We start from the raw sequence: 455257 nt of genomic DNA, 5'->3' as shown, positions 1-455257 counted from the left end.
CGGTCAAACACGCGCCACGTCCTTCTTACTCGCTGTCGTTGTCGTCATCGCCTGCCTGACTGCCCTCACCGGATTGCACATAACCACCGCCCGGCCCCACACGCACGTTGCGCGCTGGCACCACGGTGGAAATGGCGTGCTTGTAGACCATCTGGCTGACGGTATTGCGCAGCAGCACCACGAACTGGTCAAACGATTCGATCGTGCCCTGCAGTTTGATGCCATTGACCAGGTACACCGACACCGGCACGCGCTCGCGGCGCAGTGCATTCAGAAACGGGTCCTGCAAAGACTGTCCTTTGGACATCGTCCACTCCTCGTTATTGTTTTTATGGTCCGGACCGAAAGCGCCCCCTGCCTGTCCGGAACGGTGATGGTACACCGGCCGGCGCCTTCTCACCTTCCCAGAAACAGTGAGACCGCGTTCCGCAAACCGGGCATATCGCTCGCCGGGTCATACCAGCGCGCATCCAGCTCACCACGCAACCAGGTCAGCTGACGCTTGGCCAGCTGGCGCGTGGCGAAAATGGCCTTGTCGCGGAATTCCATCGCACCGCCCTGCCCCTCCAGGAACTGCCAGGCCTGCCGGTAACCCACCGCCCGTATTGCAGGAAGATCCAGGGGCGCGGCTACCCGCGCCATCTGCGGCAAGGCCCGCAAGCGCCGCACCTCGTCCAGAAAGCCCTGCTCCAGCATCAGGTCGAAGCGCCTTTCGATGCGCTGGTGCAACACCGCGCGGTCGGCCGGAGCGAGTACCAGCTTGAGCACACGCGCCGGCAGACGGGCGATACCTGACAGCGCCTGCCAATGACTGATCGGCTTGGCGGTGAGGCGGAACACCTCCAGCGCCCGCTGAATGCGCTGCGGGTCGGTCGCATGGATGCGCTTGGCGGCTACCGGATCGACCTTCGCCAATTGCGTATGCAGGGCCGGCCAGCCGACCACCGCCGCCTCGGCGGTGATCTGCGCGCGGATCGCCGGATCGGCCTGCGGCATCGGCGACAGGCCCTGCAGCAACGCACGGAAATACAGCCCGGTGCCGCCAGCCAGGATCGGCAAGCGGCCGCGGGCCGCGATATCGCGCACCGCCGCCGCTGCGTCGCTGGCAAACTCCGCCGCCGAATAGGTTTCCCATGGATCGCGCAGATCCAGCAGGTGATGCGCAATGCCCGCGCGCTCCTCCAGGTCCGGCTTGGCCGCACCGATTTCCAGCCCGCGATACACCAGCGCCGAGTCGACGCTGACGATCTCCCCGTCGTAGGCCTTGGCCAGCGCGATCGCCGCGGCGGTCTTGCCCGACGCGGTCGGCCCCATCAGCGCGATCGCCAGCGGTCGTTGATCGCTGCCCATCAATCCTCGTCCGGCCAGCGCGGCAGTGACGGCGTGTCGGCGCGTGGCGCCGGTATAGCATCGACCGCCGCCAGCACCTTGAGCGCATCCACCGTGGCGGCCACGTCGTGCACCCGTACGATCTTCGCACCACGCTGCACGGCCAGAAGATGTGCCGCGACCGAACCGGCGACACGCTCGCACGCCACCGTGCGCCCAGTCACCTCACCGATGCACCGCTTGCGCGAAAACCCGGCCAGCAGTGGCACACCCAGCGCCAACAGACGCTCCTGCGCGGCCAGCAGAGTGAAATTCTGCGCGGTGTCCTTGTTGAAACCGTAACCGGGATCGATCACCAACCGCTTGCGCGCGATCCCGGCCATCTCCGCGGCGAACACCCGCTCGGCGAGAAACCGCTGCACGTCGCCGGCGATCTCGTCATAGCCGTGCGTCGCGCCCGCATCGTAAGGGCCGCCAACCGCATGCATCAGCACCACGGCAGCACCCGAGTTCGCCAGCACCTCAAGCGCGCCCGGCTGCCGCAGCGCCTGCACGTCATTGACCATGCCGGCACCGGCCGCCAACGCAGCCCGCATCACGTCCGGTTTGAACGTGTCCACGCTGATCGGCACAGCCACGCGTGTCGCCAGTGCCTCGATCACCGGTGCGACGCGGTCGATCTCCTCCTGCACCGACACCTGGGCCGCACCGGGGCGCGTGGACTCGCCACCAACGTCGAGCAGGTCCGCCCCCTGCTCCACCAGCGCAAGGCCGTGGGCGATTGCCGCGGCCGCATCAAAATGCTGGCCACCGTCTGAAAACGAGTCCGGCGTGACGTTGACGATTCCCATCACCCGGGGCCGGTCCAAGCGCAACAGACGGCCGTTGCAATCCAGCTGGGGAGCCAGGTCAAACATCAGCGTTTGCTCCGCGCGCGCAGCTTGCTGCGAATAAAGCTCAGTACCACCCCCAGTACAACGCCGACAAAAATACCGGTCAGGTAGTTGCCGGTCTTCACTCCGAACGCGACACCGGCCACGGTGGCGATGATCATTTCCGGAAGATGCGTGGGAGGTGGGGGGGGCGTCGAAGGCGTGTTCATGCGGAAGTACCGGAAGACTGGATGGCGCCTATTCTCGCCCAGCGCCGCGATCGCCGCATACGGAAACGGGCCGGAAAACCGGCCCGTTTCGTTGCAGATCGCACTATCAATCAGTGCTGGCTGGCGGGATCGCTGGTGATCGGCGCAACCGGGCTCTGCGCGTCGCCGCCCTTGTCATCACCGGTCGGTCCGTTGCCGCCGCCCTTTTCCACCCATCCGGCGGGCGGCGAAGGCTTGCGGCCCTCCATGATCGCCTTGACCTGCTCGGCATCGATGGTTTCCCAGTCCAGCAGCGCGACGGTCATCGCCTCGACGATGTCGCGCTTTTCCTCCAGGATGCTGCGCGCTACCGCGTACTGCTGGTCCAGGATGCGACGGATCTCCGCGTCCACCTTCTGCTGGGTGGCCTCGGAAATGGTCTTGCTGTGCATGCCGTAGCCAGCTTCCTCGTCGGCGTAGACCATGGTGCCCATCACATCGGACATGCCGTACTTGGTGACCATGCCGCGCGCCAGTTTGGTGGCACGTTCGAAGTCATTGGACGCGCCGGTGGACATCTCGCCCACAAACAACTCCTCGGCGATACGGCCACCGAACAGGATCGCCAGCTCTTCGAGCATGCGGTCCTTGTACTTGCTGATGTGGTCGTGCTCGGGCAACTGCCAGGTCACGCCCAGTGCCCAGCCGCGCGGCATGATGGTGACCTTGTGCACCGGGTCGGCCTTGGGCAGCGACATGGCAACCACGGCGTGGCCGGACTCGTGATAGGCGGTGTTGCGACGCTCATCCTCGCGCATGACCATGCTGCGCCGCTCCGGACCCATGTAGATCTTGTCCTTGGCGTCCTCGAAGTCCTTCATGTCGACTTCCTGCTTGTTGCGACGAGCCGCAAACAGGGCGCCTTCATTGATCAGATTGGCCAGATCGGCACCGGAGAAACCCGGGGTACCGCGCGCCAGCACTTCCGGACGCACATCATCGGCGGCCGGCACCTTGCGCAGGTGCACCCTCAGGATCTGCTCGCGGCCCTTGATGTCCGGCAGGCCGACCATGACCTGGCGATCGAAACGGCCCGGACGCAGCAGCGCCTTGTCCAGCACGTCCGGACGGTTGGTCGCGGCGATCACGATCACGCCTTCACCGCCCTCGAAGCCGTCCATTTCGACCAGCATCTGGTTCAGGGTCTGCTCGCGCTCGTCGTGGCCACCGCCCATACCCGAACCGCGGTGACGGCCCACGGCATCGATTTCGTCGATGAAGATGATGCACGGCGCGTGCTTCTTGGCCTGCTCGAACATGTCGCGCACGCGGCTGGCGCCGACGCCGACGAACATCTCGACAAAGTCGGAACCGGAGATGGCGAAAAACGGCACCTTGGCCTCGCCGGCGATCGCACGGGCCAGCAGCGTCTTGCCGGTACCCGGCGGGCCGACCATCAGCACACCGCGCGGAATCTTGCCGCCGAGCTTGGTGAAACGGGACGGATCGCGCAGGAACTCGACCAGTTCACCGACTTCCTCCTTGGCTTCGTCACAACCGGCGACATCGGCGAAGGTGACCTTGATCTGGTCCTCGCCCTGCAGCTTGGCGCGCGACTTGCCGAAAGACATCGCACCCTTGGCACCGCCACCACCGCCCTGCATCTGGCGCATCATGAAAATCCAGAAGCCGATCAGCAGCAGCACCGGCAGGAACTGCAGCACCAGCCCCCAGAAACCCGGACCGGTGGCCGGCTCCTGGCGCACCACTTCGACATTCTTGGAATACAGCTGATCCAGCAGCTTGGGATCGGCCGGGGCGAACAGCTGGCCTTCCGAGCCATCGGCACGCTTGAAGCGCAGATGGTTGGTGGTCAGCGTCGTCTTGTCGGTGTACTCGACCGCCTTGATGCGGCCCGAGTCCACTTCCTGCAGGAACTGGGTGTAATTGCGCGCGTCACCGGCGGTCACTGCACCACCGCGTGGCGCAAAGCTCTGGAACACCACCATCAGCACGACGGCGACAACCACCCATAGCAGGAGGTTCTTGGTCAGGTCGTTCATCCTCATCGGCTCCGGTGTCCCTCTAATTTCTGACGCAATGCGTATGGTTGAGCTTACTTGATCTGCGCCCGCTTGCCCTGCCCGAGGGCATAGACTTCCGGCGAACGCGCGCGGGAGGCCTCGGGCTTGCGGATCACGACCTTGTCGAAACGACGGCGCATTTCACGCACGTAGTCATCAAAGCCGACGCCCTGGAACAACTTGATCAGGAACGCCCCACCGGGCTTGAGGTGGTTGTCGGAAAAATCCAACGCCAACTCCGCCAGATACATCATCCGCGGCTGGTCGACCGCATCCATGCCACTCTTATTGGGGGCCATATCCGACAGCACAAGGTCTACCGGCTGATTCCCGAGCATGGCTTCAAACTGCGATAGGACGGCCTGCTCCCTGAAGTCACCGTGAAGGAACTCCACCCCCGCCAGCGGCGGCATCTCCAGGATATCCAGTGCCAGCACCCGGCCACTGTCGCCCATCTGTTTGCGTACCTGCTGCGACCAGCCGCCGGGCGCGGCGCCCAGATCGACCACGACCATATTCGGTTTCAGCAGCCGGTCGCGCTTGAGCAGCTCCTCCAGCTTGTAGGCGGCGCGCGAACGCATGCCCTCCGCCTGCGCCTTCTTAACGAAAGGATCGGAAAAGTGTTCTTTCAACCAGCGTTGACTGCTTTTGCTGCGGGAAGCCATTGGAAATGGGGCCAGATGGGGTGGTCATGATACCCTGAACCCCCTTGATTACCTGTATTCCTGCATGTCTATCGTCCTGACCCCGGCCCAGACCCGATTTTTGCGCGGTGCCGCGCACGATCTGAAAGCACTGCTGCAGATCGGTGGAAAGGGGGTCACGCCAGCCTTCCTGGCAGAACTGGACGAAGTACTTGAGCGTCATGAACTGATCAAAGTGAAGGTCGGCGCGGAAGACCGCGAGGCCCGTGATGCCATGATTTCCGAGCTGGTCCAGGCCAGCGGCAGCGCGCTGGTGCAGCGCATCGGCCATGTCGCCGTGCTGTACCGTCCAAGCAAGGAACAGCGCCAGATCGTGCTGCCCCGCGGCTGATCGCCGAGGAGCCCTTCGATGCAACTGAGCCGGGAACTGCCTGATTACACCTACAGTTTGCGCGCAGCCGATGGCCGCCAAGCCAAGGTGAATGATCGCGTACTGACGCACAGCTTCATTCTTGCGCCGAACCAGCTGATCGAAGACTGGCCGGTCAGATCGCTTGCGGAGTTGACCGCCGGTCACCTGAACGCGGCCCTGGAGCTGAACCCGGCCCTGGTCATTCTCGGCACCGGCGAACAGCAGGTGTTCCCGCCGGCCGCGGTGCTGGCCGCCTGCTTGACGCGCGGCATCGGTATCGAGGTGATGAACAACGCCTCGGCCGCCCGCACCTTCAATGTTCTGGCCGCAGAGGACCGCAAGGTGGTTGCCGCCTTCATTCTCGAAAACGGCAGCTGATTTCCTCGGGGACACAAAGTAAAAGGCCCGGCGCATCGCACTGGGCCTTTTTTGTGCCGCCAACCGCCACCTATTTTTTCGGCAGATACAGCAGCGGATCCACCGGCTTGCCGTTGTAACGGATCTCGAAGTGCAGCATGTCGCGCGAGGTGCCGGTACGGCCCATCTCGGCGATCTGATCGCCGGCCTTCACGCTCTGCCCTTCATTCACCAGTCGCTTGCGGTTGTGCCCATACGCCGAGAGCCACTGCTCGTTGTGCTTGATGATGATCAGCTCGCCGTAGCCCACCAGGCCGGCGCCTGAATAGACGACCACCCCCGGACCTGCCGCACGCACCGCCTGCCCGCTGCTGCCGGCGATATCGATCCCCTGCTTGGTGGCCTCGCCGGCAACAAAACGGCCTACCAGCGCGCCATCTGCCGGCCATCGCCAGCCGATACCGCTATTGACCGGGGCCGCAACGGGCGTAGTCGGCGCCGGAGTGGGTCGCACGGTGGTCGCGGTACCACCCACCGGACGGCTGGCAGCAGCCCCACCCGGATACAGGCGCAACGACTGCCCCGGATAGATCGTGTACGGCTCCGACAAGCCGTTCCATGCCGCCAAGTCACGCGGCGTGATGTTATGGATGCGCGCCAATGCGAACAGGGTGTCGCCACGCCGGACAACCGCCGTCTGACCCGGCTTGGGGACCGACTTCTGGGGTGTCGCATGGCCGGTGGAAGCACCGGCACCTGAAGGCCTGACCACCGTTGCCGTACCGCAGCCTGCCAATGCAACCACCAGCGCCAGCGCAGCGACGCGACCGAAACCCTTGCCCATCATTTTTGCACTCATGCGAATTTCGCTCTCCAGACCAGCCAGCCCACCAGGCCGGCAACCAGCACGGTTGCGAGCCAGCCCAGCGGCTCAATCCAGCGCCGCAACGCCTGGGCCGCACGCGCCCCGCCAAAACGGATCACCGCAGCCAGAATATAAACACGCTTGCCGCGACCGATCAGCATGCTCAATACATACTGCGGCAGCGGCACGCCGACGATACCCGAGGCCCATGTGAAAACTTTCATCGGGATCGGCATGAAGCCACCCAGCACGAGGAAAGTGAACACCGCCCATGGCGATTCGGCCATTTTTTCCTGGATCGTGGCGATGCCCGATTCAATCGACGGCAGCATGCCCATCATCTCGAACAGCGGCTTCATCAGCTCGAACGCGTAATGGCCGAGCGCATAACCGACCATCGCACCGGCCATCGAGCCGATCAGGCTCAGCGTGGCAAAACGCCAGCCTTTGCGCGGCTGCGCCACGCACATCGGCATCAACATCACTTCCGGCATCACCGGAAAAATGATGGCTTCTATGAAGCTCAGCACGGTCAGGTAGGTGGGAGCACGCTCGTGGCTGGCCCAGACCAGCGCCCGGTCGTAAAGAGGCCCGAAAATCTTCATGGTTCGCTTGATCCTTAGCTTCAGTCCAGCATGCCCGACAGCAGCGGCACGAAGCTGACCAGCGCCAGCTCCTCCTGCTGGATGCTGCCATCGGCCAATCGTGTCAATTGCAGAAGTGCCTGCCCGCCCGGTCCTCCGACCGGCGCCACCAGCCGGCCGCCGACGGCAAGCTGTTCGATCAGCACGTCCACCAGAGCCGGAGCCGCCGCGGTCACCACGATGGCGTCATAGGGAGCATGCTCCGGCCAACCGATGCGGCCATCGTCGTGTTTGCTGCGCACATTCATGCCCAGCTGGCGGAAACGCTTGCGCGCCTGCCGCAGCAGATCGCCGATACGCTCCACCGTGTAGACCTCCAGCCCCAGCGCGGCGAGGATCGCGGCCTGGTAGCCGGAACCGGTCCCCACTTCCAGCACGGTCTTCGGCTCGACCGCCAGCACCGCCTCGGTCATCCGCGCCACCACCCATGGCTGGGAAATGGTCTGCCCGTGTCCGATCGGCAGGGCCGTGTCTTCGTACGCCCGTGACGCCAGCGCCTCATCGATGAACAGATGGCGTGGCACCACCCGCACCGCATTGAGCGTTGGCTCGCTGGCAATCCCAGCCTCCCGCAGGCGATCCACCAGGCGGTCGCGCACGCGCTGCGAAGTCATGCCAATGCCCACCGCTTCTGGCTGCAACCGCAGGCGCGGCGTCATTCTTTCGATCCCAGTGTGGCCGACAGCCCCCCGACCCAGCTTGCAACCTTCTCCAACGCGGAGTAGCGGGTCAGGTCTACCTGGATCGGGGTTATCGAGATATGCCCGGTGCGTACCGCGTGGAAATCCGTGCCGGGGCCGGCATCCTGCTCGCTGCCGGCCGGACCTATCCAATACACCGTATTGCCGCGTGGATCGGTCGCCGGGACGCAGGGCTCCGCGCGGTGGCGGTTACCCAGACGGGTGACCTCGAAACCGCGGATATCCTCCCAGGCCAGATCCGGAACATTCACATTGAGGATGGTGTCCGCCGGCAACGGATCGGCAATCAGGCGGGCCACGATCTCCACCGCCGCGCGTGCCGCGGTACGGAAATTCTTTGCCTCGTGTTTGTGCGTTACCAGCGACACCGCCACCGAAGGCAGACCCAGACAACGTCCCTCCATCGCCGCTGAGACCGTGCCCGAATAGATCACGTCATCACCAAGGTTGGCTGCATTGTTGATGCCCGACACCACGATATCCGGCTCATACTCAAGCATTCCGGTCAGCGCCAGATGCACGCAGTCTGTGGGCGTGCCCGCCACCGCGCAGGTGTAGTGGTCGATCCGTCGCAACCGTACCGGCTGATCCAACGTCAGCGAGTTGCTGGCGCCGGAGCGATCACGATCAGGCGCAACCACCGTCACCTCGTGGCCAGCGTTGCGCAGTTCCTCGGCAAGCATCTTGATGCCGGGGGCGTCCACACCATCGTCATTTGATACTAGTACGCGCATTAAAGACCTGAGTCACCGAATCAACTGCGGTGTCCACACTACCTCACCGCTCCGACTGCCGCGCCGCTGCCGTGCATCCTCAGATGCGCAGCGGCCTGTTTTCCCAATGATACCGGAATGCACGCGCCCGCCTTCCCACCCGGACGCTTGCCTGCGACCCAGAGCACGTTACGCTGTGCAGATGTCGTACCCCGAAGATGAAGATGACAGCGCGCTGTTCCTCTCGGCCATAGGCGAGGTGAAACGGCTGCCACAGGTGGAGGCGCCGGCAACCGGCAAGCCACGCCCGAAGCCGCGCGCGCGCATGGCCGAACAGGATGAGGCGCTGGCACTGGGCGAGTTCGCCAGACTGCTGCGATCAGCCGCGCCACTGGAAGCCGGCGACGTGGCCAGCTATCGCCGCGAGAATCTGCCGGCGCGGATGTTCCAGCGCCTCAAGCGCGGCCAGTATTCCGTGCAGGACGAACTGGACCTGCATGGTGCAACCACAACCCAGGCCGAGGTTCTGCTGCGGGAGTTCCTGCTGGAAGCGCACGCCCACGAGTTTGGCTGCGTACGCATCATCCATGGCAAGGGCCTGCAATCCGACGGCGGCACGCCGGCACTGAAAAATCTGGTCGATCGCATGCTGCGGCTGCGCAACGACGTGCTGGCGTTTCACTCCGCGCCGGCCACCCAAGGCGGTACCGGCGCGGTACTGGTGCTGTTGGCCAACCGCTGAGCGCGCCAGACCTCAGCTATCGCTGTAAGCCTGGCTGGCATCGTTGACGGCACCAAGCTCGTGCAGCACCGCCGTGGCATAGCAGCCCGGTGGCAGTGCAAATGACATCTCCAGCACACCGTCCTGCAGCCATTGATGCTGCAGCAAGGCCGGACGCAACCGCAGCGGTCGCCGCTCCTGCTTCAGACCCGCCGCCTCCAGACCCGCCCGCAACGCCAGGGCCTGCTCATCGGCCAGGGCCGCGGACTCCAGCGTCAGCGCCTGGCCGGTGGAACGCAACTCGCCCAAGCCCCACAACGGGCCACTGGGATGGATATCAAAACGTGCCAGCCGCTCGGCCAGCACCTCGCTCATCGGTTCCGGGCCGAACACCGAGCGACTGCCATCGAGCACCCACACCTCACCATCCAGCGGCCGATCCCAACTGTCCTGCTCCACACGCGCGGCCAGCACGCGATTGAACAGGGCCGAACGGGCCGCGGACAGCAGCATCGAGCGCTGGTCCTGACGCACCCGGCGTCCGCCAAACATCGCCAGCGCCGCCGGCACATTGCCGCCATCCCGGCCAAAACGCTGCTCCCCGAACCAGTTCGGCAGGCCGCGCTCGGCAATCATCTGCAACCGCGCATCGATCGCCGCCACATTACCGCGCACCTCGCGCAACACCAGCTTGAAGCGGTTGCCCGCCAACGCGCCGCGCTGCAGCTTGCGGTTGTGCCAGGTCGCGGAGAGCACATGGATCTCATCGGATTCCAGCATGGCGACATCCGGCGACACCCGCTTGGGCAGGTGCACGCTGAAACGCTGCGTGGTGACCGCATGACGATCTTTCTGCCCGGCGTAGCTGACGCCCATCTCCGGCACGCCCGCCCACTGCGCCAGGCGCTTGGCCACGGCCACGGTATTGGCACCGCGCTTGCGGATCTCCAGCAGCAGGTGCTCCCCTTCGCCGGTTGGTTCGAATGCCGGCAATTCATCCACCTGGAAATCTTCCGGCACGGTGCGGATGTCCGCCGTCAGCAACGGCGCACCGAACGCCAGCGGCAGCGCGCTCACAGCGCCACCAGTAGCACGGCCGCTTGCGCGGCAATGCCTTCCCCACGTCCGGTGAATCCCAGCTTCTCGCTGGTGGTGGCCTTGATGCTGACCCTCTCCAACTCGATTCCCAGCAGCTGCGCAACCTTCTCGCGCATCGCCAGCGCATGGGGGCCGACCTTGGGCCGCTCACAGATCACGGTGATATCCGTATTCCCGACCTGCCAGCCGCGTTCACGCAGCAGCCCATTGCAATGGCTGACGAACCGGCTGCTGTCCGCCCCCTTCCAGCGGTCATCCGATGGCGGGAAATGCACACCGATATCGCCCAGCGCCACCGCACCGAGCATCGCATCACACAGCGCATGCAGGATCACATCGCCATCGCTGTGCGCCAGCACGCCACAGTGGTGCGGCACGCGCACCCCGCCGAGCATGATGTGGTCGCCCTCGCCGAATGCATGGACGTCATAGCCCTGGCCGATACGGATCGGCGGGAAAGAAACAGAACTGTTCATGGGGATTCGCTACTTCTATGCAGAGCCAGCGCTCGCAGCGCCGGCGGACAGTCAGCCATCGCGCCGCGACAGCTCGAATTCGAAACGGGCCAGATCCGCCGGCGTGGTGACCTTGAAATTGCTCTCGGCCCCTTCCACCAGCAATGGCCGGGCCCCCTGCCGCTCCATGGCCATGGCCTCGTCGGTCACCTCGACGCCGGCGGCAGTGGCGTCCATCAGCGCACGGGTCAGCTGGTGACGACGGAACAGCTGCGGAGTCAGCGCGCGCCACAGACGCTCACGCGGCTCGGTACGATCAATGCCGCCATCATCGCCGGAACGCTTGAGCGTATCGCGCACCGGTGCCGCCAGAATCGCACCGACCGGATCGGCACGCCCTACCTCCAGCAGGCGCCCGAGATCGGCCGCCGCCAGATTCGGACGCGCCGCATCGTGGACCAGCACGAAATCGTCGGCACGGACACTGTCCGGCAGCGCCTGCAGCCCCGCCAGTACCGACAATGCGCGCGTTTCACCGCCGGTACAGGTCAGCACCGCCTTGTCGGCAAATGAAGTCCATCCCGGCCAGTCCGCGTCGTTCTCGGCGATCGCCACCATGACCCCGGCAACACCGGAATGGGACAGCAGCGATTCCAGCGTGTGCGCCAGCAGGGGCTGACCGCCGGCCTGCAGATACTGCTTGGGAACGGGCCCACCAAATCGGGTACCGCGACCTGCGGCCGGCACCACCGCCCATACCTGAGTGACACTCATGGCAGATCCTCCGCTGGCTGCGCCGGATTGCCCTGTCCACCGCCCACCGCCGCGCGCGCGATGACCGGAGCGTTCTCCACCACGCGATAGAACTTCTCACCCGGCTTGATCATGCCCAGCTCGCTGCGCGCGCGCTCCTCGATGGCAGCCTCGCCTTCCTTCAGATCCTTGACCTCGGCCGCCAACGCATCATTGCGTTGCTGCAGACCTTCGTTGTCACGCTTCTGGTTGGCGACCTGGGCTTCGAGCATCAGCACTTCACCCGAATTGCCCGGGCCGAACCAGAAACGGTACTGCAGCAATGCCAGCAGTACCGCGAGCACCAGCAGCAGCCAGCGCCAGTTGCGCATGGCTTAGCGCTTGAGCGAGACGAACGCGTTACGACCGGCGTAACGCGCGTTGCTGCCGAGGGCTTCCTCGATACGCAGCAACTGGTTGTACTTGGCCACGCGGTCGCTTCGGCACAGCGAGCCGGTCTTGATCTGGGTGGCGGTGGTGGCCACGGCGATATCGGCGATGGTGGTGTCTTCGGTTTCGCCCGAGCGGTGCGAGACGATCGCCGCGTAGCCGGCCTTGTCGGCCATGGCGATGGCTTCCAGGGTTTCGCTCAGCGTGCCGATCTGGTTGACCTTGATCAGGATCGCGTTGGCGGTGCCCGAGTCGATACCTTCCTGGAAGATCTTCGGATTGGTCACGAACAGGTCGTCACCGACCAGCTGCACCTTCTTGCCGATGCGCTCGGTCAGCAGTTTCCAGCCGGCCCAGTCGTTCTCGGCCAGGCCGTCTTCGATGGTGATGATCGGGTACTGTGCGGCCCAGTCGGCCAGGAACTCGACAAACTGCTCGGAGGTCAGACGCTTGTTCTCGCCGACCAGGTTGTACTTGCCGTTCTCGAAGAATTCGCTGGAAGCCACGTCCAGACCCAGCAGCACATCCTCACCGGCCGTATAACCGGCCTTGCCGATGGCTTCGAGGATGGTGTCCAGCGCTTCGACATTGCTGCGGAAATCCGGGGCGAAACCACCCTCGTCGCCGACCGCGGTGCTCAGGCCGTGGCTCTTGAGCACCGACTTGAGCGAATGGAAGATCTCGGTGCCGGCACGCAGCGATTCGGCGAACGAATCAAAGCCGACCGGCAGCACCATGAACTCCTGGAAATCGACGTTGTTGTCGGCGTGGGCACCGCCGTTGATGATGTTCATCATCGGCACCGGCAGCGACGGGGTCGCACCCGTCTTGCCCGCCAGATACTGCCACAGCGCCTGCTTCTTCGACGCGGCAGCCGCGTGCGCGGCGGCCATCGAAACTCCGAGCAGCGCGTTGGCGCCCAAGCGGCCCTTGTTCTCGGTGCCGTCCAGATCGATCAGGCGACGGTCCAGGCCTTCCTGGTCGGCCGCATCGAAATCCTTCAGCGCCGTGGCGATGGCGCCGTTGACGTTGGCCACCGCATCGCGCACGCCCTTGCCCAGGTAACGGGTCTTGTCACCATCGCGCAGCTCCACCGCCTCCTTGGTGCCCGTGGAGGCGCCCGACGGCACCATGGCACGGCCAAACGAACCGTCCTGCAGGGTGACTTCGGCTTCCAGCGTGGGGTTGCCACGGCTGTCGAGGATTTCACGGGCGTGGATCTTGGCGATATTGGTCATGATCGGGGGCGGGAGCTCGTCTGAAATGGATCGGGTATCGGAAGAAGAAACGCAAAAGCGACGGCAAGTTTAAACGAAGCAGACACCGGCGCGGGGCGTTGCTTTCCATTGAAAGCGGCGCCCCCTACCAGGCTGAACGGGAGCCCGGCTGCCGGTGATGTTCTGACAGAGCCGCCGGACCGATTCCGCCACAATGCAGATGGGCCGCGAAATCGCGGCCCATCTCAAGGTACTGCAAACGAAATGTGCGGTCGCGAAGGTGGCCACGCCGCAGCCCGTTGCCAGAGCGGATCAACCCGGCCCGCAAATACTTATGCCCGCGCCTCTTTGAGCAGCTTGCCGCCCGCCTTCTTCTCACGCGCTGCACGGATAAAGCCCACAAACAGCGGGTGACCGTCACGCGGAGTGGACAGGAATTCCGGATGCGCCTGACAGGCAAGGAACCACGGGTGCTTGTCGCGCGGCAGTTCCACCACTTCCACCAGCGTGTCATCCATCGACTTGCCCGAGATCACCAGCCCGGCATCTTCCAGCTGGGTGCGATAGCGGTTGTTGAACTCGTAGCGATGGCGATGGCGCTCGGCCACCACGTCCTTGCCATACAGCTCGTGTGCCAGCGTGCCCGGCTTCAACCGCTGCTCCTGCAGGCCCAGACGCATGGTGCCGCCCAGATCGGATTTCTCGTCACGCTTTTCAACCTCACCACTGGCCGTACGCCACTCGGTGATCAGACCGATCACCGGATTCGGCGACTGGCGGTCGTTTTCGGTGCTGTTGGCACCTTCCAACCCGGCCACATGCCGCGCGAAATCGACTACCGCCGCCTGCATGCCATAGCAGATACCGAAGTACGGCACCTGGTGCTCGCGGGCGTACTGGGAGGTGAGCACCTTGCCCTCGAATCCGCGATCACCAAAGCCGCCCGGCACCAGGATGCCGTCGACATTGTCCAGCGCGGACAGGCCGGCGCTTTCCAGTTCCTGCGCCTCCAGCCACTTGAGGTTGACCCGGGTGCGCTGGCGCAGACCACCATGCTTGAGTGCTTCGGCCACCGACTTGTAGGCGTCCTGGTGGTCGATGTACTTGCCGACCACCGCGATGGTCACCTCGTCCAACGGGTGCAGCGCCGCATCCAGCACCGCCTCCCACTCGGCCATATCCACCGGACCGGCCTTGTCACCCAGCTTGAGCTGATTGACGACGATTTCGTCCAGGCCCTGCGCGTGCAGCCCCATCGGTACGCGGTACAGCACCTCCACGTCCGGCACGCTGATCACCGCGCGCTCGGACACGTTGGTGAACAGCGAAATCTTGCGGCGCTCGGAATCGGGAATCACCTGCTCGGAGCGGCACAGCAGCACATCCGGCTGGATACCGATCGAACGCAGTTCCTTGACCGAGTGCTGGGTCGGCTTGGTCTTCAACTCGCCGGCCGCGGCGATGAACGGCACCAGGGTCAGGTGCATGAACAGCGCCTTCTCCGGCCCACGCTCGGTCCGCACCTGGCGGATCGCCTCCAGGAATGGCAGCGATTCGATATCACCCACGGTACCGCCGATCTCCACCAGCGCCACGTCGAAACCCGCGGTGGCCTCGTCGATGCAACGGCGGATCTCGTCGGTGATGTGCGGGATCACCTGCACGGTGGCGCCGAGGTAATCCCCGCGACGCTCCTTGCGGATCACGTTCTCGTAGATGCGACCGGTGGTCACCGAGTTCTTGCGGCTCAGCCGGGTGCGCAGAAAACGCTCGTAATGCCCCAGATCCAGATCGGTCTCGGCACCGTCGTCGGTGACATAGACCTCACCATGTTGGAAGGGACTCATCGTGCCTGGATCGACGTTGATGTACGGATCCAGCTTCATCATCGTGACCTTCAGGCCACGCGCCTCGAGAATGGAGGCCAGCGACGCGGCCGCAATGCCCTTGCCAAGCGAGGACACTACACCGCCAGTAACAAAAATAAGGGGGGTCATGGCTCAAGCGCCTCCCGGAAAGCCCTAGTTTAAAGGTTGTCGCCTCAACACCCAAGCACGGGATGTGGCGAGATCAAAAAAAAGACGCCCCAACCTGCGCCGGGGCGTCCACGACTCGTTGAAAGCAGGCGTCAGCGACGGCGACGGCCTTCCTCTTCTTCCTCTTCCTCCCGCGGTGCCGGCTGACTGGCCTGCGTTTTTTCCTGCGCGGCAGCTGCCGCACGGCGCTTGGCTTTCTGCTCGGCCTCGGTCTGCGCCTTGTCCGCCGATGCATTCTGGGCGGTTTCAGCCGTCTTGCCCTTGTCGGCGCTCTGCGCCATCACCAGGGGGGCAGCGACCACAGCCGCGGCAACTGCGGCCAGCACCAGCAATTTCGATGTTTTCATCCCGTTCCTCCTCAATTCGCGCGCCAGACAGGACAGCGCCTGGATTGGACCGTGTACAGGATACCCGGCCCCGCCTCGCCGCGCCCTGAATGCCCCGCGTGCAAAAATCGCCGCCAGACCGCACACTCCAGCGTCGTTTTGCGCCCTACCGAGATACATGAACGCCCGTTACAACGCCGCCGACATCGAAGTCCTTTCCGGCCTGGACCCGGTCAAACGCCGCCCCGGCATGTACACCGACACCGCGCGCCCGAACCATCTGGCGCAGGAAGTCATCGACAACTCGGTCGACGAGGCGCTGGCCGGCCACGCCAAAACGGTGGAAGTCATCCTGTTCAAGGACGGCAGCTGCGAGGTCAGCGATGACGGCCGCGGCATGCCGGTGGACATCCATCCGGAAGAGAAGATCCCCGGCGTCGAGCTGATCCTGACCCGGCTGCATGCCGGCGGCAAATTCAGCAACCGCAACTACACCTTCTCCGGCGGCCTGCACGGCGTCGGCGTGTCGGTGGCGAACGCGCTCTCCACCCTGGTGGAGATCCATATCCGCCGCGAAGGCAGCGAACACCGCATCACCTTCCGCGATGGTGACCGCGCCAGCCCGCTGGAAGTGGTCGGCAGCGTTGGTAAGAAGAACACCGGCACCCGCCTGCGCTTCTGGCCGGACCCGAAGTATTTCGACACCCCCAAATTCAACCTGCGCGCGCTGCGCCACCTGCTGCGCGCCAAGGCCGTCCTGTGCCCGGGGCTGACCGTCAAGCTGACCGACGAAGCCACCGGTGAAGTCGACACCTGGTATTACGAGGACGGCCTGCGTGACTACCTGAAAGCCGAACTGGGCGAGCGCGAGATGCTGCCGGCCGAACTGTTCACCGGCAACCTGAAGAAGGAAACCGAGGTGGTGGACTGGGCCGTGGCCTGGCTGCCGGAGGGCGAACTGGTCCAGGAAAGCTACGTCAACCTGATCCCCACTGCCCAGCACGGCACCCACGCCAACGGCCTGCGCACCGGCCTGACGGAGGCGCTGCGCGAGTTCTGCGACTTCCGCAACCTGCTGCCGCGCGGCGTCAAGCTGGCCCCGGAAGACGTGTGGGACCGGGTGTCGTTCGTGCTGTCACTGAAGATGACCGACCCGCAGTTTTCCGGCCAGACCAAGGAGCGCCTGTCCTCGCGCCAGGCCGCCGGTTTCGTCGAGGGTGCGGTGCATGACGCCTTCAGCCTGCTGCTGAACCAGAATGTGGAGCTGGGCGAGAAGATCGCGCAGATCGCCATCGAACGCGCCAGCGCGCGGCTGAAGACCGAAAAACTGGTCACCCGCAAGAAGGTCACCCAGGGCCCGGCCCTGCCCGGCAAGCTGGCCGACTGCATCAGCCAGGACCTGTCGCGCACCGAGCTGTTCCTGGTGGAAGGCGACTCGGCCGGCGGCAGCGCCAAGCAGGCCCGCGACAAGGATTTCCAGGCCATCCTGCCATTGCGCGGCAAGATCCTGAACACCTGGGAAGTGGCCTCGGGCAGCGTGCTGGCCTCCGAGGAAGTGCACAACCTGGCCGTGGCGATCGGCTGCGACCCGGGCAAGGAGGACCTGTCGGGCCTGCGCTACGGCAAGGTGGTGATCCTGGCCGACGCCGACTCCGACGGCTTGCACATTGCCACGCTGCTGACCGCCCTGTTCCTGAAACACTTCCCGGCTCTGGTCGATGCCGGCCACGTGTTTGTGGCGATGCCGCCGCTGTTCCGCGTGGACGTGGGCAAGCAGGTGTTCTATGCACTGGACGAGGAAGAAAAGCGCTCGCTGCTGGACAAGATCCAGCGCGAGAAGCTCAAGGGCCAGGTCAACGTCACCCGCTTCAAGGGCCTGGGCGAGATGAACCCGCAGCAGCTGCGCGAGTCGACCATCTACCCCGATACCCGCCGCCTGGTGCAGCTGACGGTGGACGACAGTGAGCAGACCCGCTCTTTGATGGACATGCTGCTGGCCAAGAAACGCGCCTCGGATCGGAAGCAATGGCTGGAGAACAAGGGTGATCTGGCTTCACTGGAAGCCTGATTCCCGCAGCCTGATCCGTACCACCCGAAGCCCGCCCTCACCGGCGGGCTTTCTGCTCCCTCCCCATCCGATCCTCCAGCCATGCAAACAACCCGGAGCCGTCTCCGGCACATAACCCCCCCCTGCCTCGCCGATCTGCCGCCCAACAAAAAAGCCCGCCATCACTGGCGGGCTTTTTGTTTGCTTTTTGCCACCTGACAACCGGCTGCCGTCAGTTCCAGCCCACCAGCTCGAACAGTTTCAGGATCAGGTAGGCGCAGCCACCGGCTGCCGGGATGGTCAGGATCCAGGCCCACAGGATGCGCTCGATCACGCCCAAGCGCAGCGACTTGGGGTTCTTGGCAAAGCCGACGCCCATGATCGCGGTGGAGATGCTGTGGGTCGTCGAGACCGGCATGCCGAAGTGCGCCGCCAGGGTCAGGACCGTGGCCGAGCTGGTCTCCGCGGCAAAGCCGTGGATCGGGTGCAGCTTGACCATCTTGTGACCCAGGGTCTTGATGATCTTCCAGCCTCCCGAGGCGGTACCGGCTGCCATCACCACCGCACAGGTCAGCACGATCCACATCGCGATGCCGTCCCCAGCCTGCGCATTGGGATGCATGAAGGCCAGCCAGGAAGGCAGGTCATCCAGCGCACCGGTCGCCTCGGCGCCGATCAGGGTCATGGCGATGATACCCATGGTCTTCTGCGCGTCATTGTGGCCGTGGGCAAAGCCCATGTAGGCCGCCGACACGATCTGCGCCTTGCCGAAGAACGCATTGACCCAGCGCGGACGCGCCAGCCGGCGCAACAGGCCACCCGCGCGCGCCATGGCGGCGATGATCGCCCACAGCAGGCACATCACCACGATACCCAGCAGGAAGCCGGCGATCGGCGAGGTGATCATCGGCACGAACACCTTCCACAACAGGCCCTTGTTCTGCGCCCAGTTGCCGACATTCTGCGACCAGATCAGCGCGTCCCAGTTGTTGTGGGCCGCCGCCAGACCGGCGCCGCACAGGCCACCGATCAACGCATGCGAGGAGGAGGACGGCAGGCCCTTCCACCAGGTGATCAGATTCCAGACGATGCCGCCCAGCAGCGCGCACAGGATCACCTGTGGCGTCACCGCGACCACGTCGGTATTGAGCAGGCCGTTGGCGATGGTCAGCGCCACCGCGGTGCCGGTCAGCGCGCCGATCAGGTTCATGAAGGCCGCCAGCATCACCGCCCAGCCGGGCGAGAGCACCTTGGTTGCCACCACGGTGGCAATGGAGTTGGCGGTGTCGTGGAAGCCGTTGATGAACTCGAAGACGAGCGCAGCCAGGATCACCACCAGTACTAGGGTGAGCATCGAGCGGCCCCGTCAGCTGTTCTTGAGCACGATCTGGTACGCCACCACACCGGCCTCGCGGCAACGGTCGATGGCTTTTTCCAGAATCTCGAAGAATTCCTTGAGCAGGAACATCTGCAGGTTGTCCAGACGTCCGGAGTAGATGTCGCGGTACAGCTCCAGCATCAGCCGGTCGGCCTCGTTCTCCAGCGCACGCAGCTTTTCGTTCAACGCGGTCATCCGGTCCAGGTTCATGTGGCGCAGGTCGTTGACCATTTCCACCACCACGCCGGCGGCCTGCTCCAACATCGCCGCGCGCGGCGCGAAGTCGATGTGCTCCAGATGCGCCACGGCCAGCGAATAGCGATCGGCGAACTTCTCGATCTGCTTGGGAATCTTGTACAGCGCCGAACCCAGTGCTTCGATGTCCTCGCGCTCGATGGGCGTCATGAAGCTGTCCACCAGCGCCTGGCTGATCTTGTCCGAGGCGGCCCGTTCGCGCAGACGTGCGAGCTTGAAGGCGTCCAGAGCAGGCTCGCGATCCGCTTCGCGCATCATTGAATGCAGCGCCTTCGCGCTGTCGGAAGCGGCCTGTGCGGCCTCGTCAAGATAGGTATAGAACTGCTTGCCGGAACCGAAAATGGTCTGCAACGAAAACATGGGGAGCCTATTCGCCGTCGCGGGAGGGACGGCACCAGCGCGAATTATGACTGCTAGAAGGCATCTCGGGTATTCCTTGCGGTTGTCCGCAGCGCCCGCGAGGCCGCGGTTAGCGCCCGCCAGCCGCGTTTTGCTAAGATGCGCGGGCGCCTTCAGGGCGCACCTTATGGACGACGACCCTCATCCCCCGCCGCGAATCCCGGTACACCACACCTGTGGTGACATGGACGCCGCCTGCCTGACACACCCTCCCCTGCAACCAACCCGGGGAGATTCCCGTGCTTGAGTTTTTCATCGTAATCGCCCTGATCCTGCTGAACGGCTTCTTTGCCATGTCCGAAATGTCGGTCATGACCTCGCGCAAAAGCCGCCTCAAGCAGATGGCCGGCTCCAGCAAACGCGCCGCACGCGCACTGGAACTGTCTGAAAAACCTGAAAATTTCCTGTCGACCGTACAGATCGGGATCACCCTGATCGGCATCCTGACCGGTGTCTATGGCGGCGACGCCATCGGCGGCGCCATCGCCGCGCAGCTGCAATCGCTGTTCCCGGCACTGTCGGCCAACTTCGCCCTGTTCGGCTCGACCCAGCCCTATGCCGACTTCCTCGGCAAGACCCTGGCGGTGGCCCTGATCACCTATCTGACTCTGATTTTCGGCGAACTGGTCCCCAAGCGCGTCGCCCTGACCCGCTCGGAGGACATTGCCGGGGTCGTGGCGGTGCCGATGAGCTGGCTGGCACGCATCGCCGCGCCGGGCGTATGGCTGCTTTCACGCTCCACCCATCTGGTGCTGCGCCTGCTGGGCCTGGGCCAGACCGAATCGGCCTCGGTGACGGAAGAGGAGATCCGCATGCTGGTGGCCGAAAGCCACGAGCAGGGGGTGATCGACGCCGACGAGCGCAATATGATGAACCGGGTGATGCGCCTGGGCGACCGCACCGCCGACAGCCTGATGACCCCCCGCAACCGCATCGCCTGGCTGGACACCACCGCGCCGGCCGAAAAGAACCTGCATACCATGCGTGAGCACGCGTTCTCGCGCTACCCGGTGTACCGCGACAACGACCAGGACATCGTCGGCATTCTGGAGGTGAAGACCCTGGTCACCCGGCTGGAGGGCTCGGAGCACTCGCTGTTCCAGAATCTGCGCGAGACCTTGTATGTGTCCGAGTCCACCCATGCGATGAAACTGCTGGAAATCTTCCGCGAAGAGCAGCAGTCGATGGCCCTGGTGGTGGATGAATACGGTGAGATCCAAGGGCTGGTGACCATCAGCGACCTGATGGGCGCCGTGGTCGGCCGCCTGCAGGCGCCGGAAAATACCGATGAGGACGCCCTGGTGGTCACCCGTGAAGACGGCTCGCAGCTGGTGGACGGCTCGCTGCCGATCGATGACCTGCGCGAACTGATGGAAGGCGCCGCGCTGCCTGACGCGGAGGAAGGCGACTACTACACGCTGGCCGGCATGTGCATGCACTATTTCGGCCGCATCCCCCACGCCGGCGAGTACTTCGACTGGGCGGGCTGGCGCATCGAAATCGTCGACCTGGACGGCGCGCGCATCGACAAGCTGCTGCTGCGCAAGCTGGCCGAGGAAGATGCCGATGAACTCACCGGCTGACCCCGCCGCGGACGGCACCGGCAGCGACGGCTACCGCAACGAGGGCATCCGCACCCTGCTGGCCCTGTTCGAGCATGGCGATCCGGCCGAACATCTGCCGCTGCGGCATATCCTGCAGAACCTGCAGCAAAGCGCCTTCGGCGTTTTCCTGTTCATCGCGATCCTGCCGTCGTTCATTCCGATCCCGGGCGTCGGTGGTGCGGTCAGCGGCCCGCTGGTGGTGCTGATCGGCGTGCAACTGCTGGGCGGACTGTCGCGACCCTGGGTGCCCGGCTTCATTGCCCGCCGAGGCCCCAAGCGCGCGACCATGCACAGGTTCCTGGGCAAGATCGGCCGCCCGTTGCGGCGGCTGGACCGGATGCTCAGACCGCGTATGGCGCCATTGCTCCGTCCATTGCCGGCACGGATGTTCACTGGCCTGCTGCTGATCCTGGTCGGCCTGCTGCTGTCGCTGCCGATTCCGTTCACCAACTACCTGTTCGGCTTCCAGCTGCTGCTGTTTGCACTGGCCCTGATCGAGCGCGATGGCGCGCTGATGCTGTTCAACTGGGTGGCAGCCGTTGCCGCCGGCATGTTTTTCGGACTCGGCTCCGGGCAACTGGTCAGCCATACCGGCCAGCTGCTGCAGCGCTGGACCGGCGGCTGACGGAAATTGCGCAGCGCGGAGGGGCGGCAAACCAGGCCGCCCTGGTCAACGCGCTTGTCGCGCCTGCCAGGCCTGCATGGCCAGCTCGAAGGAGCGCAAGCGGGCCTGATGGTCAAAGATGTTGGCGGTGATCAGCAGCTCATCCGGGCGATGCCGCCCGGCAAAGTCCGCCAGGCCTTCGGCAACCTGTGCAGGATCGCCCAGCACCGTGCAAGCCAGAGCGCGCTCGACGCCGGCCTTCTCCTGCGGCGCCCAGAAGGATTCGATATCGGCCACCGGCGGCGGGATCTGTCCGGGCTGGCCGCGACGCAGATTCACGAAACTCTGCTGCTGGGTGGTGAACAGGCGCCGCGACTCGGCCTCGGAGTCACTGGCCACCACGTTCAGCGCCAGGATGGCGTAGGGAGCAGCCAGCCGCGCGCAAGCCCGGAAATCGCGCCGATACAGCGCCAGCGCCTCATCCATCGCATCGGGCGCGAAGTGCGAGGCGAACGCGAACGGCAACCCCATCGCCGCCGCCAGGCGTGCACTGAACAGGCTGGATCCCAGCAACCAAACCGGCACTTCGACCCCCGCTCCCGGCACCGCCTGCACGGACTGGCCGCGCTGCGCCGGCTCGAAATAATGGAGCAGCTCGGCAACATCCTGCGGAAACTGGTCGGCGCTGTCGAAATAGCGGCGCAGCGCGCGCGCCGTGGCGTGATCGGTGCCGGGCGCACGCCCCAGCCCCAGATCGATGCGCCCCGGGTACAGCGAGGCCAGCGTGCCGAACTGCTCGGCCACCTGCAGCGGCGAGTGGTTGGGCAGCATGATCCCGCCGGCGCCCACACGGATGGTGGAGGTCCCGCCGGCCACATGCCCGATCAACACCGAAGTCGCCGCGCTGGCGATACCCGGCATGTTGTGGTGTTCGGCCAGCCAGTAGCGCCGGTAGCCCCAACGCTCGGCGTGCCGGGCCAGATCCAGCATGTTGCCGAAGGCCTGCTGCGGCATGGCGCCTTCACATACCGGTGCCAGATCGAGAATCGACAGAGGAATCATCGGGAGTTTCCATTGGGGACCACCTCCAGTTGGGGCCGACGACACTGCATTGCCAGCTGCCCCGACACCTCACCGCCACAACACTGCTTTCCGGGCACGACATCCGGACACCCTCAGGCGGCCTGTTCAGCCTCACGGTCGACCAGCGGCTGCAACTGCGGATCCAGTGCCACGCGCTCGTCGAATACGAAGCAGTGACCGTCGTAGCCCTCCCCGCCCACTTCCTCGAAGTAGCCCAGAATGCCGCCTTCCAGCTGCAGTACATTGTCCATGCCGTCGTTGCGCATCCACAGCGCGGCCTTCTCGCAGCGGATACCGCCGGTGCAGAAACTGACCACGGTGGCATCGGCCAGGCCTTCGCGGTGCGGCTCGAGTGCGGCCGGCAGATCGGTGAACTTGTCGATCGGCAGGGTCAGGGCACCGGCAAAGGTGCCGTGCGCGAACTCCTGGGCATTGCGGGTATCGAGCATCACCACGCGCTTGCCGGCATCGTCATGGCCCTGCCGCAACCAGCGCTGCACCGTGGCCGGGGCCACGCTGGGCGCACGCGGATAGTCCAGCGGCTGGCCGTCGTCGCGGCGGAAGCTGATGATTTCGGATTTGACCTTGGCCTTGAGCCGGGCGAACGGCTGCATCTGGCTGTAGCTGTACTTGATACGCATAGCGGCAAAGCGCGCATCGGTTTTCAGCTGCGCGTAGAACGCATCGATACCGTCACGGCTGCCGGCCAGGAACAGGTTGATGCCCTCCTCGGCAACCAGAATGGTGCCGCGCAGCTCCTGGGTCTGGGCGCACTCGAGCAGCGTTGCCGCCAGCGTGTCGGCATCGGGAAGCGGGACGAAATGGTAGGCGGCGATATTGACGATCATGGACATATTCTAGAACGGTCGGTTGCCAGAGCCCGGGAAAAGGCCCATCGGCGGAACAGTGGGAAAAATGGAGACGGTGGAAAGCCGGCTCAGCCGCGCAACAGCATGAAGGGCAGCAGCACCAGCGCCGCAGCGGCGACCATGCCCAGCAACACCCCCACCACATACAGCGGACGCTGCCGCAACAGCGAGCCGAAGGTCTCGGCACTGCCATCACGCAAAGCCGCCTCGCGTTCGGCACGGACCCGCTGGCCGCGCTCGGCCTGATAGGTCGCCATCAACGCCTTGGCGCGCGGATGGTCGTCGTTGTCACGCAACCAGATCCCGCCGTGCGAGATGCCCCAGGGACTGGGTTCGGTGCGATACCAGGCGATCGCGTTGCGGTCGAGCAGCTCGCCGACCTCGCGACTTTCGTCTTCACCGACATTACGTAGATTGAGCAGCAGTTTAGCCATGGCACCATGATACCCGGCGACGATGCGCTACCCTTGCACGCCCTGTCTGCCGGAGGTCGCCGTGCGCCGTCTATTCATCCCGACTCTGCTGTCCCTGCTCGCGGCCGGGTGCACCCCGCCAGGACCTCCGCCCGGAGGCACCATCGCCACCTTCGAGCGCATCGACACCCAGCCGGGTACCGGCGCTGAAGCCGTTGCCGGCACCAAAGTCACCGTGCACTACACCGGCTGGCTGTATGACGAGCGCGCCGCTGACAAGCACGGTGAAAAATTCGACAGCTCGCTCGACCGTGGCGAGCCCTTCACCTTCAACCTCGGTGAAAAGCAGGTCATCCGTGGCTGGGATGAAGGCTTTGTCGGCATGAAGGTCGGCGGCAAGCGCACCTTGATGATTCCGGCCGAATACGGCTACGGCAATCGCCGCACCGGACCGATCCCGGCCGGCTCCTCCCTGGTTTTCGATGTTGAACTGCTTGATGTCCAGCCCCGCTAAACACACCGTCGCCGTCATCGGCGGCGGCCCTGCCGGCCTGTTCGCCGCCGAACGCTTGTGCGCGGCCGGGCTGGAGGTGCACCTGTACGAGGCCAAAGGTTCGCCGGGACGCAAATTCCTGATCGCCGGCAAAGGCGGGCTCAACCTGACCCATTCCGAACCGCGGCCACAGTTCGACGGCCGCTATCGCGAACGTCAGGATGTCGTCGCCCGCTGGCTCGACGGCTTTGATGCCGAAGCGCTGCGCCACTGGGCGCAAGGCCTGGGCGTGGACACCTATGTCGGCAGTTCCGGACGCGTGTTCCCGGTTGATCGCAAAGCCGCGCCCCTGCTGCGCGGCTGGGTACGCCGTCTGAAAGAGCAAGGCGTGCGCTTCCACGTGCAGCACCGCTGGTCCGGCTGGAATGAAGACGGGAAGCTGCGCTTCGAAACCGGCAATGGCACGGTCGATGTGCACAGCGATGCCACCGTGCTCGCCCTCGGCGGTGGCAGCTGGCCGCAGCTCGGCTCCGATGGTCGCTGGACGGAAATTCTGTCGGGTCGTGGCGTGGATATCACACCGCTGCAGCCGGCCAACTGTGGCTTCGACGTGGCCTGGTCCGAACATTTCCGGCAGCGCCACGCCGGCAGCCCGCTCAAACCGGTGATCGCACACTGGATAGATCTGCAAGGCCATGCGCAGCACCTGCAGGGCGAATGTGTCGCCAGCGAATACGGCCTTGAGGGCAGCCTGATCTATGCACTGGCGGCGGACCTGCGCGAAACCCTCCATCGCAACGGCAGCGCACAGCTGCAGTTGGATCTGGTACCAAGCCGCGAGCTGGACCGCCTGCGCGCCGACCTGGGACGGCCGCGCAAAGGCCGCAGCTTCGGCGAACACCTGCGCCGCGCCGCCGGTCTGGACGCGCCCAAAGCCGCACTGCTGTTCGAGGTACTGGGCAAAGACGCCGGCAGTGATCTGGATGCCGTTGCGCACACCCTCAAACGGTTGCCGCTGACGCTGCAACGGCCGCGCGCGATGGCCGAAGCCATCAGTACCGCCGGCGGTGTGCGCATCGAGGCGATGAACGAAGGCCTGATGCTGGATGCCGTGCCAGGTGTGTTCTGCGCCGGCGAAATGCTGGATTGGGAAGCGCCGACCGGTGGCTACCTGCTTACCGCCTGCTACGCCAGCGCCCAGCGCGCCGCCGAAGGGGTGATCCAGTGGCTGGCGCGCTGATTACACCGCGGCGCGACAACCGCGACCTGTAAAAAAACACCGCCCTTGTCGAGCAAGGGCGGTGTTTTCATTTGCGATGCCGGTGCGACCGTCTCCACACCGGCGCAGATCACTGCAGCTTGCTGCCGCGCAGCCCCGAAATGCGTGCCGGCGGTGCGAACGAATCGCTGCGCGCATCCGCCCAGTACTCGCGGAACACGACGTGCTCGGGCACCCGGTCAAGCAGCTCGCCCGGTCCCAGATAACGATACAGCGAAGCCAGCGAACGGATCTCCACCGGCGAAACACGCCGCAGGATATGTTCCGGTCCCAGTTCGGAAGGATCGTTCAGGCCGGCAGCGCCCAACAGGTCACGCAACGCGCGCATCGTATTGGCGTGGTAGTTGCGCACACGCTGGCCCTTGTCTTCCGGCTCCAGGTGACGCCAGCGACTCGGGTCCTGGGTAGCGATCCCGGTCGGGCACTTGTCGTTGTGGCAGCTCAGCGCCTGGATGCAGCCCAACGCAAACATGAAGCCACGGCCGGCATTGCACCAGTCCGCGCCCAGCGCGATGGTGCGTGCGATATCAAATGCACTGGTCACCTTGCCCGCCGCACCCAGGCGGATGCGCTCGCGCAGATTCAGACCGATCAGCGTGTTGTGTACCAGGATCAGCGCTTCATTCATCGGCACGCCAACGTGATCGATGAATTCCGCAGGCGAGGCGCCGGTACCGCCTTCAGCACCATCAACGACGATGTAGTCGGGCAGCAAACCGGTTTCGTGCATCGCCTTGGCGATACCGAACCATTCCCAGGGATGGCCGATCGCCAGCTTGAAGCCGACCGGTTTGCCACCGGACAACTCACGCAGACGCGCAACGAACTGCAGCAGCTCCACCGGCGTGGAGAACGCCGAGTGCTTGGACGGCGAGACGCAATCCACGCCCATCGGCACGCCGCGGGTGAGGGAAATCTCCGCACTGACCTTGGCCGCTGGCAGCACGCCACCGTGGCCTGGCTTGGCGCCCTGCGAGAGCTTGATTTCGATCATCTTGACCTGATCGTCGCGCGCGTTCTCGACAAAGCGCTCTTCGCTGAAGCGCCCGTTCTCGTCGCGGCAGCCGAAGTAGCCCGAACCGATTTCCCAGACCAGGTCACCGCCATTCTCACGGTGATAGGGCGAGATGGAGCCTTCACCGGTGTCATGGCAGAAGCCGCCCAGCTTGGCGCCCTTGTTCAACGCGCGGATGGCATTGGCCGAGAGCGAGCCAAAGCTCATGGCCGAGATGTTGAACACGCTGGCCGAATAGGGCTTTGCGCACTCGGCACCGATGGTCACGCGGAAATCGTGATGCGGGATGGTGGTCGGCGCCATGGAATGGTTGATCCATTCGTAGTCCACCGCATAGGCGCTGCGCAGGGTGCCAAATGGCACCACGTCCATTTCGTTGCGCGAACGCGCATAGATCAACTGGCGCTGCTGCCGCGAGAACGGAACATCATCAAGATCGCTCTGCACGAAGTACTGGCGAATTTCCGGGCCGATGGACTCGAAGCCATAACGGAAATGCGCCAGCACCGGATAGTTGCGTCGCAACACGCTTCGACGTTGCAACACGTCCCAGGTACCCAGCAGCGCGGCCACACCGAACAAGCCCACGCCCCAGTACCACGCTGGCCAATGCGAAGCCAATGCCAAAGAAACTGGCAGCAGAATCAATGCCAGCACATAGACAAGATAACGATGCATTACCGTCCTCGGATCAGAGATGGCGCGGATTCTACAGCCGGTCGTCGACAACGTCCCGCGGCCAGGCGGATTTGATGTCGTAGACGATCATGTCCTGTACACCCAGCGCACGGATTTTTTCCGCGCTGTACTCACGAAACTGACGGTGCGCCACCGCCAGCACGATCGCATCGTAGTTTCCCGGCTGCGGGGATTCGATCAGCACCACCTCTGCAGCACGTTGTGCGCTGGCCGCATCGGCCCATGGATCGTGCGCATGCACCAGTGCGCCCGCGGCAGACAGCATCTGCACCAGGTCCAGCGCACGGCTGTTGCGCAGATCCGGGCAGTCCTCCTTGAAGGTGACACCGAGCACCAGCACCCTGGCGCCCTGCAGTGATTTTTCTTTCTGCTCCAGCAACGTGCGCACCCGAGTGACCACATGCGCGACGACACGGTTGTTCACCTGTCGCGCGGTATGGATCAGATCCGGGTGGTAACCCACGCTCTCGGACTTGTGCAGCAGGTAGTACGGATCCACGCCGATGCAGTGCCCCCCGACCATCCCCGGTCGGAACGGCAGGAAGTTCCACTTGGTTCCCGCCGCCTCGAGCACATCAAGCGTATCGATGCCCAACCGGTCGAAGATCAGGGCCAGCTCGTTGACCAGGGCGATGTTCACATCGCGCTGGATGTTCTCGATCACCTTGGCCGCTTCTGCGACCTTCATCGAAGGTGCCGGCCAGGTCCCCGCACGGATGATGCGGCGATACAGCGCATCGACCACCTGCGCCGCGTGCGGCGTGGAGCCTGACGTGATCTTCCGGATATCCGGCAAACGCCGTTGCCGGTCGCCCGGATTGATCCGCTCGGGGCTGTAGCCGCAAAAAAAATCCACGTTGAAGCGCAGTCCCGAGCCCTGCTCAAGCAACGGCACGCACACCTCTTCGGTGGTACCGGGATAGACCGTGGATTCGTAGATCACCAGATCGCCCGGCTTCAGATGAGCGGCGATGAGCTCGCTGGCCGAGCGTAACGGCGCCAGATCCGGCTGCTCAAAGGCGTCGATAGGCGTGGGCACCGTGACGATGAAGACGTTGCGGTCGCGCAGCCCTGCGGTATCGCCGGTAAAGCGCACATGCAGCGCCGCTGCCAGTTCCGCATCGTCGGTCTCAAGCGTGTGGTCGTGCCCGGCCTGAAGCTCCTGGACGCGCTGCAGGTCGATGTCGTAGCCCAGCGTGTCGAGCGTCTTCCCGAACTCAACGGCCAGAGGAAGACCCACATAACCCAGCCCGATGATGGCGACCCGGGGGGCCGCCGCTGCGGTTATACCGTCGCTCATGCCATTCTCGATTGTCAGGTAGTGGTGCCCGGAGCCGGAATCGAACCGGCATGGCCTCGCGGCCGGCGGATTTTAAGTCCGATGCGTCTACCAATTTCGCCATCCGGGCACCGCGATAGCGTGCCTGATCACGCGGCAATTGTGAATTGCATGGCGTGCCGGCCTGCCCGTTTCCGGACCACAGAGCGCACGCCGGCTGCGGTCAGATCGCTCTGGAGTACCGGGCCGGCTGCTGCGGAGCTTTCAAATAGCGGTCAAAGCACATGGCGATCAGCCGCAGCAACGGCCTTCCCGGCCGGGTCGCGGAAACCACACCGTCCTCGATATGGGCCAATCCGTCATCGACCAGTTGCCGCAGTGATTCGATCTCCGCGGCAAATTCGCGGTCGAAATCGATGCCGTGGGATGCGGCGACACGGCGCCCGTCCACCCGGCCATGACACATCAGCTGCTGGATCAGCTCCGCCCGCAGCAGATCGTCCTGATCGAGCTCCAGGCCACGCCATACAGGCAGCGCCCCGGCATCGATACGCGCCTCCCAGTCTTTCAATTCCCGGGGATTCTGGCTGTAGCCGGTATCGATGCGACTGATCGCGCTGACGCCCAATCCAATCAGATCGGTGTCGGCATGGGTGGTATAACCCATGAAGTTGCGATGCAGCGAACCTTCGCGCTGCGCCCGTGAAAGATCTTCTTCGGGCAATGCGAAGTGATCCATTCCGATGTACTGGTAACCCGCCGCCGACAGCCGCTCCACTGCAAGTCCCAGCAAGGCCAGCTTCTGCTCGGGCCCCGGCAGGTCGCCATCGGCGATCTGCCGTTGAGCCTTGAACATGTGCGGCAGATGCGCGTAGCCGTAGATCGCCAGCCGGTCCGGCCTTGCCTGCAGCACGGTGTCCAGCGTGCGGCCGAAGCCCTCCAGAGTCTGTCGCGGCAAGCCGTAGATCAGATCCACATTCACCGAGCGCATGCCCGATGCGCGACAGGCATCGATGATCGCCAATGTCTCGGCCACACCCTGTTCGCGATTGATCGCCTGCTGCACCGCCGGATCGAAGTCCTGCACGCCAAGACTGGCGCGGTTGAAACCCAACCGGACCAGACGCCCGATGTCGTCGACACTGACCGAGCGCGGGTCCAGCTCGATGGAGAAATCCCGCGCGGCGCGGGTACTGAAGTCAAAGCGCTGTCCCAATCCGTCGATCAGCCGCTCCAGCTGCGCAGGCTCCAGGAAATTGGGCGTGCCGCCGCCCAGGTGCAGCTGGATGACATCGCGCCCAGGCGCGAACAATGGCGCGACGCGATCGGCTTCCAGCAGCACCCGCTCGACATACGCCTCCCCCTTGCTCCGGTCACGGCTGATGACCCGGTTGCAGCCGCAGTAGAAGCAGGGGCTGGTGCAGTAAGGAACATGCACATACAGCGACAACTGCCGCCCGGACGCATTGCTACGCGCAATCGCCGCGCGGAACTGCGCCTCGCCGTAACCGTCATGGAAATGTGGCGCGGTGGGATACGAGGTATAGCGCGGCCCCGGGCGGTCATGGCGGCGCAGCAGCTCCGGATCAAACGTCCAGCCCAGCGGGTTCAGCGGTACAGGTTGCATGTCCATGGAGCCAGCGTGCCCCAGTCCCGCCATCGCTGCCTTGAGCTGGATCAATCGTGCCCGCCCGCGTCAAAAAGGCGCGCCCATCCATTCAGCCAGTGGTGCGGTCAACCGCCGTCCGGATGTGTCATGTACGCCTGAATTCAAAGAACCGGGAAGGCCGGTGCGCTGTAGCGGCGCCAAATAGCAGTGGCAACCCGTTGCGCCGCGGCATCTGCCAGCTGCTTCATCTGCGGGTTGCCAAGCTCCGCGGTGGTCTGCCCGAACAGCTCCAGCCAACGCTGGAACATCGACCACTGCAGCCCCGGTATCGCCAGATGCTTGGGCATCGGCGCCCCGCTGAAGCGGGATGTGCCGCGCAACATCGTCGACCAGAAATCGATCAGCAACAGCAGGTGCGACTCCCAGTCATGTACCCGCGCCTCGAAAATCGGGCCAAGCAGCTCGTCTTCGCGCACGCGTGCATAGAAGCGCCGCACCAGCGCTTCCACCTCCTGTTCGGTGCACACATTCACTTCAGGCCTCACCGCCGTTCTCCTTTCCCTACAACCGCCCTCCGATGGTATCCACTTGATCAGGATCAAGGACCACACGACGGGCGCCACCTAGCCTTGCACATTGGCGCCCCGCGTGCATTCAGGCATTGCCATGCGTGCAACCCGGCGTCGTGCTCTCTCAATACGGCCCACTTGGACTCCGCGATGACCGCTCCCGACAAGCCCGCACCGACCGAACCACGACCGCTGCTCCAACTGCTCGGCGCCGTACTGTGGCCCAGCTTCTTCACCGCCGCAGCAATGTCGGCGGTACTGTTCGCACGCGTGGATCCGGTTGAACTGCAGCGGATCAGCTTTCCCGCGCTCTCCATCAGTCGCGAACTGGGCTATTCGCTGGGCTTCTTCGCGTTCTGGCTGGGCACGCTGTGCGCCTGCAGCGTCACCGCCTTGCTACTGCGCCCCTCCCGCGAAGACCCGGAGATCTTTGAATGACAGGCGCCGGTCCGGCCTTGCCTTTGACCAGCCGCAGCGGCACCCGGGCCGCCGCGATGGCGATCATGCTCGGCGCCTTCTACGCGATACCTTGGCTGACCTGGAACGGCAAGCCGGGATTTCTGCTTGATATCGGCACTCGCCAGTTCCATGCCTTCGGCCTGTCCATGCAACCAGAGCAATCCGTCCTGCTGCTTTGGATCGCCTTGGCACTGATCGCCGCACTTTTCCTGGTGACAAACCTGTATGGCCGCATCTGGTGTGGCTATGCCTGCCCGCAAAGCGTGCTGACCCGCCTGTTCCGCAACTTGACCCGACGGACAACACTGCCCGCCCCCTATACCTCATTGGGAGTGGCGATCCGCCACGCCAGCTGGGCAGGCATCGCACTGTGGACCGGCGTCACCTTCGTCGGCTACTTCACGCCGATCGCGAATCTGGCTCGCAACCTGGCGGGCTTCTCCCTCAACGGCTGGGAGATTTTCTGGATCAGCTTCTATGCGCTGGCCACCTGGGCCAATGTGCTGTACCTGCATGAGCAGGTATGCACGTATCTATGCCCCTACAACCGCGTGCAACACCTGATCACCGACAGCCGCACGCCATCCATCCAATACGACGCCGCACGCGGCGAGCCCCGCGGTACGCGCAGTGGCCACAGTGAAAGCGTCCTGAATCGCCCCAGAGGCCTGTTGGATCCCGAGACTGCGCGTGACTACGCCTTTCGCGCCGCCCATCCGGAAATCGCCGGTGCCCTGCCCAAGTTCGCTCCGGCGCACCTGGGGGATTGCATCGACTGCGGTGCGTGCGTCGGCGTCTGTCCGATCGGTCTGGATATCCGGACCGGACACTCCAGCAACTGCATTGAATGCGCTGCCTGCGTCGATGCCTGCGACAGCAGCATGGCCCGGCACCGATTCCCCGCAGGCCTGATACGCCGGACCTATATCGCAGCGGGCCAGACAGATGAAAAAAAATCATTGCGCATCAAGCCGCTGGTTTTTGCCGGCGCAATGCTGATCTGCCTCGCGGCGGCAGTCCTCACCGCCAGCACCTTGACTTGAGGCAGGCTTCACGCCAGGAACTACAAACCCGCTTCAAAAATCATGCAAAACAAAAGGCCCGCTTGCGCGGGCCAAAATTTTGCATTTTTTCAATTGGAGGCCTGGGTCGGAATCGAACCGGCGTACGCGGATTTGCAATCCGCTGCATAACCACTCTGCTACCAGGCCAAAATCTGAAACGCCGGGGATCCATTCCCGATATGAAAAAACCCCTTTTACGGGGCCTTTTCCGAATTTGGAGCGGGAAACGAGACTCGAACTCGCGACCTCAACCTTGGCAAGGTTGCGCTCTACCAACTGAGCTATTCCCGCATTTGATGCAGCGCATTCTACAGTCTTCCGAAGCAATGCGCCAGCACTTTTAACAAATTTCTTCACATCTCGAGGGACGTGTTTTCAACGTGCCTCATGAAAAACCCATGTCGTTGCCGGCGTGGATTTCCCGTATGAAACCACCTTTACAGCAGCGGCTTCACCATGAACTGGAGCGGGAAACGAGACTCGAACTCGCGACCTCAACCTTGGCAAGGTTGCGCTCTACCAACTGAGCTATTCCCGCTTGGCGGGATCCAATTCACACCCAAACTGGAGCGGGAAACGAGACTCGAACTCGCGACCTCAACCTTGGCAAGGTTGCGCTCTACCAACTGAGCTATTCCCGCTTGGGAGGCGAAATTCTACAGGCATTCACCCACCTGTCAACAGCCCCTTCAACTTTTTTTGATCTTCTGGCGCGCGGCTTTTTCCTCTTCGCGCAGGCTCGGCCACGCCGCCATCAGATATTGCGCACCGGAGATCAAGGTCAGCAGTGCGGCGATCGCCAGCATCCAGTCGCCCATATGGAAAACCGGCACTCCCATCCAGATGTCAGCGGCTGGAGTATTGGGTGAAACCGAATACAACAGACACAGCAGCGCGACCATCTGCGCGGTGGTTTTGACCTTGCCGATCATCGCCACACGCACCTTGGCGCGCTGGCCGATCTCAGCCATCCATTCGCGCAGCGCCGACACTGCGATCTCACGCCCGACGATCACCGCCGCCCAGAACGCCATCCATGGGGTGGGATGTCCCTGCACAATCAGGAACAGCGCCACTGCCACCATCAGCTTGTCTGCAACCGGATCCAGAAAGGCACCAAAGGCCGAATGCATCTGGTAGCGGCGCGCCACCCAGCCATCAAGCCAGTCGGTGATCGCCGCCAGACCGAAAATCGCTGCGGAGGCGAAGTTGGTCCAGGCATAGGGCAGGTAGAAAACCAGCACCAGCACCGGGATCATCAGGATCCGCAGCAACGTCAGCCAGGTGGGGACAGTCAAATTCATTAAAACGCTACTCCGCTGCCGCATCCGGAATCGACAGTCCATGAAGGTTAGCGTAGATCCGCGCCGCGAGGGCCGCGTTGATGCCGTCCACGCGCGCGATCTCCGCCTCGCCGGCAGCCTTGAGCCCGGCCAGGCCACCAAAATGTTTCAGCAAGCTGGCTCTGCGGCGAGGACCAATGCCCGGAATATCTTCCAGTTTGCTGGTCATACGCGCCTTCTGCCTGCGACCGCGGTGTCCGGTGATCGCAAACCGGTGCGCTTCGTCACGAACCTGCTGGATGAATTGGAGCGCGGGTGAAGCCGCCCCGGGACGGAGCTCACGCCCGTCGGGCAACACCAGCGTCTCGTCGCCCGCGCGGCGTTCAACGCCCTTGGCGACACCCACCAGCATCACCCCTTCAACTCCGAGATCAGCCAAGGCAGCAGCGGCTTGCGCAAGCTGTCCGGCGCCACCGTCGATCAACAGGATATCCGGCAGCGCCCCTCCCTCCTCGACCGCGCGACGGAATCTACGCTCGATGGCCTGATGCATGGCTGCGTAGTCGTCGCCCGGCTCGATCCCGCTGATATTGAAACGCCGGTACTGCGCCCGGACCGGCCCTGCCGCATCGAACACCACGCAGGAGGCGACGGTCGCCTCGCCCATGGTGTGACTGATGTCGAAACATTCCACGCGCTTGACCGGCTCGGCCAGGCCAAGCAGGTCACGCAATGCGTCGCTGCGCGCCTGCTGCGCGCCACGACTGTCGAGCTCGCTCACCAGTGTGATCTGCGCGTTGCGACTGGCCAGTTCAACGTAACCGGCGCGCTCACCGCGCACATTCCACTTCAACGCGACCTTGTGCTCGGCAGCCTCGCTCAGGGCAAGCTCGATCACGTCCACATCCGGGATCTCGCGATCCAGGAGAATCTCCGCTGGCGGCGCATGCTCACCGTAGTACTGCGAAACAAATGCCGCCAGCACTTCTTCAGCACTGTCTTCGCCATTGGTCCGCGGAAAAAATGCACGTGTCCCCAGATTGCGGCCATCGCGGAAGGACAGCAGCATCACGCATGCACTGGCCCCCTGCATGGCACAAGCCAGCACATCCAGATCCGCGGCCCGTCCATCGACGTACTGGCGATTCTGCATACTGCGCAGGGAGGTGATCAGATCGCGCAGACGCGCGGCACGCTCGAACTCCAGGGCATCACTGGCTTCCTGCATCTGCTGGCCAAGTTCCTGCGCGAGCAGGTCGCTCTTTCCTTCCAGGAAAAGCGCGGCCCGGTGAACGGATTCGGCATATTCCTGCGGCGCCACCAGCTCCACACACGGCGCACTGCAGCGTCCGATCTGATACTGCAGGCACGGACGCGAACGGTTGCGGAAGACGCTGTCCTCGCAGCTGCGCAAGCGGAACAGCTTGTGCATCAGATTCAAGGTTTCACGCACCGCGCCTACGCCCGGATAGGGGCCGAAGTACCTGCCCGGAACCGCGCGCGGCCCGCGGTGTAGCGCGATACGCGGCCAGGCTTCCCGCGTGAGCAGCACCTGGGGATAGGTCTTGTCATCGCGCAGGGACACGTTGTAGCGCGGCGCCAGCGACTTGATCAGCTGGTTCTCGAGCAGCAACGCCTCCGCCTCGGTACGCGTGACGGTGACATCCATCCGCGCCACCTGTGACAGCATCATCATGATCCGCCGGCTTTTGGGCGAACCGTTGAAATAGCTGCCCACCCGCTTGCGCAACGCACCGGCCTTGCCGACATACAGCAAGGTATCGTCGGCCGCATACATGCGGTAAACCCCGGGCGCCGTACTCAATCCCGCCGCGAAGGCCTTGCCGTCAAATTCACTGGAGCTCTTGCCACTCATCCGTCTATCGGCACGTCACTCAATTCGCCGCTGACCGGGTCAAATCGCAAAATCGCGTGCGCATCGGTTTCAGCAATCCAGACCACGCCGGCGGCGACCGCCAGCGCGCACGGGCCATGCAATCGTCGGGGAAGGTTGACCGTGGAAAGAACACCCCCGCCCAACCGCAGAGTCCGCAGGGTGCCGTTGCCGGCATCGGCAATCCACAGCAGCGGGGAATCAGCCCCCATCGCCAAGCCCTGGGGATACTGCAGCTGTGCCTGCGCGCGAACGCCATCCTCGCTGCCAAACTCCCAGACGCCTTTGCCGATCAAGGTTTGCACCAGATCGCCACGCAACTGTACCGAGCGGATCGCCGAGCCCAACGCGTCACAGACGTACATGACCTGCTGCACGGCTACCAGTCCGCATGGCTGCGCGAATGCGGCCAGATGGCCGCTGCCATCACGGACTTCCGCAGAACCGGCACCGGCCCGCCAGCGAAGCGCACGACTGCCGAGGTCATAACTCCAGATGTGGTTGTCACCGGCCATGGCGATATGCAACTGGTTGTCTGCAACGGCCACATCCATCGGATGGTTCAGTGGACTGTCCCAGGGCTGGGCGAGGATGCCTTCCACCGGATCGCCGGCACGCCCGGTGCCACACAGGGTTTCTACCTGCCCGGAAAGCAGGTGGATACGGCGCAGCGCATGATTGCCGGTGTCGGCGACGTAGAGCACGTCACGCACCAGCGCCATGCCATGCGGACGGTTGAACGCGGCCTCGGCAGCTGCGCCATTGATCATGTCAGCGGTACCAACGCCGAACTGGCGCAGCACACGTCCGCTGTGGGCACACTCGAGGATGCGGTGATGGCCGGTGTCTGCCACGTACAGCCGATCCTCCGTTGCCAGCAGCCCCGCCGGAAAGCGCAGCGGCAGCATCGGCTCGGCATTGATCTCGCGCCCGTCGCTGGTATCCCCGTCCAACGGACGCATCAACCCATCGCACAGACCATTCAGCATGCGCTCCAGATCAGCCCCACCGCCGACGATGCGCTCGCGCTCCTGCCCCTGCGCATCAATCAGCACCAGCGTGGGCCAGCTTTCGATACCGAACCTGCGCCAGGTCTCCCACTGCGCATCCAGGATGACCGGCGCACTGACACCATGGCGCCGCAACAGCTTCAAAGCCGGCTGCGGTTCGCGCTCGAAATCAAAGCGCGGCACCTGCACCACCAGCAGCTGGATACGCCCGGGGTTGCGTGCCTGCCACTGCGCGATCTCGGCCAGCCGTTGCGCACACCACACCGAGGCACCATTGACGAAGGCCAGTACCAGCGGCCTTCCACGATAGTCCTGCAAGGTCGACGGCGCGGCATTGAGCCAGATGCCGGACTTGGGAAGCTCCATAGCAAGCTGAACGTTCATGGGCCGATTATGCCGGAGTCGGCTGCCGCTGACAGGCGGCGCACTGTCGCCTGCGCCGCCGCGTCCACCAGCGCCCAGCTGTGCTCGAAATCCCGCCCATCGCCGTAATAGGGGTCTGGCACGGCTTCCCCGGACATTCCGGCCCACGGCAGCCACAGCACCGCTTTGTGCGCCGCACCGGCGGGCACCAGCGCCCGCGCATCTTCCAGGTTGCTCTGATCGGCGCACAGGATCAGGTCAAAGCGATCGAAATCCTCGCGCAGCAGCTGTCGGGCCTTCAATCCGCCGATATCCACGCCATGTCCGCGGGCGCAGGCAACCGCACGCGGATCGGGTGCGCGGCCGATGTGCCAATCGGAGGTTCCGGCCGAATCCAGCTCGACCCTCCCGGCCAACGGGGATTGGGCGATCCGCCGCCGCAGGGCGCCCTCGCCCATCGGTGAACGGCAGATATTTCCCAGGCAAACCACCAGCAGCCTCACCCGCCTGCCCTCATCATCGCCTCGGCCCTCTCCAGATCTTCGGGGGTATCGATACCCGGCGGAAACGGTGCCGGCGACAACGAGACCGAAATACGGAACCCGGCTTCAAGTGCACGCAGTTGCTCCAGTGATTCGACCTGCTCCAGCACGCCCGGCGGCATCGCCGCGAACTGGCGCAGGAAACCCGCGCGATAGCCGTAGATACCGATATGGCGGAGCCATTGCCCGGCAGGCAGAACGTCCTTTGACTGCGCAAAGGCATCGCGATGCCACGGGATCGGCGCCCGGCTGAAATACAGGGCGTCACCGTCGGCGGTGCGGACCAGCTTCACCACATTGGGATCGAACAAGGTGGGAGCATCTTCCACCGGCGCAGCCAGGGTGGACATGGGGGCGCCACTTTGCGCCACTGCCTCGGCAACTGCACGGATGCCGGCGGCGGGCGCGAACGGCTCATCCCCCTGCAGATTCACCACGATCACATCGTCGTCCCAGCCGGCATGGCGCGCGCATTCGGCCAGGCGGTCCGTTCCGGAAGCATGCGCGGTATCCGTCATCGCCACACGGATCCCTTCCAGCCCGTCGAGCGCGGTGGCGATACGCGCATCATCCGTGGCGACCCACACCTCGCGCGCACCGGCATCCAGCGCACGTTTGGCGACATGCAACACCATCGGCTCGCCGGCCAGCAGCGCCAGCGGCTTGCCGGGCAGGCGCGTGGAGGCAAAACGCGCCGGTATGGCGACAACGAAATCGGGAATCGAGCCCATATTCACTCCTTGACCGGCAACAGCTGCCTGTATTCCGCCCTGTCCATCCGCTCCCGGATCTGGGAAGTGGAAGGCGTCAAATGATCCAGTCTTTCAACCACGCGCCAGTTTGACCAGCCGGTCTAGCAAGGCCACCCAGAAGGCGGCAGGCAGCTCGGCCTGCAACGGCACTACAAAATGCCAGTCATTGGCGAACGCCTGGCACTTCACCGCGTCCTTCTCGGTCATCAGTACCGGCAACTCGCTGCCGAATGAAAGGTCTTCGGGCCGATAGCGGTGATGGTCGGCGAACGCATGCGGCACCACGCCGATGCCCCGGGCGCGCAGCATCTGGAAGAAGCGCTGTGGATGCGCGATTCCCGCCACGGCATGCACGCGCTGTCCAGCAAAACTGTGCAAGCTGCGCACACGCCCGCCCTTGAGTGGCCGCGCCGAATCGATTCGAAGACGCATGGCCCATTCGCCAAAGCCCGATGCCGGCGCACCACCTGCCGAATCGCTGGCCTGCCCCAGATTGACCACGCGGAAATCGCAGGCAGCGGCGCGTGCCACAGGCTCACGCAACGGACCGGCCGGCAACAGGCGGCCGTTGCCGTAACGACGCTGCGCATCAACCACTTCGATCTCGATATCGCGCGCCAGACGATAATGCTGCAATCCGTCATCGCAGACGACCACGTCGCACCCGGCGCCCAGCAGGGCCCTGGCGGCGGCGACGCGATCCTTGTCCACGCGTACCGGCACCCCGGTTTTCCATGCGATGAGCAGGGGTTCATCGCCCGCCAGGCCCGGCTGCATCTCCGGGGTGACCCATCGCGCCGTATCGGCCTCATCACGGCCATAGCCGCGACTGGCGACACCCGGTTTCCAGCCGGCTTCGCGCAGGCGCGTGACCAGTTCGATGGTCAATGGCGTCTTGCCCGTACCGCCGGCGGTGATGTTCCCCACCACGATCACCGGTACCGGCACCTGCCGGCTGCGCAGAACCCCCCGGCGATACAACCAGCGACGCAGGCCGGAAACGGCGCCATACAGCGGCGCCAGCACTTTCGCGACCGCCGGCACCTGGCCACCGTCGTACCAGTACGCCGGTGTCTGTGGACCTTGCCGTGCCATCAGCCCTGGCTCTCCCGGAACTGCATACGGTGCAGGTGCTCATACAGGCCGCCGTGCGCCATCAGTTCGGCGTGGGTACCCCGCTCCACAATGCGCCCCTGGTCCATCACCAGCACCTGGTCGGCGTGTTCGATGGTCGAAAGGCGATGCGCGATGACCAGCGTGGTGCGATCAGGCATCAGTTTCTGCAGCGCATCCTGCACCAGACGCTCGGACTCGTTGTCCAGCGCGGCGGTGGCTTCATCCAGGATCAGGATCGGCGCGTCCTTGAGCATCGCACGGGCGATGGCCAGACGCTGGCGCTGGCCGCCGGAAAGCTTGCCGCCCTTGGCCCCAACCTGCTCATCCACACCCATCGGCATCTGTTCGACGAACTCCCGCGCATTGGCACCGGCAATGGCCCGTTCCAGCTGTTCATCACTACTGGAGGCCAGCTCGCCATACGCCACATTCTCGGCGACGCTGCCGTTGAACAGCGTCACATGCTGTCCGACCAGTGCGATCTGACGACGCAGGTCGGCCAACCTGTAGTCCTGCAGCGGATGCCCGTCGAGCAGGATCTGCCCACTTTCGATCTCGTAGAAACGTGGAATCAACTTGATCAGCGTCGACTTGCCGCTGCCGGAACGGCCGACAATGGCCGTCACCGTGCCGGGCCTGGCGATGAAGCTGATGTCTTCCAGGGCGGGCTTGGCCTGGCCTTCGTAACGGGCGCTGACATGCCGGAATTCCAGCTCTCCCCGTGCACGCGTCAAAGGCACGCTCCCGGTGTCCGTCTCGTCGGCCGCATCCAGCACCGTGAAAAGACGCTGTGCGGAAGCAATGCCACGCTGGGTCATATTCTGCACATTGGTCAACTGCTTGAGCGCTGGAATGATGGTCAGCATCGCCATCATCAAGGCGACAAAATCTCCCACGGTCAGCCGCCCTGCCGCGGCTTCGTGACCGGCGATAAACAGCAGCGCGGCCAGACCGATGGCACCGATCAGCTGCACCATTCCCGAAGAAATACTGCGCGTCGCCTCCACCTTCATCGCCAGTCGCAGATTGGTGTTGGCAAGACCGGAATAACGCGCCATCTCACGGGGCTGGGCACCGTAGATCTTCACTTCCTGCTGACTGGACAAGGTCTGGTCGGCCGCTTGCAACAGTTCGGCGCTGCTTTCCTGGATCCGGTGGCTGATACGGCGGTAGCGCTTGGCCACCTTGTTCATCACCCATGCCAGCGGCGGGGCCAGCACGAAGATGGCCAGCGTCACCTGCCAGCTGTAATAGAACATCATCGCCAGCGAACCCAGTGCCTGCAGCGACTGCTGCAATACCACCTTCATCGCGTCAATGGCGGCCTGCGCGACCTGGTCACTGTCCGAGCCCAATCGCACCAGCATCGATGGAACCGGCTCGGCATCAAAGCGCTGGCCGGGAAGCCGCAGATACTTGCCCAGCACCCGCACCCGCAGGTCCCGCGCAATGCTGCGCGCGGCCTTGCCCATGCCGATGTCGGTCAGGTAACCGGCCACACCCCGCAGCAGAAACAGGCCGATGATCGCCAACGGCATCCATGGATTGATGTCCTCCGGATTCACCAGGTTGTCGGTGATCGGGCTCATCAACGCCAGAAAGCCCATGCCGGCGGCCGCTTCGATCAGCATGCCCGCCAAGGCCATGAGCAGCAGCACCCGGTAGGGCCTGGCAAAGCCGAGCAGGCGCTTGTAGGTCTGCCATGGGCTGGCCAGTACGCTCATTGCCTGGCTTCCGGTGCAGTGGCGATGGCGATGCGGCGGAAGCCCAACTGGCCCAGTGCGTCCTGCGCGGTGACCACAGCTTGATAAGGTGTGCGGGCGTCGGCGCGCAGCAGCACCGTCTGCTCGCGATCAGCACCGGCCAGTTGACCGATGGTCTGCTTCAACGACTCGATGTCGGTGCGCAGCACTTCCTGGTCATTGATGAAATAACGGCCATCGGCATTGACCAGCACGCTCAGTGAGCGGGGCGGCTCGGGGTTGTTCTGGTCGCTGGCAGTGGGCAACTGCAGCTGCAAGGTGGAGCGCGCATCGAACGTGGTGGTGACCACGAAGAAGATGATCAGCACCAGAATCACATCGATCAGCGGAACCAGATCGATCTGCGGCTCATCCTGCAAGCGGTTGTCACGGATACGCACGGCTCAGGCCTTTTCCATCGCAGCCGGACGCTGGACACCGGTGGCCTTGTTGGCCGCCAGCACCGCCGGACGGCCATCGAGCGAATCCAGCAGGGCACCGGCTTCCTGCTCCATTTCGATCACATAGCCGTCGATGACCCCGCGGAAATAGCGATGGAACATCAACGCCGGAATCGCCACCATCATGCCCGTGGCCGTGCACACCAGCGCCTTGCCGATACCGCCAGCCAGCTGATTCACATCGCCCACACCATGGTCCAGTATCCCCAGGAACATCTGGATCATGCCGACCACGGTACCCAGCAAGCCCAGCAACGGGCCCGCCGAAGCGATGGTGCCCAGCGCATTGAGGAAACGGCCCATGCGGTGAACCAGATGGCGACCGGTGTCTTCGATGCGCTCGCGGATCTGGTCGCGCGGCCGGTTGCGCGCTTCCAATGCCGCCGCCAGCAACGCCCCCAGGGGAGAATTGGCACGCAGGGATTCGATATGCGAGGCATCGAGCTTGCCCCGTGCGGCCCAGTTGCGGACTTCCTGCCCCAACCCCGGCGGCAGCACTTCGTTACGCCGCAGTGTCCAGAAACGCTCCAGGACAATCGCCAAAGCCAGTACGCCCAACAACAGCAGCGGCACCATCGGCCAGCCGCCCGCCTTGACCAGTTCCCACACGTTTCAACCCTCTGGCACTGCGGCCATCTGTTCGATCGGCGATAGGATAGCAGCCGCCCGGGCCCGCTCCGCTGCATCCCATACATGCGAGCGCCAGATCCGGCGTTCACGCACCTGCAGATTCTGACCACCCAGCCAGACGCTGACCGCGCCACTGGTTGCGGTATTCAGCACTTCGGCCCCGGCGTGCTGCCAGCGCCGGACAACGTCCGCGCGCGGATGGCCAAAGCGGTTGCCATGCCCGGTAGAGACCACCACCAGCCGGGGCCGGATGGCGGCGACAAAATCCGGGCGCGAGGATCCGCCACTGCCATGGTGCGGGGCCACCACGACATCGGCCTTCAGCAGCGCCCGGCTGCGCTTCACCAGCCCCTGCTCGATCACCTCGCCGATATCCCCGGTCAGCAGTGCCGTGCCATGGGGTGATGCCACACGCAGCACACAGCTGGACTCGTTCCCCAGATAAGGAAACCCCGGTGTGGGATGCAGGAACTGGAATTCCACGCCATCCCACCGCCAGCGCTGCCCGGCCACGCAGGGAGTGGCCGCCGCCAGGCTCAGGCCCGGCGGCGCCTGCCAGCGTGCCGCCGGCACTCCGGCGCGAACCGCGTCGGCACCGCCGGCATGATCGGCATCGCCATGGCTGATCACGATGGCATCCAGCTGTCCGATCCCCTGCGCGCGCAGCGCGGGCACCACAACCCGCTCCCCGGCATCGAAACCATCCCGGACAGCCGGCCCGGCGTCGTACAGCAGCTGATGCGTGGCGGTCCGCACCAGCACCGACAGCCCCTGCCCAACGTCCAGCACCTGCAGCTGGACCTCGCCGGCAGCCGGCAATCCGCGGGAAGGCCAAAGCAGCGGCAGCCACAGCACACACGCCGCCCACTTCCCCGGCACACCCCTCGGAAGCAGCATCCACAGCGCTCCCGCCACCGCCAGCAGCAGCGCCCCCCATCCGGTCTCCGGCAGCCACCAGAGCGCGAACCGGCTTTTGGCAAGCCAGCCGAACAATGGCCAACTCAGATCAAAGCATGCACCGGAAGCCCGCCACAGCCATCCGCCGACGCCGGGCAGCACGGCTTCCACTGCGGTTCCCAGTAGCGCCAACGGCACCACCACCAGCGTCCACCAGGGAATCGCCAGCAGATTGGCCATCGGCCCGATCACCGATGCCTGCCCGAACAGCGTCACCGTCAACGGCAGCAGGCCGACCGTCGCCACCCATTGCGCCGACAAGAATCCACGGAACCAGTGCGTTCGCTCCGGCAGACACCAGATCAGCCATGCCACGCCGGCAAAACTCAGCCAGAACCCGGCCGCCAGGATCGACAGCGGATCCCACAGGGAAACGGCAAGGGCCGCCAGCGCAAGACAGCTGCCCAGGCCGGCCGGGCGGCGCCATACACGTGCTGCGACCACCACGGCGATCATCAGCACGGTGCGTACGGTCGGCAGCGAGAAACCGGCGATCGCCGCATAGCCGAACGCGCCACCCAACGCCGCCAGGGCCGCGGCCTGCGGCCGGGGGATATGGCGCGCCAGCCCCGGCATGCACCACCAGAGCAGGCATGTCAACCACGCCATGCATCCCGCCACCATGCCCACGTGGAAACCGGAGATCGCGATCAGATGGGTCAACCCGGTCGCACGCAACACCTGCCAGTCCGCATCATCCAGCCCCCGCGTATCCCCCAGTGCCAATGCCCGCACATAGCGCGAAGAACGCGAACTGACGGCGACGTCGATCCGCTGCGCCATACGCTCGCGCCATGCATCCAGGCCACGGGGCATGCCCAGGGCCTGCCCACCCGCTTCCCCGACTATCCCGGTCGCAGCGATCCGCTGCGCCAGTGCATGCCGCTCGGCATCGAAACCGCCCGGATTCTGTAGCCCGCGCGGCGCCCGGAGTTTCGCGGAAAAGCGCCAGCGGGAGCCGGCATGCAGCTCACGACGCGGGCCGACCGCCGTGGCGTCGAAATCGTCATACCAAGCCAGCTGCAGCAAGCGACCACGCAGCGGCACCGGCTGCCCCGGGTCGCCATCCACCCGCAATAGAAAGCGGGTGCGCCGCGCCTCGACATCGGGCAGCCCCTCGACGGTCCCCACCAGCTGCGCCACCTGTCCTTCCCGCGCGGCGGGCAATTGTCCTGTCAACGCCCACCCGGCGTGCAACGCGGCCCAGCCGGCACCCGCAAGCAAGGCCCCGATCCATCGCAACCTTCCTCCCAGCAGCCAGCTTGCCAGCCCGCTGGCCAGCAGCAGCACCCGCAAGGAAAACGGCGGCAATGCCGGCGCCCACAGTGCCGCGCAGATGCCGGTGACGAACAGCACCGCCACCGACTTGCCAAACGGCGCGGGTGCATCGCCACTTGCCAGGACAGAACGCACCCGGGATTTCAGCGATACCGGTTCGGACTTCATCAGCAGCACCCCCGCTATGACCAGACGGATGCTGAGGCCCACAACGCCAGCCCGATATCAGGCAAACGGAGTCGTGACCGTAGGGAAAACGCGAAGCCGCAGGCAAAAGAAAAGCGGGCCGAAGCCCGCTTTTCCTGGATCAGCAATCGCGCTGCGGCTTATTCGGCCGAGGCGGTTTCGCCTTCACCCTCTTCCACGGCCTTCATCGACAGGCGGATACGGCCCTGCTTGTCGACTTCCAGCACCTTGACCTTGACCACATCGCCTTCCTTCAGCACGTCGCCAACCTTCTCGACGCGGTCGCTGGAGATCTGCGACACGTGGACCAGACCGTCCTTGCCCGGCAGGATGGTGACGAACGCACCGAAGTCCATGATCTTGGCGACCTTGCCTTCGTAGATGCGGCCCGGCTCGACGTCCGAGGTGATCTGCTCGATGCGGGCCTTGGCGGCCTGGGCAGCGGCGTTGTTCACCGAAGCGATGGTGATGGTGCCATCGTCCTGGATGTCGATCTGGGTGCCGGTTTCCTTGGTGATGGCCTGGATGGTGGAACCACCCTTGCCGATCACTTCGCGGATCTTGTCCGGGTGGATCTTGATGGTCAGCAGACGCGGCGCGTAGTCCGACAGCTCGGCACGCGGGGTGGTCAGGCCATGGGCCATTTCGCCCAGGATGTGCAGACGGCCAGCCTTGGCCTGCTGCAGGGCCTGCTTCATGATCTCTTCGGTGATGCCTTCGATCTTGATATCCATCTGCAGGGCGGAGATGCCCTCGGCGGTACCGGCAACCTTGAAGTCCATGTCGCCCAGGTGATCTTCATCACCCAGGATGTCGGACAGCACGACGAAACGCTCGCCTTCCTTGACCAGACCCATGGCGATACCGGCCACCGGCGACTTGACCGGCACGCCGGCGTCCATCAGGGCCAGCGAGGAACCGCAGACCGATGCCATCGACGAGGAGCCGTTGGATTCGGTGATTTCCGACACCACGCGGATGGTGTACGGGAAAGCTTCCAGCGACGGCATCACAGCCAGCACACCGCGCTTGGCCAGACGGCCGTGGCCGATTTCACGACGCTTCGGCGCACCGAAACGACCGCACTCACCGACCGAGTAGGGCGGGAAGTTGTAGTGGAACAGGAAGTTTTCCTTGTACTCACCGGCAACGGCGTCAATGATCTGGCCGTCGCGTGCGGTGCCCAGCGTGATGGTCACGATGGCCTGGGTTTCGCCGCGGGTGAACAGGGCCGAGCCGTGGGTGCGCGGCAGCACGCTGGTCTTCACGGCGATCGGGCGGACGGTATCCAGCGCACGGCCATCGATGCGGACCTTGGTGTCCAGCACCGAGTTGCGCATGGTGCTGTATTCCAGCTCGCCGAATTCCTTCGACAGCTCGGCCAGGCTCCAGCCTTCCGCGGCGACGCGGCCAGCCAGGGCTTCGGTCACATCCTTCTTGATGGCGGCGATGGCGTCGCGGCGCTGCAGCTTGTCACGCACCTGGAACGCTTCCGCCAGCTTGGTGCCGACAGCTTCCTGCAGCGCGCTGATCAGCGCGGTGTTCTTGGCCGGAGCGACCCAGTCGCACGGCTTGGTGCCGGCTTCAACGGTCAGCTCGTTGATGGCGTTGATGACCTTCTGCATCTCGCGATGACCGAAGGTCACGGCGCCCAGCATCACGTCTTCAGACAGCAGTGCGGCTTCGGATTCCACCATCAGCACGGCGTTGGCGGTACCGGCGACGACCAGCTCCAGCTGCGACTCCTTCAGCTCCGAAACGGTCGGATTGAGGATGTATTCGCCATCCTTGTAACCCACCTTGGCGGCACCGATCGGGCCCTTGAACGGCGTACCGGCCAGCGACAGGGCGGCCGAGGCGCCGATCAGCGCAGCGATATCACCGTCGACTTCCGGGTTCAGCGACATCACCGTGGCGATGATCTGCACTTCGTTCCGGTAGTCTTCCGGGAACAGCGGACGGATCGGGCGATCGATCAGACGCGAGATCAGCGTCTCCTTCTCGGTCGCACGGCCTTCACGCTTGAAGAACCCCCCGGGGATACGGCCGCCGGCGTAGAACTTTTCCTGGTAATCGACGGTCAGCGGGAAGAAGTCCTGGCCTTCACGTGCGCTTTTGGCGGCCACGGCAGTGACCAGCAGCACGGTGTCGTCCATCTTGACGATGACGGCGCCGCCGGCCTGACGGGCGATTTCGCCGGTTTCAAGCGTGACGGTGTGCTTGCCGTACTGGAAGGTTTTGGTGATTTTTGCCACGGGGGTGTCCTTGGATGATGCATTCTTCAGATGGACCATTGCCGACCCTTGCCAGCCATGGTTTGCCGGGCGGTTCCGGCCTATCTACTGCGGTTGAAACTCTAAAAGCAAAACCGCGGCGCATCGCTGCGCCGCGGCCGGAAATCTCTTAGCGGCGCAGACCGAGCTTTTCGATCAGAGCCTTGTAACGTTCGACATCCTTCTTCTTCAGGTAGTCGAGCAGGCTGCGGCGGCGATTGACCATCTGCAGCAGGCCGCGACGGCTGTGGTGATCCTTCTTGTGGGTCTTGAAGTGACCGGTCAGCAGCTCGATGCGGGCGGTCAGCAGGGCGACCTGGACTTCCGGCGAACCGGTGTCGGCAGCGCCGCGCTTGTTTTCTTCAATAACCTTCTGGGTGTCGATCGACATTGTTTTTTCTCATTGATGCGTGGCCGGCAGGAACGTCCAATGACGCACCGCCCAGCTCGCCGTTTCAGGAATGCCGCCTGCCGACGGCAGACGGTGCCCCACAAGGGGACCGCGAAATTGTAACGATCCCGGCCCCCCGTCACAAGGCGCAGAGCCGGAGTGCAGGGATGCGCTCAGAGGTTGAACAGGCGCTGAGGCGACAGAAGCCCACCGTCTGTCACCTGCCCCAGGCCGACGGCGCCCGCATTTTGCTCGAATACCGCAACCAGTCCTTCGGGCCAGCCGGCATTGCGCTGACGCTGCCCCATCCGGAAGCGCCGCGCCTGTTCAGCCTCGATCTCGACGCGCGGAAAATGGCTCAACCCGGCCTCGATGGGCAGCAGCCAGTCCATCAGCGCAGCCTCATCTCCCCGCTCGGCTACCACCCGCAACTCATCCAGCCCGATCATGCGGGGCGCCAGAAACGGCTCCACCCACAACCGGCGCAACCCGGTGATATGTGCACCGCATCCGAGCAGCTCGCCCAGATCACGCGCCAGCGCCCGGATGTAGGTGCCCGAGCCGCAGGTCACCCGCAGCGACAGTCGCGCGCCGTCGTGCGACAGCACCTCGATGGCCTGCACATGCACCTCGCGCTCTGGCGCTTCGATGACTTCACCACGTCTGGCCTTGGCGTAGAGCGGCTCACCGCCCTGCTTGAGCGCCGAATAGATGGGTGCACGCTGGCTGATATGCCCGGTAAGCGACGCCAGCGCCGCCGCCAGCGTCGCTTCCGCGATGACCGGCACCGGGCGACGCAGCAGCTCCGCACCATCGGAATCGTCCGTATCTGTAGTCACGCCCAGCACGATATCGGCGTCATAGGCCTTGGCCGAGCCCAACAACAATCCGGCGATTTTGGTCGCCTCACCAAAGCACAGGGGCAACAGTCCGGTCGCCAGAGGATCCAGACTGCCGGTATGGCCGCCTTTCTCCGCCCGGAACAGCCGCCGCGCCACCTGCAATGCCGTATTGGAGCTCATACCGGCGGGCTTATCGAGCAGGACGATGCCATCCAGCCGACGGAATTGGATTCGAGGACGCATGTAACACCCACTCTTGTATCTGCGCGGCAGGCCTGGCCCACCGCGACACAGGGAATATCAAACCGCAAGGCGGTCAACGCACGCCCGCGGGAAGCCCAATACCAGAACAGCCCTCGCGGGCTGTCTCGGCATCACTCTTCGTCGGACTTGTTCTGCGCCGCCAACGTATCGGGAAGATCACGCAGAAGATTGTCGATTCGCTCGCCGCGATCCACCGAATCGTCGTAGTGGAAATGCAGCTCCGGCACATGCCGCAGCTTCATCGCCCGGGCCAGGCCGGTACGCAACTCGCCAGCCAGCTCCCGCAGCCCCTTGACCGCCTCCAGCGAGCGCTCCGGCATCAAGGCCGTCACGAACACCTTGGCATGGGCCATATCACGCGTGACCTCCACGTCCGAAACGCTGACCGAGGGCAGGCCGTGCTCACGCACGGCGGCATGCACCAGAGTGCCCAGATCACGGCGGATCTGAGCGGAAACACGGTCGGTACGATGGAAAGTCTTCGGCACGTTGCTTGGCTCTTCTGATTCGATACGGGGGAAACCGGCCGCCCGCCAGATGGCGGAACGGCCGTTGTCGCAGTTACAGCGTGCGCGGCACTTCGATACGCTCGAAGCACTCGATCTGGTCGCCCGGCTTGACGTCGTTGTAGGCCTTCACGCCGATACCGCACTCGGTACCGTTGCGCACCTCTTCCACGTTTTCCTTGAAGCGGCGCAGCGATTCCAATTCACCTTCGAACACCACCACGCTGTCACGCAGCACGCGGATCGGCTTGTTCCGCTTGACCACGCCCTCGACCACCATACAACCGGCGATAGCGCCCAGCTTCGAGCTGCGGAAGACATCGCGGACCTCGGCGATACCGATGATCTCTTCGCGGATCTCCACACCCAGCAGACCCGAGGCCACCTGCTTCACCTGGTCAATCACGTCATAGATGATCGAGAAGTAACGCAGATCCACACCGTGCGATTCGATGATGCGACGGGCCGAAGCGTCGGCGCGCACATTGAAGCCAATCACGGTGGCCTTGGAGGCAGCGGCCGAGTTGGCGTCCGACTCGGTAATGCCACCCACGCCGGAGTGGATCACGTTGATACGGATGTCATCGTTGGACAACGCAACCAGCGCCTGGCTCAGCGCCTGCACCGAGCCCTGGACGTCGGCCTTGATCAGCAGGTTCAGCACCTGCTGGCCTTCGCCCTTGCCCAGCTGCGCCATGATGTCTTCCATGCGGCTGCCCGCCGTGGCGACCAGGCGCGACTCGCGGCGCTTGGTTTCACGCGTCTGCGCGACTTCCTTGGCCAGACGCTCGTCTTCCACGACCACGAAGTCATCGCCGGCTTCGGGCACGCCGGACAGACCCAGCACCTGCACCGGGATCGACGGGCCGGCTTCAGCCGCCTGACTGCCGGTCTCATCGAACAGGGCACGTACACGGCCGTACTGGATACCGCAGACCAGGTAGTCGCCCTTCTTCAGCGTACCCTGCTGCACCAGCACCGTCGCAACCGGGCCACGCCCCTTGTCCAGCGACGATTCGATGACCACGCCGCTGGCGCGGCCTTCGGCCACGGCCTTCAGTTCGAGCAATTCGGCCTGCAGCGAGATCGCATCCAACAGGTCATCGATACCGAGGCCGGTCTTGGCGGAAATTTCCACCATCTGGATGTCACCACCGAAATCTTCGGCCACGACCTGCTCGGCGAGCAACTCGTTCTTGACCCGCATCGGATCGGCCGAGGACTTGTCGATCTTGTTGATCGCCACCACGATCGGGGCATTGGCCGCGCGAGCGTGCTTGATCGCTTCCTTGGTCTGCGGCATGACGCCGTCATCGGCCGCCACCACCACCACCACCACGTCGGTCAGCTGCGCACCACGGGCACGCATCGACGAGAACGCGGCATGGCCGGGGGTGTCGAGGAAGCTGATCACGCCCTTGGGCGTGGTCACATGATAGGCACCGATATGCTGGGTGATGCCACCGGCTTCACCGGTCGCCACCTTGGTGCGGCGGATGTAGTCCAGCAGCGAGGTCTTGCCATGGTCGACGTGACCCATGATGGTGACCACCGGCGGACGCGGCACTGCCTCACCCTGGTTGGTGTCGGCGATCGCCAGCAACGCGTCTTCGGCGTCGTTGTTGCTTGCACGCACCACCGTATGGCCGAGTTCCTCGGTCACCAGCGCGGCGGTATCGTGATCGATGCTCTGGGTGATGGTCGCCATGACGCCCATCTTGAACAGCGCCTTGACCACTTCGCCGCCCTTCAGGGCCAGCTTCTGGGCCAGATCGGCCACGGTGATGGTGTCGCCGATCGCCACTTCACGCACCACCGGCGCGGTGGGGCGCTCGAAGCCATGGCTGCCAGCACCGCTGCGGGACTGCTCGTTGCCACGACGACCCTGCGGTGCACGGCTGCCCGGACGACCACGGGAATTGTTGTTGCTGTTGCCGCGACGGGCACGATCGGCCGCCGACAGGTGCAGCTGGCCACCGAAACGGTTGCCACCGTCCCCATCGGAACCTCGCGACTTGTTGCCGGGCTTGGCTGCCGCACCACCGCGGTCATCACGCGCAGGCGCTGCTGGCGTTGCCGCAGCGGCGCGCGACGCTGCCGGGGCTTTGCGCGGTTTGGCCAGCTCTTCAATGATCGGCTGCCGGACTGCAGGCGCCGGCGGGGCCTCTGCCGCCTTGATCGCATCCTCGGCAGCCTTGCGCGCCGCCTCTTCGCGCTGCCGCTCAGCTTCCTCGGCAGCCTTTTGGCGCGCGGCGATTTCCTCGTCGCGCAGGCGATCCTTCTCGGCCAGCATCCGCTGTTCGTCGAGATTGCGCTGACGCGACTCTTCGAGCTTGCGCAGGATGTCCGCGCGCTCTTCGTCCGGCGTCATCGCCGTCTTGCCGCCCTCCGGCTTGACGTAGGTACGCTTCTGGCGCACTTCGACATTGACCGTGGTTTTGCTGCGGCCCGCATTGACAGTCACTTCCTGCACCTTGCGGCGATTCAGGGTGATCTTCTTCGGTGCGGCTTCAGCTTCTTCGGCGGGCTGCTCTTCCTTGCCGTGCGAACGGCGCAAGAAGCCAAGCAGCTTCACTTTCTCGGCACTGGTCACGATCTGGTCGGGACCGCTGAACTTCATACCGGCCTGAGCCAGCTGCTCCAGCAGTTTCTCGACCGGCGTATTGACCAGTTCGGCGAGCTTGCGGATGGTGGTTTGCTGCGACATTCGGATCCTATGATCTTGTTGGCGCCCCCTCGACACAAGCGAAGGCAGCGCGGAGTCTACGCCCTGAGCGGATCAGGGCACTGTTCATCGCTGGCTCATTCGCCACGCTCCAGGCGGGCGATCTCCTCGGCGCGGGCTGCCAGGACCAGCGCCGCGGCGCGCTCCAGATCCATACCCTCAATGCCGAATTCCAGAATCTCGTCGGCAGCCAGGTCCGACAGATCCTCACTTGTACGCACGCCGTTACCGGCCAACGCGTAGGCAGTGGCCTCATCCATGCCGTCCAATGCCAGCAGGTCCGCCGCCGGCACGCCGCTTTCAGCGCTCTCTTCAATCGCCAGCGCATCGTTCAGCAATGCATCACGGGCGCGGGCTCGCAGCTCTTCGACGATGTCCTCGTCAAAGCCTTCCACTGCCAGCAGCTCACCCACCGGCACATAGGCGATTTCTTCAACCGTATTGAAGCCTTCGCTGACCAGAATACCGGCGATTTCCTCGTCCACTTCCAGCTTGTCCATGAACAACTGGCGGGCCACAGCCTGTTCAGCCTCGGACTTGGCTGTCACCTGGTCCTGCGTCATCACATTCAGCTGCCAACCGGTCAAACGGCTGGCCAAACGAACGTTCTGCCCGCCCTTGCCGATAGCCTGGGCCAGACGGTCCTCAGCGACCGCCAGGTCCATCGAGTGACGGTCTTCGTCGACGATGATGGACTGCACTTCCGCCGGCGCCATCGCGTTGATGACGAAATTGGCAGGACTTTCGTTCCACAGCACGATATCAACACGCTCGCCATTGAGCTCGTTGGAGACCGCCTGCACACGCGAACCCCGCATGCCGATGCAGGCACCGATCGGATCGGTGCGGCTGTCATGGGCGAGCACCGCGATCTTGGCGCGATCGCCCGGATCACGTGCACATGCCTTGATCTCAACCAGACCCTGACCGACTTCCGGCACTTCCAGCTTGAACAGCTCGATCATGAACTCCGGCGCGGCGCGACTGATGAACAGCTGCGGACCACGGGGCTCTGAGCGCACTTCGGCCAGGTAACCGCGCACGCGGTCTCCGGCACGCAGCACATCGCGCGGAATACCCTTGTCCTTGGGAATAAAGGCCTCGGCGTTGCCACCCAGGTCCACATAGATGTTGCCGCGCTCGGCGCGCTTGACCACACCGGTCACCAGCTCACCCACGCGATCCTTCCACGCGTCGACCACCTGCTGGCGCTCGGCTTCACGCACGCGCTGCACGATCACCTGCTTGGCGGCCTGCGCGGCAATGCGTCCGAAATCGGGGTTTTCAATCTGCTCTTCGATGTAATCGCCGATTTCCACATCATCGGCTTCTTCCACGGCGTCCATCATGCGGATCTGGCGATCCGGCGACTCCATCACCACATCATCGGCGACCACTTCCCAACGACGGAAGGTTTCGTAGGTGCCATCCTTGTGATCGATGGAAACACGGGTCAGCACATCCTGATCCACGTAACGCTTCTTCGCAGCCGACGCGAGCGCCGCTTCGATCGCATCGAAAATCACTTCACGCGGCACGCCTTTTTCATTGGCGACTGCGTCAACTACCAGCAAAAGTTCCTTGCTCATCGACTCACTCCGCGCGCGGCTTGTCCGCCGCCGTTTCGTTGTTGGATTTATTTTTGGCCTTGCCACCCTGCTTGGGCGCCGGACCTGTCGGTTTGGTGGGAGCCAGGCCCAATGCAGCCCAGTCCGGAATGATGCGCGCCTTGTCGATATTGTCGAACGAAGCCACAAATGGCTTGCCATCAACGACGAACGCCACCGTGCCCTGCGCGTGGTCGACCGAAACGATCTCCCCTTGCAGGCGACGGCGATTTTCCTGCGGCAGCTTCAACCCGACCTTGGCGGATTCGCCAACAGCGCGTTCAAACTGTTCCAGGGTGAACAGCGGACGGTCAACGCCGGGCGAAGACACTTCCAGCGTGTAATTGCCACTGATCGGATCTTCCACATCCAGCTGCGCGGACACCTCTCGGCTCACCCGCTCACAGTCGTCAATGTTCACCATGCGCTCAGGCTGCTCGGCCAACGGCACGTCGATATACAGACGCAACGTGGCCCCACCCGGCGCCGGCAAATACTCGGCACCAAGCAACTCGAGCCCCAATGCCTGCACGGCGGGGCCCAGCAGATTCGCGATTTCAGTAGCCTTGTCGCTCACAGCCAGCCTTGATTCGTAAATGAGAGCGCGACTGCCACCCTGCCGGGATTTCCGCGCTCTGGAAACAACAAAGGGCCCAACTGGGCCCTTTGTCCGATATGAACCCGTTGACCGGGTCCCGGTTGCAGAAACGGAAGCAATCGTTCCTGCGAGCCCAACCTATGCCCCTACCCACACAATGTGCAGCAAAGACCGAAGCTGGTAGCGGGGGCAGGATTTGAACCTGCGACCTTCGGGTTATGAGCCCGACGAGCTGCCAGACTGCTCCACCCCGCATCAGAAGCGGAATGATGAAGGATCGCCCCAGTGAATGCAAGCGCCTCTCATCAACCAAGCCACAAACAACCGGCTTGGCGTTGGTAGCGGGGGCAGGATTTGAACCTGCGACCTTCGGGTTATGAGCCCGACGAGCTGCCAGACTGCTCCACCCCGCACCGGAAGTGATTGAATTGCCCTCACCTAAGAGGAACCTGCCGCAACGTCGTTCTGGCTGAACCGCTGCATCGACAACTCAGGCTGTGAATAATACACGAATCCCGCAGATTTGCACCTATTTTCAGGACAAATGTGCAAAAGAATTGCGCATCCACTCCATGATCGGCCCCAGGCCGAGCGGCAGGAACAGCAACAGGATCGAATTGACACCCAGCACGATGCCCAGGATGCGGTCATTGTTGCGCGGCAGCGGCTCACCGACAGGCTCATCGAAATACATCACCTTGATGACCCGCAGGTAGTAGAAGCAGCCGATGACAGCGCAGATCACACCGACCATGGCCAGCCACAGCAGGCCGCCATTGAGCGCCGCACTGAGCACCGCCAGCTTGGTCCAGAAGCCGAGGAACGGCGGAATGCCAGCCAGCGACGCCATGATGCACAGCACCAGACCGGCCATCCATGGACTGCGGGCATTCAACCCCTTGAAGTCCTCGATATTCTCGGCTTCAAAGCCGGCCCGCGACAGCGCGATGATCGCGCCAAAAGCGGCGGTGGACATGATGGCGTAGGCGATCGCATAGAACATGGCCGCCGAATAGCCCTGCTCGCCACCGCCGGCAATACCCATCAGCAGGAAGCCGATATGCGAGACAGTCGAGTAGGCCAGCATGCGCTTCAGGTTGGCCTGGGCGATGGCCATCAGATTACCGACGATCAACGACAGAGCGGCCAGTCCAGCCAATACATACTGCAATTCAGTTGACAGCGGACCGACGCCGGCTTCGAGCAGGCGGTACGCCATACCGAATGCGGCCAGTTTCGGTGCCGAGCTGATGAACAGCGCGATCGGTGCCGGCGCACCCTGATAGACGTCAGGCAGCCACATGTGGAACGGCGCAGCACCCAGCTTGAAGGCGACGCCAGCGACCATGAACACCGCGCCGGTCAGCAGCAGCAGACGCTCATCGGAATGCGCGATGGAGCCGTGGATCACATCCAGGTGCAGCGAGCCGGTCGCGCCGTAGATCAACGACATGCCGTACAGCAGCAGGCCCGATGCCAGCGAACCGAGCACGATGTACTTCATGCCTGCTTCGGCGGCGAGCTTGTTGTCGCGATTGCTGGCCACGAGCGCGTAGGAGCACAGCGCCAGCAACTCCAGACCGAGATAGACCATCAGCAGACTGCCGGCCGAGACCAGGATCATCATGCCGGCGGTGGCGAACAGCACCAGCACCGGGATCTCGCCCTGGTACAGATCCCGCTCGCGCAGGTAGCTCCAGCCATAGACCAGGCTCAGACCGCTGACCAGCACGATAACGGTCTTCATGACATCGGCGGCATTGTCACGGATGAACATCCCGTGGAACACCTCGCCCTGCCCGCCCACACCGGACAGCAGCAGCACGAAGGCGACAGCCAGAACGGCCACCGACAGGAAGTGGGTCCAGACCTTGTGCTTGCTGCTGATAAACAGGTCGATCATCAGCAGGGCGAAAGCGCCGCCAATCACCGCCAGTTCGGGCAGCAACGGCAGGAGGTCAGCGGTGGTCAACGGCAGGGACGTCGGCGTGGTCATCATCAAATCCTGGAATCAATACTCTCGACGGGCCGCTTACAGCAGCTTGCTCGAAGCGATCTGCATCGCCAGCTTGGCGATGGACGGCTCCATCAGGTCGGTCAGCGGCATCGGGTAGAAACCCAGCACCAGCGTACCGACGGCAAATACACCCAACACCAGCCATTCGCGACCATTGATGTCCTTCAGCTCGGCCACATGGGCATTGCCCACTTCGCCGAAGAACACGCGCTTGTAGAGCCACAGCGAATAGGCCGCGCTGATGATCAGCGTGGTCGCGGCGCCAAACGCAGCCAGCGGATTCCACTGGAACGCCGCCAGCACGATCATGAACTCACCGACGAAACCGCTGGTACCCGGCAGGCCCGAGTTGGCCATGAAGAACAGCAGCGAGAACGCGGCAAACCACGGCATCACGTTGACCACGCCGCCGTAATCGGCGATGCGGCGACTGTGCATGCGGTCATACAGCACGCCCACGCAGGAGAACATGGCGCCGGACACGAACCCGTGCGAGACCATCTGCACCATCGCGCCCTGCAAGCCAAGTCGCGCGGCATCGGCATTGCCGGCTTCCCGCACCAGCCAGAGCGCGGTGAACGTACCCAGTGTGACAAAGCCCATGTGCGCGACCGACGAATAGGCGATCAGCTTCTTCATGTCGTCCTGCACCATGGCCACCAGACCGACGTAGATGACCGCCACCAGCGACAGCGCGATCACCAGCCATGCCCACTCGTGGCTGGCATCGGGAACGATCGGCAGATTGAAGCGCAGGAAGCCATAGCCGCCGATCTTCAGCGCGATCGCGGCCAGGATCACCGAACCGGCGGTCGGCGCCTCCACGTGCGCATCCGGCAGCCAGGTGTGGACCGGGAACATCGGCACCTTGACCGCGAAGGCGATCAGGAAGGCGAAGAAGATCCAGGTCTGTTCCTTGCCCGAAAGCTGCAGCTGATACAGGTCGGCCAACTGGAAGCTGCCCCCCTTCAGATACAGGTAGATCAGCGCAACCAGCATCAGCACCGAGCCGAGGAAGGTGTACAGGAAGAACTTCATCGCCGCGTAGATGCGACGCGGACCGCCCCAGACGCCAATGATCAGGAACATCGGAATCAGCATGGCTTCGAAGAACACGTAGAACAGCATCGCGTCGGTCGCAGCGAAGATACCGACGGTGACACCTTCCAGGATAAGGAAGGACGCCACGTACTGGTTGACACGCTTGTCGACCACGCCCCAGGCGCCGATCAGCGCCAGCACACCGACCAGCGTGGTCAGCAGCACCAGCGCGATCGCGATGCCGTCAACGGCGAGGTTGTAACCGATACCGAATGCCGGAATCCACGGATGCTGTTCGACAAACTGCATCACGTCGGCCGCGGTCCGGTCGTAGCCGCTGAGCAGACCGAGACTGAACAGGAAGGTGAGCAATGCCACCGCCAAGGAGGCCCACCGGGCTGCCTGGGCGTTGCGCACGGCGAGGATCAACGCACCGCCGATGATCGGCAGCCAGATGAGGATACTAAGTAGAGGCCAGTTCGACACGTCTTCTATTCCGTACAGGTCAACGCCAGAAATGCATCAGGACGCCCAACAGGGCAATCAGGCCGATGATCATCGCGAAGGCGTAGTGGTAGAGGAAACCGGATTGGGTGCGGCGCAGCAGGTTGGCAGCCAGCTCGACCACGCGGGCCGAACCGTTGACCACCACCCCGTCAACGACCGTGCTATCCACGGCACGGGCGGCCTTGCCGAGCTGCACACCACCGCCGGCAAAGCCGTCGATCCAGAGCTTGTCGAAGCCGTACTTGTTTTCCAGCACCGAAACCGCCGGCGCCAGAGTCTTGCGGGCCTTGCCTGCCAGTTCCGGCTTCCAGATGTAGAACACCCAGGCCAGCACGAAACCTGCAACCGTCAGCCAGAACGCCGGCATCTGCATGCCGTGTACCGCATAGGCCACCGAACCGTGCCAGAACTCCTTGCCAACTTCGGCGATGGTGTCACGTGCCGGGTCATAGAAATCGACGATGCCGGTGAAGAACGACATGGTCTGGCCGGGGATGCCGGCAGCGGCGGCGTGGCCATCCCAACCGGTACCGAACAGCATCGGGCCAATGGTGAAGAAGCCGATGAGGATGGACGGGATTGCCAGCAGGACCAGCGGCACGGTCACCACCAGCGGCGACTCATGCGGCTCGTGCGCACCATGGCCGTGGTGGTCATCGTGGCCATGGCCGTGATCAGCGTGGTGGTCGTCATGTGCATCACGGAAGCGTTCCTTGCCGAAGAAGGTCAGGAACAGCAGACGGAAGCTGTAGAAACTGGTGACGATCACGCCGCCCAGTACCGCCCAGTAACCATACAGGGCCACCCAGCCGGCATCGGCAGCGTGCGCGTGCATCGCAGCAGCTTCGATGATGGTGTCCTTCGAGTAGAAACCGGCGAAGAACGGGGTACCCACCAGCGCCAGCGTACCGATCCACATGGTGATGTGGGTGATCGGCATGTACTTGCGCAGGCCGCCCATCTTCATCATGTTCTGCTCATGGTGCATCCCCATGATCACCGAGCCGGCACCCAGGAACAGCAGGGCCTTGAAGAACGCGTGGGTCATCAGGTGGAACACCGCGCCAGAATAGGCCGACACGCCCAGTGCGACGGTCATGTAGCCCAGCTGGGAAAGGGTCGAATAGGCCACCACCCGCTTGATGTCGGTCTGCACGATACCGATCAGGCCGGTGAAGAAGGCCGTGGTGGCGCCGATGAACAGAATGAAGTCCAGCGCGGTCTGCGACAGCTCGAACAGCGGCGACATGCGGGTGACCATGAAAATACCCGCGGTCACCATGGTCGCGGCGTGGATCAGCGCCGAAATCGGCGTCGGGCCTTCCATCGAGTCCGGCAGCCACACGTGCAGCGGCACCTGCGCGGACTTGCCCATCGCGCCGATGAACAGACAGATGCAGATCACCGTGGCCACCGACCAGATCAGCGGCTCGCTGAGAATCTGGATCTGCTGTCCGAACAGGTTGATCGAACCCGACCAGACCTGCATCAGCGCATTGGGATCACCCAGCACGCCGGCATTGGCAAACACCGTCGCGTAGTCGAGCGAGCCAAACACCCACAGGATCGCCGCGATACCCAGCAGGAAACCGAAGTCACCCACGCGATTGACCAGGAACGCCTTCATGTTGGCGAAGATCGCAGTCGGCCGTTTGAAGTAGAAGCCGATCAACAGGTACGACACCAGACCCACCGCTTCCCAGCCGAAGAACAGCTGCAGGAAGTTGTTGCTCATCACCAGGGTGAGCATGGAGAAGGTGAACAGCGAAATGTAGCTGAAGAAACGCTGGTAGCCGTCATCCTCCGCCATGTAGCCGATCGAGTAGATATGCACCAGCAGCGACACGAACGTCACCACCACCATCATCATCGCGGTCAACTTGTCGATCATGAAACCGACGTGCGCCGAATACTGGCCGACTTCGAAGAACGTGTAGACGTTCTGGTTGAACGGTTGTGCCCCACCCCACAGCAACTGCGAGAACACGTAAGCCGACAGCGCGCAGCTGACGGCCACGCCAAGAATGGTGATGTATTGGGCGCCCTTGCGCCCCACCTGGCGACCGAACAGGCCGGCGATGATGCTGCCTAGCAGCGGTGCGAGCACCACCGCAATCAACAGACTCTTGGAGAGAGTGATTTCCATCTTCGGATCAGCCCTTCAGCGAATCAACTTCGCCCACGTTGATGGTGTGGCGAGTACGGAACAAGGTCACCAGGATCGCGAGGCCGATTGCAGCTTCGGCTGCGGCCACGGTCAGGATGAAGAACACGAACAGCTGGCCTGCGGTGTCGCCCAGCTCGCGCGAGAACGCGATGAAGTTGATGTTCACCGACAGCAGCATCAACTCGATCGACATCAGCAAAACGATGATGTTCTTGCGGTTCAGAAAAATGCCGGCAACGCTGATGCAGAACATAACCGCACCCAGCGCGAGCATATGGCCCAGGGAAATCATGGCTTGGCCTCCTCGCCACCGGAATTTTTGACGTCAACCTGCACGACCGGCTTTTCGGCCGTCATCTTCACCATGCGCAGACGATCTTTCGCCTTGACCATGGTCTGCTCGGTCGGATCCTGCTTCTTCAGACCCGGGCGGCGACGCAGGGTCAGCATCACCGCGGCAACCACGGCCACAGTCAGGATCACGGCCGCGAACTCGAACGGCAGCAGGTATTCGGTGAACAGGCTGCGCGCCAGCCAGGTGATATTGGAGGTGTCGGCCGCGATCGCCGCCGCGTTGTCCACCGGGAAGGGCGCCGCAGAACGGGCCTTTACACCGATCAGGATCAACATCTGCACCAGCATCACCACCGCCACGACCAGCCCGACCGGCAGGTAACGCACCCAGCCTTCACGCAAGTCGGAGGTATCGATGTCGAGCATCATCACCACGAACAAGAACAGCACCATCACCGCGCCGACATACACCAGCACCAGCGTGACGCCCAGGAACTCGGCTCCGACCAGCAGCCACACGCAGGCTACCGAGAAGAACGTCAGGATCAGGCACAACACCGCGTACACCGGGTTGCGCACACTGATCACCGAAGCGGCGGATATGCCGGCGACGATCGAGAAAAACCAGAACGAAATATTTACCCAATCCATCTCAAGACCTCAGCGGAAGGCAGCGTCGGCGGCGCGGCGCTCGGCGATTTCGGCTTCAAGCCGATCGCCAATGGCCAGCAGCTGCGGCTTGGTGATGATGTTCTCGCCACGATTCTCGAAGTGGTACTCGAGGATGTGGGTCTCAACGATCGAATCCACCGGGCAGCTTTCCTCACAGAAGCCGCAGAAGATGCACTTGAACAGATCGATCTCGTACCGCGTGGTCCGGCGGGTGCCGTCTTCGCGCTTGGCCGAATCGATGGTGATCGCCAATGCCGGGCACACCGCTTCGCAGAGCTTGCAGGCGATGCAGCGCTCTTCCCCGTTCGGGTAGCGACGCAGTGCATGCAGACCACGGAAACGCGGCGACTGCGGAAACTTCTCCATCGGGTACAGCACGGTGTACTTGGGCTTGAACGTGTATTTCAACGTCAGCCACATACCCCCGATCAGCTCGAGCAGCAGCAGGCTCTTGAAATAGTGGGTGATCTTATTCATGAATCAAACGCCCTTCTGGATCACGCCGTAGAACACCATCAGTGCCGTCACCGCGATCCAGAAAATGGTCAGCGGGATGAACACTCTCCAGCCCAGACGCATGATCTGGTCATAACGGAAACGGGGGAAGCTTGCACGGAACCAGATGTAGGCACTGGCGAAGAACAACACCTTCAGCAGCAGCCACGGCCAGCCACCGTTCCAGATCCAGTTGATCCACGGCGAGATATCCGCCGTGACCCAGCCCTGGATCGGGCTCAACCAACCACCGAGAAAGAAGATCGCGATCAGGAAGCTGATCAGGATCATGTTGGCGTATTCGGCCAGGAAGAACAGCGCGAACGCACCACCGGAGTATTCGACCATGTGGCCGGCAACGATTTCCGATTCGCCTTCCACCACGTCGAACGGCGCGCGGTTGGTTTCGGCCACACCGGACACCCAATACACCACGAACAGCGGGAACAGCGGCAGCAGGAACCAGTCAAACAGGCCCGAATTGCCCTTCTGCGCCAACACAATCTCGCTCAGGTTCAAGCTGCCCGCGGCGATCATCACGCCAACCAGCGCGAAACCCATCGCGATCTCATAGCTGACCACCTGCGCGGCAGAACGCATCGCGCCGAGGAAGGCGTACTTGGAGTTGGAGGCCCAGCCGGCGAGGATCACGCCATACACGCCCAGCGAGGTCATGGCCAGCAGATACAGCAGACCCACGTTGGAGTTGGACAGCACCAGCTTGGCGTCAAATGGCACCACCGCCCACGCGGCGAAAGAAGGTGCCAGCACGATGAGCGGCGCGATCACGTACATCGCCTTGTGGGCGCTGGTCGGGGCGATGATCTCCTTGAACAGCAGCTTAGTGACGTCGGCAAAAGCCTGCAGCAGCCCCCCCAGGCCGACATACATCGGCCCGTGGCGGACGTGCATCCAGCCGATCAGCTTGCGTTCCCACAACACGTAGAACGCCACCGAGATGATGATCGGCATCGCGATCACCAGGATCTTCAGCACCGTCCACAGCACGATGCCGATATCGCCCAGGGCGAGGAACCACTGGTGCAGCGGGTCGACCGCGTTCAACAGCAACTCGTTCATGCAGCCACCACCGTTACCCGTGCAGCGCCCAGCGGCGCGGTTGCGCCGTGGCCCGATTCAATCCACACCGTACCGGCGGCGACGCGTGCGTCGACGACGACCGGCAATGTCGCCTTGCCCGCTTCCGTACCGACCTTGGCCATCTGGCCTTCGGTCAGCTGAAGACGCGCGGCGTCTTCAGCATTGAGCACAATGCGCGGCGCGTTGTTCAGCGGATGCGACTGCAGCGCTTCAGCGCGACGGACCACCGCATCGGTGCGGTAGATCGCCGGCGTCGAAGCCACTTCCAGGCCCTCGCCCGCCAGTGGCGGCTGCGCCGAAGCGGCAACCTTCACCGCCACAGACTGCAGGCTGGCACGCAGACCCGCCAGATCGGTGAAACCGAACCCGGCCAGTTGCATGTCACCCCCCAGCGCACGCAGCACGCGCCAGCCCTCGCGGGCCTCGCCCTGCAACTTGCCGCCAGCGCGGGCAATCTGGTCGCGACCATCGAGATTGGTCAGCGTGCCCTCGATTTCCGGCAGCGCGCCGATCGGCAGGATCACGTCGGCCACATCGCGGGTCGAGGCACAGGCGAACTGGCTGAAAGCCACGACCTTGGCACCGGCCAGCGCCTTGCGGGCAGCGGCGGCATCGGCAAAATCCAGGCCCGGCTCAATGCCATACAGCGCATAGGCCTTGCGCGGCTGCGCCAGCATCGCGTTGACATCCTTGCCGGCCGGCAGCACGCCAGCACGGGTGAGGCCAAGCGCGTTGGCGCCCTGCGGAATGCGACACAGCTTGGCGCCGGTAGCCGAGGCAAACGCGCCGGCAGCAGCACGGATGGCGGCAGCCTGCGGGTGGTTTTCGGCAATCGCGCCAACGATGATGACGGAGTTGCTGCCGCCCTTCACCGCGTCGACCAGCTGCGCGCTGGCCAGCGCTTCGGCAAAGCGCGACGGTGCAACGATCTGCTTGCCAGCCAGCTTGAACGCGAAGTCGAAATCGACCGGGTTGAGCACATGGATCTGCGCCCCGTTGCTGGTCTGCGCCTTGCGCAGACGGGCGTGCAGCAACGGCAGCTCGTGGCGGATATTGCTACCCAGCACGACGATGCGGTCGGCCTTCTCGATCTCGGCCAGCGACATGCCGAACGCTTGTGCGACAGGAGCGTCGGAGAAATCGCGGTTGTTGATGCGGTGGTCGATATTGGTCGAACCCAGTCCGGCCGCCAGACGCGCCAGCAATGCGCCCTCCTCATTCGAGGTCGACGGATGCACCAGCACGCCCAGATCGTCGCCACGGTTGGCTTCAAAGATTTCGCGGGCCGCGGCCAGACCTTCGGCCCAGCTCACTTCCTTCCATTCGCCATTGACCTTCTGCAGCGGCTTGACCGCGCGATCGGCGGCGTACAGGCCCTGATGCGAATAGCGGTCGCGGTCGGACAGCCAGCATTCGTTGACCAGCTCGTTGTCGCGCGGCACCGCGCGCAGCACTTCGCCACGGCGCACGTGCAGGAACAGGTTCGAGCCCATCGCGTCGTGGTAACCCAGCGACTCGCGTGCAGTCAGCTCCCACGGGCGCGCCTTGAACTGGAACACCTTGTTGGTCAGCGCGCCGACCGGACACACGTCGATGACGTTGCCGGACAGCTCGGTGGTCAGCGGCTTGCCGTCGTAGGTGCCGATCTGCAGGTTCTCGCCGCGGTACATGCCACCCAGCTCGTAGGTGCCCGCCACTTCGGCGGTGAAGCGCACGCAGCGGGTGCACTGGATGCAGCGGGTCATCTCGGTGGCGACCAGCGGCCCCATGTCCTCGTCCACCACAACGCGCTTGCGCTCGTTGAAGCGGCTGACCGAGCGGCCGTAGCCCAGCGACACGTCCTGCAGCTCGCACTCGCCGCCCTGATCGCAGATCGGGCAGTCCAGCGGATGGTTGATGAGCAGGAACTCCATCACCGAACGCTGGTACTTGAGCGCCTTCTCGTTGCGGGTCTGGATCTTCATGCCATCCATGACCGGGGTGGCACAGGCCGGCGACGGCTTGGGCGACTTTTCCACATCGACCAGGCACATGCGACAGTTGGCCGCGATCGGCAGCTTCTCGTGATAGCAGAAGCGCGGAATCGGAATGCCGGCCTTGTCGGCGGCCTGGATGATCATCGACCCCTTGGGCACGACCAGCGACTGGCCATCGATCTCGATGGTCACGTGCCCTTCGGGCACAACCACAGTCGTCTCATTGGGATTTACCGGTTGCGCGCTCATGCGACAGCAGCCTCCACCTTCTTGCCGTCAACCATCGAATGACCGTTGACGATGTAGTACTCGAATTCGTCCCAGAACTGACGCAGGAAACCCTGGATCGGCCATGCGGCGGCTTCACCGAATGCGCAGATGGTGTGGCCTTCAATCTGGCCGGCCACCGTCTTGAGCTGGTGCAGGTCTTCCATCGTGGCCTGACCGGCGACGATGCGCTCCAGCACGCGGTGCATCCAGCCGGTACCTTCGCGGCACGGGGTGCACTGGCCACAGGATTCCTTGTGGAAGAACTGGCTGATACGGCAGGCGAATTTCACGCAGCACACGCTGTCGTCGATCACCACGATCGCCCCCGAGCCCAGACCTGAGCCCAGCGCACGGATGGTGTCGTAGTCCATCGGCAGGCCCTTGAGCTCGGCTGCGGTCAGCACCGGCATCGACACACCGCCCGGGATGGCGCCTTTCAGCTTGCGGCCCGGACGCAGGCCACCGGCCATTTCCAGCAGCTCGTCGAAGGTGGTGCCCAGCGGTACTTCGAAGTTGCCGCCGCGCTGCACGCAGCCAGAGACCGAGAAGCACTTCGGGCCGCCATTGGCGGTCTTGCTCAGGCCCTTGAACCACTCCGGGCCGTTGCGGATGATCGCCGGCACCGAGCCGTAGGTCTCGGTGTTGTTGATCGTCGACGGCTTGCCATACAGGCCGAAGTTGGCCGGGAACGGCGGCTTGTAGCGCGGCTGGCCCTTCTTGCCTTCCAGCGACTCCATCAGCGCGGTTTCTTCGCCGCAGATATACGCACCGGCGCCCAGGGCGCCATAGATGTCGATATCGACACCGCTGCCCATCACGTTCTTGCCCAACCAGCCATGCTGGTAGGCATCGGCCAAGGCCTGTTCGAAATGTTCGAACGGCTCGTGGTGGAACTCGCCGCGCAGGTAGTTGTAGCCCACGGTGGAACCGGTGGCGTAGCAGGCGATCGCCATGCCCTCGACCACCGAGTGCGGGTTGTAGCGCAGGATGTCGCGGTCCTTGCAGGTGCCCGGCTCGGATTCATCCGAGTTGCAGAGAATGTACTTCTGCATGTCGCCCTTGGGCATGAAGGACCACTTCAGGCCGGTCGGGAAGCCGGCGCCGCCACGGCCACGCAGGCCGGACTGCTTGACCATCTCGATGACGTCGGCCGGCGGGATCTTCTCTTCGAGGATCTTGCGCAGCGCGGCGTAGCCACCGGTCTTCAGATAGCTTTCGTACGACCACGGGGTGTCGTAATGCAACGTGGTGTAGACCACGTTGTGCGGAAGCGGTGCCGGTCCTACCGGCCCCTTGGATTCGTGGTGTGCCATGTCCTACTCCAGCCCGTCCAGCAGCGCATCGACCTGGTCCAGCGTCAGGCGCTCATGGTAGTGACCGTTGATGACCATCATCGGCGCGCCCGCGCAGCCGGCCAGGCACTCTTCCTCTTTCTTGAGGTAGACACGGCCGTCAGCCGTCGAATCGCCGTGCTTGATGCCCAGCTTCTTCTCGCAATGGCGCACGATATCCTCGGCACCGTTGAGCCAGCAGCTGATGTTGGTGCAGATCGCAACGTTGTTGCGGCCGACCTTCTCGGTCTCGAACATCGAGTAGAAAGTCGCCACTTCGTACGCCCACACGAACGGCAGATCCAGATACTTGGCCACGGCGGCGATCAGCTCATCGCTCAGCCAGCCCTGGTTCTGCTCCTGGGCCGCATGCAGGCCCTGCAGCACCGCCGAGCGCTTGCGATCGGGCGGAAACTTTGCCAGCCAGTGATCGATGTGAGCACGGGTCTTGTCGCTCAGCACCACCATCGGGTCGACGTCACGCGCCGCCTCGAAATTACCTGTCGCCTTCATCGGCCGACCTCAACGAATAGCAAATTCTGGAAAAGCGAGGCCCGCGGCAGCAGAGCCACGCGGGCATCGAGCGTTGTGCAGTTCACCGGCATTACCGGTCGACCTCACCGAACACGAGATCGTAGGTACCGATCATCGCCACCACGTCACCCAGCATGTGACCACGCACGACCGAGTCGAGCGAGGACAGATGGGCGAAGCCAGGCGCGCGCAGATGCACGCGGAACGGCTTGTTGGCACCATCGGAGAGCAGATAGCAACCGAATTCGCCCTTCGGCGCCTCGACGGCCGCGTACGTCTCACCGGCTGGCACGCAATAGCCTTCGCTGAACAGCTTGAAGTGATGGATCAGCGCTTCCATGTCGTCCTTCATTTCCGCGCGCGAGGGCGGCGCGACCTTGAAGTTCTGGACCATCACCGGACCGGGATTGGCTTTGAGCCACTGCACGCACTGTTTGATGATGCGGTTGGATTCGCGCATCTCGGCAACACGGACCAGGTAGCGGTCATAGCAATCGCCATTGGTGCCGAGCGGGATATCGAAATCCACCGCATCGTACTTGGCGTAGGGCTTCTTCTTGCGCAGATCCCAGGCCACACCCGAACCACGCAGCATCACGCCGGTCATGCCCCATGCCATCGCATGTTCGGGCGTGATCACGCCGATACCGACGGTACGCTGCTTCCAGATGCGGTTGTCGGTCAGCAGGGTTTCGTATTCGTCGACACGCTTGGGAAATTCATTGGTGAAATTCTCCAGGAAGTCGAGCATCGAACCCTCGCGCGAAGCATTCAGACGCTTCAGCGCATTGCCCTTGTGCCAGCGCGATTCCTTGTACTTGGGCATCGCATCGGGAAGGTCGCGATAGACACCACCCGGGCGGTAATAGGCTGCATGCATGCGAGCACCGGAAACGGCCTCGTAGCAGTCCATCAACTCTTCACGCTCACGGAAGGTGTACAACATCACCGCCATCGCACCCAGGTCCAGCGCACCGGTACCGATGTTCATCAGGTGGTTCAGGATGCGGGTGATTTCGTCGAACATGGTGCGGATGTACTGCGCCCGCTCCGGCGCTTCGATCCCGACCAGATTCTCGATGGCACGCACATAGGCATGCTCGTTGCACATCATCGAGCAGTAATCCAGGCGATCCATGTAGCCGATCGACTGGTTGAACGGCTTGGATTCAGCCAGCTTTTCGGTACCACGATGCAACAGGCCGATATGCGGATCGGCGCGCATGATGGTCTCGCCATCCATCTCCAGGATCAGACGCAACACACCGTGCGCAGACGGATGCTGCGGACCGAAGTTCATCGTGTAGTTGCGGATCTCCTGCTGGGCTTCAACAGGATTGCTGGCGAAGGCCTGCGAGGCCTGTTTGAACTCACTCACTTGCTAGCCTCCGTCTGCGCGCGCTCGCCTTCCGCGGTCTGGAAGCGGGCGTCGTCGCGGATAACGCGTGGCACGCCGACGCGCGGTTCAACCGACGTCACCGGCTCATAGATCACGCGCTTCTTCTCTTCGTCGTAACGCACTTCGACGTTGCCGATCAGCGGGAAATCCTTGCGGAACGGATGGCCCACGAAACCATAGTCGGTCAGGATCCGGCGCAGGTCCGGATGCCCTTCAAAAATCACGCCGAACAGATCGAACGCCTCGCGTTCGAACCAGTTCACACCCGGCCAGACGCTGGTCAGCGAAGCGACCACCGGCAACTCTTCGTTCGGCGCAAAACAACGGATACGCAGCAGCTGGTTGTGCTGGTAGGAACGCAGCTGGGCAACCACGGCAAAACGCTGCTTCGGCATGGCGTCAGGCGTCGCCCCAGCGGTCGACTCATGGCTGGGGAACTCGCCCCAGGCAAAGCGGCCCGTGCTCTTTCCTTCCACACCACGACTGAAGCCGTGCGAGGACACGTCCGAGGTATCCCACTCGTCACTGCCGTAGCCGAGATAGTCGACGCCGCAAAGATCGGTGAGGTGCTCGAAGCCGAACTCGTCACGCAGCGCCAAGGCGGTTGCGTGCCAGTCGGCCGCAGCCACCTCCAACGTAACTTCGCCGCGCGGTTCGATCACGAAGACCTGCGCACCGGCAAAACGGGCGCGAAGTCGATCGATCAATGAATGTGCTTGCTGGGCCATGGGGGCTGGCGTGCTCTTGATTTGAAAGGGAAATCAGCGAGAGATGGTCTGGGTGCGCCAGATCTTCTTCTGCAACTGCAAAATGCCGTACACCAGCGCCTCGGCGGTCGGCGGACAGCCCGGGACGTACACGTCCACCGGCACCACGCGATCACAGCCACGGACCACCGAATACGAATAGTGGTAGTAGCCGCCACCGTTGGCGCAGCTGCCCATCGAGATGACCCACTTCGGATCCGGCATCTGGTCATAGACCTTGCGCAGCGCCGGCGCCATCTTGTTGACCAGCGTGCCTGCCACGATCATCACATCCGATTGACGCGGCGATGGGCGGAACACGATGCCGTAACGGTCCAGATCCAGACGCGCCGCACCGGCGTGCATCATCTCCACCGCACAGCAGGCCAGACCGAAGGTCATCGGCCACATCGAGCCGGTACGCGCCCAGTTCAACAGCGCATCGACACTGGTGGTCACATAGCCCTTCTCGAGCAGCGGATTGTCGCCTTCAGGCCGCAGGATGTCGTCGACCCGCCCTTCCGGGATCGGGTTGTTCATCAGGCCGTCGAGAGTTTGGATCACTCCCATTCCAGCGCTCCCTTCTTCCACACGTAGATAAAGCCGAGGAACAGCATGCCTACGAACAGCCCCATGGTGACGAGCGAACGGGCGCCCAGCTCCATGAAGACCTGGGTCCAAGGCACGATGAAGATGATTTCCAGATCAAAGACGATGAACTGGATGGCGATGAGGTAATAGCGCACGTCGAACTTCATGCGCGCGTTCTCAAACGCCTCGAAGCCGCACTCGTACGGCGAAAGCTTCTGACTGTCCGGGCTACGCGGAGCGAGGAACCGGCCGATCAGCATCAGCGCGATACCGATACCGGTGGCGACGATCAGAAACAGCAGAGACGGCAAATATTCGGCCAGCACAGCGATTCTCTCTTGCCTCTGCCTTGGCACCTGCGGGCGCCGCGGCATGGGTGATTGTCGGGAATGTGATGACGGGGCGCCAACGCGCCCCGCGAACCCGCAAATACTAATGGTGCCCAAGAGGGGACTCGAACCCCTACGACTCTCGTCGCTACCACCTCAAGGTAGTGCGTCTACCAATTCCGCCACCTGGGCTTACGTCAGCGCAACTGTTTTGCAGTGCGCCGCGTATTGTAACCGTCTTCAGTCTTTCTGTGCGCCCTCGACGGGCTTTTCTTCACTCTGGACCGGAATATTTTCCGTGGGAGCGGCCGCCTGCGGCACATCACCCACTGCCGGCACCTGCGGCACCGACTGCAACTCACCCACGGGCACCGAAGGAGCCGCTGCCGGCGTTACCGCCTGGGACATGACCCCGAGCCCCTCACCCGCCGGACGCGCGCCGTGGCTTGCATACCAGGCCATGAACAGGCTGATACCGAAAAACACCACCGCCAGCCACTTGGTGCTCTTGGACAGGAAATTCGAAGCGCCACGCGCGCCGAACACCGTACCTGACGCACCCGCACCAAATCCCGAGCCAGCCGCAGCACCCGAGCCACGCTGCATCAGGATCAGCGCGATCATCGCGACCGCCACCAGCACATAGACCACATTGAGGATCAACATCAGCATTTGAAATCCGTCCCGGACAATTCCACCCGATTAGCGACCGGCCGCTGCTCTCGCGATGGCCAGAAAATCAGCCGCCACCAGCGAAGCGCCACCTACCAGCCCGCCATCGACGTCAGGCTGTGAAAACAGCTCTGCAGCATTGCCGGGCTTGACGCTGCCACCATAAAGGAGCGGCAACGAATCAGCGATTCTAGCATCGGCCTTGGCCACTACGCCACGAATGAACGCATGCACGGCCTGCGCCTGCTCCGGCGTCGCGGTCTTTCCGGTACCGATCGCCCAGACCGGCTCATAGGCCACCACCGCTTTGACAAATGCATCGACTCCAGCCAGATCCAGGACCGGCGCCAGCTGCGAGGCGATCACCTGCTCGGTCTGACCGGCCTCGCGCTGCTCCAGCGTCTCACCGACACACAAGACCGGGATCAGTCCGGCATGGATGGCCGCCAGGAACTTCCGTGCCACCAGCTCATTGCTTTCGTTGTGGTACTGGCGGCGCTCCGAGTGCCCTACCAGCCCATGCGTTGCCCCGACATCCACCAGCATGGCGGCGGAGACCTCGCCGGTATAGGCGCCCTTTTCGTTGCTGCTGACATCCTGCGACCCGAATGCCAGTTCCGTGCGCTCGAAGTCCTCGATCAGATCGCCCAGATACGGCAGTGGCGGCAAGATCACCAGCGACACCCCCTCAAGCGGCAGGCCAGCGGCCACCTGCCCCACCAGTTCGGTGGCGAATTGACGGCTGCCATGCAGCTTCCAGTTACCGGCAACGATCTTCTGGCGCATTCAGGAATGACTCCCCGTAAAAAGGTGGGCGAAGGATAGCCGAATTGCGGCCATCGACAGGACAACACCGGACAATCCGGGACAACATGCACAAACGCCGCCGGACACGCAGGCCGCGACGGCGTTGTGGCGGAGCCGCACCGGACAGACCGGCCGGCCAACGCGTTACTTCAGCTTGATCTCGCGCAGGCGTTCTTCCAGGAAGCCATGGGCCGTAATCGCTTCGGGGTAACGGCTCGGATTCTCCGCGCTAACGCACGAAGGCAGCACATCGATCAGGAAATCCGGATTCGGATGCAGGAAGAAAGGCACCGAGTAGCGCGGCTGGCGGGCCAGCTCGCCCGGAGGATTGACCACGCGATGGATGGTGGACGGGTACACGTGGTTGGTCAGGCGCTGCAGCATGTCGCCGATATTGACCACGATGGTGTCAGCATCGGAGGTGAACGGCACCCACTCGCCTTCGTGCGACTGCACTTCCAGGCCGGCGGCACTGGCGCCGACCAGCAGGGTGATGAAGTTGATGTCGCCATGGGCGCCGGCACGCACATTGGGGATGTCGTCGGTGGTGATCGGCGGGTAGTGGATCGGCCGCAGGATCGAGTTGCCGTTGTTGGTCTTGTCGGCGAAATAGTCCTCCGGCAGACCGATGTGCAGCGCCAGCGCCGACAGCACGCGCGAGCCCAGCTGGTCCAGCTTCTGGTAAAGACCGTACCCGTACTCCTTGAAGCCAGGCACTTCACTCGGCCACAGGTTCGGCGGCATCACTTCGCGGTACTTGGAATCGTCCGGAATCTCACGGCCGATATGCCAGAACTCCTTCAGGTCGAAATGCTTGGAACCCTTGGCGGTCTCCACCCCGAACGGCGTGTAACCGCGAGCACCACCACCACCGGCCACGTGATACTGCTTTTTCACAGCCTCCGGCAGCGCGAAGAACGCCTTGAAGGCCTCATAGGCGGCATCGATCTCGGCCTGCGGGATACCGTGATTGCGGATACCGGCAAACCCCCACTGGCGATACGCCGCGCCCAGCTCAGCCACGAAGGCGTCACGGTCGGTATCGAAACGGGTGATGTCGAGGGTGGGAATACGGGAACTCATTCAACTACTCCAGAGAAGGAAACGGGGCGCCGGCTATTGGAACCGGGACCCCGACAGCAACACCATGATCCAGCTCAAACCTGTGCGGCAGCCGAACGGACGGCGTCGGCCAGTGCTTCGAGCGTGTCGGCCATCAACCCGGCCTGGTCGGCCTCGACGGTGACCCGCACCACCGGCTCGGTGCCCGACGGCCGCAGGAACGCCCTGCCCCGTCCGGCAACCGCCGCCTGCGCCGTGGCCAGCGCCGCCTGCACCGGCGCGCTCCTGACCACTTCGCGCGCCCCCGACTCCAAGCGCACATTGATGGTCTTTTGCGGCACCATCACCAGCCCCGCGCCCGCTTGGCGCAGGGTCTGGCCGGCACTTCCCAGCACTTCCAGCACCTGCAACGCACTGATGATGGCGTCACCGGTCGTGGCCCGGTCCAAGCACAGGATATGTCCCGACGCCTCGCCCCCCAGCACGCCCTTGCCCTCGACCAGCGCCTGATGCACATAGCGATCACCGACATTGGCCCGCACGAACGGGATGTTCAGCCGTTCCAGCGCCTGCTGCAGCCCGTAATTGGTCATCAAGGTACCGACCACCGGCCCACGCAAACGACCGCTGGCCTGCCAGGCCTTGGCCAGGATATAGAGCAGGCCATCACCGTCCACGGCGGCGCCCGTATCGTCCACCATCAGCACACGGTCGCCGTCACCGTCGAAGGCGATGCCCAGATCGGCCTCCACCTCGACAACCTTGCGCGCCAGGTTGTCGATATGGGTGGACCCCACCCCGTCATTGATGTTGATGCCATTCGGCTCGGCACCGATGGCGATCACCTCGGCCCCCAGTTCGCGGAACAGCAGTGGAGCGATGTGATAGGTCGCACCATGGGCGCAGTCCAGCACGATCTTGAGCCCATGCAGGTAGAAATCGCGCCCCACGCTAGCCTTGCAGAACTCGATGTAACGGCCGACTGCATCGCGGGCACGCATCGCCTTGCCAAGCAGCTCGGACTCGACCGTACTGAACGGCTGGTCCATCGCCATTTCCAGCGCCAGCTCGGTGGCGTCATCGAGCTTCTCGCCCTTACCGGAGAAGAACTTGATGCCGTTGTCATGATGCGGATTGTGTGAGGCACTGATGACGATGCCGGCACTGGCACCCAGCGTGTGGGCCAGAAACGCCACGGCCGGGGTCGGCATCGGCCCCAGCATCTGGACATTGACGCCAGCCGCAACCAGGCCCGCCTCTAACGCCGACTCGAACATATAGCCCGAAATGCGGGTGTCCTTGCCGATCACTACCGTGGGCTGCCCCTCGTTGCGGTCAACGAGCACCCGCCCCAGCGCATTGCCCACACGCAGCACGAAATCAGCGGAAATGACGCCTTTTCCGACCCGGCCACGGATGCCGTCGGTACCGAAATACTTGCGTGTACTCATCAGGCCGCTTCGTCCCGGTTCTCAGGCTGTCGCATCATCATCGCCAGCAGCTCGGCCAGGCGGTCGCGCATTTCGCGACGGTCGCAGATCTGGTCGATGGCGCCATGCTCGAGCAGGAATTCCGAGCGCTGGAAACCTTCCGGCAGCTTCTCGCGGACGGTCTGCTCGATCACGCGCGGGCCGGCAAAGCCGATCAGCGCGTGCGGCTCGGCGATGTTGATATCGCCGAGCATCGCGAACGAGGCCGACACGCCCCCAGTGGTGGGATGGGTCAGCACCGAGATATACGGCAACCCCGCGTCACGGAGCTTGCCCAGCGCGGCCGAGGTCTTGGCCATCTGCATCAGCGAGAACAGGCCTTCCTGCATGCGCGCGCCGCCACTGGCGGAGAAACACACATACGGGCAACCCAGCTCAAGTGCGGTTTCCGCCGCCAGCGAGAAGCGCTCGCCGACCACCGACCCCATCGAACCGCCCATGAAGGCGAAATCGAAGGACGAGGCCACCAGCGGGCGACCCTTCAGCAGGCCGCGCATCGCCACCAGCGCGTCGTACTCGCCGGTGTTCTTCTGGCTGGCCTTGATGCGTTCGGCGTACTTCTTCTGGTCCTTGAACTTGAGCACGTCGGTCGGCCCGAGGCGGGCGGCGATCTCGGTGGTGCTGTCGGCATCAAACAACGAGGCCAGGCGCGCGCGGGCGCGGATAGCCATGTGATGGCCACACTTGGGGCAGACCTCGAGATTCTCTTCCAGTTCCGGGCGGTACAGGGCCGCGCCGCAGCTGCTGCATTTTTCCCACAGGCCCTCGGGGACGCTGCGTTTCTTGGAAGGCGTGTTGTCGGTACGGATGCCGGACGGCATCAACTTGCTGAGCCAACTCATGCGGGGTGACGGTTCCGTTCAGGGCGACCTTGCGGCCGCGACAGGGCCCACAGTCTAGCTCACCCCTGCGACGGTGGCGCCCCCTGCCTGCACACATCCGGGCCTATGCCCGGACGACGCAAACCCTACCCCCGCGTACGTTTCACTCCTTCCACGGTGCGCGGTCAACCGGCATGCCCGGACTCAGCCAGCGCCATCCAGCGCCGCGCGCAACGGCCGCAGGAACTCGCCCGCCAATGCTGCGGCTCCGGCTGGATCGGCCGCGGCAGACATGCGCGCCACCAGCGCACTGCCAACCACCACGCCATCGGCATCCACCGCCATCGCCGCCGCACTGGCGGCGTCCTTGATACCGAAACCGGCCACCACTGGCACTTTCGCACCGGCCCGCAACAGCCGCAGGCGCTCGCCCGCGGCCGCACTGTCCAGTCGTTCGGAGGCACCGGTGACGCCGGCGAAACTCACGTAGTACAGGTACCCCTGCGCCGCTTCGCACAAGGCATCGAGACGGAGCGGGCTGCTGGTCGGCGACGCCAGCAGGATCAGCGCCAAGCCGGCGGAAGTGAAGGCTGCGCGGATATCCTCGGCCTCTTCCGGGGGTAGATCCACCAGCAGCACGCCATCCACACCGGCGGCGACCGCCTCCTGTGCATAACGGACAGCGCCACGGATCTCGACCGGGTTGAGATAGCCCATCAGCACCACCGGCGTGACCACATCGGTCTGGCGGAAGCGCGCCACCGTATCCAGCACATATTGCCGCCCAGCCCCGCGTGCCAGCGCCTGTTCGGAGCTGCGCTGGATGGTGGGGCCATCGGCCATCGGATCGGAGAACGGCACGCCCAGCTCGATCACATCGGCGCCGGCCTGGACCAGCGCATGCATCACCGGCACGGTCGCCTCCAGCGAAGGATCGCCGGCGGTGATGAAAGGAATCAGCGCCTTGCGACCGGAGGCACGCAGGCGGGCGAAGCAGTCGTCAATTCGGGTTACGGACATCTCAGGCACATCCTTCAATCAGTTCAACCGCGTCGGGCTGGTCCCAGCAAAGCGGGGTCAGCGAACCATAGAGTGTTTCCAGGCGCAGGGCCACGCGGGCGGCGTTGCCGGTCAAGGTGGCGCAATCCCCTTCCGGTAATACACACGCCGCGGACGCCGTCGCCGCCGGTGGTGGCGCGGAAAGCGTGCACGCCGTCAACGCCACGGCCAGGCCGATCAGCAACGGAGCTCGCATCGCGGCGGCTCTCACAGCACCAGCCCCTCACGCGCGGCGATAGTGTGCACATCCTTGTCGCCACGGCCGGACAGATTGCACAGCACCAGCGCGTCCTTCGGCAGTTCGCGCGCCAGCTTGATGGCCTGCGCCACGGCATGGCTGGACTCCAGTGCCGGCAGGATGCCTTCGGTACGGGTCAGGCGATGGAAGGCGGCCAGCGCTTCCTCGTCGGTGATGCCCACGTACTGGGCGCGACCGGTGTCGGCCAGGAACGCATGCTCCGGACCGACGCCCGGGTAATCCAGGCCGGCGGAAATCGAATGGGTTTCGGTAATCTGGCCATCGTCATCGCACAGCACATAGGTGCGATTGCCGTGCAGCACACCCGGCCGACCGGCCGAGATCGAGGCGGCGTGGCGACCCGTAGCGATGCCATCCCCCCCCGCCTCGGCACCGTAGATCTTCACTTCAGGATCGTTGAGGAAGGCGTGGAACAGGCCGATGGCGTTGGAGCCGCCACCAACGCAGGCAGTGATCGCGTCGGGCAGGCGGCCGTAATCCTCCAGCATCTGCGCGCGCGCCTCGCGCCCGACAATCGCATTGAAGTCGCGCACCATGCGCGGATAGGGGTCCGGACCGGCCACGGTGCCGATGATGTAGAAGGTGTCGCGCACATTGGTAACCCAGTCGCGCATCGCCTCGTTGAGCGCATCCTTGAGCGTGGCCGAACCGCTGCTCACCGGCACCACCGTCGCCCCGAGCAGCTTCATCCGGTAGACGTTGATCTTCTGCCGCTCGATATCGGTGGCCCCCATGTAGACCACGCACTCGATGCCCAGCCGCGCGGCCACCGTCGCCGAGGCCACACCGTGCTGGCCGGCGCCGGTCTCGGCGATGATGCGGGTCTTGCCCATGCGCGCGGCCAACAGCGCCTGACCGATGGTGTTGTTGATCTTGTGCGCGCCGGTGTGGTTCAGGTCCTCGCGCTTGAGCAGGATCTGCGCACCGCCCACATCGCGACTCAGACGCTCGGCGTGATAGATCGGACTCGGCCGGCCAACATAGTGTTTCAGGTCCTTGTCGTAGGCGGCGATAAAGGCCGGATCAACCCGCGCCTGGTCGTAAGCGGCGGCCAGCTCCTGCAGCGGGCCAACCAGCGTTTCGGCGACAAAGCTGCCGCCATAGCGGCCGAAGTGGCCCCGGGCGTCCGGGAAGGCGTGGAAATCGTCGATCGGTGAGGCGGTCATGGCAATCACGGCAACAAGGAACAGGACTGCAATCTAGCCCAGCCAAGCTGACATGAATATCGATAAATCCTGATCCATGTGTTAGAAAAACTCACATGGAAAAACAGCAGGACAGACGTTTCTCACGACGAAACCGCCCGAAGGGTGGCACAGGGCCGGCTTTTGCTCCTGCAAAACCGGCATTCCCGCCATCCGTGGCGGTCAGACGTGCGCCATGAAAGACGATCGCGCCCTGCCCTCACTCAATGCCTTGCGTGCTTTCGAGGCCGCCGCACGGCTGCGCAGCGTCAGCCTGGCCGCAGCGGAACTGCACGTCACCCACGGCGCGGTCAGCCGCCAGTTGCGGGCACTGGAAGAGGAGCTGGGGCTGGCCCTGTTCGAACGCGATGGCCGTGGCATCCGCCCCAGTGCCGCAGGTCATCGCCTGCTCGAGGCCAGCTCGGCGGCCTTTGCGCAGATCAGTGACTGCGTGGCGGCGCTGCGCCGGCCACAACGCGACGCGGCGTTCGTGCTTGGCTGCCCCGGCAGCATCCTCGCCCGCTGGGTGATTCCGCGCCTGCCCGATCTGCAGCACGACCTGCCGCAGCTGACCTTGCACCTGGCCGCGCAGGAAGGCGATTTCACCCCGCGCCTGGAAGGCCTGGATGCCGCCCTGATGCTCGGCCAGGCGCCGTGGCCGCCGGGCTGGCAGGTCCACACCCTGGCGCCGGAGCGGATCGGGCCGGTGTTCAGCCCGGCCATGCCCGGCGCGCAGCTACTGGCACAGCAGCCGCCCGGCGCCCTGCACGAGCACGCGCTGCTGCACACCCGCTCACGCCCGCAGGCCTGGCCAACCTGGGCCACGCGCAATGCTATCGATCACCAGCGCCTGCACTACGGCACCGGTTTCGAGCATCTCTATTACCTGCTGGAAGCGGCCGTCGCCGGGCTCGGTGTGGCCATCGCGCCACGGCCGCTGGTGGCCGAAGAGCTGGCCCGTGGCCGGCTGGTCGCGCCGTGGGGCTTTGTCGATACCGACGGCAGCTGGGGGTTGTGCACCACCCATGGCGACGACCCGCGCGTGGAACTGCTGGCACAGTGGCTGCAGCGCCAGTTACAGGGCTGAACCCGCCTCGGTGGTGTCGTCGGCGGCCATGTCGGCACGGCGCACCTCTTCGACGAACTGGCGCATCTTGTAGCCGTCCTTCAGGCCCGGCGCCGACTCGATGCCGCTGGACACATCCACGCCCCACGGCTGGGTGGCAAGGATCGCGTCGTGCACGTTCTCCGGGCGGAGACCGCCGGCCAGCAGGAACGGGCGATGCACGCCCGGCGGAATCTGCGACCAGTCGAACGAGACCCCGGTGCCACCACTACCGCCGACAGCGTGGCTGTCGAACAGGAAGCCGGCCGTATGCGGGTACAGCTGCTGCAGCCCGCGCGCGGTGATCTCGGTGCCACCGCCCATCGCGATCGCCTTCAAGTACGGCATATTGAAGCTGCGGCAGAAACCGTCGTCCTCATCACCATGGAACTGCAACACGGTAGGCCGCACCGCACGCAGCACCTCGCGCACTTCCTCGCGATTGTTGTTCTGGAACAGCGCCACCACGTCCACCATCGGCGCGATCGCCTGACGCATCGCGCGCGCCTCGGCCGGCGCCACCCGGCGCACGCTGCCTTTGGCGAAGATGAAGCCGATCGCATCCACCCCCAGCTCGCTGGCCAGGCGGATGTCACCGGCGCGGGTCATGCCGCAGAACTTGATGCGGGTACGGAACAGCGTGCGACTCACAGCGTCACCTCGGCCGGCAATTGCCAGTGCTCAGGATACAGCGGACCGACGAACACCAGCCCCTGCGGCGGCGCGGTGGGCCCGGCCTGATTGCGATCACGGGCCGCCAGCACGTCGGTGATCCAGCTTTCCGGCTTCTCGCCCGCCCCCACCATCAGCAGCGAGCCGACGATATTGCGCACCATATGGTGCAGGAACGCATTGGCCTGCACTTCGACCTCCACCACCTCGCCATGACGGCGGACCGATATCGCCTGCAGCTCACGGCGTGCGTGCAACGCCTGGCACTGCGCGCTGCGGAACGAGCTGAAATCGTTCTCGCCCAGCAGCGCCTGCGCGGCCCGGTGCATCGCATCGGCATCCAGCGGCCGCCGCTCCCAGCTCAGGGTCTGCCGGTACAGCGCGGGCCGGACCTGCCGGTTCATCAGCCGGTAGCGGTAGCGACGTGCACGGGCCGAGAAGCGGGCGTTGAACTCCTCCTCGACCGGCACGCACCAGCGCACGCAGACCGAGGGCGGCAGCCGTGTGGTCGTTCCCAACATCCAGCCGCGCGGCGTGCGCGCAACCTCGCTGTCGAAATGCACCACCTGGCATTCGCCATGCACGCCGGCATCGGTACGGCCGGCACAGACCACATGGATCGGCGCGTTCGCCACCGAGGACAGCGCATCCTGCAACGTCGCCTGCACGCTGGCACAGCCGCTCTCACCGAGCTGCTGCCAGCCTTTGAACTCGCTGCCGTCATACTCCACGCCCAGCGCGTAACGCATCGTCAAACCTCTTGGAATTTCGCAGCCGCGGACATCGCGGCGCGGTCAGTCGCTGTCGCGCTCGGACCACACCGCCAGCTCATTGCCCCCGGGCTCGATGAACTGGAAGCGGCGGCCGCCGGGAAACACGAATACCGGCTTCACCACCTCGCCGCCATGCGCCAGCACCGCGGCCTGCACCGGCGCCAACTGCGCCGCATACAGCACCACCAGCGGCGCGCCGGCGCTGGTGGTCACCGGCGTGCCGCGGAAGAAACCACCCTGCAGCTGGCCGTCATCGAACGCGGTGTAGTCCGGGCCGTAGTCCTCGAACTGCCAGCCGAACACCTGCTCGAAGAAGCGGCGACTCGCGACCGGGTCGGATGAGGCAAACTCCACGTAATCGATACCACGCTCGCGCTTCATCGCAACCTCCGTCACCGCATCCGGCCGAGCAGTTCCAGCGCTTCGCCCCGCGCCTGCGGATCGCCGCCCTGCATCACTTCGCCCAGCAGTGTGCGCGCGGTTTCCGCGTCACCCAGGTCCAGATAGGCGATGGCCAGTTCCAGCCGCTCGCGACCGGCCGGCGCCGGGCTCAGGGGCGCCACCGGCGCGGTGTCAGCCACATCCCAGGCCGATTCCGGCACTTCGGCCGCTTGCACTATCGCCGACGGCTCGGACGCTTCCACCACCGGGGGCGAGACTTCCCCCAGCGGCGCGGGCGCCGGCTCAACAGTCGGCGGCAGCGGCTCGGCATAGATCGCCGGAGCGCCCCTCAGCCATGCCGGCATCGGCTCTTCATAGGCGTCCGGCTGCACCGCGACGTGGTCTTCTGCCACTGGCTGGACCATAACCGCTTCAGCCTCGGAATCCCGCCCCCGGGCGGCATCTGCGCTCTGATCGTCCACCTGATCGGCGGCCATGCCCATCACCGGCATCGCCGCCACCAGCCCGTCGGCACCAAAGTCGCGGCGCGGGGCAGGCGGCAGCGGCTTGCGACGGCGCGACAGCCACCAGCCCAGCGCGCCAACCACCACCAGTATGAGACCCAACCACAACCAGCCCAATGAAGCCCCGTCCTCACGTCTGGCGGCCTCGGCCAGTCGCATCTGGGCGGCCGCCAGGTCCGAATCCTTCATCGCGATGAGCGCTTGCTGCTGCTGTTGCAGTTTCTCCAGCTCACCGACGCGATCACGCAGTTCCTGCAATTCGGCATCACGCGTGGCCAGATCTTCCTTGGCCTGCCGCAGTTGTTCATTTGCCAGCATGTCACCCTCGCCCCCGGCGTCGAGGCCGGTTGTCATTCCTGCGGTCTGTTGTACACCGGCGGCCGCCGCGGCGATCTCCAGCCGCGCGCCGGTGGCCGCGGCCGCCGGAGAAGCGGAACGCGCCGGCTGTGCGGCGGCATCGGCGACCGCCGGTTGCGGAACCGGCGCGCGAGCCTGCCGCCACTGCGCGGTCTGCTCACGCACCATGGCCCGTGCCTCGGCCGCATCCACCCGTGCCAACTCTTCCTGCGATGGCGTACGCAACACCGCGCCCTGCTTGAGCAGGTGGATGTTGCCGCGGATGAAGGCCTCCGGATTGGCGCGCATCAGCGCCACCATCGTCTGGTTCAGCGAAGCACCGCTTTCGCGCGAGAGTTCCCTGGCGACCTGCGACAGGCTCTGGCCACGCTGCACCGGCGCCAGCTGGCCCGGCACCTGCGCCGCCACCGGACGCGCGGGCGCCGGAGCTGGCGTCGCCGGCGCCGCGGCGGGAGCCGCCGGTGCGTTGGGCAGCGGCGCTTCGCGCAGCGGTTCGGGCTCGCGCACGATCAGGTTGGAAGGTGCCGCCGCCGGGGCTTCAATCACCGGCTCGGCCACCGCGGTGGCGGTTTCCGGCGCGGCCACCAGTGCCGAATATTCGCGCACCAGCCGCCCCTGGCCCCAATCGACTTCGATCAGAAAGCCCAGCGCCGGCACCTGTACCGGCGCGGCGCTGGTAACGCGGATGACCGCACGTCCCTCACGGTCCTGCGCGAACTGGAACTGCAACTCGCTGACCAGTCCTTGCGGGCGGGCCAGGCCCACACGTTCGAAGGTGACCGGCGAAGCCAGACCAACCGTGGCGTTTTCCAGCTCCCCCGGATCGCTGGAAATGATCGGGATCTCCGCCAGAAAGGGCTGGCCCGGCTTGGACAGCACGCGGATGTCGCCCAGCCCCAAGGCCATCGCGGCGCTGCTGAACAGCGCCAGGATTACAACAAGCACGCCTTGTATCGAGCGCATGGCGCCCCTGCCCCTATTTTTCATGGAGCCAATATAACGGCTTGCCCCGATTTCGAATACCGCAGGAAACACGTGCCGATTCGCGAGCCGGCCCGCCGGGCCGGCCCCGTTGTTTCCGATCACCCGCCGGCGGCCACCAGCTCGGCGATCTGCACGGCGTTGAGCGCGGCCCCCTTGCGGATGTTGTCCGCCACCACCCACATGTTCAGCCCCCGCGGGTGCGAGATGTCCTCGCGGATGCGGCCGACATAGACCGGATCGGTACCCGAGGCATGGGTGACCGGGGTCGGATAGCCGCCGGCCTTGCGCTCGTCCACCACCTTCACCCCCGGTGCGGCGGCCAGCAGTTCGCGTGCCTGCTCGGTGCTGATCTTCTTCTTCGTCTCGATGTTCACCGCCTCGGAGTGACCGTAGAACACCGGCACCCGCACCGCGGTGGGGTTCACCAGGATGCTGTCGTCGCCGAGGATCTTGCGGGTTTCCCAGACCAGCTTCATTTCCTCCTTGGTGAAGCCGTTGTCGAGGAACTCGTCGATATGCGGGATCAGGTTGAAGGCGATCTGCACCGGGAACTTGCTCGGCTCGATCTCCTGGAAACCGAGCAGCTGCGCGGTCTGCTTGCCCAGTTCTTCCATGCCGGTCTGGCCGGCACCGGACACGGACTGGTAGGTGGCGATGTTGACGCGCTCGATGCCGTATTCGCGATGGATCGGCGCCAGCACCGGCATCAGCTGCATGGTCGAGCAGTTCGGGTTGGCGATGATGCCGCGCGGACGGTTCTTCGCCGCTTCCGGGTTGACCTCGGACACCACCAGCGGCACGTCATCGTCGTAACGGAAGGTGGAAGAGTTGTCGATCACCACGGCGCCAGCAGCGGCGAACTTGGGCGCGAATTCCCGGGAAATACCGCCACCGGCCGAGAACAGGGCGATCTGGACGCCGGCCGGGTCGAACGTGGCCAGGTCCTGGATGGTGATCTTGTCGCCTTCAAAGTCGACCTGCTGGCCGGCCGAACGCTCGGAAGCAAGCAGGGTCAGCGTGCTGATCGGGAAGTTGCGCTCGGCCAGAATCGACAACATGGTCTGGCCGACCGCGCCGGTGGCGCCAACAACGGCTACATGGAAACGACGGGCTTCATTGCTCATGGGGTGCACTCGAAAAAAGGGAGAGGGGGGACACACGTCGAGCCAGGTTCGGGGAACCTCCGGCAAACCGCCGCGGAGGCTCCCTACCGTTTTTTGATGATGGTTTTGCTGCTGGCAACAGCCAGCCGCGCCGCACCGGAGGCCAGCAGGTCGGCATTGATCGCATTGGCCGGATGGCCGGCATCCGGCCCGAGCCCCAGGCCGGCGAGCAGATTGTCCACCGCCAGCTGCACCATCGCCCGGCGCGTAGCCAGCGAGGCGCTGCCGATATGCGGGGTCAGCACGATATTGCGCAGGCCAAGCAGTTCGGGGGGCACCTGCGGCTCGTTCTCGTAGACATCCAGCCCCGCTGCGGCCAGCCGGCCGTTGGCCAATGCGTCGGCCAGCGCCCGCTCATCGACAATGCCGCCGCGGGCGATGTTGACCAGCGTGGCGGTCGGTTTCATCTTCGCCAGCGCAGCGGCATCGATGATGTGGTGGTTCTGCGCGGTATACGGCAGCACCAGCAGGAGATGATCGGCACGGGCCAGCAATTCATCGAAGCCGACATAGCGCGCACCGACGGCCTGTTCCTGCTCGGCCGGCAGTTGTGAGCGGTTGTGGTACAGCACCGGCATGCCGAAGCCGTGGTGGCCGCGGCGGGCAATCGCCTGGCCGATCCGCCCCATGCCCAGGATGCCCAGCGTGCTGCCATGCAGATCGGCGCCGAGCATCGTGGTGAACGACCACTGCCCCCACTGGCCTTCACGCAGCCAGCGGTCGGATTCGACGATGCGCCGCGCCGCTGCCATCAGCAAGGAAAATCCCAGATCGGCGGTGGTTTCGGTCAACACATCCGGCGTGTTGGTGGCGAGGATGCCGGCCGCACTCAACGCGGGGATATCGAGGTTGTTGTAGCCGACGCCGACATTGGCGATGACCTTCAGGCGCGCCGCGCCGGCAACTTCCGCCGCACCGATACGGTCGTTGAGCGTGACCAGCGAACCGTCCATGCCCGCCAGCTGCGCGGCCAATGCGGCACTGTCGTGTGCGGTGACTTCCGGTGTGGCCACCACATCGCAATACGCCCCCAGCTGCGCGACGGTATCGTCGAACAGGGGCTGCGATACCCAGACGCGTGGCCGCTGCTCAGCCATCGACACTGCCGGGAATACGCGGTGTCATCTCGCCCACATCAGCGCATTGCGCGCGGTGGCGCAGGGCCTGGTCCATCAGCACCAGCGCCAGCATCGCCTCGGCGATCGGGGTGGCGCGAATGCCGACGCACGGATCGTGGCGACCGGTGGTGATGACCTCCACCGCGTTGCCGCCCGTGTCCACGGTGGCACCGGGCAGGCGCAGGCTGGAGGTCGGCTTGAGCACCATCGACGCGACGATCTGCTGGCCGGTGGCGATGCCGCCGAGGATTCCACCGGCATGGTTGGACTGGAAGCCGTCCGGGGTGATCAGGTCCCGGTGTTCGGTACCCTTCTGCGCGGCACTGGCGAAACCGTCGCCGATCTCCACGCCCTTGACCGCATTGATACTCATCAGTGCCGCGGCGATATCGCCGTCGAGCTTGCCGTAGATCGGCTCGCCCCAACCGGGCGGCACAGCGTCGGCGACCACGGTCACGCGCGCACCGACCGAATCGCCGGACTTGCGCAGCGCATCCATGTACGCCTCCAGCGCCGGCACCTGGGCGGCATCGGGCCAGAAAAACGGATTGTCCTCGACCGCGCTCCAGTCGTGCCCCGCCGGGACGATCTCGCCCAGCTGCGACAGATAGCCGCGCACGCTCACCCCATAGCGCTGCTTGAGCCACTTCTTGGCGATGACGCCGGCGGCCACGCGCATGGTGGTTTCGCGCGCCGAGGAGCGGCCACCACCGCGCGGGTCACGGATGCCGTACTTCTGCCAGTAGCTGTAATCGGCATGGCCAGGACGGAACTGCGCGGCGATGGTGCTGTAATCCTTGCTGCGCTGGTCGGTGTTGCGGATCAGCAGACCGATCGGGGTACCGGTCGTCCTGCCCTCGTACACACCGGACAGGATCTCCACCTGGTCGGCTTCGCGCCGCGCCGAGGTGTGGCGGCTCTTGCCGGTGGCCCGGCGCTGCAGATCGTGGGCGAACTCTTCGGCGCTGATCTCCAGTCCCGGCGGACACCCGTCGATCACGCAGCCGATGGCCGGCCCGTGTGACTCGCCGAAGGTGGTGACCGTAAGCAGCTTTCCGAACGAGTTACTGGACATGCACGACCTTTGCAGACGCCTGCGTGCCGGCGTGGATACCACCGGCGTTGTTCTGTGAAACCGGCGCCCTCAGCGGACGCTGGCCAGTTCAGCGATACGCGCGTGGTGGGCGCGCAGTTCGGCCGCTTCGACGGCGAAAATACCCATCTGCCCGACCTTGAATTCGATCCAGGCGAAATAGACTTCCGGCAGCAGCTTGATCAGGTGCTGCTCGGAATCACCCACTTCGCAGATCAGCAGACCGTCTTCGGTGAGATGCTCCGGCGCGTCGCGCAGGATCTTCAGCACCAGGTCCAGCCCGTCGTCGCCGGCGCGCAGCGCCAGATCCGGCTCGTGCGAATACTCCTGCGGCAGCGCATCGGTCTCGTCGTTGGTGACGTACGGCGGATTGGTGACGATCAGATCGTAGACGCGCCCTTCCAGCCCGTCGAACAGGTCGGACTTGATGATCTCGACGTTGTGCGCGAGCAGGCGCTGCTTGTTCTCATGGGCCAGCGACAGCGCGGCATCATTGATGTCGCTGCCATCCACCTGCCAGTTCGGGTAGTAGTGACCCATGGCGATGGCGATGCAGCCCGAACCGGTGCACAGGTCCAGTGCGCGGGTGACCTCACGGCCGGCCAGCCACGGCTCGAAACCGCCCAGGATCAGCTCGGCGATCGGCGAACGCGGCACCAGCGCGCGCGCATCGCTATTGAAGCTCAGCCCGGCAAACCAGGCCTCGCCGGTCAGATAGGCCGCCGGCAGGCGCTCATCGATACGGCGCTGGAACAGCGCCAGCACCTGCTCGCGCTCTTCCTGCAGCAGGCGCGCCGCGCCATAGGCCGGGCCGAGGTCCGGCGGCAGGTGCAGGCTGTGCAGGACCAGCTGGGTCGCCTCGTCCAACGCGTTGTCATAGCTGTGACCGAAGGTCAGGCCGGCGGCATTGAAACGACTGGCGCCGTAGCGGATCAGATCGACGATCGTGTGGAGTTCAGCGGCCGCTTGGGCAGTCATGGCGATACAGGAGTGCAGAATGGCCTGCGATTATAGGCGCGTGCCCGGTATATTGAGCGCCCAGTTGCAGCCGAAACTTCGGCAACACCCGCCATCGGGCGCCGAATCCGACGGCAAACAGCGCCCTCGCGTGCTGGTGGGCCACTGCAATCCCCTACACTCCCGGGTCCTGCCCATGGCCGAGCGCCTGCTGCGACGCCTGGCACCTGTACGGAAAAACCGCCCATGTTCAATCGCAATGTCGGCATCATCCTGGCCATCGCCCTGGCCGCCGGCCTCGGTCTGGTCCTGGCGCAGAAGGTGTTCGGCCCCGGCAAGACACCGGTCGGGGGCGACAGCTCGATCATCTTCTACGGCACGCCGCGCACCTTGCCGGAGTTTGATCTGGCCCAGTCCGACGGCACCCGCCTGATTCCCGGCGAGCTGCGCGGACACTGGACCCTGGTCTTCCTCGGCTTCACCTCCTGCCCGGATGTGTGCCCGACCACGTTGACCGAGCTGGCCGCCGCGCAGAAGCAATGGGAATCCCTGCCCGACAGCCTGCGTCCGCGCGTGGTGCTGGTTTCGGTGGACCCGGAACGCGACACCCCGGCGCGGCTGGGCGAGTACGCCCACGCCTTCCACAAGGACACGATTGCCGCCACGGCCGACATCCCCTCGCTGGAGCGCTTTGCCACCTCGCTGGGCATGGTGTTCCAGAAGTCCCCCGGCAAGCATTTCGATGAAAACCCCGATGACTACAGCATGGATCACTCGGCCAGCATCGCCGTGCTCGATCCGCAGGGCCGCCTGGCCGGGCTGATGCGTCCACCGTTCAACCCGCAGGCCATCGCCACGGACCTGCTCAAGCTCACCGAGAAAACCGCCCCATGAGTCTGGTAACAACGCTCAGCTACGTCCTGCCGCATCGCCTGCTCTCCTCGATGGCCCGTTCGCTGGCCTACTCGCAGAACCCGCGCCTCTCACGCTGGCTGATCGATACGGTGACGGAGAAGTTCAACGTCAACATGGCCGAAGCGGCGAACCCGGACCCGCGCAGCTACCCCAGCTTCAACGCCTTCTTCACCCGCGCCCTGAAGCCCGGCGCGCGCGTGGCCGCGGCCGACCCGCGCACCCTGACAATGCCCGCCGACGGCCGCATCAGCCAGCTGGGCCCGATCGAGGACGGTCGCATCTTCCAGGCCAAGGGCCAGTCGTTCACCGCCGCCGAGCTGCTGGGCGACGCCGCCGACGCGGCGCCGTTCCACAATGGCCTGTTCGCCACGGTGTACCTGTCTCCGCGCGACTACCACCGCGTGCACATGCCGTGGACTGGCACCCTGCGCGAGACCGTGCACGTGCCCGGCCGTCTGTTCAGCGTTGGCACCGACGCGGTGGCGAACGTGCCGCGCCTGTTCGCCCGCAACGAGCGGCTGGTGTGCCACTTCGACACCGACTTCGGCCCGATGGTGCAGGTGATGGTCGGCGCACTGCTGGTTTCGGGCGTGGAGACGGTGTGGAGCGGGGAGGAAATCCCCGCCTATGGCGATCGCATCACCCGTAAGGACTGGCGTGGCAAGGGCATCACGCTGGAACGCTTCGACGAGATGGCGCGCTTCAATTACGGCTCCACGGTGATCATGCTGCTGCCGCCGGGCGTGGCCGAGTTCGATCCCTCGCTGAAAGCCGAAAGCCCGGTGCAGCTTGGACAGGCGCTGGCGCGACTGAAGTAACCCCCGCTCCGGCGCGGTGGCATCGTGGCGCGTGGCGACGCGCCCACCGCTGCGGCTCCCTGACATTCCTGCGGCGCGGCGCGTTTCAATTACGGCTCCACCGTGGTTGTGCTGCTGCCGCCGGGCGTGGCCGAGTTCGATCCCTCGCTGAAGGCTGAAGGCCGAAAGCCCGGTGCCGCTTGGACAGGCGCTGGCGCGGCTGAAGTAACCCCCGCTCCGGCGCGGTGGCATCGTGGCGCGTGGCGACGCGCCCACCGCTGCGGCGCCCTGATATTCCTGCGGCGCGGCGCGTTTCAATTACGGCTCCACCGTGGTTGTGCTGCTGCCGCCGGGCGTGGCCGATTTCGATCCCTCGCTGAAAGCCGAAAGCCCGGTGCAGCTTGGACAGGCGCTGGCGCGACTGAAGTAACCCGCACCTGTGGGGACAATTGAAAAAGGGCGCCACCGGGCGCCCTTTTTCCTGTCCCGCCCGTAGGCCGCTCAGCGGCCGCAGCCTTCCAGCTTCAGACTCTGGCCCGGCTTGATCGCGTAGGCCGGTGCGCGCAGGCCGTTGGCACGCGCCAGGGCAGGCACTTCGCACTGGAAGCGGCTGGCGATACGGCCTAGCGTGTCGCCCTTGGCGACCTTGTAGGTTCGCGCGGCTCGCCGCGCCGGAGCCGCCGGACGTGGTGCCGGCACGGCCGCAGGGCCCGCCCCCTGTGCGGCCTGCATGGACTGCACATCCCCTACCGCGACACTGCCGGTGAATGTCGCCGCCGACGGGCGCTTGATCGCGGCATTCAGATCGGCGGTGATCAGGGTACGGGCCAGATCCGCGCGTGGGCCGCTGACGCAGTAGCGGTTGTACAGCCCGGCGATACGTGTGGTCGCGTTGATCGTGGTGCCGGCCGGAATCCAGCCGTCGGCCTCGTAGCGCGGGTTGAGGTTGCGCAACACGCGCATGTAGCCGTCACGGGTACCGGCGCTGCCCAGGCAGATGGTCAGCTCGTAGATGGTGGTCGACTTGGCCAGGCGCAGCGTCGCCGGCTGCGCGTTGACCTTGGGAAACTCCACGCCATATTGCTGCGGGTGCAGGAATATCCACGCCGCGGCGATCACCATCGGCACATAGTCCTTGGTTTCGCCCGGGAACTGGGAATAGGCCGAATCGGTCCAGAAGCTCTGCCCGCCGGCTTCACGGTAGATACGGGCCGCGCGCCCCTCGCCCCCGTTGTAAGCGGCCAGGGCATACTCGATGTTCTTGTTGAGCACCCGCATGCGCTCATTCATGTAGGCGGCGCTGGCTTCGGCCGCGCTGCGGGCATCAAACCGGGTATCGAAACCGGTGCCGTCCGGGCCCAGGCCGAAACGGCGGCCGGTGGCGGGCATGAACTGCATCAGCCCGGCCGCGCCGGCGCGCGAGGAGGCATGCACACGGCCGTTGGACTCCTTGGCCATGATGCCGAACAGCAACGCTTCCGGCAGCGCGCTTTTCTCCCACTCCGGCCACATCACCGCACGCAGGTTCATGTAGTTCTCATAGCTGGTCAGCAACGCCGGACGCATGTCGGTGAGCCAGCGCCGGATGCCGGCCTGCACCGCCGGGTTGTACTCGACCATGTCATCGAATGCGTGGCGGTGGTCGTTCAACAGGGCCGCCGCGCGCGCCGCCTCCGGCACATCGGCGACCAGTGGCGCGACATGGTCCGGATCGGCTTCCAGCGGACCGATGGCCTCATCACCGTCGCTCTCCCCGGCGCTGTCCGCGCGTTGCTTGAGCAGGCGCTTGTAGGTGGCAAGCAGACCACCGACCTGGCAGCCCTTCTGCGCGATGCAGTCGGCGATCACGTCTTCCATGTCCTCCAGCGCCGCATCGCCCTCGCTACTGCCCTTGGGATCGGCGTTGTCCATCAGCACCAGCGCATCGGTATAGCGCTTTTCCGCGGCGGTCATGCGCTCGTGGAGAGCGCTCACCTTGGCCTGGTCACGGGCCGACAGCGCGTGGGCCGAAGGAGCGGCGATCAACAGGCTGGTCGCCAGCAGCAGCGGCCAGGTGCGGAGGGAAGACAGGGAAACGGACATCAGCAGCACTGCACGCGAAGGGTCAGGCAGGGTAGCCGCCCCGCTTGCCCGGGGGCAACATGGCTGCGGCGCCGATATAGTCGGCCGGTAGAATCCCCTTCGTTCATCTATGAGTGCCTCCATGGACCCGATCCTGCTCGGCAAAGGCGTCACCGACGACATCGCCGTCACCCTGCTCCCGCGTTTTGGCAACCGCCACGGCCTGGTGGCCGGCGCCACCGGCACCGGCAAGACGGTGACGTTGATGACGCTGGCCGAGGGCTTCTCGCGGATCGGCGTGCCTGTGTTCCTGGCCGACGTGAAGGGCGATGTGGCCGGTCTGGCGGTCGCCGGCGAGATCAGTGACAAGCTGGCCCAGCGCGCGGCCGACATCGGTGTGGAAGGCTACGCGCCGGCCGCCAGTCCCACCGTGTTCTGGGACCTGTACGGCAAACTCGGCCATCCGGTACGCACCACCGTCAGCGAGATGGGCCCGACCCTGCTGGCGCGCATCCTGGAGCTCAACGACACCCAGGCCGGTGTGCTCGATATCGTGTTCAAGCTGGCCGACGACCGCGGCCTGCTGCTACTGGACCTGGATGATCTGCGCGCGCTGTTGAACCTGGTCGCCGAGGAGCGCAAGGACATCTCCACCGGGTACGGACTGGTCAGCGCGCAGTCGGTGGCGGCGATCCAACGTGCATTGCTGCGCCTGTCGCAGGACGGCGGCGAAGCCTTCTTCGGCGAGCCGGCACTGGAGCTGGCCGAGATCATGCGCGTCAACCACGACGGCCGCGGCGTGATCGGCATCCTCGCCGCCGCCCAGCTGATCCTCAAGCCGCGCCTGTATTCGACCTTCCTGCTGTGGTTGCTGTCGGAGCTGTTCGAAACACTGCCGGAAGTGGGCGACCTGGAAAAGCCCAAACTGGTGTTCATCTTCGACGAGGCCCACCTGCTGTTCGACGATGCCCCGCCGGCGCTGGCGCAGCGCATTGAGCAGGTGGTGCGGCTGATCCGCTCCAAGGGCGTGGGCGTGTACTTCTGCTCGCAGTTTCCCGATGACGTACCCGCCAACATCCTGGGCCAGCTCGGCAATCGCGTGCAGCATGCACTGCGCGCGTTCACGCCGCGCGACCAGAAGGCGGTCAAGACCGCCGCCGAGACCTTCGTGCCCAACCCCAAACTGGATGTCACCGCCACGCTCTCGCAGCTGGGCACCGGCGAAGCCCTGGTCTCCACGCTGCAGGACAAGGGCATTCCCTCGCCGGTACAGAAAACCCTGATCGCGCCGCCGCGCTGCCGCATGGGCGCGATCACCGAGGCGGAGCGTGCGCAGGTACGCGCAGGCAGCCCGGTCGGCACCCGCTACGACACCGCCATCAATCGCGAATCGGCCGCCGAACGGCTGGCCCAGCGTGCGCAGAAGGTGGTGGAACAGGCCGACGCCCCCAAGGCCCGCACCCGCGAGCAGGACGACGAACAGGACAGCGGCTTTGGCCAGGCGATCAAGGATGCGATCTTCGGCACCAGGCGCCGCCAGGGCATGCTCGAAACCATGGCCAAGCAGACCACCCGCACCGTCGGCACCAAGCTGGGCAACCAGATCGTGCGCGGCATCCTCGGTGGCATCTTCGGCGGAAAGCGCTGACTCCATGAGCCGCTGGCGCCCTCCCGCTGAAAAAAGTACCGCACTGATCACCGCGCCGGGCCATGCGCGGCTGAAGGCCGAGCTCGATGAGCTGTGGCGGCAGCGCCGGCCGGAAGTGGTCAAGGCACTGGCCGCCGCCGCCGCAGAAGGTGACCGTTCGGAGAACGCCGAATACACCTACCGCAAGAAGCAGCTGGGCGAGATCGACCGCCGCGTGCGTTACCTCAGCAAACGGCTGGAAGCACTGCGCGTGGTCGATACCCGGCCCAGTGATCCGGACGCGGTGTTCTTCGGTGCGACAGTCGAACTGGAGAACGTGGACTCGGGCGAAACGGTGATCTATCGCATCGTCGGTCCGGATGAAACCGACGCGCCCGCCGGCTGGATCAGCATCGATTCGCCGCTGGCGCGCGCGCTGCTGAAGAAGCGCGTCGATGACGAATTCACCGTGGAGCTGCCCGCCGGACCACACACCTTCGCCGTGCTGTCCATCCACTATGCGCCGGACTGACCGCGCCGAAAATTCGCGCAATCCGCACATACGCCAGCGCATGCAGAAACCACGCGTGCACCATGGAATCAAGGGGATGTGAGCCTCCTGCCGCGTCCGGTCATCGTGTATTTGACCCGCGCCCCTGCCGCATGTTTTTTCTTCGCGGTTAGCCATCGCGAAAGGACGCCAGATGCAGGTGCTTGACCCGGAAAAAACCACAGCCAGCGGTGACCTCAGCAGCAACCCGCGCCGCCCGGCGCGCACCGGCATCGTGATCGATGCCTCCTGCGATGTGGCGCCGGCTTTTCTCGCCAGCGCGGATGTGGCGGTGATTCCGATTCCGATCCGGATCGGCAGCACCACCTACATCGACCAGCATGACGCCAGCGCCACCGCCCGTTACATGCGCGAGAACGCCAACGGCGAAGGCGCCACCGGACAGTCCCTGCCGCTGGATGCGGCACAGATGAGCCGTTTCTTCCTGGAACACTTCGCGCTGGACTACGACTCGGTCTATTGCCTGACCATCACCGCCAGCCGCAGCCCGATCCACGAGGCTGCCAGCCACGGCAGCCTGCTGGCCACCAGCGCCATCCGCCAGGCCCGCCAGGAAAAAGGTATCGCCCGTCCGTTCCAGTTCCGGGTCATCGACACACGCAACATGTTTGCCGGCTCCGGCATTCCCGCCATGGTGCTGCAGGACCTGCTGCGCGCGCAGGTGCCGGCCAAGGACATCCGCGGCGAACTGCAGCGCATCATCGACGCCACCCACACGTATTACGTGCCCGACAACCTGGGCTACGCACGCGCCCGCTCGCGGGTGCGCGGCGATCGCAGCATCAGCCTGGCCAGCGTGCTGCTGGGCGGCGCGCTGGATATCAAACCCATCGTGCTGGGCCGCCAGGGCGATACCCGCCCGGTCGCCAAGTGCCGTGGACGCGCTGACGCATGGGCCCGCCTGTTCGCGGTTGCCGCCCGCCAGGTGCAACGCGGCCTGTACGCGCCGCACGTGATCATCTCCTACGCCGGCCCCCTGCAGGATCTGCACGGTTCGCCCGCGCTGGAACAGCTGCGCGCCGCCTGCGCGCAGGAGAAGGTCAGTCTGCATCTGCTGCCGATGAGCATCACCGGGATGATGAACATCGGTCCGGGCGGACTGACCTTGGCGTTCGCTGGCGAGAGCCGCGACATCGCGTTCTGACAAGCGCGCGGAGCGGTTGCGCGCGCGCCGCTACACGATCACGCTCAGCTGGCAGAACCAGTGCGTCAACCCGATCTGCGCAGCGACGTTGCGACCTCAGCGCAGTGCCGGAGGATAGGAGCGTCCGTCGCGCAGCGTGCGGAAGTAGTCGGCCTGCGCATAGAAATCCGGATCCTGCCGGGGGTGCCAGCCGGGAATGCCGGCCAAGGGCAAGGGCCGCAGTTCGGCGGGCGTGGCAAGAACAGCGCCATCGGCAATGGCCGCGGCGACACGCGCAACGCAGGCAAGATCCTCTCCCGCCCGCACCACCACGCACTTGCCAACCAGCAACCGTCCCGGCACCAGCATCTGCTCCATCAGCGCATGGCCGATGACCGCGGCAACCGCGATATCGCCATTGCGCCACTGCGCGGCATGGGTATGGAACAGCCGGGGCCACTCGTGCGTGTCCCAGGCATCGAGTAGACGGCTGTCGCGTACCCGCACGATGACCCCGGTCTCGTCGAACTGGGTCAGCGCCTGCTGCGCACGATTGCGCTCGCCCGGCCCCATCTGCGCGATGTGCCGGCACTGTTGCAGGTTGAGGGCATGCTTGATGGCCGGATGACGCACCCAGACCATCGCATTGAACAGGTCATGCCAGTTCTGCGGGCGCGTGGCGATGTATCCCTGCGCGATACGGGTCTCGTAATGCAGGCCGTCGACCAACAATGCACCGTCCTGCTCCACGAACCGCTTGCCCGACGGTGGCATGCGCGCGTTGAGCGCGGCGATGGTGGGCCACGCCGGGGCCGTCATCCAGTCGCGACAGGCACCAAAGTCGGCGAATAGCGGATGCGTGAAACACGCTGCCGCCACCTCCCCGCGGGGCGGGGCGATGAAGCGGCGCCGGCCGTTGCCAGCGCCTGGAGCCATGACCGATCCGGTCACAGCACCCTGAGGTCGAACGCCGGCTTGGCGTGCTCGATGACCGCGTCACCGAACAGGTCATGCTCGTCGCTGTCGGTGATCTGGACATTGACGAACTGGCCTACGTGCAGCTTGGCTTCATCGGCGTTCTGGATATGCACCAGGCCATCGATTTCCGGGGCATCGGCCTTGGAGCGGGCCACCGCGATACCGTCTTCGATACCGTCGATCAGGCACTGCTGCACGCTGCCGATCTTGGCTTCGAGTTTGGCGGCGGAAATGGCGGCCTGCTTCTCCATGAAACGGGCCAGACGTTCCTGCTTCACGTCCTCCGGCACCGGGTCCGGGAGGTCGTTGGCGGTGGCGCCTTCCACCGGCGAGTAGGCAAACGCGCCGACGCGGTCGAGCTGGGCGGTATCGAGGAAATCCAGCAATTGCTCGAACTCGGCATCGGTCTCGCCCGGGAAGCCGACGATGAAGGTCGAGCGCACGGTGATGTCCGGGCAGATCTGCCGCCAGCGCAGCACCCGCTCCAGGGTCTTGTCGACCGCGCCCGGACGCTTCATCAGCTTGAGGATGCGCGGGCTGGCGTGCTGGAACGGGATGTCCAGGTACGGCAGGATCTTGCCTTCGGCCATCAGCGGCACCACGTCGTCCACGTGCGGGTACGGGTAGACGTAGTGCAGGCGGGTCCAGGCATCCAGCTCGCTCAAACCTTCGCACAGCGCCTTCATCCGCGTGGCGTATTCCCTGCCGCGCCAGGTGCCCGGCGCGTATTTGCGGTCCACGCCGTAGGCCGAGGTGTCCTGCGACACCACCAGCAGCTCGCGTACGCCCCCCTTGACCAGACGCTCGGCCTCGCGCAGCACCTCGTCAACCGGACGCGACACCAGATCGCCGCGCATCGAGGGAATGATGCAGAAGCTGCAACGGTGGTTGCAGCCTTCGGAAATCTTGAGATAGGCGTAATGCCGCGGGGTCAGCTTGATGCCGTAGTCCGGGACCAGATCCACGAACGGGTTGTGCTTGGGCGGCAGCGCGGCATGCACCGCCTCCATCACCGTGGTGTAGTCCTGCGGACCGGAGACCGACAGCACGTCCGGGTAATGCTCGCGGATCATGTCGCCCTTCTTGCCCAGGCAGCCGGTGACGATGACCTTGCCGTTCTCGTTCATCGCCTCGCCAATGGCATCGAGCGATTCGGCCACGGCCGAGTCGATGAAGCCGCAGGTATTGACCACCACCACGTCGGCCGCGTCATAGGACGGGACGATGTCGTAGCCCTCCACCCGCAGCTGGGTGAGGATGCGCTCGGAATCGACGAGGGCTTTCGGGCAGCCAAGGCTGACGAAGCCGACTTTGGGGTTCAGCTGGGACATGTTCACAGAATTCTGGGGGCCGGAGCCGAAGGGCCGCAGGGCCGGAAAGGCGGCGATTATACCGGTCGTCAGCCGGCACATCCGGCACCATGCTGAACAAGGGCATGCGTTAATTGGCAGCCCCGCAAAGGAGTCCACCCATGTCCCAGTGGATCGATCTTCCCGGCGCCGCCGGCCCGGTCCGTGCCTGGCAAGCCCTGCCCGCCACCACGCCGCGCGGCGGCCTGGTGGTGATCCAGGAGATCTTCGGCGCCAACGCCCATATCCGCGTTGTCGCCGGGCAGTACGCCGCCGACGGCTATGCGGTGCTGGCCCCGGCCTTCTTCGACCTGCTCGAACCCGGCCTGGAGCTGGACTACGACACCGCCGGCACCGCACGCGGCAAGGCACTGGTGGAAGCGCTGGGGGTGGACCGCGCCGTGACCGTGGTCCACGCCGCCGCTGCGGCATTGGCGCCCTATGGCAAGGTCGGCACGGTCGGCTATTGCTGGGGGGGCACCATCGCGCTGCTGGCCGCGCAACGGCTGGGCCTGCCCTCGGCCAGCTACTACGGGGCGCGCAATGTGCCGTTTCTCGACACGCCCTTCAAAGCCCCGGCCATCTTCCACTTTGGCGACCAGGACCCCTCGATCCCTGCCACCGCCGTTGCAGCGCACCGTGAAAAGCAACCGGCAATGCCGGTATATGTGTACCCGGCCGGCCACGCCTTCAACCGCGAGGCCGACCCGCATTACCACGCCCCCAGCGCCACACTGGCGCGCGAACGTACCTTGGCCTTCTTCAGCGAGAACCTGCGATGACCGAAGCTGTGACGTCCGATTTCGAACTCGATTCCCGCCTGGCGACCGACAGCGTGTTGATCGCTGACGGCCCCCTGTCCCAGATCCGGCTGATGAACGACGACCGTTTTCCGTGGATCGTGCTGGTCCCGCGCGTGGCCAACGCCAGCGAGTGGATCGATCTGGATGGCGGTCAGCAGCGCCTGCTGCTGGCCGAGATCAACCAGATCTCGCAGCACCTGAGGCAGAAGCCCAACGTCACCAAGATCAATATCGGCGCGTTGGGCAATATCGTGCGCCAGCTGCATATCCACCTGATCGGGCGCAACGAGAACGACGCCGCCTGGCCGGGGCCGGTGTGGGGCAGCGGCAAGGCGCAGCGCTTTGATGCCGATGTGCTGACCCAGCGTGTCGAAATCTGGCGGCAGCGGCTACGATAGGCCACCTTCACCGACGGACACACCAGCCGATGCGCTCCAACCTGATCGCCGCCCTGATCCTGATCATCGTCGGCCTGTTTTTCCTGGCCAAGAACCTGGGCTGGATCAACGGCAATATCGGCTCGATGCTGGCCACCTGGTGGCCGGCGATCCTGGTGGCGGTGGGCATCGGCATGCTGTTCGGCCGCGGCAAGTAAGCCGCCGCAACGACCGGAAAGCAGAAGGGCGCGGAATTCCGCGCCCTTTTTCGTATCGCCCCACGGCCACCATCAGGTGCGCGGCAGGGTCACCCCGGTCTGGCCCTGGTACTTGCCGCCGCGATCCTTGTACGAGGTTTCGCAGATGTCGTCCCGGTCCGCCTGGAAGAACAGCATCTGCGCCACGCCTTCATTGGCATAGATGCGCGCCGGCAGTGGCGTGGTATTGGAGAACTCCAGCGTCACATGCCCCTCCCACTCCGGTTCCAGCGGGGTCACGTTGACGATGATCCCGCAGCGCGCGTAGGTGCTCTTGCCCAGGCACACCACCAGCGTGTCACGAGGAATGCGGAAATACTCCACGGTGCGGGCCAGCGCGAAGCTGTTCGGCGGGATGATGCACTCGTCGGCCTCGATATCGACAAAGCTCTTCGGATCGAAATGCTTCGGATCGACGATGGTGGAGTTGATGTTGGTGAACACCTTGAACTCGCGCGAGCAACGCACGTCATAGCCGTAGCTGGAGGTGCCGTAGCTGACGATCCGTTGGCCATCCACCTGCTTCACCTGGCCGGCCTCGTACGGCGCGATCATGCCGTGCTGCTCGGACATGCGGCGGATCCAGCGGTCGCTCTTGATGCTCATTCAGTGTGATCCTGGTTTCGTTGCGCCGCAACATGCCTGCGGCTGGGGTGGTCGATTCTAGCCCAGGCCCGGCACCAGACCACAGCCGCGAATCCTCATCACCTATATATAGGAAGGGGCCGGATGCCGGCCCCTTGCGCAGAGCGCCCTCAGAGCAACGAGGCGCTGATCGGAATGCTGGCGCGCGGACGCTTGTCCAGTTCCTCCACCATCCGTCGTGCCGCAGCCAGGTAGGCCTGCGCCGCCGCTGATTCCGGTGCCGCCGCGACAATTGGCGTGCCGGCATCCCCCTGCTCGCGGATGCCGATATCCAGCGGCAGCGAGCCCAGCAACGGCACACCGTACTGCTCGGCGATGCGCTGGCCGCCGCCTTCGCCGAACAGATGCTCGACATGGCCACAGTTCGAACAGGTGTGCACGGCCATGTTCTCGACGACGCCCAGCACCGGCACTTCGACTTTTTCGAACATTTTCAGCGCCTTGCGCGCATCCAGCGTGGCGATGTCCTGCGGCGTGGTCACGATCACCGCACCGGCAACGGGAATCTTCTGCGACAGCGTCAGCTGGATGTCACCGGTGCCCGGCGGCAGGTCGATCAGCAGGACGTCCAGGTCGTCCCACAGCGTGTCGTTGAACAGCTGGGTCAGCGCCGTGGTCGCCATCGGTCCACGCCAGATCATCGGCGAGTCTTCCTCGATCAGGAAGCCGATCGACATCGCCTCCACACCGAACGCCCGCAACGGCTCGATGGTCTTGTTGTCCGGACTTTCCGGACGACCGCTCAAGCCAAGCATCGCCGGCACGCTTGGACCATAGATGTCCGCATCCAGCACCCCGACCCGCGCACCCAACGCCTTCAGCGCCAACGCCAGGTTCACCGACGTGGTGGATTTGCCCACCCCGCCCTTGCCCGAGCCCACCGCAATGACATTGCGGATGCGGGGATGGGGGGAGAGGCCCTTCTGGACGCGATGGGAGGCCAACGAGGCAAATGGAGAGGCTGATTTCATACCACAGGTTTCCTATGAAACATTTTCAAAATTAGTGCATTTCCATGAATTATTCGTTAATGTCAGGTTACGTTCATGAAGGCGACCAAGGCGACTTCATTGCCAACTTGGCCACTAAGCATGTACCGCCGATTCTAGACTCCAAGGGAGAGATACACGTGCAGAGCAGCAAGACCAATTCATTCAAGCGCAATGTGCTGAGCAGCGCTCTACTGACAGCGATCATTTTGCCGGGCGCCGCTTTTGCCCAAGACCAAGCCGCTGCCAGTGGCGAGAAGGCAACCAACCTTGATCGTGTCTCGGTCGTCGGTTCGCGCATCAAGCGCGTGGACGTAGAAGGTCCGGCTCCGGTCACGGTCATCACCCGTGCAGATATCGACCGCGAGGGTTTCCAGACCGTCGGCGACATGCTGCAGACGCTGACCCAGAACACCACCAGTTCGTTCACCGGCGACCTGGCCGTCACCGGCTTCACGCCGAACGCCCAGGTAGTGAACCTGCGCAACCTGGGCCCGGGCTACACCCTGACCCTCATCAACGGCCGCCGCCCGGCGCAGTACCCGCAGCCTTACAACCGCGACAACAACGTGGTCAACATCAAGGCAATCCCGAGCGCGATCGTCGAGCGCGTGGAAGTGCTGACGGGCGGCGCCTCGGCGATCTACGGCTCTGACGCGGTTGCCGGTGTGGTCAACATCGTCACCCGCAAGAACTATGACGGCAACGAAATCCGCCTGAGCGCCGGCACCACCGAGGAAGGTGGCGGCGACAGCTTCAAGCTCGAATACACCGGTGGCACCACCGGCGACCGCTGGACGGCGATGTATGCGTTCCAGTACAACGCCAACGAACCTGTGTTCGCCAGCCAGCGCGATGTCCTGGCTGACACCCGCAACAATCCGTATGGCATCGCGGTCAACCCGGGCCTGAGCCTGGTGGCACTGAGCGCCGCCGGCCTCAACGGCCACATCCGGAACCACAACGTGGTGTATGACGCCGCAGCCTGTGATGCGCTGGGCTTCACCACGGTGACTACGCCCGCGCGCGGCACCTACTGCGGTAGCTACGACAGCAGCGCCAGCCGCTCGATCTCGAACAAGAACAACTCTTACAGCGGCTATTTCTCGGGCACGTTCGATTTCACCGACAACATCCAGGGCTTCGGCAACGTCAGTTACTACACCACCGACGCCAAGGCGTCCGGCGGTACCGAATTCTGGGGCACGTCGGGCGACCGTTTCACCAAGAGCCCGACCGGTGCGGCCACCAGTGCCTACTACGATGCCACGCTCAAGGACCTGATTCAGCTGCAGCGCGTATTCATGCCGTCCGAACTCGGCGGCAACGAAGCTGCTTCGACGCTGTACGACGAGCAGACCTACGACATCACCTTGGGCGTGACCGGCACCATCGCCGACCGCTTCGACTGGGAAGCCAGCGTCAACTACGGCAAGTACGAGTACGAAGCCGATCGCCCGCGCCTGCTGGCCAAGGCTGTCCACGATTACTTCCTGGGCCCGCAGCTGGGCTACAACGGCAATTACCCTGTCTACAATCTGAATCTGGACCGCTGGAACGCGCCGATCACCCCAGAGATCTACCGCTCGTTCGCCACGCGGGTCAAGAACAAAGCCGAATCCACCTCCGGTACGGCCAACTTCAACGTCAGCGGCGACCTGTTCGAGTTGCCGGCGGGTCCGCTGGGCTTTGCCGCAGTGCTTGAAGCCACCCGCCAGACGACCGACCTGGTCAGCGACTACCGCACCGATCAGACCCGTCCGATCGACGAGAACACGATCTACAACCTGACCAGCTCTGGCGAAACCCACGGCTCGCGTGACCGCTATGCCGTCGGCGCCGAATTCCGCGTGCCGATCTTCAGCAACCTGTCGATGAACCTCGCCGGCCGCTGGGACAAATACGACGACATCACCGCGGTAGACGACGCCAAGACCTACAACATCGGCCTGGAATTCCGTCCGTTCGACAACCTGCTGCTCCGCGGCTCGTATGCCACCAGCTTCCGCGCTCCGGACATGCAGCTGGTCTATGCCCAGGGTGCCGCGTCCTTCTCGACCATCCTGGACGAATACAGCTGCCGTTCGGGCACCGGTCTGGGCCAGGCAGCGGGCACGCCGGGGCGTACCCGCGCTCAGTGCAATACCACCAATGACATCACGCTCTACCAGGCACAGTCGTTGATTGCCGGCAATCCGCTGCTGAAGGAAGAGGAAGGGAAGTCCTGGGGTGCCGGCTTCGTGTGGGACATCGTCGACAACATGTCGCTCACGGTGGACTACTACAAGATCCGCCTGCAGGATGCTTCCACGCAGCTCAGCTCTACCTACCTGCTGCAGAACGAAGCGAACTGCCGCCTGGGCACGCGTCCTGATGGCTCGGCGTTTGAGTACAGCATGGATTCGGCGTACTGCCAGAACCTCACCTCGCTGGTCACGCGCACCAGCGCACCGGGCACGACGCTGGATGGCCGCATCCAGAAGATCAACACCGCCTATATCAATGCAGCGCTGCAGGAAACCAGCGGCATTGACGCCTCGTTCAAGTACTCCTACGACACCGACCGTCTGGGCACCTTCAAGCTGGACCTGGGCTACTCGCTGGTGTTGACCAACAAGTACCAGGAGAACGACGACGATACGCTGACCGACTACCGTGACCTGCCGCTGTTCGACTACAGCCAGCGCAGCCGTGCCCGCGGCACCCTGGGCTGGAGCCGCGACGACTGGGCGGTGACCCTGTTCGGTACCCGTATCGGTTCCAATTGGAACAATGCGTGGGACAAGCGCCTGGCACCGTGGATGGTCTACAACCTGCAGGTCGGCAAGAAGTTCACCCCGAACGTACGCGCCGAGTTCACGGTCATCAACCTGACCAACAACCAGTTCCGCGAAGATCCGACCTATACCGCCTACCCGTACTTCCAGCAGTACATCGGCGCGGATCCGCTGGGCCGCCGTTACAACCTGACCGTGTCCTACCGTTTCTGATAGGGCCACTTTCGTGACACACGGAGCCCGGCTAAATGCCGGGCTCCGTTTTCCTACACCCGTCATCCAAGGAGTATGGATTTGAAGTACCTCACCCCTCTGATGCTGGCGATCGCACTGGCCGGCGCCGGTAGCGCACACGCGCAGCAGTACTCGGTCAAGGATTTCATGGGGCATGCCGCCTATGGCAATGCACGCATATCCCCGAACGGTGAATACCTCGCGGTCACCGTCGATCATGGTGATCAGGATGTCCTCACCGTGTTGCGGACCTCGGACCTGAAGGTACTGAAGGTCAACCAGCTGCCGGACAAGAAGAGCGTCGGCTCCTTCCAGTGGATCTCGCCTGACAGGCTGATGTTCAACGCGGTAAAGAAGATGGGCGGCTTCGCCCAGCCGTTCAATACCGGCGAATGGTTTGCGGTGAACGCCGATGGCACGCAGCCTGTGCCTGTCATCTTCTACGGCACCCGTGACGCCACCCAGCGCGGCAAGACGGTGGGGGCCGAGAGCTACTCCCTGCTTGACTCGCTCAAGGGCGACGACCGCAATGTGATAATGCAGGCCCGATATCCGCGCTCAACGGAAGGCGCGGGCACGGAGGTGTACCGGGTGGATACCGTCAGCGGCCGCCGCACCTCGCTTGGCCGCGCGCCGAAGTCCAATTGTTCCATCGCCCTGGACGCCGCCAAGGAACCGCGCTTTGCGGTGTGTTCCTCCAGCCGTGACGAATCCGGCGAATACGACGAGCGCACTGAGCTGTATCGCCGCGACGGCCAGAACTGGACCCTGGTGAACGCCTCCAAGACCGATGGCAAGCATCTCTGGGTGGACCGCACCACGGACGATGGAATCGTGTACGCCAGCCAAGACGACGGCAAGGCGCCAGCGGCCATGGGCACCCTGGACACCACTACCGGCGAATTCCGCCAGCTGTTTGCCGATCCGGTGGCCGAGGTTTCCCGAGTGATATGGTCTACCGACCGCAATACACCCCTGGCCGTGGTGACCGAGGCCGGCGCCCCGAAAGTGACGATGCTCAATGAATCGCACCCGGATGCGGAGTTGTATGCATCGCTGGCAGCCGCTTTCGATGGGCAGATGGTGGATTTTTCCAGCTATACCGAAGATGGCCGGAAAATTCTGGTGTCGGTCTACAGCGACGCCAATCCAGGCGAGCTTTACCTGTACGACCGCGACAGCGGCAAAGCCCGCTTTCTGATGACGCGCCAAGCGCATCTGGATCCGAAGAAGCTGGCAACCACGCGCCCCTTTTCTTTCACTGCGCGTGATGGCCGCGCCATCTATGGCTATCTGACCATCCCCAACGGCAGCGACGGCAAGAATCTGCCACTGATCGTCAATCCGCATGGCGGACCGATCGGCCCCCGCGACAACTGGGGCTACAACCCCGAAGCCCAATTGTTCGCCAGCCGCGGTTACGCCACGCTGCAAGTCAATTTCCGCGGATCTGGTGGATACGGCAAGGCGTTCGAGAACGCGGGCCATCAGCAATGGGGCCAAGGTATCCAGAATGACATCCTCGATGCCACACATTGGGCGATCGACAACGGCCATGCGGATCGCAACCGGATCTGTATATACGGCGGCAGTTTCGGCGGCTATTCATCACTAATGGCACCGATCCGCGAGCCCGGGTTGTTCAAATGCACCTTCGGTTACGTCGGCGTGTACGACATCGACATGATGTTCAAGCGTGGCGACATTCCCGATAGCGCGAATGGCCAGCGCTTCCTGCGCCGCACCCACGGTACTGATGCGAGCATCTGGGCGCAGAACTCACCGGCGCGCCGCGCCGCCGAGGTGAAGATTCCTGTTTACCTCGCTGCTGGCGCACGTGATGTGCGGACACCGCCGGAACAGACTGAACTGATGGCCAAAGCCCTGACCGAAGCGGGCAACAAACCGGAGGGGATCATCATCCAGCCAGGTGAAATGCATGGTTTCTACGGCGAAGAAGCCCGGGTGAAGGTCTACACGGAAATGCTGAACTTCTTCAATCGCCACATCGGCGAAGGCAAGGTCAGCGTGGGAGGCCCCGCCCCGGCGATCGACGGCACCTGAACGCCGTCACATCCGCGCGCCAGATACGTCCTGGCAGAGGGCAACGAAGGGGCGTTCACGCCCCTTCGTTCCGCCGGAGAGAGTGACTTTCGGCAATTTCGCCCAACGTTTCGACCACCCAATATCCCCCGACGACATGGACAGCACCAAGGAAACCACAGATGCGTAGAAGCGCCGCCACCCTCACCGTTCTACTGTTGGCAATGGCCAGCACCGACCTGGCCTGGGCCGGAAAGAACACTGCCCCCCTGACTGAGGACCCAACCCAGGATGCGCTGATGATCAGCGCCGGCTTCCTCAATGGCCATCCGGATCTGCGCTTCAGGCTGCTGGCGCTGGAAAAGCGCCAAGCCGGAAAGCTCGATGACGCCTTCAAGTTTTTTCAGCGGGCTGCGTATTACGCAGACAAGCCCTCGCAGGGCATGGTGGCTGAGATGCTGTGGAATGGTACGGGTACCCCACAGGACAAGTCAGCCGCTTACGCTTGGATGGATATGGCCGCAGAGCGCGGTTACGAGGGATTTCTCGAGCTCCGCGAACGTTACTGGGCGGCTCTCGACGAAGCACAGCGGGAGCGCGCGATCAGTCTGGGGCAGGATATCTACGCGCGTTATGGAGACGAGGCGGCACTCCCACGAATCGCCAACGAGATCCGCAAGGAGCGAAAAGCCGTGACAGGCAGCCGTACGGGCTTCGCCGGCAACTTGAAGATCTACGTGCCCGGTCCTGCCGGCAGCATGGAGGAGATCGACGCAACAAAGTTCTACGACGACCGCTATTGGGATCCGAAGCAGTACCAGGCCTGGCATGACGCGATCTGGATGAAGCCGCGAGTGGCGCGGGTGGATATCGGCGGTGTGGAGCAGGTGCCGGCCGCGCCTGACAAGCACTCGCGCATTCCCCAGGTGGCGCCACAGGTGGATGCTCCAGAACCGGTCACGGAGGACGCAATGCCAAAGCTGAACGAGGGCGCAGGAAAGCGCTGAACACGTTCCGGAACCATCCCCAACGGCCGCATCAGCGGCCGTTGTCTTTCAGTATCTCCCGCGCCGCATTGTGCCCCGGCGCTCCAGTGACGCCGCCGCCGGGATGGGTGCCGGAGCCGCACAGATACAGGCCCGGGATCGCACCGCGATAGTTGGCCTGGCCGATCATCGGCCTGGCACTGAACAGCTGGTTGAGGCTCAACGCGCCATGGAAGATATCGCCTCCGATCAGGCCGAAGGTTCGCTCCAGATCCAGCGGACTCAGGATCTGCCGGCCCAATACGGAATCGGCAAAACCCGGGGCGTACTTGTCGACCGTGGCGACCATCAGGTCGGCCACTTCCTCGCGGTGATCGTCCCAGCTGCGCCCCTCGGGCAGTTGCGGCGCGACGTGCTGGCAGAACAGGCTGGCCACGTGCTGTCCCGGCGGCGCCAGCGAGTCGTCCAGGGTACTGGGGATCAGCATTTCCACCACCGGCTCGCGCGACCAGCCGTACTGGCGTGCGTCCAGATACGCGCGATCCATGTAGTCCAGGCCCGGGGCAAGGATGATGCCGGCGGTGAGATGGTCGCCCGGCCCGGGCAGCGCGCGGAAGTCTGGCAGCCGCGACAACGCCACGTTCATGCGGAATGTGCCCGATCCACAACGCCAGTTGTGCATGCGCTCCCGCATGGCGACGGGCACATCGGCCGGATCACACAGTTGCTCGTACAGCAGCTTCGGATTGACGTTGGCGACGACAGCGTTGGCGTGCAGTTCTTCGCCGCTGCCGGTGACCACGCCGACCACCCTGCCCTGTTCGACCAGCACCTTCGCAACGCCCATTCCGGTACGGATCTCCACCCCCGCCGCCAAGGCCGCGCGCGCCATCGCCTGGGTGATCGCGCCCATGCCGCCGACGGCATGCCCCCAGGCCCCTTTAACGCCATTGCTCTGGCCGAACACGTGGTGCAACAGCACGTAGGCGGTGCCAGGCGTATACGGACTGGCGTAATTGCCGACAATGCCGTCGAAACCAAACAGTGCCTTGATCGGGGCGCTCTCGAACCAGCGGTCCAGATACTCGGCCGCCGATAGGGTGAACAGGTCCAGCAGTTCCTGCTTCAGCGCCGCATCCAGCGAGTGCAGTTGCCGTCCGAGCCTGCCAGCCTTCCACAGTTCTGGCAGCGCCTGCAGCCAGCCGCCGTCGCTCACATTGGGCGGCGCCTGCAGCGCAAATGCGCGCAGCACATCGGCAAAAATCTCCAGACGCCGCTCGTAGGCCGGCAGCCGCTCGGCATCCCGCGCCGAGAATTTGGCCACTTCGGCCTGCGTGCGCCCGCCACCGGCCAGCAGGTACCGGCCCTGCGGCAAGGGCAGGAAATTGTTGATCCGCCGCGGCACCACCCGCAGGCCATGCCGCTCCAGCGCCAGCTCGGCGATCACCTTGGGCTGCAGCAGCGACACGGTATAAGCGGCCACCGAATTGCGGAAACCCGGGTGGAACTCCTCGGTCACCGCCGCACCGCCAACCACGTCGCGCCGCTCCAGCACCAGCACGCGTCTGCCGGCCTTGCCCAGGTAGGCGGCGCAGACCAGGCCGTTGTGGCCGCCGCCGATCACAATCGCGTCCCACGGACGATTCGCTGTCTTGGTCATGGCCGCTGTATAGCACTACCGGCGGCCCGGGCGAACGCATTCGCGGCCCATGACCTTCTACACCCTTTCCTCATCGGTTTCAGGCGTATCTTCCTGCGTTGGCCCCGGCTCCCGCGGCCCCATCTGTGCTCCGAAACCGGCCTGGAGGCCTATCCCGTGATCGCTCGCAAACCGCAGATCCTACTGCTGACCCTGGCCGTGTCGGCCGTGCTGGTCGGCTGCAAGAAAGAAGAAACCCCGGTTGCTCCGGCCGCCGCGCCGGCCGCTGCCGCCACCGAACTGAAGCTGGACGAATCCAAGCTGCCGGCCTACAACGCCTTCAGCGCCGCGGATCTGGATCCCAGCAAGGACGCCTGCACCGATTTCGGCGGCTACGTGAATGACAAGTGGCTCAATGCCAACGAGATTCCGGCCGACCGCACCAGCTGGGGCGCCTTCACCATCCTGGACGAGCGCTCGGTGGCCGTGCAGCACCAGTTGGCCGAGCAGGCCGCGGCGATGAAGAACGCCACCGGCATCGAAAAGATCGTCGGTGACTTCTGGGCCTCGGGCATGGACGAAGCCAAGATCAATGCGCTGGGCATCACCCCGCTGAAGGCCGACCTGGCCGCGATCGATGCGTTGACCGATACCGCCGCCATCGCCAACTACCTGCGCAGCAGCGCGGCCAAGGGCGAGAACATGCTGTTCGGCTTCGGCCCGGAGGCGGACTTCAAGAATTCGACCATGAACATGGCCTACGCCAGCCAGGGCGGCCTGGGCCTGCCGGATACCACCTACTACACCGAGGCCGGCAAGGCCGACAAGCTCAAGGCCTACCAGGACCACGTGGCCAAGGTGCTGGAGCTGGCCGGCGTGCCGGCGGCCGACGCCGCCAAGCAGGCCGAGGACGTGATCAAGTTCGAGACCCGGCTGGCCAAGGCGTCCAAGTCCAGCGTCGAGCTGTCGCGTGACGTGTCGCTGTATTACAACCCGGTCACCGTGGCCGACGCCGACAAGCTGACCCCGAACTTCAGCTGGAGCGCGTTCTTCCAGGCCCAGGGCATCGCCGCGCCGGCGACGTTCTCGCTGGCCATGCCGGCCTTCCACCAGGAAGTGAGCAAGATGCTCGGCGATACCGATCCGGCCGTGTGGCGCGCCTACCTGCGCTTCCACACCGTGGACAGCGCATCGCCCTACCTGAGCAACGATTTCGTGCAGCAGAACTACGCGTTCTACGGCAAGGAACTCAACGGCCAGAAGGAAATCAAGCCGCGCTGGAAGCAGGTGCTGGGTACGCTGGAAAACAACGCCGGTGAAGCCTTCGGCCAGATGTACGTCAAGGTCGCCTTCTCGCCCGAAGCCAAGGCCAAGATGGAAGTGCTGGTGAAGAACCTGGCCGACGCGCTGAAGGACCGCATCCAGAATCTGGCGTGGATGAGCGACGAGACCAAGGCCAAGGCCATCGCCAAGTGGGAAACCTTCACCCCGAAGATCGGCTACCCGGACAAGTGGCGTGACTGGTCGGGCCTGAACACCACCCACGACGATTACCTGGGCAACGTGCGCGCGGCCAACGCCTTCAACTACAAGTGGGCGCTGGGCAAGATCGGCCAGCCGGTGGACAAGACCGAGTGGGGCATGACCCCGCAGATGGTCAACGCCTACTACAACCCGCTGCAGAACGAGATCGTGTTCCCGGCCGCCATCCTGCAGCCGCCGTTCTTCGATCCGAACGCCGACGATGCACTGAACTACGGCGGCATCGGTGCGGTGATCGGCCACGAGATGACCCACGGCTACGACGACCAGGGCAGCCGCTTCGGGCCGACCGGCAACTTCGAGAACTGGTGGACCCCGGCCGACGCCAAGGGTTTCTCCAGCCGCACCGGCAAGCTGGTCAACCAGTTCAACGAGTACAAGGTGGGCGAGCAGAACGTCAACGGCAAGCTGACCCTGGGCGAGAACATCGCCGATCTCGGCGGTCTGGCCACGGCCTACGACGCCCTGCAGAAGGCCACGGCCGGCAAGGAGGATCCGAAGGTGGAAGGGCTGACCCGCGATCAGCGCTTCTTCGCCAACTGGGCCACCGTGTGGCGTACCAAGTACACCCCGGAGAACGCCAAGGTCCGCCTGGCTACCGATCCGCACGCCCCGGCGCAGTTCCGCGCGATGGGCGCGCCATCGAACCTGCCGACCTTCGCCGCCGCGTTCCAGTGCAAGGCCGGTTCGCCGATGGTCCGCACCGGCGACAAGCAGGTGGTGATCTGGTAATCGCGGCCACGCCGTGAGGTGACACCCGAAGGCCCGGCATTGCCGGGCCTTCTTTTATCTCCGATCGCCACGCCGCCGCTTCAGGACGCGGGTCGCACAACGCGGCGATGGCGCTCCCTCGGCCTTGCCACGGCTTGCTAAACTCCGCCCACTTTGTCCTTCCGCGGATATGCATCACATGCCCAACGTTCGCCCGCTTTCGCTTGCCCTGGCCTTGAGCCTGGTCACCGTGCTGTCCAGCTCCGATGCCGAGGCCGCCCGCAAGAAAGCTCCCGCCCGGGCCCCGGCGGCCAGTGCCGCCTGTACCGATTTCTACGAAGTGGCCAACGCCGACTGGCTCAAGGCCAATCCGGTGCCGCAGACCGGCGCGGTCACCGCGCTGGGCCAACTGGCCGGCAACACCCGTCTCCAGCAGCGCCAGCTGCTTGATCGCGCGATGAATGCCCCGCAGGGCAACGTGCAGAAGCTGCTGGGCGACTTCTGGGCCAGCGGCCTGGATGAGGCGGCGGTGGAAGCCGACGGCTCCAAGCCGATCGCGCCGCTGCTGACCCGCATCAACGCCATCAAGAAGGCCAAGGATGTGCCGGCCTCGATCGCCGCGCTGCACCAGGTCGGTATTCCGGTGGCCTTCAACTTCGCCCCGGACGTGGACCTGAAGGCGCTGGACCGCCACATCGGCTACTTCATGCAGGGCGGCATGGGTCTGCCGGACCCGGCGTTCTACACCCGCACCGATGCCGACACCGTCGCGCTGATGGGCCGCTACCGTGCCTATGTGAAGCAGATCCTGGCGCTGACCGGCACCCCGGCCAACCAGCTCGACGCCGAGTCGGCGCAGGTCATCGCGCTGGAAACCGAGCTGGCGCGCAGCGCGCAGCCGGTAGCCGACATCAACAACCCGTTCAACAACTACGCGCCGGTCCCGACCAAGGACCTGGGCCGCTACCGCAACCTGCAGCTGGACGCATTCCTCAAGGCGCAAGGCGTCAACGACGACCTGGTGTCGATGGCCGATCCGGCCCTGTTCCAGCAGCTCAACGGCATGGTCGCGCGGCTGCCGGCCGCGCAGTGGAAGGCCTACCTGCGCTGGCGCGTGGGCGATGCGATGGCCCCCTACCTGTCCAAGGGCTTCCGCGACGCTTCGTTCGAGTTCCGTGGCAGGGTGCTGCGTGGGCAGACCATCGCCCCGGCACGCGCCGATGCGGTGCTGGACGCCATCAACGTCGCCGCCGGCCCGATGCTCGGCCACGAGTACGCCGCCACCTACCTCAGCCGCGATGCCCGCCGCCAGGCCGGGGTGATGGTCGACCAGATCCGCGAGGCGCAGCTGGCCGCCGTCAAGCGCAGCACCTGGCTCAGCGCTGAAGCCAAGGCCGAAGCCGAAGCCAAGCTGGCCGCACTGAAGATCGAGATCGGCACCCCGCTGCGCGATCTGGACTACACCGTGCAGCCGATGGGCCGCGGCAGCTTCGGCGGCAACATGCTGATCGCCTCGACCTGGCGCCACGGCCAGGAAATGAAGCGTATCGGTAAGGGCAACGCCGACCGTCGCTGGGACGTGCTGCCGCAGCAGCCGGCGATCAACTACGACCTGGCGCAGAACCGCCTGATCGTCACCGCCGCCGTGCTGCAGGGGCCGATCTTCGTCGACAAGGCCAGCACCGCGGAGAAGTTCGGCGCCTACGGTGCGCTGGTGGCCCACGAGATCAGCCGTGCCGTCGATGCCAAGGGCGCGCTGATCGATGCCCGGGGCGAGCTGCGCAGCTGGTGGACGCCGGCCGACAAGACCGCCTGGACACTGATCGGCAACCGCGTCGCCGCCCAGTACAGCGCCTATCCGTTCCCGGGCGTGAAGGATGCCAAGGTCAACGGCCAGCTGACCCGTGACGAGAACATGGCCGACATCTCGGGGGTGGAGATCGCCTGGGAAGCCTTCAGCGCCGCGCAGCCCGATGCCAAGCCGGCCGACAGGCAGGCCTTCTTCAAGGCGTGGGCGGGCCTGTGGCCGGCGCAGCTCTCGCCCAACGAGGCGGTGCAGCGTCTGGCCAGCGATGTGCATGCGCCGGGCCGCTGGCGCAGCAACGCGCCGCTGTCGAACCTGCCGGCCTTCGGCGCCAGCTTCAGCTGCAAGCCGGGCCAGCCGATGCAGCGCACCGACGCCGAGCAGATCAGGATCTGGCGTTGACCGCCGGCTGATACGGGACATGGAAAAGGCGCGGAATCCGCGCCTTTTTCTTTGCCCTCGATCGGACCTACTTCACCCGCCGCAGGTGGTTCGGCCGCCCGCTGCCGCCGCCCCCGCGCGGCTTGAACGGCGGCTGCCCGCGCCAGTAGCGGATCAGCAGCCAGCCGAACAGCATGCCGCCCAGATGCGCGAAGTGGGCCACGCCCGGCTGCCAGCCGGTGAAGCCCAGCATCAGCTCCATGGCGCCGAACACGATCACGAAGGTCCGCGCCTTCATCGGAATCGGCGGGAACAGCAGCATCACCCGCTGGTTCGGGAACAGCATGCCGAATGCCAGCAGCAGCCCGAACACCCCGCCCGAGGCGCCCAGCACCGGAGCGCCCTCGCCCATCAGCGCGGCCACCAGCAGCTGGCAGACACCGGCACCGGCCACCGTCACCAGGTAATAGGTCAGGAAGCGCTTTTCGCCCCAGGTCTGCTCCAGCGGCGCACCGAACATGAAAAGCGCGAGCATGTTGAAGAACAGATGGCCGAAGCTGCCGTGCAGGAAGCCGTAGGTCAGCAGCTGCCACGGCTGGAAGTTCTGCCCCGGCGAGAACGCATCAAAGCCGTGCTCGCTGAGCGGCCACAGCATGAACGGAGCGAAGGTGTCGTTCCCCAGCAGGAACGGCTGCTGCAGGAGGAACAGCACCACATTGGCGATCAGCAGCGCCCGGGTAATGGTAGGCAGTCGGGAAAACATGTCGGCATCCATTGGAATTGCCGACATGATAGCCGCAGCGTCTAGCCCGGCCCCCAGACCGCCGCATCCAGATCGCGCGCGGGCCGCGGCCGTCTGACCCGCCCGTTCTCGACCACCACGCCTTCGGCACGCAGGCGCTGGCTCTGTTCGTGCCAGCCGGCCGAGCCTTCGGCCATCGCGATGCGGCCGTCCGAGCGCAGCACCCGGTGCCAGGGCAGCGCCGGATCGTCGTTCATGCCCAGCAGACGGGCAACCAGCCGCGCCCGCCCCGGCAAGCCGGCCCTGGCCGCGACCTCGCCATAGCCCAGCACCTGCCCATGCGGAATCTGCCGGATCACCTGGTAGATCCGTGCGTGACCCACTGCCGGAGCCGGCCCTGCACTCATTGTTTCTTCGCCACGCCGCTGCCCACCAGCAGCACCCCGCCCAACACCAGCAAGGTGCCGGCGCTCTGCCACGGGCCCATCGGTTCGTCGAGCAGCCATACACTCAGCACAATGGTGGAAACCGGACCCAGCATACTCACCTGCGCGGCCAGCGATGACCCGATGCGCTTGACCCCGACCATGATCGCCAGCACCGGCAGCACCGTGCACACGGTGCCGTTGAGCAGCGACAGCCCATACACCGGCGGCGCATACGTCCACAGCGCCGCCACCGGCTGGAACAGCAGGTACTGGCCGATGCACAGCACGCAGGCCACCGTACTGGCATAGGCCGTCAGCCGTACCGCGCCGATCCGCGCCACCGCCTGGCCGCTGCCGAACAGATAGACGGCGTAACTCAGCGCACTGGCGAACACCAGCGCCGAACCGAGCAAGGTGCGCGCCCCATCAAGCCGGATGTCATGGCCGAAGGCCAGCAACACGCCCAGATAGCTCACCGCCAGCGCCGCCACCTGCCGCCGCGTCGGCCGCTGTTTGAGCACCACCAGCGCGATCAGCACCACCAGCGTCGGACTCAAGTACAGGATCAGTCGCTCCAACGTCGCGGTGATGTACTTCAGGCCCAGGAAATCCAGATAGCTGGACAGGTAGTAACCGGTAAAACCCAGCACCGCCACCCGCCACAGATCACCGCGCGCCAACGGCGACGCCCGGCGCGCGGCCCAGATCCCCATCGCCAGGAAGAACGGAAACGCCACCAGCATGCGCAGCGCCAGCAATGCGGTGGCATCCACGCCATGCCGGTAGGCCAGCTTGACGATCACCGCCTTGCCCGAGGCCATGATGGCGCCGGCGCCGGCCATCAGCAGGCCGCTGACCAGCACGCGACGGGAACTGCTTGGCAGCGGCGAGGAAGCAGATGGCAAGCCCGCAACCGGCGATCCGGTCACGGGCGGGGAAGAAGGAGTCACGGGACGACAGCATCGCAGGGGGAGATGGGCGGCCCATTATCCGGCCTCGTCCAGCGGCATGAAACCGGCCAGCGCTCCGCGGTCAGCGCATCAGCACCACTTCCTCGGCCGAGGTCGGGTGGATGGCCACCGTGTCGTTCATCTGCGCCCGGGTGATGCCGGCCTTCAGCGCCACCGCAAAGCCCTGCAGGATCTCGTCGGCGCTCTCACCCAGCAGGTGGATGCCGACAACTTTCTCCTCTTCGCCCGCGCAGACCATCTTGAACACGGTGCGCAGCTCGCCCTCGCCCAGCGCCTGCAGCATCGGCCGGAACCGGCTGTGGTAGGTGCTCACCCTGTCAAAGCGCTTGCGCGCCTCCTCCTCGCTCAGACCCACGCTGCCCAACGGCGGATGCGAGAACACCACGCTGGGCACGTTGTCGTAGTCCAGCCGCGCCTGCGGCTGGCCACCGAACAGGCGGTCCATCAAGCGGCGCGCGGCGGCCACCGCCACGGGCGTCAAGGTCACGTGCCCGGCCACATCGCCGACCGCGTGGATGCTCGGCACCGCACTGGTCTGGAATGCGTCCACCACCACCTGGCCCTTCTCGCCCAGCACCACACCGGCCTGCTCCAGCCCCAGATCCCGGGTGTTGGGCGCCCGCCCGGTAGCGAAGATCACCTGCTCGAACACCGCCTGCTCCGGGCCGTTGTCCAGGGTGGCGCGGATCTGACCACCGTACTGCTCCAGCCGCTGGATCTGGCAGCCGAAGTGCAGCTCCACCCCCTGCAGGCGCAGGTTCTCAATCAGCTGATCGGCCAGCTCGGCGTCGAAGCGTTCCAGCAGACGCTGCCCGCGCACCAGCATCACCACCTCGGCGCCCAGCGCGCGCAATACGCCGGCCAGCTCCACCGCGATATAGCCGCCACCGACGATTCCAACTCGGGACGGACACCGGCGCAGTGCGAAGAAATCATCGGATACCCCCCCCAGCTCCGCGCCGGGGAAACGCGGGCGCACCGGCTGGGCGCCGGTGGCGATGACGATGTGCTGCGTACGCAGCCGGGTGCCATCGGCACATTCGACCGTGTGCGCATCGATCACCCGTCCGCGCTGGTGCACGCGGGTGACACCGGTTTCGTCCAGGCGGCGCTGGTAGCTGGCGTGGATATTGGCGATGTACTGCTGGCGCTGCCGCACCAGTTCGGGCCAGTCCACCCGCGGTCTCTGCGGCACGTCGAAGCCCAGCCGCGACGCCAGCGCAATGCGCTCAGCCAGCTCCGCCGCCAGCCACATGGCTTTTTTCGGCACGCAGCCGACATTGACGCAGGTGCCGCCCAGCTCGCCCGGCTCGAGCATCGCCACGCGTGCGCCATGGGACGCGGCGCGGAACGCGGCGGCCAATCCGCCCGAGCCACCCCCGATCACCACCACATCGAAATCGCGTGCGCTCATTGCACGCCCCCGCCGTGAGGGAAGATCAGGGCGATTACGGGCACGCGGCCAGTCGTCAGGTCAGTCATCGGTTGTCAGCTCCCACTCCACACACCGCTCCGGAGCATGCCATGAGCGGCCGCGAGCCAGGCGTGAGCATGCCGCGACGCGCGTGTCTGGCACCATCAACGCGACCTGCATTCGGCACGCATCCCGATGGCGCGAACTCGACCAACACCGACGTCGCGGCAAGTCCGCTGGCGCCGCCGTTGTCATCAGCGCATCCGCTTGAACCAACGGGCCAGCCGACCTACTGCGCCACGTCGCGGGGCCGGCGCAGCGGCGGCACCTGCAGATAGGTGAACGCACGCCACAGCCATTCCGCCGGCCCGAAGCGGAAGTACCGCAGCCACCAGTGGCTGACGATGACCTGCACACCGAACAGCAGCACAGCAAACAGCAGCTGCCAGGCACGACCCGTCTGCTCGAACCAGCCCAGCCCGTAGCCGTAGAACACCAGCGTGCACACCAGCGATTGCAGCAGGTAGTTGCTCAGTGCCATGCGCCCGGCCGGTGCCAGCCAGTGCAACGCCCCGCTCAGCCGCACGCCCCAGCCCAGGTAGCCCAGGCACATCAGCAACCCGGCGATCGCGGTCAGCGCCGAGGCGATTCCGACGCGCAGGTCGAACCGGCCCGGAGCGATATAGTCCAGGGTGTAGACGCTCAGCAGCATCACCGCCAGCCCGGCCGGCAGCGCCAGCCAGCGCAGGCCTGCCCACAGGCGGGCATGCTGGTCCGGGCGGATGATCGCGCCGCTGCGCGCGAACCAGCTGCCGATCAGGAACATGCCCAGCACCTGGGGCCCGACCAGCATCAACACGCTCATCGCCACCCCGATATCGCGCAGACGCTGCCGCAGCGCGTCCAGATAGCCGCCGTGCGCATAGGCCTGGCGCTGGCGCTCGATGCTGGCCAGTGCCTCGCCGGTCATTGCCGTCCTCGCGTCATCGGGCACGAACTGCATCACCAGCCCGATCAGCAGCAGCAACGCCACGGCGGCCAGATAGCTGGCAACCCCCAACAACGGCAGCCAGCGCGCCGGCACCTGCCGGAACGCCAGCAGCAGGAAGGACAGCAACGCATAGGCGATCAGAATGTCGCCAGACCACAGCAGCACCGCATGCAGCACGCCGATCACCAGCAGCCCCAGGCTGCGGCGCAGGTAGAACCGGGCGAAGTCGCGTCCTGCCGTCTCGGCGCGTTGCGCCATCACCGCAAAGCCCACACCGAACAGCAGCGAGAACAGGGTGAAGAATTTGCCCTGCACGAAGAGGTAGACGAAGCCATCGGCCCAGCGGTCGATCCCCTGCCAGTGCTGGTCGATACCGGTGAAGGACAGATCCATCGGCCCGCTGAAGGCCTCGATGTTCATCAGCAGGATGCCAAACAGCGCCAGGCCACGCAGCACATCCAGCGTGCCGATACGTTCGTTCGGTGCAACAGGGTGGTAGGTGAGATCGGACAAGCTCAGGACTCCTTCTGGCATACGTGGGCGGCATCGTGCGACCCGGGCAACAGCTGGGGACGTCAAACCGGTATCAACCGCGGAGAACGCCCAGGCGCCGTCCCGGCGCCGGTGACCGCGGGCGGGAAAGTTGCGGCGGCAGCCTCCCCGTCACACAGGAAAACGGCCCGCGTTGGCGGGCCGTTCCTTATCTCATGACACTGGCAGCTGCACTCAGTGCTGGTGACCACCGTCGCCATGCACGTGGCCGTGCTGCACTTCTTCCTCGGCCGCTTCGCGCACTTCCACGATCTCCACGTCGAAGTGCAGGTCCTTGCCGGCCATCGGGTGGTTCAGGTCGACGTCGACCACGGTCAGGCCGACCTTCTGCACGGTGACCGCACGCGGACCGAAGTTGGTCTGCAGTATCACCTGCGCACCCGGCACCAGACGGGTATTGCCGAAGTGCTTCTTGGGCACGCGCTGGGTCAGGCCCTCGCGGCGCTCGCCGTAGGCATCGGCCGACTTCACATCTACGCCGAAGCTCTCGCCGGCTTCCTTGTCCATCATCGCCGCTTCAAGGCCCGGAATGATGTTGCCGTGGCCGATCAGGATCGCCAGCGGATCACGGTCCTTGGAGCTCTCGATCGGCTCTTGGCCGACTTCCGAGACGGTGTAGTGGAAACGGACAACGCGGTCTTTTTCGATCTTCATGCCTAACTCTGTCTGCTGGCTGCCCGAGGCAGGTGTTGGAACGGCCTTGCCGGCCGCCGGGGGCGCCGCCATGATGACGGCCTTCTGAGGTGGCGCATTATCAAGGCTCCATGCACATCACGCCAGTTTTCCGCTTTCACACGTGGCGCCTGCCGGCGCTGTTGCTTGCGATCACCGCCCTGGCGGCCTGCGGCCACAGCCCGCCCAGGCCGGACGCGGCGCCGGCAGCATCCCGCTATTCCCCGGTGCGCCCGGCCGATCCGGCGGCAACCTCGGCGGTACTGATGCGGGCGCTGGGGCTGGTCGGCACGCCCTACCGCTACGGCGGCAACACGCCTGAATCGGGCTTCGACTGCAGCGGCCTGGTCACCTATGTCTATCGCGACATGCTGGCACTGAACCTGCCGCGCACGTCCAGGGAACTGGCCGCCATCCAGGGACCGAAGATCGATCCGCGACAACTGGCCAATGGCGATCTGGTGTTCTTCGGCGACCGCGGCAACGTCTGGCATGTGGGTATCTATGTCGGTGAAGGCCGGTTCGTGCATGCCCCCAGCACCGGCGGCACGGTACGGCTGGACTCCCTGGAGGGCCCCTACTGGCGGGACCACTACAGCGGCGCAAAGCGGGTTCTACACTGAATATGAACAAATTCAACACAGAAAAAACGAAAATTTAACGGAATTTGTACCAAAAGCATCCTCAGGCAGGGCATGATCGCCCATCGATTTTTTCTGTGACTGCCGCGTGACGAATAAAAACACGTCCTACTCGAGCCAGCCCAAGTACTCGAATCCACTGCTCCGCCGGCTGTTTTGCGCCGCGGCACTGGCCCTGACCTCGCTTCCCGCCCTCGCCCAGAGCGCTGCCGAAGCAGAACCCGCCGCCGCCAAGCCGGCCGCGAAGAACGAAACCCCGCGCAGCAAGGCCGATGCTGCGGCTACGGCGACACTGGCGGCCCTGCTGCCCCACCTGGCCGCCAACGACACCATTCCGCTGATGGACCGCTCGGCGATGTTCGCCGGCGACCTGAGCCGCCTGCTTTCCACTTATGACGCCTCCAAGAGTGTCGCCACCGCCACCGATGCCGCGTTGGCCCGCGACGAGGACGGCAAGGTCCAGTCGATCCTGCGCCGCGCGATGACCCTGCTGGGCACGCCCTACCGCTGGGGTGGCACCTCGCCGGACGCCGGCTTCGATTGCAGTGGACTGGTCGGCTATGTCTTCCGCACCGCGCTGGGCATCGAGCTGCCGCGCGTGTCACGTGAAATGGCCAGCCAAGCCAGTTCGGAAATGATCAAGGACCGTGCCGCCCTGGTTGCCGGCGACTTGGTGTTCTTCGGCCGCAAGGGCCGGATCGACCACGTCGGCATCTATGTCGGTGAAGGCCGTTTTCTGCACGCCCCCAGCACCGGCAAGGACGTGCGGACCGATTCGCTGCTCACCGGTTACTGGAGCGGCAAGTTCATGCAGGCACGCCGCGTCGAACTGTAAGCCGTTCCAGCCGCATCTTCTGAAGGCCGCAGTTCACCCTGCGGCTTTTTTTTTTGCAAAAAAAGTGAATGCGCGGCCGGTAGAAATAAATGCGCGACATGCAATTCACCGCGCCTATTCAGGCCTGCAATGTGATTGCGCCCGTTTTCAGGTGGGGTATAAGGTGGGCCTGAGAAGCAAGGTGACCACGCATGGCTGCAACACCTGTCTCTACCCCAAAACGCTGCGTGATCTGGTTCGGACATCCGGGGATGCGTGAACGGATGGCACTGGCTGCCGATGGCTGGCAGATCCGCGAGGTACTGCCCCAGCAACCTGCGAACATCGGCATGCGCGGCGGCGACACGCTTGTCGGCCTGATCGATTTCCGCAAGACAACGGCGTCAGAGCTGGAACGCATCGAGAAGATCACCAGCGAACACCGGCACATGCCGCTGTTGGCCATCACTTCCGGCGGCATTCCCGGCAGCGAACCTTGCACCGCCCGGTTGCTGGCCGCCTGCCAACGGCACTTCCCGCATCCACCGGACCTGAAGGAGCTGGTCCAGCACCTGCAGATCCTGGGTAACAGCCCCGTCTCCCAGAGTGCTGAAAACGTGCTGGACAGCCTGCTGGGCGAAAGCACCTCGATGCTGGCCATGCGCGCGACCTTGCGCAAATTCGCGCCCGTCAACCTGCCGGTGCTGATCACCGGCGAAACCGGTACCGGCAAAGAGGTGGCCGCGCATGCGCTGCACCGTCTGTCCGAACGCAGCGATAGACCCTTCAATGCGATCAATTGCGGCGCCATTCCCGCCACGCTGGTGCAATCGGAACTGTTCGGCCACGAGCGTGGCGCGTTCACCGGTGCCACCTCGCGCCGTCAGGGGCTGTTTGAAACCGCACACACCGGTACCGTGTTCCTCGATGAAGTGGGCGACCTGCCGCTGGACGCCCAGACCAGTCTGTTGCGGGTGCTGCAGGAGGGCACCATCGAGCGGGTCGGCAGCAACCAGCCCATCAACGTCGACGTCCGTATCCTGGCGGCCACCCACGTGGATCTGGAGCAGGCGGTGGCGCGCGGCCAATTCCGCAGCGATCTGTACTACCGCCTCAATGTCCTGCGCCTGGTCATCCCTCCCTTGCGAAAGCGCGAAGGCGATATCGAATTGCTCGCCGGACACTTCCTGAAAGCCTTCCGCGCGCGGCATCCGATCCGTGCGCGCGGCTACACCGCTGCCGCCCGCCATGCGATGGCCCATTTCAGCTGGCCAGGCAACGTACGCGAACTGCTCAACCGCGTGCAGCGTGCCGCGATCACCGCCGAGGGCGAGCTGATCAGCTGTGCCGACCTGGAACTCACCGCCACGGGTGCCGAAGCGGAGGGAGCGCAACTGGATCTGGCCCGCGCCGCGGCCGAACGGGACACGCTGCTGTCCTGCCTCGAGCAGAGCCGCTACAACGTCAGTGCCTGCGCGAGACTGATGAAGGTCTCGCGGGTCACCATCTACCGTCTGTGCCGCAAACACCAGCTGCCGCTGGAAACGATGCGCTGATGCCGGCGGTTACAACATGTAAGGGACTTTGAAGGCCAGGCTGAAGTCCGGTGCATCCGGGGTCAGGCCGATCCCCAGGATGCTGACGAACGTCGCATGCGGGGTGAGCGCGTAGGTGACCCCCAGATTCAAGGTTCCGGCGTTGGCGTCACTGCCGATGACTTTCACCCATTGACCGCCCTTGAACCGCGTCGAGGCACGCGCGCTCATGCGATCACTGAAGGAAATGCTCAGACTGGTACGTTCGTTGAAGGCGAATGCGACACCGGCGCCGAAATAGTAGGAGCCGCCCAGCTTCACGTCGCCCGGGTTGACCGTATCGGGGTTTCCGTCGATGTCGTCAAAGCCGCGCTCGAAGGAGTGGATGTAGCCGATGTTGCCAAACAGGATCGCCGGATCAGCCGTCTTCACCGCCGAGAGACCCACGTTGGCCTGCCACACACCGTTGCCGGTAGGCTGCTGCGCAGGTACCGCGAAGCGGATGAAGTCATCATCGTCGCGCTCCAGCACCTTCCAGTCCAGGCCATAGGGTTCACGGCCGGTGGGGGCGGTGACGCCCACACTCAATACGGTTTCCGGACGCCGCCGGCCTTCCGGGAACAGCTTGTAATTGGCACTGACGGTCACGTCGCCGATGCCATCGCCATGGGTTTCTTCCTGCGCGATCGCTCCAGCCGAGCCGCCCGCCCCCCCCTTCTGGTAGATGGTTTTACGCGCGATGTAGGGCACATCCAGATTCAGCGTGAGCTTGGGATTGACCCCCCAGCGCGCGGCGAAATTGTAGGTCAGCGAATCGGACTCGACATTCTCGATCGCGATATTGCCCAGGAAAATCGCATCCAGCGCGAGGAAGCCGTTCAAGGTCAGCTGTTTGCGGTCATAGCGTGCGTAGGTGAGGCTGTTTTCCAGCGTCAGCTTCTGGTTGAACAACGCCGACTGCTGCTGTTTGACGTCATTGACACTGCGCCGGGCCGCGTCTTTGGCGGCCTGCGCTTCGGCCGCCGAACTGGCATACCCCTCGGTCGGTGCAGAAGCGCCGGCGACCGGCGCAGCGTCGGTTGCTGGCGCCGCGGGTGCCGTCATGCCGCCCGCCTTGCCGCTGATCCGCGCCTGCATCGCCTGCACCTGCATATCCAGCTCACGCAGCCTGCGCACCTCCTGGGCATAACTGGCCTTCAGTGCTTCAAGCTGACCCATCAGGGCTTTCAGATCGGCCTCGTTGCTGGCCTTGGGCGCGTCCTGCGCGCCAGCCTCCGTCGAGCTTAGTGCAAGCCCCCCCACCAGCGCCGCCATCGCCAGTCGTTTCATCGGTGAACTCCCTTGCCTGGAAAGGTTTTCGGTTGCCAGCGTCGATCACGCTGGAAGTGGAATCACGGGCCAAATGCACCGGCGCCGTTCAAACCGCGGGCCAGCGTGATGGCCTGCGCGACGTTCTGGGTGAGCGGCACGTTGTCGGCCAACGCGCTTCTGACCAGATCGATCTGCAGCCGGTTGCCCGCCAGTTGCCCATCCCCCATCAACTGGATGGTCTGGCCGACACTGCCGCTGCGTACCCACTGCTCCACCGCACCCAGCCCGTCGACCTGCAGCAGCAACTTGGCCGCATTGCCATCGAACTGCACCTGCGCGGTCGCATTGCCGTTCTGCGCGATCGCACTGGTATTGATCACGCCCGAGCCATCCGGCGCGGTGGTGCCGTTGCGGACATTGAGGTGGGTGACATTGCTGGCGCGGTTGCCGTCGCCGGCCACCTGTATGCTCTGGGTCAAACCGGCGACATTCTGCAGTCCGCTCGCATCGATACTGCGACCACTGGTATCCGGCAACGGTGCGTTGGCATCGGTGATGCTCACCGTGGGGGTGAAGCTGACTTTCGGAGTGTTGCCCTTGGTGAAATCCATACCCAGCCTCATCGCCCCTTGCAGCGTCTGGCCGGTCTGCGTCTGCCAGGTGGATATCATCGTCACGCCGAACCAGGCCACCGCATTGCCTCCAACCGTGTAACGGCCGCGCATCAGACCCAGCTCCGCATCCGGAACCTCCTGCAGGCCTTTGCCGGCAACGCTTTTGGATTCAGCCGCATGGGCGGATGTCGCAAGCATCAGCGCCAGGCCCACACAGCATGGATTGCAAATTTTCATGAACCTACTCCTTCAAAACAGGTCGGCATGGGTGAAGCCGAAATCCACCAGTTCGGCATCGGTGATCGGCTTTCCCTGTCGCGCGTAAAGCGCGCGCGCGCTCGCCTTCTCACTGGGGAGCAACAGCACCGTGTTGCGGTCAAAGTCACTACCAACCACCACGAACACCGTCCGCGAAGGCCATGCCTCCAGGAAGTCGGCCACCGGCACCACCCGGTTGCCGAGGATCGGATCGCCGATTTCCACCATGTCGCCCAGCACCTGCTTGAGCACCACGAAGTGGCGGAAACCCCGCACATCCATCAGCACCAGACTGGGCACGCGCAAGGTACGCAGCCGCTCCTCGCTGACCCGGTAACCGCGCCCCCGCATTCCCAGGGACTCCACGTAACGCTTCACGTCCAGCATCGAAAAACCGCGCTGCTGCACCAGTTCCGGATCGGAGACTCCCATCATTCCTTCGATCACCGTCGCCTCATCGGCGTCCAGGTGATAGGCGTACTTGAGAATGGTCGCCAATGCGGCTGCACCGCAGCTGTAATCGGTGTGTTGCCGTACCAGATAACGGAAGCGGCGCTCCTTCATGCTCTCGATGGATTGGGTATACAGCGCGCCATTGGGCAGGACGCCACTGAACCCCACCTCGCCGGCATGTACCGGCGTGACATGCAGCAGCAGGGCAAACAGCAGAACGACTGTCGTGCGGATCATGCCGGTACCGTCTCCATGGCAGGAAGGAGCCCCTGCCCCAAGGGGGAGGAGGGACAGGGGCTCCCGGGGTAGCCCGGCCATTGGCGGATGGCCGGGTTTGTTGCTCTCACCATCTACTACCGGCGAACCGGACAGGGTTACTCGCCGCCGGGATTGCCACCACCGCCACCACCACCGCCGGTCGACGGTTGCGCCACGGCCAGAGCGAGGCTGTTGGCCTGCAGGTTGCCGGTACCCGCCGACACGTTCACGCCGATGTTGCCCGACGCACTGGAGAACGCACTGCCGGACAGGGCTGCCGTATTGGTGGCATTGACCGCGACCGTGTACGAGTTGTTCACGGTGCCGCTCAGGTTGGCGTACAGGTACGCCGCGCCCAGCTCGAGAAAGCCCAGCTCGCCTTCTTCTTCCGTATCGAAGGCGATGCCGCCCACGCCAGGACGGTTCGGGTTTGCAGTGGCGTTCTGGATGGCGTTGTCGAGGTCGATATGACCGGTATCGTTGCCATCCGGATGCGGCAATGCGCCATCCCACGTATCCAGATAGTAGTTGTCTTTCTGATACGCCGAGCCGGTGCCGCTATAGGAACCGCCACCGACCGCGACCGTCAGACCCGCGACCGGGCCGGACAGGCTGACCTGGGTGGTATTGGTGCGTTCTTCCTCATAACCGGCGTTGCTGACGCTGTTGCCCATCGACACCTGGTTGGAGCTGATGGTGGACTGCGCGTAACGGCTGGTCGCCACCGACGCGGCGAGCGCGTTCTTCTGCTCGTTGTTGTTGCCGGAGGTGACGTTCACGCCGATGTTGCCGCTGGCGCCACTGAACGCGTTGCCACCAACGCCGGCATTGTTGATCACACCGTAGTTCATGGTCTCGTTGTTGGCACCATTCTGGTGGACAAAGACCTCCGCATCGGCCATGCCGAATGCGAACGAGGCGTCGGCCGCCGACAGCGAGGCCGCGTTGTCCTGGGTGTTGTTGTCGCCGGCGGCAACGTTGAAGCCCAGGTTGCCCGAGGCATCCATCGCGACATCGTCGGCGATGGTGGCATCGTTGGTCAGCAGGGTGTTCTCACCCGAGTTGTTGGTCACCGACTGGCGGTTGTCGATCAACGCGATGGCGGCCGAGTCGATATAGATATCGCCCCAGATTTCCGGATCGCCCCAGAATTCGATGTCGGAGCTCAGACTGATGTCCTTGTCCAGACTCACCTCGACGTTGTGGCTGTTCCGATCGCCACGAGGATAGTCGTTGTTGTTGCGGTCGCTCTGCGCGAAAGCCGCAGCACTGCTGGTCAGTGCTGCAACTGCCATGGCGAGTACCGTCCATTTCATATTCGCTTTCATGGTGCCCTCTTCTTCTGGTTCTGCAACGGGTGGGTGGAGCCTTGCTTCACGGAGTCGGCTGCACGGAAATACTCAATTGGTTTTCCGTGGCATTGCTCGATCCCGCGATCTGATTGAGTTGCAGCACACCCTCGAACCCACGCAGTGCGGAGGCTTCCACTCCGACCTTGCGGGTTCCCGGGGACGCCAGTCCGCCGGCGGTACCCTGCCCCCCTGCCGACGCGAACGAGCCTGCCGAAGCCATCGCTTCATTGGTCGTTTCGCGTATGCCCTGGTCGGCCAAGACAGCAACCACGGAGTTGAGTTCCGTATTGCCGCTGCCACTGGCCTGATTGATCGAGGCAATCCCGTTCGCGCCAACCAGCGCCTGGCCACCCAGGGTGGCGCTGGCGTGCAGTGGCATGTCGAACTGGTTGCCCCGTTGTTTCTGGATGGCGCTGACGCTCGCCAAGGCGGTCTTGCCTATCGCCATGCTGTGCAGATTGGCCTGCAGATTGAGATCGCCTGCGGCCATGTTGACCGCGACCGCGCCGCTGCTGCCGGACAGCACATTGCCGTCGATGCGGCTGTTGGCCAGGTACGTCAGCATTCCGGCATAGTCATCCTGGGACTGCGCCTGCGCCTGGGCGGCCAACCCCAGCGATGCACCCGCCAACAGCAGAAATCCGAGTCGGTTCATGGTCATCGCTCTCACTTGCCGCCCGGACCACTGCCGGCCGGCTGACCCAGCGGGAACTGCGCAAATGCACTGCGCACCTGGTCACCGATGCCGCGCGTGGCACCGCTGACAGCCCCCATCGGCCCACCGATGGCCTGGCCAAGCTGATTGCCGGAAAGCACGCCGCCGTCACCGGTCGCCCGTCCGAGCGTGCCGGTCACCGCCGTCGAGGTCACCCGTTCCACCGTGGTCTGGTGCGGCGCTGCCTGGGTCAGGCCCGAGCCCATCGCCGCATATTCATCATCGGAAAGCTCATCCATCCCGATGGAGACACCCAGGGCGGTTCCCACTTCACGCTTCGGCGAGGGTTCGGCGATCAGCGCCATCCCCGGCGGCGCGGGGCGATAGGCCATCCGTGCGGAGACATCCCGCAGCAGTACCATTTCGCCGGGCTGTGCCTTGACCCCCTGGCGGGCGCCCGAGGCCATGACGGTTACCGGCATGGCGACCAGCAAGGCGAAAGCGGCGATGCACTGATAGCGATGTACGTTGCTGTCCATTTCCTCGTCCACATCTCATCTGCGGACAGGACTACGCAGCAACCGTGCCAACTTTATTTTGACAATAAAAACAGCAACTTGCGGAGAATCTGGCAAACGGGAAACTCACCTTCCTGTAACACCGTTTTCAGCTTCAGGCGCCGGTTCGACGATCATTCAGGCGCGCGATGACGGCAGGACGCGGGCTTGAGGGGTGTATCAGGAGTGATACACCGTTGTGCTACACCCTGTTACATCCCAATCCGCCTGCGCAGGCAGCCAGAGAGAGGCCGGGCGTAGAACCGCCCACTACATGTGGCACCTGGGCGGCCTCCCGCGCACGGATCGTATGTCCGCGTCATGTCCGAGCACCTCCACCCGCCATCGCGCCAGCCGGCTACCGGCCAGCGACACGAAAACACGCCATGCAACATCGGTTGCTGATCTGATAGCCGCGGCAACATAACGGCGCTATGGGCTTGTTGCCGGGACGGCGGAGCTCGGGCAGCAATGCCTGCAGCGTCACACCGGGGACGTTATTGCGCACATCGGGCGGCAGCGCGCCCCCGCAATGACACAGGCGCATCCCTTCTCCTCGCCGTTTCAAGGTGAGCCGGCTGCTGGTGCCACTGCCCGGCACCGCGCCTGCCACTTGCCCCGGGAACCCATCCGGGTCGTTGGCGGCAATGGCCCGAAGCCCAGCCGGAGGTGCTACGCCGCCCGGCTCCGGCGCTGGAGGATCAGCCGCCGGGGGAACGCAGGCTGCGCCGCGGCAGGATGGCACGGTGCCGTTCACCGCGGCGCATCGTCAGGGGCAGCAACAGGGCCGCGAGACCCGGCCACACTCAGCCGTGCGGCTTGCCACCGGCATCGGATGCCACCGGATTGAGCGTGGCGTCATAGACCTTCTGGTCCAGCAACCCGGTTTCCTTGGCCACGATCACCGGCACCACCATCTGTCCGGTGACGTTGGTCATGGTGCGCATCATGTCCAGGATGCGGTCGATCGCGTACAGGTAGCCGATCGCCTCCAGCGGCAGGTTGGCCGCACTCAGCACCACCGTGGCCATCACCACCGCCGTACCAGGTACGCCGGCGGTGCCGAAGCTGCCCAGCACCGAGGCGATCATCACCACCACGTACTGCTCCGGGGTCAGCGGCACGCCCGTGTACTGGGCGATGAACACCGCGCACAGCGCCGGGTAGATCGCGCCGCAACCGTCCATCTTGATGCTGGCGCCCAGCGGCACCGCGAAGGACGCGTAGTCCTTGTTGACGCCGAGGTTGTCGGTGATCGAACGCATCGCCACCGGCATCGCCGCAAAGCTTGAGGAAGCCACGAATGCCACCTGCATGCCCGGCGCCGCGCCCTTGAAGAACTTCAGCGGGTTGAGCCCGTGGGCCAGCAGCAGGCTGCTGTAGACGATCAGGATGTGCAGCGCGCAGGCCACGTACAGCGCCAGCACGAAATTGCCCAGAGGCAGCAGCTTCTCGAAGCCGTAGCTGCCCACCAGCCCGGCGATCAGGCCGAAGGTGCCCAGCGGCGTCATTTCCAGCACGAAGCGGGTGACCTGGATCATGATGTCGCTCATCTGTCCGACCAGCTTGCGCGCCTCGGTCACCTTCTCGCCGAGTTTCACCATCGCAAAGCCGAGCAGGCCGGCGAAGAAGATCACCGGCAGGATCGAGCCACGCCCGGCGGCCAGCACCGTCTCGCCGGCCGCATTGACCCGCGTACCGATGCCGGCCAGCGCGTAGAACACGTTCGAAGGCACGACATCCATCAGCACCTTGGCCACCGACGGCACATCGCGCGGGGTGTAGGCGCTGTCCACGGCCAGCTTCAGCCCGCCGGTACCCGGCTGCATGATCGTGCCCACCGCCAGCCCGACGCACACCGCCAGCGCGGCGGTGACGATGAACCACAGGAAGGTACGCCCGCCCAGCGCGGCGACCGACTTCTGCCCGTGCAGCGAACCGATGGCGTTGATCACCGCGAAGAACACCAGCGGTACGGCGATCATCTTGATCAGGGTGACGTACAGCTCGCCCAGCGGTCCGAACCAGGTTTCCGCTGCCGGCCCCATCAGCCAGCCCGCCAGCGCGCCGAGTGCGAAGCCTGCCACCACGCGTTGCCAGAACGGAATCCGCAACCAGGCAGAGACCAGCTTCATATCGTAGATCCGGGTGCTGTTTCAGGGAGTGGCACCATAACGCAGGCGGCCGCCAGGAACGATGCCCTGACGGAAAAGCTGCGTGTCATCGGCGCGACTTTTCACAGCCGTCATAATGGGCGCTTGTTCATGTGAGTCCCGATCATCGCCATGTCACGTGTCACGCCTCTGTTTTGCGCCGTCTCGACCCTGCTGCTGGGCGCCTGCACCAGCCTGTCGCCTTCCACTCCGGCCAGCCCGGCCGCGGTGTCGGTGGACGTCCCCGCCATTGCCCATCCGACCGGCGAGACCCCGCAGTGGTGGTACCGCAGCGGCGCCGCCCGGGCCGCCGCCAACGGCGCGATGGCTGGCAAGGCCAAGAATGTGATCCTGTTCCTGGGCGATGGCATGAGCCTGACCACCGTCGCCGCCGCGCGCATCCTGGAAGGCCAGCGCAACGGCAAGCCGGGCGAGGAGAACCTGCTGTCCTGGGAACAGTTCCCGGCCACGGCGTTCAGCAAGACCTACAACACCGATTCGCAGACCCCCGATTCGGCCGGCACCATGACCGCCATCACCACCGGCGTGAAGAGCCACATGGGCGCGATCGGCGTCAGCGCCGGCAGCCGCAACGACTGTGCCGACAGCCTGGACAAGGAACTGCTGACCTGGTTGCAGCTGGCCGACAGTGCCGGCATGGCCACCGGTATTGTCTCCACCGCCCGCCTGACGCACGCCACCCCGGCGGCCACCTACGCCCATTCGCCCGACCGCAACTGGGAGAACGACACCCACCTGCCCGAAACCGCCAAGGCGGCCGGCTGCACGGATATCGCCCAGCAGCTGATCGCCACCGCCCGCTACGGACGCGGTCCGCTGGTGGCATTGGGCGGCGGCCGTGGCCAGTTCACCACCGTCAACGAACAGGATCCGGAGTACGCCGACAAGGTCGGCCTGCGCCTGGACGGCCGCAACCTGGTGGCCGAATGGCAGGCTGCGCACCCGCAGGGCGCCTATGTCTGGAACGCCGACCAGCTCGAGGCTGCGGCCCGTGCGCCGGCGCTGCTGGGCCTGTTCGAACCGGACCACATGCAGTACGAGGACGACCGCGCCAAAGACCGCGGCGGCGAGCCGTCACTGGCCGAACTGACCCGCGCCGCCATCGCCAATCTGTCCAAGCACCAGGAAGGCTTCGTGCTTATGGTGGAAGGCGCGCGCATCGACCACGCCAACCACAGCGGCAATGCCGCCCGCGCACTGGGCGACACCATCGCCCTGTCCGATGCGGTCAAGGCCGCGGTGGCCGCCACTTCGGCCGAGGACACCCTGATCATCGTCACCGCCGACCACTCGCACACGCTGAACTTCGTCGGCTACCCGGCGCGCGGCAACGCGATCCTGGGCAAGGTCAAGGACAAGGGTGGCGAGGACGGTACCGGCGGGCTGGACCTGGCCCGTGACGGCCTGGGGCTGCCCTACACCACGCTCACCTACGCCAACGGCCCGGGCTATACCGGCGCCAGCAACCAGCAGCCGGCCGGGCCGAAGAAGTTCCCGCACTCGCCCAGCAGCTTCGAGGCCGCCAATGGCCGCCCGGACCTGACCCACGTCGATACCGAGCACGTGGACTACATGCAGGAAGCACTGGTGCCGTCCAAGAGCGAATCGCACGGCGGCGAGGATGTCGGCATCTGGGCGCGCGGGCCAGGCAGCAAGGCGGTGCGCGGCACGCTGGAGCAGAACACCCTCTACCACCTGATCGTGCAGGCCACCCCGCGTCTGCGTGAACGCCTGTGCGCGGCCGGTACCTGCGATGCGCAGGGGGTGCCGGTGCAGCTGCCGCAGCCGAAGAAGTTCGAGCGCCAGGCCTCCGCCAAGTGACTCCCGCGCGGCGGTGTTTTCCCCACCGCCGCGCCCTCACCGCCAGCGCGCTGCTGGCGGTGCTGTTTTGCCCCATCGGGCTGGCCGCCAACGGCAGCTGCCACCCGCTCGACCAGCACGGCCAGCCCCCGCTGCAAGGCTGGCGACAGATCGCACCCGGACAACGGGAAATATCGCCTGCGGCACTGGCCCGGCTGGATTACGACGACAACGGCTTGGCCGTCCTGATGGCCGGCCGGCAGCACCACTACGTGCGCCGCGACGCCCGTTTTCTGCCGGTCATCACCGGCGACAACGGCCCCGACTACGTCGAGGAAGACCTTGCCCGCGCGGTGGTCGGCGGCAAGCTGGGCTACTACAACGTGCGATTGCAACCGGCGTTGGCTGCACGTTTCGACCGGGGGTTTCCGTTCAACAGCGGTGTTGCCGAAGTCTGCAACGGCTGCCGCGACAATGAGCCGGATGCCAACGGCCACCGCGCCCGGGTTGATGGGCAGCGTTTACGTATCGACCGGCAGCGCAAACGCCTGACGAGCCTGCGCTAGTCCGCGCGCACGGCGCCGTCATACGAATTGCGATCGCCGCACCTCGCGCCGATACTCGGCACCGTCATGAATCCGCTCTCCTCCTCCCTGCTAGATGCCGCCGCCGATGTTCCGGTGCTGGTCGGTTTCAGCGGCGGGCTGGACTCCACCGTATTGCTGCACCTGCTCGCCCACGCCCCCGGCCGTGCGCCCGGCAGCCTGCGCGCGGTGCATGTGCACCATGGGCTGCAGGCCACTGCCGACGACTGGGACGCGCACTGCCGGCGGATCTGCGCGCAATGGAACATCCCGCTGCAGGTCGTCCACCTCGAGGTTCCCCGTGACGGGGGTGAAGGACTGGAAGCGGCCGCACGCAAGGCACGCCATGCCGCGTTCGAACGGCTGATGGCGCCGGGCGAATGGCTGGCGCTGGGACATCACCAGGACGACCAGGCCGAAACCTTCCTGCTGCGCGCGCTGCGCGGCTCCAGCGTGGACGGACTGGCGGCAATGCGTGAACGCCGCCATTTCGGCCGCGGACAACTGTGGCGGCCGTTGCTGCATGCACCGCGCAGCGCGCTGGAACGCCATGCCCGGCAGCATGGCCTGCGCTGGATCGAAGACCCGAGCAACGCCAGCGACCGCTTCGACCGCAATTTCCTGCGGCTGCAGGTGCTGCCGCTGCTGGCACAACGCTGGCCCCACGCCGCCGCAGCACTGGCCCGCAGCGCCGCCCTCGCCGCCGAGGCCGAAGGCCTGCTGGCCGCACAGGACCGGCACGAACTGCAGACCTGCCAGAGGGAAGACGGCAGCCTGTCGCTGGCCCGGCTGCGGGACCTGTCGGCAGCGCAACGTGCGCGGGTGTTGCGGGCCTGGGTGCTCCATCAGCAGCTGCCGCCGCTGCCCGGCAACGGGGTGCGGGCGATCGAACAGCAGCTGCTGTCGGCGCGGGCGGACGCACAGGCCAGCTTCGCCTGGCAGAACGTGCAGATCATCCGCTGGCGTGAGCAGCTGCATTTCCGTCGCCCCGCCACGCCATGGCCGGCCGGCTGGCAGCGGCAGTGGGATGGGGCCACGCCGTTGTCCCTGCCTGATGGTGGAACCTTGCACCTGCATGGCACGCCGGGTTTCGCCACACCGCTGACGGTACGGACGCGCCAGGGCGGCGAACGCATCCGGCTGCCCGGCCGCACACATTCCCATGCACTCAAACAGTTGCTGCAGGAGTCGACTCTGCCTCCGTGGCAACGCCCGCACCTGCCGCTGCTGTGCACCGGCGATGAAGTGCTCGCCGCCGGTGACCGCCTGATCTCCGACACCCTGCAGCACTGGCTGGAGGTGAACCAGGCCACCTTGCGCTGGCAACCGGCCGGCGGATCGAATTGACCCCACCGGCCGTGCCGCTCACACTTTGGCCATGCCCAAGAAGTCCCCCAACGAAATCTCCCCGGTCGCCCACTTCGAGCAGTCGCTGGAAGAACTGGAGCAGCTGGTCGAAAAAATGGAAGCCGGCGACCTGAGCCTGGAACAGTCGCTCGGTGCCTACGAGCGCGGCGTCGGCCTCTACCGCCAGTGCCAGCAGGCGCTGGAACAGGCCGAGCTGCGCGTGCGCCTGTTGAGCGATCCGGCCCAGCCGGAAAAGTCCGAACCTTTCGATACCGCCGGCAATGACGACTGAGGCCCTGTTCACCCGCTGGCTGGCCCGTACCGAACAGCAACTCAACACCGCGCTCCCCGATCCGCCCCCCCCCCCGTACGGGCTGCATCGCGCCATGCGCTATGCGGCACTGGGCGGCGGCAAGCGCATGCGGCCGCTGCTGGTCTACGCCGCCGGCCAGCTGTTCGATGCCGACGAAGCCCTGCTGGATGCGCCGGCCGCGGCGGTGGAGCTGATCCACGCCTATTCACTGGTGCATGACGATCTGCCCGCGATGGACGATGACGAGCTGCGCCGCGGCCGCCCGACCACCCATATCGCCTTCGACGAGGCCACCGCCATCCTGGCCGGCGACGCCTTGCAGACCCGCGCCTTCGAACTGCTGGCCCGAGCCCCCTTGGCCCCCGCGCTGGCGGTGGATTGCCTGCGCACCCTGGCCACCGCCTCCGGTGCGGCCGGCATGTGTGGCGGCCAGGCGCTGGATATCGACGCCACCGGCCAGCTGCAATCGGTGGCCGAGCTGGAGCGCATGCATGCGCTGAAAACCGGCGCGCTGATCCGCGCGGCCGTGCGCATGGGCGCGTTGTGCGGCGGTGCCGGCCAAACCGACCTGGCCACGCTCGACACGTTTGCCAACGCCCTGGGACTGGCGTTCCAGGTGCGCGATGACATCCTCGATGTGGAAGCCAGTTCCGAGCAGCTGGGCAAGACCGCCGGCAAGGACCAGGCCCAAGACAAGTCCACCTTCCCGGCGCTGCTGGGCATGGACGGCGCCAAGGCCCGCCTGCAGACGCTTTCTTTGCAGATGGACGAATGCCTGCAGGGCTACGGCGAAGGCGCCAGCGCGCTGGCCGCATTGGCACGGCTGACGGTGCAGCGCACCCACTGAACCCACAGATCGCCCCACAAAAAAGGCCCGGAATTTCCGGGCCTTTTCGTTTCACCTTGCGCCGGTTACTTGATCAGGCGGATGGCGAACGGGTAGCGGTAGGCTTCGCCCCGGTTGGCGGCCAGACCGGCCAGGATGCTCAGCACGATGCAGGCGACCCACGCGGCGAAGTTGATCAGCATGCCGATCAGGATGACCGTCAGGATCGTGCCGATGATGTACACGCCGGTCAGCGTGATCTGGAAGTTGAGCGCTTCCTTGGACTGGTCGGTGAGGAACGCCTTCTCCGGCTTGTCCTTGTTCACCAGCCACACGATCAGCGGCACGATGAACCACAGCACGATGCCCGACAGATGCACCAGCATGGCAAGCGTGTTGTCATCGCCCTGCGCAGGGCTCGACGGCGGCGGCGGCGGAGTGGTGATGTTGTCGAAGTCGCTCATTGCGTTCCCCTTATTCCTTTGTTGGATTGTTGTGTCCGGCGGCAGACCGGAGTCGGTCCACGCCGCTCACCGACAGGATACGTCAATCGTTACCGGCAACCGTCATTTTCCCCACCAGGATCGAGCCGGTGGAGACATGCGAGCGCGGGTCGACGTCGCTGCCCACCGCCTCAATGCTGGCGAACATCTGCTTGAGGTTGCCGGCGATGGTGATGCCGTCCACCGGATAGGCGATCTGGCCGTTCTCCACCCAGAAACCGCCCGCGCCGCGCGAGTAGTCGCCGGTCACGCCGTTGACGCCCTGCCCCATCAGCTCGGTCACCAGCAGGCCGGTGCCCATCCCCGCCAGCAGGGACGCCCGGTCACCGGCGTTGGCGGCGACCTTGAGATTGTGCACGCCGCCAGCGTTGGCGGTGGTGGTCAGCCCCAGCTTGCGCGCCGAGTAGCTGCTCAGGATGTAGCGCTGCAATACGCCGCCGCTGACCAGCGCCGAATCGCGGGTGGCCACGCCTTCGCCGTCGAAGGCACACGAGCGCAGGCCGCGACGCAGCAGCGGCTGCTCGTCGATGGCGAACCAGTCGGGGAACAGCGAGGTGCCGGCGCTGTCGAGCAGGAAGCTGGCACGGCGATACAGCGCGCCACCGGAAACCGCACTGAGCAGGTGGCCGATCAGCGAGCGCGCCATTTCCGCACTGAACAGTACCGGCACCTCGCCGGTCGGCAGCGAACGCGGCTGCAGCCGGGCGACGGTGCGCTCGGCGGCCCGCCGGCCCACAGCCGCGGGATCTTCCAGGTCTTCCCGGGCGATGGCGCTGGTGTACCAGCCGTCACGCTGCATGCCATCGCCCTGCCCGGCAATCAGCGCGCAGCCGATGGAATGGTGGCTGCTGCGCTCGCGCCCGATGAAACCGTGCGAGTTGGCGTACACCGACAGGCTCTGCGCGGTCGCCGCCGAAGCGCCGTCGGAATTGCTGATCCGGCCATCGGCCTGGCGCCCGGCCGCCTCGCAGGCCAGCGCCAGATCCACCGCTTCCTCGGCGCTGAGTGCCCACGGGTGCCAGCCGTCCAGGTCCGGGAACGCGGTCGCCATCAGCCCGGCATCGGCCAGGCCGGCGGCCGGGTCGTCCTCGGTATGGCGGGCGATCGCGCAGGCCTGCGCCACGGTGGCCTCCAGACTGGAGTCCTGCAGGTCGGCGGTGCTGGCGCTGCCCTTGCGCTGGCCGAAGTACACCGTCACCGCGATGCCGCGGTCATGGGTGGACTCGACGGTCTCCACCTCGCCCAGGCGCACATTCACATCCAGCCCGCGTTCCTCGCTGCAGCTGACCTCGGCCTGGCTGGCGCCCATGGCGCGGGCCTTTTCCAGCAGGCGCTGGGAGATAGCGGCCAGCTGTTCCAGGCGGGGCAGGCTGTCGTCGATGCCGGCGGCATCGGTGGTAATGGCGTTCAATGCTTTATCCTGTCGATAGTTATGGCCCTGCGCGAGGCGGGGCGAATGTAAGGATGTGGAAGACGATGCGCGGACGCGACGAAGAAACCGGTGAATTCCTGGGCGAAAGCCGCAGCCAGAACCGCCGTGAGGCCCTGGAGATACTTGCCCTGGGCGAAACCCTGGTGGACCTGACGCCGGCACAGCTGGCGCGGCTGCCGATCCCCGAAGACCTGCTGCCGCATATCGAATACAGCAAGCGCATCACCGCCCATGGCGCGCGCAAGCGCCAGCTGGCGTTCCTGGCCAAGCACATGCGCCGCGAGGATGAGGCCACGCTGCAGGCCATCCGTGACGCGCTCAGCGCCAACAGCGAGACCTCGCGCCGGGAAGTGGCGATGATGCATCGCATCGAGCGCTGGCGTGAGCGCCTGCTGGCCGAGGGCGACAGCGCGCTGGGCCAGCTGCTGGACGAATACCCGCAGGCCGACCGCCAGCAGCTGCGCACGCTGCTGCGCAATGCGCAGGCGGAAAAAGCCAAGAACAAGCCGCCGCGCGCGTTCCGCGAGATCTTCCAGGTGTTGCGCGGGCTGATGCTGCCGGCAGTGATTGGCGGCGCGACTGCGGCCGACAGCGACGATGACGGCGAGCTCGAGGACGACGCGCAGGACTGAGCCCGCCGCAGGCTGCCGGCATCCACCGGCAGCCGCTGCGCTCAGCGTCGCAGGCTTCATCGGCGTCCCGCTCAGGCCTGGGTACCGCCCACGGTGATGCCCTCGATCAGCAGTGACGGCTGGCCCACACCCACCGGCACGCTCTGGCCGTCCTTGCCGCAGATGCCGACGCCTTCATCCAGTGCCAGGTCGTTGCCGATCATGCGTACCTTCTGCATGGTTTCCGGGCCGTTGCCGATCAACGTAGCGCCCTTGACCGGCGCGGTGATCCTGCCATCTTCGATCAGGTAGGCCTCGGTCGCCGAGAACACGTACTTGCCGCTGGTGATGTCGACCTGGCCGCCGCCGAAGTTGACCGCGTACAGGCCCTTTTTCACCGAGCGGATCATTTCCTGCGGGTCGTGGGTGCCGGCGCGCATATAGGTGTTGGTCATGCGCGGCATGGTCATGTGCGCGAAGGATTCGCGGCGGCCATTGCCAGTCGGCGCCACGCCCATCAGCCGCGCATTGAGCGTGTCCTGCATGTAGCCGACCAGGATGCCGTCCTCGATCAGCGTGGTGCACCGGGTGGGCGTGCCTTCGTCGTCGATGTTCAACGAACCACGACGCCCGTCCAGGGTGCCATCATCGACGATGGTCACCCCCGGTGAAGCCACCCGCTCGCCAATACGGCCGGCATAGACGCTGGTGCCCTTGCGGTTGAAGTCGCCCTCCAGGCCGTGGCCGACCGCCTCGTGCAACAGCACGCCCGGCCAGCCAGGGCCCAGCACCACGGGCATCACCCCGGCCGGGGCCGGAATCGCCTCCAAGTTCACCAGTGCCTGGCGCAGAGCCTCGCGGGCGAAGCTTTCCGGGCGCTCACCGGCAAACAGTTCTTCATAGCTGTATCGGCCACCACCGCCGGCATAACCGGATTCGCGGCGGCCCCCCTGCTCGACGATGACCTGCACATTCAGACGCACCAGCGGCCGCACATCGGCCGCCAGCACGCCGTCGCTGCGCGCGATCAGCACCGTGTCCACGCCGCCGGACAGGCTCACCATCACCTGCTGCACGCGCGGATCGGCCGCACGCAGGTACTGGTCCAGTCGCTTGAGCACCTCGACCTTGGCTTCGTTGCCGATGCTGTCCACCGGGTCCAGCGCCGGATACAACACACGACCGCCGCCGCTTACCAGCGGGCGCACGTTCTGCGCGCCGCCCTCGCGGGAGATCGCCCGGGCCGACTGCGCCGCAGCCAGCAAGGCGGCCGGCTGGATATCGTCGGAATAAGCGAAACCGGTCTTCTCGCCGGAAATGGCCCGCACACCCACGCCCTGCTCGATGGAGTGGGCGCCGTCCTTGACGATGCCGTCTTCCACGCTCCAGCTTTCACGCCGCGAGTGCTGGAAATACAGGTCGCCAAAATCGATGCCCGGCCCCAGCAGGGTGCCGAAGGTGCGCTCGAGGCGGTTGGCGTCCAGCCCGGCCGGCAGCAGCAGGCGGGACTCGGCAAGCGTCAGTACGTTATCAGTCATGTCATTCCAGATGGGGGCTTGGGCGCGGTTCGCAAGCCGATGCGGGGATCACGGGGAGCCGCGGTTGTCGGGGCTGACCAGCGGCGGCGGTACGCGCGGCGCCTCGCGCTCGACCACATCCACGGTGGGATCTTTCCATGGCCCGGTGACTTTGTAGGTCTTGGCACCGATGGTCCCCAGCGGCTTGCCGAGCACCGCGTTGGCCGCAGCACCGACCGCCGCGCCAATCGGCCCGGCCGCCACCGCGCCGACCACGGTCAGCAGGTTGCCCGAACGCGGATTCACATCGATGGTCTGGTCGAACTGCTGGCTGCGCAGATCGGTCTGGCCCCGGATGGTGATGTCCGCCGCCGGTCCTTCCATGACGATCTGGTCGGTACGCGCCACACCGTCGCCAAACCGCACCTGGCCCTCGACGCGGTTGAACGCCAGACCCTTGGAATAGAAATCGCGGAAATCGAACATCAACCGGCGGGGCAGCTGCGCCACGCTGAGCAGGCCCAGCACCCGCCCGGCGCCCGGTTCAACTTCCAGCAGCTGGCCGTTGCGGGCGTCCAGACTCAGCGAGCCCTCCAGCGCGGCCAGCTGGAACGCCCGTGGCGCGCCCGGCCAGCGGGCATCGAACCGCACCTGGCCCTGGCCGGCGCGCAGCTGCCCGCCGTAGCCCAGGTTGTCCATCAGCCCGCCGAGATTGTCGCTGTCCACCTGCACCGCCACGTGCGTGTGCGCCTGGGCGCCGACGCCGCGCCACTGGCCTTCCACATCGATCGCCTGTTTGGGTGCGCGGAACTGCAATTGCTCGACCTTCAGGCCATCGGCCAACGGCCGGGTCCGCAGCACCGTCCGGCCCAATGCGGTCCTGCCGACGCGCAGGTCTTCGATATCCAATGCCAGCGGCGGGATATTGGCCGGATCGAGCGGATCGGCGGCCGCGCCAGCCTCGCCCATGCCCGCGGCTTCCTGCCAGTGCACCCGCGCCAACTGCCCGCGCACGGTGCCGCCCCGGCCATCGGGCACCGTCAGCGTGCCGGCCAGTGCCGGCCCGTCCAGCTGCACGCCGATGACGCCCGGCTCGGGCCGCAACCGCAGCCGGGTCTGGTCAAAATGGCCACCGATCAACAGCAGCCGCTCGGCCAGCACATCCACCTGGTTCAGCGCCAGCCCGGCGCTGTCCGCGTCGCCGCCGCTGCTGCCGCGCGCAAGGGCGATCCACTCCAGCGCGTCCAACGCCGGTGTGCGCCCGCTGACCACCAGGCCCTCGGCCGGCGGCTCACGGTCCACCCGATCACTGCCCATCGTGACCTGCACGCCGGTCTTGCCATTGTGGGTGCGCGCGGCCAATGCCAGACGCTGGCCGAAAGCGACTTCAGTGATGCCGCTGCCCAACGGCAGCGCCGCCGACACCGTGGTGCCCAGCGCTTCGGCCGCCGGTTTGTCCAGCGGTGCCGGGAACTGCAGGCGCGTGCCCTGCAGCGCCGAACGCAACGTCAGCCGGGTCGGCGGCACGGAACGGTTGCCGGGCGCACCCTTCGGCAAGGTGACTCCGATCGTCCACTGCGAGGTGCCCTGGATATAGGGCCGGAGCCAATCCAGCTCGGGCGCCCGGTCAAGCAGATCGCTGGCGCTCAGCGCCGCCGTCAGCTCGGCCTCGAACGCATGGACCGGATCGCGCACCGGCGCGCCGGCGCGCAGCGTCAGCAGGCCATCACGCTCCCGGTGGCGCACCGCCAGCGCCGGCGCATCAAAGCCATTGCCGCCGTAACTGGCCGTGCCGCGCACATTGTCGAACTTCAGATCCCACCGCTTGTCGGCCAGACTGGCTCCGCGCAGTTCCACCTCGCCGGCAAGCCGGCCCGCGCCGCCGCGCAGTGGCTGCAGCAGATCGAAGGTCACACTGGCCGGTCCGGACACTGCCAGGTTGTCCAGGGTTTCGCCGTAGCTGGCCTGCAGCGGACTCTTGCGCAGCATCGCCAGCAGGTGGCTGCTGTCATCGACGGTACGTGCGGCCACATGCAGGCGCGACTCGCGGAAATCGGCAATCCCGGCCTGGAAACTATCGATCTTCACCCCGGCCAGCTCGCCCTTGCCCTGCAACGCGAAACCGTTGGCGATAAAGGCGATGTCGCCATCCACGTCATTGATGAGCGGCCAATCGCCAGCAAAGCGGATCGCCCCCTCATCGATCCGGCCACGCGCCTCGAAGCGACCGTTGTGGCCATTGAACGGCCAGTCGTCCATGTCGCCTACCGCCAATGCGATGCCGTCGCGCAGGTGACCGTCGACCAGCGCCGCGTCCAACCACGCCACCGCCGTCTCACTCATACGCGAGCGCACCCAGAAGCGCTTGGCCACGGTCATCGGCACATCGTCCAGCTTGGCCGCCAAGTTGATCCATGGACGTGTGCCGTCACCCTGGAACCACAGTCCGCCCCGCAGATCGGCCGCATAATCGGTGCCCTGCACACGCAACGCCGGCGTGCCCACCTGCCAGCCGGCGCCTTCGCGCCAGCCCACCAGTTGCCCGCGCAGCTTCAGCTCGTGCGTGGTGGCAAAGCCGGTAGGCCAGTCGAACTTGACCGTGTGGTCCGGCCGCAGCGTCAACGCCACCGCCTGGCCATCGCCCTCGAAATGCCCGCGCAGACCACTGAGCCCCGGACTGTCAGCGATGGCGGCGAATGCCGCCTCTTCCAGCTCGCCGCGCCCGCGCAACGCGCCACCGCGGTGGCCGGCGATGCTCACATCCGAAAACCGCAACACCGGGCGGGCGCGATGCAGCCACTGACGCAGGGGCGGAGAGAGCTGTTCACCCAGTGCGGCCACGCGCAGCAGCGGCGTCACATCGATCTGCTTGCCCTGCAGGGCGAAATCGTTGCCGCCGGCCAACAGCAGACCATCGAGTGATTGCATGCGCCCTTCCGAGGCGATGCGCAATTGCGGCGCGTCCAGCCGCCAGCCGCCCTCGATCTGCCTCCAGCGCGCGCGTGCCTGCACCCGGTGCAGAAATGTGGAAGGCGCCTTCGTGCCTTCGCTGAACGGCGCTCCGGCCAGTAGCAGCCCGTTGAGGTCGGCATCAACCGTCACCGACACGACCTTGTTGTCACGGACCTGCAGCCAGCCCCGCGCCGCGCCTGTCCCCTGCTGGACACTCACCCCGGCAAAGCGCAGCAGCGACGACCAGGCCGATAGATCGGCCGGCGCGGCCGCCAGCCACGCCTGTCCATCGCCCTGCTGCCGGTCGAAATCCAGCACCGCGGTCACCGGCGGCGCCGCGGTGTCGATCCAGCCCTTGGCACCGGCACGCAGCCGCTGGCCGTCCACCCGCAGGCGCAGATCGATGCGCGGAATCTCGGTCGCCACGCCCAGCGATGGCGCATCCACGCGCAGGCGGCCGCCGATCACCTGCAACTCGCCCAGCCGCCGCAGGGTTTCCAGCGGGTCGCCCCCGTTGCGTGCACTGGGCAGCCCCTGCACGGACCAGCGGCCGTCTTCGGCGCGCTGCAGGGTCAAGGCAAGGCCGCGCAACCGCAGCTCGGTCAGCGGCGCACCCGGCAGCAGCCCCGAATACAGCGCCACCAGCACTTCGGCCTGGCCCACCCGCACCCCTTCGCCCTGGCCGATCCGCAGGCCGTCAAGCCGCAGCAGCGGGCCGCGACGGGTCCAGCGGGTGTCCAGATGCTCGAAGGCCACCGGTTGCCCGGCGCGCGCGCTCAACCATGCGGCGACCTTGTCCGGGTGGGACTGCACCAGCGGCAGCAACTGGCTGAAGGTGCCCACCAGCAACGCCACGCACACCAGCGCCAGCGCCAGCGCGTACAGCACATGGCGTCGCAACCGACGCAGACGGTGGCGCAACAGCGTGGTCATCAGGCCACGCCGTCCTCCTCGACGGGGATCAGGACTATGTCAGAGCAACACGACATCGAACTGTTCCTGCAGGTACTGGTCATCGGCTTGGAAGCGGATGCTCTTGCCAAGGAACTCCTCCAGCTCGGCCACCGCCGCGGACTCCTCATCGGTGATGCGCGCCACCACTTTGCTGGAGGCGATCACCAGCAGTCGCGCGGCCTCGAACAGGCGCACGGCACGGGTGATCTCGCGGAAGATCTCGTAGGTCACCGTTTCGGTGGTCTTGATGCTGCCGCGACCGTTGCACTGCGGACAGGACTCCGACAGCTGGCGCTCCAGGCTTTCCACCGTACGCTTGCGGGTCATTTCCACCAGACCCAGCGGCGAGAAGTCGTAGACGGTGGTCTTGGCATGGTCACGGGCCAGCGCCTTTTCCAGCGTGCGCAGCACCTGGCGGCGGTGCTCGGCGTCATCCATGTCGATGAAATCGATGATGATGATGCCGCCCAGGTTGCGCAGCCGCAGCTGTCGCGCCACTGCCTGCGCCGCCTCCAGATTGGTGCGGAACACGGTTTCTTCCAGGTTGCGCTGGCCGACGAAGGAACCGGTGTTCACATCGATCGTGGTCATCGCCTCGGTCTGGTCGATCACCAGATAGCCGCCGGATTTGAGCGGCACCTGCTTGTCCAGCGCGCGGCCGATCTCGTCCTCGACCCCGAACATGTCGAAGATCGGGCGATCGCCGGCGTACAGCTCCAGCTTCTCGCCGAGCACCGGCATGTACTTGGCCACGAACGCCTGCAACTGGGCGAAGGTTTCCTTGGAATCGACCTTGACCTTGTCCACATCCTTGCGAATCAGGTCGCGTACCGAGCGCAGTGGCAGGCTCAGGTCTTCATAGATGGTGCTGCAGGACGGCACTTCGCGACCGCGCCGCTCGACCACCGCCCAAACCCGCGAAAGATAGGAAATATCTTCAGCCAGCGCCTCGGCCGGCTGGCCTTCGGCATTGGTACGCACGATATAGCCGTAGCCGCCGTGCTGGGCGGAGATCTCGGTGACCAGTGATTTCAGGCGTGCGCGCTCGGCGTCATCCTCGATGCGGGCGGACACGCCCACCATCTTGGACTGCGGCAGCAGCACCAGGTAGCGCGAGGGAATGCTGATCTGGGTCGTCAGGCGCGCGCCTTTGGTGCCGATCGGGTCCTTGACCACCTGCACCACGATATCCTGGCCGTCACGCAGCAATTCCACGATCGGCACCGAGGACGGCAGCGGCAGAGTGGGGGTGGTTTCCTCGGTATCGGCGGTGACCGGCGCCGGTCGCACCACGTCATTGGCGTGCAGGAAGGCCGCGCGCTCCAGGCCAATCTCGACGAAGGCGGCCTGCATGCCGGGCATCACCCGCTGCACCTTGCCCTTGTAGATGTTGCCGACCACACCACGGCGCCAGCCGCGCTCGATGTGCAGCTCCTGCAGCATGCCGTTCTCGATCACCGCCACGCGGGTTTCGCGCGGGGTGACATTGACCAGAATCTCTTCGGACACGTCCTTCATTCCCCCTTGTCCATGGAATCGTCCGCCCCTGCGCCGAATTCGCGCAGCAGCTCCCCTGTCTGTTGCAATGGCAAGCCCATCACGCCGGAATAGCTGCCGGCCAGATGGCTGATGAAGCGCTCGGCGCCGCCCTGGATCGCGTAACCGCCGGCCTTACCCATCGGCTCGCCACTGGCCACGTAGCCGGCGATCTGCGCCGCGCTCATGGCCGCGAACGTCACCTCTGAACTCACCAGCTGGACCCGCTCGCGCCCGTGGGCGACCAGCGCCACCGCGGTCATCACCCGGTGCGTGCGCCCGGCCAGGGACGCCAGCATCGCTGCCGCATCCGCCGCATCCACCGGCTTGCCGTAGACCCGGTCGCCCAGTACCACCTCGGTGTCCGAGCCCAGCACGACCGCATCCGTATCCTGCGCAACCAGCGCCAGACCGGCGCGCGCCTTGTCCAGCGCCACCCGCCGCACGTAGGCTTCGGGGGTCTCGTCCGCGCCGCGGACTTCCGGCACCTCCAGATCCAGCGCCCGGAAAGGCACGTCAAGCCGCGACAGGAGTTCGTTTCTGCGGGGGGAGCGGGAGGCAAGATAGAGCATCGAAGAAGGATAACCTGCGCGGCCTGACTGAATGATCGGCGAAGCAAGGAAAGCCATCCAAACCCCGACACGGCTCACTACCCGTTCATCGCCCTGCGTTCACCTTTCCGGTCCAATCCAAGGAGGATCACCATGCGCCACACCGCCCTCGCGCCACTGCTGCTGTCCCTGTCACTTGCCCTGGGAGCTTCGATGTCCGCCCATGCCCAAACCGTGCCCACCGTGGTGGCCAGCGATGCCACCTTGCTGAACATCTCCGCCCAGGCCGAAGCGCGCCGGGTGCCGGACGTGGCCACGCTGTCGGCCGGCGTGGTCACCCAGGCCGCCGACGGCAACACCGCCATGCGCGAGAACGCGCTGCAGATGGACAAGGTGATGGCTGCGATCAAGGCGGCCGGCATCGCCGAGCGCGATATCCAGACCAGCGGCATCAACCTCAGCCCGCAGTACCGCTACACCGAGAACGAAGCACCGAAGATCACCGGTTACCAGGCCAACAACACGGTCAGCCTGAAGGTGCGTGACATCACCAAACTGGGCAAGGTGCTCGACAGCCTGGCCGCCCAGGGGGCAAACCAGATCAACGGCCCCAGCTTCGAAATCGACCAGCCCGAGCCGGTCTATGACGAAGCCCGCCTGGCCGCCCTGAAAAAGGCACAGGCCCGCGCCGAGACCTATGCCAAGTCGCTGGGCCTGCGCGTGCGCCGCATCGTCAGCATCTCCGAGGGCAGCCAGGGCGGCTTCCGGCCCATGCCGATGATGGCCATGGCCGCTGGCCGCAGCGCCAAGGCCGAGATGGATACAGCCGTGTCGCCGGGTGAAACCACGGTCTCGGTGAATCTGGATGTGGTGTTCGAACTGGGACGCTGATCGGCACCCGGCGCATCACCAACAACGGCGCCTACGGGCGCCGTTGTTGTGTGCGAGGCCGGCAAGCGCCATGCGTATATGTGCCACGGGCACCCGTCCGCATGCGAGGACGAAGCTGTCCGGCGCTTAACCGCGAACAGCGGCCCCTCTTGCCGGTTTGCGCATTTGCGGGCGCACTGCAGCTGCAGACAGGGAGCCTGCAGCTCCGTCCTGCATCACCGCGCGTTGTTATCCGTCACACGCCCACGCATGGAGGTGGAACATGGTCCGCACGCAGCACCGCGTCACGTCAGTCCATTTCGAACCGTCACGCATACTCGCCTACAGCACCGCCATCGCATTGCATGGATTGGCCCTGGGGTTGCTGCTGATTCCCCTGTCACAGGCGCCCATCCGTACCATTGCGGTGCCGGAACCGCGCTGGCAGATATCCGAAGCCAAACCGGTACAACCACCGCCCCCGCCGCTGCCCCCGGAAAAGCTGGTCAAGGTCACCTCGTCACCCGCGCCTCCACGTCAACCGGCGTTACCCACACCCGTGGAAACCTCGCCGATGCCGGTATTCGCCACCGAGGCGGTGATCGCACCACTGGCAGATATCGCACCGCCCATCGCCGACGTTCCGGCGACGGAGGTGACCGGCACCGGAATGCCACTGGAAGGCGTGCAGCTGCGCTACCGGAACGCGCCTGCGCCCGCCTATCCACGCGATGCCCTGATGGCCAATGCACAGGGCACGGTGGTGCTACGGGTGCTGGTCGGCGAGGACGGTGTACCGCTGGAGGTAAGCATCGAACGCAGCAGCGGCCATCGCAGTCTCGACAACGCCGCCCGCAGCCAGGTGCTGCGCCGCTGGAAGTTTCAACCGGCCACCGATGGCGGTCAGCCGGTGAAGGCCTACGGACTGATCCCGGTGGATTTCAAGCTGGGTTGAAAACACGGCAGCGCCTGCACCCGGAAAAGCCCAAAGAAAAAGCCGCGATCGCTCGCGGCTTTTTCTTTGAATCCTGGCGCCCGAAGTTGGACTCGAACCAACGACCCCCTGATTAACAGTCAAGTGCTCTAACCGGCTGAGCTATTCGGGCGGGGACGCGCATTCTATAGGGTAATCACGCGCGATGGTAGGGGTGATTTGCGATCATCGCCGCTGCGCGGTACAGCTGCTCGGCCACCACCAGTCGAACGAGCATATGCGGCAAAGTCAGCGGACCGATGGACCAGGTTTCATCGGCCGTTGCCGAGACCTCGGCGGCATGTCCTTCCGGGCCACCGATAAGAAATGCGAGATCCCGGCCCTGCGAGCGCCAATGCTCCAGCCGCTGCGCCAACTGCTCGGAGCTGAGCTGGCGTCCGGGCACATCCAGCGCCACGACGTAGGGATTCTTGGGCAGCGCGGCCAGCACCCGCTTGCCTTCTTCCTCGATCGCCCGCTTCGGATCACGTCCCTTGCCGCGCAGGCCCGGCTCGATCTCCACCAGCTCCAGTGGCAGCCAATGCGAAAGCCGCTTCTGGTATTCGGCAAATCCCTGCGCCACCCAGCCGGGCGCGCGCTCACCTGTGGCGATCAATCTGGCTTTCATGGGGCGCTGCCCTCCCGGATCACATTGCACTGTCTGAAACAAGGACGGCGCCCTGCGGCGCCGTCGCACAGTCCTCCGCTGCCGGCTCAGCCCGCCGCGGATTCGTCATCCTGATCCTGCCCGCCAACCGGCGGCTGATCGCCCACGGTCCACAGGCGTTCCAGCGCATAGAACTCGCGCACGCGCGGCAGCATGACGTGGACAATCACATCGCCCAGATCGACCAGCACCCACTCCGCCTCGCGCTCGCCTTCCACGCCCAGCGGCATCACACCCAGGTTCTTGGCAAAACGCACGACCTCATCGCCGATGGATTTGACGTGACGGGTGGAGGTGCCGGAAACAACGACCAGGTAATCGGCGACGCTGGAACGGCCGCGGACGTCGATCTCGACCGCATCCCGGGCTTTCATTTCCTCCAGCGCCGAATGCACGCAGGCCAGCAGGGCCGGAACGGAAGGCGGAGGGCTGGGCAACTGGGTTTTGATGACTTGGGCTTCGGTGGTCAAAGCGGCATAACTCGATGAATAAGGCGGTGATTATAGAGAACCCGGCCGCTGCCGGCATTCACGAATCGGACTGGCATCCGTACAGGCGGTTTTCGACGATGAAATCGGCCACCCGTGCCGGCACCAGTTCCCGCCACGCGCCGCCGCCGGCGATCAGGCGGCGCACCGCAGTGGCCGACTCGGCCTGCAGCGGCTGGCGCAGCCGCAGCACCCGCCCACCGGCCGCCGTCCGCAACTGCGCGACCGAATCGGCCCACGCGCCTTGCAGCCGATCGGCCAGTAGCGGCGGCAGATCGCCCTCAAGGGGGCTGCCCGGGCGATCGGCCACCACTAGGTGTGCCAGCTCCAGCAGCCGTTCCCATTCGTGCCAATCGGGCAGGCCCAGCAGACTGTCGGCCCCGATCAGCAGCGCGACCGGCCGCGAGGCGCCGATCTGCGCGCGCAGCTGGCGCAGGGTATCCACCGTCCATGACGGTACACCCGGCTGCTCTTTGGCCCGCACCAGCTCACGCAGGTCCACGCTCAACCCGGCCTCATCGGCGAGCGCCAGTTCCAGCATCGCCGCACGCTGCGTCGCGTCGGCGCCGGGTGGCGCCCTGTGCGGCGGATCAGCTGCCGGCATCAGCCATATAGTCGTTGCGAGTTCATCACGCGCGCAGCGGGCGATGGCCAGATGACCGTTGTGGACGGGGTCGAAAGTCCCGCCATAGAGGACCCACAGCCGGGAAGGCTCCACCGTTGCCGGCATCTCAGCGGGATCCGCGGACCAGCAGCCGCACCGCTTTTGCCTCGGCCAGCGCCAGCAGCAGACGCTCCAGTCCCAGCCACGGATCGCCCTCGGCCCGGCCTTTGGCCATGCGATCGATCTGCGAGGCCTCGGCAACGAAGCGCTCCCAGCGCCGCGGATCGGGGTGCCGCCCCAGCGCGCGCTTGAACGGCGCCTGCCGCGACTCCCAGATCCCCTTGCTCTTCATCTCCGCGGCCAGGTTGCCGCCGGCGGCATTGATCCGCGCCAGTCCAGCCGTCAACAGCAGCTCACGGATCAGGATCGGCATCAGCGCCGCGACCACTTCGCCCTCGGCCCGCAGCCCGGCGAGCATGCGCAGCACCGCCTGCGGCTGGCCGGAAAACGCCGCCTCGCTGAGCCGGAAAACGTCGTAGCGGGCCGCATCAGCCACCAGCGACTCCATCTTCGCCACGTCCAGCGCCTGCCCGTCAGCAAGCAATGCCAGCTTGTCGATCTCCTGCGCGGCCGCCAGCAGATTGCCTTCCACCCGCTCACTCAGGCGCTGCACGGCAGCAGCATCGGCACGCAATCCCTTGGAGCGCAGACGCCGCTCGATCCAGTCACCCAGCTCGTGCGGCTTGATCGCCCAGGCCACCGACAGCACACCGGCCTTGCTGACCGCCTCGGCCCACTTGCCCTGATGCGCCTTGCTCCATTCGCCCGCGGTGATCAGCAGCACCACATCGGCCGGCGGCTGCGCGCAGAAATCGCTGATGACCTCGGCGCCCTCCTTGCCCGGCTTGCCGGTAGGCAGGCGCAGCTCGACCAGGCGGCGGGCGCTGAACAGACTCGGCGCATTGAAACTGGACGCCAGTTGGCCCCAGTCGAAATCGCGCCCATCGGCATCGAACACCTCGCGCTCGCCAATGCCGTCGGCGCGCGCCCGTGCGCGTACCGCATCGGCCGCTTCCAGCACGCGCAGCAATTCGGGTCCGGCAATCAGGTAGACAGGCGCCAGCGGCTGCGAGGCCGCCTGGCTGGCCAACTGTTCAGGGCGCAGTTCCATCTAGTGGCACCCGGCCGATGCGTTGCCTCTGCCAAGCACGGCCTCAGCCTGCCCCGTTGGCGTCATCGGCGCCGCTGGTTTCCGGTTTGGCGCGCGCTTTTTCGAGATCGGCACGGACCACGCTGTCGATACGGCGCAGGATCGAGGCGGACATTTCCCGGCGCAGTTCATCGGCCAGGATTTCACGCTCGGTGGTGGTGCCGGTGGCGTCTTCCGGCGGCGAGACGTAGTCACGCGACAGTTCGATCGCCTGCTCGGGCACGATCACCGAGCCATCCGGACGCGAGAAGCTGAAGATCACCGCATAGCGCAGGCTGAACTCCTGCGCACGGCCCTGCGCATCGATGGCGATCGGAAGATCGCCCCAGCGCTCGGAGCGGACCTGCAGACGGGCAACGCCACTGCTGTCGGCCGAGGGCGTGGCCTGATCCTCTTCGACAACCGTCGCGCCCGACGCCCGCAAGCCACGGTTGAGCAGCTTCACCAGCTCGCTGTAGCGCACCGAGGACTCCACTTTCACCGCCGGCGTATCGGCGGGCAAGGTGAGCGTGTTGCGCAGATGGAAACCGCAGCCGGAGAGACTTGCGGCAAGAATCAGGGCGATCAGATATCGGGTCATGGGCACAGTCTGGCGGAGCCGGCCGGGAGCGGCAACAGGCAGGGAGCCTGCCTGATGCCGCGTGAACAGCACTTGAGATCTGCTCCGGTCAACCGGCAACGATGTTGACGATCTTGCCCGGTACGATGATGACCTTGCGGATCGTCATCCCTTCCAGGAACTTGGCCGCGTTCGGTTCGGCCAGGGCAGCGGCTTCAATCTGGTCGCGCGCCGCGTCGGCCGCCACCTCGATGGTGCCGCGCAGCTTGCCATTGACCTGCACCGCCAGCGTCAGCGCATCCTTGACCAGCGCGGCCGGATCGACCTGCGGGAACGGCTGGTCTTCCAGCAGCGTTTCGGCATGGCCCAGCAGCTGCCACATCGCATGGCAGGCATGCGGGGTGATCGGATTGAGCATCAGCACCGTCGCCTGCAGCGCTTCCTGGCGTACCGCGCGGCCCTGTGCGCTGTCGTCGTTGAACTTGGACAGCGAGTTGAGCAGCTCCATCACCGCGGCGATGGCGGTGTTGAAGGCGTGGCGGCGACCGTAGTCGTCACCGACCTTGCCGATGGTCTCGTGGGTCTTGCGGCGCACCGCCTTCTGCTCGGCGGTGAGTGCGGCCACGTCCAGCGCCGGTGCGGCGCCGTCGGCCACGTGCTTGTGCACCTGCGCCCACAGCCGGCGCAGGAAACGCGCCATGCCATCGACACCGGCCTCGTTCCATTCCAGCGACTGCTCCGGCGGTGCGGCGAACATCGAGAACAGACGCACCGTATCGGCACCGTACTTGCCCACCATCGCCTGCGGATCGACGCCGTTGTTCTTGGACTTGGACATCTTCTCCGAGCCGCCGACCACCACCGGCTGGCCGTCGGCGATCAGCGTGGCGCCGGTGATGCGGCCGCGCTCGTCCCGCTCGACGTGGACGTCGGCCGGGTTGATCCAGTCCTTGGAACCGTCCGGATTCGGCCGGTAATAGGTATCGGCGATCACCATGCCCTGGCACAGCAGGTTCTGCGCCGGCTCGTTGCTGTCCACCATGCGTGCGTCGCGCAGCAGTTTGTGGAAGAAACGGAAGTACATCAGGTGCAGGATCGCGTGCTCGATGCCGCCGATGTACTGGTCCACGGGCAGCCAGTAGTTGCCGCGCTTGTCCACCGCGTCCCGGGCACCGGGCGAGGTGTAACGGGCGTAGTACCAGCTGGACTCCATGAAGGTGTCGAAGGTGTCAGTCTCGCGCTCGGCCGCGCCGCCGCACTCCGGACAGCTGGTCTTACGCCACTCCGGATCGGCCTTGATCGGCGAACCGGTGCCCAGCAGGGTCACGTCCTCCGGCAGCACCACCGGCAGCTGGTCTTCCGGCACCGGCACCGCGCCGCACTTGTCGCAGTAGATCACCGGGATCGGGCAGCCCCAGTAGCGCTGGCGGCTCACGCCCCAGTCGCGCAGGCGATAGTTCACCCGGCGCTGGCCCTGGCCCTTGCGCTCAAAACGCTCGGCCAGCGCTTCGAACGCGCCCTGGAAGTCCAGGCCGTCGAACTCGGCCGAATTGACCAGCTCGGTCTCGCGGCTCTTGTCGCCGTACCAGTCCTGCCAGCGGTCCGCATCGTAGGTGCGCTCGTCGTCGTTCCTGGGCGACTTCAGCGCGATGACCTGCTTCTTGGGCAGGTTGTACTTGCTTGCGAATTCGAAATCGCGCTGGTCGTGGCCCGGCACCGCCATCACCGCGCCGGTGCCGTAGCCCATCAGCACGAAGTTGGCGACCCACACCGGCACCTGCTCGCCGCTGACCGGATGGATGGCCTTCAGGCCGGTGTCCATGCCGCGTTTTTCCTGGGTTTCCAGCTCGGCCTCGGAGACACCGCCCTGTTTCAGCTCGGCCAGCAGGGCGGCCAGCTGCGGGTTGCTCTTGGCCGCATGCATGGCCAGCGGATGCTCGCCGGCAATGGAGACGAAGCTCACGCCCATCACCGTGTCCGGACGGGTGGTGAACACGCGCAGCGGGTCCAGCGCGCTGCCGTCGACATCGCGCACGTCGAACTGGATTTCCAGGCCTTCGGAACGGCCGATCCAGTTGCGCTGCATGGTCTTGACCGACTCCGGCCAGCCCGGCAGTTCATCCAGGCCGTCCAGCAGTTCCTGGGCGTAATCGGTGATGCGCAGGAACCACTGCGGGATCTCGCGCTTTTCCACCAGCGCGCCGGAACGCCAGCCACGGCCGTCGATGACCTGCTCGTTGGCCAGCACGGTGTTGTCCACCGGATCCCAGTTCACCACCGAGTTGCGGCGGTAGGCCAGGCCCTTGCGCATCAGGCGGGTGAACATGCGCTGCTCGTGGACGTAGTACTCCGGCGTGCAGGTGGCGAACTCGCGCGACCAGTCGATCGCATAGCCCAGCGATTTGAGCTGGCTGCGCATGTGGTCGATGTTCTTGTAGGTCCACTTGGCCGGCGCGGTCTTGTTCTTGATCGCCGCGTTCTCGGCCGGCAGGCCGAACGCGTCCCAGCCCATCGGCTGCAGCACGTTGTGGCCGGTCATGCGCTTGTAGCGGCTGATGACATCGCCAATGGTGTAGTTGCGCACGTGGCCCATGTGCAGCGCACCGGAGGGATACGGCAGCATCGACAGGCAGTAGTACTTGGGCTTGTCCGAGGTTTCGTTCACCTCGAATGCTTTCTCGGCCTCCCAGAATTTCTGGGCGGCGGCTTCAACCTGCTGGGGATCGTAGATATTGGGTTCGACGCTGGACATGGCAACGCTGGGCAACGGCAAAGCGTGACAGGGTACCGCAGTGCATCATGGCACTCCAAACCGCCCCCCGGCCAAATCCCCCTGCTAACCGCAGATCATTGATATGGCGACGGTTTCAGCCCTCCCCCCAACCGCTGCGCGCCACCGCAACCGGTCCATCCGCGTCGTTTCCCGCTCAGCCGCGCGCCGGAGCCAGTCGCGCCGCCGCCAGCAGCCAGACCAGCCAGCCAAGGAAAGCCAGCCGCTGGGCCATGGCCACCGGCATGACGCTCTGGAACACGAACGCGCTGCACAGGCTCCACACCACACAGCCCAGCGTCAGCACCGCCAGTGGCCGCCAGGCACTGTCCCTGCCCGCCCCCAGCCGCAGTGCAACGGCACCGGCACTGAACGCCACCAGCCACAGCAGCCAGGCACTGGCGTGGTACTGGCTGGCCCGGCTCTCGATGTCGTCCACGTCCAGCGGCAGCAATCCCATCGCCGTGAAGGCCACCGTCGCCAGCAACAGCATCTGGCCGCCGACCCGCAGGATCCGCGGTGTCGAGGCTGGCATCCTCAGGATCAGCGCCAGCGCCACCACTGCGGCCAGCAGGCCCGGAACCACGAACCCGAGCACACTGAACGCGGCGCCTCCCGGCACCCCGCGTGCCCCCAGCAACGACACTGGATGGCGCAGCTGGTCATACCCGTCCAGCTGCGCGCCGAATCCGATGACGCTGGCCACGCCGATGACCACAGCCAGCGGGCCGGCCCAGATTTGCATTCGTTTCCACACTGACGCCACCACGTACCTTGCCACGCTGGCCGGAACAGGGCGCCCGGCTACGGCCGACATTGTGCAGGCTGCGCCCGGGCTTGGCACCGGCTCCATCCGGCGCTGCGGTCAGCCGGGCCATTTCCCGGCGGCCGGGGCCGCATCCTGAAACATACTTGTTGAAACTGCGCTGGCGGGCCGGACCGGTACGACGGGGTCACCCGGGCGCCCCGGGGCAGCATCCGTCGCCGCCGAGGTTGAGATAGCGCCCGGTCGTCGCCATAAAGGAAGCTCCCGCCAGCGATGAATCGAGCCATGAGCGAACTTCCCCACGTTTTCGACGCCACCACCGCCACCTTCGAAGCCGACGTCCTGCAGAAATCGATGCAGACCCCGGTGCTGGTGGATTTCTGGGCGACGTGGTGCGGTCCGTGCAAGACCCTGGGCCCGCTGCTGGAAAAGCTGGCCGGGGAATACAACGGGGCCTTCGAGCTGGCCAAGGTCGATGTGGACAAGGAGCAGCAGGTCGCCGCTGCCTTCCAGATCCGCTCGGTACCGACCGTGTTCCTGATCAGGGACGGCCAGATCGTCGATGGCTTCCCGGGCGCGATGCCCGAAGGCCAGCTGCGCGAATTCCTGACCCAGCATGGCGTCACCCCACTGGACGCCACGGACGCCGCCGAAGAGGCCGCTGCGCTGCCGCTGGACCCGCAGGCCCAGATTGCCGCCCTGCGCGAGTCCATCGCCGCCGAACCGGACAAGGACGAGCTGAAGCTGGAGCTGGCTCTGGCCCTGCTCAAGACCGGTGCCACCCCCGAAGCCGGGCAACTGCTCGACGCGCTGCCGGCCAATCTGGCCACCGATGACCGCGCCGTGCGTGCCCGCGCCCGCCTGGATTTCGGCCTCGCGCTGCAGGGTGCACCGGCCGCCGACATGCTGGCGGCTCGCGTGCAGGCCGACGGCAATGACCTGGAAGCCCGCCACCTGCTGGGCATCCACCACCTGCTCGGCGGCGAGGATGAAGCGGCGCTGGAACAGTTCATCGAGATGCTGCGCATCGACCGCGCCTTCCACGAGAACCTGCCCAAGAAGGCGCTGATCGACGCCTTCCGCGTCATCGAGGATGAGGACCTGGTCGGCCGTTACCGCCGGCGGATGGCCTCGCTGCTGTTCTGATGGCAGCCCGTCGCTGAAACACCCGGCCGGGGCCACGGCCCGCCCCGGCCTTATCCATACGGGCGCGAATGTTAGACTGTCACTCCCCCGCGCCGCTTGTCCGTCCGATGAAAGCCAGCCTGTTCCGCCACGGCATCAACCTGTGGCCGCCGTTCCTGTTTTCCGGCATCCACGTCACCGCCATCGATGACGATTACCGCCGCGTGCGGGTCGAGCTGCGGCAACGGCTGTGGAACATGAATTACGTGCGCACCCATTTCGGCGGCAGCCTGTTCGCGATGACCGACCCGTTCTGGATGCTGTGCCTGCTGCAGAAACTTGGGCGGAACTATGTCGTCTGGGACAAGGCCGGCGAGGTGGAGTTCATCAGGCCCGGCCGTGGCGTTGTGGCCACCGAATTCCATCTCGACGATGGACTGGTGGAGGAGATCAAAGTGGCCACCGCCGAGGGCGGCAAGCACCTGCGCTGGTTCGAGAACGAGATCCGGGATGAGCGCGGCGAGCTCGTCGCACGCGTCCGCAAGCAGGTCTACGTGCGGCTGAAGCCCCGCGCGCGCTGAGTTCAAGCCGGCGCGGTACCGGCCGGCGTTTTCATCCGGTCCGCGAGCGTCAGGGCGCCGGCTCCCACAATGCCGCTGGCAGTGGCAGACGCACCCGGTTTTCCCCGCCACGCGGGGCATAAAGCACCGTTTCCAGCCCCCGTCCATCAGCCGCCAGCAGCACCGGCCGCTGCGCACTGGCGTAGCCGGAGGGCATGGCCTGCAGGCGTGTCGCCAGAGAACCCTGCAGCGGTTGTCCACGCAGCCATAGCAGCGCATTGAGCAGGCGCAGCTCGGCACCGACATCCTGCAACTGGCGCGGGTACTGCTCATAGGCCGGAGCCGCCACACTGCCCAGGATGCAGCCGATTGCATTGGTCGCGCACTCCAGACGCCAGACGGACGCCTGCGCCTGACTGGCCTGGTAGAGCAAGTCCTGTGCGATTCGCGTCTGCGCCGCCGGCAGGCAGCTCTGACCGAGGTTGACCGCCTGCAGGGCGCGCGTCCGCGGCGCATTGAAGACCCACGAGCCGCCCGGGTACCGTCCGATCCGCCTGGCCTCCAGCGCCAGCAATGAATCGGCCATTTCAAATTCCCCGCGCAAGGCATTGCAACCGCTCATCTCCGCGGCCGACAGCGGGGCGAATGCCGCTGCGCATTGCGCCGGCAAGGCCACATCCAGCGGCATTTCTTCCAGCATCGCGGCCAGCAACCGGGCATGGGCCTGCAACAGGCGCGCGCCGATCATGGTCGAGACCAGCGTGTCGCTGCGGGTGACCAGCATCCGCGCGGTGCCGGCGTCGCGGCAGACCCCGGCCAGCGCGCCGGCGCGGTCGCCCTGCACATGCGCCAGCGCATGGGCCGCCAGCGGCAACCCTAGACTCTGCAGGGGTGGCAGCGGCACGTAGGGCCCCAGGGGCAGCTCGCTGCGCAGATGACCATGCGTCGACAACGCGGCAATCCGCTCCAGCAGGCCGGCACGCGCGGCCAGGGCATCAGCCACCGCCTGCGGTGCGGCATGCACCTTGTCCAGACACGCCCCACCCTCGTTGATCCGGCACAGCGCATCGTCGTGCACCCAGGCCACCGGCTCACCGCCCAGTTGCGGCGCCGGCGCGGGCGGCATCCCCCCGCCATTTTCCAGCCAGTGGGCCTCGAACCGCTGCTGCCATCGTCCATAGTCGCTGGCCAGTGCATCCACCAGTGCACGGCGCGCGGCTGCATCCAGCGATTCGTGATGCAACGTCATCAACGCCACATACGCATTGCTGCCGGGTCGCTGCGGCCCGGTCTCCAGCGCCGCCAATGCCTCCTGCTGCAAGGTCGTTGACGGCCAGAACCGCGACACCAGCAACAGCCCGCCGACCACCAGCACCAGCCCCAAAAGTCCCCCGCCCAGCCATTTCAACGTCGTGCGCATCATCCCTGTCCCTGCTGTGTATCCATGACAGAACAATCACCGAGCCTGGCCGGCCCGTGCCCACCGGTACAATAGCCGCATGTCGCCCGAAGCCGCCTCCCCCGTCGCCCCTCGCCCCTCCCTGCAACGCCTGTTTCTGACCGGCCTGCTCACGCTGCTGCCAATCTGGCTGACCTGGGTGGTCGTCAAGTTCGTCTTTGTCATGTTGTCGGGCATCAGTAGCCCACTGGTGATCCCGCTGTCCGAACGCATCGCCGCCTCCTTCCCGGACTATCTGGGCTGGGTGAAGGCCGAATGGGTGCAGGACACCATCGCCCTGCTGGCCACGCTGCTGGTGATCCTGCTGGTGGGCATCCTCAGCCGCCGCGTGGTCGGGCAGCAGCTGCTGCGCTGGTTCGGCGCGGTCATCCAGCGTATTCCGCTGGCCAGCATCATCTATGACAGCGCCAGGAAGCTGCTGGACATCCTGCAGACCAAGCCCGGCAGCACCCAGCGCGTGGTGCTGATCGACTTCCCGCACCGCGACATGAAATCGGTCGGACTGGTCACCCGCGTCATCCGCGAAACCGGCACCGGCCGCGAACTGGCGGCGGTATATGTGCCGACCACCCCCAACCCGACCTCGGGCTATCTGGAAATCGTGCCGGTGGAACTGCTGACCCCGACCGACTGGAGCGTGGACCAGGCGATGAGCTTCATCATCTCCGGTGGCGCGGTGGCGCCTGAAACCGTGCCGTTCACCCGCGCCGGCGACCGCTGAACCGGCGAGGCCGGCAACGCGCGGAAGCAACCCGGCTTCCGCGCGGCAAACGCAAGAACAACCACAGCTGTACCGCAACCGTGCGAGCGTTGTTCCGTCTGGTCGTGGCCGGCGGAATGGGGCAAGCTCGCCTGCTTGAGTGTTCTTGGAACTGCTGATGCCCTCCAGCCCATCGCGCCTGCTCGCGCTTGCCATCGCCGCCCTCGTGTCCATCTCCGCGGCGGCCCCTGCCGACGCGGCCAAGAAGAAGAGCCAGCGCACGCCTACCGCGCAAAGCCGCAGCGCAAAGCCCAAGGCCAAGCCACGCAGCGCACCGCGCGCGCCCGCACGCCGGCCGGCACCGCTGCCGGTCAAGCAGGACAAGGCCGCTCAACTCAATCGCATCTACGACGAATACTGGGATGCCTCGATGCGGCTCAACCCGCTGCAGGCCACCTTCCAGGGCGACCCGCGCTTCAACGACCAGCTGCCGAATTTCCTGTCCGCCGCCTGGCGCCAGCAATCGCACGATTTCATGGTGCAGTGGCGGGGCAAGGTCGAAGCGATCAATCCCGACGGCCTGCAGGGCCAGGACCTGCTCAGTTACCAGATCTTCCTGCGCGATGCGCAGAATTCACTGAAGGCCGAGCAGTACCCGAGCTGGATGCTGCCGATCAATCCGTACAACAACGTCTCCAGCCTGGTCGCCGTGCTCGGCTCCGGTGCCGGCGCCCAGCCGTTCCGCACCGTGAAAGACTACGAGAACTGGTCCAAGCGCTCGCTCGCGGTGCCGGCGCTGTTCGACCAAGCCATCGCCAACATGCGGGAAGGCATGGCCGCCGGCGTCGTGCAGCCGCGCGCATTGATGGAAAAGGTGTTGCCGCAGCTTGATGCGGTGATCAGGCCCAGCGCCGAAGAAAGTATTTTCTGGGGACCGATCCGCAACCTGCCAGATGACTTCTCCGCCGAGGACAAGGCGCGCCTGACTGCCGAATACAAACGCATGATCGAGTACCGGCTGATGCCGGCCTACCGCTCGCTGCGCGGCTTCATCGCCACCGAGTACCTTCCCGCTGCGCGCACTACCGACGGCATGGGCGCCTTGCCCGATGGCCAGGCCTGGTATGCCTACAACGTGGCCAGCACCACCACCCCGGTGCGCTCGCCGGCGGAAATCCACGCGCTGGGCGAACAGGAGGTCAAGGATCTGCAGCAGCGCATCACCGCGCTGATGAAGGCCTCGAAGATCCGCGGCTCGATGCAGAAGACCTTCAAGGCGATGCGTAGCGATCGCCAGTTCGTCTTCAATGACGCCAACGCCCTGCTGGCACGCTATGCCGAGGTCGGACAACAGGTCGATGCCGCCGTGCCGGCGCTGTTCAACCATCGCCCCAAGGCCGCACTGGAAATCAGACCGGTCGAGCCCGGACGGGCCCTGACCAGCAGCGCCGCCAGCTACCAGCCCGGCAGCGCCGATGGCCAACAGCCCGGCGTGCTGTACGTCAACACGGCCGACCTGCCGTCGCGCAAGCGCTGGGCTGTGACCATGCAATACCTGCACGAAGGCATTCCCGGCCATCATTTCCAGCTCGGCGCGCAGCAGGAGCTGACCGCGCTGCCGCGCTTCCGCCGCCTGGGCGGAGATGTGGCGTTTGTCGAAGGCTGGAGCCTGTATGCCGAATCGCTGGGACAGGAGCTGGGCCTGTACAGCGATCCCTATGAGCATCTGGGCTACCTGCAGACCACCTTGCTGCGTACGGTACGCCTGGTGGCCGATACGGGCCTCAACACCCAAGGCTGGAGCCGCGCGCAGACCATCGACTATATGGTCAAGAACGCCGACATTTCCGCCAGCGATGCCGCCGCCGAAGTCGAACGTTTCATGGCACTGCCGGGACAGTCGTTGGCCCCGCGCGTGGGCGAGGTCAAGATCCGCCTGCTGCGCGACAAGGCCAAAGCCGAGCTGGGCGAACGCTTCGATCCGCGCGAGTTCCACCATGAGATCCTGAAAGACGGCTCGATGCCGCTGGAGATCCTGGACAGCAAGATCGAGCGCTGGATCGCCAGCAAGAAAATCTGACAACCCTGCAAGGAGCTGCCATGTCCCGGTGGATATACCGACTCGCCCCGCTGTGCCTGTCCGCGTTTTCCACCCTGGCAGTCGCCGCGCCCCCGCGCCTGCCCGCCGATCCTGGCATCGATGGCTTGATGCAGCGCTATGACGGCCAGGTGCCGGGCGCCTCGGTGCTGGTACTGAAGGACGGTCAGCCTGTCTTCCGCCGCAGCTACGGGCTGGCGGTGCTCGAAGACGGCACGCCGGCCACCGCCGCCAGCAACTACCGGCTGGCCTCGGTGAGCAAGCAGTTCACCGCCGCGGCGATCCTGCTGCTGGCTGAGGACGGCAAGCTGTCCATCGACGATCCGCTGAAGAAATGGCTGCCCGGCCTGCCGGCGGTGGCCGACACGATGACCCTGCGCCAGCTGCTCAGCCATACCAGCGGTCTGCTCGACTACGAAGACCTGATGAAACCGGCAGATACACGCCAGGTGCACGACATCGACGTGCTGCACCTGCTGGAAAAGGAGAACCGCAGCTACTTCACACCTGGCAGCGACTACCGCTACAGCAACAGCGGCTACGCATTGCTGGCGCTGGTGGTGGGCAAGGCCTCGGGCAGCGATTTCGCCAGTTTCCTGCGCCAGCGCATCTTCCTGCCGCTGGGCATGCGCAACACCTGGGCCCACCAGGACGGCGTGGACGACATCCCCAACCGCGCCTACGGCTACAGCCAGATCGACGGCCGCTGGCAGCGCACCGACCAGAGCACCACCAGCGCGGTGCTCGGCGATGGCGGCATTTATTCCTCCCTCGACGATCTGGCCAAGTGGGATGCGGCGTTGTACGACGAGCGCCTGCTGAAGGCGAGCTCGCTGCAACTGGCCTTCAGCCCGGCCACGAAGACCAGCGAGCCGGACGTGCCGCACTACGGCTTCGGCTGGCGCATCAATGGCGATGCGTTGTGGCACAGCGGCGAAAGCATCGGTTTCCGCAACGTGATCGTGCGTTACCCGGCGCAGAAGTTGACCGTGATCGTGCTGAGCAACCGCAACGAACCCGAACCCTATCCGCTGGCGCTGGCCATCGCCCGCCGCTGGCAGGAGACCACGCAATGAAGCGGCTGTCCGGCATCCACCATGTGGCGATCATCGCTTCGGACTACGCCCGCTCGCGCGATTTCTACACCCGCATCCTCGGTCTGGAGGTGCTCGCCGAGCATTTCCGCGAGCCGCGCCAGTCGTGGAAGCTGGACCTGCGCCTGCCCGATGGCAGCCAGCTGGAGCTGTTCTCCTTCCCCGCGCCGCCCAAGCGCCCGAGCCGCCCGGAAGCCTGCGGCCTGCGCCATCTGGCGTTCCGTGTGACGGCGCTGGACGATGTCGTCGCCCATCTGCAGGCCGAAGGCATCGACTGCGAGCCGGTCCGCGTGGACGAGTACACCGGGCACCGTTTCACCTTCTTCGCCGATCCGGACAACCTGCCGCTGGAACTGTACGAAACCGCCTGAACCGGGCTGCCGCCGGCCCCCGGCACGGCGCAGCAGTCACCGACATCGGCACGCGACCGCCCGGGCGCTGAACGTGTTGCGGCGCGGATTCCGTACGGCGCCGAATGCGGTTACATTCGCTCCCACGCCGGCAGCGCCGGACGTTCAGACGAACCCTGGGAGGGGATACATGCGCACCACGTTCAAAACCCTGTTGCTGGCCCTGCCGCTGATGGCTGCCGCCTTCTCCGCCGGCGCGTCCAACAGCGCCGCCGGGCGCTGGAAAACCATCGATGACGAAACCGGCAAGGTGAAGTCCATCGTCGAGATCACCCAGGCCAGCAATGGCGCGCTCACCGGCAAGGTGCTGCAGGTGCTGCAATCGGCGCAGGGCCCGCACCCGGTCTGCGACAAGTGCGAGGGCGCCAACAAGGGCAAGCCGATCGAAGGCATGACCATCCTCTGGAACCTGCGCCCGGACGGCACCAACAAGTGGGCACGCGGCACCATCCTGGACCCGGCCAAGGGCAAGACCTACAGCTCCAAGGTCGAGCTGGTCGAGAACGGCCGCAAGCTTGAAGTCTCCGGCTGCATCGCCTTCATCTGCCGCACCCAGACCTGGCTGCGCGAGTAAGCCCCCACCCCGGCACCTGTGAACAACCCGGCTGCGGCCGGGTTGTTCGTTTGTGTCATGCGATAATCCCGCGTTCCCCTGCTGCAAACGATGGCCATGACCCGTACCGCGCTCGTCACCAATGCCCTGCCCTATGCCAACGGCCCGCTCCACCTCGGCCACCTGGTGGGTTACATCCAGGCCGATATCTGGGTGCGCGCGCGGCGGCTGCTGGGCGAGAAGGTCTGGTATGTCTGCGCCGACGACACCCATGGCACGCCGATCATGCTGGCCGCCGAGAAGGCCGGGGTGAGCCCGGAAACCTTCATCGCCAACATCCAGGCCAGCCATGAGCGCGACTTCGCTGCCTTCGGCGTGGATTTCGACCACTACGACTCGACCAACTCGGCCGCCAACCGCGAGCTGACCGAGGCGCTGTACGCCAAGCTCGACGCCGCCGGCCACATCAGCCGCCGCTCGGTCGCCCAGTTCTACGATCCGGCCAAGGGCATGTTCCTGCCGGACCGCTACATCAAGGGCACCTGCCCGAAGTGCAAGTCGGCCGACCAGTACGGTGACAACTGCGAGGTCTGCGGCGCCACCTACGGCCCGACCGACCTGATCGAGCCCAAGTCGGTGGTGTCCGGTGCCACGCCGGAGATCCGCGATTCGGAGCACTACTTCTTCGAGGTCGGCCGCTTCCAGGACTTCCTGCGGCAGTGGCTGGCCGGTGACGTGGCCCTGCCCGGAGTGAAGGCCAAGCTGGCCGAGTGGCTGGATGCCGAAGGCGGCCTGCGCGCGTGGGACATCTCGCGCGATGCGCCCTATTTCGGTTTCGAGATCCCGGGCGCCCCGGGCAAGTACTTCTATGTGTGGCTGGACGCGCCAATCGGCTACCTGTCCAGCTTCAAGAACCTGTGCGCCAAAACCGGCGACGACTTCGATGCCGTGCTGGCCGCCGACAGCACCACCGAGCTGCACCACTTCCTCGGCAAGGACATCGTCAACTTCCACGGCCTGTTCTGGCCGGCGGTACTGCACGGCACCGGCCTGCGCGCGCCGACCAGGCTGCACGTCAACGGCTACCTGACCGTGGACGGCGCCAAGATGAGCAAGTCGCGCGGCACCTTCGTGATGGCCCGCACCTATCTGGACGTGGGCCTGGCCCCGGAAGCGCTGCGCTACTACTTCGCCGCCAAGTCCTCCGGCGGTGTCGACGATCTGGACCTGAATCTGAGCGACTTCACCGCCCGCGTGAACGCCGATCTGGTCGGCAAGTTCGTCAATCTGGCCAGCCGCTGCGCCGGCTTCATCGCCAAGCGCTTTGACGGCAAGCTGGCCGAGGCGCTGCCCGACCCGGCCCAGTACGACCGTTTTGTCGCCGCCCTGGCACCGGTGCGCGAGGCCTATGAGCGCAACGACCCGGCCGCCGCGATCCGCCTGACCATGGCCCTGGCCGATGAAGCCAACAAGTACATCGACGACACCAAGCCGTGGGTGATCGCCAAGCAGGACGGCGCCGATGCCGAACTGCAGGCGGTCTGCACCCAGGGCCTGAACCTGTTCCGCGTGCTGGTGGCCGCGCTCAAGCCGGTGCTGCCGGCCACCGCGCAGCAGGCCGAGGGCTTCCTCAACGCACCGATGCGCGGCTGGGGCGATATCGCCACCCCGCTCACCGCCCACACCATCGCCGCCTACGTGCCGCTGTTCACCCGTATCGACCCGAAGATGATTGACGCAATGACCGACGCCTCCAAGGACACCCTCAGCGCCCAGCCCGCCACCGAGGCCAAGCCGGCCAAGGCCGAGAAGCCCACCAAGGCGGAAGTGAAGACCGAGGCCAAGGCCGAGGGTGAAGCCTCGGCGTATATCGGCATCGATGATTTCGCCAAGCTCGACCTGCGCATCGGCAAGGTGATCGAATGCGGCTTCGTCGACGGCTCGGACAAGCTGCTGCGCTTCCTGCTCGATGCCGGCGACCTCGGCCAGCGGCAGATCTTCTCCGGCATCCGCGGCAGCTACGCCGAGCCGGAAGCGCTGGTCGGCCGCAATGTGGTGTTCATCGCCAACCTGGCCCCGCGCAAGATGCGCTTCGGCCTGAGCGAGGGCATGATCCTGTCGGCCGGTTTCGACGGCGGCGCGCTGGCGCTGCTGGACGCCGATACCGGCGCGCAGCCGGGCATGCCGGTACGTTGAGGGCAGCGGGCGCGCTTACCCGGCGCGCCCCTCCCGACCGGAGCGGACCATGCAACTGGCCCTGTTCGATTTCGACCAAACCCTCACCGTCTGTGACACCTACAGCCGGTTCCTGCGCCGTGTGGCCACGCCCGAACAGCGCGCGCAGGCCTGGTGGCGGATAGGCCCATGGCTGCTGGCCTACCGGTTGAAGCTGATCTCGGCCGCGCGTATCCGCCGCCGCGTCACCGCGCAGGTGTTCAGCGGCCGCCACGCCGGCGAGATCACCCGGATGGCCCAGGACTATGCGCGCGATCACCTGCACGAGATGGTGCGCCCGGAGATGCTCGAGCAGATCCAGTGGCACAAGGCGCAGGGCCACACGGTCGCGGTGGTGTCGGCCTCCATCGATCTGTATCTGCAGCCCTGGTGTGACGCGCTGGGCCTGCAGATGATCTGCAACCGGCTGGAAGTGCAGGACAACCGCCTCACCGGGCGTTATGCCGGCCACGATTGTGGTCCGCGCAAGGCCGCCCTGATCCGCACACGTTTTGACCTGGGCAAATACCAGCGCATCCATGCCTACGGTGACAGCCGCGAAGACCGGCCGATGCTCGCGCTGGCCCATGAGCGCTGGTACCGCGGCAAGCCGGTTTCCTGATCCATCCTTTCCGCGCAGCCCGATGCCCCGCATGCACGACACCGATATCACCCTGATCGAACGTCTCGACCGCCTGCTGCCACAGACCCAGTGCGGCCAGTGCGGCTATGACGGCTGCCGTCCGTATGCCGAGGCGATGGCGCGCGGCCAAGCCGGCGTGGATCACTGCCCCCCGGGGGGCGATGCCGGCGCGCGGGCCCTGGCGCACCTTCTCGGCGTGCCGGCGATGCCGTTTGACCGCAGCCGCGGCGAACACAAACCGGCCCAGGTCGCCGTCATCGTCGAGGCCGATTGCATCGGCTGCACCAAGTGCATCCAGGCCTGCCCGGTGGACGCCATCGTCGGCGGCGCCAAGTACATGCACACGGTGCTGGCGGACCTGTGCACCGGCTGCGAGCTGTGCATCCCGCCGTGCCCGGTGGACTGCATCGAGCTGAAGCCCGCCCGCTGAGCAGGCAGCAAAAACGCCGGCTTCCGCCGGCGTTTTCGTTTGCACGCAGGAAATACGCCCGCAGGTTTACGGCACCACGGCGGTGATCACGATCTCGATCTTCCAGTCCGGCCGGGCCAGCTTGGCCTGCACGGTGGCACGGGCCGGGGCGGCATCCTTGGGCACCCACGCATCCCACGCCTGGTTCATGCCGGCGAAGTCGGCCATATCGGCCAGGAAGATTTCCGCGCGCAGGATGTGGGACTTGTCGGTCACCGCCGTGCGCAGCAGCTCGTCGATGGCGGCCAGCACCTGCTGGGTCTGGCCGACGATGTCGGCGCTGGTGTCTTCCGGCACCTGCCCGGCCAGGTAGGCCACGTTGTTGTGGATGGTCATTTCCGACATGCGCGGGCCGGTATCGAAGCGCTGGATCATGGGGGGGATTCCTTGCTGTGAGTGTGCGCGCCATTGTGACCCGAACCGGAAGTTTCAGCTGGTTCTTTGCGCCCGGCCCGCCACAGCGCGAGGGCGCCCCCCAGCAGCCAGCCCACCACCAGCGCGATGACCAGCTTCTGCCCCAGCCCGCGCGGGCTGGCCCGCCACAGCACGTGCAACCACAGTAGGGCAAAGGTCAGCCACGCCCATTCCCAAGCCCGTCGATGCAGCCATTGCCAGCGCCGATCGCGACCGAAGCACCAGGCCTGCAGGAGCATCGCCACGGTCACGCACAGGAACGCCGTCTGCGCCGACAGCGCATGCACGAACGGCGCAAGCGCGGGCGCATTGCCGGGCAACCAGCTGTCACCGATCGCCACGCCGGCCAGGCCCAGTCCGGCGACGCCGAACAGCACCGCCGGCAGGCCGCGACGTGCCGCACCGTCCATCTGCCGGTACAACATCCAGCCCAGCAGCGTGATCGCCAACGCCAGCAGGCAATAGGCGCTGCGCAACCATAGGCCGTAGGGACCGTGCAGGTACAGACTCAAGGTGGCATGCAGCCAGTCAAGATCGGTACGGACGAACTGCAGCCACACCCCGACGCCGGCAAACACCGCCAGGCCGATCACTACCGTCGCCATCGCCGCACGCTGCACGGGTGCGGGCCGGTCCTGTTCACTGTCCATCGCTCCGCGGGAATATGCCGCCGGTTGGGAAAGACCCGGCAGTCTATTACCCCGGGCCGAGGCATGACGACACGTCGATGGACAGGTTTGCCACCGTCCTAACACCCACCCGATAGTCTGGTGCGCCCGCACCGGCCCCGGTGCATCAGCCCGACCAGACCTGCATGAGTAAATCAGCTGCACCCCCGGGACCCGCGCTCGAAGGCTGGCGCCGAGCTGCCGCCATCGCCGCCACCCTGGTCATCATGGCCCTGGCCCTGCATGCGCTGGCCGGCGAGTTCGGTGGACACGGCTATCACCAGATCCGCAGCGCCCTACGCGGGCTGACGTGGCCGCAGCTGGCGCTGACCACGTTGCTGGGCCTGGCCAGCTATGGCTGCCTGATCGGCTTTGACGCCATCGGCCTGCGCCACGCCCGACACCGGTTGCCCGCCTCACGCATCGGCATCACCGCCTTCCTGGCCCATACCACCGGGCAGACGCTGGGGTTTGCCGCGCTCACCGGCGGCGCGGTGCGCCTGCGCAGCTACGGCGCCGCGGGCCTGAGCCTGGCCGAGATCGGGCAAGTGGTGCTGATGAGCACGCTGGGCTTCGGATTCGGTGCGTGGCTGTTGTTGGGAGTGGCTCTGTGGCTGGAACCGGGGGCAGCGATGCGGGTGCTGCCACTGACCACCGCCACCGTGTCCGGCCTGGGCATCGCCATGCTGCTGGCCTTTGCCGCCCTGCTGGTGCTGGTCGGACGCAGCGGCAGCCGGATTGGCTGGCGGCAGCACCCGTTGTGGATTCCCGACCGCCGCACGGTGCTGGAGATCACCGCGCTGAGCGTGGTCGAACTGTGCCTGGCCTCGGCGGCGTTCTACGTGTTGTTGCCGCCACCGCAGGAACCGGGTTTCATCGGGTTTGTCGGGGTGTACCTGGTGGCTGCAGTGGCCGGGCTGATATCCACCGTTCCGGCGGGACTGGGCGTGTTCGAGTGGAGCCTGGTCAAACTGCTGCCGCAGGTGCCGCCGGCGGCCATCCTTGCGGCGGCCGTGGCCTACCGCCTCACCTATTACCTGCTGCCGCTGCTGCTGTCGGCCCTGCTGGCGGGGCTGGCCAGCGCGCGCCGGCCCCTGCGCAGCGGCGCTGGCAGCGCCTGGGCGGTAGTGCGGCCATGGCTGCCCAATCTGCTCGCGCTGGCGGTGTTCGCGGTGGGCAGCTTGCTGGTGATCGACGGGACCTTGCCGCTGCCACGCCACCGGCAGCTGTCCGCCTCGCTGCCGGTGATCGAAACCTCGCACCTGCTGGGCAGCCTGGGCGGCGTGGCGTTGCTGCTCATCGGTCAGGGCCTGCAGCGCCGCAGCCATTCGGCATGGCTGCTGGCGTTCGCGTTGTGCACCGTACTGCCGCTGCCGGTGTGGCTGCGCGGCGGGCATCTGCTGGTGGCACTGCTGCTGCCGCTGGCCACGCTCGCGCTGTGGACCGCGCGCCGCGAGTTCTACCGGCAAGGCGCCCTGCTGGATGAAGCCTGGTCATGGCCGTGGCTGCGCAATGTGGCGCTGGTGCTGGCGGCCACCCTCTGGCTGCTGTTCTTCGTCTACAGCCATGTGGAATACCGGAACGAGCTGTGGTGGCAGTTCGCCACCTCCGGCAACGCGCCGCGGGCGCTGCGGGCGCTGCTGCTGGTGTGCCTGGCGGTGATCGTGTTCGGGCTGGCGCGACTGCTGCACAGCACCCGCGCCCCGCTCCCGCTGCCCGACCCCGATGCGCTGGAGCAACTGCGCGACGTCCTGGCCCAGGCCCAGGACACCCAGGCCTGCCTGGTGATGACCGGCGACAAGGCGGTCCTGCGCAGCGAGGCCGGCGATGGCTTTGTGATGATGCAGCGCTACGGCGGCTCGCTGGTGGCGATGGGCGATCCGGTGGGACCACCGGAAGTCGCCCGGAAACTGGTCTGGCGATTCCGCGAAACCGCCGACCGCCTGGGTCTGCGTCCGGTGTTCTACCAGACCGGCGAACGCTACTGGCAGACCTACCTCGATCTGGGGCTGACGCTGGTCAAACTGGGCGAGGAAGCCATGGTCCCGCTGCAGGACTTCAGCCTGGCCGGCAGCGAACGGGCCGAGCTGCGCCAGGCCTGGAACAAGGGCAAGCGGGCCGGTCTGTGCTTCCGGCTGGTGCCCGCGCCGGAGGTGGCGGGCTTGCTGCCGGTACTGGCCGATATTTCAGAGCGCTGGCTCGAGGAAAAAGCCGGCGAGGAGAAAGGCTTCTCGCTGGGCAGTTTCGACCCGGCGTACCTGCTGCGCTTCCCGCTGGCGGTGGTGGAAGCCGACGGCCGGGCGGTGGCCTTCGCCAACCTCTGGCAGGCTCCCGCCGGACGGGAACTGTCGGTGGACCTGATGCGGCACCATCCCGACGCGCCCAAAGGCACGATGGACTTCCTGTTCATCGAGCTGTTCCTGTGGGGGGCGGCCAACGGCTACCGCCGCTTCTCGCTGGGCATGGCGCCGCTGACCGGGCTGGCCGAGCATCGCCTCGCCGGCCGCTGGAACCGCTTTGCCAACCTGGTCGCCCGCCATGGCGAGCGCTTCTATGGCTTTGGTGGCCTGCGCCGGTTCAAGGCCAAGTTCGCACCGGAGTGGCGTCCCCGCTATCTGGCCGCGCCCGGCGGCATGCACCTGCCGGCCGCCTTGCTGGATGTGACCCGGCTTATTTCGCTGGATCCGCAGCGCCAGAAGTGAGTGCCGCCAGACGCTGCAGGATCACCTTGGCCAGTCCTTCGTAATCCCCTTCGAAATGGTGATCCCCGGGCAATTTCACCACGCTGATGCTGTTGGCCGGCAGCTTCGGGCACAGCGCCCCGGCGTCCTCCTGCCCGTAGAGGCACAGCGTACGAGCGGCCGGCAAGGTGCGCATTTCCGGCGCGATGGGCAGACCGGCGTCATCATCGCCGCCCAGCCAGTTGCTGACATGGAACTCGTAGGAGGCGGTGCTGCCCGGCGACATCAACACGGTCATCTCCAGCATCGCCTGCGAGGCCGGAGGCAGGTGGTTGATCGCCGCCGGCAACACGTCGGCCCCTTGCGAAAAGCCGATCAGCAGCAGCCGCGGCCGCTTCCACTGCCGCGCGTAGTGCTGCGCGATCCGGTCCAGATCCGTGGCGAAACCGGCCGGCGTGCGCCGGCTCCAGAAGTAGCGCAGCGAATCCAGTCCCACCACCGGGATTCCCGCCGCCGCCAGCGCACCGGCCACGTCCTTGTCCAACCCGGCCCAGCCACCATCCCCGGAGACGAACACCGCGAACGTATCGTCCTGCCCGTGGGCGGGAACCTCGACCAGCGGCAGCCCGCTCAGATCGGACGGCAGCGGCGGCAGGCTGACGCCACGCTGTGCGCCCAGCACCCGGGCCGCGGCCACCTCGCCGGGAATCGCGCTGCCGCTGCGGGTCCGCGCGAAATCGCGGTACAGCGGTATCGCCGTGCGAAAGCCGGTCAGCGCCGCCGGGCAGGCACCGTTGCGGTGGGCGGCGTTCAACCACGGAAACCGCAACGCCTGCGGCACAAGTTCCGCGCGATGGATCGCATCACCGCAGATCATCGTGGCGTTATGCAGTCGCGGGCAGAAGTCCTCGGTCAGCAGACCGGCAAAGATCGCGGAGTCGGCTTGGGTGGCGATGGCATAGGCCAGTGCCGCACCGTCGCCATCACCGCCCAGAATCGGCAGACGGTAGGTCGGCACATGGAAGAACGCCTGCACGTAGCGGGAAAAATTCTCCACATCGCCGGCGGAGAAACCACAGTCGCTGCCCTCGCTGGCAACCCGCCGGTACAGGCGTCCGGTATCGACCTCCACCACCATCGCCCCGTCCTGGCGCAGCGCCTGCCGCCGCACCTCACGCTGCGCACGATCGCCATCGTCTGAGAACCACAGCACCACGCGCTGCACCGGGCCGGCGGGCAACCACACCGGCACCTGCTCGAAACGGCCGTGGCTGACGTGCTGCTGCGCCATCGCCGGCACCACCAGCAGGCACAGCAGCATCCCCCAGACAAACCGCCGCGCGTGCGTCATGAGCCACTCCCATCACCGGAATGCGCAGCGTACCCCTGCGCCGCGGAACCGGCTGTCGAGGCGGCGGCTCAGTCCAGCGCGTCGGGGTGGCGCAGCTTCCAGGCCGCCAACGCCTGCCGGTACTGGTTCAGCTCATCGGCATACAGGTCCAGCACGCACAGCGGACAACCGCTGTCACAACACTCGTTCGGACCGGGCGCCTGCGGAGGCTGCGGACGCGGGTCCGGATCGGGAAGGGGCTGCACGTTCATTACATCGACCACGGGGACCGCACCGGCAATTCGTCAACGCGCATTCTAGCCAGTGGCCGCGCTCAGGCCGTGACCCGGCGCAGGTTGGCGCGCGCGGCGGCGTCGTAGCGGGCATGGAAGAAGTCGCTGAAGAAGATGCGCGGCTGCGCCAGCACCCCTTTCAGAAAACGGCGGCGGTTGAGCCGGAACAGGAAGCCGGGCACCTTGCCGCGGTATTCCTCGGCGATGCCGCGGTCGTAGGCGTCGAACACCGCCTCCGGGGCACCGAGGATGGCCATGTCACTGTCCAGGAACAGCGCGGCATCGTGATCGAGATCGGCGCTGCGCACGCTGCCATGGCGCGCGGTCAGTTCGATCAGAGCCATCACCCGCGCCACATCGACATCCTGATCGGCCAGCCAGCGGCCGATCGCCAGCTGCGCCAGTTGCGCCGAGCGCAGCTCGTTGTCGCCACGCCCGGCCTCGTAGATCGCGTCGTGGTACAGCACCGCCAGCAGCACCTCCAGCGGCTGCTGCCAGCCGGGCCCGGCGGCGACGTCGCGGTAGTGGTGCAGCAGCGCCTGCACATGGCCGAAGTTGTGATACGCCCGCGGCGGCTGCGCGTAGGCGACTTTGACCTCGGCCAGCAGCGGTGGCGGCAGTGACAGCAGCGGTTCTTCCATGCGCGCATCTTCGCAGGCCCGCGCCCGGCTGCAAGCGCTGCCGGCCACCGCAGGCTCACCCCAGCGGCCAGCGGCCTTCCAGCTGATAGCGGGTCTGCCCCAGGAAACTGCGGATCAACACGAATTCGCGCACGAACCAGCGCTGCGGCTGCACCGGCTGGATCGGCATCCGCCGTTTGTCGTACAGCAGGGTGATGTGCGGGGTGAAACGCGGGTCCGGCTTCCCGCCCACGCCCTGCAGGCAGCGCGCCAGTTCCTGATGCAGCCCGTGCAGCAGTTCGGCGCCGTAGTCGCTGCGCAGTACGAACGGATTCTGCCGGTTGCCGGCAAAGCTGCCGACCTGGTCGAAGCACACTTCGAACTCGGGCATCCGCACCCGCGAAGCGGCCTGCTGCACCTTGGCCAGCAGGCTCGGCGGCAGGCCCGCATAGTCGCCCAGATGATGCAGGGTGATATGCAGGCGCTCGCGCGCCAGCGGGTGCCCGGTCAGACCATGTTCCTCGCGCAACCCCTCGGCCAGCTCGGCAATCCGCGCGGCCGTGGCCGGGTCCGGCAACACCGCGAAGAACAGGCGCTCGGTGGGAATGTCGCTGCCAAGACCCAGCGACAGCTGGGCCTCGGTAGAAGGAAGATACTTCGTCATGATCTGGCGTAGAAAGCCTGCCGGCCCGGGCCGAGCCCTCGCGGCGGGTCAATACTGTCTGGGGCCGCGGATACTAGCAGACCCCACCGCCCCCGACCCGCCCCTGATCAATTTTTGACCAGCCTTCGGCAATGCAGCTGGCACAAGGCCTGCCGGAGGTTATCCACACCTTTGCCAAGGGCTGGTCCACACCGGTTGTGGATTGTGTGAAAACCCGCCGGCCCGCCTCTCACAGGCCTACACTGGTCGCGCAACAGCAGCCCCGGGTGATCGCCATGATCGGTTGGAATGCCTTGATCCTGCTTGCCGGCTCGAGCCTGTCGCCGGCCCCTGCCACCGCGCCCCCCGAACTCCCCACGCCCACCCAGCTGATGGCCATCCCGGCGGAGCTGCGCGCGCAGCTGCAGACCCGGGTGATCGACACCACGCACTCTCCGGAGCTGCGGCTGCAACGGCTGGTCGAACTGGTGTTCCAGCCGGAGGGACTGGCCCTTCAATACGACACCGGGGCGACGCTGAGCGTGGCCGAGGTCTGGCAGCAGCGGCGCGCCAACTGCCTGTCCTTCACCCTGCTGTTCGTGGCGCTGGCGCGGGAGATAGGGCTGGATGCGCGGATGCAGGAGGTCGGCCAGGTGGTGTCGTGGTATCAGGACCAGGGACTGATCTTCACCGCTGGCCATGTGAATGTCGGCCTGCGCGTGGGCGGACGCCACGCCACCCTGGATCTGGACCAGAACGTGCTGTACGACCGGCGCGGTCCGCGCCCGATCTCTGACCGGCGTGCGATCGCGCACTTCTACAACAACCGGGGAGTCGAGCATCTGGCTGCGGGCGACTATCCCGCCGCGCGCGCCTACTTCGATGCGGCGTTGCAGATGGACCCGCGCTTTGTCGCCACCTGGAACAACCTCGGCGTACTGGAATCGCGGGTGGGCGACAACGCCGCCGCGGCCCGTGACCTGGAATCGGCGCTGGCGATCAACGGCGAACATGCACCGGCGTTGTCCAATGCGGTGGCGCTGTACACGCGCACCGGCGACATTCCCCATGCCGCACGCCTGCAGAAAAAGCTGGACCGCGCCCGCGCACGCGATCCGTTCTACCAGTTCATGCAGGCCACCCAGGCCGAGCGCAGCGGCGACTATGCGCAGGCGATCCACTACTACCGCAACGCCCTGAAGCTGTACGACAACGCGCACCAGTTCCATTTTGGGCTGGCGCGCGCGTATTTCCTCAGTGGCGACAACCGGCTGGCCGAACGCGAGATGGAACGGGCGCGGCAGCTGGGCGACAACGACCGGCAGCGCGCGCTCTACCAGGCCAAGCTGGACAGCCTGCGACGGCTGCAGGCCCGGCGCCCCTCACATTGAGACGGCAGCTCAGGCCTTGCGCAGGAAGCAGGTCTTCAGCACCAGTCCCTTGATCTTTTCCGAGTTGCCTTCGATGTGCTCGGCGTCATCCTCGACCAGACGGATATTGCGGATGACCGTGCCCTGCTTGAGCGGAATCGAGGAGCCCTTGACCTTCAGGTCCTTGATCACGGTGACGGTGTCACCGGCCACCAGCACATTGCCGTTGCTGTCGCGCACCACCAGCGCGCTGGCAGCCGCTTCGCCCGGCACCCATTCGTGGCCGCAATCGGCGCAGATCCACAGCGCGCCGTCTTGATAGATATTTTCCAGCGAACACTGCGGGCAGGATGAGGTGGACATGGCGACTCCCGGACAACATGAAAGACCGTTCATTGTAGCCGCTCACGCCGTGCTGCCGGCCGCGTAGTAAAGTGCGCGGCCGTTTTGTCCGCCAGCCTTCACGCTTCATGAAACTCGGTATCGATTTCGGCACCAGCAATTCCGCCGCCGCCGCGCTGATCGACGGCAAGGTCGTGCCGGTCAGCTTTGGCCAGGCCCAGCAGTTCCGCACCACGGTGTATTTCCCCGAGGTGATGCGCGACCCCAACAATTTCGAGCTGACGCCCCAGCTGGAGCAGCAGCTCGATGAGCTGATCGAATCCGGCCGGCGCGATGCCCGCGCGGCCGGCCGCGAGCGCGGTTTCGAGCAGCTGCGCAGTGATGCGATCCGCGTCGTGCGCCGGCAGTGGATGGAAGAACGCATCCGCGAGCCGCGCAGCTCCACCGCGCTGCTGCAGAACGCGCTCTATGGCGACGATGCGCTGGAAGCCTACTTCGAGGAGAACGAAGGCAATCTGGTGCAGAGCCCCAAATCCATGCTCGGCTACAACCTGCATCCGCGCGCCCGGCAGACCATCACCGGCATCGCCACCCACATCCTCGAACACATCCGCCTGACCGCCTCCCGGCAGCTCGGCCAGAATGTGCGCAGCGCCCTGCTCGGCCGCCCGGTGCAGTTCCGCAGCTCGATCGGCGAGGCGGGCAACGACCAGGCGCTGGAGATCCTGCGCAGCGCTGCGTTGGCGGCCGGCTTTGATGAGGTCGATTTCCTCGAAGAACCCGCCGCCGCGGCCATGCACTACCACGCAGTCAGTGCGCAGCGGCATGAGGCGGTGATCGTGGACGTCGGTGGCGGCACCACCGATATCGCCCACGCCAGTGTCGGCGGCGATGCCGCCCCGCGGATCCATCGCGCCTGGGGTATCGCCCGCGGCGGTACCGATATCGATCTGGCGCTGAGCCTGGCCGGCTACATGCCGCTATTCGGCCGCGGCATCACCCGGGTACCCACCCATCATTACGTCGAAGCGGCGATGGTGCAGGACATGACCCGCCAGCGCGATTTCCGCCAGCACAACTACGACGCGGTGGAGGCGCCCTACGGCCCTCGCCTGCAGGCATTGCAGGACACCGGCAACACCGCGCGCCTGTACCGTGAGGTGGAGCGCTGCAAGATCGCGCTCAGTGGCGCGGCACACCATGCCAGCGCCCTGGATTTCATCGAACCGGGGCTGAGCGTGGAAACCGATGCGCCGCAACTGGCCAGCGCCGCGCGCGGCTATCTGGGTGAACTGGACGCCCTGCTGCAGCAGGTCCGCACCGACATCGGCCACGACCCGACGGCGGTGTTCCTGACCGGCGGCATGTCACGCGCCGGCTACATCCAGCACGCCGCTGCGGCGGCGTTCCCGGGTGCGACCGTGGTCCACGGCGACCCCTCGTTCGGTGTCGTGCAGGGGCTGGCGCTGGCGGCAACCCTGCGCTAGGCGAACAGCGCGGTACCCGCGTCCCGTGCTGGCGGCCCGGTCCGGGGTCATCGACAATCAGCCCTCATCGCATCACGTATTCCCGTGGCGTTGCAGCCACGGCAGCGCGTCACGCAACACAAGGATTTCCCGGATGAAGCACTACCTCCCGCCCTCGCTGCAGCAGTGGCTCGAACCGATCAACACCGGGCTCATGATCGCCTTGATCCTGCTTGTCGCCTGGCTGTTTCGTCTGTTCACCCGGCACCTGCTGGCCCGCCTCGGCCGCCATTACACCTTGCCGGCGCCGATCGAGCTGGCGATCCGGCGACTGTCCAACTTCGTCATCTGGACCGCCACCGCGCTGGCCCTGCTCAACCAGGTCGGCGTCGCCCCGTCGGTGCTGTGGACCGCCTTCACCGGTTTTGCCGCGGTCGGCGCGGTGGCGTTCTTTGCCGCATGGAGTGTGCTGTCCAACATCTTCTGCACGTTCCTGATCTTCACCACCCGGCCGTTCCGGCTGGGCGACCAGATCGAACTGCTGGAGAACGGCGAAAAACCCGGCCTGAAGGGGGTGGTCACCGACATCAACCTGATCTATACCACCCTGTCCGAGATCGGCGGCCCGGTCGAGGGCACGCTGATGCAGATCCCCAACAGCCTGTTCTTCCAGCGGGGTCTGCGCCGCTGGCGGGGCACCGACGCCTTGCCAGCGCCGATCCAGGGGGATGGTTGATGAAAAAGGCCGGCAATTGCCGGCCTTTCTGTCTGCACCGGTCGTCCACCACCGGCGCGGTTCACGCGCGTGCCTCCCGTCCGTGCGAAAATTGCCGCCACTGACCGTCCCCACCGGTCGCCGCTCCAGTCAACGATGTCCTCCCCCGTTTCCTCTTGCCCTGCCCCGCAGGCAGGCGACGCTTTTGCCGTTGCCCAGCTCCACGTCCCGCGCAGCGACCGCCAGCGCTGGCTCAGCGTCATCGCCCTGGCACTGGCCGCATTCGTGTTCAACACCAGCGAATTCGTCCCGGTCGGGCTGCTGAGCGATATTGGCGGCAGCTTCGGCAAACCGATCGAGCAGGTCGGGCTGATGCTGACGATCTACGCCTGGGTGGTCGCACTGACCTCGCTGCCGTGCATGCTGCTGACCCGCAACTTCGACCGGCGCCGGCTGCTGCTGGGTGTGTTCGCGCTGTTCATCGCCAGCCACGTGCTCTCCGGCGTGGCCTGGAGTTATCCGGTCCTGATGGCCAGCCGTATCGGCATCGCCCTGGCGCATGCGGTGTTCTGGTCGATCACCGCCTCGCTGGCGGTACGTGTGGCGCCGGAAGGCAAGCGTCCGCAGGCGCTGGGGCTGCTGGCCACCGGCACCTCGGTGGCGATGGTGCTGGGTATTCCGCTGGGCCGCATCGTCGGCGAATGGCTGGGCTGGCGCATCACCTTCCTGGCCATCGGTGGCGTCGCGCTGCTGGTGATGCTGGTGCTGGCCCGCCTGCTGCCGGCCCTGCCCAGCCAGAACAGTGGCTCGGCCAGCAGCCTGCCGCTGCTGCTGCGACGCCCGGCGCTGGTTTCGCTGTACGTGCTGGTGATGGTGGTGATCTCGGCGCAGTTCACCGGCTACAGCTATATCGAGCCGTTCGTACAGGCCATCGGCGGCTTCGATGCGCATGTCACCACGCTGGTGCTGCTGCTGTTTGGCGGCATGGGCTTTGTCGGCAGCGTGCTGTTCGCCCGCTTCGGCACGCGCTGGCCACGCGGCTTCCTGCTGGCCGCGATCGGCACCCTGGCCGCCTGCCTGTTGCTGCTGCGCACCGGCCTGGGCAACGCCTGGCTGCTGTACCTGCTGGTGTCGATCTGGGGTGTGGCGATGATCAGCTTCGCGCTGTCGATGCAGTCCAAGGTGCTGAACCTGGCTTCGGATGCGACCGACGTGGCGATGGCGCTGTTTTCGGGCATCTTCAACATCGGCATCGGTGCCGGCGCGTTGATCGGCAGCCAGGTCAGCCTGCATCTGGGCATGCAGCACATCGGTCTGGTCGGCGGGCTGATCGCCAGCGCCGGCTGGCTGTGGTGCCTGTTCGCGCTGCTGCGCTGGCGGGGCAGCTTCCAGCTGCGCTCCGGGCAGCACTGAGGCCTGCACCGGCAGCGGCTACCGCAGCTGGCTGTCCTTGCTGCCGCGGCGGTTGTAGCCACTGAACGCTTCGTCCTCGTCCCGCGCCTGCTGGCAGGCGATACACAACCGCACGCCGGGCACGGCCTTGCGGCGCGCCTCGGGAATCGGCGCGTCACATTCCTCGCAATGCTCCAGCCCGGGGCCGCTGGGCAGGCGGCTGCGGGCGCGCTTGATCGCGTCTTCGACCGTCGCGTCGATCTGATCCTGAACGGCGGTATCGCCCGCCCAACCGGTGGCCATGGTTGCCAACTCCGAAGTGGAAATGACGTGACCGCAGCCTAGCGCAGTTGCTTGAACGACGGGACAACGCCGCCGCGGCGACTCACCACATCAAATCGTCGGGTACCTGGAACTGCGCGTAATAGGCGTCATCCTCGGCATTGCCGGTGGACACCGGGGTATCCGCGCTCTGGCCGTGGTCGAGCACGATCAGTTCGGCCGCGCGTTCACGCACCTTCTCCGCCGCCACCCGCGGCAGCAACGCAAAACCGTCGGCGTGACGGACGATCACCAGCGCACCCGCGGACAGCTGCTTGCGCTGCGCATCATCGACCAGCAGCGTGCGGATCAGCGTGCCGTCGTTGAAACGGTATTCCTGCTCGCCGGCGCGCGGCAGCTTGCGGTCGGTGATGATCTGCCGGGCCTGCGCGCGCAGCTCCTCGGCACGGCGCTGGGCATTGCGCTCGGCCGCCAGCAGGCGATCGGCCTCGGCCTTTTCGGCGCGGGCGCGTTCGGCCTCACGCTGGCTTTCGGTGGGGGCCGCCGGGCCTTTGCCATGCCGCGCCTTGACCTGCTCGCGCGCGACCTGCGACACCTGGGATTTCTTGACCAGCCCGGCCTTGAGCAGCTGTTCCTGCAGCGGATTCGCCTTTGCCATCTTCGTGATTCGCGGTTCTGTTGCTGTGGCCTGCCATGATACCGGCCTGCCCCATGTACTGCCGATGCCCCCATGCTCCCCCTGAAGTACCTGAACGGCTATCCCGAGCACCTGCAACAGCGCGCCCGCGAGCTGCTGGACGCCGGCAAGCTCGCCGAGGCCGTGCGCAAGCGCTATGCGCAACCCCATGCCGTGCGCAACGACCGCCAGCTCTATGACTACGTGCAGGCGCTCAAAGACCGCCACCTGCGCCAGTCGCAGCCGCTGGGCAAGGTGCTCTACGACGGCAAGCTGCAGGTGATCAAGCACGCGCTGGGCACCCACACCACCATTTCCCGCAACCATGGCGGCAAGCTCAAGGCCAGCCGCGAAATCCGCATCGCCAGCGTGTTCCGCGACGCCCCGGCCGAGTTCCTGCGGATGATCGTGGTGCATGAGCTGGCGCACATGAAGGAAGCCGACCACAACAAGGCCTTCTACCAGCTGTGCCTGCACATGGAGCCGGATTACCACCAGTTCGAGTTCGATCTGCGCCTGTATCTGACCGCGCTGGAACACGAGAGCGCCTGAGCCGGCCATCGCGGCGAGGGGCCTGCGGCGCTACACTCGCCGGCCGTCGTTGATCTTCCCGCCGCCATGACCACCCCGATCCGTCTCGACAAGCGCGTCTGCGCGCTGCTGCAGTGCTCGCGCGCGCAGGCCCAGCAGTACATCGAAGGCGGCTGGGTCAGCGTCGATGGTGTGGTGGTGGAAACCCCGCAGACGATGGTGACCGGGGAAACCGTCACCGTGGCCAGCGAAGCCAGTGCCGAGGCCGCCGAACCGGCGACCTTGCTGCTCAACAAACCGGCCGGCGCCAGCAGCGCCGACCTGCCGGCGCTACTGACCGAGGCCAACCACTTCGAGGGCGATTACTCGGGCATCCGCCCGCTGCGCCGTCATTTCCTGCGTCTGGAGGCACTGATGCCGCTGGATGACGCCGCCAGCGGCCTGGTCGTGTTCACCCAAGACTGGCGCATCCGCCGCCATCTGCTCGAAACCGGGCACACCCTGGAACAGGAATACGTGGTGGAGGTCAGTGGCGAGCCGACGCCGTGGGCGATGCCCAAGCTGACCCAGGGGCTGATCTACCAGAACCGCAGCCTGCCCGGCTGCAAGGTCAGCTGGCAGAGCGAGCAGCGCCTGCGGCTTGCGATCAAGGACGTGCGACCGGGCCAGCTGGCGTGGATGTGCGCCCAGGTCGGGCTGAAGGCCGAACAGATCCGCCGCCTGCGCATCGGCCAGATCGGCCTGAGCAAGATGCCCGAAGGCCAGTGGCGCTACCTCCCGGCGACCCGACGCTTCTGAGGCGGCGTCGCCGGCAGCAGCGGCGGGCCCAGCAACCGCATCGCAGCCGCCGCGCCGGCACCACCAGAAAGGCAGTCGCAACGCCGGCGTCCGGCTACCGATCCCCCCGATGAGAGGGCGCGCGGCCCGGTACCGGGCGCACCCGCGGCATCGCCGCATCAGCGGCGCGTGCGCGCCTGTTCGGCCGCGGCCACGAACACCACGTCGGTGGAGGAGTTCAACGCGGTTTCGGCCGAGTCCTGCACCACGCCGACGATGAAGCCCACCGCCACCACCTGCATGGCCACGTCGTTGGAAATGCCGAACAGCCCGCAGGCCAGCGGAATCAGCAGCAGCGAGCCGCCCGGCACCCCGGACGCGCCGCAGGCACCGACCGCCGCCAGCACGCTCAGCAGCAGCGCGGTGGGAAGATCCACGGCGATGCCCAGTGTATGCACCGCGGCCAGTGTCAGCACCGAGATGGTGATCGCCGCGCCGGCCATGTTGATCGTCGCCCCCAGCGGGATCGCCACCGAGTAGGTTTCCTCGTGCAGCCCCAGCTTGCGGCACAGCTCCATGTTCACGGGGATGTTAGCCGCCGAGGAACGGGTGAAGAACGCGGTCAGGCCGCTCTCGCGCAGGCAGCGCAGCACCAGCGGATACGGATTGCGGCGGGTCACCACCGCCACGATCAGCGGGTTGCCGATGAAGGCCATGAACAGCATCGCGCCGACCAGCACGGCCAGCAGATGCAGGTAGTCGGTCAGCGCGCCCAGCCCGGACTCGGCCAGCAGCGAGGCGACGATGCCGAACACGCCCAGTGGCGCCAGCTTGATCACCATCCGCACCAGCCAGGTGATGGCGTCGGCCAGCTCGCCCAGCAGCGTGCGGGTGGCGGCGCTGGCCTGGCGCAAGGCCAGCCCCAGGCCCACCGCCCAGGCCAGCAGGCCGATGTAGTTGGCATTGAGCAGCGCATGCACCGGGTTGTCGACCACCTGCATCAGCAGCGTCTTGAGCACCTCGCCGATGCCACCGGGCGCGCTCAGCCCGGCGTCGGCCGCGGCCGCGAGCTGCAACGTGCTGGGGAACAGGAAGCTGGCTGCCACCCCCACCAGCGCCGCGATCAGGGTGCCGATCACATACAGCAGCAGGATCATGCGGATATGGGTCTTCTGGCCCTGGCGGTGGTTGGCGATGGACGCGGCCACCAGCACCAGCACCAGGATCGGCGCCACCGCCTTCAACGCGGAGATGAACACCGTCCCCAGCAGCCCGACCGCCTTCGCTCCGGCCGGCCAGAGCATCGACAACACGATGCCGGCCACCAGACCGATGACGATCTGCACCACCAGACTGGGCGCGCGGAAGGAGGAGGAACGGTCGGTCATCGCAGGACTCGGCACAGGGTAAACGCCGATTCTCCCCCAGCGATGGCCGCCACTGCATCCCCTTAACGTCATGGATGGAGGATCGGCGACGGCAACCCCGTAAACCCCGCTAGGATGGTGTCCATGCACACACCGCCTCCCCGCCCGCTGCGCCGGCGCCTGCTGCGCCTGGCCGGCCATGTGCTCGGCATCCTGGTGCTGCTGGTCATCAGCGGGCTGCTGCTGGGCGACCGGCTCACCCCCAAGGCGGTCGGCGCGCCGTCGAGCGCACTGCCGGTCCAGCCGGCGCAGACCCTGCTGGACCGCCAGCTGCAACCGCTGCTCGCCGCCCATCCCGGGCAGAGCGGCACGGTATTCCTGAGCGATGGCCTGGAAGCCTTTGCCGCCCGCTCCATCATCACCCGTCAGGCCGGGCGCAGCCTGGACCTGCAGTACTACATGTGGCACGACGACATGGTCGGCCACCTGCTGGCGCGCGATGTCTATGACGCCGCCGAGCGCGGGGTGCGGGTACGGCTGCTGCTCGATGACATGAACGCGGTCGGGCTCGACCCGCTGATGATGGCGCTCGATGCCCATCCCAATATCGAGATCCGCCTGTACAACCCGTTCCGCAACCGGGACGGCCTGTGGCGGCTGGTGGAAATGGTGCAGCGGGTCTTCAGCATCAACCACCGCATGCACAACAAGGCGTGGATCGCCGACGGCCGTGTGGCCATCGTCGGCGGCCGCAACATCGGCGCGGAGTATTTCAACGCCAAGCCCGATGTGAACTTCCGCGATCTGGACCTGCTGCTGGCAGGTCCGGTAGCCGCTCAGGCCAGCACGATCTTCGACAGTTTCTGGAACAGCGACATGGTGGTGCCGATCGCCGCCCTGCACCGCACATCCGAGCGTGACCTGGCCCGGTTCATCAACCAGTCCGGGCAGGAAGCGCGCCAGCGCCAGAGCGGGCCCTATCTGCAGCGGGTCCGCGCCCGCCTGAGCGATTCCTACCTGGGCGCACAACTGGGGCTGCACTGGACCGATGGCGTGCAGATCCACTCCGATCCACCGCAGAAGCTGCGCGGCGCCGACCGCAGCGACTGGCTGGTCACCCGGCTGACCGGCGAACTGGCCAGCGCGCGGCACAAGGCGCTGCTGATTTCCCCGTATTTCGTCCCCGGCGAGGCCGGCACCGCCGGCCTGACCGCGCAGGTCGCCCACGGCGTACAGGTCGGCATCGTCACCAATTCGCTGGCCGCCAACGATGTCGCCGCCGTGCACAGCGGCTACATGCGCTACCGCAAACCGCTGCTGGCCGGCGGCGTGCGCCTGTACGAACTCAAGGCCCAGGACCGCCACAAGGCGTCCACCTTCGGCAGCTCCGGCGCCAGCCTGCACACCAAGGCGTTCGTGGTCGATGACCGGCGCGGCTTTGTCGGCTCGTTCAACCTGGACCCGCGCTCGGCCTACCTCAACACCGAGATGGGCGCGGTGTTCGACGATCCGGTGCTGGCCGCGCGCCTGCGCAGCGAATACCTGCGTCTGGCCAGCCCGGCCTTGAGCTACTGGGTCTATCTGGATCGCCAGCACGACCTGCGCTGGCTGGAATGGGCGTCCTCGCCGCCGGAGGTGCTGGGCACCGAACCAGACGCCTCGCTGCTGCAGCGGGCCACCGCCCGCCTGATCAGCTGGCTGCCGCTGGAATCGCAGCTCTAGGCCGCGCTGTCGGCGCCGTCGGCGGCATCGGCACTGACCCGCTTCCACAGCCAGCCGGCCACATGCGCCGGCAGCTGCAGCGCCAGTTGCGCCTCGGCCTCGTCGGCCGGCAGTGCCCCGGCATTGCACAGCATCGACAGCGAGGCGGCCAGCTCCCCCAGCTGCAGCGAGCGCCCCAACCCACTGCCGGCACCGTCGCTGTCCTGCAGCGCCTGCACGATGGCCGGCGCCAGCTCCCAGTGCCGGGCGATGCGCGCGGCGGTTTCGGCCGCACAGCGCTCGATCAGCTGCAGCAGCACAACCGCCGAGGGTTGCAGCAACGGCCGCCGCGCGTAGGCATCGGCGGTGGCCTGCACCACCATCGCCACACTCAGCCCGCGCAGCAACGCGGCCAGCTGCGCGGCGAAGCCGTCCTCGCGCTCCATGCTGCGGGCATGGTCGGCCGCGGCCAGCGACATGCGCAGGGTGTGATCCCACAACAGCCGCGAGAAGCGGCCGCCGTCACGGTCGGAGGAATTCATCACCGGCTGGATCAACGCCGCCGAGATGATCTGGCGGATGCCGTCGTTGCCCACCAGCGTCACCGCCCGCTCGATGCTCTGCACCTCGCGGCGCTGGAAGCGGTACAGCGGGCTGTTGGCGATCCGCAGCAGATTGACCGCCAGCACCGGATCACTGCCGATGATGCGGCTGATCGAACGCGCCGAAGCGGTGCTGTCATTGACGCTCTGGATCAGCTGGGGCAGCAGTTGTGGACGGCGCGGCGTATAGCGCGGCGACAGGTCCGCACGGCCCAGCGTGGTGCTGACCTCGGTGAGCAGGGCCTGATGTTCCGGCCCCGGCGTTTCCTCGGGCAGCGCGGGCAGGCCGAGTGCCAGCACATGGAACTGCTGGCGCAATGCGCTCAGTGCAATGGGTTGCACCTGCGGCAATGACGCCTGCGGGCCGGTGTCGGAAGGTGGCCGCGACGACCAGCGCGCAGGCAGCTTCCGGCCTCCGGCCAGACGCGCGATCAGAACTACTGCCAATGCAGCCGCGATGGCCGCCAGAATCACCATGTTCAACGTATGCGCCATCCGTGCAGAACCCCACCCTCCATATCGGCCGTGGCGGCAGCGAGTTGAGCAGAGCGCCGAACAATGCCCGGCGCCCAGGCAACCGGCCCGGACAGGGCCGGCGTGACGCGGTGTTGCTTACTCTTCGACCTTTTCCAGGACGATGCCCATCGGCCCTTCCAGCGAACCGTCTTCCTTGATGGTGAAGTTCAATTGGGCATTGCCCTGCGGCAGCTGAACTTTCAGCGACTGGCCGTCGCGTTCATAGCTCATCTTCTGTGACACGCCCATGGCTTCAACCGTCACCTCGCCATTGGACTGGAAGGCATAACGGGTGATCCCCATCTGATCGCCATAGGTACCGTTCAAACCCTGGCTACATGCAGACAACAGGCACAGCAGTGCCACGCCAAAAAGCTTTTTCATTGTTTTCCCCTGTGATGTGTAGATACCGCGCTTCCATACGCCGCTTCCGGCGCCGGCGATTCTGGCACATCAACGCTCGCTGGCGCCCGTCGTTACCGGTGTTTGCGTGGCGGTGGTGGGAACAACGCGGCGCACCAGCACCAGCGCGAATGTCAGCCCCGCACCGATGGTCAGCACCGCACCGGTGGCGAACGCGCTGGCCAGGCCGACCTGCGAGGCAATCAACCCGGCCACCACCATGCCCAGCCCGATGCCGACATCCAGCGCGGAGAAATAGGTGGCCACCGCGGTACCGCGCTGCGCATGCCCGCCCAGATTGACCATCATCGTCTGGTAGGCCGGATAGACCACGCCAAAGCCGAAGCCGACCAGCACGCCGGCGGCGTAATACAGCCCCGGCCCCGGCGCCATGGCCATCATCCCCAGCCCGGCCACAATCGCGGCGGTGCCGCCATGGGTGGCCCGCACCACGTTGCCGCCGTCGATCAGTCGCCCGGAGAACGCACGCGAAACCATCATTCCCACCGCCATCAGGGTGAAGAAGATCCCGGTGTTGGCCGCACCCAGCTGCTTGCCATAGATCGCCGCGAACGCCAGCAGCATGCCGTAGCCCAGCCCGATCACCGCCAGATTCAACGCCAGTGGCAGACCCCGCACCAGCAGGAACCGGTCCAGCGACAGCACCGTTGCCGCGCCCCGGCGCTGCTTGCGTGACGAACGCACGCGGGTGGCCACCAGCAATCCGCCAATACCGGCGCCGATGGACACCTTGAAGATCAGCTCGAACGGATAGTGGTCCATCAGCCACAGCCCCACCATCGGCCCCAGCGCCATCGCCAGACTGCTCATCAGACCGAAAAAGCCGATGCCCTCCCCGCGGCGCACCGAAGGAATGATGTCGATCGCCTGGGTCGCCGCCGCCGTGCTGAGCACCGCGAAGGTCACGCCGATGCCCAGCCGCACGATCACGAAGGCCAGGACGGTATGCGCCAGCAGATAGCCGGACGTGAGCAGCACATACCCGGCCAGCGCCGCCAGGTAGGCATGTTTGGCATTGAAACGGTCGACGATGAAGCCGGAAAACGGCCGCACCAGCAGCGCGGCGATCACATAGCTGGAAAGAATGCCGCCCACCGTCGCTTCACCGATCTGCAGCTGCTCCACCAGGTGGAACGGCAACGTCGGCATCAACACGTAGAACGACAGGCCCATCAGGAAGTTGGCCAGGCACGCCAGCAGGAAACCCGGCGTCCACAGGACAGGTTTGAGCTCGGTCATATTGCAGCCAGTCTAGCCAGCGGCGCATGACCTGCCGCCGAACGCCCTGCGCGGGCTGCCCGAAACGATGACGGCGCACCGCCGCTGCGCTTAAGCTGGCCGCCACCGCGCTGCTGGAGCCGCCCATGACCCGCCTGCTGATCGTGCTGTCGATGCTGCTGATGTCCACCGCCTGCACCCTTGCGCGCACGAGTACGGCGGCCGCCGGCCGCGGTCATTTCGAAGCGCGCGAGCTGTCGTTCGAAGGCCGCCTGTTCCGCTACCAGGTCTTCGTTCCGGCCCGCCAGGATCCGTCCGGTACACCGGTCGTGCTGTTCCTGCATGGCTCGGGCGAGCGCGGCGACGATGGCCGCCGCCAGTTGCTGGCAGGGCTCGGCCCGTGGCTGGAAAAGAACGCCGACAGCTTCCCGGCGCTGGTGGTACTGCCGCAGGTGCCCAAGGACGAGGAGTGGCTGGGCCGCAACGCGCGCATGGCGCTGGCCGCGCTGGATGCGGCCAGTACCGAGTTCCACGCCGATCCGCAGCGCACCTATCTCACCGGCATGTCGATGGGCGGCTACGGCACCTGGGAACTGGCCTTGATGCAGCCCCAGCGCTTCGCCGCGCTGGTGCCGGTGTGTGCGGCGATCACCGCCCCGCGCATCGGACGCACCACACTGCGGGTGGATCAGGTGGCCGATGAGACCGATCCCTACACCGCCGTGGCCACACGGCTGCGCGGGGTACCGGTGTGGATGTTCCACGGCGCCGATGACACCGTGGTGCCACCGACCGATGCGCGCCTGATCGCGCAGGCCGCACAGCGGGTCGGCGCCGACCTGCGCTACACCGAACTGCCCGGTGTCGGCCACAACGCCTGGGATCCGACCTACCGCGATCCGGCGATGTGGGCGTGGCTGTTCCAGCAGCGGCGTCCCTGAGCGGCGCGCGCGCCGTGCCGGCTCACCGGCGCGATGCGCGGCTCAGCCGACGCCGCGGATCGCCAGGGTCAGCGCCAGCACGCTCAGGATCACCGCGATCGTGCCGTCAAGCACGCGCCAGGTGGAGGGCTTGGTGAACAGCGGCGCCAGCAGGCGCGCGCCCAGTCCCTGCATGGTCAGCCAGGCCGCGCTGGCGGTCACCACACCGGCGGCGAAGGCCATGCGGTTGTTGCCGAAATTGTCGGCGATCGAGCCGATGACCATCATGTCCAACCAGAAGTGCGGATTGATGATCGAAAAACCCGCCGCCGCCATCAGCGCGGTGCGCAGCGACTGCTCGGCGTCATCGTCCAGCTGCATGCCGCCGCCCCCGCTGAGCGCGCGGCGTGCCGATTGCAGCGCATACCAAGCCAGGAACGCCACGCCGCCCCACAGCAGGACCGTGGTCAGCCACGGCAGCTGGGCGGTGAGCGTGCGCAGCCCGGCGACGCTGGCGAAGATGAAACTGGCGTCGATGGCGAAGCAGGTGGCGATGATCGGGACCACGTGCTGACGCATGATGCCCTGGCGCAGGATGAAGGCGCTCTGCGCGCCGACGATGGCAAACAGACCGATACCGATACCGGCGCCACTGAGCCAGGCGCTGCCGGCAGCCTGGGTGGAGATAACCGAAAACATGGGGAAACTGCCTTGTTGCGAGGGGGAGCGCCGCAGCGGGGGGAATCACCGCCACGACTGAACGACGCAATTGTCGCAATGCAGCATCAAAAAGTGGAGCTAAACTTCGTTAACCATCTTTAGCGGAACTTAATCGATGCGCATCGATCACGCCCAGCTGCGGGCCTTGGCCGCGGTGATCCGCGAAGGCAGTTTCGAGCGCGCCGCACTGTCGCTCAATGTCACCGCCTCGGCGGTATCGCAGCGGATCAAGGCGCTGGAGGACCGGGTCGGCAAGCTGCTGGTCAAGCGCTCCAGCCCGACCGTGGCCACCGCCGAAGGACAGATCCTGGTGCAGCTGGCCGAGCAGACCGCCCTGCTCGAACGCGATGCCTTCGAGCGCATCGGCATCTCCGACAACGAACTGCCGCGCGCCAGCATCGCCGTGGCGGTCAACCACGACAGCATGGAAACCTGGTTTCCCGAGGCGGTGCAGACCTTCTCGCAGCACACCTCCACCACGCTGGATCTGCACACCGAAGACCAGGACCACACCGTGGCCCTGCTCCGCCAGGGCGCGGTGCTCGGCGCGGTGACCACCCTGTCCGAACCGGTGCAGGGCTGCCAGATCCACGCGCTGGGCAGCATCCGCTATGCCGCCACCTGCACCCCGGAATTCCACGCCCGCCATTTCGCCAAGGGCGTGAACGCCCAGTCGCTGGCGCAGGCGCCGGTGCTGGTATTCAACCGCAAGGACGACATGCAGGCCCGCTACGCGCGGCGTCTGGCCGGCGTCGACCACCCGCTCGATGCGCCCACCTGGTGGATTCCCTCCACCCGCGCCTTCGTCCATGCCAACCTCGGCGGACTGGGCTGGACCATGAATCCGCTGCCGCTGGTGCGCCGCCATCTGGAAAGCGGCCGGCTGGTCTACGTCAAAGCCCGCGCGTGGGAGGACGTGCCGCTGTACTGGCAGCACTGGAAGGGCGAGGTGAACTCGATGGCGCTGCTGACCCGCGCCATCCTGCAGGCTTCGGCGATGCTGGTGCGCAAGCGCAGGTAACGCCTTGCGCGCCCTCACCGGCACGCCTGCAATCCAGCAGAAAGCCCACCCGGTTCACCCGGATGGGCCGGCTCCGCCTCGCGGGCCCCGCACTCAGCGATGGGCCAGCGCGTAGTCCAGTGCCCCGCGCACTGCCGCCACCTGTGCCAGATCGCATTGCTGCGGCGTGGCCTTGGGGCTGTCCGGGTAGACCTCGGTGGTGGTGGTGTAGCGGGCATCGGTGATGCTGGCGCACAGTCCCAGCGCCTTGAGCGGATACTCGATGACGCCCGGCGCCACCACCGGCGAGCCGATGATCTGTCCCTGCGCATCGGCCGGGGCGATATGCGTCACCTTGGCCACTTCGGCATTGACCGCCTGCTGGAATGCCGGCTGCGGGTTGAGCGAATCAGCGCACAGATAGAAACCATCGGGAATCTCGCCCGGTTCGAACGGCTTGCCGTCGCGCGCGGCCAGCGCCGGACGGAATTCGGATTCGTCACTGTCGGTGGTCTCATGCAGATCGATATGCACCAGGAAGCGGCCCTGCAGCGGCGCCACCAGCGCCATCAGTGCGGCCGATTCCTGCGCTGGGCTATCGGGCACGAACGAACGGTTCGGGTCCAGCGCCATCGCGTTCCAGCGCTGGATGCGCTCATAACCCCACGGGCTCACGCACGGCGCGATGAGCAGATTGCAGCGACCGGCGTAGTCGGCCGCATGCTGGTCCACGAACTGCAGTGCGCCCTGCACGCCGCTGGTCTCATAGCCGTGCACACCCCCGGTCACCAGCATCACCGGCAACGCCTCGTCCCAGTTGCGGCTGCGGATCGCAAACAGCGGATAGCGACCGGACGGATAGTCCAGCTCCCCGTACTGCGACACATCAAAGCGCTTGCGCAGCGCGTCGATCTTGCTCACCACTTCCGCGGCGAAGCTGCGCTGCACGGTCTGCCGCGCCAGCCACTGCGCCCTTTCCGGCGCGCCCCACGGCTGGCCGGGCGTGCCCACGGGATAGAAAGCGGCAGCGGTATTCATACACACACTCGTCAAAGGTCGAAGACAGTGCCGAACTCTACACCCAAGCCACGCGCCGGTTCATGCCGGGCATGGGCGTTTGCATGAACCGCAACGCAACCGCGATCGCGCCGTTTCATTTTCCGTTTCGGCCTGCACAGGCAGGCTGCAACACGCTGTTTCCAATACGCCAAGGAGCCTCTTATGCGCATTGTTTCCTTCCCGCTGGCAGCGACGCTGCTCGCTGCGGGCATGCTGGTCGCCAGTGGCGCGCACGCACAGACCTATGGCCCGCGCGATGAAGGCCGCCGCTTCGACGATGGCAGCCGTGTGGTCTGCCACGACGTGGAAGTGGCCAACAACGCCCGCGACCAGAACCGCGTCGCCGGCACCGCCACCGGCGCGGTGATCGGTGGCCTGCTCGGCAACCAGGTCGGCAAGGGCAATGGCCGCAAGCTCGCCACCGTCGGCGGCGCAGTGGCCGGCGGTCTGGTCGGCCGCAACGTGCAGGGCCGCAACCAGGAGCGCAACGGCCAGCGCGTGGTGCAAACCCGCTGCGAACGGATCTATCGCTGACCTCCCGTTACCGGAAACAACAAAGGCCCCTCGCGGGGCCTTTGCAATGCGACATCACACCGCTCAGTTCCTGGTGGCCAGCAACGCGCTGATGTCGACATCCTTCTGCAGCCACAGGCCGTTCATCCATTGCTGGAACTGCGCACGGAAGGTGCGGTCGTCCTGGTAGTTGCCGCCGATCAGCTCGGCCGGAATCGGATGCTGGCGGATCAGCACCTTGATCTCCGGAACCCGGTTGCTCATCAGATCCATCATCGACGGGATGCCCTTGGGATAGACGATGGTGACATCCAGCAACGCGTTCAGCCCCTTGCCCATCGCATCGAGCACGAAGGCCACCCCGCCGGACTTGGGCTTGAGCAGGTGCTGGAACGGCGAGGACTGCGTGGCATGCTTTTCAGCAGTGAAACGCGTGCCCTCGACGAAGTTCATCACCGCCACCGGAATGCTCTGGAACTTCTCGCAGGCCTTGCGGGTGACTTCCATATCGCGACGGCCCAGCTCCGGGTTCCTGACGATCTGCTTGCGCGTGTAGCGGCCCATGAACGGGAAATCCAGCGCCCACCAGGCCAGGCCCAGCACCGGCACCCAGAACAGCGAACGCTTCAGGAAAAAGCGCAGCAGCGGAATGCGACGGTTGAACACCTTCTGCAGCACCACGATGTCCACCCAGCTCTGGTGGTTGGCCAGCACCAGGTAGTGCCCGTCACGCTGCAGGTCGGCCTGGCCTTCCACGCTGAAACGGGTGCGGGTGAACAGCGCCAGCATCGCGCTGTTGACCGCCACCCAGCTCTCGGCCAGACCGGTCAGCAACGGATTGCAGGCCAGACGCACCCGCTCGAACGGCAATACCGCCTTGACCAGCGCCACCACGAACAGCGGCAGGCAATGGGCCAGCGTATTGAGGGTGATCAGCAACAGGATGGGAGCAACGCGCAGCCACTTCATAAGAGCACCGGGGCAACCCCGAAAATCAGGAAAGTGCCACAGGGTAGCAAAACCACCACCGTTACCCTGTCCGACCAAAGGGGTAGATGCGGGCGGGCGCTTGAGGCCCGGCAACGGTGCCCGGCCCGCGGCAGCAGACGCACCGCCGCCCTATCACATCGGCTTTTGCGGATTCCGGGCGAAATAACATCAAGTTCAGCGACGGTTGTGCAGGATGTCCGCGCTTCCCCGCCCTCCTTCGCGCACCCCACTACCGGGGGCGTACCGGCGCTCATTCCGCGCCACCTCCACGGGAAGTCACGATCGTGGCAACAACGCCGTCAGCGGCAGCGTTGCCGTTCCGCCGGGCGGCAATGCGCCTGCCAACGGCGAATCGACAGAAGGAAATCCGATGCCCCGCAAGGCTACAACCCCCCGCAGCAGCACGTCCTCGAAGTTGAAGCAGGCCAGTGCCAGCAAGAGCATGAGCTTCGATATCACCAGCGAAAGCATCGCCTCGGACCTGGCCGCATTCCGCAAGCAAGGTGGCAAGGTCGAGGTGCTGGGCAACACGCCGATGCGCGTGAACGTCACCGCCTTCCGCTCCAAGGGCAACACCGAGCGCAAGAAGGCCGCCGCCCCCGAGGCGGCCAAGGCGTAACGTCGCCAGCACAGGGCGCGGCATCCTCGCGCCCCGTCTCCGGAAGGCCCCGCATTGCGGGGCCTTCTTCGTTGGTGGACGGCAACCCGCGCAACAGACGACCGGCCTCAAGCACACGCCGCTGCGGCCGATATCCCTGCTTCGTCGTCGATGTGACCGCCGTTTCCACCAGGAGCCCTGTGATGCCGTTTTCCCTCTCCCGCCTGCGCCTGCTCGCGGCTGTGCCACTGATGCTGGTCCTTGCCGCCTGTGGTGGCCCGATGGATACCGCCCTGGTGACCGGCAACGGCGCCGATCCGTACTTCGCCTCGCTCAACCCGGTCTTTGCCAAGATGAGCGAACACGAACAGCAGGGCTTCAACTGGGCCGTGTCGGATCTGGATCTGGACCGCCTGCACAGCCGCTACCCCGGCAACAGTCCGCGTCAGATCATCCGCGGTGAAGTGGCGCAGGTGCTGGAAACCTATCCGGCGCGGATCGCCGCGCTGGAGCCGCAGGCCCTGCAGGCCGCACAGATGCGTGCGCAACTGGCGCAGGTCACCGCCGTGCAGACCGCCTTCCGGATCGAGAAGGACTTCTTCGGTCTGGCACCGAAGATCAGCGCCACCATCGAGAACAACAGCCCGCTGCCTATCAGCGCGTTGGAGTGGAACGCCGCGCTGTATCTGGACGACGCCGAAACGCCGGTAGTGACCACCACCCTGACCGACAACTACCGCGACCGGGGGGGCCTGGTCCCGGGCGGCCGGCACAAGCGCGAGTTCGCCATCGGCTTTGTGCGCGGCGACGAGACCTGGACCACGCTGGAAATCCGCAATGCAAAACGCACCCGGGTGGTGCTCGAACCGCTGGCCACCAGCGTGCAGGACTTCGGCGACCGCCACTACCTGCCCGAAGACCCCAGCGCGGAAATCGAACGCCTGCGCAGCGTGATCGCCGCCGCCACCTCCTATCAGGACATCTGAGCACCGGCACGCGCCGGATCGCCCGCTGAAAAAAAGAAGCCCCGCCATGCGGGGCTTTTTCAATTCCGGTGCAGGTCGAGGCAACCGCCCGCCGGGTTTTATCGGGGCGTTGCCGGAAAAGCCGCCGGTTCCTGCGTGAGTCCATTTTCAGGGGCGCTCAACCGGCTATGCTGGCGTGCGCTTGTTGCGCCGCCGAACGGCTGCTGCCGGACGGCGCCCCCGACCTCCAGGAGAAAATGATGAGCAAGGGTATGGACCAGAAGAAGGACCAGAAGAAGAAACCGGCCAAGACGATGAAAGAAAAGAAGGCCGAGAAGCGGGAAAAGAAAGCCAAGTAAGGCAAGCGGTGTCGCCGTGACGTTGTCCGTCGCGGCGACGGGCGCGCAAACGACACCCGCCCCCCACACCCCGGCGGCACGAACCGCCCCCTGGCAACACCGTCTGCTTGACTTCCCCGTTGAACAGGACAGGCGCCGCCCCGGCGCTACCGCGACTGCGCCGACGGCCACACCGCATTCGTGCCAGCCATGCACCATCCCGGCGCGGACCGGCACCCTGCTCGCCCGGCCAATGAACCCGGCACTGTCCCGCCGGTATCACGGCGTCAGGTACCCGCTCACCTCCTCGGCCTGCCGCTGGCTGTCGATGGCCAGCAGATCCTTGAGGATCGCCGTGTGCCCGGCCCCGGCGATCACCAGCACCCGATGGCCCGGCGCGGCCGCCTTCTGCACGTTGGCATACATGCGGAAGTTGCGGTGCCACCAGCTGGCCGAGGCATCGGCACCGGCAAAGCCGCCACCGGCATCCACCGCATTGGTGCGGATATACAGATCCTTGTTCTCGCGATCACGCGCGGCATCGTTGCTCAGCTGCAGCAATTGCGGCAGTGACAACGTGGACTGCTCGCGCCCGCTGCGCGCGGACAAGGCCTTGAACGTCGCCTCCATTGCCGCCTGCATCGCCGGATCGTGTGCCTTGATGTAATTGAACATCGGCTCCGCCTCCCAGCCCACCTGGCCCTCGTCAAAGCAGGTCACCCGGTCCAGTCCGGCCGCTTTGGCCACGCGGAATCCGATCTGGTAGGTCTCGTTGGATGTCAGCACGAAGGTGCCTTTCCGGTAACCGTCAAACTCCGCATCCAGCCGGGGCTGCGCCGACGGCTCGCACTCCACCAGCACATCGGTGGGCGCGAAGGCCGCCAGCCGCGTGGCCAGCCCGTCCAGATAGGCCTGGTTGGCCGGGGTCATCACGTCGATGACGCCGGACTTGACCATATCCAGCCCGGGATTGGCGAAGTGGAACACCCCTAGCATCAGCACCTTGGCCGGCGCCGGCGTGCCCCCGGTCGCACCCGCCACCGCAGGCAATGCCACCACACACATTAGCAGCGCAGCGCGCTGCCATCGGTTGAAACTCATCTCTTATCCCCCAGGTTGTATGTACAGCCATCGAGTCGGGCACCACTGCCAGATCAACGGGACCTTACCGCCAAACCGGCAGGGCACCAGCACCAACCCGAGTGGATCCGCTGGATCTCACCCAACGGCAACGATCTGCCAGATGCCGGACCGCGCGCTTGACGGCATCGCAACGAGGATCGGCGTAACGTAGCGCTCCCCTCTCCCGCCCGCGCCAGCGGCACACCTATCTGTCCAGGAGCAACATCATGCGTATCGGAATCACCATGGGCCTGGTCCTGCTCATCAGTCCGCCAACATGGGCCGCATCCAGCGGCGGGCTGCCTCTCTTCAACGCCACCTGTCCTCTTGGACTGGAGGTCCATGGTGATGAAGGCGGGCCGGTGTACGTGAATGGCAAGGAAGCCGTACTGAAGAAATTCAACGATAACTACTACGAAGCCAGGGATGCGGCGACCGGCACGACCCTCTCGCTGTCCAAGAACCCGGACGGCACGCTGTCGGCCTCGTATACGGGACGCGGCGGCGCGAACGGCGTGTGCCAGATGCACACGACGGCCGACGTGAGCGGTGCGTCTCAGGCTGCACAGCCCACTGTGGCCGCCTCACCGGCCGCGCGTGGCCCCGTTGTGACCCCAGGCAACATGTCGGCGTTTTGTCGTGGCGAGGTATCCGGGATGTTTGCTACCCGGCCTGCTTATGTGAAGACCGATCCGGTCGCCCGCGCCAAGGACGGCAGCACCTCGATCGACGGCACGGTCGACAAGGGCAGCGAAGGCATCAAGCAATTCAGATGCCGGTTCGATGCCACGGGGCGCTTCATCGACGTCATGGCGCTGACGAGCGACGGCTATTGACTGAGGCCCCTGGCCAGACCCTGGCGGCGATGCACAAGCTCGCCGCCGGCGCCAGGAAAGGTATGACTGACCACGCCTGAGGCGACAAAGGCCCCGCACTGCGGGGCCTTGTCCATCTGGCATCCGCGGCCGACCGGGCTCAGCCCTTGGCCGCCGGCGCCAGGAGCACCGGCTCCAGTAGCCGGAACGTGCCGGCATCGGCGTCCATCTCCACCTTGCCGCCAACCGGCACAATGAACTGCTCGCGGATGTGGCCGATCATCGCGCCGGTATAGGCCGGAATGCCCAGCGGCAGGATGTAGTCATCCAGGATCTGGTCCAGCGTCAGCGAGCCGTAACCATCGCCCGGCTTGCAGTCGTTGCAGTCACCGAAGATGAAGCCGGCGATCTTGTCCAGCGCGCCCATCAGCTTCAAGGTGCTGAACATCCGGTCGATGCGGTACGGCGCCTCGGCCACGTCCTCCAGGAACAGGATCTTGCCGGTGAAGTCCGGCAGGTACGGCGAGCCGGCCAGCGCGGTCAACACGGTGAGGTTGCCGCCGATCAGCTCGCCCTGTGCGCGCCCGCCACGCAGGGTGACGGTGCGGTTCTTGCGCGGCACCAGCTCGTCATCACTGCCGGTCGTGTTCTGGTACTGCATCAGCTCGCGGTTGAAGAACAGCCGCTCGAACTGGTCGACATTGAAACGCGGCCAGCTGCCGGCGCCGATCGGGCCGTGGAAGGTCACCAGCCCGGTTTTGGCCTGGATCGCGCAATGCAGCGCGGTGATATCCGAATAGCCCAGCAGCACCTTCGGGTTGGCGCGGATACGCGCGTAATCGAGCATCGGCAGCAGCCGCGCCGCACCGGAACCACCGCGCACGCAGACGATGGCCTTGACCTGCTTGTCGCCGAACATGGCGTTCAAGTCCCCGGCCCGCTCGGCATCGGTGCCGGCCAGATGGCCGTGGCGGGCGCCGTAGTGGGCACCGGTTTTCACCTTCAGGCCCAGCGCTTCCATCGCCTCGGCCGCCAGTTGCAGGCCCAGCCGCTCGCTGGTGGCGCCGGACGGGCTGACCAGCCCCACCGTGTCGCCCTTGTTCAAGGCCGGCGGCAACAACCGGCGCGGCGCAGCCGTCGCCGCCATTGCGCCTTGCAGGCCGGTCAGTGGGAGTGCCGCCGCCAGTGCCGCCCCGCCGATAAAACGCCTTCTGTCCATGCCCACACCCGCCAAGAAAAACGTTCCGCAGCCTAGCAATCCCGCGCAACGCCCGCCAACCTGCAACGCAGCACGGGGGCCCGGTGTTTTTCCGGCACGGCATCGCGATATGTGCCTGCACCGCGCCGCGCGCGCGACGCGGCCGCTGAAAACAGAACGCCCCGCAGTGCGGGGCGCTTAATTACCGGGGAGCCGCCATCAACGGATTACGCCGGCCGCTGCCGGTATTTTTCCGCCGCCGCGCCGAGCTCCGCAATCTTGAGTACCCGCGCCTGCTCCGCCTTGCGCAGCGCTTCGCGCGCCTCTTTGACCACCTCGTTTGCCAGACTGTGGCTGGTGTGCAGACGCTTTGCGTCCATCGCGGTATCGAGCCGTTTCTGGGCCAGTTTTATCGCTTTGTCGACGCGATAGAGAGGACCGTTCAGACCCACGGTAAGAGGGGGATCGTAGCTTTTCGTCATGACGTGCATCTCTGATCGGATCGGCATCACTGCCAGGCGCAAAGGACTGCACCTGGACGTGGCCGTTGGGAGAAATCGGGGGAGGCCGTTTCGTTGAGGCGCCCCGGCCTCAGCGCTGGTCCAGCGCGTGGTGGATCAACACCACGCATTGCGAGGCAAACAGCATCGTCGGCCCCAGCGTGATCTTCTTCGCGCCCATCCGTTCCAGACTGGGGATGACCTTCTTCGGCATCGGGATATGGTCGGTCAGCACGAAGCACGGCTTGTCGGCGAACACCTGCTCACTTATCGGCGTGCCCTTCGGGTCCATCAGGAACAGCTGGTGGTCTTCGGCCAGTTCCTGCATCAGCCGCTCAAAGCTCAGCGTGCGCACCGTGACCCCGGATTCCACCGGCCGGCTCTGTTCCTTGCCCATGCCGTGCGACACGTCCAGCGCCTTGGCCACCTTGCCCAGCAGCGCGGCCTCGTGGAAGCCGTTGAACTCGTGCATGGCATTGACCTCGAAGCGCACCGTGCGCGAGAAGTCCTGGGTGCTTTCCAGCACCAGATAGACCACCACATCGGCGCGGTGCGACTGGGCCACGAAGATGGCGTTCATCAGCGTGTGCGCCAGGATTTCGGTATGGGCGTCCTGCCCCACCGAGGCCAGCAGCTTCTGCCGGTCGGTGGGCGCGGCGCGCGCGCGCATTACAAAAGTTCGCATGGGGCTCGTGAGGGGTCCGGGGGAAACGCGACAGCGCTGTGCCGCCAGTGCATTGTCGCGTGAAACCCCACCTGGGGTCATGTTCCATGGCCGCATTGCCGATTGGGCGGAAGGTGGGGGCCGCTTCAGCCACGCGACCGGGCTGCCGTTGAGTTGTCCGCGATGCCGAGAGGGGAAGAACACACCAGCCTGCTGGCTAACGCAGTGAACCTCGTCCCGTTATTGCTGCGGGCCCCTTCTATGGAAGCCCCAGCCAACGCTGCGCTGCTTTGCCAGCGTCTTTCAGTGTTCCCTGGTATGCCAGACACCAGAGCGCCGCCATTCCAATCAACAGCACAAACAGCCACACGGTCAACCCAGCTGTATCGCCCAAGCCCACCCTTTCGGATCTAAAAGCCAGAAAGAGCGCGGTACTGGCCAACACAAAGTACGAGAGCATCAACAGCCAGCTTAGGACGCGCCTGAAAGCCGGACTGGCAAATCGGCGGCGGCGCCAGCGCAGCTCGCCAGTGTCATCGTCCATCTCCAGCAGATCCCACACATGGGCAACTTCCGCCAACGCGCGGCCAGGCTGCGGACTACGCATCAATTGGCGGATCAATGCGGCCGGTAGATAAGCGCCAAACAAGTGTCGTACCGCCACCGACAGCCACAGGTCGTTTTCGCCTTGGTACTTCTGGAACAGCTCTAGGAAATCTCGCCGATCCGAACTGCGTGAACGATGGAACCCGAATATTCCTTTGACTAGGGCGGTGCCAGCGAAGATGACCACTACCGGAATCAAATATTTTCCACCGTCCATCTCCATCAACTTCTCGATCATGGCCTTCCTCCCCCAAACAGCTCCCTAAAAACACATATCCGCAGCCGCATCCAGGCTCCGGCGCGCCCCATGCCCTCATCTTAGACAGGTGATCAGCGGACCGGCAGCCGCAACGCGGGAGCAAAGTGTCCCGCAGCGCAGCGACCAGCTCCTTACCAATTGCGATAGGCCAAAAAACCTCCCCAATAGGCTCAGAGCTGCTCCGTTAACGCTTTTTGCTACTCCCGATAAGCTCCGAACTACTCCGTTAAGGCTTTTTGCTACTCCGGAAAGACTTTTAGCTGAACGATTAAGGCTTTTTACTATTCCGGATAAGCTCCGAGCTATTCCATTAAGGCTTTTTGCTATTCCGGAGAGGCTTTTAGCTGAACGATTAAGGCTTTTTACTATTCCAGATAAGCGCCGAACTACTCCGTTATGGCTTTTTGCTATTCCGGATAGGCGCTGAGCTATTCGACTGGTCTTCGGGGCTGCTCCCGCCGCGCCCCGGCCCGACACGCTGGCCGCAAGCCGCGCCGGCATAGCGCACGGGCATAGCGAACTCCCGATACGAAACAGGCCGCCCAAGGGCGGCCTGTGAAAACGCAGGTAGAACAACTACGGCTTAAGCAGACTCAGGCTCCGGCTCGGCACGGCGGCGGCTTTTCTTCCAGCGGAACCCCAACTCGTTGCGCAGCGCGTCCAAGCCCTTGTCCCGGCCAGACACCTTGAGCTGGTTGTAGCCCTCCAAGGCCACGGTCATCACATCGCTGCCCAATGCCATTTCGGTATCCGAGGCGCGACCGCCGAGTCGATTGAGACTATCCATGATCGGTCGCAGCTGATCGACCGCCAACAGATCGGCTTTGGCACCGGGCAGCTCGGCCGCCAGGCTGGGCGGAATGATGTCCGGGTTCTGTTCCAACGCCTCCAATGCCCGGCGAGCAAACACTTCTGAGCCCGGTCCCATCTTCAACAGACGCTGACGTTGCAGTGGCTGCATGGCGGTCAGCTGGCTCAGCTCCGTTTCCAAGCTGAGCAACGCTGCGTTGATCCGATCTATCTGTTCTTGCGACAACACCAAAGACGCCTTGCTCTGTGCCATGTCGAACTTCCCTTTCATAGAAAGCCACCTGCTTGGCGGCAGGCCTATTGCGGGCAACCCAGTGGCCGCTGACTATCGGGCTTTACCTCGACCGGCTGTCGTAGATCACCAACGCAATTGTCGGGAATATCTGACAGTGCGGTAGGGTTTCCCCACGTCCACCCGGCGGCGACGTACAGGGCGATGGCGACTTGATGCGCCCCCCTCCCGTCATAGGTCGTAGTTGGGCGAGAGGCGCACATCCCAGCGCCCGGCGGCGGCTTGCATCTTGCCCAGCAGGGCATCCAAGGCGCCGCTGGGCATCACGGCCTGCTCTTGCTCGCTGGCCGGGCGCAGCTGCAATACCTCGTGGTAAGCGTGATCCAAATCCGAAGGCCCCTCGCCCACGGCCGCCCAATGCGCTGCACACAACGAGGGAATGCCCACTTGTTCGGCAACAAACTGCCTGCCCCACTCCAAGCAGCTAATCACCATCGCCTCGGCACCGGCCTGATAGCCACGCAACACCAAGGCGCCATGCGTCTTGAAGTTGCCAGCATCGCGGTACAAATACTCCAGCACGCTCAGTTCCACAGACTCCTGTCTACTCATCACTGCCTCCTTGCCGTTGAAGCGATCTTAAAAGATTGCAGTCGCAGCGGCTGCGATTTTCGCCCCACGCCCCCATGACGTGGCACAGACCATCGCTTCGCACCGGTGCATTTCGTATCCTGGCTATCAGCAACAGGGGGAAATGCAATGGGAAATGCCGTCTTTACCGCGTCAGAAAGTTCCGCATACGACGATCAGATAGAAACCCACTACCACTTCCCGCAGACCTATCTGCAGCAAGCCGAGAAGGCCGTCGGCCACTGCGAGTCGCGCCACACCTTGACGCCTACAAGTGGGAGGAGCCATGGCGTTCTGGTGGGTTAATCACAAGCAGACGCGCGAACACGAGGTAACAGGCGGCTACATCTGGTCGCCTTATCGAAAAACGAACGGCGCGTTCAATCAAACCTACGAAAACATGGCACACACCCAAGTAGGAGACATTGTCTTCTCCTACGCCAATGGCCAGATCGGTGCCGTAGGGCGCGTTACGGTAGCCGCCAGCGCTTCTCCAAAGCCAGCAGAGTTCGGGTCGGTCGGCGACTACTGGGCGAGCGAGGGTTGGCTGGTCGAAGTCGATTTCATTCCAGCTACCAGATCGATTCGACCACGAGATCACATTGAAGCCATTGGGCCAATGTTGCCCCCGCGACACTCTCCGATCCAAAAGAATGGAGACGGCAATCAAGGCTGCTACCTCGCAAGCATTTCAGACGCTCTCGGCCATCTACTACTGGCCCTTACTGAGTCAGCCCCGGCAGAAACCTCGGTCACCAAGTTTGTGCGCGAGTCCGAGCCCGATGCTGACGTGCTCGCAGACCTTCATCGCATCGAGGATGACAAAACCATTCCGGTTACCCAGCGAATGCAGCTGGCCAAGGCTCGCGTCGGTCAAGGCTTGTTCCGAAAACGCGTGATTCTGCTCGACCCAGTCTGCCGGGTGACGGGCGTGACCGACAAGCGCGTGCTGGTTGCGAGCCATATCAAAGCCTGGAGGGACTCATCCAACGCTGAACGCATTAGTGGCTACAACGGCATCCTGCTATCGCCTCACATCGATGCATTGTTCGACGACCACCTAATCACATTCGATGATAGCGGGAAGATGCATACCCACCTTTCTCTGCCGGGAGACGTGCTTGAACGATGGTTTATCGACCCATCCAAGGCGGTCGAGAAGTTCCGTCCGGAACAAGCAAAGTTCCTAGCGCATCACAGATCGGTGTTTGCACGAAAGATCGCCTGACAAGGAACCCTAGGCTGGGTTAGCTCCATCAACCCAGCGCTTTAGCGCCGTAGGCTGGGTTAGCTCCATCAACCCAGCGCTTTTTATTTGTTCGTGATACCCAGCAAATTACCCGCAGCTGGCGCCGTACACTTCGACCTGATCTCTTACCTCTGGCAAGGATGCTGGTATGCGTACCTATGTGCGGGCGCGGGTGACGGGCGGAACCTACTTCTTTACCGTCAATCTGGCCGAGCGCTACGGCAACACGCTGCTGATTGACCACATCGAGGCCCTCAAGGCTGCCTTCCGGCAAACCCGGCAAGATCATCCCTTCACTTTGCTCGGCTTCGTCGTCCTGCCCGAGCATCTGCATTGCCTCTGGCAACTGCCAGCCGGCGATGAGGATTTCCCGATGCGCTGGCGCCTGATCAAATCCCGGTTTTCCCGGAGCATGCCTATCAGGGAACGTCGTTCCAACAGCCGGATGCACAAGAACGAGCGCGGTATCTGGCAGCGTCGCTATTGGGAGCATCTGGTGCGTGACGAAGCGGATCTCCGGCGCTGCTTGGACTACATCCATTACAACCCGGTCAAGCACGGCCATGCCGCGTGCGCCGCAGATTGGCCGTATTCCAGCTTTCGGCATTGGGTGGATCGAGGGGTCTATCCGTGGGATTGGGCGATGCCGTCGGACATTCGGCCCGATCAATATGAATGAGGTGCTGGGTTGGTGAGGCCAACCCAGCCTACGGGCCTGCGAGCAATTTTCATGGCTGATGGTCAGGGCTAATCAGCTGGCTAGATGCATCACACTTCACCACACTGATGCAGTGTGATGCATAGTCATGTACAGTGCGAACGTCGAACGGAAGGGGTTTCAACGTGGCCAGAAAGCCAGAAAACGAGGCTAAGCAGGGTTCCACCCGAACAACAGCAAGCCTTCCGCAAGAAACATATGAGCGCCTTCAAGAGATAGCGCGGAAGAAGAAGGTCTCTATTTCGTGGGTAATTAGAGAAGCTGCAGAGCACTACGTCACCGCCCACGAAATGCCATCTCGTAAGGATCGCTAGTGAATTTTATGTCTGACCAGTCACCGCAGAAATTGCGCGGCGGCTACTACACGCCGTTTGACCTTGCCCACTTTCTTTGCCAATGGGTGATGGAAGCTTCTCCTACAAAGATCCTCGAGCCTAGCTGCGGCGACGGCGTATTCTTAAAGGCACTTCATAGTCTTGGCATTGGCGAAGGCACCTCGGTCACTGGCATTGAATTAAACGAAGTCGAATCTGAAAAATCACAGGCCTTTACTCGCGACCAAGCAGTAAGAGCAGATATTCACACCGAGGACTTTCTGAGTTGGGCGCTCCGCCGGGGCCTAAACGAACACGGAGATTTCGATGCGGTGGTTGGCAACCCACCGTTCATCCGCTACCAGTACCTTCCAGCGCCGTTCCAAGAGAACGCGGAGAAGATCTTCAAAGAGCTGGGGCTTCGGTTTACCAAGCACACGAACGCTTGGGTCCCGTTCCTCTTAGCAGGAATCCGACTGCTTCGCCCTGGCGGACGGCTCGCAATGGTGATCCCGTCCGAAGTGATCCATGTACTGCATGCGCAAGGATTGCGGAGCTACCTTGGCACAGAGTGCTCACGCATAGTGATTGTTGATCCAGAAGCCCTATGGTTTGAAGGGACGCTTCAAGGTGCGGTCTTGTTGATGGCACAGAAGCGTCTGGGCGACGATCCGGTAGAAGGACTCGGCATTCTGTCAGTCACCGACCGTGAGTTCTTGTCGAAGAGCCCGTCACAGATCTTCCATAAGCCGCTAGCAATGAACGGCGAGACAGTGGAGGGTAAGTGGACGCGCGCTCTTCTTAGCCAGGAGGTGCGCACCATACTAAAGGAACTTGAACTTCATCCTGACGTCCACCGCTTTCGCGACATTGCAAAAGTGGATGTGGGCATAGTCACAGGTGCAAACAAGTTCTTTCTCGTCGACGATGAAACCGTTAAGCGAAACGGCCTAAAGCGGTGGGCACAGCCCATGTTTGGGCGAAGCGAACATTGTCGCGGTATCATTTACGACGAGCATCAGCATGCGGCGAACGCTCGTTTAGGAAATCCGACGAACTTCCTACATTTCCCCGACGCAGAACCTCTTCGTCATCAAAAACCGCGCGCCTACATCGAGTCAGGTGTTGCCCAGAATTTGCACACCCGATACAAGTGTAGAATCCGTTCCCCTTGGTTTTCGGTCCCCTCGGTTTACGCTACCGAGGTCGGCATGCTTAAGAGATCCCACGACACACCTCGCTTGATTTTGAACGAACTTGGTGCCTACACCACCGACACGGCGTATCGAATTCGCCCTATAGGCGCGCTCGCGCCTCGTCAACTTGTCGGGTCATTCCTAAATGGGCTGACCGCGCTCACTGCCGAACTTGAAGGTCGCTACTACGGCGGTGGCGTTTTGGAGCTCGTGCCATCAGAGATTGAACGCCTATTGATCCCAACCTCGCCAGTAATCGACTTCAATCTCATAGATCTAGACCAACTGGTTCGCGAAAAGGGCACCGAGGCTGCGCTTCGCGCGAATGGCCCAGCCGTCTTCGCGAAACTAGGCCTTTCTTTGGCGCACCACGAGGCCTTGATTGAGAGCTGGAGCCTACTTCGCAATAGACGACAAAGAATTCCAAGCGATGCGACCGACGTCATTCGTGATGATCAGCCAATCTGTAACACGAATGACTCCTCATCAGAAAACGATTCGTAGAGACGGAGCTCTAAACCTGTCAGTTTTGATGCCTTAATCGTCGGTGCAAACTGCCGACCCCATCGCAGAATCGTTGTGTAATTTCCCTGACCGGCTTCTCCAGACGGTTTGTGGCTAATCTCAAAATTCTGAATACCCTGGTCTACACCACGAATTATTACTCGAATGGGAACGAAGGTGTGCTCCTTCTCGGCATGACCGGACTCTGCCTCCCAATGGAACTCTTGGAAAAGTGCTCTAAAGTAAGTTGTCTGGTCGATCCGTTGACCTGGTGGATTTTCGAAACGCGCCTGAGTCAGGCGCACACCGCCAACGGAGTTGCTACCTTCTTTAGTATCTAGCGCATCAGAAGCGGGAAGTATTTTTTTCCAAACAAGATCGCCTAGCGCATCTATGCGTCTCTGACCAACGCGGGGTTCGTTTGAAAGCGGTGCTGATGCCGGCTCATCCACACGTACTGCATACGGAAGCAGAGGTGGCATTGCAGGAGTGATGGCCTGAAAAGGATTTGGCGGCAAATTCGGACTCAAACCCGGAGCGCGATCGCGCAGCAGCCTGCGCCGCTCAGCGCGCTGCGCAGCCTCACTAGGCACGATACCGCGCTCGTATAAAGTTCTCACAAGCTCAGCACTTAACAATAGAGCCGTGGCGCCGTTCGGCTCTACTAATTGCGCGAATGAAGCGGATACCTCCCCATACAACGCTCGCTCGGAAGGAAGCTCATATGTTTGATGTATCGCAGCCTCATGATTGGTGAAGAAGCCGCCCTCGGTCATATTGTTGGAACCGACGATAATCGAAGCACTTCGTTCCGACTCAAACCAGAATATTTTTGGATGAAACGTTGCGCGAGGGCTGGCGTTGTGAAAAACAATAACCTCACATGCCCAACTCAAAAGCTCATCCAAAACTTCCTTACTAGTCCCACCCAGGTCTACGCCGACAACAACTCGCAGCTGGCATCCATTTTCGCGCTGAGCCAGCAGTGCGTCGCGAAGCCTAAGTATCGTGCGCAAAGAAACGAAGGCGGAAACTAAGGTGATCTTCACACAGCTCGGATTACGCAACAGATAATCCTGAATTACTCTACCCAACTGTAATGCCGGCTGCACAATTGCGCTTACGTGCATCCCTTTCCCCCTCTAAAATTCTGCTAACCCATTTTTACATATTCCGCCGGTATTCCCCACCGACGTCATACAGCGCGTGACTGATCTGGCCGAGGCTATGGGTTTTAACCGCTTCGATCAACGCTTCGAAGACATTCTTACGGTCGCGGGCGGTTTTCTGCAGGTAGGCCAGGCCGTGGCCGTCGTGGATTTCAGCGGCTGAGTCGCCCTGCCCCACTTCGTGGGCGTGCGAGGTTTCGCCCTTGGGGGCCAGCGCGTTGCGGTTGCGCTGCCAGGTGTGGACGTTGGCGATCTGCTGGCCCTTTTCGGCTTCGGTGGAGCGGATCAGTTCGATCTCGGTGGCCACTTCGCCGGCGTGTTCCTTGGGCAGGAACATGTTGACGCCGACCAGCGGCAGGCTGCCGTCGTGCTTTTTGTGTTCGTAGTAGAGCGACTCTTCCTGGATCTTGCCGCGCTGGTACATGGTGTCCATGGCGCCGAGCACGCCGCCGCGCTCGCTGATGGCTTCGAACTCCTTGTAGACGGCTTCCTCGACGATATCGGTGAGCTGATCGACGATGAAGCTGCCCTGCCACGGGTTCTCGCAGAAGTTCAGCCCCAGCTCCTTGTTGATGATCATCTGGATGGCCACCGCGCGGCGCACGCTCTCTTCAGTCGGCGTGGTGATGGCCTCGTCGTAGGCGTTGGTGTGCAGGCTGTTGCAGTTGTCGAACAGGGCGTACAGCGCCTGCAAGGTGGTGCGGATGTCGTTGAACTGGATTTCCTGCGCGTGCAGGGAACGGCCCGAGGTCTGGATGTGGTACTTCATCATCTGGCTGCGTTCGTTGGCGCCGTAGCGCTCACGCATGGCGCGTGCCCAGATGCGGCGGGCGACGCGGCCGATGACGGTGTATTCCGGGTCCATGCCGTTGGAGAAGAAGAACGACAGGTTGGGCGCGAAGTCGTCGATGTGCATGCCACGCGCCAAGTAGTACTCGACGATGGTGAAGCCGTTGGACAGGGTGAAAGCCAGCTGGCTGATCGGGTTCGCGCCGGCTTCGGCGATGTGATAACCGGAGATGGACACCGAGTAGAAGTTGCGCACCTTGTTATCGACAAAGTACTGCTGGATGTCGCCCATCATGCGCAGCGCGAACTCGGTGGAGAAGATGCAGGTGTTCTGCGCCTGGTCTTCCTTGAGGATGTCGGCCTGCACGGTGCCGCGCACGGTGGACAGGGTGTGCGCCTTGATGCGGGCGTAGGTGTCGGCATCGACCAGCTGGTCGCCGGTGACACCGAGCAGTGCCAGACCGAGGCCATTGTTGGTGGGCGGCAGTTCGCCGTGGTACTGCGGGCGGGTGCGGCCTTCGAAGATTTTCGCGATCTTCGTCTCGGCTTCGGCCCAGCGCGCGGGGTCTTCCTTCAGGTATTTCTCGACCTGCTGGTCGATGGCGGTGTTCATGAACATCGCCAGGATCATCGGCGCCGGGCCGTTGATGGTCATCGACACCGAGGTGGTGGGCGCGCACAGGTCGAAGCCGGAGTACAGCTTCTTCATGTCATCCAGCGTGGGGACGTTGACGCCGGAGTTGCCGATCTTGCCGTAGATATCCGGGCGCGGCGCCGGGTCTTCGCCATACAGGGTGACGCTGTCGAAGGCGGTGGACAGGCGCGCGGCCGGCTGGCCGACGCTCAGGTAATGGAAGCGGCGGTTGGTGCGCTCGGGCGTACCTTCACCGGCAAACATGCGGATGGGGTCTTCGCCGGCTCGGCGGTACGGGTAGACGCCGCCGGTATACGGATAGGAGCCGGGCAGGCTTTCCTTCTGCAGGAACACCAGCAGCTCGCCCCAGCCGCGGTAGGTGGGCGCGGCGATCTTGGGGATGCGCTGGTGGGACAGCGATTCGCGGTAGTTCTCCACGCGGATGGCCTTGCCGCGCACCTGGTATTCGGTGACGTCATCGGTGATGGATTTCAGCCGCGCCGGCCACTCGCGCAGCAGCCGCAGCGCTTCGGAGTCCAGTGACTGCACCGCATCGTTGTAGCGCTGGCGAAGAGTTAGCAGCGAGCGGTCGACGCTTACTGTAGGAGCGGCGTGAGCCGCGACCTGATCGTGCGGGGTGCTGCCGGTCGCGACTGATGTCGCTCCTACAAGGGCGTCGGCGGCGTACAGATCCAGCGCGGCCGGCAGTGCGGTATCGCCCAGTTCCTTCAGCGCCTGCCAGCAGCTCTGCGCGCGCTCGGCGATTTCGGCCTGCGAGTCGATGCGGGCATTGATGCTGCGGCCCTGCTCGGCAATCTCGGCCAGGTAGCGCACGCGGCTGCCGGGAATCAGCACGGTGGCGCGCGGTTCCTTGAGCGTGGTGTCGATGCGGGGAATAAAACCGGGGTGGGGGGGGGGGGTTTTGTGTTACGGGGGGGGGGGCGCCGGGGTGGGTTTGGTGGACGGCCGCCCCCCGGGGGCCCGGCACCCCGCCCGGGCGCGGGCGGTCCTTCGCGGGGGGTGCCGGGCCGCTTAAAAACCCCGGGCCCCGTGCGGGTTTTTCCACAACCGGCACCCGCACCCCGGTTTTTCTTCTCGTTCAACAGCCGGCACAGGTTGGCGAACATCCAGCTGATGCCCGGATCGTTGAACTGGCTGGCGATGGTCGGATAGACCGGCACGTCCTCGTCTTTCATGGTGAAGGCGACGCGGTTGCGCTTCCACTGCTTGCGCACATCACGCAACGCATCCTCGGCGCCGCGCTTGTCGTACTTGTTGAGCACCACCAGCTCGGCGTAGTCGAGCATGTCGATCTTTTCCAGCTGGCTGGGCGCGCCGAAATCGCTGGTCATCACGTACATCGGGAAGTCGACCAGATCGACGATTTCCGAATCGCTCTGGCCGATGCCGGCGGTTTCGACGATGACCAGATCGAAATGCAGCGACTTCAGAAAACCGATGCAGTCGCGCAGCACGGTGTTGATGGCCGCGTGCTGGCGGCGGGTGGCCATCGAGCGCATGTACACGCGCGGTGAGCGCAGCGAGTTCATGCGGATGCGATCGCCCAGCAGCGCGCCACCGGTGCGGCGGCGGGTGGGATCGACCGAGATCACCGCGATGCGCATGGCCGGGAAGTTGGCCAGGAAGCGGTTGAGCAGTTCATCGGTGACCGAGGACTTGCCGGCGCCGCCGGTGCCGGTGATGCCGATGACCGGCGTCTTGCCGGAGGCGAGCTGCCACTGCTTGCGCAGGTGCGCCAGCTCGGCCTCGCTGTAGTTGCCGTCTTCCAGCTGCGAGAGCACGCGGCCGATGCCGATCTCGTCGCCCTGGGCCGGGGCCTCATCCACCGCCTCGCGGGCGTGGGCATCGCGTGCGGTGCCGGCACGGGCGACCACATCCTCGATCATCTCCACCAGCCCCATCTTCATGCCGTCGTTGGGGTGGTAGATGCGCTCCACGCCATAGGCCTGCAGCTCGCGGATCTCCTCCGGGGTGATGGTGCCGCCACCGCCGCCGAACACCTTGATATGGCCGGCGCCGCGCTCGCGCAGCATGTCCACCATGTACTTGAAGTACTCCACGTGCCCGCCCTGGTAGGACGACAGCGCGATGGCGTCGGCATCTTCCTGCAGTGCGGCCCGTACCACGTCCTCGACACTGCGGTTGTGGCCCAGGTGGATGACCTCCGCGCCCTGCGCCTGGATAAGCCGGCGCATGATGTTGATGGCCGCATCGTGGCCATCGAACAGGCTGGCGGCGGTGACAAAGCGCAGGGGGGTGCGGCCCGGATCGAGCATGGGGGGCTGGGCCTGCGGAACGTGGGGGGCGGGAGTACTCATGGGCCGTACGACATCCTGTTTCTGTTGAAACCGATGATAGAACCGGGGGCGTGAGAGGTCAGGTTGCAGCGCAGCGTGACCTTTGCGGTTTTTGCAGGCGCCGGCCGCGCTTGCGCCTGCCCCCGGGGTTCCCCCGATTTGCGGCCCTGGGAGTGCGTGATAACTATCTGCCCCGAAGAACATCTGCCTTCGGGGGAGCAGGCATCGCATGTCACGTTCTACGGCAACACTGCAACTGGCTTCACTGGACGACTACCACCAGCAACTGGTGCGCATGCTGTTGCAGATTCTGGAGCCCCGCCTGCACCACCGTTGGCAAACCCTGGCCGGCGGCGACGCCGACGCCTATCTGGTCGATACCGGGTGCAGCGCCGGCCAGCAGCAGCTGGGGCAGCTGCTGGCCGGGCAACGCGGTGGTTGCGTGATCACCCTGGGTGAGGACACCGCCACGGGCGTGTTCTGGCAGCTGCCCAAGCCGCTGCGACTGAATGGGTTGCTGACCGCGCTCAATGCGTTCTCCAGCCAGGCCCCGGTGACGCCCGCCATCGTGGCGCCCGCCGTCGCGGCCGGCAGCTGCCGGTACCGGCTGATCGAATGGCCGGCGCTGGAGCGCGGCATGGACCATCCCGATGAACTGCGCCTGCTGTCGGTGCTGTCACGCCGTGCGCTGTCGTGCGCGGAGATCGCGAACATGCTGGACCTGTCGGCCAGCCGCGTGACTGCGATCGTGCAGCGGCTGGACGCGGACGGGCTGCTGTCGCGCGAGGCGGCCACACCGGTGATCGCACCGGTTCCTGCGGCACCGCCGCCGCGTGACCGCAGTCTGATCTCGCTGCTGCGCCGCCGCTTCGGTCTGTAAGCCATGCACCCTCACAAATTCCTGTTCGTCGGCGCGCCCGGCGCCGGCAAGACCACGGCCATCGCCGCGGTCAGCGACATCGCCCCGCTGTGCACCGATGTGCCCTCCTCCGAGGAGGATCGGCAGACCACGGTGGCGCTGGATTTCGGCGAGACCTGGCTGGGCGAGGACCTGCGCCTGGGCCTGTACGGCGTGCCGGGGCAGCAGCGGTTCGAGTTCCTGTGGCCGGTGCTGGCGCTGGGCACGCTGGGCGTGCTGTTGCTGCTGAACGCGCGCGATGCGCCCGACAGCGAGCGGGTGCAGTGGTTGCTGCAGCGCTGCGGCGAACATCTTTCCCACGCCGAACTGGTGGTGGGCATCACCCATGGCGATCTGCCCGGTGCCCATCCGCCCGCACGTTTCATCCCCCCGCTGGCCGCCTGCGGGATCGACGCCCCGGTGCTGGCCGTGGATACCCGGGTGCCCACGCAGGTGCAGTCGCTGCTGCGCGTGCTGGTGGCCCGCATCGAATCCCAGGCCCTGCTGTCATGACACTGCTTCCTCCTGCCTCCTCCCGCCCTGCGTTCTCCGCTCCCGCCCTGCCCACCGCCGCCTGCCAGCAGCTGCTGCAGGACTTCCTCGATGGTCCGTGCGATGTGCGCGCGGCCCTGGTGGCCACGGCCGATGGCCGCCTGATCGCCGTGGCCAGCCGCATCGAGTTCGAGCCCTCGCGCATTGCCGCCATCGGCGGTTCGATGCTGGCGCTGTCTGAAGCCTGCGCCCGCGAACTGGGCCATGGCACCTGCCGCAACAGCCTGATCGACTGCGAGCTGGGGATGACCGTGATCCTGCGCGTGGGCGCACCGCAGGGCGGCTGGGCGCTGACCACCATCGGCACGCGCGGCAGCAGCCTGGGTCTGCTGTTCAACCATTCCAAACAGCTGGCCGAACAGCTGGCGGTCGTCGCCGCGCAATCGCACTCCCCCACCCCACGCGTTTCCCTCCCTCTTGCCTAAGGAAGTCACCCGATGAGCCTCTCCCAGACCTGCCAGACCATCCTCGAAAAAGTGGACGACGGTTTGGCCTGTGCCCTGATCGACCTGGAGTCCGGCCTGCTGCTGGGTATCCACAACCGCGCCACCCACCTCACCGAGGCCTATCTGGACGCGGTGGCCGCCGCCTCGGTGGAGATGTTCCGCGGCCGCAACGTGCGGGTGGTGGAAGACATGATTTCCCAGCATCGCGGCGACGAATCGATGCGGATGATCCAGGAGATCCAGATGTCCACCGAACGCACCTATCACTTCATGAGCGTGCTGCCGGAAAAGAAGCACATGCTGGCGATGCTGATCACCGGGCGCCGTACCAATCTGGGCATGGGCTGGGCCACGCTGCGCGCCGGCCTGCCGGAGCTGTCGCGTTACTGCCCCTGAGGTGACAGGCCGCCCCGGCCAGCGCGGCCGGGGCGGCCTCCCGGACGGCCCGTAGACATCGCTTCGGAGGGAATGCTTTAGAATGGCGCCCGCGACCAAGTCACTCACCCCGACGACGTCGCATTTTTGTTTTATGGACCGCCATTTGGCTGCACGATCACGGACGTTGCCGCAGTAGCGCAATCGGAGCTTCCATGCTTTTCGAAACCCTCGAGACCTCTGGCCACGAACAGGTCGTGTTCTGCCACAACCGCGACGCCGGCCTGAAGGCCATCATCGCGATCCACAACACCACGCTCGGCCCGGCACTGGGTGGCGTGCGCATGCGCCCCTATGCCAGCTCCGACGATGCGCTGCGTGATGTGCTGCGGCTCAGCCGCACGATGACCTACAAGAACGCGCTGGCCGGCTTGAATGTGGGCGGCGGCAAGGCGGTGATCATCGGCGACCCCAAGGTCGACAAGAGCGAGGTGCTGTTGCGCGCGTTCGGCCGCCAGGTCGAGGCGCTGGGCGGGCGTTACATCACCGCCGAAGACGTGGGCACCGACGTCAACGACATGGAGAACATCTACCTGGAAACCGGTTTCGTGACCGGTGTGCACCAGGCCCATGGCGGTTCCGGCGATCCGGCGCCGTTCACCGCCTACGGCGCGCTGCAGGCGCTGATGGCCTCCCTCAACCGCAAGTTCGGCCATGAGGAAGTGGGCAAGGTCAGCATCGCGGTGCAGGGCCTGGGCCATATCGGCATGGAGCTGGTGAAGCTGCTGCGCGAGCGCGGCGCCAAGCTCTACGTGACCGACCTGGACCCGGTGCTGGTGCAGCGCGCGGTGACCGAATACGGCTGCGAGGCGGTCAAGCCCGATGCGATCTACGACGTGGCCGCCGACGTGTTCGCGCCGTGCGCGATGGAAGGTGGCATCGGCCTGGAGACGCTGGACCGGCTCAAGGCCAAGGTGATCTGCGGCACCGCCAATAACCAGCTGGCCAGCCATGCGGTGGGCGATGAACTGTTCAAGCGTGGCGTGCTGTGGGCGCCGGACTACGCGGTCAATGCCGGCGGCGTGATGAATGTGGCGCTGGAAATCGACGGTTACAACCGCGAGCGGGCGATGCGGCAGATCCGCACCATCTATCACAACCTGGGCAAGATCTTCGACCAGTCCGAGCGCGAGGGCATCTCGCCACAGCGCGCGGCCGACCGGATCGCCGAAGCCCGGATCGAGGCCATCGGCAAGCTGAAGATGCCGATGGGCCGTGCCACGCCACGCATGAACCGCCTGCGCGGCGAGTAGAGCGTGGGCTGATACGGAAAAAGGCGGGCGAGCGATCGCCCGCCTTTTTTGTTGCCCGCTACAGCAACCTCAGAACGCCTGCTGCAGGCGCAGCGACAGCTGCCGGTTGTCGCCGCGCGGGCCGAAGCGCTGGTCATAGCCCCACGACAGCCGGGCGTTGCGCGTCAGCCAGGTGTCCACCGACACCCCGAACAGGCCGCCCGAGCGCGCCGGCTGCAGGCCGTCCAGCGGCGCCCAGGCATCGACCCCGGTAAAGCCGGTGCGCAGGCTCAGGCCCTCGCTCGACACCGCCTGCTGCCATTCGACGTAGCCATTGAGTGCCAAGCCACGCCACTGGTGCTGGCCGCGCAGCCCGGCCAGGGCCTGCGTGCGCTGGCTGCTCCAGTCATTGGCGCGCAGGCCGAACCCGTAGCCACCCTGCTCGTGGAAGGCATCGCTGTCGATGCGGGTGTATTCGGCCCCCAGATAGGGGGTCAGCGTGGCCGCGCCGTGGCCGAAGCGGTAGCCGGCCTCGACGCCGCCGGACAGGAAGCGGCCGCCATAGCGGGCCTGCACGCCGGCGCGTTCGCCACCGAGCAGCAGGCCGCGGTCCAGTTCGCGCTGGTACTGGCCGAAGCCGGCCTGGCCCAGCACATAGGCGCTGTCGTGGTGCCAACCGGCATAGAGCTGGCTCTGGGTCTGGCGGTCACGGCTGCGGTCCTGCGCGATGCCGGCGGTGGTGTTGGCGCGGGTTTCACCGAAGGCGAAGCCCAGCACCGCGTTGCTGCCCAGTGACGCCTCGCGCCCCAGCATCCAGCCACCGACGCTGTAGTCGCTGCCCAGATAGCCGCCCTGCCCGCCGCTGCCGAGCGAACGCATCCACGCCCCGCCGGTTGCCGCAGCGCCGGCCTGCTCGTCGAACTGCGCCGACAGCGCGCGACGGTTCATGTCGATGCTGTCGAAGGTCATCGCCGTGGCGGTGGCATGGGCTTCGCCGGAGAGGCTGCGCAGCGTGGCTGCGGCGGCCTGCTCGCTGGGACTGCGCTGGATCGCGCCGGCGCCACGGATGACCCCGTCGGCGATCGGCCCGGTCCCGCGGCCCTGCTGGGCATCGATCTGCTGGAAGGCCGATTCCACGCGCACGGCCGCGCCCAGCGCCTGCGGGGTGATGCTGCGCATCGACAAGGCTGCGGCCGTGACATCCAGCCGGCTGATATCCAGCCATGCCTGGTTCGCGCTGTAGCCCGGCACGGCGGTCAGCAGCACGCCCGGTGCGGAGGTCAGTGCATCGAAGGTGCCGCTCAGTCCGCCATCGGCGGTCAACACGTACTCGCGCGCCTGATGCACATAACCACTACGCACCCCGAGCACGTGCAGGCCGCCACCCTGCAGCGTGGCCTGGCCCTTGACCAGCAGCTGGCCATAGCCGACGGTCAGGTCCAGCCGGCCGCCGGCCTGCTGGGTGTAATCGCCTTCGATGCGGATACCGCCCTGCGCCGCACCGGCGCTGTCGATTTCCACGATGCCGGCGTTGCTCAGGTTCTTCCCCAGCCATGCGGTGCCGGCCAGGCGACCGCCGTTCTCGACGATGACGTCGGAGGCGCGCAGATCGCCGGCCACCGCCAGCGTGCCCTGCTGAATGCGGGTGGTGCCGGTGTAATCCAGAGGCAGACCCGCGTGCCCCAGCACCAGGGTGCCGCTGCCGCGTTTGACCAGGCCACCGCTGCCGGTGATGGGGTTGCTCCAGGTCGAGCTGCCGGCCAGGTTGACGGTGACATCGCCCCAGTCGAACTTGCCCGGGCCATTGACCGCCTTGCCCACGTTCAACAGGCCATAGCCGAACACCGCGTCCGGCCCGGCCTCGCCCAGGTCGGTGGCGGTGCCCAGCAGGGTCTGCCGCACCAGATCGTTGTTGAAATACGGGAAGGCCTGCCACACCAGCGCCGCCGCTCCGGACACCAGCGGCGCCGCATACGAGGTGCCGCTGCCGTAGAAGTACTGCAGATTGCCGGCGGTGCTTTGGTGGCCGATGAACAGCGCGGTGCCCGGCGCCACCAGACAGTAGCTCTTCGCCACGCCGCAGGCGTTGGAGTAGTAAGCCAGCTTGTCCGGATTGGCCGTATCCACCGCCGCCACCGCCAGCCAGCCGCGCTCCAGGTCGGCCGCCGGCAGCGTGCCATTGGTGCCGGCCTTGCTCGGCAGCGCTGCCATGTCGGAGGGATTGGGCCGCGATTCGTTGCCGGTGGCGAACACCACCAGACCGTCGTTGCTGGTGATGAAGGGCCGGTACTCGGCGGCGATCGGCGCGGTGGCGGAAGTGCGGGTCCAGTACAGCCCGCCCCAGGAGTTGTTCATGATGCGCGCGCCGGCGCGGATCAGGTCGTCGTGGATCGGCGCCAGCCCCAGTGCGCCGGTGACCTCGTTGCCCTGGCCGGAGCCGTCATCGACCGGCGCCTTGTCGGCGATGATCCGCGCCGACACGATCTGCGCGCCCGGTGCGATACCCCCGGGCCACTGTCCGGCCGCCGCACCGGCGGCCAGCTGCGCCACCGTGGTGCCATGCCCGACCACGTCGTCGATATTGGCGTTGTTCTTGGCCGGGTCCAGATAGAAATAGTTGGCGACCACACGCCCGGCCAGCGTCGGGTGGTTGCGCATCACCCCCGAATCGATCACGCCGATCCGGTAGCCGGCACCGGTCAGCCCCATCGCCTGCGCGGCCTTGGCATTTGTCAGGGCCAGATGCGCATCCATCGCCGGTTGCGGCGTGGGCGGTGGCGGCGCAGGAGGTGTGGGCGGTGGCGGAGTTGTCGGTGGCGGGGTTGTCGGCGGTGGCGCGCTAGGCGGCGGCGATACCGGCGGCGTGGGCTTGGTTCCACCGCCCCCTCCGCAGGCGCCCAGCACCAACGCCAGCGCGCTGGCCAACACATTGCGTCCCCACACCTTGCTGTTCATTCCCAGCCCCACTCCCCAGTTGGTTGCTATTGCCAATTCAGGTCTTGCCGGCCGCCGGCCGCGCGATGGCGAACATCTATACTGCAACGACAATCCGCTGTCTCCCGGGATGTGCCGTTGGTCCAATGGGCGGACATCCGGAGACATTCGATAATTGCCGCAAGGTATAACCGAGATTGCCCATGTCCGACATCGTCATCGCCGCCGCCAAGCGCACCGCTATTGGCTCCTTCCTTGGCCAGTTCAACGGCGTCCCCACCCCGACCCTCGGCGCGACCGCCATCAGCGCCGCGATGGCGCAGTCCGGCATCCCCGCCGCCGATGTCTGCGAAGTGATCATGGGCTGCGTGCTGCCGGCCAACCTGGGCCAGGCACCCGCCCGCCAGGCTTCGCTGGCCGCCGGTCTGCCGACCAGCGCCGGCGCCACCACCCTCAACAAGGTGTGCGGCTCGGGCATGAAGGCGATCATGCTCGGCCATGACCTGATCAAGGCCGGCTCGGCCAGCATCGTGGTCGCCGGCGGCATGGAATCGATGTCCAACGCCCCGCACATGCTGCCGAACTCGCGCACCGGCAACCGCTACGGCAACTTCCAGGCCGTGGATCACATGGCCTGGGACGGTCTGACCAATCCCTACGACGGCCAGTCGATGGGCGTGTTCGCCGAAGCGGCGGTGGCCAAGTTCGGCTTCAGCCGCGAAGAGCAGGACGCCTACGCGATCGAATCGGTCAAGCGCGCCCAGACCGCACAGGCCAGCGGTGCGTTCAACGACGAGATCGTCGCGGTGAAGGTCGCCACCCGCAAGGGTGAAGTTGAATTCGATCAGGACGAACAGCCGGGCAAGTCGGACGTCGCCAAGATCCCGACTCTGCGTCCAGCATTCAAGAAGGACGGCAGCGTCACCGCCGCCAGTTCCTCGAGCATTTCCGACGGTGCCGCCGCCGTGGTGCTGCTGTCGGCCGACGACGCCGCCAGGCGGGGTGTGCAGCCGCTGGCCCGCATCGCCGCACATGCCACCTTCTCGCAGGAACCGGAGTGGTTCACCACCGCCCCGATCGGCGCGATCGGCAAAGTGCTGGAAAAAGCCGGCTGGGATATCGCCGAGGTGGACCTGTTCGAGATCAACGAGGCATTCGCCGTCGTGGCCATGGCGCCGATCCGCGAACTGGGCATTCCGCATGCCAAGGTCAACGTCAATGGCGGGGCCTGTGCGCTGGGCCATCCGATCGGCGCATCCGGTGCCCGACTGGTGGTTACGCTGGTAAACGCCTTGCGCACACGCGGCCTCAAGCGTGGCGTCGCATCGCTTTGCATTGGCGGTGGCGAAGCAACCGCTATCGCCATCGAATTGATCTGATTGGAAAATTTCAGACTTTCGCAAATATGAATGCGGAGTCGCTTGACAGCCCAAATGGGATTGTCATCATGTTCCCGGCGCGCAATGGCGCGTTGCCTAATTTCACGACGAGGATTCACAAATGAGCATCAACAAGCTGCTGATCGCTATGACCCTGGGCCTGGCTCTGGCTGCCTGCTCGAAGCAGGAACAGGCTGCTGACGCTGCTGCCGACGCAAACCAGGCTGCTGCTGAAGCCCAGGTCGCTGCTGACCAGGCTGCTGCTGCTGGCGACGCCACCGCTGACGCTGCCCAGGCTGCTGCTGACACCGCCGCCACCGCTGCCGACACCGCCGGTGCCGCCGCTGCCGACGCCGCTGGCGCCGCCACCGACGCTGCTGCCGACGCTGCTGCCGACACCGCCAAGGCTGCTGAAGACGTGGCTGCCCAGGCCAAGGACGCTGCTGAAGAAGCCAAGAAGTAATAACTTCTTCTTCAAAGCGAGTCTGAAAAAAGCCGCTGGTTCGCCAGCGGCTTTTTTTTGCCTGGCGTTCCGGTGCGGATGCATTGACACAATCTGAATCCGCGCTCGCCTAGGCTGACTGCGTCATCCCCGACACAGGAGAGCGCAATGAAGATTCTTGTTCCGCTGCTGGCAGGCAGTCTGGTGCTGGCACTGGCAGCCTGCAACGATCCCAACGCAGAGCAGGCCAAGCGCGAGGCCGCCGCGGCGGCGGATCACGCGGCCGATGCCGCACGCAACGCCGGCGAATCGGCTGCGCAAGCAGCAGACAACGCCGCCGACCGCGCCGCCGCCGCTACCCGCGAAGCGGCCGCCGAGTCGAAACAGGCCCTGGATAAAGCCGCCGATGCGACCGCAAGGGCGGCCGATGACGCCAGCATGGCCGCCAAGGAAGCCGCCGCAGATGCTACGGCCGCCACGGCCGAGGCCGCCAAGAAGGCGGCCGATCACGCCGAGGAAGTGGCCAAGGACGCGCGCGAGAAGGCCAACGAGGCCAAGCATTGATAGACTGGCCACGCGCCCATTCCTTCCGGAATGGCGCGTGGCCACCTTGCTGCACGCACCTTCGTTCCACCTGCCGGATACCACGGTATCCGGGCCTGGACCGGTTCGCCGCCTAGTGGATGCCCTGTCGATCCACTTATTTCCCGGTCAAGGTAGCAATGCAGCACAGTAAAGGCAGCAAAGTTGCGCTGGCATTTTCCGCACTGGTTTTCATCGGCATCGGCATTGGCGTTTTTGTCGGCGCACGGCATTTCATCGCCGATGCGGCGCTGGTGGCGCATACCCATGAAGTTATCGGCCGGATCGACGAGATCCAGGCACGCGTGCTGGATGCCGAGTCGGCCGAGCGCGGCTATCTGCTGACCGGCAGCGAAGCGTATCTGCTCGATTACCAGATCAGCGTCGAACGGGTCCCGGTGCTGCTGTCGAACCTGATCAAGGCGGTGGCCGACAATCCCCCCCAGGCCCAAAGCGCCCGCACGCTTGAAGCGTTGGTGCAACGGCGGCTGTCGCAGATCCAGCGCGTGGTGGACATCTACGACCAGCAGGGCCTGGAACCGGCGCGGGCGGCGATCACCCAGAACGCGTTCCGCACCACCAGCGCGATCCGTGAGCAGGCACTGACCATGGTGAACGTGGAGCAGGCGATGCTGGTGCAGCGCGCGGCCAGCTCCCGCCGCAGTGCCGACCTGCTGCTGGGCCTGGCCCTGGCCGGCATTCCGTTCGGCCTGATCGTGGTGGTGTCGGTCTACGCCATCCTGCTTTCGGAATTGAACCGGCGCAGCCGCGCGGAGCAGCGCGCCGCCAGCGCCAGCCTGCAATTGAGTGCCAACCTGGAACAGATGGAACGCGCCAGCACCGACCTGCAGACGCTGGGCCGCTACACGGGCCTGCTGCAGAGCTGCGCCAATCCGGAGGAGGCACTGGAAATCACCGCGCGCACGCTGGAAGCGCTGCTGCCTGACACTGCCGGTTCGGTCTACCTGCTGCGCGCCTCCAATGATCGTGCCGAGAGCATCGTCAGCTGGGGTACCCCGCAGGTGGAGACCGCCGCGTTCCTGGCGCCGGGCGACTGCTGGGCGATCCGCCGCGGCCAGCCCCATCTGGCTGACGATCTGCGCCGCGACGCCAACTGCCCGCACATCGCCCGGCCGGCGGCAAGCGAGTGCGTTGCCACGGCCTGCATTCCGATGTCGGCGCAGGGCGCCCAGATCGGCTTCCTGTTCCTGTGTGGGCCAGGCCCCGGGCCGCTGCCGCGCCTGGCCATCGCCGAATCGGCCATGGAACAGCTGTCGCTGGCATTGAGCAACCTGCGCCTGCGCGAATCGCTGCGGCTGCAGTCCATCCGCGATCCGCTGACCGGGCTGTACAACCGGCGCTATCTGGAAGAATCCCTGACCCGCGAACTGGCCCGTTGCGGACGCCGCGCGCTGCCACTATCGGTGCTGATGCTGGACGTGGACCACTTCAAGAATTTCAACGACACCCAGGGCCACAGCGGCGGTGATGCCCTGCTGGCGGCATTGGGGCAGCTGTTCTCCTCGCGCCTGCGCGGCGAGGACATCGCCTGCCGCTACGGCGGCGAGGAATTCACCCTGATCCTGCCCGAAGCCGATGGCGTGGCCGCCGAGCGGCATGCCGAAGAACTGCGACTGGCGGTGTCCCAGCTGTCGGTCCCCTTCAATGGCAAAACCCTGCCGCCGATCACCATCTCGCTGGGGGTGGCCACCTACCCGTACGACGGCGTGGCCGGCCTCACCTTGCTGCGCAAGGCCGACGCAGCGCTGTACCGGGCCAAGCGCACCGGCCGCAACCAGGTGGTGCGCTTTGATGGAAATCTGGATGGCGCGGGCTGATCAGTCTGCAGGCAAGGCCCGGGCCAGTATCCCGGCAATGGGCAGGTGCGCGGGCAAGGCCCCGTAGCACGGCATCGACACGCCGGCGCCCCAGCGGGCTTCAATGAATGCCGCCGCGACCGGGCTGCCCGCGCGCAGCAACGCGGCCGCTTGCAACAGCGTAGCCAGCATGGCCGACAGCTGCCGCGCGACGCCCTCGCCGGGCAGCGCTTCGACCAGCATCGAACGGACACGCTGCACCGCGCTGTCATAGCCGGCATGGCGCCCCTGCCCCTGCGCCAGTTCGTGCAGCAGCGCCGACCGCGTCGCCGGCTCCCGGCCCAACGCACGCAGGACATCCAGGCATTGCAGGTTGCCGCTGCCCTCCCAGATCGAGTTGAGCGGCGCCTGGCGGTACAGCCGCGGCAGCATCGACTCCTCGACATAGCCCGCGCCGCCCAGGCACTCCTGTGCCTCGTTGATGAAAGCCGGCGCGCGCTTGCAGATCCAGAACTTGCCCAGCGCCGTGGCGATGCGCGCCAACGCCGCCTCGGCGGGATCGTGCCCGGCGGCATCCACCGCCCCTGCCACCCGCAGCGCGAAGGTGGTGGCCGCCTCCGATTCCAGCGCCAGATCGGCCAGCACATTGGCCATCAACGGATGCTCGACCAGCCGTTTGCCGAAGCTGCGCCGGTGCCGGGCGTGATGCAGCGCCTGCGCGAGCGCCATGCGCATCTGCGCCGCCGAGCCGAGCATGCAATCCAGCCGTGTCAGCATCACCATCTCGATGATGGTGGCCACGCCGCGTCCCTCACCGCCCACCCGCTGTGCCCACGCGCCGCAGAACTCGACCTCGCTGGAAGCATTGGCCCAGTCGCCAAGCTTGTCCTTCAGCCGCATCAGGCGGAAATCGTTACGCCGCCCGCAGGGCAGGCGGCGTGGCATCAGGAAGCAGCTCAGGCCGCCCGGCGCCTGCGCCAGCACCAGCCAGCCATCGGACATCGGCGCGGAGAAGAACCACTTGTGGCCGACCAGCCGGTACTCGCCGTCGGTCGCCAAGGCAGTGGCACTGGTGGTGTTGCTGCGCACGTCCGAGCCGCCCTGCTTCTCGGTCATGCCCATGCCGAGGGTGATACCGGCCTTCTCACTGACCGGCACATCACGCGGATCGTAGAACGGCGCGGCCGCCTTGGCGGCCCAGTCGGCCAGCGCCGGCACCTGCCGCAGTACCGGCACCGCGGCGTGGGTCATCGTCAGCGGACAACTGGTGCCGGCTTCGGCCTGGTGATGCAGATAGCTCAACGCCGCACGCGCCACGTGCGCGCCGGGCTGCGGCCAATGCCAGGACAGCCCTGCCACGCCCTGGGTCTTGGCCACGTCCATCAGCCGGTGATAGGCCGGATGGAACTCGACATGGTCGATCCGATGTCCCTGCGCATCATGCGTACGCAACCGCGGCCGCTGGCCATTGGCATCGAACCCCAGCCGGTACAGCTCACCGCCGGCCAGCGCCCCATAGCCGTCCAGTACCCCGGCAAACGGCGCGGCGCCCTCGCGGGCCACCGCTTCGCGCAACGCCGCATCATCGCGCCAGAGATTGCGCCCGTCGAACGGGGGCGGCTGGTTCTGGACCACGTGGGTCTCAAACGGTGGCGTAGCCATGGCGATGCCCGGGTGACAGTGTCGGCCCGATTCTGCCGCAACGCCGGGGCCGCCGGGTTACGCGGCCGGTTTTCCCGCCGACAGCGCCAGCGCCTGGATGAAGTCCGGCGCCAGCGGCAGCTTGCCGAACAGGCCTTGCTGGGTTCCGCTCAATACCCGCAGCATGTGGCCGCGACCGCCCGGTAGCCGCCCCATCGGCTGGAACAGCACGTCACGGGTGCGGGCCACCCAATCGCGGTCGGACTGGAAGATCGGCGTCAGCCAGCGGCTCCAGAACTGGTACAGCCAGGCGTGCGCCTTGCGCTGGGCCTGGTAGCGGGCCAGCGCGGCATCCACGCCGTGCTCCGCACGCAGCGCATCGCGCAGCGCCACCGCATCGAGCAGGGCCATGTTCACCCCCTGCCCCAGCTGCGGACTCATCGAATGCGCCGCATCACCGGCCAGCACCAGCCGGCCGCGGTACCAGCGCTCCATTACCGCATCGCGATAGCTGGCCCGTGCCAGCTGGGACTGCATCGTGACATGCTGCAAGCGCTCGCGCGCCTCCGGCCACAGCGTGCCGATCTCTTCCAGCCACGGTTCCAGCCCGGCCTGTTCCCAGGCCGGGAACTGCTCGCGCGGCAGGCTCCAGAAGAAACTCAGCCGTGGCTCGGCATCGCCCGGACGGGTGCCCACCGGCAGCAACCCGATCATCTTGCGCGCGGCCACATAGCGCTGGCGCAGCTCATCGCCATGCGGCCAGCCGCCGCGCGGCAACAGGCACCACAGCGCGCCCCACGGATAGACGCGATCCAGCCGGGTGCCCTGCACCTGCGCGCGCAGTGCCGAGGCCGCACCGTCGGTGGCGATCACCAGATCGAATGGGCCATGCCAGCGGCCGTGGTGGTCCTGCACCCGCCGCAGCGAGTCGTCGATCGCGGTGATGCGGCTGTCGACATGCAACGCCTCGCGCCCGGCCCACGCGGCATCCAGCAGCGAGAACAACGCGCCGCGCTGCATGCCGATGCCACACAGGCGTGCATCCAGCCCGGCGTAGCGCATGTCCATCACCGCGCGTCCGCACGGCGTCTCGCCATACAGGCGGCGCACCACCGCGCCATGTTCCAGCACCTGCGGCAGCAGCTGCATCTGCCACAGCGCCTGCAATCCGCTGGGCTGCAGCAGGAAGCCTGCGCCTACCGGTCCGGGCGCGGCCGCCTGCTCGAACACCTGCACCCGGTGCCCATCGCGGGTGAGCAACACCGCCAGCGCCTGCCCGGCCGTGCCATAACCGACGATGGCGATATCCAACGCTTTACGCATTTCCGTCCTTGTCATCGCCAGCGTGGGCGACTAAAAAAAAACCCCGCCGCAGCGGGGTTTTCCAGCGCAACCGGGTGAATCACTCGGCCGGCGTGATATTCGAAGCCTGGGCACCCTTCGGGCCCTGGGTCACGTCATAGCTGACGCGCTGGCCTTCCTGCAGGCTGCGGAAGCCCTTGGAATTGATCGCGGAGAAATGCGCGAAGACGTCGGCGCTGCCGTCCTCCGGTGAGATGAAGCCAAATCCCTTGGCGTCGTTGAACCACTTGACGGTACCGTTCGGCATGGTGATGCGAGACCTTGTTCGATGAATGGATTGATGCACGCTGAATGAAGCGCACAAACGGAGTATGCAAACCTTAAGGCGGGATGACAATCACCCCCGGGCCAATTCACCCACCAAAGTCGGCAAACCCGCCGAGGCGGCTTCAACGTTGGCCAGCACTTCGGCCATGGTGATTTCCTCGGCCTCGCCGCAACCTGCCGCCCAGTTAGCGACAATGGCCAGGCAGGCGTATTCCAGCCCCAGCTCGCGGGCCAGGCCGGCCTCGGGCATACCGGTCATGCCGACCAGATCGCAGCCATCACGGCGCATCCGCGCGATTTCGGCGTTGGTTTCCAGGCGCGGTCCCTGGGTGGCGCCGTAGCAGCCGCCGTCCTGCATCACCACACCCGTGGCCTTGGCCGCCGCCAGCACCCGGGCACGGAACGAAGGCGTGTACGGATGGCCGAAATCCACGTGCAGCACGTCGCTGCCGTCCTCTTCGCACAGCGTGGAAATACGGCCCCAGGTGTAGTCGATCAGCTGGTCCGGGCAGGCCAGCACGCGCGGCCCGAAGTTATCGGTGATCCCACCGACGGTGTTCAACGCCAACACTCGCGTGGCCCCGAGCCGCTTGAGCGCGGCCAGGTTGGCGCGGTAGTTGATCTTGTGCGGCGGGATCGAATGGCCCTCGCCGTGACGGGCCAGAAATGCCACGCGCTGGCCGTTCAACAGGCCGACCCGGACCGGGCCGGACGGCGCGCCGTAGGCGGTCTGCACCTCGTGGGTCTGCACCTCATCCAGTGCGGCCAGCGTGTAGACACCGGTGCCACCGATCACCGCCAGGGCGATATGTTCCATGCTTGTTTCCTGATGCATTTCAATCATGACGTCTGGCGCGGCGATGGCGGCCAGACGTCATCTCCGGCAGCGCCACTGCGCCCCTTCCTCGCACGGCGGGCACCGGGTGCCCGCACAGCGCGGTCTTATTCCTTCATCGCGTAGATGGCCGGCAGCGGACGCAGCGCTTCGCTGACGTCCATGCCGAAACCGAACACGAAACGGTCCGGCAGTTCGATCCCGGCATAATCGGCCTTGACGTCCGACAGGCAGCGGTCGTGCTTCTTCACCGTCAGCACGGCGATGCGCACGTCGGTGGCGCCCTGCTCGATGCACCACTGGCGCACGCCTTGCAGGGTGAAGCCTTCATCGAGGATGTCATCGACCAGCAGCACGCGACGGCCGAACAGGGCGCTGACCGGGCGGTGCTTCCACACCAGCTCGCCGCCATTCTCGCCGTGGTAGCGCGAGGCCTGCATGTAATCGAACTGGGCGTCCTGGCCGCGTGCGCCCAGCTCCAGCGCGAGCTGGCCGGCGAACGGCAGCGCGCCATTCATGATCGACAGGAACACCGGGACTTCGCCCTTGTAGTCGCGGGCGATGGCATCGGCAATGGCGGCGATGGCGGCGTCGATGGTGGGACGGTCGACCAGCAGATCGGCCTGGGCCACGGCTTGTTCAAGAGTGAGTTTGGACATCAGGCGGTTCTTCCAAGGGTTTCAAGCAAACGGTTACGGATATCGCCATGGCGGGCATCGGCCAGCAGGCCGCCCCATGCCAGTGCGCCATGGGCGATCAGGCCCAGCAGCGCGGCGGTATTGAGGCTGCGGCCGCTCACGGCCTGCAGTGATTCTTCGACCAGTTCCGGGTGGCAGACCAGCACCACATCGCAACCGGCATCCAGATGGGCATCGACCCGGCCCTTGACGCCCCCGGCCGCGAACGAGGCCGCCATGCCGATGTCGTCGGAGAACACCACGCCGCGGAAGCCCATCTGCTCGCGCAGGATCTGGTTGATCCAGCGCGGCGAATAGCCGGCCGGCTCGGGGGCGACCTGCGGGTAGATGACATGGGCCATCATCACCGCATCGGCCCCGGCGGCGATGCCGGCGCGGAACGGCAGCAGGTCGTGGGCTTCGATTTCGTGCAGCGGACGCGGATCGATCGCGGTGTCGACATGGGTGTCTTCGCGCACCGTGCCGTGACCGGGAAAATGCTTGAGCGTGGCGGCCATGCCGGCGGCATGCATGCCGCGCACATAGGCCGCGGTCAGTGCCGCGACCACCTGCGGATCTTCGGCAAAGGCGCGGTTGCCAATGGCCAGATTGCCGTGGCCCACGTCCACCACCGGGGCGAAGCTCAGGTCGATGCCGCTGGCGCGGATCTCGCTGGCCATCAGCCAGGCATGCTGCTCGGCCAGCGCCAGCGCGGCCGCCGGATCGGTGGCATGCAGCTTGCCCAGCCCGTCCAGTGGCGGAAGATCGCTATAGCCTTCGCGGAAGCGCTGCACCCGGCCGCCCTCCTGGTCTACCGCCAGCAGCAGCGGACGCGTGGTCGCGGCGCGGATGGCCGAGGTCAGCTCGACCACCTGCGCACGCGAGGCGAAATTGCGCTTGAACAGCACCACGCCGGCGACCGCATCATGCTGCAGCCAGCCGCGCTCCTGCGCGGTCAGTTCAGTGCCGGCGACGCCGATCAAAAGCATGCGGGGGCTCCAGTTCGCCGCAAACCGCGGCGTAGCGGCGCATTGTCGCAGATGGCGCCCGCCACGTCAGACTCCGCGCTCAGATACTGCAGCCGTCCGGCCCGCAACCCGATTCATCCTGGCCCGGCGCAACGGCGGGGGCCCGCTCGGCGGCGACCTTGGCCAGCACCTCGGCGAACGCCTCCGGTGGCTGGGCGCCCTGCACCGCATAGCGGCCATTGATGACGAAGGTCGGCACCGACCGGATACCCAGCGCCTGCGCCTGACCCAGCCCGGCACGCACTTCGGCCAGCCCCTCGTCCGAATCGAGCAATTGCTGGACCCGCACGGCGCTGATGCCGCCCGCCGCCGCAGCGCCGGCGAGCACCTGTGGATCGGCCAGATTGCGGCCCTGCGCGAAGTGGGCATGGAACAACGCCTCGCCCACTTGCTCCTGCACGCCTTCGCGGCCCGCCAGCCACAGCAGACGATGGGCCGGCAACGTGGTCACCCGCACCTGGCCCTGCTCGAAATCCATCGGCAACCCTTCGGCACGCGCGGCCGCCTGGGTCTGCGCCAGCATCTGCGCGGTGCGTTCGGCCCCGCCGAACTTGGCCGCATAGGCCTCGCGCAGCGGTACGGGGGTGGCATCGGCATCGGGATCGAGCAGGAACGGGTGCCAGTGCACCTCCACCGGCGGTGCGTTTTCGCCCATCAGCTCAAGCCCGCGCTGGAAGCGATGCTTGCCGATCCAGCACCAGGGGCAGACCACGTCGGACCAGATATCGATACGCATGACGGTTTCCTTTGATCGGCGGTATCAGCCGCGCTCTTCAGCGCTCCATTGCGCATACGGACGCGAGGCCAACGCCAGGTTGTAGTAGCGCAGCTCGTCGGTGACTTCGGCGCCGGCCCAATCGGGCTTGTCGAACACCTGGTCGGCGCTCTCCAGCTCGACCTCGGCCACCACCAGCCCGGCGTTTTCGCCGAGAAACTCATCCACTTCCCACAACAGGCCGTCGTGACGGACCAGATGCCGGCGCTTGTCGATCAGGCCCCCGACGCACAGCGCCAGCAGCTCGCGCGCCTCACCCACCGGCACCGGGTATTCGAACTCCTGACGGGTGTGGCCCAGCTCGCGCGACTTGATGTTCAGGTAGGCCGCCTCGCCCTGGATGCGCACGCGCACCGAAGCCTTCTGCGCACCACTGTCCATCGCCCCGACGTCGTTGAGGTAGCCCTGCGCCATCGGGATCACCGCATGCGCCGCAGCGCGCCAGCCATCGCCGCGGACGCGGAACTTGCGCTCAATCTCGATGCCCACGGCTTACTTCCTCTCGAACACGGCAATGCTTTCCACATGGGCGGTGTGCGGGAACATGTCCATCGCCCCGGCACTGACCAGGGTGAAGCCCTGTTCGTTGACCAGATAGCCGGCATCACGTGCCAGCGAGCCGGGATGGCAGCTGACATACACGATGCGCTTGAACTGCTTCAGTGGCAGCTGCTGCAGCACATCGATGGCGCCCGAACGCGGCGGGTCCAGCAGCAGCTTGTCAAACCCCTGCTTCATCCATGGCGTGTGGCGCTGGTCCTGGGTCAGGTCGGCGGCGTAGAACTGCGCGTTGTCCAGACCGTTGCGCTGCGCGTTTTCCTTGGCGCGTGCGACCAGCCCGGCCTCGCCTTCCACGCCCACCACTTCACGCACCGTGCGCGCCAGCGGCAGGGTGAAGTTGCCCAGCCCGCAGAACAGGTCGAGCACGCGTTCATCCGGCTGCGCATCCAGCAGCGTGAGCGCGTGGGCGATCATCTGCTGGTTCAATTTGGCGTTGACCTGGATGAAATCCAGCGGACGGAACGCCAATTCCACATTCCACTGCGGCAGCGCGAAGGACAGCGCCACACCGTCGGCCGGCCACAGCGGCTGCACTGTCTCCAGACCGCCGGATTGCAGGTAGATCGCAAAGCCGTGCTCCTGACCGAACGCGATCCACGCCTGCGTGTCAGCGTCGGACAGCGGCTGCAGGTGGCGAATGGTCAGGGCGATGGCGGCATCGCCACCGATGAACTCGATCTGCGGGATATCGCGCTTGCCGTCCAGCGTCTCGATGAAGGTCGACAGCGCCGACACCTTGGTGCCGATTTCCGGAATCACCGTCAGGCATTGCTCCAGATCGGCGACAAACCGTGGATCCAGTTCACGGAAACCCACCAGGGTCTTGTCCTTTTTCTCCACCCGCCGCACCGAGAAGCGGCCCTTGCGGCGATAGCCCCAGCTGTCGCCGGCCAGCGGCGGCAGCACGGTACCGGGCTTCACATGGCCGATGCGCTCCAGGTTGTCCATCAGCACACGCTGCTTGGCAACGATCTGCTGCAACTCGTCCAGGTGCTGCAGCACGCAGCCGGCACAAACACCGAAATGCGGACAACGCGGCTCAACGCGATGCGGCGATGCCGTCAGCACCTCCACGGTGCGGGCCTCATCGAAGTGCCGGCTTTTGCCGGTCTGCTCGGCCATCACCGTTTCCTGCGGCAACGCGCCGCTGATGAAGGTCACCTTGCCACCCTCGCCTTCACGGCGGGCCACGCCACGGCCATCGTGGCTCAGGTCGAGGATGTCGGTCTGGAACGGCGTTTTGTCTATGCGGGGGGTTCTGGATCGGGCCACGTGGCAAACGGCTGCGCGCAAAAGGGGGCGTATTGTCGCAGATGCGGCACAAACGGACTCCCGTCGCTTGCGGCTGGCTCACGCCTCGCTAAGATGCAACCTGCAGCTGACATGGAGGCAGCCATATGAATACGCATGATCAGGGGACAACCATTCCCCGCTTGCTGCTGGTCGAGGACGACATGACCAGCCAGGGATTTTTCCAGGCCGCACTGGAGTCGTTGCCGGCCCACGTGGATATCGCCGATTCGTTCGCCAGCGCCCTGCAGCGCAGCGCGGCTGTGCGCCACGACCTGTGGCTGATCGATGTGAATCTGCCCGACGGCGACGGTCCGGCCCTGCTCAGGCGCTTGCGTGAAATCCATCCGGGAGTGCCGGCCGTGGCGCACACCGCGGACGCCTCCGCGACGGCCGGCCAGCGGCTGCGCCAGGCAGGATTCTGCGAAACACTGATCAAACCCATGAGCCGCGAAACGCTGCTCAAAACCGTGCGCCGCACGCTCGCCCGGGGCGGCGACGATGCCAGTTTCGTCAGTGAGGAATCGGCTTCGGACTGGGACGAAACCGCGGCACTGAGCGCGCTCAACGGTCAGCGCGAACACCTGAACGCGCTGCGCGACCTGTTCCTCAGCGAGCTTCCCACGACCCGGGATGCCGTGGTCTCGGCCTGCCAGCAGCACGATGAGGCGATGCTGCGCTCCCAGCTGCATCGCCTGCAGGCCAGCTGCGGATTTGTCGGTGCATCGCGACTGGGCCGGGCGGTACGCCAGTTGCAGCAGGCCCCTGATTCGCAGGTGGCGCGGCAGCAGTTCGCCACCGCGGTGGACGCGTTGCTGCACTGAGTCAGGTCAATCGCGGCGGGCGTTCAGATCACCGAGCATCTCCCACGATTTCAGGCCACGCCCGCCCAGATGATGCAGCAGCACCGCACGCATCTGCGGGCGCAGGCTCGACAGATCATCTGGCGCCGGGATGCGGTCTTCGGCCAAGGCCAGCAATGCCGCGCCGGTAGCCAGATGGCGCCGCTCGCCGGTACTGCGCTCGCTGAGCAATCGCTGCGGCCCGCCTTGCGGGTCCAGCCGGTAACGGGCAGCCGGCTCGACCGGCTGCCCCTCGGCCGTGTACTGCCAGTCAAAGCCGACACCCAGCGCTTCCAGCAGATCCCGCTCAAAGCGCCGCAATGACCACGCCAGTGGCTCGCTGCCTCCCAAGCGGGAGCGCACCATTGCATAGGCCTCATAGAGCTCGGGCAGCGGGTCCTGGCGAGGTGCCAGGCGCAGGACCAGTTCGCTGATATAGAACCCGGCCAACATCGCCGGCCCCAGCAGCCGCGGCGCGGCGTCCTGGCTTTCCGCACGGCGCAACTGCGCCAGCTCGCCCTTCATGACCGCATCGAAACGGATGTATTGCAGGGGCTGCAATGCGGCGCGCAATACCTGCTTGCGCGGACCGTGTACGCCGCGCGCGAGCAGGCCCAGCCGGCCGTGCTCGCGGGTCAGCACCTCGACCAGCAGGCTGGTCTCGCGCCACGGCCGCGCATGCAGCACATGGGCGGGTTCGTCATCGATCCGCATGGACGATCACCGGCGGGCGATCACGCTTGTGCCTCAGTTGTCGCCGTAACCGAATGCCTTGAGCGCGGCCTCGTCATCGGACCAGCCTTCGCGCACGCGCACCCAGGTTTCCAGGAACACCTTGGCATCAAACAGACGCTCCATCTGTTGCCGGGCCTTGGCACCGATGTCCTTCAGGCGCGCGCCGCCCTTGCCGATCACGATGGCCTTCTGCCCCTCGCGCTCGACCCAGATCACCGCACCGATACGCAGCAGATTGCCATCTTCGGCGAAGCGCTCGATTTCCACGGTGGTGGCGTAGGGCAACTCCTCACCGAGCTGACGCATCAGCTGTTCGCGCACCAGCTCACCGGCAAGGAAGCGCTGGCTGCGATCGGTGATTTCATCCTCGCCGAACATTGGCGGCGCTTCCGGGACCAGCTTCAGCAGATCCTTCACCAGCTGCTCGAGCCCATTGCGCTTGAGCGCGGACACCGGGTGCACGGCGGCAAAATCACGGCCTTCGGTGATCTGCTGCAGGAACGGCAGCAGCGCGCCCTTGTCCTTCATCCGGTCGACCTTGTTGACCACCAGCACCACCGGGATACCGGCGTCGCGCAGCACGTTGAAGGCCAGCGTGTCCTCTTCGTCCCAGCGCCCGGCCTCGATCACCAGCAAGCCGGCATCGACACCTTCCAGCGAGCTGCGCGCCGCCCGGTTCATCACCCGGTTCATCGCCCGCTTCTGCTGGCGATGCAGGCCCGGGGTGTCAACCAGCACCAGCTGCCCTTCCGGGAACGTGGCAATGCCCAGCAACCGATGGCGCGTGGTCTGCGGACGGTTGGAGACGATGCTGATCTTGGCCCCGACCAGGGCATTGGTCAGGGTGGATTTGCCCACATTGGGGCGACCGATGACGGCAACACTGCCGCAACGATGGGAGGATGAGTCGTTCACTTCGAATCCAATTGCTCGATCGCGGCCGCGGCCGCCTGTTGTTCGGCCAGCCGCCTGGAAGTGCCTTCGCCTTCAGTCGCCACGGCAGGGTCAGCCACGCTGCAACGCACATGGAAGTGCTTGGCATGGTCGTCGCCGGTCTCCGATACCAGCTCGTATACCGGCAGTGTCTTCTGCCGGGCCTGCAACCACTCCTGCAGGCGGGTCTTGGGATCTTTTTCCGGCTTGTTCACCGGCACGGCGGCCAGCGCGGCCTCGAACCAGGGCAGCACCCGGGTACGGCAGGCCTCGAATCCAGCATCCAGGTAGATAGCGGCCACCACGGCCTCCACGGTGTCTGCCAGGATCGAGTCGCGCCGGTGCCCGCCGGACTTCATTTCACCCGGCCCCAGGGTCAGGCGCTCGCCCAGTTGCAGCGCACGGGCGACAACTGCCAGCGCGCCTTCGCAGACCAGGGTGGCGCGGGCACGGGTCAACGCACCTTCGTCGGCCTTGGGCCAGCGCAGGAACAGCGCTTCGGCGATCAGCATATTGACGATGCTGTCGCCAAGGAACTCCAGACGCTCGTTATGCGGAGCGCCGGCACTGCGATGGGTCAGGGCCTGCTTGAGCAAGCCCTGATCCTTGAACGGGTGACCGATCAGATCACCCCGCTGGAATGGTTTATTCGGCACCGCGTTTTGTCAGATCCTGAGAATTGTCAAAGCGCCCGACGATATCCAGATTGCCGATCAACGCCTTACGCACCTCGTAGTTGACGCTCATGCGCCAGCCGCCTTCGATACGGTCAAACTTGATGTTGTCTCGCTTCACCGTATCGGAATAATTCATATCCATGCGCTTGAAGAACAACTCCTGCGCTTTGCCAGGATCCATGTCCGCGCTGCCGGACTCATTCGCCAGCGACTTCATTGCGACCTTCACCGCGTAAAATTCCTGATACATCGGGAACAGCTTCATGCCGATGTAAAGCGCAAAGCCAACAACGGCCAGCACCATCAGGAACGAAGTCAGCGTCATACCGCGCTGCTTGCGATTCATAGCCTTGTGATTCATAGCGATCTCCCCAGAAACGCGTTGTGAACTCATTGGATTCCCGTCCCGATCCGCGACGGTTCGAAGCTGCCCTTGCAGAACCAGCCCTCACAATTGAGCCAGATCAGGAAGGCCTTGCCGCGCAGATTCTGCTCCGGCAGGAAATGGGTCTGGGTCCAGAAACGGCTGTCTTCGCTGTTGTCGCGATTGTCGCCCATCACGAAGTACTGGCCGTCCGGCACCACCCAGTCCCCCTGTCCCATCGGACTGGCGCGCCCCAGCCATTCCAGAACAGTGTGCGTGCGCCCGGGCAGATTTTCTGTGAGCAAGGCCGCACCGGTCATTTCCGTACCGCGCCCTTTGCCGATGTACTCGCCGAGTGCCTGGTAAGTCACCGGCTCGCCGTTGATCGACAGCGTGTCACCGTGGAAGCCGATGCGATCTCCCGGCAAACCCACCACGCGCTTGATCCAGTTCTGGTCCGGCGCGTGCGGCGGCTTGAACACCACCACATCGCCGCGTTTGGGCTCGCCCACCGGAATGATCTTGGTGTTGGTGATCGGCAACCGGAAACCATAGGAGAACTTGTTGACCAGGATGAAATCGCCGATCAGCAGGTTGGGCATCATCGAGCTGGACGGGATCTTGTACGGCTCGGCAACGAAGCTGCGCAGTACCAGCACCACGGCCAGCACCGGGAAGAAGGCCCGCGAGTAATCGACCAGCGCGGGTTCTTCGCCCTCCAGCAACGAGGCATTGGCGGCCCGGCGCTTGGCCAGAAACCACTTGTCCAGCAACAGCACCAAGCCCGAACCCAGCGTCAATACCACCAGGGCGATTTCAAACCATTTCATCCGTCATCCTTAGCGTTGCAAAGACGCAGCCCGGGGCAAGGCCCGATTACTTGTTGTCCATCTGCAGCACGGCCAGGAAGGCCTCCTGCGGAATTTCCACGCGGCCGACCTGCTTCATGCGCTTCTTGCCTTCCTTCTGCTTCTCCAGCAGCTTCTTCTTGCGCGAAACGTCGCCACCATAGCACTTGGCCAGCACGTTCTTGCGTATCGCCTTGACCGTGGTACGGGCGATGATCTGCGCGCCAACTGCGGCCTGGATGGCCACGTCGAACATCTGCCGCGGGATCAGGTCTTTCATTTTTTCGCACAGTTCACGACCACGGCGGTCCGCATGGCTGCGGTGCACGATCAACGACAACGCGTCGACCTTGTCGCCATTGATCAGCACGTCCAGGCGCACGAACGGACCGGCGTCGAAGCGCACGAAGTGGTAGTCCAGCGAGGCATAGCCACGGCTGACCGACTTGAGCTTGTCGAAGAAGTCCAGCACCACTTCGGCCATCGGCAGCTCATAGCTGATCTGCACCTGGCTGCCCATGTAGTTGATACCGATCTGGCTGCCGCGCTTCTCTTCGCACAGCTTGATGATGCTGCCGATGTGTTCCTCGGGGGTGAGGATGTTAGCGCGGATGATCGGCTCGCGGATCTCTTCCACCTGGTTGATCGGCGGCAGCTTGGCCGGGTTGTCCATCATCACGATGCTGCCATCGCTCTTGAGCACCTCGTAGATCACCGTCGGCGCGGTGCTGATCAGATCGAGGTTGTACTCGCGCTCCAGGCGCTCCTGCACGATTTCCATGTGCAGCATGCCGAGGAAACCGCAGCGGAAGCCGAAGCCCATCGCCTCGGAGCTTTCCGGTTCGAAGCGCAACGCGGCGTCGTTCAGGCGCAGCTTGTCTAGCGCCTCGCGCAGATCCGGGTAATCGTCCGCATCCACCGGGAACAGGCCGGCAAACACACGCGGCTGCATTTCCTGGAAACCGGGCAGCGGCTCCGGGGCGGGGTCGGCCAGCAGGGTCAACGTGTCGCCGACCGGCGCGCCATGGACGTCCTTGATGCTGGCATTGATCCAACCCACCTCGCCAGCGCGCAGGGCCGGCATTTCCTTGCGTTTGGGAGTGAACACGCCGACCTTGTCGACCAGGTGCCAACGCCCGGTCGACATGACCTGGATCTTGTCACCGGCCTTGATCTGGCCCTGCATCACCCGCACCAGCGAGACCACGCCCAGGTAGTTGTCGAACCACGAGTCGATGATCAGCGCCTGCAACTTGTCGCTGCCGCGGTCGGCCGGTGGCGGAATGCGGTGCACGATGGCTTCCAGCACGTCTTCCATGTTCAGGCCGGTCTTGGCGCTGACCGCCACCGCGTCGGAGGCGTCGATGCCGATCACCGCCTCGATCTCGGCCTTGGCACGATCGATGTCGGCCGTCGGCAGATCGATCTTGTTCAGCACCGGCACCACCTCCAGGCCCTGCTCGATGGCCGTATAGCAGTTGGCCACCGATTGCGCCTCCACGCCCTGCGCCGCATCCACCACCAGCAGCGCGCCCTCGCAGGCGGCCAACGAGCGGCTGACTTCATAGGAGAAGTCCACGTGCCCGGGGGTATCGATGAAGTTCAGGAAGTAGGTCTGGCCGTTGCGCGCCGTGTAGGGCACCGACACCGACTGCGACTTGATCGTGATGCCACGTTCGCGCTCGATCGGATTGTTGTCGAGCACCTGCGCTTCCATCTCGCGCGCGGTCAGACCGCCGCACAGCTGGATGATGCGATCGGACAAGGTGGACTTGCCGTGATCGACGTGGGCGATGATGGAGAAGTTGCGGATCATCCGCATTGAATCGTGTGACATAGGTGGCGGCGGCGCGCGGCGTCGTCAGGATAACGCGGCATTATCGCATGCCGGAGCCGGCCCTCGCACAGGGTTTGGCCGGCAGCTGAACGACAGGAGCCGCCCGAGGGCGGCTCCTGTCCGGTACTGCAGGTATTCGGAAGGGATCAATCCCCAGCCCGGACCGCCACAAACGCGCTGTTTGCGCCCGCCCGCACCAGCAACATGACCACATCCCCCTTCTTGTAGCCGGCGAGCTCGCGGTTCAGCGCGGCCACACTGCCTACCGCGGTGCGCCCCACCTGCAGCACCACCATGCCCGGCACCAGACGCGCCTCACGCGCGGCCTGGCTGTTCACCGCGGTGATCCGCACGCCCTCGCCCGCCTCCAGCCCCAGCTGGCGGCGCTCGGCGGCGGTCAGGTCCGCCACTTCCAGCCCCAGCAGGGCGTTGGCACCGGCCTGCGGCTTGCCCTCGTCGGCGCTGCCCGGGGTTGTGGCGGCACGCTGTGCATCCTCGGCCAGCTCGGTCAGGGTCACGGTGATCTCCCGTGGCTTGCCATCACGCAGGATGCCCATGCGCACCTTGCTGCCCGGCGGCATCGCGCCAATCAGCGGCGGCAGCTCGGAGGAGGTGTTGATCTCGGTGCCATTGACCGAACGGATCACATCACCCACCTCGATGCCGGCCTTGGCCGCTGCGCTGTCGGGCACCATCTGGTTGACCAGCGCCCCCCGGCTGTCAGGCAGCTTGAAGCCCTGCGCGATATCGCTGGTCACTTCTTCCACTATCACGCCCAGCTGGCCACGACTGACCTTGCCGGTCTTCTTGATCTGCTCCACCGCATTCATCGCCAGATCGATGGGAATCGCGAAACTGATGCCCATATAGCCGCCCGAGGCGGAGAAAATCTGCGAATTGATACCGACCACTTCGCCACGCGTATTCAGCAACGGGCCGCCGGAGTTGCCCTGGTTGATCGCCACGTCGGTCTGGATGAATGGCACATAGCGCTGTTCCTGGCCACCGGTATTGCGCCCCAGGGCACTGACGATGCCGGCGGTCACCGAATGGTCCAGGCCGAACGGCGAGCCGATTGCCAGCACCCACTGGCCCGGCTTGAGCGTATTGGAATCGCCCACGCGCACCGTCGGCAGGTTCTTGCCTTCGATCTTCAGCAGCGCCACATCGTACTGGGCGTCGCTGCCGACCACCTTGGCGGTGAATTCGCGGCGATCACTGAGCTTGACCTTGACCGACTCGGCGCCATCGATGACGTGGTGGTTGGTCAGCACATAGCCGTCGTTGGAAATGATGAACCCCGAGCCCATGCTGCGCCCGCGCGGCCCGTTGTCCGGACCCTGCGGCCCCGGCATCTGGAAATCCGGGCCGAAGAAGCGGCGGAAGAACTCCGGCATCTGCTCCATGTCTGGACCTGAGCCAGCCATCCGCGGGTTGCGTCGCGCGCCGATCACGGTTTCCACGTTGACCACACCCGGTCCGACCTGGTCGACCAACTGGGTGAAATCAGGCAGGCCACTGACAATCTGCGGCGCGGGGGCTGAGTTGCGGGCTGCCGCCACCTGTTCTGTGGGCACGACCGGAGCCGGACTCTGCGCACAGGCCACCAGCGGCAACGTCATCGCCAACAGGCCGAACACCTTGGTAGGAATATGAGGGGTCATAAAAATGCGAGTCTCCGATTCAGTCAAAGCGGCAAGAAACATCTGATGACAGCGCGCCTGCGACGGCACGCCGGCAAGACCTCTGAGCGGCCAGCGGCAGCGATGGTCGCGGCCGCAAACCCGCCCTCATTGGCGCGGCAACAATCGGCGCAATTCGGCCGTATCGGCCCCTTGTTCGGGCAGCCGCGGCTCGAACGGGTAGAACGTTCCACTCCGTTCCTGCTGCGCGGGGAAGCTGGCATTGAGCGCTCCCTGCCCCAGCGATGGCGCCACCGAAGAACGCGGCCAAGGCCGTGCTTGCAAGGTGTTGGCGCTGCTGCCGAACGGATCCTGACGCAGCACCGGTGAGATCGGTGTCACTGCCGGCAGCGACGGTGCCGCGGCGATCGCCCGCTGCGGCGGCTCGGCCATGCGCACCGCACTGGCACGTGCCGATTGCCGGCTGCGCGTGGCGCTGCCGCGACGCGTTGCCTCCTGACGGCGGGCGGCGGCAACGGCGACAGCCGAAGCCGAGGCCACCGAGGCAGCGGCATCGGTCGCCCCCGGCGCAGGACCGGTCGCCGCCGGTACCGCCGGCGAGGTGATCTGTGCCGTGGTAGCGATCACCGGGTCGGGCATCGCCGTTTCCGGCAGCTGCTCGCGGGCCATGAACAGGGCCACCGCGGCAACCGATGCCGCCAACGCTGCCCCACCGCCCCAGCGCGCCCAACCACGGCGCGACGCCTGCCGCGGCGCCATGCTGACCGGGCCGTACTGGCCGATGTCGGCCGTGATCGCCTGGCGGACCTTCAGGCCAAAATCGCCCGGAGCCGGCGCACAGGCCTGGCCGCGCATCGCGTCGCCCAGCAGCTGCCAGCGCTCCTGGCAGCCGGAAAGTTCACCGTCATGCTCGATCCGCCGCAGCATGAAGCGCGCCTCATCGGGCGCCAATTCGCCGTCCACCAGCGCCGACAGCTGCTGCCGGTAGTGGGCGTGGAATTTGTCGACAGGGGGGTCCATCAGCTCGGGAATACGGTTGTCGGGGTTCATGCGCGACTCCGCTCACGGGTGGCGCTGGCCGTATCCAGCAAAGGACGCAGCTGGGCATCGATGGCCTCGCGCGCACGGAAGATCCGCGAACGCACCGTACCGATCGGGCATCCCATCTTCTGCGCGATTTCCTCGTAACTCATACCTTCCACCTCTCGCAACGTAATGGCCGAGCGCAGCTCTTCGGGCAACGCATCGACCGCCTTCATCACGGTCTGTTCCAATTCCTGCCGCATCAGTTCGCGTTCGGGCGTATCGGTATCGCGCAAGCGGGTCCCACTGTCGAACTGTTCGGCATCCCCGATGTCGATGTCGTCCGTCGGCGGTCGCCGGTTGTGCGCGGCCAGATAGTTCTTCGCCGTGTTTACCGCGATTCGGTGCAGCCAGGTGTAGAACTGGGCGTCGCCGCGGAAATTCCCGATGGCGCGATAGGCGCGCACGAAAGTGTCCTGGGCCACGTCCTGACATTCACTCCAGTCGGCAATGTAACGCCCGATCAGCGCGATGACCCGATGCTGGTACTTGCGCACCAGTACATCGAATGCCGCACTCTCGCCGCGCTGCACACGCCGGACCAGTTCCAGATCCAGCTCCTGCGGTGTTTCAACCTCGGCCATAACGGGCCGCACTCCTGTCAGCCCAACCGACGTCGGGCAATGAGACCGCTGCTCGCGGTAAAAGTTCAGTCCCCTCGCCGGAAGGGGGCGCACCGGCTTTTAACTCCCGTTCGGATAGCGTGTACAGGAGTGCCAGACGGCGCGAGCGCATCACATACCCAAGCATTGGGATTTGACGCCGGGGAAACAACCTCTGGATCATAGCGATCTTCTCCATACACAACCGGATGGAACGTCCCATGCTTTCAGGCTTCGATGGGCTCCGCTTCAATCATTGGCACACCGAACTGCGCGAAGACGGCATCGCCGTGCTCAGCCTCGACCGCAAGGACAGTCCGGTCAACGCCATGTCGCAGGACGTGCTGCTGGAACTGGGCGATATCGTCGAACGCCTGGCCATCGATCCACCCAAGGGTGTGGTGGTGCGCTCGACCAAGCCGGCCGGGTTCATCGCCGGCGCCGACCTGAAGGAATTCCAGGAGTTCGACCGCCGCGGTACGGTCAACGACGCCATCCGTCGTGGCCAGAACGTCTACCAGAAGCTGGCCGAGCTGCCCTGCCCGACTGTCGCCGCGATCCACGGCCATTGCCTGGGCGGCGGCACCGAGCTGGCGCTGGCCTGCCGCTACCGCGTGGCGTCCAATGACGCCTCCACCCGCATCGGCCTGCCGGAAACCCAGCTGGGCATCTTCCCCGGCTGGGGCGGCAGTGCGCGCCTGCCGCAGCTGGTCGGTGCGCCGGCGGCGATGGACATGATGCTGACCGGCCGCACCCTGTCGGCCTCGGCCGCGCGCGCGATTGGCCTGGTCGACAAGGTCGCCGCCCCGGCGGTGCTGGTCGATGCGGCCATCGCGCTGCTGCAGACCGGCGTGAGCCGCCCGTTCAAGCAGCGCGCCACCGCCTGGGCCACCAATACCTTCCTGGCCCGCAAGATCCTTGCCCCGCAGATGGCCAAGCAGGTCGCGCGCAAGGCCCGAAAGGACCAGTACCCGGCGCCCTACGCGCTGATCAGCACCTGGGAGTGCACCGGCGGCAGCCCGATCCAGAAGCGTCTGGACGCCGAGCGCCGCGCCGTGGTCAAACTGGCCAGCAGCACGACCGCGCGCAATCTGATCCGCATCTTCTTCCTGACCGAACGGCTCAAGGGTCTGGGCGGCAAGGATTCGGGCATCAAGCACGTGCATGTGGTCGGTGCCGGCGTGATGGGCGGCGATATCGCCGCATGGGCGGCCTACAAGGGCTTCAGCGTCACCCTGCAGGACCGCGAGCAACGCTTCATCGACCCGGCCATGACCCGCGCGCAGGCGCTGTTCGACAAGAAAGTGAAAGACCCGGCCAAACGCCCGGAAGTCGTCGCGCGGCTGAAGGCCGATCTGGCCGGTGACGGCGTGGCCGAGGCCGATCTGGTGATCGAGGCGATCATCGAGAACCCGGAAGCCAAGCGTGCGCTGTACCAGACGCTGGAGCCGAAGATGAAGGCCGATGCGCTGTTGAGCACAAATACCTCGTCGATTCCGCTGGTCGAGCTGCGTGACCACATCCAGCGACCGGCGCAGTTTGCCGGCCTGCACTACTTCAACCCGGTGGCACAGATGCCGCTGGTGGAGATCATCCACCACGACGGCATGGCCCCGGAAACCGAAAGACGCCTGGCCGCGTTCTGCAAGGCGCTGGGCAAGTTCCCGGTGCCCGTGGCCGGCACCCCGGGCTTCCTGGTCAACCGCGTGCTGTTCCCGTACATGCTCGAAGCCGCCACCGCCTATGCCGAAGGCATTCCCGGTCCGGTGATCGACAAGGCCGCGGTCAAGTTCGGCATGCCGATGGGCCCGATTGAACTGCTCGATACGGTGGGTCTGGACGTGGCGGCAGGCGTGGGCAAGGAGCTGGCGCCGTTCCTGGGCCTGCAGATCCCGGCCGCGCTGGCGACCGTCGAGCCGAACAAGCGCGGCAAGAAGGATGGCCAGGGTATCTACAAGTGGGAAAACGGCCGCGCGGTGAAGCCGGAAGTGGCCAAGGACTACCAGGCGCCGTCGGATCTGGAAGATCGCCTGATCCTGCCGTTGCTCAACGAGGCGGTGGCCTGCCTGCACGACGGGGGGGTCGCCGATGCCGACCTGCTCGATGCGGGCGTGATCTTCGGCACCGGCTTTGCCCCCTTCCGCGGCGGCCCGATCCAGCACATCCGCGCCGCCGGTGCCGATGGCTTGGTGGAAAAGCTCAAGACCCTGCAGGGCCGTTATGGCGACCGCTTCGCGCCGCGGCCGGGCTGGGAGCTGCCGGTACTGCGCGAACCGGTGGCCTGATCCCGGAGGGGACCATAAAGAAAAACGGAGCCTGACGGCTCCGTTTTTCTTGCGGATGGACCGCGACGCTAAAAGGCAGGCAATCGACGACGCTGACGTCACTGACCTCGGCGGGAGGCCCGCAACCGGATTGATGCAGGCGTCGCGGCGCCGGCTGCTCTCGCACACTCAGCGATGCACCGCGCCATGATGCCCCTGACGATCCGGCCCATGCGCATGGTCTTTGTGATCGTGATCGTGATCGTGATCGTCCGCAGTCTGCGGCTTCACCTGCGCGCAGTCATCGCCGCAGTGGTCCACCTCCACCTGCAGCGTCACATGGTCGATGCCGAAACGCGCGTGCAACAGGGCGGCCAGTTGCCGGCGCAACACGTCCGCCTCCTGCCCGTCACGCATCACCACATGCGCGGTCAACGCCGGCGTGCTGGAAGCCAGCGCCCACACGTGCAGATCGTGGATGTCGGCAACCCCGGGCTGCCCCCGCAGCACCTGTCCCACATCGGCCAGCACCACGCCGTTGGGTACCCCTTCGAGCAGCACATTGATCGCATCGCGCAGCAGCACCCAGGTACGTGGCAGCACCCACAGTCCGATCAGTACCGCCAGGATCGGATCGACCAGGGTCCAGCCGGTGAAATGGATGACCAGACCGCCGGCGATCACCGTCACCGAGCCGAGCATGTCGCTCCATACTTCCAGATAGGCGCCCTTGACGTTCAGGCTCTCGCCACTGCCGGCACTGAGCAGGCGCATCGCGATCAGATTGACCACCAGGCCGAACGCGGCCACCCACATCATGCCGGTGGAGGCGATAGCCTGCGGCTGCTGGAAGCGCTGCACGGCCTCCACAAGGATGTAGACGCCAACTCCGGCCAGCAACAGGCCGTTGACCACTGCACCGAGCGCCTCCAGCCGGGCGTAGCCATAGGTCCGCCGCGCATCGGGCGGGCGTCGGCTCAGCCGCACCGCGGTCAGAGCGATCATCAGGCCGATCGCATCGGTGGCCATGTGCGCCGCGTCGGACAGCAACGCCAGGCTGTTGGTCCAGAACGCACCGATGACCTCGACCACCAGATAGGAGGTGGTCAGCCCCAGCGCGCACCACAGGGGCTTCTCGTGGCGGATCTCGCTGGGCAGGTGATTGTGGTCGTGGCTCATGATCGACTCCGGGAAACCGGGTCAGCTTAGTCAGCCGCCAGCGGCGGAGACTATTACATCGCCGCCGCGGCCATCCCTCAGCGTGGGCCGAGCACCGCTTCCAGATCCTTGCCCTGCGGCATGCCAGAGCGCAGCTGCACGAGGCCGCTGGCATCCTTGAACACGATGCCCGGCGTGCCCTGGAAGCCCAGTTCCAGCATCGCCATCTCATTGGCGCGCAGCTTGGCCTGCACCTCGGCCGGAACGGTCGGCGCCGGCTTGATGCCGCCCTTGGCGAAGTTCCGCTCGTTCTCCAGCAACGCATCCACCGGCGAAGCGGCACCGAGGATCGCGGCGGCCTTGTTGGCGCTGTCCTCGCGGATCACGCCGACCAGGATCTGCCGGATCTGCACCTTGCCCGACTCCACCCACGGCCTTGCGGCCTGCCAGAAGTGGTTGCAGTACGGGCAATTAGGGTCACTGAAGGAATAGATGATGCGCGGCGCATCGGCCTTGCCCTCGGCGATCCAGTGGCTGCCCTCCACCGCGGCCCATGCCTTCTGCCCCATCGGCCCCTGCACCAGCTCCTTGAGTTTGGCAGCACTCACATCCTCGCCCTTGGCGTTGACCAGCGTGCCGACCACCGCGTACTGGCCATCGGCCGAGACATACACCGCCAACGGTTCCTGCCCGGCCACACCGGCATAGCCGGTCAGGCCGACCGGCGTTTCAAACGTGCCCATGAACTCCACGCCCTGCTCGCGCAGGGTCTTGACCACCGCCGGCTCTGCGGCGGTATCGGCGGATTTCTTCGCGGCAACCGGTACCGCCGCCGGGGTGGCGTCACGGGCGCTGGCGGCCGGAGCCAGCAAGGCGGCCGCAAGCAGGAGCAGCGCGGGACGGGAACGGATCATCATCAACCTCGGAATGGAACGGCTATTGGATCTCGCGCACGCGGGCTTCCAGCGTGGCACGTGAAAGTTCACCCATATGGGCGCGGACCAGACGCCCGTCGGCGTCAAAGAACAAGGTGGTGGGCAGCGCACGGGCACCGGTCTGGCGCATGACCTCCGACTCGGCATCCAGCAGCACGTTGGCCGGCGACATCTTCTCCATGTGCAGATAATCGGCCACTTCCTGTGCCGTTTCCCCTTGGTTGGCGAACACGAAATTCACCGACGGATGCCCCTGCTGCGCCTGCACCAGCACCGGCATCTCGCGCCGGCACGGGCCGCACCAGGTCGCCCACAGATTCAACACCAGCGGGCGCCCCTTGTAACGGTCAAGCGGAACCGGCGCCCCCTGCAGATCCGCCAGCACCGCCACGGGCATGCTCACCGTAGATCGCTGCACCGCGAACAACACCATGCCGCCGATCAGCCAGAACGCGGCACCGGCCACCAGCCCCAGCAGCACCGGCTTGCGCGGCACCGGATGGCGCGTCTTCCAGAGCGCGTACAGAGCAGCGACCACGATCCCGGCAGTGATGGAGAAACCGCCATCGCCCAAGCGGATGATCGATACCGGATCGGCAAGATAATCGCGCAGATGCCACAGCACATGCACCAGCCGGGCCGCCAGCAATCCGCACAGGAACGCATCCAGCACGATCGCCCCAACACGGCTGCGCAGGCCGCCAGCGTCGGCGGTCACTCCCCGCGCCAAGCCCCAGGCCACTGCCAGCGCCGCCAGTGCGACCAGCGCCATCAAGGGAAATGGACCGGCACTGATCACGACACACGCTCCACAGCGCTGACAGGCCTGTCAGGTAGGAGTCGTGGAAGCGATCGGCCCGCGCCGGCAGGTTGTGCGAGCAGAAAAGCAGAAGTCATGGTTAACAGCATGGACGAAAGCAGCCGATTCAGGCTGAACCAACCCCCGCAGTGGCCCCACCGAATAGCCATGAAGCTCACGCTCGGGACAGTTGGAGATCATGGCGCATCCTCGATCGCCAGTTGGGCGAAACGGATGCAATCGTGCAGACACATTCGAACCTGCACTCCTGCTTGCGGAGTACCGCTCCAGCACACCGCTCAAGGTCTCGCTGCTTCCGCCCAAGGCCTGCCTGGACACGCGAAGCCGCCGCAAGTGCTGAGCACTTGCCTCATGGCCCGATAGCCGCGCACTGCGGGTACACCTGTCCGTATCGCCTTGCTCGCGACCTACATCCTGTCAGGATCCAGACGTCACAGCGCAGATCGACCAGCGCCTTGCCGGGTAAATTCTCGGAAACAGACGCACCGCTTGCATCGTGATCTTCCGAGCCGCCAATACAGACGGATATGCCGATAGATCGCGATGCAGCTCAGACATCGCGCCAGCCCACCGCAGCGTTGTAACGGGCTTCCTATTGATTCTGCTCAGACCAGATTGCAGAGCGTGGGTGATGGGCCGGAATACCGCAACCCGCCACATCAATGCAGACAGCGTGCACGGTGCCGGGCCGGCAAGTCGACAGTAGGCACAATCATCTCGCGCCCGAGTTATCCCTCGGCATGCCTGCTTAACCGTTGCCACCCCGGCGACAGGGTTTACGCCGCCACATTGCGAACTCACCGGCCAAAACAGGACAGCCCCGGCGGACCGGGGCTGTCTTGGTGACCGGATACGGCCGGACGCGGCTTAGAAGTTGCGCGGACCGCGCGGCTTGAAGCCACCGTCACGACGCGGGCCGCCCGGGCCACCGGGACGACCGGCCAGCTTCGGCCCGCTCTTGCTGAAGCGCGGCTTGAACGACGGCGCGGCGCCGCCCTGCTCTTCGCCTTCCTCAACCCGGCGCATCTGCAACTGCTGGCCGGACACCCAGACCTTCTTCAGGTGCTGCAGCACATCGCTGGGCATTTCCGCCGGCAGATCCAGTACCGAGTGGTCATCATGGATGTCGATGCGGCCGATGAAACGGCTTTCCAGTCCGGCCTCGTTGGCGATCGCGCCGACGATGTTGGCCGGTTTCACACCGTGCATATGGCCCACTTCGATACGGAAGGTTTCCATGCCGACTTCCGGGGCACTGCGCGGCGCCATTTCACGACGCGGACGCTCACCGAACTCGCCTTCGCCACGCGGCGGACGCGGAGCACGCTCGCCCTCGTCATGCCGCGGAGCACGCTCGAAACGCGGCTCGAACCGGGCCGGACGCTCGCCACGCTCCTCACGGCGCGGGAAACCGCCGTCACGCGCCGGACGTTCGTTGCGGCCAGCCGGCTGCTCGCGCATCCCGGTACGCACCGGCGGCGCCAGAAGGAACGGAGTATCGCCCTGCAGCAGCTTGGCCAGCGCGGCAGCGATGTCGATCGCCGGCACGTTGTTTTCACTTTCGTAGCGCTGCACCAGATCACGGTAAAAATCGGTGTCGCCGGAGGCCATCGCCTGGCCGATGCGCTCCAGGAACTTGGTGACGCGGTGATCGTTGACCGCATCCACGCTCGGCAGCTGCATTTCCTCGATCGGCTGGCGCGTGGCGCGCTCGATCGAGCGCAACATGCCCTTTTCGCGCGGAGTGACGAACAGGATCGCCTCGCCGCTGCGACCGGCACGGCCGGTACGGCCGATACGGTGCACGTAGCTTTCCGTGTCGTACGGGATGTCGTAGTTCAGCACGTGACTGATGCGCTCCACGTCCAGGCCACGGGCGGCCACATCGGTGGCGACCAGGATGTCGAGCTTGCCTTCCTTCAACTGCTGGATGGTGCGCTCACGCTGGGCCTGCTGCATGTCGCCATTGATGGCGGCGGCGGCCATGCCACGGGCCTGCAGCTTTTCGGCCAGCTCTTCGGTGGCGGCCTTGGTACGCGCGAAGACAATCATCGCGTCGAAGGGTTCCACTTCCAGGATGCGGGTCAGTGCATCGAGCTTGTGCATGCCGGCCACCCACCAGTAGCGCTGGCGGATGTTGGCCGAGGTGGTGGTCTTGGACTGGATGGTCACTTCCACCGGATTGCGCAGGTAGGTCTGCGCGATGCGACGGATGGCCGACGGCATGGTGGCCGAGAACAGCGCGACCTGGCGCTGCTCCGGCAGCTTCTTGAGCACGGCCTCGACATCGTCGATGAAGCCCATGCGCAGCATTTCGTCGGCTTCGTCGAGCACCAGCGTCTTGAGCTCGGACAGGTCCAGCGTGCCGCGGTTGAGGTGATCGATCACGCGACCGGGGGTGCCGACCACGACGTGCACGCCGCGGCGCAGGGCCGACAGCTGCTGGCCGTAGGGCTGGCCACCGTAGACCGGCAGCACGCGGAAGCCGGGCATGGCGACCGAATAGCTCTGGAACGCTTCGGCGACCTGAATGGCCAGCTCGCGGGTCGGTGCCAGCACCAGGACCTGGGGCTTGGTGGCGGAAAGGTCGATATTGGACAGCACCGGCAGCGCGAAAGCACCGGTCTTGCCGGTACCGGTCTGCGCCTGGCCAAGTACGTCACGGCCTTCCAGCATTGCCGGGATGGTGGCAGCCTGGATGGGGGACGGGGATTCGTAGCCGACTGCGGCTACCGCCTTCATCACAGACTCGGAAAGACCGAGATCTGCGAACAGCAGCGGTGCGGGGGATTCTTGGGACATGGGTAACTCCGGGGGCCACACCGCGAACGGGCGGGCGAAAAGACGCATATTGTGCGCCCAAACGCACTGCGTTGTCGCGGGGCGGGCGCATGGCCGTTCAGCTGGCGCAAGCACTCGGCCGCCCGGGCGGCCTGCAATTGGCGCACAATAACGCCCGTTTTATCGTGGGAACACCATGCAGACCATCGAATTCGAGCTGGACCGTGAATACGTCGAACTGAAGCAGCTGCTGAAGCTGACGGATCTGGTTTCCAGTGGCGGTGAAGCCAAAGTGATTATCGGCGAGGGCCAGGTCCAGGTCGATGGCGCGGTGGAACTGCGCAAGGCGTGCAAGATCCGCGCCGGCCAGCAGGTGCAGCTGGGCGATGTGCTGATCCGGGTGACCGGGGAGGCCTGAGCCGCCCCGCCCTGTTCACAGGGACTGCCGCTGGGTCAGATGGGCGGCAATCATTTTCCGGAAGGGAGCCACGCCATGGGCCGCGCGCAGCGCCGCGCCCCGCAGCAGACGCGCGGGCAGGCGGCTGTCGTTGTAGAGGCTGACAATGGCATTGGTCGCCTCGTACAGCGGCCGCGCTGCCAGCCGATGGCCGCGCTCATACCGGGCTAGCAGCGCCTTTGCACCGATATCGGCACCGGCCTCGGCGGCGCGACGCAGCTGCTGCGCCAGCCGGTGCTGGCTCTGCAGCCCCAGATTGAACCCATGGGCGGTCACCGGGTGCATGCCAACGGCCGCATCGCCGATCAGGGCATAGCGCGGACCGGCGAAACGCTGCGCGTAGACCCCCACCAGCGGATACACATGGCGGGTTCCCGCCAGCTGCATCTGTCCCAGCCGTTGCTCGAAGAAACCGGTGACGGTGCGGCCGAACTGTTCCTCCTCCATCGCCATCAGCGCTTGCAGCTTCTGGGGCAGCAGGGTGATCACGGCCGAAGCCTGATCGCCGGGCAGCGGCAGCATCGCCAGGGTGCGTTCATACCCGAACCACTCCCACGCCTCGTGCCGGTGCGGACGCTCACAGTGCAGCCGGCAAACCAGCATCGACTTGCCGAAATCGCGCATCTGCGCGCCGATGCCCATCATCCGCCGGGTCGCGGAGAAGCGGCTGTCGGCGGCCACCACCAGCCGCGCCGACAACTGCCGGCCATCGGCCAAGGTGACGGTATTGGCCTCGACGCCGGGCGTGATCGCGGTGACCGAGGTGCCATCGATCACCTCCAGCCCGGCCTGGGCCTGCACGGACTCCCAGGCCGCGCGGCGGATCAGGTGATTGGGCAGCAGCCAGCCCAGCTCGGCCACCCCCTCGCGTTCGGCCGCAAACCCCAGAGCGAACGGCGAGGTGCCGTTCATCACCCGGGCACGACGCAACGGGGAAATATCGCCCGGCGCGATCCGCTGCCAGATGCCCAATGTCTGCAGGATCTGCCGGGACGCGTGGGTCAAGGCGATCTCGCGACCGTCGAATGCCGGAGTGGCCAATGCCGCATGCGGCTGCTGTTCGACCAGCGCCACCGACAACCCACTGCCGGCCAGACTGCGGGTCAAGCACAACCCGGCCGGGCCCGCCCCCACCACCAGCACATCCACGCTCTGCATCACCTGCTTCCTCGTTCCTGTCCCGGTGCAGGCTAAGACCGCCTCCGCCACAAGACATTGATCTGGATCAGGTCAACAGCGGCCACACCAGCATCCCGATACCGGCCATCGCCACGCCCCAGACCAGGCTGCGGAGGTAGGGAATACTGGCAGCGTACAGCGGCACGTAGAGCACCCGCGCCCAGAGGTACAGCTGCGCGCCCAGCGCGGTGGAGGGGTTCTGCCGGTGCAGCAGCACCACCGCCAATACCGCTGCGGCGAACAACGGGAAGGTTTCCAGGAAATTGGCCCAGGCCCGCTGCAGGCGCGCCGCCGCCCCGGTCAGGGGAGGCGCCTGGCCATCACGGGCCGACACGTTCCATTTGAGCCCGCGCTGTGATGTGCTGGCAGTGGCTGCCAGCATCATCTGCAAGATTCCCAGCACCACCGCCCAGCCCAGCGCGCGGATTTCGATATCCATTGTCCCCTCCTCGCATGAATGCGCGGGGCTGGCCGTGGGCCAGGCCCCGACTGACCTACAACACCGAATCAGCCGGCCGCCGCTCTGACGCTGTAGCCGGACACCCGCCATACCTTGTCTTCGTCCAGCCGGAAGGACACCAGCTCACGCACCGGCTGGGCGTTGTTGGCAAAGCGGGTGGGAAAACTGACGTTGACGTAGATGCCCTCCGGTACCGGGGCGCCGGCCGGATACTGCACACGGGTGATGGACGGCTTGCCCCGCGCCACCAGTGCCCCGAGCTTGGCCCGGTCGGCGCTGACGCTGCTGGCGAACAGGTCGCGGGAAACGGCCTTGCGGGCGGCCGGGGATGCACCGTCCCAGACCTCGGCGGCCTGATTGTCATCGATCATCTGCGCCACGCGCTGTGCAGCGCGGGTCATCTCCGCATCCTGCCGGGCCTGTTGCGCCTGCTGGGCGGGCGTCAGCGCCGGGGCGGTCCGCGCAACCGGTGCAGCGGGCGCTGCCGCTGGCCTGGCGGTAGCGGGAGGTGGTGTCTGGGCCAGCAACACACCCGCCGGCAAACTCAGTGACAGAAGTATCAACAGACGACTGGACCGCATGATGCACCCCATGGCGTTGCGTGGAAGAACCGGCAGTCTATGCCGCCCGATGTGATGGGCCTACTGCTCAGTGCACCGCTGGCGGGGCCGGCACCTGCGCGGTGGCTGCCGCCTGCACCGGGGACGAGGGCAGCGCCAGCAGCGCGGTATCTATTTCCGACAACGGGCTTTCATCCGGGCAGGTCTCATCCGGGAATCCGAAACGCTGCTTCAACGCCTGGCCACAGGTGTTCACCGCGTCCAGATCGGCGCCTTCGGCCTTGCAGTCGCGATCGAAGGCGATCAGGAACGCGTCTTTGCGGCGCACGAAATCATCGCCACACTTGCGCATCTGCTTGATCCGCTCCAGATCGTCCTGTACCGCGTTGGTGCCATCGAGCCCGAACTGCTTGAGTTCCTCGGCACTGAGCAGACGCACGCTGCGGTTGGGCACGGTCATCATCAGGTCGGCCACCCCCACCGCCACGCCGTTGCGCTGCAGGTAGTCCTTCACGTTGTCATAGACCTCGTGCAGCTCCTTGTTCAACTCCGCACGCGAGGTGGCGGTGGAACTGATCCGCATCATCCGGTGGATACCGACCTTGCCGGCGATCAGGCGGTTGTCGCCGGCGGCCAGCACGAACACGCAGGCGCTGTGGCAGATCGAGCCCTCCCGCACCCAGATGGTCCAGCCGGACTCGCCGATGCTGTCGCCGGCCACGATCGCCGCTTCCACCTGGCCGCCGCTGGAATCCAGATCCAGGATGCGCCGGTCGATACCCATCGATTCGGCCACGATCGCCAGCCGCGCCATCAGCGCCGCGAACGTCGGGTTGATCTTGCCGGCATAGCGCACGCGCAGCAGGCCGCGCTCCTTGCACGGCGCCAGCGCCGTCTCCATGGCCTGGCGATCCAGGGTTTCCAGTGCCGCGCCATCGCCGTTTTCGCCGGCGTAGTCGGTGTCACAGCTGATCCAGACCCTGTCGTTCTCCAGCGCCACCTCCGGCCAGTCACGGTCCTTGGCCGGCACCGCGACCGGGGCCGGCCGCGGCACATCGGTGACATTGATCGACACCATGTGGTCACCGTCGGACGCCTGCGCCACCGCCGGGTCGGGCGCCGGCTGTTTGTCCTGCTCCTGTGGATTGCAGGCCAGCAGCCCGACACACAACAACGGCGACCACCAGAATCTGGGCAACATGGAGAGCAATCAGGTCCGTGCGACGGCGCAACACGCGCCGGAAAGAGCGGACAGTCTAGGTGCGCAAAGCCCCCAGCGCCGCAATCGGGCCTAAACGAGGATTCATCCTCGGCAGCGATGTCCGGAAATGGCCAGTACCGGTCCCCGCCGCGCCCTAGACTGGGGCCATGCACAACCCCGCCCTGCCCAGCTACGAGCAATGCGAACAGGCGCGCTTGGCCCGCGATGCGCGCTTTGACGGCCTGTTCTATACCGCCGTACGCAGCACCGGCATCTACTGCCGGCCGGTCTGTCCGGCGCCGGTGCCGCACCGTCGCAACGTCAGCTACTTCCCCAGTGCCGCCGCCGCCAGCGCGGCCGGCTACCGGCCGTGCCTGCGCTGCCGGCCGGAACTCTCGCCCGACGATGCCAGCCTGCTGCAGGACCACACCCTGCACCAGGCCCTGGCGCTGCTCAACGAAGGCATCCTGCAGGAGCAGCCGGTCTCGGCGCTGGCCGCGGCGATGGGGTTGAGCGCGCGCCAGCTGCAGCGGCTGTTCGTCGCCCGGCTGGGCGCCACCCCGGCCCAGCTGCACGCCACCCGGCGGCTGCTGCTGGCCAAGCAGCTGCTCACCGAGACCGCATTGCCGGTGACCGAGGTGGCGCTGGCGGCCGGCTTCAACAGCCTGCGCCGCTTCAACAGTGCGTTTCTGGCCGGCTGCGGCATGCCGCCGGGCGCGCTGCGCCGCCAGCATGGCGCCGTGCCCGGCGGCGAGCCGGTCTTGCGGCTGGCCTACCGGCCGCCACTGGATTTCCCGGCAATGCTCGCGTTCCTGCGCAAGCGCGCGATCCCCGGCATCGAGCAGATCGATGCCGACAGCTACCGGCGGGTGCTCGTCATCGGCGGCAGTGCCAGCCTGATCCGGGTCAGCGCCGATCCGCGTCGCCACGAACTGCGCCTGCAGCTGGGCACCAGCGATCCCCGGGCGATCCCGGCCATCGTGGCGCGGGTGCGGCGGGTGTTCGATCTGGATGCGGATCTGGCCACCGTGCACGCCTGCCTTGTCCAGGAACCGCTGCTGGCGCGTGGCCTGGGCGAACGCCCCGGTCTGCGCATTCCCGGTGGCTGGGACGGCTTCGAGGTGGCGGTGCGCGCCGTGCTCGGCCAGCAGGTCAGTGTGGCGGCAGCCACGACGCTGGCACGGCGGCTGGTCGAGCGGTTCGGCGGCCATCTCGACGGTATGCCCGAGGGCCTGGATCGCCAGTTCCCGCTGCCGGCGCAACTGGCCGATGCGCCCTTGGAAGCCATCGGCCTGCCGCGCAGCCGCGCGGCCACCGTGCGGGCGCTGGCGCGCGCCTGCGCCGAGGGCCGGCTGCAGTTCAGCCGCGCGCAGACGCTGGAACATTTCGTCCAGCAGGCCACCGCCTTGCCCGGCATCGGCGCGTGGACCGCGCACTACATGGCACTGCGGGCGCTGGGCATGCCCGATGCCTTCCCGGCCGGTGATCTGGTCCTGCAGCAGGTCCTGGGGGAAGGCCAGCGTCTGGGCGAACGCGCCACCGAGGCCCGCTCGCAGCCGTGGCGTCCCTGGCGCGCCTATGCGGTGCTGCATCTTTGGCATCTGGCCGCCGCCCCCGGAAAAACGCCATCCTCCCCCGCCGTGGATTCCCCGGAGAACTGCGCATGAGTCCTGTGTACTTCGACCGCTTCGACAGCCCGATCGGCCAGCTGACGGTGGCCGCCGATGAACAGGGCGTGCGCCACATCCTGTTCGCCGAGAACCGCCACGACGCCCGCGGCCGCGAGCGCTGGCAGCGCGATCCCGATGCGATAGCCGAACCACGCCGGCAGTTGCTGCAATACCTGCACGGACAACGGCGCCAGTTCGAACTGGCCCTGGCACCGGTCGGCACCGACTTCCAGCTGCAGGTCTGGCACACGCTGGCGCAGATTCCGTTCGGTGCGACCTGGAGCTACCGGCAACTGGCCGAACGCATCAGCCGCCCCGCCGCAGCCCGCGCGGTGGGCGCCGCCAACGGCCGCAATCCGTTGCCGATCGTGCTGCCGTGCCATCGGGTGATCGGCAACAACGGTGCGCTGACCGGTTTCGGCGGCGGACTGCCGACCAAAGCCGCGTTGCTGCAGCTGGAAGGAATCGGCATCGCGGACGCCGTCGCGGCGGATCTTTTCGACTGATCGGGCACACTCCAATACGCCCAACGGCGTATTGGTACGGTCATCCCGTGGACGTATCATGTCGCGATGATTTCGATCCGTTTTCCTGCGGCCGTATTGGCCTGTGCCCTGCTGGCCGCCTGCGCTTCCACGCCGCGCACCGCTTCCGCTCCGCCCCTCCCGCCTACCGTGCTGCTGCTGTCCGTCGATGGCCTGCGCGCCGACAAAGTGGATGCCACCCACACGCCCAACCTGTTCCGCCTTGCGAGTGAAGGCGTACGCAGTGTGGGCATGCGGCCGTCATACCCGTCACTGACCTTTCCCAACCACTACACCCTGGTCACCGGCCTGCGTCCGGACCATCACGGCCTGATCCACAATGCGATGAACGCCGAGCCGCTGGGCGAGTTCCGGCTCAGCGACCGCGAAGCGGTACGCAATCCGGCCTGGTGGGAAGGCGGTGAGCCGATCTGGGTCAGCGTGCGCAAGGCCGGGCTCAAGAGCGCCACCTGGTCCTGGCCCGGCAGCGAAGCACCGATCCACGGCCTGCATGCCGACCAGTGGCAACCGTACGATGAGGCCGTGTCGCTGCCGGCACGCATGCAGCAGCTGCTGGCGTGGCTGCAGGGCGCACCCGATGGCATTCCTCCGCGCTTTGTCGCCGGCTACATGGAACACGTCGACCAGGCCGGCCATGCGCACGGCCCGGATTCACCCGAATACGCCGCCGCACTGCGTGAAGTGGACAACGCCATCGGCCAGCTGGTCGATGACCTGCGCCGCGCGGACCTGCTGGATCGCACCAACCTGATCGTGGTCTCCGACCACGGCATGGCCACGGTCAAGGAAGGCCAGCAGATCGCCACCCAGGACATGGTGCCGCCGGCAGTGGCGATGGTGGTTTCTGTCGGGCAGTCGGTGGGCTTCACACCGCAACCGGGCAAACAGGCCGAGGCCGAAAAATACCTGCTCGGCGAACATCCCCACTACCAGTGCTGGAACAAGGCCCAGCTGCCGGCGCGCTGGCACTACGGCAGCCATCCGCGCGTGCCACCCATCGTCTGCCAGATGCAGGAAGGCTGGGATGCCCTGACCCGCGAGATGATCGCCAGGCGCGCGCCCGGCGACCGCGGCTCGCACGGCTACGATCCGGCGCTGCCGTCGATGCAGGCGGTATTCGTCGCCCGCGGCCCGTCCTTCGCCCGCGGCAAGCAGCTGGGCACGTTCGACAACGTCGATCTCTATCCGCTGCTGACCCGGCTGATCGGCATTCCGGCCCGGCCCAACGATGGCGATCCCAAGGCGCTGCTGCCGGCGCTGCGCCAGTCCGACTGAGCGCAACTGGACACCTGCCGGCGCGCCTAGGACTTCAGGCCGGTGCGCTGGCTGGGTAGCGACGGGATTGACGCGACACCCGCCGGCAGCTTCCAGGCACAAAAAAAGCGGCGCAAGCGCCGCTTTTTCATCCAATGGCGGCTGGATCAGCCGGCCTTGGCAACCGTCTTCTTGGCCACAGCCTTCTTTGCTGGCGCCTTGGCGACAGTCTTCTTGGCGACCGGCGCAGCGGCGCCCACGGCCACCTTGCTCAGCACGTGCTTACGCGCATTGCCGTAGCTGGCGTTGTAGCGCTTGCCTTTGGCGGTCTTGCGGTCACCCTTACCCATGTCGTCAACTCCTCAGTTTGAAATCCAGATTACCCCGTGTTTCCACGGGTTCGGCGAGGCCGCAACAAGCGCCCCCGCGCAATGAGTGCAGAGCCTATCACGCGCCCCTTAATGTGCGCAGCTGGCGTCGTGCACGTGCACGTGGTTGAGGCGCAGATTCATCAGATGCGCCAAGCCCACCAGCACCCCGCCCAGCGTCATCACCACCGCGTGCGGCACCCTGGAATGGTGCAGCTCCGGATACAGCAGGCCCGCCCAGAGCAGCACCAGCCCCGGCACCAGCAATGCCAGCGCCTGCAGCGCGCGATGCCGGCGGTAGCCCCAGATAAGACTGAACAGGCCCAGCAGGGTCACGAAGCTCACGATCATCGCTTCCACGCCGTCACTCAACCAGAACGACAGCCCCAGCGCCGGGGCCACGGCCAGCAGCGCCGGCAACAGTGCGCAATGCACCGCGCACAGCAACGAGCCCGTCGCACCGAAGCGATCAAGGAACTGGCGGGCGGCGGGGGGCAGGTGCATGACTTCCAGCAGGGTCGGCGAATCGTTATGGAATAATATAACATAATTGGAAATCCCCGCTGCCACCTGCGTCTTCGTCCACGTCGCCGCGGGATGAGCACACCCCCTCAGTGATACAAAGTAACAAAAGAGCCCTGTCATGCATCCTCGTCATACCCCGCATCACCTGTTGTTCCTGGCCCTGCTCGCCGCCCTGCCCGGTATCGCCGCCGCGGCCGACCAGGACGCCGGTCCGAGCCATCGGCTGACCGAGCTGTCGGCGGTGAAAGTCACCGCCTCGCCCCTGCAGGGCTCGGCCGAGTCGCTGGCCCGCCCGGTGGCGGTACTGGCCGGCAACGATCTGGATGAACACAAGTCCGGCACGCTCGGCGACACGGTGGCCAAACTCCCGGGGGTGCAGACCAGCTACTTCGGGCCGGGCGTGGGCCGGCCGATCATCCGCGGCCAGGAAGGCCCGCGCGTGGCGGTGGTGGCCAACGGCATCGGCAGCATGGACGCCTCCACGGTCAGCGCCGACCACGCCACCGGCATCGAACCGTTCCTGGCAGACCAGATCGAGGTGTTGAAGGGGCCGGCCACGCTGCTGTTCGGCAGCGGCGCCATTGGCGGCGCGGTCAATGTGGTCGATGGCCGCATCGCCAGCGACCTGCCCGATCGCCCGCTCAGCGGCCGCGCCGAGCTGCGTGGCAACTCGGTCAATGACGAGCGCAGCGGCATGTTCCGGCTCGACGGCGTCAACGGCAATGTCGTGCTGCATGTCGATGGACTGGTGCGCAACAGCGACGACTACCGCATCCCCGGCTATGCGATGGACCCGCAGGTGCTGGATGCCGATGACCACGACGCGCACGCCGAACCCGACGCTGACTTGGGTACCCGCGGCCGTCTGCACAACAGCGCGATCCGCACCCGCGCCGGCGGCGTGGGCGCCACCTGGCTGGGCGATTCGGCCTTCCTCGGCGCCTCGCTGGGCACCTACCGCAGCAACTACGGCATTCCCGCCGGCGCACACGTGCATATCGACGGTGACCACGACCATGACCATGGCGCCGATGTCCATGCCGACGAGCCCGACGACCATGGCGAACACGACGTGCGCATCGACATGGTGCAGAACCGGTTCGAGCTCAAGGGCGGCCTGTACAACCCCACCGCGTTCCTCAAGAGCCTGACCCTGCGCGGCGGCTATACCGACTACGAGCACACCGAGCTGGAAGCCGGCACGCCGTCGACCCGCTTCACCAACAAGGGCTTCGACGCGCGCCTGGAAGCGGTACAGCAGCCGCTGGCTGGCTGGGACGGCGCCTTCGGGCTGCAGGTCGGCCGTAGCGACTTCGGCGCCAGCGGCGCGGAGGCCTTCGTCCCCGGTACCGCCACCGATACCGTCGGGCTGTTCGTGCTGCAGGAAAAGAGCTTCGGCCCGTTCAAGCTGGAACTGGGCGCGCGCCATGACCGCATCCAGCTCGATCCGGACGATGCCCAGCGCGGCCGCAGCTTCGGTGCCAGCAACTTCTCCGCGTCCGGCATCTGGGCCTTGAACGACAGTTTCGACCTGCGCTTTGGCGTGGACGCTTCCGAGCGCGCACCCAGCAACGAGGAGCTGTACGCGGCCGGTGCGCATATCGCCACCCGTTCGCTGGAGATCGGCAACGCCAACCTGGATACCGAACGCGGCCAGCGCGTCGAGCTGGGGCTGCACGCCCATAACGACCGGATCGACTTCAGTGCCTCGATCTACCAGACCCGCTTCAAGGACTTCATCTACCTGGCCGATACCGGCGTGGTCGAAGACGGCCTGCCGGTGCGCACCTGGACCCAGCACGATGCCACCTTCCTCGGCGCCGAGACCGAGGCCACCTGGCACATGCTCGAAGGCGGCAGCGGTGACTGGGACCTGCGTGTGTTCGGTGATTACGTGAAAGCCGAACTCGATGGCCGTGGCAGCCGCGCCGTCGATATCGCCGTACCGCACGGCGGCCACGCCCACCACTACCGCGTGGAGCTGGCCAACGGCGGCTACCTGCCGCGCATCGCCCCGGCCCGGATCGGCGCAGACCTGCACTGGTCGCGCGATGGCTGGCGCGCCTCGCTCGGCGCGGTGCGCTACAGCCGCCAGAAGGACGTGGCCCTGAACGAAGCCCCCAGCAACGGCTACACGCTGGTGGACGCGCACCTGGCCTACCGCTGGGACCGCAATGGCAGCAACAGCTACGAGCTGTTCCTGGACGGCAGCAACCTCACCGACCGCCAGGCGCGCCCGCACACCTCGCTGCTGCGCGACTACGCGCCGCTGCCGGGCCGTGGCGTGGCGTTCGGCATCCGCGCGTACTTCTGAGCCAATCCGCGTTCCGCCCAAGGAAAGGGAGCCGCAAGGCTCCCTTTCCTTATCCAGAAGCCGGCCTCCAAAACCCGGGGGCTTAGGACATAGGCGCAGGGCCCGGACTCCCGCACCCTTGCGATCCCCACGGCCCCAGATCGAGCAGTCCTCGCACCGGGTTGCGGGTACGTCATGCCGCACGGCGCTGATCGCGCTGTCCCTGGTGTCGCCGCCAACGCCCACCACGTTCTGCCTGTTCACTGCCACGCATGGCCTCAGCTGACGGGCGATGGCGCCGACCACCACTGGGCCGGTCGTCAAGCTGTTCGGTCCCCGCATAGGGGCACGCTGTTCCGGCCGATACTGCCGGCGCACCAGACCGGTAGTTTCTTCGGCCGTGGCCGGACCACGCGGCGCTGCAGTACGGCGGCGACTGCCGCTGGATGGGGTACGCCGGCATACCGCTGGCCGTTGCCGCGGCGCTGGTGAACCAGCCCATCCACACCGTGCGTCTGCCGGCCGGCGCGCCGACCGTGCGTTGAGCCCGCGCGGCGCGGCCTCAGCGCGGCGCCTCTTCCAAGCCGGCACTGCCATTGGCCCGTGCCTGCCGCACGATCCAGCGGCGCAGGTCGGCCCGCAGTTTCTCCACCGCCCTGGGCATCTGCGGGCAGTCACCGGGCACCACGCCGGCTATCGGCGCACTCCGCAGGCGCTGCCCGTCCTGTTTCCAGGCGGCCAGGCGCACGGCGGCCGCTTCCGACGCTACGTCGCCCGCGCGGGTCTGTGCGGCCAACTGCGTGCCCTGGGTGAACCACGCGGCCATATCCCACTGCTCGGCCAGCCCGGCGAACACGTACAGCAGGTGATTCTGCCAAGCCAATGCCGCCAGCGCGGTCGAACCGCCGTCCCTCTGCAGTTGTGCGGTCGCCCGTGACTCCTGAATGTCGGCGGAGACCGCCAGCAGCAACTGCCGCCGCTGGCAGGGATCGGTGACTTCGATCACCCGCTGGATCATCTGCGCTTGCCCGGCAGGCTCGGCCGCCCATGCACCGGGCAGCGTCATCGCGCCAATCACAATCACCTTCAGGATAACGCTGCGCATTCGGGCCCCTTGTGCCGCCGTGAGGGTCCAGCGTAACGGTTATCGCCGGGCGCTCTTTCCGAATGCCAACATTGCCGGATCGGCCGATTTTCCCGGCCCGCGCCAAGGTCGGACATTCCGGTCCGCACCTCCCCGCAGGAGCTCACCCCGCGCCGACGCTGGGGCGTGGCCGGTGGCGGTGGCGCGCCGGCCTGAAATGTCACCAACCGCTTCGGCCTGCGGTGTTACGGTGCCCATGACGCCGCCCTTGCGGGGACGGCACCCCGCCCTTCTGGAGGCTTCCCATGGCACTGCATCTGGCAATTTCCGCACTGGCCGCGCTGGCCGCCCCCGCCTCCGGCGCCACCGACACGCTGTACTCGGGCGGCACCATCCTCACCATCAACGACCGCCAGCCGCAGGCCGAGGCGGTGGTGGTGCGCGACGGACAGATCGCCTTTGTCGGCAGCCGGCGGGCGGCGCTGGATTTCAGCCCCACCGCGCGCCAGATCGATCTGCAGGGTCACACCCTCACCCCCGGTTTCATCGACGGGCACAGCCATGTCTCCGGTACCGGCCTGCAGGCGCTGTCGGCCAACCTGCTGCCCGCCCCCGATGGCGAGGGCAATTCGATCCCCGACCTGCAGCGGATCATGCGCCAGTTCTACACCCAGACCGCCGGTCCGCGCGGCTACAAGGTGCTGATCGGTTTCGGCTATGACGATTCGCAGCTGGCCGAGCGCCGCCATCCCACGCGCGAGGAACTGGATGCCATCACCACCGAGATTCCGGTGATCCTGATGCACCAGTCCGGCCACTTGGGCGCCTACAACAGCAAGGCGCTGGAGGTGGCCGGTATCACCGCCGCCACGCCCGATCCGGAAGGCGGGGTTATCCGCCGCGAAGCCGGATCCAAGGTGCCCAACGGGGTGATGGAGGAGAACGCGCACAACCTCACCCTGGCCAAGCTGATGCCCACCCTCGGGCTGGACGAGGCCATGGCGATGCTCGAAGCCGGCCAGGCGCTGTATATGAAACACGGCTACACCACCGCCCAGGACGGCAATACCGATGCCGGCACGCTGGCGATGCTGCCGCTGGCCGGCAAGAGCGGGAAGCTGAAAATCGACGTGGTCGCCTACACCAACATCGATGTCGCGCTGAGCAACCCGGCCATGCAGGGGCCCTATTACAGCCACCAGTACACCGACCACTTCCGCATCGGCGGAGTCAAGATCACCCTGGACGGCTCGCCGCAGGGCAAGACCGCCTGGCTCACCCGGCCCTACTACCAGGTACCCGAAGGCCAGAAGCCGTCCTACGCCGGCTATCCGATCTTCACCAACGCCCAGGCCGATGACCTGATAAACCGCGCCTGGGAGCGCGGCTGGCAGGTGCTGGCCCACGCCAACGGCGATGCGGCCATCGACCAGTTCATCCACGCCGTGACCGCAGCCGAGAAGGCCCATCCCGGCAAGAAGCTCATGCCGGTATTGGTCCACGGCCAGACGATGCGCCGCGACCAGGTGCCGCAGATCGCCCGGCTCGGCATCTTCCCGTCGCTGTTTCCGATGCACACCTATTACTGGGGCGACTGGCACCGCGAATCGGTGCTGGGGCCGGAGCGCGCCGAAAACATCTCGCCCACCGGCTGGGTGCTGGATGCCGGCATGAAGTTCACCTCCCACCACGACGCGCCGGTGGTGTTCCCCGATTCGATGCGGGTGCTCGATGCCACCGTCAACCGCACCACCCGCAGCGGCTATGTGCTCGGCCCGGACCAGCGGGTCACGCCGCTGGAAGCGCTCAAGTCACTGACGCTGTGGGCCGCCGAGCAGTACGCCGAACAGGACAGCAAGGGCTCGATCGAAACCGGCAAGCGCGCCGACCTGGTGGTGCTCTCGGACAACCCGCTGACCATCGCCCACGCCGACCTGCACAGCATCAAGGTGCTGCAGACCATCAAGGACGGCGAAGTGGTCTATGACGCGGCCGGCGACACCGCCAGCACCAGCACCTCCTGCGCCGACAACCCGGAATGTTCCCGGCGCCTGGCCGACACCGGCTTCGGCCACCATCACTGAGTTCCTGAGCCGGCCGGGCGCAATTGCCCGGTCAGGCCTGCGAAAGCGGCAAGCACCGGCCGGAGGATAGGAGTGCTGAGCGCCGGCTGGGGGATTGCCCGGTTTAGCGGCGGAAGCGGCAAGCACCACCCGAATGGGATTGCCCGGTTACAGCGCCGGCAGCGGCAAGCGGCGGCCCGGTGGGATTGACAGGGTCTGGCGGCGGAAGCGACCAGCACCAGCCAGTCATTGCCTCAGCCGTTGGCGGGCGCGGGCAAGCGGTTCCTGTCAGGCGGCGGCCAGCTAGCGACTGACGACGGGCGATCTACGGTCATCGACGACCGCTTCCCGGTCGACGGCGACCATTTCCTGGACGTGCATGAGCGATTTCCGGACGACGACGACCATTTTTCGGTCGATGCCGACCGATTTCTGGTCGTGCACGACCGATTTTTGCTCGACGTCGACCGATTTTCGGTCGTTCACGACCATTTTTCGGTCGACCGCGAGCGATTTTTGTTCGGCCTCGACCGATTTTTGCTCGATTGTTCTGAAAATGTGTTCAATATCGGATTGCGCCCCGGCAAGCGATGCCGGGGGATCACGCGTTAGCTGGGCCGAGCGCCCGGTCGGCAGGGCCGCCTGCTGCTCCTGCTCCTGCTCCTGCTCCTGCTCCTGCTCCTGCCGCGCCGCGGCGCGCCGCGCCGCGCCGCGCAAAACCGATGCGCCGCTGCGGTACCTGCAGCCATCGAATCTGGCACCAACGCCAAGAGATCCGGGCGTTTCCGCCCCCCCCCCGGCTTGGGCGACAGCACCAAACAAACAGTGCGCCCAGGATATCGTCAGGCCCTCGCTCAGCAACCACTATCTGCTAGATAGCGGGCATCTTCGATTCCGACCTCGGTTATGGGAAACTAATCGCACGGCGCGTGGTTGGTGGGGCCCTGTCTCCGTTTAAAGACAAAATCTCATCAACTGGCTAATCCCCGATGGCGCGTCCAAGGGCCCGGGGAGCACGATAAAGGAGGCCTTTATGGTTCTACTGGACGTGTCAGCCAGCTGGCAAAGCCGCCAGGGTCTTAATCGCAAGTTTGCGGTGAAGCTCTGTCTGCCTGTCGGATTTTTGCTGACGGTGTTCAAAACCCTCGGCATTTTCTGACGGTTGGCGACACCAGGGGATGGGGGCCAAAAGGCCCCCTTCTTTTTGAACCATACTAGGTAGGTTGCGGGTCGAAAGCACCCTTCTCTACCCTCGATAGACATCCCTAATGCTCCAACTTCCCTTCCTTGTGTCAACGGCTGCTTTCGTTGGCGATGGCGGGATGCGCTGATTGAAACACAAGGCTCACTGGTCTTAACAGATCGACGCACTAGAAGATCAGCTTTACATTAGCGCCAAGACGCCTTAAACCGGCGATTCGTGAGCAGCTACCGATAAAAGCTCTGCCGGAGGTTTCGCCACTCCCGCATGGTATCCACGCGACCCAGCACTACCTCGTATATCGGCGCAGCCGTGTCGGCGAACATCTGGACTTCCAAATAGACGAACTGCCTTGGCATCGATAGCTTGTATTCGATCCGAAGCGTACAGCCAGAATAGCGTTCGTAGGGGGATGGTTTAGTTCCCAGAAAGGCTCCCAAGCGCTCTGGAGAGCGCATGAAAGCGTCGACTAGACCACCCGCATCACCCAGTCGCTCGATCACGCCATCCCGCCACGCCCAGCCGTAAGCGATCTTTGCGATGGTCCGGGCGAAAGCCATGACACGCTTTGCGCTTTCACGCTGCACAACGCCAGCTGCTGAATGGCCTTTCATAAAAGTCGATAAATCTGCGCCGAATGCCGCTGCTGCAATCCCCTCCAGATCCAAGGTCATACGTGTCCCATCGCCGCTCAGCAGGCCCGGCCTCACGAACAACGGGAACCCGAGTATTGCCGGCGTATCTGTGCCTGCTTTGATCGCCAACGCCTGGCCGTCTTGGCCCTTTATTGCCATATCGACGGGGCCCGTCACGCTCCTATGATTGGATCGGGATGGTAGCCCTATCGCTTTCCGAACATGCGCCATCGCACCATCATTCAGTGCGTAGTTTTCGAATTTTGAGGTAATCAGGCGGCATGCTTCACATGAGCCGTTGTGGACTTGGACCGTGCCTCCCCAAGCAAACGGGACGATGTGCTCACTGGAGAGCTGATCAGTCGATCCGCAGTAAATGCAACCCTGTGCGTGACGCGAGGTAAGCTCAGCCATAGAGCCAAGGCTTTCAGTGTTGCCATCAACAATCTCTATATCTTCAGAGATCGTCCGGATAACTTCCTCCCCGTCCGACTTGACCCGCCTGACACCGATCTCAGTCTTGATCTTCATCTAGGTTCTCCATGATCGCTTCACATTCTGAACGTCCCTTCAGCGGCAGGGCAGTTGGCTGGGTTAGGACCGTAGGTTGGGTTAGCCCAAACAACCCAGCGCGTTTGAATTTTTCATGATGCTGGTTTGATGAGTCCAACTCGTCCTACCTAGCTTCATTACCTGCAGCCGTCCAACCGGGCACCGCCGCCAGAAAATATGGGCATTATTGCCCAATAGCTTTAGCAACAGCACCAAGTAAATAGGGGGCGCTGGAGATGGTCAGGCTCTCACCCACCGGCCACTATCGTCCAGAAGCGGAAGTCGGCTTGATTCACTCCACCGTCTGGCATAAGCGACCGCAACCTAGGAAGCCTTCTGCTAGGTCGGATCTAGTACCCGCAAATACCGAAGAGCTTCTCTGCCATGTTATGAGGGCCAACAATATTGACACCTACCCCTTTACCCGGCTTGCTGTTCTGGAGAAGGACATCCATGGCCTGATTGAGTATCCCCCTATCAGAACCTCCTGCAAGGCCAGCTTGATACCATCGCATGCTCAAGCCTGCCACTACGTCCGCAAGCTGAATACCGGCGCTTTCCCCCGATGCTTTGAATAGAAGCTCTGAAAACTGCTGAAAGCTATAATCAGAATAGGGAAGCTTAAACGCCTCCAAATCAACCTTGGCATCCTCCACCTGGGATTTCGCGGAAGCAATGATCTCATCAAAATGCGACTGCTCATCATGGAAGATGCAAGTCCCCGACAGCCTTCCCGAAAGAAATAGATTTAATCGCGCATAGATGTTAGTAAACGATGAAAAATTAGGAAGCAACCAAACTTCTTGGCCGCGCTTACCAATGTCTGGAACTGGAATAAATCGCCTATGAGCCCTCTCATGCTCCTGTTCGATCATAATACGAAAGTCGTCTTTGCTTTCTTCAACCTGAGAAGCAATAGCTTGAGCCACTTCGCCGGAGTCAGCACTGACGAACTCTTTGAGAAGATCAAAGTACGCACGAGTCTTCTCGTTGGAGGGTGTGTTCATACACTCGACGAAGCCGAAGAACATCTCATTCGGAAGGCGGAAATATAGGTAATCAGCGAAGATATTCTTAAGCCAGATGGTTTGCCGCGACTCATTAACATTGAAATATGGAGGCCAGATGAATCCATTGGTAATACTCACAGCCAATTGATACTTCTTATCAACCACCTCTACAAAGAACGGAAGCTCACTCTTGACCAGCAAGTCAACAGCATCCTTAGCGAAATCGGGTTTTCGCTTCAAAATTTTACTGAGCTTAATTTCCTCTGCTTTAACACCGTGTTTCTTCCGGAGATAAGAAATATTACGAGAGAGGCGTTCCTCGTCATCTATTCCAACTGCCGCGAGACTGAAAACAGCCTGCCCACCGAAATCTAGTGCTTGTGCAGTCCGTGCCAAGTCGCCAGTATTCCCACTCTCATCCATGTATAAATTCATAGCTCCCCTTTAAATTTTTAAAGAACGGGGTCAGGTTAACTTCTTTCCAGGGCCCTGCTCTCACCCAATCGGTGATGCTGCACTTGCCGACGACCTGTTAAGGGCAATCGAATTCGCCAGATTCTGCTCGCTGCCGGAGCCGCGTTTCAGCGCCCGGCCCCAGAAACACAAAGGCCGCACAGTGTGCGGCCTTTCCAGTAATCAACAGCAGTCAGGGTTCAACCGGCGCAGTTGGCGCACAGGCCGTGGACTTCCAGGGTCTGGGCCTGCGGCTTGAAGCCCAGCGCCTTGGCGCGTTCTTCCAGCTGGCGGACGATGTCGCGGTCTTCCAGCTCCACCGCGCTGTGGCAGCGGTTGCAGATCAGGAACGGCACCGAGTGCTGGGTGCTGCTGGGGTGGTGGCAGGCGACGAAGGAATTGACCGAGGCCAGCTTGTGCACGAAGCCGTTGGCCATCAGGAAATCCAGCGCGCGGTAAACCGTGGGCGGGGCGTCGGCGCCCACGCCCTTGCCCTCGCGCACCCATTCCAGCAGCTCGTAGGCCTTGACCGGCTTGCCGGCCTCGGCGATCAGGCGCAGCACGTTGGCGCGGATCGGGGTCAGCCGCAATCCGCGCTCGCGGCACACCCGTTCGACCACCGCGATGAAATCCGCCGCGTCTTCGACGTGGTGGTGGGGGGCGGTGCAGGAGTGCGCGTCGGTCATGTCTACCTCGGGAAAAGTCAGGTCGTGGGGACCTTGGTCAGGGCCGCATCGATGCGCTTGAGCGCTTGCTCGCGGCCGGCCAGATACACGGTGTGGGAGATATCCGGGCTGACCTGGGTGCCAGTGATGGCCACGCGCAGCGGCTGGGCGACCTTGCCCATGCCGATTTCCAGCGCGGCGGCGGCATCGTGCAGGGCGGCCGAAACGCTCTCGGCGGTCCACTCCGGCAGCGCGGCCAGCAGCTCGCGGGCCTTGGCCAGCGGCAGCTCGGCGCCGGGCTTGAAGTGCTTGGCCACGGCGGCCTCGTCGTACTCGGTCAGCGGCGTGTACCAGACCACCGCCTTTTCGGCCATTTCCTTCAGCGTCTGCACGCGCTCGCGCAGGGCGATGACCACGTCGGCCGGGGCCGGGCCGGCAGCCACGTCCAGGCCCAGCTTCTGCAGCTGGTAGACCAGGTGCGGGGCGATGGACTCGGGGGTTTCGGTCTTCAGGAAGTGCTGGTTGACCCAGCCCAGCTTGGCCATGTCCAGGCGGGAGGCCTTGGAGTTGCAGTTGGTGACGTCAAACAGCTCGATCAGTTCCTGGCGGGTGAACAGCTCCTGGTCGCCGTGCGACCAGCCCAGGCGGGCCAGGTAGCTCAGCAGCGCCTCGGGCAGGTAGCCCGCGTCCTTGTACTGCATCACGTCGGCCGCGCCGGTGCGCTTGGACAGCTTGGCGCCCTGCTCGTCCAGGATCATCGGCATGTGGCCGAACTTCGGCACCGGCGCGCCGATGCCTTCGTACAGGTTGATCTGGCGCGGGGTGTTGTTGATGTGGTCATCGCCGCGGATGACCTCGGTGATGCCCATGTCCCAGTCGTCCACCACCACGGCGAAGTTGTAGGTGGGAAAACCGTCCGGACGGAAGATCACCATGTCATCGAGCTCGCTGTTGGCGATCTCGATCGGGCCCTTGATCAGGTCGTCGAACACGACCGTGCCTTCGAGCGGATTCTTGAAGCGGATCACCCGGTTCGGATCATCCCTGTAGGGCAGGTTCAGCTCGCGGGCGGCGCCGTTGTAGCGCGGCTTTTCCTGCTTGGCCATGGCCGCCTCGCGCATCGCGTCGAGCTCCTCGCGGGTCTCGTAGGCGTAGTAGGCCTTGCCCGCGGCGATCAGCTGCTCGGCCACTTCCTGGTAGCGGGCCACGCGTGCGGTCTGGTAGATCGGGCCTTCGTCGTAGTCCAGCCCCAGCCACTCCATCGCTTCCAGGATCGCGTCGATCGCGCCCTGGGTGCTGCGCTCGCGGTCGGTGTCTTCGATACGCAGCACGAACTCGCCGCCACGGTGGCGCGCCTCCAGCCAGCAGTACAGCGCGGTGCGGGCGCCACCAATGTGCAGGTAGCCGGTGGGACTGGGGGCGAAGCGGGTGCGGACGGTCATGTGGAAAGCACTGGATGGCAAATATGCGGCGATTTTACCCCGCCCGGCCTTCAGCTGCCTGACCGCACATTGGCGCCGCTTGCGGCATGGGCCATGAAAAAACGGCAGCCAGTAGCCCGGGTAAGGCCAACGGCTGCACCCGGGGCCGCGGCAAGTGCATCAAGGGCACCCGGGTGCGCTTCGCTTACCCGGGCTACGCGCTGACCGCTTATTGGCGCCGCTTGCGGCATGGGCCATGAAAAAACGGCAGCCAGTAGCCCGGGTAAGGCCAACGGCCGCACCCGGGGCCGCGGCGAGTGCATCAAGGGCACCTGCCGCCATCGGCGGAACGCACGTACAAAAAAGGGCCGGCAATGCCGGCCCTTTGTCTTGCTCAACCCTTCAGCTGCTTACGGCGCCGGCTTCGGCTCGGGCTTGCGCGGCATCATCTGCTCACGCATCGCCGCGTTGTAGGCGAAGCTGGCCATCACCGCCGCAGCCTGCTTGAGGTCTTCGGCTTCGATGTGGTCCCAGGTGTCCAGGTGGGTGTGGTGGACGTTGGAGAAGTAGTCCAGACGGTCCTGGATGAACTGGAAGCCCGGCAGGCCGACGCGGTCAAAGGCGATGTGGTCGGTGGAACCGGTGTTGCGGGTGACCACGGTGGTGGCGCCAACGTCATTGAACGGCTTCAGCCACGCCTCGAAGATCGGCATCGCGGCCAGGTTTTCCTGCGCGTAGATGCCACGGAAGCGGCCCGAGCCGTTGTCCATGTTGAAGTAGACCGAGAGCTTGTCGTAGTCGCGCAGCTTCTGCAGCGGACCGGTCGGCTCACGCAACGAGGCCGGCAGCGCCAGCTGGGCCGGATCGGTCGGCTCCGGGAAACGGGCGTAGTTGCGCGAGACGTAATCCTGCGAGCCGATCAGGCCCTGCTCCTCGCCACTCCACAGCGCCACGCGGATGGTGCGCTTGGGCTTGACCCCGATCGCCTTGAGGATGCGCATGGCTTCCATCGCCACGGCCACGCCGGCGCCGTTGTCGGCCGCGCCGGTACCGGTGTGCCAGGAGTCCATGTGCGCGCCGATCATCACCACCTCGTCGGCCTTGCCGCTGCCGCGGATCTCGGCCAGCGTGTTGTAGCCGGGCTTGTCGCCTTCGTCGGTGAAGCGGGCATCGACACGGATGCGCAGCTTGACCGTCTCGCCGGCTTCCAGCGAACGCACCAGCGGGTTGAAGTGCTCGGTGATCATGGTCAGCTCCGGCACGCCGGCCGACTCGCCGGCCTTGCGCGAACCGCCCCCGGCCACGCGGATGATGCCGTTGTCCCAGCTCGACAGCGAGATCGCCGCCAGCGCGCCTTCGGCGACGAAGAACTCGTTGGTCTTGCGGACCAGCTCCTGGCGCTCGTTGTATTCCTTCAAACGCTTGGCGCGGTCGGCCGCGGCGGTGGCCGGAATGGTGAACTGCTGCAGGCCTTCCAGCGAGGTGGCGTCATGGCGGTGGCTGTCGGCCTCGGTGCCGCGCTTGTAGGCGCGCGCATCGCCCAGCAGCAGCACCTTGCCGCGCAGCTTGCCCTTGTACTTGTCCAGGTCGGCCAGCTTCTTGATGTCCACGCGGACCAGCTCGCCTTCCACGGCACCGTCGGTGCCCGGCGTCCACGCCTTGGGCAGCGCATGCAGGGGCAGCACGCGGTCGCCGATCATCTCCACGCTGGCGTGGGTGAACTCCCAGCCACGGCCGAACGCCGGGAACGCGTCGTCATGGACGTTGCTCAGTCCCCATTCGTTGAACTTACCGCGGCTCCAGGCATTGGCCGCGGCCATCTGCGGCGAATTGGTCAGGCGCGGGCCGATGTTCTCGGTCAGATAGGTCAGGTGGTCCATCACCTGCGAGTTGTGGAACGCCTCGGCGCGGATGCGGGTGACCACATCCAGATCCACCTTTTCGGTGGCCTGCGCCGGAGCGCCCACCGCCAAGCCCATGCACAACGCCAGCAAACCACGCTTGATCACACTCTTCCCCCGGCCCATGGGCCAATTGCGACAAAGCCGCGAGTCTAGCCAGTGCGGCGTGGCCGGCGAGCCGGCCAATGGTCATGGTCGGCCGACAGACCTCCGCGTTTGTCACAACCACCTGTGCCCGCGCCGGCCTCGCCCAAGCCCAAACGCTGGCGCGGGCGCGCGGCGAAGGCGGTCCGCGCCGCGGGCCGCTCACGCCCACCAGCCATACACCACCAGCCGTTCCCCCGGCAGCACCGCCAGCCAGCCGCACCGGTCCTGCGCGATGGCGCAGTAGCCGGTCCGGTGCGTCACGGCCGCCTCACCGGCGGCGCACATTCCTGTCACCGGCGCCGCCGCGCGCACCGCTATCTGCCGCCAAGGCCCGTAGCGGGCAGGCAACTGCCGGGGCAAACCGGCGCGGGCCACCGTGGACTGCGCGAAGAACGCCAGCCCGGAGCGTTGAATGGCCAACGCCGTTGCCGCCGCCAGGCGCAATACGACCCTGCCCCGCGCCCGGCCGCGGAACGCACTGCCCAGCAGCACCTGTTCCAGCTGCCCCGGCAACCCCCCGAAATTCAACAACCCGCAGGTTTCAATGCCGGCAGGCAGCAGTTGCTGCGCGCGGCGGTGGATCGATACCCGGTTCATAGCCTGATCCCTCCGGAAAAAAACGGGGTGGCCTGCGCCACCCCGCGCCGATTACGGCAATGTCGGCGGATCGGTCGCGCGCTTGCCCAGCTCGTACCAGTCGATCTTGCGGGTGATCCACATGATCAGCGCCAGGATGCCGAACAGCAGCAGCGAGCCCAGCAGCAGCGCGTTGTTCTCCGAGCCCAGCAGCAGGAACAGCGCGCCATACAGCAGGGTCAGCAGGGTCGAGAACATCAGCCCGTACTTCCAGCTGCGCAGCACGCCACTGAGGTAGAAGCCCTGCAGGCCGATACAGGCCGCCGCCGAGACCAGGTAGGCCTGCCAGAACGCGATCTGCTCGGACAGGCTGATCAGCAGCAGGAAGAAGATCGCCAGCGCCAGGCCGACCAGCAGGTACTGCAGCGGGTGGATCCGCAACTGCTTGATCAGCTCGAACAGGGCGAAGCCAACGAAGGTCAGCAGCACGAACAGGATGCCGTACTTGGTGGCGCGGTCGGCCTGGGTATAGACGTCCACCGGATCGACCAGCGCCACGGTCAGCGACTCCACCTCCGCATCGACAATCAGGTTGCGGCGCAGCTGTTCCTGCGCGGCCGAGGCCAGCGAGGAGACCGCCCAGCTGGCCTTGAAGCCGCGGTCATCGACACTGCGCTCATGCGGCGAGAAGCTGCCGGAGAACTGCGGATGCGGCCATGACGAGGCGATATCCACGCGGGTGTCATCGCCCACCGGCACCACCGACAGCGAACGGGTGCCGTCGAGCACGAACTCCAGCTCGACCTTGCGCCCGTCCGACAGCACGCCCGAGGCGGCGTCGCCCTGCATCCGCAGCGGCGCATGCAGGCCTTTGGACGCGGCCTCCAGCGCACCGGCGCCGGCCTGCAGGGCGATGCTGCGGCCATCCACGCGCAGGTTGGGTGTGCCCACCAGCCCGCGCACGTCGGCAATGCCCAGCGCCAGGTACGGCTGTCCGTAACTGCGCCCGGCCACCGGCGCGTAGTCCCTGTCGGTGAACTCGGCCTGCACGCGGGCGTGCCAGCTGTAGACCGGCACCCGGAACAGGCCCACGCGGCGTTCGTCCGGGCGCATTTCCCCCTGCACGCGCAGCCGTGCCGGCATCTGCAGGTCAAAGCCCTTCTCGGTCTGCAGCTCGCGGGTCTTCAGCCCGGTCGGGCCGACCACCTCCACCTCGCGCTCCTGGGTCCACGGCAGCACCCGCACCGGGCCGATCAGCGACTGCGCGCCGGCACGGCTCTGCGCCACCCGTTCGATGGCCTGGTCGCGATAGCGCTCGCGCTCCTTGATGGTGCCGCGGATCAGCAGCAGCGGGATCAACAACAGCAACACCAGCCCGCCGACGATGGCAGCGCGCAACAGCAGTTTCAGGGAAGTCATGTCCGGTCCTCGTGTGGAAACGGGGACAGCGTGGACCGGCTGGGTGAGCAGGGTTTGTGGCGAATTTGAAGTGAATGTGAAGTCGGCCCGCCGTCCCCCGGTGGCGGGATGCGTTCCGTTTCCCGTGCACACGCGCTGGCCCCTGACCGCCTGCGGTTGCGGATGCGCGCTGCGGCATAGTATGAATACAAGCAAAATGCGCACCCGGACCGTCCAGCGCCTCCGCCCAAGGAACACCTGTGCTGTTGCAAACCCGGTCGCGTACGTCGCTGATCCACCGGCTGTCGCTGAGCATCTGGGGCCTGTTCCTGGCGCTGCTGCTGCTGCTTTCCGCGCTGGGTTACCTGGCCATGCGCATGGCCACCGACCGCGTGGTGCCGATGGTGGCGCAGCGCACGGTGGAATTGCGCGCGCGTGCCAGCGAGGGCCTGTTCCTGCAGGCCGAGCACAGCGTGGTGCGGCTGCAGCAGGAGCTGCTGCGACGGCTGGACAGCGCCGATCCGGCCACCACCCTGGCGCGGTTCGACACCCTGTTCGCGCGCAGTGCCGACGGCCTGTGGCGGTTGCGCCCGGAACTGGTCGCGCCGGCCTCCGCGCCCACGCTCTACCTGCACCAGCCGCCGCAGGGGCTGGACGCTTCGGCACGCCTGCGCGCGGTTGTCGCCTACGACCTGCTGCGCGAGCAGGGACCGGCGCTGGCACCCCCGTTCTTCTCGGTCTACATGGATTTCATCGAGGACGGGCTGATGGTGTACTCGCCCGGCATCGACTGGGGCAGCGGCGCCGACGCCACGGCCACCAACACCGGCTATCCGACCATGCTCGGCGCCGATCCACGGCGCAATCCGCAGCGCCAGGTGTTCTGGACGCCGGTCTACCTGGACCGGCAGGCCGCTACCTGGATGGTGTCGGTGATCAAGCCGCTGGACTGGCACCAGCACTGGGTCGGCACACTGGGCCACGATGTCTCGGTGCAAAGCCTGATCGAGCAGGTCGACAGCGGCGATGAAAGCGACGGCGTGCAGCTGGTGATGAGCGCCGACGGCGCGCTGATCGCCCATCCGCAACTGCGCCGCCGCATTGCCGCCGCCGACGGCCAGCTCGAACTCGACCGCCTCGATGATCCACTGCTGGCCCAGGTCCACCGCATGATCCGGGATGCGACCGTGGACCACGGCGCCGGGCGTTCGCCCGACGGCGCCTACTGGGTGGCGTGGTCGCAGATCCAGGGCCCGGACTGGTACCAGGTCTATCTGCTGCCCCAGGCGCGGGTGAACCATCTGCTGATGTGGGGCCTGCTGGCGATGGCCGGCATCGGCGTGCTCGGCCTGCTACCGGCGATGTGGCTGTTGCGCCGGCGGATCGGCTCGCTGGTGGCCGCACCGTTGAAGCGCCTGGCGCTGGCGGTGGATGAACTGGGCCAGGGCCGCGCGCCGCAGCCCATCGGCCTGCAGGGCGATGACGAGCTGGGCCGGCTGGCCGGTGCCTTCGACGACATGGCCGAGGAGCTGGGCCATCAGCGCGCCCTGCAGTTGGCCCATGCCAAGGCGCTGCAGGGCGAAATCGACGAGCGCCGCCAGTTCATGACCCGGCTGGAGGAGGAGCGCGCGCGCCTGCTGGCGCTGCTGGGGGCGATGGACCTGGGCATCCTGTTCGTCAGCGGCGAGAACCGGGTGACCTACTGCAACGCCACGTTCGCCGCCATGTGGCAGTTCCCCGAGGGCGCCAGCGTGGTCGGCCGCTCGACCCGCCAGGTGTTGCAGACGGCCAAGCAGCTGATGGCCGATCCGGCGACGATCCTGGCGCAACTGGAGGCGGCGGCCACCGCGGAACCGCCACGGCAGCTGGAGATCCGCCTGCGCGACGGCCGCACCATCATGCACAACGCCTACCTGGTTCCCGACGCGCAGGGCCATTACCTGGGCCGGCTGTGGGTGCAGGAGGATGTGAGCCACCAGCGCCGCACCGCCCAGCAGCTGGTGCGGCTGGCCCACCACGATCCGCTCACCGGGCTGTACAACCGGCGCCGCTTCGAGAACGACCTGGCCAGCTTCTTCCACGATGCCCAGCGCGTGCCCAGCCAGGCCGCGCTGCTGTTCTTCGACCTGGACGAGTTCAAGTACATCAACGACACCTTCGGCCACCGCGCCGGTGATGCGGTGCTCAACCGGCTGGCGCTGGAGATGCGCACCCTGGTGCGCGCCGGCGAGACCCTGTTCCGCCTCGGCGGCGACGAGTTCGCCGTACTGATGCCGCACGCCAGCCAGGACGATGCCCAGCACCTGGCCGAGCGGATCGTGCAGCGCATCGCGCAGACCCCGCTGCGCCTGCTCGAACAGACCGTGCGCCTGAGCACCAGCCTGGGCATCGCCCACTACCCCACCCATGCCGACAATACCGAGGACCTGGTCGCCCACGCCGACGCGGCGATGTACCAGGCCAAGCATCTGGGCAAGAACCGCTGGAACGTGTACCGGCCCGACCGTGACAGCTCGCGCGAGATGGCCAGCCGGCTGGTGTGGAACGACCGTATCGCCCAGGCCCTGGAGCAGGACCTGCTGCTGCTGCACTTCCAGGGCGTCTACCACGCCGGTGACGGCCGTCTGGCGCATCTGGAAGCGCTGATCCGCATGCGCGACGAAGCCGGCAGCGGGCAGCTGATCATGCCGGCGGACTTCATCGTCCCGGCCGAGAAAAGCGGCAAGATCCTGGAGATCGACCGCTGGGTGATCCGCCAGTGCATCCAGCTGCTGGCCGGCCACCCGCAACTGCCGGCGATCGCCATCAACATCTCCGGGCGCTCCTTTGATGATCCCGAGCTGCCCGCCTGGATCGGCAACCAGCTGCTGCGGCACCGGGTGGCTCCGCAGCGGCTGCTGGTGGAGCTGACCGAGACCGCGGCGATCTCGGACATGGGCGATGCCGCGCGCTTCATCGCCGCGCTGCGGCAGACCGGCTGCCCGATCTGCCTGGACGATTTCGGCACCGGCTTCGCCTCCTTCGCCTACCTCAAGAACCTGCAGGCCGACGTGCTCAAGATCGACGGCATGTTCATCCGCGACCTGCCGCAGGAGCCGGACAACCAGGTGTTCGTACGCGCGATCATCGAAGTGGCCCACGGCATGGGCAAGCTGGCCGTGGCCGAGTTCGTCGAGGACGCCGCCACCTTGGAGATGCTGCGGCAGATGGGCGTGGACATGGTCCAGGGCTACCACCTGGACCGGCCGCGGGCCGACCATCCGGCCCTGACCGTGGCCGTGGCCTATTAGCGGACAGCCGCCTGGCCGGCAAGGATTGCCCCCTCAGGCCAGCGGCAACCACAGACTGGCCACTGCTCCGCCGCCGGGACGGTTGTGCAGCTGCGCGCGGCCACCATGCAGCCGCGCCACCTCGGCCACGAACGGCAATCCCAGCCCCGAGCTGCGCTGCCCGCTACCCGGCCGCGCCAGCGAGTAGAACCGTTCGAACACCCGCTCCCGCGCGTAGTCCGGAACGCCTGGCCCCGTATCGGCCACCTCCACCGTCCAGCCCGCCTCGTGTCGCTGTACCTGCAGCACGATGCGCCCACCGGCCGGCGAAAACGCGATGGCGTTGTCCAGCAGGTTGGACAACGCCTGCCGCAGCAGGAAGGCATCGCCCTGCACCAGCGCCTGCGCCGGCAGCTGGCAGTCCACCACCAGCGCCTGCGCCTGCAGACGCGGTGCGGCATCCTCGGCCAGACTGCGGCACACCCCGGCCAGATCGACCGCGCCGCGGCGCTGCAGCCAGCCGTGCTGTTCCACTTCGGCCAGCCGCAGCAGCTGGTCGATGGTCTCGGTCAGGCGCCGCTCCTGCTGCACGATGTTGCCGGCAAAGCGCTGCCGCTCGGCCTCGGGCAGCGGCTCCTGCAGCAGCTCGGCGGCGCCGCGGATCGCCGCCAGCGGGCTCTTCATCTCATGGGTCAGCGACTGCACGTACTGCTCGACATAGGCCTTGCCTTCAAGCTTGCGGCGCATGGTTTCCAACGCGCGGCCGAGGTCGCCGATCTCGTCGCGGCGCGGCTTGGGCGGGGGCACCGGGTCCCCGGCGCTGACCGCCTGCGCATAGCGGTTCAGGCCGCCGATGCCGCGCGCCAGCCACCAGGTCATCAGCAGGCCGATCAAGGCCGACAACCCGATCAGCCACGCCCCGCGCGCGACGATGGCGCGCTGGCTGGCGGCGATGAACGGATCGATGGTGTCGTTGGGCTGGGACAGCGTCAGCACGCCGATCAGCGTGCGCGCGTCGGCCGGGTCGTACACCGGCGCGGCCACATGCATCACCGTGGTGCTGCCATCGCCGCGGGTCTCGGCACTGGAGCGCGCACCGTACTGTCCGCGCAAGGTCCGGTAGACATCGTTCCAGCGCGAGTTGTCGCGCCCCACGTCCTGGCCGCGCGAGTCGTAGACCACGATGCCGCTGGCATCCGTCACCGTCACCCGGTAATCGATGCTGCGCTTGGGAAAGCGCCACACCATCGCGCGCGGATCACGGCGCTGCGCGGTGGCCAGCTGGGTGGCGAAGGGGCCGTCGCCGATGCGCCCGGCCTTCAGATCCGGCGCGGCCATCACCGCCAGCACATTGGCCGCATCCACCAGCGTGGCCTCCATCGCCTGGCGCACGCCCGGCTTGACCTCGTTGACGAACACCCGCATCACGAAGAACGCGGCGATCCCCACGATCAGGAAAAACCCGAGAAAGAGTTTCAGGCTCAGACGCACCTATCGCAGCCTCGCTTTGTGCTGCAAGAGCTTTCACTCCTGCGCCACGGGAGCGAGCCACCGTTCTTTGCCCGTGCAAAGAACGGTGGCCCCAAGAAAGCACGCCCTGCCTCCGCGCCCCGCGCGCTACGCGCACCGGGTCCACTCCACCAGCAGGATTTTTCTACGCGACATCCCTGTCGCGTAGAAAAACGACGTGCGTCCTTGCACGTCGCCCTTCGGGTTTTCCCCGCTGGCTGCGTCACTGCGGAAGGGAATGCTGAAAAGCAAAAGCAACCGCGGCTACTACGCGGCTTCTGGCAGCAATCGTTCGGCATCAATTTCCGACCATTGCTGTTGCTGCTGTTGCTGTTGCTGTTGCTGTGGCTGTGGCTGTGGCTTCCAGTCTTTGACTTGTCCAGCCGTAGAGCGAGCCGAGCACCGCAGCGGATCGGGGGAAAAAGGCGCGGGTGTCTGAGCGCAGCGAGTTCCGCGCCGCCCCGATCCGTGAGGAGCACAGGGAATCGATGCGGCGTCGCCGCATCGGCTCGCGTGCCGGCCGTGTTTCTCTTGGTTAGCTTCTCTTTGCACGAGCAAAGAGAAGTAACTCGCTCATGCGAAGCAGGAGCGAAAGCCTTTGCAGTTGCCGTCAAGCACAGACAGGGCAGAACCGGACCGTTTTTGATCAGGCGTCGCGTGGTCTCGCCGCTACCCTCTCTCCGCACGAGCTCCAGCAGACAGGACAGTCGCTTGAAAAAAAGCGCTGTCGCATGCGTCAGATGTCCAGCACCCTCAAACCGCCAGCGCATACCCCACCCCCCGATGGGTACGGATCGGTTCTCCAGGCACCCCCGCCGCCCGCAACTTGGCGCGCAGGGTTTTGACGTGGGTATCGACGGTGCGATCGGCACTGTCACTGGCATGGTCCCAGCCGCGCTCCATCAGCTGCGCCCGGCTCAGGATCGCGCCCGGGCGCTGCAGCAGCGCGGCCAGCAACGCATATTCATAGCGGGTCAGGTCCAACAGGCCTTCGCCATAGCGGATGCGCCGGCCCTCGCCATCGATGGCAAACCGGCCATGCTGCTTCCAGCCCGACGTCTCGGTCGCCGCCACCGCCGGCCCCGCCCGGCGCAGCCGGGCCCGTACCCGCGCCACCAGCTCGCGCGGCGAGAACGGCTTGGTCACGTAGTCATCGGCGCCCAGCTCCAGCCCCAGCACCCGGTCGAACTCGTCATTGCGCGCGGTCAGGAAGATCACCGGCACCTGGCTGAAGGTGCGCAGCTGGCGGCACACCTCGAAGCCGCCGATATCCGGCAGCCCCACATCCAGCACCACCACCTCGGCGCCACCGGCCCGCAGCTGCGCCAGCGCCTCCCGCCCCAGCGTGCAGTGACTGGCCAGATAGCCCTCGCTGCGCAGGGCATATAACAATGTATCGGCGATGGCGGCCTCGTCTTCGACGACAAGGACCCGGGCAGGCTGGTCGGACATGTGCCCAGCATAGCCGCCACCTCCCCCGCGCCGTACACTTCGCCGATGAATTACCGCCACGCCTTCCATGCCGGCAACCATGCCGACGTGCTCAAACACATCACGCTGCTTGCGCTGATCGATTCATTCAAGCGCAAGGACAGCCCGTTCTTCGTGCTGGACACCCATGCCGGGCGCGGCCGCTATCTGCTGTCCAGCGAGGAAAGCCGCAAGACCGCCGAGATCGACGATGGCGTGATGAAGCTGATGGCCCAGCCCACGCTGCCCGACGTGGTCGAGCGCTATCTGAAAGCGGTGCAGGCCGACAACCCCGTCGGCGCGCTGATCACCTACCCCGGCTCACCGCTTCTCACCGCCCAGGCCCTGCGTCCGCAGGACCGTCTGGCCGCCTGCGAGCTGCAGGAAGAGGAAGCCGCCGCGCTCAAAGCGCTGTTCGCCCGCGACAGCCGCGTCGGCGTGCACCCCGGCGATGGCTACGCGCAGATCCGCTCGCTGCTGCCGCCCAAGGTCAATGGTGTGAAGATCGGCCGCGGGCTGGTGCTGATCGATCCACCTTACGAGGCCCAGGACGCCGAATACCCGCGCATCCTGGCGGCGTTGAGCGAAACCCTGGCCCGCTGGCCGCAGGCCACCTGCGCGGTCTGGTTCCCGATCAAGCAGCGCCGCAGCATCCTGCATTTCTTCCGCAAAGCCGCCGCGTTGCCGATCAAATCGGCGCTGCTGGCCGAATTCCTGGTGCGTCCGGACGACTCGCCGCTGCGTCTGAACGGCAGCGGTATGCTGCTGCTCAATCCACCGTGGCAGTTCGACCGGGTGCTGGCGCCGGCGATGCCGGTGCTGAAGAAGCATCTGGGCGAAACCGGGGCCTCGACCCGCCTGGAGTGGCTCAAAACGGCCGAGTAGGCAACGGCCGTTCCCGGCCATGACCCCGCGTTCAACAATGTTCACAGAATTTCGCACGACCGGTGCCAGAATCAGCGGACTTTCGAGGAAACGTAGTCATGGCGACCCGCAACCGCATGCCCCCGTGGCATGAAAACTTCAAAGCCCCCAGTGGCCGGGAACTGCTGATCCGCCCCATCCGGCCGGAAGACGGCCCGCCACTGCAGGGGGCATTTGAGCTGTTTGGACCGGAGGAAGTGCGTGACCGGTTCCTGCAGTCGGTCGAATCCCTTTCCGACGAAACCGCCCAGCGCCTGACCCACCCCAATCCCAAGACCGAGATTTCGCTGGTCGCCGCCGAACCGCTGCCGCCCGGCGAAGCGGTGGTCGGCGCGGTGGCGCGGGCCTCGATCATTCCCGGCACCCGGGATGCCGAGTACGCGATCCTGGTCAGCCGCTTCCTCGCCGGCCAGGGCCTGGGCCGCCAGCTGATGCGCAAGCTGGTGAAGTGGGCGCGCGGCAAGTATCTGGACCGCATGTACGGCGATATCGCCCAGGACAACGAGCCGATGCAGCAGCTGGCAGCCTCGCTGGGCTTCAAGCAGGTGCCGCATCCCACCGGCGCCCCGGGACTGGTGCGGATGGTGCTGGAACTGGCCAACTGAGGCGCTTCCGCCTCCTTGCAGACAACAGGCGCTCCCACAAGGGGCGCCTTTTTTCATGACGCACATCCCTGTGCGTCACCGTTGGCGGCTTTGCCGTGAAAAACGGCGATCCTGCCGTTTTTTCATGACGCATATCCACGTGCCTCACCGTTCGGCAGCCTCGCCGCGAAAACGGCGGTCCTGCCGTTTTTCCCAACCCTCCTCCGTCTCCGCTCCCCTTCCGCAGCGTTGCCCTGCAAAACCGCGGTGCTGCTGTTTTGCGGAGGGGATAGTCCGTTTCCCCCCTGCAGCGGCCGGGCAGATCGCATCTGGTAAAATTCGCGGTCCATGTCGTCCATCAAATTCCCCTCTCCGCCGCTGCCGCGTAGCGGCCAGCTCCGCGCCTGGTGGCGCGCCCCGGCTTCCGTCAGCGCGCTGGCCTGGCACATCGCCCGTGCCGCCGACGCCCACGGCAGGCCCCTGCTGCTGGTGACGCGCGACAACCAGAGCGCGCATCTGGCCGTGGCTGACCTGCAGACCCTGCTGGGCGATGCCTCGACGCTGCCGGTGGTGCCGTTCCCGGACTGGGAAACGCTGCCCTACGACCAGTTCAGTCCGCACCCGGACATCATTTCCCAGCGACTGGCCGCGCTGCACCGCCTGCCCACCCTCGCCCGCGGCATCGTCGTGGTGCCGGTGCAGACCCTGCTGCAGCGCCTGGCGCCGCTGAACTACATCGTCGGCGGCAGCTTCGACCTGAAGGTCGGCCAGCGGCTGGACATGGATGCGGAGAAACGCCGGCTGGAAAGCGCCGGCTACCGCAACGTGGCGCAGGTGATGGACCCGGGCGACTTTGCCGTGCGCGGTGGCCTGCTCGATGTCTACCCGATGGGCACCGAGGCGCCGCTGCGCATCGAGCTGCTGGACGAGGACATCGATTCGATCCGCGCATTCGATCCCGAAACGCAGCGCTCGCTGGACAAGGTGCCGGCAGTGAAGCTGCTGCCCGGCCGCGAAGTGCCGGTGGACGAGGCCAGCCTGGCCAAGGTGCTGACCACGCTGCGCGAGCGCTTTGACGTCGATACCCGGCGCAGCCCGCTGTACCAGGATCTCAAGGCCGGGGTCCTGCCCTCGGGCGTCGAATACCTGCTGCCACTGTTCTTCGACAAGACCGCCACGCTGTTCGACTACCTGCCCGAAGGCTTCATGACGGTGCTGGGCACCGGGGTGGCCGAGGCCGCCGATGCGTTCTGGACCCAGACCCTCAGCCGCTACGAACAGCGCCGCCACGATATCGAGCGGCCGCTGCTGCCGCCGGAAGAGATCTACCAGAGTCCGGACAGCCTGCGCAAGCAGTTCAACAAGCTGCCGCGCGTGGAAGTGTGGCCGGCCGACCACCCGCGCATCGCCGAGGCGCAGGCACTGGGTGACCAGCCGCTGCCGCCACTGCCGGTCGCCGCCAAGGATGCACCGGCTGGACAGGCGCTGAAGTCGTTCCTGGACAACTACCCGGGCCGGGTGCTGATCGCCGCCGATTCGCCGGGCCGCCGCGAGGCGCTGCTGGAAGTGCTGCAGGCCGCCGATCTGCGCCCGCCGGTGGTTCCCGGTCTGCCGGGGTTCCTCGCTGACGCTGCCGCACCGCGCTTTGCGATCACCGTCGCCCCGCTGGATGACGGCTTCGCACTCAGCGAGCCACCGCTGGCGGTACTGACCGAACGTCAGCTGTTCCCCGAACGCGCCGGCCAGCCGCGCCGCACCCGCCGCGCCGGACGCGAGCCCGAGGCGATCATCCGCGACCTGGGCGAGCTCAGCGAAGGCGCTCCCATCGTCCACGAGGACCACGGCGTGGGCCGCTACCGCGGCCTGATCGCGATGGATGTCGGCGGCATGCCCGGCGAATTCCTCGACATCGAGTACGCCAAGGGCGACCGCCTGTACGTGCCGGTCGCGCAGCTGCACCTGATCAGCCGCTACTCCGGCGCCTCGCCGGAAACCGCGCCACTGCATTCGCTCGGGGGCGAGCAGTGGGCCAAGGCCAAGCGCAAGGCCGCCGAGAAGGTGCGCGACGTCGCTGCCGAGCTGCTGGAAATCCAGGCCCGCCGCCAGGCGCGCGCCGGGCTGGCGCTGGATATCGACCGCGCGATGTACGAACCGTTCGCCGCCGGCTTCCCGTTCGAGGAAACCGCCGACCAGCAGGCCGCGATCGATGCGACCCTGCGCGACCTGCAATCGGCCCAGCCGATGGACCGCGTGGTCTGTGGCGATGTCGGCTTCGGCAAGACCGAAGTTGCCGTGCGCGCGGCCTTCGCCGCGGCCAGTGGCGGCAAGCAGGTGGCGGTGCTGGTGCCGACCACGCTGCTGGCCGAACAGCACTACCGCAACTTCCGCGACCGCTTTGCCGATTACCCACTGCGTGTGGAAGTGCTCTCGCGCTTCAAGAGCACCAAGGAGATCAAGGCCGAGCTGGACAAGGTCGCCGAGGGCACCATCGATGTGATCATCGGCACCCACCGGCTGCTGCAGCCGGATGTGAAGTTCAAGGATCTGGGGCTGGTCATCGTCGATGAAGAGCAGCGCTTTGGCGTGCGCCAGAAGGAAGCGCTGAAGGCCATGCGCGCCAACGTGCACCTGCTCACGCTCACCGCCACGCCGATTCCGCGCACGCTCAACATGGCCATGGCCGGGCTGCGCGACCTGTCGATCATCGCCACCCCGCCGCCGAACCGGCTGGCGGTCAAGACCTTCATCACCGCCTGGGACAACGCGCAGCTGCGCGAGGCGTTCCAGCGCGAGCTCGCGCGCGGCGGCCAGCTGTACTTCCTGCACAACGATGTGGAAAGCATGGGCCGGATGCAGCGCGAGCTGTCCGAGCTGGTGCCAGAGGCGCGCATCGGCGTCGCCCACGGCCAGATGCCCGAGCGCGAGCTGGAAAAGGTGATGCTGGATTTCCAGAAGCAGCGCTTCAACGTGCTGCTGGCCAGCACCATCATCGAATCGGGCATCGATATTCCCAATGCCAACACCATCATCATCAACCGTGCCGACAAGTTCGGCCTGGCCCAGCTGCACCAGTTGCGCGGCCGTGTCGGCCGCTCGCACCATCGCGCCTACGCCTACCTGGTAGTGCCGCCGGACAAGCGGGCGATCAGCGCCGATGCGCACAAGCGGCTGGAAGCGATCGCATCGATGGATGAACTGGGCGCCGGTTTCACCCTGGCCACGCACGATCTGGAAATCCGCGGCGCCGGCGAGCTGCTCGGCGAGGACCAGAGCGGGCAGATGGCCGAGGTCGGTTTCAGCCTCTATACCGAGCTGCTGGAGCGTGCGGTGCGGTCGATCAAGGCCGGCAAGCTGCCCGACCTGGATGCCGGCGAAGAAGTCCGCGGCGCCGAGGTGGAGCTGCATGTGCCGGCGCTGATCCCGGAAGACTACCTGCCCGACGTGCATACCCGCCTGACCCTGTACAAGCGCATTTCCAGCGCCCGCGACAGCGCGGCGCTGCGCGAGCTGCAGGTGGAGATGATCGACCGCTTCGGGCTGCTGCCGGACCCGGTCAAACACCTGTTCGCCATTGCCGAACTCAAGCTGCAGGCCAACGCGCTGGGCATCCGCAAGCTGGAGCTGGGCCAGAACGGTGGCCGTATCGTGTTCGAAGCCAAGCCCGAGATCGATCCGATGGCGGTGATCCAGCTGATCCAGAAGCAGCCCAAGCTGTACCAGATGGAGGGCCCGGACAGATTGCGCATCAGGCATCCGCTGCCGGAAAGTGCCGACCGTTTCAACGCCGCACGCGCCCTGCTGACCACTCTGCGGCCGTGAAAGCCCTGATTAAGACAACCGATGAAGATTGCGTGAAAAGGCGGGCGTACCGACAATAGGCGCCCCCACTCTTACGCACGCGGCCGTCCCCCCCGGCTCCGTACTGATGCCATCTATTTCCTCACCCGTGGGACTTTCCATCCCTCCGGAAGACAACTCCTGCGCCATCGAGGTGCTGGCCGCCGCGCTGGATCAGCGCGACAGCTACACCGATATCCATTGTGACCGGGTTTCGCAGCTGGCCTTGGCGCTGGGCAAGCGCTGTGACCTGTCCGAGGACCGCCTGGGCCACCTGGTGCTGGCCGCTCGTTTCCACGATGTCGGCAAAATCGGCATCCGCGATGACGTGCTGCTGCATCCGGGCCGTCTGGACGAGGAAAAATGCCGGGCGATGCGCACCCATCCTGAACGCGGCGCGCGCCTGTTCCGCGCCACCGGGCGCGAGGATGCGGACCACGTAGCCCGCCTGATCCGCCACCACCACGAGGCCTTCGATGGCAGTGGCTACCCGGACGGCCTGAAAGGCGGCGATATCCCGCTGGAAGCGCGCATCCTCACCATCGCCGACGGCTACGATGCGATGACCTCGGCCCGTCCCTATCGCGGCCCCATGCCGCATTCGCGCGCCATGGGCATCCTCACCGAGGAACAGGGCCGGCTGATCGACCCGGACGTGTTCCACGAATTCACCCGGATCATCCAAGCCGGCGCACTGGAAGAAGTCTGACACCCGGTCACCGCGCCGCGATGGCCGTCGCCGCAGTGACATACAGAAGGCCCGGCACTGCCGGGCCTTCTGTTTTCCGCACACCGTGTGCGCCAAGTCACCACATCCCCCCGCAATCCCGGTCGGTGCCGGCCATCGGCACACCGGCCAGGCATCCTGGGGCGGCAGCCAAGGAAGGCAGTATCGAGAGCGCGCCGAGGGCACGGAAATTGGCCCAAGCCTACGGTTCGGTAGTGAGCCGCACGCACCCTTGGCTATCGGTCAAACTGAGGCGCCATATCGTGGCCCCGTTCGTGAAGATGGCCGGCGTCTGGCTACGGTCGTCGACGGCAACGTTCCACGCATGCGAGAAGCGCCGGGCAAGATCGCGCAGATGGCATTCACACGCAAATTTCCAGCCATTCTCGATGCCCGTTAACGTGATAACTGCGGAATGAGGTTTTGCGAAGGCCGGAGCCGCAGACTCTGGAGCACAGCGGCGGAGTCAAGCCAACCCGCGAAGTGGCGTCGGCTCGAATGACCTGCCAAGACTCACTTCCCGCATGCTGGCACGACTGCCGGTGCCGGACTGAGGTATGTAACCTCTCCCGCGCAAACCCTATAAGCAAATGAAGTACTGGCAAGGCCGGAGTCCGGAATCGCCGCGGTATGCATGATCTCGCCTGAGGGGGCGATGAGTCTGATCAGTGCATTATCAACGCTGACAGCGTTGCCCGGCGTCGCAAGCTCAAGTGTGAAACCATCGGAAAGGCGAAGCCTGGCGGCCTGTCTGGATGGCAACTGCAAATCAAGGGTAACCGGCGCAGAATCATCAAACTGCAGAGTGCCAGTGAACTGAACGCGCTCTGGTACGCCCGCCGATGCCCCCAGCGAAACGCTGGTCAGAAACAGGAATGCGGCTACAGTTTTCATCGTGCACCTCCAGGTTGTGGGATTGCTGCCCGTCAACCCTAACACCCACGTCACGCCGGATGGCAGCGCGTGGCCGGCAACATGGCCAGCTCGTTCTGCCATGGTGTTGGTGTGGCTATGAAGTTTCGGCTTGAACACATTCTCCGGCACGCCGGACGTTCCGCTAGTCCTGAATCAACTTGCCATTGCGGCCAATCTTTGCATTGCAAGACGCGCAGGACCAACCTCCAAGCATTGCCTCGCGACCATTGGCGGGCTTGCGAAAGCGCGGCAGCACCGCATCGCATTTGGGGCATGACTTGCGCGGCATGAGCAGGCGCATCAGCAAGACCCCCAGTCCGCCAGCCACACCGCCAACAAGCATTGCTGAAGTCAAGATTTTCATGGCCCTCCCAGCACCTGACGCCTGAGTCAAGCCACACCGTTCAGCGGCATCGACTTGAATTAATGGAATGAACTGTCAGCTGGCCTGTACTAGCCCCAGCGCCATCGTGGCCTCTCGCCCTTAAGCCAGCAGACGAAAACAAGCACGAGAATAACCGCCCACGTCATGCACATGAAGCCAACGATATTGCTGGCCGGAGGAAACAAGAAAAAAGCTGTAACGAGAAGTGCAACGGCGGCACAAAGGACCAGCCAACCTTGCCATTTGACGGGAAACCCCCAACCCCAGCCGTATTTTTTTGCGGGAAACCAGTAGTCATCCTTTTGCACGAATCCTCCAAATCCGGCTGGCGCCTGAATTAAGCCGCTTTACGCAGCGGCGTCGGCTTGAATGAACGGGTAGGCCTCATACGCGGATGAACAGCGAGGGTACGTATGCAGACCAGTACAAAGCAACAGTACCGATGAAGCTCAAAGCCAATGCAAAGCCGACATGACGGGCTGTAGGCCTCCATGCGGCAAGGCCGACAACAAGCAGACTGAGTCCAGGCAAGACCCACCACCATTTGATAGTGCGAAATACGAACCGCGAATAGCCTGATTGAGTGACGTTGAAGCTGCTCCAAGTTCCCGTGAATGCCTCAACAGCGCCGTGTTGTACGGCATAGATGAAGTAGCCTTGGGCCAGGACCAGCAGCAACACCATGGCAATGAGCGCGATTCTCTTGAACATGAGGCCTGACACCTGCGTTAAACCACGCCGCGAAACGGCGTCGGCTTGGATGAATTGTTAGCTGACCGCGACTATGCCAGCCAGCTGGCTTTGACGCCTTTCTGGCTCAGCAGGACCAAGGCGATTCCAACCGCCAGCACTACGCCCTGCATTGCCACCACCGCCGGGCCGCCCAGCCGCACGCTGTCCGTAAGGACGAACAAGTTGAGATCCTGCAGCAGGATCCCAAGCAGCGAGGCAACAAATACAGGAAACGCCCAGTGCTTACGAAGCAGCAGCCCAACCGAGCCTAAAGTCCCGGCGATTACAGCCAGTGCCGTGGCTGCTACGGCCCAGAGCGGGCGAGAGGCATAGAGTTCTTGCTGCGCCGCTGGCAGCTTTGCGATATCAGCAGCGGACAGACTCAGGTCCAGGCCGAAGGCAGCCAGGCCGAGAAGATTCCAAAGCAAGGCAAGCACCGCTACAGGCTTCAACCACTTCGGTGGTGCATTCATATCTACTCCCAAGTCGCGGATGAACGTGCTCGGACAGCTAACACCTGGATTAAGCCGTACCGCGACGCGGCGTCGGCTTGGACGAATTGTCAGGCGTTCTTCGATGAACGCCGGAGAGTGCCTGTGAACACAGTACCTGGTAAGACGGTATTGAAGACCGTTCACGCGCACTCATCACTGCCGGATGCGGTGCCGACCACGGGTTGATACCGGCTAGAACCAAAGTTGGAAGCATCATCTATCCCAAATCCCCTACCTCTAAACGAGCGGGCCAGGTTCCCTTTTACATGCCATGGAACTCAACCTGCCCCCGCTACTTGAAGGTTTCCATAGAACGGTTATGGGGGAATCAAACCGGGGTGGTGACGCGACATCGAGTGGAACCCATCCTCAGGAACCATCCGCGCCCATTGGCAGCATGAAGTCGGCGACCGGGTCGAGAACGATCTCCGGAAAACGCTCCGAAACAGCCTTTGCCATCTGCGCACTGGCCACGGGATCAACGGACCCCAATGCGAACGCCACATCACGCGCTTCCGCGCTGGGCCACTGGGCGTAGCTGTACCAGAGGCCATCGGCCCCCCGATGCAACCGGGAACCAAGCGAACCGCGCTCCGAGCGCAGTAACCCGGACACCTTGGACCACGCTTCGATGAAAGCACTTTCCGAACCGGAGTGAAGCCGCCAGCGGTACAGAACTGCAAAACCGGGCCCAGAAGATGCGTTTGTCGCTGTCATGTCAAATGGCACCTGATGTCTGATGAACTGGCGAACGGGATATCGGTACAACAACAGAGGAGCAAGAACGGGATCGGGTTCACTTTTACATCCCACAGAACTCAACCCGACCCCGTTACTGGCGTTGCGGCAGCAACGTCGGTTTGAATTAATTGTTAGCCGTCACGCGGTGGCACGATGAACGGGCGATTAGTGAGTAATATATAAAGCCGGAGAATGACGTTTACTATTAGGGCGTACGCGATGCTTAAGGCTGCAATAAAAATTACAATTGACCGAAGAGATGTGGATGCATTGTTTGGAATGGTTGCAACAGATAGTGTCAGTGCAGTAAGTGCAGCGATTGGCACGGCAATGACTGTGAGTGGCCGCGGAAGGCGATTTTTAATTCCACAGATTAAGCACCTTATCTCAACCTGGTCGAAAATGCCGTAAGGCAGAAGATCCCAGACGGTAACTGAGAGAGGCTTTTTGCATTTTGCACAAATTGCGGCCATTTTTATTGACGACTAACATCTGAGTTAAGCCGCGCCGAGAAGCGGCGTCGGCTTGGACGAATTGTTAGGCCTCTGGCGCATTCCGCTCCGCGGGGGTGCGCGAGAAGGCCGGCGACAGCCCAAATGGATCAATCGCCTGCCGCTGATGAGACGCGGCAGCCGCCCACCAATAGAGCTGTTCAACCCCCCGGCCGGCATACCGCTCCCATCTGGCGGGATCCTGCCCTTCCAACAGCTCGCCGTTCTGGGCGAAAACCTGGTCTGCGCTGGGGAAGTGCACCATGGCCGATACGGGCAGACAGCCCAGTTCCGCTAGGAAGGAGCGCATGTTCACCGCCGCGCGGGTGCCGCCCCACTGGCCGCTGGAGTAAGTGGCGATGAGGCTTGGCTTGAATGAAAACGCCGAGCTTGGGAAGTGATTGAGCAGGTCTGCAAGCGCCGGGCTCATTGAGTGGTTGTACTCGGGGCTCAGCATGACGTAGGCATCCGACTCCCGAATAAGGTCCTCGAGGCGGGCTAACGGTTGGGGCTTGGCTCCCCGGTTGTAAGCGAAGGCAGGCTTGAACACTTCCGATACCGGGTAGGCGAGCGGATCCACCACTTGTGTTTCAAAACGCTCGCGTAGATGCATCGCCAAGAAGGCAGCGACGCGTTCGCCGAGTCGAGGGGGCTGAGGCGGGGATGACACACGGCGGGAGCCGAGAAAAAGAAGGGCCTTCATTGCCGGTTCCTGAGGCCTAACGCCCGAATTAAGCCGCGCCGCGAAGCGGCGTCGGCTTGAATGAATTGTTAGGGCTCAACAAACAACGCATCAACGAGCCCCTGCGAAATCGAAAAACACGCCATGTCAGCCTCCCGGTTGATGTTGAGGCCGGCAATCTGATCCTTTGGGACCAAGTACACCTTGGTTTGGTCTAGTTGCAGCTCGGTGTCGTATCCGTGCAGCTTTACGAGCGCCACCAGATGATACTTTTCTGGAAGATCGAGGGTGCCAAAACGTTCTGTGCAGGTCTTGACCTGGATGGTTTTGACCACGTATCCCTTGAGCGCGATCAGATCATTGCCGCTGTCCTTGATAGGAGCAGCAGCTTGGACTCCGTACTGAAGCAGGCGAGTCTGCACAAGCAGCTCACCGATCGTGCCCTTAGCCATTCTTTCAGATATCGGATTAGCCACGGGTTGAGCCCTAACTCTGGAATTAAGCCGCGCCGCGAAGCGGCGTCGGCTTGAATGAATTGTTAGGCATCAACCACAACAATTTCGATATCCCAAGGGCCGCGCCCTCCAGACTTGGTTGGCCTACGCCCGGGGAACGTCTGTTGTGTAATAGAAAGCCCAGACATTTTTGCAAGGTCGAACCGCTGCCATTCTGGGAGCCCACCAGAACTGCTGGAACCACCAATCTGATAGCCAAGGAATTGCAGTACTCCGTCCTTGATGCCAAGCACGTGAGGCTCAGCTACACGAGGATGATTGCTGTAGTTGAATGAAATTACTGACTTGGAACGGATGGCTTGCTCGATCAACTGCTGGGTCATACGAGATTCCTCCTCTGATGCCTAACGCCAGAATTAAGCCGCGTTGCGGAGCAACGTCGGCTTGGATGACTTGTTAGGCAGTGAGTGGCCGAACGGTTTGGTATTGCAACCGTGCTCCCCAGCACTGCCGCTTGTTACCGAGATTGCCACAACTTGTGGGACGGGGCCTGCCCGGTGAGCCGTGAAGCGCGATGCGACCGAAGCCAGGGCCTGACGCTACCGGAACCATGTGCCGAAGGAACGCCCAACTAGCTTTTGCTCCACCACGGCCTAACGCCTGAGTTAAGCCGACCCGCGAAGCGGGTTCGGCTTGAATGAATTGTTATGCCCAAACTAGGGGCGCCACATGTCGATGTCGCCGTTGCTGTGAACCCCAACCAGAATCATCTGGCTGCGCCAATCTACGAGAATCAGGTTGTGCGCAGAGTTAAGTTTGGCGAACGTCTTGGTGAGGACTAGATCGTCCGCGCCGGAGTCGAGTATGGCGCCAAGAACGGTGATGCCACTCTCGCTCTTGAGGCCATACAAGTTGATCTTATGAGCAACAGCAAGGGCAAACCCATATTTGACTTGGCCAAGCGCACTCGACGAGGTCAGGAGAATCGGAGAATTTTCCTAAACTGCGTCAAGAGTGCCGGCTAGGTTGGAGACTGCATCCGTGCCCGCGATGATTAGATCGCGCGCCACATTGCGCGCGTAAATCTGGTCCCAGCCATATTGCCCCCGATGGGCCCGCTCAAAGGGCTTGTACTCAGCCAAGAGTCGTTGGATCTCTTCTAGGCGACTTTTTGGAAAGAACTCCAATTGGGCCCACTCATCCTCGTGGAATTGTGGCGCACCTTCAAAGGACTCGCGGTTTGGAGCAGCAAACTCAAGGGAGTCCGCCGCAACAGTCGGCATGGAGTAGCGAATTGATTTTGTATCCACCATCTCGACCTTGGGTTGAGGTTGAGCGGCGCTCGAAGTGCCGAAGAGAGCCAGGATAGGGGCGAGCAGTCGTTTCATCTGCGGGAATGTCTCATTGGGGCATAACGCCAGAGTTAAGGCGAGCCGCGAAGCGGCTTCGCCTTGAACGAATTGTTAGGCCTCTCCACAGGAAAGGGAGTAGAACCTCTAGCAAGTACGGCTCGGCTACGACTAGGTATAGGCCGTCCGGTGACAATGAAGCAACGAACCAATCGCCCGAGAGCGTCGTGAAGGAAATCTCTTGAAGATGTCCCCTAAGCTCTAGGCGTACTCTCTGAGATTTTGCAAAAGGGTTGAAGTTATAAGAAACGGTGGCCTCGCCGACTTGAAGCATTGGCGGCGTGTCGGATACGCCCAAATGCTCCGGATGCAGATCTGCAAACGAATAAGGATTGCCATCAAGTACGTCAACGGACGGCGGCCGCAGTGAGACCGAGTACACCTCATCGTAGTCAAATACGGTCATCACGCCGTTTTCAGGGAGCGTGAAGCCTCGAAAGCGCTCTGTGATTCTTGGTAGATCAATCTTTTGCATGAGGAGCCTAACTCTAAGTAGACCCCGAAAGTGGGGTGTAGCGCGGAGTATGGCCGCAGGTTGCGACGATGTGAACCGGGGAAATCCGGCGCCGGCTCAAGGGGTTGCGTTATTTCCCCGGACGGCCGGCCGGTGCCTGCGGCCGGTGTTATGCCGCAGGAAAGTCGCCATATCGATTAGACCCCCGATGCTCCGGTGTAACGCCGCTGCCGGTATGTGGCCTGATTGAGCCGGCCGGGTCGTTTTGCCCGGTCCGGCAGCCGGTTTTCCAGGCCAACGTGGCGCCGGCCTGCGCCGTTTGCAGTAACCCGCCGCCCTTCGGGGCGATCTTTTGGGGCCTGCTCCAAGCGGTTGTGGGGTCCGGCACGGGGAACCGGAGCCGTTCGCGCCGCTGTGGGCGGCTACGGGCAGCCCGGAAACGCCTGCTTTTGAGACAGAAGTCTCATCGATGCCGAAAAAAGCGGCATCGTTGCCACTTCAAGTGCCATCGTTGCCCCAAAAAGGGGCAACGTTGCCGGAAAAAGTGGCATCGATGCCCCAAAAAGGGGCAAGCGTGCCGAAAAAAGCGGCAGTGATGCCCCAAAAAGGGGCAACGTTGCCGGTCAAAGTGGCATCGATGGCGAAAAAAGCGGCATCGATGCCGTTTCAAGTGCCATCGATGCCCCTTTTTGGTGCAACGCCGCCGCGCGCCGGTCTACCGGAAAGCCGCGCGGGGGCGCCGCTGCCACGGCACCGGCCAGCGCCGACCGGTGCCACGCGACGGCCCCCGCTTGGGGGTGCAAACGCGGCGCGCCCCGGCACACCGGAAGGCCGCGCCGGGGCGGCGCTGCCGTAAACGACGACACCCGGCATCGGCCGGGTGTCGTGAGGGGATTGCAGGGCGTGTTACTTACCGGGCCTTGGCCTGGTTGGCCACGGCCTCGGCAGCCTTTTTGGCCGCTTCCGGATCGCCCAGGTAACGGAACGACTGCACCGCCAGGTCGTCATCCAGCTCGAACAGCAGCGGGATGCCGGTGGGAATGTTGAGCTCGAGGATTTCTTCCTTGCTCACGTTGTTGAGGTACTTGTACAGCGCGCGCAGCGAGTTGCCGTGGGCGGTGACCAGCACGGTCTTGCCATCCTTGAGCTGCGGGGCGATGGCGTCAAACCAGTACGGCAGCACGCGATCGAGCGTGGTGGCCAGCGATTCGGTGGCCGGCAGCGCGTTGCGGTCCAGGCCGGCGTAGCGGCGGTCGTGGCTGGGATGGCCCGGATCGGCCAGGTCCATCGGCGGCGGCGGGATGTCGTAGGAACGGCGCCACACCTTGACCTGGTCCTCGCCGTGCTTGGCGGCGGTCTCGGCCTTGTCCAGGCCCTGCAGGCCACCGTAATGACGCTCGTTCAGACGCCAGGATTTGGCAACCGGCAGCCAGTCCTGGCCCATCTCGGCCAGCGCGCCCTGCAGGGTGTGGATGGCACGCTTGAGCACGGAGGTGTGGGCGACATCGAACTGCAGCCCTTCTTCCTTCATCAAGCGGCCGGCGGTGGCGGCCTCCTGGCGGCCCTGCTCGGTGAGATCGACATCGACCCAGCCGGTGAAACGGTTGTCGAGGTTCCACTGGCTTTGGCCATGGCGCAACAGCACGAGTTTACGGGTCACAGCAGAGGTCTCCGGAGGTGGGGTAGGCGCTGGATTGTAGCCGCTTCACGCGGAGTGGCCGCGCACGCCACGCCGCCTTGACCGGGGCCGTGCCATGCTGCCGGCATGCTCGACACCGCCTTGCCCCCGCTGCCCGAGCGGTCGACCCCGGAAGATCTGCGTGCGCTGTGGGCCCTGCAGAGCCGCCTTGCCGCGCAGGTGTCGCTGGAGGATGCACTCACCGCCCTGCCCGCCCGGCTGGCCGGGGTGGATACCGGCTTCGAGGACGCCGGCCGCACCACCCGATCGGCGGCGGTGCTGCTGGAGGGCGACACCCTGCAGACACTGGAGTCGCGTGTGGCGCGCCTGCCCACCGCCCTGCCCTATATTCCCGGCCTGCTGAGCTTCCGCGAGCTGCCGGCGGCGTGGCAGGCGCTGCAGCAGTTGAGTACCGCTCCGGCGCTGGTACTGGTGGATGGCCATGGCATCGCCCACCCGCGTGGCCTGGGCATCGCCGCGCACCTGGGCGTGCTTAGCGGGCTGCCCTGCATCGGCGTGGCCAAAAGCCGGCTGGTCGGCGACTACGACGAACCCGGCCCGCTGCGGGGCGATCACACCCCGCTGTGGCACAAGGACCGTCAGGTCGGCTGGGTGCTGCGCAGCAAGCCGCGTTGCAACTCCCTGTTTGTCTCGCCCGGCCACCGGGTGTCGGTCCCGACGAGTCTTTCGCTGGTGCTGGCCTGCCTGGGGCGCTACCGCCTGCCCGAGCCGACCCGGCTGGCCGACCGGCTGGCCTCGCGCCGCGATGGCCGCGCCCCGGCCGGGTGAGGCCGAGGGTGACCACGGCCTGTCGCAACAATCCGTTTCCGGGCCGGTACGGACAGCGCCCCGCCCCCGTGCAATCCTGCGGCCCAACGCAACCGGGAGTTTTCCATGACCACGATCCTCAATCCGCGCGTGCACGACCTGGGCGGTTTCCAGGTGCGGCGTGCGGTGCCCACCCTGCAGGCGCGCAGCGTTGGGCCGTTCGTGTTCGTCGACCACATGGGCCCGGCGGTGTTCGCCCCCGGCCAGGGCATCGACGTGCGCCCGCATCCGCATATCGGCCTGGCCACGGTGACGTTCCTGTGGTCCGGGCAGATCGGCCACCGCGACACGCTGGGTTCGGAGCAGATCATCCGCCCGGGTGATGTGAACTGGATGACCGCCGGCCGTGGCATCGCCCATTCCGAGCGCACCCCGCCGGCCGAGCGTGGCCACGACCACCCGCTGCACGGCATGCAGACCTGGATCGCGCTGCCGAAGTCGCACGAGGAAACCGCCCCGGCGTTCCACCACTTCAGCGCCGGCCAGCTGCCGCAGCAGCGCCGGAACGGTGCGCTGCTGCGGGTGATCGCCGGCCGCGCCTATGGCGAGGAATCGCCGGTGCAGGTGTTTGCCGACACCTTGAATGTGGCCATCGATCTGGACCCGGGCGCGGAGATCGACCTGGACGCCAGCCACGTGGAGCGTGCGCTCTACATTCTGGAAGGCGAGGCGCAGCTGGACGGGGTGGATGTGCCGGCCATGCACCTGGTCCTTCCCGAGGCCGGCGCGCGCGGGCGCCTGCGCGCCAGAACCCCGGTCAAGGCGATGCTGATGGGTGGCGAGCCGCTGGATGGTCCGCGCCACCTGTGGTGGAACTTCGTCTCCAGCTCCAAGGAGCGCATCGAGCAGGCCAAGGACGACTGGCAGGCCGGCCGCTTCGGCACGATTCCGGGCGATGACAAGGAGTTCATTCCGCTGCCGGCCTAAGCCGCCGCGGCCTTAACGCTTTCAATACGCCGCCGGCACGCCGCTGGCTTATGTTTCCCCCACCCGCTCCGGGGAATCGAGGGGAAACACGCATGGATATGAGCAAGCGACTGGCGGCCGAGTTTCTCGGCACGTTCTGGCTGGTGCTGGGCGGCTGCGGCAGCGCGGTGCTGGCGGCCAATTTCGGTGGCGACGGCAATCCGCTGGGGATCGGTTTCCATGGGGTGGCGCTGGCCTTCGGCCTGACCGTGCTGACCGGCGCCTATGCCTTCGGCCACATCTCCGGGGCCCACTTCAACCCGGCGGTGAGCGTGGGCCTGTGGGCCGGCGGCCGCTTCTCCGGCAAAGACCTGCTGCCGTACATCGTGGCGCAGGTGCTGGGCGGCGTGGCGGCGGCGTTCATCCTGTTGCAGATCGCCCAGGGCAATGCCGGTTTCGCCATCGACGGCAGCCAGGCCGGCGCCTTCGCCAGCAACGGCTACGGGGCGCTGTCGCCGGGCGGCTACAGCGTCGCGGCGGCGTTCCTGTGCGAGGTGGTGATGACCGCATTCTTCCTGGTGGTGATCATGGGTGCCACCCATGGCCGCGCGCCGGCCGGCTTCGCGCCGATCGCCATCGGTCTGGCACTGACCCTGATCCACCTGATCTCCATTCCCGTCACCAATACCTCGGTCAACCCGGCCCGCTCCACCGCCGTTGCCGTGTTTGCCGGCTCCGGTGCAATCAGCCAGCTGTGGCTGTTCTGGGTCGCCCCGATCCTGGGCGCGATGATCGGCGGCATCGCCTACAAGTGGATCGGCAGCGACACCTAGGCCGTTGCCGGTAGCCCGCGACAGAAGCGGCCCCCGGCGGGGCCGCTTTTTTGTGTGATCTGAAACATGCTTTGCAAGTGACGGCGGTTGTGTAATACCGTCGGACCTCGGCTGGCGCGCATGGGGATGCGCGCAACGGGCGCGAGGGAACTGGCCACCAGCCGCGCAACCGCCTTCAACGATCCACACAACATCCATCGCGCCGGTAGCGGGCGGTGTTTCATGGGGAAAGCGAAGTGAAGACTGTCCGAACCGTTTGTGCCGCCCTGTTGCTTGCCGCCGCTGCCACCGCCTCGGCCCAGCAGACCGCCCAGTGCCCGCTGCTGCCGGCCGACAGCGGCCTGCATTGGGAACAGCAGGCCCAGAGCGACTTCATCGTCTGCAAGGCCACCACCCCCGATGGCCGTACCGTGCTCAACATGATGCTGACCGCGCGTGATCCGGGCATCGCCCTGACCCGGGCGCTGCGCGCGGAAAAAGGCACCTTCGGCGGCGAGGCGCTGCACTGGTACAAGATGGATATGGGCGGCCGCGACCTGCCGGGGCTGGAGTCGCGCCGTATCACCGTGGTCAAGCTGGACAAGAAGCGCTATGCCCAGATCTGGATCGAAGCGGCCGACGGCGGCGAGCTGGCCAGCCTGCAGACGCTGACCCAGGCCCTGAACCTCAACGCCCCGGCGCTGGCCGGCAGCGGCAACTGACGCCCCGCGCGGCCCGTCCGCGCTCCTGCGGCGCGGACGGCGCATCGGTCAGAAGCGGCCTTCCTGGTAATCCACGAAGGCCTGCATCAGTTCCTGCCGGGTGTTCATCACGAACGGGCCGTGACGCGCCACCGGTTCGCCCAGCGGGCGCCCGGCGACCAGGATCAGGCGCGCTTCCTGCGGGCCGGCCTGCAACTGCAGCTGGGGACCACCGCCGAGTACGGCCAGCTCGCTCTGCGCCAGCACGCGTGCATTTGCGCCCTCGCCCACCGTCATGCCGCCTTCGAACACATAGGCGAACGCGTTGTGGCCGGCCGGCAGCGTGTACTGCCACGAGCTGCCGGGCGCCAGGGTGATATCCAGATACAGCGGATCGGTCGCCGGCTGCACGATCGGGCCGCTGACATCGCCGACGCTGCCGGCGATGACTTTGACACTCACGCCCTGGGCCGGCTGGACCTGAGGAATGCGCTCGGCGGCGAACTCCTGGTAGCGCGGATCGGTCATCTTCTCGCGCGCCGGCAGGTTCACCCACAGCTGGAAACCGCGCATGCGCCCGGACTCCTGCTCGGGCATCTCCGAATGCACCAGCCCGCGCCCGGCGGTCATCCACTGCACGCTGCCCGGGGTCAGCAGGCCCTCGTTGCCGTGGTTGTCGCGGTGCCGCATGCGGCCGTCGAGCATGTAGGTGACGGTTTCAAAGCCGCGGTGCGGATGGTCGGGAAAACCGGCCAGATAATCCTCCGGCTTGTCGGTGCCGAATTCGTCCAGCATCAGGAACGGATCCAGCTCCGGCAGCGCCGGCGTGCCGATCACCCGGGTCAGACGCACGCCGGCACCATCGGAGGTGGGCATGCCCCGCAGGTTGCGGACCACGCGGGCCGCGGTGTCACCAGTCATGATCAGGCTCCTTGAAAGATATCCAGACAATGGAGGCTGCCCACGGCAGGACCAAGCACCGCCCTCGCAACCGATTGTTCCAGTGCTGGTGCAAGCGACACGCCACGCAACCCGCAGTCAGGTTTGTCAGGGGTTTCACCGTAAGACCAAAGTCTGGGGTCCCGCCACCGCCATATCCGTTGACCCCCGCCGTCCATGGGTAGAACCTTGAGCCAATCTCCTGCGAGGCGACTCGATGAAAGGTTTCTCCAAAGCCGGCTGGGCGCTGCTGTCCCTGATCGGCGCATTCTGTCTGGGCGTGGTGGCGCTACGCCGCGGCGAACACATCAACGCGTTGTGGATCGTGGTGGCGGCGGTTTCGCTGTACCTGGTCGCGTTCCGCTACTACGGCCTGTTCGTCGCCAAGAAGGTCATCGGCGTTGATCCCACCCGCGCCACCCCGGCGGTTCTGAACAACGATGGTCTGGACTATGTGCCGACCAACAAGCATGTGCTGTTCGGCCACCACTTCGCCGCCATTGCCGGCGCCGGCCCGCTGGTCGGCCCGGTGCTGGCCGCGCAGATGGGCTACCTGCCTGGCACGCTGTGGCTGATTGCCGGCGTGGTGCTGGCCGGCGCGGTGCAGGATTTCATGATCCTGATGATCTCCACGCGCCGCAACGGCCGTTCGCTGGGCGACCTGGTACGCGAGGAGATGGGCCCGGTGCCGGGCACCATCGCGCTGTTCGGCGTCTTCATGATCATGATCATCATCCTGGCGGTGCTGGCGATGATCGTGGTGAAAGCACTGGAAGGCAGCCCGTGGGGCATGTTCACGGTGATCGCGACGATGCCCATCGCCATCCTGATGGGCATCTACATGCGCTACATCCGCCCCGGCAAGATCGGCGAGATCTCGGTGGTCGGCCTGGCGCTGCTGCTGGCCGCGATCTGGTACGGCGGCAAGGTCGCCGCCGATCCGGTCATGGGCCCGATGTTCACTTTCACCGGCGTGCAGATCACCTGGATGCTGATCGGCTACGGCTTCGTGGCCGCGGTGCTGCCGGTGTGGCTGCTGCTGGCCCCGCGTGACTACCTGTCCACCTTCCTCAAGATCGGCACGATTGTCGGCCTGGCGATCGGCATCCTGATCGTGATGCCGGAGCTGAAGATGCCGGCGCTGACCCAGTTCACCGACGGCACCGGCCCGGTGTGGAAGGGCAGCATGTTCCCGTTCCTGTTCATCACCATCGCCTGCGGCGCGGTCTCCGGCTTCCATGCGCTGATCAGCTCGGGCACCACGCCCAAGCTGCTGGCCAATGAGGGCCACGCCGCCTATATCGGCTACGGCGGCATGCTGATGGAATCGTTCGTGGCGATCATGGCGATGGTGGCAGCCTCGATCATCGAACCGGGCATCTACTTTGCGATGAACTCCCCGGCGGCGATCATCGGCACCGATGTGGTCCATGCCGCGCAGGTGGTGAGCAACTGGGGCTTTGCGATCACCCCGGAGCAGCTGACCACCACCGCGGCCGAGATCGGGGAAAGCACCATCCTCTCGCGCGCCGGCGGCGCCCCGACGCTGGCGGTGGGTATCGCGCAGATCCTGCATGCGGTGCTGCCGGGCGACGGCATGATGGCGTTCTGGTACCACTTCGCGATCCTGTTCGAAGCGCTGTTCATCCTCACCGCGGTCGATGCCGGTACCCGTTCGGGCCGCTTCATGCTGCAGGACCTGCTGGGCAACTTCGTGCCGGCACTGCGCCGCACCGATTCGTGGGTGGCCAGCTTCATCGCCACCGGCGGCTGCGTGGCGCTGTGGGGCTACTTCCTGTATCAGGGCGTGACCGATCCGCTGGGCGGTATCAACATGTTGTGGCCGCTGTTCGGTATCGCCAACCAGATGCTGGCCGGCGTGGCGCTGCTGCTGTGCACCGTTGTGCTGTTCAAGATGAAGAAGGAGAAGTACGCGTGGGTGCCGCTGCTGCCGGCGATCTGGCTGCTGATCTGCACCACCGCGGCCGGCTTCATCAAGATCTTCTCCAGCGAACCGGCGGTGGGCTTCGTGGCCCAGGCGCACAAGTACCGTGATGCGATTGCCGCCGGCAATCTGCTGCCGCCGTCCAAGGACTTCGGACAGATGCAGCAGGTGATGGTCAACAACTACATCAACGCCGGCCTCACCGCGCTGTTCCTGTTCGTGGTGTTCGCGGTGCTGGTGTACTCGGTCAAGACCATCATGGTGGCGCGCCGCTCGCCGGTGCGCACCGACCGCGAAACCCCGTATGTGGCGCTCAAGCCGCACGAGATGGACGTGTAATGGGCACCGAACTGGTCCCGGTCGGCCAGTACCAGACGTTCCGCCGCACCTGGCGGCGTCTGGTACAGACCGCGCGACTGTGCTGCGGCGTGCCGGACTATGACAACTATGTGCGGCACATGCAGGAGAAGCATCCCGACCGTCCGGTCATGGACTACAAGACCTTCTTCCGCGAACGCCAGGACGCCCGCTTCGGCGGCAAGAGTGGCTTCCGCTGCTGCTGAGTCCGCGGTTTGAAGAACATAGAAGGCGGGGCCATTGGCCCCGCCTTTTTTTTATGACGCACATCCCTGTGCGTCACCGTTCGGCGGCTGCGGCGTGAAGAACGACTGTGCTGCCGTTCTTTCATGATGCACATCCCTGTGCGTCACTGTTCGGCAGCTGCGCCGTGAAGAACGGCTGTCCTGCCGTTCCTTCATGTCCGCGATCTGCAAAGCCGATCACAGGGGCAGGACCGGTCGCCACAGATCCCGGTGCTAGGATCGGCCATCACCAGGGAATCCCAGGTCATGCCACCCGTGCAGTGCAACCGGAAAGGAAACTGGAATGCAGAGGAAGATCCGTGTTCTCGCAACAATAGCCACCTCGTTGCTGGTGGCTTCATGCGCAAGCAAAACGACTTCATGCATAAACAATATCGCTTCATGCGTAAGCGCAATGTCTCAAGCAAAGGAGCAAGGACGAGTGGCAGCCGACATCCCGCAGAAGACCCCATTCACCGATCCTGCCGTGAAGCCGTTGGCAGATGCCATTGCTGACGGCGCTATCGCGCGGATAAAGGCACTGGCACCGACCACCGATCTGGCTGCCCGCGGTCAATACAATGTGACCCTGCTGGAATGGGCAATATGGAACCAGAAGCCCGCTTCACTCAAGGCGCTGCTGGAGGCCGGCGCCGATCCCTCCCTGATCGGCATGGATGACGAAACCGTCGTGCATATGGCCGCGATGGTCGATCCACCGGAGTACCTCGAGGTTCTGCTCAAGCACAAGGTTCCCGTCGACTACACGCGTCCGACCAATGGCTGGACGCCACTGTTCGTTGCGGTGATGTACGGACAACACCCACAACGCGACCTGCTGATCAGTGCTGGAGCGGACGTGAAACACCGCGACAACCTCGGCAATACCCTGCTTTTCCTCGCCGGCAACGACGCCGATACCGTCTTGAAACTGCTGGTAGCGGGGGTAGACCCGACCCTCCGCAACAATGCCGGGCAGACATTCCAGTCATCATTTTTCATGACACCGGAAAAACTGCTCAATGCGGAAGGGAAATCCGGAAGAGCCCAAGTCCGTCGTTGGCTGGAGACACACAACGTTCCCGTTGAACACTGACCAGCACGGGAGCGTGTCATGGAATCGACTGCATCCAGGCCCTTCTCGGCGGAGTCCGTTTCAGGAGCCAAGCCACACGCCCTGGACATGGAGTTGCCGCACGTCATTGAGGCTCTTTACGTCGACGCCCTTGGTAGACGGGACCGCCAGGCCACTGCGCCACAGCACCTGCCTTCTGGATGGTCGCGCATCGATGAAGCAGAGCTAGCGGGCAAGAGCATCGATCCTGATTTGTTGCACAACAGAAAATCCGGATTTGATGCAGGCCTCTACCTAGGCCCGGCAGGACAGGTTGTGCTTGCGTTCTGCGGAACAGATCAAGGAAAAGACTGGCCACAGAACCTGGGCCCGGGAATAGGCTTGCAAACAGAACAGTATGAAGATGCGATAGAACTGGGCCGCCAAGCGAAGAAGGCGTATGGACAAGAGCTTTTACTGACAGGGCACTCTTTGGGTGGAGGATTGGCTTCAGCAGCAGCGGTGGTAACCGACACCCCGGCTGTGACCTATAACAGCGCCGGCGTTCATAACAACACGCTCTCAAGAGAGAACATTGACCCCGCCGCCGCCAAGGAATATGCAGCCGGTGGGCTGATCCGCAGCTACAGCGTCAAAAACGAGCTGCTCACCCATCTGCAGGAAGACAGTATTCCGCTGAAATGGGCGCTGCCCGATGCCATTGGCCGTCGAATCGAACTACCCGATCCCGCTCCACTGTCCTTTGTCCGGCGCCTTGTCCCCGGAGCAATGCTCAAGCATCGGCTTGACCTGCATGGTATCGCCTCGGTGATGGACTCGCTGGATCTGCAGCAGCTGCGCGATGCCGGACAAGGCAAGGCAATCAAAGCCCCGGCATCGGCCACTAGTGCCGGGAACCGGTTGTTCGAAGATGCGGTTATCCAGCTTGGACCCCAACGGGAGAAGCTGGGCCTGAAAGACGCCGTGTCCTTCCTCAACACCGCCGCGGGTATCGCCGCGCGCTCGGCGGATGACGGGCTGGACAGAATCGACCATCTGCTCATCCACGGGGACCGCCTATTCGCTGTCCAAGGCAACCTGCATGACCCGGCACATCGGCGCAGCAACGTAGATCTGGCAGCGGCAGGGGATATGCCGATGCAGGCCAGCATCCGTCAGCTCCAGCAACACCCGCGTTTGATCCCCGCCGATTCGATCATTGAACCTGATCCTGGTCGACGGCATCTCGCGATGGGCTGATTTCAAGACGTCGGCAACACCAAAAAGAAGGACAGCAGATGCTGTCCTTCTTTTTGACCGGGTTTCCTGCCGCTGGCAGCCGACTCAGGCCGCGCCGGCCATCCACTTGAGCATCAGCCCGGTGAGGTAGGCCAGCACCGTGCCGGTGGCATAGCCGACCGTGCCCAGCAGCACGCCCACCGGCGCCAGGCTGGGATGGAAGGCCGCCGCCACCACCGGCGCCGAAGCTGCGGCGCCGACATTGCCCTGCGAACCGATGGCCAGGAAGAACATCGGCGCTTTCAGCAGGCGGCCGACCACATACAGCAGCAGCACGTGGGTACCCATCCAGATCACACCCAGCAGGAACAGCCACGGACGCTCCAGCAACGCGAGCAAGTCCATCTGCATACCGATGCAGGCGATCAGGAAGTACAGGAACAGCGTGCCGACCTTGGAGGCGCCGGCCGCTTCCAGCTCGCGTGCGCGGGTGAAGCTCAGCGCCAGACCGGCGAAGGTGGACAGCATCACCACCCAGACGAACTGGTTGTCCAGCGAGGCCTGCTTGGCAAAGCTGATGTTGGCCGCACACCACGTCGCCAGCGGCGCCGCCAGCGCATGTGCCGCCCCGACGATGCCCAGCCCGACGCCGACAATGACCATCAGATCGGTCAGGGTCGGAATGCGCGCGCTCCTGGTCTGGTAGTCGGCGATACGACGCTTCATGTCGTCGATGGCCGAGGTGTCGGCACCATTGCGTGCGTCGATGCCCTGCGCACGACCGGCCAGCCAGATCAGGGCCGGCATCAGCAGGATGCTGGCACACACCACATCGACCACGGCGAACTGGCCGAAGGTGGTGGCATCGACGTTGAAGGTCTCGCGCATCGCGGCCATGTTGGCGCCGCCGCCGATCCAGCTGCCCGCCAAGGCGGCCATGCCGGCCCAGGTGTCCCCGGCCACGGTGGGCGCGTGGATCAGCTTCATCGCCTGGAAGGACACCAGCGCGCCGAGCATGATGCCCACGGTGCCGGTGACGAACATGATCAGTAGCTTCGGGCCGAGCCGGGCGATGCCCTTCAGGTCGATGGACAGCGTCAGCAGCACCAGCGCCGCCGGCAACAGTACATCGCGCGCGATGGGGTTGTAGAGCTTGGTGGTGTGGCCGTCGATCACCCCGGCGGTGTTGTAGATGGCCGGAATGAAGTAGCACAGCAGCAGCGCCGGCACCCAGGTAAAGAACTTCCGCCAGAAGCCGTCAGGGCGGCTGGCCAGATGGAAGATCAGCCCCAGTGTGGCGGCAATCAGGCCAAGCCCGACAATATCGTTGGTGATCAAAGTGGTACTGATTTCGGTCGGCATGCAGCCATTCCTGTCGATCGAAGGGAAATAAAAACGCCACGTGGCTAACGTGGCGAGGAGGCGCCAGCCTAGCATGCAATGTATCCGCGCGGGCTACCGGCCGAAACGGGGCCCACGCGCCGCTCCACCCGGCCCGGTACCCGCAGCACCTCATCCGGCGCCCGCCATCGCCCGCAAGGTGATCCCCACCACGTAGGCCGCACCGGTGCCCACCGCGTAGCCCAGCGTGCCCAGCAGCACCCCGACCGGCGCCAGCGCCGGATGGAACGCGCTGGCCAGCACCGGCGCCGAGGCCGGCCCGCCGATATTGCTCTGCGAGGCGATGGCGAAATAGAAGAACGGCACCTTCAGCAGCTTGGCCGCCAGCCACAGCAGCACGATGTGCACGCCGATCCACAGCACGCCCAGGGCGAACAGCCACGGCTTCTGCAGCAGCGCCAGCAGATCCATCTGCATGCCGATGCAGGCGATCAGGAAATACAGGAACATCGAGCCCCACTTGGAGGCGCCCACGCCCTCCAGCTCACGGGCGCGGGTGAAGCTCAGCCCCAGCCCGATGAACGTGGCCAGCAGCACTACCCACACGAACGGCTTGTCCATGCTCACCGCGCTGGACCAGCTGACGTTGGCGGCGAACCAGGCCGACAGCGGACCGGCCAGGCCATGGGCCAGTGCTACCGCGCCGAACGCCACGCCCGCCATCACCATCAGATCGCCGAGCACGGGAATGCGCGCGTGCCGGGCCTGGTAACTGGCCACACGGTCACGCAGCTCATCCAGCGCGCGGGTATCGGCGCCGGAGCGCGCATCCAGCGCCGGCGCACGCGCGGCGAAAAAGATCAGTACCGCCATCCACACATAGCCCACGCCGACATCGACCACCGCAAACTGGCCGAAGGTGGTGGCATCGACCTCGAAGATCTCCTTCATTGCCAGCATGTTGGCGCCGCCGCCGATCCAGCTGCCGGCCAGCGCCGCCATACCGCCCCAGGTGCTGCCGGCCACCGTGTCCGGATGGATGAGGCCCATCAGCCAGAACGCCACCAGCGCCCCGCCCATGATGCTCAGCACCGCGGCCACGTACATGGCCAGCATCTTCCAGCCCAGGCCGAGGATGCCTTTCAGATCGATGGACAGGGTCAGCAGTACCAGCGCCGCGGGCAGGAACACATCGCGCGCGACCGGGTTGTAGAGCTTGGTGGTTTCACCATCGATCAGGCCGAAGGTGTTGTACAGGCCGGGAATGAAGTAACACAGCAGCAACGCGGGCACGAAGCTGTAGAACTTTTTCAGCAATGGCGCATTGCTGCTTGATGTCCAGAAAATACCGCCCAGCGTGGCGGCGATCAGGCCGAACACGATGATGTCGTTGCTGATCAATGCGCCCGTTGCCGCTGCCACCATCGCCATGCTCCCCTGTTTGCCGTGACATGCAGGCGTCCACAAAAAACCGCCGTCAGCGGTTCTGGGCATCGTCTGCCAATGATCCGAAGGATTCCCGCCAACAGGACGGAAACAAAAAAGGGCACGTCCGTATGGACGTGCCCTTGCGTGCAACGTTACTGGCCGATGTGCTGCTTCAGCCAGCCATTGACCGTGTCATGCCACTGCACGCTGTTGTGCGGCTTGAGCACCCAGTGGTTCTCGTCCGGGAAGTACAGGAACTTGGACTCGATGCCCTGGCGCTGCAGCGCGGTGAACGTGGCCAAGCCCTGCTCCACCGGGATGCGGTAATCCAGCTGGCCCTGCACCACCAGCATCGGCTTCTTCCAGTTGGCGACGTGGTTGACCGGGTTGAACTTCTCGTAGTTCTGCGGGACGTCATACGGCGTGCCGCCCTGCTCCCACTCGGTGAACCACAATTCTTCGGTGGCGTAACCCATGGCGCGCTGGTCGAACACACCGTCGTGGTTCACCAGGCACTTCCACGGCTCGTTCCAGTTGCCGGCGATCCAGTTGACCATGAAGCCGCCGTAGCTGGCGCCCAGCGCACAGGCCTTGTCGCCGTTGAGGAAGCGGTACTTCTGCTGCGCCGCGGCCCAGCCCTTCTGCAGGTCTTCCAGCGGGCGGTCGCCCCAGTGCTGGCTGATCGCATCGGTGAAGGCCTGGCCGTAGCCGGTGGAGCCGTGGAAATCGATCATCACCACCGCGTAGCCCTGGCCGGCATAGGTCTGCGGATTCCAGCGGTAGCTCCAGCCGTTGCCGAAGCTGCCCTGCGGGCCGCCGTGGATCAGGAACGCCACCGGGTACTGCTTGCCTTCCTCGTAGTTGTGCGGCTTGACCACGTAGCCGTGAACGGTCTCGTCGTTCCAGCCCTTGAACGAGAACTGCTCGAAGTCGCCGAAGTCCACGCCTTCGAGCATTTCGCCGGCGCTCTGGGTGATCGCGCGCTGCGGTGCGCCGGCAGCGGTGGAGCTGGTGAACACCTGGTCGCCGCTCTTGAGCGAGTTGCGGGTGAAGGCCAGCGCATCACCGGCGATATCGAAGGACGAGATGCTGCCCTCGCCCACCAGCCTGGTCGGCTCGCCGCTGGCGATGTTGACCGCGAACAGCGGGTGTTCGCCCATGTCCTGCGCGGTGGTGTAGAGGGTCTGCCCATCGGCCGACAGGGTGATGCCATCGGCCGAGCGGTCCCACTGCGGCGCGATCTCACGGGTCTTGCCGCTGGCCAGGTCCATCGCCATCAGGCCGAAGCGGTCCGCTTCGAAGCCCGGGCGCTTCATCGCACGGTAGAACAGGGTCTTGCCGTCGGCGCTGAACACCGGACCGGCATCCCACGCGGGGTTGGCGGCGGTCAGGTTGACCGGTGCCTTCTTGCCGGCGGCATCAAGCCGGTACAGATCGAAGTTGGTCGACCACGGCTCCTGCTTGCCCTGAACGCGGATGCTGGCCACGACGGTCTTGCCATCCGGCGACCAGACGAAATCCTCATTGCCGCCAAACGGCTTGGACGGCGCATCGCCTGCCAGCGTGGCGCTGATCGCCGAGGCCCCCTTCACCGGCGCCGCACCGGCGGCCGGCAGCGGCGCAACGAACAAGGTATTGCGGCGGCCATCATTCCAGGTGTCCCAATGACGCACGAACATGCTGTCGAACACCTGCCCGCTGGTCTTCTTCGCCTTCTCGGCGTCAAGGCGCTTGCTGGTGCAGGCAAGGTCCGAACCGCAGTCCTGGAACACGCCGGTGCTGAACAGCACGCGGTCGCCCTGCGGCGAGATGCGGTAGCTGTCCACATCCACCGGGAAGTCGGTCAGTTGGCGCGGCGCGCCACCGGCCAGCGGCATCGCGTACAGCTGCTGGCTGCCGTGCTTGCCGCTGAGGAAATACACGGTCTGGCCATCGGCGGAGACCGAGGCGGAATTGACGTTCCAGCCTTCCGGGGTGAACGGGCGCGGCGGCGCCAGATCGCGCGTGCGCAGGTCACGGATCCACAGGCTGCTGCTGGCCTTCAGGTCGGCATCGACCACGCGCTTGGTGAATACCACCTGCGCGCCGTTGCCGGTCAGCAACGGAGCGGACACCCGGTCCAGCTTGACCATGTCGCGGACTTCAAATCCGCGTGCATTGGCCAGCGAGGGCAACGCGGCAAGCAGGCACAACGGCAACAGGGCGTGACGAAGCTTCATGGGCATCTCCGAAAGAAAACGGCAAACGCCGATGGTAGGCGCCCCGGTCCGCCCGTGGCAAAGGCTTGAAGTCATGCCCGGCCAACCACCGTGAAACGCAAAGCGGGCCGGGGCCGGTTTTGCGGTAGCGCCCGGTTGCCGCAAGTCGCCCAAAACAAAGCCGCCCCGGAGGGCGGCTCTGCTATCCCTCTCCGTTCTTCCGGAGAGGCACACGGCGAAGGCGGCACGCCTTCAGCGGAAAGGCTGCTTACAGGGCGCCTTCGGCACGCTTGCCCACCCGGTAGATCAGCCAGCCGACCACGGCCAGCACCGCCAGGCCGATCCACTGCGCGGCCGGCAACTGCACCGGCACGGCCAGCACATCGGCCCGCTCGGTGATCACGATCGGGACGGCGATGGCGATACCCATCAGCGCCTCACCGGTGATCAGGCCGGCGGCAAACAGCACGCCCGGCTTGTGCACGCGGTCGCGGCCGGCTTCATCGTCGGCACGGACCTTGTGGAACCGCTCCACCAGATGGGAGATCAGGCCACCGAGGAAGATCGGCACCATCAGCTCCAGCGGCAGGTAGATGCCGATGGCCGCGGCCAGCACCGGCACGCGGAAACGCTTGCCGGTCTTCTTCAGCCATTCGTCGATGGCGATGATCACCGCCCCCACTGCCGCGCCCATCGCGATGAACGACCACGGCAGGTCGCCGCCGAACAGGCCGCGGGCCACCGAGGCCATCAGGTTGGCCTGCGGCGCCGCCAGCGCATTGGGATGCTCGGCAGTCGGCGCACCGATACCGTAGGCGGTCGCCAGCAGGTTCAGTACCGGCGCCATGATCAGCGCGCAGGAGAACGCGCCGATACCCAGCATCAGCTGCTGCTTCCACGGCGTGGCACCGACGATGTAACCGGCCTTCAGGTCCTGCAGGTTGTCACCCCCAACCGCGGCGGCGCAGCACACCACCGCGCCGATCATGATCGCGGCCACCGCGCCCAGCGGTGCGCCTCCCACGCCCACCTTCTCCAGACCGGAATCTCCCAGCAGCACCACCAGCACCGCCGAGGCGAACAGGATGGTGGAGATGGTGATGCCCGAGACCGGGTTGTTGGACGAGCCGATCAGCCCGGCCAGATAGGCCGAGACCGACACGAACAGGAAGCCGGCGACAATCATGATCAGGGTCATCGGGATCGACACCAGCCACTGGCCGACGATGGCCTGGTACAGGCCCAGCAGCGGCAGCACGAAGGCGACCAGCGCGATCAGCATCCACTTCATCGGCAGGTCGCGTTCGGTGTGGTCCAGCGCCGGGCCACTGCTCTTGCGGGCGGCCGCAAAGCCGCTCTTGACGCCGTTGAGCAGCGACTTGCGCAGCGAGAACAGCGTCCAGATTCCCCCGATCAGCATCGCGCCGACGCCCAGATAGCGGATCTTGGCGCCCCAGATGGCGAAAGCCGCCTCGGCCGAGGACGCGGTGGCGATCTGCGCGGCCAGCGCCGGATCGGTGTTCATGAAGAACGCCTGATACAGCGGAATGGCGATATGCCAGGACAGGATGGCGCCGGACAGCACCACGATGCCCACATTCAGGCCGACGATGTAGCCCACGCCCAGCAGCGCCGGCGACAGGTTGGTGCCGATGAAGGCGGTGACCTTGGAGCTGCCGAGATAGGCCGACTGCGCCCAGGTATCGGGGATCAGGCGCATGCCGCTGGCCGCGGCGACCTTGACCCCGGCGCCGATCACCGCCGACAGGGCGAGGATCTTCAGGCCCGGGCCCGGGTTCTCGCCGGCCTTGAGCACTTCGGCGGCCGCCTTGCCTTCGGGGAACGGCAGCGGGTCCTCGACGATCATCGAGCGCCGCAGCGGCACCGAGAACAGCACGCCCAGCAGGCCACCCAGACCGGCGATGCCCAGCACCCACCAGTACTTGAAGTCCGGCCAGTAGCCCATGATCACCAGCGCCGGGATGGTGAAGATCACGCCGGCGGCGATCGACGAGCCGGCCGAGGCGCCGGTCTGGACGATGTTGTTTTCCAGGATGGTGCCGCCACCGAGCAGGCGCAGCACGCCCATCGAGATCACGGCGGCGGGAATGGCGGTGGCGATGGTCAGACCTGCGAACAGCCCCAGATAGGCGTTGGCAGCGGACAGGATCACCGCCAGCACGATGGCAAGCACCACCGCGCGGAAGGTGAGCTGCCGAGGCGCAGCGTTGTTCATGTAAAGCCCTTGAATGGCAAAAAACCGCTTCACGCTAACGCTGGCTTAACGGCAAGTCCAGCGGCGTCGCGACAAGAAATGGCATCTGGCACAGCCGGCGCCCGCATTCGGCAAAAGCCGGGCCACACCTGTGGATACAGGGGCCGCAGCCGCCGCTGCCGGCCGATACGACGCCTATACTCGCCGGCTTCTTCCAGCAGACGCTGCCGATGTCCACCACCTCCCTGCCCTTGCGTGGCACGGACGACTTCCTGGGTCACCCCAAAGGCGTCTATGTCTGCTTCTTCACCGAGATGTGGGAGCGCTTCTCCTTCTACGGAATGAAAGCGCTGCTGCTGCTGTACCTGACCAAATACCACCTGTTCGGCGACAAGGCCGGCCTGGACCTGCTGGGCGCCTATGGCGGCCTGGTCTACTGCATCCCGGTGTTCGGCGGCCTGCTGGCCGACCGCTGGCTGGGCATGCGCAAGGCGGTGGTGTTCGGCGGAATCCTGCTGGTGCTGGGCCACGCCGGCATGGCCTTCGAGGGCCACGCCGCGCACCGGGTGGCCGGCGAAGTGGTCCGCGACGAAGCTGCGCTGGGCGTGACCTACCTGTCGCTGGCGCTGATCATCATGGGCGTGGGCTTCCTCAAGCCCAACATCTCCACCATCGTCGGCAAGCTGTATCCGGAAAACGATCCGCGCCGGGATTCGGGCTTCTCGCTGTTCTATGCCGGCATCAACCTCGGCGCGCTGTTCGCCTCGCTGGTCTGCGGCTTCCTCGGCGAAGCCTACGGCTGGAAGTACGGCTTCGGCGCGGCCGGCATCGGCATGCTGGTCGGCCTGGGTATGTTTCTGTGGGGGCAGAAATACCTGCACGGCCACGCCGAACCGCCGCAACCGGCGACCCTGCGCGAACGCGTGCTGGGCCTACCGCGCGAATGGCTGATCTACGCCGCGGCGATTGCCGGCATCGTGCCGGTGGCCGCGCTGATGTGGGCCGCGGCCAATGGCGCCTTCGCTCTCGGCGGCGAGCTGAGCCTGGCGCTGATGCTGATGATCGTGGTGCTCGGTGCGGTGCTGGTCTGGTTTGCCTGGTTCACCGGCAGCCAGTGCACGCCGGTACAGCGCCAGCAGATGATCGCGCTGATGGTGCTGATCTTCATGGCGCTGGTGTTCTTCACCCTGTACGAGCAGACCTACGGCTCCTGGGTGACCTTCACCGACCGCCTGCTGACCAAGGATCTGGTGCCGGCGCTGGTGATCCAGGGCGGCACGCCGATGCCGTGGTCGATCCTCTCGCTGCTGCTGGCGCCGCTGGGCTTCGTGCTGGCGGTACGGCTGTCGGACCGCAACCCCGGCTCCAATGCGCCGCGCACGCTGTTTGCGGTGATCGCCGTGGCCATGCTGGTGATGCTGGTGCGCGACTGTCTGGTGCTGCCGCAGAACGCCGGCTCGCTGACCTATCTGGGCGGCCTGTTCCTGGTGCTGCTGGCACCGCTGTTCGCCAGCCTGTGGGCGTGGCTGGACCGGCGCGGACTGGATCCGTCCAAGCCGCTGAAGTCGTCCTACGGACTGGTGCTGGGCGCGCTGTCGTTCGTGCCGCTGGCGCTGGCGGCGCAGCAGGTGGGCGCCACCGGGCAGATGGCCAGCGTGTGGTGGCTGGTGCTGGCCTACTTCGTGCTCGCCAGCGGCGAGATGTGCCTGTCACCGGTCGGCCTGTCGGCCGTCAGCCAGCTGGCCGCGCCGCGTGTGGTCAGCCTGATGATGGGCACCTGGTTCCTGGCCACCGCGTTTTCCGAGACGCTGGCCGCCCTGTTCGGCAAGCTCGCCGCCATCGACGTGCCCGAGGGCGAGGTGATGGATCTGGTCCAGGCCGCCGCCCGCTATGAACACCTGTTCTGGCTGCTGATGTGGATCGGACTGGGCTGCGCGGCGGTGGCCCTGCTGGCCTCGCCGCTGCTGAAGCGGATGATGCACGGGGTGAAGTGAGCCATTGCGTGGCCTGCCACGGCGGCAGGCCACGCGGCTTCCAGAATCAGAAATCGATATCCAGGTTCACGTAGACCGCGCGGCCCTGGATGCCGTAGATGTTCTGGTAGAACGGGTACCAGGTCATGGTCGAATCCTTCGGCCCGTACTGGTCGAACAGATTGGTCACATCCACGCCCAGGCGCACGTTGTCGGTGATCTTCTTCGACACGCTCGCGTTCCACTGCACGTACGAGGGCAGGTAGCCGGTGGCCTGGTAGTTCACCCGCGCGCCGTTGCGGTAGCCATAGATGCTCCCGGACCAGTCCTCCCGGTTCCAGCCCAGGGTCCAGTTGGTGCGGCTGCGGAACGCCAGCGGCTGGCTGCCGCAGCTGTAGGTGGAGGAGTAGGAGCAGCCCATGTAGTCCTGCCAGGGATCACCGGCGGCCACCTGCACGTCGTAGCGCAGGGTGCGACTGTAACCGGCGTTGACGCTGAAACTGCCCCAGCGCCCGCCATCCCAGGCATAGCGCAGGCTCGCATCGACACCGCTGGTGCGGATGCCGGCCTGGTTGATCGCATCGAGGAAATACTCGGTGACGTTGCCGGCCGCATCGCGCTTGACGTAATCCAGATAGATCGCGCAGGCAGCGGAGGCCGGATCGACCGGCGTGCCGTCCACGCGTTTGCCCAGCAGGCAGTTGGCGTTCTCGCTCATCAAGGTCGCCGTATCCAGATACTGGCTCTTGCCCTTGAGCCTGATGTCCCAGTAGTCGGCGCTGAGCGACAGCCCCTGGCTGATATCCCAGACGATGCCCAGCCCGTTGGAGGTGGCGGTCTCCTCGTGCAGGCGACGGTTGTTGCCGCCTTCCACGTACCACGCGCCCTGGTGGTAATCGGTGCCGCACCGGGTCAGTCCGGCCGTGGTGGTCAGATCCAGACCATCAAGACGGCATTGATAGTAGTTGGTGACATAGTCGTCGTAATTGGTGACCGGCTCGCCATACAGCCACATGATGTTCGGCGCCATGAAACTGGTCTGGCGGCTGGCGCGCAGCAGCAGACTGTCCAGCGGCCGCCACTCCAGGCTGGCCTGCCAGGTGGTGGCGTCACCGACATCGGAGATGTCGTCGTACTTGTCCCAGCGACCGGCGACGTTGGCCACCAGCCGCTGCAGCAGCGGCACGCGGAACTCGACACCGGCGCCGTAGCGGTCGCGGGGGCCACCGCCGGCGACACCGGTGAAATTGAAGGTGCGGTCGGCGCCCTCGTAGGTGCTCACGCTGCGGCGGTCCGGACCCAGCTCGTACTTGGAATGCGAGGCCTCCAGCACCGCGGCCATCTCCAGCTCGCCGGCCGGCAAGGTCAGCAGCGGCCCACTGACCACCAGCTGCGCCTGCGAGGTCTGCGACAGATTGCGGTTGTGCAGGGTGTCGGTCATTGCCGTGTACTGCTGCGGGGTGATCTTTCCGAACAGCACCGTCGGGTCGATCCGGTACAGCGGCGCGCCATCGACCTCGCCCACCCGTTCGCCGAACAGAAAGCGGTTGACCCGGTCGGTGATCAGCTGCTTCCAGCTGCTTTTCATTTCATCGCGCGACAGGCTGAGGCTGGCATCCCAGTCGAAGCGTTCGGCGAGCGTGCCGCGCACGCCGACGTTCGCACTGAGCGTGGTTTCGTTCCAGAGCCGCATCGGCGCGCCGCCGATGTCGTTGGGATCCAGCGCGCGCCAGTACTCGAACTGGCCGATGTTCACGTCATAGGCGCTGCCAGCGTTGTACAGGTACATGCTGGTGCGGTGTGCGGCCTCGCTGCGGGAGCGCTGCACCAGCAGCTGTCCGTAGCCTTCCAGCGCGTCGCCGAAGCGGTAGTGGCCCGACACATAGGCCGAGGTCTTGTTGTACTTGTTGGCCAGGGTGTCGCCGTCGTAATAGTTGGCGTTGCCGCAGCTGTAGGGAAGCATGCTGCTGGAGGAGCCGTACATCGGGAAGTAGTTCTTGCCCATGTTGCGGCAGGTGTGTTCCAGCGCCGCCGCGGCCGCGGCCGGATCCAGATCGCCGGAATAGACCAGCTGGCCGCTGCTGTCCAGCCAGTAGTAGTCGTTGTAACCGCCATCCATCAGCGCGCTGTCCAGCCCGAAGGTGGGGCGATCGGTGCCGGCGTTGCCCGGCGCGTTCATGCCGGTGCGGATGATGTTGCCGCGCTGCCAGGAGAAGACCGGCTCGCGATTGAGCTGTTCGAACGCATAGGTGACATTGCCGCGCTCCCAGGTCTTGCCACCGCTGAACTGCAACTGCCCGGTGTCTCCGCCACCGTGGCTGGTGGTGCCACCACGGATGCGCAGATGGGTGCCATCCCAGTTGTCACGGGTGACGATGTTGACCACTCCGGCCACGGCATCGGAACCATAGATGGCCGAGGCGCCACCGTTGAGCACCTCGATGCGCTCCACCACCACCGCCGGAATGCTGCCCACGCTCACCCCGGTCGAGGCCGCACCGGAGCTGGCCGCGTACTCGGTCATGCGCTTGCCGTTGAGCAGGATCAGCTGATAGCCGACCCCCAGGCCGCGCAGGTTGAGGAACGAGGCATCCGGCTGGGTGGAGCTGGCGTTGAACTCGCCACCGACCACGTCGCCATTGAACTGGGTCAGCGTCTGCAATGCCTCGGCCACCGTGCTGTAGCCCTGCTTCTTGATGTCCTCGGCGGTGATCACCACCACCGGCGACGGCCCCTCGACCTCGGCGCGTTTGATGCGCGAACCGGTGACCTCGACCTTGTCCAGGGTCCTGGCCGCCGGCGCCGTGTTGGCGTCGGCCGATGGAACAGCACCACCGGCATCCTGCGCCACGCCAGCTCCCGCCCACGCGGTTGCCGGAAGGGCCAGCGACAGAAGGATCGCCGCTCCCAGGCGACAGCGCGGCAAAGGATGGGTGCCAATGGACATCATGTATTCGTCTCCCCGGTTGCTCGACATGGATCGGTTGGATGGCGCTACAGCGGCAACGATCAACTTCCTGAAGAACTACCCGGCTCCTCGCCTTTGCAGGCCATCGGGCGACGCGCACTGCATCGCAGCGTTGGCGTTGCGGAACCGGAGAATGTCCGTGGCGCGCGGAAGCGGCCGGCGCGGCGCCTGTCGGGGAGCCGTTCCTCGGAACATGACAGCGATGCTAGGCGCGGAAACCTGTCTGGCGCATCGGAAAAAACCCCGATTCTTCGCGTCGCGCAAGCAGCCTTTGCTCGCGCCTCCAGCGTCATCGCAACCACTGCCGATGCGGCGCGAATATCACCTCGCGAAAGCCTTTTCCTGCTGCATGGATGCGGTATGGTTTCCGCTCGCCAGCTGACGGCATCGCGCTGCCGGTACCGCTCTTGAACGGCATGCCACCACGCCCATCGCGTCATTCGAACCACATTGGGGAGCAGATGAAGATCCACACCTCACGTTCGGCCGTTCTTGCACTGGCACTGTTCTCGACAGCAGCCGCGCACTCCCAGCCACAGACAGCGCAAGTACCATCCGTCCACGGATGCGACGGCGTGCCGGGTGGCACTGACACCCGGGATACGGATGCGGCGCTCGAAGAGTTTCGCCAGACAATGCGGTCGCAGGGGGTTCCCGGTGCGCAGCTGGTCTACGCGCACAACGGCGCCGCCACGCTGTACTGCCACGGCGTCATGCGCAACGACGCCCCCGCCCCGGTCACCGACCAGACCGTATTCCAGGCCGCATCGCTGTCCAAGGTGATCGGCGCCTACATCACGCTGCGGCTGGCTGATGCCGGAACGATCGATCTGGACACGCCGCTGTGGGACTACTGGCCATCGGAGCGGATCAAGGACAATCCCCAGGCCCGCACCATCACCGCACGCAGGGTGCTCGACCACACCAGCGGCCTGCCGAACTGGCAGATCTCCCCGTCCAATCCGGCTATCGACCAGACGCCCTTGCAGAACCGGTTCGCCACCGGCGCACGTTTCGGCTATTCCGGCGAAGGCTTCTACCTGCTGCAGCGCACGCTTGAGCACCTCACCGGAAAGCGTTGGGAACAGCTGGCAACGCAGGAAGTGTTCTCGCGTTTCGATATGCCCAGCAGCCACTTCATGACCGATCACGCCTTTGACGGGCGCAAGGCCCGTGGCCATGGCAAGGACGGCACGCCCGAACGCGACCGCGTATTCGGCTGGGAGAACACTGCCTGGACGCTGGTGACCACCGCGCGCGACTACCACCACTTCCTACAGCGTGCGCTGTATCGCGGCGAAGGCCTGCAACCGGCCACGCATGCGCTGATGCTCACCGCGTCCAGCAATGCCGACGACACCGACACGCCCAGTGCGGCCGATCCGTTCATCGACTGGGGACTGGGAGTGGGATTGCAGAACGCCAACAACCGGCCACTGGTCTGGCACTGGGGCGACAACCCCGGCTTCAAGGCGTTGTTCATGCTCGACCCGCGCAGCGGCGACAGCATCGCGCTGTTCACCAACAGCGACAACGGGCCGGCCACCTACAAGCAGGTACTGCGGCGCTTTTTCGGTGAAGGCGATTATCCGGCGGTGGACTGGTCCAGCGCGCAGGACTGACCGTGCCCGGGCGAAGGCCGGTTGCCGCAATCGCAACCGGCCGCCGGTAAAGGGCTACCCCCAGAGCGTCGGCAGACTCATCCGACCATGCTGATAGACGATGCCGTTGTCCCAGTCCTCGGCCTGCAACCACGGGCCATCCAGATCACAGACTTCGCACAGTTGCGCCAGTACCATGCCCGGCGCGACCGAGACCGATCCGCCCAGCATGCAGCCCACCATCAGGCGGAAGCCGGCCGCCCGCGCCGCATGGGCCAGCTCCAGTCCGGCGGTCAGGCCACCGGTCTTGTCCAGCTTGATGTTGACGAACTGGTAGCGTCCGACCAGCTGCGGCAGATCCTCCAGGGTCGAGAGCGCCTCATCGGCACAGACCGGGATCGCACCGTCATAACCGGCCAGCGCCGCGCTGTGCGCCACCGCGACCGGCTGTTCGAGCAGGTCCACGCCATAGGGCAGCAAGGCCGGCACATACTGGCGCAGCTCTTCGATGCTCCACGCCTGGTTGGCATCGACGATCAGCCGCGCGTGCGGCGCGCCACGGCGCACTGCCGCCACGGCCTCCAGCGGCGAGCCCTTGCCGACCTTGACTTTGAGCCACGGGTAGTCGGCACGTGCACGCGCCGCCGCCTCGTAACCGGCAATATCGCGGATGCCGATGGTCACCGCGCTGTCCACCGGCGTCCACTGGCGCAGGCCGGCACGCTGCCACACCGGCACGCTGCTGCGCCGCGCCTCCAGATCCCAAAGCGCCGCATCCAGCGCGTGCCGCGCGCCACCGGCCGGCAACAGCTGCAACAGCTGCTGGCGGTCGCAACCGCCCTCGACTTGCGCACGCACCTGTTCGATCTGCGCCAGCATGCTTGCCGGGGTTTCGCCGTGATAGGCGACACCGCCGGCCTCACCACGCCCGGTCACGCCATCCTCGTGCAGTTCGACGATCACCACCTGCGCCTCGCTGCGGATCCCGCGGGCGATGGCGAAAGGCTCTTTCAGTTTCCAGGCATGCGACCTGGCATGCAGCATGCGCGTCATGCCACCCTCAACCCAGGATCGCAGCGACGGCCCGCTGCAGCGGGCTGCGCATCGGATCGAATGTCGGCACCCCCAGCGCACGCTCGGCCTGCGCCAGCGCCTGCTGCGCCGAGGCCTCGTCCATCCCGAAGGTGTTCAGGCTCACCCCCACCAGCCGCGCACCGGGATTGGTCAGCCGCGCGGCCTGCAGATACAGGTCACGCGCCACCGCCAGCTCCGGCACCGCGTAGTCCGGCCAGCTCACCAGATGCGTACGTTGCGGGTCGTGGCACAGGATCAGGCGGTCAGGCTGGGAGCCGTGCAGCAGCCCCAGGGTGACGCCGGCATAGGCCGGATGGAACAGCGAGCCTTGGCCTTCGATCAGATCCCAGTGGTCGTCGGCGGCCGCCGGCGAGATGCATTCGGCCGCACCGGCGATGAAATCGGCGATCACCGCATCCACAGCGATGCCGGCACCGGCGATCATGATCCCGGTCTGGCCGGTGGCGCGGAAATCGGCATCGATGCCCTGCCCGCGCATCGCCCGGGCCAGCGCCAGTGCGGTGTACTTCTTGCCCAGCGCACAGTCGGTACCGACCATCGCCACGCGCTTGCCGCTGCGGCGCTTGCCGGTGGCCCGCGGCAGATCGTCCGGTGGCCGGCGCACATCCATCAACCGGACGCCGGCGCGCCGGGCGGCGAGCGCCAACCCCGGCACCGATTCCAGCGCGGTGTGCAGGCCACTGACAATCTCCAGCCCGGCCTCGACCGCGGCGATCAGCAGCGGCGCCCAGTGCGCGGGAATGCGTCCGCCCACCGGCGTCACCCCGATCAGCAGCGAGCGCGCGCCGGCGGTGGCCGCGGCCGCCGGGGTCATTTCCGGCAGGCCCAGGTCGATCGTGCCGCCCGGCAGGCGCGTCTGCCCGATGCAGCTTTCCGCCGCCCAGTCGCGCAGACCAAAGGCCGTCTTGGCCTTGAGCGGATTGGTTTCCTCCCCCAGGAAAAGCAGATAGGGCGTGTGCAGTTCCACCTGCGCAAAGGTCTGGCTCATGGCATCACCCCTGTGCTCCCGACCCGTGATCAACACCGCGCTCGCGCATCGCCATGGCCTCTGCTCTCCTGTTCGAACGGTCTGCAACAGCCGCCATTCGACCACAGCGCCAGCGCCCGGTAATCAGGAAAAACCCGGATATTCGGCCAGTCCGCCCCGTCCCTCCCGCACTTGTCACATTCCGGGGCCACTGCTAAACAGATCCGGGCAACATTCCGCCGCGCCACAGGCGGACACGCCCTTCCTGCAGGAGACACCATGTTGATTGTCGATGTGCCCTGTTGCTCGCATCCGCCGGACCAGATGATCCAAGCCCGCGCCGCCCTGGTCAGGGCGCTGGACATGGGCGCGCTATGGCAGGCCTGTGCGGCACTGATCGACACCGCACTGCCCTGCCACTCCTGCAGCCTGCTGTCCAATATCGACGGCTACCAGCCGCTCGAAGGCAGGCATCACCTGAACAGTGCCGCCGACGACGGCACCCGCCTGGTCAACAGCCTGGAAGTGGCCGCGCCGTATCTGGATGCCAATCCGCTGATCCGCAGCTATACGTTCTCGCAGATCGCCTCGCAGGACGCCGATGCGCCGGAGCGGCTGCGCGCACAGAACCCCACGCCCGGCTGGCGCGACTTCATCCACCTGGCGTTCTGGGACGGCACCCGTCTGGAAGCGGTGCTGAGCATCCGCCTGCACATTGCCCCCGAGGATCTGGGCGGGGCGGAGCTGGGCTTCCTTGCCGAGCTGTATCCGCTGCTCGAGGCTGGCCTGCAGCGTATCCGCGCCCTGGAATCGGAGCGCCTGCACCACCGCGCCGTCGCCGATCTGCTGCACCAACTGCCGCTGGCCGCGGTGCTGGTCAATGAAAATCTGCTGCCTGCGTTCCTGTCACGCGAGGCCAGCCGCCTGTGCCGGCGCTGGAGCGCCGACTCCGATCGCGATGGACATCTGCCACGGGCGATCGAGGCGCCGCTGCGCCGCTGGATGCAGGACCTGCCAGCCACCGCCGCGCCACCCGGCAACCGCGCCAGCTTGACCCTGGAGCACCCCGTGCTCAGCGGTGAACGCCTGCATCTGCAACTGAGCTCCGCGCCCGGCAACTCCCGCGGTCACGCCCAGCACCTGCTCATCCTCACCGCGCAGAGCGCGGCGCCGGAGCTGGAGCTGGAAGCGCCACCGGCGTCCAACGCCCTGCCGGTGCTGGAGCGCCTTTCACCCAGCGAGCGGAAAGTGGCACTGCTGGTGGCCACCGGACTGCGCAACGACGCCATCGCCGACCAACTGTGCCGCTCGCGCAAGACCATCGAGTGCCAGATCAGTTCGATCTTCCGCAAGCTCGATATCGACAACCGCACGCAGCTGGCGCGGCTGCTCAACTGAGCCGGCGGGCGGCGTCAGTCGGCGGCGGTGAACAGGAAGTAGTCGTGCGCGGCGCGCGCGATCTGCGCGATCTGCCGGTCCCGGGCCTGGTCGCCCAGTCCCGATTTCAGGAACACCGCCACCACCACCTCGCCCTTGCCACCGGGCAGCGTGACCACGCCCACATCGTTGATCACATCACCGACCGTGCCGGTCTTGTGCGCCACCGGCGTGGCCTCGGGCAGCATGCCCTTGAGCCGTCCCGGACCAGTGCGGCAATCCAGCAGGATCTGCTTGAGTACCGCGGTGGTGGCCGGCTTGAGTGCCCCGCCGTTCCATATCTTGCGCAGCAGCATCGCCATGTCCGCCGGCGTACCGGTATCGCGCGGATCGCCGTTGTACAGCGCACGGTAGCGGCGTTTTTCCGCGTCGCTGCGCTCCTGCGCATCCAGCCGGGCGTAGTCGGACGGACTGATCGGCTTGGCGGCGGATACCTCCAGCGCGCCCATGTAGTGCGAGAGCATCTCCCAGATGTAGCGGTCCACACGGATACCCTGCACGCCCAGCGCGCGCATGCGCGCATCCACCGCCGCCGGGCCGCCGCCCAGACGGATCAGGATGTCGGTGGCGTTGTTGTCGCTGACGGTGAGCATCATGTGCAGCAGATCGCGGACGGTGATGGCCGAGCCCGGCGACAGATGGATGTCCAGCGGACCGCCCATCGACGGATAGATATCGCCCTCTTCCAGCAGCACCTGCTGCTGCAGCCCCAGCGCGCCCTCATCCACCAGCGCCAGGATATGCACCGCCACCGGCACTTTGACCGTGCTGGCCATCGGAAAGCCGCTGTCGCCATTGACCTGCGCACTGCGCCCGCTGCGCAGATCAAGCACATAGGCGCCAACCGAGCCGTCGAATCCCACCACCAGGCGGTCGAGTTCCTGCTGCAGGCCGGCCGCGGCAGGGGCCGCCGCAATGGCGATCGAACTGGACAGTGACAGCACCAACCCCAGCAACAGTGCCGGGCACCAGCGCCAACCACGACGTACTACGGGACCTTGCAACTTGCGCATTCTCACTCTCTCTCAGACGGCAAATATCGCAGCACCGGTATTGCCGCTGCTACGGGTTGTCACCGGGGTTGGCTCACCAACCGCGCGGACGTGGCGGTTAGGGCGAAACAGGGGCAACCGGCACGGACTGCCGGGCGCGGCGCACCGCCTCCAGCACCGGTTGCAGCGGCAGTGCCACGGCGGTCCCGCGGTGGCCGTGCACCGTGCGGGCGCGGAACAGCGAATTGACGATGGCTTCCTCGGTCGCCTCGGCCGCGGCCTGGAACAGGGGTGACATCGCCTCGCCGGCAAGGCTGCGCGCCGGCTGCACTGCGACTTCCGGATCACGCCGGTTTTCCCTGGCGGTGGAGAAGGCGATGACGTAGTCGCCCGAGCCGTTGGACATCACCGAGCCGGTCCGCGCCAGCCCGACCAGCGCGCGATGCGCCAGCCGCTGCAGCTGCGCCGCATCCAGCGGGGCGTCGGTGGCCACCACCATCATGATGCTGCCATCGCCGGTACTCGGCGGCGGATTGGCCTGGCTGCGCGCGTACTCGGCCGGATCCGGCAACACCTTCCAGACGGGCACTCCGGCGATGGTCAGCTCGCCGCCGAAGTTGCTCTGCACCAGCACGCCCACGGTATAGCCGCCATCGCCCGCAGGCAGCTGGCGCGAACTGCTGCCGATCCCGCCCTTCCAGCCGAATGCGACCGTACCGGCACCGGCACCGACCACGCCCTCCTCGACCGCACCGGTCGACGCTCCGCTCAGTGCCTGCTCGACCAGCGCCGGCGTCAACGGCCGCGCGCGGATGTCGCTGAGATAACCGTCGTTGGTTTCGCCCACCACCGGGTTGATCGAGCGTACCTGCTCCATGCCCGGCTGGCGCAGCAGCCAGTCCGCCGTCGCATCGGCCACTTTCCAGGTGCTCAAGGTGCCGGTCAGCAGGATCGGCGTCTCCAGTTCGCCCAGTTCCTGCACCTGGGTGATGCCGGCCAACTTGCCGTAACCGTTGCCGACCACGATCGCCGCCGGTACCCGCTGTCGGTAGACGTTTCCGGCATGCGGCAGGATCGCGGTAACACCGGTGTGCAGACGGGTGCCTTCCGTCAATGTCGCATGGCCGACAGCGACCCCGGCCACGTCAGTGATCGCGTTCAACGGCCCGGTCGGCAGCGTGCCGATGACGACCCCGGCCTGGCGCGCGCGCGGCCGCGGCTCTGCGCTGTCGGCAACCGCCGCCGCGTTGCCGGCAGCCAAGGCAAGTAAAAGCAGGGACCAGCACTTCATCGTTCAACGACCTCCAGCCAGAGAGTTACCGCGTCGGCGGCCACGTTACAGCAAGCCCGCCGCCCCAGCGGCGCTGCAGGCGGTGCCGATACGTCCACAACCACCCTCGGGATACTGCCGGCCACGATGCGATGTCGCATCGGGATAAACACCGATTCTCGGCCCGCCGCAGCCGTCGCTGGCATACCCCGTGCGACTTCGACTGCCATCGTCATCAGGCGCTGTAGACACCCCGGCGCGGCCTCGTGCCGCCATTCGTGCCACGGCTTCTCCTCTCCAGCGCGCCCGCTGGAGGAGGCCTGTGCGCCCAGCTATTCGCCCTGCGACCACTTTCCCCCTGTGCGATCGGCAGGTCGTACTGCCCGGTCATGGGATCGATGGTTCGACCGGGTCAGCGCGGCGCGACCGCGCCGTACGCGGCGGCGAGTGCGGCGGCCTGAAGGTCGCCCTTGCGCTCGCTGTAGCGGTCCACCAGATAGTCCGCCCGGCCGCGCGTGAGCAGGGTGAACTTGACCAGCTCCTCGACCACGTCCACCACCCGGTCGTAAAACGGCGAGGGTTTCATCCGCCCGTCCTCGTCGAACTCCTGCCAGGCCTTGGCCACCGAGGACTGGTTGGGGATGGTCAGCATGCGCATCCAGCGGCCCAGCACGCGCAGCGTGTTGACCGTGTTGAACGACTGCGAACCGCCGCACACCTGCATCACCGCCAGGGTCTTGCCCTGGGTCGGGCGCACGCTGCCATCTTCCAGTGGCAGCCAGTCGATCTGGTTCTTGAACACGCCGGTGACGGTGCCATGCCGCTCCGGGCTCACCCAGACATGCCCTTCGGCCCACTGCGACCACTCGCGCAACCGCTGCACTTCCGGGTGGTCCTTGCCGACGCTGTCGAGCATCGGCAGCGCGTGCGGATCGAACACCCGGGTCTCGCAGCCCAGGTGACGCAGCAGACGCTCGGCCTCCAGCGCCAGTTTGCGGCTGAAGGACTGCGGGCGCAGCGAGCCATACAGCAGCAGGATGCGCGGCGGCCCGGCGCGTTCGACGCCCAGCAAAGCGTGGTCGGGCAGCGGCAACGAGGCCGGGATCAGGTTTGGCAACGGGGGACTGGTGGTCAGCTTATTCATTCGACTATTCTAGAAGTATGGAAACAAAAACCGCAATCGCCGCCCTGACCGCCCTGGGTCATGCCACCCGTCTGGCCGCGTTCCGGCTGCTGGTCGAGGCCGGCCCGGCCGGTCGCGTGGCCGGCGACATCGCCGCGGCCCTGCAGGTGCCGCCGGCCACGCTCAGCTTCCACCTGAAGGAACTGCTGCTCGCCGGCCTGCTACAGAGCGAGAACCAGGGCCGCAACGTCTGTTACCGCGCCAATTTCAGCGCGATGAACGACCTGATCGCCTACCTCACCCACAACTGTTGCGCGGGCGCCCCCAGCCCCGACTGCAGCCCCACACCCCCTGATTGCGCCTGCTGAGCGGAGATTCATTCCTTATGACCACCCAACGCGTACTGTTCCTGTGCACGGGCAATTCGGCCCGCAGCGTGCTTGCCGAAGCCACACTCCGGGCCTGGGCCGGCCAGCGGTTCGAAGCGTTCAGCGCCGGCAGCCAGCCCACCGGCCAGATCAACCCCTTCGCCCTGGCCCAGTTGCAGGCCGAAGGTATTGCGACGGCCGGACTGCGCAGCAAATCCTGGGACGAGTTCGCCGACGGCGCGCCGATGGACGTGGTGATCACCGTCTGCGATGCCGCCGCTGCCGAGACATGTCCGGTGGTGTTTGGCGATTTCGTCCGCACCCACTGGGGCCTGCCCGATCCGGCGGCGGTCCAGGGCACTGATGCCGAAAAGGCCGAGGCGTTCGCGCAGGCCCACGCCATCATCAAGGCGCGACTGCAGGCATTGCTGGCCTTGCCGGCAACGCTCTGGGCCGCGCGCGCGCCGCTGCAGCAGGCACTGGACCAGATCGGCCTGCTGCAACCCGGCGACCGCCGCGCATGAGCGCCCCCGCTGCCATGGGACGGTTCGAGCGTCACCTGACCCTCTGGGTGACCCTGTGCATCGTGGCCGGCACCGTGCTCGGCCACTATTTTCCCGGGGCATTCGCGCTGCTGGCCTCGGCCGAGGTGGCCAAGGTCAACCTGCCGGTCGCCGTGCTGATCTGGCTGATGATCATCCCGATGCTGCTGAAGGTGGATTTCGGCGCGATGCACCAGATCGGCCGGCACTGGAAAGGAATCGGCGTCACGCTGTTCATCAACTGGGCGGTCAAACCGTTCTCGATGGCGCTGCTGGGCTGGCTGTTCCTGCGGCACGCCTTCGCCGACTGGCTGCCTGCCGGACAGGTCGACAGCTACATCGCCGGCCTGATCCTGCTGGCGGCCGCGCCCTGCACGGCCATGGTCTTTGTCTGGAGCAACCTGTGCCGGGGCGATGCCAACTTCACGCTCAGCCAGGTGGCGCTGAACGACGCCATCATGGTGCTGGCCTACGCGCCGGTCGTGGCCCTGCTGCTGGGCCTGTCGGCCATCACCGTGCCGTGGAACACGCTGCTCCTGTCGGTGGGCCTGTACATCCTTGTCCCGGTGATGGTCGCCGCCCTGCTGCGGCGCTGGATCCTCGCCCGCGCCGGTGAGCCGGGCCTGCAAGCGGCCCTGCGGACACTCGGCCCGGTGTCACTGGCGGCGCTGCTGCTGACCCTGGTGCTGCTGTTCGGCTTCCAGGGCGAACAGATCGTCCGCCAGCCGCTGATCATCGCGCTGATCGCGGTGCCGATCCTGATCCAGGTCTATTTCAATGCGGGGCTGGCCTATCTGCTCAACCGTCGGCTGGGTGTCGCCCACTGCGTGGCCGGGCCGTCGGCCCTGATCGGGGCCAGCAACTTCTTCGAACTGGCCGTGGCCACCGCCGTGGGCCTGTTCGGGGTCCACTCCGGTGCGGCGCTGGCAACCGTGGTCGGGGTGCTGATCGAGGTGCCGGTAATGCTGTCGGTGGTCCGCATCGTCAACCGCTCACGCGGTTGGTACGAACGGGCCTGAGGCCAACCGCCGCCCGATCGGGCCATGAACGGAGAAGGGGCCTGTGGCGGCTGCCACAGACCCCTTCGATGTCATCGCTGCGACGCGTCGATCAGAACGGAATGTCGTCGTCGGCGAAATCGTCCATCGGCGGCGGAGCCGACTGCTGCTGGGCCGGGGCCGGACGCTGCTGGCGCTGGCCACCGCCGTAGCCGCCGCCCTGGTCCTGGTTGCCGTAGCCGCCCTGGCCGCCGCCCTGCGGGCGCGGTGCCGACTGGCGCTGCGGACGCTCGCCGCCCATGCCACCGCCGCCTTCACCACGGCCGCCGAGCATCTGCATTTCGTTGGCGACGATATCGGTGGTGTATTTCTCCACCCCGTCCTGGCCGGTGTACTTGTCATAGCGCAGCTCGCCCTCGACGTAGACCGAGCTGCCCTTGCGCAGGTATTCACCGGCGATCTCGCCGAGCTTGCCGAAGAACACCACGCGGTGCCATTCGGTGCGCTCCTGGTTGTTGCCGTCGCGGTCCTTGCGCACGCTGGTGGTGGCCAGGCTGATGCGGGTGATCGCCATGCCCGCCTGGGTGTACTTGGTGTCCGGGTCGTTGCCGAGATTGCCGACGAGGATGACTTTGTTGATGCCGCGGGCCATAGGGTTCCTACTCTTCCGTTGGGGTCCACCCGCCGGATGCGGGCAATAGCCGTCAGATTATAACGTCCCGGCGCGGGCGGGTATCAGGTGGGCGGCCAGCCCCATGTGGGACAAGCCCCACCCCCGGCACGGCCCCGGCCAGCGGTGGCGCGTGGCATGATGCCCGGCGTCTTCAGGCAAGTGTCGCCAATGATCATCAAGGGCAAGGCCACCTCACTGGATATCGCGCACCTGGCCGGGGTGTCGCAGCCGACGGTCTCGCGGGCGCTGCGTGGCAGCCCGATGGTCAATGCCGACACCCGCAAGCGCATCCTGGAAATCGCCCGGCAGCTGAACTACAAGGTCGACAAGAACGCCTCCAGCTTGCGCTGCCAGCAGTCCGGCACGCTGGCGCTGCTGTTCTTCGAGGATCCGACCCCGGACGACTCGCTGATCAATCCGTTCTTCCACTCGATGCTGGGCTCGATCACCCGCGCCTGCGCGCTGAACGGGCTGGATCTGCTGGTCTCCTTCCAGCAGCTGTCCAGCGACTGGCATGCCGATTTCGAGGACAGCAACAAGGCCGACGGCATCATCCTGCTGGGCTATGGCGATTACCACGAATCGGAGGAACGGCTGCAGCGGCTGGTCGAACAGGGCACCCATTTCGTGCGCTGGGGCGCCGCCCTGCCCGGCCAGCCCGGGGTTTCGGTGGGCAGCGACAATTTCCAGGGCGGCTTCGACATCACCGCGCATCTGCTGGACGCCGGCTGCCGGCGCATCGCCTTCCTCGGCCACGCCTCCAGCCACTACCCGGAGTTCGCCGAGCGCTACCGCGGTCATGGCCAGGCGCTGCGCGCGCGCGGGCTGGAACCGGATGCGGGCCTGCAGCACGACGCGATCACCACCGAGGACTCCGGCCACGCCGCCTGCATGGCCCTGCTGGCACGCGGCCAGCCGTTCGATGCGATCTGCGCGGCCAGCGACCTGATTGCCATCGGCGCGCTGCGGGCGCTGCGTGAACACGGCCTGCGGGTGCCCGAGGACGTGCGGGTCACCGGTTTTGACGACATCCCGCTGGCCGCCTCGGTGTCGCCGGCGTTGACCACCGTGCAGCAGGACACCAAACAGGCCGGTCAGCTGCTGGTGGAACGGCTGCTGGGGCTGATCGCACGCGAGCCGGTGGAAGGCATCAACATCCCGGTCAAGCTGGTGGTGCGCGAATCCTCGCGCGGCGGACTCAGCTGAAGTCCTTGAGGATTTCCAGCACGCCGGCCGGAGCGATCTCGAAGCCCAGCGTCGTGCCCGGGTTGATCACCACACCATAGCCGCCGGGCACGCGCCGCAGCACCTCGAGCATCAGCATGCGGAGGGTGTGCGGCGCCTGCTGCGGGAAATAGCCGACCCGCGCCATGTCGGTGAACACCGCCACATGCAGCACGCTCTGCTTGTCGAACAGCAGCGGATCGAAGCCGCTGCCATCGGGGGTGACCAGGCTGCCGGTCAGCAGCACCACCTCGGAGGCGACGAAGGCCTGCATGAACGCCTTGATCGGCAGCTTGCCGTCCATCGCGGTGCGCAACAGCGTTTCGATCGGGGTCTGCGGGGGGAGCTCGTTCATGCGGGAGGCCGGGATTGCGGGGGGCGCTGATTGTAGCGGGCGCCGCCGCTGCAGCCCCTGCCTCGCGGCAGGGGCCTCCATCGCCGCGGCTCAGCGCCCCAACCGCTGCGTGCGCGCCTGCTGGTCGGCCATCGCCGCGGCCAGTTCGGCCTGCAGTTCGGCCTGCCGCACCGCCCCGTCCAGCACGAACACCTTCACGCCATGGGCCGGCACCTCGGTCTTGAGCGCGCGCGTGAGCGTGAGCGTGCGGCCGTCCAGCGCGTCGCGCCACTGCCCGGGCTGCAGGTAGCGGCTGACCTCGAACGTCGTGGCGGTGTCGCCCTTGTTCAGCAGCACCAGCGCGGTCTGCGCGGTGTCGCCGTGCTGCAGCACGCGATAGAACACCGCCTGATCCGCCTGCAGCCGCTCGTTGACCTGCAAGCCGCGCTGCAGCGCCGGGGTGGCCTGGCGCAGCCGCGCGATCCGCTGCAGCGGGCCGAAAATCGGACTGTCCGGCGCCGCATCCACGCGTTCCTGCCCGAAGTAGGCGCGATTGCCGGCGTGCTCGGCCCGGCTGCGCATGAAGCCGGTTTCCGAGCCGTAGTACAGCACCGGGATGCCGCGGGCGGTGAACAGCCAGTTGTGGGCGTCGATGAAACCGGCATCACTGGCATCCAGCCGCGCCATGTCGTGGTTGTCGTAGAAGCTCATCAACTCGTACGGATTGGCGTAGGGGCCACCGGTCAGATGCAGCGGCTCGGCCAGCGCCTCGAAGCCTTTCCGCTCCCGGCCGAACACGGACGAAAGCGCACCGCGCAGCGGGAAATCCAGCACGCTGACATGGGCATTGGCCGGCCAGGTGTGCTCGGCGATCTTGGCCGCGTCGTAGTCGAAGGCCTCGCCGAACATGAACATGCCCGGGTGCTGTGCGCGGATGCGCGCGACGAATTCATGCCACCACGGATGCGGCAACCAGCCGATGGTGTCGATCCGCAGCGCGTCCACGCCCTGTGCGGTCCACTGCAGGTAGGCGCCGACCAGGTAGTCCATCACCGCCGGGTTGTGTTCGTTGAAGTCGCCCAGCTCGGCCAGATTGCCGTCGAAGATCGAGCCCTGGCTGCCATCGACCGGGCCGATGTTGTTGTAGAACGCATGCAGCGGGTTGTGCTGCGGGTCGAGCCTGTCCGGCGGCAGGTTCTGGTGGTCGGCGATCAGCGTGCCGTCCTTGTCGAAGAGCTGGCCGAACTGGGGCTGCCGCTTGGGCATGGTCCAGGCCGGCGAGCCGTGGTTGCCGACGATATCCAGCACCACTTTCAGCCCGGCGTCGTGCAGGCCACGGGTCAGCCCGGCAAAATCCAGATCCTGGCTGGGCAGGTGCTCGTCCAGCTTGTAGAAGTTGATGCCCCAGTAACCGTGGTAGCCGGTCTTGCCACGGTCGGTCAGCGTGCTGCTGCAGCTGATCGGCTTGCTGCCGGTGAAGGCCTGGTCGGGATTGTCGATGATGGGCGTGATCCACACCGCGCCGAAGCCGAGCTGGCGGATGTAATCGGCGTTGTCCAGCACGCCCTTGAAGTCGCCGCCGAGGTAACCGATGTTGCCGTCAACCTTGTCCGGGCATGGCACCGGAATATCGAAGGTCGGGTGCTCGCCGCCCTGGTCGCGATGGTCGTTGCTGGTATCGCCATTGACGAAACGGTCGGTGACCACGAAGTACACCGCCTCGCTGGCGAACGGCTCGGTGGTACCGATGTAGTCCGGCCGGTTGCCGGCCAACGCCGTCCCCGCCACCCAAGCCAGCCCAACCGCTGCTGCCAAACGCCTGCGCATCACACCACCTCCGGTTGCGACGGAACCCGCAATACACACAGCCCGGCCACGAACAGGCTGCAACCCCCCAGCACCAGCACGTGGATGGGGTCACCGCCCAGCCAGTTGCGCAGGGCAAAACCCAAGGCACTGGCCGCGACCAGCTGCGGGATCACGATGAAGAAATTGAAAATGCCCATGTACACGCCCATCTTGGCCGCCGGCACGCTGTCTGACAGCAGGGCATAGGGCAAGGACAGGATCGAGGCCCAGGCAAAGCCGACGCCGACCATCGACAGCAACAGCCAATGCGGGTCCTTGATCAGCATCAGCGAGATCAGGCCCAGCCCGCCCAGCCACAGATTGACCAGGTGGCTCCAGCGCAGGCCGATGGCGCGCACCATCAGCGGGATGACCAGCGCCGCCACGGCGGCGAAGCCGTTGTAAGCGCCGAACAACACGCCCACCCAGTTGGCGCCCTCGTTGTAGGCCGCTGACTGCGTATCGGTGGAGCCGAAGTGCGTGCCGGCCACCGCCGCGGTGGTATAGATCCACATGGCGAACAGCGCAAACCACGAGAAGAACTGCACCCACGCCAGGCGCCGCATCGTGCCGGGCATGCGGCGCAGATCGTCGACGATGGTGGCCAGCATATGGGTGCCGGGCAGCACCCGCGCCACTGCCAGCAACAGACCGTAGCTGGCACACAGCCCGGCCAGCACGTAGAGCATGCGATCGCCTTGCCGCCACGCGATCAACGCCGCCAGCACCACACCCAGGCCCAGCCATAGACCGATCTGGCGCCATTGCGGCAGGTCACCGACACGCTGTGCGGCATGCACCGGCGACGGCTCGGCGTCATCGAAACCGGCCAGTTCGGCCGGTGAATACTCGCGCGTGCTGAACACCGTCCAGCTCATCGCCAGCAGCAACACCACGGCGCCGAAATAGAAGGCATAGCGCACCGTATCGGGTACTTCGCCCGGACCGGCCGTATTGGCCACGCCGAAACGGGCCAGGATGAAGGGCAGGAAGCTGGCCACCACCGCGCCCACGCCGATGAAGAAGCTCTGCATCGAGAAGCCGGCCGGGCGTTGCCTGGGCGAGAGCTGGTCGCCGACAAAAGCGCGGAACGGCTCCATCGAGATGTTGATCGAGGCATCGAGCACCCACAGCGTGCCGGCGGCGATCCACAGGGTCGGCGAGTTGGGCATGACCAGCAACGCGAGCGTGGTCAGCACCGCGCCGATCATGAAGTAGGGACGGCGGCGGCCCCAGCGCGTCCAGGTGCGGTCGGACAAGTAGCCAACCACCGGCTGCACCAGCAGGCCGGTCAGTGGCGCGGCGATCCACAATCCCGGCACCGCGTCCATCGGCGCACCGAGCGTCTCGAAGATGCGACTGGCATTGGCGTTCTGCAGCGCGAAGCCGAACTGGATCCCCAGAAAGCCGAAGCACATGTTCCAGATCTGCCAGAACGACAGCTGCGGTTTGCTTTTCATCAAGCGCTTCCCCCCTCCGGGAATCACGGATGCGATTTGGGCGCGGATGCGCTGCGGCCATGGTAGAGGCCCTACCGGCGATACGCACCGCCGTTGCATACGTATTCAATGCCCGCCAGCGCCCACCACCGCAGCGGAACGGGAATAGTGGCCCAATGGCCCGCGCGCCACGCGCGGTCCGCCGACCAGACCCCGGAGCACATATCCAGATGGCCGACCGACTTTCCATTTCCTTCCGCCTGCTGTCGCCTGCCGGCCTGGCGCTGCTGCTGTCCAGCGCACTGAGCGTGCAGGCGGCCGACCTGGCGCGCGTCACCTCGCCGGACGGCGCGCTCGCGGTGATCGTCCAATCCCAGCACGAGGGACGCCTGTCCTACCGGGTGGAGCGCAACGGTGACCCGGTCATCGCTCCCTCGCGGCTGGGCATGCTGCTCGGCGATGGACGCCTGGAGCGCAACATCGCGCTGACCGCGCAGTCGCAGCGCAGCGTCGATGAGACCTGGGAGCAGCCTTGGGGCGAACGCCGCCTGACCCGCAACCACTACAACGAACTGCGCACCCGCTTCAGCGAGAAGCCCGGCGCCGGCCGCGACTACGCACGCCAGTTCGAGGTGGTGTTCCGCGTCCACAACGACGGCGTCGGCTTCCGCTACGAGTTCCCGCAACAGGCGGCGATGGAACAGGTCACGGTACAGGCCGAGCTGACCGAGTTCGCGCTGGCCCACCCGGCCACCGCCTGGTGGATTCCGGCGTTCGAATGGAACCGCGAGGAATACCTCTATCACCAGACGCCGTTGAAGGAAGTGGGCACCGCGCAGACGCCGCTGACCCTGCGCAGCGACAACGGCCTGCACATTTCCCTGCACGAGGCCGCGCTGGTGGACTATGCCGGCATGAATCTGGCGCGCGGCGACGGCGATGTCCTGCATGCCGCGCTCACGCCTTCCGGCAACGGCGCACCGGTGCAGCGCTCGCTGCCCTTCCACACGCCGTGGCGGACCATCACCATCGGCGAAACCGCCGCCGAGCTGGCCGAATCCAGCCTGATCCTCAACCTCAACGAACCCAACGCGCTGGGCGATGTGAGCTGGTTCACCCCGGCCAAATACGTGGGGGTGTGGTGGTCGCTGCATCTGGAGACCGAGACCTGGGGCACCGGCCCGCGCCACGGCGCCACCACCGCCAACACCCGCCGCTATATCGACTTCGCCGCCGCCAACGGTTTCCGCGGCGTACTGGTGGAAGGCTGGAACACCGGCTGGGACGGCGACTGGTTCGCCAACGGCCAGGCCTTCGATTTCACCCGCGCCACCGCCGACTTCGACCTGCCGGCACTGGCACGCTACGGCGCGGCCAGGGGCGTGCACCTGATCGGCCACCACGAGACCGCCTGCGCGGTAAGCCATTACGAGCGCCAGCTGCCCGCGGCGCTGGAGCTTTACGCGCGCAACGGTGTGGATGTGATCAAGACCGGTTACGTCTGCGACGCCGGCGACATCCAGCGCCAGGACCGGGCCGGGGGCCCGATCCTGCGCGAGTGGCACGAGGGCCAGTGGATGAGCAACCACCACCTGCGCGTGGTGCGGCAGGCGGCGGAAAAACATATCGCGATCAACGCGCACGAGCCGATCAAGGACACCGGCCTGCGTCGCACCTATCCGAACTGGGTGTCACGTGAAGGGGCTCGCGGCATGGAGTTCAACGCCTGGGGCAATCCGCCCAATCCGCCGGGACATGAAGCCACGCTGGTGTTCACCCGCATGCTGGCCGGGCCGATGGACTACACCCCGGGCATCGTCAGCCTCAAGGGACGCAATGGCCTGCCGCTGCGCAGCACGCTGGCCAAGCAGCTGGCGCTGTATGTGGTGCTGTACAGCCCCATCCAGATGGTGGCCGACCTGCCCGAACACTACGCCCAGCACCCGGACGCCTTCCAGTTCATCAAGGACGTGGCGGTGGACTGGGAGCAAAGCCACGTGCTCAATGGCGAAATCGGCCAGTACGTGACCTTCGCGCGCAAGGTGCGGGGCGGCGAGGAATGGTTCCTCGGCAGCGTCGGCAGCGAACAGCCGCAGACGCTGGACGTGCCACTGTCCTTCCTCGATCCGGGCCGCCGCTACCGGGCGCAGATCTACCGCGACGGCGACGGCGCGCACTGGGAAACGGCGCCATTCGCCTTCGCCACCGAAACGCGGGAGGTCCGCAGCGGCGATCCGCTGCGCATTGCGCTGGCGGCCGGTGGCGGCATGGCCGTGCGCTTTGTGCCGCTGGACTGAGCCCTGCCCGAGGCCTGAAACGCAAGGATCAAGCCGCAGGCGGTCGTTCCGTATCCGCCCTCACCGGCGAAAGCGTTTTCAGACTCGCGTGCCGGCATTGCACGGCATTGAATACGTATGCAGGCCGGTCCCGCCGCGGGGTCCGCTGATTACCATGCCAGACAGTCGCACGCTGCGAAAAAAACAAACGCGACACGCCCCCGACACCTGTCTGGGGCGACTGGCTACAACCAACCGACATCACCTGGGAGAGGGGAGCATGTTGAACACCAAACGCAATCTGCTGAGCGTGGCACTGGCTTCGGCCATCACGTTGGGCGCCACCAGTGCACACGCACAGACGGCCGAGGCGCAGAGCAAGCCCGAGACGAAGGCGGAAGCCACCGATCTGGATACCGTCACCGTCACCGGCATCCGTCGCGGCATCGAAAGCGCGATCTCGGTCAAGCGGGATTCCACCTCGATCGTGGAGGCCATTTCGGCCGAGGACATCGGCAAGCTGCCGGACGTGAGCATCGCCGAATCGATCGCCCGCCTGCCCGGTCTGGCCGCCCAGCGCGTCGCCGGCCGCGCCCAGGTCATCAGCGTGCGCGGCCTGTCGCCCGACTTCGCCACCACCTTGCTCAATGGTCGCGAGATGGTCAGCACCGGCGACAACCGCAGCGTCGAGTTCGACCAGTACCCGTCGGAACTGATCAGCGGCGTGACGGTGTACAAGACCCCCGACGCCGGCCTGGTCGGCCAGGGCCTGTCCGGCACGCTGGACATGCAGACCGTGCGTCCGCTCAGCTACGGTGACCGCGTGATCGCCGTCAGCGGCCGCTACCAGAAAAACTCGCTGGGTGAGGCCGCCGGCGAAGACCCGTACGGCAACCGGATCAATGCCAGCTTCGTGGACAAGTTCGCCGACGACACGCTCGGCCTGGCGATCGGCTACTCCCACTCGGAAATGTCCAAGCAGGAGAACCAGGTCGGCCTGTACGAGCCCTGGCAGGCCATCGGCGACAACTGGCGCCCGGGCGTCGCCGCCGGCACCTACTATTCCGATGGCATCAAGGCATTGCGCCGCACCGGCCACGCCAAGCGTGACGGCGTGATGGCCACCGTGCAGTTCCGGCCGAACAACAGCTGGACCAGCACCCTGGACGCGTTCTACACCAAGGCCAAGGAATACGACACCGCCAACCAGCTGGAAATCCATCTGGGCGATTACAACGGCGGCTACGACCGTTTGAACGTCACCGACGTGGTGGTCAACGGCAACGGCAGCTTCGTCAGCGGCACGGCGCACAACGTCTATCCGCTGGTGCGCGGCATGTACAACCGCCGCGACGACAGCATCAAGGCGCTGGGCTGGAACAACGAATTCACCTTCGGCGATGTGCGCGTGGTGGCCGACCTCAGCTGGTCCAAGGCCGAGCGCGACGAGCTGAATCTGGAAAACAACCTGCAGTTGCTGCCTGCCCCGATGCTGGATTCGGTGACATTGAATTTCGCCGGCGGCAACTTCCCGCAGTTCACGCCGGGCCGCGACTATTCGGACTTCAGCAAGCTCTACCTGACCAACACCATCTACGGCTCGGGCTACGGCAAGACCCCGCATGTCGATGATGAGCTCAAGGGCGTCAAGCTGGCGGCCACCTTCCCGGTGCCGGAAGGCTTCAGCTGGTTCTCCGACTTCGACGTCGGCGTGAACTACGCCGACCGCAGCAAGAACAAGACCCAGGCCGAAGGCAACATCAACCTCGGCGCGCAGGGCGTCACCAGCATCGCCGCCGACCTGCAGTACAGGCCGGTCAACCTGGGCTTTGCCGGCGCCGGCTACATCCCGGCCTGGAATGTGCCCGCTGCCGTGGACCGCTACATGGTGTTCAATCCGACCACCACCGAAAGCTACCTGATCCCGAAGCAGTGGACGGTGGACGAGGAGATCACCACCACCTTCCTGCGCGCCAACATCAGCACCCAGATCGGCTCGATTCCGGTGCGCGGCAACGTCGGCCTGCAGGCCCAGCACGTACGCCAGTCCTCCAGCTCGAACTACTGGGATGGCGGGCAGCCGGTCGGCAGCCAGGTCATCCCGATCAACGAAGGCAAGAGCTATCTGGACTTCCTGCCCAGCCTGAACCTGGCCTTCGAACTGCCGGCCGAGAACACGGTGCGCTTCGCCCTGGCCCGCCAGGTCGCACGACCGCGCGTGGACGAGCTGCGCGCATCGATGGAATTCGGCGTGGACACCAACATCGGCAAGCCCGGCGCCAGTGGCGGCAACCCGAACCTGGACCCGTGGGTGGCCAACGCGGTGGACCTGTCCTGGGAAAAGTACTTCGGCAACAAGGCCTACGTGGCCGCCGCGGTGTTCTACAAGGACCTGAAGACCTACATCTACACCGAAAAGCGCGATGGCTATGACTTCACCCAGCAGGTCGACGCGTGGCTGCAGGCCAACGCCATCACCCTGCCGCCGGGCATCGTGGTCGACAAGACCGGTTACTACACCGCGCCGTTCAACGGCAACGGTGGCAGCCTGCGCGGTGCCGAGCTGACCGCGTCGCTGCCGCTGGACCTGTTCTTCGACGGCCTGCGTGGCTTCGGTGTGGTCGCCAGCGCCAGCTTCAATGACAGCAACATCTCCATCCCGCCGGATCCGGGCACCACCTCCAGCGTGGGCTCCGAGCCGATCATGCTGCCGGGCCTGTCCAAGCGTGTGTACAACTTCACCGCCTACTACGAGAACAACGGCTTTGAAGTGCGCCTGAACCAGCGCAAGCGTTCAGACTTCATCGGCGAGATCGGCAACTTCAACGGCAACCGCACCCTGCGTTACGTCAAGGGCGAGGACGTGCTGGATGCGCAGGTGGGCTACAGCTTCGGCGACGGCAGCCTGTTCCAGGGCCTGAGCCTGTTCCTGCAGGCCAGCAACCTGACCAACTCCAAGTACGAGACCTACGCCGGCACCAAGGACCGTCCGCTGGAAACCGTGGAATGGGGCCGCACCTACCAGGTGGGTGTGAACTACAAGTTCTGATCCGGAACACCCCGGCTGATCGACAGAGCCCGCTGTTCACGCAGCGGGCCCTGTCGTTTGCGGGACCTGCAATGCCCCGCCCCTGCGACACCGGGGCTGCCCGGCAACGCGCCGCGCACCGGGATCACACCCGCACACTGCATCCTGGGCGTCGACGGACCAAACCGGTGTTGCCAAGGCGCGTGACTTGCCGGGCGGTGGCCCCTCATCTGTGGCCGGCGCGGCTGTGCCGCCGCGACATCGCGCGGACGGTGGGGAACCCATCGGCCACCGCACAAGCTCGGGCCGGCAGTGCCCGTCCACAGAAAGCACGCCAAGCCAGACCTCTTGCGGAACACGTCCGCCGCGGAAGCGGGTTTGCCCCCGGCCCTGCCGTGATCACCGCGGCGCACAATCGCAAGATCACAACCGGCAGACAGCGGACCTTGTCCGGCCGCGCAATCGCGCCTGGAACAGACGCAAAAAAAAGGCGGAGATGTGATCTCCGCCCTCCACAGGAAAGAGCAACTTGCCTCAGCTGCGCCGCGCGCAATACACCGCGTGCGCAGGCAACACCAGTTCACCGGCCTCGAGGCCGCCTGACGCCGGCCCCGGCAGCTCCAGCGCCTGCCATGTGCCCGCCGGCAGGGGCTGGCGCTGCGACTGAGCGGAGAGATTGAACGCCAACAGCAGCACCTCGTCACCGAGCTGGCGTTCGAACATCAGCACCGGCTCGGTGCTGTCGATGAACCGGATTCCGCCCTCCACCAGCGCCGGATGCGCCTTGCGCCAGGCCAGGAACGCGCGGAACGCGTGCAGCACCGAACCGGCATCGGCTTCCTGCGCCTGCACCGACAGCGCACGGTGTTCGGCCGGAATCGGCAACCACGGCTTGCCCGTGCTGAAGCCGGCCACGTCACCATCGCTCCACGGCATCGGCGTGCGGCAGCCGTCGCGGCCCTTGAAATTCGGCCAGAAGGTGATCCCGTACGGATCCTGCAGCGCCTCGAACGGCACATCCGCCTCGCCCAGGCCCAGCTCCTCGCCCTGGTAGATGCACACCGAGCCGCGCAGCGAACACACCAGCGCAACCAGCATCTTGGCCAGCTGGGGGTTGGCCGGATGGCCGCCCCAGCGCGTCACCGCCCGCTGCACGTCATGGTTGGACACCGCCCAGCACGGCCAGCCGTCACGCATGGTGGCTTCCAGCTTCTCCACCGTGCCGCGGATGTAGGCCGCACTGTAGTCATCGACCAGCAGCTCGAAGCTGTAACCCATGTGCAGGCGGCCCGGCGCGGTGTACTCGGCGGTGGTGGCCAGCGAATCCTCCGAGGAGATCTCGCCCAGCGTCACCGCGCCCGGATACTGGTCCAGCAACGCGCGCAGACGCTCGAGGAAGCCGATGTTCTCCGGCCGGGTGTTGTTGTAGTAGTGGTACTGGAACGCGTACGGATTGTCCGGGCTGAAGCCGCGGCCCACGCGCTCGCTTTCCGGCTTGGGCGGATTGTCGCGCAACTGCGCGTCGTGGAAGCAGAAGTTGATCGAATCCAGGCGGAAGCCGTCCACGCCACGGTCCAGCCAGAACTTCACGTAATCCAGCGTGGCCTGCTGCACGGCCGGATTGTGGAAATCCAGATCCGGCTGCGAGGACAGGAAATTGTGCAGGTAGTACTGGCGGCGGCGCGGTTCCCAGCGCCAGGCCACGCCGCCGAAGATCGACAGCCAGTTGTTCGGCGGCGTACCGTCCTCGCGCGCATCGGCCCACACATACCAGTCGGCCTTGGGGTTGTCGCGGCTCTGCCGGCTTTCCTTGAACCAGGCGTGTTCCACCGAGGTGTGGCTGAACACCTGGTCGATCATCACCTTCAGCCCCAGCGCATGCGCCTTGGCCAGCAGCCGGTCGAAATCGTCCAGGCTGCCGAACAGCGGATCCACATCGCGCTGGTCGGCGATGTCATAGCCGAAATCGGCCATCGGCGACTTGAAGAACGGCGAGACCCAGATCGCGTCCACGCCCAGCGAGGCGATGTAATCCAGCCGCTCGATGATGCCCGGCAGGTCACCCACACCGTCGCCATCGCTGTCCAGGTAGCTGCGGGGATAAATCTGGTAGATGACGGCGCCGCGCCACCAGGAAATCTTCGACATCAAGCGCCCCCCTACGGGCTTCAAATGCCCCGGAAGGGGCCGCAGAACGTATGCCGGCCAGCTTAGCGTCGACGCTTTGTCGACGGTGCCGCTTGCATACGTATTCACTGCGTGCAGTGGGGGTTTCCGCCGCCGCGGGCCGCTTGCCTCCGCACCGCCTATAATCCCCGGGCACCCTCCGAAGTATTCCTATGAGCATCGCCGAACATATCCGCCCCGCGCTGGGCCTGCCTGCCATCCAGACCCTTGCGGCACCGGACATGGACGCCGTCGATGCCCTGATCCGCCACCGTCTGTCCTCGGACGTGGTGCTGATCAACCAGATCGCTGACCACATCATCTCCGCCGGCGGCAAACGCCTGCGGCCGATGCTGGTGATGCTGGCCGGTCACGCGGTCGGCGGTGCCGGTCCGGAGCACCACCAGCTGGCGGCGATCATCGAGTTCATCCACACCTCGACCCTGCTGCATGACGATGTGGTCGACGAATCGGATCTGCGCCGCGGCCGCAGCACCGCCAACGCGCTGTGGGGCAATGCCCCGAGCGTGCTGGTCGGCGACTTCCTGTACTCGCGCAGCTTCCAGCTGATGGTCGAGCTGGACCGCATGCCGGTCATGCGCATCCTGGCCGACACCACCAACCGCATCGCCGAAGGCGAGGTGTTGCAGCTGCTGCATGTGCACAACCCGGATACCGACGAGGCCGCCTACCTGCGGGTGATCGAACGCAAGACCGCGGTGCTGTTCGCCGCCGGTACCCGCCTGGGCGCACTGGCCAGTGGCGTGGACGAGGCCACCCAGCAGGCGCTGTACGACTACGGCATGCACTTGGGCTACGCCTTCCAGATCGCCGACGACGTACTGGACTACTCGGCCAACGCCGAGGAGCTGGGCAAGAACCTGGGCGACGATCTGGCCGAAGGCAAGGCCACGCTGCCGCTGATCCACGCCATGGCCCATTCCGATGAGGCCACCCGCCAGCGCCTGCGCGAGATCGTGCAGAACGGCGAGGCCAGCGCGATGCCCGAAGTTCTGGCCGCCATCCAGGCCACCGGTGGCCTGGACTACAGTCGCCAGCGCGCCCGCCAGTACGCCGAAGCGGCCGAAGCCGCACTCGAAGGCCTGGCCGAGAATCCGGCCGTGGCCGCCCTGCGTGGCCTGGCCCGCTATGCGGTCGAACGCGGCCACTGAGCCGTGAGCACCGCCGGTTTCAGCGATGAGGAACGCCAGGTGCTGTTGGCGGTATACGGCGTCGGCGCCACCGTGGTGGCCCGGCTGGAACAATTGGGATTCACCTCCCTGCCCCAGCTGGCACAGGCCCAGCCCGGCGATATCGTCAGCCAGGCCGCCGCGATGCTGGGCAGCAGCTGCTGGCGCAACAGTCCGCAGGCGCGGGCGGCGATCAGCGGCGCGATCGCGGCGGCAAAAGCCCGGTCGCGGTAGGCGCAGCGCGGCGTGGCTTGGGCCACGGGTGCCGAAACCACCACGGGCGGGCACCACCCACGGCCAACCACGGCACCGTACCCACGCGCACCACCCTGCCGCAGCGACCGGACAGAGGCCGGTCTTGCGGCTGGTGCGGTTCCGCCCTCCGCGCGCGGTCAGTCGCCCAGGCGTTCTTCCAGGAAATTGTCCATCATCTTCCAGGCCCGCTTGGCTGCGCGCGGGTCGTACAGGCAGCCCGGCGGACTGTCGGCATCGGACTCGGCAAAGCAGTGCACCGCTCCGCTGAAATTGACGAACTGCCAATCCGCACCGGCGCTGTCCATCTCCTTGCCGAACGCGGCGATGTCCTCGCCCGTTACCCCCTGATCGGCGGCCCCGTTAAGGACCAGGATCGGCACCTTGCCGCTGCCTGCCGGCGCCGGACTCGGGGTGGACAGGCCGCCATGCAGACTCACCACCCCGGTCAAGGGCAGGCCGGCACGCGCCATCTCCAGCACCGTGGTGCCACCGAAACAGAAACCGACCGCGGCGATACGGCCGGCGTCCAGCGGCGCCTTGCCGGCCTGCGCCTCCAATGCCTGCAATGCCGCACCGGCCCGGGCACGCAGCAGGGCCCGGTCATCGCGCAAGGGTTTGGAGGCCGCAGCGGCTTCGGTGTTGTCCTTGGGTCGTATGTCCTTGCCGTAGACATCGGCCACCAGCACCACATAGTCGTCGCCGGCAATCTGCCCGGCCTTGGCGACGGCGGATGCGTTCACGCCACGCCAGTTGGGCACCATCACCACACCGGGTCGGCGGGCGTCACCGTCGTCGTCATAGACCAGCACGCCGCTGTACGACGCGCCATCGTGCTGCCATTCCACCGTGCGCTGCTGCATTTTCGCCGCGGCCGGCAATGCCACCGCCAGCCACAGGCCCGCCACTGCCACCGGCCACTTCCGTTCTGCTCGCATCGGACTTCTCCGCTCAGGGGTGCGGCGAGTTTAAGTCCGACGGGCCCCAGCCCGGGTGATTGCCGGGATTCAGCCGATGCCTAGCCCGGGAATGGCGCTGATGCTGTCCGGATCAAAGCCGGCCAGCGCGGCGAAGTGGCGGCCACGCGCCACGTAGTCGCTGTAAGCGCCAAAGCTCGGCGCGCCCGGTGACAGCAGCACCACCCCGCCCTGCGCGCCCAGTGCCGCACGCGCCAGTTCCACCGCCTGCGGCAGATCGGCGGCCGCATGCAGTCCGAACCGGCCAGCCTCGGCCAGCGGTCGCAGCAGGTCGTTGATGCGCGGGCCGTTGCCGCCCATCGTCACGATCTCCACCGGCGGCACGTCATGGGCCATGTGCGCGAGGAAATCGCTCCAGTCCAGGCCGCGATCGTGGCCGCCGACCAGCAGCGCGATGCGCTGCCCGGCAAAGCAGTCCAGCGCCGCCAGCGAGGCATGCGGGGTGGTGCTGATCGAATCGTTGACCCAGCGCAGCCCATCGCGCTCGCCCAGCAGCTGCAGGCGGTTGGGCAGCGGCCGGAAGCTCCGCACTGCCGGCGCCAGGGCCACGGCATCCAGTCCCAGCGCTTCGATGGCGGCCAGTACCGCGCACAGGTTGCCGCGGTTGTGCCGGCCCGGCAGCGGCGTATCCGCCGTATCGAACACCGGCTGCGCGCCGCGATGCACCACCTCGCCGACCATGTGCCAGCCTTCGGGCTGGTTGAACCAGACGATCTTGCTGTGCGGCAATTGCAGCGCGCGCAGATGCGCGTCGGCGGCATTGAGCACGGCCACCCGCGGATGACCGCCGGTCACCAGTGCCAGCTTGTCGTCGATATAGCGCTGCTCGCTGCCGTGCCAGTCCAGGTGCTCGGGAAAGATGTTGAGCACGATCGCGACATCCGGCCGCGCGCCACTGCGCGCTACTTCCCCGGTCTGGTAGCTGGACAGTTCCACCGCCCAGTATTCCGGTGCCGGTTGCGGATCCAACGCTTCGAGCAGGGGCAGGCCGATATTGCCGGCCAGGCCGGTGCGATGCCCGGCCGCGCGCAGCAGGTGCGCCAGCAGCGAGGTGGTGGTGCTCTTGCCCTTGGTACCGGTCACGCACACCGTGTCGGGCAAGGTGCCATCAGGGCCGGCATGCTCGCTGAACCACAGCGCGGTACCGCCGATGAACTGCGTGCCCAGTGCCTGCGCCTGCAGCGCCTCGGGCTTGTACGGGCTGATCCCCGGTGACTTGATGACCACCTCGAAGCGCGCCAGCGCCGCGCCGGTGACGTCGGTTTCCACCTGCAGCGCGCCCGCGGTTTCGGCACGCGCGCCCGCGGCCTCGGCCGGCGGACAGAACAGCGTCAGTGGCAGTTGCGGCAGGCGTTCGCGCAATACGGCAAATGCCGCACGGCCCTCACGCCCCCAGCCCCACAACGCAACCCGCTTGCCTTCAAGCTGCGAAATTCGCACGCAGACGCTCCCAAAGGACTGCCGGGATGCGGTGTTCGCCGTCGATGACCAGCAACGGTTCGATCTGCAGCTCGTCCGCCGCCAGGGTCGGCTGGATCAGGCTGGCGAAACGCTTGACCAGCACGTCCTCCTTCCAGTCCGCACGCGCGGCCAGTGTGGCCATCGCCGCACGCGACTCCTTGCCCTCGCCCACGCACTCGAACGGCTTGTGGTCGCCGAATTCCAGCAGCGCGTCGTAGCCGCCGGCCTGTTCGCTGTCATCAAGCAGGTTGCGGCCGAAGATGCGCACCAGCCGGGTCTTGGGCATGAACGGGGCCAGCGCCAGGAACACGAAGTGACACTTCGGACAGACGCCGCACCAGCGGTTCACCGGGCGCTCGCCGAGGATGTGGAAGTTGCGGTTGCAGCTGGAGAAATGCGCGTCGTAGTAGTCGGTCCTGGCGAACTGGCGGGCCACCGCCAGCTCCGACAGCGGCCGCAGCAGCGAGTAATAGTGCAGGTCGGCCGCCACGTACTGCTGCACATGCTCGCCGAACGCCTGCTCGAACGCCCAGCCCTTGGACCACTGGTGGTTGACCTCGCCGGTACCGGCGATCTGGCTGCCGTAGCTGGCCGAGCGCTCGTTGGAGAACACCACCTGGTCCACGCCCTGCACCAGCGCGGCCAGCACCATGATCGCCGAGTTCACCGCGGTCACCGGGATATGGCCGTTCCAGGCCCCATGGCGGTTGAGCTCGAACAGCTCCGGGGCCAGCGTGCGGCCGATATTGAGCGTCGGCAGACCGGTGCGGTCGGCGCAGGCGCGGATCAGCTGCGAGCCGCCGATCCAGGTCACCGTCTCGGCCACGCCGGCATGGCGCAGCGCCTCGATGCTGACCAGCGAATCCTTGCCGCCGCCGATGGCCACCAGCGCGTGCTCGCGCAGGCCCAGCACCGGCGCCGGCACCGTCTGGCCTTGCACCGGCAGCGTGAAGCGCCCGCGCAGGTTCAGGCCATTGCGGTAGGCGAACTCGCCCAGACCATTGAGATACACCGTTTCCACCAGTGTGGCGGTGGCCGCATCGATCGCATAGCTGTCGATGCTCACCTGCGCCGGCACTGCCGCCTTGTAGTAGCTGACACCGGCGATCAGGTGCAGCAGCTGCAACGCGCGTTGCACCGCCGCCGCACGCTCGCCCTCCAGCTGGAACGGCGCCCCCGGCACGGTGACAGTCTCGGTCATCTCCGGGCCGTCGTCGAAGGCGTAGACCAGTCTTGCCACGCCGGTATCCGCGGCGAAATCGCAGCGGACGAAGCGGAAGCGGGAAACCTGGTTTTTGTCAAAAGCTGTCATGGCGTATCCGAATCAAACGAACCGCCGCGCACCAGCGCGCGGCGGACGACAAAGTTTTCGCGGCAGGAGGCGATTGTCACGCATCGAGGACCGCCTCGCGCGGCAGTGCGCGCAGGTTGTAGGTGCTGGCCATGCTGAAACCATAGGCGCCGGCATCGGCGATCAGCATCACATCCCCGGGCGCGGTGGTCGAGGGCAGCTTCACGCGCTGTGCGAACACGTCGCTGGATTCGCAGATCGGACCGACCACGCTGAAATCGACGTCGCGTGCCTCTTCCAGCCGCGCGAGGTTGGCGATGTCATGCCAGGCGTCGTACAGCGCCGGGCGCAGCAACGCGTTCATGCCGGCATCCAGGCCGACGCGGCGCACGCCGTCCTTCTCCACCACCTGGGTGGCGTGGGCCAGCAGCACGCCGGCCTCGGCGACGAGGAAGCGGCCCGGCTCGATCGCCAGCTGGAACTGCGGGTGCACCGCCCTGATCTCTTCCAGCCCGGTGGCCCAGGCGTCCAGATCGAACGGCTCGTCATCGGCGCTGTACGGGATCGGCAGACCGCCGCCGATATCGAGGATCTCCACGCTGCCGATACGGCGGGCGAACCCGGCCATCTCGTCGACCATCTGCTTCCAGTGGCCGCCGGTCTCGATGCCGCTGCCCAGGTGCGCGTGCAGGCCGCTGATGCGGATATCCAGGCTGCCGGCCAGCGCCATGAATTCATCCACCCGCTGCGCCGACAGGCCGAACTTGGCCTCCTTGCCGCCGGTGTTGACCTTCTGGTGATGGCCGTCGCCATGGCCCAGATCGATACGCAGCCACAGCGTGCGGCCACGGAATACCTCCGGCCAGCGCCGCAGCAGCTCGACATTGTCCACGGTGACGGTGACGCCACGCGCCAGTGCCGCCTGGTACTCGTGGATCGGTGCGAAGCTCGGCGTGAACAGCACCCGCGCCGGCGCGATGTCCGGTACCGAGGCGAACACATGCTCGACCTCGCCCAGCGACACGCATTCCAGACCGAAGCCTTCGGCGGCGAGCGTGCGCAGGATCTGCGGATGCGGATTGGCCTTGATCGCATAGAAGCGGCGATCGACCGCGGCAATGGCCTTGAGCTGGGCGGCGCGCTCGCGCACCTTGTCCAGGTCGTAGACATAGGCCGGGGTGCCCTGCGTGGCCAGCGCCAGCAGCTGCTGCCGCTTGCCCGGTGCCTGCCACCACGGCGTGGGCCGCGGCCGCAAGGTGCCGATGATCTCGCGCCAGCGCGGGCCGAACACCTGCTCCTCGTAGACCGGCATCGCGCCACTGTCGATCAGCTCGGCGTGCAGGATCGGCAGCAGGCCGTCGGCATCGGCCTCGTCGATGACGAAGGTCAGGTTCAGGTCGTTGGAGGACTGCGAGATCATGTGCACGCGCTCCTTGCCGAACGTGGCCCACACGTCCGAGAGCTTGTACAGCAGCGAACGCATGCCACGGCCGACCAGGGTGATGGCCGCGCACGGCACGATCACCTTGACCTTGCAGATCTGCGACAGGTCGGCCGACAGCGCGGCCAGCACGTCGGTATTGACCAGGTTCTCGGACGGATCCAGCGACACGGTGACGTTGGTCTCGGCCGAACCGATCAGGTCCACCGACAGCCCGTGCTTGGCAAACAGCGCGAACACTTCGGCCAGGAAACCGACCTGCTGCCACATGCCGATGCCTTCCATCGACACCAGCACGATGCCGTTGCGGCGGCTGATCGCCTTCACTCCCGGCACCGGCGCGGCGGCACCGTCAATGCTGGTACCCGGCATGTGCGGGCGCTCGGTATCGAGGATCGCCATCGGCACGCCGGCATCGCGGCACGGCTTGATCGAGCGCGGATGCAGCACCTTGGCGCCGGTGGTGGCGATTTCCTGCGCCTCGTAATAGTCCAGCCGGGTCAGCAGGCGGGCGTCGGGCACGTCCTTCGGGTTGGCGCTGAACATGCCCGGCACATCGGTCCAGATCTCCACGCGGCTGGCACCGAGCAGCGCGCCGAAATAGGCGGCGGAGGTATCCGAGCCACCGCGGCCGAGGATGGCGGTACCGCCGTCGGCATGGCGCGAGATGAAGCCCTGGGTCAGCAGCATGCGTGTGGGCTGGGCGTCGAAGCGGGCCTTGAAGCCGGCATCGCCCTGCCACTGGCAGTTCACCGACAGCCGTTGCGACCAGGCGGTCTGGTTGGGCACCGGCGGCTGCGCATGCAGCCAGTCGCGGGCGTCCATCCAGCCGAAATCCAGGCCGTTGCTGCGCAGGTAGGCCGCGCCGATGCTGGAAGAGAGCAGCTCGCCCTGGCCCAGCACGTCGGCCTGCCAGTCCAGCGGCCGGGTTGCGGCACGCGGGTCGTCCAGCAGCGCGGCCAGTGCGGCCAGCCGTCCGGCCAGCACCTCGGGGCCCAGCTCCAGCTCGGCGAGGAAGTCGTTGTGGCGGGTGACCAGCGCGGCCACGCGCTGGCGGCTGTCGGCCACGCCATCGGCGATGGCGGTCAGCTCATTGGTCACGCCGGACAGCGCCGAGACCACCACCAGCACCCGGCCGCCGGTTTCCTCGGCCCGTTTTTTCGCCAGTTCCCCGATCGTGTTCCAACGATGACGACGGGACACCGAGGTGCCACCGAACTTCAGAACGATCCAGCGATCAGCGCGAGGGGAAGCAGACATTGGCTTGGGGGGTTCACTTGGGGGAGAAAGACCCGGCAACGCGGGCAGAACTCCCGATTCTATGCCAAGGCCGGCGGAGCCGGATTGCTGATTACGGTCGATACCATCCCCCCTCCGGGGGCGCAGAAAGTAGCACCTGCAACGACCCCGGTCATCCCCGCCCGTGGCCCGGATTGTTAAGCTGCCCGGCCCCTCTGCTTCCGAGCCGCCATGACCGCACGCCGCTACCTGCAACTGGACGTCTTCGCCGCCCGCCCGGGCGCCGGCAACCCGCTGGGTGTCATCGTCGACAGCGAGGGCCTGGACGATGCCGCCATGCAGGCTGTCGCCGCCTGGCTGAACCTGTCCGAGACCATCTTCTTCCTGCCGCCGGACCAGGGCGCCAGCTACCGCATCCGCATCTTCACCCCGAAGGGCGAACTGCCGTTCGCCGGCCATCCCAGTGTCGGCGCGGCCTGGGCGGCGGTCGAGCTGGGCCTGGCCACACCGGATGACGCCGGCCAGCTGGTCCAGCAGTGCGCCGCCGGGCTGCTGCCGGTACGGGTGCAGGGCGGGCGCTGGTTCCGCCAGATCCATGTGCGCAGCCCGCAGGCCGAACGCCGCGACATCGAAGTCCCGGCACTGCCCGCAGGCCTGGCCACGCTGGCCAAGCCCGGCCATGGCCCGGAACTGTGGAACAACGGCCCGGACTGGTGGCTGCTGGAAGCCGGCAGCGAAGCCGCGCTGCGCCGCTACACGCCGGAGCTGGCCGCCATCGCCGCTCTGCCTGGACGCGGCAAGCTGGCCGCGTTCGCCGCCGCCGACCGCCCGGACGTGGGCTATCAATATGTGGTGCGCGCCTTCGCCCCCGGCGTGGGCATCAACGAAGACCCGGTCACCGGCAGCGCCAATGCGCTGGTTGCCGCCCACCTGCTGGCCCACGGCCGGATCAAACCGTTCCAGCAGTACCTGGCCAGCCAGGGCCGCGAGCTGGGCCGCGCCGGCGAGGTGCGGGTGGAGGTCGATGGGGATTCCAATATCTGGATCGGCGGCGAGGTGCAGCAGGTGATCAGCGGGCAGATCGAGTGGTGAGCCACCTTGCTCCGCGGCACCCGCGACCCCTCTGCCCCCTGATTGCCAGCCCACCCCACTGATTACGGACAACCTGCCATGACCACCCGCCGCTTCCTGCAACTGGACGTCTTCGCCCCCCGCCCCGGCACCGGCAATCCGCTGGCCGTGGTGCTCGATGCCGACGGCCTGGACGAGGCCGCCATGCAGGCCATCGCCCGCTGGACCCGCCTGCCCGAGACCACCTTCATCTTCGCCCCGACCCGGCCCGGCAGCAGCTACGGTATCCGCATGTTCGCGCCGCAGAAGGAGGTGCCGTTCGCCGGCCATCCCAGCGTCGGCAGCGCACATGCGGTGCTCGAAGCCGGCATCGCCGCGCCGGTGGATGGCCAGCTCGTCCAGGACGGCATCAACGGCCCGCTGCCGCTGCGCATCAGCGAGCACGGGGGCGTGCGCACCATCGCCATCCGCACCCCGCGTGCGGCAGTGGCCGAAGTGGTCGGCGCCGACGATCCGCGCCTGCAACCGGCGATCAGCGGCTGGCCGCTGGGCCAACTGCCGCCGGCGCTGATGGACGGCGGCCGCCGCTGGTGGCTGGTGGAGGTGGCCGATGAAGCCAGCCTGCGCGGCCTCACCCCGGACTGGGACGCGATCGCCACGCTGGCCGAAAGCACTGGCGCGATGGGTGTATTCGCCTACGCCCGCAGCCACGGCGAGGACTACCAGCTGGTGGTGCGCGCCTTCGTCGGCAACGGCCGCCGTTTCGAGGACGCCGCCTCCGGCGCGGCCAACGCGGTACTGGCCGCATGGTTGGACGAACGCAACGCACTGCCCGGCAGCGGCAAACGCTACACCGCCAGCCAGGGCCGCGAGGTCGGCCACGACGCGCGGCTGGAACTGCACATCGACGAGGACGGCGAGGTCTGGTCCGGCGGCCAGGTGCAGACCGTGATCCGTGGAACCATCGACTGGTAAGCGTCCCTGCTGCGGAGCGGGCGGGCATTCGCTCCACCGCGCCCCCCCCCACGGAACATGGGCCGGTTCAGGCGGCTCACGGCATCCACAGCCCCCTGGCGCAAGCGCTCGCGACGGCGGTGACCGCTACCGTGGCCAGTGATGACCGTTCGTTCGGCATGCGCGATTCCCACATCGTCAGCCGGGCCGGCAACGTGCCGTGCTTCCGGCAGCCCCTGCGCAGAGGTACCAGGCATGACTGAACCAGCGTCGCGGCCGCCAGCGACGGCGATACGTATCCGCGACTTCAGGTCCGGAGACGAAGCCCTGCTTCGCCAAGTGTTCGTCTCCGCGATAAACGGTTCGACTGGCGGTCACTACAGCCAGGCGCAGCGCGAGGCATGGCTGGCGGGCGCCGGGGATGTTGCGAGATGGAACCTGCGTATCCAACGCCTCCAGCCGTTCGTGGCACTGCACGATGGCGTGGTGGCCGGTTATGCCGATCTGCAGCCATCCGGGCTGATCGATCATTTTTTCGTGGCCACCGATCACGCACACCGTGGCGTCGGCAGCGCGCTGCTGCAGCATCTGCAGCAGCAGGCGCGACGGCGGGGCATCGTTGAATTGCACGCCCATGTCAGCCTCAGCGCCGAGCGTTTCTTCAAACGGCACGGCTTCCGCGTTAAACAGCGGCAGACCGTGCGCGTTGCCGGCATCGGCCTGGACAACGCGGTGATGTGCAAACACATGGAAAGCGAAGCCGGCGCGTCAGCGGACTGACCCACCGGTACCGGCAGCCGCTCCTGCCGGCGATGCCCGCGCAGACGCGCAACCTCCACCGGACCAGCCGACAACCCAACCCGGCGAAGGGTGCCTACGCCACCAGCAGGTCCAGCGCGGAAAGCCAACCCGCCCGCGCTCCGCGCAAGGGGATACGCATCGTCCTTGCCGCGCTGCTGCCAGCCGCTAGTCGGCCTGCGCCTGGCCGCTCATGTATACCGGCTCGCCATCGACCCAGGTGGAAAGCACTTTCAGCTCATCAAGCTCGCCGGCCGCCACCGTGAGCGGGTCGCGGTCGAGCACCACGAAGTCCGCACGCAGGCCACGCTTCAGCGTTCCGACCTCGGCCTCGTCATGGCCGGCCCAGGCCGCATCGCTGGTGAAACCGCGCACGGCCTCGGCCGCACTCAGGCGCTGCTCCGGCTGCCAGCCACCGGGCGGCTGGCCCTCGCGGTCCTGCCGCGTCACCGCCGCATACAGGCCCAGGCGCGGATCGACCTCTTCGACCGGGAAATCCGAGCCCAGCGCCAGCCGGGCCCCGCTATGCAGGTAACGCTGCCAGGCGTAGGCGCCCTTGATCCGCTCCGGCCCCACGCGCTGCTCGGCCCAGCCCATATCCGAGGTGGCGTGGGTGGGCTGCATCGAGGCGACAACCCCCAGCGGCGCGAAGCGGGCGATGTCCTCCAGCGCCACCACCTGCGCATGCTCGACGCGCCAGCGGTGGTCATCACCCTTGCGCGCGCCCAGCACTTTCTCATAGGTATCGAGCACGATCCGGTTGCCGCGATCACCGATGGCATGGGTGGCCACCTGCACCTTGCAGCCGTCGGCCTTGCGCACCGCCACCTCGAAATCGGCTGGCGAGGTCATCAGCAGGCCGTGGTTGTGCGGATCATCGCTGTAATCGGCCAGCAGCGCGGCGCCACGGCTGCCCAGCGCGCCATCCATGAACAATTTCACGCCACGCATCTGCAGGCGTCCGCCGGCATGCTGATACAGCCCGCTGCGGCACAGATCATCCAGCGCCGCCTGGTTGCCATCGGCGTAGGCATCGATACGCAGTGGCAATCTGCCCTGATCGGCCAGGCGCTTCATCAACGCCAGATCCTCGCGCGACACGCCCATGTCATGCACGCCGGTCAGACCATTGCGGACGGCTTCCTGCAGGGCCGCATGCAGCCGTTTCTCGCGCGCGGCCTCGTCCAGCGCCGGGATATGCGCGCTCACCAGCGCGGCGGCGCCATCCACCAGCACGCCCGTCGGCTTGCCGGCCGCATCCCGGACGATGCGCCCGCCGGCCGGCTGCCAGTCCCCGGCCAGCGATTTACCGCCCTCTTCGGCGATGCGCAGCGCGGCGCTGTTGACCCAGCCGGCGTGGCCGTCGACCCGGTCCAGATAGACCGGCCGTTGCGGGAACGCCGCATCCAGATCAGCCACGGTCGGAAAATCGGTGTTGTCCCAGCGGTTCTGGTCCCAGCCTCGGCCCAGCAGCCATTCGCCCGGTGCCAGCGTCTTCTCGAATGCCTTGAGCCGTTCGACCACTTCCGCGCGGCTCTTCGCCCCGGACAGGTCGGCCTGCGCCAGGGTGTTGCCCAGATAGACCAGGTGCGCGTGCGCGTCGATCAGACCGGGCACCACCGTGGCCTGGCCCAGATCGATGCGCGGGGCCTGCGGATACAGCTGCAGCAAGGCATCGGCGCTGCCGACATCGAGCACGCGACCGGTATCGCTTTCCCAGGCCATCGCCCCGACCACCGACTGCGCGGGGTCACCGGTGCGGATGGTTTCGGCCACCAGCAGCTTGACCTCGGCACTGGCGGAAAGAACATGCAGACACGGAAGCAGCAGGGCAACGCAGGCAAGACGACGCATCAGGCAACTCCTGGACAGGATGCGGCGACTATGCAGGCATCCCGTCACGCTGACAAACCGCCTGCGGTGTGGAAATCCCGGAGACCTCTGCCTCAGTCGGCGCTGACGTCCACGCGCACGCGGAGGCGCTCGCCCGGGTGGTAGTCGCGACGGGTGTGATATTCGCGGCCGCCATATTCATAGGTGACGTCGTAGCCATCCACGCGCTCGTTCTCGCTGCCGTAGCCCACCGGTTCGCACACGCGCACATCGCCACGCCGGTAGTCCGGACGGCTGCTGGCCTCATAAATCGCCCGTCCGGCTGCGCCGCCGGCGATGGTGCCCACCGCGGTCCCCAGGTAGCGCCCGTCGCCGCCACCGACCCGGCTGCCGAGCACCGCGCCGGCCAGACCGCCGATCACCGTGGCCAGCTGGCGGCCGGTGTCGCCGCCCTGCCGGTACTGTCCGTTGTCATAGCCGCGATCGTAGGAACCGTTGTTGCGGTAGCCGTCATCGCGATAACCCTCGTTGCGATAGCCATTGCCGCCGCCGACATAGCCACCGTCGTTGCGCTCGTAGCAGCGCTCGCCGCGCCCCTGCCCACCACCGACGATGATCGGATCCACGCGCACCACACGCGCGTAGTCATAGGCGGGTTCATTCCCATCGCGATAGCGGCCCGGACGGTACTGGCCGTCGTCATAGGCCGGATCGGGCCGGTACTGGCCATCGTCGTAGCGCTGTGCGGCAGCATCGAAAGCAGCCACGCTCCCCAGGATCAGGACACCGGCAAAAGACAGCGATCGGAACATGGCAGGACCACTCGGGTTGGGATCGGCGATGCTCGGCTGCATCGGGTGAGCCGATCCTGAACCGGCCCGGACAGCCATGCAAGCGGACCGGGCCAGTCCTCCCGTCAGGCGGAAAACTCGGTTTCCAGACTGATCGGCACCGCACTCAAGGCCTTTGAAACCGGACAGTTCTGCTTGGCGTCCTCGGCCAGGGCGCGGAACCGCGCCTCATCGATCCCGGGCACCACGGCTTTCACTTTCAGGCGGATCTGCGACAGCTGCGGTCCGCCCTCCATCGACAGATCGACATCGGCGCGGGTATCCAGCGAGGTCGGCGGAAAGCCGGCTTCACCGAGCTTGGCCGACAGCGCCATGGTGAAGCAGCCGGCATGCGCGGCGGCAATCAGTTCTTCCGGATTGGTGCCTTTTTCATCGCCAAAGCGGCTGTTGAAGGCATATCGGGTGTGGTCCATCAATCCGCTCTGCGGCGTGCTCAGCTGACCTTTGCCGCTCTTGAGATCACCCTCCCAGTGCGCGGTGGCATGACGCGAAATACCCATTGCAACACTCCTGCGTTTGATTGGGCCCCCACCATAGGGCACGGTCCGTTACGGGCTTGTGCGTCGCAACGTGCGGCTCACCACGACCGCGCTACATTGCCCTTCCCGCCATGACCGCCCTGCGAGCACACCGCTCCCGGGTCGCTGCGCACGGACAGCCATGACGCCCTTCGATCCAGTCTTTTGGAGGAACGGCCCATGTCCTACCGCACACAACAGATCCGCAATGTGGCCCTGGCAGGCCACCCCGGCGCCGGCAAAACCACCCTGTTTGAAGCCCTGCTGCATGCCGGCGGCACCGTGAAGACGGCGGGCAGCATCGAACGTGGCACCACGGTGTCCGACCATGACCCCATCGAGAAGCAGCGCGGCCACTCGATCGACAGCGCACTGGCCAGCATCGACCTGCCGGAGCTTCGCCTGAACCTGATCGACACACCCGGGTATCCCGAGTTCCGCGGCGCCACACTCTCCGCGCTGGCCGTGGTGGAGACCGCCGCGATCGTCGTGGATGCCACCCGCGGCATCGAGTTCGGTACCCGCCGGCTGATGCACCGGGCCCAGGAGCGCGACCTGTGCCGGGTCATCGTGGTCAACAAGATCGATCAGGACGGCGTGGATTGCGCGCAGCTTCTGCATGCGCTGCGCGAGGAATTCGGCCCGCAGGTATTGCCGCTGAATCTGCCCGCCGATGGCGGTCGCAGCGTGCTGGACTGTTTCCTCCAGCAGGACGGCGACAGCGATGCCGGGCCGGTCGCCGCATGGCATCAGCGCATCCTCGACCAGGTGGTGGAGATCAATGAAACGGTGATGGAGCACTATCTGGACCTGGGCGAAGCCGGGCTGTCCGGCGACGAGCTGCACAACGCCTTCGAACAGTGCCTGCGCGAGGGCCACCTGGTGCCGGTGTGCTTCGTTTCCGCGCGCGAAGGCACCGGATTGCAGGCCCTGCTGGACATCGCCGGCAGGCTGTTCCCCGATCCGGGCGAAGGCAATCCACCGCTGTTCGTCAGCGCCGACGGCGGTGAGATGCCGCAGGTGCAGGCCGACCCGACGGCTCCGGTGGTGGCCAGCGTGTTCCGCATCATCAACGATCCGTTTGTCGGCAAGCTGGGCGTGTTCCGTCTTTACCAGGGCACTATCCATCGCGAGATGAGCCTGTGGGTGGACGATGGCCGCAAACCGGTCAAGATCGCCCACCTGTTCCGTGTACTTGGCAAGGAGCATCTGCCCATAGACGCGGTGGTGGCCGGCGACATTGCGGCCGTCGCCAAGGTCGATGAGCTGCATTACGGCGCGTTGCTGCACGACCTGCATGACCAGCCGCTGCCGCAACTGCGCCCCATCAGCTTTCCCAAAGCGATGTTCGGCCTGGCGATCGCGCCTGCCAGTCGCGGCCAGGAGCAGAAGCTCACCGTGGCGCTGGAACGGCTGGCACAGGAGGATCCGGCGCTGCAGATCGAACAGGCCGGGGAAACCCATGAGACGGTGGTGCGCGGGCTCTCCGATCTGCATCTGCGGATCGTACTGGAGCGTCTGCGCGACCGGCATGGCGTGGAAGTGACCACCCGGCCGCCGCGCATCGCCTATCGCGAGACCATCGGTGCGCCTGCCGAAGGTCATCACCGTCACAAGAAGCAGACCGGTGGCGCCGGCCAGTTCGGCGAGGTGTCGCTGCGCATCGCGCCGTTGCCGCGCGGCAGCGGCTTCGAGTTCGTCGACGAGGTCAAAGGCGGCACTATTCCCGGGCAGTTCATGCCGGCGGTGGAGAAAGGCGTGCGCCAGGTGCTGGAGAGCGGTGCAGTGGCTGGCTTCCCGCTGCAGGACCTGCGCGTCACCGTGCATGACGGCCGCCACCACCCGGTCGACAGCAAGGAGATCGCCTTCGTCACCGCCGCGCGCAAGGCCTTCCTCGATGCGATCGGCAAGGCCGCACCGCAGGTGCTTGAACCGGTGGTTTCGCTGGAAGTGGTGGCGCCCGAAGCGCAGGCCGGCGATATCACCGGCAGCTTGGCGGCCAAGCGCGCACGCATCAATGGCACCGATTCCAGCGCCGGGGAGATCGTCATCCATGCGCAGGTGCCGCTGTCCGAGCTGGAAGGCTATGCGGCCGAGCTCAAGTCCGTGACTGCCGGTCGTGGCCGCTATTCGCTGGATTTCAGCCACTACGAACCGGTGCCGGCAACCGTCCAGCAGCGGCTGATGGCCAGCCACCAGCCGCATCCCGACGAGGACTGAGCCGACGCGAGGGCAGCGCAGCACCGGTGGAAATCGGCAAATCGCAACGCGGCAACTGCGGATTGCCGCGTTTTTTATGGCTTTTTGCGGGTTTGCCTATTGGCGGCACCGGATTCATGCCCTACATTTCGCTTGCCGACGGGGTCGGCATGACCAACAACCAACCGTTCACGGAACAGGAAATCATGGCAAAGACCGCTAAGAAAGCTGCCCCGAAAAAGGTAGTGAAGAAAGTCGCCACCAAGGCCGCAGCCAAGCCGGTTGCACCGAAGCCGATCAAGGAAGCCCTGACCAAGTCCGGTCTGGTTGCCCACATCGCCGAGACCACCAGCCTCGCAGCCAAGGACGTCCGTGCCGTGTTCGCTGCGCTGGAAGGCGCGGTCGCCGCATCGGTCAACAAGAAGGGCGCAGGCAGCTTCACCCTGCCGGGCCTGCTGAAGATCAGCACCGTCAGCGTGCCGGCCAAGCCCAAGCGCAAGGGCATCAACCCGTTCACCAAGGAAGAGCAGTGGTTCGCCGCCAAGCCGGCCACCACCAAGCTGAAGGTGCGTCCGCTCAAGAAGCTCAAGGACGCCGCGCTCTGATCAGGGCGCCCCTTGTGGCGAAACGGACGGGACGGCATTGCCGTCCCGTTTTTTTTGCCGTTGCCACGGGCCTGATGACATTCATGAACTTCCGGCCCGTCCAGTTGGAACACAGCGTCGTGACCCCGGCCCTCGCCCCTGTACCGCCAGCGGCCTATGGTGGGGCTCCTCCCTCTCCGCCCTGATTCCCGCCATGTCCAGTCGCATGCACCGCTACCGCATCACCGTCACGCCGATCGAATCCGATGGTCTGCAGTGCAGTGGACGATGCACCATCGAATTCGAACAGCGCAGTCCACAGAACTGGATGCATCAGCTGGAGGCGGCACAGAGCCAGCGCCAGCTGTCGTGCAATGAAGTGGCCAGCGTGGTGGTGGCCACCGGCTTGCTGGAGAATCTGGCTGGCATCGCCGGTCAGGGTGACAACGTGCTGTCGGCGCTGCATCCGGAGCTGGACGCGCTGCTGGCCAAACTGGCGCAACTGCACGCGACGCGGTAACGCCGGACCTACGTCCGGCTCGGATGTGGCCGTGTGTTGAAGGTGTTCATGGGCGGCATCACGACCGATGCCGGACCGGATCGCGCATCGTCCGCTAATTGCGAGTTCACCTGCAGCGGTTATCGTGGCCGTCCGGACATCCTGTTGCGAGCTCCCCATGCGCTATCGCGCCCTGCTTTTTCCCGCCATCGCCTGCCTCGTCATGGCGGCCACCGCCCACGCCGCGCCGCAGGTGAAGGGACACCAGCTCACCGTTGGTGCCAGTGACGTGCAGCAGTATCTGGACGGCAGCTTCCCGCGCACCCAGAAAGCGCTGGGCGGGCTGCTGGCCCTGGATGTCAGCCAGCCACAGCTGACGCTGCCGGCCGGCAACCGTCTGGACCTGCAGTTCGACCTGGGCATGGCCGCCGCCGGCAGCGCGCGCATGCCGGTAGGCAATGTCCGCATCAGCAGCCGGCTGCGCTACGACGCACAGACCCAGGGCTTCCACCTGGAGCAGCCGACGGTGGACGATTTCCGCCCGGCCATGGCCGGCGCCGAACTGGATGCCAGTACCCGCAGCCTGCTCAACACTTGGCTGGCCGACTACGCGCGCCGCGAGCCGATCTACAAGATCGACCCGGCCATCGCCAAGGTGATGGGCGCGCTGCAGGTCAAATCGGTCGGCATCCAGAACGGTCGCATCGCGGTGGACTTCAACCAGAATCTGGGCAGCCTGGTGCCATCCGGGCTGCTGGGCAACTGAGGCCGACCAGTGCTGGAACAGAAAAAGGCCGCGATGCGGCCTTTTCTTTAACGGCTGGAAACGCGGATCAGCGCTTGGGCTGCAGCATGGTCCCGGTGCACTTCTTCGAGCCGCAGCGGCATTCCCAGATCTTCTTCAGACGCGGGGTATGGCGTTCGGCCAGGGTGATGCCGTAGTTGTAGGTCAGCTCCTCACCGGGCTTGATGTTGCGGATCGCCTCGATGAACACCTTCTCGTCGGCCGGGTCATCGCTGTCGGTTTCCTGGATCACCGCCTCGCAGTTGGGCTCGCAGCTGTGGTTGATCCAGCGCGCATCGTTGCCACCGTGGTTGGCATCGATGACATAGACCTCGTTGAGCGTGAACAGGAAGGTATGGCCGCTTTCCACATCGCCGGTGTCATCGGCATCGACTTCCTCATGGGTCCGGCGCTTGCCCTTGTACTCGATCACCCGCTCGCCCTTCTTGAGTTCGGCCACGGCGAAAACGCCATTGCCGTGAATGGAGGATTTGCGCGCTTGGATCTTCTTGGGCATGTAGGCGGCCGGAATCATCGATGGGAACCGGGATTCTCGCCCATGCGGGCGCTTCTACCCAAGCACCGCCGCCGCCACAGCCTCGCGCCGTAGCTGAACGGCAAAACTTGGAGGCAGCGGCCGCAAAGCGTACAATTTTGGTCCACATTGCATTTTCCCCGCTGGATCTCCCGCCACGATGCTCCGCGTCACCAAGCTCACCGATTACGCCACCGTCGTGCTGACTGTGCTCGCCGCACAGCCGGCCGAAGTGCTGAGCGCGACCGAGCTGGCCGATGCGGCCGGGCTGGAATCGCCAACCGTCAGCAAGCTGCTCAAACCGCTGGCCCAGGCCGGGCTGGTGGAAGGCCTGCGCGGCGTACGCGGCGGCTACCGGCTGACCCGCCCTGCAGATCAGATCACGCTGATCGAGATCGTCGAGGCGATGGAAGGCCCGCTTGCCATCACCGAGTGCAGCCAGCACCAGAGCCAGTGCGGCATCGCTGAACAGTGCGGCGTGCGCTCGAACTGGCGACTGATCAACCACGTGGTCGCCGACGCGCTGCGCGGCGTCACCCTGGCGCAGATGCTGCATCCCTTACCGCTTGCCGACCGTCGCCGCATCGCCGTCGACGTCGTCTCCTGAACAACCGTAGGCAGCCCTCATGGCCACCGAAACCATTGAAACCGTCGGCACTGCCGACACTCCCAACCGTGAAATCCACGAGCAGCTCGGCCGCAAGTACGAGGCCGGCTTCGTCACCGACATCGAATCCGATTCGTTCCTGCCGGGCCTGAACGAGGACGTGATCCGTGCCCTGTCGGCCAAGAAGGAAGAGCCGGAGTGGATGACCAAGTGGCGCCTGGAAGCCTACCGCCACTTCCTGACCATGCAGCAGCCGGATTGGGCCAAGCTGCAGATCGGCCCGATCGACCTGCAGGCGCTGAGCTACTACTCCGCACCCAAGGGCCCGAAGTACAAGTCGCTGGACGAGGTGCCCAAGGAACTGCTGGACACCTACGACAAGCTTGGCGTGCCGCTGCACGAGCGCGCCAAACTGGCCGGCGTGGCGGTGGATGCCGTGTTCGACTCGGTCTCGGTCGGCACCACCTTCCGCAAGGAGCTGGCCGAGAAGGGTGTGATCTTCTGCTCGATCTCCGAAGCCATCCGTGACTACCCGGAGCTGGTGAAAAAATACCTGGGCACGGTAGTGCCGGTCGGCGACAACTACTTTGCCGCTCTCAACTCGGCGGTGTTCTCCGACGGCAGCTTCGTGTTCGTTCCGGAAGGCGTGCGCAGCCCGATGGAGCTGAGCACCTATTTCCGCATCAACGCCAGCAACACCGGCCAGTTCGAGCGCACCCTGATCATCTGCGAGGACCGCGCCTACGTGTCCTACCTGGAAGGCTGCACGGCGCCGATGCGCGATGAGAACCAGCTGCACGCCGCGGTGGTCGAGCTGGTGGCGCTGGAAGATGCCGAGATCAAGTATTCGACCGTGCAGAACTGGTACCCGGGCGACGAGAACGGCGTCGGCGGCATCTACAACTTCGTCACCAAGCGAGCCGAATGCCGTGGCGCGCGCTCCAAGGTGACCTGGACCCAGGTGGAAACCGGCTCGGCCATCACCTGGAAGTACCCGTCCTGCGTGTTGCTGGGGGACGACTCGGTGGGTGAATTCCACTCGGTGGCGCTGACCCACCACCGCCAGCAGGCCGATACCGGTACCAAGATGATCCACGTCGGCAAGCGCACCAAGAGCAAGATCATCTCCAAGGGCATCAGCGCCGGCCGTGGCCAGAACACCTACCGTGGCCTGGTCAAGGTCGCCGCCGGTGCCGAAGGCGCGCGCAACTACACCCAGTGCGACTCGCTGCTGATCGGCAAGAAGTGTGGCGCCCACACCTTCCCCTACATCGAGGTGAAGAACCCCAGCGCCACCGTCGAGCACGAGGCCACCACTTCCAAGATCTCCGACGACCAGCTGTTCTATTGCCGGGCGCGTGGCATCGACCAGGAAAACGCGGTGTCGATGATCGTGGACGGTTTCTGCAAACAGGTATTCCGGGAGTTGCCCATGGAGTTCGCCGTGGAGGCCAAGAAATTGCTGGAAGTCTCGCTGGAAGGATCGGTCGGATGAGCCGCCTGACGCTGCTTTTACTGGCCCTGCTGCCGTTCACCACTTCCGCCATGGCGCGGGACGGTGCTTGCGACGACGCCGACACCCAGCTGGATCTCAACGAGTGCGTGGCCGCCGAAGCCGACGCCGCCGATGCCGAGCTCAACGCCGTGTACCGGCAGGTGATGCAGGAACTGAAGGGTCAACCGGTCGCCATCGAAAAACTGCGCGCTGCCCAGCGCCTGTGGATTGCGCTGCGTGACGCCGATATCGAAGCGCGTTACCCGGTGGGCAAGAACGAGAACCCACGCGTCCTGTACGGCTCGATGTACCCGATGCTGCACGCCGCAAACAAGGCCGAGCTCACCCGCCAGCGCACCCGGTGGCTGCGCGCCACCTTCCTCGATCGCGCCGAAGGCGAGCTCTGATCGCCCCGCACCTACATACTGAAGAACCCCCCCTCATGCTGAAGATCGAAAACCTGCACGCCCGCATCGCCGGCAAGGAAATCCTCAAGGGTCTGTCGCTGGAAGTGAAACCCGGTGAGGTGCACGCCATCATGGGCCCCAACGGCGCCGGCAAGTCCACACTGGGCAACGTGCTGTCCGGCCGCGACGGCTATGAAGTGACCGAAGGCGAGGTGCAGTTCGAAGGCGCCGACCTGCTGGAACTGGAACCGGAAGCGCGCGCTGCCGCCGGCCTGTTCCTGGCCTTCCAGTACCCGGTGGAAATCCCCGGCGTGAACAACACCTACTTCCTGCGCGCCGCACTCAATGCCCAGCGCAAGGCCCGTGGCGAGGAAGAGCTGGATTCGATGCAGTTCCTCAAGCTGGTCCGGCAGAAGCTGGCCGTGCTGCATCTGAAGGACGAACTGCTGCACCGCGGTGTCAACGAAGGCTTCTCCGGCGGCGAGAAAAAACGCAACGAGATCTTCCAGCTGGCCGTGCTCGAGCCGAAGCTGGCGATCCTGGATGAAACCGATTCGGGCCTGGATATCGATGCCCTGAAGAGCGTGGCCGACGGCGTCAATGCGCTGCGCAGCCCGGAGCGCTCGTTCGTGGTGATCACCCACTACCAGCGCCTGCTGGACTACATCAAGCCGGACTTCGTGCACGTGCTGAGCGAGGGCCGCATCGTCAAGAGCGGCGGTCCGGAACTGGCGCTGGAGCTTGAAGCGCACGGCTATGATTTCCTGAAGGACCGCGTGGTCCGCGAGGCGGCCAAGTAATGAGCGTCCTGCTGGATTCCCTGGCCGCCGGCTTCTGTGGCAGCGACGCGCGCCGCCAGGTGCTCGACGCTGCCCTGCAGACCGGTCTGCCCGCTGCCCGCAACGAGGCCTGGAAATACACCTCGCTGCGCCAGCTCGAACGCCGCACCTTCACCCCGGCGCCGCTGCAGGCCCCGGCCATCGATGCCGCGCTGCTGGCCGATATCCCGGCGCCGCGTCTGGTGTTCGTCAACGGCCGCCACAGCGCTGCGCTGAGCGATCTGTCGGCACTGGATGCCGGCGTGCAGGTGCGTACCTTGTCCGCGGTGCAGGACGAAGAGCCCGAAGCCCTGCGCTTCCTCGGCCGCCGCTTCGAGCGCGCCGATGAAGTGTTCGCCCAGCTCAATGCCGCACTGGCCGATGAAGGCGTACTGGTACAGGTGGCCGACGGCATCACCAGCAAGACACCGCTGCACCTGGTATTCGTCAGCGCGGCAGATGGCAACGATCACGCCTGGCACCACCGCCATCTGATCGAACTGCGCCGCGGTGCCGTGTTCGGCCTGGTCGAGCACCACCTGCAGAGCGGTGACAGCGCGCACCTGGACAACACCCTGGTGCATGTCCACATCGCCCAGGATGCTGTGCTATCGCATGCCCGCGTACAGGCCGACAGCGCGCGCGCGACATCGCTGTTGCGTACCGACGCCGTGTTGGCCCGCGATGCGCAGTACCGCCGCATCGATCTGGAGCTGGGCGCCGCGCTGAGCCGGCATGAGCTCAATGTTCGGCTGGAGGGCGACAACGCCAGGTTGACCGCCAACGGCGTGCTGCTGGGCACCGGTCGTCGCCATATCGATACCCGCCTGGGTATCGAGCACATCGCCAAGGACACCCGCGCCGAGCTGGTCTGGCGTGGCGTGGCCGCCAACCGCAGCCGCGTGGTGTTCCACGGTGGCATCAACATCCGCGAGGGCGCCGATGGCACCGACGCCAACCTCTCCAACAAGAACCTGCTGCTCTCGGCCGATGCCGAAATCGATACCCAGCCGACGCTGGTGATCGATGCCGACGAGGTCAAGGCCGCACACGGTGCCACCGTTGGCCAGCTCGATGCCAACGCGCTGTTCTACCTGCGCTCGCGCGGCGTGCCGGCCGAACAGGCCCGCGCCATGCTCAGCGCCGCGTTCTGCCACGAGCCACTGGCTGCGGTGGAAGGCGCTCTCACCGAAAAGCTGGCCCGCCATCTGGACCAGGCACTGCAACAGGCTGGCATGGCATGAACCTCTCTTCCCCGCGTCCGATCCACCCACCGGCCAGCGCTCCCGACTGGGAACGCGTGCGCAGTGACTTTCCGCTGTTGATGCGCGAGGTCAATGGCAAGCCGCTGGTGTATTTCGACAACGCCAACACCGCGCAGAAGCCGCTGTCGGTGATCGGCGCGGTGGACGAGTTCTACCGCCGCTACAACGCCAACGTCAGCCGCGCCGTGCATGCGCTGGGCAGCGAGGCGACCGAAGCCTATGAAGGAGCGCGCAGCAAACTGGCGCGCTTCCTCAATGTCCGTATCGACGAGCTGGTGCTGTGCAGTGGCACCACCTTCGCGATCAACCTGGTCGCCTATTCGTGGGCATTGCCACGATTGAAGACGGGCGACGTGATCCTGGTCTCGCGCATGGAGCACCACGCCAACATCGTGCCGTGGCAGCTGATCGCACAACGCACCGGCGCCAGCATCCGCGTGGCCGAGATCAGTCCCGACGGCAGCCTCGACCTGGATGCGTTGCATACGGCGATGACCCCGGAAGTGAAGCTGCTGGCGGTAACGCATGTCTCCAACGTGCTGGGCACAATCAACCCGGTCCGTGAGATCTGCCGCGAAGCCCGCAAGCGCGGCATCGTCACCGTGGTGGACGGCTCGCAGGCCGCACCGCACATGCCGGTGGATGTGGCGGCCATAAGTTGCGACTTCTACGCGATCACCGGCCACAAGATGTGCGGCCCGACCGGAACCGGTGCGCTGTGGGCGCGCCGCGAGCTGCTGCAGGAAATGCCGCCATTCCTGGGGGGCGGTGAGATGATCAAGGAAGTCAGCTTCGAGGGCACCGTGTTCAACGACGGCCCGCAGAAATTCGAGGCCGGCACGCCGAATATCGCCGGCTTCGTCGGCCTGGGTGTCGCCGTGGATTACCTGGAGACCCTGGGTCGCGCGCATATCGATGCGCGCGAGCAGGAGTTGCTGGCCCATTTCACCGAAGAGCTGCAACGGATCGAAGGCGTGCGCATCTTCGGTACCGCGCCACGCAAGGCCGCCGTGGTGTCCTTCCAGATCGAAGGCGCGCATGCGCACGATCTGGCCACACTGCTCGACCTGCAGGGCGTGGCAGTGCGTTCGGGCCAGCACTGCGCGCATCCGCTGCTGCAGTACTTTGGCGTCGCCGCCACGTGCCGCGCCTCGCTTGCGTTCTACAACACGCACGAGGAAATCGAGGCATTCATGGCCGCGCTGAAGAAGGTCCGCACCCTGCTGGGCTGAAACCGCCGCTGCGCAGGTAGAGCCCGCGCAATACAGCTCCGCGCAACCCGCCTGCGCAACCCGCTCGCGCACCTCGGCCGTTAGAATGAGGGCATGAACGCACTCACTTTCCGCACGGCCACTGCGGCCGATATTCCTGACCTGATCGAACTGGTCACCTCGGCCTATCGCGGCGATGCCTCGCGTGCAGGCTGGACCACCGAAGCCGATCTGCTGGACGGCCAGCGGGTGGACGCGGCCGGTATCGCCGCCGACATCCAACGCCCGCGCAGCGTGATCCTGCTGGCCGAGCGTGACGGTGTACTGCAGGCCTGCTGTCATATCGCCGACGAGGAGGGGCATGGCTACTTCGGCATGTTCGCCGTCAGCCCGCAGGCACAGGGCGGCGGCGTGGGAAAACAGCTCATGCAGCACGCCGAACACTTTGTGGCCGGACAATGGCATCTGCCGACCATGCAGATGACGGTGATCGACTGCCGTGACGAGCTGATCGCCTTCTACGAACGCCGGGGTTACGCGCGCACCGGCATCAAGAAGCCTTTCCCTTACGGCGATGAACGTTTCGGCATCCCCAAGCGGGACGACCTGCAATTCGAAATCCTGGAAAAGCCCCTGGGAGCTGCGGCATGAGCCAGACCTGGACCTTCATCTGCGCCAGCGAAGAGCTGCTGCCGGGCGAAATGAAGACCGCCTTCGACGAAGTCACCGGCGTGCCCATTGTCGTGTTCAACCTGGATGGCGAGCTGTTCGCGCTGGAAGACCAGTGCACCCATGAAGAATTCGAACTGTCTTCGGGCTGCATCGATACGACCGAGGGCAGCATCGAGTGTGTGCTGCATGGGGCCCGTTTCGACATCCGCGACGGTCGCGCGCTGTGCGCCCCGGCCTACACCCCGGTGCCGAAATTCCCGGTCAAGCGCGAACACGGCGGCATCTGGTCGCGCGACGACCGCGACTGACGCGGCGGCACGCTTTTCGCCGATCGTTGTCTTGAGTGGCGCAAGACCGGGCGCGTGATCAAACGGATTGCAAACGCAAACAATTCTCAATAAGATGCGCATCTGTCGCAGTTCGCGATGATTCCGCGCCCGCCCCCACTCCGTGCTTCGCCTGAGCCACATGGCTGTTGTTTTCGGCGCCGTCTTCATGCGGCGCCGGCTGGTATGGGCCGGAGCGCTGCTGGTAATGGCACTGGCGGCTGCGCCGCTGCCGCCTTCCGTTGTCCCCGAGGTATCCAGCCCGGCAACGGGTGATGTCATCGCCTCGCTGCAACTGCCCGGCGGGCAGTTGCCGGACAAACTTCCGGTCGCCGCCATGGCGCCGGGCGAGGCCGGACTGGAAGCTTTGCGTGCCCCGGGCCAGCGCCCGCGGCCCACCCCGCCGGCTGATACCACCGCATTCCAGCGCCGCCTCAAAGAGGTGTTCCATGCGGCCGCAACCGAAACCGGCGTCCGGCACGCGCAGCGTCGCCTCCAGGCCTATCCGCTGGATCCACCTCTGCGCCTGCTCAATCCCGGCAACGCCCCGCCGCGGGCCTGAGCCGTCTGCTGCTGCCCGCCATCCTGGCCGGGTGCGCCCCGTTGCTGTCGCGCTTTCCGATCTGAACCGCCTCGACCCTGCCGTTGCTCCGCCAGGCTGTCTGCCGTTTTTTCCTTTCCAGAGCCCTTCCATGAACTCCATGCGTACCCCGTTGACCTCCGCCCTGCTGTTTGCCATCGGCAGCCCACTGGTCGCCCACGCCGCGCCCGAGGGCGCCGCCGATGCCGACCAGCGTAAAGCCACCGATCTGGATGGGGTGCATGTCCGCGGCAGCTGGTTCAACCCGTCCTCGCCCAAGTTCACCGCCGAGCTGCTGGATACCCCCAAATCGGTGTCCATCGTTTCGGACAAGCTGATCGCCGAAACCGGCTCGACCAGCCTGCAGGATGCGCTGCGCATGGTTCCGGGCATCACCTTCGGCGCCGGTGAAGGCGGCAACCCGACCGGTGACCGGCCTTTCATCCGCGGCTTCGATTCGCAGAGCAACATCTTTGTCGACGGCCTGCGGGACGTCGGTTCGCAGACCCGAGAGATCTTCGACCTGGAGCAGGTCGAAGTGGTCAAAGGCCCGAGCTCGGCCTACGGCGGCCGTGATTCCGGTGGCGGCAGCCTCAACCTGGTCAGCAAGACCCCGAAGCTGAAGAACGAAACCAGCGCCAGCATGGGCGTGGGTACCGACCGCTACGCCCGCGGCACGGTGGATGCGAACTATGTGCTCGGCGACGGCGTGGCGGCGCGCCTGAACCTGATGAAGCACGAGTCGGACATCGCCGGCCGTGATGCGGCCAATGTCAGCCGCTGGGGCATCGCGCCGTCGATCGCGTTCGGCCTGAACGGCCCGGCGCAGGTGATCGCCAGCCACTACCACATGGAAACCGACGACCTGCCCGATGCCGGCGGCTTCCCGTACAGCAATCCATTCACCAGCGGCCCCAATGTCGCGCTCAATGGCGACGGCAGCCCGCTGGTGCCGGACCGCAACAACTACTACGGCCTGAAGGACCGCGACTTCCAGCACACCCGTGCCGACATCAGCACGCTGGATGCCAGCTACGACTTCGGTGGCCACAAGCTGCGCAACATTGCGCGCCTGGGCAACACCAGCAACGACTACCTGTGGACGCAGCCGGACGACAGCAAGGGCAACCCCAATCTGTACGGCACGCTGTGGCGCCGCACCAACAGCCGCGCGGTCGATGTGAAAAGCTTCGTCGACCAGCTGAGCCTGACCGGCCGCTTCGAGACCGGCGCGTTGCAGCACAGCTACAGCGCCGGCGTCGAGTACAGCGACGAGAAGATCAGCCGCGGCAGCTACCTGATGTCACCGGGCACCAACAACCCGCTGACCAATGGCACCCGTTGCCCGAGCACCGGCGCGGCCACCGGTTACAACTGCACGGACTTCAACAATCCCAATCCGAACGATCCGTGGTCGGCCCACCAGACCGTCTACCGCAGCGACAAGGCGGCCGACGTCCGCCAGACCACCAGGACCCGCTCCGCCTACCTGTTCGACACCATCGAATTGAACCCGCAGTGGTCGGTCAATCTGGGCCTGCGCTACGACGACTACTCCACCAAGCAGGTCACACCGGTGCCGGGTGCGGCGGCAACGGTATTCCGCAATGACAGCGACTTCATCAACTACCAGGCCGGCGTCGTGTTCAAGCCGGTGGCCAACGGCAGCCTCTACCTGTCCTACGGCACCTCCTCCACGCCGCCGGGCATGGACGGTGGCGACGGCGCCGATGGCATCTCTCTCGCCAATGAGGACCTGGATCCGCAGGAGACCCGGAACGTCGAGCTGGGCACGAAGTGGGACCTGTTCGGCAGTCGCTTGAACCTGACCGCCGCGATCTTCCATACCGAGTTGAACAATGCCCGCGTCCTCATCGACAACGGCACCACGCAGAACGCCGGCAAGAAGGTCATCGACGGTTTCGAGCTGGGCTTCACCGGACAGCTCAGCGACAACTGGAGCCTGTACGGCGGCTACACCTGGCTGGATTCGGAGTTGAAGGACGGTGGCTACGTCTGCGCCGTGGCCGGCCGCACCTGCCCCAGCGGCATCTACGTGCCCTCGCCGAACAACGGCAACGTGTTCCCGAACACCGCCAGGCACAGCGCCACCCTGTGGACCAGCTACACGCTGCCCTTCGGCCTGACCCTGGGCGCCGGCGCCAGCTACTCGGACAAGCAGTACGGTGATGTGGCCAATACCAAGTGGATCCCGAGCTACACCCGCTGGGATGCGATGGCCAGCTACGCCATCCAGGACAACATCAGCCTGCAGTTGAACGTGCAGAACCTCACCGATAAGACCTATTTCACCAAGGCGTATGCCTCGCACTACGCGGCCATCGCCCCGGGCCGCGCCGCGACGCTGGCCCTGAATGTGAAGTTCTGATTCCCCTCGCCCCCGGCCGCCTGCCGGGGGCTTCGTCCACAAGGCAATCCGATGCTGCTGCACATCCCCGACGTACTCACCCGCGACCAGGTCGCCCAGGCGCGCCAGCGCCTGCACGAAGCGGGCTGGGCCGATGGCAAGTCCACCGCCGGCTACCAGTCGGCGCAGGCCAAGCAGAACCTGCAGCTGCCCGAATCGGACCCGGCCGCACGGGCGCTGGGCTCGCTGATCCTCGATGCCCTGGGCCGCAACGACACGTTCTTTGCCGCCGCGTTGCCACGCCGCATCTATCCGCCGCTGTTCAACTGCTACCGCGAAGGCCAGACCTTCGGCTTCCACGTCGACAACGCGGTCCGCTACGACCACATCAGCCGCGCGGGGGATCCGCAGCCGGTGCGTACCGATCTGTCGGCCACCTTGTTCCTGTCCGATCCGGACGAGTACGAAGGCGGCGAGCTGGTCATCGAGGACACCTACGGCAACCAGCGGGTGAAGCTGCCGGCCGGGCATATGGTGCTGTACCCGGGCACCAGCCTGCACCAGGTCACCCCGGTGACCCGCGGCACACGCATCGCCTCGTTCTTCTGGACCCAGAGCATGGTCCGCGACGACGGCCACCGCCGCCTGCTGTGGGAGCTGGATCTGTCGATCCGGCGGCTGACCCACGACCATCCGCAGCACCCCTCGCTGGTCAGCCTGACCGGCGTGTATCACAACCTGCTGCGGCAATGGGCCGAGGCGTGAGCGCAGCCGGACAGGACCTGCAGGCACTGCTGCTGCAGCTGCCCGGCAACCCGGCGGCGGTCATGGCCGAACTGGAGCGGCGCGCGCAGGATGGCGAGGTACTGGCCCAGTTCGTACTCGGCCAGGCCTGCATGGAAGGCCGCGCCCGCCCGGTCGATACCGGCGCCGGCATGGCCTGGTTCGAACGTTCCGCCAACGGTGGCCTGCCGCTGGCGATGAACATGCTCGGGCGCTGCCACGAGTTGGGCCAGGGCACGCCGGTGAATCTCGAACTGGCCGGGGTCTGGTATCGACGGGCTGCGGACAGCGGGCTGGACTGGGGCATGTACAACCGGGCCAACCTGCTGGCCACCGGCCGTGGAATCGCCAAAGACGAAGCCGCCGCCTACACGCTGTACCGGCGTGCGGCCGAAAGCGGCCACGCCAAATCGATGAACCTGGTCGGCCGCTGCCTCGAAGAAGGCATCGGTGTGATCGCCGATCCGGTCGCCGCACCGGACTGGTACCGCCGTTCGGCCGAAGCGGGCGACTTCCGCGGTCAGGCCAGTCATGCCTCGCTGCTGCTTGCCGCCGGCCATATAGACGAGGCCGCCGATTGGCTGCGCAAGGCGCTGGCGCAGGGAAGCCCGTCGTTTCTCGCACAGATCCGGCCGCAGCTGGCGGTATCGCCGCATCCGCAGATCCGGGCCCTGTTGGCGTCCATTTAAGCCTCATCAATCGATATCAATTCTCATTTGCATAAGCAAACGAATCCCATCTACAATGCCGCACCGCAAACGCCAGCGCCCCGCGCCGGCCATGCAATCAAGGGATTCCCGTGCAGCATCCGCAAAGCCAGCCGCCCCCGCCCTCCATACACGCCGCCGTGCGCGTGTCGATGGCGGCATTCGGCCTGCTGCTTCTGTTGGCGTTTCTGGCCTTGCTGCTCCAGGACACCCCGCGCCAGCCGTTTGCCAGCGACGCTGACAGCGTTACGTCCATCACCGGCGCACCGCCGGCGGGTGACGAGGACCAGCTGCAGGAAACCCGACCGGCCAAGTTGCGCCGCGTGGTCAAACCGCATGCGATGCCGGCCGCGCTGAGCGGGTCCACCGGCCAGGTGCTGGCGTGCTTGAACGCCGCCGTTGCGGCGCGCTCGTTGATCCCCGCCTCAATCATGGACGTCGCCCGCCCGGCACCGGGGCGCCGGCAACAGCGCGGTCAGGCGCCTCCGCAGGTCTGACCGGTCCTCTACGGATCGACGCCGCCATCTCACCCTCCTTCCCCGCAGCACCCGGCGCATGCACTACCTGCCTGCGACTGCGCAGTGCGCCCCGCTTTCCGAAATCCGAGGTCCCTCCATGGCTCTGCGCCATCGCCGTTCCGTGTCCGTTTCCCGCCACCTGCTCGGCCTCGCCGTGCTCGCCGTCCTCAGTGCCACCGCACACGCCAGCGGCAGCGGCGCGCCCACCACGCTGGACAAGGTGGTCGTCACCGCTACCGGCTTCGAGCAGAAGATTCCCGATGCACCGGCCAGCATCAGCCTGATCTCGCGCGAGGAGCTCGTCCAGCGCCCCTACACCAGCCTGATCGACGCGCTGCGTGACGTCGAAGGCATCGATGTGGGCATGGAAACCACCGACAAGAACGGCCGCGCCACCATTTCCATGCGCGGCATGCCATCGGAATACACACTGGTGCTGATCGACGGCCGCCGCCAGAGCAACGTCGGCAGTCTGTACCCCAACAACTTCGGTGGCGGCCAGTTCTCCTACCTGCCGCCGCTGGATGCGATCGAGCGCATCGAAGTGGTGCGGGGCCCGATGTCGACCCTGTACGGCGCCGATGCGATGGGCGGGGTGATCAACATCATCACCCGCCGCAACCAGGGCCAGTGGCAGGGCTCGATCACCCAGGGCTTCACCGTCCAGCAGGAAAAAGAGTTCGGCGACGCACGCACCACCGATCTGTATCTGACCGGGCCGCTGCTCAAGGACACACTGGGCGTGGCCATCCGCGGCAGCTACTACGATGCCGACGAATCCATGCCCGAGTGGGACGCCCTGCCGCTACCGGATGGCTCGATGTGGGAGCGCAGTCTCGGCTTTGGCGGCGGTGGCAAGGCGGTGGCCAACACCAACTGGAACACCGGCATCCGTCTGAATCTGACCGCGTTCGAGAACAACGAGTTCTGGCTGGACTACGACGTCTCGCGGCAGAAATACGACAACAGCAAGGGCCAGACCGGTACCTTGGACAGTCTTGAAAGCCTGTGGCGCAGCGGCAACGCGACCATCCCCAATCCCAACGGCAGCGGCACCATCACCCGCCGCGTGGTGCAGCCGCGGGTGGGCTACACCGCCTGGCAGCGCTACGAGCGTGACCAGTTGGCGCTGACCCACCAGGGCCGCTACGACTTCGGCACCTGGCAGACCAGTCTGACCCGCCACACCACCAGCAACCTAGGCCGCTCGCTGCCGCTGACGCTGGACGAGCGCGCGCAGTTGCAGACGCTGTGGAACGATGTCTGCGCCCGTCGCGGCCAGGCCGCGCACTGCAACATGACCTCCGGCAATCTGAGTGTGCTCAATGCCGACGAGCTGGCCCGGTTGTCAGATTTCCTGCCGCGGCCGCTGCGCACGATGGAGCTGGACGGCTATGTGCTGGACACCAAGCTGGACATGTCACTGGGCAACCACCAGCTCGCCATCGGTGGCCAGTACAACGACACCGATATGACCGATGGTGTGTTCGGCATGGATGGCGGCGGCTACCGCGACAACGTCAAGCAGAAGCACCGGATGTGGTCGGTGTTCGCCGAGGATAACTGGGCGCTGACCGACACCCTGACCGCCACACTGGGCGTGCGCCATGACGACCACAACATCTTCGGCAGCCACCTCAGCCCGCGCGCCTATCTGGTGTGGGAAGCCGGCGACGCCTGGACGCTCAAAGGGGGCATCAGCACCGGCTACAAGACCCCGCGCCCGGACCAGCTGTTTCCCGGCGTGGTCGGCTTCGGCGGCCAGGGCGTGATCCCGCAGGTCGGCTCGCCGCACCTCAAGCCCGAAACCAGCACCAACTACGAAGTGGCCGCCTATTACGAAGGACGGCGCTGGAACTTCAACGCCACCGCGTTCTTCAACAAGTTCGACGACAAGATCGCCAGTGGCGGCACCTTCGCCAACTGCGAGGTGGCAGCGGCCGACGGCAGCTACTGCGTGGATGTCGGCCCGGGTTGGGCGGCGCTGGGCTACAGCGCTTTCACCCAGAGCGTGAACATCGACAAGGCCGAGACCCGCGGCGTCGAACTGGCCGGTCAGATCGACCTGCTGGACACGCTGCAGCTGCGCGGCAACTACACCTTCACCCAAAGCGAGCAGACCAGCGGCAGCGCCAAGGGCCAGCCGATCTCGGGCAACCCGGCCAAGCACATGGCCAACGCCAACCTCACCTGGCAGGCCAGTGATCGCATCAGCCTGAGCCTGATCGGCGAAGGCCGCTACGACCGCTACCGCGACACCCTGGTCTCCAGCGTCGGCGGTGTCAGCCGCTCGACCGTGCGCTACTACGCCGACTACACCACGTTCCATCTCGGTGCCAGCTGGAAGGCGACCGGCTGGCTGACCGTCAACGGCCGCATCAACAACCTGTTCGACAAGGACTTCGTCTCCCAGTCCTGCGTGCTGGCCTCCGATACCGAGTACAGCTGCGTGGACGACTACGCGGTGAAGGAACAGCGTCGCAGCTTCTGGATCTCGCTCAACGCGCGCTTCTGACACTGCCGGTGCAGCCCAGCAAACGCCCGCCCCTGAGGCGGGCTTTTGCTTTTTGCGCCCGCTTCCCCGCACCATGCGCGGCCGCAATTCCACAACCACCAACCGCCCACTGCAGATCCCGCGCATGACCAGACCGGCCACGTTCTTCTCCATCCAGGCGCTGCGCGGTATCGCCGCACTGATGGTGGTGCTGTTCCACCTGCGCATCGTCGAGGGCAAGTATGGCCAGGACGGCAACCTGCTCGGCGCGATGTTCGCCTACGCCGACAGCGGCGTGGATCTGTTCTTCATGCTGTCCGGCTTCGTGATGACCAGCATCGCCGCCGGCAGCTATGGCTCGCCCCGCAATGCCGGCGACTTCCTCGCCCGCCGTGGCTGGCGCGTGCTGCCGCTGTACTGGTTCTACACCACGCTGGTCGTGGCCCTGATGCTGCTGATGCCGGGCATGGCCAACAGTGCCTACCAGGACCAGAGCATCCTCGCCTCCTATCTGCTGTGGCCGCAGGCGCAGCTGCCGCTGCTGACCGTGGGCTGGACACTGATCCACGAGGCGTTCTTCTACCTGCTGATGGCGGTGGCGATCGCGTTCGCGCGAGAACGGCAATTGCCGTGGCTGTTGCTGGGCTGGGCGGCGGCGACCCTGCTGGCCCACGGCATGTTGGGCGCCGGCATCGCACCCTGGGCCGCCGTCGCGTCCAGCCCGTTGAGTCTGGAGTTCATCGCCGGTGGATTGATCGGGCTGTACTGGCGCCGTCTGCCGGCCGGCTTCGCCCTGCCGCTGCTGTTGGGCGGTGCTGTCCTGCTGGTCGCGGCGATGCTGCACCTGGCCGCGGCCTATCCCGAACATCCGCCGGTACTGCGCCGGGCACTGTTGTTCGGCGTTCCGGCCGCGTTGCTGGTGCTCGGTGCGGTGCGCTGGGAGCATGCACGCCAGCCACGGCTGCCGGCCTTGCTGCTGGCAGTTGGCGACAGCTCCTATTCGCTGTACCTGGGCCACGTGTTCGTGATCTCGGCAACCGGCCGCCTGTGGCAGGCCAGCGGTTTGAACCATGCGCCGTGGCAGCATGCGCTGTTCATCGCGCTGACGGTGGCGGTCTGCGTCATCGCCGGCTGGCTGTCGTGGAGATGGCTGGAGCTGCCGCTGCACCGCTGGACCCGCACACGCAAGCCTTCGGCACGCACGCTGCAGGCCGCGCGGGAATAAGCGGTACGCACCGGGACAGCGAAAATACAAATTGCGAATCATTCTCATTCATGGTGTAATCCGGGCTTCCTGATCCCCACCCGCCACGCCCCTTGTCTTCCGAACGCGCTTCCGCCACCGCCGTGCAGCAACAGGCCAACCGCGGCTTCTGGTTGCGCACCTTGCACCAGTGGCACTGGATCAGTTCGGCGGTGTGCCTGATCGGCATGCTGCTGTTCTCCCTCACCGGTATCACCTTGAACCACGCCTCGAAGATCGAGGCTGCCCCGCAGGTGCACAACCACAAGCTCGAACTGTCCGCGCCGCTGCTCGAAGCGCTGGGCCCGCGCGAGGAAGGCAATGCGCCGTTGCCGGGCAAGGTCGCCGACTGGCTGTCGCGCGAGCTGGATGTCTCCCTGGGCAAGCGCGAGGCCGAGTGGTCGGCCGAAGAGATCTACCTGTCCATGCCCGGCCCCGGCAGCGATGCCTGGCTGAGCATCGACCGCGAAACCGGTGCGGTGGAGTTCGAGAGAACCCGCCGCGGCTGGATTTCCTATTTCAATGACCTGCACAAGGGCCGCAACGCCGGCCCGGGCTGGGGCTGGTTCCTGGACCTGTTCGCGGTGGCCTGCCTGGTGTTCTGCATCACCGGTCTGTTCCTGCTGCACCTGCATGCGCGGCAGCGACGCATGACCTGGCCGCTGGTCGGGCTGGGCCTGCTGATCCCGCTGCTGATCGCCCTGCTCCTGATCCATTGATCCCGCTCTCCCCTTGAACGCATCCCTCCCCGGAGTCGCACCATGCGCGTCACCCTGACCATCGCCCTGAGTGGCCTGATCGCCACCGCTCCGGCCGCCTACGCCGCCAGCCTCGACGTCAACGTCGAAGTGCCCAAGCTCAACGTGGCCGAATACCACCGCCCGTATGTGGCGGTGTGGATCGAAGGCGCGGACCAGAAGGTCGCCGCCAACCTGTCGGTCTGGTACCAGCTCAAGGACACCGCCGAGGGCCACGGCACCAAGTGGCTGCCGGACCTGCGCCAGTGGTGGCGCAAGAGCGGCCGCACCCTGCAGGTGCCGGTGGATGGTGTGACCGGCCCGACCCGCCCGGTCGGCAAACACCAGCTCAGCTTCAGCGACCGCCAGCCGCAGCTGCGCGACCTGCCCGCCGGCCAGTACACGCTGGTGGTGGAAGCCGCACGCGAGGTGGGTGGCCGCGAGCTGGTCAAGATTCCCTTCAGCTGGCCAGCCCGCAGTGTGCAGAACGGCCGTGCCCAGGGCACTTCCGAGCTGGGCACGGTCACCCTCGCCGTCAAACCCTGATTCGCCCTACTACCGGAGCCAACCGATGAAGCGTTCCCTCCTGCTTGCCGCCACCATCGCCGCAGCGCTGCCCTTCTCCGCCGCCGCCCACAAGGCCTGGCTGCAGCCGTCGCAGACCGTGATCGCCGGTGCCAACCCGTGGATCACGGTGGACGCGGCCGTGTCCAACGACCTGTTCTATTTCAACCACGTGCCGCTGCGCATCGACAATCTGCTGATCACCGCGCCCGACGGCAGCAGCGTGCAGCCGCAGAACGTGGCCACCGGCAAATACCGCAGCGTGTTCGATGTCGAGCTGACGCAGCCCGGCACCTACCGTCTGGCCAACGTCAACGCCGGGCTGATGGCCAACTGGCAGGAAGACGGCAAGCCCAAGCGCTGGCGCGGAACGGCTGAAAAGTTCGCCGCCGAAGTGCCGAAGGATGCCAAGGACCTGAAGGTTTCCGAGACCGCCGGCCGTGTGGAGACCTTCGTCACCAACGGCGCACCGAACGCCACCGCGCTCACGCCGACCGGCAAGGGCATGGAGATGGTCGCCCTCGGCCACCCGAACGATCTGTTCAGCGGAGAGGAAGCCACCTTCCGCCTGCTGGTGGATGGCAAGCCGGCCGCCGGCCTGGAAGTGGAGATCACCCGCGGCGGCACCCGTTACCGCAACGCGCAGGAAGAGATCAAGGTCACCACCGATGCCAGCGGCGAGTTCGCCGTCACCTGGCCGGAAGCGGGCATGTACTGGCTGGAAACCGGCAGCGAAGACAACAAGACCTCGGTGCCGCAGGCCAACGTGCGCCGCCTGAGCTACGTGGCCACGCTGGAAGTGCTGCCGCAGTAAGGACTCCAGGCCCGGTCGCCACGGCGCGCCGGGCCGCTCTCTCCATGTCTAGCCAATCCGACATCGCCGCCCTCGGCGGCCACACCATGGGTACCCGCTGGAGCGTGAAGCTGGTCGCCCCGCGCCGCCGCGACCTGCATCCGCTGCATGCCGGCATCCAGGCAGAGCTGGACCGGGTCGTGGCGCAGATGAGCACCTGGGAAACCGAGTCGGACATCAGCCGCTACAACCGCGCCGCCGCCGGCAGCTGGCAGCGGCTGCCGGAAGACTTCTGGCAGGTGCTGGTCGCCGCGCATGATATCGCCGAACGCAGCGATGGCGCGTTCGATCCGAGCATCGGCCCGCTGGTCGCACTGTGGGGCTTCGGTGCCCAGGCCGGCGCGCAGCGTGTTCCCGATGCCGCGCAACGGGCCGAGGTCGCCGGCCGCTGCGGCTGGCACAAGCTGCAACTGGATGCACCGGCGCAGGCCGCGCTGCAGCCCGGCGCGCTGCAACTGGACCTGTCGGCCATCGCCAAGGGCTATGGCGTGGATCTGGTCAGCCGCTGGCTGCGCCGCAACGGCGTCGAAGCGGCGCTGGTCGAAGTGGGCGGCGAGCTGCACGGCTACGGTCGCAAGCCCGACGGCCAGCCGTGGCGAGTGCTGGTCGAATCGGCTCCGGAAGAAGACGCCGGCGCCGACTATCCACCGCGGGTGCTGGCCTTGGATGATCTGGCCATCGCCACCTCCGGTGATCGCTGGCATCACTATGAACAGGACGGCATTTCCTACAGCCACACCCTTGATCCACGCACGCACGCGCCGGTAACCCGCGCCGCCGCGGCGGTGACGGTGATCGAGCGCGAAGCGATGCGCGCCGATGCCTGGGCCACTGCACTGACGGTGATGGGCGCAACACAGGGGCTGGCATTCGCCACCGATCATGGCCTGGCCGCACGCTTCCTCACACGCGGCCCGCACGGTCTGGAAGAAACCATGACGGCGGCGTTCCAGCAGCACCTGGACGCAGACACGCAATGAGTGCTCCACGCGTGAACCGCCCACTGATTGGCAACCTCGCCGTTGGCCTGGTGCTGGTGCTGATCGCCGTGTTGCTGCTGCGTCTGCATCTGGGCGAGAGCTGGTGGCTAGCCGCGCCCCTGCCCGCACAGTGGTTCACCGCGCTGGCTGCCGCCGCCATCTATGCCATCGCCTGCGCGGCGCTGTGGTGGCGCGTGCGCTCGCGCAAGGACGTTGCCAGCGGTGACGGCGAGCCGCCGCTGCTGGTGGTCTGGGCCAGCCAGACCGGTTTTGCGCGGCAGCTGGCCGAACGCAGTGCAGACAGCCTGCGCGCCGCCGGCCACACCGTCCGCGTGCGCGCGCTCGACCAGGTCGATGCCGCCCTGCTCGCCCGCATCCGCACCGCGCTGTTCGTCGCCAGCACCACCGGCGAAGGCGATCCGCCCGACCATGCCCTGGCCTTTCTCAGCCGGGTGATGCAGAACGCCACGCCACTACCGCAGCTGCAGTACGCGGTGCTGGCGCTGGGCGACCGCACCTATGACCATTACTGCGCCTTCGGCCACCAGCTCGACAAGTGGCTGTGCGAACAGGGCGCGCGGGCGCTGTTCGATACCGTGGAAGTGGACAACGCCGATGCGGACGCGCTGCGCCACTGGCAGCAGCTGCTCGGCCAGCTCGGCGGCGATGTCGCCCACCTGCCGGACTGGGCTCCGCCGCAGTACCAGCAATGGCGTTTGCAGCAGCGGCAGGCGCTCAATCCGGGCAGTGTCGGCGGCACCGTCTTCCACCTGAAGCTGCAACCCGTCGCCGGGGAACTGCCGGCATGGCAGGCCGGTGATATCGCCGAAATCGGTCCGCGCCACAGTGCCGGCACCGTCGCGCAATGGATGCATGCGCACGGCCTGCCGGTCACCGCCACGCTGGCCGATGGCCGCCCGCTGCAGGAGGTCCTCGCCGCGTGCCACTTGCCCGAACAGATCGACACCGGCGACCTCGCGGCGCTGGCCGCGGCGCTCAAACCGTTGCCGCATCGCGAATACTCCATCGCCTCGATGCCCTCGGAGGGCTCGTTGCAGCTGCTGCTGCGGCGCCAGCGGCGACCGGACGGCCAACCGGGACTGGCCAGCGGCTGGCTGTGCGACTACACCACGCCCGGTGATGTCATCGACCTGCGTCTGCGCGGCAACGCCAACTTCCATCCGCCGGCAGCGGAGGCGCCGCTGATCCTGGTCGGCAACGGCACCGGTATCGCCGGCCTGCGCGCGCACCTGCGCGCCCGCGTCGAGGCCGGCGCGCGCCGCAACTGGCTGCTGTTTGGCGAGCGCAATGCCGCCCACGATTTCCACTTCGGCGACGAGCTGCGGCAATGGCAGCGCGAGGACTGGATCGAACGGCTCGATACGGTTTTCAGTCGCGATGGCGGCCGCTTCCATTACGTGCAGGATGCGCTGGCCGCCCATGCCGGTACGCTGCGCGACTGGGTCGACCAGGGCGCGACGATCCTGGTCTGCGGCAGCCTGCAGGGCATGGCGCCGGCGGTGGATGCGGTGATCGCCGATGCCCTCGGCAGCGACGCACATGAAGCCCTGCGCATCGCCGGCCGCTATCGCCGCGACGTGTACTGAGCCAACCCGGCCAGCGCGCTCAGATGTGGTGCAGCCGTTGCCGGAGGATCCGCGCCAGCGCCTGCGGCTGGTTGCGCCACGTCAGGGTTTCACCCTTCAGCGGATGATCCAGTGCCGCGAGGAAAGCCTCCCGCATTGGGAAGGCGCCGCCTTCATGCCGCCGGTGACACCCGGATCGCCAACAGCTCGCCGCCGCCATTCAAGGCGAACCGTGTGCGTGCACCGGCGGCGAGCCAGGCGGTGTCGCCGGCGGCCAAGGGCGGCAGGGTGTTGCCTTCGAACTCGGCTTGTCCGGCCAGCAGATGGACCGCCCAGGCCACCTGCGGCTCGGTGAAGAACAGCATGCTGCCGACCAGCGGCCGGTGCAGCAGCTCGGCCTGCAGCGCGTCGCGGCGCCACATCAGGTTGAAGTCGCTGGTGGTGCCGTCGACCAGCTCGCCACTGATTTCAGCTTCGCCGGCAAACCGCACACGTTGATACGGCGGCAACAGCGTTTCACAGCGGCCATCGACAAAGCGTAGCCGCAGCCCTTCGCCCTGCAGCAGCACCAGCTCGCGCTCGACACCGGGGAAGGCGGAAAAGGCCGCATCCTGCTCGATCTCGGCGATCGACAGCCGCAGCTGCCAGTCGCCCTGTCCGGGCAGACGCAGGATCTCGCGGGTCCAGCCCAGGCCGTTGCGCCAGCGTTCGCGCCGGTAGTCGACGGTGGGGATGACGCGGGAGGGAGCAGTCAGAATTTCCATCGCGGCATGATGCCAGCATCCGGCACTGCTGTAGGAGCGACACAAGTCGCGACAGCTTTTGTCGATAAAGCCCGGTCGCGACTTGCATTGCTCCTACAACGACGGCGGTTACTTCGGCATCGCGAGATTCTCGGCAGCCAACGGCTTGCCTGCGCGGGGCGTGGTGACGATCACCGCATCGGCCGGCAGCGCGCTACCGTGCTCCAGCCGCGCCTGCACGCGATCCAGCGCCGCATAGACGTACGGCAGCAGCGGCAGGTAGCGCGAACCGTAGTCGGGCAGGCCGAGGAAGCCGTCAAAGTGCTGCACGTGCTTGACCTGCCAGTAGTTGACCTCACGCCCGGCGGCCTGGGCCGCGGCCACATACGGCGCGCTGCTGAAAGCCGGCGGGATCAGGCCATCGTCGGTGCCATGCACCACCATCACCGGCAGGCCCTGACGCGGCAGCCCGGCGCGGGTGGCCTGGATGCCGGCCTGCACGCGCTTGGCATCCTCGCCCTGCCCGGCCCACAAGCCACGCAGGCACTTCAGCCCGGCGTAGGTCAGGTCGGGCAGCTGCACCTTGCTGTCGAGCAGCCCGACCCCGGCACCGGGCGGAATGCCGCTGCCATCGGCGATCCACGCCGCACGCTCGGCGGCGCTGGCCACGCGCGGGGAGAAATCCGGATTCTGCGCGGCAAAGCTGAAACCGCACGGGTGTTCGCCCACGCCGTAGCGGCCGTAGGCCGAGGCATAGGTCGCGGCGACCGCGCGCCACAGGTCAAACCCGGTGGACAGCGCGCCAGCGCGCAATGCCTCGTCGGTCCAGCCCTTGCTGCGCATCAGTTCATAGGCCGCTCTGGCCTGCGCCGCCGGCGTGGCCCCGCCGATGACACCTTCGGCCGCCAGCGTGGCGCAGCGCAACGCGGCCCCGGCTTGCAAGGCGGCAGTCAGCGGCGGCTGCGGCAGATTGTCCATATGCAGCTGCGCGCACGGCATCAGCAGCGCCGCCTCGGTGGTGTAGTCGTACAGCGCGCGCGAACCCGGGCCATCGGAATAGACACTCGGCTCGCCGGCGACCACCGCGTCCAGCCAGTCGCCCTCCATTTCCGCCGCGCGCAGCACCGCGCCACCGCCGTTGGAAATCCCCACGGCGATGATGCGGGTGTTGTCGAAGGTGAACGGCGCGGCCTGCGGATACGCCTGTTCCAGCGCCAGCAGCGCGTACTCGGCCGCCTGCTTCACATGGCGCCCCCAGTCGGCTTCCGGGTTGTCCTTGGAGTGCGCGTGTTTGAACGCCACGCCCGAGGCGTTGACCGGGGCATCCGGCACGAACGCCAGATCGGCCGCCTCGCCCAGCGCGCCGACCGTGCCATTGGCGCGGACACCGATCTGCGCGTCCAGGTCGTAGTAATCGCTGCCGGCGCCCTTGTCGGTGTAGACCACCGCACAGCCCTTGGGCAGGCCCCACGCCGCCGCCACCGACACCGCGCCATAGATGCCGCGCGAACCGGAGGCCGGAGCGACCAGCACACAGCGCTTGCTCAGATCGAAATTGTACGGCACCTGCGCCAGCACGCGGTGCGGCTGGCGCGCATCGGGCAGCCGCGCATAGGCCGAGTACTCGCGACCGGGCACGCTTTCAAGACTGCCGAACAGCTCGCCATAGCCACCGCCCGGCGCCAGGTCGGCGATACCGCGCCAGCTGCCCCACAGCGCGCGCCGACGCAGCTCGTCCGGCGTCGGTGCAGTGGCATCGGCGAAGGCCGGCGGCACCATGCTGCGCAGGCCGGTCAGGCCCAAGCCGGCGGTGAGCAGGTCGTCACTGCCGCGATGCTCGCTGCGCAGTTCGTTGCTGAACATGGAGGACTCCACGGGCTGGAAGACCGGGCCGCTGGCGCAGGAGGCCAGGCTCAGTCCGACGAATAGGCCGCAGGCGGCACGCAACAGGGATTGGCTCATGGATGCACCCTAGCAGAGCGGCCGCACCAGTCTCATCGTACTTAAGTACCACGCGCGAGCCACGTCGCGGCTGCTACGTTTCCTGCCATTCCCCTTATCCCCGGAGTTTCCCCATGGACCGTTTCCTGCAAGGCCGCACCGCACTGGTGACCGGCAGCACCTCCGGCATCGGCCTGGCCATCGCCCAGGCGCTGGCGGCCGCCGGCGCGCGCGTGGCGGTCAACGGTCTGGGCACGCCCGAGCAGATCGCCAGCGCGCTGGCCAGCGTCGCTGCCACCGGCAGCGAGGCGCGGCATTTTGCCGCCGACCTGCGTCGTGCCGATGAGATCGGCACCCTGCTCGACGCGGTGCAGGCCTGGGGCGCGATCGATGTGCTGGTGAACTGTGCCGGCATCCAGCACGCCGCGCCGCTGGCCGAGCAGCCCGCGCAGAAGTGGGACGACATCATCGCGCTCAACCTCAGCGCGGCCTTCCACACCATGCAGCAGACGCTGCCGGGCATGGCCGAACGCGGCTACGGCCGGGTGGTCAACATCGCCTCGGTGCACGGGCTGGTGGCCTCGAAGAACAAGGCGCCGTATGTGGCCAGCAAATTCGGCATCGTCGGCCTGAGCAAGGTTGCCGCACTGGAATACGCCAGTGCCGGCAGCCGCGACAGCGGTGGCGTCACCGTCAACTGCGTGTGCCCGGGCTGGGTGGAGACGCCGCTGATCGAGCCGCAGATCCAGGCCCACCGCAACGGAGGCAGCCGCGAGGACGGCGTGCGCGCGTTGCTGGAAGAGAAGCAGCCGAGCCTGCGCATGTCCCTGCCCGAGGACATCGCGTCGATGGTGGTTTGGCTTTGCCGCCGCGAGGCCCACAATGTCACCGCCGCCGCCCTGCCCATGGACGGAGGCTGGACCGCCCAGTAACCCAGACCGTGACCATGCCGACCCTGCTGATTGCCGACGACCACCCGCTGTTCCGCGCCGCACTGCGTCAGGCCGCCAGCGAAGCCATGAGTGATTTGCAGGTGCGCGAGGCCGAATCGCTGGACGGGGTGCTGGCCGCGCTCGATACCGCGCCGGAAACCGACCTGATCCTGCTGGACCTGCACATGCCCGGCAACCACGGGCTGGCCGGGCTGGCGGCGATCCGCGCGCAGCATCCGGGAGTGGCGGTGATCGTGGTTTCGGCCAATGACGATCCGCGCGTGGTGCGCCGCGCGCTCGATCATGGCGCGGCCGGCTACCTGCCCAAGAGCTCGGGCCTGAACGAACTGCGCGAGGCCATCCGCTGCGTGATGGCCTGCGAGCAGTGGCTGCCGGCCTCGCTGCGCGCGGCGGTGTCGCGCGCGCAATCCTCCAGCCACGACAACGAACTGGCCGCGCGCCTGGCCAGCCTGTCGCCGCAGCAGTTCCGGGTGCTGGTGCTGGTTGCGCAGGGCCTGCTCAACAAGCAGATCGCCGACCGCCTGGAGGTGCAGGAACGTACGGTCAAGGCGCATCTGTCGGCGATCTTCGAGCGCCTGGGCGTGCGCAACCGCACCCAGGCCAGCGTGGTGCTGCGCGAGCTGGAACTGAGCGATCCGGCGCGCCAGATCGAGGCCTGAGCGGCCTCCTCCCTCAGCTGCCGCGCAGCAGCCGGTGCAGCAACATGCCGACCAGCATCGCCGGCACGAACCACAACGCCTCCGGTGAGGACACGCCCAGGCCGACCAGCGCCGGGCCCGGGCAATAGCCGGCCAAGCCCCAGCCGATGCCGAACAGGGCCGCGCCCAGCAGCAGCGGACGGTCCAGCGTGCGCAGCGAAGACAACTGGAAGCTGCCGGCAAACACCGGCGCCGGCCGCTTGAGCACGAAGCGGAACAGCACCAGCGTGGTGGTCACCGCCCCGCCGAGCACGAACAACAGCGCCGGATCGAAATCCCCGGCGATATCGAGAAAGCCCAGGATGCGCAGCGGATCGGTCATGCCCGATACCGCCAGGCCCAGACCGAACAGTGCGCCGGACAGCAACGCGGCGAACAGGGTGCGGGAGGAATTCATGCCAGATGCCTCACAACAAAAGTGGTGACGATCGCGGTGGCCATGAAGGTCAGCACCGCCGCGAAGGAACGCGGTGACAGCCGCCCCAGTCCGCACACGCCGTGGCCGCTGGTGCAGCCGTTGCCCATGCGGGTGCCAAAACCGACCAGCAGGCCGGCAACGACCAGCATCCACACCGGAAAGCCCTGCCGTGGCGTATAGGCCCCGGGTACCAGCAGCAGCCACGCCGCACCGGCACCGATCAGCCCCAGCAGGAACAGCACCCGCCAGGCGGTCTCGCCGGCGCGCGGCAGCAGCACGCCACCGACGATGCCACTGATGCCGGCGATACGGCCGTTGAGCCACAGCAAGAGGGTCGCCGCCAGGCCGATCAGGATGCCGCCGGCCAGCGGCGTCAGCCAGGCGCTCATGCTTGTGCTCCCAGCTGGTTCAGCGGCAGGCGGAAATAGCGGATGCCGTTGGCGTCGGGCTCGGGCAGGCGCCCCCCGCGGATGTTCACCTGCAGCGCCGGCAGGATCAGCCGCGGCGGCGCCAGCGTGGCGTCACGTTGCTGGCGCATGCGCACGAAATCGGCCTCCTGCACGCCATCTTTCAGATGCACGTTGTGCTCAAGCTGGTGCGCGGCGCTGGTCTGCGGTTCGGGCGCCCGGCGGTCACCCGGATAGTCGTGGCACAGGAAGATGCGCGTGTTCGCCGGCAGCGCCAGGATCGTCTGGATCGAGGCGTACAGCCGGTGCGCGTCACCGCCGGGGAAGTCGGTGCGTGCCGTGCCGGTTTCCGGCGCGAACACGGTGTCACCGATGAACGCGGCATCGCCGATCACATAGGTCAGGCTGTCATCGGTGTGCCCGGGGGTGGCGATCACCCGCGCCTGCAGGTCACCGATACTGAAACGGTCACCGTCGGCGAACAGCCGGTCGAACTGGCGGCCGTCGGCGACGAACTCCTCGCCCAGCCCGAACAGTTCCTTGAAGCGCTGCTGCACCTGGATGATGCCCCGCCCGATCGCCACCGGCGCCTGCAGTTCGTCGGCGAGGAAGCCCGCGGCGCTGAGATGATCGGCATGGGCGTGGGTTTCCAGGATCCACTCGACGCGCAGGCGCTGGGCGCGGACGAAGGCCAGCACCGCCTCGGCCGAGCGGGTGGCGATACGTGCACCGGCCGGATCGTAGTCCAGCACCGGATCGATGATCGCCGCCGCACCGCCCGCGCCCTCGTGCACCACGTAGGTGAAGGTGCCGCTGTCCTTGTCGAAGAACGGTTCGACCTGGGGGGAAGCCATGACTGTCTGGGACATCGAAGCCACCATTTGCCTTTTTGTTTAGTAAATACTAAATTAGATCATCCTAAAAATAAGAGCAAGCCCCGGTGTCGATCCCTGCCGCAGCACCACCGAGCAACCAGGACTACGAACAGATGGGCGTGCATACCGAACAGGCGGCACGCCTGCTCAAATCGCTGGCCCATCCGGCCCGGCTCAGGGTGCTGTGCCGGCTGGTGGAAGGCGAAGCCTCGGTGGGCGAACTGCAGGCGCTGGGGAATCTGTCGATGTCGGCGCTGTCCCAGCACCTGGCGGTGCTGCGCGAACAGGCGCTGGTGCTGACCCGTCGCGACGCACAGACCATCTTCTATTCGCTGGCCCAGAGCCCGGCACTGGGCGTGATGCAGGCGCTCCACGCGGCCTACTGCGGCGCACACGCCAGCGCGGACAGGCCGCACCGCTGAGCCATGCCCTACCCCTCCCCCGCCCAACCCAAGGAAACCACCATGTCCGCCACCCCGTCCTACACCGAGCTGACCCGTGACATCTCGCGCAATCTCACCGCGCTGCGCACCCACAACAGCGAAGTGATGCAAGGCTTCAACGCCATGGGCAAGGCTGCGATGGCGCCCGGTGCGCTGGATGAGAAGACCAAGGAGCTGATCGCCATGGCCATCGGCGTGGCCAACCGCTGCGACGGCTGCCTGGGCTTCCATGCCAAGGCGCTGGTACGCCTGGGCGCGACACCGGAAGAGTTCCGCGAGATGCTGGGCGTAGCGGTCTACATGGGCGGCGGCCCGTCGCTGATGTATGCGGCCAACGCCTTGGCCGCCTATGAAGAGTTCAGTAACGCGACCGGCGCCGCCTGAACCCGCCGCAAGCGGCCCGGCCTGGCGGTCGGGCTGCTGCGATGCCACCTGTCAGGTGACCACCGCCAGCCGGTGCGAGGCCAGCAGGCGGTCCATGATCGACTTCAATGCCAGGGGCCGCACCGGCTTGTGCAGCAGGGTCAGACCCAGCTCCATCACCTCGCGGCGCGTGGCCAGACTGTCATCGGCGCTGAGGATCAGCGTTGGCCGCGGCCCGAAGCGCTCGCCCAGCCGCGCCTGCAGCGCGGTGCCGGTATCGCCGTCATCCAGGTTGTAGTCGAACAGCCACAAGCTCGCCGCCTCGCGCTCCATCGCCGCCACCGCCTGCGCCTCACCGGCCGCCTCGGCCACCGTGTAGCCCCAGCCGCGCAGCAGTGTCGCCAGCGCCTGCAACGCCATCGGATCGTTGTCCACCACCAGCACCGGCAGTCCGCTGCCGGGCGCCGGGCGCGGCAACGGCGGCGATGGCATCGGCACCGGCCGTGACACGGCCGGCAGCGTCACTCCGAACACGGTGCCATGGCCGACCCGGCTGCGCAGCGACAGCGGCGCATCAAGCAGGCCGGCAATGCGGTCGGCGATCGCCAGTCCCAGTCCCAGCCCCTGTCCGGCGGCATCCTCGCCACGGCGGAATTCCTCGAAGATCGCCGCGCGTTCGGAATCGGCAATGCCCGGCCCGGTGTCATGCACCTCCACCCGCAGCGTCTGCCCGTGGCGACGTACGCCCAGCAGCACGCCCCCACGGGCGGTATACCGCACCGCGTTGGCCAGGAAATTCTGCAGCACCCGCCGCAGCAGCTGCGGATCGCTGTGCACCCAGGCGCCGGTGGAGACGTAACCGAAGCGCAGCCCGCGCGCGTTGGCCAGCGCGCGGAATTCCGAGGCCAGCGGATCGAGCACTTCGGCCAGCGGCAGCGCGCGCGGCTGGGGTACCAGCCCCCCGGCCTCCAGGCGCGACATGTCGAACAGGCCGGTCAGCAGATCGGTGGTGGAATCCAGCGCGCCGCGGATCTGCACCACCGCCTGCTTCTGCTGCGGCGCTTCCACCTGTTGCGCCAGCGTGTCGGTGAACAGGTGCGCAGCATGCAGCGGCTGCAGAAGATCGTGGCCGACCGCGGCCAGGAAGCGGCTTTTGGCATCGTTGGCGCGCTCGGCCTCGCGCTTGGCCGATTCCAGCAGCGCGGTGCGCTCACCAACGCGCTGCTCCAGCGTCTCGTTGCTGCGTTTGAGTTCGCGCTCGTTGCGGCGGAATGCGGTGACATCGGTGAAGGTGGCCACGAAGCCGCCCCCCGGCATCGGGTTGCCGCGGATTTCGACGATGCTGCCATCGGGAAATACCCGCTCGGTCAGGTGTGCGGTACCGGCACGCATGAAGGCCAGACGCCGCTCGGCGGCTTTTTCGCCCTGCCCGCGCGCCGGCATCCGCTCCAGTGCCCACGCAGTGAGATCGCCGATCGGCCGCCCGACCTGCAGCAGCTCCTCCGGAAAGCCGAACATGCGCGCATAGCGCCGGTTCCATGCCACCAGCCGCTGCTCGCGGTCGATCACGCTGATGCCCTGGCTCATGTTCTGCAGCGCCGCCTGCAACACCTGCTGGTTGAAACGCAGATCCAGTGACGCCTCGCTGACGATCGCCGCTACCGTGGCCAGCTGTCCGCTTTCCTTGCGCGCTGCATCCAGCAGCAGCCGCGCCGACGCCGCACCCAGCACCGCCGACAGCTCGCGCTCGATCTGCGCCTCGATCGACGCCGGTACCGCGCCGTTGCGCGGCGCCTCGGCCAGCAACAGTTCCACCCGCTCGTGTGGCAGGAACCGGCGACCGGCATCACGCAGGGTATCGGCATCCAGATTGCGGCTGGCGCGATGCGGGGTGTCGCGCCGCCACACCATCGCCAGCAGCGTCACCGCCGTACCCACAAAGAAACTGGCCCCCACCGCGCGGCCCAGCGGGCTCCAGCCGGTGAGGCCGAACAGCGCTTCCGGCGCCAGCCAGTGCCAGCCGAAGGGCCCGTGCGCCAGCCACGACGGCGCATGTCCGCCGCCTTCCAGCAGCGACGGCACCAGCAGCACCCACGCCCAGGTGACGAAACCGGCCAGCACCCCGGCAATAGCCGCGCGCGGCGGCGTCTGCGGCCGCCAGATCGCAAACCCCAGCACCGGCAGCAGGGTGGCCAGCGCCGAGAACGACACCGCACCGATATCGGCCAGCACGTTGCCACCGCCGATCAACCGGCTGTAAGCCCAGGCCAGCAGCATGATCACGCAGATGCCGGTGCGCCGCAGCCACAGCAGCTCGCCGCGGTGGTCGCCGCCGCCGGCGCGCGCCCACACCCCGCGCAGCAGCCCCGGCGCGAACCAGTGGTTGCCGATCATCAGGCTCAGCGTCAGCGTGCTCACCACCACCATGCCGGTGGCTGCGCTCAGGCCACCGAGGAATGCGAACAGCGCGATACCCTCATGGCCGGCGGCGAATGGCAGCGCCAGGGTGTACATGTCGCTGGGCACCGTATCGCCCAGCAGCGCGGTGCCGGCGCGGGCCAGCGGCAGGATCGGCAGCGCGATCAGCAGCAGGTACAGCGGAAACAGCCAGCGCGCGGTGCGCACATCGGCCGGATCCCGGCACTCCACCACCCCGACATGGAACTGGTGCGGCAGCAGGAACATCGCCAGTCCGCCCAGCAGCACCAGCGGGACGAAACCGCCGGCCGGGGCCGGGGCCGGGGCCGGCGAAGGGGATGGCGCCACGGCGACCGCCGGCAGATCCCCCAGCCCGAACCAGACAAACGCGCCCAGCGCCAGCATCGCGGTGAGCTTGAACAGCGACTCCACCGCCATCGCCAGCACCAGCCCGCGGTTGTGTTCGGAAACACTGGCCCGGCGCGCACCAAACAGCATCGCGAACAGCGCCATCGCCAGCGCCACATACAGCGCGCTGTCGTGCCACAGCGCCCCGCCTTGGCCGGCATCGGCGGAGCGGAAGGTGATCATGCTGAAGCTCATCGCCACCGCTTTGAGCTGCAGCGCGATATAGGGAATCAGGCCCAGCACCGTCACCAGCGTGACCGTGGCCGCCAGCCACGCATCGCGTCCCAGCCGTGCGGCGATCAGGTCGGCCAGCGAGGTGGCGTTGGTCTCGCGCGCCAGCCGCACCAGCCGCACCATCACCCCCATGGCCAGCGCATAGAACAGGATCGCGCCGACGAAGGTCGGCGGCAGCGGCCAGCCATAGCGCTTGGCCTGGGTCACCGTGCCGTAGAAGGTCCACGAGGTGCAGTGCACCGCCAGCGACAGCGCATACACATGCCGCCAATGCCGTGCGAACGCGGCCGGACGCCGCTCGCCGTAGAGCGCCGTGCCGAACATCAGCGCCAGCCAGGCCAGCCCCGCCAGCGCCACCGTGACCAGACTCAACATGCCTGCCGCATCCCCTTGCCGTTGATCGCCCCCATCGGCGGAGGCGGACACAGAATACGAGAGCGGCGGCATGCCGTCAGACATGCCGCCGCCCGAGGTTGCTTCCGATCAGCCGATCAGAAGTTGTAACGCACCGACATGTACCAGTTGCGCGGCAGACCGTAGTAGGCGGTCTGGATGTTGCCGACGCTGGCGAACTCCTGGCCTTCGGTCTTGTACTGCTTGTCGGTCAGGTTGCGCACACCGGCGCGGATCTGCCATGCCATCTGCGGCGAATCCCACACGCCGTAGGCACCGACCAGCGTATAGGCGTCCTGGCTGAGCACTGCACGGTTGTCCACCGACAGCCAGGTGTCACCCCGGTAGGAGACATCCCCGCCAAAGGTCAGGTTGCCGTTGTCACCCAGCGAGAACACATGCTGCAGGGCGACGCGGGCGGTCCAGTCCGGCGAGAACGGCACGTGGTCGTGGCTCACGTTCGGATCGAAACCCGGGTAGGACGGATCCAGGCGGAAGTCCTCGAACTTGTCGTACTTGGCGTCCATCCAGCCCAGCTGCGCGCTCAGCGTGGTGGCCTCGCCCAACAGCGCACTGCCTTCCAGCTCGATGCCCTTGATGTTGAGCTTGGCCGCGTTGAGCACCGGGAAGGTGCCCACGTCCTGCGACACACGGGCCTGGAAGTCGCTGTAGTTGCTGTAGAACGCCGCCGCGCTGCCGCGGAAACGGCGGTCGGCCGAGCTGCCCTTCAGGCCCAGCTCGTAGGTCCACACGTATTCCGGATCGAACTTGGCGTTCTGGGTGTCATAGACGGTATTGGCGCGGCCGTTGAAGCCGCCCGACTTGAAGCCGCGGTTGGCCGACACATAGCCCATCAGGTCGTCGCTGAATTCCTTCTGCAGGCTGATCGACGGCGTTACCGCCGTCCACGAGGCCCTGGCATCGAACGCCACCGTTCCATTGAGGCTGGCGAACGGGGCACCCCAGAAGGTGCTGGTGGATCGGTCGTAGTCCTTTTTGTCCTTGGTCCAGCGCACGCCGGCGGCCACGGTCCAGGTCGGTACGAACTCCCAGTTCAGATGGGCGAACGCGGCGGTCGAGGTGGTGCTCAGATCGTCCCGGATCGTGCGCAGGAACGGCACCTTGGCGCCCAGGAACGAGAACAGGTCATCGGCGTAGGCTTCCTGGTACGACGGCACGTTCTCCTTCATGTAGTACGCACCGAAGGTGGCATGCACGTTGGAACCGTTGTCGTAATGCAGCTGGAACTCCTGACTGCGCTGGTCCTGGTCCAGCGCCACCAGCACGTCGCCCAGTTCGTATTCGGAGGCGTCGATGTCGATGTACGACTGGGTCTTGAGCTTGCGGTAGGAACTGATGCTCTTGAGCATCCACTGTTCATTGATGTCCCAGTCCATCGCCAGCGAGGCACCGGAGTGCTTCAGGTACTGCCCCTGGCCATCGGTGAACGAGGTCTGCGCACGACGGTTCCATTCACCGGTTTCGCCCGGCTGCAGCACGATCACGCCGGCCGGGGCCAGACTGGTCTGCAGCAGCGGCGCCATCGGCCGGCCCAGCGTCAAGGCCGCATCCTGCCGGGTGGTATCCAGCGACAGCACCGCACTGAAATTGTCGGTCGGCTTGAATGCCAGCTTCAGGCGCAGCGCCTCGGTGTCGTCATCGTTGTAGTGCTTGCCGGTAACGGCATCCTTCACGTAGCCGTCGTTGGTGATCTTGGCCCCGGCGATGCTGGCAGCCACGGTGTCACTCAACTTGCCCGACACATAGAAGCGGCCTTCCAGGCGGCCGTAGTCGCCGGCGGTGACTTCCACCGCGCCGCCTTCGTTGTCGAACGGATTCTTGGTGGTCAGCTTGATCGCGCCACCGGTGGAGTTCTTGCCGTACAGGGTGCCCTGCGGGCCGCGCAGCACTTCCAGCTGCTGGATGTCGAACAGCGAGAACAGTGCACCGTTGATGCGCGAGTAGTAGACGTCATCGACGTACATGCCCACGCCCGGATCGAAGGTCTGCAGCGCGTCGGGCTGGCCGATGCCGCGGATGAAGACGTTGACACTGTTGGCCGAACCACGGCCCTGGGCGATGTTCATGTTCGGAACGGCGCCCTGCAGCCCTTCCACGGTCGAGGCCTGCAGATCCTTGATCTGCTCCTCGCCGAAGGCGCTCACCGCCACTGGCACGTCCTGGATGGACTCGCTGCGGCGGCGTGCGGTGACGGTCACCTCGTCCAGTTGCGTGGCCTGGGTGCCGGCTGGTACGGCCTTCTGTTCCTGTGCCTGCACGAATGCGGCCGGCGCCAGCAGGATGCCACCGATGGCCATGCTCAGATACTTACGCTTCATTGTCTCCCTCCTCCCGGGTATGACGTAGCGGCATGCGGATGCCGCCATGCTGCGCACGTTAACGGGACGTTAGGCGGCCGCGTATCGTCCCTTCGTACAGTGGGCCGCCCGGTCCGGGCTGCGGATACTCGCCGGCAACGTGATTGGCCGGGAGCCGTGGATGTCGTTTCTGATCGTATTGGCGGCCCTGTGCTTCCTGATGTTCGTGGCCTACCGTGGCTACAGCGTGATCCTGTTCGCGCCGGTGGCGGCGCTGGGCGCGGTGCTGCTGACCGATCCGTCGCTGGTCCAGCCGATGTTCACCGGGCTGTTCATGGACAAGATGGTCGGGTTCCTGAAGCTGTACTTCCCGGTGTTCCTGCTCGGCGCGGTGTTCGGCAAGCTGATCGAGATCTCGGGTTTTTCCAAATCCATCGTCAGTGCGACCATCAAGCTGGTCGGCGCACAGCGGGCGATGCTCTCCATCGTGCTGGTCTGCGGTCTGCTCACCTACGGCGGCGTGTCGCTGTTCGTGGTGGTGTTTGCGGTCTACCCGTTCGCCGCCGAGCTGTTCCGCCAGAGCAATATCCCCAAGCGGCTGATTCCCGGCACCATCGCGCTGGGCGCCTTCACCTTCACCATGGACGCGCTGCCGGGCACGCCGCAGATCCAGAACATCATTCCCAGCAGCTTCTTCGGCACCACCAGCTGGGCCGCACCGACGCTGGGCGTGATTGGGACGGTGATCATCCTGGCGCTGGGCATGGGCTATCTGGAATGGCGCCGCCGCGCCGCAATGGCCGCCGGCGAAGGCTATGCCGGCAGCGCGCCGCTGCTCAACGAACCGGAGCCCTTCCGCGGCGAAGCGCTGGCCCATCCGGCGGTGGCGCTGCTGCCGCTGTTGCTGGTCGGCGTTTCCAACTACCTGTTCACCCGCTGGATTCCCGGTTTCTACGGTGAAAGCCAGTCCTTCATCCCGGCGGTGATCGGCAATCCGGCACCGGTGGTCCAGGAAGTGTCGAAGATGGCCGCCATCTGGGCGGTACAGGGCGCGCTGCTGGTGGGCATCCTCAGCGTGATCGCCTTCGCCTGGAAGCCGGTGGTCAGCGCGTTTGCCGAGGGCACCAAGTCGGCCATCGGCGGCGCCATGCTGGCCTCGATGAACACTGCCTCGGAATATGGTTTTGGCGCGGTGATTGCCGCCCTGCCCGGCTTTCTGGTCGTGGCCAACGCGCTGGGCTCGATCCCCAATCCGCTGGTCAACGAAGCGGTGTCGGTGACGGCGATGGCCGGTATCACCGGCTCGGCCTCCGGCGGCATGTCCATCGCGCTGGCGGCGATGGCCGACAGCTTCATCGCCAACGCACAGGCCGCCGGCATTCCGATGGAGGTGCTGCACCGCGTGGCGGCGATGGCCTCCGGCGGCATGGATACCCTGCCGCACAATGGCGCGGTGATCACCGTGCTGGCGGTGACCGGCCTGACCCATCGCCAGTCCTACAAGGACATCTTCGCCATCACCATCATCAAGACCCTGGCGGTGTTTGCGATCATCGGCGTCTACTACGCCACCGGGCTGGTCTGATCCGGCGCTGAGCCCGCCCTGGCTCCCAGGGCGCGCACCATCCGGGTCAGCCACAGACCGGCGCCATGGCCACGGCTCTGCCATCGCGCGTCGGGAATCGTGCAGACACGCCGGCCACGTGCCGGCCTTCGCATTGGTATCACCCGGGCAATCGCTGCGCCAGCGCGCTCCCTCCCGGCGCTGGCCAGATGCACCGGTCCGGACGCAGGGGCTCCCATCCCCGGGCACCGCTGCCCCCTATCGGCCGCCTGGCAGGTCCGTGCTCCGCCTCCTGCGTAAGCCCCCCAAAAAAAATCGCCCGGCTGCACGTCACTGTGCATCACCAGGCGATCTCTACATCCATGTTGGCATCCTGCCTTCCCCCGGCATCCTGCCTGTGAGCATCCGGCTCGATCGGGCTCCCTGGACCACCTGTCCCTCTGTGGTCTCATGCGATTCCGTTCCGCTCAGCGCCGCTCTATCGGTCTGGCAGCCGCCGTCGTGGCAGCCTTCTTGGCGGGGGCAGCTCCGGCCCCCACTTCGATCTGGTCCCGATTCCGTTCGACCGTCTTCAATCCGATCCCCTTGACCAGCGCCAGTTCCTCGACGCTTTTGAAGGGTCCGTTTGCCTGTCGGTGATCGACGATTGCCTGCGCCTTCGCTGGGCCGACATTCACCAATACCCGGTCCAGCTCCGCCGCAGAGGCGGTATTGATGTCGACCTTGTCCGTGGCATACGCCGATGCGGTCAACAACAACGCCAGAACCAATGACTTGAGCGTCACGGTAAAAAGCTTCATCGCTGCATTCCTTGTGGTTTGGATTGGAGTTGCCGGCATCCCCGCCGGCCAAACCAGTGTCCCGCGCCACTTGAACACAGCGTATCCGTCACACCGCTGTGACACAGCCAGCGAACTACCCGATCGCGTGTAGGAAAAACCCTACAAGCCGTCGGCGTAGAATGGTTGCACCTGACATTGCTACCGGAGTTCCACATGGACAGCGCCAAGATCGGCCAATTTCTCAGCGACAAGTGGGACACCGATATCGTCCCGCAACTGGTCGATTACATCCGCATCCCCAACAAGTCGCCGATGTTCGACGCCAATTGGGTCGCCAATGGCTACATGGATCAGGCCGTCAACCTGATGGAGCGCTGGGCCAAGGCGCAGAACATCCCCGGCCTGCTGGTCGAAGTGGTCCGCCTGGAAGGCCGCACCCCGTTGATCTTCCTGGAAATCCCGGCCACCGGCCCGGAAACCGGCGACGACACCGTGCTGCTCTACGGTCACCTGGACAAGCAGCCGGAAATGACCGGCTGGGACGATGACCTCGGTCCGTGGAAGCCGGTGCTGCGCGGTGACAAGCTGTACGGCCGCGGCGGTGCCGACGACGGCTACGCAATCTTCGGCTCGCTGGCCGCCATTCTCGCGCTGCAGGAACAGGGTCTGCCGCACGCCCGCTGCGTGATCCTGATCGAGGCCTGCGAGGAATCCGGTTCCTACGATCTGCCGGCTTACGTCGACCACCTGGCCGAGCGTATCGGCCAGCCGTCGCTGGTGGTGTGCCTGGATTCGGGCTGCGCCAACTACGACCAGCTGTGGTGCACCACCTCGCTGCGCGGCCTGACTGGCGGCAACTTCACGGTCAAGGTGCTCAACGAGGGCGTGCACTCCGGCGATGCCTCCGGTGTGGTGCCGTCCAGCTTCCGCCTGCTGCGCCAGCTGCTGTCGCGCATCGAGGACGAGAACACCGGCCGCATCCTGCTCGACGGCCTGCACACCGAGATCCCGGCCGAGCGCCTGGAACAGGCCAAGCGCGCCGCCGACGTGGTCGATACCGCCATCTTCGACAAGTTCCCGCTGGTCGACGGCCTCAAGCCGATGAGCGATGAGCTGACCGAACTGGTGCTCAACCGCACCTGGCGCCCGGCGCTGTCGGTCACCGGCATCGGTGGCATGCCGCCGCTGGAATCGGCCGGCAACGTGCTGCGTCCGGAAACCTCGGTGAAACTGTCGCTGCGCCTGCCGCCGACCGCCAATGGCAAGACCTGCGGCGAACTGCTGAAGGAAGCCCTGCTGCGTGACCCGCCGAACGGTGCCCACGTCAGCCTGGAGCTGGAAAAGGCCTCCACAGGCTGGAACGCGCCGGCGATGGCGCCGTGGCTGGAGAAGTCGATCGACGATGCCAGCCAGGCGTTCTTCGGCAAGCCGGCCATGTACATGGGCGAAGGTGGCTCGATCCCGTTCATGGGCATGCTGGGCGAAAAGTTCCCGGGTGCGCAGTTCATGATCACCGGCGTGCTGGGCCCGCATTCCAATGCCCACGGTCCGAACGAGTTCCTGCACATCCCGATGGGCAAGCGCGTCACCTCCTGCGTGTCCAAGGTGCTGTTCGACCACCACGCCGCCAGCCTGCGTGGCGAGACCAGCGGTTCGCCGGTGGCTGCCGACAGCGGCACCCGCCACGGCGGCCACGGCTGCTGCTGAGCGACTGAGCGCTTGATGACGGACGCAGCCTGGCCTTGCTAGGCTGCGTCTTTCTTTATGGCAGGCGGGCACATGAGCGGACTGTTTGGCAGCGACAGCTGGCTGTACATCATCCTGATCGGCTTCGTTGTCGGCCTGCTCGGGCGCTTTTTCATGCCCGGCAACAACCGCATGGGCTGCCTGCTGACCCTCGTGCTCGGCATCGCCGGGGCGGTGTTCGCCGGCTGGTTCGGTCGCGAGATGGGCTGGTACACCGCCGGGCAACCGGCCGGTTTCCTCGGCGCCATCCTCGGCGCCGTCGCCATCCTTGCGCTGTTGCGCCTGGTCAGCGGCAAGCGCTGAGTCCTGACTCCTTTTGCGCCTGTCCCACCGGGCAGGCAACCCTCTGCCTGATGACCCCTGATATCTCCTCCGAAGATCTCCGCGCGCAGCAACGTCTGGACTGGGCGCGTCATGCGCTGGGCGATGCCACCGCCACCGTGCATCGCGCCTCCGTCGATGCCGGCTTCCGCAGCTACTGGCGCAGCCAGGGCGCCGGCGCCAGCCGCATCGTGATGGACTCGCCGCCGGACAAGGAGGATGTGCGCCCGTGGCTGCGCATCCATGACCTGTTCCAACACCATGGTGTGCGTGTGCCGCAGGTGCTGCAGCGTGACGTGGACAACGGCTTCCTGCTGCTGGAAGACCTCGGCGGTCCGACCCTGGCGCTGATCCTGGACGCGGACAACGCCGATGCGCATTTCGATGCGGCGATCAGCCAGCTGCTGGCGATCCAGCGGATCCCCGCACCGGCGGGGATGGGCGAGTTCGGCGAGGCTCTGCTGCAACGCGATGCGGGGCTGTTCGAGGAATGGTTCCTCGGCCGCCACCTCGGCATCACCCTGGACTGCGACCAGTCCGAACAGCTGGAGCTGGTGCAGCGCCGGCTGATGGACAACGCCCACGCACAGGCCCGCGTGCTGGTGCACCGCGACTTCATGCCGCGCAACCTGATGCCGGTGGCAGACGGCCCGGCGGTGCTGGATTTCCAGGACACGGTACGCGGACCGGTGGCCTATGACGCGATCAGCCTGTTCAAGGACGCCTTCCTCAGCTGGCCCCTGCAGCGCGTGGACGGCTGGCTGACGCACTACCACCAGCGCGCGCAGGCCGCCGGTATCCCGGTGCCACCGCTGCCGGTGTTCCTGCGCGATGCCGACTGGATGGGCGTGCAGCGCCATCTGAAGATCCTGGGCATCTTCGCGCGGCTGCATTACCGCGACGGCAAATCCAAGTACCTCGCCGACGTGCCACGCTTCATCGCCTATCTGGAAGAAGTGCTGCCGCGTCATCCGCAGCTGGCGCCACTGGCCACGCTGCTGGAGTCGCTGATCAAACCTGCATTGGCGGCCCGGGAAATCCCATGAAAGCCCTGATTTTTGCGGCAGGGCTGGGCGAGCGCATGCGCCCGCTCACCGACCACACGCCCAAACCGCTGCTGGCCGTAGCCGGCAAGCGGCTGATCGAATGGCATCTGCAACGCCTGGCCGCGCTCGGAATCCAGGAGGTGGTGATCAACACCAGTTGGCTGGCCGCGCAGTTTCCGCAGCAACTCGGCGATGGCAGCCGTTGGAATCTGCGGCTGCATTTCATCCAGGAAGGCCCGGTTCCGCTGGAAACCGGTGGCGGCATGCTCAACGCCCTGCCGCTGCTGGGGGACGCGCCATTCATCGCGGTCAACGGCGATATCTGGACGGATTTCGACTTCGCCCGGCTTCCCGCCCGGCCGGAAGGCCTGGCCCACCTGGTGCTGGTCGAGAACCCCGAGCATCACCCGCATGGCGATTTCATTCTGGACGGCAACGGCCTGATGCACGACCAGGGCACACTAGCGCGCCTGACCTTCTCCGGCGTCGGGCTATATGCGCCGGCACTGCTGCGCGACTGGCAGCAGGTGATCGGGGAGGACGACGGCAGCACACAGCGACCGCCGCGCTTCAAGCTGGCGCCGCTGCTGCGTGCGGCGATGGCCCGCGGCCTGGTGACGGGCCAGCACCATCGCGGCCACTGGACCGATGTGGGAACACCGCAACGCCTGCACCAGCTGGAGCTCCAGCTGCGCGGGGAAAACGCCTGATCAGGCTTCCGGCGGCAGGCTTTCCAGCACACGCTTGAGGAACGGCACGGTGATGCGGCGCTTGGCCGCCAGCGATTCGCGGTCCAGTCGTTCCAGCAGCGCCACCAATCCGCTCAGGTCGCGATCGGTGCGGGTGAGCAACCAGTCGATGGCGGCCTCATCCAGTGCCAGTCCCCGGCGGATGGCGCGCTCGCGCAATACCGCACCGCGCCCTTCATCATCCAGCGGCGACAGCAGGATGCGTCCGCATTGCGACAGCCGCGAGCGCAGGTCCGGCAGCACCAGTCCGAGCGCCTCGGGCGTGGCCCGCGCGGTATAGAGCAAGGTCACGCCAGCGGCGCGTGCGCGGTTGTGGAAATCGAACAATGCGACCTCCGCCTCGCGCTGCCCGGCAATGGCCTCCAGGCCATCGAGCGCAATGACCTCGCGCCCTTCCAGCGCCTCCAGCGCATCACGCAGACGGCCTTGCGCCGCGGCCAGCGGGAAGTACGCCGGAGCCCTTCCCGACTGTTCGGTCGCCGCGCACAGCGCCAAGGCCAGATGGGTCTTGCCGGTCCCGGCGGCGCCGGCCAGATAGGTCCAATCGCGACTGCTGCCAGCCGCAATCGCACGCAACTGGGCCAGCACGCCATCCGGCGCACCGATGAAATTCTCGAATCGCTGGTCTGGCGGATAGCGCAAGACCAGGGGCAACTGCGGCACGCTCACTTCGGTTCAACGTCCTTCAACACGATCTTTCCGTCCGCGAGCGTGTCACCACGCGGATCCACCACGATCACCGACGCCTGTTGCTGGCCGGCATACAACTCACTATGGCGATAGCGCTCATGCGCATACCGCAGCAATACATTGATGATCGCCGCCGCCGGCAGCGCCAGCAGCATGCCCAGAAAGCCGAACAGCTGCCCACCGGCCATCACCGCGAAGATCACCGCCACCGGATGCAGACCGATCTTGTCGCCGACGATACGCGGCGTCAGCACGTAGCTTTCCAGCAGCTGGCCTACCGTGAACACCACCCCCACCAGCACCAGCAGCTGCAGGTCGATGCCCTGTGCCTGCACCAGCGCCGCCAGGATCGCCAGTACCACGCCGGTGGTCGCCCCCAGATACGGGATGAAGCTGATCAGCCCGGCCACCAGGCCGATCAACAGCCCCAGGTTCAATCCGACCAGCGACAGGCCCGCGGCGTACACCACACCCAGCGCGATCATCACCGCGATCTGGCCGCGGATGAACGCGCCCAGCACGTCGTTGGATTCCCTGGCAAGACGCGACACGGTCTCGATATGGTTGCGCGGGATCAGCGAGGCCACCCGTTCGATCAGCTTGTCCCAGTCGCGCAGGAAGTAGTAGGTCAGGATCGGCAGCAGCGCCAGGTTGACCACCAGTGCCACCATCGCAAAGCCCGAACGCGAGACATAGCCGAACAGTGCGGTCGCTGCACCGCCGGCCTGCTGCCAGTGGCTGCGCACCCAGTCGAACAGCTTTTCCGGGGCCAGCCACGCCATGATCTGGAGGCCGCTCTTCTGCTCGATCCACGGAATCGCCTTGGTGACCAGCCAGTCCTGCGCCTGCGGCAGTGCCGCCGCCAGCGTGGAAATCTGGCGCTGGATCATCGGCACCAGGATCAGCAGCGCGAGTATGACCAGCAGGGTCATCAGCACGAACACCAGAATCACCGCGGTGTTGCGCGAGCGCCCGCGCGCTTCCAGCCGATCCACCAGCGGATCACCCAGCCAGCCCAGCATCAGGGCGATCACGAACGGCGTCAGGATCGGCGCCAGCAACCAGGTCACCCACAGACCGAAAGCGCTGAGCACCACCCACTTGAGGCGGCGCAGGAACAGCGCGATTTCCTCTTCGGCGGAATGGCTCATCGGATGCGGTACTCGGCCTGCTGGTATGCGGGAGCCGTGGACGCCGGCTCATCGCTTCCACTGGCGACCACCGGTGCCAGCGGCTGCAAGGCCGCATCCTGGCCCAGCATCCGGTTGAAGCCCGGCAGACCCGTCATCAACTCCAGATCCAGCACCAGCCGGTCGGCGCTGGCCTGCACCGGGATGATCGATTTGACCACCGGCACGCCCTGCAGGGAGGCGGCCAGCCGCAGGTAATCGTCGGCACTGTGGATACCGCTTACCGCAATCCGGTAGACGCCGGCCTTGCCCGACTCCGACGCCTTGGCATAGCGCTTGACCAGCGCATCGGCCGCACCATCGGCACCACCGGCCATCGCCCGGCGGGCATCGCCATCACGGGTGGTCCAGCGCGACAACTCGCGGCCGCCATCCACGAACACCCAGTCGGCCACCCAGCCGCCAGCTCCCCGGTAAAGCTTGCCGATCAGCTGCATCGGCGGTGAATAGCGCGCCGAGGCCCGTGCCACCGCCGCCGTGTCGCCGCGCCAGATCGCTCCGACCAGCGCCTGCTCGGCCGCGCCGCCAGCCGGCAACCCCAGCTTGTAACCGCGCTCGACCGCGCGATCCAGCAACACCCGCGCCGCATTGGACTGCTGCACGCCGACCAGACGCGGACCGCTGCCATCGTCAATGGCCAGCCACACCACCGGCTTGGGCCGCGGCTGTGGCCACACCGGCAGTCCCAGCGCGGCCACCAGTCCGTCCACATCGTCCTGGCGGAAGCGCGCCACCAGCATCGTGCGGAAGCTCGGCGCGCCGGTGGAGGAGGTGCCCTGGTCCTGCCGGTAGTCGTAGCTTTCGACATAGTCCTTGGCATTGCGCAGCGCCTGCGCCACACCCGGGCGGGTCATCGCACTGCGGTCACCCGACAGCTTGGCCAGCACCGACCCCAACGCCCGGGCCAGCGCTCCGTTGCGGTCCGCATCGGCCTGGCTGTTGACCGGCACCTCGGCCTCGTAGGCGCCGCGGGCACTGGCAACGTCACCTTCGGTACGCGTGCTGGACTGCGCCCACGCCAGCGGCACCGGCAGGCAAAGCGCCAGAAACAGGATTGTGACCAGGCTGCGACGCATTGAAATTTCCATTGCTCGACGGTTTCCGGAGGGAATTGTTGCCCGAATGCGGCCTTCGCGCCAACGTGGCCTGTTAAAATCGACCGTTCACTCCGCCAGTGCAGCCGCCCGTGACCAGTTCCCCGACCTCTGCCAACTCTCCCCTCACCTACCGTGACGCCGGTGTCGACATCGACGCGGGCAACGAGCTGGTCGAGCGCATCAAGCCGCTGGTAAAGCGCAGCTTCCGTCCTGAAGTGATGGGCGGACTGGGTGGCTTCGGCGCCCTGTTCGACCTGTCCAACAAGTACCGCGAGCCGGTACTGGTGTCGGGTACCGACGGCGTCGGCACCAAGCTGAAGCTGGCCCAGCAGCTGGGCCGCCACGACACCATCGGCATCGATCTGGTCGCCATGTGCGTCAACGACGTGCTGGTGCAAGGTGCCGAGCCGCTGTTCTTCCTGGACTACTTCGCCACCGGCAAGCTCGATATCGACACCGCCGCGGCCGTCGTGGGCGGTATCGCCAACGGCTGCACCGAGGCCGGTTGCGCGCTGATCGGCGGCGAAACCGCAGAGATGCCGGACATGTACGCGCCGGGCGAGTACGACCTAGCCGGTTTCACCGTCGCCGGCGTGGAAAAGAGCGAGCTCAAGGACGGCTCGGCCGTGGCCCAGGGCGATGTGCTGATCGGCATCGCCTCCTCCGGCCCGCATTCCAACGGCTATTCGCTGGTGCGCCGCATCTACGAGCGTGCCGGCAGCCCGACCGACGTGGTGCTGGAAGATGGCACACCGCTGCTGGACGCGCTGATGGCGCCGACCCGCCTGTACGTCAAGCCGATCCTGTCGCTGCTCAAATCGCACGGCGCTTCGGTTCACGGCATGGCCCACATCACCGGTGGCGGCCTGACCGAGAACATCATCCGGGTCGTGCCTGAGGGCCTGGGCATCACCATCGATGCCCGCAGCTGGACCCTGCCGCGGGTGTTCCAGTGGCTGCAGCGCGAAGGCAATGTCGCCAACAGCGAGATGTGGCGCACCTTCAACTGCGGCATCGGCTTCGTGCTGGCCGTACCGGCCGCCGAAGTGGCTGCCATCAACGCCGCGCTCGATGCGCTGGCGCTGGCGCACTGGCAGATCGGTGAAGTGGTGCCCGCCACCGGCGGCGAGCGCGTGCGGATCGGCTGAAACCGCCGATCAGCAAGGAGCCACTCATGGATGCAGTGAATCCCCCTGTCCCGCCGCCAGCGCTGGCCGAGGACAACGCCAGCCAGCTGCGGCTGCTGGCGATCTTCCACTATGTGGTGGCGGCGATCACCGGGCTGTTTTCGCTGTTCCCGGTGCTGCACCTGGTGATGGGGCTGGCCATGGTCAATGGCACGCTGCCGATGCAGCCGACCCACCCGGGCAACCCGCCCATCGCCCCGGAGATGTTCGGCTGGATCTTCGTGATCTTCGCCGGGGTGATGATCGTCTGCGGACTGACCCTGGCCGGCTTCATGGCCTACGCCGGACGCTGCCTGACGCAACGCCGGCGTTACACGCTGTGTCTGGTGGTGGCCGCCCTCTCCTGCATGCTGATGCCCTTCGGCACGGTCCTGGGGATATTCACCCTGATCGTGCTGATGCGACCGCCGGTCAAGGCGGCGTTCGCTTGAAACCCGCACCGTCTCCACTTGCCTTGCTGCCGCGCCACCCTGCATGAGCGCCACCAAGAAAGCCGCTTTCTTCGCCGTGCTGGCGGTGTTCATCGCCACATGGATCAAACCGATGTGGCCGCTGGAGCAGGCCCTGCACAGCTCGCTGACCATCATCGGCCTGGCAGCGCTGGGGTGGGTGGACCGCCGCTGGCCCTTGAGCAATGGCGCGTTCGTGGCGATCTGCGGCTTCATCGCCCTGCACAGCATCGGCGCCCGCTGGCTGTATTCGAACATTCCCTATGATCTGTGGGCGCAGGCGCTGACCGGCTGGTCACCGGATGCGGCCTTCGGCTGGCAACGCAACCATTTCGACCGGCTGATCCACGTGCTCTACGGCCTGTGCTTCACCCCGGCGCTGGCCCAGCTGGCGCGCCATGGCTGGCCGGCGCTGCGTGGCGGCCAGGCCTTCAGCCTGGCGGTGATGGTGATCATGTGCTCCAGCCTGGTCTACGAATGGTTCGAGTGGGGCATCGCACTGCTGTTGTCACCGGATGCGGCCGAGGCCTACAACGGCCAGCAAGGTGACATCTGGGACGCACACGCCGACATGCTGCTGGCTACGCTCGGCAGCCTGCTGACATGGCCATTGACCAGGAAATCCACACGATGACCGTCCCTCCCCGTATCGCGGTGCTCGCCTCCGGGCGCGGCAGCAACCTGCAATGCCTGATCGATGGCATCGCCGCCGGCCAGCTGGAGGCGCGGATCGTCGGCGTATTTTCCGACCGACCCGGCGCCCGTGCATTGGACAAGGTGCCCGCCCCATCGCGCTGGGCGCGCTCGCCCAAGGACTTCGCCAGCCGCGAGGCGTTCGATGAAGCGCTTGGCGATGCGGTGGCCGCCTGCAATCCGGACTGGATCGTCTGCGCCGGCTACATGCGCATCCTGGGCGCCGGCTTCGTCGAGCGTTTCAGCGGCCGTCTGGTCAACATCCACCCCTCGCTGCTGCCGCGGCACAAGGGGCTGCACACCCACGCCCGCGCCATCGAGGCCGGCGACACCGAACATGGCGCCAGCGTGCACTTCGTCGTACCTGAACTGGACGCCGGGGCGGTGATCGCCCAGGCCCGGGTACCGGTATTGGCCGATGACACACCCGAATCGCTGGCGGCACGGGTACTGGCGGTGGAGCACCCGTTGCTGCTGGCCAGTGTGCGCCTGCTCGCGACCGGCCGCGTAACTGAACAGGATGGCCGCATCCGCCTGTATGGTCAGTCCCTGTTTAGGCCGCTGCGCCTAGATTCCGCCGGAACCCTTTGCGCCTGATCCCCACATAGCGCCAACCGGTCGGCTGGCATGATCCTCCTTCCCTTACGGACCTGGTCCCGCATGACATTCGCGCCATTCAAATCGCTGGTGCCGATCACCTTGCTGGTAGCGGCAGGCGCCTCCGCACAGCAGCCCTCGGCACCGGCAGTGCCCTTGCCGGCCACCGAATGGACCGCGCCGGCGCTGGAACCGTTCGTGGCCACCTACCAGGCCTTCTACAAGGGCAAGGAAGCCGGTGACGCGACGCTGCGCGTGGTGCACAGCGAAGGCGCGCAATGGCGGGTGGATATGGCCGTCCGCGGCAAACGCGGATTCGCCAGCGTGCTGGGGCTGAATCTGGAACAGAGCACCGTCTTCAACAACGAGGGCAGCGTCTACACCCCGCTCAGCCAGAGCACGGTGAAGAAGGCCTTGTTCCTGGGCAAGAAAGTCACCGGCGTCTACAACTGGCAGACCGGCACCGCGCAATGGCAGGGCGACCTGAAAAAGGAACGGCAGCAGCCCATCCCGCTGCAGCGCGGCGACCAGAGCGCATTGCTGCTGAATCTGTCACTGATGCGCGACGCCCGCCCCGGGCAGACGCTGCAGTACCGTTATGTCGATGTCGGCCGCGTCCGCCAGTACGAATACCGGGCCGCCGACGCCACCGAGAACGTCCAGATCGGCGACCTGAGCTATGACGCCCTGCGGGTCTACCGCACCAACGGCGGCAATGACGAAACCGTCCTGTGGATCGCCAATGGCGTACCCACCCCGGTGCGCATCCTGCAACGCAAAGACGGCAAGGACGAGATCGACCTGCGCCTGATCGAATACCAAGGAGCCTGAGCATGAACCGTATTCCGAGCCTGCTTCGTATCGCCACCACCGCCGTCCTGGCCCTGGCCAGCCTGCCGGTACTGGCGCTGGAGCCCTTCACCGCGAACTACCAGGCCAGCTACATGGGCATGCAGGCCAATGGCGTGATGACGCTGGCCGCCGAGGGCGCCAATCGCTGGCGCTACAGCCTGCAGATCAAGAACCCGATGGCCGATCTGAGCCAGAGCACGGTATTCGATGAGCTGGCCGGCAAACTGCGCCCGCTCAGCAGCCACGACCGCTCGGTGCTGCTGGTCAAGCGCAAGCAGGTCGATGCCAGCTATGACTGGAACAGCAAGCAGGCCACCTGGAGTGGCGATGTGAAACCCGAACGCCGCGGCCCGATCCGCCTGCGCGATGGCGACATGGATGCATTGCTGATCAACCTCGCCATCGCGCGCGACCTGGCCGCCGGCAAACCGTTGAGCTACCGCATGGTCGACGACGGCCGCATCAAGCCGATGACCTACCGGGTGATCGGCAAGGAAAACGTCACGATCGACGGCAAGCCGCGCGAGGCCACCAAAGTCTCGCGCGTGGACGGCAACAAGGAGCAGATCGCCTGGATCGTGGCCGGCATGCCGGTGCCGGCGCGCCTGCTGCAACGGGAAAACGGCCAGGACGCACTGGACCTGACCATCAAGTCGATCCACTGACCCACGCTGCCATAAAAAAGCCCGGCAACTGCCGGGCTTTTTTGTGGCTGCGACCTCACTTGGCCGGAGCATCGCGCTTGAACACCGTCTTGCAGTCACGGCGGAACTCTTCGCCGCTGCTGCGCCACAGGAAACTGCGGCACTGGCGATTGCCCTCCTCCGCATCCTGCACAGTCACCGCGTAGAAGGCCTGCAGGAACTCGTCACGGCTGACCTGGCCATCGCCATTCCAGTCCATCTGCTCCTTCTCCACGCCGCGGGTGATCGCCACGCCGGAATACCAGGCCCAGCCCAGCCAGGCCAGTGCGATCAGCACCAGCACCAGCAGGGCCCGCCGACGCGGCGTAAACCGGCCCTTGATGATCATGCGATGCGCCGGATGCCGGCACCGAGCGCACCGAGCTTCTCCTCGATGTTCTCGTAGCCACGGTCCAGGTGGTAGATGCGGTCGATGGTGGTGTCGCCGTCGGCCATCAGACCAGCCAGGATCAACGACGCCGAAGCGCGCAGATCGGTCGCCATCACCGGGGCGCCGCTCAGGCGCTCGACCCCGCGACAGATCGCGGTGCGTCCCTCGATCTGGATGTCCGCCCCCAGCCGCTGCAGCTCCTGCACGTGCATGAAGCGGTTCTCGAAGATGGTTTCGTTGATCACGCCCACGCCATCGGCCACACAGTTCAGCGCCATGAACTGCGCCTGCATGTCGGTCGGAAACGCCGGATACGGCGCGGTGGTCAGATTGACCGCCTTGGGCCGCTTGCCGTGCATGTCCAGGGTGATGGTGTCTTCGGTGGTTTCGATCTCCGCACCGGCCTCGACCAGCTTGGCCAGCACCGCATCCATCGTGTCCGGACGCGCATTGCGCACCACGATGCGCCCGCCGGTCATCGCCGCGGCCACCAGGAAGGTGCCGGTTTCGATGCGGTCGGCCAGTACCGCATGGCGGCCGCCGGCCAGACGCTCGACGCCTTCGATCACCAGCCGCGCGGTGCCGATGCCCTCGATCTTCGCGCCCAGTGCGATCAGGCAATGCGCCAGATCCGACACCTCCGGCTCCATCGCCGCGTTGTCCAGCACCGTGGTGCCTTCGGCCAGCACCGCGGCCATCAGCACGTTCTCGGTACCGGTCACGCTGACCATATCGAAAGTGAAGTGCCCGCCCTTCAGACGGCCATCGACGTGGGCCTTGATGAAGCCATTCTCCACGGTGATGTGCGCACCCAGTGCCTGCAGGCCCTTGATGTGCTGATCCACCGGACGCGAGCCGATCGCGCAACCGCCCGGCAGCGACACTTCGGCCTGACCGAACTTGGCCAGCAACGGCCCCAGCACCAGGATCGAGGCGCGCATGGTCTTGACCAGCTCATACGGGGCGACATGCTGATCCACGGTGCGCGGATCGACCACGATCGCGCTGCCGCGCGAGAGCGTGCCCTGGTCGATGGTGACCTTGGCGCCCAGCTCGCCGAGCAGCTTCACGGTGGTGATCACGTCGTGCAGGTGCGGCACGTTGGTGATCTCCACCGGCGCATCGGCAAGCAAGGTGGCGCACAGGATCGGCAGAACGGCGTTCTTGGCGCCGGAAACATTGACCTCACCGTTCAGCGCGCTGCCGCCGGTGACTACGATTTTTGCCATGGAGTAAGGGCCGATAAGTAGAAAGGAGAGAGTTGCCGGCTCAGCCGGCTTCTGCCGGCGTAACGGTTTTCAGTGCCAGCGCGTGGATCGCGCCGCTGTCCAGCTGCGCCTTGACCGTGGCATTGACCATGCGGTGCCGCGCCAGCAGCGGCTTGCCGGCAAACGCCTCGCACACCACCGTGGCCTCGAAATGCACGCCGTCGTCACCCTGCACGTCCGCACGGGCGCCTGGCAGGCCGGTTTCGATCAGGTTTCGGATGGTTTCGGCGTCCAAAGCGCTTTCCTAATAAAATGGGCGCCCATTCTACTATTCCGAGTGGCGCCCGTATGGCTGCTTCCCCCCTTTCGCTGAACGCGGTCCGTGATGCCGACCTGATCGCCAGCGGCCACCGTGTCTTTGAGATCGAACAGGCCGAGCTGGACCGCGTCGGCAACCGTCTGGGCGCCGAGTTCGCTGCCGCCTGCCGCCTGATCCTGGGCGCGCGCGGCCGGGTGGTCGCCACCGGCATGGGCAAATCCGGGCACATCGCGCGCAAGATCGCCGCCACCCTGGCTTCCACCGGCACCCCGGCGTTCTACGTGCATCCGGGTGAAGCCGGCCATGGCGACCTGGGCATGATCACCGAGGACGACGTGGTGCTGGCACTGTCCTATTCCGGTGAGTCGGACGAAGTGCTGATGCTGCTGCCGGTGCTCAAGCGCCAGGGCAACCCGCTGATCTCGATGACCGGAAAGCCACAGTCCAGCCTGGCCAGGGCTGCCGACGTGCATCTGGATGTGAACGTCGCCAACGAAGCCTGCCCGCTGGCGCTGGCGCCGACCTCCAGCACCACCGCTTCGCTGGCGATGGGCGATGCGCTTGCGGTGGCCCTGCTCGATGCGCGCGGCTTCACCGCCGATGATTTCGCCCGCTCGCACCCGGCCGGCAGCCTCGGCCGGCGCCTGCTGCTGCACATCACCGATGTGATGCACAGCGGCGAGGACCTGCCCAGCGTGCGCGAGGATGCCAGCCTGAGCGAGGCACTGCTGGAGATGAGCCGCAAGCGTCTGGGCATGACCGCCATCGTCGATGCCCAGGGCCGCCTGGCGGGACTGTTCACCGATGGCGACCTGCGCCGGGCACTGGATACCGACCTGGACGTGCGCACCGCGGGCATCGCCCAGGTGATGACCCGCAACCCGCGCACCATCGGCGCCGACCAGCTGGCCGTGGAAGCCGCGCGTCTGCTGGAGACGCACCAGATCAACGGCCTGATCGTGGTCGATGCCGGCAACCGTCCGGTCGGCGCCCTGAATATTCATGACCTGTTGCGGGCAAAAGTGGTTTAAAGCCCGCACAATGACGCGTTCCGGGCCCCGGCCCGGTCAAGCCGCAACGGACCGCACCGCACATGCCCTATTCCCCGCTCGAGCACTTTCCCTCCGCCCTGCATGCCACCGCCAGCGCCATCCGGCTGGCGTGCTTTGACGTGGACGGCACGCTGACCGACGGCCGCCTGTTCTACGACCATGCCGGCAACGAGAGCAAGGCGTACTACGTGCAGGACGGACTGGGCCTGAAACTGCTGCAGCAGCATGGCATCCATCCGGTATTGATCACCGCGCGCAACAGCCTGTCCGCGCAGAAGCGCGGCGCCGACCTGGGCATCGACACCCAGATCGCGGTCGGCGACAAGCTCGCCAGCGTGCGCGCCTTGTGCCAACAGCACGGCATCGGCCTGGAGCAGGTGGCCTTCATGGGCGACGACCTGCCCGATCTGGCGCCGCTGTGCGCGGTCGGCCTGGCGGTGGCACCGGCGGACGCGCACCCCTGGATCACCGAGCGCGTGCACTGGCAGACCCGTGCCGCCGGCGGCCGTGGCGCCGCACGCGAACTGTGCGACGTGCTGCTGGCCGCGCAAGGAAAGCTGGACGCGGTGCTGGCGAGGTATGCACGATGAACTGGCGCACCTTGCTCGGCATTGGCCTGGCCGTGGCCGCTCTGGCCAGCGGCTGGTCGGCCTGGCACCACCGCAAAGCGGCCGTTCCGGTCGCTGCCGACAGCCTGCGCTCGGACTACGTGCTGAGCGATTTCGAGATCGTGGCGCTCGACAAGCAAGGCAAGGAATCCACCACCTTGCGGGCGCCCAGCATGGAGCGCAGCCGGGCCGATGAATCGATGACCATCACCCGTCCGCTGTTCCTGCTGCCCGATGCGGCCGGCCACCACTGGCAGCTGCAATCGGACACCGGCTGGGTCAGCGCCAAGGGCGAGGAGATGCGCCTGCGCGGCAATGTCGCCGGCGACAGCCCCAGCGACGGCAAAACCCCGCCCACCACCTTCCGCACCGATGCACTGGATGTGTTCCCCGAGCAGAATCTGGCCCGTACCGACGGGCAGGTCACCATGACCCGCCCCGGTCTGCACCAGAGCGGTGTCGGCTTCCGGGCCAATCTGAAATCCGGCCAATATTCCCTCCTTTCCCAGGTCAAGACCCGCTATGAACCCACTGCTGCCCGCTAAGCTCGCGTCACTCGCTCTGCTCGCCGGCCTCCTTGCGCCGGGTCTGGCCTGGTCCAAGGCCGCCGATCGCAACCAGCCGATGACCATCGACTCGACCAGCAGCGACTGCAACATGACCGGTGACAACGGCAAGTGCCGTTTCAGCGGCAACGTGGTCATCACCCAGGGCACGCTGGAGATCCATGCCGATACCGCCGACGTAATCCAGAAAAACGGTGAAACCGAACGTGTCGTGCTGACAGGCAAACAGGCCACGCTGAAACAGCAGATGGACGACAACACCTGGATGAACGCCCGCGCCGACAGCATGGATTACAACGTCGGCAGCGAAATCATCATCCTGACCGGCAACTACAAGGTCGACTCCGAGCGCGGCTCCAACTCCGGCCAGCGCATGGTCTACAACACCCGTTCCGGCGCCATGCAGAGCGGCGGTGACGGCACCCGTGTGCGCACCGTGATCCAGCCCAAGAACAAGGCCGCAACCCCGGGAGAGAAGAAGTAATGCTCATCGCCGAAGGCCTGCGCAAGCGCTACAAGAACCGCGAAGTCGTCAAGAACTTCGGCCTGACCCTGGCGGCCGGCGAAGTAGTGGGCCTGCTCGGCCCCAACGGCGCCGGCAAGACCACCTGTTTCTACATGATCGTGGGCCTGGTGGAGAGCGACGCCGGCCGTATCGAGCTGGACGGACGCGACATCACCTCCGATCCGATGTACTCGCGCGCCAAGCTGGGGGTGGGTTATCTGCCGCAGGAACCGTCGGTGTTCCGCAAGCTCACCGTGGCCGACAACATCCGCCTGGTGCTGGAACTGCGCGAGGACCTGGATGCCGCAGGCCGCGAGCGCGAGCTGTCTTCGCTGCTGGACGAGCTGCAGATCGGTCACGTTGCCGAGCAGGCCGGTGCCAGCCTCTCCGGCGGCGAACGCCGTCGCTGCGAGATCGCCCGCGCGCTGGCCGCCAAGCCACGCCTGATCCTGCTCGATGAACCTTTCGCCGGTGTCGATCCGATCTCGGTCGGCGAGATCCAGCGCATCGTCACCCACCTCAAGCAGCGTGGCATCGGGGTGCTGATCACCGACCACAACGTGCGCGAGACCTTGGGAATCTGCGACCGCGCGTATATCCTCAATGAAGGCAGCGTACTGGCGCAGGGGGCACCGGACGAACTGCTGGCCAATACCGACGTTCGCCGCGTGTATCTCGGAGACACCTTCACCCTCTGAGCGGCGACCGCCCGGCCCTCCGCCCTTCCTGGACAGGCACCGGCATGAAAGCACGGCTGCAGACATCGCTGGGACAGCATCTGGTCATGACGCCGCAATTGCGTCAGGCCATCAAGCTGTTGCAGATGTCCAGCACGGAGCTGGAAGTGGAGCTGGCCGAAGCGGTGGAAACCAATCCACTGCTGGAATGGGCCGAAAACGCCGAACAGACCGCGGCCAGCGACACCGGCGAACGCAGCGGATCAACGGCCGACAGCGGCAAAGACGAGGATCGGCCGGACTGGTCCACCGATGATCCGGACTGGGGCGGCGGGAAAAGCGGATCGTTCGACGGCGATGACGACGATGCCAGCGACCGCGTGGCCGAGCCGGAAACGCTCGCCGACCACCTGCTCTGGCAGCTGCACCTGTCCCCCCTTAACAGCCGCGACCGCACGATAGGTGCAGCGCTGATCGATGCCTTCGATGACGACGGCTATCTGCGCGAACCGCTGGCGGCCATCGCGCAGACGCTGCTGCCGGATATCCGCGCGGACGAAGACGAAATCCTGACCGTACTGCACCAGATCCAGCGTTTCGACCCGGTCGGCATTGGCGCACGCACGCTGGGCGAATGCCTGAAACTGCAGCTGCACGTCCTGCCGGCCGATACCGCCGGACTGGCGCTGGCGCGCGTGATCGCCGACGGTCCACTCGAGCGCCTGCCACGCGCGGGCATCGCCGGAATCGCCCAGGAGCTGAAACAGCCGGTGGCCGCCGTCGATGAAGCGGTGCAACTGCTGCGTTCGCTGGATCCGCGCCCGGGCAAGCAGATCGGCGAGCTTTCCACAGACAGCTATGTCGTCCCGGATTGCGTGGTGTGGCGCCAGCGCGGCGTCTGGCGCGCGGCCCTGGCCGGCCATGCCGGTCCACGCGTGGTCATCCACCGTGGCTACGAGCAGCTGATCCGCCGCTGTGGCGATGCCGATGCCAGCTATCTGCGCGCCCAGCTGCAGGAGGCCCGGTGGCTGCTCAAGAGCCTGGAAGCCCGCGGCGAGACCCTGCTGCGGGTGGTCAACCGCCTGTTGCATCACCAGGCCGCGTTCCTGGAGTTCGGCGCGCAGGCGTTGCGCCCGCTGACCCTGCGCGAGATCGCCGGCGAGCTGGAACTGCATGAATCCACCATTTCGCGTGCCATCGCCCGCAAATATGTCCGCACCCCGCGCGGCACCTTGCCGCTGCGCGCGTTTTTCGCCTCGGGCATCGACACCGACAGCGGCGGTGAAGCCTCCAGCACCGCCATCCAGTCGATGCTCCGCAAGCTGATCGAGGCGGAAAACCCGCGCAAGCCGCTTTCTGACGCCAAGCTGGCTGAAATGCTCAAAACCTCCGGCATACCGGTAGCGCGGCGCACCGTTGCGAAGTATCGTGAAGCCATGAACATCTCCGCCTCCCACGAACGCGTCCGCATCGTCTGAAGCATTCGCAGGTCCGGCGCAGGGTTCATCAAGGCAAACCCGAACCACAGGAGGAATCCGATGCGTATCGAGACGTTTGGCAAAGACGTGGAAGTCACGCCCGCCCTGAAGGAGTATGTGGAAACCAAGCTGCAGCGATTGGCCAAACACTTCGACCAGCACTGCGAAGTCCGGGTGACACTGTCACTGCAGAAGAACGAACACCACGTCGACGCCAGCGCCAACCTCCCCGGCCAGACCCTGCACGCCGAAGCCGGCGCACAGACCATGTATGCGGCCATCGACATCCTGGCCGACAAGCTCGACCGGCTGGTCATCAGGTACAAGGAAAAGAATCTTCCCCACGCACCGCATGCACTGCGCGACAATGGCTGACAGACGCCCTCGCCCGTTGCAGACATGCCCCTGAATGACCTGATGGCGGCCGTGAGTACCCAGGTGCTCGCGGCCGCTGATCGCAACAGCACCCTTCGTGCCGCCGCCCGTTTGTTGGCCTGCCGTGAAGCCGCTGAAGACCGTATTTTCCAGAGCCTGTGCGAGCGCGAAGACGTCGGCAGCACCGCCATCGGCCATGGCATCGCCATTCCACACGGCCGCTCGGCCACGCTTAAACGCCCCCGTGGCGCCTTGTTGCGACTGGTGCAACCCGTGGACTTCGGTGGCGACGAGCCGGTGGATCTGGTCTTCGCGATGGCGGTGCCGGCGCATTACACCCATCAACACCTGATGCTGCTGTCCGAGCTGGCGGAGATGTTCTCCGACAGCGGCATACGCGCGGCCCTGCGCGAGGCCGCGGATGAAACAGCTCTCAAACAGATTCTTGACGATCCACAGCGGGTGCATTCGGCATGAATACCAGCATCACCGCGCGTGAACTCTTCGACCAGCAGCGCGAACGCCTGGACCTGCGCTGGGTCGCCGGGCAGGCCGGCGGCAAGCGCGAGCTGGAGGCCGGAAATACCGTCGCCCGGCGCCCGTCACTGGCCGGCTATCTGAACACCATCTACCCGAACAAGGTGCAGATCCTCGGTACCGAGGAGCTGGCGTGGCTGGATTCGCTTGATGCGCGCCAGCGCTGGGAGGTCATCGAGCGCATCATCCAGGCCCACCCGCTGGCACTGGTCATCACCAAGAATCACGGCTGCCCGGAAGACCTGCGCGCCGCGGCCGATGAGTCGCAGACGCCGCTGTGGATCTCGCCCAAGCGCGGTCACGAGCTGCTCAACCACCTCTCTTATCATCTGGCCCGCACCCTGGCGCCGCGCATCACCCTGCACGGCGTATTCATGGAGATCTACTCGATCGGCGTGCTGATCACCGGTGAAGCCGGTTCGGGCAAGAGCGAGCTGGCACTGGAGCTGCTTTCCCGCGGACACCGGCTGGTAGCCGACGATGCACCTGAATTCACCCAGATCGCCCCGGACGTCCTGGACGGCACCTGCCCCGAACTGCTACAGGATCTGCTGGAAGTGCGTGGCCTGGGCGTGCTCAACGTGCGCCAGATGTTCGGTGACACGGCTGTAAAGAAGAACAAGTATCTTCGCCTGATCGTCCACCTGACCAAGCCGATGACCGAACCGGGCAGCTATGGCTACGAGCGCCTGACCGGCGATTCGGGCAAGCGTCACGTACTGGATCTGGATGTGCCGCTGATCACCTTGCCGGTGATGCCCGGCCGCAACCTCGCGGTGCTGACCGAAGCGGCCACCCGGCTGCATATCCTGCGCACCAAAGGCATCGATCCGGCCGCCATGTTCATCGCCCGCCACAGCAACCTGTTGGAGCAACGCACCCCATGAACGCGTCGTCCTCCCCGACTCTCGTCATCGTCAGCGGCTTGTCCGGTTCGGGCAAATCCGTCGCGCTGAAGACCTTCGAGGATCTGGATTACTACTGTTCTGACAATATCCCGGTAAACCTGCTGCCGGACTTCGTGCGCAGCGTGCTCGGTGAAGGGACGGAAAACAGCCCGCAGCGCATGGCCGTGGGTATCGATGTGCGCGGACGCAGTGACCTTAGCCAGCTGGCACGCTGGCGCCAGAAGGCACGGGAATACGGCATCGATGCGCGGCTGCTGTTTTTCGAAGCCAACGACGACACCCTGCTGGCGCGCTATGCCGATACCCGGCGCCGCCATCCGCTGAGCCACCTGGGCCTGTCGCTGCCCGAGGCGATCGCCCGCGAGCGCGAGCTGACAGCACCGCTGCGGCGCGAAGCCGACGCGGTGATCGACACCAGCAAACTCAACGTGCACCAGCTGCGCCGCCGGGTCATCACCGACTTCACGCTGAGCAAGGAAAGCACGCTGTCGCTGCTGTTTGAATCCTTTGCCTACAAGCGCGGCGTGCCGGCCGAAGCGGATTTCGTGTTCGACGCGCGGGTCCTGCCGAATCCGCACTGGGACCCGGAACTGCGGTCGCTGACCGGGCGCGACCGCGAGGTCCGCGAGCACCTGGACGCCCAACCCGAGGTCGTACGTTATGTCAGCCAGATCGAGGACCTGCTGGACACCTGGCTGCCCAAACTCGGGAGCGAAACCCGCAGTTATGTGACCGTCGCCTTCGGCTGCACCGGTGGCAAACACCGCTCGGTGTATCTGGCCGAACGGCTGGCACGCCACACCCGGGATCGCGGCTGGCAGGACGTCGCCACCTTCCATCGCGAACAGGATTGAATCGCCCGGAAAAGGCTGTCTTTGCCGCTATCGCGGACTCGGTCTGACCTGTTAACGTTCCAGCATGAACTGTGGCGTTCTCCTAATTACCCATCCCGGTGTCGGCAGTGCCCTGCTGGACGTTGCCAGACACCTGCTGCGACAACTTCCGCTGAAAACCGAAGTCTTCGAAGTACCGTTCGATGCGGATCTCGACGCCCTGCTGCCCCAGGCCTCGGCCGCGCTGCGCAGGGTGGAGAGTGAGGCCGGCGTGCTGGTGCTGACGGATCTGTACGGTGCCAGCCCCAGCAATCTGGCTGCCCAGCTCGCACGCCTCGGCACGCCGGTGCGGCGCGTGTCCGCGTTGAGTCTGCCGATGCTGCTGCGGGTCATGAACTATCCGGAACAGGGATTGGACCAACTGCCCGCCACTGCGGCGGCGGGCGCACGCAATGGAGCCATCATCGACGATGCTTGAACAAGTACTCACTGTATCCAACCGCCTGGGCCTGCATGCCCGCGCGACCGCCAAACTGGTGCAGCTGCTGTCCGGCTACCGCGCCAACGCCACGCTGCTGGCCAAAGGCCGCGAGGTCAACGCCAAGAGCATCATGGGCGTGATGTTGCTGGCCGCCGGCCAGGGCACTCCGGTCACCGTGCGCGTGGATGGCGAAGACGAAGCGGCGGCACTGGCGGCCGTGGTGGATCTGTTCGAACGGCGTTTCGACGAGGACAACTGATGGCCCGCTGCGCCCCCCAGCAGCGCACTGCCGTCACACGGCGCGGGAGCGCGCGGTGGTGATCCGGCTGCACGGCCATGGCGCATCCCGCGGTACCGCGCTGGGCCGTGCCCGGGTGAGACTGCCCTACACCCAGGAGACCGGCAAAAAGCACGTGCCCGCCGCGGCGGTGCCGGCCGAGCTGGAACGCCTGCACTTGGCCCTGGACGCCGCCCGCGCGGAAATGCGCGACCTGCGCCATCGCCTGCAAGGTGCACTGCCCGCCGAAGTCGGCGAGTTCCTCGATCTGCACGCGATGCTGCTGGATGATCCCGAACTGCTGGTGGCATTGGATGACCTGATCCGCAACAACCGCTACAGCGCCACCTATGCGCTGCGCACCCAGCGCGACCGGCTCGCCCAGGTCTTCGAAGGGATGGAAGACGCCTACCTGAAGAGCCGTCTGGATGACCTGGATCACGTCATCGGGCGCATCCACGCGTTTTTGCACAAACGTCCGGCCGGAGTGAAGGGACTGGCCGGCGAGATCCTGGTCTGCGAGAACGTCGCCCCGTCTGAACTGGCGCAGCTGCAATCGCAGGGCGTCGTCGGTATTGTCAGCAGCGCCGGCAGCACGTTGTCGCACAGCGCCATCCTGGCGCGCAGTCTGCACCTGCCGCTGGTCGTCGCCGCCAGCGGGGTGCTCAGCCGCATCAATGACGGTGACGTGCTGATTCTGGATGGCGGCACGGGCGAGGTCACCCTCGATCCCGGTGCCGAGGACCTGCGCCAGTACCGGGTGCGCCTGCGCGAGTTGGCCCGCGAGCAACGCGAACTGGGACGGCTGCGCTCCAAACCCACCCGCACCCGCGACGGTGTCGACGTCACCCTGCTGGCCAACGCCGAATCGCACGAGGATGTCGCCAGCGCCCACGCGATGGGCGCGCACGGCCTGGGCCTGTACCGCACCGAGTTCCTGTTCCTGCAGCGCAACGAATTGCCCACGGAAGAGGAACAGTTCCAGATCTACCGCGACACGGTACTGGGCATGAGTGGCCGCCCGGTCACCATCCGCACGCTGGACCTGGGGGCGGACAAGGCCGACCGCACCGGGCTGGCGCTGACCAGCGAGGAGAATCCGGCACTGGGGCTGCGCGGCGTGCGCCTGTCGCTGGCCCACCCCAAGGTTGCCGATGCCCAGCTGCGGGCGATCCTGCGCGCCTCCGGCTATGGACCGGTACGCGTGCTGGTGCCGATGGTCAGCGCGCGTGAGGAGATTCTGGCGGTCAAACGGCGCATGAGCCGCCTGGCGGTGGCGCTGCGGGCCGAGGGTCATGCCGTGGCGGAGCAGACGCCACTGGGCGCGATGATCGAAGTGCCGGCAGCGGCGATCGCACTGGAGACGCTCATTGACCAGGTGGATTTCCTGTCCATCGGCACCAATGATCTGGTGCAGTACCTGCTTGCGGCCGACCGCAACAACGAGGCTGTGGGCGCGCTGTATTCGCCACTGCATCCGGCTGTGCTGCGGCTGCTGGCGCAGGTGATCCAGACCGCGCAGGCACACGCCACACCGGTGGCGGTATGCGGGGAGATCGCGGGCGATCCGCAGATGGTGCCGCTGCTGCTGGCACTGGGCCTGACCGAGTTCAGCCTGCATCCGGCCACGCTGCTGGAGGTCCGCCGCACCATTCGCGACAGCGATCTGCGCATGCTGCGCCAGCGCGGCAAGAAGCTGCTGCAGGCACGTGATCGGCGCGGCATTGAGCGCTGGATCCGCGAATCGGCTCCGGCCTGAGCTGCCACCGGCGTAGAAACACGGTGCATCCCTGATGCGCGCACGCAATAATGACGCGCTGGACACCGCTGATGCCGCATCCTGTCTCCGGATAACGGCCTTTTCTTCTCTCTGGAGCTCCGATGGCCGAAGCCGTACGCCACGACAAGACCGCGCGACAGCTGCGCCTGCTTTCCGATGCGCTCGACAGTGGGCGCCTGGGGCCGGTGCGTCGTCTGGTCAACACGTTGGCGCCGGCCGAGATCGGCAACCTGCTCGAATCGCTGCCGCCAGGCAAACGCGAAGTCGTATGGGGACTGGTCGATCCGGAAGACGACGGCGAGGTGCTGGTCCACGTCGGTGATGAAGTCCGCGAAAGCCTGCTGGCGGACATGGACCCGGACGAGATCATCGCCGCGGTCGAAGACCTGGACATCGACGATCTGGCCGATCTGGTCGAGGATCTGCCCGATACCGTCATCGACGAAGTCCTCAAGTCGATGGATCGCGAGAACCGCGAGCGGCTGGAGCAGGTGCTGTCGTATCCGGAGGATACCGCCGGCCGCCTGATGAATCCGGATGTGGTCACCGTGCGCGCCGACGTCAACGTCGATGTGGTGCTGCGCTACCTGCGCCTGCGCGGTGAGCTGCCCGATCACACCGATCACCTGTTCGTGGTCAGCCGTCGCCACCAGTATCTGGGCCGGCTGTCATTGGCGGCGCTGGTCACGCATGAGGACAGCACGCCGATCAACCGCCTGATCGACGACGAGCAGCCGGCCATCGATGTCGGCGAAAGCGCCGAGGAAGTCGCGCGCCAGTTCTCCGACCACGACTGGGTCTCGGCGCCGGTGGTGGACGACAACAACATCCTGCTCGGCCGCATCACCATCGACGACGTGGTCGACATCATCCGTTCGCAGGCCGAGCACCAGGCGCTCGGCGCCGCCGGTCTGGACGAGGAAGAGGATCTGTTCTCGCCGATCAAGCGCGCAGTGCGCGGCCGCGTGGTGTGGCTGGGCATCAACCTGTGCACGGCCTTCCTCGCAGCCTCGGTGATCGGCCAGTTCGAAGTCACGCTGGAGAAAATCGTCGCCCTCGCGGTACTGATGCCGATCGTCGCCGGCGTCGGCGGCAACGCTGCGGTGCAAGTGCTGACGCTGATGGTGCGCGGTCTGGCGCTGGGTCAGGTCGGCCCCAGCAACGCCCGCATCCTGCTGTGGAAGGAAATGCGCGTGGCACTGATCAACGGCACCCTGATCGGCGTGGTGGTGGGCATCATCGCTTTCCTGTGGTTCCACAGCATGCTGTTGTCGGTGGTGATCACTCTGGCGCTGATCATCAACTTCTGCGCCGCCGCGCTGGCCGGTGTATTGCTGCCGCTGATGCTCAAGCGCATGAACGTGGATCCGGCCGTCGCCGGTACCGTGGTGGTGACCGCAGTGACCGACGTGATGGGCTTTTTCAGCTTCCTCGGCCTTGCCACTTTGATCCTGCTGCACTGAGTACCCCATGACCGTTACCGTCCACGACTACTACCAGCCCGGCTGGCGCGAGCACCCCCACACCTGCCCTTCCTGTGACTGGCAAGGTGCCTCGAGGCAGATGGAAATGGAGCTGCACGATGAGCAGACGGAATACAGCTGCCCGCAATGCGAATTCCCGCTGCTGATTATCCAGCACCCGGATCTGGCCGCCGTACACGCCGCCGCCGCGGCAGGCACCGTTGAAGCTCAGCAGCAACTGGAGATTCTGGCAATGGCCCCGCGCGCCTGAGCAGGGCGTTGTGCCACTGACAGCCCCCTGTCCAATGCGCTAGGCTCGCCCCAACGCCCTTGCCAAGGAACGTTGTATGCGCCTGCTGTTGCTGGTTGTAGCCGGCCTTTGCAACGTCGCACTGGCCCAGAGTGAGACCAGTCCTTCGGTGCTGAGCACTACACCGCTGCGCTCCCCTGTGGCAGAGCCGGCTTTGGGAAGCCAGCTGCGCCTACCCGTGGAGCAGGCCATCGCACAGAGCCTGAAAGGCGATCACGCTAGGGCCAGGCCTGCCCTGCTGGATGCGGCGAAGCAGTGTGACGCCTACCTCGCCGTACCCGGACGCCAGGTACGGGCGTTCCGCAGCCAGCGCCAGTATCTGCACTATCTGGATACCCACGGCGATGGCCAGCCCACCGACTGGCTGGATATGGCCTGCGCCAATGCCTACAAGCATCTGGGCTATATCGCCGTGGAGCAGGACCAGATCGAGCAGGCCTTGCGCTGGCTGGACAAGGCCCATGCCAGCGCGCCCTACGAACCCGAGCCCCTGACCGAACGCGGCGCGGCCCTAACCCGCCGCCGCGACTGGGCCGGGTCACTGGAAAACTATCGGCAGGCACTGGCGCTCACCCGCAGCCACCCCGAAGCGGCCTATCTGGAAGCTTTGGCACTGCGCGGCACCGGGTTTGCGCTGATCGAACTGGGCGACCTTCCGGCCGCCCGACAGGCTTACGAGGCATCGTTGCAGCTGGACCCGGAAAGCAGAATCGCCGCCAACGAGCTGATCTACATCCAGCAGCTGCAGCGCAAGGCCGATGCCGACAGCACCGCGACCTCCCGCCCCTGAACCGAATGATCAGGCCAGCAGCATTTCCAGCACGGCCATGCGCACCGCCACGCCGTTGGCGACCTGACGCAGCACCCAGGACTGCGGACCATCGGCGACCTCGTCGGTGACCTCCACGCCGCGGTTGATCGGCCCCGGGTGCAACACCGCCGCATCCTTGCCCGCACGTTTCAGGCGCTCGGCGGTTAGGCCGTATTCGGCGTGGTATTGCTCCAGCGATGGCACCAGCCCTTCTTCCATGCGCTCGCGCTGCAAGCGCAGCATCATCAGCGCATCGACGCCTTCCAGCATCGCGTCGAAGTCCTGGCCGACGATGCAGCCCTTGAGCGTTTCCTCGTCCGGCAGCAGCGCCTGCGGGCCACACACACGGATTTCGCCCACGCCCAGCGTACGCATCGCATGCAGGTCGGTACGGGCCACCCGCGAGTGCTTCACATCGCCGGTGATCAGCACTTTCAGTTTCGAAAAATCCGGTCCCTTGGCCTGACGCAAGGTCAGCATGTCCAGCAGGCCCTGGGTCGGGTGCGCGCTGCGACCATCGCCGGCATTGACCAGTGCGGTGCCCTCGCCCGCAGCCGCGGCCAGCTCAGCCACCGCGCCATCATCGGGATGGCGCACGATGAAGCCGCGCACGCCCATCGCCTCCAGATTGCGCAACGTGTCGCAGGCGGTTTCGCCCTTGCGTGCCGATGAGGTGGACGCATCGAAGTTCAGCACATCGGCGCCCAACCGCTGCGCGGCCAGCTGGAACGAACTGCGGGTGCGCGTGGAGGGTTCGAAGAACAGCGTGCACACGGCGGTACCGGCAAGCACCGAGCGCTTGTTGCCGACCCGGCCCATGGCCGCATCTCGGATCTGACCGGCACGATCGAGCAATTGCAGCAGGTTCTCGCGGGGCAGCCCTTCCAGGGTCAGCAGGTGGCGCAAACGTCCTTGTGCATCGAGTTGCGAAGCGGTCATGACAGAGTTCTTGGCAGGAGTCAGGAAACAGGAATGGCATCGTGCGGAGCCGACAACCAGCGCTCGATGATGACCGCCGCGGCGACCGCGTCCAGGTTGGCGGCGTCACGACGACGCTTGCGACCTTCCGAGCGCTCGACAGCGAAGCGGCGCGCCGCCTCCACCGAGCTGGAGCGCTCGTCGATCATCAACACCGGCACCTTGTAGCGTTGCTGCAGCTGCCGCGCGAAAGCACGCGCGCGCTTGCGATTGGGCTGGTCCTCGCCATCAAGTGTCAACGGATCACCGACGATCAGACCGTGCGGACGCCAGTCCTTGAACAGGCGATCCAGCGCAGTCCAGTCAGGACCAGCTGCGTGCACATCGATCACCGCGATCGCACGGGCATTCATACCGAAGGAACTGCCAATCGCCACGCCGATCCGGCGCGAACCGACATCGAACCCGAGGACCGTGCTGTCGGTGGAAAGGGCCGGATCAGGCATGTCCGCTGTATCCCGCCAGACGGAAAAGATCCACCCCGATGCGCGCGGCCGACAGCTGCCAGCGCTGGTCCATCGGTGTATCGAACAGCAGCCCGGCATCGGCCGGCACGGTCAACCAGCTGTTTTGAGCCAGCTCCTGCTCCAGCTGGCCGGCGCCCCAGCCCGCGCATCCCAGCGTGACCAGCGCATGCCGCGGCCCATCTCCGCGCGCCATCGCCTCGAGGATGTCGCGCGAGGTGGTCAGGTACAGACCTTCGGCCACCGTCAGGCTGGAATCCCAGCTGCGGGCATCGTCATGGATCACAAAGCCGCGTTCGGTATGCACCGGACCGCCGCTGAGGACTGGCTGTGCGCACAGGGCCTCGTCATCGGAGACGATATCCATCTGCATCAACACTTCGCCCAGGGTGTACTCGGAGGGCTGGTTCACCATCACGCCCATCGCACCATTCTCATCGTGCTGGCAGATCAGCGAAACGCTGCGGGCGAAATGGGGATCGAGCAGCGACGGCAGCGCCACCAGCAGGTGATTGGCAAGTGGGGAAGACAGCGCGGACATGCGCCTATTCTAGCGTTTACCGCCGTTGAAGGCGTGCTGGCGGATAATCACGCCGCCCTTACCTGCGCCTGCGCCCATGTCCAGCTATTGCGATATCGCTCCCGGCCACCCTGTTCACGCCCACTACCACGCCCACGAGTACGGATTTCCGAAGCGTGAGGAAAGCGAGCTGTTCGAGCGGCTGGTGCTGGAGATCAACCAGGCCGGGCTGAGCTGGGAAACCATTCTGAGAAAACGCGAGGGCTTCCGCGCCGCCTATGACGGTTTTTCGGTGGACAAGGTGGCCGCCTATGGCCAGGGCGATGTCGCGCGCCTGCTCAACGATGCCAGCATCATCCGTAACCGCCTGAAGGTGCATGCGGCCATCCACAACGCGCAGGTGATCCAGCAGCTGCGTGCCAGCCACGGCGGCTTCGTCCAGTGGCTGGATGCCCACCACCCCTTGCCCAAGGCGGACTGGGTGAAGCTGTTCAAGAAGACCTTCCGTTTCACCGGTGGCGAGATCACCGGCGAGTTCCTGATGAGCCTGGGCTACCTGCCAGGCGCGCACCGCCAGGACTGCCCGGTGCAAGCGCGCATCGCCGCGATTGGCCCGGCGTGGATGCAGGCTTGAGCACGGCGCCGTGGCCCGGACATTGGCCGACTCAACCGCGCAGGAAAATGCCCGCCAGCCCCAGCAGCCACAGCAAGCCGCCGAACAGGATGATCAGGATGTGCCAGACCAGCAGGCGATCCTGGCGGCGCATGTCCATCCGCAGGGATTGCTGGTAGCTGCGCATCAGCCAGTTCATCGGCAGCAGCGGAACAAAGGTGAAAAGGCCGATCACCCACAGGTTCTTGCCGATATTGCGCGGAAAGAACATCGACAGGTTGGCGATGAAGTTGAGCAGGAAGAACACCAGTGCCAGCACTAGCGGCGGAAACGCCAGCTGCCGCCGCCTGCTGGAAACGTAACTGTTGAGCCGGGGGAAACAGCTGAATCCCCACAGCGGTGCGAACACCGCGCGCCAGAACGGCCAGATATCCCCACCCTCCTGGTCGGAAATGGCCTGCCAGTTGCGGTAGAACCAGTACGGCACGTACAGACCGAACGTGCACAAGCTCATCATGACCAGCTTGCCGGTGGACGGAGCAAACACCTCCGGGTGCACCTGCGCTGTTCCGGATTCAACCGGAACAGAAGCCGGCCGCGCAACAACGGCCGGCGCCGTGACCGGGACCACCGGAGCCGCTGGAGGGAGATAGGGGTTCTGCACTTCCATCTGCACTTACTCCTTCCAGCGATGTCGATGGGAAAACTGCGGTCAGCGGACCTCGGCGATCTCCACGCCATCAAGCCCCTGCGCCAGCGTCTTGGCGTCGCCACCCTGGGCAAGCTTGATGCGCAGACGCACCTCGTTCTGAGAGTCGGCGTAGCGCAGCGCATCGTCGTAGCTGATCTCGCCGGCCTGGTACAGCTCGAACAGGCTCTGGTCGAAGGTCTTCATGCCCAGCTGCACGGAGTCCTTCATCACTTCCTTGAGCTTGTGGATCTCACCCTCGCGGATGTAATCCTGCACCAGCGGCGTGCCAAGCATGATCTCCATCGCCACGCGGCGGGCCTTGCCATCGGGCGTGGGCACCAGCTGCTGCGCCACCACACCCTTCAGGTTCAACGACAGGTCCATCAGCAACTGGTTGCGGCGGTCTTCCGGGAAGAAGTTGATCACGCGGTCCATCGCCTGGTTGGCGTTGTTGGCGTGCAACGTGGCCAGCACCAGATGGCCGGTTTCGGCAAACGCGATGGCGTGGTCCATGCCTTCACGGGTCCGGATTTCGCCGATCATGATCACGTCCGGCGCCTGCCGCAGCGTGTTCTTCAGGGCGGCCTCCCAGCTGTCGGTGTCGATACCCACTTCGCGCTGGGTGATGATGCAGCCCTCGTGCTTGTGCACGAACTCGATCGGATCCTCGATGGTGATGATGTGCCCGGTCGAATTCTGGTTGCGGTAGCCGATCATCGCCGCCAGCGAGGTCGACTTGCCGGTACCGGTGGCGCCGACGAACAGGATGATGCCGCGCTTGGTCATCGCCAGGGTCTTGATGACCGGCGGAAGATTCAGCTCTTCCACGGTCGGGATGCGCGTCTCGATACGACGCAGCACCATGCCCACCTGGTTGCGCTGGTAGAAACAGCTCACGCGGAAGCGGCCGACACCGGACAGGCCGATGGCGAAGTTGCACTCGTGGGTCTTCTCGAACTCCTCGCGCTGCGCCGGCGTCATCACGTTGAGCACCATGTCACGGCTTTGCTGCGGCGTCAGGGGCGTCTGGGTGATCGGCGACAGCTTGCCGTTCACCTTCATCGACGGCGGCATGCCGGCGGTGATGAACAGATCCGACGCCTTCTGGTGCGCCATCAGCTTGAGGAACGAGGTGAAGTCGATGGTACTCATGAAAATGCTCCGACAGAGGCGCTACGTTTACGGATCAACACCATGCCGATCATTCGAACAGTCGCTTGTCTTTGGCGTATTCCTTGGCCTGGTTGCGCGTGATGAGGCTGCGTTTGACCAGATCCTGCAGATTCTGGTCCAGCGTCATCATGCCCACCTGCTGACCGGTCTGGATCGCCGAATACATCTGCGCCACCTTGTCTTCACGGATCAGGTTGCGGATGGCCGGAGTCGCCACCATGATCTCGTGCGAGGCGATGCGGCCGCCACCGACACGCTTGAGCAGCGCCTGCGAGATCACCGCGCGCAGGGATTCGGACAGCATCGAGCGCACCATCGGCTTCTCGCCGGCGGGGAACACGTCGATGATACGGTCGATGGTCTTGGCCGCCGAGCTGGTGTGCAGGGTGCCGAACACCAGATGGCCGGTTTCGGCGGCGGTCAGTGCCAGACGGATGGTTTCCAGGTCACGCAATTCGCCGACCAGGATGATGTCCGGATCTTCACGCAGCGCCGAGCGCAGCGCCTCGTTGAAGCCATGCGTGTCGCGGTGCACTTCGCGCTGGTTGATCAGGCACTTCTGCGAGGTGTGCACGAATTCGATCGGGTCCTCGACGGTGAGGATGTGGCCGTATTCGTTCTTGTTGATGTGGTCGATCATCGCCGCCAGCGTGGTCGACTTGCCCGAACCGGTCGGGCCGGTGACCAGGATCAGGCCCTGCGGCTGTTCGATCAGCTCGCGGAAGATCGGCGGGCAGGCCAGATCTTCCAGCGTCAGCACTTCCGAGGGAATGGTACGGAACACCGCACCGGCACCACGGTTCTGGTTGAACGCGTTGACACGGAAACGCGCCAGCGAGGGAATCTCGAACGAGAAGTCGACCTCGAGGAACTCTTCGTAGTCGCGACGCTGCTTGTCCGACATGATGTCGTAGACCAGCGCGTGCACCTGTTTGTGGTCCAGCGCCGGGATGTTGATGCGGCGGACGTCACCGTCCACGCGGATCATCGGCGGCAAGCCGGCGGAAAGGTGGAGGTCCGAGGCCTTGTTCTTGACCGAGAACGCCAAAAGTTCAGCGATATCCATACGCCGCTATATCCCCTGCGTTGCGTGTATCTGGAAGGTGTTTCCCCTGGCAGGCAGTATAGCGTTCCCACGTAAGAGGTAGACCCGTGTGTCCACTGTGCCACTAGCCGCGCTTGTGCGGGAAATTACCGCTATTTCACCGGCCGCGCACCTGGTGCGCCTGCTGGCGGTTTCCAAACTGCAGCCGGCCGGGGCGATTGCCGAGCTGGCCGGGCAGGGCCAGCGGGCGTTTGGCGAGAACTATGTGCAGGAAGCGGCCGCCAAGGTGCAGGCATTGGCGCCGCTGGGGCTGGAATGGCACCTGATCGGCCACCTGCAGTCCAACAAGGCCGAGCTTGCCGCCCGGACCTTTGACTGGGTACAGACCGTGGACCGGCCCAAGCTGGTCACCGCGCTTGCCCGTCACCGTCCAGCAGGGCGGCCGCCGCTCAATGTTCTGATCCAGGTCAACATCGACGATGAGGACAGCAAGCACGGCTGCAGCCCGGACGCGGTCCAGGCGCTGGCCGCCGCCATCGCCCGCGAGCCCATGCTGTGCCTGCGCGGGCTGATGGCCATTCCCGCGCCCCACCCCGAGGCGGAACGCCGGCGCGCCGCATTCGCGCGCATGCGGGAGCTGTTCGATGCCCTGGCGGGGCGGTACCCGCAGGTGGATACACTGTCGATGGGTATGAGCGGCGACTTCGCGCTGGCCATCGCCGAGGGCGCAACGATGGTCCGCGTTGGCACCGCCCTGTTCGGCCCACGCCCTTCTCCCTGATTGCTGTCGAGGCTTGCATGACCGGTTCACCGACGTCACCTTCCCTTTCTTCCGACGGCATCGCCTTCATCGGTGGCGGCAACATGGCCCGCAGCCTGATCGCCGGGCTGATCCGCCGCGGCGTGGCCCCGGCCAGCATCCGCGTCGCTGAGCCGGTCGCGGCATTGCGCACGGCGCTGGCGCGGGACTTTGGCGTGACCGCCGTCGCCCATGCCGCGGCGGCCGTTCCCGGCGCTGCCCTGTGGGTGATGGCGGTCAAGCCGCAGGTGATGCGTGAGGTCTGCGCCGACCTGGCCGGACTCGCACAGCAGGCCGCACCGGTGATCGTCTCCATCGCCGCCGGCATCACCGGCGGCCAGCTGGACCGCTGGCTGGGCGGTGATCGTGCCATCGTCCGCGCCATGCCCAACACCCCGGCCCTGCTCGGTGCCGGCGTTACCGGCCTGTTCGCCAACGCCCGGGTCACCGTGGCGCAACGTGCGCAGGCCGAACAGGTGCTGGCCAGTGCCGGGCGCACCGTCTGGATCGAGAGTGAGGCACTGATGGATGCGGTGACAGCCGTCTCCGGCAGCGGCCCGGCCTATGTGTTCCTGCTGGCCGAGGCGATGGAAGCGGCCGCACTGGAACAGGGCTTGCCCGCCGACGCCGCCCGCACGCTGGTGCTGGATACGGTGCTGGGCGCGGCCCGCATGTTGACCGAGGCCGGAGAGCCGCCGGCCGAGCTGCGCCGCCGGGTCACTTCCCCGGGCGGCACCACCCAGGCCGCCATCGAAACCTTGCAGGCCGGAGGCTTTGAGACTCTGACCGCCAGGGCCATCGAAGCCGCCGCGCGCCGCGGGCGGGACCTGTCGGCCGCCAACGATTGAGCCTGCGTACCTGCGCGTGCAGCCCACCGGCAACTCGCCCGAGGAAACCTGCCATGTCCAGATGCATTCCACTGCTGCTGTCCGGGCTGCTCATCGGCCTGCCCGCCTGCTCCGGGCAACCCCCACCGCAGGCGGCAACGCGCGCGCAAGCCGCACCTGCCCATGCCGATCTGGGTCCGCTGCGCGTGCACTACAACCTGTTCCCAACGCTGGCAATGAACGAAGCGGTGGCACGCAGCTATGAGATCAGACGCGAAGCCAACCGCGCCTTGCTGGTGGTGGCGCTGCGCGAGCGCAGCGACAACCAGGAGCTGCCCGCCGAAGGCGATGTGATCGCGACGGCCACCGACCTGTCGGGCAGGCGCCAGCACGTGGCATTGCGCGCGGTACGCACCGGACCGTACACCGATCTGATCGGTTTGCTGGAGGCGCGGCCCCACGACCAGCTGCGGGTGGAACTGCAGGTACGTGCCACCGCCGGCCAGGGGAAAGTGGGTTTCGAACGAAGTTTCTGAATACTGCCGAAACCGCCGATCACGCCCGGCCGCGCGTTGCGACCTCCGCCTGCGCGCCTGTAATCGGCGCTACAGCTTCCACAATTTCCCTTTCAAATCAGTCCCGTAATCCAGTGCATACGGGGCGGTGGCGGCTCCACCCCCATTCATAGAATTTGACGCAGCTCACGCAAGGCTCAAATTGACATGGGAGTGAGGCCCACCATACTGGCCCCCTTTCCCTCTTCCGCTCGTGCCCATGGATGCGGCCGCGCCGGATAAATGACGTCTTTTCCCATGCAAAAATCCCCTCCTCCACTGCTGCAGCTGCAAGGCTGGGGCATGAGCCGTGGCCGCCGGACGGTGCTGGCATCGATCGATATGGTGATCGATGGCCCGGGCATCGTGGTGCTGATGGGCCCGGGTGGTACCGGCAAGTCGTCGCTGCTGCAGGCGCTGTCCGGTCAGCACAACGCCCACGGCGAGCGCTGGGGCCAAATGCTGTTCCAGGGCCAGCCACTGCCGGCGGCCGCCCGCCCGCCGGCGCTGGTGCACCAGCAGCCACGCGAACTGGGCTTCAGCGTCCTGGAGAACCTCAGTGCCGCGCTGCGCCAGCAGCACGGAGGCAGCAGTCAGCACGCGCTGCGCGAGGAAGTCGTCACCCGGCTGCACGCCCTGGGCGCCGATAGCCTGGTCGCGCAGTTGTCGCAGCGGGTGATCGATCTGCCGCGTGGACTGGCGCGACAGCTGGCGATCCTGCGCGCGGCCCTCAGCGGCAGCCCCTTGCTGCTGATCGACGAGCCCACCAGCGAGCTGGATGCGGCCGATACCGAGGCGGTACTGGCACTGATCCAGCGACTGGCCACCACCCATACCTGCCTGATCACGCTGCACCATCAAGCACAGGCGCGGCGTATCGCAGCGCGCGCGATCCTGCTGGCCGGCGGCCAGGTACAGGTGGATGCGCCTGCCGCCGCATTCTTCGCCAATGACATGCGGCACCCGGTGCTGGCGCAGTTCCTGCGCACCGGCAGTTGCCATGTGCCGGCGCCGGATGCGCGGGCCGAAGAGCTGGCGGACGATGTCGCTGCGCCCGTTCCGGCTGCCGGCGCAAACCAGGCGCCGGCCGACACCCTCGGCGTACGTCCGCCGCCTGTACCCGTCGCGCTGCCGGCCACCCCCATGCGGCGGGGCCCGACCGGCTTCCACTGGCTGGTGCCAGGCAAGCTGGCGGGCTGTCCGATGCCCGGCGTGGTGTTCGCCATGGATCACGATCTGGCACTGCTGCGCGGCATGGGCATCAGCGTGCTGGTCAATCTGACCGAGCGCGAGATGCCGGCCGAACTGCTGGCCCCGCACGGCTTGCGCAGTTACCACCTGGGCATTCGCGATCGCGGTGCACCGCCATTGCTATGGGCCAAGCTGCTGCTGGCCAAGATCGAAGTGATGTTGCGCGAAGGCGAGGTCGTCGCCGTGCATTGCCTGGCGGGACTGGGCCGCACCGGGCTGGTGCTCGCGGCGTGGCTGATCCGCGAAGGACTGACCGCCGAAGAGGCACTGCGCCGGCTGCGCACCATCGAACCGGGCTTCGTGCAATCACAGGAGCAGGAAGACCTGCTTCACGCACTGGAAGAAAACCTGCTGATCCGCGCCTGCTGATCGGTATCTGTTGTCCTCGACTCCCCCGGCAACCGGACCGCACCGCGGTCTGGCGCCCTCCTCTTTCCCTCCCCCAGGAATCACCCCGATGTCTCTCGACAGCACCCTGCAACATTCCGTCGCCTCCATCCCCGAATGCGTGGCCGCCGGCTACGTCGATATCAGCTCCGGCATGCTGCTGTCGGTCAAGACCGTGGATTCGCATCCGCGCGAAGTGCTGGACCTGGTCGCCGCGGCCACCGCCGACCTGTACCAGGGCCCGAACATCCGCAGCATCGAGCAGATGTTCCGCCGCGCCCGTGGCCTGCAGGAGCAGGAAGGCGCGCACTACTTCCAGGAAATCATCGTCAACAGCGAAAACCTGATCCACATCTTCATGCGTGGCAAGCGCTACCCGGACTACGTGATGGTGTTCGTCTGCCGCCGCACCGCCAACATCGGTATGGCCCTGACCCGCTCGCGTCTGGCGATGCCGGGGATCGAAGCGGAAATCTGAAACACCAAGGCCACCTGTCGGTGGCCTTTTCGATTGCGCGGCACGGGCCTGTGATTACACCGCTCAGTGCAGCGGCACACCATCGACCTGGTGCAGGTCCTCGCGCAGGATGCGGCGCACTTCCAGCACCGCCTCGGGCGTTTCCTGCACGCTGTGCCCGGACACGATCACCTTCTCCGACAACGCGCCATCCAGATGCGCGCTCCAGTACGGCACCAGACCATCGTCCGAGTCGGCCGTGGCCACCTCGGCTTTACGCTTGGCGATGATGGAGTGGTACTTCAGGCCAGGCACCATCGGCAACGCCGAAGAGACTTCGATAAACGGATCACTGGCCTTGAGGTTGTCGATGCTGTTGCTGATGCGCGGCTCCCTGGGCTTCCCGCCATCCTCCTCCGGGTTCTGCAAGGCCATGAACGCATCACCGAATGCACCGAGGAGGGTCAGCGGCAGCCGCACCAGTTTGCCGATCATGCGTCCCAGACGATTGCCGGCCGCATCGGTTCCCCTGTGCGGGGCCGCCAGGAAAATCGCGCGCTGCACGTTGGGCTGCGGGGTGAAGTGCATCACCGGCCCCAGCTTGGCCTCCACCCGCTTCAGGCGCTCACCGCGCAGGTTGTAGCGTTCCACCGTGTCCTTCCACAGCACCTCGCCCGAATCACTGAGCATCAGCCGTGCGAGCACACCGCCCATGCTGTGGCCGATGAACACCATGTCATGCGACGCGGCGGCCGTGGCCTTCGGATCGAAATTACGCAGCGTGCGGTTGAAGGCGTTGCTGATGGTGTAGCGGTTCAAGGCGATCGGCGCGTTGGTCGGGTAGTACACCGACCACACCTGGTAGTGCTTGCGCATCTGCGGATCACCCATGATCTCGTTGGCCAGGTTCACCCAGGCCTCCGGACTGCTGGCCAGGCCGTGCAGCATGAAGATGATGCGCCGGTCGGGGTCGTAGGGCTGCATCAGGTAGATATGCGGCTCGCGGATGCCCTCGCCGCGGCCGAACAGGGTGCGCAGCGACTCGGTGGCAAACCCCGAGTGGGCAAGCCACAGTCCATAGGCAGCGGTGAAATTGGCCGCCAGCGGCACCTCCTGCCCGTGCAGGGTGATGCTGGTGGTGACGTCGGGGGAATATGCTTCCAGCCGGATGTTGCGCGTCGCCAATACCTGCTCGAGCGTATCGCCTTCGAAGTTCAGCACGACGGTGGCATTGAGCGCCGGCATTTCGCTGTAGACCGGCAACTCCACTTTCTCGCCTTCCAGCGGGACCGCCAGCGGCGGCGACTCCATCACCACCACCAGCTCCGCACCAAAACCGTCGCGGCGATAGGAACTGCGCAGGCCGGCAAAGCTCACCGACGAGGCCGCCACCAGCTGTTTAGGAACGCTGCGCAGGTTGAGCTGGTCAAGCGTGGTGCGGATGGTCCAGCGATCCACCTGCACCGGGCGCAGGAAATCCTCCCCCTCCAGCGCGCGCGTGCGGACACGCTGGAACACCACCGACGCGGTCTGCTCGGCCGCATGGTTGTAGTAGTCACGCACCTGCGTGAGCCGGTCCTCCAGCGCCCTCTGCGCGGGCGTACGGCCACTGAAGAACAGGTAGGCGTAGGAATAACGCGCGGTCTCCAGCCATGCATCCAGCGCATTGGCCGGCAACTGCATCGGCTCGCCGCCCTTGGCCTGGGGTGTGAGCGCCAGCGCCTCCTGCATCCACAACTCGGCCAGGGTCGACAGCCGCTGTTCGGTCTGCAGCCCTTCGTTGTCGGCCACCCGTTGCCGGCACAACGGCAGATCCTTGCCGCATTCGCCGGCGGTCTGCCCGATTACCGCCAGCGCTTCCTGCGACAACGCACTCAACCGGCCACTGTTGAGGATGTCGTCGCGTTTGAGCATCACATAGTCGGTGCTGCTCACCGACTTCATCTTCACCATCGCACAGCCGCTGGACAGCAGCAGTGCCATCCCCGCCATGAGCGGCAACAGCCGACGCATTCCAGTCAGCCGCGGTGGGTTCATTGCAGGGTTCCAGCAATTCCGATGCCGGGCACGCCGGCGCGTATGCGGCTTGAGAAATCGGCAGCATCACCGCTGTCGCGGGCGCGCTGCGTGATCCGCCCCAGTTGCTGCAGCCGTTCCAGGGAGACGCCCGGTGTCAGCCCGCCGACATCGGCGACATACCCGGCCAGATAGCCGGACAACAGCAGCCGGTAATCCATCGGCAGACCCGGCACGATCCGGCGCATCAACTCGTACACCACCGTGGTGCAGTTGCTGGTCAGCGAGTTGTAGAAGCGCGGCGCCTGCTGCAGCTGCTGCGCGGTGGCGACATAGGCCCCCAGCAGATCGCGCAACTTGTCCGGACCCAGGCCATGCAGGCGGTACAGATAGACATCTTCGCCACGCACGTTGCTGCGCACCTGCACGATATCGCGCTCATCCGCGGCTACCAGCACGGCTTCGAACTGGCGGAAAAAGCCCCCCAGCGCCGAGAACTGCTCACCTTTTTCCTTGCGGATCTCCAGCGAGAACACCAGCTGGCGGCCATCGGCGAAACCGAAGGACACCAGGGTGTGGGCGATGGCCGGCCCCATCCAGTAGGACAGCAGCAGATCGGCTGATTGCACCTGCGAAAGATCGTACTGCCGGGGCTCCCAGCGCACGTCATAGTCGTCTGCGGTGCGCCAGTGGAAATTGCGCACGTTGTCGATCACCAGACGATCACCCTGGATGCGCGCGCGCAGCGGTTGCGCCACATCCTCGGCCCATTGACGGTCCTGCTGCGGGACGATGGTCGCCCACCACACCAGCATCAGCACGAACAACGCCCCGAACACCGCCAGCGAATGCCAGCGACGCTTGGGCCCGAAGCCGGCGCGTATCGCCCAGATCGTCGGCACGCACCACACCAGCACCGCCGCGACGCGTGCCGCGACATTGCCCGGGAAGTGGAACCACAAGGCAAAGCCCCCCCAGATGCCGATCGCCAGACACACCAGCGCCAACACCGTGCAACCAACGCTGCGCAACACACTCCTCAAGCGCAGCCTTTTGCCATTTGCCACTTCAAACCTCCGCACGCCATTTTTTATTGGCCGGCAAGACAGGGAAATGACCGCTGGATGCGGACGATGTCCTCTTGTCGACCTCCCTACCCTTTCACGGGTCATCCGACCCGGGCGCAAAGATAGCTTGAGCGACCCGGAAAGCCGAGGGACACTGCAACAAAAAAGCCGGCACTAGGCCGGCTTTTTCTTGTTTCGCGTGGTGGGCGGTGCAGGGATCGAACCTGCGACCCTTGCCGTGTGAAGGGGAAATTTTGCGCAGCCACCGCAAGCTTTTCCACCGTTTTGGCACCTTTTTGAGCCAAATTGGCGACATTTGCCAGATTTTTGGAAAGCAGGCTTTCGATCAGGAGACTCAAACCTTCCTCAACATACATAGCAACATGGCAACGATCACCTTTCGACCTTCCACCAAAGAAAGCAATGCCACCGGCCGCAAGTCAGGCCGCTGGCAGGCACGAGTACGCCGTCATGGTCTCCCCCCGCTCACCAAGAGCTTCAGCACCAAAGCAGCAGCAGAAGTCTGGGCCAGGGCGCAGGAGAGCAACTTCGAAGCTGGGACCTGGAGAGATGACTCCCAAGCACGCTCTACCACTCTTCGATCGCTCTTCGAGCTCTATGCAGTCAAAGTCGTTCCGTCCAAGAAGGGCCGTCTCGCCGATGAGGCACGCATCCGAACGCTGTTGGATGACCCGCTCTCCCGCTACACCCTTGCATCGCTCAACACAGCAGCCCTTGCACGCTGGCGTGATGCACGTCTGGCCGGCGGCGCTATGGGCTCCACCGTCAACCGGGAACTCAATCTGATCTCCTCGGTCATTAACTGGGCACGCAAAGACCTGATGATCCAAGCAGACAACCCCGTTGCCAACATGAGACGTCCCAAGAATCCTCCAGGTAGGGATCGCCGACTGGAACCGGGCGAAGAGCAGCGCCTTCTTGCTGTACTGACTCCTTGCAAAGTGTCACGCATAGGTCCTTCACGCTCGGGAGCTTACTCCTGTGGCTCCAGGAATCCCTTCTTGAAACCTGCAGTGTTGTTAGCTCTGGAAACCGCAATGCGCCAAGGAGAACTGCTGGAACTGCGGTGGGAGTACATAGACCTCGGCAAGCGCGTGGCATACCTTCCCTCCACCAAAAACGGGGACTCACGATCTGTGCCACTGAGCACAAAGGCACTGGCTATCCTGGAATCCATGGATGTTCAACCTGAAGGCAGGGTTTTCCAGATGACTGCCGATTCACTCAAAAAAGCATGGAAGCGAGCCTCGATCAGTGCAGGCCTTGAAGATCTGCGCTTCCATGATCTGCGTCATGAAGCCACCTCGCGTCTTGCAGAGAAGCTACCCAACGTGATCGAACTCTCAGCGGTCACTGGTCACAAGGACCTGAAAATGCTCAAGCGCTACTACCATCCTCGTGCCGAGCACCTCGCATTGAAGCTGGGCTAGATCTTGTCATAGATGGAGTCAACAGAATTTCCTGAACAGGGCTAGACATAACCCCGGGGCTTGGCCAGCTTCAACCATGTGGCGGTGGCAACAGGTCAGCCAAGACTTGGGCAATAGATTGGAAACCCGCTTCGTGTCTGTTGATTAGGTAATCAAAAATTTCTTCTTGTGTGGCAATCCCTTTTTCTTTCAGGTGGTTCTCAAAATCTTTGTCGCCGGTGAAGTTATCTCGCTGGGTGACGAATGGAAATTCTGGATCTTCTTGCCTAGCCGCCCAGAGCGCCTTCTCAACGCTTTTCAGTGGGATCATATGGACACGAGCGTTCTGGGCGTATTTTTCCTTGTATTGATCGCCATCAAGGATCGCGATCACCCTTTCCGGATCAGCCAAGAAGCGATCTGTCTCATTACTCTCAATGAGCCCTGCAACCTGAGACGCCCCTCCGATGTAGATCACTTTGTAGCTGAGTAAAGTAGTGGGGCAATACTTCTTCACTAGATGGTGGATTAGGGCGATGAGCTTCTTATCTTCCGTTGCGATATACCTATCATAGCCAATGAAGCCAAACAGCTTTAGCATCGCTTGGCTGAAAGAAGTGGGCGCAATGGAAACACCGCCATTTTCCTCCTCCATGTAAAACAACTCATCAACCTCCAGCTGCTGCATGAGCGCGAGGGAGTGAGTGGTGAAGATAATCTTACAGCCGTATTTCCCGCAAAACCCACGCAGCCAATTGGGTAGGTTTGCTTGCGCAGCCGCGTCCAAGGACAAATCAATCTCATCTATGACCAAAAGCTTTGATGGACCTTTGATGGTGCGGAAGAGATTTATGAGGAAGTGCTCACCGGAGCTTAAATAATCCTCTCTAACGTATGTCCCATCGTCCCTGACAAGCGCGTAGTAGCTCTTACCCTTGAGTCGAACCTCGACCATTGCTGAGTAACGGCCCGTTTCGTAAATCGCGTTCAAGAAGGAGATGAGCTCTTCTGGGCGGCCATAGGTTTCAAAGGCAATGGCGGTTCGTATGTCTTGGTCTGCTTCGCTGGCACTTCTGAAGTAGTTGAACCGAGCTCCATATGGCATCGGAAGCTCGGCAGCAATAAGCTCGCGGAGTTGTTTAGGTATCTTCTCATGGCAGTCAAGGGAGCGAACAACGTCGTTGTAGGCAAAGGTTACCTGTTCGCCATCCAGATCATAGACAATACGGCTCTCCTTTGAGAACGCATAAGGAGTTGCTGTTTTCACAAACGTGTCTGAGTTCGAAAGATTTCGAAGCGCTCTCACCAAAGTCGTCTTTCCTGCACCGTTTCGGCCAACTAGACACAGCAAGCCACTCTTGGAGAGATCCACATCAAAGTGCAGATGAGCAACATGCTGGATGGCGTCCAGGGTCACTTGTAGCCGGCTCATTGAGCAGACCTGTGCAGGAGACTATCAATCACAGTAGTACCGAACTTGCTTCTTAGCTTTTCGAGATAGGCAGGATCTGCGGAGTGAACATAGCTGACGAGGCCACTGAGACGCTCCAATCCCTCCTCCATCCCTTGCCTGGGAGTCTCCTCAAATATCCTTAGCAACTTAGCCCTATCTCGCAGGTAGAAGTGAATCCAAGACTCTATCCGATTGCGAACTTCACGATCGATAGAGACAACTCCACTTGGAAGAATGAGCAGTCCCAAGTGTTTCACCTTACGGCCGATAGTTGTCAGCTTGCTCTTCGCGGGATTGAGACAGAAGTCGTCACCGATCTCAGCGGAAAGGCAGTCCTCGATGACGGCGCCAGCGTCTGACAGGTCGGCTCGGTCCTTTGAAGACAGCATGATGTCGTCTGCATAGCGGGTATAGATCCATCCCCGGGCATCGCTGATCTCTGCCAAACGCTGATCGAAAGACAGGAGGCAGGCGTTGCTCAGAACTGGGGAAGTAGAGAAGCCAATAGGCAGCTTGCCACCGACCGTTAATAGCGTGAGGATATGTTCTAAGTGAGCATGTAAATCGCTCACTGGAGTCTGGTTTTCCGTCAAGACTTTACGAATCAGCGGGGTAGTAATGCTGTCGAAAAACCGTTCCAGATCCGTCTGGAAAAATGCCCGACTCTTCGCGTGCGGTTCGACCGCCTGAATGATGGTCGCCCCTCTACGGTAGGCAAAGGAAACCGTCGCATCGACAGGTAGGTGATCAAGAAGAACCCGACTCAGGAAGACGTGGAAGTCCTTAAGAGTGCTTGAAGGCTTATAGATGGTGCGGCCCTTCCAAGGCACCGGGCTGTAGTTACTCTGGGGATGAAGGGTCAAGAACTCTTCAAACCGGTATTTGCCGTGAAACATGGCGTCGAACAGCTTAAGGAGCGGCTGTGGGGTCACGGGTCGCGGCCTATCACTTCATGGGATGAAGGTTAGCGTAGCCCATTACACACCAAGGCAGCACATACGAAATGCCCGGTCGGGCGTAAGCCTGCGACCGGGCATGCGTAAATTGATGAAACGCCCTAGGGACCAGACATTAGACCGGAGCTACTCCTGGTCGCTGGTATGGAGAAATCCTAGCACGGCCGAGACACCATACGCAAGCGCCCACTTCTGGAACAGAACTTGCCCGGACCTGCCAGCTACTCTCCTCACCTTCTGGACCCGGCTTCCAGGACACAGCCGACTACATCGACGGGTTCCACAATCCCATTTGCCATCATGCTCACTTCAGGGGTGTCAGTTCTGACGGGTTCGAGGTAGTGCCACTCCCCGCCCCTCTCCTCCCTGCAGCCACGTGTCCACTAAAAACTAGGAACTCCAGCATCGCGACTCAACCAAGAAAGCAGTGGCATCTGCATAGAGTTACGTAACTTCGGTATGAAAGTTACGTAACTTCTGCATGAAAGTTACGGGACTTTACATGCAGCAGGTGGGATACAGAACGCTCATGGCAGTGTTGCGCAGGTCATGGCGTGCCCTCCTGCCACAGCGCCGCGTCGTCGTCTTGCCGCTTGGCATCGCGCTCGTAGAATCTGGCGATCTCATCCAAGGTTTCGGCCGTGCGCGGGAACGTGACGCACATACCTACGGCGTCCTTTCGGAAGTGTTCCGCCAGACCCCGCTCGGGCGCCCCACCGGTATCCATCCCGCGCGAGTGTACGCCGCGGTTATTCATGACACCAATGCGCAGCCCCTCGTGGATCACATCACTACCAGGATATTCCAGCAGTTCGCGCACCACCTCACAGGGCCACGCGCCGCCCTGTTCCGCCGGACACTTGGACAACCATGTGCCGATCGAACTGTCGGTCGCGTCGGTGCGATCGCGCTCCAAGGCGAGCTGACGCACGCCCTGGATCCATTCGAAGAATGCCCGGCGATCCACCACACCGTCGGTCCCAACACCGGGGGTGCCGCGGCCTTCGTGCAGGATGCTCCACGCATGCGCCCGCGTCGCGGACGACACCTCGGGGTCATCGTTTGACGTCGCCAGGCTGACAAGATCCATGAAGAACGCCGGGTCACTGCAGAGCTCGTCGAACAACACCTGCGCGCGATGCTTGCCATGGCGCAATGCATCAAACCAGTGGAACTGCAGCAGCGCCAGCTCCCGACGCGGGAACTCGCTGTCTGCTTCCAGCACCGCCAGCGCTTCACCGATCCACCACCCATTCAGCTGCCCGCCCTCCGGGTCCGCCCCGCTGCTGATCGCGTTGAGGATCTCGACCAAGCGCGGGGTGCCTACGCGCTGGGGACGGTACTGCAGCACATGGAAAGCGGCGCGATGCCTGCCGGCATCGACCAGCCTGTCGACGACAAAGTGCAAATCCCCCTCCTCGTCCGACAGGATGCTCGGGTTGACCCCCGCCCAGTACGCAGTACGCAACTCGACCGGCTGTGCGTCCACGAACGCCCAGGTGTGACGATCAAATGGCGCGGCGAGTAGGAAGCGCAACAACAGGCTGGCCCGGTCCATGCTCTGCGCCGCCTCGAGCATCGCCGTGCGCCGCTCCAACGGCAGGCCGTGCAGGAGCCCGGCGAGCAAGTTGTCGTGGGCGGCATCGGCCGTGGGCAAGAAAGCGATCGCCCAGTCCGTCAGCGTCGATTCCAAGGCCTCCGCGATCGCGATGTGCCAGCCTACGATCCATGGCGTTCCAACCTGCGTGGCCAGCCGTTCGATTCCGGCCCAACCACCGGCGGCGAAGACGTCCGCCACGGCCTGTGTGCGCAGCTGCGCACGCAGCACGTTGGTCGCCTCGTAGTCGTCTTCCTTGCCGTCGGGCAGTTCCACCCAGCCGTTGAGGAACAGCCACGCGTGCCGCTGGACGAGGTCTTCTGGGCCGAGCGCATCAAACAACGCGCGCAGCGCCCGCGCCTCCGCGACCGCTTCGGCGTCGTTCGCGTTGTAGCTCAGCTGCCAACTCACGCGCGCGCGCACAGCTTCGCGCACCTTCTGACGCTCAGCGTCCGTGAATGCCACCGCGGCGAAGATCATCTCCATCAGCCGCTCCCGGTAACCATCCTCGAAGGCATCGAGGCGACCCACCAGCTGCGCTATGCGTTCGGCATGAGCTTCGGCAGCATCTAGCACGCGCCTACCCACTGCCGGGAGGATGATGTCGGCCTCAACCCACTCGTTCGAGCGCGGCGCCCCGGCATCGTAATGGCGCCAGCGCGGCTTGGCGTTAGCGCTGGCCCAACTGGCTCCGTTCGGGAGCATGTTGAACATCAGCTCCCAAGCCAAGTCTTCGTGATGCTCGATCAGCCGGTCGAGGACATCCAGGCGGAGCTTCGCGCTCGCCGTTGTTTGCGGCCACCACGGCCGCAACAACGACAGCAGCGAATTGTTCGGCCGGTTACTCATGTTGCTCTTGACCGGCGCATCGGTCAGTTGCGCGAGTGCATCGCATACCCTGGCCAGGTGACGCGGCGCCCACGCCAGGATTTCCAGCGCCCAAAGCAGATTCACGTGGTAGCTGCGGCCGGTGAAATCGTCGTTGGACTGCTCGGAGAACAGGCGCATAACTGGTGCGTCCGCGCGTCGCAGGCTGGCGTCCAGCAACCGCAAGAACAGGTCCGGCGAGGCCTCGGCCAGCTGACGCAGCCACCCTTGCAGCGACAGCCAGCGCTCGCCATCGGCGCCTTCGAGCAGGTCGCGGATCAACTGATCGACCCGTGCCATCCAGTCGTGACGTTCTGTTGCCTCGGCGAATACGCGCAACTTGATCAACGAGTCAACCATCGCGCCCAGCACGATGCCCGACTGCTCGCGCACGTGGCCGTACACCGCGGCCATCCAGCGTTTGTCTGGGGCGAGCTGAAGTGCTGGGTCGGGCTCGACCAGCGCGGCGTGCGCGGTGGCGAAAAAGCGCGTGAGCTGATCATTGGTCAGCGCGCCGGCGAACAGGTGCAACAGCTCCAACGGTGCCTTTGCCTTCCAGATGTTGCCAATGCGCAACACTGGGGCGTCATCGACCTGGGCGAGTTTGTGCAGATCACGCTCGATCGCTTCATAGGGCCGCCCGGTGATGGCCTCGACACAGGCACGGTCACCTGCTTTGCTTTCGTTCCAAGCCCCCACCAAGACGATGGCAGACAGGCAATCGGCGGCCGCGTCCTGCATCCAAGCCGGCCGCACGATCGCTGGATTACTGGCGCGACGGCGACGATACACCGACCACGAGCGCCCACAGCTGGAGGTCAACCGACTGGCTTCAGCAGGCTCCACCCCCAGGGCCTTGAGTGCGCCTTCAAAGCTCTGCGCGTCCGGGCGCGCAAGCACGACATCCTGGTCGCCACGAGTGTCCCTGCCGGCAGCCCCGGACGCAGCCCAGTCGCCCAGATGCGCCGGCACGATCAGGCACTGCCCCGCGCGGGCGGCGCGCGCCGCCGCTACCGGCGCATTGGTCGCCACCACGATCTGCACCTCCGGATGGGCATCGACGAAGGTCAAGCCTTCGAGCGCGGTCACGCACGCGGACTGCGAGGCGAGCCCGAGCGCCTCCAGCTGCGCACAGGCGAAGGCGACCGCTTCTTCGCTGCTGTCCGCGCACACGACCAGTTGCTCGGGACGCGAGGCGATCACGGCAGCGAACTGCTCAGCTTGTGCCGCCCGACCGGCCGCGAAGGCTTCGTAGGTGATCGGTGGCTGTGTCTGTTGCCGCCAGGTGTCCCACGTCGCCGTCACCGTGGTTACACCATGGCCGCGCACGTCTAGCTGTTCGCCTAACCACAGCGCGACGCTGCCGGCGCTCTCCAGCCAAGTGGCCAGATCATCAGCGTCATAGGCGCGCACCATGCGCCAGTGGCCGATAGCTTCGGCGTCGGCGCGCCAATCATCCTTGCCAGCCCAGATGCGCGGGGTAACGAACACGAACGCGAGTTCACTGGCCTCCTCGCTCGGTGTGGTGTCCGTGCGCGTCTTGAAGTCACCTTTGGCCTTCTTCAGCGGGTCATCGGCGGTGCCGATTTCCCAGCGAGAGCGCGCGACGGGTACCCAAGCATTCGCGGCTAGCGCGGTGACCACGCCATCCCAGCCGCGGAAGTTGCTTGTGTCGGCGCCGCGCACCGCCAGCTCGGTCAATTCGGTAGTGGCCGCGATCAGGCGGCGTACCAGTTCGGGCAACAAGCCCTTCGCTTCAGCCTGGTCAGCCCAGCCCGCGATCATCGCCGCACTTATCCGCACCCGCGACCTCCCTTATTGGCCTCGCCCTGACGACGGGAATAGTCCATCACGCGAAGATCTTCAACGAAGTTACCTGCGGATGCAGGGTAGGATTTCTCCCACAGTACCGGAGACACCCGCCTTTTGGCGCACCTTTACCTCTCGCTACGGCTCGCCAAAACCAGATCTGTGAACGTACCTCCTACCACTTCGGGTCGACTGCTACCCGGAGTCCGTGCAAATAGACCGCTAGCTTCAACCGAGAAAATGGAGCAGAAGACCATATTCAAAAACCCACTCTCTCTTGGACCTTTGTGACTGGCCGCTCCGCCTCATCCGCCCCGCCTCTTCGCACTGATAGCTGGCAATTGCCGTTCTATCCATGCAGTAAGCTGACCATCATGGTTCTCACCAGCAAACACCCCATCTGGCGTGACAACAACTTGGCATAAAATAGTGGTCAAGACTAGTTTTCCGTCTTGAATGGCAACGAGCTGAGTCTTAATCAAAGATTCAATAAACCCGTCAACGCCACCGTCTTCTTCCCCAAAGAAACTCCTGAAGTCAGCATCATCCATCGCGATATGCCCATCCCTACACAGCCTTATGAAGACTGCATGTTGGGCGTCAGTAATCCCGATGGGCGTCCACTCATAGCTTGACCCACGCCCCTTTAACTCCTTTTCTTTAATTGCGTGAAACACATATTCCCACCCAGCTTTGCCGTCCTTCTGCACCGCTCTCGCAGAAAGGCAGGCAGACATGGATTCTCTTTCTAGCGAGTCATCTTCAGCAAGGTTTGTGCCAAACTTGATGTCTAATTTGGTGAAAACAAGTTCGAGCAGGATTCGCACCGGATTGTGACTAGAGGACAAGAGAAATGGCCACATGCCCTCCTGGAGGCCTGGCGCATAGGGGAAGCCATTCGCCTTAACAATTGAATAATCACCACCAATAATAAGCTGAGGGAAGCTGCCAGCCCCCATGCCCTGCGGATTGTCCTTCCTGCTCTCAAGCAACTTGTAAATATGCGCCCGCAGAGTCTCTTCCTTCTTCCAGCCATGATACCCGACAACGATTCGGGCCGGCTCCAAAAACTCATTGACCAACGTATGGAAGATCAACTCAAGATCGAATGGCAGATTTTCAACTTCGGAATAGTCAGAGACTCCCCTCCCTGTAATTTGGCCAAATACTCGATACACCCAGTTTATGTTCACCTCTCCACCCTTACCATGAAAGCCTTGGATATAGTCCCCGTACATTCTTGACACTTGGCGTAAGTGGTCATAGCTGCCCGAAAGCTCGTCTGCGGAGATGGTTTTCTTGATCTCTAGGACAGCGATTACGTCTTGTATCTGCCACTTGAACTTGCTTGTGTAGGGGACCTGCTCGCCAGCCCCGCTTACGAGCATGCAGTCAATCTCACCACTTATTACCTCGCCGTGATGAATGAACCCAGATACGACTTGCAACCCCATTGACTCCGGAATGGCTTTTTGTAGAAGCTCTTTCGTAAGCCCTTCATACATTGCGCCGATAGTCGGCCCATGCGTCAGGGCGTAGGCGTCTAATTTCTTTCGCTCCTCATCCACAAAAGGTTTGAGCAGCTCGGCCACACTACGAATCATCGTCCATCCCTCAAAGTCACAATTGGCACCATAGCTACCGGTAAACCGCTCACCGGATTTCATAGATCCCCACACCATAACGGCGGTTCGCAGTTCGCGGTAGGCCATCCCATCTCGGGCCAACACCCGCTGGTTGAGGTTGTTCTAGGGCCGGACCGCCACTTGGTGTCCACTTAGGTTCGATTGCTGCCGGTGGGCCGTGCAAGTAGACCGCTCACTCCAAACAAGCAAATGGAACAGGAACCTGGATTCGAACGAACAGCTGCCTCCTTTGGACCTTCTGTGGGATTGGATTCTCGCAAGTCATTGAAAGGGCATCCCAAAACCAATCCAAACTTTTCACCCCAAACACAGACTCTTGAGGGGAGCCGCGAAAGCGGGGGCGTAGCCCGCCCGAAGGGCCACAGGGGCGCCCACGCAGTGGGGGGCGCAGCCCGTCCGGAGGACCGAGGGAGCCGCCAGCCACGCGAGCACATAGCGAGCGCCCCGCGTGCGGGGGAATGGCTGGTGGGGGTCGGCAGACCCGTCCCCCGAGCCTGCGGAGGGCAATCACACCCGACCCCGAAGGGCGCTCAGGGTGCGATGGCTGAGGTACGAGGTCCATCGACGCCGGAGGGGGTGATTGCCCGCCGAAGGTGGGGACCCCCAAGCCCGTACCTACGGGCGCTGGAGCCGCGCAGCGGCGTGAGGCCCAAGACCGGAACGGTCGCTGGCAGCCGCGGAAGCGGCGGGAAGGGGGGGAGCCAACGGCGGGGGGCGTAGCCCGCCCTATGGGGGTGCCCGCCTGGCGGGGGGCGTAGCCCGTCCGAAGGACCTGGGGGGCCCGCTTGCGGGGGGAGCATCCCCGCTTTTTCGCCGTTGGCTTGGTACGGGGTCTAAGGTACTGGGTGTGGTACTGTGTGATGGCGGCAGCTTTTACCGCAAAACTACGTAACTTTGCATGTCTGAGAACACCCGAGCGATCTTCGCTCAACGAGCGATGGACTCGCTCACAGTCGCCCACCACCAGGGCGGCTGGATCACGACCACAATCATGGCCAACCTGTTCTGGCCGAAATCACCGACCAGGAAGAAGTACGCGGAAAGGCTCATGGCCGAAATGATTCGGCAGGGCCTGTTGCTCAAGCGGCAGCTCCCGAATCGAATGACAGCAGGCGTTATCACCGCCAACGGCTGCCGCTACCTCAACGAAACGTTCTACTCCCCAGGGATCAATGTGCTGCCCGTCGATATCAGGCCGGGCACCGATTGGGGTGAAACCAAAGGGGGACAATGGCAGCCCCCTGCAAGCTGGCAGCATCAGCTCCGGGCCGGGAACTTTGTCTCCTGGGCGGCCAGCAGTTTCGGCTCTCCGTTGTCCATGCTTTTCGACACGCAGATCCAAAGGGCTAATCCGACAGCCCTGAAACGTCCCGATGGCATCGCCTATAAGGAAACCCCGAAAGGGAACATCGGTGTCTGGATCGAGGTCGAGAACGCCAGAAAGACCGGCGAGGAGATGACCAAGTTGGTTACTGCCCTGGTTGACGCTCATACCGGCTACGCGCCGCAGATGTTTGCCTATCAGGAGTACATGGAGCGGATCGTCGTCCTTTGCCGCCAAGCGGCCCTGGTGGTTCCAGCCAGCTATGACGTAGGGAAGTTCCGAGCTGCTGTGGCAAAACGACTCGATCCGGGCGTCACCCTTACGCTCGGTGTGGCCAAGGAACAGGGTGATGGCACCTTCTCATTTTCACATGAGACTATCGCGGCACTATGATCGGGCCAGTTATGTGACCGGCCCAATAGCCGGCTAGGAGACCAGTTGTGACACAGCTGAGCCAGCGGGAAGCGGCCACACGATGGGGTATCGCCAGGACACAAATCGGGCGGGACATAAAGGCCGGAAAGCTAAGCCTGACAATGGATAAGCGGATCGACGTGGCCGAGATGATCCGGGTCTACGGGGAGCCGCGCGTGACCACCCAGCCGGTCACAAAACCGGCCCAGAACCGGCTATCAGAACCAGATGTGACCACCCCAAACCGGGCCGAGCCGGTCACAGATTCCGTCCGGGTCATGCTCCTGGAGGCCGAGCTGGAGGCAGCCAGGACGATCATCGAGCGGCAAGACCAGGTGATCGATCGGCTGGGGCGGCAGGTCGATCAGCTTCTGCTGCCGCACGAAAAGCCAGGCAGCAAGAGGCGGCGCTGGTGGCCCTTCGGCGGGCGGTGAACGGATATGCTGAGAGCATGAACATCGTTGAGATCACCGCCCTAGCCTTGGTATCCATCGGCCTGATCGTGCTCGGTGTCCTGGCCGTGGAGGCCTGGCAGGCAGAGCGAGACAGCCGACCTGATCGTCAGCAAGCTGACCGTTGCCCGACCTGCGACCACTGATGGCCGTCATCGTCCGCATGGACGTCCTGAGCATGCTGTATGTAGCCGGGATCGCCCTATAAGCCCTCCACGTCGCACGACGAGGCTAACGACTACACCCGCCTAGGTGACACATTTCACCCACCTAGGTGACACGTTTCACCCACCTAGGTGACACATTTCACCCACCCAGGTGACACGTTTCACCCACCTAGGTGACACATTTCACCCACCCAGGTGACACGTTTCACCCACCTAGGTGACACGTTTCACCCACCCAAAGGGGACAAATTGCCCCCCCAGCGCCCAGGTGCGCGATTTCACCCACCTGGATGACACGTCGCCCCCCCGGAGGGGACAAATTGCACACACCTCAGCGCCCAGCGGCCGGCCGATCTCTGGGCCGGTAACATCGACTCAGAGACCGACCTCAACGATAGCTGGAAAATTAGGAGCCCTTGGTTAGAGAAACTGGGATTTGGGAGAGTGCATCTTCCACGAGATGTAGACCCAAGAATTGCCGCAAGAAAGATCGGCCTGCGGTAGCGCTCACGCCCCGTATAGACCGTTGCACATTGCCAGGACTGCCATAGTCGGCGTGCATCCTTATTGTTCCAGCCTGTCAGAGCAAATAGCCTCAGGGCGCACCGTATGCTCATCTAAGGCCATGCCGCAGCAACTGTGCGGGGTAAGTCATACAGAGACATAAGATGACTCTGACAAGCTCCTCAGCCCCCTCTAGGCCCATAGAGCCAGAGAACATGAACTGCCCGGGCTTTCTTGGAGGCCATTTGGTTTGAGTCAAGCCGCTTTGGCCTGACCGGCTTGCTGCCGATAGTAAACCGCTTCGGCTTCCGCTGGCGGGATGTACCCGATCGGCCCCAGCAATCGTTGGTGGCTGTACCAGTGCACCCAGGCTAGTTCCACTTGCTGGCCGTTGCACCACGACCGCCGATGGATCATCTCGGGCTTGTACAGCCCGTTGATCATCTCGGCCAGCGCGTTGTCATAGCTTTCGTCCAAGCTGCCCACCGACGGTTCGACCCCAGCTTCGGCCAGTCGCTCGCTCGGCGGATCGACACGTGTTGCGACCCGCGGTCGGAGTGATGGATGAACTCGCCCTCCCGTTGCCGGGCCTGTAGTGCTTGCTCCAGTGCGTCCAGAACGAAGTCGGTCGTCATCGAACTGGACACCTTCCAGCCCACGATGCGACGCGCGTACACGTCGATCACGAACGTCACGTACACCATGCCCTGCCAGGTCGAGACGTAGGTGAAGTCGCTCACCATAGCGCGTTGGGCCGATCGGCATGGAACTGCCGGTCCAGCGGGCACAGTTGCGCCTTGTCGCTGACCGTGGTCTTCACCAACTTACCCCGGATCACACCACGCAGACCCAGCCGACGCATCAGCCGCTCCACCTTGCACCGGGCCACCTGCAAGCCTTCCCGCAGCAACTGCCTCCACACCTCGCGCCCCCCGTAGACCTGACGGTTCTCGTCCTAGACCCAGCGGACCTCCACCTCCAGTCCCTGATCCCACCACCAGCGGTACGGATTTCACTCCGGATCGGCCTCATGGACCGCATGGTTGTAGTACGTCGACGGGGCGATCTGAAGCACACGGCAGATTGGCTCGACTCCGTAGGCGTCACGGTGTTCGGCCACGGACCCGGTCATGGGTTGAAGCGGCGGTCGAGCTCCGCCTGGACAAAATATGCCGACGCATTGCACAGGATCTCGTTGGCCTGCTGCAGCTCGCGGCTCTCCCGCTCCAGCGCCTTCATCCGCGCCCGCTCATCTATCGCCAGGCCCGGCCGCTTGCCCTGATCACGCTCGGCACACAGCCCCCATAACCGCAGCGTCTCGGCTGTGCACCCGACCTTCCTAGCAATCGACTCGATAGCCGCCCACTGTGAACCGTGACCGTTCTGGTGCTCCTGCACCATCCACACCGCCCGATCCCGAACTTCCGCGGAATATTTCACTGGCGTGTTCATGACTCCATCCTTTCAAGAGTTGGAGCCTCCAGGAATCCCGGGGCAGTTCAACATGGCTCTGGACAAGCACTCTCGACTGCGCTTGGCCAGAGCATCCTGCTCGTGGTTGGTATGCCCCTCCCTTGAGGTTCACAGTTGCAGGTGACGTTGCTGATCCACAGGGAGGGACTCAGGATCTATCAGGGAAGAAGTATCTGGAAAAGCAATAGGGAAAATGCTGGAAACCCTTGCAGCACAAGGATTTCCAGTACTCGGATGTGACCTCGTATTCGCGATGTTGTGACCTCGTATTCGCAGCCCCCTACACAGAATGGGGGTTGAGATGTGACCACGTATTCGTGGACAACAGCCAGCTACTAACAACTTCTACACAACCTTATCCACAGCCCTAGCAGGCACATGAGGTGGGCATGGATAAAGAACGAGCTTCTCCGTAGTCACTGAGTACCCGAGCTCGGGCCAAAGGACCTTGATCCGCTGGAGCATTTCAGTGAAGTAATTTCGGAAATCCATGAGCTTCCGGCTTGAGAGCTCCCCGCAGCACGAGTCAACCCCAAACTGCTCAGCCAAGTAGATCCATTTGATGTGGCTCGACGACCTCGCCCTAAACATTCGCGCCGTAAGCCAACAATAGATATCAAGGGCTAGAGGCGAAGCTCTAAGAGCATGAATTGCCCTCATATCGATTGGGGAGGCATGGGTCTTCAGATAGGTATAGACCTCATCTGAAAGAACTATTTCTCCTCGCTTAAAAAAACCCTTGCGGGAAGACCAAAGATGACTCTCAGAGGCAAGGATACGAACGGAACTTTTCCAGCCCTTTTGGTCAGAAATTTCACCACTCGTCATCGTGACGGTAGTCAAAACCAAACGCTGCACCTGCTCCATAACAGCTTTCCATGGGCCATGATGCCCACCACCCGATCTAATATTAAGCACCTTTTGGAACTTTGCGAAGCTCTCCCCCAGATCAATACGCGGCCCCTCACCCAATCGAACTTGGGTCGCCAGCCAATAAGAAATTAGTCGCGGATAAGTGCCATAGGGAAGTCCTACCTTATGATAGGAACGAATTTCATAAGAGCGTTGGCCATTGACCCTGAGTACAGACTGCTCCTTGGTCATTCTCCTAGGCAAACATGCCTCCGAGAAGAAAGGCATCTGATAGCCGACTGTGTGCGCCGCCCATGCATCCATGGCATCAACCTGAGCAAAGGCAGCTAGCAATTTGGCTTCGGGATCTCTTGAGCGCTTGCTGAAAGACGCCATCAGAACGCTCCCGCAGAAATTTTCCTGCGTCGCCCACTCTTAATTTTGAAGATAGGATCGGACGAACTCAGCTTTTCCGGATAGATCCGCCCCTTACTAGTTACTCCAAACAGGCCTGGAACATCGCCGTGAGCAAGCTGTTCCAAAGTCGAATTGATATCTTGAATCCGCACGACCCATCGGCGCTTGAAGCCGAGGCCAGCAAGATCAATGAGGGGGAAGGGGTAGGTATTTCTTGAAATACGAGCCAATGCAGCCTTCTCAGCTGCATGATCGTCTCCGCTCTGAAGCATGCCAGCAATCAGCATGGCTCGCCCAGGACTAACGCCCAGAGGAGCGATAACAGAAGAAATAGAGGACGAGGAGGAATTTACTTCGGGCACAGTCAGTCCTTAAGGCCTGACCACCCCGAGAAAGTGGGTCAGGTAAGAACTGAAAGAAAGCCGGCTCCCAGGCTGCCCCTGGGCATAACGAGGAATTCATCGCAAAAAAATGCGATTTCCACTTCCCTTCTGGCGGCGCAAAACTTTCGTTCAAGCGATTCCTTACGGAAATCGTGGGTCGGCGCGAATCTCGGACTAAGTGCGCCCAAACCACTCGAAGAACTACTAACTTTGCGTGAACGACTCTATCCGCGGAATGAGGGAGCTGCCGGCAAAAACAGCTATCTCCGCATGACGTCCTACACAGGTATCCACCAGCCACTTTCCTGCGCAGTGTCGTATCCATGCAAGCCGATACGACGTGAGCCGAGTGGAGTGTAGCAGTATCAGTCAGGCCCGAGATAGCTCGTAGTGGCGCGCACGATGCAACAAAGCATGAACGGTGGTGAAGGACGACCGTCCACTGCCATCATGGACGCAGATCGCACGACGCATTCGTACCAGCACCCAGTCGAACCTAGTGGAACGCAGTAGAGCGTGGGACAAATTTGGGACAAAATGCGCAAGGCTTGTCCTCACCCGAAGACAAATCCTGGTCTTGGGCTACTTCAAACAGGCAACAAAAAAGCCACTGAAATCAGTGGCTTAGTTCGTTTCGCGTGGTGGGCGGTACAAGGTTCGAACTTGTGACCCTTGCCGTGTGAAGGCAATGCTCTACCGCTGAGCTAACCGCCCGTGTTGCGAGCCGCTCATTATAGGGAGCTGAGCGGCGACGTCAACGGGTTTCCTGCAGAAATTTTCACATCGTCTGTGTCGGCTTGTCGGAGCTGGAAGTTCCGGCCAGCAGCGTCTCGATCTTGTTGCGGATCGCCTCGCCGTCGGCACCATCGGCCAGCTGCACGCCGATACCGGCTTGGCGGTTGCCCTGCGCGCCCAGCGGCGTGACCCAGACTACTTTGCCCGCCACCGGCAGGCGCTCGCTGGAATCGGGCAGCGTCAGCAGCAGGAACACCTCGTCACCGAGGAAATAACGCTTGGACGTGGGCACAAACACGCCGCCGTTCTTCACGAACGGCATGTACGCGCTGTACAGCGCCGCCTTGTCCTTGACCGCCAGCGAAAGAATGCCCTGGCGGGCGTTGATCGCACTCATCGAATAGTCCCCTTGGATTGCACCTGGTTGGCCGCGCCCCACGCCAGCAGCAGTTCCACCACCGCCAGATCGGCTCGCACGGTGGTACGCAACAGGTCGCGGGTACGGTTGGCGGCATCGAACCAGGCAGCCAGCTTGTTCAATCGGGCCGGATCGGTCAAGCCGTCGGCGGCCTTTTTCAGGGCCAGATCGGCGGCATGGCGCAAGCGCAGATCCGCATGTCCGTCCGCTGTCCAGCGCTGGGCCAGCTCGACGCTGCCCAGCTTGCCGGCCAGCAGCTGCTCCAGTTCGGAGGCCACCTGCCGGCGCAGCGCCATGCCCTCGCCCTGCAGCCATTGGTCGGCAAGCGCGGGGTGGCCGCGCGCGGCCTCCAGCGCCTCACGTGCCACAGTTTCGGTATAGCCCTTGCCCTGCAGCCAGGCCAACGCCTCCTCGCGCGGCGGCAGGCGAAACTCCAGGCGCTGGCAGCGGCTGCGGATGGTCTGCGGCAGCCGCGCCGGATCGGCACTGACCAGCCACAGATAGCGGCCAGGCGAGGGCTCCTCCAGCGTCTTGAGCAGGGCATTGCAGGCCGAACGGTTGATCGCATCGGCGGGATCGACGATCACCACCTGGGCCACGCCGTACTGCGGGGTGAGCGCCAGCTTCTGAGAAATCTCGCGGATCTGCTCGATCACGATCTCGGTGCGCAACTTGTCACCGGATTTGTTCGGAATGAACGAGGTGAGTTGTAGATCCGGATGCGTACCGGCGGCGATCAACTGTGCATTGCGCTGCCGCCCAGCCGTCTCGACTCCGTAATTGAGCACGTGTTCGGCAAGCTTCAGCGCCACCGCGCGTTTGCCCATTCCGGCCGGCCCGCATAGCAGCAAGCCATGCCCGAGACGGCCTGCATCAAGTGCGGCCACGGTCTGGTCATAGGCCCGTTGCTGCCACGGGGCGAAGGCATCGCTCATGCCAGGGTGCTCTGTGCACGCACGCGGGTTACCGCATCGCGCCGCGGCGCGGCGGCGCCAGCCTTCCTGCCTGCCCCGGTCAGGCAGGAAGGCTGCAGGTCGTTCCGCTCACGCAGCAGATCGACCAAGGCGTTGACCGCCCTGGCCCTGTCGCCCCCCTCGCCCTCTTCCAGGCGGATGCACGGCGAATGCCACAGCAACGCGTGATTCATTGTTGTACTGCCTGGCTGTTCCTGGCGCGCAACCGCTGCAGGTAGCGCGCCACGGCGGCGTTGTGCTCGCCGAGCGTGGCGGAGAATTCATGGGCGCCGCTGCCGTCACCCAGCGCGACGAAGTACAGCGCATCACCGGGTGCCGGATGCGCGGTGGCCTGAAGCGCGTCGCGTCCGGGCATGGCGATCGGTGTCGGCGTCAGGCCAGCGCGGGTGTAGGTGTTGTAGGGCGTATCAGTGGTCAGATGGCTGCGGCGGATGTTGCCATCGTAGGCGCTGCCAATGCCATAGATCACCGTCGGGTCGGTCTGCAGGCGCATGCCCATCTTCAACCGCCGCATGAAGACCCCGGCGATCTGCGGGCGCTCGCTGGCCAGACCGGTCTCTTTCTCGATGATCGAGGCCAGCGTCAGCAGCTCGTATGGCGAGTTCAACGGCAGGCCCTCGGCGCGGCCGGCCCAGGCTGCAGCCAGCTCCTTCTCCATCGCCGCATGCGCCCGCCCCAGCACATCCAGGTCGCTGTCACCGCGCTGGTAGATATAGGTTTCCGGCAGGAAGCGGCCTTCCGGATGCTCACCGGCAAAGCCCAGCGCCGCCATCAACTCGGCATCACTCATATCAGCGGTCGCCTGCTGCAACGGCTGCGCGCGCTTGAGCGCGGCGCGCAGCTGGCGGATGTTCCAGCCTTCGACAATGGTGACGCGGTACTGCAGCACCTTGCCCTGGCGCATGCGCAGCAGCAGCTCACGCGGAGTCAACGCGGGATCCAGCGAATACTCGCCCACCTTCAGCTTGCCGGCCGCGTCCAGTTCACGCGCCAAAAGCTGCCACTGTAGATCCGCACCTTCATCGACACCGGCCGCCCGCAACTTGGCCAGCACCGTGCCAAAGGAATCACCGGACGCGACGGTCACGCTCTGCGCGGTTGGCGTGAGCGGCAGGGAGGCGAAGCTGCTCTGACGCTGCCACAGCCACGCCGCCACGGCACCTGCCAGCACCACCAGCAGCAGCAACGCTGCCAGCACCACCAGACAACCGCGCTTAGCACCCGCCATGGCCACTCCGTTTCAACAAGACCGGCGCGCAGGATACCGCGCGCGTGCCAGCCCCGGCCAAAACGCTGTTCATTGCAGCGGCTCCAGCGCCCGCAATAGGCCGCGCGCCTTGGCCTGGGTCTCCTCCAGCTCTTTGTCCGGCTCCGAATCCACCACGATGCCGGCCCCGGTGCGGAACGTTGCCAGGTTGCCGGCGACCTCGGCGGTACGGATCAGGATGTTCAGATCCATGTCGCCATCGCGATTCAGCCAGCCGAAGGCGCCGGTATAGGCGCCGCGCGCGGTCTGTTCCAGCTCGGCGATGATTTCCATGCAGCGCACCTTCGGGCAGCCGGTGATGGTGCCGCCGGGGAACGTGGCGGCGATCACCTGGCCCGGCGTCACTTCCGGGCGCAGCCGGGCACGCACATTGCTCACGATGTGGTGCACGTGCGCGTAGCTTTCCACAACCATCAGCTCATCGACCTCGACGCTGCCCGGCGCGGCGATGCGGCCCAGATCGTTGCGTTCCAGATCGATCAGCATCACGTGCTCGGCACGCTCCTTGGGGTGGCCGACCAGCTCCTGGATGCGCGCGGCATCGTCGTCGCCGGCAAAGCGCGCGCGGGTCCCGGCGATCGGCCGTGTCTGCACCAGATCGCCGGTGACCGACACCAGCCGTTCCGGCGAGGAACTGACCACCGCCCGCCCGGCCGCGGTGAACAGGCCGGCGAACGGCGCCGGATTGGCGGTGCGCAGCCGCGCGTACAGCGCTTCGGGCGCGAGCGGCGCGTCGAACTGTGCCTGCCAGCGGCGGGACAGGTTCACCTGGAACACGTCGCCGGCATGCAGGTAGTCGATGACCTTGTGCACGCCCCCGGTAAAACGCTCGCCGGGGTCTTCCTTGAGCGCGACTGGCCCCTTCCAATACGGCAAGGGCGGCAGCTGGGCGGCTTCGGCCTGATCATGCTGGAGCTGGCCGAGCAGGTCTGCGGCGTCATCCTCGGCGATCGCGATGCAGCGGCCGCTGTCGCGCTGGCGCAGTACCGCTGCCGGGCAGCGCAGTGCGATCGCAGTTGGCAGGCCGTCGCTGCGCTGTGGCAGCTGCAGGATCGGTTCAACCTGTTGCGCCAGCTCATAATCGAGCAGCAAGGCCCAGCCGCCACGGAACGGGAGGTCCGCTTCCATCGGGTTGCGGGCTTGGCGCAGGGCCTGCCAGTCGCGATCGAGAGCAGAGAGAAAGTCGCCTTCGACCACACTGCCGTCTTCGCGTTGCAGGCGGCCGTCGGGATTGAGCAGCAGCTGGCCACCGGTGGCGATCAGCAGCATGTCCCACTGGCCAAGCTTGCCGGCGGCGGTGGATTCGAGCAGGACCGGATAGCGATGCGGTGCGAGCCGATGCAGCGCCAGCAGATCGATATCGGCGTGCAGGGGAAGGATATGCATCGTGAACCCAGAAGAAGTCAGGGAGGCCGGTTTCACCGTCGCCCTCGGGGCGAAGATGCCCGGAAGGCGCAGAGGAGGGGCGCCTCAATACACCCCCAGGCGCCATGCTGACGAACGCCTCGCCACGCGCCGGTCTGGGTGAACAATCGTTGTCACCAACCGGGTGGTTCAGCGAGGCCGCTTCGCACCGCCCTCGTTCCAACCCCTCCCCCGCACGCGGGAGAGAGGCTTAAAGGCCGTACATCAGATCCGCTTGAACACCAGCGTGCCGTTGGTGCCGCCGAAGCCGAAGCCGTTGGACATCACCACGTCCACCTGCGCCTTGCGGGCAACATTCGGTACGTAGTCCAGGTCGCAGCCTTCGCCGGGCTCTTCCAGGTTGATCGTCGGCGGGATGATGCCTGTTTCCAGCGCTTTGACCGAGAAGATCGCTTCCACGCCGCCAGCCGCGCCGAGCAGGTGGCCGGTCATCGACTTGGTCGAGCTCACCAGCAGCTTGTAGGCGTGCTCGCCGAAGGCGGTCTTCATCGCCATGGTCTCGCCCAGGTCGCCCAGCGGCGTGGAAGTGCCGTGCGCGTTGAGGTAGCCCACCTGCTCCGGGGTGACGCCGGCGTCCTTCATCGCCGCGACCATGCAGCGGGCGGCGCCTTCGCCGTTCTCGCTCGGTGCGGTCATGTGGTAGGCGTCGGAGCTGGCGCCAAAGCCGGCCAGCTCGCAGTAGATGCGGGCGCCGCGCGCCTTGGCGTGCTCGTATTCCTCCAGGATCAGGATCCCGGCACCGTCGCCCAGCACGAAGCCGTCACGGTCCTTGTCCCACGGACGCGAAGCCTTTTCCGGCGCGTCATTGCGGGTGGACATCGCCTTCATCGCGCAGAAGCCGCCCAGTGCGGTCGGCGAGGAGCCACGCTCGGCGCCACCGGCGACCATCACGTCGGCATCGCCGTACTGGATCATGCGCATCGCCGTGCCGATGGAATGGTTGGACGTGGCGCAGGCGGAAACGGCCGAGAACGACGGACCCTTGAGCCCGGCAATGATGCTCAGCTGGCCCGGCAGCATGTTGATGATGGTCTTGGGCACGTAGAAGGGCGAGATCTTCTTGCCCTCGTGGAACTCGATGGTCTGTTCCTCGATGCCCAGCAGGCCGCCGATACCCGCGCCGACAATGGCGCCGATGCGCTCGGCGTTGGCCTCGGTGATTTCCAGACCCGAGTCGTGCAGCGCCATGAAGGCGGCACCCAGGCCGTAATGGATGAACGGGTCCATCTTCTTGGCATCCTTGCCACTGACCCGGTACTTGCCGAACAGGGGATTGTCGGCGGTGATGTCGAAATCCTTGACCTCACCTGCGATCTTGGTGGTGAAACGTTCCAGATAATTCTCTGCAACGTTCGTCAGCGGGCCAATGCCCGACCGGCCATTGATGATGCCTTCCCAGCTGCTGGCCAGATCATTGCCCAGCGGCGAAACCATGCCCATGCCGGTAACGACGACGCGACGACTCATTGCGGATTCTCCTGGCCCCGCTCGCGGGGAGATTGAAGCTGAAAAGCACAGGGCCGCATCAGCGGCCCCATGGATTTACAACGCGGCCCGACACACATGCCAACCGCGTTTTGTCAGGCACCAATTACGCCTTGACGTGCGCCTTGACGTAGTCGATGGCAGCCTGGACGGTACCGATCTTCTCGGCTTCCTCGTCCGGGATTTCGCACTCGAACTCTTCTTCCAGCGCCATCACCAGCTCGACGGTGTCCAGCGAGTCTGCGCCCAGGTCATCGACGAACGATGCGCTGGTGGTGACTTCCTCTTCCTTGACGCCAAGCTGCTCGACAACAATCTTCTTGACGCGTTCTTCGATGGTGCTCATTGGATATCGCTCCAGATGGAGTAGTGGTTCAAAAGACGCCATCCCCTAGGGATGGCCGTGGGATAGTGTAGTGGAAACCGCCGCAGCCATGCATTCCGGCAAAAAAGCATCGGCGATCAATCACTTGGGCGCAGTCCGTGCGCCACACGCTTACGGCATGTACAAGCCGCCATTCACGTGAAGGGTTTCGCCGGTGATGTAGCTGGCTGCCGGGCCTGCCAGGAAGCTGACCGCATGGGCGATATCGGCCGGCTGACCGAGGCGGCCCAGTGCAACCTGGCCGAGCATCGCCGCCTTGGCGTCCTCGGGCAGGTCCTTGGTCATGTCGGTATCGATGAAGCCCGGCGCGACCACGTTGACGGTTACGCCGCGGCTGCCGATTTCCTTGGCCAGCGACTTGGAGAAGGCGATGATGCCGGCCTTGGCGGCGGCATAGTTGGCCTGGCCGGCATTGCCGGTCACGCCGATGACCGAAGCGATGTTGATGATGCGGCCCTTGCGCGCCTTCATCATGCCGCGCATCACCGCCTTGGAGGTGCGGTAGACGCTGGTCAGGTTGGTATCGAGGATGGCCTGCCAGTCCTCGTCCTTCATGCGCATCAGCAGGTTGTCGCGGGTGATGCCGGCATTGTTCACCAGGATGGTGATGGCGCCGAACTCCTTGCCCACCGCCTCGATCAGCGCATCCACCGCGCCCGGCTCGGTCACGTTCAGCGCCCGGCCGTGGCCGCCCTGCGCGGCCAGACGTTCACCGATGGCGGCGGCGCCGGACTCGGTGGTCGCCGTACCGATGACGGTGGCGCCCTGCGCGGCCAGTTCGTCGGCAATAGCGGCACCGATACCCCGGCTGGCGCCGGTGACGAGCGCGATTTCACCCTGCAATGGCTTGCTCATGCTGTTTCCTCTTTCCTGCGAGGCCGCCGTCGGCGGTCCCCGGTCATGGCCGGGGCAGAGCGCGCCCCGAACCGGTTGGATCACTGTGCCCACTCTTCCAGCGCGCCGGCGAAATCGGCCGGCGTGGCGAGCGAACGGCCGTCTATGCTTTTGTCGATGCGCTTGATCAAGCCGGTCAGCACCTTGCCCGGGCCGCATTCGGCGACGCGATTGACACCCTGTGCTGCCAGCGCCTGCACGCAACCGGTCCACTGCACCGGCTTGTACAGCTGCTGCACCAGCGCCTGGCGGATCGCGTCCACGCCGTCATGAACCCGGGCATCGACGTTCTGCACCACCGGCAACTGCGGTGCGCGCCAATCCAGCCCGGCCATCACTTCAGCCAGACGGTTGGCGGCCTCACGCATCAGCGGCGTATGCGACGGCACACTGACCGCCAGCTTCACCGCCTTGCGCACGCCCTTCTCGGCCAGCAACGCCAGCGCGCGATCCACTGCAGCGGCATCGCCGCCGATGACGATCTGGCCGGGCGAGTTGAAATTGGCCGGCACCACCACCTGACTGCCGGCGGCTTCGGCGCAGACCTCCAGCACCAGCGCATCCTCAGCGCCCAGTACCGCCGCCATCGCACCAACGCCTGCCGGAGCCGCGTCCTGCATGAGCTGGCCACGCAGGCGCACCAGATGCGCGCCATCGCGCAGCGTCAACGCGCCAGCCGCAACCAGAGCGGTGTATTCCCCCAGACTGTGGCCGGCCAGCACGGTCGGCTTGGCGCCGCCCTGCGCATTCCACAGGCGCCACACCGCGATGCTTGCCGCCAGCAGTGCCGGCTGGGTGAACTCGGTGCGGTTGAGCTGCTCGTCCGGCCCGCCCTGCGACAGCGCCCACAGGTCGACCCCTGCGCCTTCGGAAGCCTCGGCAAAGGTTTCACGGATCTGCGGGTTCAGCTCGGCCAGTTCGGCCAGCATCCCCAGCGACTGGGAGCCCTGGCCCGGGAACACGAAAGCAAGTCGGGAATCAGTCACGCGGTCATCCGCCAGATAAATCGAAGCCGGGCATCATAAGCGCGAACATCGCCACCCGTCTGTACTGGCGCGTATGCAAGCACCAATTCAGCAAGTCCGGCACAACACCGGAATGGTCTGCCGGTATATCCGCCGCGCATTTGCCCCAAAACGCAAACAGCCCGTCGCAGGCGACAGGCTGTTCGATGCGCACAGGCAAGATGCCTGTGCTGCGACCGGGCGTGAAATCAGTAGCGCAGCAGCGCCGAGCCCCAAGTGAAGCCGCCACCGAAGGCCTCCACCAGCACCAGCTGGCCGCGCTGGACCCGCCCGGAACGGACCGCCACGTCCAGCGCCAATGGCACCGAACCGGCGGACGTGTTGCCGTGCTTGTCCACAGTCACCACCACCTGGTCCATCGACATCTCCAGGCGCTTGGCCGTGGCCTCGATGATGCGCAGATTGGCCTGATGGGGCACCAGCCAATCCAGTGCGGACTTGTCAAGACCATTGGCCTGCAGAGCTTCGTCCACCACCGAGTCCAACGCCTTGACGGCGTACTTGAACACGTCGTTGCCCTTCATCAGGATCTTGCCGGGCTTGTCCAGACCCGTGGACACCCCCACCGGATCCCATAGCAACTCCTTCTTGCTGCCATCGGCATGCAGATGGGTGCTGAGAATGCCCGTTTCTTCGTCGGCCTTGAGCACGACGGCACCGGCCCCATCGCCGAACAGGACGCAGGTCGTGCGATCCTCCCAGTCGACGATACGGGTCAGGGTTTCCGCACCGATCACCAGCACATGCCTGGCATCGCCGCTGCGGATGAATTTGTCAGCCACGCTCAGGGCGAAGATGAAGCCCGAACACGCCGCATTGACGTCGAACGCCGCCGAACCGGTCGCGCCAAGACGCGCCTGGATCAGGCAGGCGGTAGACGGGAAAATCAGATCAGGCGTGGTCGTACCCACGATGATCATGTCCAGCTGCGAAGCCTCGATGCCGGCCGCTTCCAACGCGCGAACCGCCGCGTTGTAGCCCAGATCACCGGTGGTTTCGCCTTCGGCAGCGATATGCCGCTCACGGATACCCGTACGCGACTGAATCCACTCGTCGGTCGTGTCGACAATCTTGGTCAGATCGTCATTGGTCAACACTTTCTCGGGCAGATAACTACCTGTGCCCGCGATCCGCGAATAAATCCGCTTGCTCATGCTGTTTCCTGTTGCGCGAAGCCGCCCGAAGGCGGCCCCGGAAGAATCGGTGCGACAACCGCCACGTTTCCGCAGCGGCCGCCACGAATCAATCTTCTTCGACGACCGAGGAGGACTTGGTCGCGATCACTTTCTTGCCACGGTAGAAACCGTCAGCAGTGATGTGGTGGCGCAGATGCACTTCACCGGTGGTCGGATCGGTGGACAGCTGCTTGGCGCTCAGGGCGTCATGGGCACGACGCATGCCGCGGCGGGACGGGGTAACACGGGATTTCTGCACAGCCATGGGATTGCTCCAAACTCGATTCGTTTGCTTCGTCGTTTAATTGCACGGGACGCCAGCGTCCTGCACTACTTTCGCTTTTGCCGCGACCGCCGACGACAACCGGCCGCTATTGTTTCTTCAACGCCGCCAGCGCCGCGAACGGGTTGGCCTTGCTCAATTCTGCATCGGTCGCGAACCAGTCTTTTTCGACTGCCTCACTCCCGGGTGACAACGGCACCACCGGCACCGCCAGCACCAATTCGTCTTCCACCAGATCCAGCGGCCGCAGATTGCCATCTTCCGGCACCAGCAAGGCCTCGTAATCCGGAGGCAGCGCAGATTCCTCATCCTCGTCGCGGATCAGGCCCAGCCGCTGCTTCACCGATACCGGCAGCAGGAAACGCTGCATGGTGCGCTGGCAGACCAGCGGCAACTCGACATCAATGGACAGCTCGACATAAGCCACCTGCAGCGTATCGTCGCGGCCAAATTCCAATGCATAGCGGCACTGGCCTTCGGCATCGGCAATCAGACCCTGCAGTCGGGTCAATTCGGACAAAGGCACCTGGCCGTCAAAGCACCTGCGTGCTGCGACCATCCGCCAAGCATCCAGCAATTCGGGTACGTTCGCGGACATAAGCTGCAGAATGTTAAGGATGACCCAAGCCGCTGTCAAACCCGGCCTGTTGTCCGGTTGCCATGCGGACCTTCACAGCCGCAGACTGCCTGTGCTTTCCGACGGTATTTTCGCATGCAAACACTGGTTCTGGCTTCCACTTCCCGCTATCGCGCAGAATTGCTTGCTCGACTGCGGATTCCGTTCAGCTGCGCACGCCCTGGCGTGGATGAATCGGCACTGACCGGGGAGTCGCCTCGCGCCCTGGCGCAGCGCCTGGCGGAAGCCAAAGCCCGCGCGGTCGCGGCGCAGTACCCGCACAGCCGGGTCATTGGCTCGGACCAGGTCGCGGAGCTTGAGGGCAAACCGCTGGGCAAGCCCGGCACCGCGGAGGCCGCACTGGCGCAACTGGCAGCCATGTCCGGCAAATCCGTCAGATTCCATACCGCTGTCTGTGTCATCAGTGGCGCCGAGCTGCTGCATGCTCTGGATCTCACCACCGTGCGGTTCCGCACCCTGGGCCAGACCGAAATCGAGCGTTACGTGGCCGCCGAACAGCCGCTGGATTGTGCCGGCAGCTTCAAATGCGAAGGCTTGGGCATCAGCCTGTTCGAGGCGATCGACAATCAGGACCCCACGGCCCTGATCGGCCTGCCTCTGATCCGCCTTGCGCAGCTGCTGCGCAAGGCGGGCTATCAGCTGCCCTGAGCCCCCTCCCCGCCATCACCGCGCAGGAGTCAGACGACACCATTGATAGGGGAACTGCCCCTGCCCGATACGCGATGTCAAGGTGATGCAGGACCCGGGCACAAGCATCAAGCCGTAGGCGGCCAATCGCGATTGCGCCAAGGCGCGCTGCTCCGCCTCGGCTTCCATGACACTCTGCAATGCGCCATTGCGCGGGATCAGTACGCACCGCCCATCAGTGACCTGTACATCGGAGCGCAACCCCTTCAACCTGCGCGTCAGCCAGCGCAATTTCGCGCAATCGGATTCGCGATCCAGCCCGGCCATCGCCACTTTGGCATTCAGACTCTCGAACCGGGCCGCCAACTTGTCCGAGGAACCGGGGAATATCGCAAACTGCTGTGGGCGGTCTAAAAGCATCTGCCGCAAGTGCGCGCGGTAGCCCTCGGACTCCGGAAAATTCGACGCGACCGCGGCGTATCGCACAGAACGTGGCAGAAACGCGACCCGCCACGCCTGCGGATCGCCACCGACCAGCAGCACAACGCTCTCCCCGGGGGAGTCGATACGCGGTTGCTGCACTTCGAACGCATTGGACGCCCAGCGCTCATGGCCCCAGTTGCCCCAGCCGGCCAGCGAAATCAACACACACACGCCTATCGCCCATCCCCCCATCCGCATGCCCCGGGGTGAAGGCCGCAGCGCCACACAGGCACACCACAGCAGCAGCGGCGCGATCAGTTCCAGTGCCACCAGGTAGCGATGGATACTGAACAGGGTTTGCCACAACAGGTAGGAAACGACGAAGAACACCACCAGGCTGCGCAGTACGGGCGCAAACATCCCCCCACCGCCCTCACGCCTACCCAGCAGGCGCCGGGCCAACAGCAGGAACATGGCGACCGCCAACATCGCCCAGATGCCCGACGTCAGGGAAACCTCACTGATCCGCTTGGGATCGAAGGTGAACAGCAGCGGCCACGCCAGATGTTCGGCGAAACCCTCCGGCAACCAACGTGTGTCGCCAATGGAACCCTGCGCTGCCAGCGGCGACTGGAACAACGCGTTGAACTGCGGAAACAGCGGATTCCCGAACTGCTGCCAGACTTGCCAGTACCACCAGCCCACCGACAGCACGGCAACCACCATTGCCGCCAGAGTCACCAGCAGCAACGCGCGAAAACGGGATATCCAATGCCCGGGCCCGGCCAGCACTGCGGCCGCCAGCCCTACCGCATAGATGGCATTGGTCAACTTCAACGCGACCGCAAATCCGATCAACGCGCCGGCCAGCAGCCAGCCGTGGCCAGGGCGAGGCAAGGCCGCCCCGGCCTGCATACGCAGCACCCACCATACGCTGCACAGCACAAACAGCGCGGTGGTGTTATCGGCCATGGTGTTGCCGAATTCCGACAGGACCGCGCCCATGCACAAGCCGGACAAAGCCAGTAACGGCGCCAGCCACGCGCGCTCTTTCCGCCCGTCCAGCACGCACCATGCGATACCTGCAGCCGGCAGGAACAACAGGCCATGCAGCACGCCCATCAAGAATCCCGACAGCGCACCTGGCGCGCCGGTCAGCAACAGGTACTGGGCAATATCAAGCAGCGGACTGAAGTAGCTCTGCATCTGCGCCGGCGCCAGATCCAGCGCGAGCCGGCCATGCAAAGCGGCATATCCGTTGTAGAGGTGGTAGTTGCGCAGATCCCAATTGGCATCCTGCCCCAGCCACAGCGACACGCAGCCCCCCAGCAACGACACAAACAGCGTCGCGGCCACAATGTTTGCACGGGAGTTGAACGCGAACCGCCGCTCAACGGCGGCCAGAAAGCGGTGTCTGGAACCTGCGGCATGCACCGCCCGCTGCGCGCTCACCGGCGATCACCGGAACCAACCGCGGTTCCTCTCGACACCGACAGATACGCCAGATGCTTTGCCTCGACACGCCCACGCGTCACGGTATCGAGGATCAGGCCGCACGCAAGCAGCAAGAACCCCAGCAACGCCAAGGCCACACACAGTATTGCGGTGGGAAAACGCGGCACCATCCCGGTTTCGAGATAGGTCTGGAACAGTGGAATCGCCAGTCCGAGTGACAGCAGTTCAGCCAGCGCAAAACCAATCGAGAAGAACAGCAGCGGCCGCTCGGCCTTGAACAGCTTGGCGATCGTACAGAGGATGCGCCAGCCGTCGCGCCAGGTATTGAGCTTGCTGTGCGAGCCTTCCGGACGCACGCCATATACGGTATCCACCTCGGCCACCGGCATGCGCAGCTGAAGCGCATGCACAGCCAGTTCGGTTTCAATCTCGAACCCATGTGCATGGGCGGCAAAGGAATGCACATAGCGCTTGGAGAAAACGCGGTAACCGGACAGCATGTCATCGAAGCTGCGGCCAAACAGGAAGCCGGCGCAACGCGTCAACAGCATGTTCCCCAGCCGATGTCCGGGCCGATACGCAGCCGCCTGCTGATCACGCCGTGCACCGACCAGCATATCCAGACGCTCCTCGATCAACTTGCGGATCAGACCGGGCGCCGCAGCGGCCTCGTAGGTGTCGTCGCCATCGACCAGCACATACACATCCGCATCGATATCGGCAAAGCCGCGCCGGACCGCGTTACCCTTGCCCTGCAATGACACCCGCACAATCTCGGCCCCCGCCTGAAGTGCGATCTCGGCAGTACGGTCGCTGGAGTTGTTGTCCAGCACCACGATCCTTGCCGCAGGCAGGCTCAGGCGGAAGTCGGCCACCACCTTGGCAATCGCCGCCTGCTCGTTGTAGCAGGGAATCAATACCGCAACGTCGAAATTTTCCATTGTCCCACCAGCTGTTGAAACTACCCTGTCAAGCGCTCTCGCAATCCATATCCGGGACCGCACCGCGTTCTATTTTTCCACGATGAAAGGCTGCTCCATCCATTGTTCGGCACTGCCGTCCCGGCCATACAGACGAAGCCCCAGCCAGTGTCGCCCCGGCTTCAACCCGGCGATATCCACCTGCGCATCAAACCCCACGTCGGGATGGCGGGGATCGCTGGTGCCCGGCCACGCAGGCCGCACATCGAAGGTGCGGCCGTACTTCGCATCACCTGCACTGCGCCCATCCACCAGCAGCTCCACCCGCGCCAGCCCTACACCGTCCTTGAAGGCCCAGCCCTGCACATCCAGTTGCCCGGCGACCTTGGCACCTGCCACAGGGGTGTCCAGCCAGGCCATCGCCGGCGTCACACACGGTCCCTGCACCTTGGCCGCAGGCAGGCGGAACAGCAGAAATCGCTGGAAGCCGTGATCGGTGGACACCACGCGCGGTGGCGGCAGTGGCCCGACCAGCGCGCAGATGCGGTGATAGCGTGCCAGCAGATCGCGATAACGCTGGTCGCCCGGGGCGATCACCAGCAGCTGGGGAGCGGTGCGGCTGCCATCGCTGATCAGACCCCACAGGGCCAGCTGCGCGGTGCGACCATGCCGGTCATTGAGTTCATGCGGCAGCACCTTGATGGCCGCATCGTCCAGGCGGAATCCCAGCTCGGACCCGACCTTGAAACTGCCGGCCACTATCTCGGTCTCGGCCGGCATCTGCGCCAGCTCGTCGCGCACCGCATCGGCCAGCGGCTGCCATCCGGCGAAATTGCGCGGGTAGTACTTGCTGCCGGCCATCTGCTCGCGCAACGACGGCGCCGATGCCATCACGTAGTAGCCCAGTGCCATCACCAGTCCCAACGCAGCCACCGCCCAGACGCTGCGCCGCCAGAAGCGGGGCCAGCGGTTGAGCATCAGGGGCACACAGGCCAGCAACGCCAGGTATCCGGGCAACGGCCAATGGAAACTGACACGTTCCACATCGGTGAAGAATCCGAGCAGGAAGATCAGCAGGGTCGAGGTGGTGCCCACCAGCGCGAAATAGCGCCACTGCAGATGACGAAAGCCGCCCCGGCCGCGGCGCAGACCCTCGATGGCCACCCAGGCCAGGGCGGCAAACAACACGGGCGTGACCATCAACGGCTGGATCAGCAGGAACCACAAGCCGTCACCATGGAAGCTCCATGGATGACGTTCCAGTATCTGGAATTTCAGTCCGGCATCCTGGTTGTCCAGGTTCCACGCCAGCAGCGGCAGCCACGCCACGATCCCCACGGCTATCGCCACCCAGACACGGGCATCGCGCAGCATCCGCCGACCCTCCGGCAACAGCAGCAGGGCAATGAAGCCGACCACGATCACACCGATGAAGCGGTAGTGGCTCAGCGCGCCGACCAGCAACCCCAGCGCCAGCAGCAGCACCGCTCCCGCATCGACATTGCGCAGCAGCCGCGCGCCGGCATCCAGACAGAGCACCGCCGCGATGGCCATGGGCACATCGGGCACCGCCAGGATGCCCAGGGTCGCCGACAGCGGCATCAGCAGCGTGAATGCACCCGCCTGCCAGCCGGCACGCGCACCGAACCAGCGCGTGGTGATGTTGACCACCATCCACGGCAATAGCGCCCCCAGCAACAGGAACGGCAGGCGCACGCCGAGACGATGGTTGCCGACCAGCTCCACGCCCAGGCGCGTCAGCCAGGCGGTCAATCCCGGCAGATCGGAATAGGCCGGTGCCAGATGTTGACCTTCCTGCCAGTAGAACGCCTCATCCACGAACAGGGGAAGATAGGCCGCGATGAGAACTTTGACGCCGCTGATCAACGCCCACAGCACAAGAAACGTCGTGCAGGCACGTTGTTCGCTCGCAGTTGCCACGTAAACTCCCCTTGAAACCAGATATACGAGACGACCATGCCAGTCGCACCGCCCGGAATGCTAACCCAAGTCACACTGCAGTCCCTGCGCCAGGCGCAGGAGCAGGTCAACGCGCTGCTGCTGGGCAAGGCCCTTGAAGTGCGTTT

At 65.5% G+C, this 455257-nt stretch carries 425 protein-coding genes, 10 tRNA genes, 4 pseudogenes and 1 other annotated feature (2 of these 440 cut by a window edge); of the genes and pseudogenes, 176 read left to right on the top strand and 263 right to left on the bottom strand.

The window, feature by feature from the left end; genetic code table 11:
- The 7 genes from hflX to rlmE all read right to left on the bottom strand — a co-directional run.
- Window positions 1-11, bottom strand: the 5' portion of a protein-coding gene (gene hflX / locus ACVOMH_RS07145) for a ribosome rescue GTPase HflX (RefSeq protein WP_481551485.1). 1300 nt of this gene lie to the left of the window's left edge; 11 of the gene's 1311 nt are visible here — the first part of the coding sequence; the start codon lies at window positions 9-11; its stop codon lies beyond the left edge, outside the window.
- A gap of 14 nt (window positions 12-25) precedes the next feature.
- Window positions 26-307, bottom strand: coding sequence for an RNA chaperone Hfq (gene hfq, locus ACVOMH_RS07140; protein ID WP_054656813.1), 282 nt, complete (start codon window positions 305-307; stop codon window positions 26-28).
- An 89-nt stretch (window positions 308-396) separates the two neighbouring features.
- Window positions 397-1350 carry a tRNA (adenosine(37)-N6)-dimethylallyltransferase MiaA gene (miaA, locus tag ACVOMH_RS07135; protein WP_481551484.1) on the bottom strand — a complete coding sequence of 318 codons (954 nt, stop codon included), beginning with the start codon at window positions 1348-1350 and terminating at the stop codon, window positions 397-399.
- Window positions 1350-2246 carry a dihydropteroate synthase gene (gene folP, locus ACVOMH_RS07130; RefSeq protein ID WP_481551483.1) on the bottom strand — a complete coding sequence of 299 codons (897 nt, stop codon included), beginning with the start codon at window positions 2244-2246 and terminating at the stop codon, window positions 1350-1352. The genes miaA and folP overlap by 1 nt, the downstream gene beginning before the upstream one ends.
- Window positions 2246-2431: a hypothetical protein gene (locus ACVOMH_RS07125; protein ID WP_481551482.1), complete on the bottom strand. Its 186-nt coding sequence runs from the start codon at window positions 2429-2431 to the stop codon at window positions 2246-2248. The genes folP and ACVOMH_RS07125 overlap by 1 nt, the downstream gene beginning before the upstream one ends.
- Before the next feature lie 110 nt (window positions 2432-2541).
- Window positions 2542-4473 carry an ATP-dependent zinc metalloprotease FtsH gene (ftsH, locus tag ACVOMH_RS07120; protein ID WP_481523469.1) on the bottom strand — a complete coding sequence of 644 codons (1932 nt, stop codon included), beginning with the start codon at window positions 4471-4473 and terminating at the stop codon, window positions 2542-2544.
- Between the two features lie 53 nt (window positions 4474-4526).
- A complete protein-coding gene (gene rlmE, locus ACVOMH_RS07115; RefSeq protein WP_054656809.1) occupies window positions 4527-5159 on the bottom strand; it encodes a 23S rRNA (uridine(2552)-2'-O)-methyltransferase RlmE in 633 nt (210 codons plus the stop codon).
- Window positions 5160-5223: 64 nt separating this feature from the next.
- Between rlmE and yhbY the strand changes: the two genes are divergently transcribed.
- Window positions 5224-5529, top strand: a complete 306-nt coding sequence (gene yhbY, locus ACVOMH_RS07110) for a ribosome assembly RNA-binding protein YhbY (RefSeq protein ID WP_054656808.1) — start codon at window positions 5224-5226, stop codon at window positions 5527-5529.
- An 18-nt stretch (window positions 5530-5547) separates the two neighbouring features.
- Window positions 5548-5928, top strand: coding sequence for an Mth938-like domain-containing protein (locus ACVOMH_RS07105; RefSeq protein WP_054656807.1), 381 nt, complete (start codon window positions 5548-5550; stop codon window positions 5926-5928).
- Between the two features lie 70 nt (window positions 5929-5998).
- Here the strand turns inward: ACVOMH_RS07105 and ACVOMH_RS07100 are convergent, their stop codons facing one another.
- The 4 genes from ACVOMH_RS07100 to surE are packed head-to-tail and all read right to left on the bottom strand — an operon-like array spanning window position 5999 to window position 8851.
- Entirely contained in the window at window positions 5999-6784 is a 786-nt protein-coding gene (locus ACVOMH_RS07100; protein WP_481551583.1) for a peptidoglycan DD-metalloendopeptidase family protein, read from the bottom strand.
- Window positions 6763-7377, bottom strand: a complete 615-nt coding sequence (locus tag ACVOMH_RS07095; protein ID WP_481551481.1) for a YqaA family protein — start codon at window positions 7375-7377, stop codon at window positions 6763-6765. Before ACVOMH_RS07095 ends, ACVOMH_RS07100 begins: the two co-directional genes overlap by 22 nt.
- A 20-nt stretch (window positions 7378-7397) precedes the next feature.
- Window positions 7398-8075: a protein-L-isoaspartate(D-aspartate) O-methyltransferase gene (locus tag ACVOMH_RS07090; RefSeq protein WP_481551480.1), complete on the bottom strand. Its 678-nt coding sequence runs from the start codon at window positions 8073-8075 to the stop codon at window positions 7398-7400.
- Entirely contained in the window at window positions 8072-8851 is a 780-nt protein-coding gene (gene surE / locus ACVOMH_RS07085; protein WP_054656804.1) for a 5'/3'-nucleotidase SurE, read from the bottom strand. Before surE ends, ACVOMH_RS07090 begins: the two co-directional genes overlap by 4 nt.
- Before the next feature lie 181 nt (window positions 8852-9032).
- Here surE and ACVOMH_RS07080 point away from each other — a divergent pair, with 181 nt between their 5' ends.
- Window positions 9033-9572 (top strand): Smr/MutS family protein, encoded by a 540-nt coding sequence (locus ACVOMH_RS07080; RefSeq protein ID WP_481551479.1) that lies wholly within the window; start codon window positions 9033-9035, stop codon window positions 9570-9572.
- A gap of 12 nt (window positions 9573-9584) precedes the next feature.
- Here ACVOMH_RS07080 and truD read toward each other — a convergent pair whose 3' ends face one another.
- The 7 genes from truD to ACVOMH_RS07045 form a co-directional block, all read right to left on the bottom strand.
- A complete protein-coding gene (truD, locus tag ACVOMH_RS07075; RefSeq protein WP_481551478.1) occupies window positions 9585-10628 on the bottom strand; it encodes a tRNA pseudouridine(13) synthase TruD in 1044 nt (347 codons plus the stop codon).
- Complete coding sequence (ispF, locus tag ACVOMH_RS07070) at window positions 10625-11125, bottom strand: 2-C-methyl-D-erythritol 2,4-cyclodiphosphate synthase (RefSeq protein WP_481551477.1); 501 nt, start codon at window positions 11123-11125, stop codon at window positions 10625-10627. Before ispF ends, truD begins: the two co-directional genes overlap by 4 nt.
- Window positions 11126-11176: 51 nt before the next feature.
- Window positions 11177-11878, bottom strand: coding sequence for a 2-C-methyl-D-erythritol 4-phosphate cytidylyltransferase (gene ispD / locus ACVOMH_RS07065; protein WP_481551476.1), 702 nt, complete (start codon window positions 11876-11878; stop codon window positions 11177-11179).
- Window positions 11875-12228, bottom strand: coding sequence for a cell division protein FtsB (gene ftsB / locus ACVOMH_RS07060; protein WP_057506555.1), 354 nt, complete (start codon window positions 12226-12228; stop codon window positions 11875-11877). Before ftsB ends, ispD begins: the two co-directional genes overlap by 4 nt.
- Window positions 12229-12231: 3 nt before the next feature.
- Entirely contained in the window at window positions 12232-13524 is a 1293-nt protein-coding gene (eno, locus tag ACVOMH_RS07055) for a phosphopyruvate hydratase (RefSeq protein ID WP_481551475.1), read from the bottom strand.
- 311 nt (window positions 13525-13835) lie between these two features.
- Window positions 13836-15500 carry a CTP synthase gene (locus ACVOMH_RS07050; protein WP_481523461.1) on the bottom strand — a complete coding sequence of 555 codons (1665 nt, stop codon included), beginning with the start codon at window positions 15498-15500 and terminating at the stop codon, window positions 13836-13838.
- 131 nt (window positions 15501-15631) lie between these two features.
- Window positions 15632-15886, bottom strand: coding sequence for a hypothetical protein (locus ACVOMH_RS07045; protein WP_054656798.1), 255 nt, complete (start codon window positions 15884-15886; stop codon window positions 15632-15634).
- A gap of 157 nt (window positions 15887-16043) precedes the next feature.
- On the opposite strand from ACVOMH_RS07045, the gene parE reads away from it, so the two are divergent.
- A complete protein-coding gene (gene parE, locus ACVOMH_RS07040) occupies window positions 16044-17933 on the top strand; it encodes a DNA topoisomerase IV subunit B (RefSeq protein WP_481551474.1) in 1890 nt (629 codons plus the stop codon).
- Window positions 17934-18144: 211 nt separating this feature from the next.
- Here the strand turns inward: parE and ACVOMH_RS07035 are convergent, their stop codons facing one another.
- Window positions 18145-19266, bottom strand: coding sequence for an inorganic phosphate transporter (locus ACVOMH_RS07035; RefSeq protein ID WP_054656796.1), 1122 nt, complete (start codon window positions 19264-19266; stop codon window positions 18145-18147).
- A 12-nt stretch (window positions 19267-19278) separates the two neighbouring features.
- Window positions 19279-19905 carry a DUF47 domain-containing protein gene (locus ACVOMH_RS07030; protein WP_481523459.1) on the bottom strand — a complete coding sequence of 209 codons (627 nt, stop codon included), beginning with the start codon at window positions 19903-19905 and terminating at the stop codon, window positions 19279-19281.
- A gap of 278 nt (window positions 19906-20183) precedes the next feature.
- Between ACVOMH_RS07030 and ACVOMH_RS07025 the strand changes: the two genes are divergently transcribed.
- Together ACVOMH_RS07025 and ACVOMH_RS07020 are read left to right on the top strand one after the other, a co-directional pair.
- Complete coding sequence (locus tag ACVOMH_RS07025; protein ID WP_057506540.1) at window positions 20184-21527, top strand: hemolysin family protein; 1344 nt, start codon at window positions 20184-20186, stop codon at window positions 21525-21527.
- Window positions 21511-22173: an exopolysaccharide biosynthesis protein gene (locus ACVOMH_RS07020; protein WP_054656795.1), complete on the top strand. Its 663-nt coding sequence runs from the start codon at window positions 21511-21513 to the stop codon at window positions 22171-22173. Before ACVOMH_RS07025 ends, ACVOMH_RS07020 begins: the two co-directional genes overlap by 17 nt.
- Before the next feature lie 45 nt (window positions 22174-22218).
- Here the strand turns inward: ACVOMH_RS07020 and ACVOMH_RS07015 are convergent, their stop codons facing one another.
- The 3 genes from ACVOMH_RS07015 to ACVOMH_RS07005 all read right to left on the bottom strand — a co-directional run bounded on the left by ACVOMH_RS07015 (window position 22219) and on the right by ACVOMH_RS07005 (window position 24538).
- A complete protein-coding gene (locus tag ACVOMH_RS07015; RefSeq protein WP_481551473.1) occupies window positions 22219-23214 on the bottom strand; it encodes an LLM class flavin-dependent oxidoreductase in 996 nt (331 codons plus the stop codon).
- Between the two features lie 113 nt (window positions 23215-23327).
- Entirely contained in the window at window positions 23328-24083 is a 756-nt protein-coding gene (locus ACVOMH_RS07010; RefSeq protein ID WP_481551582.1) for a sulfurtransferase, read from the bottom strand.
- Window positions 24084-24172: 89 nt separating this feature from the next.
- A complete protein-coding gene (locus tag ACVOMH_RS07005; RefSeq protein WP_481551472.1) occupies window positions 24173-24538 on the bottom strand; it encodes a DUF6164 family protein in 366 nt (121 codons plus the stop codon).
- Between the two features lie 61 nt (window positions 24539-24599).
- On the opposite strand from ACVOMH_RS07005, the gene ACVOMH_RS07000 reads away from it, so the two are divergent.
- Together ACVOMH_RS07000 and ACVOMH_RS06995 are read left to right on the top strand one after the other, a co-directional pair.
- Entirely contained in the window at window positions 24600-25031 is a 432-nt protein-coding gene (locus ACVOMH_RS07000) for an FKBP-type peptidyl-prolyl cis-trans isomerase (RefSeq protein ID WP_481551471.1), read from the top strand.
- Window positions 25015-26250: a TIGR03862 family flavoprotein gene (locus ACVOMH_RS06995; protein ID WP_481551470.1), complete on the top strand. Its 1236-nt coding sequence runs from the start codon at window positions 25015-25017 to the stop codon at window positions 26248-26250. Before ACVOMH_RS07000 ends, ACVOMH_RS06995 begins: the two co-directional genes overlap by 17 nt.
- A gap of 109 nt (window positions 26251-26359) precedes the next feature.
- Here ACVOMH_RS06995 and ACVOMH_RS06990 read toward each other — a convergent pair whose 3' ends face one another.
- The 5 genes from ACVOMH_RS06990 to ACVOMH_RS06970 form a co-directional block, all read right to left on the bottom strand.
- Window positions 26360-27982, bottom strand: a complete 1623-nt coding sequence (locus ACVOMH_RS06990; RefSeq protein ID WP_054658929.1) for an FMN-binding glutamate synthase family protein — start codon at window positions 27980-27982, stop codon at window positions 26360-26362.
- Window positions 27983-28013: 31 nt separating this feature from the next.
- A complete protein-coding gene (locus ACVOMH_RS06985) occupies window positions 28014-29303 on the bottom strand; it encodes a nucleotide sugar dehydrogenase (protein ID WP_481551469.1) in 1290 nt (429 codons plus the stop codon).
- Between the two features lie 22 nt (window positions 29304-29325).
- Window positions 29326-29412, bottom strand: a tRNA-Leu gene (locus ACVOMH_RS06980).
- A gap of 93 nt (window positions 29413-29505) precedes the next feature.
- Window positions 29506-30915, bottom strand: a complete 1410-nt coding sequence (hemN, locus tag ACVOMH_RS06975) for an oxygen-independent coproporphyrinogen III oxidase (RefSeq protein WP_481551468.1) — start codon at window positions 30913-30915, stop codon at window positions 29506-29508.
- 137 nt (window positions 30916-31052) lie between these two features.
- Window positions 31053-31436, bottom strand: coding sequence for a group III truncated hemoglobin (locus ACVOMH_RS06970; protein WP_481523452.1), 384 nt, complete (start codon window positions 31434-31436; stop codon window positions 31053-31055).
- A 174-nt stretch (window positions 31437-31610) separates the two neighbouring features.
- Between ACVOMH_RS06970 and ACVOMH_RS06965 the strand changes: the two genes are divergently transcribed.
- Complete coding sequence (locus ACVOMH_RS06965; RefSeq protein WP_481551467.1) at window positions 31611-31898, top strand: hypothetical protein; 288 nt, start codon at window positions 31611-31613, stop codon at window positions 31896-31898.
- Window positions 31895-32962, top strand: coding sequence for a 4Fe-4S dicluster domain-containing protein (locus tag ACVOMH_RS06960; RefSeq protein WP_481551466.1), 1068 nt, complete (start codon window positions 31895-31897; stop codon window positions 32960-32962). Before ACVOMH_RS06965 ends, ACVOMH_RS06960 begins: the two co-directional genes overlap by 4 nt.
- Window positions 32963-33056: 94 nt before the next feature.
- Here the strand turns inward: ACVOMH_RS06960 and ACVOMH_RS06955 are convergent.
- The 46 genes and pseudogenes from ACVOMH_RS06955 to trpB all read right to left on the bottom strand — a co-directional run bounded on the left by ACVOMH_RS06955 (window position 33057) and on the right by trpB (window position 77209).
- Window positions 33057-33130 (bottom strand) — tRNA-Cys (locus ACVOMH_RS06955).
- Window positions 33131-33198: 68 nt separating this feature from the next.
- A tRNA-Gly gene (locus ACVOMH_RS06950) sits at window positions 33199-33274 on the bottom strand.
- 171 nt (window positions 33275-33445) lie between these two features.
- A tRNA-Gly gene (locus ACVOMH_RS06945) sits at window positions 33446-33521 on the bottom strand.
- A 27-nt stretch (window positions 33522-33548) separates the two neighbouring features.
- Window positions 33549-33624: transfer RNA gene (locus tag ACVOMH_RS06940), tRNA-Gly, on the bottom strand.
- 48 nt (window positions 33625-33672) lie between these two features.
- Window positions 33673-34287, bottom strand: coding sequence for a CDP-diacylglycerol--glycerol-3-phosphate 3-phosphatidyltransferase (pgsA, locus tag ACVOMH_RS06935; protein ID WP_054658885.1), 615 nt, complete (start codon window positions 34285-34287; stop codon window positions 33673-33675).
- Window positions 34288-34294: 7 nt separating this feature from the next.
- Window positions 34295-36142, bottom strand: a complete 1848-nt coding sequence (uvrC, locus tag ACVOMH_RS06930) for an excinuclease ABC subunit UvrC (protein ID WP_054658884.1) — start codon at window positions 36140-36142, stop codon at window positions 34295-34297.
- Complete coding sequence (locus ACVOMH_RS06925; RefSeq protein ID WP_481551465.1) at window positions 36139-37554, bottom strand: hypothetical protein; 1416 nt, start codon at window positions 37552-37554, stop codon at window positions 36139-36141. Before ACVOMH_RS06925 ends, uvrC begins: the two co-directional genes overlap by 4 nt.
- Window positions 37551-38036, bottom strand: coding sequence for a low molecular weight protein-tyrosine-phosphatase (locus tag ACVOMH_RS06920; RefSeq protein WP_481551464.1), 486 nt, complete (start codon window positions 38034-38036; stop codon window positions 37551-37553). Before ACVOMH_RS06920 ends, ACVOMH_RS06925 begins: the two co-directional genes overlap by 4 nt.
- Window positions 38033-38797, bottom strand: a complete 765-nt coding sequence (gene kdsB, locus ACVOMH_RS06915; protein WP_481523573.1) for a 3-deoxy-manno-octulosonate cytidylyltransferase — start codon at window positions 38795-38797, stop codon at window positions 38033-38035. The genes ACVOMH_RS06920 and kdsB overlap by 4 nt, the downstream gene beginning before the upstream one ends.
- Before the next feature lie 102 nt (window positions 38798-38899).
- A complete protein-coding gene (gene lpxK, locus ACVOMH_RS06910; protein ID WP_481551463.1) occupies window positions 38900-39922 on the bottom strand; it encodes a tetraacyldisaccharide 4'-kinase in 1023 nt (340 codons plus the stop codon).
- Window positions 39922-41667 (bottom strand): lipid A export permease/ATP-binding protein MsbA, encoded by a 1746-nt coding sequence (gene msbA, locus ACVOMH_RS06905; RefSeq protein WP_481551462.1) that lies wholly within the window; start codon window positions 41665-41667, stop codon window positions 39922-39924. The genes lpxK and msbA overlap by 1 nt, the downstream gene beginning before the upstream one ends.
- Entirely contained in the window at window positions 41664-42086 is a 423-nt protein-coding gene (locus ACVOMH_RS06900) for an ExbD/TolR family protein (protein ID WP_054659411.1), read from the bottom strand. The genes msbA and ACVOMH_RS06900 overlap by 4 nt, the downstream gene beginning before the upstream one ends.
- A 3-nt stretch (window positions 42087-42089) precedes the next feature.
- A complete protein-coding gene (locus ACVOMH_RS06895) occupies window positions 42090-42755 on the bottom strand; it encodes a MotA/TolQ/ExbB proton channel family protein (protein WP_054659409.1) in 666 nt (221 codons plus the stop codon).
- Window positions 42649-45179: pseudogene (locus tag ACVOMH_RS06890) on the bottom strand (DNA internalization-related competence protein ComEC/Rec2). Before ACVOMH_RS06890 ends, ACVOMH_RS06895 begins: the two are co-directional and overlap by 107 nt.
- A 158-nt stretch (window positions 45180-45337) precedes the next feature.
- Complete coding sequence (pnp, locus tag ACVOMH_RS06885; protein ID WP_481551461.1) at window positions 45338-47452, bottom strand: polyribonucleotide nucleotidyltransferase; 2115 nt, start codon at window positions 47450-47452, stop codon at window positions 45338-45340.
- A gap of 148 nt (window positions 47453-47600) precedes the next feature.
- Window positions 47601-47861, bottom strand: a complete 261-nt coding sequence (gene rpsO / locus ACVOMH_RS06880; RefSeq protein ID WP_054656964.1) for a 30S ribosomal protein S15 — start codon at window positions 47859-47861, stop codon at window positions 47601-47603.
- A gap of 173 nt (window positions 47862-48034) precedes the next feature.
- A complete protein-coding gene (truB, locus tag ACVOMH_RS06875; RefSeq protein WP_481551460.1) occupies window positions 48035-48946 on the bottom strand; it encodes a tRNA pseudouridine(55) synthase TruB in 912 nt (303 codons plus the stop codon).
- A gap of 131 nt (window positions 48947-49077) precedes the next feature.
- Window positions 49078-49455: a 30S ribosome-binding factor RbfA gene (gene rbfA, locus ACVOMH_RS06870; RefSeq protein WP_054656960.1), complete on the bottom strand. Its 378-nt coding sequence runs from the start codon at window positions 49453-49455 to the stop codon at window positions 49078-49080.
- A 73-nt stretch (window positions 49456-49528) separates the two neighbouring features.
- Entirely contained in the window at window positions 49529-52180 is a 2652-nt protein-coding gene (infB, locus tag ACVOMH_RS06865; RefSeq protein WP_481551459.1) for a translation initiation factor IF-2, read from the bottom strand.
- A gap of 95 nt (window positions 52181-52275) precedes the next feature.
- Window positions 52276-53787, bottom strand: a complete 1512-nt coding sequence (gene nusA, locus ACVOMH_RS06860; RefSeq protein ID WP_481523442.1) for a transcription termination factor NusA — start codon at window positions 53785-53787, stop codon at window positions 52276-52278.
- A gap of 4 nt (window positions 53788-53791) precedes the next feature.
- On the bottom strand, window positions 53792-54382 hold the full coding sequence (rimP, locus tag ACVOMH_RS06855; protein ID WP_481551458.1) for a ribosome maturation factor RimP: 591 nt from the start codon (window positions 54380-54382) through the stop codon (window positions 53792-53794).
- Window positions 54383-54581: 199 nt separating this feature from the next.
- Window positions 54582-54658, bottom strand: a tRNA-Met gene (locus ACVOMH_RS06850).
- Between the two features lie 81 nt (window positions 54659-54739).
- Window positions 54740-54816, bottom strand: a tRNA-Met gene (locus ACVOMH_RS06845).
- A 122-nt stretch (window positions 54817-54938) separates the two neighbouring features.
- Window positions 54939-56399: an NADH-quinone oxidoreductase subunit NuoN gene (gene nuoN / locus ACVOMH_RS06840; protein ID WP_481551457.1), complete on the bottom strand. Its 1461-nt coding sequence runs from the start codon at window positions 56397-56399 to the stop codon at window positions 54939-54941.
- Between the two features lie 36 nt (window positions 56400-56435).
- Window positions 56436-57947: an NADH-quinone oxidoreductase subunit M gene (locus ACVOMH_RS06835; protein WP_057505468.1), complete on the bottom strand. Its 1512-nt coding sequence runs from the start codon at window positions 57945-57947 to the stop codon at window positions 56436-56438.
- Between the two features lie 19 nt (window positions 57948-57966).
- On the bottom strand, window positions 57967-60114 hold the full coding sequence (gene nuoL / locus ACVOMH_RS06830; RefSeq protein WP_481551456.1) for an NADH-quinone oxidoreductase subunit L: 2148 nt from the start codon (window positions 60112-60114) through the stop codon (window positions 57967-57969).
- Between the two features lie 7 nt (window positions 60115-60121).
- Window positions 60122-60427 carry an NADH-quinone oxidoreductase subunit NuoK gene (gene nuoK, locus ACVOMH_RS06825; protein ID WP_054656949.1) on the bottom strand — a complete coding sequence of 102 codons (306 nt, stop codon included), beginning with the start codon at window positions 60425-60427 and terminating at the stop codon, window positions 60122-60124.
- Window positions 60424-61080 carry an NADH-quinone oxidoreductase subunit J gene (locus tag ACVOMH_RS06820; RefSeq protein WP_481523437.1) on the bottom strand — a complete coding sequence of 219 codons (657 nt, stop codon included), beginning with the start codon at window positions 61078-61080 and terminating at the stop codon, window positions 60424-60426. The genes nuoK and ACVOMH_RS06820 overlap by 4 nt, the downstream gene beginning before the upstream one ends.
- A gap of 9 nt (window positions 61081-61089) precedes the next feature.
- Window positions 61090-61578: an NADH-quinone oxidoreductase subunit NuoI gene (gene nuoI, locus ACVOMH_RS06815; protein ID WP_054656945.1), complete on the bottom strand. Its 489-nt coding sequence runs from the start codon at window positions 61576-61578 to the stop codon at window positions 61090-61092.
- A 3-nt stretch (window positions 61579-61581) separates the two neighbouring features.
- Window positions 61582-62676, bottom strand: a complete 1095-nt coding sequence (gene nuoH, locus ACVOMH_RS06810) for an NADH-quinone oxidoreductase subunit NuoH (RefSeq protein ID WP_054656943.1) — start codon at window positions 62674-62676, stop codon at window positions 61582-61584.
- A complete protein-coding gene (gene nuoG / locus ACVOMH_RS06805) occupies window positions 62673-64922 on the bottom strand; it encodes an NADH-quinone oxidoreductase subunit NuoG (protein WP_481551455.1) in 2250 nt (749 codons plus the stop codon). Before nuoG ends, nuoH begins: the two co-directional genes overlap by 4 nt.
- Window positions 64919-66256, bottom strand: a complete 1338-nt coding sequence (nuoF, locus tag ACVOMH_RS06800; protein WP_481551454.1) for an NADH-quinone oxidoreductase subunit NuoF — start codon at window positions 66254-66256, stop codon at window positions 64919-64921. The genes nuoG and nuoF overlap by 4 nt, the downstream gene beginning before the upstream one ends.
- Window positions 66257-66259: 3 nt before the next feature.
- On the bottom strand, window positions 66260-66787 hold the full coding sequence (nuoE, locus tag ACVOMH_RS06795; RefSeq protein WP_481551453.1) for an NADH-quinone oxidoreductase subunit NuoE: 528 nt from the start codon (window positions 66785-66787) through the stop codon (window positions 66260-66262).
- A gap of 91 nt (window positions 66788-66878) precedes the next feature.
- On the bottom strand, window positions 66879-68186 hold the full coding sequence (locus ACVOMH_RS06790) for an NADH-quinone oxidoreductase subunit D (RefSeq protein ID WP_481551452.1): 1308 nt from the start codon (window positions 68184-68186) through the stop codon (window positions 66879-66881).
- Complete coding sequence (locus ACVOMH_RS06785; protein ID WP_481523433.1) at window positions 68183-68935, bottom strand: NADH-quinone oxidoreductase subunit C; 753 nt, start codon at window positions 68933-68935, stop codon at window positions 68183-68185. Before ACVOMH_RS06785 ends, ACVOMH_RS06790 begins: the two co-directional genes overlap by 4 nt.
- A gap of 33 nt (window positions 68936-68968) precedes the next feature.
- Window positions 68969-69523 carry a NuoB/complex I 20 kDa subunit family protein gene (locus ACVOMH_RS06780; protein ID WP_054656931.1) on the bottom strand — a complete coding sequence of 185 codons (555 nt, stop codon included), beginning with the start codon at window positions 69521-69523 and terminating at the stop codon, window positions 68969-68971.
- Entirely contained in the window at window positions 69514-69870 is a 357-nt protein-coding gene (locus ACVOMH_RS06775) for an NADH-quinone oxidoreductase subunit A (RefSeq protein WP_054656929.1), read from the bottom strand. The genes ACVOMH_RS06780 and ACVOMH_RS06775 overlap by 10 nt, the downstream gene beginning before the upstream one ends.
- A 110-nt stretch (window positions 69871-69980) precedes the next feature.
- Window positions 69981-70065 (bottom strand) — tRNA-Leu (locus tag ACVOMH_RS06770).
- Window positions 70066-70113: 48 nt separating this feature from the next.
- Entirely contained in the window at window positions 70114-70545 is a 432-nt protein-coding gene (gene secG / locus ACVOMH_RS06765; protein WP_481551451.1) for a preprotein translocase subunit SecG, read from the bottom strand.
- 30 nt (window positions 70546-70575) lie between these two features.
- Window positions 70576-71331, bottom strand: a complete 756-nt coding sequence (gene tpiA, locus ACVOMH_RS06760; RefSeq protein ID WP_481551450.1) for a triose-phosphate isomerase — start codon at window positions 71329-71331, stop codon at window positions 70576-70578.
- A 165-nt stretch (window positions 71332-71496) separates the two neighbouring features.
- Window positions 71497-72435: an isopenicillin N synthase family dioxygenase gene (locus ACVOMH_RS06755; protein ID WP_481551449.1), complete on the bottom strand. Its 939-nt coding sequence runs from the start codon at window positions 72433-72435 to the stop codon at window positions 71497-71499.
- 74 nt (window positions 72436-72509) lie between these two features.
- Window positions 72510-73865 carry a phosphoglucosamine mutase gene (gene glmM / locus ACVOMH_RS06750; protein WP_481551448.1) on the bottom strand — a complete coding sequence of 452 codons (1356 nt, stop codon included), beginning with the start codon at window positions 73863-73865 and terminating at the stop codon, window positions 72510-72512.
- Entirely contained in the window at window positions 73865-74746 is an 882-nt protein-coding gene (accD, locus tag ACVOMH_RS06745; protein ID WP_481551447.1) for an acetyl-CoA carboxylase, carboxyltransferase subunit beta, read from the bottom strand. Before accD ends, glmM begins: the two co-directional genes overlap by 1 nt.
- Before the next feature lie 183 nt (window positions 74747-74929).
- Window positions 74930-75745 (bottom strand): tryptophan synthase subunit alpha, encoded by an 816-nt coding sequence (trpA, locus tag ACVOMH_RS06740; RefSeq protein WP_481551446.1) that lies wholly within the window; start codon window positions 75743-75745, stop codon window positions 74930-74932.
- A 1-nt stretch (window position 75746) separates the two neighbouring features.
- Complete coding sequence (locus ACVOMH_RS06735; RefSeq protein WP_481551445.1) at window positions 75747-75968, bottom strand: hypothetical protein; 222 nt, start codon at window positions 75966-75968, stop codon at window positions 75747-75749.
- Between the two features lie 23 nt (window positions 75969-75991).
- Complete coding sequence (gene trpB / locus ACVOMH_RS06730) at window positions 75992-77209, bottom strand: tryptophan synthase subunit beta (RefSeq protein WP_054660338.1); 1218 nt, start codon at window positions 77207-77209, stop codon at window positions 75992-75994.
- A 214-nt stretch (window positions 77210-77423) separates the two neighbouring features.
- Between trpB and ACVOMH_RS06725 the strand changes: the two genes are divergently transcribed.
- The gene (locus ACVOMH_RS06725) at window positions 77424-78314 is read left to right on the top strand and encodes a LysR family transcriptional regulator (protein WP_481551444.1); all 891 of its coding nucleotides are present in this window, start codon (window positions 77424-77426) and stop codon (window positions 78312-78314) included.
- Here the strand turns inward: ACVOMH_RS06725 and ACVOMH_RS06720 are convergent.
- The 8 genes from ACVOMH_RS06720 to prmB all read right to left on the bottom strand — a co-directional run bounded on the left by ACVOMH_RS06720 (window position 78303) and on the right by prmB (window position 86375).
- Entirely contained in the window at window positions 78303-78983 is a 681-nt protein-coding gene (locus tag ACVOMH_RS06720; protein WP_057505474.1) for a phosphoribosylanthranilate isomerase, read from the bottom strand. The two genes, ACVOMH_RS06725 and ACVOMH_RS06720, sit on opposite strands and share 12 nt — an antisense overlap.
- Window positions 78980-79753 (bottom strand): tRNA pseudouridine(38-40) synthase TruA, encoded by a 774-nt coding sequence (gene truA / locus ACVOMH_RS06715; RefSeq protein ID WP_481551443.1) that lies wholly within the window; start codon window positions 79751-79753, stop codon window positions 78980-78982. The genes ACVOMH_RS06720 and truA overlap by 4 nt, the downstream gene beginning before the upstream one ends.
- 45 nt (window positions 79754-79798) lie before the next feature.
- The gene (locus tag ACVOMH_RS06710; RefSeq protein ID WP_481551442.1) at window positions 79799-80158 is read right to left on the bottom strand and encodes a VOC family protein; all 360 of its coding nucleotides are present in this window, start codon (window positions 80156-80158) and stop codon (window positions 79799-79801) included.
- An 11-nt stretch (window positions 80159-80169) separates the two neighbouring features.
- On the bottom strand, window positions 80170-82026 hold the full coding sequence (locus ACVOMH_RS06705) for a type IV pilus assembly protein FimV (protein ID WP_481551441.1): 1857 nt from the start codon (window positions 82024-82026) through the stop codon (window positions 80170-80172).
- 95 nt (window positions 82027-82121) lie between these two features.
- Window positions 82122-83147: an aspartate-semialdehyde dehydrogenase gene (locus ACVOMH_RS06700; RefSeq protein ID WP_481551440.1), complete on the bottom strand. Its 1026-nt coding sequence runs from the start codon at window positions 83145-83147 to the stop codon at window positions 82122-82124.
- 83 nt (window positions 83148-83230) lie between these two features.
- Entirely contained in the window at window positions 83231-84283 is a 1053-nt protein-coding gene (locus ACVOMH_RS06695) for a 2-hydroxyacid dehydrogenase (RefSeq protein ID WP_481551439.1), read from the bottom strand.
- Entirely contained in the window at window positions 84276-85379 is a 1104-nt protein-coding gene (gene aroC / locus ACVOMH_RS06690) for a chorismate synthase (protein ID WP_481551438.1), read from the bottom strand. Before aroC ends, ACVOMH_RS06695 begins: the two co-directional genes overlap by 8 nt.
- 69 nt (window positions 85380-85448) lie before the next feature.
- A complete protein-coding gene (gene prmB, locus ACVOMH_RS06685) occupies window positions 85449-86375 on the bottom strand; it encodes a 50S ribosomal protein L3 N(5)-glutamine methyltransferase (protein WP_481551437.1) in 927 nt (308 codons plus the stop codon).
- Window positions 86376-86600: 225 nt separating this feature from the next.
- On the opposite strand from prmB, the gene ACVOMH_RS06680 reads away from it, so the two are divergent.
- From ACVOMH_RS06680 to ACVOMH_RS06670, 3 genes and pseudogenes are all read left to right on the top strand, one after another.
- Window positions 86601-87248, top strand: coding sequence for an SCO family protein (locus ACVOMH_RS06680; RefSeq protein ID WP_057505476.1), 648 nt, complete (start codon window positions 86601-86603; stop codon window positions 87246-87248).
- Window positions 87245-88087 carry an archaetidylserine decarboxylase gene (asd, locus tag ACVOMH_RS06675; protein WP_481551436.1) on the top strand — a complete coding sequence of 281 codons (843 nt, stop codon included), beginning with the start codon at window positions 87245-87247 and terminating at the stop codon, window positions 88085-88087. The genes ACVOMH_RS06680 and asd overlap by 4 nt, the downstream gene beginning before the upstream one ends.
- Before the next feature lie 286 nt (window positions 88088-88373).
- Window positions 88374-88496: pseudogene (locus ACVOMH_RS06670) on the top strand (phosphatidylserine decarboxylase); the annotation flags it as partial.
- A gap of 71 nt (window positions 88497-88567) precedes the next feature.
- Here the strand turns inward: ACVOMH_RS06670 and ACVOMH_RS06665 are convergent.
- Window positions 88568-90148, bottom strand: a complete 1581-nt coding sequence (locus ACVOMH_RS06665) for a transglycosylase SLT domain-containing protein (protein ID WP_481523416.1) — start codon at window positions 90146-90148, stop codon at window positions 88568-88570.
- A gap of 121 nt (window positions 90149-90269) precedes the next feature.
- Between ACVOMH_RS06665 and ACVOMH_RS06660 the strand changes: the two genes are divergently transcribed.
- The 3 genes from ACVOMH_RS06660 (at window position 90270) to ACVOMH_RS06650 (ending at window position 93469) form a co-directional block, all read left to right on the top strand.
- Window positions 90270-91775 carry a helicase HerA-like domain-containing protein gene (locus ACVOMH_RS06660; RefSeq protein ID WP_481551435.1) on the top strand — a complete coding sequence of 502 codons (1506 nt, stop codon included), beginning with the start codon at window positions 90270-90272 and terminating at the stop codon, window positions 91773-91775.
- A gap of 4 nt (window positions 91776-91779) precedes the next feature.
- Complete coding sequence (gene greB / locus ACVOMH_RS06655; RefSeq protein ID WP_054658998.1) at window positions 91780-92286, top strand: transcription elongation factor GreB; 507 nt, start codon at window positions 91780-91782, stop codon at window positions 92284-92286.
- Window positions 92287-92458: 172 nt separating this feature from the next.
- Complete coding sequence (locus ACVOMH_RS06650; protein ID WP_481551434.1) at window positions 92459-93469, top strand: DegV family protein; 1011 nt, start codon at window positions 92459-92461, stop codon at window positions 93467-93469.
- 96 nt (window positions 93470-93565) lie between these two features.
- Here ACVOMH_RS06650 and ACVOMH_RS06645 read toward each other — a convergent pair whose 3' ends face one another.
- The gene (locus ACVOMH_RS06645; RefSeq protein ID WP_481551433.1) at window positions 93566-94399 is read right to left on the bottom strand and encodes a DUF3025 domain-containing protein; all 834 of its coding nucleotides are present in this window, start codon (window positions 94397-94399) and stop codon (window positions 93566-93568) included.
- Window positions 94396-95757, bottom strand: a complete 1362-nt coding sequence (gene rimO, locus ACVOMH_RS06640; protein ID WP_481551432.1) for a 30S ribosomal protein S12 methylthiotransferase RimO — start codon at window positions 95755-95757, stop codon at window positions 94396-94398. Before rimO ends, ACVOMH_RS06645 begins: the two co-directional genes overlap by 4 nt.
- Window positions 95758-95897: 140 nt before the next feature.
- Here rimO and ACVOMH_RS06635 point away from each other — a divergent pair, with 140 nt between their 5' ends.
- Genes ACVOMH_RS06635 through ACVOMH_RS06625 form a run of 3 tightly spaced genes read left to right on the top strand, consistent with a single transcriptional unit; the run spans window position 95898 to window position 97173 of the window.
- Entirely contained in the window at window positions 95898-96557 is a 660-nt protein-coding gene (locus ACVOMH_RS06635) for a dienelactone hydrolase family protein (protein ID WP_481551431.1), read from the top strand.
- Window positions 96554-96976, top strand: a complete 423-nt coding sequence (locus tag ACVOMH_RS06630; RefSeq protein ID WP_054657687.1) for an HIT domain-containing protein — start codon at window positions 96554-96556, stop codon at window positions 96974-96976. Before ACVOMH_RS06635 ends, ACVOMH_RS06630 begins: the two co-directional genes overlap by 4 nt.
- Before the next feature lie 29 nt (window positions 96977-97005).
- Window positions 97006-97173, top strand: coding sequence for a LiaI-LiaF-like domain-containing protein (locus tag ACVOMH_RS06625; protein ID WP_089153126.1), 168 nt, complete (start codon window positions 97006-97008; stop codon window positions 97171-97173).
- Between the two features lie 72 nt (window positions 97174-97245).
- On the opposite strand, the gene dcd is transcribed toward ACVOMH_RS06625, so the two are convergent.
- Both dcd and apbC read right to left on the bottom strand, forming a co-directional pair.
- The gene (gene dcd / locus ACVOMH_RS06620) at window positions 97246-97818 is read right to left on the bottom strand and encodes a dCTP deaminase (RefSeq protein ID WP_054657685.1); all 573 of its coding nucleotides are present in this window, start codon (window positions 97816-97818) and stop codon (window positions 97246-97248) included.
- 149 nt (window positions 97819-97967) lie between these two features.
- The gene (gene apbC, locus ACVOMH_RS06615) at window positions 97968-98828 is read right to left on the bottom strand and encodes an iron-sulfur cluster carrier protein ApbC (protein WP_481551430.1); all 861 of its coding nucleotides are present in this window, start codon (window positions 98826-98828) and stop codon (window positions 97968-97970) included.
- A 59-nt stretch (window positions 98829-98887) separates the two neighbouring features.
- Between apbC and ACVOMH_RS06610 the strand changes: the two genes are divergently transcribed.
- From ACVOMH_RS06610 to ACVOMH_RS06600, 3 genes are all read left to right on the top strand, one after another.
- A complete protein-coding gene (locus ACVOMH_RS06610) occupies window positions 98888-101836 on the top strand; it encodes a TonB-dependent receptor domain-containing protein (protein ID WP_158499965.1) in 2949 nt (982 codons plus the stop codon).
- 81 nt (window positions 101837-101917) lie between these two features.
- The gene (locus ACVOMH_RS06605; protein ID WP_481523408.1) at window positions 101918-103921 is read left to right on the top strand and encodes an alpha/beta hydrolase family protein; all 2004 of its coding nucleotides are present in this window, start codon (window positions 101918-101920) and stop codon (window positions 103919-103921) included.
- A gap of 161 nt (window positions 103922-104082) precedes the next feature.
- Window positions 104083-104907 (top strand): hypothetical protein, encoded by an 825-nt coding sequence (locus tag ACVOMH_RS06600; protein ID WP_481523407.1) that lies wholly within the window; start codon window positions 104083-104085, stop codon window positions 104905-104907.
- A gap of 31 nt (window positions 104908-104938) precedes the next feature.
- Here ACVOMH_RS06600 and ACVOMH_RS06595 read toward each other — a convergent pair whose 3' ends face one another.
- Window positions 104939-106546: a phytoene desaturase family protein gene (locus tag ACVOMH_RS06595; protein WP_481551429.1), complete on the bottom strand. Its 1608-nt coding sequence runs from the start codon at window positions 106544-106546 to the stop codon at window positions 104939-104941.
- Window positions 106547-106705: 159 nt separating this feature from the next.
- On the opposite strand from ACVOMH_RS06595, the gene ACVOMH_RS06590 reads away from it, so the two are divergent.
- Together ACVOMH_RS06590 and ACVOMH_RS06585 are read left to right on the top strand one after the other, a co-directional pair.
- Complete coding sequence (locus ACVOMH_RS06590; protein WP_199398878.1) at window positions 106706-108799, top strand: M13 family metallopeptidase; 2094 nt, start codon at window positions 106706-106708, stop codon at window positions 108797-108799.
- Window positions 108800-108977: 178 nt separating this feature from the next.
- A complete protein-coding gene (locus tag ACVOMH_RS06585) occupies window positions 108978-110984 on the top strand; it encodes a M13-type metalloendopeptidase (protein ID WP_481551428.1) in 2007 nt (668 codons plus the stop codon).
- Window positions 110985-111051: 67 nt separating this feature from the next.
- Here the strand turns inward: ACVOMH_RS06585 and ACVOMH_RS06580 are convergent, their stop codons facing one another.
- From ACVOMH_RS06580 to ACVOMH_RS06555, 6 genes are all read right to left on the bottom strand, one after another.
- Window positions 111052-111726, bottom strand: a complete 675-nt coding sequence (locus tag ACVOMH_RS06580; RefSeq protein WP_481523404.1) for a rhomboid family intramembrane serine protease — start codon at window positions 111724-111726, stop codon at window positions 111052-111054.
- A gap of 41 nt (window positions 111727-111767) precedes the next feature.
- Window positions 111768-112112, bottom strand: a complete 345-nt coding sequence (locus ACVOMH_RS06575; RefSeq protein WP_481523403.1) for an MGMT family protein — start codon at window positions 112110-112112, stop codon at window positions 111768-111770.
- Window positions 112109-113038, bottom strand: a complete 930-nt coding sequence (locus tag ACVOMH_RS06570) for a DMT family transporter (protein ID WP_054660279.1) — start codon at window positions 113036-113038, stop codon at window positions 112109-112111. Before ACVOMH_RS06570 ends, ACVOMH_RS06575 begins: the two co-directional genes overlap by 4 nt.
- Window positions 113039-113165: 127 nt before the next feature.
- Complete coding sequence (gorA, locus tag ACVOMH_RS06565) at window positions 113166-114518, bottom strand: glutathione-disulfide reductase (RefSeq protein WP_481551427.1); 1353 nt, start codon at window positions 114516-114518, stop codon at window positions 113166-113168.
- Window positions 114519-114807: 289 nt separating this feature from the next.
- A complete protein-coding gene (locus ACVOMH_RS06560) occupies window positions 114808-116043 on the bottom strand; it encodes a DUF418 domain-containing protein (RefSeq protein WP_481551426.1) in 1236 nt (411 codons plus the stop codon).
- A 192-nt stretch (window positions 116044-116235) separates the two neighbouring features.
- The gene (locus tag ACVOMH_RS06555) at window positions 116236-116715 is read right to left on the bottom strand and encodes an FKBP-type peptidyl-prolyl cis-trans isomerase (protein WP_054660744.1); all 480 of its coding nucleotides are present in this window, start codon (window positions 116713-116715) and stop codon (window positions 116236-116238) included.
- A gap of 110 nt (window positions 116716-116825) precedes the next feature.
- On the opposite strand from ACVOMH_RS06555, the gene ACVOMH_RS06550 reads away from it, so the two are divergent.
- The 3 genes from ACVOMH_RS06550 (at window position 116826) to ACVOMH_RS06540 (ending at window position 119744) form a co-directional block, all read left to right on the top strand.
- Window positions 116826-117356 carry a C40 family peptidase gene (locus ACVOMH_RS06550; protein ID WP_481551425.1) on the top strand — a complete coding sequence of 177 codons (531 nt, stop codon included), beginning with the start codon at window positions 116826-116828 and terminating at the stop codon, window positions 117354-117356.
- Window positions 117357-117462: 106 nt separating this feature from the next.
- Window positions 117463-118209 (top strand): C40 family peptidase, encoded by a 747-nt coding sequence (locus ACVOMH_RS06545; RefSeq protein WP_083468449.1) that lies wholly within the window; start codon window positions 117463-117465, stop codon window positions 118207-118209.
- A gap of 191 nt (window positions 118210-118400) precedes the next feature.
- Entirely contained in the window at window positions 118401-119744 is a 1344-nt protein-coding gene (locus ACVOMH_RS06540) for a sigma-54 interaction domain-containing protein (protein ID WP_481551424.1), read from the top strand.
- 9 nt (window positions 119745-119753) lie between these two features.
- Here the strand turns inward: ACVOMH_RS06540 and ACVOMH_RS06535 are convergent, their stop codons facing one another.
- The 7 genes from ACVOMH_RS06535 to ACVOMH_RS06505 all read right to left on the bottom strand — a co-directional run bounded on the left by ACVOMH_RS06535 (window position 119754) and on the right by ACVOMH_RS06505 (window position 127316).
- Entirely contained in the window at window positions 119754-121052 is a 1299-nt protein-coding gene (locus ACVOMH_RS06535) for a transporter (RefSeq protein WP_481551423.1), read from the bottom strand.
- Between the two features lie 62 nt (window positions 121053-121114).
- A complete protein-coding gene (locus ACVOMH_RS06530; RefSeq protein ID WP_054658633.1) occupies window positions 121115-121885 on the bottom strand; it encodes a hypothetical protein in 771 nt (256 codons plus the stop codon).
- A gap of 12 nt (window positions 121886-121897) precedes the next feature.
- A complete protein-coding gene (locus tag ACVOMH_RS06525) occupies window positions 121898-122596 on the bottom strand; it encodes a C39 family peptidase (protein ID WP_481551422.1) in 699 nt (232 codons plus the stop codon).
- 137 nt (window positions 122597-122733) lie between these two features.
- Window positions 122734-123945: an adhesin gene (locus tag ACVOMH_RS06520; RefSeq protein ID WP_481551421.1), complete on the bottom strand. Its 1212-nt coding sequence runs from the start codon at window positions 123943-123945 to the stop codon at window positions 122734-122736.
- Between the two features lie 46 nt (window positions 123946-123991).
- Window positions 123992-124624: a hypothetical protein gene (locus tag ACVOMH_RS06515; RefSeq protein ID WP_057505501.1), complete on the bottom strand. Its 633-nt coding sequence runs from the start codon at window positions 124622-124624 to the stop codon at window positions 123992-123994.
- 11 nt (window positions 124625-124635) lie between these two features.
- Window positions 124636-125163: a hypothetical protein gene (locus ACVOMH_RS06510; RefSeq protein WP_481523394.1), complete on the bottom strand. Its 528-nt coding sequence runs from the start codon at window positions 125161-125163 to the stop codon at window positions 124636-124638.
- An 824-nt stretch (window positions 125164-125987) separates the two neighbouring features.
- Window positions 125988-127316 carry a dicarboxylate/amino acid:cation symporter gene (locus ACVOMH_RS06505; RefSeq protein WP_481551420.1) on the bottom strand — a complete coding sequence of 443 codons (1329 nt, stop codon included), beginning with the start codon at window positions 127314-127316 and terminating at the stop codon, window positions 125988-125990.
- A gap of 150 nt (window positions 127317-127466) precedes the next feature.
- On the opposite strand from ACVOMH_RS06505, the gene ACVOMH_RS06500 reads away from it, so the two are divergent.
- The 5 genes from ACVOMH_RS06500 to ACVOMH_RS06480 all read left to right on the top strand — a co-directional run bounded on the left by ACVOMH_RS06500 (window position 127467) and on the right by ACVOMH_RS06480 (window position 132246).
- Window positions 127467-129176 (top strand): alkaline phosphatase, encoded by a 1710-nt coding sequence (locus ACVOMH_RS06500; protein WP_481551419.1) that lies wholly within the window; start codon window positions 127467-127469, stop codon window positions 129174-129176.
- A gap of 59 nt (window positions 129177-129235) precedes the next feature.
- A complete protein-coding gene (locus tag ACVOMH_RS06495; protein WP_481551418.1) occupies window positions 129236-129721 on the top strand; it encodes a WG repeat-containing protein in 486 nt (161 codons plus the stop codon).
- A gap of 66 nt (window positions 129722-129787) precedes the next feature.
- Window positions 129788-131086, top strand: a complete 1299-nt coding sequence (tilS, locus tag ACVOMH_RS06490; protein ID WP_481551417.1) for a tRNA lysidine(34) synthetase TilS — start codon at window positions 129788-129790, stop codon at window positions 131084-131086.
- A gap of 31 nt (window positions 131087-131117) precedes the next feature.
- Complete coding sequence (locus tag ACVOMH_RS06485) at window positions 131118-131378, top strand: exodeoxyribonuclease VII small subunit (RefSeq protein ID WP_054660940.1); 261 nt, start codon at window positions 131118-131120, stop codon at window positions 131376-131378.
- On the top strand, window positions 131368-132246 hold the full coding sequence (locus ACVOMH_RS06480) for a polyprenyl synthetase family protein (RefSeq protein WP_481551416.1): 879 nt from the start codon (window positions 131368-131370) through the stop codon (window positions 132244-132246). The genes ACVOMH_RS06485 and ACVOMH_RS06480 overlap by 11 nt, the downstream gene beginning before the upstream one ends.
- A gap of 65 nt (window positions 132247-132311) precedes the next feature.
- On the opposite strand, the gene ACVOMH_RS06475 is transcribed toward ACVOMH_RS06480, so the two are convergent.
- Both ACVOMH_RS06475 and pmbA read right to left on the bottom strand, forming a co-directional pair.
- Window positions 132312-132689 (bottom strand): DUF4870 domain-containing protein, encoded by a 378-nt coding sequence (locus ACVOMH_RS06475; protein ID WP_054660612.1) that lies wholly within the window; start codon window positions 132687-132689, stop codon window positions 132312-132314.
- A gap of 82 nt (window positions 132690-132771) precedes the next feature.
- A complete protein-coding gene (gene pmbA / locus ACVOMH_RS06470; protein WP_481551415.1) occupies window positions 132772-134139 on the bottom strand; it encodes a metalloprotease PmbA in 1368 nt (455 codons plus the stop codon).
- A 65-nt stretch (window positions 134140-134204) separates the two neighbouring features.
- Between pmbA and yjgA the strand changes: the two genes are divergently transcribed.
- On the top strand, window positions 134205-134792 hold the full coding sequence (yjgA, locus tag ACVOMH_RS06465; RefSeq protein ID WP_481523388.1) for a ribosome biogenesis factor YjgA: 588 nt from the start codon (window positions 134205-134207) through the stop codon (window positions 134790-134792).
- A 71-nt stretch (window positions 134793-134863) separates the two neighbouring features.
- Here yjgA and tldD read toward each other — a convergent pair whose 3' ends face one another.
- The 4 genes from tldD to ACVOMH_RS06445 are packed head-to-tail and all read right to left on the bottom strand — an operon-like array spanning window position 134864 to window position 142302.
- Window positions 134864-136309 carry a metalloprotease TldD gene (gene tldD, locus ACVOMH_RS06460; protein ID WP_481551414.1) on the bottom strand — a complete coding sequence of 482 codons (1446 nt, stop codon included), beginning with the start codon at window positions 136307-136309 and terminating at the stop codon, window positions 134864-134866.
- A 48-nt stretch (window positions 136310-136357) separates the two neighbouring features.
- Window positions 136358-140173: a YhdP family protein gene (locus ACVOMH_RS06455; RefSeq protein WP_481551413.1), complete on the bottom strand. Its 3816-nt coding sequence runs from the start codon at window positions 140171-140173 to the stop codon at window positions 136358-136360.
- Between the two features lie 39 nt (window positions 140174-140212).
- Window positions 140213-141703 carry a ribonuclease G gene (rng, locus tag ACVOMH_RS06450; protein ID WP_481551412.1) on the bottom strand — a complete coding sequence of 497 codons (1491 nt, stop codon included), beginning with the start codon at window positions 141701-141703 and terminating at the stop codon, window positions 140213-140215.
- A 5-nt stretch (window positions 141704-141708) separates the two neighbouring features.
- Complete coding sequence (locus tag ACVOMH_RS06445) at window positions 141709-142302, bottom strand: Maf-like protein (RefSeq protein ID WP_057505494.1); 594 nt, start codon at window positions 142300-142302, stop codon at window positions 141709-141711.
- 132 nt (window positions 142303-142434) lie between these two features.
- On the opposite strand from ACVOMH_RS06445, the gene ACVOMH_RS06440 reads away from it, so the two are divergent.
- Together ACVOMH_RS06440 and ACVOMH_RS06435 are read left to right on the top strand one after the other, a co-directional pair.
- A complete protein-coding gene (locus tag ACVOMH_RS06440; protein ID WP_054659470.1) occupies window positions 142435-143172 on the top strand; it encodes an SIMPL domain-containing protein in 738 nt (245 codons plus the stop codon).
- Window positions 143173-143434: 262 nt separating this feature from the next.
- Window positions 143435-144106 carry an energy transducer TonB gene (locus ACVOMH_RS06435; protein ID WP_054659468.1) on the top strand — a complete coding sequence of 224 codons (672 nt, stop codon included), beginning with the start codon at window positions 143435-143437 and terminating at the stop codon, window positions 144104-144106.
- 74 nt (window positions 144107-144180) lie between these two features.
- On the opposite strand, the gene ACVOMH_RS06430 is transcribed toward ACVOMH_RS06435, so the two are convergent.
- The 8 genes from ACVOMH_RS06430 to ACVOMH_RS06395 all read right to left on the bottom strand — a co-directional run bounded on the left by ACVOMH_RS06430 (window position 144181) and on the right by ACVOMH_RS06395 (window position 151167).
- Window positions 144181-144257, bottom strand: a tRNA-Asn gene (locus ACVOMH_RS06430).
- A 24-nt stretch (window positions 144258-144281) separates the two neighbouring features.
- Complete coding sequence (gene rlmH / locus ACVOMH_RS06425) at window positions 144282-144752, bottom strand: 23S rRNA (pseudouridine(1915)-N(3))-methyltransferase RlmH (protein WP_054659466.1); 471 nt, start codon at window positions 144750-144752, stop codon at window positions 144282-144284.
- 86 nt (window positions 144753-144838) lie between these two features.
- Complete coding sequence (rsfS, locus tag ACVOMH_RS06420) at window positions 144839-145261, bottom strand: ribosome silencing factor (protein WP_481523381.1); 423 nt, start codon at window positions 145259-145261, stop codon at window positions 144839-144841.
- A 58-nt stretch (window positions 145262-145319) separates the two neighbouring features.
- Window positions 145320-146009 carry a nicotinate-nucleotide adenylyltransferase gene (gene nadD, locus ACVOMH_RS06415; RefSeq protein WP_481551411.1) on the bottom strand — a complete coding sequence of 230 codons (690 nt, stop codon included), beginning with the start codon at window positions 146007-146009 and terminating at the stop codon, window positions 145320-145322.
- Between the two features lies 1 nt (window position 146010).
- Complete coding sequence (holA, locus tag ACVOMH_RS06410) at window positions 146011-147054, bottom strand: DNA polymerase III subunit delta (RefSeq protein ID WP_481551410.1); 1044 nt, start codon at window positions 147052-147054, stop codon at window positions 146011-146013.
- A 43-nt stretch (window positions 147055-147097) separates the two neighbouring features.
- On the bottom strand, window positions 147098-147673 hold the full coding sequence (locus ACVOMH_RS06405) for an LPS-assembly lipoprotein LptE (protein ID WP_481551409.1): 576 nt from the start codon (window positions 147671-147673) through the stop codon (window positions 147098-147100).
- Between the two features lie 88 nt (window positions 147674-147761).
- Window positions 147762-150404: a leucine--tRNA ligase gene (gene leuS, locus ACVOMH_RS06400; protein ID WP_481551408.1), complete on the bottom strand. Its 2643-nt coding sequence runs from the start codon at window positions 150402-150404 to the stop codon at window positions 147762-147764.
- A 175-nt stretch (window positions 150405-150579) separates the two neighbouring features.
- Window positions 150580-151167, bottom strand: coding sequence for a DUF998 domain-containing protein (locus tag ACVOMH_RS06395; RefSeq protein WP_481551407.1), 588 nt, complete (start codon window positions 151165-151167; stop codon window positions 150580-150582).
- A gap of 306 nt (window positions 151168-151473) precedes the next feature.
- Between ACVOMH_RS06395 and trxA the strand changes: the two genes are divergently transcribed.
- Window positions 151474-152334, top strand: a complete 861-nt coding sequence (gene trxA, locus ACVOMH_RS06390) for a thioredoxin (RefSeq protein WP_481551406.1) — start codon at window positions 151474-151476, stop codon at window positions 152332-152334.
- Window positions 152335-152441: 107 nt separating this feature from the next.
- Window positions 152442-152894 (top strand): DUF4442 domain-containing protein, encoded by a 453-nt coding sequence (locus ACVOMH_RS06385; RefSeq protein WP_481551405.1) that lies wholly within the window; start codon window positions 152442-152444, stop codon window positions 152892-152894.
- Between the two features lie 49 nt (window positions 152895-152943).
- On the opposite strand, the gene ACVOMH_RS06380 is transcribed toward ACVOMH_RS06385, so the two are convergent.
- Window positions 152944-154293: a hypothetical protein gene (locus ACVOMH_RS06380; RefSeq protein WP_481551404.1), complete on the bottom strand. Its 1350-nt coding sequence runs from the start codon at window positions 154291-154293 to the stop codon at window positions 152944-152946.
- Between the two features lie 79 nt (window positions 154294-154372).
- Between ACVOMH_RS06380 and ACVOMH_RS06375 the strand changes: the two genes are divergently transcribed.
- The 8 genes from ACVOMH_RS06375 to rnfB all read left to right on the top strand — a co-directional run bounded on the left by ACVOMH_RS06375 (window position 154373) and on the right by rnfB (window position 162474).
- Window positions 154373-155053, top strand: coding sequence for a DUF502 domain-containing protein (locus ACVOMH_RS06375; RefSeq protein WP_054660736.1), 681 nt, complete (start codon window positions 154373-154375; stop codon window positions 155051-155053).
- A 157-nt stretch (window positions 155054-155210) separates the two neighbouring features.
- Entirely contained in the window at window positions 155211-157112 is a 1902-nt protein-coding gene (locus tag ACVOMH_RS06370; RefSeq protein WP_481551403.1) for a DUF885 domain-containing protein, read from the top strand.
- 20 nt (window positions 157113-157132) lie between these two features.
- Window positions 157133-158206, top strand: coding sequence for a serine hydrolase domain-containing protein (locus ACVOMH_RS06365; protein ID WP_481551402.1), 1074 nt, complete (start codon window positions 157133-157135; stop codon window positions 158204-158206).
- Window positions 158203-158595 (top strand): SMU1112c/YaeR family gloxylase I-like metalloprotein, encoded by a 393-nt coding sequence (gene gloA2 / locus ACVOMH_RS06360; RefSeq protein WP_481551401.1) that lies wholly within the window; start codon window positions 158203-158205, stop codon window positions 158593-158595. Before ACVOMH_RS06365 ends, gloA2 begins: the two co-directional genes overlap by 4 nt.
- A gap of 169 nt (window positions 158596-158764) precedes the next feature.
- Window positions 158765-159208: a DUF2147 domain-containing protein gene (locus ACVOMH_RS06355; RefSeq protein WP_481551400.1), complete on the top strand. Its 444-nt coding sequence runs from the start codon at window positions 158765-158767 to the stop codon at window positions 159206-159208.
- 96 nt (window positions 159209-159304) lie between these two features.
- Window positions 159305-161383, top strand: coding sequence for a methionine--tRNA ligase (gene metG / locus ACVOMH_RS06350; RefSeq protein WP_481551399.1), 2079 nt, complete (start codon window positions 159305-159307; stop codon window positions 161381-161383).
- Window positions 161384-161432: 49 nt separating this feature from the next.
- Window positions 161433-162023, top strand: a complete 591-nt coding sequence (locus ACVOMH_RS06345) for an HAD family hydrolase (RefSeq protein ID WP_481551398.1) — start codon at window positions 161433-161435, stop codon at window positions 162021-162023.
- 31 nt (window positions 162024-162054) lie between these two features.
- Window positions 162055-162474, top strand: coding sequence for an Rnf electron transport complex subunit RnfB (gene rnfB / locus ACVOMH_RS06340; protein WP_057506129.1), 420 nt, complete (start codon window positions 162055-162057; stop codon window positions 162472-162474).
- 66 nt (window positions 162475-162540) lie between these two features.
- On the opposite strand, the gene ACVOMH_RS06335 is transcribed toward rnfB, so the two are convergent.
- Entirely contained in the window at window positions 162541-162888 is a 348-nt protein-coding gene (locus ACVOMH_RS06335; protein ID WP_054660472.1) for a RidA family protein, read from the bottom strand.
- Complete coding sequence (locus ACVOMH_RS06330) at window positions 162885-163577, bottom strand: DUF998 domain-containing protein (RefSeq protein WP_481551397.1); 693 nt, start codon at window positions 163575-163577, stop codon at window positions 162885-162887. Before ACVOMH_RS06330 ends, ACVOMH_RS06335 begins: the two co-directional genes overlap by 4 nt.
- Window positions 163578-163741: 164 nt before the next feature.
- Between ACVOMH_RS06330 and mprF the strand changes: the two genes are divergently transcribed.
- Window positions 163742-166297 carry a bifunctional lysylphosphatidylglycerol flippase/synthetase MprF gene (gene mprF, locus ACVOMH_RS06325; RefSeq protein WP_481551396.1) on the top strand — a complete coding sequence of 852 codons (2556 nt, stop codon included), beginning with the start codon at window positions 163742-163744 and terminating at the stop codon, window positions 166295-166297.
- On the opposite strand, the gene ACVOMH_RS06320 is transcribed toward mprF, so the two are convergent.
- The 4 genes from ACVOMH_RS06320 to thpR form a co-directional block, all read right to left on the bottom strand.
- Window positions 166266-167627 (bottom strand): virulence factor family protein, encoded by a 1362-nt coding sequence (locus ACVOMH_RS06320; RefSeq protein WP_481551395.1) that lies wholly within the window; start codon window positions 167625-167627, stop codon window positions 166266-166268. The genes mprF and ACVOMH_RS06320 overlap by 32 nt on opposite strands.
- A gap of 68 nt (window positions 167628-167695) precedes the next feature.
- On the bottom strand, window positions 167696-167878 hold the full coding sequence (locus ACVOMH_RS06315) for an oxidoreductase-like domain-containing protein (protein WP_054658784.1): 183 nt from the start codon (window positions 167876-167878) through the stop codon (window positions 167696-167698).
- Window positions 167879-167940: 62 nt separating this feature from the next.
- On the bottom strand, window positions 167941-168540 hold the full coding sequence (locus ACVOMH_RS06310; protein ID WP_481551394.1) for an HD domain-containing protein: 600 nt from the start codon (window positions 168538-168540) through the stop codon (window positions 167941-167943).
- 55 nt (window positions 168541-168595) lie between these two features.
- Window positions 168596-169183, bottom strand: coding sequence for an RNA 2',3'-cyclic phosphodiesterase (thpR, locus tag ACVOMH_RS06305; protein ID WP_481551393.1), 588 nt, complete (start codon window positions 169181-169183; stop codon window positions 168596-168598).
- Window positions 169184-169458: 275 nt separating this feature from the next.
- Here thpR and ACVOMH_RS06300 point away from each other — a divergent pair, with 275 nt between their 5' ends.
- Complete coding sequence (locus ACVOMH_RS06300) at window positions 169459-170553, top strand: tetratricopeptide repeat protein (RefSeq protein ID WP_481551392.1); 1095 nt, start codon at window positions 169459-169461, stop codon at window positions 170551-170553.
- 9 nt (window positions 170554-170562) lie between these two features.
- Here the strand turns inward: ACVOMH_RS06300 and ACVOMH_RS06295 are convergent, their stop codons facing one another.
- A complete protein-coding gene (locus tag ACVOMH_RS06295; protein WP_054658790.1) occupies window positions 170563-170895 on the bottom strand; it encodes a zinc ribbon domain-containing protein YjdM in 333 nt (110 codons plus the stop codon).
- 107 nt (window positions 170896-171002) lie between these two features.
- Here ACVOMH_RS06295 and ACVOMH_RS06290 point away from each other — a divergent pair, with 107 nt between their 5' ends.
- The 3 genes from ACVOMH_RS06290 to ACVOMH_RS06280 all read left to right on the top strand — a co-directional run bounded on the left by ACVOMH_RS06290 (window position 171003) and on the right by ACVOMH_RS06280 (window position 174468).
- A complete protein-coding gene (locus ACVOMH_RS06290) occupies window positions 171003-172361 on the top strand; it encodes an Hsp70 family protein (RefSeq protein ID WP_481551391.1) in 1359 nt (452 codons plus the stop codon).
- A gap of 133 nt (window positions 172362-172494) precedes the next feature.
- Complete coding sequence (locus ACVOMH_RS06285) at window positions 172495-173076, top strand: mechanosensitive ion channel family protein (RefSeq protein WP_057506133.1); 582 nt, start codon at window positions 172495-172497, stop codon at window positions 173074-173076.
- 135 nt (window positions 173077-173211) lie between these two features.
- Window positions 173212-174468 carry a sugar transporter gene (locus tag ACVOMH_RS06280; protein ID WP_481551390.1) on the top strand — a complete coding sequence of 419 codons (1257 nt, stop codon included), beginning with the start codon at window positions 173212-173214 and terminating at the stop codon, window positions 174466-174468.
- Window positions 174469-174486: 18 nt separating this feature from the next.
- On the opposite strand, the gene ACVOMH_RS06275 is transcribed toward ACVOMH_RS06280, so the two are convergent.
- Window positions 174487-174750 (bottom strand): DksA/TraR family C4-type zinc finger protein, encoded by a 264-nt coding sequence (locus tag ACVOMH_RS06275; RefSeq protein WP_054658794.1) that lies wholly within the window; start codon window positions 174748-174750, stop codon window positions 174487-174489.
- Window positions 174751-174832: 82 nt separating this feature from the next.
- Complete coding sequence (locus tag ACVOMH_RS06270; protein ID WP_481523358.1) at window positions 174833-175387, bottom strand: DUF2058 domain-containing protein; 555 nt, start codon at window positions 175385-175387, stop codon at window positions 174833-174835.
- A 72-nt stretch (window positions 175388-175459) separates the two neighbouring features.
- On the opposite strand from ACVOMH_RS06270, the gene ACVOMH_RS06265 reads away from it, so the two are divergent.
- Both ACVOMH_RS06265 and ACVOMH_RS06260 read left to right on the top strand, forming a co-directional pair.
- Window positions 175460-175957, top strand: coding sequence for a M48 metallopeptidase family protein (locus ACVOMH_RS06265; protein WP_481523357.1), 498 nt, complete (start codon window positions 175460-175462; stop codon window positions 175955-175957).
- Between the two features lie 66 nt (window positions 175958-176023).
- Window positions 176024-176734, top strand: coding sequence for an rRNA pseudouridine synthase (locus tag ACVOMH_RS06260; protein ID WP_057506136.1), 711 nt, complete (start codon window positions 176024-176026; stop codon window positions 176732-176734).
- A gap of 158 nt (window positions 176735-176892) precedes the next feature.
- Here ACVOMH_RS06260 and sstT read toward each other — a convergent pair whose 3' ends face one another.
- Entirely contained in the window at window positions 176893-178101 is a 1209-nt protein-coding gene (sstT, locus tag ACVOMH_RS06255; protein ID WP_481551389.1) for a serine/threonine transporter SstT, read from the bottom strand.
- A gap of 123 nt (window positions 178102-178224) precedes the next feature.
- Here sstT and ACVOMH_RS06250 point away from each other — a divergent pair, with 123 nt between their 5' ends.
- Window positions 178225-179802 carry a phospholipase D family protein gene (locus ACVOMH_RS06250; protein ID WP_481551388.1) on the top strand — a complete coding sequence of 526 codons (1578 nt, stop codon included), beginning with the start codon at window positions 178225-178227 and terminating at the stop codon, window positions 179800-179802.
- On the opposite strand, the gene ACVOMH_RS06245 is transcribed toward ACVOMH_RS06250, so the two are convergent.
- From ACVOMH_RS06245 to ACVOMH_RS06235, 3 genes are all read right to left on the bottom strand, one after another.
- Window positions 179799-180860 carry an HDOD domain-containing protein gene (locus tag ACVOMH_RS06245; protein ID WP_481551581.1) on the bottom strand — a complete coding sequence of 354 codons (1062 nt, stop codon included), beginning with the start codon at window positions 180858-180860 and terminating at the stop codon, window positions 179799-179801. The two genes, ACVOMH_RS06250 and ACVOMH_RS06245, sit on opposite strands and share 4 nt — an antisense overlap.
- 135 nt (window positions 180861-180995) lie before the next feature.
- Complete coding sequence (locus tag ACVOMH_RS06240) at window positions 180996-181283, bottom strand: hypothetical protein (protein WP_481523354.1); 288 nt, start codon at window positions 181281-181283, stop codon at window positions 180996-180998.
- Window positions 181284-181352: 69 nt separating this feature from the next.
- Window positions 181353-182561, bottom strand: coding sequence for an MFS transporter (locus tag ACVOMH_RS06235; RefSeq protein WP_481551387.1), 1209 nt, complete (start codon window positions 182559-182561; stop codon window positions 181353-181355).
- Between the two features lie 125 nt (window positions 182562-182686).
- Between ACVOMH_RS06235 and ACVOMH_RS06230 the strand changes: the two genes are divergently transcribed.
- Window positions 182687-183481 carry a carboxylesterase family protein gene (locus ACVOMH_RS06230; protein WP_481523352.1) on the top strand — a complete coding sequence of 265 codons (795 nt, stop codon included), beginning with the start codon at window positions 182687-182689 and terminating at the stop codon, window positions 183479-183481.
- Window positions 183482-183523: 42 nt separating this feature from the next.
- Here the strand turns inward: ACVOMH_RS06230 and ACVOMH_RS06225 are convergent, their stop codons facing one another.
- Entirely contained in the window at window positions 183524-184159 is a 636-nt protein-coding gene (locus ACVOMH_RS06225; protein ID WP_481523351.1) for a LysE/ArgO family amino acid transporter, read from the bottom strand.
- Between the two features lie 136 nt (window positions 184160-184295).
- Here ACVOMH_RS06225 and ACVOMH_RS06220 point away from each other — a divergent pair, with 136 nt between their 5' ends.
- Window positions 184296-185201, top strand: a complete 906-nt coding sequence (locus ACVOMH_RS06220; RefSeq protein WP_057506141.1) for a LysR family transcriptional regulator ArgP — start codon at window positions 184296-184298, stop codon at window positions 185199-185201.
- Between the two features lie 93 nt (window positions 185202-185294).
- Here the strand turns inward: ACVOMH_RS06220 and ACVOMH_RS06215 are convergent, their stop codons facing one another.
- Window positions 185295-186218 (bottom strand): M14 family metallopeptidase, encoded by a 924-nt coding sequence (locus ACVOMH_RS06215; protein WP_481551386.1) that lies wholly within the window; start codon window positions 186216-186218, stop codon window positions 185295-185297.
- A 183-nt stretch (window positions 186219-186401) separates the two neighbouring features.
- Between ACVOMH_RS06215 and ACVOMH_RS06210 the strand changes: the two genes are divergently transcribed.
- Window positions 186402-186773, top strand: coding sequence for a glycine zipper 2TM domain-containing protein (locus ACVOMH_RS06210; RefSeq protein ID WP_481551385.1), 372 nt, complete (start codon window positions 186402-186404; stop codon window positions 186771-186773).
- 63 nt (window positions 186774-186836) lie between these two features.
- Here ACVOMH_RS06210 and ACVOMH_RS06205 read toward each other — a convergent pair whose 3' ends face one another.
- Window positions 186837-187721, bottom strand: a complete 885-nt coding sequence (locus tag ACVOMH_RS06205) for an acyltransferase (RefSeq protein ID WP_481551384.1) — start codon at window positions 187719-187721, stop codon at window positions 186837-186839.
- Between the two features lie 391 nt (window positions 187722-188112).
- Between ACVOMH_RS06205 and ACVOMH_RS06200 the strand changes: the two genes are divergently transcribed.
- Together ACVOMH_RS06200 and ACVOMH_RS06195 are read left to right on the top strand one after the other, a co-directional pair.
- Window positions 188113-188361, top strand: coding sequence for a hypothetical protein (locus tag ACVOMH_RS06200; protein ID WP_481523346.1), 249 nt, complete (start codon window positions 188113-188115; stop codon window positions 188359-188361).
- Window positions 188362-188543: 182 nt separating this feature from the next.
- Window positions 188544-189326 carry a hypothetical protein gene (locus tag ACVOMH_RS06195; protein WP_481523345.1) on the top strand — a complete coding sequence of 261 codons (783 nt, stop codon included), beginning with the start codon at window positions 188544-188546 and terminating at the stop codon, window positions 189324-189326.
- 596 nt (window positions 189327-189922) lie between these two features.
- On the opposite strand, the gene ACVOMH_RS06190 is transcribed toward ACVOMH_RS06195, so the two are convergent.
- Entirely contained in the window at window positions 189923-190744 is an 822-nt protein-coding gene (locus ACVOMH_RS06190; RefSeq protein WP_481551383.1) for a DUF5694 domain-containing protein, read from the bottom strand.
- A 248-nt stretch (window positions 190745-190992) separates the two neighbouring features.
- Between ACVOMH_RS06190 and ACVOMH_RS06185 the strand changes: the two genes are divergently transcribed.
- Complete coding sequence (locus ACVOMH_RS06185) at window positions 190993-191601, top strand: hypothetical protein (RefSeq protein ID WP_481551382.1); 609 nt, start codon at window positions 190993-190995, stop codon at window positions 191599-191601.
- A gap of 139 nt (window positions 191602-191740) precedes the next feature.
- On the opposite strand, the gene ACVOMH_RS06180 is transcribed toward ACVOMH_RS06185, so the two are convergent.
- From ACVOMH_RS06180 to ACVOMH_RS06155, 6 genes are all read right to left on the bottom strand, one after another.
- The gene (locus ACVOMH_RS06180) at window positions 191741-192799 is read right to left on the bottom strand and encodes a S66 peptidase family protein (protein ID WP_481551381.1); all 1059 of its coding nucleotides are present in this window, start codon (window positions 192797-192799) and stop codon (window positions 191741-191743) included.
- A 206-nt stretch (window positions 192800-193005) separates the two neighbouring features.
- Window positions 193006-193260 (bottom strand): hypothetical protein, encoded by a 255-nt coding sequence (locus ACVOMH_RS06175; RefSeq protein ID WP_054659717.1) that lies wholly within the window; start codon window positions 193258-193260, stop codon window positions 193006-193008.
- A 109-nt stretch (window positions 193261-193369) separates the two neighbouring features.
- Entirely contained in the window at window positions 193370-193963 is a 594-nt protein-coding gene (trmY, locus tag ACVOMH_RS06170; protein ID WP_481551380.1) for a tRNA (pseudouridine(54)-N(1))-methyltransferase TrmY, read from the bottom strand.
- A 238-nt stretch (window positions 193964-194201) separates the two neighbouring features.
- Window positions 194202-194786 (bottom strand): hypothetical protein, encoded by a 585-nt coding sequence (locus ACVOMH_RS06165; protein ID WP_481551379.1) that lies wholly within the window; start codon window positions 194784-194786, stop codon window positions 194202-194204.
- A gap of 604 nt (window positions 194787-195390) precedes the next feature.
- Window positions 195391-195888 carry a hypothetical protein gene (locus ACVOMH_RS06160; RefSeq protein WP_481551378.1) on the bottom strand — a complete coding sequence of 166 codons (498 nt, stop codon included), beginning with the start codon at window positions 195886-195888 and terminating at the stop codon, window positions 195391-195393.
- 192 nt (window positions 195889-196080) lie between these two features.
- Window positions 196081-196461, bottom strand: coding sequence for a hypothetical protein (locus ACVOMH_RS06155; protein WP_481551377.1), 381 nt, complete (start codon window positions 196459-196461; stop codon window positions 196081-196083).
- 304 nt (window positions 196462-196765) lie between these two features.
- Between ACVOMH_RS06155 and ACVOMH_RS06150 the strand changes: the two genes are divergently transcribed.
- From ACVOMH_RS06150 to ACVOMH_RS06135, 4 genes are all read left to right on the top strand, one after another.
- Window positions 196766-197707 carry an HNH endonuclease gene (locus ACVOMH_RS06150; protein WP_481551376.1) on the top strand — a complete coding sequence of 314 codons (942 nt, stop codon included), beginning with the start codon at window positions 196766-196768 and terminating at the stop codon, window positions 197705-197707.
- Window positions 197708-197876: 169 nt separating this feature from the next.
- Window positions 197877-198407, top strand: coding sequence for an REP-associated tyrosine transposase (locus ACVOMH_RS06145; protein WP_481551375.1), 531 nt, complete (start codon window positions 197877-197879; stop codon window positions 198405-198407).
- A gap of 134 nt (window positions 198408-198541) precedes the next feature.
- The gene (locus ACVOMH_RS06140) at window positions 198542-198760 is read left to right on the top strand and encodes a ribbon-helix-helix domain-containing protein (RefSeq protein ID WP_481551374.1); all 219 of its coding nucleotides are present in this window, start codon (window positions 198542-198544) and stop codon (window positions 198758-198760) included.
- 8 nt (window positions 198761-198768) lie between these two features.
- Entirely contained in the window at window positions 198769-200460 is a 1692-nt protein-coding gene (locus tag ACVOMH_RS06135) for an Eco57I restriction-modification methylase domain-containing protein (protein WP_481551373.1), read from the top strand.
- Here ACVOMH_RS06135 and ACVOMH_RS06130 read toward each other — a convergent pair.
- The gene (locus ACVOMH_RS06130; RefSeq protein ID WP_481551372.1) at window positions 200412-201590 is read right to left on the bottom strand and encodes a phospholipase D-like domain-containing protein; all 1179 of its coding nucleotides are present in this window, start codon (window positions 201588-201590) and stop codon (window positions 200412-200414) included. The genes ACVOMH_RS06135 and ACVOMH_RS06130 overlap by 49 nt on opposite strands.
- Window positions 201591-201624: 34 nt before the next feature.
- A pseudogene (locus ACVOMH_RS06125) lies at window positions 201625-205391 on the bottom strand (methylmalonyl-CoA mutase family protein).
- A 208-nt stretch (window positions 205392-205599) separates the two neighbouring features.
- Here ACVOMH_RS06125 and ACVOMH_RS06120 point away from each other — a divergent pair.
- From ACVOMH_RS06120 to ACVOMH_RS06100, 5 genes are all read left to right on the top strand, one after another.
- Complete coding sequence (locus tag ACVOMH_RS06120; RefSeq protein WP_481551371.1) at window positions 205600-206250, top strand: winged helix-turn-helix domain-containing protein; 651 nt, start codon at window positions 205600-205602, stop codon at window positions 206248-206250.
- A gap of 3 nt (window positions 206251-206253) precedes the next feature.
- On the top strand, window positions 206254-206781 hold the full coding sequence (locus ACVOMH_RS06115) for a GTP-binding protein (RefSeq protein ID WP_481551370.1): 528 nt from the start codon (window positions 206254-206256) through the stop codon (window positions 206779-206781).
- Window positions 206778-207245, top strand: coding sequence for a roadblock/LC7 domain-containing protein (locus tag ACVOMH_RS06110; RefSeq protein ID WP_481551369.1), 468 nt, complete (start codon window positions 206778-206780; stop codon window positions 207243-207245). Before ACVOMH_RS06115 ends, ACVOMH_RS06110 begins: the two co-directional genes overlap by 4 nt.
- Before the next feature lie 12 nt (window positions 207246-207257).
- The gene (locus ACVOMH_RS06105) at window positions 207258-207662 is read left to right on the top strand and encodes a hypothetical protein (protein WP_054657520.1); all 405 of its coding nucleotides are present in this window, start codon (window positions 207258-207260) and stop codon (window positions 207660-207662) included.
- Window positions 207663-207856: 194 nt separating this feature from the next.
- Window positions 207857-208954 carry a Glu/Leu/Phe/Val dehydrogenase dimerization domain-containing protein gene (locus ACVOMH_RS06100; RefSeq protein WP_481551368.1) on the top strand — a complete coding sequence of 366 codons (1098 nt, stop codon included), beginning with the start codon at window positions 207857-207859 and terminating at the stop codon, window positions 208952-208954.
- Between the two features lie 69 nt (window positions 208955-209023).
- Here ACVOMH_RS06100 and ACVOMH_RS06095 read toward each other — a convergent pair whose 3' ends face one another.
- On the bottom strand, window positions 209024-211888 hold the full coding sequence (locus ACVOMH_RS06095) for a S8 family serine peptidase (protein ID WP_481551367.1): 2865 nt from the start codon (window positions 211886-211888) through the stop codon (window positions 209024-209026).
- A 182-nt stretch (window positions 211889-212070) separates the two neighbouring features.
- Here ACVOMH_RS06095 and ACVOMH_RS06090 point away from each other — a divergent pair, with 182 nt between their 5' ends.
- The 4 genes from ACVOMH_RS06090 (at window position 212071) to ACVOMH_RS06075 (ending at window position 216108) form a co-directional block, all read left to right on the top strand.
- Window positions 212071-213246: a thiolase family protein gene (locus tag ACVOMH_RS06090; RefSeq protein ID WP_481551366.1), complete on the top strand. Its 1176-nt coding sequence runs from the start codon at window positions 212071-212073 to the stop codon at window positions 213244-213246.
- Window positions 213247-213367: 121 nt separating this feature from the next.
- A complete protein-coding gene (locus ACVOMH_RS06085) occupies window positions 213368-213709 on the top strand; it encodes a hypothetical protein (RefSeq protein WP_481551365.1) in 342 nt (113 codons plus the stop codon).
- A gap of 147 nt (window positions 213710-213856) precedes the next feature.
- Window positions 213857-214252, top strand: a complete 396-nt coding sequence (locus ACVOMH_RS06080; RefSeq protein WP_481523045.1) for a hypothetical protein — start codon at window positions 213857-213859, stop codon at window positions 214250-214252.
- A 158-nt stretch (window positions 214253-214410) separates the two neighbouring features.
- Window positions 214411-216108, top strand: coding sequence for a diguanylate cyclase (locus tag ACVOMH_RS06075; protein WP_481551364.1), 1698 nt, complete (start codon window positions 214411-214413; stop codon window positions 216106-216108).
- On the opposite strand, the gene ACVOMH_RS06070 is transcribed toward ACVOMH_RS06075, so the two are convergent.
- The 9 genes from ACVOMH_RS06070 to rlmD all read right to left on the bottom strand — a co-directional run bounded on the left by ACVOMH_RS06070 (window position 216109) and on the right by rlmD (window position 224505).
- On the bottom strand, window positions 216109-217749 hold the full coding sequence (locus ACVOMH_RS06070) for an acyl-CoA dehydrogenase family protein (protein WP_481551363.1): 1641 nt from the start codon (window positions 217747-217749) through the stop codon (window positions 216109-216111).
- Window positions 217750-217806: 57 nt separating this feature from the next.
- Window positions 217807-219051: an FAD-dependent oxidoreductase gene (locus ACVOMH_RS06065; RefSeq protein ID WP_083468477.1), complete on the bottom strand. Its 1245-nt coding sequence runs from the start codon at window positions 219049-219051 to the stop codon at window positions 217807-217809.
- A gap of 79 nt (window positions 219052-219130) precedes the next feature.
- The gene (gene cspE / locus ACVOMH_RS06060; RefSeq protein WP_057506519.1) at window positions 219131-219337 is read right to left on the bottom strand and encodes a transcription antiterminator/RNA stability regulator CspE; all 207 of its coding nucleotides are present in this window, start codon (window positions 219335-219337) and stop codon (window positions 219131-219133) included.
- A gap of 90 nt (window positions 219338-219427) precedes the next feature.
- Complete coding sequence (locus tag ACVOMH_RS06055) at window positions 219428-220174, bottom strand: S-methyl-5'-thioinosine phosphorylase (protein ID WP_481551362.1); 747 nt, start codon at window positions 220172-220174, stop codon at window positions 219428-219430.
- Between the two features lie 125 nt (window positions 220175-220299).
- Window positions 220300-220851, bottom strand: a complete 552-nt coding sequence (locus ACVOMH_RS06050; protein WP_054659156.1) for a hypoxanthine-guanine phosphoribosyltransferase — start codon at window positions 220849-220851, stop codon at window positions 220300-220302.
- Complete coding sequence (nagZ, locus tag ACVOMH_RS06045; RefSeq protein ID WP_481551361.1) at window positions 220851-221858, bottom strand: beta-N-acetylhexosaminidase; 1008 nt, start codon at window positions 221856-221858, stop codon at window positions 220851-220853. The genes ACVOMH_RS06050 and nagZ overlap by 1 nt, the downstream gene beginning before the upstream one ends.
- Window positions 221859-221937: 79 nt before the next feature.
- Window positions 221938-222633, bottom strand: a complete 696-nt coding sequence (locus ACVOMH_RS06040; RefSeq protein WP_481551360.1) for a DsbA family oxidoreductase — start codon at window positions 222631-222633, stop codon at window positions 221938-221940.
- A 24-nt stretch (window positions 222634-222657) separates the two neighbouring features.
- Window positions 222658-223161, bottom strand: coding sequence for a CYTH domain-containing protein (locus ACVOMH_RS06035; RefSeq protein ID WP_481551359.1), 504 nt, complete (start codon window positions 223159-223161; stop codon window positions 222658-222660).
- Window positions 223162-223164: 3 nt separating this feature from the next.
- Window positions 223165-224505 carry a 23S rRNA (uracil(1939)-C(5))-methyltransferase RlmD gene (rlmD, locus tag ACVOMH_RS06030; protein ID WP_481551358.1) on the bottom strand — a complete coding sequence of 447 codons (1341 nt, stop codon included), beginning with the start codon at window positions 224503-224505 and terminating at the stop codon, window positions 223165-223167.
- 125 nt (window positions 224506-224630) lie between these two features.
- Between rlmD and ACVOMH_RS06025 the strand changes: the two genes are divergently transcribed.
- Complete coding sequence (locus tag ACVOMH_RS06025; protein WP_481551357.1) at window positions 224631-225347, top strand: Hpt domain-containing response regulator; 717 nt, start codon at window positions 224631-224633, stop codon at window positions 225345-225347.
- A 6-nt stretch (window positions 225348-225353) separates the two neighbouring features.
- Here the strand turns inward: ACVOMH_RS06025 and recO are convergent, their stop codons facing one another.
- The 9 genes from recO to rpoE all read right to left on the bottom strand — a co-directional run bounded on the left by recO (window position 225354) and on the right by rpoE (window position 234069).
- Window positions 225354-226079: a DNA repair protein RecO gene (recO, locus tag ACVOMH_RS06020; RefSeq protein ID WP_481551356.1), complete on the bottom strand. Its 726-nt coding sequence runs from the start codon at window positions 226077-226079 to the stop codon at window positions 225354-225356.
- A 33-nt stretch (window positions 226080-226112) separates the two neighbouring features.
- Window positions 226113-227015, bottom strand: a complete 903-nt coding sequence (era, locus tag ACVOMH_RS06015) for a GTPase Era (protein ID WP_054658659.1) — start codon at window positions 227013-227015, stop codon at window positions 226113-226115.
- On the bottom strand, window positions 227012-227689 hold the full coding sequence (gene rnc, locus ACVOMH_RS06010; protein WP_057506522.1) for a ribonuclease III: 678 nt from the start codon (window positions 227687-227689) through the stop codon (window positions 227012-227014). The genes era and rnc overlap by 4 nt, the downstream gene beginning before the upstream one ends.
- Complete coding sequence (locus ACVOMH_RS06005) at window positions 227679-228056, bottom strand: DUF4845 domain-containing protein (protein ID WP_089153148.1); 378 nt, start codon at window positions 228054-228056, stop codon at window positions 227679-227681. The genes rnc and ACVOMH_RS06005 overlap by 11 nt, the downstream gene beginning before the upstream one ends.
- A gap of 44 nt (window positions 228057-228100) precedes the next feature.
- The gene (lepB, locus tag ACVOMH_RS06000; protein WP_481523035.1) at window positions 228101-228904 is read right to left on the bottom strand and encodes a signal peptidase I; all 804 of its coding nucleotides are present in this window, start codon (window positions 228902-228904) and stop codon (window positions 228101-228103) included.
- A 46-nt stretch (window positions 228905-228950) separates the two neighbouring features.
- Window positions 228951-230744 (bottom strand): translation elongation factor 4, encoded by a 1794-nt coding sequence (gene lepA, locus ACVOMH_RS05995; RefSeq protein WP_481523068.1) that lies wholly within the window; start codon window positions 230742-230744, stop codon window positions 228951-228953.
- Between the two features lie 161 nt (window positions 230745-230905).
- Complete coding sequence (locus ACVOMH_RS05990; protein WP_481551355.1) at window positions 230906-232423, bottom strand: DegQ family serine endoprotease; 1518 nt, start codon at window positions 232421-232423, stop codon at window positions 230906-230908.
- Window positions 232424-232549: 126 nt separating this feature from the next.
- Entirely contained in the window at window positions 232550-233452 is a 903-nt protein-coding gene (locus tag ACVOMH_RS05985) for a sigma-E factor negative regulatory protein (RefSeq protein WP_481551354.1), read from the bottom strand.
- Window positions 233449-234069 (bottom strand): RNA polymerase sigma factor RpoE, encoded by a 621-nt coding sequence (gene rpoE / locus ACVOMH_RS05980; RefSeq protein ID WP_054660742.1) that lies wholly within the window; start codon window positions 234067-234069, stop codon window positions 233449-233451. Before rpoE ends, ACVOMH_RS05985 begins: the two co-directional genes overlap by 4 nt.
- A 239-nt stretch (window positions 234070-234308) precedes the next feature.
- Between rpoE and ACVOMH_RS05975 the strand changes: the two genes are divergently transcribed.
- Complete coding sequence (locus tag ACVOMH_RS05975) at window positions 234309-236372, top strand: 3-hydroxyacyl-CoA dehydrogenase NAD-binding domain-containing protein (RefSeq protein WP_481551353.1); 2064 nt, start codon at window positions 234309-234311, stop codon at window positions 236370-236372.
- 168 nt (window positions 236373-236540) lie between these two features.
- Here ACVOMH_RS05975 and ACVOMH_RS05970 read toward each other — a convergent pair whose 3' ends face one another.
- The 4 genes from ACVOMH_RS05970 to ACVOMH_RS05955 all read right to left on the bottom strand — a co-directional run bounded on the left by ACVOMH_RS05970 (window position 236541) and on the right by ACVOMH_RS05955 (window position 242066).
- A complete protein-coding gene (locus ACVOMH_RS05970; protein WP_481551352.1) occupies window positions 236541-237530 on the bottom strand; it encodes a cation diffusion facilitator family transporter in 990 nt (329 codons plus the stop codon).
- A 77-nt stretch (window positions 237531-237607) separates the two neighbouring features.
- Window positions 237608-238423, bottom strand: a complete 816-nt coding sequence (gene dsbG / locus ACVOMH_RS05965; protein WP_481551351.1) for a thiol:disulfide interchange protein DsbG — start codon at window positions 238421-238423, stop codon at window positions 237608-237610.
- Window positions 238424-238445: 22 nt separating this feature from the next.
- Complete coding sequence (locus ACVOMH_RS05960) at window positions 238446-239243, bottom strand: TlpA family protein disulfide reductase (RefSeq protein WP_481551350.1); 798 nt, start codon at window positions 239241-239243, stop codon at window positions 238446-238448.
- A gap of 888 nt (window positions 239244-240131) precedes the next feature.
- Complete coding sequence (locus ACVOMH_RS05955; protein WP_481551349.1) at window positions 240132-242066, bottom strand: DEAD/DEAH box helicase; 1935 nt, start codon at window positions 242064-242066, stop codon at window positions 240132-240134.
- A 175-nt stretch (window positions 242067-242241) separates the two neighbouring features.
- Here ACVOMH_RS05955 and ACVOMH_RS05950 point away from each other — a divergent pair, with 175 nt between their 5' ends.
- The gene (locus tag ACVOMH_RS05950) at window positions 242242-242463 is read left to right on the top strand and encodes an RNA-binding S4 domain-containing protein (protein ID WP_054658474.1); all 222 of its coding nucleotides are present in this window, start codon (window positions 242242-242244) and stop codon (window positions 242461-242463) included.
- 15 nt (window positions 242464-242478) lie between these two features.
- Here the strand turns inward: ACVOMH_RS05950 and ubiM are convergent, their stop codons facing one another.
- From ubiM to ACVOMH_RS05930, 4 genes are all read right to left on the bottom strand, one after another.
- Window positions 242479-243660: a 5-demethoxyubiquinol-8 5-hydroxylase UbiM gene (gene ubiM, locus ACVOMH_RS05945; RefSeq protein WP_481551348.1), complete on the bottom strand. Its 1182-nt coding sequence runs from the start codon at window positions 243658-243660 to the stop codon at window positions 242479-242481.
- Window positions 243661-243727: 67 nt separating this feature from the next.
- Complete coding sequence (locus ACVOMH_RS05940) at window positions 243728-244120, bottom strand: MAPEG family protein (protein ID WP_481551347.1); 393 nt, start codon at window positions 244118-244120, stop codon at window positions 243728-243730.
- Between the two features lie 68 nt (window positions 244121-244188).
- Window positions 244189-244722, bottom strand: coding sequence for a DUF4019 domain-containing protein (locus tag ACVOMH_RS05935; protein ID WP_481551346.1), 534 nt, complete (start codon window positions 244720-244722; stop codon window positions 244189-244191).
- A 67-nt stretch (window positions 244723-244789) separates the two neighbouring features.
- Window positions 244790-245902, bottom strand: a complete 1113-nt coding sequence (locus ACVOMH_RS05930) for a COG3904 family protein (protein WP_481523023.1) — start codon at window positions 245900-245902, stop codon at window positions 244790-244792.
- A gap of 167 nt (window positions 245903-246069) precedes the next feature.
- Between ACVOMH_RS05930 and ACVOMH_RS05925 the strand changes: the two genes are divergently transcribed.
- From ACVOMH_RS05925 to ACVOMH_RS05915, 3 genes are all read left to right on the top strand, one after another.
- Window positions 246070-247569, top strand: a complete 1500-nt coding sequence (locus ACVOMH_RS05925; RefSeq protein WP_481551345.1) for an AlkA N-terminal domain-containing protein — start codon at window positions 246070-246072, stop codon at window positions 247567-247569.
- The gene (locus ACVOMH_RS05920) at window positions 247566-248078 is read left to right on the top strand and encodes a methylated-DNA--[protein]-cysteine S-methyltransferase (protein ID WP_481551344.1); all 513 of its coding nucleotides are present in this window, start codon (window positions 247566-247568) and stop codon (window positions 248076-248078) included. Before ACVOMH_RS05925 ends, ACVOMH_RS05920 begins: the two co-directional genes overlap by 4 nt.
- 66 nt (window positions 248079-248144) lie before the next feature.
- Window positions 248145-249392, top strand: coding sequence for an alkaline phosphatase family protein (locus ACVOMH_RS05915; protein WP_481551343.1), 1248 nt, complete (start codon window positions 248145-248147; stop codon window positions 249390-249392).
- Window positions 249393-249538: 146 nt separating this feature from the next.
- Here ACVOMH_RS05915 and ACVOMH_RS05910 read toward each other — a convergent pair whose 3' ends face one another.
- On the bottom strand, window positions 249539-249721 hold the full coding sequence (locus ACVOMH_RS05910; RefSeq protein ID WP_054659964.1) for a 30S ribosomal protein THX: 183 nt from the start codon (window positions 249719-249721) through the stop codon (window positions 249539-249541).
- A gap of 108 nt (window positions 249722-249829) precedes the next feature.
- Window positions 249830-250243 (bottom strand): MerC domain-containing protein, encoded by a 414-nt coding sequence (locus tag ACVOMH_RS05905; RefSeq protein ID WP_481551342.1) that lies wholly within the window; start codon window positions 250241-250243, stop codon window positions 249830-249832.
- Window positions 250244-250382: 139 nt separating this feature from the next.
- On the opposite strand from ACVOMH_RS05905, the gene ACVOMH_RS05900 reads away from it, so the two are divergent.
- Window positions 250383-252578, top strand: coding sequence for a TonB-dependent receptor (locus ACVOMH_RS05900; protein WP_481551341.1), 2196 nt, complete (start codon window positions 250383-250385; stop codon window positions 252576-252578).
- 541 nt (window positions 252579-253119) lie between these two features.
- On the opposite strand, the gene ACVOMH_RS05895 is transcribed toward ACVOMH_RS05900, so the two are convergent.
- Complete coding sequence (locus ACVOMH_RS05895) at window positions 253120-253662, bottom strand: hypothetical protein (protein ID WP_481551340.1); 543 nt, start codon at window positions 253660-253662, stop codon at window positions 253120-253122.
- 284 nt (window positions 253663-253946) lie between these two features.
- On the opposite strand from ACVOMH_RS05895, the gene ACVOMH_RS05890 reads away from it, so the two are divergent.
- Entirely contained in the window at window positions 253947-255725 is a 1779-nt protein-coding gene (locus tag ACVOMH_RS05890; RefSeq protein WP_481551339.1) for an amidohydrolase, read from the top strand.
- A gap of 282 nt (window positions 255726-256007) precedes the next feature.
- On the opposite strand, the gene ACVOMH_RS05885 is transcribed toward ACVOMH_RS05890, so the two are convergent.
- The 8 genes from ACVOMH_RS05885 to creD all read right to left on the bottom strand — a co-directional run bounded on the left by ACVOMH_RS05885 (window position 256008) and on the right by creD (window position 265684).
- Entirely contained in the window at window positions 256008-256565 is a 558-nt protein-coding gene (locus ACVOMH_RS05885) for a hypothetical protein (protein ID WP_481551338.1), read from the bottom strand.
- A gap of 567 nt (window positions 256566-257132) precedes the next feature.
- Window positions 257133-258071, bottom strand: coding sequence for a hypothetical protein (locus tag ACVOMH_RS05880; protein ID WP_481551337.1), 939 nt, complete (start codon window positions 258069-258071; stop codon window positions 257133-257135).
- Between the two features lie 371 nt (window positions 258072-258442).
- A complete protein-coding gene (locus tag ACVOMH_RS05875; RefSeq protein ID WP_481551336.1) occupies window positions 258443-259525 on the bottom strand; it encodes a DUF3800 domain-containing protein in 1083 nt (360 codons plus the stop codon).
- Between the two features lie 230 nt (window positions 259526-259755).
- Window positions 259756-260241, bottom strand: coding sequence for a transcriptional repressor (locus ACVOMH_RS05870; RefSeq protein WP_481551335.1), 486 nt, complete (start codon window positions 260239-260241; stop codon window positions 259756-259758).
- Window positions 260242-260258: 17 nt separating this feature from the next.
- Window positions 260259-261662, bottom strand: a complete 1404-nt coding sequence (gene gltX, locus ACVOMH_RS05865) for a glutamate--tRNA ligase (RefSeq protein ID WP_481551334.1) — start codon at window positions 261660-261662, stop codon at window positions 260259-260261.
- Between the two features lie 389 nt (window positions 261663-262051).
- A complete protein-coding gene (locus ACVOMH_RS05860; protein WP_481551333.1) occupies window positions 262052-263650 on the bottom strand; it encodes a M20/M25/M40 family metallo-hydrolase in 1599 nt (532 codons plus the stop codon).
- Between the two features lie 198 nt (window positions 263651-263848).
- Window positions 263849-264286, bottom strand: coding sequence for a hypothetical protein (locus ACVOMH_RS05855; protein ID WP_481551332.1), 438 nt, complete (start codon window positions 264284-264286; stop codon window positions 263849-263851).
- A 51-nt stretch (window positions 264287-264337) separates the two neighbouring features.
- Window positions 264338-265684, bottom strand: coding sequence for a cell envelope integrity protein CreD (creD, locus tag ACVOMH_RS05850; protein WP_481551331.1), 1347 nt, complete (start codon window positions 265682-265684; stop codon window positions 264338-264340).
- A 239-nt stretch (window positions 265685-265923) separates the two neighbouring features.
- Here creD and ACVOMH_RS05845 point away from each other — a divergent pair, with 239 nt between their 5' ends.
- A complete protein-coding gene (locus tag ACVOMH_RS05845) occupies window positions 265924-268953 on the top strand; it encodes a bifunctional diguanylate cyclase/phosphodiesterase (protein ID WP_481551330.1) in 3030 nt (1009 codons plus the stop codon).
- Between the two features lie 33 nt (window positions 268954-268986).
- Here ACVOMH_RS05845 and creC read toward each other — a convergent pair whose 3' ends face one another.
- On the bottom strand, window positions 268987-270360 hold the full coding sequence (gene creC, locus ACVOMH_RS05840) for a two-component system sensor histidine kinase CreC (RefSeq protein ID WP_481551580.1): 1374 nt from the start codon (window positions 270358-270360) through the stop codon (window positions 268987-268989).
- Window positions 270361-271194: 834 nt separating this feature from the next.
- Window positions 271195-271893, bottom strand: coding sequence for a two-component system response regulator CreB (gene creB, locus ACVOMH_RS05835; RefSeq protein WP_481523009.1), 699 nt, complete (start codon window positions 271891-271893; stop codon window positions 271195-271197).
- Between the two features lie 45 nt (window positions 271894-271938).
- On the opposite strand from creB, the gene ACVOMH_RS05830 reads away from it, so the two are divergent.
- The 4 genes from ACVOMH_RS05830 to ACVOMH_RS05815 all read left to right on the top strand — a co-directional run bounded on the left by ACVOMH_RS05830 (window position 271939) and on the right by ACVOMH_RS05815 (window position 277965).
- A complete protein-coding gene (locus tag ACVOMH_RS05830; protein ID WP_481523008.1) occupies window positions 271939-272796 on the top strand; it encodes a 23S rRNA (adenine(2030)-N(6))-methyltransferase RlmJ in 858 nt (285 codons plus the stop codon).
- A 98-nt stretch (window positions 272797-272894) separates the two neighbouring features.
- Window positions 272895-273440 (top strand): GNAT family N-acetyltransferase, encoded by a 546-nt coding sequence (locus tag ACVOMH_RS05825; RefSeq protein WP_054660495.1) that lies wholly within the window; start codon window positions 272895-272897, stop codon window positions 273438-273440.
- 327 nt (window positions 273441-273767) lie between these two features.
- Window positions 273768-277238 (top strand): transcription-repair coupling factor, encoded by a 3471-nt coding sequence (mfd, locus tag ACVOMH_RS05820; protein ID WP_481551329.1) that lies wholly within the window; start codon window positions 273768-273770, stop codon window positions 277236-277238.
- Window positions 277239-277344: 106 nt separating this feature from the next.
- Window positions 277345-277965, top strand: a complete 621-nt coding sequence (locus tag ACVOMH_RS05815) for an HD-GYP domain-containing protein (protein ID WP_054658413.1) — start codon at window positions 277345-277347, stop codon at window positions 277963-277965.
- 531 nt (window positions 277966-278496) lie between these two features.
- Here the strand turns inward: ACVOMH_RS05815 and ACVOMH_RS05810 are convergent.
- The 10 genes from ACVOMH_RS05810 to gpmA form a co-directional block, all read right to left on the bottom strand.
- Window positions 278497-278877, bottom strand: coding sequence for a hypothetical protein (locus tag ACVOMH_RS05810; protein ID WP_481551328.1), 381 nt, complete (start codon window positions 278875-278877; stop codon window positions 278497-278499).
- A gap of 163 nt (window positions 278878-279040) precedes the next feature.
- Complete coding sequence (locus ACVOMH_RS05805) at window positions 279041-279262, bottom strand: hypothetical protein (protein ID WP_481551327.1); 222 nt, start codon at window positions 279260-279262, stop codon at window positions 279041-279043.
- A gap of 405 nt (window positions 279263-279667) precedes the next feature.
- Complete coding sequence (locus ACVOMH_RS05800; protein ID WP_481551326.1) at window positions 279668-279994, bottom strand: hypothetical protein; 327 nt, start codon at window positions 279992-279994, stop codon at window positions 279668-279670.
- A 71-nt stretch (window positions 279995-280065) separates the two neighbouring features.
- Window positions 280066-280488 carry a hypothetical protein gene (locus ACVOMH_RS05795; RefSeq protein WP_481551325.1) on the bottom strand — a complete coding sequence of 141 codons (423 nt, stop codon included), beginning with the start codon at window positions 280486-280488 and terminating at the stop codon, window positions 280066-280068.
- A 390-nt stretch (window positions 280489-280878) separates the two neighbouring features.
- A complete protein-coding gene (locus ACVOMH_RS05790; protein ID WP_054658409.1) occupies window positions 280879-281226 on the bottom strand; it encodes an antibiotic biosynthesis monooxygenase family protein in 348 nt (115 codons plus the stop codon).
- A gap of 561 nt (window positions 281227-281787) precedes the next feature.
- Window positions 281788-282444, bottom strand: a complete 657-nt coding sequence (locus tag ACVOMH_RS05785; protein ID WP_057506452.1) for an NADPH-dependent FMN reductase — start codon at window positions 282442-282444, stop codon at window positions 281788-281790.
- A gap of 68 nt (window positions 282445-282512) precedes the next feature.
- Window positions 282513-282875, bottom strand: coding sequence for a hypothetical protein (locus tag ACVOMH_RS05780; RefSeq protein WP_481551324.1), 363 nt, complete (start codon window positions 282873-282875; stop codon window positions 282513-282515).
- An 86-nt stretch (window positions 282876-282961) separates the two neighbouring features.
- A complete protein-coding gene (locus ACVOMH_RS05775) occupies window positions 282962-283261 on the bottom strand; it encodes a hypothetical protein (protein WP_481551323.1) in 300 nt (99 codons plus the stop codon).
- Between the two features lie 615 nt (window positions 283262-283876).
- On the bottom strand, window positions 283877-284266 hold the full coding sequence (locus ACVOMH_RS05770; RefSeq protein ID WP_481551322.1) for a hypothetical protein: 390 nt from the start codon (window positions 284264-284266) through the stop codon (window positions 283877-283879).
- 1385 nt (window positions 284267-285651) lie between these two features.
- Window positions 285652-286401, bottom strand: coding sequence for a 2,3-diphosphoglycerate-dependent phosphoglycerate mutase (gene gpmA, locus ACVOMH_RS05765; RefSeq protein WP_054660958.1), 750 nt, complete (start codon window positions 286399-286401; stop codon window positions 285652-285654).
- A 105-nt stretch (window positions 286402-286506) separates the two neighbouring features.
- Between gpmA and nfi the strand changes: the two genes are divergently transcribed.
- The 4 genes from nfi to ACVOMH_RS05745 all read left to right on the top strand — a co-directional run bounded on the left by nfi (window position 286507) and on the right by ACVOMH_RS05745 (window position 289687).
- Window positions 286507-287208 carry a deoxyribonuclease V gene (nfi, locus tag ACVOMH_RS05760; RefSeq protein ID WP_481551321.1) on the top strand — a complete coding sequence of 234 codons (702 nt, stop codon included), beginning with the start codon at window positions 286507-286509 and terminating at the stop codon, window positions 287206-287208.
- 105 nt (window positions 287209-287313) lie between these two features.
- A complete protein-coding gene (locus ACVOMH_RS05755; protein ID WP_481551320.1) occupies window positions 287314-288174 on the top strand; it encodes a pirin family protein in 861 nt (286 codons plus the stop codon).
- A 92-nt stretch (window positions 288175-288266) separates the two neighbouring features.
- Window positions 288267-288986, top strand: coding sequence for an aquaporin Z (aqpZ, locus tag ACVOMH_RS05750; RefSeq protein WP_481551319.1), 720 nt, complete (start codon window positions 288267-288269; stop codon window positions 288984-288986).
- Window positions 288987-289222: 236 nt separating this feature from the next.
- On the top strand, window positions 289223-289687 hold the full coding sequence (locus ACVOMH_RS05745) for a hypothetical protein (protein WP_481551318.1): 465 nt from the start codon (window positions 289223-289225) through the stop codon (window positions 289685-289687).
- A gap of 48 nt (window positions 289688-289735) precedes the next feature.
- Here ACVOMH_RS05745 and ACVOMH_RS05740 read toward each other — a convergent pair whose 3' ends face one another.
- Window positions 289736-290587: a pirin family protein gene (locus tag ACVOMH_RS05740; protein ID WP_481551317.1), complete on the bottom strand. Its 852-nt coding sequence runs from the start codon at window positions 290585-290587 to the stop codon at window positions 289736-289738.
- 235 nt (window positions 290588-290822) lie between these two features.
- On the opposite strand from ACVOMH_RS05740, the gene ACVOMH_RS05735 reads away from it, so the two are divergent.
- From ACVOMH_RS05735 to ACVOMH_RS05720, 4 genes are all read left to right on the top strand, one after another.
- Complete coding sequence (locus tag ACVOMH_RS05735) at window positions 290823-292889, top strand: carbon starvation CstA family protein (RefSeq protein WP_481551316.1); 2067 nt, start codon at window positions 290823-290825, stop codon at window positions 292887-292889.
- The gene (locus tag ACVOMH_RS05730) at window positions 292889-293113 is read left to right on the top strand and encodes a YbdD/YjiX family protein (protein WP_054659005.1); all 225 of its coding nucleotides are present in this window, start codon (window positions 292889-292891) and stop codon (window positions 293111-293113) included. Before ACVOMH_RS05735 ends, ACVOMH_RS05730 begins: the two co-directional genes overlap by 1 nt.
- A gap of 322 nt (window positions 293114-293435) precedes the next feature.
- Window positions 293436-294227, top strand: coding sequence for an ankyrin repeat domain-containing protein (locus tag ACVOMH_RS05725; protein WP_481551315.1), 792 nt, complete (start codon window positions 293436-293438; stop codon window positions 294225-294227).
- 18 nt (window positions 294228-294245) lie between these two features.
- The gene (locus ACVOMH_RS05720) at window positions 294246-295445 is read left to right on the top strand and encodes a Tle-like phospholipase domain-containing protein (RefSeq protein WP_481551314.1); all 1200 of its coding nucleotides are present in this window, start codon (window positions 294246-294248) and stop codon (window positions 295443-295445) included.
- 84 nt (window positions 295446-295529) lie between these two features.
- Here ACVOMH_RS05720 and ACVOMH_RS05715 read toward each other — a convergent pair whose 3' ends face one another.
- The 4 genes from ACVOMH_RS05715 to ACVOMH_RS05700 form a co-directional block, all read right to left on the bottom strand.
- The gene (locus tag ACVOMH_RS05715) at window positions 295530-296786 is read right to left on the bottom strand and encodes a DUF819 family protein (protein WP_057506449.1); all 1257 of its coding nucleotides are present in this window, start codon (window positions 296784-296786) and stop codon (window positions 295530-295532) included.
- Window positions 296787-296936: 150 nt separating this feature from the next.
- The gene (locus ACVOMH_RS05710; protein ID WP_481551579.1) at window positions 296937-298187 is read right to left on the bottom strand and encodes a DUF819 family protein; all 1251 of its coding nucleotides are present in this window, start codon (window positions 298185-298187) and stop codon (window positions 296937-296939) included.
- 158 nt (window positions 298188-298345) lie between these two features.
- Window positions 298346-300487, bottom strand: a complete 2142-nt coding sequence (locus ACVOMH_RS05705) for a S9 family peptidase (protein ID WP_481551313.1) — start codon at window positions 300485-300487, stop codon at window positions 298346-298348.
- A 172-nt stretch (window positions 300488-300659) separates the two neighbouring features.
- Window positions 300660-302627: an OPT family oligopeptide transporter gene (locus ACVOMH_RS05700; RefSeq protein ID WP_481551312.1), complete on the bottom strand. Its 1968-nt coding sequence runs from the start codon at window positions 302625-302627 to the stop codon at window positions 300660-300662.
- A gap of 209 nt (window positions 302628-302836) precedes the next feature.
- On the opposite strand from ACVOMH_RS05700, the gene ACVOMH_RS05695 reads away from it, so the two are divergent.
- A complete protein-coding gene (locus ACVOMH_RS05695; protein ID WP_481551311.1) occupies window positions 302837-304600 on the top strand; it encodes a peptide MFS transporter in 1764 nt (587 codons plus the stop codon).
- Between the two features lie 46 nt (window positions 304601-304646).
- On the opposite strand, the gene ACVOMH_RS05690 is transcribed toward ACVOMH_RS05695, so the two are convergent.
- On the bottom strand, window positions 304647-307526 hold the full coding sequence (locus ACVOMH_RS05690) for a TonB-dependent receptor plug domain-containing protein (protein WP_481551310.1): 2880 nt from the start codon (window positions 307524-307526) through the stop codon (window positions 304647-304649).
- Between ACVOMH_RS05690 and ACVOMH_RS05685 the strand changes: the two genes are divergently transcribed.
- Both ACVOMH_RS05685 and ACVOMH_RS05680 read left to right on the top strand, forming a co-directional pair.
- On the top strand, window positions 307519-307929 hold the full coding sequence (locus ACVOMH_RS05685) for a hypothetical protein (RefSeq protein WP_481551309.1): 411 nt from the start codon (window positions 307519-307521) through the stop codon (window positions 307927-307929). The genes ACVOMH_RS05690 and ACVOMH_RS05685 overlap by 8 nt on opposite strands.
- A gap of 253 nt (window positions 307930-308182) precedes the next feature.
- Window positions 308183-309169 carry a serine hydrolase domain-containing protein gene (locus ACVOMH_RS05680; protein WP_481551308.1) on the top strand — a complete coding sequence of 329 codons (987 nt, stop codon included), beginning with the start codon at window positions 308183-308185 and terminating at the stop codon, window positions 309167-309169.
- A 54-nt stretch (window positions 309170-309223) separates the two neighbouring features.
- Here the strand turns inward: ACVOMH_RS05680 and dgcA are convergent, their stop codons facing one another.
- Together dgcA and ACVOMH_RS05670 are read right to left on the bottom strand one after the other, a co-directional pair.
- Window positions 309224-310201 carry an N-acetyl-D-Glu racemase DgcA gene (gene dgcA, locus ACVOMH_RS05675; RefSeq protein ID WP_481551307.1) on the bottom strand — a complete coding sequence of 326 codons (978 nt, stop codon included), beginning with the start codon at window positions 310199-310201 and terminating at the stop codon, window positions 309224-309226.
- Window positions 310202-310208: 7 nt separating this feature from the next.
- Window positions 310209-311231, bottom strand: a complete 1023-nt coding sequence (locus ACVOMH_RS05670; RefSeq protein WP_481551306.1) for an N-acetyltransferase DgcN family protein — start codon at window positions 311229-311231, stop codon at window positions 310209-310211.
- Window positions 311232-311489: 258 nt separating this feature from the next.
- Here ACVOMH_RS05670 and ACVOMH_RS05665 point away from each other — a divergent pair, with 258 nt between their 5' ends.
- Window positions 311490-312608 (top strand): helix-turn-helix transcriptional regulator, encoded by a 1119-nt coding sequence (locus ACVOMH_RS05665; RefSeq protein ID WP_481522975.1) that lies wholly within the window; start codon window positions 311490-311492, stop codon window positions 312606-312608.
- A gap of 14 nt (window positions 312609-312622) precedes the next feature.
- Here the strand turns inward: ACVOMH_RS05665 and bla are convergent, their stop codons facing one another.
- From bla to arsH, 3 genes are all read right to left on the bottom strand, one after another.
- Window positions 312623-313660, bottom strand: a complete 1038-nt coding sequence (bla, locus tag ACVOMH_RS05660) for a class A beta-lactamase (RefSeq protein ID WP_481551305.1) — start codon at window positions 313658-313660, stop codon at window positions 312623-312625.
- Between the two features lie 97 nt (window positions 313661-313757).
- Window positions 313758-314930 (bottom strand): DmpA family aminopeptidase, encoded by a 1173-nt coding sequence (locus tag ACVOMH_RS05655; protein ID WP_481551304.1) that lies wholly within the window; start codon window positions 314928-314930, stop codon window positions 313758-313760.
- A 391-nt stretch (window positions 314931-315321) separates the two neighbouring features.
- Entirely contained in the window at window positions 315322-316053 is a 732-nt protein-coding gene (gene arsH / locus ACVOMH_RS05650; protein ID WP_481551303.1) for an arsenical resistance protein ArsH, read from the bottom strand.
- 17 nt (window positions 316054-316070) lie between these two features.
- On the opposite strand from arsH, the gene ACVOMH_RS05645 reads away from it, so the two are divergent.
- The 3 genes from ACVOMH_RS05645 to arsB are packed head-to-tail and all read left to right on the top strand — an operon-like array spanning window position 316071 to window position 317961.
- The gene (locus tag ACVOMH_RS05645) at window positions 316071-316400 is read left to right on the top strand and encodes an ArsR/SmtB family transcription factor (protein WP_481522972.1); all 330 of its coding nucleotides are present in this window, start codon (window positions 316071-316073) and stop codon (window positions 316398-316400) included.
- Between the two features lie 17 nt (window positions 316401-316417).
- On the top strand, window positions 316418-316924 hold the full coding sequence (locus ACVOMH_RS05640) for an arsenate reductase ArsC (protein ID WP_054660600.1): 507 nt from the start codon (window positions 316418-316420) through the stop codon (window positions 316922-316924).
- A gap of 14 nt (window positions 316925-316938) precedes the next feature.
- Window positions 316939-317961: an ACR3 family arsenite efflux transporter gene (gene arsB / locus ACVOMH_RS05635; RefSeq protein ID WP_481523067.1), complete on the top strand. Its 1023-nt coding sequence runs from the start codon at window positions 316939-316941 to the stop codon at window positions 317959-317961.
- 91 nt (window positions 317962-318052) lie between these two features.
- Here arsB and ACVOMH_RS05630 read toward each other — a convergent pair whose 3' ends face one another.
- On the bottom strand, window positions 318053-318592 hold the full coding sequence (locus ACVOMH_RS05630) for a single-stranded DNA-binding protein (RefSeq protein WP_481522971.1): 540 nt from the start codon (window positions 318590-318592) through the stop codon (window positions 318053-318055).
- Window positions 318593-318781: 189 nt separating this feature from the next.
- Here ACVOMH_RS05630 and ACVOMH_RS05625 point away from each other — a divergent pair, with 189 nt between their 5' ends.
- The gene (locus ACVOMH_RS05625; RefSeq protein ID WP_481551302.1) at window positions 318782-319819 is read left to right on the top strand and encodes a LacI family DNA-binding transcriptional regulator; all 1038 of its coding nucleotides are present in this window, start codon (window positions 318782-318784) and stop codon (window positions 319817-319819) included.
- Here ACVOMH_RS05625 and ACVOMH_RS05620 read toward each other — a convergent pair.
- The 3 genes from ACVOMH_RS05620 to ACVOMH_RS05610 all read right to left on the bottom strand — a co-directional run bounded on the left by ACVOMH_RS05620 (window position 319812) and on the right by ACVOMH_RS05610 (window position 323479).
- Window positions 319812-320192 (bottom strand): SseB family protein, encoded by a 381-nt coding sequence (locus tag ACVOMH_RS05620; RefSeq protein WP_481551301.1) that lies wholly within the window; start codon window positions 320190-320192, stop codon window positions 319812-319814. The genes ACVOMH_RS05625 and ACVOMH_RS05620 overlap by 8 nt on opposite strands.
- A 90-nt stretch (window positions 320193-320282) precedes the next feature.
- Window positions 320283-321998: an alpha-amylase family glycosyl hydrolase gene (locus ACVOMH_RS05615; RefSeq protein WP_481551300.1), complete on the bottom strand. Its 1716-nt coding sequence runs from the start codon at window positions 321996-321998 to the stop codon at window positions 320283-320285.
- Window positions 321998-323479: an MFS transporter gene (locus tag ACVOMH_RS05610; RefSeq protein ID WP_481522967.1), complete on the bottom strand. Its 1482-nt coding sequence runs from the start codon at window positions 323477-323479 to the stop codon at window positions 321998-322000. Before ACVOMH_RS05610 ends, ACVOMH_RS05615 begins: the two co-directional genes overlap by 1 nt.
- 209 nt (window positions 323480-323688) lie before the next feature.
- On the opposite strand from ACVOMH_RS05610, the gene ACVOMH_RS05605 reads away from it, so the two are divergent.
- The gene (locus ACVOMH_RS05605) at window positions 323689-325755 is read left to right on the top strand and encodes a glycoside hydrolase family 97 protein (RefSeq protein WP_054658134.1); all 2067 of its coding nucleotides are present in this window, start codon (window positions 323689-323691) and stop codon (window positions 325753-325755) included.
- 259 nt (window positions 325756-326014) lie between these two features.
- Complete coding sequence (locus ACVOMH_RS05600) at window positions 326015-328783, top strand: TonB-dependent receptor (RefSeq protein WP_057506438.1); 2769 nt, start codon at window positions 326015-326017, stop codon at window positions 328781-328783.
- Window positions 328784-329296: 513 nt separating this feature from the next.
- On the opposite strand, the gene ACVOMH_RS05595 is transcribed toward ACVOMH_RS05600, so the two are convergent.
- Window positions 329297-330910, bottom strand: coding sequence for an alpha-glucosidase family protein (locus tag ACVOMH_RS05595; RefSeq protein ID WP_057506437.1), 1614 nt, complete (start codon window positions 330908-330910; stop codon window positions 329297-329299).
- A gap of 191 nt (window positions 330911-331101) precedes the next feature.
- On the opposite strand from ACVOMH_RS05595, the gene ACVOMH_RS05590 reads away from it, so the two are divergent.
- Window positions 331102-332100, top strand: coding sequence for a polyprenyl synthetase family protein (locus ACVOMH_RS05590; protein WP_057506436.1), 999 nt, complete (start codon window positions 331102-331104; stop codon window positions 332098-332100).
- Between the two features lie 3 nt (window positions 332101-332103).
- Entirely contained in the window at window positions 332104-332352 is a 249-nt protein-coding gene (locus ACVOMH_RS05585; protein WP_057506435.1) for a hypothetical protein, read from the top strand.
- A gap of 158 nt (window positions 332353-332510) precedes the next feature.
- On the opposite strand, the gene ACVOMH_RS05580 is transcribed toward ACVOMH_RS05585, so the two are convergent.
- From ACVOMH_RS05580 to ACVOMH_RS05565, 4 genes are all read right to left on the bottom strand, one after another.
- Window positions 332511-333308, bottom strand: a complete 798-nt coding sequence (locus ACVOMH_RS05580; RefSeq protein ID WP_054660077.1) for a dienelactone hydrolase family protein — start codon at window positions 333306-333308, stop codon at window positions 332511-332513.
- 69 nt (window positions 333309-333377) lie between these two features.
- Entirely contained in the window at window positions 333378-334787 is a 1410-nt protein-coding gene (gene murD, locus ACVOMH_RS05575) for a UDP-N-acetylmuramoyl-L-alanine--D-glutamate ligase (RefSeq protein WP_481551299.1), read from the bottom strand.
- Complete coding sequence (murL, locus tag ACVOMH_RS05570; RefSeq protein WP_481551298.1) at window positions 334768-336120, bottom strand: UDP-N-acetyl-alpha-D-muramoyl-L-alanyl-L-glutamate epimerase; 1353 nt, start codon at window positions 336118-336120, stop codon at window positions 334768-334770. Before murL ends, murD begins: the two co-directional genes overlap by 20 nt.
- 76 nt (window positions 336121-336196) lie before the next feature.
- On the bottom strand, window positions 336197-338800 hold the full coding sequence (locus ACVOMH_RS05565) for a bifunctional aspartate kinase/diaminopimelate decarboxylase (RefSeq protein ID WP_481551297.1): 2604 nt from the start codon (window positions 338798-338800) through the stop codon (window positions 336197-336199).
- Between the two features lie 210 nt (window positions 338801-339010).
- Here ACVOMH_RS05565 and ACVOMH_RS05560 point away from each other — a divergent pair, with 210 nt between their 5' ends.
- The 3 genes from ACVOMH_RS05560 (at window position 339011) to ACVOMH_RS05550 (ending at window position 341584) form a co-directional block, all read left to right on the top strand.
- The gene (locus tag ACVOMH_RS05560) at window positions 339011-339871 is read left to right on the top strand and encodes a PhzF family phenazine biosynthesis protein (protein WP_481551296.1); all 861 of its coding nucleotides are present in this window, start codon (window positions 339011-339013) and stop codon (window positions 339869-339871) included.
- 78 nt (window positions 339872-339949) lie between these two features.
- Window positions 339950-340825 (top strand): PhzF family phenazine biosynthesis protein, encoded by an 876-nt coding sequence (locus tag ACVOMH_RS05555; RefSeq protein ID WP_481551295.1) that lies wholly within the window; start codon window positions 339950-339952, stop codon window positions 340823-340825.
- 234 nt (window positions 340826-341059) lie between these two features.
- Complete coding sequence (locus tag ACVOMH_RS05550) at window positions 341060-341584, top strand: GNAT family N-acetyltransferase (RefSeq protein ID WP_481551294.1); 525 nt, start codon at window positions 341060-341062, stop codon at window positions 341582-341584.
- A gap of 186 nt (window positions 341585-341770) precedes the next feature.
- On the opposite strand, the gene ACVOMH_RS05545 is transcribed toward ACVOMH_RS05550, so the two are convergent.
- The 3 genes from ACVOMH_RS05545 to ACVOMH_RS05535 form a co-directional block, all read right to left on the bottom strand.
- On the bottom strand, window positions 341771-343456 hold the full coding sequence (locus ACVOMH_RS05545) for an amidohydrolase (RefSeq protein ID WP_481551293.1): 1686 nt from the start codon (window positions 343454-343456) through the stop codon (window positions 341771-341773).
- A gap of 92 nt (window positions 343457-343548) precedes the next feature.
- Window positions 343549-344247, bottom strand: a complete 699-nt coding sequence (locus tag ACVOMH_RS05540; protein ID WP_481551578.1) for a glycine zipper 2TM domain-containing protein — start codon at window positions 344245-344247, stop codon at window positions 343549-343551.
- Between the two features lie 104 nt (window positions 344248-344351).
- On the bottom strand, window positions 344352-344786 hold the full coding sequence (locus tag ACVOMH_RS05535; RefSeq protein WP_057506429.1) for an OsmC family protein: 435 nt from the start codon (window positions 344784-344786) through the stop codon (window positions 344352-344354).
- Window positions 344787-344984: 198 nt separating this feature from the next.
- On the opposite strand from ACVOMH_RS05535, the gene fusA reads away from it, so the two are divergent.
- From fusA to ACVOMH_RS05515, 4 genes are all read left to right on the top strand, one after another.
- Window positions 344985-347024, top strand: coding sequence for an elongation factor G (fusA, locus tag ACVOMH_RS05530; protein WP_481522955.1), 2040 nt, complete (start codon window positions 344985-344987; stop codon window positions 347022-347024).
- Window positions 347025-347209: 185 nt separating this feature from the next.
- Window positions 347210-347608 (top strand): HU family DNA-binding protein, encoded by a 399-nt coding sequence (locus ACVOMH_RS05525; protein ID WP_481523066.1) that lies wholly within the window; start codon window positions 347210-347212, stop codon window positions 347606-347608.
- Window positions 347609-347801: 193 nt separating this feature from the next.
- Window positions 347802-348107 (top strand): DUF3861 family protein, encoded by a 306-nt coding sequence (locus ACVOMH_RS05520; RefSeq protein WP_481551292.1) that lies wholly within the window; start codon window positions 347802-347804, stop codon window positions 348105-348107.
- 157 nt (window positions 348108-348264) lie between these two features.
- Window positions 348265-348852 (top strand): YceB family lipoprotein, encoded by a 588-nt coding sequence (locus ACVOMH_RS05515; RefSeq protein WP_481551291.1) that lies wholly within the window; start codon window positions 348265-348267, stop codon window positions 348850-348852.
- A 67-nt stretch (window positions 348853-348919) separates the two neighbouring features.
- Here the strand turns inward: ACVOMH_RS05515 and ACVOMH_RS05510 are convergent, their stop codons facing one another.
- Complete coding sequence (locus ACVOMH_RS05510) at window positions 348920-349387, bottom strand: SET domain-containing protein (protein WP_481523065.1); 468 nt, start codon at window positions 349385-349387, stop codon at window positions 348920-348922.
- 178 nt (window positions 349388-349565) lie between these two features.
- On the opposite strand from ACVOMH_RS05510, the gene ACVOMH_RS05505 reads away from it, so the two are divergent.
- The 20 genes from ACVOMH_RS05505 (at window position 349566) to ACVOMH_RS05410 (ending at window position 369640) form a co-directional block, all read left to right on the top strand.
- On the top strand, window positions 349566-350012 hold the full coding sequence (locus ACVOMH_RS05505; protein ID WP_481551290.1) for an SUF system Fe-S cluster assembly regulator: 447 nt from the start codon (window positions 349566-349568) through the stop codon (window positions 350010-350012).
- Between the two features lie 19 nt (window positions 350013-350031).
- Entirely contained in the window at window positions 350032-351507 is a 1476-nt protein-coding gene (gene sufB / locus ACVOMH_RS05500) for a Fe-S cluster assembly protein SufB (protein ID WP_481551289.1), read from the top strand.
- A complete protein-coding gene (locus ACVOMH_RS05495) occupies window positions 351504-351914 on the top strand; it encodes a lysozyme inhibitor LprI family protein (protein ID WP_481551288.1) in 411 nt (136 codons plus the stop codon). The genes sufB and ACVOMH_RS05495 overlap by 4 nt, the downstream gene beginning before the upstream one ends.
- Window positions 351915-351949: 35 nt before the next feature.
- The gene (gene sufC / locus ACVOMH_RS05490; RefSeq protein WP_481522951.1) at window positions 351950-352714 is read left to right on the top strand and encodes a Fe-S cluster assembly ATPase SufC; all 765 of its coding nucleotides are present in this window, start codon (window positions 351950-351952) and stop codon (window positions 352712-352714) included.
- A complete protein-coding gene (gene sufD / locus ACVOMH_RS05485; protein ID WP_481551287.1) occupies window positions 352714-353976 on the top strand; it encodes a Fe-S cluster assembly protein SufD in 1263 nt (420 codons plus the stop codon). The genes sufC and sufD overlap by 1 nt, the downstream gene beginning before the upstream one ends.
- The gene (locus tag ACVOMH_RS05480) at window positions 353973-355229 is read left to right on the top strand and encodes a cysteine desulfurase (protein ID WP_481551286.1); all 1257 of its coding nucleotides are present in this window, start codon (window positions 353973-353975) and stop codon (window positions 355227-355229) included. The genes sufD and ACVOMH_RS05480 overlap by 4 nt, the downstream gene beginning before the upstream one ends.
- Window positions 355230-355322: 93 nt before the next feature.
- Complete coding sequence (locus ACVOMH_RS05475) at window positions 355323-355859, top strand: GNAT family N-acetyltransferase (protein WP_054658018.1); 537 nt, start codon at window positions 355323-355325, stop codon at window positions 355857-355859.
- Window positions 355856-356188 (top strand): non-heme iron oxygenase ferredoxin subunit, encoded by a 333-nt coding sequence (locus ACVOMH_RS05470; protein WP_481551285.1) that lies wholly within the window; start codon window positions 355856-355858, stop codon window positions 356186-356188. Before ACVOMH_RS05475 ends, ACVOMH_RS05470 begins: the two co-directional genes overlap by 4 nt.
- Before the next feature lie 160 nt (window positions 356189-356348).
- Window positions 356349-356768 carry a hypothetical protein gene (locus ACVOMH_RS05465; protein WP_481551284.1) on the top strand — a complete coding sequence of 140 codons (420 nt, stop codon included), beginning with the start codon at window positions 356349-356351 and terminating at the stop codon, window positions 356766-356768.
- A 130-nt stretch (window positions 356769-356898) separates the two neighbouring features.
- Complete coding sequence (locus tag ACVOMH_RS05460; RefSeq protein WP_481551283.1) at window positions 356899-359175, top strand: TonB-dependent receptor; 2277 nt, start codon at window positions 356899-356901, stop codon at window positions 359173-359175.
- Between the two features lie 51 nt (window positions 359176-359226).
- Complete coding sequence (locus ACVOMH_RS05455; RefSeq protein ID WP_481551282.1) at window positions 359227-359919, top strand: Fe2+-dependent dioxygenase; 693 nt, start codon at window positions 359227-359229, stop codon at window positions 359917-359919.
- A complete protein-coding gene (locus ACVOMH_RS05450; RefSeq protein ID WP_481551281.1) occupies window positions 359904-360626 on the top strand; it encodes a tetratricopeptide repeat protein in 723 nt (240 codons plus the stop codon). The genes ACVOMH_RS05455 and ACVOMH_RS05450 overlap by 16 nt, the downstream gene beginning before the upstream one ends.
- Window positions 360627-360736: 110 nt before the next feature.
- Window positions 360737-361141 (top strand): hypothetical protein, encoded by a 405-nt coding sequence (locus tag ACVOMH_RS05445; RefSeq protein WP_481551280.1) that lies wholly within the window; start codon window positions 360737-360739, stop codon window positions 361139-361141.
- 118 nt (window positions 361142-361259) lie between these two features.
- On the top strand, window positions 361260-363677 hold the full coding sequence (locus ACVOMH_RS05440; protein ID WP_481551279.1) for a TonB-dependent receptor domain-containing protein: 2418 nt from the start codon (window positions 361260-361262) through the stop codon (window positions 363675-363677).
- A gap of 124 nt (window positions 363678-363801) precedes the next feature.
- Window positions 363802-364881 (top strand): acyltransferase family protein, encoded by a 1080-nt coding sequence (locus ACVOMH_RS05435; RefSeq protein ID WP_481551278.1) that lies wholly within the window; start codon window positions 363802-363804, stop codon window positions 364879-364881.
- 122 nt (window positions 364882-365003) lie between these two features.
- Entirely contained in the window at window positions 365004-365618 is a 615-nt protein-coding gene (locus tag ACVOMH_RS05430) for a PepSY-associated TM helix domain-containing protein (RefSeq protein ID WP_481551577.1), read from the top strand.
- 42 nt (window positions 365619-365660) lie between these two features.
- Window positions 365661-366182 (top strand): DUF2271 domain-containing protein, encoded by a 522-nt coding sequence (locus ACVOMH_RS05425; RefSeq protein ID WP_481551277.1) that lies wholly within the window; start codon window positions 365661-365663, stop codon window positions 366180-366182.
- A gap of 25 nt (window positions 366183-366207) precedes the next feature.
- Window positions 366208-367014 carry a DUF4198 domain-containing protein gene (locus ACVOMH_RS05420; protein ID WP_481551276.1) on the top strand — a complete coding sequence of 269 codons (807 nt, stop codon included), beginning with the start codon at window positions 366208-366210 and terminating at the stop codon, window positions 367012-367014.
- Window positions 367015-367058: 44 nt separating this feature from the next.
- Window positions 367059-368033: an FAD:protein FMN transferase gene (locus ACVOMH_RS05415; protein WP_096144972.1), complete on the top strand. Its 975-nt coding sequence runs from the start codon at window positions 367059-367061 to the stop codon at window positions 368031-368033.
- Window positions 368030-369640, top strand: coding sequence for a sulfite reductase subunit alpha (locus tag ACVOMH_RS05410; protein ID WP_481551275.1), 1611 nt, complete (start codon window positions 368030-368032; stop codon window positions 369638-369640). Before ACVOMH_RS05415 ends, ACVOMH_RS05410 begins: the two co-directional genes overlap by 4 nt.
- Before the next feature lie 152 nt (window positions 369641-369792).
- Here the strand turns inward: ACVOMH_RS05410 and ACVOMH_RS05405 are convergent, their stop codons facing one another.
- Together ACVOMH_RS05405 and ACVOMH_RS05400 are read right to left on the bottom strand one after the other, a co-directional pair.
- The gene (locus ACVOMH_RS05405) at window positions 369793-370383 is read right to left on the bottom strand and encodes a HutD/Ves family protein (RefSeq protein WP_481551274.1); all 591 of its coding nucleotides are present in this window, start codon (window positions 370381-370383) and stop codon (window positions 369793-369795) included.
- Window positions 370384-370491: 108 nt separating this feature from the next.
- Window positions 370492-372324, bottom strand: coding sequence for a 3-hydroxybutyrate oligomer hydrolase family protein (locus tag ACVOMH_RS05400; protein WP_481551273.1), 1833 nt, complete (start codon window positions 372322-372324; stop codon window positions 370492-370494).
- Between the two features lie 113 nt (window positions 372325-372437).
- On the opposite strand from ACVOMH_RS05400, the gene ACVOMH_RS05395 reads away from it, so the two are divergent.
- Both ACVOMH_RS05395 and ACVOMH_RS05390 read left to right on the top strand, forming a co-directional pair.
- Window positions 372438-373235, top strand: coding sequence for a 3-hydroxybutyrate dehydrogenase (locus ACVOMH_RS05395; RefSeq protein WP_057506424.1), 798 nt, complete (start codon window positions 372438-372440; stop codon window positions 373233-373235).
- Window positions 373236-373249: 14 nt separating this feature from the next.
- Window positions 373250-373915 carry a response regulator transcription factor gene (locus ACVOMH_RS05390; RefSeq protein ID WP_481551272.1) on the top strand — a complete coding sequence of 222 codons (666 nt, stop codon included), beginning with the start codon at window positions 373250-373252 and terminating at the stop codon, window positions 373913-373915.
- A gap of 13 nt (window positions 373916-373928) precedes the next feature.
- Here ACVOMH_RS05390 and ACVOMH_RS05385 read toward each other — a convergent pair whose 3' ends face one another.
- The 3 genes from ACVOMH_RS05385 to ACVOMH_RS05375 are packed head-to-tail and all read right to left on the bottom strand — an operon-like array spanning window position 373929 to window position 375648.
- Complete coding sequence (locus ACVOMH_RS05385; protein ID WP_481551271.1) at window positions 373929-374351, bottom strand: DUF6691 family protein; 423 nt, start codon at window positions 374349-374351, stop codon at window positions 373929-373931.
- A complete protein-coding gene (locus ACVOMH_RS05380) occupies window positions 374348-374761 on the bottom strand; it encodes a YeeE/YedE family protein (protein ID WP_057506423.1) in 414 nt (137 codons plus the stop codon). The genes ACVOMH_RS05385 and ACVOMH_RS05380 overlap by 4 nt, the downstream gene beginning before the upstream one ends.
- Window positions 374758-375648 carry an MBL fold metallo-hydrolase gene (locus ACVOMH_RS05375; RefSeq protein WP_481551270.1) on the bottom strand — a complete coding sequence of 297 codons (891 nt, stop codon included), beginning with the start codon at window positions 375646-375648 and terminating at the stop codon, window positions 374758-374760. The genes ACVOMH_RS05380 and ACVOMH_RS05375 overlap by 4 nt, the downstream gene beginning before the upstream one ends.
- 119 nt (window positions 375649-375767) lie before the next feature.
- Here ACVOMH_RS05375 and ACVOMH_RS05370 point away from each other — a divergent pair, with 119 nt between their 5' ends.
- On the top strand, window positions 375768-376076 hold the full coding sequence (locus ACVOMH_RS05370; protein ID WP_481551576.1) for an ArsR/SmtB family transcription factor: 309 nt from the start codon (window positions 375768-375770) through the stop codon (window positions 376074-376076).
- Window positions 376077-376118: 42 nt separating this feature from the next.
- A complete protein-coding gene (locus ACVOMH_RS05365; RefSeq protein ID WP_481551269.1) occupies window positions 376119-376481 on the top strand; it encodes a carboxymuconolactone decarboxylase family protein in 363 nt (120 codons plus the stop codon).
- A gap of 51 nt (window positions 376482-376532) precedes the next feature.
- Here ACVOMH_RS05365 and ACVOMH_RS05360 read toward each other — a convergent pair whose 3' ends face one another.
- Entirely contained in the window at window positions 376533-379895 is a 3363-nt protein-coding gene (locus ACVOMH_RS05360; RefSeq protein ID WP_481551268.1) for a hybrid sensor histidine kinase/response regulator, read from the bottom strand.
- Between the two features lie 116 nt (window positions 379896-380011).
- On the bottom strand, window positions 380012-382252 hold the full coding sequence (locus ACVOMH_RS05355) for a TonB-dependent receptor (RefSeq protein WP_481551267.1): 2241 nt from the start codon (window positions 382250-382252) through the stop codon (window positions 380012-380014).
- A gap of 160 nt (window positions 382253-382412) precedes the next feature.
- Here ACVOMH_RS05355 and ACVOMH_RS05350 point away from each other — a divergent pair, with 160 nt between their 5' ends.
- Window positions 382413-383816, top strand: a complete 1404-nt coding sequence (locus ACVOMH_RS05350) for a GntP family permease (protein ID WP_481551266.1) — start codon at window positions 382413-382415, stop codon at window positions 383814-383816.
- 446 nt (window positions 383817-384262) lie between these two features.
- Here ACVOMH_RS05350 and ACVOMH_RS05345 read toward each other — a convergent pair whose 3' ends face one another.
- Window positions 384263-384595, bottom strand: coding sequence for a ComEA family DNA-binding protein (locus ACVOMH_RS05345; protein WP_054658609.1), 333 nt, complete (start codon window positions 384593-384595; stop codon window positions 384263-384265).
- Between the two features lie 195 nt (window positions 384596-384790).
- On the opposite strand from ACVOMH_RS05345, the gene ACVOMH_RS05340 reads away from it, so the two are divergent.
- The 4 genes from ACVOMH_RS05340 to murU all read left to right on the top strand — a co-directional run bounded on the left by ACVOMH_RS05340 (window position 384791) and on the right by murU (window position 388400).
- Window positions 384791-386284 carry a M20 family metallopeptidase gene (locus ACVOMH_RS05340; protein WP_481551265.1) on the top strand — a complete coding sequence of 498 codons (1494 nt, stop codon included), beginning with the start codon at window positions 384791-384793 and terminating at the stop codon, window positions 386282-386284.
- A gap of 72 nt (window positions 386285-386356) precedes the next feature.
- Window positions 386357-386626 carry a GlsB/YeaQ/YmgE family stress response membrane protein gene (locus ACVOMH_RS05335; RefSeq protein WP_054658605.1) on the top strand — a complete coding sequence of 90 codons (270 nt, stop codon included), beginning with the start codon at window positions 386357-386359 and terminating at the stop codon, window positions 386624-386626.
- Between the two features lie 50 nt (window positions 386627-386676).
- Window positions 386677-387690 (top strand): aminoglycoside phosphotransferase family protein, encoded by a 1014-nt coding sequence (locus ACVOMH_RS05330; protein WP_481551264.1) that lies wholly within the window; start codon window positions 386677-386679, stop codon window positions 387688-387690.
- A complete protein-coding gene (murU, locus tag ACVOMH_RS05325; RefSeq protein ID WP_481522926.1) occupies window positions 387687-388400 on the top strand; it encodes an N-acetylmuramate alpha-1-phosphate uridylyltransferase MurU in 714 nt (237 codons plus the stop codon). The genes ACVOMH_RS05330 and murU overlap by 4 nt, the downstream gene beginning before the upstream one ends.
- On the opposite strand, the gene hda is transcribed toward murU, so the two are convergent.
- Genes hda through ACVOMH_RS05310 form a run of 3 tightly spaced genes read right to left on the bottom strand, consistent with a single transcriptional unit; the run spans window position 388401 to window position 391407 of the window.
- Window positions 388401-389108 (bottom strand): DnaA regulatory inactivator Hda, encoded by a 708-nt coding sequence (gene hda / locus ACVOMH_RS05320; RefSeq protein ID WP_481522925.1) that lies wholly within the window; start codon window positions 389106-389108, stop codon window positions 388401-388403.
- A complete protein-coding gene (locus tag ACVOMH_RS05315) occupies window positions 389105-390280 on the bottom strand; it encodes an AI-2E family transporter (protein WP_057506397.1) in 1176 nt (391 codons plus the stop codon). The genes hda and ACVOMH_RS05315 overlap by 4 nt, the downstream gene beginning before the upstream one ends.
- Entirely contained in the window at window positions 390277-391407 is a 1131-nt protein-coding gene (locus tag ACVOMH_RS05310) for a DUF2066 domain-containing protein (RefSeq protein ID WP_481551263.1), read from the bottom strand. The genes ACVOMH_RS05315 and ACVOMH_RS05310 overlap by 4 nt, the downstream gene beginning before the upstream one ends.
- Window positions 391408-391505: 98 nt before the next feature.
- On the opposite strand from ACVOMH_RS05310, the gene purM reads away from it, so the two are divergent.
- The 6 genes from purM (at window position 391506) to ACVOMH_RS05280 (ending at window position 395859) form a co-directional block, all read left to right on the top strand.
- Window positions 391506-392564, top strand: coding sequence for a phosphoribosylformylglycinamidine cyclo-ligase (gene purM, locus ACVOMH_RS05305; protein ID WP_481551262.1), 1059 nt, complete (start codon window positions 391506-391508; stop codon window positions 392562-392564).
- Between the two features lie 26 nt (window positions 392565-392590).
- Window positions 392591-393034: a hypothetical protein gene (locus tag ACVOMH_RS05300; protein WP_481551261.1), complete on the top strand. Its 444-nt coding sequence runs from the start codon at window positions 392591-392593 to the stop codon at window positions 393032-393034.
- A gap of 43 nt (window positions 393035-393077) precedes the next feature.
- On the top strand, window positions 393078-393686 hold the full coding sequence (locus tag ACVOMH_RS05295; protein ID WP_481551260.1) for a DUF2238 domain-containing protein: 609 nt from the start codon (window positions 393078-393080) through the stop codon (window positions 393684-393686).
- Window positions 393683-394342, top strand: a complete 660-nt coding sequence (gene purN / locus ACVOMH_RS05290; protein ID WP_481551259.1) for a phosphoribosylglycinamide formyltransferase — start codon at window positions 393683-393685, stop codon at window positions 394340-394342. The genes ACVOMH_RS05295 and purN overlap by 4 nt, the downstream gene beginning before the upstream one ends.
- A gap of 63 nt (window positions 394343-394405) precedes the next feature.
- Window positions 394406-395173 carry a DUF3108 domain-containing protein gene (locus tag ACVOMH_RS05285; RefSeq protein WP_481551258.1) on the top strand — a complete coding sequence of 256 codons (768 nt, stop codon included), beginning with the start codon at window positions 394406-394408 and terminating at the stop codon, window positions 395171-395173.
- Between the two features lie 2 nt (window positions 395174-395175).
- Window positions 395176-395859 (top strand): DUF3108 domain-containing protein, encoded by a 684-nt coding sequence (locus ACVOMH_RS05280; protein WP_481551257.1) that lies wholly within the window; start codon window positions 395176-395178, stop codon window positions 395857-395859.
- Window positions 395860-395914: 55 nt separating this feature from the next.
- Here ACVOMH_RS05280 and ACVOMH_RS05275 read toward each other — a convergent pair whose 3' ends face one another.
- The 3 genes from ACVOMH_RS05275 to ACVOMH_RS05265 are packed head-to-tail and all read right to left on the bottom strand — an operon-like array spanning window position 395915 to window position 397771.
- Complete coding sequence (locus ACVOMH_RS05275) at window positions 395915-396226, bottom strand: EF-hand domain-containing protein (RefSeq protein ID WP_481551256.1); 312 nt, start codon at window positions 396224-396226, stop codon at window positions 395915-395917.
- Window positions 396223-397497, bottom strand: a complete 1275-nt coding sequence (gene murA / locus ACVOMH_RS05270) for a UDP-N-acetylglucosamine 1-carboxyvinyltransferase (protein WP_481551255.1) — start codon at window positions 397495-397497, stop codon at window positions 396223-396225. The genes ACVOMH_RS05275 and murA overlap by 4 nt, the downstream gene beginning before the upstream one ends.
- Before the next feature lie 40 nt (window positions 397498-397537).
- Window positions 397538-397771, bottom strand: coding sequence for a BolA family protein (locus tag ACVOMH_RS05265; protein ID WP_054658950.1), 234 nt, complete (start codon window positions 397769-397771; stop codon window positions 397538-397540).
- A 53-nt stretch (window positions 397772-397824) separates the two neighbouring features.
- On the opposite strand from ACVOMH_RS05265, the gene ACVOMH_RS05260 reads away from it, so the two are divergent.
- The 16 genes from ACVOMH_RS05260 (at window position 397825) to ACVOMH_RS05185 (ending at window position 410435) form a co-directional block, all read left to right on the top strand.
- Complete coding sequence (locus ACVOMH_RS05260) at window positions 397825-398826, top strand: KpsF/GutQ family sugar-phosphate isomerase (protein WP_481522915.1); 1002 nt, start codon at window positions 397825-397827, stop codon at window positions 398824-398826.
- A 62-nt stretch (window positions 398827-398888) separates the two neighbouring features.
- Window positions 398889-399437 (top strand): KdsC family phosphatase, encoded by a 549-nt coding sequence (locus ACVOMH_RS05255; RefSeq protein WP_481551254.1) that lies wholly within the window; start codon window positions 398889-398891, stop codon window positions 399435-399437.
- Entirely contained in the window at window positions 399434-400000 is a 567-nt protein-coding gene (gene lptC / locus ACVOMH_RS05250; RefSeq protein ID WP_481522913.1) for an LPS export ABC transporter periplasmic protein LptC, read from the top strand. Before ACVOMH_RS05255 ends, lptC begins: the two co-directional genes overlap by 4 nt.
- Window positions 399978-400505 (top strand): lipopolysaccharide transport periplasmic protein LptA, encoded by a 528-nt coding sequence (lptA, locus tag ACVOMH_RS05245; RefSeq protein ID WP_089153159.1) that lies wholly within the window; start codon window positions 399978-399980, stop codon window positions 400503-400505. Before lptC ends, lptA begins: the two co-directional genes overlap by 23 nt.
- Window positions 400505-401224, top strand: a complete 720-nt coding sequence (gene lptB, locus ACVOMH_RS05240) for an LPS export ABC transporter ATP-binding protein (protein WP_057506402.1) — start codon at window positions 400505-400507, stop codon at window positions 401222-401224. Before lptA ends, lptB begins: the two co-directional genes overlap by 1 nt.
- 44 nt (window positions 401225-401268) lie before the next feature.
- Complete coding sequence (locus tag ACVOMH_RS05235; RefSeq protein ID WP_054659217.1) at window positions 401269-402681, top strand: RNA polymerase factor sigma-54; 1413 nt, start codon at window positions 401269-401271, stop codon at window positions 402679-402681.
- A gap of 60 nt (window positions 402682-402741) precedes the next feature.
- Entirely contained in the window at window positions 402742-403056 is a 315-nt protein-coding gene (gene hpf, locus ACVOMH_RS05230; protein WP_054659215.1) for a ribosome hibernation-promoting factor, HPF/YfiA family, read from the top strand.
- A gap of 24 nt (window positions 403057-403080) precedes the next feature.
- Window positions 403081-403533 carry a PTS sugar transporter subunit IIA gene (locus tag ACVOMH_RS05225; RefSeq protein WP_481551253.1) on the top strand — a complete coding sequence of 151 codons (453 nt, stop codon included), beginning with the start codon at window positions 403081-403083 and terminating at the stop codon, window positions 403531-403533.
- The gene (hprK, locus tag ACVOMH_RS05220) at window positions 403530-404480 is read left to right on the top strand and encodes an HPr(Ser) kinase/phosphatase (RefSeq protein WP_054659211.1); all 951 of its coding nucleotides are present in this window, start codon (window positions 403530-403532) and stop codon (window positions 404478-404480) included. The genes ACVOMH_RS05225 and hprK overlap by 4 nt, the downstream gene beginning before the upstream one ends.
- A complete protein-coding gene (rapZ, locus tag ACVOMH_RS05215; protein ID WP_481551252.1) occupies window positions 404477-405355 on the top strand; it encodes an RNase adapter RapZ in 879 nt (292 codons plus the stop codon). The genes hprK and rapZ overlap by 4 nt, the downstream gene beginning before the upstream one ends.
- Window positions 405356-405419: 64 nt before the next feature.
- Window positions 405420-405812, top strand: a complete 393-nt coding sequence (locus ACVOMH_RS05210) for a PTS sugar transporter subunit IIA (protein ID WP_481551251.1) — start codon at window positions 405420-405422, stop codon at window positions 405810-405812.
- Window positions 405805-406074: an HPr family phosphocarrier protein gene (locus tag ACVOMH_RS05205; RefSeq protein WP_481522907.1), complete on the top strand. Its 270-nt coding sequence runs from the start codon at window positions 405805-405807 to the stop codon at window positions 406072-406074. The genes ACVOMH_RS05210 and ACVOMH_RS05205 overlap by 8 nt, the downstream gene beginning before the upstream one ends.
- Window positions 406075-406129: 55 nt before the next feature.
- Entirely contained in the window at window positions 406130-407851 is a 1722-nt protein-coding gene (gene ptsP / locus ACVOMH_RS05200) for a phosphoenolpyruvate--protein phosphotransferase (protein WP_481551250.1), read from the top strand.
- A 122-nt stretch (window positions 407852-407973) separates the two neighbouring features.
- A complete protein-coding gene (gene mgtE, locus ACVOMH_RS05195; RefSeq protein ID WP_054658365.1) occupies window positions 407974-409335 on the top strand; it encodes a magnesium transporter in 1362 nt (453 codons plus the stop codon).
- A gap of 7 nt (window positions 409336-409342) precedes the next feature.
- Window positions 409343-409606, top strand: coding sequence for a hypothetical protein (locus ACVOMH_RS05190; protein ID WP_481551249.1), 264 nt, complete (start codon window positions 409343-409345; stop codon window positions 409604-409606).
- Window positions 409607-409682: 76 nt separating this feature from the next.
- Window positions 409683-410435, top strand: a complete 753-nt coding sequence (locus ACVOMH_RS05185) for a hypothetical protein (RefSeq protein WP_481551248.1) — start codon at window positions 409683-409685, stop codon at window positions 410433-410435.
- A 9-nt stretch (window positions 410436-410444) separates the two neighbouring features.
- Here the strand turns inward: ACVOMH_RS05185 and ACVOMH_RS05180 are convergent, their stop codons facing one another.
- From ACVOMH_RS05180 to ACVOMH_RS05170, 3 genes are read right to left on the bottom strand one after another with little or no spacing between them, the layout of a single operon-like run.
- On the bottom strand, window positions 410445-411395 hold the full coding sequence (locus tag ACVOMH_RS05180; protein WP_481551247.1) for an aspartate carbamoyltransferase catalytic subunit: 951 nt from the start codon (window positions 411393-411395) through the stop codon (window positions 410445-410447).
- Between the two features lie 20 nt (window positions 411396-411415).
- Window positions 411416-411880, bottom strand: coding sequence for a Holliday junction resolvase RuvX (gene ruvX, locus ACVOMH_RS05175; protein WP_054658371.1), 465 nt, complete (start codon window positions 411878-411880; stop codon window positions 411416-411418).
- Entirely contained in the window at window positions 411873-412439 is a 567-nt protein-coding gene (locus ACVOMH_RS05170) for a YqgE/AlgH family protein (RefSeq protein ID WP_481522902.1), read from the bottom strand. The genes ruvX and ACVOMH_RS05170 overlap by 8 nt, the downstream gene beginning before the upstream one ends.
- A 76-nt stretch (window positions 412440-412515) precedes the next feature.
- Here ACVOMH_RS05170 and ACVOMH_RS05165 point away from each other — a divergent pair, with 76 nt between their 5' ends.
- Window positions 412516-413052: a DNA-3-methyladenine glycosylase I gene (locus ACVOMH_RS05165; RefSeq protein ID WP_481551246.1), complete on the top strand. Its 537-nt coding sequence runs from the start codon at window positions 412516-412518 to the stop codon at window positions 413050-413052.
- A 31-nt stretch (window positions 413053-413083) separates the two neighbouring features.
- On the opposite strand, the gene ACVOMH_RS05160 is transcribed toward ACVOMH_RS05165, so the two are convergent.
- The 3 genes from ACVOMH_RS05160 to ACVOMH_RS05150 form a co-directional block, all read right to left on the bottom strand.
- Window positions 413084-413578, bottom strand: coding sequence for a hypothetical protein (locus ACVOMH_RS05160; protein WP_481551245.1), 495 nt, complete (start codon window positions 413576-413578; stop codon window positions 413084-413086).
- Between the two features lie 165 nt (window positions 413579-413743).
- Window positions 413744-414874, bottom strand: coding sequence for a PilT/PilU family type 4a pilus ATPase (locus ACVOMH_RS05155; RefSeq protein WP_057506320.1), 1131 nt, complete (start codon window positions 414872-414874; stop codon window positions 413744-413746).
- Between the two features lie 49 nt (window positions 414875-414923).
- The gene (locus ACVOMH_RS05150) at window positions 414924-415961 is read right to left on the bottom strand and encodes a type IV pilus twitching motility protein PilT (RefSeq protein WP_054658377.1); all 1038 of its coding nucleotides are present in this window, start codon (window positions 415959-415961) and stop codon (window positions 414924-414926) included.
- Window positions 415962-416058: 97 nt separating this feature from the next.
- Here ACVOMH_RS05150 and ACVOMH_RS05145 point away from each other — a divergent pair, with 97 nt between their 5' ends.
- The 5 genes from ACVOMH_RS05145 to ACVOMH_RS05125 all read left to right on the top strand — a co-directional run bounded on the left by ACVOMH_RS05145 (window position 416059) and on the right by ACVOMH_RS05125 (window position 420236).
- Complete coding sequence (locus ACVOMH_RS05145; protein WP_481551575.1) at window positions 416059-416721, top strand: YggS family pyridoxal phosphate-dependent enzyme; 663 nt, start codon at window positions 416059-416061, stop codon at window positions 416719-416721.
- A 17-nt stretch (window positions 416722-416738) separates the two neighbouring features.
- Entirely contained in the window at window positions 416739-417587 is an 849-nt protein-coding gene (gene proC / locus ACVOMH_RS05140) for a pyrroline-5-carboxylate reductase (protein ID WP_481551244.1), read from the top strand.
- A 53-nt stretch (window positions 417588-417640) separates the two neighbouring features.
- Window positions 417641-418102 (top strand): DUF4426 domain-containing protein, encoded by a 462-nt coding sequence (locus ACVOMH_RS05135; RefSeq protein WP_481551243.1) that lies wholly within the window; start codon window positions 417641-417643, stop codon window positions 418100-418102.
- Between the two features lie 276 nt (window positions 418103-418378).
- Window positions 418379-419740 (top strand): phosphatase domain-containing putative toxin, encoded by a 1362-nt coding sequence (locus ACVOMH_RS05130; protein WP_481551242.1) that lies wholly within the window; start codon window positions 418379-418381, stop codon window positions 419738-419740.
- Between the two features lie 88 nt (window positions 419741-419828).
- Window positions 419829-420236, top strand: coding sequence for a hypothetical protein (locus tag ACVOMH_RS05125; RefSeq protein ID WP_481551241.1), 408 nt, complete (start codon window positions 419829-419831; stop codon window positions 420234-420236).
- A gap of 63 nt (window positions 420237-420299) precedes the next feature.
- On the opposite strand, the gene ACVOMH_RS05120 is transcribed toward ACVOMH_RS05125, so the two are convergent.
- Entirely contained in the window at window positions 420300-422198 is a 1899-nt protein-coding gene (locus ACVOMH_RS05120) for an esterase/lipase family protein (protein ID WP_481551240.1), read from the bottom strand.
- Between the two features lie 50 nt (window positions 422199-422248).
- Window positions 422249-423232 (bottom strand): Lnb N-terminal periplasmic domain-containing protein, encoded by a 984-nt coding sequence (locus tag ACVOMH_RS05115; protein WP_481551574.1) that lies wholly within the window; start codon window positions 423230-423232, stop codon window positions 422249-422251.
- Window positions 423233-423552: 320 nt separating this feature from the next.
- On the opposite strand from ACVOMH_RS05115, the gene ACVOMH_RS05110 reads away from it, so the two are divergent.
- A complete protein-coding gene (locus ACVOMH_RS05110; RefSeq protein WP_481551239.1) occupies window positions 423553-424749 on the top strand; it encodes a site-specific integrase in 1197 nt (398 codons plus the stop codon).
- Window positions 424750-424819: 70 nt separating this feature from the next.
- On the opposite strand, the gene ACVOMH_RS05105 is transcribed toward ACVOMH_RS05110, so the two are convergent.
- The 4 genes from ACVOMH_RS05105 to ACVOMH_RS05090 all read right to left on the bottom strand — a co-directional run bounded on the left by ACVOMH_RS05105 (window position 424820) and on the right by ACVOMH_RS05090 (window position 433122).
- A complete protein-coding gene (locus tag ACVOMH_RS05105) occupies window positions 424820-426145 on the bottom strand; it encodes an ATP-dependent nuclease (RefSeq protein ID WP_481551238.1) in 1326 nt (441 codons plus the stop codon).
- Window positions 426146-426156: 11 nt separating this feature from the next.
- Window positions 426157-427113 carry a reverse transcriptase family protein gene (locus tag ACVOMH_RS05100; protein WP_481551237.1) on the bottom strand — a complete coding sequence of 319 codons (957 nt, stop codon included), beginning with the start codon at window positions 427111-427113 and terminating at the stop codon, window positions 426157-426159.
- Between the two features lie 571 nt (window positions 427114-427684).
- Entirely contained in the window at window positions 427685-431386 is a 3702-nt protein-coding gene (locus ACVOMH_RS05095) for a hypothetical protein (RefSeq protein WP_481551236.1), read from the bottom strand.
- Window positions 431387-431715: 329 nt separating this feature from the next.
- Window positions 431716-433122 carry a DUF6602 domain-containing protein gene (locus tag ACVOMH_RS05090; protein WP_481551235.1) on the bottom strand — a complete coding sequence of 469 codons (1407 nt, stop codon included), beginning with the start codon at window positions 433120-433122 and terminating at the stop codon, window positions 431716-431718.
- Between the two features lie 832 nt (window positions 433123-433954).
- On the opposite strand from ACVOMH_RS05090, the gene ACVOMH_RS05085 reads away from it, so the two are divergent.
- The 3 genes from ACVOMH_RS05085 (at window position 433955) to ACVOMH_RS05075 (ending at window position 435392) form a co-directional block, all read left to right on the top strand.
- Window positions 433955-434773, top strand: coding sequence for a hypothetical protein (locus tag ACVOMH_RS05085; protein WP_481551234.1), 819 nt, complete (start codon window positions 433955-433957; stop codon window positions 434771-434773).
- A 143-nt stretch (window positions 434774-434916) separates the two neighbouring features.
- Window positions 434917-435228 (top strand): hypothetical protein, encoded by a 312-nt coding sequence (locus tag ACVOMH_RS05080; protein ID WP_481551233.1) that lies wholly within the window; start codon window positions 434917-434919, stop codon window positions 435226-435228.
- Between the two features lie 17 nt (window positions 435229-435245).
- Window positions 435246-435392, top strand: a complete 147-nt coding sequence (locus ACVOMH_RS05075; protein WP_481551232.1) for a hypothetical protein — start codon at window positions 435246-435248, stop codon at window positions 435390-435392.
- A 780-nt stretch (window positions 435393-436172) separates the two neighbouring features.
- Here ACVOMH_RS05075 and ACVOMH_RS05070 read toward each other — a convergent pair.
- From ACVOMH_RS05070 to ACVOMH_RS04980, 19 genes and pseudogenes are all read right to left on the bottom strand, one after another.
- Entirely contained in the window at window positions 436173-436394 is a 222-nt protein-coding gene (locus tag ACVOMH_RS05070) for a hypothetical protein (RefSeq protein WP_481551231.1), read from the bottom strand.
- Window positions 436358-436621, bottom strand: coding sequence for a DDE-type integrase/transposase/recombinase (locus tag ACVOMH_RS05065; protein ID WP_481551573.1), 264 nt, complete (start codon window positions 436619-436621; stop codon window positions 436358-436360). The genes ACVOMH_RS05070 and ACVOMH_RS05065 overlap by 37 nt, the downstream gene beginning before the upstream one ends.
- A 32-nt stretch (window positions 436622-436653) precedes the next feature.
- On the bottom strand, window positions 436654-436779 hold the full coding sequence (locus tag ACVOMH_RS05060) for a hypothetical protein (RefSeq protein WP_481551588.1): 126 nt from the start codon (window positions 436777-436779) through the stop codon (window positions 436654-436656).
- Window positions 436780-436961: 182 nt separating this feature from the next.
- Window positions 436962-437369: pseudogene (locus ACVOMH_RS05055) on the bottom strand (IS3 family transposase); the annotation flags it as partial.
- Window positions 436975-437091, bottom strand: a sequence feature (AL1L pseudoknot). Its footprint overlaps the pseudogene before it by 117 nt.
- A gap of 366 nt (window positions 437370-437735) precedes the next feature.
- A complete protein-coding gene (locus ACVOMH_RS05050; protein WP_481551230.1) occupies window positions 437736-438638 on the bottom strand; it encodes a replication protein RepA in 903 nt (300 codons plus the stop codon).
- Window positions 438638-439021 (bottom strand): hypothetical protein, encoded by a 384-nt coding sequence (locus ACVOMH_RS05045; protein ID WP_481551229.1) that lies wholly within the window; start codon window positions 439019-439021, stop codon window positions 438638-438640. The genes ACVOMH_RS05050 and ACVOMH_RS05045 overlap by 1 nt, the downstream gene beginning before the upstream one ends.
- 660 nt (window positions 439022-439681) lie before the next feature.
- A tRNA-Val gene (locus ACVOMH_RS05040) sits at window positions 439682-439756 on the bottom strand.
- A 64-nt stretch (window positions 439757-439820) separates the two neighbouring features.
- Complete coding sequence (locus ACVOMH_RS05035; protein ID WP_054659826.1) at window positions 439821-440174, bottom strand: PilZ domain-containing protein; 354 nt, start codon at window positions 440172-440174, stop codon at window positions 439821-439823.
- Window positions 440171-441130, bottom strand: coding sequence for a DNA polymerase III subunit delta' (locus ACVOMH_RS05030; protein WP_481551228.1), 960 nt, complete (start codon window positions 441128-441130; stop codon window positions 440171-440173). Before ACVOMH_RS05030 ends, ACVOMH_RS05035 begins: the two co-directional genes overlap by 4 nt.
- Complete coding sequence (locus ACVOMH_RS05025) at window positions 441127-441342, bottom strand: hypothetical protein (RefSeq protein ID WP_481551227.1); 216 nt, start codon at window positions 441340-441342, stop codon at window positions 441127-441129. The genes ACVOMH_RS05030 and ACVOMH_RS05025 overlap by 4 nt, the downstream gene beginning before the upstream one ends.
- The gene (gene mltG, locus ACVOMH_RS05020; protein WP_481522892.1) at window positions 441339-442397 is read right to left on the bottom strand and encodes an endolytic transglycosylase MltG; all 1059 of its coding nucleotides are present in this window, start codon (window positions 442395-442397) and stop codon (window positions 441339-441341) included. Before mltG ends, ACVOMH_RS05025 begins: the two co-directional genes overlap by 4 nt.
- Before the next feature lie 69 nt (window positions 442398-442466).
- Entirely contained in the window at window positions 442467-443822 is a 1356-nt protein-coding gene (locus ACVOMH_RS05015) for an aminodeoxychorismate synthase component I (RefSeq protein ID WP_481551226.1), read from the bottom strand.
- Between the two features lie 243 nt (window positions 443823-444065).
- A complete protein-coding gene (gene fabF, locus ACVOMH_RS05010; RefSeq protein WP_054659810.1) occupies window positions 444066-445328 on the bottom strand; it encodes a beta-ketoacyl-ACP synthase II in 1263 nt (420 codons plus the stop codon).
- Between the two features lie 124 nt (window positions 445329-445452).
- Window positions 445453-445692 (bottom strand): acyl carrier protein, encoded by a 240-nt coding sequence (gene acpP, locus ACVOMH_RS05005; RefSeq protein ID WP_054659808.1) that lies wholly within the window; start codon window positions 445690-445692, stop codon window positions 445453-445455.
- A 150-nt stretch (window positions 445693-445842) separates the two neighbouring features.
- Window positions 445843-446586, bottom strand: coding sequence for a 3-oxoacyl-ACP reductase FabG (fabG, locus tag ACVOMH_RS05000; protein WP_481522889.1), 744 nt, complete (start codon window positions 446584-446586; stop codon window positions 445843-445845).
- Window positions 446587-446666: 80 nt separating this feature from the next.
- Window positions 446667-447611, bottom strand: a complete 945-nt coding sequence (fabD, locus tag ACVOMH_RS04995; protein ID WP_481551225.1) for an ACP S-malonyltransferase — start codon at window positions 447609-447611, stop codon at window positions 446667-446669.
- 227 nt (window positions 447612-447838) lie between these two features.
- The gene (locus ACVOMH_RS04990) at window positions 447839-448804 is read right to left on the bottom strand and encodes a beta-ketoacyl-ACP synthase III (protein ID WP_054658546.1); all 966 of its coding nucleotides are present in this window, start codon (window positions 448802-448804) and stop codon (window positions 447839-447841) included.
- 88 nt (window positions 448805-448892) lie between these two features.
- Window positions 448893-449090: a 50S ribosomal protein L32 gene (gene rpmF, locus ACVOMH_RS04985; RefSeq protein WP_054658547.1), complete on the bottom strand. Its 198-nt coding sequence runs from the start codon at window positions 449088-449090 to the stop codon at window positions 448893-448895.
- A gap of 106 nt (window positions 449091-449196) precedes the next feature.
- A complete protein-coding gene (locus ACVOMH_RS04980; protein ID WP_054658549.1) occupies window positions 449197-449706 on the bottom strand; it encodes a YceD family protein in 510 nt (169 codons plus the stop codon).
- Between the two features lie 114 nt (window positions 449707-449820).
- Here ACVOMH_RS04980 and ACVOMH_RS04975 point away from each other — a divergent pair, with 114 nt between their 5' ends.
- Window positions 449821-450393 (top strand): Maf family protein, encoded by a 573-nt coding sequence (locus tag ACVOMH_RS04975; RefSeq protein WP_481551224.1) that lies wholly within the window; start codon window positions 449821-449823, stop codon window positions 450391-450393.
- A 15-nt stretch (window positions 450394-450408) separates the two neighbouring features.
- Here ACVOMH_RS04975 and ACVOMH_RS04970 read toward each other — a convergent pair whose 3' ends face one another.
- The 3 genes from ACVOMH_RS04970 to ACVOMH_RS04960 form a co-directional block, all read right to left on the bottom strand.
- Window positions 450409-452247: a hypothetical protein gene (locus tag ACVOMH_RS04970; protein WP_481551223.1), complete on the bottom strand. Its 1839-nt coding sequence runs from the start codon at window positions 452245-452247 to the stop codon at window positions 450409-450411.
- Window positions 452244-453191, bottom strand: coding sequence for a glycosyltransferase family 2 protein (locus ACVOMH_RS04965; RefSeq protein ID WP_481551222.1), 948 nt, complete (start codon window positions 453189-453191; stop codon window positions 452244-452246). Before ACVOMH_RS04965 ends, ACVOMH_RS04970 begins: the two co-directional genes overlap by 4 nt.
- Window positions 453192-453260: 69 nt before the next feature.
- Entirely contained in the window at window positions 453261-455111 is a 1851-nt protein-coding gene (locus tag ACVOMH_RS04960) for a glycosyltransferase family 39 protein (RefSeq protein WP_481551221.1), read from the bottom strand.
- A 36-nt stretch (window positions 455112-455147) separates the two neighbouring features.
- Here ACVOMH_RS04960 and ACVOMH_RS04955 point away from each other — a divergent pair, with 36 nt between their 5' ends.
- Window positions 455148-455257, top strand: partial view of an AAA family ATPase gene (locus ACVOMH_RS04955; protein ID WP_481551220.1) — the start only. It continues 838 nt past the right edge of the window; only the first 110 of its 948 coding nucleotides appear in the window; the start codon lies at window positions 455148-455150; its stop codon lies beyond the right edge, outside the window.

Source organism: Stenotrophomonas sp. STEN013 (genome assembly GCF_056760355.1).
Note: the sequence above shows the minus strand (reverse complement) of the source record. Positions and strands in the feature narration are given on the sequence as shown.

Coding starts and splice junctions, on each gene's coding strand:
- ACVOMH_RS05450 (WP_481551281.1), top strand. CDS start 359,904: ATGGGCCGAGGCGTGAGCGCAGCCGGACAGGACCTGCAGGCACTGCTG.
- ACVOMH_RS05935 (WP_481551346.1), bottom strand. CDS start 244,722: ATGCGGTCCAGTCGTCTGTTGATACTTCTGTCACTGAGTTTGCCGGCG.
- ACVOMH_RS06075 (WP_481551364.1), top strand. CDS start 214,411: ATGCAGCACAGTAAAGGCAGCAAAGTTGCGCTGGCATTTTCCGCACTG.
- ACVOMH_RS05260 (WP_481522915.1), top strand. CDS start 397,825: ATGGCTGCTTCCCCCCTTTCGCTGAACGCGGTCCGTGATGCCGACCTG.
- ACVOMH_RS05640 (WP_054660600.1), top strand. CDS start 316,418: ATGACCACCCAACGCGTACTGTTCCTGTGCACGGGCAATTCGGCCCGC.
- ACVOMH_RS06820 (WP_481523437.1), bottom strand. CDS start 61,080: ATGGATTGGGTAAATATTTCGTTCTGGTTTTTCTCGATCGTCGCCGGC.
- ACVOMH_RS07080 (WP_481551479.1), top strand. CDS start 9,033: ATGTCGTACCCCGAAGATGAAGATGACAGCGCGCTGTTCCTCTCGGCC.
- ACVOMH_RS07010 (WP_481551582.1), bottom strand. CDS start 24,083: ATGATCGTCAATATCGCCGCCTACCATTTCGTCCCGCTTCCCGATGCC.
- mgtE (WP_054658365.1), top strand. CDS start 407,974: ATGGCCGAAGCCGTACGCCACGACAAGACCGCGCGACAGCTGCGCCTG.
- arsH (WP_481551303.1), bottom strand. CDS start 316,053: ATGAATAAGCTGACCACCAGTCCCCCGTTGCCAAACCTGATCCCGGCC.
- ACVOMH_RS06185 (WP_481551382.1), top strand. CDS start 190,993: ATGCGTATCGGAATCACCATGGGCCTGGTCCTGCTCATCAGTCCGCCA.
- ACVOMH_RS06580 (WP_481523404.1), bottom strand. CDS start 111,726: ATGTTTTCCCGACTGCCTACCATTACCCGGGCGCTGCTGATCGCCAAT.
- creD (WP_481551331.1), bottom strand. CDS start 265,684: ATGACTTCCCTGAAACTGCTGTTGCGCGCTGCCATCGTCGGCGGGCTG.
- ACVOMH_RS05665 (WP_481522975.1), top strand. CDS start 311,490: ATGTTGATTGTCGATGTGCCCTGTTGCTCGCATCCGCCGGACCAGATG.
- ACVOMH_RS06150 (WP_481551376.1), top strand. CDS start 196,766: ATGGCGTTCTGGTGGGTTAATCACAAGCAGACGCGCGAACACGAGGTA.
- ACVOMH_RS06370 (WP_481551403.1), top strand. CDS start 155,211: ATGCCCTCCAGCCCATCGCGCCTGCTCGCGCTTGCCATCGCCGCCCTC.
- ACVOMH_RS06005 (WP_089153148.1), bottom strand. CDS start 228,056: ATGAATCGCAAGCAGCGCGGTATGACGCTGACTTCGTTCCTGATGGTG.
- lepB (WP_481523035.1), bottom strand. CDS start 228,904: ATGAAATGGTTTGAAATCGCCCTGGTGGTATTGACGCTGGGTTCGGGC.
- sstT (WP_481551389.1), bottom strand. CDS start 178,101: ATGACCGACCGTTCCTCCTCCTTCCGCGCGCCCAGTCTGGTGGTGCAG.
- surE (WP_054656804.1), bottom strand. CDS start 8,851: ATGCGCGTACTAGTATCAAATGACGATGGTGTGGACGCCCCCGGCATC.
- ACVOMH_RS05050 (WP_481551230.1), bottom strand. CDS start 438,638: ATGGCGTCTTTCAGCAAGCGCTCAAGAGATCCCGAAGCCAAATTGCTA.
- ACVOMH_RS05875 (WP_481551336.1), bottom strand. CDS start 259,525: ATGGATGAGAGTGGGAATACTGGCGACTTGGCACGGACTGCACAAGCA.
- tpiA (WP_481551450.1), bottom strand. CDS start 71,331: ATGCGCCAGAAGATCGTTGCCGGTAACTGGAAGCTGCATGGCAGCCGT.
- ACVOMH_RS05595 (WP_057506437.1), bottom strand. CDS start 330,910: ATGTCGAAGATTTCCTGGTGGCGCGGCGCCGTCATCTACCAGATTTAT.
- lepA (WP_481523068.1), bottom strand. CDS start 230,744: ATGCGGATGATCCGCAACTTCTCCATCATCGCCCACGTCGATCACGGC.
- ACVOMH_RS06510 (WP_481523394.1), bottom strand. CDS start 125,163: ATGGACAGCAACGTACATCGCTATCAGTGCATCGCCGCTTTCGCCTTG.
- yhbY (WP_054656808.1), top strand. CDS start 5,224: ATGTCTATCGTCCTGACCCCGGCCCAGACCCGATTTTTGCGCGGTGCC.
- ACVOMH_RS05770 (WP_481551322.1), bottom strand. CDS start 284,266: ATGAAACGACTGCTCGCCCCTATCCTGGCTCTCTTCGGCACTTCGAGC.
- eno (WP_481551475.1), bottom strand. CDS start 13,524: ATGACCAATATCGCCAAGATCCACGCCCGTGAAATCCTCGACAGCCGT.
- ACVOMH_RS06090 (WP_481551366.1), top strand. CDS start 212,071: ATGTCCGACATCGTCATCGCCGCCGCCAAGCGCACCGCTATTGGCTCC.
- ACVOMH_RS05930 (WP_481523023.1), bottom strand. CDS start 245,902: ATGTTGCCCAGATTCTGGTGGTCGCCGTTGTTGTGTGTCGGGCTGCTG.
- ACVOMH_RS05715 (WP_057506449.1), bottom strand. CDS start 296,786: ATGCCGACCGAAATCAGTACCACTTTGATCACCAACGATATTGTCGGG.
- ACVOMH_RS06380 (WP_481551404.1), bottom strand. CDS start 154,293: ATGCGCACGACGTTGAAATGGCTGGGCGGGGGACTTTTGGGGCTGGTG.
- ACVOMH_RS07095 (WP_481551481.1), bottom strand. CDS start 7,377: ATGAAGATTTTCGGGCCTCTTTACGACCGGGCGCTGGTCTGGGCCAGC.
- ACVOMH_RS05440 (WP_481551279.1), top strand. CDS start 361,260: ATGGCTCTGCGCCATCGCCGTTCCGTGTCCGTTTCCCGCCACCTGCTC.
- ACVOMH_RS05075 (WP_481551232.1), top strand. CDS start 435,246: ATGAACATCGTTGAGATCACCGCCCTAGCCTTGGTATCCATCGGCCTG.
- ACVOMH_RS05685 (WP_481551309.1), top strand. CDS start 307,519: ATGGACATCATGTATTCGTCTCCCCGGTTGCTCGACATGGATCGGTTG.
- ACVOMH_RS06250 (WP_481551388.1), top strand. CDS start 178,225: ATGCACACACCGCCTCCCCGCCCGCTGCGCCGGCGCCTGCTGCGCCTG.
- ACVOMH_RS06135 (WP_481551373.1), top strand. CDS start 198,769: ATGTCTGACCAGTCACCGCAGAAATTGCGCGGCGGCTACTACACGCCG.
- ACVOMH_RS06500 (WP_481551419.1), top strand. CDS start 127,467: ATGTCACGTGTCACGCCTCTGTTTTGCGCCGTCTCGACCCTGCTGCTG.
- ACVOMH_RS06280 (WP_481551390.1), top strand. CDS start 173,212: ATGTCCTCCCCCGTTTCCTCTTGCCCTGCCCCGCAGGCAGGCGACGCT.
- ACVOMH_RS05125 (WP_481551241.1), top strand. CDS start 419,829: ATGTCTCTCGACAGCACCCTGCAACATTCCGTCGCCTCCATCCCCGAA.
- ACVOMH_RS05805 (WP_481551327.1), bottom strand. CDS start 279,262: ATGAAAATCTTGACTTCAGCAATGCTTGTTGGCGGTGTGGCTGGCGGA.
- msbA (WP_481551462.1), bottom strand. CDS start 41,667: ATGAGCGTACTGGCCAGCCCATGGCAGACCTACAAGCGCCTGCTCGGC.
- ACVOMH_RS05410 (WP_481551275.1), top strand. CDS start 368,030: ATGAGTGCTCCACGCGTGAACCGCCCACTGATTGGCAACCTCGCCGTT.
- ACVOMH_RS05895 (WP_481551340.1), bottom strand. CDS start 253,662: ATGCGCAGCGTTATCCTGAAGGTGATTGTGATTGGCGCGATGACGCTG.
- ACVOMH_RS06660 (WP_481551435.1), top strand. CDS start 90,270: ATGGACCCGATCCTGCTCGGCAAAGGCGTCACCGACGACATCGCCGTC.
- ACVOMH_RS06385 (WP_481551405.1), top strand. CDS start 152,442: ATGAAAGCCAGCCTGTTCCGCCACGGCATCAACCTGTGGCCGCCGTTC.
- ACVOMH_RS05780 (WP_481551324.1), bottom strand. CDS start 282,875: ATGGCTAAGGGCACGATCGGTGAGCTGCTTGTGCAGACTCGCCTGCTT.
- ACVOMH_RS06600 (WP_481523407.1), top strand. CDS start 104,083: ATGCGTAGAAGCGCCGCCACCCTCACCGTTCTACTGTTGGCAATGGCC.
- ACVOMH_RS06445 (WP_057505494.1), bottom strand. CDS start 142,302: ATGCTCTATCTTGCCTCCCGCTCCCCCCGCAGAAACGAACTCCTGTCG.
- gltX (WP_481551334.1), bottom strand. CDS start 261,662: ATGACCGTCCGCACCCGCTTCGCCCCCAGTCCCACCGGCTACCTGCAC.
- ACVOMH_RS05800 (WP_481551326.1), bottom strand. CDS start 279,994: ATGTTCAAGAGAATCGCGCTCATTGCCATGGTGTTGCTGCTGGTCCTG.
- ACVOMH_RS05390 (WP_481551272.1), top strand. CDS start 373,250: ATGCCGACCCTGCTGATTGCCGACGACCACCCGCTGTTCCGCGCCGCA.
- ACVOMH_RS06105 (WP_054657520.1), top strand. CDS start 207,258: ATGAGCCTCTCCCAGACCTGCCAGACCATCCTCGAAAAAGTGGACGAC.
- rpsO (WP_054656964.1), bottom strand. CDS start 47,861: ATGTCGATCGACACCCAGAAGGTTATTGAAGAAAACAAGCGCGGCGCT.
- ACVOMH_RS05165 (WP_481551246.1), top strand. CDS start 412,516: ATGTCCAGCTATTGCGATATCGCTCCCGGCCACCCTGTTCACGCCCAC.
- ACVOMH_RS05015 (WP_481551226.1), bottom strand. CDS start 443,822: ATGCATATCCTTCCCCTGCACGCCGATATCGATCTGCTGGCGCTGCAT.
- ACVOMH_RS05510 (WP_481523065.1), bottom strand. CDS start 349,387: ATGCCCAAGAAGATCCAAGCGCGCAAATCCTCCATTCACGGCAATGGC.
- ACVOMH_RS05565 (WP_481551297.1), bottom strand. CDS start 338,800: ATGTCTGCTTCCCCTCGCGCTGATCGCTGGATCGTTCTGAAGTTCGGT.
- ACVOMH_RS05890 (WP_481551339.1), top strand. CDS start 253,947: ATGGCACTGCATCTGGCAATTTCCGCACTGGCCGCGCTGGCCGCCCCC.
- ACVOMH_RS05295 (WP_481551260.1), top strand. CDS start 393,078: ATGAGCGCCACCAAGAAAGCCGCTTTCTTCGCCGTGCTGGCGGTGTTC.
- ACVOMH_RS05915 (WP_481551343.1), top strand. CDS start 248,145: ATGATTTCGATCCGTTTTCCTGCGGCCGTATTGGCCTGTGCCCTGCTG.
- hemN (WP_481551468.1), bottom strand. CDS start 30,915: ATGGACATGCAACCTGTACCGCTGAACCCGCTGGGCTGGACGTTTGAT.
- ACVOMH_RS05415 (WP_096144972.1), top strand. CDS start 367,059: ATGTCTAGCCAATCCGACATCGCCGCCCTCGGCGGCCACACCATGGGT.
- lptC (WP_481522913.1), top strand. CDS start 399,434: ATGAACTGGCGCACCTTGCTCGGCATTGGCCTGGCCGTGGCCGCTCTG.
- ACVOMH_RS06480 (WP_481551416.1), top strand. CDS start 131,368: ATGACGACTGAGGCCCTGTTCACCCGCTGGCTGGCCCGTACCGAACAG.
- ACVOMH_RS05385 (WP_481551271.1), bottom strand. CDS start 374,351: ATGAATTCCTCCCGCACCCTGTTCGCCGCGTTGCTGTCCGGCGCACTG.
- ACVOMH_RS05910 (WP_054659964.1), bottom strand. CDS start 249,721: ATGGGTAAGGGTGACCGCAAGACCGCCAAAGGCAAGCGCTACAACGCC.
- ACVOMH_RS05330 (WP_481551264.1), top strand. CDS start 386,677: ATGACCCCTGATATCTCCTCCGAAGATCTCCGCGCGCAGCAACGTCTG.
- ACVOMH_RS06270 (WP_481523358.1), bottom strand. CDS start 175,387: ATGGCAAAGGCGAATCCGCTGCAGGAACAGCTGCTCAAGGCCGGGCTG.
- tilS (WP_481551417.1), top strand. CDS start 129,788: ATGAATCCGCTCTCCTCCTCCCTGCTAGATGCCGCCGCCGATGTTCCG.
- rnfB (WP_057506129.1), top strand. CDS start 162,055: ATGCACGACACCGATATCACCCTGATCGAACGTCTCGACCGCCTGCTG.
- ACVOMH_RS06310 (WP_481551394.1), bottom strand. CDS start 168,540: ATGGAAGAACCGCTGCTGTCACTGCCGCCACCGCTGCTGGCCGAGGTC.
- ACVOMH_RS06195 (WP_481523345.1), top strand. CDS start 188,544: ATGCCGTTTTCCCTCTCCCGCCTGCGCCTGCTCGCGGCTGTGCCACTG.
- ACVOMH_RS05035 (WP_054659826.1), bottom strand. CDS start 440,174: ATGAGTGCGATCAACGCCCGCCAGGGCATTCTTTCGCTGGCGGTCAAG.
- ACVOMH_RS05420 (WP_481551276.1), top strand. CDS start 366,208: ATGAAGCGTTCCCTCCTGCTTGCCGCCACCATCGCCGCAGCGCTGCCC.
- ACVOMH_RS05545 (WP_481551293.1), bottom strand. CDS start 343,456: ATGCGTCGTCTTGCCTGCGTTGCCCTGCTGCTTCCGTGTCTGCATGTT.
- ACVOMH_RS06295 (WP_054658790.1), bottom strand. CDS start 170,895: ATGTCCACCTCATCCTGCCCGCAGTGTTCGCTGGAAAATATCTATCAA.
- ACVOMH_RS05645 (WP_481522972.1), top strand. CDS start 316,071: ATGGAAACAAAAACCGCAATCGCCGCCCTGACCGCCCTGGGTCATGCC.
- ACVOMH_RS06130 (WP_481551372.1), bottom strand. CDS start 201,590: ATGCACGTAAGCGCAATTGTGCAGCCGGCATTACAGTTGGGTAGAGTA.
- rpoE (WP_054660742.1), bottom strand. CDS start 234,069: ATGGCCGAGGTTGAAACACCGCAGGAGCTGGATCTGGAACTGGTCCGG.
- tldD (WP_481551414.1), bottom strand. CDS start 136,309: ATGACTGATAACGTACTGACGCTTGCCGAGTCCCGCCTGCTGCTGCCG.
- ACVOMH_RS05680 (WP_481551308.1), top strand. CDS start 308,183: ATGCGGTCGCAGGGGGTTCCCGGTGCGCAGCTGGTCTACGCGCACAAC.
- lpxK (WP_481551463.1), bottom strand. CDS start 39,922: ATGGCACGGCAAGGTCCACAGACACCGGCGTACTGGTACGACGGTGGC.
- ACVOMH_RS05470 (WP_481551285.1), top strand. CDS start 355,856: ATGAGCCAGACCTGGACCTTCATCTGCGCCAGCGAAGAGCTGCTGCCG.
- sufC (WP_481522951.1), top strand. CDS start 351,950: ATGCTGAAGATCGAAAACCTGCACGCCCGCATCGCCGGCAAGGAAATC.
- ACVOMH_RS06330 (WP_481551397.1), bottom strand. CDS start 163,577: ATGGACAGTGAACAGGACCGGCCCGCACCCGTGCAGCGTGCGGCGATG.
- ACVOMH_RS06960 (WP_481551466.1), top strand. CDS start 31,895: ATGACAGGCGCCGGTCCGGCCTTGCCTTTGACCAGCCGCAGCGGCACC.
- ACVOMH_RS06560 (WP_481551426.1), bottom strand. CDS start 116,043: ATGCCAGAAGGAGTCCTGAGCTTGTCCGATCTCACCTACCACCCTGTT.
- prmB (WP_481551437.1), bottom strand. CDS start 86,375: ATGACTGCCCAAGCGGCCGCTGAACTCCACACGATCGTCGATCTGATC.
- ACVOMH_RS05620 (WP_481551301.1), bottom strand. CDS start 320,192: ATGAACGAGCTCCCCCCGCAGACCCCGATCGAAACGCTGTTGCGCACC.
- ACVOMH_RS05375 (WP_481551270.1), bottom strand. CDS start 375,648: ATGTCCCAGACAGTCATGGCTTCCCCCCAGGTCGAACCGTTCTTCGAC.
- ACVOMH_RS04990 (WP_054658546.1), bottom strand. CDS start 448,804: ATGAGCAAGCGGATTTATTCGCGGATCGCGGGCACAGGTAGTTATCTG.
- ACVOMH_RS05735 (WP_481551316.1), top strand. CDS start 290,823: ATGAAAGGTTTCTCCAAAGCCGGCTGGGCGCTGCTGTCCCTGATCGGC.
- ACVOMH_RS06665 (WP_481523416.1), bottom strand. CDS start 90,148: ATGTCCGTTTCCCTGTCTTCCCTCCGCACCTGGCCGCTGCTGCTGGCG.
- ACVOMH_RS05365 (WP_481551269.1), top strand. CDS start 376,119: ATGTCCGCCACCCCGTCCTACACCGAGCTGACCCGTGACATCTCGCGC.
- ACVOMH_RS05825 (WP_054660495.1), top strand. CDS start 272,895: ATGGCGACCCGCAACCGCATGCCCCCGTGGCATGAAAACTTCAAAGCC.
- ACVOMH_RS05855 (WP_481551332.1), bottom strand. CDS start 264,286: ATGAACCGGGTATCGATCCACCGCCGCGCGCAGCAACTGCTGCCTGCC.
- ACVOMH_RS06120 (WP_481551371.1), top strand. CDS start 205,600: ATGTCACGTTCTACGGCAACACTGCAACTGGCTTCACTGGACGACTAC.
- ACVOMH_RS06205 (WP_481551384.1), bottom strand. CDS start 187,721: ATGAAGTGGCTGCGCGTTGCTCCCATCCTGTTGCTGATCACCCTCAAT.
- fusA (WP_481522955.1), top strand. CDS start 344,985: ATGTCCTACCGCACACAACAGATCCGCAATGTGGCCCTGGCAGGCCAC.
- rpmF (WP_054658547.1), bottom strand. CDS start 449,090: ATGGCTGTGCAGAAATCCCGTGTTACCCCGTCCCGCCGCGGCATGCGT.
- ACVOMH_RS05185 (WP_481551248.1), top strand. CDS start 409,683: ATGCGCCTGCTGTTGCTGGTTGTAGCCGGCCTTTGCAACGTCGCACTG.
- ACVOMH_RS06725 (WP_481551444.1), top strand. CDS start 77,424: ATGAAAGACGATCGCGCCCTGCCCTCACTCAATGCCTTGCGTGCTTTC.
- ACVOMH_RS06535 (WP_481551423.1), bottom strand. CDS start 121,052: ATGAAACGACTGGCGATGGCGGCGCTGGTGGGGGGGCTTGCACTAAGC.
- nuoE (WP_481551453.1), bottom strand. CDS start 66,787: ATGAAGGCGACAGGTAATTTCGAGGCGGCGCGTGACGTCGACCCGATG.
- ACVOMH_RS05970 (WP_481551352.1), bottom strand. CDS start 237,530: ATGAGCCACGACCACAATCACCTGCCCAGCGAGATCCGCCACGAGAAG.
- ACVOMH_RS06110 (WP_481551369.1), top strand. CDS start 206,778: ATGACACTGCTTCCTCCTGCCTCCTCCCGCCCTGCGTTCTCCGCTCCC.
- metG (WP_481551399.1), top strand. CDS start 159,305: ATGACCCGTACCGCGCTCGTCACCAATGCCCTGCCCTATGCCAACGGC.
- ACVOMH_RS05180 (WP_481551247.1), bottom strand. CDS start 411,395: ATGACCGCTTCGCAACTCGATGCACAAGGACGTTTGCGCCACCTGCTG.
- ACVOMH_RS05425 (WP_481551277.1), top strand. CDS start 365,661: ATGCGCGTCACCCTGACCATCGCCCTGAGTGGCCTGATCGCCACCGCT.
- ACVOMH_RS06235 (WP_481551387.1), bottom strand. CDS start 182,561: ATGACCGAGCTCAAACCTGTCCTGTGGACGCCGGGTTTCCTGCTGGCG.
- ACVOMH_RS05120 (WP_481551240.1), bottom strand. CDS start 422,198: ATGGCACTGCTGCTGTCCAGCGGCTGTGCGATGGTGAAGATGAAGTCG.
- ACVOMH_RS05465 (WP_481551284.1), top strand. CDS start 356,349: ATGGCTGTTGTTTTCGGCGCCGTCTTCATGCGGCGCCGGCTGGTATGG.
- dcd (WP_054657685.1), bottom strand. CDS start 97,818: ATGAGCATCAAGAGCGACCGCTGGATCCGCCGCATGTCCGAGCAGCAC.
- ACVOMH_RS06355 (WP_481551400.1), top strand. CDS start 158,765: ATGCGCACCACGTTCAAAACCCTGTTGCTGGCCCTGCCGCTGATGGCT.
- ACVOMH_RS05830 (WP_481523008.1), top strand. CDS start 271,939: ATGAATTACCGCCACGCCTTCCATGCCGGCAACCATGCCGACGTGCTC.
- ruvX (WP_054658371.1), bottom strand. CDS start 411,880: ATGCCTGATCCGGCCCTTTCCACCGACAGCACGGTCCTCGGGTTCGAT.
- ACVOMH_RS06275 (WP_054658794.1), bottom strand. CDS start 174,750: ATGGCCACCGGTTGGGCGGGCGATACCGCCGTTCAGGATCAGATCGAC.
- ACVOMH_RS05695 (WP_481551311.1), top strand. CDS start 302,837: ATGTCCACCACCTCCCTGCCCTTGCGTGGCACGGACGACTTCCTGGGT.
- ACVOMH_RS05940 (WP_481551347.1), bottom strand. CDS start 244,120: ATGGATATCGAAATCCGCGCGCTGGGCTGGGCGGTGGTGCTGGGAATC.
- ACVOMH_RS06215 (WP_481551386.1), bottom strand. CDS start 186,218: ATGAATACCGCTGCCGCTTTCTATCCCGTGGGCACGCCCGGCCAGCCG.
- hpf (WP_054659215.1), top strand. CDS start 402,742: ATGCGTATCGAGACGTTTGGCAAAGACGTGGAAGTCACGCCCGCCCTG.
- ACVOMH_RS05030 (WP_481551228.1), bottom strand. CDS start 441,130: ATGAGCGATGCCTTCGCCCCGTGGCAGCAACGGGCCTATGACCAGACC.
- hfq (WP_054656813.1), bottom strand. CDS start 307: ATGTCCAAAGGACAGTCTTTGCAGGACCCGTTTCTGAATGCACTGCGC.
- ACVOMH_RS06040 (WP_481551360.1), bottom strand. CDS start 222,633: ATGCGTATCGATATCTGGTCCGACGTGGTCTGCCCCTGGTGCTGGATC.
- ACVOMH_RS05400 (WP_481551273.1), bottom strand. CDS start 372,324: ATGAGCCAATCCCTGTTGCGTGCCGCCTGCGGCCTATTCGTCGGACTG.
- ACVOMH_RS05950 (WP_054658474.1), top strand. CDS start 242,242: ATGCAGACCATCGAATTCGAGCTGGACCGTGAATACGTCGAACTGAAG.
- ACVOMH_RS06630 (WP_054657687.1), top strand. CDS start 96,554: ATGACCGAAGCTGTGACGTCCGATTTCGAACTCGATTCCCGCCTGGCG.
- ACVOMH_RS06780 (WP_054656931.1), bottom strand. CDS start 69,523: ATGGGAGTGATCCAAACTCTCGACGGCCTGATGAACAACCCGATCCCG.
- trmY (WP_481551380.1), bottom strand. CDS start 193,963: ATGCGAACTTTTGTAATGCGCGCGCGCGCCGCGCCCACCGACCGGCAG.
- ACVOMH_RS05285 (WP_481551258.1), top strand. CDS start 394,406: ATGACATTCGCGCCATTCAAATCGCTGGTGCCGATCACCTTGCTGGTA.
- ACVOMH_RS05475 (WP_054658018.1), top strand. CDS start 355,323: ATGAACGCACTCACTTTCCGCACGGCCACTGCGGCCGATATTCCTGAC.
- ACVOMH_RS06475 (WP_054660612.1), bottom strand. CDS start 132,689: ATGAGCGACTTCGACAACATCACCACTCCGCCGCCGCCGCCGTCGAGC.
- ACVOMH_RS06365 (WP_481551402.1), top strand. CDS start 157,133: ATGTCCCGGTGGATATACCGACTCGCCCCGCTGTGCCTGTCCGCGTTT.
- ACVOMH_RS05535 (WP_057506429.1), bottom strand. CDS start 344,786: ATGGGTATTTCGCGTCATGCCACCGCGCACTGGGAGGGTGATCTCAAG.
- arsB (WP_481523067.1), top strand. CDS start 316,939: ATGGGACGGTTCGAGCGTCACCTGACCCTCTGGGTGACCCTGTGCATC.
- murA (WP_481551255.1), bottom strand. CDS start 397,497: ATGGCAAAAATCGTAGTCACCGGCGGCAGCGCGCTGAACGGTGAGGTC.
- ACVOMH_RS06245 (WP_481551581.1), bottom strand. CDS start 180,860: ATGGTGATTCTGGCGGCCATCGCGGCTGCATTGGCAGTAGTTCTGATC.
- ACVOMH_RS06345 (WP_481551398.1), top strand. CDS start 161,433: ATGCAACTGGCCCTGTTCGATTTCGACCAAACCCTCACCGTCTGTGAC.
- mfd (WP_481551329.1), top strand. CDS start 273,768: ATGTCGTCCATCAAATTCCCCTCTCCGCCGCTGCCGCGTAGCGGCCAG.
- ACVOMH_RS06230 (WP_481523352.1), top strand. CDS start 182,687: ATGACCCGCCTGCTGATCGTGCTGTCGATGCTGCTGATGTCCACCGCC.
- ACVOMH_RS06625 (WP_089153126.1), top strand. CDS start 97,006: ATGCGCTCCAACCTGATCGCCGCCCTGATCCTGATCATCGTCGGCCTG.
- ACVOMH_RS05495 (WP_481551288.1), top strand. CDS start 351,504: ATGAGCCGCCTGACGCTGCTTTTACTGGCCCTGCTGCCGTTCACCACT.
- bla (WP_481551305.1), bottom strand. CDS start 313,660: ATGCGCAAGTTGCAAGGTCCCGTAGTACGTCGTGGTTGGCGCTGGTGC.
- holA (WP_481551410.1), bottom strand. CDS start 147,054: ATGGAACTGCGCCCTGAACAGTTGGCCAGCCAGGCGGCCTCGCAGCCG.
- ispD (WP_481551476.1), bottom strand. CDS start 11,878: ATGAGTGTCACTCAGGTATGGGCGGTGGTGCCGGCCGCAGGTCGCGGT.
- gorA (WP_481551427.1), bottom strand. CDS start 114,518: ATGAGCGCACGCGATTTCGATGTGGTGGTGATCGGGGGTGGCTCGGGC.
- ACVOMH_RS05810 (WP_481551328.1), bottom strand. CDS start 278,877: ATGAAAACTGTAGCCGCATTCCTGTTTCTGACCAGCGTTTCGCTGGGG.
- ACVOMH_RS05315 (WP_057506397.1), bottom strand. CDS start 390,280: ATGAGCCATTCCGCCGAAGAGGAAATCGCGCTGTTCCTGCGCCGCCTC.
- ACVOMH_RS05080 (WP_481551233.1), top strand. CDS start 434,917: ATGGATAAGCGGATCGACGTGGCCGAGATGATCCGGGTCTACGGGGAG.
- uvrC (WP_054658884.1), bottom strand. CDS start 36,142: ATGAGTGGCAAGAGCTCCAGTGAATTTGACGGCAAGGCCTTCGCGGCG.
- ACVOMH_RS05705 (WP_481551313.1), bottom strand. CDS start 300,487: ATGACTTCAAGCCTTTGCCACGGGCGGACCGGGGCGCCTACCATCGGC.
- ACVOMH_RS05955 (WP_481551349.1), bottom strand. CDS start 242,066: ATGTCCCAAGAATCCCCCGCACCGCTGCTGTTCGCAGATCTCGGTCTT.
- ACVOMH_RS06710 (WP_481551442.1), bottom strand. CDS start 80,158: ATGAAGCGCGAGCGTGGTATCGATTACGTGGAGTTTGCCTCATCCGAC.
- ACVOMH_RS07015 (WP_481551473.1), bottom strand. CDS start 23,214: ATGATTCCTCTGTCGATTCTCGATCTGGCACCGGTATGTGAAGGCGCC.
- ACVOMH_RS05135 (WP_481551243.1), top strand. CDS start 417,641: ATGTCCAGATGCATTCCACTGCTGCTGTCCGGGCTGCTCATCGGCCTG.
- ACVOMH_RS06070 (WP_481551363.1), bottom strand. CDS start 217,749: ATGGCTACGCCACCGTTTGAGACCCACGTGGTCCAGAACCAGCCGCCC.
- ACVOMH_RS05405 (WP_481551274.1), bottom strand. CDS start 370,383: ATGGAAATTCTGACTGCTCCCTCCCGCGTCATCCCCACCGTCGACTAC.
- ACVOMH_RS06165 (WP_481551379.1), bottom strand. CDS start 194,786: ATGATCGAGAAGTTGATGGAGATGGACGGTGGAAAATATTTGATTCCG.
- ACVOMH_RS06335 (WP_054660472.1), bottom strand. CDS start 162,888: ATGATCCAGCGCTTCGATACCGGCCCGCGCATGTCGGAAATGACCATC.
- ACVOMH_RS05235 (WP_054659217.1), top strand. CDS start 401,269: ATGAAAGCACGGCTGCAGACATCGCTGGGACAGCATCTGGTCATGACG.
- ACVOMH_RS05190 (WP_481551249.1), top strand. CDS start 409,343: ATGACCGTTACCGTCCACGACTACTACCAGCCCGGCTGGCGCGAGCAC.
- nfi (WP_481551321.1), top strand. CDS start 286,507: ATGCTCGACACCGCCTTGCCCCCGCTGCCCGAGCGGTCGACCCCGGAA.
- hprK (WP_054659211.1), top strand. CDS start 403,530: ATGAATACCAGCATCACCGCGCGTGAACTCTTCGACCAGCAGCGCGAA.
- rlmE (WP_054656809.1), bottom strand. CDS start 5,159: ATGGCTTCCCGCAGCAAAAGCAGTCAACGCTGGTTGAAAGAACACTTT.
- lptA (WP_089153159.1), top strand. CDS start 399,978: ATGAACCCACTGCTGCCCGCTAAGCTCGCGTCACTCGCTCTGCTCGCC.
- acpP (WP_054659808.1), bottom strand. CDS start 445,692: ATGAGCACCATCGAAGAACGCGTCAAGAAGATTGTTGTCGAGCAGCTT.
- ACVOMH_RS06555 (WP_054660744.1), bottom strand. CDS start 116,715: ATGAAGATCGAAAAAGACCGCGTTGTCCGTTTCCACTACACCGTCTCG.
- nuoI (WP_054656945.1), bottom strand. CDS start 61,578: ATGAATAAGATCACCCACTATTTCAAGAGCCTGCTGCTGCTCGAGCTG.
- ACVOMH_RS06585 (WP_481551428.1), top strand. CDS start 108,978: ATGCCCAACGTTCGCCCGCTTTCGCTTGCCCTGGCCTTGAGCCTGGTC.
- ACVOMH_RS05905 (WP_481551342.1), bottom strand. CDS start 250,243: ATGCACCTGCCCCCCGCCGCCCGCCAGTTCCTTGATCGCTTCGGTGCG.
- ACVOMH_RS06995 (WP_481551470.1), top strand. CDS start 25,015: ATGTCCAGCCCCGCTAAACACACCGTCGCCGTCATCGGCGGCGGCCCT.
- ACVOMH_RS05775 (WP_481551323.1), bottom strand. CDS start 283,261: ATGACCCAGCAGTTGATCGAGCAAGCCATCCGTTCCAAGTCAGTAATT.
- ACVOMH_RS05355 (WP_481551267.1), bottom strand. CDS start 382,252: ATGAAGCGTAAGTATCTGAGCATGGCCATCGGTGGCATCCTGCTGGCG.
- ACVOMH_RS05880 (WP_481551337.1), bottom strand. CDS start 258,071: ATGAAGATCAAGACTGAGATCGGTGTCAGGCGGGTCAAGTCGGACGGG.
- ACVOMH_RS05790 (WP_054658409.1), bottom strand. CDS start 281,226: ATGACAGCGACAAACGCATCTTCTGGGCCCGGTTTTGCAGTTCTGTAC.
- ACVOMH_RS06700 (WP_481551440.1), bottom strand. CDS start 83,147: ATGAGCAATGAAGCCCGTCGTTTCCATGTAGCCGTTGTTGGCGCCACC.
- ACVOMH_RS05615 (WP_481551300.1), bottom strand. CDS start 321,998: ATGCGCAGGCGTTTGGCAGCAGCGGTTGGGCTGGCTTGGGTGGCGGGG.
- ACVOMH_RS05730 (WP_054659005.1), top strand. CDS start 292,889: ATGGGCACCGAACTGGTCCCGGTCGGCCAGTACCAGACGTTCCGCCGC.
- ACVOMH_RS05755 (WP_481551320.1), top strand. CDS start 287,314: ATGACCACGATCCTCAATCCGCGCGTGCACGACCTGGGCGGTTTCCAG.
- ACVOMH_RS05740 (WP_481551317.1), bottom strand. CDS start 290,587: ATGACTGGTGACACCGCGGCCCGCGTGGTCCGCAACCTGCGGGGCATG.
- ACVOMH_RS05480 (WP_481551286.1), top strand. CDS start 353,973: ATGAACCTCTCTTCCCCGCGTCCGATCCACCCACCGGCCAGCGCTCCC.
- truA (WP_481551443.1), bottom strand. CDS start 79,753: ATGCGTTACGCGCTGGGCGTGGAGTATGACGGCAGCGAGTTCAAAGGC.
- ACVOMH_RS05340 (WP_481551265.1), top strand. CDS start 384,791: ATGGACAGCGCCAAGATCGGCCAATTTCTCAGCGACAAGTGGGACACC.
- ACVOMH_RS06985 (WP_481551469.1), bottom strand. CDS start 29,303: ATGAGCGACGGTATAACCGCAGCGGCGGCCCCCCGGGTCGCCATCATC.
- murU (WP_481522926.1), top strand. CDS start 387,687: ATGAAAGCCCTGATTTTTGCGGCAGGGCTGGGCGAGCGCATGCGCCCG.
- secG (WP_481551451.1), bottom strand. CDS start 70,545: ATGCTGATGTTGATCCTCAATGTGGTCTATGTGCTGGTGGCGGTCGCG.
- ACVOMH_RS06440 (WP_054659470.1), top strand. CDS start 142,435: ATGCGCCACACCGCCCTCGCGCCACTGCTGCTGTCCCTGTCACTTGCC.
- ACVOMH_RS06405 (WP_481551409.1), bottom strand. CDS start 147,673: ATGACCCGATATCTGATCGCCCTGATTCTTGCCGCAAGTCTCTCCGGC.
- ACVOMH_RS05380 (WP_057506423.1), bottom strand. CDS start 374,761: ATGAGCGCCTGGCTGACGCCGCTGGCCGGCGGCATCCTGATCGGCCTG.
- ACVOMH_RS05605 (WP_054658134.1), top strand. CDS start 323,689: ATGGCCGACCGACTTTCCATTTCCTTCCGCCTGCTGTCGCCTGCCGGC.
- leuS (WP_481551408.1), bottom strand. CDS start 150,404: ATGTCCAGCGTCGAACCCAATATCTACGATCCCCAGCAGGTTGAAGCC.
- pgsA (WP_054658885.1), bottom strand. CDS start 34,287: ATGAATTTGACTGTCCCCACCTGGCTGACGTTGCTGCGGATCCTGATG.
- ACVOMH_RS05370 (WP_481551576.1), top strand. CDS start 375,768: ATGGGCGTGCATACCGAACAGGCGGCACGCCTGCTCAAATCGCTGGCC.
- ACVOMH_RS06290 (WP_481551391.1), top strand. CDS start 171,003: ATGAAACTCGGTATCGATTTCGGCACCAGCAATTCCGCCGCCGCCGCG.
- ACVOMH_RS05925 (WP_481551345.1), top strand. CDS start 246,070: ATGCACAACCCCGCCCTGCCCAGCTACGAGCAATGCGAACAGGCGCGC.
- ACVOMH_RS05655 (WP_481551304.1), bottom strand. CDS start 314,930: ATGAAGTGCTGGTCCCTGCTTTTACTTGCCTTGGCTGCCGGCAACGCG.
- ACVOMH_RS05525 (WP_481523066.1), top strand. CDS start 347,210: ATGGCAAAGACCGCTAAGAAAGCTGCCCCGAAAAAGGTAGTGAAGAAA.
- truB (WP_481551460.1), bottom strand. CDS start 48,946: ATGCGTCCTCGAATCCAATTCCGTCGGCTGGATGGCATCGTCCTGCTC.
- ACVOMH_RS05065 (WP_481551573.1), bottom strand. CDS start 436,621: ATGGTGTACGTGACGTTCGTGATCGACGTGTACGCGCGTCGCATCGTG.
- ACVOMH_RS06550 (WP_481551425.1), top strand. CDS start 116,826: ATGCACATCACGCCAGTTTTCCGCTTTCACACGTGGCGCCTGCCGGCG.
- ACVOMH_RS06650 (WP_481551434.1), top strand. CDS start 92,459: ATGCAGGTGCTTGACCCGGAAAAAACCACAGCCAGCGGTGACCTCAGC.
- ACVOMH_RS05280 (WP_481551257.1), top strand. CDS start 395,176: ATGAACCGTATTCCGAGCCTGCTTCGTATCGCCACCACCGCCGTCCTG.
- ACVOMH_RS05580 (WP_054660077.1), bottom strand. CDS start 333,308: ATGCGAGCAGAACGGAAGTGGCCGGTGGCAGTGGCGGGCCTGTGGCTG.
- ACVOMH_RS05990 (WP_481551355.1), bottom strand. CDS start 232,423: ATGACCCCTCATATTCCTACCAAGGTGTTCGGCCTGTTGGCGATGACG.
- ftsH (WP_481523469.1), bottom strand. CDS start 4,473: ATGAACGACCTGACCAAGAACCTCCTGCTATGGGTGGTTGTCGCCGTC.
- ACVOMH_RS06190 (WP_481551383.1), bottom strand. CDS start 190,744: ATGAGTTTCAACCGATGGCAGCGCGCTGCGCTGCTAATGTGTGTGGTG.
- nuoF (WP_481551454.1), bottom strand. CDS start 66,256: ATGGCACACCACGAATCCAAGGGGCCGGTAGGACCGGCACCGCTTCCG.
- ACVOMH_RS06610 (WP_158499965.1), top strand. CDS start 98,888: ATGTCAGGTTACGTTCATGAAGGCGACCAAGGCGACTTCATTGCCAAC.
- creB (WP_481523009.1), bottom strand. CDS start 271,893: ATGTCCGACCAGCCTGCCCGGGTCCTTGTCGTCGAAGACGAGGCCGCC.
- ACVOMH_RS05155 (WP_057506320.1), bottom strand. CDS start 414,874: ATGAGTACCATCGACTTCACCTCGTTCCTCAAGCTGATGGCGCACCAG.
- ACVOMH_RS05455 (WP_481551282.1), top strand. CDS start 359,227: ATGCTGCTGCACATCCCCGACGTACTCACCCGCGACCAGGTCGCCCAG.
- ACVOMH_RS07090 (WP_481551480.1), bottom strand. CDS start 8,075: ATGACGCCGCGCCTGCGGTTGCAGCCAGAAGCGGTGGGCATTGGCATG.
- ACVOMH_RS06515 (WP_057505501.1), bottom strand. CDS start 124,624: ATGAACCGACTCGGATTTCTGCTGTTGGCGGGTGCATCGCTGGGGTTG.
- ACVOMH_RS06220 (WP_057506141.1), top strand. CDS start 184,296: ATGCGCATCGATCACGCCCAGCTGCGGGCCTTGGCCGCGGTGATCCGC.
- ACVOMH_RS05690 (WP_481551310.1), bottom strand. CDS start 307,526: ATGTCCATTGGCACCCATCCTTTGCCGCGCTGTCGCCTGGGAGCGGCG.
- ACVOMH_RS05310 (WP_481551263.1), bottom strand. CDS start 391,407: ATGGAAATTTCAATGCGTCGCAGCCTGGTCACAATCCTGTTTCTGGCG.
- ACVOMH_RS05025 (WP_481551227.1), bottom strand. CDS start 441,342: ATGAATCACGCGTTGCTGTGGCATTCGCCGTGCATCCGCCTGGAAGAG.
- ACVOMH_RS05795 (WP_481551325.1), bottom strand. CDS start 280,488: ATGAATGCACCACCGAAGTGGTTGAAGCCTGTAGCGGTGCTTGCCTTG.
- ACVOMH_RS05345 (WP_054658609.1), bottom strand. CDS start 384,595: ATGAAGCTTTTTACCGTGACGCTCAAGTCATTGGTTCTGGCGTTGTTG.
- ACVOMH_RS05630 (WP_481522971.1), bottom strand. CDS start 318,592: ATGGCCCGCGGCATCAACAAAGTCATCCTCGTCGGCAATCTCGGCAAC.
- ACVOMH_RS05590 (WP_057506436.1), top strand. CDS start 331,102: ATGAGCATCGCCGAACATATCCGCCCCGCGCTGGGCCTGCCTGCCATC.
- ACVOMH_RS06755 (WP_481551449.1), bottom strand. CDS start 72,435: ATGAGTTCCCGTATTCCCACCCTCGACATCACCCGTTTCGATACCGAC.
- ACVOMH_RS05725 (WP_481551315.1), top strand. CDS start 293,436: ATGCAGAGGAAGATCCGTGTTCTCGCAACAATAGCCACCTCGTTGCTG.
- dgcA (WP_481551307.1), bottom strand. CDS start 310,201: ATGACGCGCATGCTGCATGCCAGGTCGCATGCCTGGAAACTGAAAGAG.
- ACVOMH_RS06095 (WP_481551367.1), bottom strand. CDS start 211,888: ATGAACAGCAAGGTGTGGGGACGCAATGTGTTGGCCAGCGCGCTGGCG.
- yjgA (WP_481523388.1), top strand. CDS start 134,205: ATGCGCGGACGCGACGAAGAAACCGGTGAATTCCTGGGCGAAAGCCGC.
- ACVOMH_RS05720 (WP_481551314.1), top strand. CDS start 294,246: ATGGAATCGACTGCATCCAGGCCCTTCTCGGCGGAGTCCGTTTCAGGA.
- ACVOMH_RS06520 (WP_481551421.1), bottom strand. CDS start 123,945: ATGAAAGCGAATATGAAATGGACGGTACTCGCCATGGCAGTTGCAGCA.
- ACVOMH_RS06375 (WP_054660736.1), top strand. CDS start 154,373: ATGTCGCCCGAAGCCGCCTCCCCCGTCGCCCCTCGCCCCTCCCTGCAA.
- ACVOMH_RS05610 (WP_481522967.1), bottom strand. CDS start 323,479: ATGAAAAGCAAACCGCAGCTGTCGTTCTGGCAGATCTGGAACATGTGC.
- ACVOMH_RS04975 (WP_481551224.1), top strand. CDS start 449,821: ATGCAAACACTGGTTCTGGCTTCCACTTCCCGCTATCGCGCAGAATTG.
- ACVOMH_RS06320 (WP_481551395.1), bottom strand. CDS start 167,627: ATGACGCACGCGCGGCGGTTTGTCTGGGGGATGCTGCTGTGCCTGCTG.
- ACVOMH_RS05275 (WP_481551256.1), bottom strand. CDS start 396,226: ATGATCATCAAGGGCCGGTTTACGCCGCGTCGGCGGGCCCTGCTGGTG.
- ACVOMH_RS06145 (WP_481551375.1), top strand. CDS start 197,877: ATGCGTACCTATGTGCGGGCGCGGGTGACGGGCGGAACCTACTTCTTT.
- nagZ (WP_481551361.1), bottom strand. CDS start 221,858: ATGCTTTTGATCGGCGTCGCCGGCACTGAACTGACCGCGCAGGAGCGC.
- ACVOMH_RS06705 (WP_481551441.1), bottom strand. CDS start 82,026: ATGAAAAATAGGGGCAGGGGCGCCATGCGCTCGATACAAGGCGTGCTT.
- ispF (WP_481551477.1), bottom strand. CDS start 11,125: ATGAACAGTTCTGTTTCTTTCCCGCCGATCCGTATCGGCCAGGGCTAT.
- ACVOMH_RS06175 (WP_054659717.1), bottom strand. CDS start 193,260: ATGACGAAAAGCTACGATCCCCCTCTTACCGTGGGTCTGAACGGTCCT.
- ACVOMH_RS06575 (WP_481523403.1), bottom strand. CDS start 112,112: ATGAGTGCAGGGCCGGCTCCGGCAGTGGGTCACGCACGGATCTACCAG.
- aqpZ (WP_481551319.1), top strand. CDS start 288,267: ATGGATATGAGCAAGCGACTGGCGGCCGAGTTTCTCGGCACGTTCTGG.
- ACVOMH_RS05085 (WP_481551234.1), top strand. CDS start 433,955: ATGTCTGAGAACACCCGAGCGATCTTCGCTCAACGAGCGATGGACTCG.
- trpA (WP_481551446.1), bottom strand. CDS start 75,745: ATGTCCGTAACCCGAATTGACGACTGCTTCGCCCGCCTGCGTGCCTCC.
- ACVOMH_RS06595 (WP_481551429.1), bottom strand. CDS start 106,546: ATGACCAAGACAGCGAATCGTCCGTGGGACGCGATTGTGATCGGCGGC.
- asd (WP_481551436.1), top strand. CDS start 87,245: ATGAGTCTGGTAACAACGCTCAGCTACGTCCTGCCGCATCGCCTGCTC.
- ACVOMH_RS05435 (WP_481551278.1), top strand. CDS start 363,802: ATGACCAGACCGGCCACGTTCTTCTCCATCCAGGCGCTGCGCGGTATC.
- ACVOMH_RS06990 (WP_054658929.1), bottom strand. CDS start 27,982: ATGCATCGTTATCTTGTCTATGTGCTGGCATTGATTCTGCTGCCAGTT.
- ACVOMH_RS07035 (WP_054656796.1), bottom strand. CDS start 19,266: ATGCTCACCCTAGTACTGGTGGTGATCCTGGCTGCGCTCGTCTTCGAG.
- ACVOMH_RS05550 (WP_481551294.1), top strand. CDS start 341,060: ATGACTGAACCAGCGTCGCGGCCGCCAGCGACGGCGATACGTATCCGC.
- ACVOMH_RS05600 (WP_057506438.1), top strand. CDS start 326,015: ATGTTGAACACCAAACGCAATCTGCTGAGCGTGGCACTGGCTTCGGCC.
- ACVOMH_RS05560 (WP_481551296.1), top strand. CDS start 339,011: ATGACCGCACGCCGCTACCTGCAACTGGACGTCTTCGCCGCCCGCCCG.
- rimO (WP_481551432.1), bottom strand. CDS start 95,757: ATGTCCCAGCTGAACCCCAAAGTCGGCTTCGTCAGCCTTGGCTGCCCG.
- ACVOMH_RS05090 (WP_481551235.1), bottom strand. CDS start 433,122: ATGGCCTACCGCGAACTGCGAACCGCCGTTATGGTGTGGGGATCTATG.
- ACVOMH_RS06635 (WP_481551431.1), top strand. CDS start 95,898: ATGTCCCAGTGGATCGATCTTCCCGGCGCCGCCGGCCCGGTCCGTGCC.
- recO (WP_481551356.1), bottom strand. CDS start 226,079: ATGCGGATCGATGACGAACCCGCCCATGTGCTGCATGCGCGGCCGTGG.
- ACVOMH_RS06285 (WP_057506133.1), top strand. CDS start 172,495: ATGAAGCACTACCTCCCGCCCTCGCTGCAGCAGTGGCTCGAACCGATC.
- ACVOMH_RS05975 (WP_481551353.1), top strand. CDS start 234,309: ATGCTTTCAGGCTTCGATGGGCTCCGCTTCAATCATTGGCACACCGAA.
- nuoH (WP_054656943.1), bottom strand. CDS start 62,676: ATGAACGAGTTGCTGTTGAACGCGGTCGACCCGCTGCACCAGTGGTTC.
- ACVOMH_RS07005 (WP_481551472.1), bottom strand. CDS start 24,538: ATGGCTAAACTGCTGCTCAATCTACGTAATGTCGGTGAAGACGAAAGT.
- apbC (WP_481551430.1), bottom strand. CDS start 98,828: ATGAAATCAGCCTCTCCATTTGCCTCGTTGGCCTCCCATCGCGTCCAG.
- nuoN (WP_481551457.1), bottom strand. CDS start 56,399: ATGACCACGCCGACGTCCCTGCCGTTGACCACCGCTGACCTCCTGCCG.
- ACVOMH_RS06155 (WP_481551377.1), bottom strand. CDS start 196,461: ATGAGTAGACAGGAGTCTGTGGAACTGAGCGTGCTGGAGTATTTGTAC.
- ACVOMH_RS05210 (WP_481551251.1), top strand. CDS start 405,420: ATGAACTGTGGCGTTCTCCTAATTACCCATCCCGGTGTCGGCAGTGCC.
- ACVOMH_RS05360 (WP_481551268.1), bottom strand. CDS start 379,895: ATGTTGAGTCTGGTCACGGTGGCGCTGGCGGGGCTGGCCTGGCTGGCG.
- ACVOMH_RS05335 (WP_054658605.1), top strand. CDS start 386,357: ATGAGCGGACTGTTTGGCAGCGACAGCTGGCTGTACATCATCCTGATC.
- ACVOMH_RS06085 (WP_481551365.1), top strand. CDS start 213,368: ATGAGCATCAACAAGCTGCTGATCGCTATGACCCTGGGCCTGGCTCTG.
- ACVOMH_RS05700 (WP_481551312.1), bottom strand. CDS start 302,627: ATGAACAACGCTGCGCCTCGGCAGCTCACCTTCCGCGCGGTGGTGCTT.
- ACVOMH_RS05625 (WP_481551302.1), top strand. CDS start 318,782: ATGATCATCAAGGGCAAGGCCACCTCACTGGATATCGCGCACCTGGCC.
- fabG (WP_481522889.1), bottom strand. CDS start 446,586: ATGAGCAAGCCATTGCAGGGTGAAATCGCGCTCGTCACCGGCGCCAGC.
- ACVOMH_RS05205 (WP_481522907.1), top strand. CDS start 405,805: ATGCTTGAACAAGTACTCACTGTATCCAACCGCCTGGGCCTGCATGCC.
- ACVOMH_RS05505 (WP_481551290.1), top strand. CDS start 349,566: ATGCTCCGCGTCACCAAGCTCACCGATTACGCCACCGTCGTGCTGACT.
- mprF (WP_481551396.1), top strand. CDS start 163,742: ATGAGTAAATCAGCTGCACCCCCGGGACCCGCGCTCGAAGGCTGGCGC.
- ACVOMH_RS06680 (WP_057505476.1), top strand. CDS start 86,601: ATGTTCAATCGCAATGTCGGCATCATCCTGGCCATCGCCCTGGCCGCC.
- ACVOMH_RS06300 (WP_481551392.1), top strand. CDS start 169,459: ATGATCGGTTGGAATGCCTTGATCCTGCTTGCCGGCTCGAGCCTGTCG.
- sufB (WP_481551289.1), top strand. CDS start 350,032: ATGGCCACCGAAACCATTGAAACCGTCGGCACTGCCGACACTCCCAAC.
- ACVOMH_RS06180 (WP_481551381.1), bottom strand. CDS start 192,799: ATGGACAGAAGGCGTTTTATCGGCGGGGCGGCACTGGCGGCGGCACTC.
- ubiM (WP_481551348.1), bottom strand. CDS start 243,660: ATGCAGAGCGTGGATGTGCTGGTGGTGGGGGCGGGCCCGGCCGGGTTG.
- ACVOMH_RS05540 (WP_481551578.1), bottom strand. CDS start 344,247: ATGTTCCGATCGCTGTCTTTTGCCGGTGTCCTGATCCTGGGGAGCGTG.
- nuoL (WP_481551456.1), bottom strand. CDS start 60,114: ATGGAAATCACTCTCTCCAAGAGTCTGTTGATTGCGGTGGTGCTCGCA.
- glmM (WP_481551448.1), bottom strand. CDS start 73,865: ATGAGTACACGCAAGTATTTCGGTACCGACGGCATCCGTGGCCGGGTC.
- proC (WP_481551244.1), top strand. CDS start 416,739: ATGACCGGTTCACCGACGTCACCTTCCCTTTCTTCCGACGGCATCGCC.
- ACVOMH_RS06505 (WP_481551420.1), bottom strand. CDS start 127,316: ATGAAGCTGGTCTCTGCCTGGTTGCGGATTCCGTTCTGGCAACGCGTG.
- ACVOMH_RS06115 (WP_481551370.1), top strand. CDS start 206,254: ATGCACCCTCACAAATTCCTGTTCGTCGGCGCGCCCGGCGCCGGCAAG.
- ACVOMH_RS06540 (WP_481551424.1), top strand. CDS start 118,401: ATGGCTGCAACACCTGTCTCTACCCCAAAACGCTGCGTGATCTGGTTC.
- ACVOMH_RS06260 (WP_057506136.1), top strand. CDS start 176,024: ATGACCACCCCGATCCGTCTCGACAAGCGCGTCTGCGCGCTGCTGCAG.
- sufD (WP_481551287.1), top strand. CDS start 352,714: ATGAGCGTCCTGCTGGATTCCCTGGCCGCCGGCTTCTGTGGCAGCGAC.
- ACVOMH_RS05460 (WP_481551283.1), top strand. CDS start 356,899: ATGAACTCCATGCGTACCCCGTTGACCTCCGCCCTGCTGTTTGCCATC.
- ACVOMH_RS06785 (WP_481523433.1), bottom strand. CDS start 68,935: ATGGCCCAGCAAGCACATTCATTGATCGATCGACTTCGCGCCCGTTTT.
- mltG (WP_481522892.1), bottom strand. CDS start 442,397: ATGGCGGGTGCTAAGCGCGGTTGTCTGGTGGTGCTGGCAGCGTTGCTG.
- ACVOMH_RS06530 (WP_054658633.1), bottom strand. CDS start 121,885: ATGAAAATTTGCAATCCATGCTGTGTGGGCCTGGCGCTGATGCTTGCG.
- ACVOMH_RS06965 (WP_481551467.1), top strand. CDS start 31,611: ATGACCGCTCCCGACAAGCCCGCACCGACCGAACCACGACCGCTGCTC.
- ACVOMH_RS05785 (WP_057506452.1), bottom strand. CDS start 282,444: ATGAAGGCCCTTCTTTTTCTCGGCTCCCGCCGTGTGTCATCCCCGCCT.
- trpB (WP_054660338.1), bottom strand. CDS start 77,209: ATGACCGCCTCACCGATCGACGATTTCCACGCCTTCCCGGACGCCCGG.
- ACVOMH_RS06435 (WP_054659468.1), top strand. CDS start 143,435: ATGGTCCGCACGCAGCACCGCGTCACGTCAGTCCATTTCGAACCGTCA.
- nuoG (WP_481551455.1), bottom strand. CDS start 64,922: ATGAGCGCGCAACCGGTAAATCCCAATGAGACGACTGTGGTTGTGCCC.
- ACVOMH_RS05130 (WP_481551242.1), top strand. CDS start 418,379: ATGCAAAAATCCCCTCCTCCACTGCTGCAGCTGCAAGGCTGGGGCATG.
- ACVOMH_RS05300 (WP_481551261.1), top strand. CDS start 392,591: ATGGATGCAGTGAATCCCCCTGTCCCGCCGCCAGCGCTGGCCGAGGAC.
- nadD (WP_481551411.1), bottom strand. CDS start 146,009: ATGCCGGCAACGGTGGAGCCTTCCCGGCTGTGGGTCCTCTATGGCGGG.
- ACVOMH_RS05520 (WP_481551292.1), top strand. CDS start 347,802: ATGTCCAGTCGCATGCACCGCTACCGCATCACCGTCACGCCGATCGAA.
- ACVOMH_RS06025 (WP_481551357.1), top strand. CDS start 224,631: ATGAATACGCATGATCAGGGGACAACCATTCCCCGCTTGCTGCTGGTC.
- ACVOMH_RS06485 (WP_054660940.1), top strand. CDS start 131,118: ATGCCCAAGAAGTCCCCCAACGAAATCTCCCCGGTCGCCCACTTCGAG.
- ACVOMH_RS05815 (WP_054658413.1), top strand. CDS start 277,345: ATGCCATCTATTTCCTCACCCGTGGGACTTTCCATCCCTCCGGAAGAC.
- ACVOMH_RS05060 (WP_481551588.1), bottom strand. CDS start 436,779: ATGCGTCGGCTGGGTCTGCGTGGTGTGATCCGGGGTAAGTTGGTGAAG.
- ACVOMH_RS06240 (WP_481523354.1), bottom strand. CDS start 181,283: ATGAAAAAGCTTTTTGGCGTGGCACTGCTGTGCCTGTTGTCTGCATGT.
- ACVOMH_RS06100 (WP_481551368.1), top strand. CDS start 207,857: ATGCTTTTCGAAACCCTCGAGACCTCTGGCCACGAACAGGTCGTGTTC.
- rlmH (WP_054659466.1), bottom strand. CDS start 144,752: ATGAAAGCCAGATTGATCGCCACAGGTGAGCGCGCGCCCGGCTGGGTG.
- ACVOMH_RS04980 (WP_054658549.1), bottom strand. CDS start 449,706: ATGTCCGCGAACGTACCCGAATTGCTGGATGCTTGGCGGATGGTCGCA.
- ACVOMH_RS05900 (WP_481551341.1), top strand. CDS start 250,383: ATGCATCCTCGTCATACCCCGCATCACCTGTTGTTCCTGGCCCTGCTC.
- miaA (WP_481551484.1), bottom strand. CDS start 1,350: ATGGGCAGCGATCAACGACCGCTGGCGATCGCGCTGATGGGGCCGACC.
- ACVOMH_RS06925 (WP_481551465.1), bottom strand. CDS start 37,554: ATGAACGTTCAGCTTGCTATGGAGCTTCCCAAGTCCGGCATCTGGCTC.
- ACVOMH_RS07045 (WP_054656798.1), bottom strand. CDS start 15,886: ATGAAAACATCGAAATTGCTGGTGCTGGCCGCAGTTGCCGCGGCTGTG.
- cspE (WP_057506519.1), bottom strand. CDS start 219,337: ATGCCGAACGGTACCGTCAAGTGGTTCAACGACGCCAAGGGATTTGGC.
- ACVOMH_RS06225 (WP_481523351.1), bottom strand. CDS start 184,159: ATGTTTTCGGTTATCTCCACCCAGGCTGCCGGCAGCGCCTGGCTCAGT.
- thpR (WP_481551393.1), bottom strand. CDS start 169,183: ATGACGAAGTATCTTCCTTCTACCGAGGCCCAGCTGTCGCTGGGTCTT.
- rapZ (WP_481551252.1), top strand. CDS start 404,477: ATGAACGCGTCGTCCTCCCCGACTCTCGTCATCGTCAGCGGCTTGTCC.
- ACVOMH_RS06050 (WP_054659156.1), bottom strand. CDS start 220,851: ATGTCCAAACTCACTCTTGAACAAGCCGTGGCCCAGGCCGATCTGCTG.
- ACVOMH_RS07030 (WP_481523459.1), bottom strand. CDS start 19,905: ATGTTTTCGTTGCAGACCATTTTCGGTTCCGGCAAGCAGTTCTATACC.
- ACVOMH_RS05255 (WP_481551254.1), top strand. CDS start 398,889: ATGCCCTATTCCCCGCTCGAGCACTTTCCCTCCGCCCTGCATGCCACC.
- ACVOMH_RS05350 (WP_481551266.1), top strand. CDS start 382,413: ATGTCGTTTCTGATCGTATTGGCGGCCCTGTGCTTCCTGATGTTCGTG.
- ftsB (WP_057506555.1), bottom strand. CDS start 12,228: ATGCGCAACTGGCGCTGGCTGCTGCTGGTGCTCGCGGTACTGCTGGCA.
- parE (WP_481551474.1), top strand. CDS start 16,044: ATGAACGCCCGTTACAACGCCGCCGACATCGAAGTCCTTTCCGGCCTG.
- ACVOMH_RS06200 (WP_481523346.1), top strand. CDS start 188,113: ATGCCCCGCAAGGCTACAACCCCCCGCAGCAGCACGTCCTCGAAGTTG.
- murL (WP_481551298.1), bottom strand. CDS start 336,120: ATGACAGCTTTTGACAAAAACCAGGTTTCCCGCTTCCGCTTCGTCCGC.
- ACVOMH_RS05870 (WP_481551335.1), bottom strand. CDS start 260,241: ATGACCGACGCGCACTCCTGCACCGCCCCCCACCACCACGTCGAAGAC.
- fabF (WP_054659810.1), bottom strand. CDS start 445,328: ATGAGTCGTCGCGTCGTCGTTACCGGCATGGGCATGGTTTCGCCGCTG.
- ACVOMH_RS05170 (WP_481522902.1), bottom strand. CDS start 412,439: ATGTCCGCGCTGTCTTCCCCACTTGCCAATCACCTGCTGGTGGCGCTG.
- nuoK (WP_054656949.1), bottom strand. CDS start 60,427: ATGATTTCCCTGGGCCATATGCTCGCGCTGGGTGCGGTTATGTTCTGC.
- ACVOMH_RS06525 (WP_481551422.1), bottom strand. CDS start 122,596: ATGATCCGCACGACAGTCGTTCTGCTGTTTGCCCTGCTGCTGCATGTC.
- ACVOMH_RS07020 (WP_054656795.1), top strand. CDS start 21,511: ATGAACTCACCGGCTGACCCCGCCGCGGACGGCACCGGCAGCGACGGC.
- purN (WP_481551259.1), top strand. CDS start 393,683: ATGACCGTCCCTCCCCGTATCGCGGTGCTCGCCTCCGGGCGCGGCAGC.
- ACVOMH_RS05920 (WP_481551344.1), top strand. CDS start 247,566: ATGAGTCCTGTGTACTTCGACCGCTTCGACAGCCCGATCGGCCAGCTG.
- ACVOMH_RS06065 (WP_083468477.1), bottom strand. CDS start 219,051: ATGCGTAAAGCGTTGGATATCGCCATCGTCGGTTATGGCACGGCCGGG.
- ACVOMH_RS06210 (WP_481551385.1), top strand. CDS start 186,402: ATGCGCATTGTTTCCTTCCCGCTGGCAGCGACGCTGCTCGCTGCGGGC.
- ACVOMH_RS06265 (WP_481523357.1), top strand. CDS start 175,460: ATGCTCCCCCTGAAGTACCTGAACGGCTATCCCGAGCACCTGCAACAG.
- ACVOMH_RS06315 (WP_054658784.1), bottom strand. CDS start 167,878: ATGAACGTGCAGCCCCTTCCCGATCCGGACCCGCGTCCGCAGCCTCCG.
- ACVOMH_RS05095 (WP_481551236.1), bottom strand. CDS start 431,386: ATGATCGCGGGCTGGGCTGACCAGGCTGAAGCGAAGGGCTTGTTGCCC.
- nusA (WP_481523442.1), bottom strand. CDS start 53,787: ATGAGCAAGGAACTTTTGCTGGTAGTTGACGCAGTCGCCAATGAAAAA.
- ACVOMH_RS06055 (WP_481551362.1), bottom strand. CDS start 220,174: ATGGAACATATCGCCCTGGCGGTGATCGGTGGCACCGGTGTCTACACG.
- folP (WP_481551483.1), bottom strand. CDS start 2,246: ATGTTTGACCTGGCTCCCCAGCTGGATTGCAACGGCCGTCTGTTGCGC.
- ACVOMH_RS07125 (WP_481551482.1), bottom strand. CDS start 2,431: ATGAACACGCCTTCGACGCCCCCCCCACCTCCCACGCATCTTCCGGAA.
- ACVOMH_RS06695 (WP_481551439.1), bottom strand. CDS start 84,283: ATGGCTGAGCAGCGGCCACGCGTCTGGGTATCGCAGCCCCTGTTCGAC.
- ACVOMH_RS05515 (WP_481551291.1), top strand. CDS start 348,265: ATGCGCTATCGCGCCCTGCTTTTTCCCGCCATCGCCTGCCTCGTCATG.
- greB (WP_054658998.1), top strand. CDS start 91,780: ATGAGCCGCTGGCGCCCTCCCGCTGAAAAAAGTACCGCACTGATCACC.
- ACVOMH_RS05985 (WP_481551354.1), bottom strand. CDS start 233,452: ATGAACCCCGACAACCGTATTCCCGAGCTGATGGACCCCCCTGTCGAC.
- dsbG (WP_481551351.1), bottom strand. CDS start 238,423: ATGATCCGTTCCCGTCCCGCGCTGCTCCTGCTTGCGGCCGCCTTGCTG.
- ACVOMH_RS06455 (WP_481551413.1), bottom strand. CDS start 140,173: ATGACCACGCTGTTGCGCCACCGTCTGCGTCGGTTGCGACGCCATGTG.
- infB (WP_481551459.1), bottom strand. CDS start 52,180: ATGTCGCAGCAAACCACCATCCGCAAGCTCGCCGAACTGGTCAATACG.
- ACVOMH_RS05555 (WP_481551295.1), top strand. CDS start 339,950: ATGACCACCCGCCGCTTCCTGCAACTGGACGTCTTCGCCCCCCGCCCC.
- ACVOMH_RS05225 (WP_481551253.1), top strand. CDS start 403,081: ATGCCCCTGAATGACCTGATGGCGGCCGTGAGTACCCAGGTGCTCGCG.
- accD (WP_481551447.1), bottom strand. CDS start 74,746: ATGAGTTGGCTCAGCAAGTTGATGCCGTCCGGCATCCGTACCGACAAC.
- trxA (WP_481551406.1), top strand. CDS start 151,474: ATGAGCGAACTTCCCCACGTTTTCGACGCCACCACCGCCACCTTCGAA.
- ACVOMH_RS06395 (WP_481551407.1), bottom strand. CDS start 151,167: ATGCAAATCTGGGCCGGCCCGCTGGCTGTGGTCATCGGCGTGGCCAGC.
- ACVOMH_RS07050 (WP_481523461.1), bottom strand. CDS start 15,500: ATGACCCCCCTTATTTTTGTTACTGGCGGTGTAGTGTCCTCGCTTGGC.
- ACVOMH_RS05150 (WP_054658377.1), bottom strand. CDS start 415,961: ATGGATATCGCTGAACTTTTGGCGTTCTCGGTCAAGAACAAGGCCTCG.
- ACVOMH_RS05395 (WP_057506424.1), top strand. CDS start 372,438: ATGGACCGTTTCCTGCAAGGCCGCACCGCACTGGTGACCGGCAGCACC.
- ACVOMH_RS07105 (WP_054656807.1), top strand. CDS start 5,548: ATGCAACTGAGCCGGGAACTGCCTGATTACACCTACAGTTTGCGCGCA.
- ACVOMH_RS06160 (WP_481551378.1), bottom strand. CDS start 195,888: ATGAAAGGGAAGTTCGACATGGCACAGAGCAAGGCGTCTTTGGTGTTG.
- aroC (WP_481551438.1), bottom strand. CDS start 85,379: ATGTCCAGTAACTCGTTCGGAAAGCTGCTTACGGTCACCACCTTCGGC.
- gloA2 (WP_481551401.1), top strand. CDS start 158,203: ATGAAGCGGCTGTCCGGCATCCACCATGTGGCGATCATCGCTTCGGAC.
- lptB (WP_057506402.1), top strand. CDS start 400,505: ATGCTCATCGCCGAAGGCCTGCGCAAGCGCTACAAGAACCGCGAAGTC.
- ACVOMH_RS06080 (WP_481523045.1), top strand. CDS start 213,857: ATGAAGATTCTTGTTCCGCTGCTGGCAGGCAGTCTGGTGCTGGCACTG.
- ACVOMH_RS04965 (WP_481551222.1), bottom strand. CDS start 453,191: ATGGAAAATTTCGACGTTGCGGTATTGATTCCCTGCTACAACGAGCAG.
- ACVOMH_RS05670 (WP_481551306.1), bottom strand. CDS start 311,231: ATGAGCCAGACCTTTGCGCAGGTGGAACTGCACACGCCCTATCTGCTT.